Origin of the sequence: Burkholderia sp. AU16741, from assembly GCF_002223345.1 — a bacterium.
Classification (GTDB): domain Bacteria; phylum Pseudomonadota; class Gammaproteobacteria; order Burkholderiales; family Burkholderiaceae; genus Burkholderia; species Burkholderia sola.
Genome location: NZ_NKEZ01000008.1, coordinates 1,147,509 through 1,506,791, shown reverse-complemented (window position 1 = coordinate 1,506,791; position 359,283 = coordinate 1,147,509). Strand labels below are relative to the sequence as shown.

Below are 359,283 nucleotides of genomic sequence, written 5' to 3'. Positions count from 1 at the left end.
CCCCCTTTGCCTGATGACCATAGCGAGTCGGTCCCACCCCTTCCCATCCCGAACAGGACCGTGAAACGACTCTACGCCGATGATAGTGCGGATTCCCGTGTGAAAGTAGGTAATCGTCAGGCTCCCTCAAGTCAGAAACCCCCGCCCGACCAGGCGGGGGTTTTTGCATTTCAGCGTCCTAAAAAGCGCGCAGCGAAGCGTTACCGAGGCTACGTCCGTCGGCTTGCCCTGACGCAAATCATCGCAGCATCGAGCCCCTCCTTTAGTGCTCTGCCGTGCTCGAATACTCTGCTGTTGTACCGTCCGGAATCTCCCGGCTCCTCCTTCCACTGACCGTACCATCCGTTCAGCCAACGCCACGCATCCAATGATGATGTTGTGATGGCCGTAATGAGCGATGTTGGTCGACAATGATCGATAAATACGGCTTTCTGGCGAAAAATCCGCGCCTCTACCCGTTCTTCTAGGCGCCGTGTCATCCGCGTCACTCCGCTCACGCCGCGCGAAATCATCATAAAGATCTATGCGCATAAAGTTCATTCGCGCGACATGTTCGGCAGAGCGGGGAGCAAGCCCTTCGGGGTAATATCACCGTTCGTCCCGATTCCCGGTACTTGCCTGCATCCGCCGGCGATCGGCGCTTTTTGCATTCCGTCTCCCGCATCGTTCATGACTGACAGCCCCGCCCAAAGAGGTCGGACGACCGACTTCTTGCCGTATCTCGTCGCCGCGACGTTCTTCATGGAGTATCTCGACACCACCGTGATCGCGACCGCGCTGCCGCAAATGGCGCGCTCGTTCGGCGTCGGGCCGAATGCACTGAGTCTCGGGATGACGGCCTATATGCTGGCGCTGGCGGTGTTCATTCCGATCAGCGGCTGGATCGCGGATCGCTATGGTTCGCGCACCGTCTTCGCGAGCGCGATCATCGTCTTTACCGGCGCGTCGGTGCTATGCGGGCTGTCCGAAGGCGTGATGTCGTTCACGGCTGCCCGACTGCTGCAGGGTGTCGGCGGGGCGATGATGGTGCCGGTCGGGCGGATGATCGTCGTGCGCAGTACCGAGAAGGCGAAGCTGATGCGTGCGATCGCGACGATCACGTGGCCGGGCATCGTCGCGCCCGTCGTCGGGCCGCCGATCGGCGGCTTCATCACCACCTACGCGTCGTGGCGATGGATCTTCCTGTTGAACGTCCCGTTCGGCCTGGCCGCGCTCGTTTGTACCTGGCTGATCGTCCGGAATACGCGGGCCGACGAGCAACGGCCGCTCGACTGGGGAGGCTTCGTGCTGGCTGGCGGCGCATTGACCTGCCTGCTGATCGGCACCGAAGCGGCCGGACAGCAGGATGTCGACTTCACGCGCGCGGGTGCCCTGGTGGGCACAAGCGTGCTGTTCGGCATCGCCGCATGGTTGCATGCGCGACGCTGCGCGCATCCGCTGCTCGATTTCACGACGCTGAAGGTGCCGACATTCTCGGTGACGGTCATCACCGGCTCGATCACGCGGATGGCGATCAACGCCGTCCCGTATCTGCTGCCGCTGCTGTTCCAGATCGGTTTCGGACTGTCGCCGTTCCAGTCAGGGCTGCTGCTGCTCGCGAGCGCGCTCGGCAATCTCGGGATGAAGGCGGGCACGTCGTGGATCCTCGACCGTTACGGCTTTCGGCGCGTTGCGCTCATCGACGTAACGATCGTCGGCATTTTCACGATCGCATGCGGCTGGCTGACCGCATCGACGCCGCTGGCGATCACGCTGCTCGTCGTATTCGTTTACGGGCTCACGCGGTCGATGCAGTTCACGACGCTCGCGACACTGGCGTATGCAGACATCCCGGCTCAGCAGACGAGCGCGGCCAGCACGCTGTGGAGCGCCGCGCAGCAGATGACGATCGGAATGGGGATCGCGTTCGGTGCATTGTCGTTGCGGCTCGCCGCTTTGGTGCGCGGCGATGCTGCCGGCATGCACTACGTGCTCGACGATTTCCGTTGGGCCTTCGTCGCGGCGGGCGTGCTCGCGCTACTGACGTTGCCGGGCTACGCCCGGCTGGCTTCCGATGCCGGCGACCGGCTGCGGGCCAGCGTCGCACGAGGATAGGCTGGACTGCCAATCGAATCGGCGGGCGACAGGTGAGTGTGCATGTTTTGCGGCGCTTACCGGGAGCGCTGATTCGTTGCGGCCGCGTTCGCTTGATGGTCAGCGCAGTCGGTCTTGGGTCGCCGCGGGCGAGCGGCGTTCCGGCCGGTCATGCCCGGTTGGAGCGCTTTCCTGGCGACGGCATGCGGTGCCGAGACGAGCATGAATGCGATACGCGGCGCGGCAGCAGCGCCTGATTGCGCTGACCGTCAAGCAATCCCGGCTCCCGCTACTGCGCGTCATGGAAGATGATGCCGACCGTATGGCGGTGGCCGCTTCGGATCCGGCTCACACCGTGCCGCAGGTTGACGCGATAGACGCCGCGGGTTCCCTGCACGGGCCGGCCGTGTACCGCGAAGATCACTGCGTCGCCTTGCGTGAGCGGCACCACGTCCGCACGCGACTGCATGCGGGGTCGCTGTTCCGTCAACACGAATTCCCCACCACTGAAATCGCGGCCCGGCGCCGACAGCAGAATCGCGACCTGCAGCGGAAACACGTGCTCGCCATACAGGTCCTGGTGGAGGCAGTTGTAGTCGTCGGCGCCGTATTGCAGGATCAGCGGCGTCGGTCGCGTCTGTCCCGCCGCGTGACAACGATCGAGGAACGCCACATGGTCTTTTGGATAACGGACGTCGATCCCCAGCGCCTGGTTCCAGCGATTCGCGATCGGCGCGAGATGCGGGTAGATCGTCGTACGCAGCTCGGCGATGACCGCTGGCAGCGGATACGCGAAATACTTGTACTCGCCGCGGCCAAAGCCGTGCCGAGCCATCACGACGCGTGAACGATAGAGCGCATCGTGCGGATAGAGCGACGCGAGCGCGTCGCACTCGCTTGCCGACATCAGGCCCGGCACGTGGGCGCATCCGTAGCGATCGAGGTCGGCGCCGACGCTCGGCCAGTCGAGGGAGTCGACGCGTTGCGCGATGTCCAGCGGTTCGACGGCAGGGTGCAGATCGGCAATGTTCACGGGCGTACCTCGGGGCATCGGCGGTGTGGCGCCGTGCGGTCGCGCACGGTCGAATCCACGATGAAAGTTGATGAACCCAGTCTAGCGGCGTCCGGGCGCCGGCACGCTCCAGATCTTGCGCTTTAATTCCGGCCAGGAAACGGGGGAACGTTGAAGCGCGGCATCGACACACTGAATGTGCCGACGGGCCGGAGCGGAGAGGGAAGCGGAGAAGCCGAGAAGCGCCAAGCCCAACCTACCGCGGCGGCGGGTAGCCGGCTATCGCCTGCCACCCGCCGCGTCCATGATCAGGCCAGCGACCGGAACAGCCAGTAAAGCCCTCCCGCGAGCGCGATCGACGCCGGCAGCGTCAGCACCCATGCGAGAACGAGGCTGCGCACCGTGCTCCATTGCAGCCCGGAGCCGTTCGCCGCCATCGTGCCCGCGACACCCGACGACAGCACGTGAGTCGTCGACACGGGCAGCCCGTACATGTCGGCGGCGCCGATCGTCAGCATCGCGACCAGTTCGGCCGATGCGCCCTGTCCGTACGTCAGATGCTGCTTGCCGATTTTTTCGCCCACGGTCACGACGATCCGCTTCCAGCCGACCATCGTGCCGAGACCCAGCGCGATCGCGACGGCGACCTTCACCCACGTCGGAATGAACTTCGTCGCGTGGTCGAGCTGTTTGCGATAGTTGTCGATCGCGAGCTTGTCGTCGGCGGCGAACGCGGGCTGGCCCGACTTCTCCATCAGACGAATGGCCTCGGACACCAGATACATCGTGTTGCGCACGTTGTCGACGTCGCGCTGCGGCACGGCCGCCATCGAGCCCGATGCGCCGACGGCGGTCGCGAGCGACGTGGACAACTGCGCGACGGCCGGCAGCACGGCGGGCGTCAGTTCACGGTGCTGCACGTAGTGTTCGACATCGGCGCGCGGGTTCGCGGACGGCGCGACGCCGTTTGTGTACTTGCCGAACGTCGCGGCCGCCTGGCTCGCGACCGCGACGAAGGTCTGCGATTCGGCCGGCGTGACGGCCTTGTTCAGCGCATACGCGGTGGGCACCGTGCCGATCAGGATCAACATGATGAGGCCCATCCCTTTCTGCCCGTCGTTCGACCCGTGTGCGAACGACACGCCGGTGCAAGTCAGGATCAGCAGGCAGCGAATCCAGAACGGCGGCGGCTGGTCCTTCGGCGGTTCCTTGTACAGCTCGGGAATTCGCACGACGGCCTTCAGCACGAGCAGCAGCAGCGACGCACACAGGAAGCCGACGATCGGCGAGAACAGCAGCGACTTGCCGACGCCGAGCGCCTGACCCCAGTCGACGCCGCTCGTGCCGGATGGCCCGTGCATCAGCTGGTTCATCAGCCCGACGCCGATGATCGACCCGATCAGCGTATGCGAGCTCGACGACGGCAACCCGAAATACCAGGTCGCGAGGTTCCAGACGATCGCGGCGATCAGCAGCGCGAACACCATCGCGAAGCCCGAGCCGCTGCCGACCTGCAGGATCAGCTCGACCGGCAGCAACTGCAGGATGCCGAACGCGACGGCACCGCTCGAGACCATCACGCCGAGGAAGTTCCACATGCCCGACCAGATCACCGCGACGTTCGGCGTCAGCGAGTGCGTATAGATCACGGTCGCGACCGCATTCGCGGTGTCGTGGAAGCCGTTGACGAATTCGAAGCCGAGCGCGATCAGCAGCGCGGCGCCGAGCAGCAGGTACGGGAACAGCGTCCCTTCGCGGACCGGTGCCAGATCGTCGACCAGGTGCGTGGCGATATAGACGGCGCCGAGCACGAGCACCAGCACGAACGCGGCATAGCCGATCTGCCGGGTGCGTGCGACGGAGCCCGGATTGTTCGGGGCGGATGAAGCAGGTTGATTCATGACGGCATCTCGTGAGGGAACCGCGTCCGATCCTAGCCGCGGCTAGCAGTCAGTTTGATGACAGTCGGGATGACGAACGGCGTGTCTTACAGAGATGTAAGGCGAGCGGCTGCCTGCGAAGCGCGGGGCTCGCATCGTCGGCTCACATAGTGAACACGACAGCGGTTTACGCGCGGGTGTCGCGCACGTCGTCGGCCGTCGCGGCCAACGTCCAGCCGCCCGGCGACGCGACGAACGTCGTGCGCGACAGCGGCGCGACGTCGAGACGCGCGGCCGCTTCGAGGCTCATCCGCCGCACGTGCGCGATGGCCGCGCGGACGATCGGCGCATGCGTGATCGCGACGACGTCGCGATCACGCGGCAATCCGTCCAACCATGTGCCGACCCGATGCGCGGCGGCGTCGAACGATTCGCCGCGATGCGGCGACGCGGACGGCGTGCCGATCCACACGGCCAGTTCGTCGGGCACGTCGCGCGCGAGATCGTGCAGCCGTTTGCCGCGCCAGTTGCCGTAGTCGATGTCGCGCAGCGCGGCGTCGATGTCGGCGTGCAGCCCGAGCGCCTCGGCGGTCTGCGTTGCGCAGCGTGCCGGGCTGCACAGCACGCGCGAGCCGGCAACGCCCGTCCACCGGCCGCGCAGCGCGGCGGCTTCGGCGAGGCCGTGCGCGTCGAGCGGGTCATCGTCGGGAAACGTGCCGGTGCGCATCGCGCGGGTCGATGCGTGTGCGATCAGGCAGAGCGAGGCAGGCATGGTCATGTCGGTGTCGGATGATCCGGAGCGGGGCGCGCCGACCCGTGTGTCATCGCTTCAATACGCGAACGTTCGCGCGTACAATTCGCCCGATACGAAGCGTGGAAGCCGGTGCAATTCCGGCGCGGTCGCGCCACTGTAACCGGGGAATCGACGATCCCGGAAGCCAGACCTGCCTTCGTACCCATCCATCATTTGTCGGGGCGCGATTCCCCTGAGGTGCATCCATGAGCGAAGCAGTGCTGAAGCCGGCGGTCGTGCCGGCACCCATCCCCGTCCGCGAGCTGTTGCCCTGGGCCGTGTTCGTCGGCCTGATCCTGCTGCTCGCCCTGTATTTCGTCGGGGCGGAACAGGGCGCGACGTCGCTCGTGCCGGGCATGGTCGTACACGAATTCGTCCACGACGGCCGCCATCTGCTCGGCTTTCCCTGCCACTGACGCGGAGCCTACGATGGTCGGAAAGCTGCTCATGCGCGGGATGCTCGCAGGCATCGCCGCGGGCCTCCTCACGTTCGGTTTCGCCAGGATCGTCGGCGAACCGCAAGTCGATCAGGCGATCTCCCTCGAAGAAAAAAACGCCGCCGCGCAAGGCGAGGCGCCGGAACCCGAGCTGGTCAGCCGCCACACGCAGGCCGGCATCGGGCTGCTGACGGGCGTCGTGACCTACGGCGCGGCATTCGGCGGGCTGTTCTCGCTGGTCTTCGCGTATGCGTACGGGCGCGGCAGCCGCCTGCCGGCACGGCCGCTGGCCGCGTGGCTCGCGCTGGCGGCGTTCGTCGCGCTCGTGATCGTGCCGAACCTCAAGTATCCGGCCAATCCGCCGTCGGTCGGCGACCCCGACACGATCGGCTATCGCACGGGTCTGTTCTTCCTGATGATCGCGATTTCGGTTGCGACGATGGTGTTCTCGGTCGGTGTGCGCCGCCATCTGCTGGCGAAGCTCGGCCAGTGGAACGCGTCGATCGTCGCCGGGCTCGTGTTCGTCGCGATCATCGCGGCCGTGCAGATCGGGCTGCCGTCGGTCAGCGAGCTGCCGGCCGATTTCCCGGCGGCCTTGCTGTGGAAGTTTCGCGTCGCGGCCATCGGCATGCAGGTGATCATGTGGACGACGATCGGCCTGCTGTTCGGCGCATGGGTCGAGCGCGGCGAACGCGCCGGCATGCGCGCCGCCTGACGCGCGGGGCAACCGGGCCCGCCTAGCGCAGCATGCGCGGCGCGCTCCACGTCGATTCGCGCGCCAGCGCGACGAACGCGGCCAGATAGTCGATCGCTGCGTCCGCTTCGCGGATGCCGAGGAAGATCTGCTTCGCGATGCCCTGCTTGCCGAGCTTGACCGGCACGACGGGCATCCGGTCCGCGTACTCGTCGGCCAGCCATCGCGGCAGCGCGGCCACCCCGCGCCCGCTCGCCACCATCTGCAGCATGATGTCGGTCGTCTCGATCGACTTGTGCCGCCTCGGCACGATGCCGGCTGGCGTCAGGAACTGGTTGTAGATGTCGAGCCGATCGGTTTCGACAGGGTACGTGATCAGGATCTCGTCGGTCAGTTGCTCGGGCGTCACGTAATCGGCATTCGCGAACCGGTGCGAATCCGCGACCACCAGCACCTGTTCGTAGTCGAACACGGGATCGAAGCGCAGCCCCGGCTTGTTCAGCGGATCGGGCGTGACGAGCACGTCGATGTCGTAACCGAACAGCGCGCCGATGCCGCCGAACTGGAAGCGCTGCTTCACGTCCACGTCGACGTCGGGCCAGCGCGACAGGTACGGCGACACGACCTTCAGCAGCCACTGGTAACACGGGTGGCACTCCATCCCGATGCGCAGCGTGCCGCGCTCGCCCTTCGCGTACTGCTTCATCCGCTCCTCGGCGAGCTCGAATTGCGGCAACAGCCGGTTCGCCAGCTTCAGCAGATACTGCCCGCCCTGCGTGAGCCGCAGGCCGCGGCCTTCGCGGTCCCAGATCGGCGTGCCGAGCTGCTGTTCGATTTTCCTGACGGTATGGCTGAGTGCCGATTGCGTGAGGTGCAGCGCATGGGCCGCCGCGGTCAGCGAGCCCTGGCGCTCGACTTCACGTATGACGACGAGGTGGAATCGTTCCAGCATGGATCGTGTGCATCCGAGGGCGCATGAAAAATGTTAATGGATGAATGAAATAATGCCATTTTATTTCATGGTTTGAAATCCCTATGATGGCTGCCGGATCGACACTTTCTTCTGGACGGCAGCTTCATGGTCACGACACACAATCTCGGTTTTCCGCGCATCGGCGCGAAGCGCGAACTCAAGTTCGGTCTCGAACGCTACTGGAAGGGCGAATCGTCGCGCGACGAACTGAAGGCGCTCGGCGCCGAACTGCGCCGGCGCCACTGGCACGAGCAGCGCGATCTCGATCTCGCGCCGATCGGCGACTTCGCGTTCTACGACCAGGTGCTCGACATGAGCTTCACGCTCGGCAACCTGCCGAAGCGCGTGCAGGACTTCCACGGCGATGCGCTCGACAACACTTTCCGCGTCGCACGCGGCCGTTCGGCGCAGTCGGCGGAGGAGCATGCGGCATGCTGCGGCGGGGTCGCCGCCGGTGAAATGACGAAGTGGTTCGACACGAATTACCACTACATCGTGCCGGAATTCCATGCGGACACGAATTTCTCGCTGGATCCGTCGCGTCTGCTCCAGCAACTCGCCGAAGCGAACGCGCAGGGCGTGCATGCGAAACCGGTGATTCTCGGCCCCGTCACGTACCTGTGGCTCGGCAAGGCGAAGGACGCTTCCGATCGCCTCGCGCTGCTGCCGAAGCTGCTGCCGGTGTACGGCGCGCTGCTCGACACGCTGACCGCGCAGGGCGTCGAATGGGTACAGATCGACGAGCCGATCCTCGTGACCGAACTCGACGCCGAATGGCGCGACGCATTTCGCACCGCGTATGCGGCACTGGAAACGCGCCGCATCAAGCTGTTGCTCGCCACGTACTTCGGCCAGCTTCAGGACAACCTGACGCTCGCGGCGTCGCTGCCGGTCGACGGCCTGCATGTCGACGCGATCAACGCACGCGACGAAGTCGACGCGCTGGTGCGCGAACTGCCGCCGGAGCGCGTGCTGTCGGTGGGCGCGATCAACGGCCGCAACATCTGGAAGACCGACCTGACCGCCGCGCTCGACTGGCTCGAGCCGCTCGCGAAGCAGCTGGGCGACCGCCTGTGGCTTGCGCCGTCGTGCTCGCTGCTGCACGTGCCGGTCGATCTCGCGAGCGAGGAGACGCTCGATGCGGAAATCCGCTCGTGGCTCGCGTTCGCGCTGCAGAAGCTCGACGAGTTGAAGGTGCTTGCGACCGCATTGAACGAAGGCCGCGACAAGGTGGCCGATGCGCTCGCCGCGAATACCGCCGCGATCGAGTCGCGCCGCCGCTCGCCGCGCGTGAACAACCCGGCGGTGAAGGCCGCGGTCGCGCGCATCGACGCGCCGCTCGGCAACCGCGCGAGCCCCTATGCGCAGCGTGCGTCGAAGCAGTCGACGCGCCTGAACCTGCCGGCGTTCCCGACGACGACGATCGGCTCGTTCCCGCAGACCGCCGAAATCCGCCAGGCGCGCAGCCGGTTCAAGGCCGGCGCGCTGGATGAAGCCGGCTATCGCGCGGCGATGCGGGCCGAGATCGAACGCAGCGTGCGCGAACAGGAATCGCTCGAACTCGACGTGCTCGTGCATGGCGAAGCCGAGCGCAACGACATGGTCGAATACTTCGGCGAACAGCTCGACGGCTATGCGTTCAGCCAGTTCGGCTGGGTGCAGTCGTACGGTTCGCGCTGCGTGAAGCCGCCGATCCTGTTCGGCGACATCAGCCGTCCGAAGGCGATGACGGTCGAATGGATCGCTTATGCGCAGTCGCTGACGGACAAGCCGATGAAGGGCATGCTGACCGGCCCCGTGACGATCCTGAACTGGTCGTTCGTGCGCGACGACCAGCCGCGCTCGGTATCGTGCTACCAGTTGGCGCTCGCGATCCGCGACGAAGTGCTCGATCTCGAGAAGGCCGGCGTGCGCGTGATCCAGATCGACGAAGCGGCGCTGCGCGAAGGGCTGCCGCTGCGCCGCGCGCAATGGAGCGACTATCTGACGTGGGCGGTCGAGTCGTTCCGCATCGCCGCGAACGGCGTGCAGGACGATACGCAGATCCACACGCACATGTGCTATTCGGAGTTCAACGACATCCTCGCGTCGATCGCCGACATGGACGCGGACGTGATCACGATCGAGACGTCGCGCTCGGACATGGAGTTGCTCGATGCGTTCGACACCTTCAAGTATCCGAACGAAATCGGGCCGGGCGTGTACGACATCCATTCGCCGAACATCCCGACGCAGGATCACATCGTCGGGCTGATGAAGAAGGCGGCCGAGCGGATTCCGGCGGAACGTCTGTGGGTGAACCCGGACTGCGGGCTGAAGACGCGCCAGTGGGCGGAAGTGATTCCGGCGCTGACGAACATGGTGGCCGCCGCGAAGACGCTGCGTAGCCAGGTGCGGTAGCGCGAACGCTGCGCGCGGGCCGTCGCGGTCGATGATCGGGCGGCATACTTGCGGCCCGCATGTGCGGGCCGCTTGTCGTCATGAATGTTCGGGAAGAGGCGAGGGCGTTGCGGCGTGCAGCCGGATGTCCCATGCAGACGGGCAGGCGATGTCGCTTGGCCGTTGCGTGAGGTCAAGTTACGCGGCGCGCGTGCCGCGCGGCAGCGCCTCGTCCGTCTTGCCGGGCGCGCCTGTGTCGTCGATGCTGACACGGCGCGAGATCAGCCACACGCACAGCGACGACAGCACGGCGGCGCTCGTGTACTGGAGCGCGAGCGGCCACCATTGCGGCGCGGTGTTCTGCGCGATGATGGTCGCAACCAGCGGCGTGAGGCCGCCGGCGAGCGCGCCGCATACCTGATACGCGATCGAGATCGCCGTATAGCGGATCCGCGCGACGAAGATGCCGCTGACGAAGCCCGCGACGACCGAGTAGTAGCCGGATTCCGCGAGCGTCGCGAGGCCGACGCCGACCGTGATCGACACCGGCGTGCCCAGGTGCACGAGCGGCAGCATCACGAACGGGACGATCATCGCCCAGGCGCCGGTGATCAGCAGCACGCGCGTGGTGCCGAAGCGCTGCGCGAGGAACGCGGCCGCGAGCTGCACGACGAACTGCAGCACCGCGACGATCGTCATGCAATGCAGCACCATCGACCGGTCGAGCGACAGGAACTGGGTCGCGTAGCTGATCATGAAGATGTTGCTGAAATACACGCCGGCGATCCCGTACACGTTCGCGCCGATCGCGAGCAGCAGCAGCGGCCAGACCTTGAGCGCTTCGCGCAGCGGTTTTTGCGCGATGTTGCCGTTCCTCTTGACTTCCTCGAACTCGGGGGATTCCGACACGCTCGCGCGGATCACGAAGCCGACGATCAGCAGCACGGAACTCGCGAGGAACGGCACGCGCCAGCCCCAGCTCATCATGTCGTCCTTCGACAGCGTGCTGATCGCGCCGAACGCGAGCATCGACAGGATCAGGCCGCTTGCGCTGCCCAACTGCGCGAACGACGCGAAGAACGTGCGCTTGCCTTCGGGCGCATGCTCGCCGGCCAGCAGCACCGCGCCGCCCCATTCGCCGCCAACCGCGATGCCCTGCAGCACGCGCATCAGCACCAGCAGGATCGGTGCGATCACACCGGCTTGCGCATGCGTGGGCAGCAAGCCGATCGCGACCGTCGACACGGCCATCAGCATCAGCGTCGCGAGCAGCGAGCGCTTGCGGCCGAAGCGGTCGCCGAGATAGCCGAACATCACGCCGCCGAGCGGCCGCGCGAAGAAGCCGACCGCGAACGAGCCGAACGACGCGAGCAGGCTGATGAAGCGGTTTTCGCCGGGAAAGAACAGCGGCCCGAACACGATGGCGGCGGCGGTCGCGTAACTATAGAAGTCGTACCACTCGATCGTGGTGCCGACGAACGAAGCGAGCGCCGCCCGCTTCGGTTGCTTGACGGAAGTCCCCATCTTTATGTGTGCTCCTCTGGAATCCTCTGATTTGGAATAGTGGCGGCGCCGGGATCAGTCGCGATACGCGACGCCCGGCAGCACGCACAGCAGTTCGTACGCGAGGTTCGCGCCGAGCAGCGCCGTGGTGCCGAACGGGTCGTACGGCGGCGCGACTTCGACGAGATCGCAGCCGACGATGTTCAGCCCCTTCGCGCCGCGGATGATCTCGAGCGCCTGCGGCACCGTGAGGCCCGCGATTTCCGGCGTGCCGGTGCCCGGCGCGTAGGCCGGGTCGATGCCGTCGATGTCGAACGTGATGTAGACGGGCGTGTCGCCGATGCGCGCGCGCACTTCGTCCATCAGCGGCGCGAGCGACTTGTTCCAGCATGCCTCGGCCTGGACCACGCGGAAGCCCTGCTCGCGGCACCAGTCGAAATCCTCGGCCGCGTAGCCGGTGCCGCGCAGGCCGATCTGCGTGACCTTGTCGCCGTGCAGCAGCCCTTCCTCGACCGCGCGGCGGAACGGCGTGCCGTGCGCGATCTTTTCGCCCATCATCGTGTCGTTCACGTCGGCGTGTGCATCGACGTGGATCAATGCAACCTTGCCGTGCTTGCGGTGGATCGCGCGCAGGATCGGCAGCGCGATCGTGTGGTCGCCGCCGAGCGTGATCGGCTTGCAGTCGTGCTCGAGAATCGCGTCGTACGCGGCCTCGATGCGGGCGATCGAATCGTGCAGGTTGTACGGGTTGATCGCGACGTCGCCGATGTCGGCGATCTGCAGCGAATCGAAGGGGGCTGCGCGCGTGGCCATGTTGTAGGGGCGCAGCAGCACGGATTCGGTGCGGATCTGGCGCGGGCCGAAGCGCGCGCCGGTGCGGTTGGACGTGCCGAGATCGAAAGGCACGCCGACGAAACAGGCGTCGAGGCCTTCGGCGCTCGACACGTGCGGCAGGCGCATCATCGTTGCGATGCCGCCGCTGCGCGGCATTTCATTGCCGCCGAGCGGCTGGAAATGGATGGGTTCGTTCATGGGTCGTCTCTTCCGGTGTGGGGGTGCCGTATCATGCGACGCGGCCTGGCGCACAGTTTTACGCGCTCCGCCGGGAAAGAAGAATGCGAAGATATCGACGTAAACATCGATCTTCATCGATGTATGGAAGGGGATGAACGTGCTGGGGAATCTGTCGACCCTCGATCTGCGGTTGATCCGCGTGTTTCTCGCGGTCACGGACGCGGGCGGCGTGTCGGCCGCGCAGGCGATGCTGAACGTCGGCCAGTCGACGATCAGCGCGCAGCTGTCGTCGCTCGAGACGCGGCTCGGCTACCGGCTCTGCGAGCGCGGCCGCAGCGGCTTCCGGCTCACGCCGAAGGGCGAGCGGTTCCATGCGATGAGCCGCAAGCTGCTCGCGGCGCTCGACGAATTCGGGATGGCCGCGCGGCACATGGATCGCCAACTGGTCGGCACGCTGAACATCGGCCTGATCGGCCATACGCCGGTCAGCCAGAACGCACGGATCGCCGAGGCGATCGCCGCGTTCCGCACCCGCGACGAGGCCGTGCGCTTCTCGATTTCGGTGCGCGCGCCCGGCGATCTCGAGGAAAAGCTGCTGAGCAACGAGATCCAGATCGCGGTCGGCTATTTCTGGCATCGCGTGCCGACGCTGCATTACACGCCGCTGTTCATCGAGCGGCAGATCGCGTACTGCGGCCGCGGCCATCCGCTGTTCGAACGCGCCGGCACGCTGACGCCGGCCGACGTCGCCGGCTTCGAGTGGGCGTGGCGCTCGTATCCGCTGCCGGAGGCCCAGATGTCGACGACGCCCGATCGCGTGACCGCGACCGCCGACAACATGGAGGCCGTCGCGCTGCTGATCCTGTCCGGTCATCACCTCGGCTACCTGCCGCAGCACTTCGCGGCGCCGTATGTCGCGCAAGGGCTGCTCGCGCCGCTCAATCCGGATCGACTGCACTACGAGGTCACGTTCCACATGGTCGTGGCGCGCGACGGGCGCGGCGATCCGGTCGTCGAAGCGTTTCTCGAGGATCTCGAGCGCGCGCATCAGTCGCCCGACGTGGTGTGACGCCGGCGCGGCCGACACCGTGAACAAGCGTTGCGCGCGGCCGGCTTGCCGGCCCGGCGCGCATCACGGCACCGGCAACCCGGCGTCGTGCTTCACCTCGCGCAGCGACAGCGCCGATTCGATCGACGTCACGCCCGGCAGCATCCGCAGCGACTCCCGCAAGAACGTGCCGTAGTCGTCGAGATCGCGCGCAACCACCTGCAGCAGGTAGTCGGCCGTGCCCGCGACGTTGTGGCACGCGAGGATCCGCTCGATGCCGAGCACTTCCCGTTCGAACCGGTCGGCGACCTTGCGGTCGTGCGTCGCGAACCGCACGAGCACGAACGCGACCACGCCGAAGCCCAGCGCCTGGCGCGACAACTGCGCGCGATAGCGCTCGATGTAGCCGTCGTTTTCGAGACGTTTCAGGCGCCGTGCGCACGGCGTCTCGGACAGGCCGACGGATTCGGCGAGCCGCGCGATCGGCAGGCGGCCGTCGCGTTGCACCGCGGCGAGGATCGCGCGGTCGGTTTTGTCGAGGTCGGTCATATTGGCGGAATCCTTGTCGCGATTTCATGATTGTGGCGGATTCCCCTATGAATCGCCATTCTTGAGCCAAATATGGCCAATAATCCCTCCGCCTTCAGCGGCAACATATCGTCATTGAAGGACGGGGGCAGACCATGATTTCCACGCATTTGCTGTTGATTTATCTCGCCGCGCTGGCGGCCATTTACGCGGTGCCGGGGCCCGACATGGCGCTCGTGCTGCAGACCAGCATCGGCCGCGGCGTGCGGCCGGGGATGGCCGCGGCGGCCGGCCTGTCGCTCTCGCGCACCGCGCACGTGACGCTGTCGGCGTGCGGCGTCGCGGCGCTGATTCGCAGCGCGCCCTGGCTCTACGAGGTGATCCGCTACGGCGGCGCGCTCTATCTCGCGTATGTCGCGATCCAGGTGTTCCGCTCGCCGGTGTTCGCGCTCGGCGACGGCGACGCGGCGGCGGGCGAACTGCGGCAGTCGTTCGTGAAGGGGCTGCTGACCAACCTGCTGAACCCGAAGGCGCTGCTGTTCTGCTCGGTGCTGCTGCCGCAGTTCGTGCGGCCGGAGGCCGGGCCGGTCGTCTGGCAGATGTTCGAGCTCGGCGCGCTGCTGGTGGCGGCCGGCGTGTGTTTCGACCTCGCGTGCGTGTTCGGCGCGTCGCGCATCGCGGCGTGGATGCGCGCGCATCCGCTCGCGCAGACGGTGCAGCGCTGGACCTTTTCCGCCGCGTTGATCGGTTTTGCGCTGCGGTTGTCGATGGACTGAGCATTGCCGCCGCATGGCTGCCGCTGCCGCGCGAATCGAGCGGCAGCGCGGGCAAGCCGTGTGCGAATCCGGGCGCCGCGCGCCATGCCGGCCTTCCCGCGTGCGCGTTGCCGCAGAAGGGGGTGCGCGCAAATCGTCTGACTGTTCTAAACTTCCTCTAACTTCGCGCCGTCGCAAACGCGCCGTCGCGAATCGACTGACCGAACGGAACCGTCTTCCGCAGGCTATGTCCGATTTCCTGGCTGTTCCGTGCAACGCGGTACCAAGGAGGGTCTGAACATGGCAAGGCAGCTTCAAGCCGACCGTGAACCCCGTATCGTCGCCGAGTCCAAGTGTCTCGGCCACTGCGATCCGGCAGAACGCATCCACGTCACGATCATGTTGCGGCGGCAGGAAGAAGGGCAACTCGATGCACTGGTCCATCAACTCGCCACCGGCGACGCCGGCGCGAAACCGCTGTCGCGCGATGCATTCGCGCAGCGTTTCTCCGCCAATCCCGACGATATCCGCAAGACCGAGGACTTCGCGCACCGTCATCAACTGACGGTCGATCGCGTCGATCCGGTCGAAAGCGTCGTCGTGCTGTCCGGCACGATTGCGCAGTTCGAAGCCGCGTTCAGCGTGAAGCTCGAACGTTTCGAGCATCGGTCGATCGGCCAGTATCGCGGCCGCTCGGGCCCGATCGTGTTGCCCGACGATATCGGCGATGCGGTGACGGCCGTGCTCGGCCTCGACAGCCGGCCGCAGGCGCGGCCGCACTTCCGCTTCCGTCCGCCGTTCAAGCCGGCGGGCGGCGCGGCGGCCGTCACGTTCACGCCGATCCAGCTTGCGTCGCTGTACGACTTTCCGGCCGGCGACGGCGCCGGGCAATGCATCGCGATCGTCGAGCTCGGCGGCGGCTATCGCGCGGCCGACATCCAGCAGTATTTCCGCGGGCTCGGGATCACGACGCCGCCGACGCTCGTCGACGTGAACGTCGGCACCGGCCGCAATGCGCCGACCGGCGAGCCGAACGGCCCGGACGGCGAAGTCGCGCTCGACATCGAGATCGCCGGCGCGATCGCACCGGCCGCGAAGATCGCGGTCTACTTCGCGCCGAACAGCGACGCGGGCTTCATCCAGGCCGTCAACGCGGCTGTCACCGACAAGACCCACCGACCTTCCGTGATCTCGATCAGCTGGGGCGGCCCGGAAGCGATGTGGCAGGCGCAGTCGGCGCACGCGTTCAACCGCGTGCTGCAGGCGGCCGCCGCGCAGGGCATCACCGTCTGTGCGGCGTCGGGCGACAGCGGCTCGGGCGACGGGCTGCAGGATGGCGCCGATCACGTCGATTTCCCCGCGTCGAGCCCGTACGTGCTCGGCTGCGGCGGCACGCAGCTCGATGCGTTGCCCGGGCAGGGCATCCGTAGCGAGGTCACGTGGAACGACGAGGCGGCCGGCGGCGGCGCGGGCGGCGGCGGCGTCAGTTCGCTGTTCGACCTGCCGGCGTGGCAGCAGGGGCTGAAGGTCGCGCTCGCCGACGGCACCACCAAGCCGCTCGCGAAGCGCGGCGTGCCGGACGTGGCCGGCGACGCGTCGCCGCAGACGGGTTACGAAGTGTCGGTCGCCGGCACGCCCTCGGTGATGGGCGGCACGAGCGCGGTCGCCCCGCTGTGGGCCGCGCTGATCGCGCGGATCAATGCGGCGGCCGGCGCGTCGGCCGGCTGGATCAATCCGGTGCTGTACAAGCATCCGGGCGCGCTGCGCGACATCACGAAAGGATCGAACGGCACGTATGCGGCCGCGTCCGGCTGGGACGCGTGCACGGGCCTCGGCAGCCCGAACGGCGCGCAGCTCGCCGCGATCCTCGCGCGCAAGCCGTCGAGCTGACGCGCGGGCGCACGCCTTTCCGTCCGACGCGGGTGGTCTGCCCGCGTCTTTTTTCACCTCCAGGAGCAGCACGATGGGCAACGATTCCGCATCTTCCGGCGGCGTGTATCCGCTGCATCACGGCGACCACAATTCGCATGGCGTGCCGCCGACCATCAATCCGGTCGCGCTGAGCCACGGCCGCGACCAGCCGTTCTTCGATCCGGTCGCGTACGGCAACGGCCCCGACGACTCGGTGACCGACACGACCGAGGCGGCCGCGATCACGCACCACACGATCCTGATCGACGGGAAGCGGATCGCGTACACGGCGACGGCCGGCCATCTCGTGACGGTCGATCCGAGCAGTTCGCAGCCGGCCGCGAAGCTCTTCTACGTCGCGTTCACGGCCGACGGCGCGAAGGAGGAAACGCGGCCCGTGACGTTCTTCTACAACGGCGGGCCCGGTTCGTCGTCGGTGTTCGTGCTGCTCGGCTCGTTCGCGCCGAAGCGCATCAAGACGTCGATGCCGGGTTTCACGCCGCCCGCTCCGTACCAGCTCGAAGACAACCCGGACAGCATGATCGACCACAGCGACCTGGTGTTCATCAACCCGGTCGGCACCGGCTATTCGGCGGCCGTCGCGCCGAACAAGAACCGCGACTTCTGGGGCGTCGACCAGGATGCGGATTCGCTGAAGCAGTTCATCAAGCGCTACCTGACGAAGAACAACCGCTGGAATTCGCCGAAATACCTGTTCGGCGAATCGTACGGCACCGCGCGCAGCTGCGTGCTCGCATACAAGCTGCACGAGGACGGCGTCGACCTGAACGGCGTCACGCTGCAATCGTCGATCCTCGATTACCGGCAGGCCGGCAACCCGGTCGGCGCGCTGCCGACCGCCGCGGCCGACGCGTGGTATCACAAGAAGCTCGGCATCAAGCCGGCGCCGAGCGATCTCGGCGCGTTCGTCGAGGAAGTCGCGCAGTTCGCGCGCACCGACTACCTGAGCGCGCTGCGCGCGGTGCCGCATGCGAACCCGGCCACCGTGCAGAAACTGTCGGCATACACGGGCATCGATACGGCGACCCTGCAGACGTGGGGGCTCGACATCGCCGGCTACGATGCACGCGGCAACTCGCTGTTCCTGACGACGCTGCTGCATGCGCAGGGGCTCGCGCTCGGTTCGTACGACGGCCGCGTGACCGGGATCTCGTCGGGCATCGCCGGCAAGATCGACCCGAATTCGGGCGGCAACGATCCGACGATGACGGCCGTGACGGGCGTCTATACGGCGATGTGGAACAGCTACCTGAACGAGCAGTTGAAGTTCACGTCGAACTCGGCATTCACGGACCTGAACGACCAGGCCTTCAAGAACTGGGATTTCGGTCACATCGACCCGACCGGCGCGCAGCAGGGCATCGATGCGCAGGGCAACGTGATCCTCTACACGGCCGGCGACCTCGCCGCGGTGATGGCGCTGAACGTCGACCTGAAGGTGCTGTCGGCGAACGGCTTCTACGATTTCGTCACGCCGTTCTACCAGACCGTGATCGATCTGCAGCAGATGCCGCTGGAGGACCAGAAGGTGCGGCAGAACCTGTCCGCGCGGTTCTATCCGTCGGGGCACATGGTGTATCTCGACGGCGGCTCGCGCACCGCGCTCAAGCGCGATCTCGCGACGATGTACGACGCGACGGTCAGCGATACGGGCGCGCGGATGCGGATTCGTGCGCTGCAGGCGAAGAAGACGGGCGGGAACGCATAGCGTTGCCCGTCGCGTGGAAGCCGCGCGCGGCCGTGACGGTGCGCGCGGCGGCAGGTCGGTAGCCGGGCGGGCGGCTTACGCGGCCGGCCAGTCGAACGGCGTGTACGGCAGCGCGCGCTTGTGGCGCGAACCGTCGAAGAAGCGCAGCACCGTTTCGTACACGCGGTCTTCCACCGGCTTGCCTTCGAGGAAATCGTCGATCTCGTCGTAGGTCACGCCGTACGCGTGCTCGTCGGGGCGCAGCGGGCGCAATTCCTCGAGGTCGGCCGTCGGCACCTTCATCACGATCAGCTCGTCGCCGCCGAGCGCGCGTGCGACCCCGCGCACGCGGCGCTTGCTCAGGCCCGCGAGCGGCAGGATGTCCGCGCCGCCGTCGCCGAACTTCGTGAAGAAACCCATCAGCGATTCGGCCGCGTGGTCGGTGCCGATCACGATGCCGCGCCGCGCGCCCGCCACCGCGTACTGCGCGATCATGCGCTCGCGCGCCTTGATGTTGCCGTGCACGAAATCCTGCTGCGCCGGCGTTTCGAACGCGTGGCCGGACGCGACCAGCGAGCCGAGCATCGCGTCGGCGGCCGGCTTCACGTCGACCGTCAATACCTCGTCCGCGCGCACGAACGCGAGCGCGCGCTGCGCATCCTCTTCGTCGTTCTGCACGCCGTTCGGCAAGCGCATCGCGATGAAGCGTGCGTCGTAGCCACCGGCGCGCAGGCGCTCGACCGACAGTTGCGCGAGCCGGCCGGCCGTCGACGAATCGACGCCGCCGCTGATGCCGAGCACGTAGGTCCGCAGGCCGGTCGAACGAAGGTACTGCGCGAGGAAATCGACGCGGCGGTCGATTTCGGCCTCGGCGTCGAAGTGCGGGGCGACGTTCAGTTCGGCAATGATCGCGCGTTGGCGGCTGGCGTAATCGGCGGATGTCATGAGGGAAGTTCCGGGACGAAATGCAAGGCGCTCATCATAAGCGCAATCGCGGCGCGCCGCCGCGCCGGACAGGCGTTTCCGGCGGTTTCGCGTTGCATCGGCGAGACGCACCGCATCGCCGTGGTGCGCGGTGCGCCGGGCGGGTGCAGGAGATGCCGCGCGAAGGGCGGCCGTGCGCGCGGCTTCGGCGAAGCGGGATGGAGGCTCGATGACGGCGTGGCCGCTCGATCCCGCGTGTGTCTTCGTCCGTCAGCGCCGCGCGAGCACGACGCCCACCAGCGCGAGCGCGAAGCCGGCGAGCTGGATCGTCGCGAGCGTTTCGCCGAACAGCGCGTAACCCTGTAGCGCGGCCAGCGGCGGCGCGAGAAACAGCAGCGACGTCGCGCGCGCCGCATTGCCGTGCCGCAGCATCCACATCAGCATCGTGACCGCGCCGCCGGACAGGAACACGATGCCCCACACGAGCGACACCCACAGCGCCGGCGCGTCGATCCAGCGGGTTTCATGGAGCAGCACGACGAAGACGGCCGCGACGAGCGCCGCGCCGAAGTTCTGCACGGCGACCGCCGTGCGCAGGTCGCTCTGCGCGAGCTTGCCTTTCTGGTACAGCGAGCCGGCGGTGATCGACCCGACCGCCAGGACCGACACGGTGACGACGAGCCACGCCGGCGCGGCGCCCGGCGGCGGCGCGACGCCGCCCGTGACTTTCGGCGCGAGCACGAGCGCGACGCCGGCGAGCCCGAGCGTCATCCCGAGCCAGCCGCGCGCGGGCAGACGTTCGTTGAACAGCGGAACCGCGAGCACGGCGGTGGCAAGCGGCTGCAGCGCGCCGAGCAGGGCCATCACGCCCGCATTCAACCCTTGCGCGACGGCCCAGTAGCTCGCGCCGAGATAGACGCCTTGCAACAGCGCGCCGGCGATCAGGTGGCGCGGCCATTCGCGGCGGCCCGGCCACGGCGCGCGCGCGGCGAGCGCCACCACGCCGAACAGCGCGGCCGTGCCGGCGAAGCGCGCGAGCAGGAACAGGTTGGGATCGGCGTAGGGCTTGATTGCCCGCGCAACGATGAAGCCGGTGGACCAGAGCGCGACGAAAACGGCGGCGACGATCGAGTTGAGCATGCATGACGGGCCGCGACGCGGCCGGACGGAACCGGGAAGTCGGCCAGTATCGGCCGAAGCGGCGCCGGCGTCTTGTCGAATCCTGCACTCATGCCGCGGGGCGCGTGAGCGGGGCGGCGGTCATCGTGCGCCGGTTGCGCGGGGCGGCGGGGATGATCGGCGCTGCACCGCACCGCACCGCACCGCACCGCACCGCACCGCACCGCACCGCACCGCACGGTACGGCGCTGCACGGATGGGCGCGCAGTCGCGACGCTCAGTCGATCGAGAACGTATCGAGCGGCTGGTTGGCGCGCGCGTCGGTCGCGAAACGCGCGGCGAGCTGTTCGTAGAGCCGGCGCGCTTCGTCGAGCGTCAGGTCGATCCAGTACGGATCGCCCGCCGCGTCGTTGAGGCGTTCCGGCGGAAACTGGATTTCGATCACACTGCCTTTGCGATACATGGCGCGAGCCCCTTTGTTGGTCGGTCTTGGCCGGTCGTTCGGCGAAGCGCAAAGTGTAGCAACCGGCGCCGCGCGGATTCGCGCGCGCCGGGCAATACTGAATTTCGTTTTCGGGAAACGCGCCCGGCCGTGTTTCCCGGCCCGGTCAAATGGTCGTCAAACGTCCGTAATACAATGGCCGGCTTACCCATTACCAGTCGCCTCGGGCGCATACGCGATGCTGGCGGAACAACGTCATCAATACATCCTGACGGAGCTTGGGCGCTCGGGCGCGCTGTCGGTCGCGGAGCTCGTGCGTTCGCTCGACGTGTCGCGCGAAACCGTGCGGCGCGACCTGAACGCGCTGGCCGCGCGCGGCCTGCTCGTGATGACGCATGGCGGCGCGCTGGCCGCGGATCGCCGCGAGCCGACCCTGTCCGAGCGCGAAGCCGCGAACGCCGACGCGAAGCGCACGATCGGGCGGCGCGCGGCCGAATTCGTACCCGACGATGCATCGGTGCTGATCGATTCGGGCAGCACGCCGCATGCGGTCGCGCTGGCGCTCGCCGACCGGCACCGGCTGTCGATCTACACGAACGACTGGCGCACCGCGTTCGTGCTCGCGCGGCGCAACGGCAACCGCGTGACGCTGCTCGGCGGCGAGCTGTCCGACGACGAGGACGCGACGTTCGGGCTCGACACGATCCATCAGCTCGCGCAATACCACGTCGATTTCGCGTTCGTCGGCGCCGGCGGTATCACGCCCGACGGCGAGTGCACCGACTACTCGCGGCTCGCGGCCGAAGTGCGCAGCCGGATGATCGCGGCGGCGGGCATGGCGATCATCGTCGCCGACCATTCGAAATTCGGCCGCGTGACCCCAGTGCGGATCAACGGCACGTCCGCCGCCCGCTATCTGGTCACCGAGCGCGCACCCGACAAGGCCGTGCGCCGCGCGCTGACGGCACGCGGGATCGAGTTGCTCGTGTGCGACTGACGCGCGTCCGACATACAAGGTTCATCGAACCGTCATCGCGCGGGAAAAACCGCCATCAAGACTGACGCATTCATCTCGACCGGCCGCCCGGCCAGGGAGCAACGAATGACCGTCAGCGTGCGCAGCTATCTTTCCCCCACCCTGGTCCTGCTGGCTTTCGACTGGCTCGATGCGGCGTCGCGGTCCGATTTCCTCGGCTTCGCGATCCGGCGCACGCCGGGCTTCTGGTCGGCCGACGGCAAGACGCGTGCGCCGGACAGCTGGCTGCCCAACCGCCTGACGTTCGACGGCCCGGCCGCCGACACGCAGGGCGATGCGCCGACCGATCAGGCGCCGATCCAGAAATTCATGTGGTGGGATGCGCGCATCGATCCGCAGGACCGCGGCGCGTCGTTCCGCTACGACGTCTATCCCGTCGTCGGCACGCCGGCGAACCTGCAAGTGCTCGACGCGCAAGCCGGCGTGTGCGACGTCGTGCTGCCCGCGCACGTCGAGGACGGCATCGGCACGTGGTTCAACCGCGCGGTGGTCAGCTCGCAGGCGTTCGCGAAGCAGGTCGCGGCGCTCGGCCTCGCGCCGAATGCTGCGCCGAGCGCCGCCCAGGCGCTGAAACTGCGCACGTGGCTCGCGAACGACATGGAACAGGTGTTCGCGCAGATGCTCGATCCCGCGTCGCGCGCGGTGTCGGCCGTCTATCACCTGACCGACGCGCTGTGGGCGCTGCCGGCGTTCGACGCGTTCGGGCGCCAGCACGGCGAAGCGTCGCTCGCGATCGTCTACGACGCGCACACCACGGCGCGCAAGGGCAAGCCGCCGCTGCCGTCGCCGAACCAGCCGGCCGTCGATGCGCTGCAGGGCCTCGCGACGCTCGCGCCGCGCGACAAGACGCACATCATGCACGACAAGTTCATCGTGACCGATGCGCCGTCGAACCCGGCGCCCGCGCGCGTGCTGACCGGTTCCGCGAACTTCACGACCGAGGGGCTGACCGAGCAGGCCAACGTGCTGCATGCGTTCGACTCGCCCGCGCTCGCCGCGCTGTACAACGATCGCGCGCATGCGCTGGCCGGGAATCCGTCGATCGCGGCGACCGCGCGGCTGTCGACGGGCTGGTCGGCGCCGATGACGATCGGCAGCGCGCAGGTGCGTGTCGCCTACTCGCCGGAGCCGGCTGGGCGGCGTACCGAGATCGATACGATCGTTGCCGCGCTCGCGGCCGCGAAGCATTCGGTGTCGTTTTGCCTGTTCATGCCGACCGACGCGGCGCTGCGCGATGCGTGCTTCGCGGCCGGCGACCGCGGGCTGATGATGTTCGGCCTCGTCAACAAGATCAACGTCGGCAGCGCGACGAAGGCCGATGCCGCGCGCCAGGCCGGCCGGACGCTCGATGCGGCGACGCTCGCGAACCTCGAGCTGTACCACCGCAGCCGCGACAACCACGACGTGATCGACGCGTCGTATTTCTCGCCGGCCACGGTGCCGCAGGGCTTCGAGCCGGAGTTGCGGCTCTTCCCGGGCGAACCGGCGCCGGCTTTTCCGCCCGTCGTGATCCATCACAAGTTCATCGTGATCGACGCGGAAGGCGCGAATCCGGTCGTCTATACGGGTTCGGCGAACATGAGCCGCAATTCCGAGCAGTACAACGACGAGAACCTACTGGAGATCCGCGACAAGCGGATCGCGGCGATCTATCTCGCCGAATTCCTGCGGCTGTACGAGCACTACCGCGCCCGCGCGCTGGCGATCCATGCGAAACGGCAGCACGGCACGGGCAAGGGCGCGCATGCGCGGCTCGCGCTTGCGCCCGATTCGAGCTGGGCGAAGAAGTACTACGTGGCGGGCAGCCCGGAAGAGAAGGCGCGGATCGCGCTGGCGTCGACCGCGCCGACGGATTGATGCGCTGAGGTGCCGAAGTTCGAGGGGCGCGGATGTCGCGTGCCCCGGCCGGCTGCCGGCGCCGCTTACGCGGCGACGTAGCGGAGCACCGCGTCGGCGATCGTGTCGCGATGTCGCGCGCGCAGGCGCGGCGCCGACGGGTCGCGGCCGAATGCAGCGCCGAACGTGTAGCGGTTCGCCACGCGGTGGAAGCAGAACGAGCTGATCAGCAGGTGCAGGTCGAATGCGTCGATGTCCTTGCGGAACACGCCGCTGGCCGCGCCGCGCTCGACCAGTTCCTCAAGCGTCTTGATGATGCTGACGTTGCGGTTCTTGAACGACTTCAACTGTTCGACATACTTCGCGCCGTGGATGTTCTCGATCGACACGAGACGGACGAAATCGCGATGCTTGTCGTGATAGTCGAACGTGAATTCGACGAGGCGGCGCATGCCTTCGCGCGGCTCCATGTCGCCGACGTGCAGTTCCTGCTCGAGCGCGCGGATGTCGCCGTACACCTTCTCCAGCACGGCCTCGTACAGGCCTTCCTTGCTTTCGAAGTAGTAATAGAGCATCCGCTTCGTCGTGTTCGTGCGCTCGGCGATCGCGTCGACGCGCGCACCGGCGAGGCCCATCGCGGAGAATTCCTGCGTGGCGACATCGAGGATGTTGCGCTTGGTTTGCTCGGGATCGTATTTACGCCGCGCATCGGACGCAAGCGCGCGGGGGTCGGACGTGGCGGCCTTGCTTCCTGCTTTCATGTGACTTTGTTGTGGTTAGCGGCGGCTTGGAAAAGGCATTCTAGCATGTGGAAAATGCCCGTCCGGCCGACCTGCGGCTCTAATCGGCCAGGCCGCGGCAGGCGCTCAGCGGCGGCAGGATGCGAGCGCGTCGCGGGCCTGATACGCGGTATACGTGAGCTGCGCGGCGGCGAGGCCGGCCAATCCGAACGTGCGCGTGAGCCCGAACGCGGCGAAGCCGTCCGGCACCGGCCGCCCTTCGGCCAGCGCGGCGGCGAGCGCCTCGCCGGCGACGGTGGTCGGCGCCATCCCGTGGCCGCCGAATGCGATCGCGTGCCACACGCCGTCCGCGTCGCGGCCGATCTGCGGCATCTTGTGCCGCGCGTAGCTCATCAGCCCGCCCCACGCGTAGTCGATTTTCACGCCTTCCAGTTGCGGATACACGCGCAGCAGGTCGCGTCGCAGCAGCCGGGCGATCGCGTCGGGGCCGCGGTCGAGCACCGAGATCCGGCCGCCCCACAGGATCCGCGTGTCCTGCAGCGGACGGTAGTAGTCGAACGCGAAACGCGTGTCGTAGATCGCGTACGGCGCGTCGATCGCGTCGGGCAGGCGCGTGCCGAGCGGTTCGGTCGCGATCACGTAGGTCGCGATCGGCAGCACCGCGCGCTCGATGCGCGGCGACACGCCGCGCGCGTAGCCGCCGCCGGCGAACACGACGTCCTTCGCGCGCACCGCACCCTGCGCCGTGCGCACGACGTAGCCGGCGCCGTCGCGTGCGATGCCGAGCGCAGCCGAGCGTTCGTACACGCGTGCACCGCCGCGCGACGCGGCCGCCGCGACGCCGAGCACGTACTTGAGCGGATGGAAGTGGAACGCGTTCGGCTCGAACAGGCCGCCGTAATAGCGCCGCGTTTTCAGCCGCTCGCGCAGTGCGCCGGTCGGCACGGGTTTCCAGTCGACGCCGAGTTCGTTCTTCATCAGCGTGCGCACGCTGTCGAGCCGCGACGGATCGTCGAACCAGTTCGCGAGCATCACGCCCTGATCGACGATGTCGCAGTCGATCCCGTAGCGGGCGATGCGCGCGCGGATCAGGTCGACCGCGTCGACGGTGAGCCGGTACAGCCGGCGCCCTTCGTCGCGGCCGAGCGTGCGCAGCAGGTCGGCGTTGTCGAGGCTGTAGCCGCCGAACACGAAACCGCCGTTGCGGCCCGACGCGCCGAAGCCGACCCGTTCGCCGTCGAGCACGACGACGTCGCGCACGCCGCGCTCGACGAGGCCGAGCGCCGTGCAAAGGCCGGCCAGGCCGCCGCCGACGATGCAGACTTGCGTATCGATCGTGTCGGTCAGTTGCGGGTAGGGCTGGCGGGTAACGGTGGCTTCGTAGAAGTTCTGCATGCGTGTTCGGTGACTCGTGACGGCGGAAAAGCGGACGGCGCGCGTCGATCTTGCCTGAACGCGCGCGCCGCGTCGAATGGGGTTTTCAGCGCGCCGGCCGCGAACGCGACGCCCGCGTGGCGGAACACCAGCGTGAACGGGCTTACGCCGATGTCGGTCACGTCGCTTTTCAGCAGGCTCGGATCGGTGTACGGAACCAGCACGCCGATCACGAAGATCGCGAACACGTAGAACAGCAGGATGCGCCAGAAGATCTGGCTGACCGCGCGCGGAATCGTCGTGCGCTGGGCGCTGTCTCCGGGATTGTTTTTCGTTGACGAAGCGCGACGCGTGGCCGGCCGCGGGGCGGGCAGCGGTGATGGGGTGCGAAGCGGGCCCGCTGGGCCGGGCCCTGGTGCGTGTCGCCTTCGTCGCTCGTCCGGCGGCAGTGGCGGCCGGCGGCGCGCCGGGTGCATCGCACCTCGACGTCGCACCGATTGTGTGGGTCCGATGCACGGGCGGCAAACGACATTTGCGCAACAGGATGATGCGGGATCGTCATCAACTTGTGTCGGACCGGAATGCGTCCGCGTACCCGTCTGCGGGCTTTGGAAACGTCCGATATCGGCACGGGAGCGGGCGCGTCCGGCCGGCTGACTTCTTGCGTTTTGGGAATGAAGTCGTGAGTTAATATCAATAGCGGCGCGACTTGTGGCCATCGACAATGTGTTTCACGGATCGTGCCTCGCGAGGCTGGGGCGCGCCGTCCGGCCGGGCTTGCCGGCGGCGGCGCCGCGTGATGCGCCGGATGGCGCACCGGGCACGCCGCGCGGCGTATCCGCTTGCACGAGGCGCTCGAACGCGCTCCAATCGAATCACGCGGGCGGCGCTGCCGCCGCACCGATCAATCTGTCCCTGAAGAGGAAGTGATGCAATTCAACGACATTCTTGCCGCGCTCGACATCGATCTCGCCCAGTGGAAAGGCAATGCGCTGACCGCGCGTTCGCCGCTCGACGGTGCGACGCTCGCGACGCTGGCCGTCGACACGCCCGCCGACGCCGAGCGCAAGATCGACGCCGCGCACGACGCATTCCTCAAGTGGCGCACGGTGCCGGCGCCGGTGCGCGGCGAACTCGTGCGCGTGTTCGGCAACGTGCTGCGCGAGCACAAGGCCGAGCTCGGCCGCCTCGTCACGCTCGAGGCCGGCAAGATCACGTCGGAAGGGCTCGGCGAAGTGCAGGAAATGATCGACATCTGCGATTTCGCGGTCGGCCTGTCGCGCCAGCTTTACGGCCTCACGATCGCGTCCGAGCGCCCGGGCCACCGGATGATGGAAACGTGGCACCCGATCGGCGTGTGCGGTGTGATTTCGGCGTTCAACTTCCCGGTCGCGGTGTGGGCGTGGAATGCGGCGCTTGCATTCGTGTGCGGCGATTCGGTCGTGTGGAAGCCGTCCGAGAAGACGCCGCTCACCGCGATCGCGTGCCACGTGCTGCTCCAGAAGGCGCTCCGCGAGTTCGAGAAGACGCATCCGGGCGTCGCGCCGGCTGAGCTGAGCCAGCTGGTGCTCGGCATGCGCGACGTCGGTGAGGTGCTGACGGCGTCGAAGAAGGTGCCGGTCGTCAGCGCGACGGGCAGCGTGCGGATGGGCCAGGAAGTCGCGAAGGTGCTGAGTCAGCGCCTGGCGCGCGGCATCCTCGAACTCGGCGGCAACAACGGAATGATCGTCGCACCGAGCGCGGATCTCGACCTCGTCGTGCGCGCGGTCACGTTCGCGGCGGTCGGCACGGCCGGCCAGCGCTGCACGACGCTGCGCCGCCTGATCGTGCATCGCAGCCTCGTCGAGCAACTGCTGCCGCGCATCGAGAAGGCTTACGCGTCGGTGAAGGTCGGCAACCCGCTCGAGGAAGGCACGCTGGTCGGCCCGCTGGTCGATCGTGCATCGTTCGACGCGATGCAGAAGGCGCTGGCCGATGCGCGCGAGCAGGGCGGTGAAGTGAAGGGCGGCGAGCGCGTCGACGTCGGTCACGCGGATGCTTACTACGTGCGTCCGGCCATCGTGCGGATGCCGAAGCAATCGGCGGTGGTCGAGCGGGAGACGTTCGCGCCGATCCTCTACGTGATGGTCTACGACAACTTCGAAGACGCGATCGACGTGCACAACGCGGTGCCGCAAGGGCTGTCGTCGGCGATTTTCACGAACGACATGCGCGAGGCCGAGCAGTTCATGTCGGCGGCCGGCAGCGACTGCGGGATCGTCAACGTGAACATCGGCACGAGCGGCGCGGAAATCGGCGGCGCGTTCGGCGGAGAGAAGGAAACGGGCGGCGGGCGTGAATCGGGTTCGGACGCGTGGAAGACGTATATGCGCCGTGCGACGAATACGATCAACTACAGCCGGCAGTTGCCGCTGGCGCAGGGGGTGAAGTTCGACGTATAAGTGCAGGCGCCCGGCCAGGGCGCTTCGACGGTCGAATGAAGGGCCGGTTGCCGCGAAAGCGGTAACCGGCCCTTGTCGGTTATTGCGACGCGCGCGTCGCGCCAATCGATCGTGAGCGTGCCCGCTCAATGGCTCACTTACGATTCTTGCCGAGTGGGACCATCGTTCGTCGGCATGTTCTGCACAACCAGCATCTGCGGGCTCGACAGCGTGATCCCCGCCGCGCGCAACTGCTTGAGGATCTCGAACAGCAGGTCGCTCTTCGTCGAACTCGCGATCCGCGGGCTCGACACGTAGCCCGTCACGCTCAGCGTGATCCCGTCCGGCGCGAGCTGGCTGAACGTCACCGACGGCGCCGGTTTCTCGAGAATCGCCGGGTGCTCGCGATACGCATCGAGCAGCAGGTCGCGCACCTGCTCGGGATCGGTGTTCAGCGGGAACGTCAGCACCAGCGTCGCGACGCCTTGCGTGCTGTTGCCCATCGTCACGTTGCGCACGTTCTGCGAGATCAACTGCGAATTCGGCACGATCACGGTCGAGCGGTCGCTCAGCTGGATCTCGGTCGCGCGCACGTTGATGCGGCGGATGTCGCCTTCGACGCCCGCGATGCTGACCATGTCGCCCACCTTCACCGGGCGTTCGGTCAGCAGGATCAGCCCCGACACGAAGTTCTTCACGATTTCCTGCAGGCCGAAGCCGATACCCACCGACAACGCGCTGACGATCCACGCGAGATTGCTCCACCGGACGCCGAGCAGCCCGAGGGTCATCAGCACGAGCAGCACGTAGCCGACGTTGGTGAACAGCGTGATCAGCGACACGCGCATACCCGTATCCATGCCCAGCGCGGGCATGAACTCGCCGTCGAGCCAGCGGCGCAGCGAGCGCAACAGGTAGAAGCCGATCGCGAAGCCGATCACGGCGTTCATGATCCGGTCAGGCATGATGTTCAGGCTCTGCAGCCGCTGGCTGCCGATCATCGCGACCGCGCTGTCGAGCAGGTCGCCCGGCGTCGTGCCGAAGCCGCCCGTCAGCAGCGCGATCGCCGCGATCAGCATCAGCAGGCTCGTGCCGAAGCCGGACAGGACCGTGCGCGCCTGATCGAGGTGGCGATCTTCGAGTGCGAACAGGTGCTTGATCTGCTGGCCCGTCGACAGGCTCGACGAGAACAGGCTTTCGCTCGCGTCGCGCGTCAACTGGATCAGGATGTAGGTCGCGCACAGCACGATCTCGAACCACACGAGCTCGTACGTGATGAAGCGCGCGACCGTGATGTAGCCGATCAGGAGTGCGATCAACGACGCGACGATCGCGAGCGTGACGCCGGCATGGATCAGGCCCGCGAGCGTCGAGCGCTGCTCGGGCGCCTCGCCGGCCGCCGCGAGCGCGGCGCGTGCGCGGTTCGCGCGCAACAGCGACGCGCCGACCGTCAGCGCGACGACGAGCGATACGATGCCGCGGCCGAACAGCGTGACCGACAGGCTGGTGTCGACGATCCGGTTGATCGATTCGAGCGTGCCCGACACCAGCAGCAGCCCGGCCAGGACGGCGGGGAACGGCTTCATCGCGAGCGCGACGGGATCGGCGAGCGCGGGCAGGCGCCACGACGGATGCTTCGTGCAGAGCAGCGCGCGGCCGAGCCCGGCGATCAATGCGCAGGTCGCGGCGAGCTTCGCGAACTGGTCCCACAGATCGGTCAGCGACGGCGTGAGCTCGTAGTGGCGCGCGACGGCGAGGTAGAGGATCTGGATCGCGATGGCCGTCGCCAGGAAGGTCGACAGCGCGGTCGACAGCGCCAGCGCACTGCGGCGCAGGCGGGTGGGCGGCAGACGGTTCAGCGCGATCCAGGCGAGCCCGCGCTCGATGAGCCGGCGGCCGCCGAGCCATGCGGCGAATGCGGCGATCAGCAGCAGCGTGGTGATCGCCCGTTGTCCGGGCACCCACGACGAACGCAGCATGTCGAACAGTTCGCCGTTGAAATCGTCGAGCCGCTGGCGATCGTCCGGCGACAGGTGAAACAGCGGCAGCCAGAACTGCGCGCTGAAGATGCTGCCCGAACGGAACGCGAGCTGGTTCTTCAGCAGGCTGCGGTGCAGCTTCGCGAACTGCTCGGTCAGGTTCGTGAGGCTCGCCTTCTGGTCGGCGGCCTGCTTCAGCGCGGCGTCGATCTGCGTCTTGCGCGCGTCCAGCGTGGCCCGCTGCTTCGCGACGGCGGGCGTTTCCGGCGCGGCGCCGTCGGCCGGCGGCGGCCCGAGCACGTCGAGTTGCGCCTGAACCTGCGCGCGCTGCGGCGTGAGATCGCCCTGCAGTTTCGCGACATCGGTGCTCAGCTCCTGCGCCGAGTCGTCGAGCCCGTCCAGCTCCTTGCTGTTGGACGCGGTCGAGGTCTGCTGCTTGATGCGGTCCAGCTCGGCCTGCATCTGCTTGAGCTGCGCGACGGCGTCGGGCAGCGAGATGGCCGGCACGGTTGCGCCGACGCCGCTCGCGACGGGAGCGGAAGCGGCCGCCGGAAACGCCGACGCGGTCGCGATCGTCGCGAACTGCAGCAGCGCGATCAGCGCGATCCGGCGGGCATACGTGGATAGTCGTTGTATGGACATGGAATTCTTACGATTTGCCGACAATGCCGGTTGCCGAAAGGCAGCCGGAAGCCGGTGGTTGGGCCGGTAGCATGTTACCGGGGCGCGGAACCCGTGGTTGTCCCGATTGCGTGCCCTCGTTCGCGGCGATTCGGGCGGCGCGCGCCGGCGCGAAACAGCGCGGCAGCCCCATTGTTGCCGGCCTGGGCGGCCAGAGCGCGGGGCGGCAGGCCCGGGAACGGGCCGCCGACGCGCTTTCCGAACCCGACAGACGGTTACGCAATTTACACAATGTCCGGCGGAAAACGGGGCAGCGAACGGCTTCGGCGGCCGGCGTGGCCGTCCTGCCGGGCGTGCACATGCGTCGAACGGGCGTGCCGGTACAATGCAGCGATTAGCCCGGCGGCGGTTCGGCGAGCCGCCGGAGAACAACGCACGACACGATCAGGAGACACGCCCAAGATGGCCTCAACGGACAGCCTTTCGCAGGCACCTGCCCAATCCTCATCCATCGACCCCGGCTCCATCTCGGCCCGTCTCGACCGCTTGCCGCCGACGCGCAGCGTCTGGAAGCTCGTCGTGTTGCTGAGCCTCGGCTTCTTCTTCGAGCTCTACGACCTGCTCTACAGCGGCTACGTCGCGCCGGGCCTCGTGAAAAGCGGCATCCTGTCCGCGACGACGCACGGCCTGTTCGGCACCACGGGCGTCGCGAGCTTCATCGCCGCGCTGTTCTCCGGGCTCTTCATCGGCACGATCGCGTGCGGCTTCCTCGCCGACCGGTTCGGCCGCCGCGCGATCTTCACGTGGTCGCTGCTGTGGTACACGGCCGCCAACGTCGTGATGGCGTTCCAGGACACCGCGGCCGGGCTGAACTTCTGGCGCTTCGTCGTCGGTCTCGGCCTCGGCGTCGAGATGGTCACGATCGGCACGTACATCTCCGAACTCGTGCCGAAGCAGATCCGCGGCCGCGCGTTCGCGTGCGAACAGGCGGTGGGGTTCGTCGCGGTGCCGGTGGTCGCGTTCCTTGCTTACCTGCTCGTGCCGCACGCGCCGTTCGGCCTCGACGGCTGGCGCTGGGTCGTGCTGATCGGCGCGCATGGCGCGCTGTTCGTGTGGTGGATTCGACGCGAGCTGCCCGAAAGCCCGCGCTGGCTCGCGCAGCAGGGGCGGCTCGACGAAGCCGATCGCATCATGCGCGCGCTCGAGGCGAAGGTCGAAGCCGAATACGGGCGGCCGCTGCCGCCGCCCGCGCCGGCCGAACCCGTGCCGCCGCGCGGCAGCTTCCGCGACATGTGGGTGCCGCCGTATCGCAGCCGCACGATCATGATGACGATCTTCAACGTGTTCCAGACGGTCGGCTTCTACGGCTTCGCGAACTGGGTGCCGACGCTGCTGATCAAGCAGGGGATCACGATCACGTCGAGCCTGATGTATTCGAGCGTGATCGCGCTCGCGGCGCCGATCGGCCCGCTGATCGGCCTCGTGATCGCCGACCGCTTCGAGCGCAAGTCGGTGATCGTCGCGATGGCGGCGGCGATCGTCGTCTGCGGGCTGCTGTTCAGCCAGACGACGGTGGGCGCGTTCCTGATCGTGCTCGGCATCGGCCTCACGCTCGCGAGCAACATCATGTCGTACAGCTTCCACGCGTACCAGGCCGAATTGTTCCCGACGTCGATTCGCGCGCGGGCCGTCGGCTTCGTCTATTCGTGGAGCCGCTTCTCGGCGATCTTCTCGTCGTTCGTGATCGCAGCCGTGCTGCGCGGTTTCGGCACGTTCGGCGTGTTCGCGTTCATCGGGGGCGCGATGGCGATCGTGATGGCCGCGATCGGAGGGATGGGGCCGCGCACGAAGGGCATCGCACTCGAAGCCATCTCGAAGTAGTCGGCCGGTGCGCACGCGTGTCGCACGGTTCGTGCGGCATGCGTGCGACGCGGTTGCGTTCCGACGTGCGGCGCCGTCACATGATTGGGGATGCGAATCAACCCCGAAGCATGCAAGCCTTCGAACGCGCGCCGAGATATCCCGTCCGACAGCCTGCCACGCAACGCAACCCGATCGGCAACGAGTTGAAACAAAGCGTGACGAAGCGCAATGACACGTAAAAGCGCGCTTCCGGTCGCTGCCGATCCGCGCATCGACGAGTAGAATGAAGGGCCTGACGACTCATTAGCCGCCATCGGAGCGCCCGCGTTGCATCAGCGAACGGCTCCGCCGCGAAGAGGCGTCGGCGCCGGGCGCACACGATGCGCCGGACGTGTCGATGGCTTGCGCGGAAGACGCGCCGCTCGCACCAGCAGCATGCGGCGGCCGGATCGGCCGATGGCTTCGAACGTATGACTCTTTCCTACTTGACGCGGCGCTTTGCGAAGCCGCGTTGCCTCAGCCGTGCAGTCGCCACAGCCGTGTCGCTCGCTGCCGTGGTGTCGATTTCCGCTCTCGTTGAACGTCCCGCCTTTGCCGCGTCCGATGCGCCGTCGTCTGCAGCGCAATCGTCCTCTGTTGCGTCGCCCGCATCGGCGGCCTCCCGCACGCAGCCGGCTTCATCTGCGCATGCGGTATCGGGCGCATCTGCCGCCTCGCCGACATCCGCCGCGTCACACGTGAATCACGCGAATCACACGGAACCCGCGAGTGCGGCATCGGGGGCGTCGGCCGCTTCCTCGGCTTCCGCGGCGTCGGCCGCCGCGCCTGCATCGGCCGCGTCCGGCACGCCCGCCAGCGAGGCCGAACCGGCTCCGCCCACCCCGCCGCGCCGTCATCCGCCGCTGTCGGCCGAGGCGGCGCAAAACGCGACGACACGCGCGCTCGACATGCGCAAGCGCTTCACGCAGGAAGTCACGCGGCGCCTGAACGTGCCCGCGAACGAACAGCGCGCGTACGGCGAGCGCCTTCAGAAAGCGCTCGCCGATGCGGATCTCGGCGATCTTGCCGGCGAATACGTCGTGATGGTCGATCGCGCGCCGAACGTGCAGGCGCTGTTCATCTACTTCCGCGCGACGCCGGCCAATGCATGGTTGATGATCGGCGCCTCGCCGGTCGGCACGGGGCTGCCGGGCCAGTACGACCATTTCCTGACGCCGCTCGGCGTATTCCATCACTCGCCCGACACGATGGATTTCCGCGCGGAAGGCACGACGAACGAGAACGGCATTCGCGGCTACGGCCGGCGCGACATGCGCATCTACGACTTCGGCTGGGTGGACGGCGAGCGCGGCTGGGGCAAGGGCGGCGTGTCGCCGATGCGCTTCCAGATGCATGCGACCGACCCCGACCGGCTCGAAGCGTTGCTCGGCATCCGGCATTCGAAGGGCTGCGTTCGGATTCCCGCGTCGCTGAACACGTTTCTCGACCAGCACGGCCTGCTCGACGACGACTATCAGGCCCGCGTCGAGGCCGGCAAGTCGTTGTGGGTACTGCGTCGCGATCGCGACATCACGCCGATCGCGGGCCGCTACCTGGTCGTGATCGACAGCGCCCGCAAGACCCGCCCGGCGTGGTCGCCGATGCCGGGGCGCGGCGCGTGGTCGAAGCTGCCGAAGGGCGGCGACACGGCGGACTGAGCGCCGGTTCGTCGAGCGCGGCATGCCTGGGATGAGAATAAATCCGTTTTATTGACATTAAGGCGCGCGCAACGTCAGGCATGCGGGATGCTTCTGGAATCCGACGGGAACGGTGCACGTGTCGGGCATCGCGTATGCGAATGCGCAGGCCGCGATCGTGACGGCGATTCGCGATGCCGAGCGCGATTTCGGCATCGGCGCGCGCCTAATTCCGAGCATCGACCGCGAGCAGGACCCCGACGAAGCGGTTGCGATCGTCGAGTGAATGAACGCGCATCGCGCGGACGAAGTTGCGGGGCTCGGCATCGATTATCGCGAGAACGACGGGCCGCTCGAACTGTTCTGGAACGCGTACCGCAATGCACGCGCGGCCGGCTTTCGCACGACCGCGCATGCGGGCGGGTTCGGGATGCCGTGGCGCAACGTCGAGACGGCCGTCGACCTGCTGCAGGTGGACCGCATCGATCACGGCTATACGATCGTCGACAACCCCGAGCTGTGCGCACGCTATGCGGAGCGCGGGATCGTCTTCACCGTCGTGCCGACGAATTCGTACTATCTGCGCACCGCTCTCGAAATCCGGCAGCGGGTTCGCGTTCGTGATCGTGCGAGCGGTGTCTTGGTTGAACGATGGCGCACGTCGGGCGCCGCAGCCGCCCCGATCAGCGAAAGAACCTCAACCAGTCGAACAGGCCCGAATGCTGCGGTGCGCGCCGCTTCGGCGCCGGCGCGCTGCGCGGCCGGAAATCGGGCGAGAACTGCACGTGCGGATCGATCGCCTGCGCACGGAGCGCCGCATCGTAGAACGACCCGACGATCGGCAGCGCGCTGTGCGCGCCCGCGCCCCAGTAGTCGCTGCGCAGCGTCACGCTGCCGTCGTCGAAGCCGACCCACGCGCCGGCCACCAGTTGCGGATGCATCAGGATGAACCAGCCGTCCGTATTGTCCTGCGTCGTGCCGGTCTTGCCCGCGACGTCGATCCGGATTCCGTAGCGCGAGCGGATGTCCGCGCCGGTCCCGTAATCGACGACGCCGCGCATCGCGTCGACGAGCGTCTGCGCGGCGGCCACCGGCAATGCACGTTCCGGCGGCGCGCTGCCGAACGCGGCGAGCACCCGGCCGTCGCGATCCTCGATGCGCGTGATCATCTGCGGCGCGACGTACACGCCGCGGTTCGCGATCGTGCCGTACGCGGACACCATTTCCTTCAGCGTGACGGGGCTCGTGCCGAGCGCGAGCGACGGCACCGCATCGAGCGGGCTGTCGCGCACGCCCATCGCGCGGGCAAGCTGGGCGACCTTCGCGGCGCCTTCGCGCTGCATGACCTGTGCGGTGATGCGGTTGCGCGACAGCGCGAGCGCGTCGCGCAGCGTCATCGGCTCGCCGGTCGGCGGCTCGGCATCGGTCGGATGCCACACGGCGCGGCCGTCGATCGGGATCGCGACGGGGCGGTCGACGAACGTATCGCCCGGCCGCATCCCGTCCGCGAATGCGGCGCCATAGACGAACGGCTTGAACGTCGAACCCGGCTGGCGCCGCGCCTGTACCACGTGATCGAACGGCTCGCTGCCGAAGTCGGGGCTGCCGACCCACGCGCGGATCGCACCGTTGCGCGGATCGATCGCGATGAAGCCGGCTTGCACCTGCGTCTTGCGCTCGCACAGTGCCCGCATGAACTCGCGATTCGCGCCGAGCTGCTTCAGCGCGACCACATCGGTGAGCCCCGTGTCGCGCGCCTGACGATACTCGGGCGTCTGCCGAATGAAGCCGAGGAACAGGTTGTTGCGCAGCCCGCAACCGGACGGCCCGCGCCACGCGCCGTCGGCGATCGCCTGCAGCCGTTCGGTCTGCCGCGTCAGCGCCTGCGTCGCCATGCCCTGCAGCCGTGCGTCGAGCGTCGTGCGCACCACGAGGCCGTCCGAGTAGAGATCGTAGTTGTTGCGGTCGGCCCATGCGATCAGCCACTTGCGCAGTTGCACCGCGAAATGCGGCGCGAGGCCCGGCTGCGCCGTCTGCGGTTCGAAGTCGACGCGCAGCGGCCGGCGCTGCAGTTTCGCGAGCTGCTGCGGCGACAGCATGCCCATTTGCGCCATTCGGCCGAGCACGATGTTGCGCCGCTGGACCGCGCGTTCCGGATTCAGCACCGGGTTGTAGTAGCTGTTGCCCTTCAGCATCCCGACGAGCGTCGCGCTTTCCGTGATGTCGAGCTGGTCGGCCGACTTGCCGAAGTAGGTGCGCGCGGCCATTTCGACGCCGTACGCGTTGTACAGGAACGGCACGGTGTTCAGGTAGGTTTCGAGGATCTCGTCCTTGCTGTACACCGCTTCGATCTTGAACGCGGTGATCAGCTCCTTCACCTTGCGCGTGAGCGTCGGCGCACGGCCGACTTCGTCGGGATACAGATTGCGCGCGAGCTGCTGCGTGATCGTCGAGCCGCCCTGGCGGTCGCCCGAGAACGTATGCAGCCCGGCCGCGAGCGTGCGGCGCCAGTCGATGCCGTGATGCGCGTAGAAGCGGTGATCCTCGGTCGCGATCAGCGCGTCGACCATGTGCGGCGAGATCTGCTTGAGCGGTACCCATTCGCGGTTCACGGGCCGGAATTCGGCGATCAGCTGGCCGTCGGCCAACAGCACGCGCGCGGGGCGGTCGATGCGCGCCTTGCGGATGTCGCCGATGCTCGGCGTGAACGGAACGAACGCGAGCAGGACCAGCAGGCCCAGCACGGGAATCGCGGCGAGCGTCAGCGCGACGCCGCGCCGGGTCGGACGGCGCAGGCGATGCAGCGCGCCGGCGCCCAGCGCGCGGACGCGCGTGCGGCACGCGGCGGCGAGCGGCGCGACACGGGCGCGGCAACGGAGCCACGCGTTTCGGAGAAACGGCACGAAGCGGTTCAAGGCGGCAGGCGCGCGAATGGAAGACGCGCGATCCTAGCAAACGGAAGCCGCACGCCGGGGCCCGAAACGGCCGTTTGCTTGCAGGATTTACAGACGATTACGTTTGTTGCCCGCCGCCAACCTTTTACCGCGCGCGGGGCCGCGATTCCGCCGACGAAACGACGTCCGCGAGCCGCTGCGCGGCCGCTTCCATCTGCGCGCGGCCGAACCCGCCGAAGCCGAGTACGAGCCCGGCGCGTGCCGTGCCGGGCGCGAACATCGGCGACACCGCACGCACCGCGACACCGGCCCGGGCGGCGCGCGCGACTACGTCGAGATCGTCGATGCCTTGCGCGAGCCACAGCACGACGTGCATTCCCTGGTCGCCCGGCTGCACCCACGCGCGCTCGCGCGGCAGCCGCGCGCCGAGCGTGTCGATCAAGAGCGCGCGCTGTTCCGCATAGACGCCGCGCACGCGGCGGATGTGGCGATCGAGATGCCCTTCGGCGATGAACGCGGCGAGCACGTGCTGGTCGGCGGTCGGCGCATGGCGGTCCATCAGCACGCGCGCGCCGCAGAACGCGGGCACGAGATCGTCGGGGGCGATCACGTAGCCGAGCCGCAGCGACGGAAACAGGATCTTGCTGAAGGTGCCGAGATAGATCACGCGGTCGGGCGCGAGGCCTTGCAGCGACGGGAACGGATAGCCTTCGTAGCGCAACTCGCTGTCGTAGTCGTCTTCGACGACCCATGAGCGGTGCGCGCGCGCCCACGCCAGCAGCGCATTGCGCCGCGCCATGCTCAGCGGCATGCCGAGCGGGTACTGGTGCGACGGCGTGACGAATGCGGCGCGCGCATCGGGGGCGAGCCGGATGCCGGCGTCGACGTCGAGGCCGTCCGCGTCGACCGGCACGCGAACCATCGCATCGCGCCGCCCGGTGCTTTCGAGCAGCGCGGTGATGCCGCGATAGGCCGGATTCTCGACCCACGCGCGGTCGTTTTCGCCGAGCAGCACCTGGCTCGCGAGATACAGCCCCTGCTGCGTGCCGCTCGTGATCACGACCTGGCCGGCGTCGCAGCGCACCGAGCGCGAGCGGCGCACGTAATCGGCGATCGCTTCGCGCAGCGGCAGCGCGCCTTGCGGGTCGGCATAGCCGGACGGCGCGCCGGCGCCGCGGGCGCGCAGGCGATTGCCGAGCCGGCGCCAGATGTCGTCGGGCGCGGTGAGGCCGACCGGCACCGAGATCGCGAACGGCACGGCCGGCAGCGGACTGAATTCGAGGGCGATCCGCGCGAAGGAGGCGGCCGGCTCGGGCAGGCCGTCGCGTACCGGGGGCCGACGGCTGGCAGCGGGAGCGGGTTCATCGACGGGCGGCGGTTCCGCGAGTGCGTTCGCCACCCGCGTGCCCGCGCCGCCGCGCGATTCGAGAAAGCCTTCGGCGATGAGTTGCGCATACGCGTCGACGACGGTGCCGCGCGCCACCTGCAGCGATGCGGCCAGCAGCCGCGTGGAAGGCAGCGTGTCGCCGGGCCGGACGTCGCCGCGGCGCACCGCGTCGCGCAGCGCCTGCGCGAGCTGGCGGCTCAGGTCGCCGGCCGCGCGGTCGAGCGCGCCGAGCGACGGGATTTCGACGATCCGGGCCGTTCTTGCCATGATTCTGGTCTGCTAAAATTGTTTCAAACCGGCTCTACAGGATAAACCAGTTTGGGCTCACAATCGGCGCATGACGGGCCCGCACCCGCCCCATTTCCCACCCGCACGACCGTGGAGCCGACATGTACGTCCCCGCCGATTTCAACGAACCCAACCCCGACGTGCTGCGCGAACTGATCGTGCAGCACCCGTTCGGCAGCCTGATCACGCACGGCAAGAGCGGGCTCGACGCGAACCACCTTCCGTTCGAGCTGATGCCCGACGACGGCGGGCTCGGCGAACTGCACGCGCACGTCGCGCGCGCGAATCCGGTCTGGCAGGACATCGCGGACGGCGACGAGGTGCTCGTGATCTTCCGCGCCGGCGACGCGTACATTTCGCCGAACGGGTATCCGAGCAAGCACGTCGCGCACCGGCAGGTGCCGACGTGGAACTACCGGGTCGTGCATGCGCACGGCCGCATCACGGTGCGCGACGACGAGAAATTCGTGCGCGGCGTGGTCGCGCGGCTGACGCGCACGCATGAGGCGTCGCAGCCGGTGCCGTGGAAGATGGGCGACGCGCCGAAGGACTATATCGATACGATGCTGCAGGCGATCGTCGGGCTGCAGATCGAGATCACGCGACTCGTCGGCAAGCGCAAGCTTGGGCAGAACAAGGCCGAGGCCGATATCCGCGGCGCGGGTGAGGCGCTGGTCGCGGACGGGAAGCTCGCGATCGGGGAAGCGATGCTGGCGGAGGCCGACGCGAAGCGCGAATGAACGCGTGACGCGAGCGGGCGCGGCGAGTATCGCGCCCGCCCGCCGCCCAGGTCACTGCGTGCGCGTCGAATCCTTCGTCCCTTCCGCCGCCTGCGCCAACGCCCCCCGAATCGCCGCCTCCGTCTTGTCGTACCCGCCCTCGCCATACCGCGTATAGACGATCTTGCCGTTCGCATCGATCAGGTACAGCGCGGGCCAGTACTGGTTGCCGTACGCGCGCCATGTGTCGTAGCGGTTGTCCTGCGCGACCGGATAGCGGATGTCGAAGCGCTTGATCGCATCGGCGACGTTCTTCGCGTCGCGTTCGAACGGATATTCCGGCGTATGCACGCCGACCACGACGAGCCCCTGGTCGCGATATTTCCGATACCAGTCGTTCACGTACGGAATCGTATGAATGCAGTTGATGCACGAGTACGTCCAGAAATCGACGAGCACGACCTTGCCGCGCAACTGGTCGAGCGTCAGCGGCGGGCTGTTGTGCCAGCGGTCGATGCCGGTGAAGCCCGGCGCCGTCATGCCGGCCGGCGACGCCTGCGTGCCCGCGTCGTCGCGGGTGCCGGCGAACGCGGCGAGCCCGGCCGTGGCGGCGAGGGCGATGACGAGGGCGGCGGTCTTGAGTCGGGGCAGCATGGCGTTCTCCTGATCGTTGGGGGCCGCGGCGCGAGCGCGGCGGCCCGACGGGTTTCGACAGGCCCCATTAGGCGGCGCCGACGTATCTGCGATGTGTCCGGCTGGCCGCGGGTGTGCAATGTTGTGTGTCGCCAAGGTGGCGCGATACATTGGGATACAAACGCATGCCCGCCGTGCGGTATAAAAGCGGACATCGCCCGCCCGAACCCCGATACCGACCACGACTCATGGACAAGATCGACCACGTGCTGATCGTCGACGACGATCGCGCGATCCGCGAACTGATCGCGGACTACCTCGAGAAGAACGGCATGCGCGTGTCGCTCGCCGCGAACGGCCGGGAGATGCGCAACGTGCTGGACGACGGCGCGCCCGACCTGATCGTGCTCGACCTGATGCTGCCCGGCGAGGACGGCCTGACGCTGTGCCGCGACCTGCGCGCCGGCAAGTTCCGCACGGTGCCGGTGCTGATGCTCACCGCCCGCGGCGAGGAAACCGACCGCATCATCGGCCTCGAGATGGGCGCCGACGACTACCTGGCCAAGCCGTTCGCGGTGCGCGAACTGCTCGCGCGGATCCGCTCGGTGCTGCGCCGCGCGCGCATGCTGCCGCCCGGCATGCAGGTGACGGAAACGGCCGCGCTGCTCGCGTTCGGCGAATGGCAGCTCGACACGACCGGACGCCACCTGCTCGATGCCGAAGGCACGCTGGTCGCGCTGAGCGGCGCCGAATACCGGCTGCTGCGCGTGTTCCTCGACAACCCGCAGCGCGTGCTGACGCGCGACCAGTTGCTGAATCTCACGCAAGGGCGGCAGTCCGACCCGTTCGACCGCTCGATCGACCTGCTCGTGAGCCGGCTGCGCCAGCGCCTGCGCGACGGCGCGCGCGAACCGCGCTACATCAAGACGCTGCGCAACGAGGGCTACGTGTTCTCGTCGACCGTCACCGCCGTCGACGGTACGCCATGAGCGCGCGCACGCCGTGGCACTGGCCGCGTTCACTGTTCGCGCGGCTCGCGCTGATCCTGTGCGTGGGCCTCGCGCTCGCGCAGACGCTGTCGTTCTGGCTCACCGTGACCGAGCGCGACCAGGCGACCACGAACCTGATGATGGGCTACATCGAGCGCGAGGTGGCCAGCTCGGTCGCGCTGCTCGACCATCTGCCGCCGGCGGAGCGGGCCGCGTGGCTGCCGCGTCTCGCACGGCGCAGCTATGCGTTCATCCTCGGGCCGGGCCAAACCGGCACGCCGCCGGAAGCGCGGCTGTCGGCGCGCGTCGAGCGCTCGATCTCGGACGGCATCGGCGGCGACTACCCGCTGACCGCGAATTCGATCCCCGGCGACCGCGAACATCTGCAGGTGCATCTGCGTCTTACCGACGGCTCGCCGCTGACAATCGACATCCACCCGATGTCGACGGTGCCGCTGTCGGGCTGGCTGCCGGCCGTGCTCGTGGTGCAGCTCGCGGTGCTGGCCGCATGCTGCTGGCTCGCGGTGCGGCTCGCGACGCGGCCGCTCAAGCAGCTCGCGCAGGCCGCGGACGCGCTCGGCCCCGACCTGAAGGGCGAACGGCTGAGCGAAGGCGGGCCGTCGGAAGTCGCGCGCGCCGCGCGGGCGTTCAACGCGATGCAGGACCGCATCGCGCAGTACATGGCCGAGCGCATGCAGATCCTCGCGTCGATCTCGCACGATCTGCAGACGCCGATCACGCGGATGCGGCTGCGCGTCGACGTGATGGACGACGACGCGCAGGGCGCGAAGCTGCGCCAGGACCTGCTGGAGATGGAGCATCTGGTGAAGGAGGGCGTCGCGTATGCGCGCACGCTGCATGGCACCGAGGAAGCCGCGCGCCGCATCGATCTCGATGCGCTGCTCGACAGCATCGTGTACGACTACACGGATGCGGGGCAGGACGTCGCGCTGCACAGTCATGCGCCGCTCGCGCTCGTCACGCGGCCGAAGGCGCTGCGCCGCATCGTCGGCAACCTGGTGGACAACGCGCTGAAGTTCGCGGGCGCGGCCGAGATCGACGTGCAGGCGGCGCCGGACGGCGGCGCGGTGATCGCCGTGCTCGACCGTGGGCCCGGCATTCCGGACGATCAGCTCGACGCGGTGTTCGAGCCGTTCCGGCGCGTGGAGACATCGCGCAATCGCGACACGGGCGGCACGGGGCTCGGTCTCGCGATCGCGCGGCAACTCGCGCTCGCGATGGGCGGCACGCTCACGCTGAACAACCGGCCGGACGGCGGTGGGCTCGAAGCGCGGCTCACGCTGAGGCACGCGGGGTGATGCGACGCGGCGTATGAGCGCCGCGGTGTCAGGCGCGCGCCGAAGCGTGCGATGTGTGGGATATGTGCGATGTGTGCGACTTCACACGCGTTGCAGATGTGCGTCGACGAGCGGCGCGAGCGCTTCCGCGTGCACGGCCGCGAGATCGTGCCGGCCGCCCGGCACGACATGCAGTTGCGCATCGGGTAGCCGTTCGAGCAGGCGCCGGCCGGCCGCGACCGGGCTGAGCGGATCGTCGTCGCCCCACAGCAGCAGCGTCGGCTGCGCGATACGGCCGATGTCTTGCGACAGGTCCGCGCGAAACGTGATGAACCAGTCGGGCAACCGCGGGTTCGCTTCGGCGAAACCGGCGCGCCAGTCCTGCGCGCCGAGCCCGGCCATGTCGAGTCCGCCGGACGTGACCGTCAGCACGAGATGCGTGACGAGATCCGGCTTGTCGAGCGCCGCGCGCATCGCGATCACGCCGCCCATCGATTGCGCGATCACGGCGGTCGGCCGATCGATGCTGGCGAGCACATGACGCACGAGGCTGTCGAAATCGTCGACCGCCGGGTCGCGCGGCGTGTCGCCGAAGCCCGGATACGCGACGATCCGCCGCTCGGCCGGATGCGTGAGCATGCCGGCCAGCGGCTGCCAGAACGCGGTGCTGCCCGATGCGCCGGGCAGGAAGAGCAGTTGGGACGGGACGGGCATGACGTTTCGTGTTCCTGTGATTGAAAAGCGAAGGGGGTGACCGGGCGCTGCGCGCGGGTCAGCAGCGGCCGGTGCGCAGCGCGACGGCCCACTCGTCGCGTCCGCGCGACGCCGCGATCGCGGCGGCCGTGTGCCAGTCGTATTCGACCGCATGGAATTCGACGTTCCAGCCGGCCGCGGTGCGCGACACCATCGCGTAGCGCGCATGCGGCGAGCCCGTCTCGATCCGGTGCGGATGCGGCAGATCGTCCGCGTACGCCTGCAGCCCGACGCTGCCCGGATTGACGATCAGCCGGCCGTCGCCGAGCTTCGCGGTGCGCGGCACGTGCGTGTGGCCGCACAGGATCAGCGAGGCCGCCGTGTCGCCCGCGCGCTGCGCGACTTCGTCGGGCGTGGCCGCGCGGCAACCATCGGGCGTGACCGTTTCGAGGAAATAGACGAGGTCGCTGGCCGGTGTGCCGTGCACCATCAGCACGTCGCCGTCGAGCATCAGGCGTTCGGGCAGCGCGGCGAGCCACGTGCGGTGGTCGGCGCGCAGCGTGTCGTGCGCCCAACGATCCGACAGCCCCATCGCGCCGCGCTCGCGCGTCAGCAGTTGCCGTTCGTGATTGCCCTTGATGGTCGGCAGGTCGAGCGCGATCAGGCGATCGGCCGTCTCGGCCGGATGGAGCGCGCCCGACAGGATGTCGCCGAGATTGACGATCACGTCGGCGCTACGGCGGCGGACGTCGTCGAGCACCGCGTCGAGCGCGGCGAGGTTGCCGTGGATGTCGGATAGCGCGGCGATTTTCATGGCGGCAAGGCGATGAGGGGAACGGCGATTGTCGCCAATTCGGCGCGGGGCGTCCAATCGCTTCACGGCATCGGTGCGGGATGGGCGGCGCAGGCGCAGGGGCGCGTCAGTCGGTCGCGAGCCGTGCGTACATCGCGAAATCGCCCGGCGCGCCGCGCACCATCTTGTAGGCGCGCAGCAGCCCTTCGTAGCGGTAGCCGCACTTCTGCAGCACGCGCGCGGAGCCCGTATTACTGGTCAGCACGACGGCCTGCATGCGGATGAAGCCGCCTTCGGCGAACGCCCACGCGGTGACGGCGTCGCACACCGCGCTCGCGATGCCGCGCCCCCAGTGCGACGGCGCGAGGTCGTACGCAATCTCCGCCGAGCGGTTCACGGTGGACACCGTATGCAGCCCGACCGTCCCGACGAGTGCGCCCGATGCGGTGTCGACGATCGCGAGACGCCGGATCGAATCCGGATCGGCCGATTCGATGTGGTCGAACACTGGCAGCAGATCGTCGGGCGAGCGCAGGTTCCAGCTCGTGTGGCGGAAAACGTCGGGATTCGACAGATACGCGTACCACGCGTCGAGATCCGCGCGTTCGAGTTGCCTGAGCGACAGGCCGGGGAAGCCGGCGCGCGGCGGCGCGGCGATTTTCATGGAGCCCGGCGCCTATGCGGCATGGCGCCGGTACAGCGCGAGCGAACCGGCGAGCGCGAGCAGCATCGCGCCGCACGTGCGTTCGAGCCACAGCGCGCCCGAGCGCTTCAGCAGCCGCACCGCGCGTGCGCCGAGCAGTGCGTAGCCGAACATCACGACGCCGTCGAGCAGCACGAAGTCGGACAGCATCGCGCCCGCGAAACCGTAGGCGGCCCGGCGCACGCCGTAGCGCGAGCCGTTGGTCAGCGCGAGCAGCACGGTCGGGCCGGGTGTCGCGATGCCGACGAACGCGACGGCGGCGAAGATCAGCAGGGTCGTTTCGTGCACGAAGAAGCTCTCCCGGTGGACGGCGCGCAGCCGATTATCGTCCGCGTCGCCTCGCGCTGTACAGGCGCGGCAGCCGCGCTTCCGGCCGCTCGCCGACTATCTCGATTTTGACAAGAAACTGTTGCCATTATTCCGCTTTGGAACGGAACCGGTTCCAACTACCATACCGGCCGCAGCGGGGCATGCCCGCTGCGTCGTCGCGCGCGGACGTCGTCGACCTCGCACCGCCGGCGGATGTCGGCGTCCGCGCGCGCTACTCGCCATAGCTAGAACAACGGGTTCACCGCCCGGAGACAACCAACCATGAACAAGCAACTGATCGCAGCGCCGCTGCTGCTCTCGCTCGCGGGTGTCGCCGCCGCGCAAAGCTCCGTCACGCTGTACGGCATCGTCGACGCGGGCGTGACCTATCGCAGCAACGAACGGGGCGGCTCGGCGGGCGCGTACACCGGGCATTCGAGCGTCGGGCTCACGACCGGCAACCTCTCCGGCAGCCGCTGGGGCATCAAGGGTGCCGAGGATCTCGGCGGCGGAATGCGCGCGCTGTTCGTCCTCGAGAACGGCTTCGACATCACCAACGGCACGTCGGGCCAGGGCGGCCGCCAGTTCGGCCGGCAGGCGTTCGTCGGCGTCGGCAGTGACCGCTACGGCACGATCACGCTCGGCCGTCAGTACACGTCGCTCGACGATTTCGTGAGCCCGGTCGGTCCGTCGTCGTTCATCGGCGGCTTCGGCGCGCACCCGGGCGACATCGACGATCTCGACCAGACCGCGCGCGTCGACAGCGCGATCAAGTACACGAGCGCGAACTACGCGGGCTTCACGTTCGGCGCGCTGTACGGCTTCGGCGGCCAGCCGGGCAGCATGAAGCGGCGCAACACGTGGAGCGTGGGCGCCGCGTACGCCGCCGGGCCGCTGCGCGTGGGCGTCGGCTACGAGCGCTCGGACAACAGCAAGACGGGCGCGACCGACCCGACGGCAGGCAAGTGGCAGAGCACCGACGACGGGCTGTTCAACTCGTCGATCAACGAAGGCTACGCGAGCGCGCAGTCGCAGCAGGTGATCGCGACCGGCGCGACGTACGACTTCGGCCCGGCCGTCGTCGGCGTGAACTACAGCAACGTGCAGTACCGCGGCGGCGGCCAGTCGCTGTTCGCCGGCCATGCGACCTTCAACGTCGCGGGCGTGTTCACGCGCTGGAACGTGCAGCCGCAGACGCAACTGTTCGCCGGCTACAGCTACACGCGCGGCAGCGACGTCGACGGCATCGACAACCGCGCGCAGTATCACAACGTCACGCTCGGCGCGGTCTACGACTTGTCGAAGCGCACCAGCGTGTACCTGCTCGGCGCGTACCAGCATGCGTCCGGCACGACGCTCGACGCGCTCGGCCGGCCGGTGGCCGCGACCGCGTCGGTGTCCGACAAGGCGAACGGCCATTCGTCCGACTCGCGCTCGCAGGCGATCGTGAGCCTGGGGCTGCGCCAGAAGTTCTGACGCGGCGATCGTTGCGCGTGCAACGGGGCCCGCGGCTGCCGCGGGCGTCGTTGCGGGATGCTCGCCTGCAACCGACGATGCACCCGTTCCATGGGCAACGCGTGATCGACGTCGTCGATGCGCTGCCGAAATACGTCGACGGCCGGGACGGCCCGACGTTCGCCCTGACGCGCTGAACGAGCGCCGCCGTGTGCCGGCCCAGCCGGCGCGCGGCTGTTCCCGCCGCATTCCTCCTTTCCCTCCCGCTTTCCCTTTCGTGCGCGACATCGCGAACGGCCGAGCGCGCCGAATAATATTTTTCTCCTTTCATTTTAATTTCTATTTGTAATAATCAAAAAGAATTCCGGGATGAAAAGGCAATACGGCATATCAGAAAAAATGACGTATCTGCATTGGATGTACCGGAAGAAAATGCCGGGGAATGCGCCGAACCAGCACGGCTGGCAGGCCGTACTGGCGTGGGTTCGTCGATTTTTCAATCGTTGACGAAAAAGCGCCGGACGGCAAAAGGCGTGGAGTGAATAATTCGGAGGAGCGACGAATGCGCGTTTGCCGGAATCACCAATATTTCATGCGCCGCGATTTACAGTGTCGACCATTGTTCGTCTGGGAGCATTATTCATGTCAATGAAACAAATCCGCGCGGCGTTGCTGGGAATGTGCATGGCGTTGCTGGCGCCGGCAAGCCACGCGCAGGCGCAATACTCGACCGACTGGCTCGCGAACACGTACGGCACGCTGGCCTCGCACGTCGGCAACGGCGCGCGCTCGATGTGGGTCGCGCCCGAAGGCGTGATCTACACGGCGTCGCGCTGGGACGAGAACGCGGGCGGGGTCGCGATCTATCAGAACGGCCAGCCGCTCGGCACGATCGGCATCCACGACGAATTCCAGGGCGGCGCGATCACCGGCAATTCGACGTCGCTGTTCGTCGCGCTCGGCTACAACCGCACGTTCGGCAGCGGCTCGGTGGGCCGCTACAACCGCAGCACGAACCAGCGCGACCTGCGCATTCCGGTCAGCACGTGGACGGGCATCCAGTATGCGGACGTGATCACGGGCCTCGCGACGGCCGGCAACCTGCTGTACGTGAGCGACTTCTACGGCAACCGCGTGCGCGTCTATACGACCGACGGCGTGTGGCAGCGCGACATCGGCGTCACGGGCCCCGGCGCGCTGGCGCTCGATGCGGCCGGCAACCTGTGGGTCGCGCGCAAGAGCGCGGGCGTCGTCGCGCAGTTCAGCGCGAGCGGTGCGGCGATGAGCACGCTCCAGATGGCGGCCGGCGCGCGGCCGGCGTCGCTGTACTTCGATGCGTCGATGGGCCGGTTGATGGTGGGCGACGAAGGGCCCGACATGAACATCAAGGTGTACGGCGGGCTGCCCGGAATGCCGGTGCAGGTCGGCACGTTCGGCGTGCAGGGCGGCTATCTCGACACGACGACGGGCATCAAGGGGCAGGTCGGCGACAAGCGCTTCACGCGCGTCGCGGCGCTCGGCAAGGATGCGGCCGGCAACCTGTACGTGCTGAACAACGCGTGGGGCGGCGGCTGGGATCTCGGCCGCAACGGCAGCACCGATCTGCATTCGTACAGCCCGGTCGGCACGCTGCAATGGAAGCTGCAGGCGCTGAACTTCGAGGGCATCGCCGCGCCCGACCCCGCGACCGACGGCGCGTTATTCTTCAGCGGCAACAACGTGTATACGGGCACCGCGGGCGGCACGTTCGTCGCGAACACGGTCGACCCGTTCACCTATCCGAAAGACCCGCGCCTCGACATGAACGACTACCAGCGCGGCCAGCACTTCGGCCAGCTCGTGACGGTCGGCGGCAACCGGATCCTCGTCGCGTCGGGGCAGAACCCCGGCAACTTCAACTTCTATTACTTCAACGCCGCGAGCGGCTATATCGCGATTCCGGCCGGCTCGCTGCCTGGCAAGCCGTTCAACACGACACTGCAGGTGACGGCCGGCTTCGACATCGACGGCAACGGCGACGTGTGGGCCGGACTGAACGGCTCCAACGTGATCACGCGCTACCCGATGACGGGCTTCGACGCGACCGGCAAGCCGTCGTGGGGCAAGCCGGTGACGACGGCCGTGCCGAGCAGCGTGGCGCCCGTGACGCGCATCCTCTATCAGGCCGACAGCGACACGATGATCCTCGCGCAGGGCCTCGCGGGCAACTGGGACTGGACCGCGATGAACGGGCACATCGAGGTCTATCGCGGCTGGAAGAACGGCAACACGAGCACGCCGAACCCGGTGATCAACCTGACGAGCGCGAACCCGAAATCGATCGCGGCGGCCGGCCACTACCTGTTCGTCGGCTATGTGCACACGGTGCCGAACATCGACATCTTCGATCTGAACACCGGTGCGCTCGTCGCGACGCTGACGAACTCGAACGCGTCGTCGATGGACGTCGGCAACGACGTCGACTCGATGTACGGCGTGCAGGCGTACCTGCGCTCGACCGGCGAATACGTGATCACGAAGGACAACTACAACGGCTCGAGCATCGTCGTGTATCGCTGGCGTCCGTGAGCGCGCGAGGGCGTCAGAACGATACCGTCGTCGTCAGCGTGACGAGCCGCGGCTCGCCGACCGCGACGATCAGGTTGCTGTTGCTCGACGGATAGTAGGTCTTGTCGAGCAGGTTCTTCACGTTGAGCTGGAAGCGGGTCGGGAACTTGCCGATCGTCGTTTCGTATGCGGCGAACGCGTCGACGCTCACGTAGCCGGGCAGCGTGAAGCTGTTCGCGGTGTCGCCGGGCCGCGCGCCGACGAGCCGCGCGCCGCCGCCGAAGCGCCAGCGCCCGGGCAGGTTCGCGATGGCCGTGTCGTACACCGCGAACACGCTGCCGGTGTGGCGCGCGACGTTGACGAGCGGCGTGTTGCTGTCGCGATCGTTCGCGTTCGTATACGCATAGCTGCCGATCACGCTCAGGTGGCGCGTGATCTGCCCGGCCACGTCGAGCTCGATCCCGCGCGAGCGCGCGGTGCCGATCGTCGACGTGATGTCGCCGACCGTGATCGCGACGTTGCGCTTGTCGATCTGGTAGACGGCGAGCGTGCCCGTGATCGCCGGTTTCAGGCTGAACTTCAGCCCGGCCTCGAGCACGCGGCCGTATTCCGGCGCGAGCGGCGCCGCGACGTTCGACGCGACGTTCGGCTTGAACGAGCGGCTCACGTTCGCGTAGGCGGTCAATGCCGGCGTCAACGCATACGCGAGCCCGAACTGCGGCAGCCAGACGCTGCCGCGCGAGCGGTCGGCGAACACGAACGGCCGGCCCATCCCCGATTCCTGCTGCCAGTTTTCCCAGCGCAGCCCGCCTACCGCGGTGAGGCGATCGGTGATCTTCACCGAGTCCTGCACGATCGTCGAGTACGCATGCACGACCGAGCGCGAATCGCTCTGCTTCGGATTCGGCACGCCGCCCGGCGCGAGCAGGCCGTATACGGGATCGTAGAGATTGAAGCCCGTCGTCGCCTTGCCGCGGATCGTGTCGCCGCGGAAGCTGCGCTGCCGCTCGTATTCGCCGCCGACGTAGATCGCGTGTTGCATGCCTGCAAGCGTCACGTTGCCGAGCAACCCGAGCGTCGCGATCTGGTCCGAATCGTTGCGCCCGAGGTTCGCATCGGACGAGCGCGTGAGCGTGCCGGTCTTGCTGTTGAACGCGGCGGCGCGGGTGAGGTATTGATCGTAGCGGTCGCGGCCCCAGCCGTAGGTCGCACGTACGCGCCATGCATCGGAGAAGCGGTGCTCGATGCGCGTACGCAGCGTTTCCTGGATGCTGCTGCTTTGCGACCACGCCTCCTCGTAGCGGCGATAGCGCAGCGCATCGTCGAGCTGGCCGTTGACGAGCACGGTGCCGCGGTCGAACGGCGTCGTGTAGTCGACGTACTGGTAGCTGACGTCGATCGACGTGTTTGCGTCGTGCCACGACAGCGCGGGCGCGATCAGCGCGCTGCGTTCGCGGCCGAAGCTGCGCCAGTAGCGGCTCGTGTCGTATTCGCCGGTCAGCCGGAAGGCGAGCGTGCCGCCCGCGACCTGGCCGGGCTTGCCGAGCGGCCCCGTGAGATCGAACTGGGCGTTGCTGCCGCCGTGGTTCGTGCGCGACGCGGAGATCGAGCCGCCGAACGTGTCTTCCGGCTTGCGCGTGACGAGGTTGATCACGCCGCCCGGGTCCTGCATCCCGTACAGCAGCGAAGCGGGGCCCTTCAGCACTTCGACGCGATCGATCGTCGCGAGATAGCTGTGCAGCACCGGCGTGCGTACGCCGTCGACCAGCACCGAGCCGTCGTTGTTCGACCCGAAGCCGCGCTTGATGAACGCGTCGCGCGTGCCGCCGAGCGTATTCGTCTGCGTGACGCCGCTGATGTTGCCGAGCACGTCGTCGAGCGAGCGCGCCTGCTGGTCCTGCATCACGCTGCTGCTGACCACCGCGACCGATTGCGGGATATCCTTCAGCGGTCGGTTTTCGCCGCCCGCGATGCTCGTCGTGCGCGGCTGATAGCCGATCGTCGGATCGACGGTGGCCGATGCATTGACGCTGATCGCCGGGAGTTCGTGTTCGGCGGCGGTCGCCGGAGCCGGTGCGGGGGCAACGGGTTCGGCGCCGGCCGCATGCGCGCCGGTCGCGGCGCACAGGGTGAGCAGGGCAGGCAGGCGCGTGCGCCACGGACGCGAGGTCCGGACACGGCAGGGCGTTCGACGGGATGGCATGAATCGATGCGGGAAGAGGAAGGCGAAGGATCGTGGCGCGGGCCGCGACATTGCGGTGTGTACAGGACGCGCATGATATATGTAATGAGAACTATTTGCAATTGTAATGGGGTGATCGGGCAATGCCCGGCCGTCGGTTGCCGCGCTGTCGGTCGTCTGCTACCGTAGCGGCCAAAATCAGACGCAGTGAAATTCAACGAGAGAGCCGGGGGCCGCACCATGTCATCTTCCTGTCACGTCGCGCTCGGCGCGACGCCGCGCGCCGCGCACGACCGCGTGGGCGACGAAGTGATCGCAGCCGTGTACCGCCATTCGAACGATTAAAGCGACGCAAGCGAATTCAACCGGCATCGCGCCGGGGCTTCGATCATTTCAACCACCACGCTGGACGGGAGACCACCCATGAAGAAGATTTCCGCGCCGTTCGCGGCGGCCGCGCTTGCGGCCTGCGCGCTGCTGGCGGGCGTTCACCAGGCCGCGAGTGCGGCGTCGAACGCCGAACCCGCGATCGACGCGCACTACGGCGCCATGATCGAGGCCTATACGCAGGACATGGCCGCCGCGAAGGCGAAGTACGACGGCAAGCGCGTCACGTTCGTCGGCGCGGTGATCCGGATGGGCAGCGACCCGGGCGGCACGTACTTCGGCGCGCTGACGGCCGACGGCGAGCAGTTCGACACGCATTTCGACGTGGCCGACCAAGAGGCGCTGAAGCCGAAATTTCCCGGCGGCGAGATCAAGCCGTTCGTTACGTCGGCGGCGTTCCGGTTCAGTTGCGTGAACGAAGGCTATGTCGATGCCCCGGTGCTGCCGGGGTTGAAGCTGTCGCATTGCCGGCTCGCCGATTGAGCCGCGCGATGGGCGTGCGCCGGCGTGCGATGGTCAGGCGGGGTCGGGTGGCAAGCACCCTCGATCGGTCGGGAATTCAGGTGTATTGACCGATGGGCGGCAGGATCGCCATCGATCGTCTCCATGGCGGTGGTTGGCCGCCGCGGTCGGGCGGTCCATCTACCATCTACCGATCTACAGATCGAGTACCAGCAGGTCGGTTCGCGATCGCGAGCAGCACGGCATGAACTGGTCGCCGGCCGCCTTTTCGTCGTCGGTCAGATACGCATCGCGATGATCGGGCTCGCCTTCGAGCACACGCGTCAGGCAGGTGCCGCACACGCCTTGCTCGCACGACGTCAGCACGTCGACGCCGTTCGCCGCCAGCGCCGCGATCACCGTGCATTCGGCCGGCACGTCGATCACCTTGCCGCTGCTCGCGATCCTGACCTGGAATGCACGATCCGCGCCGGACGTTGCCACCGCGCCGCCGAAGAATTCGTAGTGGAGCCGTGCGTCGGCCCAGTCGCGCTCGCGCGCGGCGTTCAGCACCGCATCCATGAAGCCGCGCGGGCCGCATACGTACAGATGCGTGCCGTCGGGCGCGTCGGCCAGCACGGCAGCCAGATCGAAGCGTTGCGCGGGATCGCCGTCGTCGACGTGGAAGCGGACGCGATCGCGAAACCCGGCCGCCTTGATGCGCTCGACGAAGGCCATGCGATCGGCCGAACGCGCGCAGTAATGCATGTCGAACGGGACGCCGGCCGAGCACAGCCGCTCCGCCATGCTCAGAACCGGCGTGACGCCGATCCCGCCGGCGAGCAACAGATGATGCGGTGCATCGGACGCGAGCGGGAATTGATTGCGCGGCAGGCCGATCCGCACGGTATCGCCTTGCCGGACTTCGTCGTGAATCGCGCGCGACCCGCCGCGGCCGTCGGCCTCGCGCAGCACCGCGATCTGATAGCGATCGCGTTGTTCCGGGTGGTTGCACAGCGAGTACTGGCGCACGAGCCCGCCCGGCAGATGCACGTCGATATGCGCGCCGGCGTCGAAATGCGGCAAGGGCGAGCCGTCGTCGCTGACGAATTCGAAGCCGCAGATGTCGCGCGCTTCCTGCCACTTGCGCGCGACGCGCACCGTCAATGTCGCGTCGCTCATGACGCCTCCCTGACCTGCGCGACCGGAATCACGGGCCGCTGCGGGCTCGCGGCGTTTTCGGCGGCGAGCAGCCGGTCGATCACCTTGCGCGACAGCACGCCGCCGGCGTCGATGTTGAGCTTGAGGAGCGTGCGCCCGGGCCATTGCTCGAGATTGCGCTGCTGTCGCTCGAGCATCTCGAGATCTTCCGCGAAGATCTTGCCCTGGCCTTCGCGGATCTCGGCGGTCAGCGCGTCGTCGTCGGGCCGGAAGTGGCGCGCCATCCCCCAGAAGTACCAGATCGACGTGTCGGTCTCCGGTGTGATGAAGTCGACCACGATCGACGACGCCTTCTTGTTCGCCGGCGCGTCGTAGCCGCCGTGGCCCGCATGCGCGACGCCCACTTCGATCATCACGTGGCTCGGCGGCGTGAAGCGGCAGATCTGCCAGCGGTCGACCGGCACGTCGTCGGCGAGCCCGTTGCCGCGCAGCGCCATCCGCCAGAACGGCGGCGGCATCACGTTCTCCATGAAGCGGCTCGTGACGACTTCGTCGCCGTGGCTCGCCGTCTTCGGCGGCGCTTCGTCGATTTCCTTCTGGCCGATGCTTGACGCATGCACGTAGGTTTCGTGCGTGAGGTCCATCAGGTTGTCGATCATCAGCCGATAGTCGCAGCGGATGTGATACAGGCCGCCGCCGTGCGCCCAGGCCGGGTCCTCGGCCCACGCCAGCGCAGGCAGCTTGGCGGGATCGGCTGCGGACGCGTCGCCCGGCCAGACCCACACGAAGCCGTACCGCTCGACCGCCGGGAAGCTGCGAATCGCCGGAAACCCGCCGACGCGCTGGCCCGGCATGCCGGCCGTCTTGCCGTTGCAGCCCATTTCGAGCCCGTGATAGCCGCACACGAGCACGCCGTCGCGCACGAAGCCGAGCGACAGCGGCGCGCCGCGGTGCGGGCAGAAATCCTCGAGCGCGGCGACCTGGCCGTCCGCCGCGCGGTAGAACACCATCGATTCGTTGCAGATCTTGCGGCCCAGCGGCTTGCCGTCGATCTCATCGGGCGTGCAGGCCACATACCAAGCGTTCTTCAGAAACATGTTCGTTGTCTCCTTTCGGGGCGGTGCCGCCGGGGATGCGGCCCGATCTTCATTCCGTGTACTGAATGAGATTCAGTGTACTCATTGATATGGGTCGGGACAAGGCGAGCGGTATACTGGTTTTCCCGGGAAATGGCGCGACGCGGCGCCATGCCGACGGTGCGCGCCGCCTATGTCATCGACTCATCCATGGAAAAAACGAATTCCGCCGACCTGCCGGCTTTCCCGATCGACCTGTACGACGAACCCGGGCACCTGATCCGGCGCGCGCACCAGATCGCGGTCGCGATGTTCTACGAGAAGCTGGGCCGGGACGTGACGCCCGTGCAATACGCGGTGCTGCGGATGCTCTACGAGAATCCGGGGCTCGACCAGGTGACGCTCGCGCAGCGCGTGGCGCTCGACACGTCGACCACCGCCGATCTCGCGGTTCGGCTCGAAGCGAAAGGATTGATCGTTCGCGAGGTGCTGCCGCGGCGTCAGCGGCGCCTGCTGTTGACGCCGGCGGGCGTCGCGCTGCTCACGCACCTGATGCCGTCGGTGAAGGAACTGCGTGCTGGCCTCTTCGACGGAATGGGCGACGACGATTCGCAGGAACTGATGCGGCTGTTGCGCAAGTTCGTGCATTTGAACAACGAGCAAAGCCGCGCGCCGCTGCGGGTCAGCGAGGATTCGTAGCGGCGGCGCGCCGTGAGCGATGGCGCAGGGGCTGCGGCGAGGCGGCCGTCGCGCTGCCCATCCGCGTCACGCGCGTGACGCTTGCCCTTCCAGCCGCCGCACGGCTTCGGCTACTTCGTTCCTGAAGCGCACCAGCGCGGCCTGCTCCGGCGCCGGCGGCTGCATGGCGGCCCACAGCATGTCGATCAACTGCGTGGCCGTCGTTTCCGTATCGAGCTTGCGGTGCCCGAGGATCGCATCCCACAGCACGTGCTCCATCGGCCCGAACACCATCGAGCGCAGCAGGCTCAGCGGCAGATCCGCGCGAACCTGCCCGGCCGCCTGGCCGCGCGCGAGCACGTCCATCAACGGCGCCGTGTAGCGGCGCTGCAGCGCGGTGAGCTCGTCGCTCAGCGCATGCTGCTTGGCGCGCCCCTCCGACAGCACCAGCGCGCACAGCCCCGTGCCGTTCACGAGCATCAGCCGCAGGTGGGTGCGCACGATGAACGCGAACTGCTGCTGCACCGATGCGTCCCGCGGCATCCCGTGCTCGAACGCGGCGATGATCTCGTCGTACCAGTCGGCGATCACGCGCGCGCACAGCTCGCGCTTGCCGCGGAAATAGCTGAACACCGTCGCCTCCGACACGCCCACGCGCTGCGCGATCTCGGCGGCCGTCGCATGCTCGTAACCCTTTTCGGCGAACACTTCGCGGCCGGCGCGCAGGATGTCCTGCACGCGCTGCTGGGATTTGCGCCCGGCGGGGGCGCGCGGCGTGTCGGCGCGGTCGGCTTTGGCGGTGGCGGTCATGGTGTCGGCGGGAGCGGCTGTCATGTTCCCATCATATCTGAGTATCACTCAGAAAACTATTGACGCCGAACCCGGCGAGGCGCGAAACTGTGCAAAATTTCCGCTGTATTGGTCAATGAATAGCCGTATTCATTCGATTTGAGCAAAACTCAGAAATCGGTGAATGCGACACACTTTCTGGAGACGGAGGAGACATGATCAACCTGCCCGGCGTGCAATTCATGCTCGGTGAAGACATCGAGATGCTGCGCGACGCCGTCGCGACGTTTGCGGCGAAGGAAATCACGCCGTGCGCGGCGGAGGTCGACCGCACCGACCAGTTCCCGATGGATCTGTGGAAGAAGTTCGGCGATCTCGGCGTGCTCGGCATGACCGTCTCCGAGGAATACGGCGGCGCGAACATGGGCTACACCGCGCACATGGTCGCGATGGAAGAGATCTCGCGCGCATCGGCGTCGATCGGCCTGTCGTACGGTGCGCACTCGAACCTGTGCGTGAACCAGATCCACCGCAACGGTACGGAAGCGCAAAAGCAGAAGTACCTGCCGAAGCTCGTATCGGGCGAACACATCGGCGCGCTCGCGATGAGCGAGCCGAACGCCGGCTCCGATGTCGTCAGCATGAAGCTGCGCGCGGACAAGCGCGGCGACCGCTACGTGCTCAACGGCACGAAGATGTGGATCACCAACGGCCCCGACTGCGACACGCTCGTCGTCTACGCGAAGACGGACGTCGAAGCGAATGCGCGCGGCATCACCGCCTTCATCGTCGAGAAGGGGATGAAGGGCTTCTCGGTCGCGCAGAAGCTCGACAAGCTCGGCATGCGCGGCTCGCACACGGGCGAACTGGTGTTCCAGGACGTCGAGGTGCCGGAAGAGAATATCCTCGGCCAGTTGAACGGCGGCGTGAAGGTGTTGATGAGCGGCCTCGACTACGAGCGCGCGGTGTTGTCGGGCGGCCCGACGGGCATCATGGCCGCGTGTCTCGACGCGGTGGTGCCCTACATCCACGATCGCAAGCAGTTCGGCCAGTCGATCGGCGAATTCCAGCTGATCCAGGGCAAGGTCGCCGATATGTACACCACGTTCCAGGCGTGCCGCGCGTACCTGTACGCAGTCGGCCGCCACCTCGACTCGGCGGGCAGCGACCACATTCGCCAGGTGCGCAAGGATTGCGCGGGCGTGATCCTCTACACGGCCGAGAAGGCGACGTGGATGGCCGGCGAGGCGATCCAGATCCTCGGCGGCAACGGCTACATCAACGAATACCCGGTCGGCCGTCTGTGGCGCGATGCGAAGCTGTACGAGATCGGCGCCGGCACGAGCGAGATCCGCCGGATGCTGATCGGCCGCGAGCTGTTCGCGGAAACGATGTAACGCCCCACGTCACGCGAACGGAGCCCCGTCGATGCCGATCATCGAATCGAAACTGAACCCGCGTTCGGAAGACTTCCGCGCGAATGCCGCGGCGCTCGAGGCGGTCGTCGCCGACCTGCGCGCGAAGATCGAACAGCTCGCGCAGGGCGGCGGCCAGGCCGCGCGCGACAAGCACCTGTCGCGCGGCAAGCTGCTGCCGCGCGACCGCATCGCGCAACTGCTCGATCCGGGCGCGCCGTTCCTCGAGTTCTCGCAGCTCGCCGCGAACGGCATGTACAACGACGACGCGCCGGGCGCGGGCGTCATCACCGGCATCGGCCGCATTGCCGGCCGCGAATGCGTGATCGTGTGCAACGACGCGACGGTCAAGGGCGGCACCTACTACCCGATCACCGTGAAGAAGCACGTGCGTGCGCAGGAAATCGCCGCGGAAAACCGGCTGCCGTGCGTGTACCTCGTCGATTCGGGCGGCGCGAACCTACCGAACCAGGACGACGTGTTTCCCGATCGCGACCACTTCGGCCGCATCTTCTTCAACCAGGCGACGATGTCGGCGGCGGGGATCGCGCAGATCGCCGTCGTGATGGGCTCGTGCACGGCCGGCGGCGCCTACGTGCCGGCGATGAGCGACGAGTCGATCATCGTGAAGGACCAGGGCACGATTTTCCTCGGCGGGCCGCCGCTCGTGAAGGCCGCGACCGGCGAGGAAGTGAGCGCCGAGGATCTCGGCGGCGGCGACGTGCATACGCGCCTGTCGGGCGTGGCCGACCATCTCGCGCAGAACGACGCGCATGCGCTGTCGATCGCACGCAACATCGTCGGTCACCTCGCACCGAAGATCGTGCCGCCCGTCGCGCTGCGCGAGCCGAAGCCGCCGCGCTACGACGCGAAGAGCCTGTACGGCGTGATTCCGGTCGATACGCGCAAGCCGTTCGACGTGCGCGAGGTGATCGCGCGCATCGTCGACGATTCGGAATTCGACGAATTCAAGGCGCGCTTCGGCACGACGCTCGTCACGGGCTTCGCGCACATCTGGGGCCATCCGGTCGGGATCGTCGCGAACAACGGCATCCTGTTCTCCGAATCGGCCGTGAAGGGCGCGCATTTCATCGAGCTGTGCTGCCAGCGCAAGATCCCGCTCGTGTTCCTGCAGAACATCACGGGCTTCATGGTCGGGCGCAAGTACGAGAACGAAGGTATCGCGCGGCATGGCGCGAAGATGGTGACGGCCGTGTCGAACGCGAAGGTGCCGAAGTTCACGGTGATCATCGGCGGCTCGTTCGGCGCCGGCAATTACGGGATGTGCGGCCGCGCGTTCGGCCCGCGTTTCCTGTGGATGTGGCCGAATGCCCGGATCTCGGTGATGGGCGGCGAGCAGGCCGCGTCGGTGCTCGCGACCGTGCGCCGCGACGGCATCGAGGCGAAGGGCGGTTCGTGGTCGCCCGAGGAGGAGGATGCGTTCAAGCAGCCGATCCGCGACCAGTACGAGCGCCAGGGCCATCCGTATTACGCGAGCGCGCGGCTGTGGGACGACGGCGTGATCGATCCCGCGCAGACGCGCGACGTGCTCGGGCTCGGCCTCGCCGCGTCGATGAACGCGCCGATCGACGACACGCGCTTCGGCGTGTTCCGCATGTAACGCCCGGGAAAATCGATCGATGCGATACGAAACGATCAAGGTAAGCGAAGCCGGCCGCGTGGCGACCGTCACGCTCGCGCGTCCCGACGTGCGCAATGCGTTCAACGAGACGGCGATCGCCGAGCTGACCACCGCGTTCGAATGGCTCGATGCGCACGAAGGCGTGCGCGCGATCGTGCTCGCCGCGGAAGGCGCCGCGTTCTGCGCGGGCGCGGACCTGAACTGGATGAAGAAGATGGCCGGTTACTCGGACGACGAGAACCGTGCCGATGCGCGCAAGCTCGCGCGGATGCTCGAAGCGATCCATTGCTGCGGCAAGCCGGTGATCGCGCGCGTGCATGGCGACGCGTATGCGGGCGGCGTGGGCCTCGTCGCGGCGGCCGACATCGCGATCGCCGCGGACGGCGTGAAGTTCTGCCTGTCGGAAGCGCGGCTCGGGCTGATTCCCGCGACGATCGCGCCGTACGTCATCCGTGCGATGGGCGAGCGCGCGGCGCGGCGCTACTTCACGACGGCCGAAGTGTTCGACAGCGCGCGCGCCGCGTCGCTCGGCTTCATTCACGATGCCGTGCCGGCCGGCGCGCTCGACGAAACGGTCGCGAAGCTGGCCGCGACGCTCGTCGCGAACGGCCCCGATGCGGTGAGGGCGTGCAAGCGGCTCGTCGCCGACGTGGCCGGCCGCGCGCTCGACGCGACACTGATCGAGCAGACCGCCGACTGGATCGCGAAGACCCGCGCCGGCGCCGAAGCGCGCGAAGGGATCGCGTCCTTCCTCGAAAAGCGCACGCCGTCGTGGCGTGAATGATCGCGTGACCTCAACCTTCCGGACGACATCGAAGCCATGTTCGACAAGATTCTGATCGCCAACCGCGGCGAAATCGCGTGCCGCGTCGCCGCGACGTGCAAACGTCTCGGGATCGCGAGCGTCGCCGTCTATTCCGACGCGGATGCGAACGCGAAACACGTGGCCGCGTGCGACGAGGCCGTGCATATCGGCGGCTCGGCCGCGGCAGACAGCTACCTGCGCATCGAGCGCATCATCGAAGCCGCGCGCGCGACCGGCGCGCAGGCGATTCACCCCGGCTACGGCTTTCTGTCGGAGAACGAAGATTTCGCGCACGCGTGCGAAGAGGCCGGCATCGTGTTCATCGGGCCGCCGGTCGACGCGATCGCGGCGATGGGCTCGAAGGCTGCCGCGAAGGCGCTGATGCACGCGGCCGCCGTGCCGCTCGTGCCCGGCTATCATGGCGACGACCAGGATGCGGCCAACCTGCATCGCGAAGCCGACCAGATCGGCTACCCGGTGCTGCTGAAGGCGAGCGCGGGCGGCGGCGGCAAGGGGATGCGCGTGGTCGAGCGCTCCGGCGATTTCCCGGCGGCGCTCGCGTCGTGCCAGCGCGAAGCCGCGAGCAGCTTCGGCAACGACCGCGTGCTGATCGAGAAATACCTGACGCGCCCGCGCCACGTCGAAGTGCAGGTGTTCGGCGACACGCACGGCAATACCGTCTACCTGTTCGATCGCGACTGCTCGGTGCAGCGCCGTCACCAGAAGGTGCTCGAGGAAGCGCCGGCGCCCGGCCTGCACGAGGACGTGCGCCAGGCGATGGGCGAAGCGGCCGTCGCGGCCGCGCGCGCGGTGGGCTACGTCGGCGCGGGCACCGTCGAATTCATCATGACGGGCGAAGCGTTCTACTTCATGGAGATGAACACGCGCCTGCAAGTCGAGCATCCAGTGACCGAGATGGTCACGGGGCTCGATCTCGTCGAATGGCAATTGCGCGTCGCGTCGGGCGAACCGCTGCCGCTGAAGCAGGAGGAACTGCGCGTGCGCGGCCATGCGCTCGAGGCGCGCCTGTACGCGGAGAACCCCGCGCGCGGCTTCCTGCCGTCGACGGGTACGCTGAAACACCTGCGGTTGCCGGCAGGCGTCGAGTTCGACGTCGGTGCGGCGGTGCGTGTCGATAGCGGCGTGCGTGAAGGCGATGCGATCACGCCGTTCTACGACCCGATGATCGCGAAGCTGATCGTGCACGGCGCGGATCGCGCGGAAGCGCTGGGCCTGATGCTGCGTGCACTGCGCGCGTGCGAAGTGGTCGGCCTGCACACCAACGCCGCGTTCCTGCAGCGGATCGTCGCCTGCGAGCCGTTCGCGATCGCCGATCTCGACACAGGGCTGATCGAGCGCAACCACGATGCGCTGTTCGCGCCGCAACAGCCGCCGCGTGCGATGCTTGCGCTCGCATGTGCGGCACTGCTCGCACGCGAACGCGGCGGCGGCGCGCAGGAAGGCGCGTCGCCGTGGCGTTCGCTGCCGGATTGGCGGCTGAACGGCGGCTATCGCCGCACGCTCGAATGGCACGCGGTTGATCGCGAAGCGGACGTGACGGTCACGTACGACGACGCCGGCGCCGGCGCGCGCATCGCTGTGGGTGACGCGGCCCCCCAACCGTTCGCGTGGACGCGCGGCGCCACGCCGCTCGATTTCGACGTGACGCTGGGCGGCGTGCGCAGCAGCGGCCGCGTGTATGCGGACGGCGACACGTTCCACGTGTTCACGCAGGGCGCGGCCGAGACGTTCGAATGGCGCAACCTGCTTGCGCATGCGGGCGACGCGGAGCAGGGCGGCGGCCGCCTGACCGCGCCGATGCCCGGCAAGGTGATCGCGGTGCTGGTCGAGCCGGGGCAGAAGGTCGAAGCCGGCACGCCGCTGATCGTGATGGAAGCGATGAAGATGGAGCACACGATCGGCGCGCCGAGCGCGGGCGTCGTCGCGGAAGTGCTGTACGGCGTCGGCGATCAGGTGGCTGATGGCGCGCAGTTGCTGATGATGGCGGAAGGCTGAGTTGCATACGCGTGAGGGCCGTTACCGGCTCTCACGTACGGACCGTCGTGCCCCGTATTATTCGAGCGTCCCGGACGCTATCCGACTGTGAATACTTGATGTGCCTGCATCAGGACGACATTGCATTCTTGTGTCGCGACCGTCGCGCTCGTCGCGCATAGACAAAAACAAATAATTTGCGTGTCGCATCTTCCAGATTTTTGAATAATCCCGGGATTCTCGCCGGCGACCGGCCGCTCGACATGCGCTGTAGCGCTGCCTTGCACCGGTTTGCCCATTGCAACAGTTGTTCAAAGATCGAAACCGGACCCGCCCGGACTTCTTCGCCAAAACGAACTGGCTGCTTCCTCTTGTGGAGAAAGGCTGCACGCGATCGCGACTGCTTTCCGGGGTGTCCGGTAAATCAGGCTCGATTGGAGAAACGGCTGCGCGTTCCTGCCCATGCTCGACATGGTTGCGTTAGCGTAATCGCCGGAATGTGCGGCCCGGTGTCCTGCGCAATGTAGCCGAGAGAAAGACTGAGATGGCGAACAAATATAAATACGGAATTCATATCGACCTTACCCCGCCAGAACTTTTCTGCCTGATTGTTATCGACGTGGCCTGTGATGAATTGGGTATCGATGATGCTGTCGGGATCGCAATGATTTTGTTAGGTCAGCGGTTCGTGCCGACCAGAGGGAAATTCGGCGGAGCGGTCAAGGGGACTTCGATCGCATCCAAGGTATCGAGAAAGGTGTTGCCCTATGAATTCAAGTACAAAATTCTGCCGACGGTAACGTCATTCGGGAGTCTCCTGCTGCTCAAGATCAAATTTACCCGGGAGCTCGGCGCCTTTGTCGGGCGGGCCGTACCGGTGGTCGGTTGGGTCATTACCGCTATCGATATATCGGTCATCATGTATCGCTCGACAGTCACGTACAATCGCTTGGTCAAGCAGGAGGATCGCTTTTAATGGACGGTCGTCTGATAGAGATGGTGCGGGATGAGGCCGATTCGCCACTATGGGGCGCGCTCGAGATTACCGAGGACACGGATCTCTGCATCGATCTTGAAATTTCCGACAGGGCCATGTTGAGATTGATGCGGAGATTTTCGGAAACGTTTGGTGTCGATATTTCTGATTTCGACATTGATTATTATTACCCTTCCCGGAAACTGGGAAGGGGCCGATTCTTGATGACGGTATTCAGGTCGCCATTTAGTGCCGACGCCAGGGACAAAATACTGGAGCGTCCGCTCACCATCAAAATGATGAAGACGGCGATTGAAACCGGGCGGTGGACGATGTAACGGTTCGAAAAAGGGCCAGTCGATGGCGCACCTGTCATTTCCGCACCAACGCGGTGATCTGCATGCGCGTCGGCCCCTGTCGCGCGACACCATCGTGTAACACGTCGAACATAGCATCTCGGCGTCGATATGACCGGCGCGGGGTTCGCGTCCGCGTCACGTCATCATCCTCACGGAGAACCGTTATGCGAACGTCGGCCCTACGGCCTTTCGCGATCGTCGGCCTGGTCGCGCTGACCGCCGTCCTCGGCGCCTGCAACGACGACCTGACCGCACCGGCCGCGCCCGTCGCGCAGCAGAAGGCCGCGTGCGGCGGCGCCGTGGTCGCCACCGCGCAGATGCGCTGCCCGCCGGGTTTCACCGCGCCTGCTTCGTCGCCCGCTTCCTGATACCGGCCGTTTCCACCAGAAATCCCATCAAGAGCAACCAGCATGGCCACTCATTCGCGACGCGATTTTCTGAAGTTCTCGGCCGGCCTCGCCGGCGCGACCGCCGCCACCGCACTACTGCCGGAATCGATCCGCAAGGCGCTGGCGATCGAGCCGAACACCGTGACGGGCACGATCCAGGATGTGCAGCACATCGTCGTGTTCATGCAGGAGAACCGGTCGTTCGACCACTACCTCGGCCACCTGAGCGGCGTGCGCGGCTACAACGACCGCTTCCCGGTCACGCTGCCGAACGGCAAGCCGGTGTGGTTCCAGCCGCGCCAGGAGGACAAGTCGAGCGTGATCGCGCCGTTCCGCTACGACACGACCAACCCGGGCGTCAACGCGCAATGTATCGGCGGCCTGCCGCATACGTGGGCGACGACGCACGGCGCGATCGACAACGGCCGCGCGGACCAGTGGGCCGTGCAGAAGTCGAACATGACGATGGGCTATCACGTTCGCGACGACATCCCGTTCCACTACGCGCTCGCGGATGCGTTCACGGTGTGCGACAACTACTTCTGCTCGATCCCGGGCAACACGCACCCGAACCGCATGTACCTGATGACGGGCATGGTCGATCCGCTCGGCACGGGCGGCGGCCCGCTGCTCGACAACACCGACTACATCGACAATCAGTTCGACAAGGTCCAGCTGCCGCCCTTCAACTGGACGACCTACCCGGAACGCCTCGAAAAAGCCGGCATCTCGTGGCAGATCTATCAGCAGGGCACCGGGTTCGACAACTTCACCGGCAACTACGGCACGAACATGCTCGCGTGCTTCGACAACTTCGTGAACGCGCCGGCCGGTTCGTCGCTGCAGACGCGCGGGATGAGCACGCGTCCGATCACGCAGCTCAAGGCCGACGTGCAGGCGAACGCGCTGCCGCAGGTGTCGTGGCTGCTGCCGCCCGCCGCGTATTCCGAGCATCCGAAGTTCACGCCGTTATACGGCGCGTACTACCTGTCGACGATCCTCGATGCGCTGACGTCCAATCCGGACGTGTGGAGCAAGACCGTCCTGCTGATCATGTACGACGAGAACGACGGCTTCTTCGACCATGTCGTGCCGCCGTCGGCGCCGACGCTGCCCGGCTCGGGCATGAGCACCGTGGACGTATCGCTCGAGCGGCACAACGTCGTGACCGCGACGCAAGCCGGCACCTATACGGCCGACAACCTGCCGTACGGCCTCGGCCCGCGCGTGCCGATGTTCGTCGTGTCGCCGTGGTCGAAGGGCGGCTTCGTGTGCTCGCAGGTGTTCGATCACACGTCGGTGCTGCAATTCATCGAGAAGCGCTTCGGCGTGGTGGAGACCAACATCTCGCCGTGGCGCCGCGCGATCTGCGGCGACCTGACCTCGGCGCTCGACTTCTCGAGGTCGGATGCGACGCTGCCGACCCTGCCGAGTACGCAGGCGTATGTCGCGCAGGCGGATCTGCAATGCTCGCGGGCGTCGTCGCAGACGGCGCCGGCCAGCACCGCGCAGCAGGTCGTGACCGCGCAGGAACCCGGCACGCGCCCGGCGCGCGCGCTGCCGTACGAATTGCATGTCACCGGCCAGTTGCAGGCGCAAGGCTATGCGGTGACGTTCGCGAATACCGGCACGCAGGGCGCGCACTTCTGGGTCTATACGGGCGACCCCACCGCGATGCCGCGCCGCTATACGGTCGAAGCGGGCAAGCAACTGACCGATACGTGGGCGCTCGATGCGAACGGCAACTATCTGGTGAGCGTGTGGGGGCCGAACGGCTATTTCCGGCGCTTCGCGGGTTCGGCCGCCGCGGATGCCGCTGCCAAGCCTGAAATCACGCCGTGCTACGACACCGCGAACGGCGACGTTTACGTGACGATCGCCAATGCCGGCACCGGCCCGCTCACGGTCACGGCAACCGATGTCGCATACGGCGGCGCGGCACGCACGCTGACGGTCCCGGCCGGGCAGCGCGTCGAAGCGCACTGGGACCTGTCGTGCAGCAGCCATTGGTACGACCTGCAGTTCGCGGTGGCGGGCAATGCCGGCTGGACGCGCCGCATCGCGGGCCACGTTGAGACCGGCAAGCCGAGCATTACCGACCCGGCGGCCGTGGCGCCGACGATCGCGGCGATCTGACGACGGCAACCGATGCAAGGACGCGCCGGCCGGTTGCATCCGGCCGGCGGGCCGATTGGCACGGTCGGGCCGGCCGCTGACCATCCCTGACAGTGTGCGGCCGGCGCTCCGCTAGAATGCCGGATCGCCGCCGCTTGACGCGGGCGGCGCATCGCGCGCTACACTGCGCCGTGCCATCCCCGTTCAACCTTCCATCCCGCCGACGATGACGTCTCCTGTCCTGACCGGCCTGCGCATCGGTATCACGATCGGATTGCGTGCCCCCGACGAAAGCCTGTGGATCAACGGCATCAAGCAGAACGCGCTGTTCCTCGCGAAGCTGCTGATGGCGTCGCCGCACGGTTACCGCGTGACGCTGGTCAACACGACCGACGTGCCGCTGACCGACGCCCTGCCATGGGATCGCAGCGTATACGACACGCGCGCGTTCGCCGACATGAAGGACGCGCTCGACGTGGTGATCGAGCTCGGCGGGCAGATCGACGGCGAGCAGACGGCCTACCTGAAAGCGCGCGGCGCGAAGCTCGTCAGCTATTGCTGCGGTGTCGAGTACATCAACGCGATGGAGTCGATGCTGTTCGGCCGCCGGCTGTGGGATTCGCTGTTCATCAACCGCGGCTACGACGAGGTGTGGGCGATTCCGCAGATCGCGCCGTCGTCGCTGCCGTTCCTGCAGTCGCTGCGCCGCTGTCCGGGGCGTGTCGTGCCGTTCGTGTGGGATCCGATGTTCCTGACCGAGCGGGCGCAGTCGCTGCCCGAGCACGGCGAATACCGGCCGCGCAGCGAGCCTGGCAAGCGGCTCACGGTGATGGAGCCGAACCACAACGTCGTGAAGTTCTGCGTGTATCCGATGCTGATCATCGACGAGGCGTATCGCCGCGACCCCGACGCGATCTGCTTCGCGCACGTGACGAATGCCGATCGCCTCGCGCACGACAGCCCCGAGTTCGTGATGCTGATGAACTACCTGGACATCGTGCGCGCGGGCAAGGCAAGCTTCGTCGGGCGCTTCGATACGCCGCTGTTCCTGGCCGACCTGACCGATATCGTCGTGTCGCACCAATGGTCGAACCCGCTGAACTATTTCTATTTCGACGTGTGCTGGCAGGGTTATCCGCTCGTGCACAACGCGAGTCTCGCCCCCGATCTGGGCTACTACTATCCGGACAACGACGTGCAGCAGGGCGCCGATGCGCTGCTGCGCGCGCTGCATACGCACGACGACGACTGGCAAGCGTATGCGCGACGCCAGCGCGAGATCCTTCGCCGTTACACGTCGGCGAATCCGGCGCTCGTCGCCGAGTACGACGCGCTGCTCGCGAACCTGATCGGCGCGCCGGCGGCATAAGGCACGTTTCCTGCGGCGCACGTCCGTTGCGCTGCCGGCCACCGTCGGGTTTGTCCCGCCCTAATGTCTGACGAAATAGTGCCGTTAAAAAGAAACCGTCGAACCCGATGGATTCGACGGTTTTCGAAGGCACGAAATTGACGGCTCCGAGGGAAGTCCGTCAAAAACAAGTTTATAGGTTAACAAGTTGGAATGATTGTTAAATATGTTTCAATTAATAATCTTCATATAATTGAAATTGGTATTATTGGTTAACCGGGGATCGGTTCGCGTTTGGAGTTTGATAATATCGTTTGAAACATGAAAATTGCGCGCTGCGAGGATCGAATGGCGTGCGGCGCAGGTGTCAACCGGGGAGGCGACATGCGCGGAGAGCGGCATTTCGCGCCGATATATCGGGCGCGGGCGGTCCTTCGCCGCATGATGGTTATCTGATCGATTGGCGGTGTCCGGATTCGCGCGAGAAGCAAATTCAGGAAAAGGCGATTTGGATAAAACCGTCCGGATGAAAAAGACAAGCGATTCGGATTCGAGGTTCTCGTCATTCGTGTTGTGTAACCTGTCGCACTGTCGGCATCGTGCGTGCATGGTGTATTTCAAGTAATCGAATATCGTAAAAATATCGAATTTGACGGCGCCGAAGCGACCAGTACGCTCCCCGGAAAAAATCGACATACAGGAAAGGCCGGGTAGGCGGTGGAGCGCGTCGAGGTTGGCACGTTCCGCCTGGGTGTTGAGGTCGAGCCGCGATCGCGGCTCGCCATTTGCCGGAGCGCCGGATGAATGCGGTCGAAGCTCGCCAGGAGGCGAATCGGAAAGCGAATTGCGACGAAATCGATCTCGTGTTCGGTGCGCGCGACGATCATCCCGACCTTGCGTCGGTACGCAGTTTCGTCGAAAGCCGGCTCGGATTCGCGCACGAGCCCGTGTGCCGCGCCGATCTGTCGGGTGGCGTGCTGTACGAGGAACGCCTGGCGCGGTTGAGGTGGGGCGAGCGCGATGCGCTGCCGCCGCTCGCCTTTCTGCCGCGCCTCGAATCGCTCGGCCTGATGCGCTGGTTCGACCGGCTGGTGGTGGCTCGCACGATCGACGCGCTGCGCGCCGATCCGGGCGCCGTGTACGGGTGCAACGTCACGGCGACAAGTGCGGTGGTGGACGACGCGTGGCTGGCGATATTCAGGCGGCTCGAGCGCGAGCCGTCGGTGGCGGCGCGGCTGGTGGTCGAGATCACGGAGACGGGGCCGCTGAACCCCGTCGCGGGCCGGTCGTTCGTATACCGCTTCCGGCGGGCCGGATGCCGGATCGCGATCGACGATTTCGGTGTCGGTTTCAGTGCATTGAACAATCTGGTGGTCGGCAATCCCGACATCGTGAAGCTCGATCGCTCGATCCTGTCGATGATCAAGCGCAATGCGATCGGGCGCTACCAGTTCCGGCGGCTGATCGCGTTTGCGCATGAAGGTGCGCGGCACGTCGTCGTCGAAGGCGTGGAAAGCGAGACCGACCGGCAGATCATCGTGGATGCCGGCGTGACGTGGGCGCAGGGCATTCGCTTTTCATGGCGATCGCCGGCCGCCGCGTGATCGTAGGAACGGGCAGGACGGCGCGCGGCGTGCGCGTCGGGAGCGGGACGAATCGCAAAGGGGCGTGGGCATGGCGGAAACGAAAGCCGGAGGCGGAATGGGTACGCAGGTGGTCGATGCGCGCGAACTGGTCGCGATCGTCGAGTTGGCCGACATGCTGCGGCAACTGGGCGCCGAATCGGCCGATGCGCCGATCGACGTCGCCCCCTATCTGGACGGCCTGACACGCGTCGCACGCCGTATTCAGCGAATGATCCCGCTCGACGCGGGCGGCCGCGAACGGGCGGCCCGGCACTATTACGCGGGCGTCATCGCCGGCGCGTGCGGCGACGAGTCGGCGATCGCGCGCGGGGTATCCGACAGCCTCGTGCGGCAATCGGCCGACGCAGGCCGGTCGGCAACCCGCTGTTTCGCGGTGCTCGCGCGCATCGGGCGGCGCCATGGCCGCGCGTTCGCCGCGCAAAGCGGCGATCGGGTGCTGGCGTAACGCAACCGGCGCGTGCGACGGCAATCAGCCGAGCGGGCGGCCGGCGAACAGGTGCTGGATCTGCGTGGAATAGGCGCGGACGTTGTGCTCGGCGAGCGTGTCGACCTGATGCAGGCAGCGGCGGGCGGCCGCCGCGTAGTCGTCGAGCCGTACGTCGTGCGTGCGCGCGGCGGTCGCAATCGCGTTCGCCGCATCGAAGATCTCGAAGTCCGGATAGTAGTAGCCGACGTCGCGCAGGAACGGCGAGTTGTGCACGAGCGGGTAGTTGCCGTACAGCGCGTCGTACAGCAGGTAGTTCAGGCCGTTTTCCCAGTGATGCGACACGACGATGTCGGTGTGATGCGCCGCCCATGCGACGAACGGCGCGCGCACGTCGGCGGTGGCCTTGCCGTCGCGCACCATCTCGAGTCCGAGCGCGAGATGCTTGAAGGCGACGTTTTCCTTCTTGTCGAACGTGTTGGTCATGTACACGTGCTCGACGAGCTCCGGATGGTCGACGTAGCACGCGTTCGCGGCGAGCATCGGCACGATCGCGCTCTTCACGACGTTCAGGTTCGGCTCGAAGAACGCGATGCGCTTGGCCGGGCCGTGGTTGCGATAGCCGAAGCGCGCCTTCAGTTCGGGGTCCGCGTCGAGACTGCGCTCGATGAAATACGGCGACCAGATATGCGGCAGCTCGATCACCGGCGCGCGGTACACGACCTGGAAATACGCGGCGCACGTATGCATGTGCTGCGGATTGGTCCAGATCTCGTCGAACTGCACGCGGTGCGGGTTCGGCCGCCAGTCGTTCTTCTCGAAGTTGATCGTCTCGACCGCGATCACGTAGTCGTTGCCGAAGCGATACGACACGCATTTGCCGCCGCGCCGGCGCACGACGTCCGTGTGCGACGGATCGACGAACGCGTTCATCTCGATCAGCAGGTCGGTCTCGTGAACGACGGCCGACAGCGGCCGCAGCGCGGCGCCGAACGCGTCCATCATCAGTGCCTGCGGATACTCGGCGATGCCGTCGTCGTGCGCGAGCCAGACCTCGCCGATCAACGGCGATTGCTTCAGCAGCATGTACAGGTACACGCAGTGCTGGTTCGCGCCGTTGTACCAGATCGACTGCGTCGCGTCGCGCTGCACGTTGATCGTTATCGCGACATTCAGTTTCATCGGATGCGCTCCGTGGGGCGAGGAACTGTCATGCGTCGCGATAGAGCGTGGCGATCGCGTCCGTATAAGCCGCGACGTTCTCGGGGTTGTAGATGCTGACCGAATCGAGCACGTGCTTCGACTGCTCGCGATATGCGTCGAGATTCGCGTCGTGCTCGGCGAACGCCTGCAGCAACGCGCGGCCGCCCGCCTGGCAGTCGAAATCCGGATAGAAATACCCGGCCTTGCCGAGGAACGGCGAGTTGTGGATCAGCGGATAGTCGCCGTACAGCAGTTCGTAATACAGATAGTTCTGCGCGTTCTCCCACGTGTGCGACACCACCGCATCGCCGTACGCGGCCATGAACTCGTACACCGCATAGCGGCTTTCGAACGTCGTGATCCCGTGGTTCACGATGTCGAGGCTCTTCGCGAAGTGCACGAACGTCGGATGTTCCTTCAGGTGGATCGTGTTGCACACGCGCACGAATTCGAGGAACGTCGGATTCGCGCGATAGGCCTCTTCCGTGACCAGCATCGGAATGATGCTCGTCTTCACCATGCAGATGTTCGGCTCGAACATCGTCACGCGCCAGCGCGGCTTGCCCGGCTGATAACCAAACGTCAAACCGGCGCCGAGCGTCGCGCGCGCCTTGTCGAACAGCATCGGATGCCAGATGTGCGGGACGATCGTGACCGGCGCGCGCAGGCCCGTCTGGTAGTAGTGCAGGCACGAGCGCTCGAATTCCGGAATCGTCCACACCGCGTCGTACGGCGCGCCCGAGAACAGGAAGCCCGACGGCTTGTCGAACATCGCGCGTTCGATGTCGATCACGTAGTCGTTGCCGACCCGCATCGTGACGACCTTGCCGCCGCGCGCGCGGAACGCGCGCAGGTAGTCCACGCCGAACTGCGCGCTCATTTCGATCAGCACGTCGCAGCGCTCGAGCGCTTCGTCCATCGACAGCAGCGGCACGTTCCACTCGCCGAGCATCATCTGCGGATCGGCGACCTGTTCGCCGCCGTTCACCATCACGGCATCCGCGACGAGCGGCGACTGGCGCAGCAGCAGGATCAGCAGCAGGCAGTTCTGGAAAATGCCGTTTTCCCACAGCGACTGGCCGGCGCCGCGCACGAACAGCGACACGCCGACGACGAGACGCTTGCCCTCGCCGGGCGCTTGACGGGCATTGGAGTCCGACATGCGTATGCTCCGGTTCAGGCGACCAGACGCGAGACGAACGCGTCGAGGTTCGCGGGGTTGTCGATCGAGACCGAGTGCAGCAGCCGGCCGGCCTTCGCGCGGTAGTCGTCGAGGCGTTCGTCGTGATGCAGCCACGCGTCGAGCAGCGCGCGGCCGCCCGCGGCCGAGTCGAAGTCCGGATAGTAATAGCCGGCGTCGCCGATCAGCGTCGAGTTGTGGATCAGCGGATAGCCGCCGTACAGCACGTCGTAATACAGATAGTTCTGCCCGTTTTCCCAGTGGTGCGACACGACCGCATCCGCGTGGCGCGCCATGAAACCCGGCAGGTCGACGCGCGGTTCGAAGGTCGCCTTGTGCTGGCGCACCAGATCGAGGCTGTTCGCGAAGTGCACGAAGGTCGGATGTTCCTTCATGTGCATCGAGTTGACGACGAACATGTGCTGCACCGCGTCAGGCCGCGCGCGGTAGAACGCGTCGCACGCGAGCATCGGGTAGTGACAGGACTTCGCGACCGAGATGTTCGGCTCGAGCATCGCGAGCTTCCACGGCCGCTGGCCGGGCCGATAGCCGAACGTCGCGCCTTCGTCGGCGAGCGCGGCCACGCGGCGCTCGAGGAAGTACGGCGACCAGATGTGCGGCATCAGATGGACGGGCGCACGCAGGATCGTCCGCAGCATCGGCGCGGCGGTCTTGTCGTATTGCGGCAGCAGCCACACTTCGTCGAACGGTGCGCCGTTGAACACGTGCCCCGACGGTTTCCCGAAGATCGGCGTTTCGCCCAGCCCTGCATACACGTGCCCGCAGAAGAACGCGGCGGTTTTCTTGCCGAGCGCCTTCATGTGCCGGAGCCATTCGACCGGCAACTGCGCGCCCATTTCGATCACGACGTCGAGTTCGTGCGTGACGTCGGCGGGCTTCACGAGCGGGATGTCGAGGCCGTCGAGCTCGAGGCCGGCCGGCAGCGCGTGGGCGTCGCCGCCGTTCAGGAAATAGACGGGGCCGACGCGATCCGAGCGCTTGAGCATCATCGCGAGGAACGCGATGTTCTGGTGAATGCCGTTTTCCCAGATCGCCTGGCCGTCGCGCGCAAACAGCGAGATGCCGACCGCCGGCCGTTGCTTGCGGGTGCCGCCCGCGGCGGCTTCATTGATTTCCGTCACCGGTTGTTTCCTCTGCGGCGTCGTGCGTCCGGCATCGCGTCGAGCGTCTGGCCGGCAGCGGCGCGCCGTGGATTGTCATGGTTGGATTCGCGCCGGTGCGCCGCGGTGCGCGAATCGGGCGACGAGATTCGCGAAGGCGGCAGCCCGGATTCCGGCGTGTCGTCGGGCACGCCTGGCACGGCGCGCGTCGGGCAGGCTGCCCCGGCGACTATGTGCGGCGATTGTGGCATGGAAACCGCTGGTTTTGGCGGCGCGTGACGAACTTTGACATAGCCGGCGGCCCACGGGAGCGGGCGCCGGCGAAGCGGCGCCCCGGGGCGGCGAAATTCCGGCGCGACGCGTGCGGCCTGCCGGATCGCGCGGCCGCATGAGCGGCCGCAGGCCGCTCAATGCTGCAGCCGGATTTCGACGCGACGGTTGCTGGCGCGGCCTTCCGGCGTCGCGTTGGAGGCGACCGGATCGGCCTTGCCGCGGCCCGAGACCGTGATCGAATCGGTCTTCAGCCCATGCGCCTTCAGATAGGCGGCGACCGATTCGGCGCGGCGCTTCGACAGGGCGAGATTGTAGTCGTCGCTGCCCACCGAGTCGGTGAAGCCGGTGACCGTCACCAGCGAGTACGTGCGGTCGGCGCGCTCGCTCAGCAGCCGGTCCAGCGATTCGCGCGCGGTCGGCGCGAGCGTCGCGTGATCGGTCGCGAACAGCGCGTCGCCCGACAGGTTCACGCGTTCGACGACGGCGGTGGATGCGGGTGTGGCGGCCGAGGCCGCCTCGGCCGGCGCGGCGCCGCACTGGAAGACCAGCGTGGCCGGATCGGATGTGTCGCGCAGCGCGCGGGCCGAGTCGACGGCGCGCACGGGCTCGTCGCCGCAGATCTTGCGAGCAGCCTTCATGCAGGTCTGCGGGCCCGACAGCAGACCGTGGCAGTCCACCTGGAAGGTGCGCACGCCGTCGCGCGGCTGCAGTTCGGAGGCGCTGAAGGTCGGGCCGGATGCGGTCGAGCACGCGGCGAGGGCCGTTGCGGAAAGCGCGAGCGCAAGAGCGAGTTTGTTCACGGTGACGTCCTTAAAACTTGGGTTGAGCGAAACCCGCCACGCGCGGCGCAGCGGGCTCGTCCTGCCGTCGGAGCCGCGGGCCGTCCGGCTGGCGAGCCGGACGGCCGGGCGGCGCGACGCGTTACTTCCACTGGTACAGCATGCCGGCGCCGATCACCTTCTGACCGCCGCTGAAGCCGCCGTTGATCGACGCCTTCAGGTTCTCCGTGATGCGCGCCTGCATGTTGACCGCCATCGCCTTCTGGCCGAGGAAGGTCGACGTGCCCACGCCCATCCCGAAGTTGGCGTCGCGATCGAGCTGCGGGATCGACGCCATCGCGCCGACGGCCGCGATCCCCTGCTTCGCCATCTGGTCGGTCTGCTGCAGTTGCGAACCCAGCGAGTTGATCTGTGCCTGCTGGCCCGACAGGGCCGTCGACAGCGTCGTCTGCACCTGCGTCAACTGGTTCACGTTCACCGCGTCGGTGCCCTGCGTACCCGGCGCGACGTTCGTGATCTGGCGCTGCTGCGTGTCGCTGCCGACCGATACCACGTTCGAGCGGCCACCGTCCGTCGAATTCGCGCCGATCGCCACCGAGTTCGAGCCGGCGGTGACGGTCGGGTGATCGTTGCCGGTGCCGTTCATGTCGGCCGCCACGCCGTTGTTGTTCACCGCGCGCGCCGTGTTGTTGTTGATCGTCGTCGACAGCTGGTTCAACTGGTTGTTGATGCTCGTCACGCCGGTCGACAGCGACGCCACGTTGCTGTTCGTCGTGCTCAGGCCGGTGGACAGCGAACCGATGCTCGTCGAGGTCGACGTCGACAGCGAGTTGACGTTGCTGTTCGTCGTGCTGAGCCCCGTCGACAGCGAGCTGATCGAGGTCGAGGTCGACGTGGACAGTGAGGCGACGTTGCTGTTCGTCGTGCTCAAGCCGGTCGACAGCGAGTTGATACCGGTCGACAGCGACGAGATGTTCGACGCCGTCGACGTCGACAGGCTCGTGATCGCCTGGTTTGTCGCATTGAGCTGGCTGCCGTTGATCGCGTCCGTGCTGGTGGCCGAGATCCGGCCCGCGGCGACGTTCGTGATCTGGCGTTCCTGGCCCGGTGCGCCGACGCTCACCACGCCGACCGGCGAGCTGCCCGCGAAGGGGTACGTGACGCCGCCGATCGTGGCGCTCGACGTGCCGACCGCCGCGGCCGTGACCGAGTTCGCGCCGAGTGCGATCGAGTTCGCGACGTTCGCTTGCGCGTTCGTGCCGAAGGCGAGCGCGTCGGCGGCCGTGGCCTTGGCGGCCGAGCCGTAGGCCTGGGCGCCGGTGGCGCTGGCCGTGGCCTGGTTGCCCAGCGCGATCGTGTTGTCCGCGGTGGCCTGATTCGCGCTGCCGAGGGCAAGCGCACTGGCGCCGGTTGCCGTGTTCTGGTTGCCGAGGGACACCGCGCCGTCGCCGGTCGCCGTGTTGTTCGCCCCCATCGCCACCGCGCCGGTGCCCGTCGCCACGTTCGGATCGCCGATCGCGACCGCGCCGTCGCCGGACGCCGTGTTGCCGGAACCGATCGATACCGCCTTGCCGCCCGTTGCCGATGCACTCTGGCCGATCGCGACCGCGCCTGCCGTCTGCGCGTTCGAACCGTCGCCGACCGCCACGCTGCTGGCGCCCGCCGCGCTGGCGTTCACGCCGGCGGCGAGGGCGTTGGTGCCCGTCGCGCCGTCGTTCGCGTAGTTGGCTTGCTGCGTGCCGTTGTCGTTGACGCTGTAGTAGTGCGTCTTCGCGGCGTTGATCGCGGTCGAGGTGGACGTGGACAGCGATGCCACCGAGCTGTTCGTGCTGCTCAGGCCGGTTGACAGCGAGCCGATGCCGGTCGAGGTCGAGGTCGAGAGGGACGTGATCGAGCTGTTCGCCGAGGACAGGCCGGTCGACGTGGAGGTCGACAGCGACGTTACCGAGCTGTTCGTGCTGCTCAGGCCGGTGGACAGCGAGCTGATGCCGGTCGAGGTCGAGGTCGACAGTGACGTGATCGAGCTGTTGGCCGAGGACAGGCCGGTCGAGGTCGAAGTCGACAGTGACGTGATGGAGCTATTTGCCGACGACAGGCCGGTCGACGTGGAGGTCGACAGCGACGTTACCGAGCTATTGGTCGAGCTGAGGCCCGTCGACAGCGAATTGATGCCGGTCGAAGTCGAGGTCGAGAGCGACGTGATCGAGCTGCTGGCCGAGGACAGACCCGTCGAGGTTGAAGTCGAGAGGGAATCGATCGAGCTGTTAGCGGACGACAAGCCGGTCGACAGCGAATTGATACCGGTCGAGGTCGAGGTCGAGAGCGACGTAATCGAGCTGTTAGCCGACGACAAGCCAGTCGAGGTCGAAGTCGACAGCGACGTGATGGAGCTGTTGGCCGAGGACAGGCCGGTCGAAGTGGAGGTCGACAGCGACGTTACCGTGCTATCGGTGGAGCTAAGGCCGGTCGACAGCGAATTGATACCCGTCGAGGTCGAGGTCGAGAGCGAGGTAATGGAGCTGTTGGCCGACGACAGGCCAGTCGAGGTCGAAGTCGACAGCGACGTGATCGAGCTGTTCGCCGAGGACAGGCCGGTCGAGGTCGAGGTCGACAGGGAGGTTACCGTGCTATTGGTCGAGCTGAGGCCGGTCGACAGCGAATTGATACCGGTCGAGGTCGAAGTCGACAGTGACGTGATGGAGCTGTTCGCGGACGACAGGCCGCTCGACGTGGAAGTCGACAGCGATGTCACCGTGCTATCCGTGGAGCTAAGGCCGGTCGACAGCGAATTGATACCCGTCGAGGTCGAAGTCGAAAGCGAGGTAATCGAGCTGTTCGCGGACGACAGGCCCGTCGAGGTCGAAGTCGAAAGCGACGTGATCGAGCTGTTAGCCGACGACAAGCCAGTCGACGTGGAGGTCGACAGCGACGTTACTGTGCTATCGGTCGAGCTGAGGCCGGTCGACAGCGAACTGATACCGGTCGAAGTCGAAGTCGAGAGCGACGTGATGGAGCTGTTGGCCGACGACAGGCCGGTCGAGGTCGAAGTCGAAAGCGACGTGATCGAGCTGTTGGCCGACGACAAGCCGGTCGACGTGGAGGTCGACAGTGACGTCACCGTGCTATCGGTGGAGCTGAGGCTGGTCGACAGTGAATTGATACCCGTCGAGGTCGAAGTCGAAAGCGAGGTAATCGAGCTGTTCGCAGACGACAGGCCCGTCGAGGTCGAAGTCGAAAGCGACGTGATCGAGCTGTTAGCCGACGACAAGCCAGTCGACGTGGAAGTCGACAACGACGTCACCGAGCTATTGGTCGAGCTGAGGCCGGTCGACAGCGAATTGATGCCCGTCGAGGTCGAAGTCGAGAGCGACGTGATGGAGCTGTTGGCCGACGACAGGCCGGTCGAGGTCGACGTGGACAGGGATGTGATCGAGCTGTTAGCTGACGAAAGACCGGTGGACGTGGAAGTCGACAACGACGTCACCGAGCTATTGGTCGAGCTGAGGCCGGTCGACAGCGAATTGATGCCCGTCGAGGTCGAAGTCGACAGTGAGGAGATCGAGCTGTTAGCCGACGAAAGACCTGTGGAAGTCGATGTCGAGAGCGAAGTGATCGAGCTGTTGGCCGACGACAAGCCAGTCGACGTGGAGGTCGACAGTGACGTTACCGCGCTATTGGTCGAGCTGAGGCCGGTCGACAGTGAATTGATACCCGTCGAAGTCGAAGTCGACAGCGAGGTGATCGCGCTATTCGCCGACGACAGGCCCGTCGAAGTCGACGTCGACAGCGACGAAATGGCGCTGGTCGCGGTGCCGACTTGTTGGGCGACGGAATAAAGCTGGCTGCCGTTGATCGCGTCGGTACTGGTCGCGGTTACTTGTCCGGCAGCGACGTTGGTGATCTGCCGTTCCTTGTTGAGATCGCCGACGCTGACGGTGCCGACCGGCGTGGCGCCGGCGAATCCGCCGAACGTCACGCCGTTGACGGTCGCGCTGCTCGTCGGGGTGGCCGCGGCGGTCACCGAGTTCGCGCCGAGCGCGATGGAGTTGTTCGTGCCGGCGACCGCGCCGGTGCCGATGGCGACGGCGTCGGTGCCCGTCGCGGTGCTGTCGGCGCCGGTCGAGTTCGCGTGGAAGTACTTGATGCCCTGGCCGTTGATGTTGTTGATCGCCGAGCCCACGCTGTTGGCCGTCGATGTCGTGCCGTTCGCGTTGTACGTGGTGTACGCGGGAGCCGAGACCTTGCCCGTCGTCGGGTCGTACGTCGAACCACCGCCAAGTGCTGACGCGGTGCTGCTACCCAGGTTGTCTGTCTTCGTCGAGACCGTGCTGAGGCCAGTCGACAGCGAGTTGATGCCGGTCGAAGTCGAGGTGGACAGCGAAGTGATCGAGCTGTTAGCCGACGAGAGACCCGTCGACGTGGACGACGACAGCGACGTGACGGAGCTATTCGCCGAGCTGAGGCCGGTCGACAGCGAATTGATACCCGTCGAGGTCGAAGTCGAGAGCGACGTGATGGAGCTGTTGGCCGACGACAGGCCCGTCGACGTGGACGACGACAGCGACGTGACGGAGCTGTTTGCCGAGCTGAGGCCGGTGGACAGCGAGTTGATACCGGTCGAAGTCGAGGTCGACAGCGAAGTGATCGAGCTGTTAGCCGACGAGAGACCCGTCGACGTGGACGACGACAGCGACGTGACGGAGCTATTCGCCGAGCTGAGGCCGGTGGACAGCGAGTTGATACCGGTCGAAGTCGAGGTCGACAGCGAAGTGATCGAGCTGTTAGCCGACGAGAGACCCGTCGACGTGGACGACGACAGCGACGTGACGGAACTATTAGCCGAGCTGAGGCCAGTGGACAGTGAGTTGATGCCAGTCGAAGTCGAGGTCGACAGGGAGCCGATCGAGCTGTTAGTCGACGACAGGCCCGTCGACGTGGAGGACGAAAGCGACGTGACCGAGCTGTTCGCCGAGCTGAGGCCAGTGGACAGCGAGTTGATGCCGGTCGAAGTCGAGGTCGACAGGGAGCCGATCGAGCTATTCGCTGACGACAGACCCGTCGACGTGGAAGACGAAAGCGACGTAACCGAACTATTAGCCGAACTGAGACCAGTAGACAGCGAATTGATGCCGGTCGAGGTCGACGTCGACAGCGACGAAATCGAGCTACTGGCCGACGAAAGGCCCGTCGACGCCGACGTCGACAGGCTGCCGATCGCGCTCGTGGTCGTGCTCATGCCGGTGCTGAGCTGCGCGACGGTGACGGCGTCTTGCGGCGCGGAGCCGTCGGCGACATTCGTGATGCGGCGCAGTGCGCTCGAGCTACCGACCGACACTTCCGACAGCGGTGCGGCGCTGCCCGTCAGATAACCCGTGCCGGTCGGCTCAACCGTACCGGTGACGCTTCCCGCGCCGAGCGCGACGCTGGAGGCATACTTCGCGTTGCTGCCCGCGCCGAGCGCCAGCGCACCGGTACCCGTTGCCGTTGAACTCGTGCCGAACGTCGTTGCATTCGTGCCACTGGCCGTCGAGCCGACGCCCACGACTTGCGCGCCCGTCCCGGTGGCGAGCGTGCCATTGTTGCCGATGGAGATCGAGTTCGTGCCGTTGGCGGTGGTTTGGGCGCCGATCGCCGTCGAGTCCAGCCCCGTGGCCGCCGCGCTGGTGCCGAATGCCAGCGAATCGCCGGACCCCGACGGCGACGTCGCGGTTGCACCGTTCCCGATTGCGATCGTGCTGCCCGAAACAGCGGTGCCCGCGTTCGCGCTGCTGCCGATTGCGATGCCGCCGCCCGTGCCCGAATTCGACCCGGCGGTCGCCGATTGACCCAGCGCGACCGACGAGGCGCCGCTTGCCGTCGCACCATCGCCTTGCGCGATGCCGTACGCACTACTGACGGTTGCGCCGCGACCAACTGCGATGCCCGACGTGGCGGCCGACGCGACGGACGATTGACCGCCGATCGCGATGCCGTTCGACGCGGCCGACTGCGCGCCCTTCGTTGCGTTGCTGCCGATGGCGACTGCACCCGCGCCCGATGCGATGGTCGAGTTTGCCTGCGACAGCGGCGTCGTTCCGTTGCCGCCTGCGCCGCCGATCGCGACGGCGTTCTGCGCGTTCGCCGTCGAGCCAAAGCCGAGTGCGGTCGCGCCGGCGCCGCTGGCGGTGGTTTCGAGGCCGGCCGCGACGCCCCAGAGGCCAGCCGAGCTGAGGAAGCCCATCGCGGTGCCGCCCTTGCCGGTGACTTGCGAGTAGGTGCCGTAGGCCGTCGCCGCGAGATTGCCGTTGCCGGATGCGTTACAGCCGGTCACGGTCGACCACGTGCCCGAACCATCGGTCGGATACGCATTGGTGTCGCCCATCGTCGTGCGGCCGGCGGCCGTACTGCCGCTGCTGGAGGTGCAGCTCGATACCGTGAACTGCCCGAATCCGTTCACCGTTCCAGGTATGTAGGTCGACGCGCTTGCAAGCGACGGCAGGCTGATCGCCAGCGCCGCGACTGCCGCGACCACGACGGCCGACTTGTTCGGCTTGCCCCGTGCCGAATCGATTTCCGATGCCGCGACCCAGGCGCCAAGCGCTTCGTTCCAGGTCGAGCGGTATGTGCGGTTCATGTCCTACTACCTCCAAATGTGCACGCCACACACCGGTCTCTTTTGTTAGAGGATTGGTCCGTGCGTTCGCGCGAATCTCAAAATTGATGGGCGGAGTTTATTGGAGGTGGATTTTGGAGATTGACAAACAGTGATAAATGAAGTGTTTTAAAAGTTAAAGAATGGTTAATGCATCGAGTGTTGATGTGCTTGATGAAAGCTAATGAGCAAAATGTAAGAATGTGTCGGGAAGCATCGGTGTTCTGCTGGGAGTTGTGAGAATTTATATTAAAAATCAACGTGTTACGTTGTATGTGTGCGATAGATAACACAACTGGTAGGCATAAAAGTAAGACGAATGAGCCCGCAAACGTTTGCGCGATATCTCATCCTTTCATTTTTGTAATGTTTGAAGCTGGTTCAACATATAGTGTTTTTGATATTTTATTAACTTGTTAATTGTTTGTGTTTGAATTGAATTTTTATTTATATTTACTGGTTATCTGATAATTGGATTTGTCTGATGTCGAGCACATTGGTTTGTGCTGATTCGCGCATCTCGCGCGGCGCAGGGGCCCGAGCGGCGGGCGTGGCGGGCTGCCCGGCCCGAGAAAGTTGTAAAAAAATGCTACAGGCGTGACGAATGAAACAACTCGCCTCAATTTATCGGTTTTGCCCTATCGACGATCGCGTTGATGTCGGCGTTGAGGCGGAATCGGCGCGCATGCCGGGAGTCGAGGGAGCGCGCACGCGGCGGGTATTTCGCGGGGTGTCGACAGGCCGTCGAAGACCGCCGGCGGCGTCGGGTCGGAAGGGCCAGAAACGTGAGATCCGGGGGCGGCAATTTGTCCGCCATGCCGCTGGCGCTCGACGTGTCGAGGAAACAGGGGGAGGAATCGAATGTATCGGGCGCGCCACACCCGATCGACGGGCGGGGGCCGAACCGGGCGCTTGCCGCATAACCCGCGGCAAGCGCCCGACTTCACTTCTTCAGAAACCGCAGCGCGAGCCGCGCCATTCGCGGCACGAACATCGGGCGCAGCAGGCGCTTGTCGTAACCGGCCATCCGCCGGTCATTCTCCACGAGACATAGCTCGATCAGTTCGCGCGGGTTCAGCGCATCGCCGATGTCGGCGGTGCCGGTCGCCGGAAAATTCGCGTCACGCGCGGCGCCGTCGGCATCGATGCCGCGCGCGATGTTCATGCGGTCGCGGATCAGTTGCACCCACACGGCCGCGACGCGTGCAAAGAACCACGGCCGGCGCCACCACGGCATCGTGCGCCAGTACCATGCGTACCAGTTCACGAAGAACAGGATGTGGCGGCCTTCTTCCTGGATCACGGGCTCGAAGGTCTCGACGAGCTCGGGCGGGAAATAACCGGAGCGCTGCGCGGAGCGGAACAGGCCGAATGCGAAAAAGCTGTCGATGCATTCGCTGAAGCCCGTCATCATCCACGACCACTCGGGATCGGTCGGCGCCGGGTAGGCCGGCTCGGGCGCGAGCCGGATGCCGTAAGCCTCGACGAGTTTCGATAGCACGACCTTGTGGCGGGCTTCCTCGCCGCCGTCCATCTCGAGCGCACGGCGCAGCAGTGGATCGTCGACCGTCGCGGCGTAGGTCGCCACGCGAATCGACGCACGGCCTTCGGTTTGCACCGCGATGTCCCAGATCGGCAGCGACGTGAGCCGCCTGAGTTCGGCCGGCTGGAGCGCCGGCCAGTCGATTACCGCCGGCTTGTACGGATTGTGCGTGTCGAGCAGCATCCGACAGAACATCTGCTTGTGCGCATCGGATCCGATCCGGACCGGGCCTTGCCTCTCGAAGGTCCAGTTGCGCATCGCGTGATCTGCGGCTGCATGCTCTTCCTGCAGCGTGTCGGTCATGGCTATTGTTATGCGATTACGGATCGAAAGATTCTGGCACAGCTTCCGTCATCGCGTATTTTCGGGGGCCATGTGCACGCGGGCCTCGCGCGGGTCACGCGTTCGTGTCGACCCAGAGGCGGCCCCAGCGCGATGCGTACGCGAGGGCGTGCTCTTCCTTGAAGAAGAAATCGATTGCGTCGAACGACACGGAGCGCGGCGACGGCCCGCCGCTCGCGCGTTCGATCGTCAGGTTGGCGGCGAACAACCCGTTCGGCAACCGGGCGGCAACGGGAGCGACTTCATAGCCCTTGTAGCGGATCGTACGGTTCATGGCGTGCGCGTAAAAAGTTCGGACTTTCAGCGTACGAAAACCGGCCGGCCGCGTGAACCAATCTTTCGGCCAATGCAAATCATGCGGCTGGCTGAATCGTTATCGGGGCGGTACGCGGGAACGATGTGTTCGAGAGGCGGGACGGACGCGCCCGGCGCATCGCCGCGCGTCGGAAGACGCGCCGCGCACCTACGTCGAATCGTGTCGACCGAAGGGGCGCGGCGGAATGCGGAGGTTACCGGTTGGCGACCTTCAGCACGGGCGCGAGCGCATCGACCGATGCCGCATGCGAGGCCGCACGATGCGACGCGAACGCGAGTGCGAATTCGGCGGCTTGCGCGCCGACCGTCTCGAGTTGCGCGACGACCTTCGGATCCGAGCAGCTATCTGCGCTTTCGAAGCGCGTTTCCAGCGTGTTGACGGTTGCGCCGAACGGCGTCGGCCAGCCGCGCAGCGCATGGACGATCGAGCGCAGCGACGTCAGCACGGTGCCGGCCGCCTGCCAGCCGTACGCGGTGACGATCAGGCCGACCGCGCGGCCGTCGAGATACGGGCGCTCGTCCGCACGCAGTTCCTCGAGCGTGTCGAGCGCGTTCTTCACGAGACCGGACACGCCGCCGTGATAACCGGGCGTCGCGATGATGATCGCGTCGGCCTGGCGCACGGCGTCGATCAGTTCGCGCTGCGCGTCGGTCAGCGTTTTGTGTTCGGGCGCGTAGTGCGGCAGCGTATGGAGGAACGGGCCGTCGAACAGGCGTGTGCGCGCGCCGGCGGCTTGCGCGCCGCGCAGTGCGAACGACAGCGCGCGTTCGGTGGACGACGCGGCCCGGGTGGTCCCGCCGATGCCGACGACGAACGGGCGGCGGTGTTGATCGAATGCAGTCAAGGGGCGCTCCTGGGAGTGGCTTGCCCGGCTGAGCACAGGCTTAAAACCAGATGGTAACGACCCCGTCGCCACTCTGAAAACGACTTTTCGTTCTATCGATATGCCGCGCGGCGAGGCAATCGTGTGCGCGGCCCCGCGGATCGATAGCAGAAATGCTTGGTTGGGACGGTGCGCCACCGTCGATAAGATGGGCGCGTCTCCTCCATGATGTCTCTACTGACATGGGTTGGCCCCGCCGGGCGGATGCAGGAGGGGCTTTTTTTCGTCCTCGGCCGGAAAACGGGGCGCGATGCGTGGTGATGCGTTCTTACTCGAACACCGGCCGGAAGAAGCTGCGCTCGTAGCTGACGATGCACCGCGTTTCCTCCGCGTAGCGGAATGCGGCCTGGCAGGCCGGATCGTCCTTCGAGCGTTCGCGGTAGCGCTCGTAGTCGGCGAGGCTCGGGAACGAGAACATCGCGAGCGCGATGTTGTTTGCGCCTTCGGACGGCAGGAAGTAGCCGTGATGCGTGCCGCCGAACTGCTCGACGAGCGGAATCCATATCTTTCCGTAGGTTTCGAATTCGACGAGTTTGTACGGATCGACGACGTAGCGGAGGAAGCAGGTGATCATGGGCGCTCGCGATGCGGTGATGGAGCCGCGAGTCTGGAGCGCGTTGCCCGCCCGTGTCAACGACGGGCGTGCCGGGCGTCGATATCGATGCTTGATGCGTTGCTTGCGCGAGCAACGATCGGTGCTTCGAGGCATTTGCCGCGACGTGCGCACGGCATCGAAGCGCACCGTGCTCGGCACCCGTGTCAGCCACGTCACCGCGGCATTCTTACGACATTTTTTCTTGCGACGGCGACCGGCGTGCTCCTGGACTTCGGGCATCTTCACCACGGAGCATGGCCATGTCGATACCCTGGAACGCGATCGCCGAACGCACCCCTGCCGCGCCGCCTTCCGCGTGCGCGGATCGGGTGATCGTCCGGCGTTTCGATCCGGCAATCGACGGCTATGCGCGACTCACGCCGATGTTGCATCGTGCGTTCGCGCGGCTCGGTGCGATGGAGCTCAACTGCACGTGCGTCGATCAGGACGAGGACGTCACGCGCCGCCGCGCGGAAGCGGGCGAGTGCTATGTCGCCGTGGCGGCCGCGTCAGCACGGCGGCTTCGTGGTCCGATCGCGGCGGGCGGGTTCCGATTCGCGCCGCTGACGCGTCGCGTGGCCTTCACGTAAAGACGGGCGCCGACCACTCGACGAATCGGTGCGACCGCGCATGGCGATGGCTCAACGCATGAACGGGCTCGATGGACGTGAACGGCGCGTCAAGCGCACGCAAATGCGTGTGGACGTCAGTCGTCGCGGCCGCGCGTGTCGCCGCCGCCTTTCGCGAGGCGCCACGCGATCGTGCCGAGCACACCGACCGCAACGATCAGCGCGCCCCACAGTACATAGCGGCGTCCGGCGTCCGCATCGGCGGTTGCCGCCGGCGCGAGCGCCGATACCGCCAGCGCCGCGCCGACGCGGGCGGGCCGTACTTCGGGCGCCATGCCGACCAGCAGCGCGTCGCGGCTCGCGGCCGACGACATGAGCGATGCGTCGCCCACGCCGAGCGTAAACGGCGGCGTGCCGCGCGCGACGAAGGTCAGCGCGGCCGGATGCCAGCCGATCGCGACGGCCGGCCGGCCGCCGCCGAGCCCGCCGTTGCGCATGTCGACGACGATCCGCCACGCGCGATCCGTATTCGCCGCGAACCCGAGCGGCGGATTGCGCTGCTCGCCGCCCTTGCCCTGCAGCCGGAACAGCACCGCGGCCGCGACGTCGCGCCACGGCGCCTGCGCATCGGCACGGCTTTGCAGCGTCGCGCGCGCGACGGTGTTCGGCTGCGGCAGGTCGATGCGCACGCGGTCGACCGGATACGCGCCGTCGGTGTCGAACAGATACTCGCCCGGCGCAGCGCCGGCGCGAACCTGCACGGCGTCGCGCCACTGGCGCGGCACGGACGCCGTGTCGGTGCCGCGTGCGTCGCGCGGATGCGTCTCGACGTCGATCGACGCGATCGCCGGCGCCCCGTCGAGCCAGTCCAGCCGCACGTAGCGCGGCGTCGCGCCGTCGAGTGCGATGCGTTCCTGCACCAGCATGTCGTTGCCGCGGCCAACCTTGAGCAACTGCGTGCTGCCGAGCGGCCGCCAGTTGCGCAGGTCGTCGCTGGCTTCGACGGACACGCGCCCCTGGTAGCTGTCGTCGTCCACATGCACGAGCAGTGCATCGATGCTGCCGTCGGTATGCGACAGGTCGACGAGGTCCGCGCCGTGCCGGGCGGGCGAAGGCGTCGCGACGGCCGCGCGCAGCGCGCCGTCCGGGCCGACCGTCACGCCGAGCGGCGCGTTGCCGTTCTCGGCACGCGCGGGCGGCAGCGGGAACCAGTGCACCGGCGCGCGCGACGGCGGCACGGCGGGCGCGGCCGCGGCCGGCGCGTCGAGCGAGTACGGCACCGGCTCGCCGGCGCCGTTGAAGATGCGCACGTCGCCGAGATCGTCGCGCCGGCTCGCCGCATACACGGGCTGCGGCACGGTGAGCTGGTAATACGCGGCGCTGCCGTCGAGGTCGAGCGCGAAGCGCTGCGTGACGCGCCCGGCGTCCGGCGCGCCGTCGGCCGCCGCGAACGACGCGAGCAGGCTCAGCCCGAGCAGGGCGGCGAGTCGCTTCATGGCTGGCTGTCCTGTTGCGCGGCGGCCTTCGGCGGCAGCGGCGAGAAATAGCCGATCAACAGCAGCAGCACGCCGATGCCGATGAACGACACGATGCGCTCGATGCCGGTGACGTGCGACAGGTCGAACAGGAACAGCTTGACGACCGTGAGCGCGAGCAGCGCGGCGCCGATGAACCACAGCGGTCGCAACCCGTGGCGCGTGGCCCAGATCGTGATCGCGAGCGCGCAGACCGTCCAGTACACGGACACCGATGCCTGCACGAGCGTCGATTCGGCCATCGCGCCGAGCTCGTACGGCACGCCGGCCCAGTGATGCAGCGTGCGCAGCAGGATCGCGTTCAACCACAGGAAGCCGGTCGCGCCGGCCGCGCCCAGCAGCTCGACGCGATACGCGCCGAACGACCAGCCGAGCCTGCGCGCGCGCACGAACCACGACGCGGCGAGCGCATAGACGACCGCGAGCACGAGATCGAGCGGATTGAACAGCGGCACGCGCGCCCAGCTTCCGCCGTCCTGCGTGAAGTTCGCGTAGAAGGTCCACGCCCACATCACGACGATCAGCGGCAGCGACGCGAACGCGCAGAGCCGGGCGATGCCGTCGCGGCGCGTGAGCCACATCCCGGCGAATGCGAACAGGCTCCAGCCGACCATGAACACCTGCTGGATGCCGAACGACGACAGCACGGTGTCGATGTCGTAGCCGAAGTGGAAGCGGTGATGCAGCGTGCGCAGCATCAGCGCGTTGAACCACAGGAACACGGTCGCGATCGCCAGATAGTCGACGACGCGCGGATGCCACGCGATGCCGAGCGTTTTGAGGCGACGCAGCCACGCGGCGAAGGCGACGAATACGAGGCCTTGCGCGATGTCGAGCGGATTGAGCAGCGGCAGCCAGAAGAGCGGCGCTGCGTCGCCGTCACTCACCGTGCTGGCGATGCTCCACAGCCACAGCAGCGCGGTGAGCGGCGCGGCCCCCCACACCTGGTAGGCGCGCGGGAACGCCGCGACGGGCCAGCGCAGGCGCGTGCCGGGGCCGGACACGAGCAGGAGCAGCGTGCCGAAGCCGTACGCCCATGCGCTCCAGCTCCATGCGCCTTCCGGGACGAACGCGCGCAGGCGCCAGAAACCTTCGAGCGACAGCAGTCCGCACACGGTCCAGAACGTCAGCGTATGCAGCGGCGCGAGGATGCCCGTCGCAACGGCCGGCGACGCGCCGTTCGCGGCAGCGGCGCCGGCCGTGCCGCGCGACTGGCGCCACAGCAGCGCAAGCCCCGCGCCGACGGCCACCGGCCACGCGAACGCGCCCATGCCCGACAGCGGCGCTTCATGCGCATCGAACGCGCGCAGCGCGAGCAGCGCCAGCACCGGCGTGAGGGCGAGCGCGGGCCACTCGGCGAGCGGCCACGCGAGTCGGCGGCGCGCGACGTGCGCGAGCCACGCGGTACCGGCCGCGAATAGCGCGGTCGCATCGACGACGAAGCGATCGGCATGCAGATCGACGTGACGGCTCGCGTGGACGAGGATCTCGTGCAGCCCGCCGCTGGCCCACCACAGCAGCCCCCACGCGGCGGCCGCGACGCCGATCTCGGGCATCCACGCGTGCCATGCGCGCGCTTCGCCGCGCCCGTGCAGCCACCAGCCGGTGAACACGCCGGCGAGCGCGATCAGCAGCATCGCGATGGTCGGGCCGTTGAGCACGGGCAGCGCAGTCGCGTCGGCCGGACTCAGCAGGCTCGTGAAGAACGCGCCGGCCGCGGCGACCTGCATCAGCAGCCCGAAGCCGAATGCGAGCAGGCGTTTCTGGCGCACGCCGAGCCACACGACGGCCGCGCCTTCGATGGCCCACGCGGCGCTGGTCGTCGGCCCCGAGAACGCGAGCGGCACCGCGAGCGTCGCGAAGATGACCGCGAGCGCGAGCATCGATTCGAACAGCAGCCCGAGGCGGTCGCGGCGTCGCGCGAGCCAGGCGGCGACCGCGACGTAGAACGCCGACAGCGCGACCGCGCTCCACGCGAGCGCGAACGGCATGCCTTTGACGAGCGACGCCTGCAGCGCGGTCGCGACGATCGGCGTGCCGAACACGAGCGTGCCGTCCACGTAGTGTCGCAGCGCGAGTTCGCGTTTCACCGCATACAGCAGCGCGATGCCGACGTACATCAGGAAGAACAGGATCAGGAACGGCTCGGTGCTCGCGAACAGCGCGGGGCGATAGGCCGTCACGCCCCACGCGGAGCCGATCGTGAACGTGAACACGAAGCCGAGCAGGTTCAGCGGGCGCCAGGCCTTGAACCACGCGATCGTGAAGATGCCCGCGTTCAGCAGTGCGTAGTAGCTGAACAGCGCGACGTGGTTGCCCTGGCCGGTCGACAGCAGGATCGGTGCGAGAAAGCCGCCCGCGCTGCCCATGAACGCGAGCGGCAGCGCGTTCTGCCGCACCGCGAGGAAGGCGCTCAGCGCGCAGACGGCGACCATCAGCGGGAACGCGGCGCCGACGGGCAGCAGCGCATACAGCTTGGTCGCGGCGAAGATCGTCAGGTACAGGATGCCGACGCCGCCGCCTTGCAGCACGAGGCCGTATGCGCCGCGGCGCGGCCGCACGCGCCAACCGATCGCGAGCAGCGCGGCCGCGGCGAGCGCCGTGCCCGCGAGGCGGAATTCGATCGGCAGCATCGCGTTGTCGGCCGCGTACTTGAGCAGGAACGCGACGCCGAAGAACAGCACGATGATCCCGACCCGCACGACCGTGTTGCCGCCGAGCAGCCAGTCGCGTGCGGCGCCGAACGCGCGTTCGGCGAGGCCCGGTTCGCGTGGCGCGGGCGGTTGGGGCGGGGCAGGGCGGATCGGGGTGGCGGCGTGGGCGGCGGCGGTGGCGTCAGCGGGCGCCGCAGTGGTGCTCGCTGCGCTTGCCGGCGCGGGTATCGCGGCATGTACCGGGGTCGAAGTGGATGCCGGCGTCGCCGCCCGTGCGGCGACAGGTCGTGGCGCGGGTGTGGCCGGGGCGGGTGTCGGCAGTGGCGCGGAGGCGGCGCCGGCCGAAGCCGTTTGCGCGATGCCCCCGGATGTCGCCGCGCCGGCCTTCGCGCCCGCCAGTTGAGCGCGCAGCGCGTCGAGTTCGCGCGTGAGCGTGTCGACAGTGGCTTCGAGGCGCGCGACGCGATCGGCGAGCGGTAACGGGGCGGGCGGCGGCGTCGCGGAGAGCGCGAACGCGTCGGGCGCGGCGCGCGGGTTCCGCTGCTTGCGTTGCCGCATTGCGTGCCCGATGCAGAACCCGACGGCGGCCCCGAGCAGCGAGCCGCTCCCGGCCGAGAAATCCCCGATCAAGGCAGCGATGCCGCCCACGATGAAGCCGATTACGGCGAATGCCCAGTTCAACGCCTTGCTCCCTCTCACTATCGTTATCGTCCTTCGATCGCGGATCGCACCGGATCGAGGCGGTTTCAGCACGGCCGGCAGGCGAACCGGCATGCGCGCGCCGCGCGGCCAGGCCTTGGTGCGAAAGGCCCGCGGCAACGTCGCGCTCGGCGTGTTTGCGGCGAATGTATCACAGCGTGCGTTGGCCGATTTCCGGGTTCGACGCGGTATCGTGGTATGCGCCGTTCGGTGTCGTCGAACGGTTTTTTGCACGGTCATGCTTTTTACTGGCGAATGCGCACTGCGCTATTCGTCTGACCGGATCGACGCGGGAACGGACGTCGACTTGTCGCAAAACGACGCGTGCCCGATACGGCCTGACGCAAAACCTCATGTGCAATTCGCCGCGCTGCTGCGCACAAGTCCGGCGCGGGATGCCCGTCGTTGCTGGCCGTGCGCGTATTGCGCCGCCGCAATCGCCGCCGCGGCCCGCCGGACGGGGCTGGCGGGCGTGTCGTATTTGCGCAAGCGTTTGTCGTAATTCGTCGGCAGGCCGGGGTTTTTTCTGGCAACTATGTAGGCACGCTATGACAAGCGCGAGTCCCCGCTACACGAGGAGAAGGTTTCGATGGATGCCCCCAAGGTTGTGGTCGAAGGTCTGTGCAAGGTATTTGGAAGTAACCCGCAGCAGGCGCTCGACATGCTCGCCGCCGGCGCGACGAAGGACGATGTGCTCAAGCGCACCGGCCAGGTCGTCGGCGTGCACAACGTCTCCTTCGATGTGCAGGAAGGCGAAATTTTCGTGCTGATGGGCCTGTCCGGCTCCGGCAAGTCCACGCTGATCCGCCTCGTGAACCGGCTGGTCGATCCGAGCGCCGGCAAGGTGCTGATCGACGGGCTCGACGTCGCGTCGGCGCGCCGCTCGGCGCTGACCGCGCTGCGCCGCAAGGACATGAGCATGGTGTTCCAGTCGTTCGCGCTGATGCCGCATCGCACCGTCGTGTCGAATGCCGCGTTCGGGCTCGAAGTCGGGGGCATGGGCAAGAAGGAGCGCGAGCGCCGCGCGATGGAAGTGCTCGAGCAGGTCGGGCTCGCATCGTTTTCGCACAAGCTGCCGTCCGAGCTGTCGGGCGGCATGCAGCAGCGCGTCGGCCTTGCCCGCGCGCTGGCCGTGAACCCGTCGCTGATGATCATGGACGAGGCGTTCTCCGCGCTCGATCCGCTCAAGCGCCGCGAAATGCAGGACGTGCTGCTGCAACTGCAGAAGGAGCAGCGCCGCACGATCATGTTCGTGTCGCACGATCTCGAGGAAGCGCTGCGCATCGGCAACCGCATCGCGATCATGGAAGGCGGCCGCCTCGTGCAGGTCGGCACGCCCCAGGACATCATCGCGAACCCGGCCGACGACTACGTGCGCGCGTTCTTCGACGGCATCGACACCAGCCGCTACCTCACCGCCGGCGACCTGATGCAGACGGGCGCCGTGCCGATCATGTCGAAGTGCGATGCCGCGAACGTCGCGGCTTCGCTGAACGGCAGCGCCGAATACGCGTTCGTGCTCGATGCCGCGCGCAAGATCCGCGGCTTCGTCACGCGCGAGGCGCTCGGTCAGGACACGCCGTCCGTGCGGCCGATCGAAAGCATCCGGCGCGATGCGTCGCTCGAACATGTCGTCGCGCGCGTGGTCGCGAGCCCGAATGCACTGCCCGTCGTCGACGACGACGGCTGCTACTGCGGCTCGGTCGATCGTGCGCTCATCCTGAAGGCCATCACGCGTTCGCGAGGCTCCCATGTCTGAAATGATTCCGCTCGGTACCTGGGTCGACCAGTCCGTTCACTACCTGCTCGACCACGATGCGAAGACGTTCGACACGATCGGTCAAGTAATCGAGGGGCTCGCGGCATTCGTCGAGCATGGCCTGCAGGCGATACCGATGTGGCTGATGATGGCGATCTTCATCGGCATCGGACTGTGGCGGGTGGGCTGGCGCTTCGCGCTGTTCACGACGCTGTCGCTGCTGCTGATCTTCGCGACGGGCTTCTGGGACCAGACGGTCATCACGCTCGGCCTCACGCTGTCGTCGACGATCATCAGCCTCGTGCTCGGCATCCCGCTCGGCATCTGGGCCGCGAAGAGCAAGTGGGTCGCCGCGATCGTGCGCCCGATTCTCGACCTGATGCAGACGATGCCGGCCTTCGTCTACCTGATTCCGGCCGCGATGCTGTTCGGTCTCGGCCGCGTGCCGGGGATCCTGTCGACGGTGATCTTCGCGATGCCGCCCGCGGTGCGTCTCACGAGCCTCGGCATCCGCCACGTGAACCGCGAGATCGTCGAAGCCGGCCAGGCGTTCGGCTGCACGCCGTGGCAACTGCTGTACAAGGTGCAGTTCCCGAACGCGCTGCCGTCGATCATGCAGGGCGTGAACCAGACGATCATGATGGCGCTGTCGATGGTGATCATCGCGTCGATGGTCGGCGCCGGCGGCCTCGGCAACGACGTGCTCGCGAGTATCCAGCGCCTCGACATCGGCCTCGGTTTCGAAAGCGGCCTGTCGGTCGTGCTGCTCGCGATCATTCTCGACCGCATCACCGAGAGCTTCGGCCGCGCGCCGGGCACCGTGAAGGCGCCGCTGTTCTCGGGCCTCAAGCAGCTCTTTCGCGTGAAGGCTTCGCCCGCGCAGGCCTGATCTTCGGCGGCCAGGAGCGCCCTGGCCGCTCACCCTGAATTGATAACGGTTCCCGCGGCTTCGGCCGCGGGGCTGGTCCTTCACAACCTCCTCGCCAGGAGACCGATGTGACGTCCGCCGTCGCTGTCGCGCCCGCCGCCTGCGTTTCACCGGTTTCATCCCTCGCCCATTTCGGCTTCCTGACGCTGCCGAACTTCTCGATGATCGCGTTCTCGAGCGCGGTCGAAGTGCTACGGATGGCGAACTACGTCGGGCGGGCGGATCACTACAAGTGGTCGATCTACTCGCTCGACGGCGCACCCGCGCATGCCAGCAACGGCATCGCGGTGCGGCCCACGCAGGCGCTCGACTACGAGAACCTGCCCGACGTGATGATCGTGTGCGGCGGCATCCGCATCCGCGACGTGGTCGACGAGGGCGCGCGCGATATGCTCGCGGCGCTCGCCGAACGCGGGCTGCCGCTCGGCGGCATCTGCACGGGCGCCTATGCGCTGATGTCGAGCGGGCTGCTCGACGGCTATCGCTGCACCGTGCACTGGGAGAACCTGTCCGCGCTGCATTCCGAATTTCCGCAGGTGGGCTTCGCCGACGAGCTGTTCGTCGTCGATCGCGACCGGCTGACCTGCACGGGCGGCACCGCGCCGCTCGACCTGATGCTGAACCTCGTCGGCATGCGGTTCGGCCAGCAGCTCGCTGCGCAGGTCTCCGAGCAGTTCATTCTCGAGCGCATCCGCAGTTCGACCGATACGCAGCCGATTCCGGTCGACGCGCGCGTCGGCTTCTCTCGCGCGGAGCTGATCGAGGTCGTGCGGCTGATGGAGGCGAACATCGAGGAGCCGCTGTCGCTCGAGGAACTCGCGCGGCTCGTGCGGCTGTCGCAGCGGCATCTGCAGCGCATGTTCAAGGTGTACCTGAACGTATCGCCGACCCACTATTACCTGACGCTGCGCCTGAAACGCGCACGCGACCTGCTGCGCACGACCGACGCATCGATCGCGCGCGTGACGACGGTCTGCGGGTTTCATTCGCCGTGTCATTTCAGCAAGGCATATCGCGCGCAGTTCGGCCATGCGCCGAGCTACGAGCGCCGGTTGCCGGGGCGCTGAACGGGGCAATCATTCGGTCCGCGACGTCGCCGGGATCGCGGCGCGCGGCTTCAATAAACGATCCCGGATTCGAGCAAACGACATCACTTTGAGGAGAAGCAAGATGAAGCGCCTATTGATCGCAGCGGTGTGCGGGATCGGGATGGCCGCGCCGATGTCGGCCGTCTATGCGGCCGATCCGCCCGTGTGCAAGAACGTGCGCTTCGCGGATGTCGGCTGGTCCGACATCGCAGCGACCACGGGCCTCGCATCGACGATGCTGCAGGGGCTCGGCTACAACCCGACGAAGACGATCGCATCGGTGCCGATCACGTTCGCGGGGATCAAGAGCAAGCAGATCGACGTGTTCCTCGGCTACTGGTCGCCGACGATGGACCCGATCATCCAGCCGTTCACGAAGGCCGGCACGATCAAGGTGCTCGCGACGCCGAACCTGACCGGCGCGAAATACACGCTCGCGGTGCCCGACTACGTGTACCAGGGCGGCCTGAAGTCGTTCGCGGACATCCAGAAGTACGCGGACAAGCTCAACGGCAAGATCTACGGGATCGAGCCCGGCAACGACGGCAACGCGCTGATCAAGAAGATGATCGACGGCAACCAGTTCGGTCTCGGCAAGTTCAAGCTGGTCGAGTCCAGCGAGGCCGGGATGCTGGTCGAGGTGAATCGCGCGATTCGCGACAAGCAGTGGATCGTGTTCCTCGGGTGGGAGCCGCATCCGATGAACGTGCAGATGAAGATCGACTACCTGACCGGCGGCGACGACGTGTTCGGTCCGAACTACGGCGAAGCGAAGGTGCTGACGGCGACGCCGCCCGACTACGCGCAGCGCTGCCCGAACGTCGCGAAGTTCGTGTCGAACCTGCAGTTCACGACGGCGATCGAGAACCACGTGATGGTGCCGATCATGAAGAAGCAGGACCCGAACAAGGCCGCCGCCGCGTGGCTGAAGGCGAACCCGGACGCGCTCGACAAGTGGCTGGCCGGCGTGACGACGATCGACGGCAAGCCGGGCCTGCCGGCGGTGAAGGCGTATCTCGGCGCGCATTGAGCATGACGTGTCGGGCTGTGCGGCCGCGGCCCGAAGCCTGACGTGAAGGTTGAGCCGGCGCAAGCGGGGTGACCTGCTTGCGCCGGCTTTTTGCTGCGTGCTTCGCGCTCGCGCCGACGGCCAGCGGGCGATGCGCTAGACTGCTCGATCCCCGATCGAGGAGACGGCAATGATCCGCAACACGCTTGATGCAGCCGGGCGGCGACTCGCAGCCCGCATGCGGCCGAATCACACGGCCGCTTCGGTCGACGCAGGCTGCAACCGGACCCTCCGGTGCTTCGGCCATTCATTCGCATGAAGCGCATCGAGCAAGTCGTGCTGGCCGCCGATCTCGCGGGCACGGCGGTGTTCGCGATCGAGGGCGCCAATGCGGCGATCGGCGCCGGCCTCGACCTGTTCGGCGTGATGGTGCTGTCGCTCGTCGTCGCGCTGGGCGGCGGCGTGATTCGCGACCTGCTGATCGGCGCGCGGCCGCCCAGCGCCGTGAGCGACTGGCGTTACCCGGCGCTCGCGTTCGCCGCCGGGCTGTTCGCATTCGTGTTTCATGCGCGGGTCGCGTCGTTCTCGCCGTTGGTGTTGACGACGCTCGATGCGGCCGGCCTCGCGCTGTTCGCGGTCGCGGGCGCGGTGAAGGCGCTCGAATTCCGCGTCCACCCGTTCATTGCGACGCTGATGGGCGCCGTGACCGGCTGCGGGGGCGGTGTCGTGCGCGATCTGCTGCTCGCGCGGATACCGGTCGTGCTGGTCACCGACATCTATGCGAGCGCGGCGCTGCTCGGCGCGGTCGTCGTCGTGGTGTGCCGGCGGCTCGGTTGCCCGCCGGTCGTCGCGGCCGTGCTCGGCGGCATCGCGTGCTTTGCGTTGCGGATGGCGGCGGTGCGCTTCGGCTGGCAACTGCCGAAAATTTCCGGCGGCGCATAGGTGCCCGGCTCACGACCCCTTCGTCGCCGCCGGCACGTCGAACACGCGATCGAACGCCCACTGGAACACGAACGCATAGCAGAAGAAGAACGCGAACAGCGCGATATCGACGACGAATGCGTCGAACCACGAGATGTCGAGCCACCACGACACGACCGGCACGAGGATGAAGATCAGCCCGCCCTCGAATCCGGTCGCGTGCAGGATCCGCCGCCCGAGCGTGCGCGCCGGCTGCCGGCGCGATGCTTCCCAGCGCTCGAACAGCGCGTTGAAGATCATGTTCCACAGCATCGCGATCGCCGACATCGTCGCCGACAGCGCGCCCGAGTAGACGAGGTCCTGCCTGAAGATCGCCGCGATCGCGGGCGAGATGCAGGCAATGGCGATCGCTTCGTAGAGCACCGCCTGCGTGATCCTGCGCGGTAGGCCTTGCACGGGGTTCCTCCGGTTCGACGGGCAACCGCCGCGGCGACGTGCCGTGACGTCCCGCAAGGCTAGCCGCGTTGCGCACCCGCTTCAATTCACCTAATCTCACCCCGATTGAATCGAATTCAACCCGGCCGCATCCGGCCCGCGAGGCCCCGTGTTCTCGAAAATCCCCCTGACTGCATTGCGTGTATTCGAAGCGTCGGCGCGGCTCGGCACGTTCAAGGCCGCAGCCGATGAACTGTCCGTGACGCCGGCCGCCGTGTCGCACCAGATCAAGTCGCTCGAAAGCCGCGTCGGCGTGCTGCTGTTCGAGCGCGGCGCGGGCGGCGTGCGGCTGACGGAAGAAGGCGAGCGGCTGTTTCGCGCGAGTCACGATGCGTTACTGGCGTTGAGCCGCGGGCTCGACGCGGTGCGTCCCAATGCAACCGACGCGCGCCCGCTCGTGCTGACCACCACGCCCGCGTTCGCGGCGATGTGGCTGATTCCGCGTCTCGGTGCGTTTCGCCGCGTCGATCCGCACTTGCACATCAAGGTCGAAACGGGGAACGCGCTCGTCGATCTCGAACGCGATGCACGCATCGATCTCGCGATTCGCGCGACGTCGCGCACGTTTCCGGCACTGCACGAGATTGCGTTGATCGACGAGTATTTCGGTGCGTATGCGGCCGCCGGGTTCGATGCGCATCGCACCGACGCGTCGCTCGACCTGATCGAGACCGTGTGGGATACGCCGCTGCCGGTGTCGGTCGACTGGGCGTCGTGGTGTCGTGCGGCGGGGCGAGAATCGTGGCTCGAACGCGCGGTGTTTCGTCATTACGACGACGAGCATTACGCGTTGCAGGCCGTGCTGCACGGGCAGGGTATCGCGCTGCTCAGCTCCGTGCTGGCCGCCGAGCATGTCGAGCGCGGTGCGTTGATGCCGATCGAGCCGGCGGTGCGGCTCGACGGTGCGCGCTTCGTCGCGTTGTGCCGGCCGGGGCGCGAGCGCGAACCGCAGGTCAGGCGGTTTCTCGACTGGCTCGAAGCGGAAATCGCACGGACGCGCGACGCGGTGGCGCGGATGGCGCCCGACGATGCTCGCGCCGCTATCCGAAGCTGACGCAATACACCGGCGGCAAATGCGCCGATACCTGTCGCCAGTGCTCGCCGCCATCATCGGACGTCCATAACCCGCCGGTCGTCGACGCCATCGCGAGGCGCGTGCCGGAATCGTCCACCGCGAGCCCGTGCCGGTACACGAGGTCGTACGCGGGCGCGGCCGGCAACCCGTTCGACAGGCTCTCGAAACTGCGGCCGCCGTCGCGCGTGCGCGTGACGACGAGCCGGCCATTCACCGGAATCCGGCACGCGTCCTTCACCGCCGGCACGAACCACGCGGTATCCGGTTCGTGCGGATGCACGGCCACCGCGAAACCGAAGCTCGACGGTTCTGCTTCGATCCGCCGCCAGTGTTCGCCGCCGTCGGTCGAGCGGAAGATCGCGCAGTGATGCTGCGTCCACAGCACGTCGGGGTTGGCCGCGCACTGCACGACGCGATGCGGGTCCTGCATGTTCGGTTCGCCGCGTCGCTCGGGCGGCATGTAGTCGGCTTCCATGCCTTGCGCCGTGACGCGCCACGTCGCGCCGCCGTCCGCGGTCTGCCACACGCCGCCGCACGAGATGCCGACCGTGACGTGCCGGCTGTCGCGCGGATCGACCATCACCGAATGGATGCCCGGCGCGTCGTACCCGCCGCCGCCCCATTCGGCGCGTTCGGGGCGATCCCACAGCGGGCGGTTCAGTACCCACGAATCGCCGTGGTCGTCGGAGCGGAACAGGCCGCCGGGAATCGTGCCGGCCCACAGGACGCCGGGCTCGTCGGTGCCGCCGGCTTCGAGCGACCAGATTTGCTGAAGCGTCCACGGCGGCTGCGGCGTCCCGGCGGCGGCAGGCGCGTCGTCGGCGTCGCCGCTGCCCGCGTGCCGATCGGCACGGGCGGGTGACGCGTCGGCGGGCTGCGGCGGATAAACCGGGACCGCGCATTCCTCCCAGCCGGTGGCGCCTGCGCGCAGGCGATGCAGTTTCACACCGAAATGCCCCAGATTGAGCGCCGCATACAGCGTGCCGTCGCGCGGGTCTGCGAGCACCATGCTGACAGGCTCGCCGATGAAATACGGTTCGCCGGGCGTCCAGCCGCCATGCCCGTCGGGTTGCAGGACGAACAGGCCCTTGCGGGTGGCGACGAGCAGTCGATCGTTCATGGCGATGTCTCCGGATGGTCCGCCTTGGCGCGACGGCGCTTGGTATGGGGAATGCGCCGGTGTATCGGTCCCTTTATCCGCCGGTCAGCGCCTGTACGACATACACGCGGCTGGCGGCCCCGAGCGTATCGGACAGGCGTTGCCGGTCGCGGATCGGCTGGCCGTCGATGAACACCGACAGGTGCTTTCGCAGCGCCCCCTGGTCGTCGACGATGTAGCCGCGCAGCCGCGGCTGCTCGCTGAAAATGGTGTCGAATGCTTCGCCGACCGTATGCGCATCGATGTCGCGCTCGGGCGTTTCGACATGCCGCTGGATCGACGCGGCGAAGAAGAGGTGCGCCATGGCGGTAGCTGGCAGGAGCCGCGCGTAGGGACGGCTTGTAGTTTAGGCGATCCGGCGGGCGCCGAAAGGCGGAACTGCGCCGCCGTGCGCCGCACAGCCGCTAAACCGGAATCGACCGCCCCCTGATCCGGATTCCGAGCCGCACGACGCCGATCACCGCATTCGACAGCCACGTGAGCCAGCGCGGCATCCCGCGCCGGCGGATATCGAGCAGCAGCACGATCCGCACCGCGTCGCTGTCGTTCCATACCTCGTGCGTGAACGTGTCGTCCCACAGCAGGAAGCGGCCTTCGTCGAGCCGGTATTCGCGGCCGTCGACCTTCAGCACGGCGGCCGGCGTGCCGTCCGCGCGCTTCGGCATCGACAGCACGAGATAACCGCGCAGGATGCCGCGAAACGGCCCGCGATGCGGCGGGATGTGCTTGCCGGGCGCGAGGAACGACAACGATGCGGACAGCACGTCCGGCGACGCCGCGACGAGCGACGCGACGGTCGGGCAGCGCGACAGGTTGCGCGCGAACGGCTGGCCGTACGCCTGCATGATGAACATCCGCCAGTCGCGTGCGTCGTTGGCCGAGATGTCGTACTGCTCGCGCATGATTTCGTGAAAGCGCGGGATGCGCGGCATGTCGCGTGCGACGTCGAGCGCCTCCGCGCGGATCGCGGGCCATGCGCGCACGAAACGCTCGGCATCCGGAAATGCCGCCGTGTCGAGCACCGCGCCGCTGTCGATATGGCGGTCGTACAGCGTGCGCAGCAGGGCGGCGGCATGGTCGTAAGCGGCGGACATGGTCGATCGAGGGGCGGGCCGGATGAGATGGTGGTCAGTCTGCCCGAAGCAAGACGGGCATTGCGTTACGTCAGGTTACGCCGACTGACGAATGAATGACAGTTCGGTGAATATTCGGCCGCGGCGAATGAAACGGCCGGGAATAAACCGCGCCCCTCCGTCGTCATACGGGTGCAGCACATCGTTTCGTTGACTGAAGAGGAGTGGAACATGAATACGCACTGGCTGGTGGCCGCCACGGTGGCGGCGATTTCTCTCGCAGGTGTCGCGACGCAAGCGTCGGCACAGGCGCTCACGCGCGAACAGGTCCGGCAGGAACTCGTCGATGCGGAAAACAACGGGCTGCGCTTCGTGACCGATACGTCGTATCCGGACGTGAGCCCGCTGTTCCGGCACCAGGCCGACCGGATGCCGCAGCGCCAGGCGAGCACGGCAGTCGGCGGCGATCCGGCCATGTCGTCCGAAGCGGGCAAGCCGGCGGCGATGTCGCCGCGTCGAAGCGCCGCCGCATGCGTCGGCCCCGCGAGCTTCTGCACGATTTATTTCGGAAGCTGATTCACCCGCCTGCATTCGCAGGTCACATCTATCCCGTGGTTGATCGATACGTCACATTGAAGGAGTTCATGATGAAAACATATATCGCACTACTGATGATGATCGGGACGATCGTCGGTCAGTCGGCATTCGCGCAATCGGCCGCGCCGCTGACGCGTGCACAGGTTCGCGACGAGCTGATGCGCCTCGAAGCGGCCGGGTACGACCCGGCCAAGGGCGATGAGGGCGAGTATCCGGCCGATATCCAGGCCGCGGAAGCGAAGCTCGCCGAGCAGGATAGTGCGCGAATGGCGGCGGCCACGCGGGCGCCGGCTCCCGACATGCCGGCGCAAACCAGCAACTAGGTGCCGACATGATCGTGTGTGAAGCCTGGCCGTCGTGTTCGCGAGACGGCAAACCGCACGCCCTTCCGGCCCGGCGGCGTATCGACAGGGCGCCGGTAGCGATGCCGCTCGTTGCACGCCGCTTCGCGCGGCATCGCGATCAGCTCGTCAACCGGTCACGATGAGCATGCGGGCCGATCACCACGGCATCATGCGCTGTACGACCTGATCGCGCAGCACGAAGCGGTGCATCAGCGCGGCTGCCACGTGCAGGCAGATTCCGGCGAACAGGACCCACGCGAGGATGCCGTGCACGTCGCCCATCGCGTGACCGAATCCGGAGCCGGCCGCCGACAGCGCCGGCAGCGGAATGACGCCGAGCAGCGTCACCGCCCACGCGCGTGACGACGCGTTGATCCAGCCGAGCAGCGGCACGACGATCAGCAGCGCGTAGAGCGCGCCATGTGTCGCGCCCGACAGCGCGCGCATCGCGGGCGACAGATCGCTGGCGGGCGGCCGGTGCGTCGCGCGCCACAGCACGCGGCACGCCATCGCCGCGAGCAGCGCCGTGCCGACGATCAGGTGCGCGGCGATCAGGCCGACCGGTTGCGTATCGCGATGCACGTCGGGCATCGTCCAGCCGATCGCGTATTGCGCGACGACCAGCGCCACGATCAGCCAGTGAAGAAAGCGGGCAACGGCGTCATAACGGGCGGGGGTGGACATGAAGGCTCCTGGTGGACATCCGACGGATATGAAGGGACAGCGTTCTGTGGATTCTACGGTCGAATCCTTACCGAAACGTTAAGTCCGCGGCGCCGGTCGAGATGGGCCGCCGGCACGGGGCACCTTGTTCATTGGCTGCGTTGTATTCATCGCGGGCATGGCGCGTATTCGCCCGATCTTGCACGACGTTGGTGCTTCGCGTCGGGACCATTTGCGCTGGTCGGCGAATCGGCGCGCACTGATCAGTCGATCCGGATGATCTGGAGACGGACCGGCGTCGTCGTGCGCTATCTGGGGATCTGGCAGACGCTGCAGTTCGCGGGCTATGCGCTGGAAATCTGGCTGGCGCTGACCTTCCTCGGCGCCGATCCGACGTTCGTGCAGGCGCTCGCGATCGAGGCGCTGATTCAGCTCGTGAGCAGCATCGCGTTCCCGATGCCGGGCGGCCTGGGTGTGCAGGAGGGCGGCTTCGCGCTGATTGGCGGGCTGCTCGGCTTCGACCTGCCGACCTGTCTCACGCTGGCCGGCGCGCGCCGCGTGCGCGACCTGCCGTTCTATCTGCCGGGCCTCCTCGCGTGGCAGCAGGCGGCCGGCGCGGCGCGCCCGCCGGCCGGTGCGAAGCGCGCATCGATGCCCGCCGGGGAGTCCGCCGGGCGACGCTGATGCGGCCCGGCGTTGCCGGCGTGCCGGGCGGGCAGCGGCGACGCCTATGCGGCCGCTTGCCGGTCGGCCGGCACGGCCATCAGCGCCGTTCGTCCGCGATATGGCTGCGGATCACGTCCGCGAACGACGTGTCGCCCTTCAGCCCGAGCGCTTCCGCGCGCGACGTATCCCAGCGGCCCGGCCAACTGCCGACGATCTTCTCGACGCGTTCGTCGGGCGCATGACGGATCAGCTTCACGACCTCGTCGCCCGCGACTTCGCGCAGCGCCGCGATCATCTCGTCGACCGACACCGACAGCCCCGGCAGGTTGATCACGCGCTTGTTGCCGAGCTTCGCGCCGTCGATCTCGCACCCGGCGACCAGTGCGTCGATCGCGCCGCGCGGCGACAGCAGCCACAGCCGCGTCGAGCCTGGCACCGGGCACACGCTTTCCTCGCCGTTCAGCGGCTCGCGGATGATGCCGCTCGCGAACGACGACGCGGCCGCGTTCGGCCGGCCGGGCCGCACGCTGATGGTCGGCAGTCGCAGCACGCGGCCATCGACGAAGCCGCGCCGCGCGTAGTCGCACAGCAGCAGTTCGGCGATCGCCTTCTCGGCGCCGTACGACGATTGCGGGTTCAGCGCGGTGTCGTCCTGCACGACGTCGGGCAGCGTGCCGCCGTACACCGCGACGGAACTCGTGAACACGACGCGTGGCCGGTGGCCGCGTGCGCGGCACACTTCGAGCAGCGTGCGCGACGCGTCGAGGTTGATCCGCATGCCGAGATCGAAATCGGCTTCGGCCTGCCCGCTGACGATCGCCGCGAGGTGGAAGATCGCGCCCGTCCGCGTGTCGATCGCGCTGTCGAGCACCGCGCGATCGGCGATGTCGCCGACGATCGACGTCACGCGCGCATCGCCGAAATCGCTGCCCTGGACGACGTCGAGCAGCACCAGCTCGTCGATCTTCTCGACGCGACCGTCGGGGCCGGTGAGTTCGCCGCGTTCGAGCAGCTTGCGCGCGAGGCGCTGGCCGAGAAAGCCGGCGCCGCCGGTGATCAGTACTTTCATGTTCTTTGCCCTCAGAGGAATGCTTGAATCACAGCAGGTACGGCTTGATCCAGCCGAGGCCTTCCGACGTGCCGGCCTTCGGTCGATACTCGCAGCCGATCCAGCCGTCGTAGCCGAGCGCGTCGATCACCGAGAACAGGTACGGGTAGTTGAGTTCGCCGACGTCCGGTTCGTGGCGTTCCGGCACGCCCGCGATCTGGATGTGGCCGATGCCCGCGAAATCGCGCTCGAGCTTCATCGCGAGATCGCCTTCGACGATCTGGCAGTGGTAGCAGTCGAACTGCACCTTCAGGTTCGGCGCGCCGACTTCCGCGCGGATCGCCTGCGCGTCGTCCTGGCGGCTCAGGAAATAGCCGGGCATGTCGCGCGGGTTGATCGGCTCGATCAGGATCGTGACGCCCTGCGCGGCGGCGGCCTGCGCCGCGTGACGCAGGTTCGCCAGATACGTGTCGCGATGGCGCGCGCGATCGGCGGCCGGCGGCACCATGCCGGCCATCACGTGCAGCTTCCTGTTGCCGATCACGCGCGCATAGTCGAGCGCCTGGTCGATGCCGCGGCGGAATTCGTCCTCGCGGCCCGGCAGCGATGCGATGCCGCGTTCGCCCGCGGCCCAGTCGCCCGGCGGCGCGTTGAACAGCGCCTGTTCGAGGCCGTGCGCGTCGAGGCGCGCGCGGATGTCCTCGGCGGCGAAGTCGTACGGGAACAGGTATTCGACGGCCTTGAAGCCGTCGTGGGCGGCAGCGGCGAAGCGGTCGAGAAACGCATGCTCGGTGTACATCATCGAGAGGTTGGCGGCGAAGCGTGGCATGGCGGCGGGTCCTGTGAATGAATGGGGCGGGGCGGCGAGCGCCTGCGTCGAACGATGAATCGGCCAGCGGCGGATCAGCGGTTCACGAGTTTGGCCGGCGTGAACCACACGGCGATCGCGCCGAGCACCAGCATCGCCGCGAGCACGTACATGCCGGACGCGGTGCTGTGCGTGGCGTCCTTCAGGTAGCCGATCACGTACGGGCTCGCGAAACCGGCGAGGTTGCCGACCGAGTTGATGATCGCGATCCCGGCCGCGGCCGCGGAGCCCGCGAGGAACGCGGTCGGCAGCGACCAGAACAGCGGCGCGCAGGTCAGCACGCCGCCCGCGGCGAGCGACAGGAACACGATCGACACCGCCGTATTGTGCGAGTACGACGCGGCGACCGCAAACCCGACCGCGCCCATCAGCGCCGGCACGATCAGGTGCCAGCGGCGTTCGCGGCGCTTGTCCGTGCTGTGGCCGAACAGGTTCATCACGACGATCGCGACGACGAATGGAATCGCCGACAGCAGGCCGATCTGCAGCGTGTCGGTGATGCCGGTCGATTTGACGAGCGTCGGCATCCAGAACGTGAGCCCGTACTGGCCGGTGACGAACGCGAAGTAGATCAGCGACATCCACCACATGCGCGGGTCCGAAAACACGGCCTTCAGCGAATGGCCGTGCTTCTGCTGTTCCTGCGGCTGCGCGGCGATCTCGTCTTCGAGCAACTGCTTCTCGCGCTCGTCGAGCCACTTCGCGCCGCGGATGCTGTTGTCGAGATACAGGATCGTCGCGATGCCGACGAGCACGGCCGGCACGGCTTCGATCATGAACATCCATTGCCAGCCGTGGAAGCCCGAGCCGCCGTGGAAGCGCTCCATGATCCAGCCCGACAGCGGGTTGCCGAAGATGCCCGACACCGGAATCGCGGACATGAACACCGCGATGATCTTCGCGCGGCGATGCGACGGGAACCAGTACGTGAGGTACAGGATCACGCCCGGATAGAAGCCGGCTTCCGCGAGGCCGAGCAGGAAGCGCAGCACGTAGAACTGCGTGGGCGTCTGCACGAACGCGAACAGCGCGGAAAGCAGGCCCCACGTGATCATGATCCGCGCGATCCAGATGCGTGCGCCGATGCGGTGCATCAGCAGGTTGCTTGGCAGTTCGAACAGAAAGTAGCCCAGAAAGAAAATCCCCGCGCCGAGACCGAATACGGTTTCGCTGAACGCGAGATCCTGCGACATCTGCAGCTTGGCGAAGCCGACGTTCACGCGGTCGAGATACGCGACCACGTAGCAGAGCATCAGGAACGGCACGATGCGCCAGAACACTTTCTTGTAGGTGCGGTCGAGTTCGCCCGATCGGGCGGCCGCGGCGGGCGAGCGGCTTGTGGCCGCGTCGAGAGCAGTCATCGTCGTCTCCAATGATGTTATGTGCCGGCGGCGCGTACGCCGCCGGTCGTGTGTGTGCTGACGGAAAGGCCCGCGCACACGGCGGGCAGGGAAAGCGGTGCGTCGATCCGTGCCGCGGCGCGCTACCAGCGCGCGCCGAAGCTCTGGCGCAGTTCGTCGAGCGCCGCGTCGGACAGCGGTTCCGGCTTCGGCTGCGTCATCAACCACAGCCGCGCCGTTTCCTCGAGTTCCTCGAGCGCATACGACGCGTGCGATACCGACGGTCCCCACATCACGGGGCCGAGGCGATCGAGCAGCACGCCGCGCACCCGGTCGGCCAGCGCCGCGACTTCGGCCGCGACGGCCGGGTCGCCGGGGCGGCGGTAACGGATCAGCGGAATGTGGCCGACCTTCATCACGTAGTACGGCGTGATCGGCGGCAGCACGTCGGTGTCGCGCCATACGCCGGCAAGCGTCAACGCGACGAGATGCGTCGAATGCGTGTGGACGACGCCATGCGCCGCCGCGTTGCGCGCGTAGATGCCGCGATGCAGCGCGAGCGTCTTCGACGGCTTGCCACCCGATACGGGCTCGCCATCCGCGCCGACCTTCGCGATGTCGTTCGGGTCGAGCCGGCCGAGGCACGCGTCGGTCGGCGTGATCAGCCAGCCGTCGTTCAGGCGCGCGCTGATGTTGCCGGCGCTGCCGACCGCATGGCCGCGCGCATACAGGCTCGCGCCCACCACGCAGATCTCTTCGCGCAGTTTTGCTTCGTCGCTCATCGTGCGGCTCCGTCCAGCGCGCGCAGCGCCTTGTCGAAAAATTCGGTGGTGCCGAAGTTGCCGGATTTCAACGCGAGGCCGAGCGGCTGTGCGTCGATGGTGGCCGTGGCCGGCACGCCCGGGTCGATCTGCGCGCCGATCTGCAGCGACTTCACGTCGAGCGCCTGCACGACCGCGCCGGACGTCTCGCCGCCCGCGACCACGAACTTGCGCACGCCGAGTTCGCGCAGCCCGCGGGCGATCGCCGCGAGCGTGCTTTCGACGAGATGGCCGGCCGCGTCGACGCCGAGCGCCTGCTGCACGGCCTTCACTTCGTCGGGCGCTGCCGTTGCGTAGATCAGCACGGGCTGCGGCAGGTGCGAGCGCGCGAAGGCGAGCGCCTGTTCGACGACGGGCTCGCCGCGCGAGGCCGCGAGCGGATCGATGCGGAAGCTCGGCCGCGTCGCGCGCCACGCGGCGACCTGCGCGTTGGTGGCTTTCGATGCGCTGCCGGCGAGCACGGCCGACAGCCCTTCGATGCGCGGCAGCGACGCCGCGTTGTCGCGCTCGGGTAACTGCGCCGCGCGGCGGAAATTCGCGGGCAAGCCGAGCGCGATGCCCGAGCCGCCGGTGACGAGCGGCAGGCCCGCGCACGCTTCGCCGAGTACGTAGAGGTCGCTGTCCGACAGCGCATCGGCGATCGCGAAGCGTGCGCCTTCCGCGCGCAACTGGTCGATCCGCGCCCGCACGGCGGCCGCGCCGAGCGCGATCGTGTCGTAGCGGATCAGGCCGACCGGCGATTTCGTTTGCCGTTGCAGCACGCGCACGAGGTTCGCGTCCTTCATCGGCGTGAGCGGGTGATGCTCCATCCCCGATTCGTTCAACAGCACGTCGCCGACGAACAGGTGGCCGCGGTAGATCGTGCGGCCGTTCTCCGGGAACGCCGGGCACGCGATCGTGAAGTCGCCGCCGGCCGCATCGAGCAGCGCGTCGGCCACCGGACCGATGTTGCCGGCGTCGGTCGAATCGAACGTCGAGCAGTACTTGAAGAGGAACTGGCGGCACCCTTGCGCGCGCAACCATTCATACGCGGCGAGCGATTGCGCGACGGCGTCGGCGGCGGGAATCGTGCGCGACTTCAGCGCGACGACGATCGCGTCGGCATCGACGATCGTGTCGGCCGCGCCGTCGGCGGGCACGCCGATCGTCTGCACGGTGCGCATGCCGCTCTTCACGAGCATGTTCGCGAGATCGGTCGCGCCGGTGAAATCGTCGGCGATGCAGCCGAGCAGGGGACGGGAAGCGGAGGCGGTCATGGCGGGCACGTCGTTCGAATCAGCGGGCGGGCGGCAGCGTGATGCCGGGGAAAGTCTTGATCACGGCGGAATCGTCCTCGCCGCCGTGGCCGGCGCTCGACGCGCTCATGAACATCTGGTGCGCGGTGGCCGACAGCGGCAGCGGGAATTTGCTGCGGCGCGCGGTGTCGAGCACGAGGCCGAGATCCTTCACGAAGATGTCGACGGCTGACAGCGGCGTGTAGTCGCCGTTCAGGATGTGCGGCACGCGGTTCTCGAACATCCACGAATTGCCCGCGCTGTGCGTGATCACGTCGTACAGCGCGTCGGCATCGACACCTTCGCGCAGGCCCAGCGCCATCGCTTCGGCGGCCGCCGCGATGTGCACGCCGGCCAGCAGCTGGTTGATGATCTTCACTTTCGAGCCGACGCCGTGCGCGTCGCCGAGGCGGTACACCTTGCCGGCGATCGCGGCGAGCACGTCCTCGCAGCCCGCATAGGCGGCGGCCGGGCCCGACGTCATCATCGTCATCTCGCCGGAGGCCGCGCGCGCGGCGCCGCCCGACACGGGCGCGTCGAGCATCTGCAGGCCCGCCGCTTCGATGCGCGCGCCGAGCGCGACCGCGAATTCGGGCGCGACGGTCGCGCTCGCGATCACGACGCCGCCCGGCTTCATCGCCGCGACCGCACCGTGTTCGCCGAACAGCACCGTTTCCGTTTGCGCGGCATTGACGACGAGCGTGACGACGACGTCGCACTGCCCGCCGAGTTCGGCCGGCGTCGCGCAGGCGATGCCGCCTTCGGCGGCGAACGCCTGCAGCACGGTGTCGCGCACGTCGCATGCGTGAACGTGCAGGCCGGCGCGCAGCAGCGACCGTGCGACGCCGAGGCCCATCGCGCCGAGGCCGATGACTCCAACATTTCTTGACATGGTCAACCTTGATCGATTCGGGAGAGGTTCCGGACAGAGGCGGCGGGTGCCGCCGGATTCAGCAGATGCCGGCTTCCGCGAGACGGCGCGCCGCGTTGTACATGTGCGTGCGTGCCGCGTTGCGGGCGGCCATCGGGTCGCGTGCGCGGATCGCGTCGGCGATCGCCGCGTGTTCGTCGCGCACCTGCCGCGAGAAATCCTCGCGCGTCGCTTCGTTGCTGCGCGTGACCTTCACGCCGGCTTCGAGGTACTGGTTCAGGAACTGCAGCGTCTTCAGGAAATACGGGTTGCCGGTGACGGCCGCGATCGTGCGGTGGAACGCGACGTCTTCCGCGACGCCGTCGCGCCCTTCGGCCACCGCTTCTTCGATCTTGCGCAGCGCGTCGTCGATGTCGGCCATGTCGTCGTCGGTGTGGTGCAGCGCGGCTTCGGCCGCGACTTCCGCCTCGATCGCGCGGCGCACGGCGAGCAGGTGCGGCAGCGAACTCGCCTCGACGGCTTCCGCGTAGTCGATCCGCAGCGGCCGGATCGCGCCGTGCTGGTTCACGAACACGCCGCTGCCCTGGCGCGGTTCGACCACGCCTTCGTTCTTCAGCCGCGAAATCGCCTCGCGGATCACGGTGCGGCTCACGCCGAATTCCTGCGCGAGCACGGCCTCGGTCGGCAGCTTGCCGGTGGCCGAGAAGCTGCCCGCTTCGATCTGTTTGAGCAGTTGCTGCGCGACGTGGTCGCTCATCGCACGGGCGGGAATTTTCTCGAACATGGTGCTCTGGTTTGTAAGGTGATGTGGTCATCATACAAATTAGAGCGGGCATCAGCATCCCGGGATAACCCTCGTTGAAGAAGATCAACGTCGGCTAAATTGACTGGAACCGGTTCCAAAAGAATCGAAGCCGACGCAAACGTGCGTCGTTCTGCAATCGATTAGGGAGGGCGCGGGCCGCCGGGCCCGTCAGTCGGCGATGTCCTCGACCGGGTCGGCCGACGCATCGGGCATCGCGGCCACGTCGACCACGTCGACCACGTCGCCGCCGCGCTCGCGATACGTCGCCGGCGGCACGCCGAACTGCTTGCGGAATTCGCGCCCGAGGTGCGACGCATCGGCGAATCCGCAGCTCGACGCGATATCGGCGACCGTGCGGTCCGAGCTCGTCAGCAGCCACGCGGCCGTGCGCAGCCGCACCTGTTTCGCGAAGGCCTGCGGGCTCTTGCCGGTCTCGGCCTTGAACAGCCGCTCGAGTTGCCGCGTCGACAGGTCGAGCTTGCACGCGAGTTCCTCGAGCGGCAGCGCACGCCCCACGTGCTGTTCCATCAGAAGAATCGCGCGCTTGACCTTCGGGTGCGTCGCCGGTTCGAGCCCCGGCGGATGCGGCTGCGGCGCATTGCCTTTCTGCATCTCGCCGACGAGCAGGATGCGCAGCGCCTTCTGCACGGTCGCGTGATCGAAATGGCGCAGCAGGATCGCGGCGGCGACGTCGATCGACGCGCGGCCGCCCGAGCACGTGATCCGGCGCCGGTCGATCACGAACAGCCGGTCGGCGATCAGCAGGTCGGGATCGGCGGACGGAAAGCGCTCGATGAAATCCCAGTAATGGAACCAGCTCACGCAGGTGCGGTAGCCGTCGAGCACGCCGGCGCGCATCAGCGTGAACACGCCGGTGCAGATGCCGACGACCGTCGCGCCGCCCGTCGCCGCGCGGCGGATGACCTCGAGCGTTTCAGGGCCGGCCTGCGGCCCCGAATGCAGCAGCCCGCCGACCACCACCACGTAGTCGAACGGCTCGGCCGCGTCGAACGTCTCCCACGGCGTGATCTGGATCCCGCAGCTCGCGCGCACCGGCGCGAGCGTCTCGCCGATCACGCTCCACGCGCAGCGCACGGGCTTGCTGTAGTCGCCGTCGTCGGCCGACAGCCGCAGCATGTCGACGAAGCCGGAGAAGGCCGTCAGCGTGAAGTTCGGCAGCAGCACGATGCCGAAGCGGATGCGCCGCGGCGCGGGTTCTGCGAGGGGGGAAGCGGGTACGTCGGGGGTCATCGCGGCCAATCTCGTCACGCCGGGCAGGCGGTCTCACTCGTTTCACACTGTTTGCGGGTTGCGGCTGCCGGAGGCGGCGCGGATGCAGCCAGCGTCGCCGATCGGCCGCGGCCGGACTTGTGGTTTTTCGTCGCGAACCATCGCCAAAACGCACTTTCGGGCCGGCCGGCACGGCGCTTGGCGGCGGTATCCCACGCCGATGCCGTTTTTGTTCTATCGGCCGATTTTACGCTTTGATGTACTGGGGCCCAACGACATTTCACGCATGCAACCCAAAGGAAGCCAGATGAACGTCAGCGCGTTCGACCTGTTCAAGATCGGCATCGGCCCGTCCAGTTCGCATACGGTCGGCCCGATGATCGCCGCGTGCCGCTTCGCGTCGCACGTCGAGGACGCGAACCTGCTCGGCTTCGTGCGCCGCGTGCGGGTCGAGCTGTACGGCTCGCTCGGCGCGACCGGCAAGGGCCACGGCACCGACAAGGCCGTGCTGCTCGGCCTCGAGGGCCACCTGCCGGACACGATCGATCCCGACCTGATCGAGCCGCGCCTCGCCGCGATCCGCGCGGAGAAGACGCTGTCGCTGCTCGGCAAGCAGACGGTGCGCTTCGACGAGAAGGAACACATCGGCTTCTATCGCAAGCTGATGAGCGGCACGAGCATCGTGCACCCGAACGGGATGCGCTTCCAGGCATTCGACGAACACGGCCAGTTGCTGGTCGAGAAAGAGTATTACTCGGTCGGCGGCGGCTTTGTCGTGAACCGCGACGGCGATCGTGTGAACGGCGTGCGTGCGGCGGTCGAGGTGCCGTATCCGTTCCGCACCGGCGACGATCTGATGCGCCAGTGCCGCGAGCACGGGTTGTCGATCGCCGAGCTGATGCTGCGCAACGAATGCGCGCTGCGCCCCGCCGACGAAGTGCGCGCCGGGCTGCTCGCGATCTGGCGCACGATGGCCGCCTGCGTCGAGCGCGGCTGCAAGGTCGAGGGCGACCTGCCGGGGCCGATGCGCGTGAAGCGCCGCGCGGCCGAGATGAACAGCAGCCTGCGCGCGCGTTCGGAAGAGTCGCTGCGCGACCCGCTGTCGATGCTCGACTGGGTCAACCTGTATGCGATGGCCGTGAACGAAGAGAACGCGGCCGGCGGCCGGGTCGTCACCGCGCCGACCAACGGCGCGGCCGGCGTGATCCCCGCGGTGCTGCACTACTACGTGAAGTTCGTGCCGGGCTCGAACGAAGCCGGCATCGTCGAATTCCTGCTGACGGCCGCGGCGATCGGGATCATCTACAAGGAAACCGCGTCGATCTCCGGCGCGGAAGTCGGCTGCCAGGGCGAAGTAGGCGTCGCGTGCTCGATGGCCGCCGCCGCGCTCGCCGCGGTGATGGGCGGCACGCCCGACCAGGTCGAGAACGCGGCCGAGATCGGCATGGAGCACAACCTCGGGATGACCTGCGATCCCGTTGGCGGCCTCGTGCAGATTCCGTGCATCGAGCGCAACGCGATGGGCGCGATCAAGGCGCTGAACGCGTCGCGCATGGCGCTCAAGGGCAATGGCCAGCACTACGTATCGCTCGATTCCGTGATCAAGACGATGCGCGAGACCGGCGCCGACATGAAGACGAAATACAAGGAAACGTCGCGCGGCGGCCTCGCCGTGAACGTCATCGAATGCTAACGAAGGATCCAAACATGAGCCGCTACTCGATATTCAGCCTGTTCCGCAACGGCCTCTCGTATCACGAGAACTGGGAAAAGCAGTGGAAGAGCCCGGAGCCGAAGAAGGAATACGACGTCGTGATCGTCGGCGGCGGCGGCCACGGCCTCGCGACCGCGTACTACCTCGCGAAGGAGCACGGGATCACGAACGTCGCGATCCTCGAGAAGGGCTGGATCGGCGGCGGCAACACCGCGCGCAACACGACGATCGTGCGCTCGAACTATCTGTGGGACGAATCGGCCGCGCTGTACGAGAAGGCGATGAAGCTGTGGGAAGGGCTGTCGCAGGATCTCAACTACAACGTGATGTTCAGCCAGCGCGGCGTGATGAACCTCGCGCACACGCTGCAGGACGTGCGCGACACCGAGCGGCGCGTGAACGCGAACCGGCTGAACGGCGTCGACGCCGAATTCCTGACGCCCGCGCAGATCAAGGAAATCGAGCCGACGATCAACCTGAACAGCCGCTACCCGGTGCTCGGCGCATCGATTCAGCGCCGTGCGGGCGTCGCGCGCCACGACGCGGTGGCCTGGGGCTTCGCGCGCGGTGCGGACCGCGCCGGCGTCGACATCATCCAGAACTGCCAGGTGACGGGCATTCGCCGCGAAGGCGGGGCGGTGGTCGGCGTCGATACGGTGAAGGGCTTCATCAAGGCGAAGAAGGTCGCGGTGGTCGCGGCCGGCAACACGACGACGCTCGCCGACATGGCCGGCGTGCGTTTGCCGATCGAAAGCCACCCGCTGCAGGCGCTGGTGTCCGAGCCGATCAAGCCGGTCGTCAACTCGGTGATCATGTCGAACGCGGTGCACGCGTACATCAGCCAGTCCGACAAGGGCGACCTCGTGATCGGCGCCGGTATCGACCAGTACACGGGCTTCGGCCAGCGCGGCAGCTTCCACATCATCGAAAGCACGCTGCAGGCGATCGTCGAGATGTTCCCGGTGTTCTCGCGCGTGCGGATGAACCGCCAGTGGGGCGGCATCGTCGACGTGTCGCCGGACGCGTGCCCGATCATCACCAAGACCGACGTGAAGGGCCTGTACTTCAACTGCGGCTGGGGCACCGGCGGCTTCAAGGCGACGCCCGGCTCGGGCTGGGTGTTCGCGCACACGATCGCCCGCGACGAACCGCATCCGCTGAACGCGCCGTTCGCACTCGACCGTTTCTACACGGGCCACCTGATCGACGAGCACGGCGCAGCCGCCGTCGCGCACTAACCGCACTGAAGGAGAAAGAAACATGTTGCTGATCGAATGTCCGTGGTGCGGGCCGCGCGCCGAATCCGAGTTCACGTGCGGCGGTGAAGCCGACATCGTGCGCCCGGTGGCGAACGAGACGATGACCGACCGCGAATGGGGCGAATACGTGTTCATGCGCGAGAACAAGCGCGGGCTGCACAAGGAGCAATGGCTGCATACGCAGGGTTGCCGCCGCTGGTTCAAGGTCACGCGCGACACGGTGACCTACGATATCAAAGGCTACGAAAAGTTCGGCGGGGCCGCCAACCAGGGCGCCGCTGCCGGCAACGCACACGAAGAGGGCACGAGCAAATGAGCCAGAAAGACCGCCTCGGCACCGGTGGCCGCATCAATCGCGCGATTCCGCTGACGTTCACGTTCAACGGCCGCACGTATCAGGGCTTCCAGGGCGATACGCTCGCGTCCGCGCTGCTCGCGAACGGCGTGCACTTCGTCGCGCGCAGCTTCAAGTACCACCGCCCGCGCGGGATCGTGACGGCCGACGTCGCGGAACCGAACGCCGTCGTACAGCTCGAGACCGGCCCGTACACGGTGCCGAACGCGCGCGCGACCGAGATCGAGCTGTATCAGGGCCTCGTCGCGACGAGCGTGAACGCCGAGCCGACGCTCGAGAACGACAAGTACGCGATCAACCAGAAGTTCTCGCGCTTCATGCCGGCCGGGTTCTACTACAAGACCTTCATGTGGCCGCGCAACATGTGGCCGAAGTACGAAGAGAAGATCCGCGAAGCGGCCGGCCTCGGCAAGGCGCCCGAGGTGCTCGACGCCGATCGCTACGACAAGTGCTACGCGCACTGCGACGTGCTCGTGGTCGGCGGTGGCCCGTCGGGCCTCGCCGCCGCGCATGCGGCCGCCACGGCCGGCGCGCGCGTGATCCTCGTCGACGACCAGCGCGAACTCGGCGGCAGCCTGCTGTCGTGCCGCGCGGAGATCGACGCGAAGCCCGCGCTGCAATGGGTCGAGAAGATCGAGGCCGAGCTGCGCAAGCTGCCCGACGTGACGATCCTGTCGCGCAGCACCGCGTTCGGCTATCAGGACCACAACCTCGTGACGGTCACGCAGCGCCTGACCGATCATCTGCCGGTATCGATGCGCAAGGGCACGCGCGAGCTGCTGTGGAAGGTCCGCGCGAAGCGCGTGATCCTCGCGACCGGCGCGCACGAGCGGCCGATCGTGTTCGGCAACAACGACCTGCCGGGCGTGATGCTGGCGGGCGCGGTGTCGACCTACGTGCATCGCTTCGGCGTGATGCCGGGCCGCAACGTGGTCGTGTTCACGAACAACGACCGCGCATACCAGACCGCGCTCGACCTGAAGGCGTGCGGCGCGAAGGTGACGGTCGTCGATTCGCGCGCGTCGTCGAACGGCGCGCTGCCGGCGGCGGCCAAGCGGCAGGGCGTGACGGTGATGAGCGGTGCGGTCGTCACGGCCGCTTCGGGCAAGTGGCGCGTATCGTCGGTCGACGTCGCGTCCTACTCGAACGGCCAGACCGGCGGCAAGCTGCAGACGCTGCCGTGCGACCTCGTCGCGATGTCGGGCGGCTTCAGCCCGGTGCTGCACCTGTTCGCGCAGTCGGGCGGCAAGGCGTGCTGGAACGACGAGAAGGCGTGTTTCCTGCCCGGCAAGCCCGTGCAGGCCGAAGCGAGCATCGGCGCGGCGGCCGGCGAATTCGGGCTCGCCCGTGCGCTGCGCCTCGCGGTCGATGCGGGCGTGGAAGCGGCGAAGGCGGCCGGCTTCACGGCCGCGCAGCGCCCGGCCGCGCCGCAGGTCGCCGAAGCCGTCGAAGGTGCATTGCAGCCGTTGTGGCTCGTCGGCAGCCGTGAAGCCGCGGCACGCGGGCCGAAGCAGTTCGTCGATTTCCAGAACGACGTCGCGGCGGCCGACATCCTGCTCGCCGCGCGCGAAGGCTTCGAGTCGGTCGAGCACGTGAAGCGCTATACGGCGATGGGCTTCGGCACCGATCAAGGCAAGCTCGGCAACATCAACGGGATGGCGATCCTCGCGGGCGCGCTCGGCAAGACGATCCCCGAAACGGGCACGACGACGTTCCGCCCGAACTACACGCCCGTGTCGTTCGGCACGTTCGCGGGCCGCGAGACGGGCGATTTCCTCGACCCGATCCGCAAGACGGCCGTGCACGAATGGCACGTCGAGCACGGCGCGATGTTCGAGGACGTCGGCAACTGGAAGCGGCCGTGGTATTTCCCGAAGAACGGCGAGGATCTCCATGCGGCGGTGAAGCGCGAGTGTCTCGCGGTGCGTAACAGCGTCGGCATTCTCGACGCGTCGACGCTCGGCAAGATCGACATCCAGGGCCCGGACGCGGTGAAGCTGCTGAACTGGATGTACACGAACCCGTGGAACAAGCTCGAAGTGGGCAAGTGCCGCTACGGGCTGATGCTCGACGAAAACGGGATGGTGTTCGACGACGGCGTGACCGTGCGCCTCGCCGACCAGCATTTCATGATGACGACCACCACCGGCGGCGCGGCGCGCGTGCTGACGTGGCTCGAACGCTGGCTGCAGACCGAATGGCCCGACATGAAGGTGCGGCTCGCGTCCGTCACCGATCACTGGGCGACGTTCGCGGTGGTCGGCCCGAAGAGCCGCAAGGTCGTGCAGAAGGTGTGCCAGGACATCGACTTCGGCAATGAAGCGTTCCCGTTCATGAGCTACCGCAACGGCACCGTCGCCGGCGCGAAGGCGCGCGTGATGCGGATCAGCTTCTCGGGCGAGCTGGCCTACGAAGTGAACGTGCCGGCGAATGCGGGCCGCGCGGTGTGGGAAGCGCTGATGGCGGCCGGCGCCGAGTTCGACATCACGCCGTACGGCACCGAGACGATGCACGTGCTGCGCGCGGAGAAGGGCTACATCATCGTCGGCCAGGATACCGACGGCTCGATCACGCCGTTCGACCTCGGGATGGGCGGTGTCGTCGCGAAATCGAAGGACTTCCTTGGCAAGCGCTCGCTGTCGCGCTCCGATACGTCGAAGGAAGGCCGCAAGCAGTTCGTCGGCCTGCTGACCGAAGACGAACAGTTCGTGCTGCCGGAAGGCGCGCAGATCATCGCGAAGGACACGCAAGTGTCGGCAACCGATCCGACGCCGATGATCGGCCACGTGACGTCGAGCTATTACAGCCCGATCCTGAAGCGCTCGATCGCGCTCGCGGTGGTGAAGGGCGGCCTGAACAAGATGGGCGAGAGCGTCGTGATTCCGCTGGCCAACGGCCGCCGCATCACCGCGAAGATCTCGAGCCCGGTTTTCTACGATACCGAAGGGGTGCGTCAGCATGTGGAATGAAACGAGAAACCAGACGCAGGTGGCGGGCGCGGGCGGCGTGACGCTTGAATCGCCGTTCGTCGGTGCGGCCGACGTGCTGAAGCCGCACCAGGCGCGCGCTTCGAAGAAGTTCACGCTGCGCGAGCGGCCGTTCCTCGATCTCGTCAACGTGCGCGGCGAGTTGAGCGACCCGGCATTCGTCGCCGCGTTCGAGCGCGTGGTCGGCTGCCGGCCGCCCGCGGTGCCGAACACGGTGGCGCGCGGCGCCGAGTACGACGTGCTGTGGCTCGGCCCCGACGAATGGCTCGTGCGGTCGAACGGGCCGGTTCAGGCCGGCGTGCTCGAAGCGAAGCTGGCGGAAGCCGTGCAGGGCTTGTACGCGGCGGCCGTCGACGTCGGCAGCGGCTACACGGTCGTCGAGATCACCGGCGAACGCGTGCGCGACGTGATCGCGCGCGGCTGCCCGCTCGATCTGCATCCGCGCGTGTTCAAGCCGGGCCAGTGCGCGCAGTCGCACTACTTCAAGTCGCCGATCACGCTGATCCCGACCGGCGACGACACGTTCGAAATCGTCCTGCGCCGCAGCTTCGCCGACTATTTCGTGCGCATCATGCTCGACGCCGCGGCGCCGCTCGCATCATGAAGCCGTTCGACGAACCGTTCGTGGCGATCGACGCGCCGCGCCTGCGCGGGCGCGGCTGGAGCGTGTTCGTCGACGAACTGAAAGTGCCCGCGCGGATCGGCATTCATGCGCACGAGCATGAAGCGCCGCAGCCGATCGTGATCGATGCGCGGCTCGGGTATCGCTGCGAGCCGAGCGAGCAGGGCGAGTGGATCGACTATGACGGCTACTGCGCGCGCGTCGCGTCGTTCCTGTCGAACAAGCCGCATACGCGGTTGCTTGAAACGCTCGTTGCCGATCTCGCGGTGCTGTCGTTCCGCGAATGGCCGGCGCTGGAATCGCTGACGCTGTCGGTGCACAAGCCGAAGATCCGGCCGGGGACCAAGCGCGTGGGCGTGTCGCTCGACTGGACGCGCGGCGATTACCTGCGGTGGACGGGGGCTGCGGGGCAGCTTTGATCAAAGGGGGCTGGATCAAGGCACGAGGGAGGTGATCCGGCGATTCCATGGGGCGGCGGCGCGAATGCGCCGCCGCACTCGTTTACAGTTCCTGAAATATCAGAATAATGGGCCGCCGCCGGCCATTGAGTCGTTTGTTCCTGAAATGCCGGAACAATTCGATGCTGCATCGGCTCCGGTCGCTGGCGTGCGCGTTGCGTACGGGAGCGACGGGCGACACGGGACGGGCGGCAGTTCAGTTCGGCTGCGTCAACTGGGCTTCCCACTTCTTCAGGATGCGCACGCGTGCCTGACTGAAATCCACCCAACAACTCAGCCAGGCGTCGCTCGGTATCGTTTGCTGCGGATTGACGGTTTTCACGTAGTCGCACGTATCGCCGGCAAAGGCGGCCCAACTCGTCTGCGATTTCGCGAGCTGGGCGGCAGCGTCGGGATTGCGTTGTCGCAGTGTGCGCGCAAGCGACCGGTACGCGCTGTCGACTTGCTGCAGCTGCTGATCGAGCACGCAACGTCGCACGGCTTCCATCGTCGGCCCGGCCTGTTCGCAGTCGACGGCGGCGAACGCCGATACAGGGCCGGCCGACAGCGCGGCAATGGCGAACAGCCGGGCCGCGCAGCGACGGGCCGAAGCCATGCGAACGCGGGCGCCCATTGCTTACTTCGCGTTGCGGTTCGCGGCGGACGCGGAGCCGGACGGATCGCTGACCGGCACCATGTGCGCCTTCTCGTCGTTCCCGGTATTCGCGCTTTTCGCATCGTCGTCGGGTTCGAGCACGAACCGGAACGAATCGACCCGCTGCATCACTTTCGCCGCATACGCACTGGATCCGCCGCTGTAGCTTTTCAGCCCGGCCTGCACGTTGCCGCCGGCTGCTTTCACATAGCCTGACAGGATCCGCGAACCGACCTCGACGTTCGCATTCGGCTCGGTCAGGTCCTTCACGTCGCGCAGCATGCCGCGGTGCGCGGACGGCACGACCTGCATCAAACCGGTCGCGCCATGCTGGCCGCGCGCCTTTTCCTGGAAGCGCGATTCGATCGAAATAATCGCGTAAACGAGTGCCGGCGGCAGCGAATATTTCGTCGCGGTGACGCTCACGATATCGGCGAGCTTCGCGGCCTTTTCTCTTGCGACGCCGAATTTCTTGGTCAGGTAGGACGTGATGCGGCGGTTTGCTTCGTTAGGCTGATCGTTGGCGTTCGCGAGCGGTGCGGACGCGACAGTCGGCGTCGATGCCAGTGCGTCGGGCGCGGAGGCATGCAATGCGGGCGCCTGCTGCGCCGCGGCCTGTTGCGCAATGCCGAGCGAAAGCACGATCAGCCAGAAGAACCGTCGTCGCATGGTCGAGTGCGGGGAAATGGGAGGCGCATAGTATATCGGCCAATCGCGGCGAGTGGTCGAGCACCGGCTCGAATGAAAGCGACGTGTAGGCTTGTCACGTTCGCGATGATCGACGCGCCGATCGTTGCGCGGACACGCATCGGAGTCCGCATGAACGCTAGTTGATGATCTCGCCAATGCCGGTTTCGATCCGGATTCTGAGCTCCTGGATGAATGCCGGATCGTAGGGTTCCCAGCTATCGAGTTCGCCGACGATCTTCAAAGGCGAGGTGCTCCGATACGATCGCGTCGGATTGCCGGGGAATTTCTTGTCCGTGACGTTCGGGTCGTTTTCGAATTCGCCGGTGGGCTCGACGATGTAGACGCGCGGCCGGCCTTCGCCTCTGGCCATTTCAGCAGCCAGGCCGGCGCCTTTGGGCAGCGCCGTGAAATAAATGTGATTCATCACGACGTCATGCCGATAATTCGATCTGAAGCCTGCCGTCAGCAAGTCGCCGATCCGCAAATCCGCTTTCGTGCCATGAAAAAACGGGCCGGTGTCCAAGGCAGCCATGGTTTCTCCTTCGAAGAATTTCGCACCGGCTGCTACGCGCGCCGCGCGCTCGCTACCCGCGCCATCGCGCCGATCGCATCGCTGACGAGCACCGCGAGCAAGCCGACGATCACGCCGCCTTGCAGCACGAACGCCGTGTTCGACGTCTGCAGGCCCGCGATGATCACGTCGCCGAGCCCGCGCGCGGCGACCGTCGAGCCGATCGTCGCGGTGCCGAGATTGATCACGACCGCGAGGCGGATGCCGTTGACGATCACCGGGAACGCGAGCGGCAGCTCGACGGATACCAGTTGCTGCCAGCCGCTCATCCCCATCCCGCGCGCGGCGTCGACGACGTCGCGCGGCACGTCCTCGATCCCCGCGATCGTGCTTTCGAAAACCGGCAGGAGCCCGTACAGCACGAGCGCGATCAGCACGGGTTTCAGTCCGAAGCCGACGGCCGGCACGGCAAGCGCGAGCACGGCGACCGGCGGGAAGGTCTGGCCGATGTCGACGACGCTGCGCGCGACCGGCAGGAAATCCGCGCCGAACGGCCGCGTGACCGCGATGCCGGCCGCGACCGCGATGATCGTGCCGATCAGGCTCGACAGCGCGACCGTGCCGAGATGGGCGAGCGTGAGATCGAGCAGGCTCGCCCGATCGTAGATCACCGGTGCGCCGTTGTCCGCGAACGGTGCGAACAGGCCCTGCAGCCACGCGGGGCGCAACAGCAGCACGAGCAGCAGCGCGAGCGCGGCCGCGCGGGCGACGTACGCGGGAAACGAAGATCGCTTGGGCCGCATGCTGCCGTGCGTCGTCATGCGGGCTGCCTCGCGTGCGAGCGGATCGCGTCGAGCGTGATGCGGCGGGGGCTATGTGCGTGGCGGTTGCCGTCGGCCGTATCGTCGACGGGCAGCGCATCGACGCCGCGCCACAACAATTCGGACACCGCATCGCGCAGCGTGCGCGTCGCCGCGATCGGTTCGCCGTCGGCGTGGCCGGCTTCGGCCACGGCGTCGATCGGCGTGAGCGCGAGCAGGCGCAGCGGCCGGTCGACGCCCGCGACGAGCTGTTCGACCACACCGGCTGCCGGCTTGCCGAGAATCTCGGCCGGCGACGCGACCTGCAGCAGCCGGCCTCCGTCCATCACCGCGATCGTGTCGCCGAGCTTCAGCGCTTCCTCGATATCGTGCGTGACGATCACGACCGTGATGCCGAGGCGGCGCTGCAGCGCGAACAGGTCGTCCTGCGCCTTGTTGCGGATGATCGGGTCGAGCGCGCCGAACGGTTCGTCCATCAGCAGCATCGCGGGCTCGGCCGCAAGGGCGCGCGCCACGCCGACGCGCTGCTGCTGGCCGCCCGACAGTTCGTGCGGCAGCTTGCCCGCGAATTCGGCCGGCGCGAGATGGAACAGGTCGAGCAGTTCGTTCACGCGCGCGTCGATGCGTTCGGCCGGCCAGCCGAGCAGGCGCGGCACGGTCGCGATGTTGCGCGCGACGCTCCAGTGCGGAAACAGTCCATGCCCCTGGATCGCGTAGCCGATGCCGCGCCGCAACTGCTCGGGTGCAACGGTCGCCGTATCGACGCCGTCGATGCGGATCGTGCCGCTGGTCGGCGCGATCAGCCGGTTGATCATGCGCAGGAGCGTCGACTTGCCGCTGCCCGAGGCGCCGACGAGCGCGGTGATCGTGCCGCGTTGCATCGTCAGCGATACGTCGTCGACGGCGACCGCGTCGCCGAAGCGTTTGCCGACTCGTTCGATCTCGATCATCCTGCACGTCCCTTCGCGAGCGACGTCGCGGCTTCGAACACGACGGCGGCCGCCAGTGCGAGCGCGATCGTCGGGATCGCGCCGAGCAGCACGAGATCGGCGGCCGATTGCCCGATCCCCTGGAAGATGAAGGTGCCGAATCCGCCGCCGCCGATCAGCGCGGCCACCGCGGTCAGCCCGATGTTCTGGACGAGCACGATGCGCACGCCGCTCAGGATCACCGGCAGCGCGAGCACGAGATCGACGCGCAGCAGCCGCTGCGCACGCGTCATGCCCATCGCGCGCGCGGCTTCGGTCACGTGCGGCGGCACCTGTTCGAGCCCGACCACGACGCTCGAGGCGATCGGCAGCAGCGAGTAGAGGAACAGCGCGAGCACGGCCGGCGCGACGCCGATCCCGCGGATGCCGAGCGCGGCCGCGAGCGGCACGTGCGCGGCGAGCAGGCCGAGCGGCGCCATCATCAGCCCGTACATCGCGATGCTGGGGATCGTCTGCACGATATTGAGCACGGGCATCGCGACGGTGCGCACCGTCGCGATGCGCGCGCAGGCGATGCCGAGCGGCACGCCCGCGACGAGCGCGGCGGCCACCGAGCCGCCCGCGAGCGATACGTGACGGATCGCTTCGCGCCAGAAATCGTCGCTGCGCACCGCGTATTCGCGCATCACGGAGAGACCGTCCCACCAGCCGCTCGCGAGCGGCACCGAAACCGCCGCTATCGCGACGGCGAGCGCGGCGAGGCGCCGCCACGGGCCGAACGCGAGGCGCGCGAGCGCGTCGGCGATCAGCACGGCCCACGCGAACAGCAGCAGCCAGACGCCGGCGTCGGGCGACACGCGGGCCAGCATGTCGTCGGGCGCGACGACGTGCGTTGCCGCCGCGCCGACCGCATACGCGAGCGTCGCGAGCCCCGCGCAGCCGGCCGCGAGCCGCCACACGGGACGGCTCGCCGTCATCGCCCACAGCGCGCCGACGGTCCACAGCGCGGCGAGCGCGGCGCCCTGCATGGCGGGCAGCGCGGCGAACACCGACAGTCCGGTGCCGGCCGCGATCCGGTTCGGCCGCAGGACCGCGAACGACAGGCCGAACACCGCGACGATCGTCAGCATGCCGATCAGGATGCCGACCTTGTCGAGCGTGACGCGCCGCGCGGACGCCGCCGCGCGCGCCGTCATTTCACGAAGCCCTTCGCTTTCAGGTAGCTTTTCGCGACGCCGGCCGCCGGCTCGCCGTTGAGCTGGATGCGGGCGTTCAGCGATTGCAGCGTTTTCAGGCCGAGGCTCGCGAATACGGGCTTCAGCAAGTCGGCGATCTGCGGATGCGCTTTCAGCGCGGCTTCGCGGATCACCGGCGCCGGCGCGTAGACGGGCTGCACGTGCTTGTCGTCGTCGAGCACCGCGAGGCCGCTCGATGCGATGCCGCCGTCGGTGCCGTAGACCATCGCGGCGTTCACGCCGTCGGTCTGGTTCGCGGCGGCCTTGATCGTCGCGGCCGTGTCGCCGCCGGACAGCACGACGAGCTGCTCGGGCTTCAGCTTGAAGCCGTACGCCTTCTCGAACGACGGCAGCGCGGACGCGCTGTTCACGAATTCGGCCGAGGCCGCGAGCTTCACCTTGCCGCCGCCGGCTACCCACTTGCCGAAGTCGGAGAAGGTCTTCAGATGCTGCGACTGCGCGACGGGCGCGATCAGCGCGACGCCCCACGTGTTGTTCGCGGGCGCCGGTGCGAGCCATACGAGATGGTTCGCCGCGTAGTCGAGTTTCTTCGCGGTGTCGTAGCCTTGGCTCGCGTTCTTCCACACCGGATCGTCGGCCTTGTTGAAGAAGAACGCGGCGTTGCCCGTGTATTCGGGGTAGATGTCGATCTCGCCGCTCGTGAGCGCCTTGCGCACGATCGGCGTCGTGCCGAGCGCGATCTTCTCGGTGACGGGAATGCCGTGGGCCTTCAGCACCTGTGAAATGAGGTTGCCGAGCAGGTTGCCTTCGGTGTCGATCTTCGACGACACCACGACGGGCGTGTCGGCGTGCGCGCCGGGCGCGACGATCGCGGCGGCGAACGCGAGGCCCAGGATCCGGGCGGGCAGGGCGAGCTTCATCGGGGCCAATCTCCAGGACGGGGGCGTACGCCGAAAGTTACTTGACTGAGCGGGCTTTGGCAAACCGCGTGCGGCGGCGTGTCCACAGCCGATGTGGGGATAACCCGCAACCGTCGCACGGGCTTGTTACACTGAAATTCACCCCGCCTGCGGACACTTGCTGACATGAAGCCCGAGCTGCTGGTCCTCATCGCACTGCGCGGCGACGCGCATCGCGAGATCGCCGCGTCGTTCGACGTGCGTTACGCCCCGACTTCCGATGCGCGCGAACGCGCGGTCGCCGAGCACGGCGGCACGATCCGCGCGGTGCTGACCAACGGCAGCACGGGGCTGACCGCCGCCGAGATCGACCGGCTGCCGCAGCTGACCTTCGTCAGCGCGCTCGGCGCGGGCTACGAGCACATCGATGTGGCCCACGCGAAGGCGCGCGGCATCACCGTGGTCACGGGGGCCGGCACCAATGACGATTGCGTCGCCGATCACGCGTTCGCGCTGCTGCTCGCGGCGGTGCGCAACGTCGTGCAGCTCGATGCGAAGACCCGGGCGGGCGTGTGGCGCGACGGGTTGTCGATGCCGCCGAACGTGTCGGGCAAGAAGCTCGGCATCGTCGGACTCGGCAAGATCGGCGAGAAGTGCGCGCGTCGCGCAGCCGGCTTCGACATCGAGATCGGTTATCACAACCGGTCGGAGAAGCCCGTGCCGTACCGCTATTTCGACCGGATCGACGCGCTCGCGCAGTGGGCCGATTTCCTGATCGTCGCGACGCCGGGCGGCGCGGGCACGCGGCATCTGATCGATCGCACCGTGCTCGACGCGCTCGGCCCCGACGGTTTTCTCGTCAACGTGTCGCGCGGCAGCGTTGTCGATACCGCTGCTTTGGCAGACGCGCTGCGCGAGCGGCGCATCGCGGGCGCTGGGCTCGACGTGTACGAAGGCGAGCCGGAGCCGCCGCGTGCGCTGACCGATCTCGACAGCGTCGTGCTGACGCCGCACATGGGCGGCTGGTCGCCCGAGGCGCTCGATCGTTCGGTGCGGCAGTTTCTCGAGAACGCGGCGCGGCACTTCGCGGGGCAGCCGGTGTTGACGCCGGTGTGAGCGCCGGGTGGCGGCGTCGAATCAGTCCGCCTGCTTGCAGAATGCTTGACAGAAATCCTGCGGGTTCGCCGGCTTGTCGGCATCGGGATCAATTCAGCCGAACGGGTGGTGTTCGCCGCTCGGCACGATTTCGCGACGATCGACCTGATACTCCTTCATCTAGCGATCCCCCGCCCGCATCGACGGGCATGCAGGCGGGGGACGCGGCGCCGTTACGCCGGCAGCCGGCGCACGGTTACGCGCCGGTCGACGGCGAAGCCAGCGGCACCGTCACCGACGTGCCGGCCGGATCGAGCGTCAGCCCGGTGCCCGGCGTCGGCCGCAGCGTCGCCTCGTAATCGCTGGAGAGGACGACGAGCCCCAGCCGGTGGCCGGCTTCCAGCTTGTAGTCGCGCGGCATGAACGTCAGCTTCAGGTCGTACGGCATGCCGGGCAGCACCGGTTGCGACACCCACTCGGAGAGCCGGTTGCGCGGGTCGGTCCACGCGCGCGTGACGATCGTCGCCGTGCCGTCCGGCGCACGGTCGACCAGCAGCGCCGTCACGTTCGCGACGCCCGTGAACGTCAGCCTGACGCGCGCGGTCGCGGTGCCGGACAGGCGTGCCGCGGCCGTCAGCGGGGCGGTCTCGAAGCGGCTGCGGTTTTCGCCGGTCGGCGTGTTCGCCAGCGTGAGCGCGGGAATGCGCGCGTCGTCGGTGAAGCGCGCGAGCGGGCCGCCGCTCGGCAGCCGCAGCAGCGTGCCGGTGCTCGCGCCGTCGCCGCCCGCGAAGTACGTGACCGGCGTCGCGTGGCGCGCGGCCCAATCGGCTTCCTTCAGCAGCGTGCCGTCCGCCTGCGCGATCACCGCGCGCGAATCCTGTTCGACGCCGTTGTCATAGCCGATCAGGTAGCGCGTGAACCACCGGTTCACCTCCGCCGTCCATGCGTCGGCCATCGCCGGCACGCGGGTCGGATCGGTGTGCTTCAGGCGATGCAGCCACAGCTGGGTCGGCACGCCCTGGCGTCGCATCGCCAGATACCACGACGTCGACTGGTCGACACGCACGTTGTCGTCGGTGAGCCCTTGCGCGACGAGCGCCGGCGCGACCGCGAACGCGGTCGGAATGTCGCGCGCGGCCCAGAACGGCGAATAGTCGCCGGTCTTGCGGTCTTCCTGCTGCAGCGCTTCGTCGATCAGATGCGTGCAGCGCTCCGGATGCGCGTTCGTCAGCAGCGCCTTGATGTACACGTCGACATCCTCGCCCTGATAGCCTTCCGGCGCGCGCACGAGGCCGCCCGAGCGGTAGTAGCCGTACATGTTCGACAGCCCGGCGATCGGCACGATCGCGTCGAGCCCGCGCGTGCGCAGGCTCGCGACCATCTTCGGCAGCGTGCCGTCGTACGACACGCCGTACATGCCGACGTGGCCGGTCGACCAGTTCGCGACGACCGTCTTGCCGTTCGCGTCCTTCGCGGTCGCGTCGCGGCCGAGCCAGCGTATCACCGACGCCATCGCGACCGATTCGTCGCGCGTCAGGATCGTCGGGCAGCCGTCCGAGCCGGCGGTGCCGAGCGAATCCGCATAGACGATCGTGAAGCCGCGCGGCACGAAGTAGCTTTCGATCCACGAGCGGCCGGCGGCCGCCGCCTCGACCTGCTGCAGCATCCGCGATTGCGGCGCGGCGGCGAGGATGCGCGGGGAGGCCGATGCCGGGGCGCCGGCGGCCGCGGCCGGATGCGGCGTGCCGTCGAGTTCGACGTCGACGTCGTGGTTGGGGCTGTCGGCGAGCCCCGCGTAATACGGGCTCGCGAGCACGATGACGGGCGTGCGCGCGCCGTTCGCGGTTTCGGACGGCCGCACGATCCGCACGTGGATGCGGTCGCGCGTGCCGTCGCCGTCGGAATCGACCGGCGTGTCGACCCAAGCGTTTTCCTCGATCGTGCCGCCCGACAGCGACGGCTGCACCTGGCCGTTGCTGATCACCGGCTTGTAGCGTCCGCCGCTTGCCGGATTCGCGTAAGGCACGCCGGACGGCGAAAAGCGCGACGCGAGCGATTGCGTGCCGGATGTATCGGCCGCGGCGGCGGCTCCCTCCTGTTGGGCCTGCGCGAGCGCCGACGCGCCCGCCACGCTGCCGCCGTCGTCGTCGCCGCCGCACGCGGCGAGCGTCGCGGCCGCCACGAGCGCGGGCAGCCATGCGCGCCGCACTCCGGTTCGATGAATGTTCATTGAATCGACCTCGTCTCTTGTGATTGTCTGGAACCGGCCGGCTCGCGATACGCCCCCTGCTGCCTGGCCGGGTGCTGCGTCGGATGAAGCGGAACTGCACCATCAAAAACGGCGGGCGAGACGGATGAGGATCTCGCCCGGTGCCGGCGCGCGTCAGGCGGCGCGCATCCGGCCGGCGTCGAGGCGAGCGCCTCGCCCCGAACGGGAATCGTCAGTGCGGCGGTTCGCTGCGAAAGCAGGAGTGCGAATCAAATGCGGGCATGCCCGGGCTTCCTTCAGGTTTCGGATGAAACGGAACGGCACGATGCGATGAGGCGGGAATGTTGCGAACGACGGTGCTGCAACGGCAGGAAAGCGCGACGCGAGTCGGCACGCTGGCCGGATTGCTTTCCGGAAGCTTGCGCAAAAGTTATCTCAGTGAAATGTTCGTGTCAAACTTTTTTAGCTTGAATCAAACAAAGTTTCGATATGGGTGCGCATGTGCGCTCAACTTCCCGGCAATCCGTCCGTAAACAGGAAAAAACAGGCTCACAACGAGAGAGAACGAGGGCAATGACGATACCGGTTACGGCGACGGGCGGCCTTACGCTCGCGCAAATGGCGCAGGCGGCGCTCGACGGGCGCCAGACGACGGATACGACGGCGGCCGGCGCGCAACCAGACACGCCAATCAGTGTCCGGGCGATCGATCCGGAGGCGATGCAGGCGGCGATGACGAAACAGTTGTCGATGGTGGGCGATTTGACGATGAAGCTGCGCGGCGTGACCGATGCGCTCGCGACGAGCCTTCAGGACATCGTCGCGAAACGTCCGGATCTGGCCGATGCGCAGTTCGACTTCATGACCGACGACGGCGGGATCAAGGTCGTGTCGAAGACGATGACGGAGAGCGACCGCGCATGGATCGAGTCGACGCTGAATTCGAACGCCGGCCTCGTGCGCGCGACGCACGATTTTCACGAGCAGGCCGTCGACCTGGCCGCGCAAGGCGCGGCCGTGCGCGGCGACACGTTCACGGACAGCGATCGCGCGGCGGCGAGCCAGAGCGCCGACGCGCGCTTTCACTTCATGAGCCTGCTCAACCGGTCGGTCGCGGACAACCCGCCGCCCGTGCCGCCCGGCGGGCACTTCACCACGCAGGACGGCACGACGCTGACGATCGACGCGTCGGCCGGCACGGCGCGCGGCACGCTGGCGCTGCTGAACACCGCGCGCCAGCTGTCGTCGGGCGCGGCGATTTTCGTCGACGCATCCGGCAACAAGTCCTACGGCATGCGCACGGAGCTGGTCAACGTCGGCTTCGACGTGCTCGCCGGCTACGCGCCGGACGGCGGCAACAGCGTCGGCTTCCACGAGATCGCGTAACGCCGCGCCGGTCGGGTTGCTCGCGCCTACTCGTCGCGCAGCGCCTCGGCCGGCCGCACCCGCGCGGCGCGCCAGCTCGGGTACAGCGTCGCGACGCACGACATCAGGAACGCGGCCGACGCGATCTCGATCACGTCGGTTGCGGACAGCTTCGACGGTAAAGCGCTGAGGAAATACACGGACGGCGTCAGGAAGCGGATGCCGAGCAATTGCTCGATTGCCGGCAGCACCACCGGGATGCTCACCGCGATCGCGCAGCCGAGCGCGACGCCCGCCAGCGTGCCGGCGAGGCCGATCGTCATCCCCTGGATCGCGAAGATCTTCATGATCGAGCGGGGCGGTGCGCCGAGCGTGCGCAGGATCGCGATGTCGCCCTGCTTCTGCGTGACCGTCATTACGAGCGACGACACGAGATTGAACGCGGCGACCGCGACGATCAGCATCAGGATCAGCGACAGCATCCGTTTCTGCAGCCGCTCGGCTTCGAACCACGTGCGGTTCTGCCGCGTCCAGTCGCGGATATACAGGTTGCCCGACAGCGTGCGCGACAGCGCGAGCGCGATCTCCGGCGCGCGCTGCAGATCGTCGATGCGCAGCCGGATGCCGGTCGGCGCGCTCACGTTGGCCAGTTGCTGCGCGTCGCGGATGTGGATGTAGGCGAGCGCGCTGTCGTACTGGTAGTGGCCCGACTCGAACGTGCCGACCACGTTGAACTAGCGGAACCGCGGCAGCGCGTCGCCCGGGCGCGCGGTATTGCCGGGCGCGAAGAACGTGATGCGGTCGCCGATCTTCACGTGCAGCGCGTCGGCGAGCGCGGCGCCGAGCACGATGCCCATCTCGCCCGGCACGAGCGCGTCGAGGCGTCCGGTCTTCAGCTTGCGCGCGATCTCGGACACGCGCGGCTCGAGCACCGGATCGATGCCGCGCAGCGCGACGCCCGTCACGTTGCCCGCGTTCGTCAGCAGCGCCTGCGCGTCGACATAGGGTGCGACGGCACGCACAGCAGCATTCTGTAACGATTCGTGCGCGGTCAGCCGCCAGTCGGGCATTGCGCCCGACGGCGAGAAGATTTCCACGTGCGCGAGCACCGACAGCATCCGGTCGCGCACCTCCGTGCGAAAGCCGTTCATCACCGACAGCACGACGATCAGCGCGGCCACGCCGAGCGCGATGCCGGCCATCGCGGCGCCGGCGATGAACGACACGAAGCCGTCGCCCACCGAGCGCCGGCCGCCGCGCGCGTAGCGCAGCCCGATCTGCCATTCGAACGGGAGTTTCAAGCGGTTTCCTTTCATTTCGATTCGATCCTGCCGAGCCGCGCATTCTAGCGAACGCCGCGCGGCCATGCGCAGAGATCGGGCGGCGGGCCTGGAACCGTGGAAATCCATCCGACCGGCCGGTCGGCTGGCGTTGCGCGGCGACACGCCGATATTTCCATCGTTTCGGGTCTGATCGATAATGGCGCCCAGCATCCGGTCGAACATACCAAATCATCACGGCGCAACCGGGCCGCGCCGTCACAGACCCATAACGATTCGGGGAAGGTTGCCGCTTGGGCAGCATGTCCTTGACAAGGAAATAACAAAATGGATTTGCTGCGTTTCCTGCTGCTCCTGCCGATTCGCGCGGCGGGCTTCGTGTGGTGGCTGCTCGGCTGCGCGCTGCGGCCGCTGGTCGGCGACGTGTCGTGGACGGCGCCCGCGTGGATGGGCGCCACCGCCGCGGCCGTGCGCCGCCGCCCGTGGCATGCCGGCGGCCTCGTGCTGCTCGCGGCCGCGCTCGGTTACGGCGGCTACTGGTTCAAGCATCGCCCGAAGCCGCCCGAGCCCGAAACCGTCACCTTCACCGTGAAGGCGCCGGCGATCACGACCTACGAGGTCGACGACACCGACAAGCCGAAGATCACCGTGCATCCGCTCGAAGTGGCGTTCTCTCGATCGGCCGCGCCGATCGAACAGGTCGGCAAGCCGGCCGGCGACGGCATCGAGATGACGCCCGCGCTGAAGGGCGCGTGGGAGTGGGCCGACGACAAGACGCTGCGCTTCACGCCGGCGGCCGACTGGCCGGTCGGCGCGCACGTCGAGGTGCGCTTTGCCGTGCATCGCGTGTTCGCGCCGCAGGTGACGATGCGCGACGACCGTTTCGCGTTCGACGTGCCGGCGTTCGCCGCGGCGTTCGGCGACAACCAGTTCTACCAGAACCCCGACAATCCGGCGGAGAAGCAGGCGCTGCTGCAGTTGCGCTTCAACTACCCGGTCGATCCGGCCGAGTTCGAGAAGCGCATCGGCCTGGTGCTGGTCGGCCGCGACGGCAAGACCGTGTCGCCGCTGCGCTATACGGTCAACTACGACAAGATGAAGACGAGCGCGTGGGTCTACTCGCAGCCGCTCGAGATTCCGCGCGATCCGCTGACGGTGCGGCTCGACGTCGACAAGGGCGTGAAGAGCGCGCGCGGCGGCAACGGCACGCCGGACGTGCTGCATGCGTCGGTCGGCGTGCCGGGGCTGTACAGCCTGTCGATCGGCAATATCGCGCCGACCCTGGTCGACAACGAGCGCTACGAGCCGGAGCAGGTGCTCGTCGCCGAAGCGTCCGACGGCGTGCGCAGCGCCGAGCTGGCCGCGCGCGCGAAGGCGTGGGTGTTGCCGAAGCGCAAGCCGGGCGTCGATCAGTCGGACGACGATCCGCCGTACGAATGGAACCTGGCCGACGTCAGCGACGCGGTGTTGAAGCAGTCGAAGCCGCTGCCGCTCGAAGCGGTGCCCACCGAGAACGACTACGCGACGCTGCAAAGCTTCAAGTATCACGCGACGCCGGGCGATCGTATCGTCGTGCGAATCGAGGGCAACCTGAAATCGGCGGGCGGCTACCTGCTCGCCGAGGCGGCGACGACCGCGTTTACGGTGCCCGACTATCCGAAGCTGCTGCGCTTCATGGCCGACGGCTCGCTGCTGTCGATGAGCGGCAGCAAGCGGCTGTCGGTCGTGTCGCGCAACCTGCCGGGCATGAAGGTCGAGATCGGCCGCGTGCTGCCCGACCAGATCCAGCATCTCGTGAGCTTCAACAACGGCACGTACGCGCGGCCCGAACTGTCGTATTCGTTCAGCGAGGATCACATCGTCGAGCGCTTCGTGCAGACTCGCGCGTTTCCGGCCGGCGACCCCGGCAAGGCGCATTACGAAGGCGTCGATCTCGGTCAGTACCTGAAAGGCGACAAGCGCGGCGTGTTCCTGCTGCACCTGTCGAAGTATGATCCGGCGGCCGAGAAGAAGGCCGACGACGCGAAAGATGGCGATGCATCGTCCGGCGACGGCAGCCAGGATTCGTCCGACAACGCCGATTCGGGCGATAGCAGCGGCAACGGCGACGACGGCGACAACGCGCTCGGCGACACGCGCCTGATCGTCGTGACCGATCTCGGGATGCTGGTCAAGAAGGCGCTGGACGGCAGCCAGGACGTGTTCATCCAGTCGATCCGCACGGGCAAGCCGGCTGCGGGCGCAACGGTATCGGTGCTCGCGGTGAACGGGCAGGCGCTGTTCACGCAGACCACCGGCGCCGACGGCGTGGTGCATTTCCCCGCGTTCAAGGGGCTCGACCGCGAGAAGCGGCCGCAACTGTACGTCGTGAAGAAGGACACCGATCTGTCGTTCCTGCCGGTGGCCGGCCGCGACCGGCAGCTCGACTTCTCGCGCTTCGACGTGGACGGCGAACGGAACGCGACGGGCCAGGGGCAACTGTCCGCGTACCTGTTCTCGGATCGCGGCCTGTACCGGCCCGGCGATCCGTTCCACATCGGCCTGATCGTGCGCGCGGCCAATTGGGCGCGCAGCCCGGCCGGCGTGCCGCTGCAGGCGGAGATCGTCGACCCGCGCGGGATGACCGTCGAGCGCAAGCCGGTGACGGTCGACGCGACCGGTTTCACCGAGCTCGGCTACACGACCGCCGAAACGGCGCCCACCGGTACGTGGACGGTCAACCTTTACATCGTCAAGGACGGCCAGCCGGGCGCCGAGCCGATCGGCAGCACGACGGTGCAGGTGAAGGAGTTCCTGCCCGACCGGATGAAGGTCGACGCGAAGCTGTCGCAGCAGGTCGTCGAAGGGTGGGTGAAGCCGAAGGGGTTGAAGGGCATCGTCGATGCGCAGAACCTGTTCGGCACGCCGGCCGAGAAGCGCCGCGTCGCGGCCACGCTGACGCTGCGCCCCGTGTGGCCGTCGTTCCGCAGCTGGCAGGGTTATCACTTCTTCGACGCACGCCGCGCGAAGGAGGGCTATACGACCACGTTGCAGGACGGCACGACCGACGACAAGGGCCATGCCGAATTCGATCTCGATCTCGACAAATACGCGGACGCGACCTACCAGCTCTACTTCCAGGCGAAGGCGTATGAAGCGGAAGGCGGCCGCAACGTCGCCGCGAACGCGCAGACGCTCGTGTCGAACAACGACTGGCTCGTCGGCTACAAGTCGGTCGACGATCTCGGCTACGTGAAGCGCGGCAGCCCGCGCACGGTGCGGCTCGTCGCGATCGATCCGGGCGCGAAGGCGATCGACGTGAAGGACCTGCGCGCGCAACTCGTCGAGCAGCGTTACGTGTCGGTGCTGACCAAACAGGATTCCGGCGCGTACAAATACGATTCGCGGCTGAAGGAAGTGCCGGTCGACGAGAAGCCGCTGTCGATTCCGGCAGCCGGGCTCGACTACGCGCTGCGCACCGACAAGCCGGGCAGCTACGCGCTCGTGATCCGCAATGCGGCCGGCGCCGCGGTGAACCGGATCGAGTATTCGGTCACCGGCGACGCGAACGTCACGCGTTCGCTCGACCGCAACGCGGAGCTTCAAGTAAGCCTCTCAAAGCACGACTTCAAGCCGGGCGAGCAGGTGGAAATCGCGATCCGCGCACCTTACGCGGGCAGCGGCCTGATCACGATCGAGCGCGACAAGGTGTATGCGCACGCGTGGTTCCATGCGGATACGACGAGCTCGATCCAGCACATCACGGTGCCGGCCGGCTTCGAAGGTAACGGCTACATCAACGTGCAGTACATTCGTGACCCGTCGTCGGACGAGATCTTCATGAGCCCGCTGAGCTACGGCGTCGTGCCGTTCTCGGTGAACCTCGATGCGCGCCGCAACGCGGTGAGCGTCGATGCGCCGGCGCTCGTGAAGCCGGGCGATACCGTCAACTTCACCGTGCATTCCGCGAAGCCCGCGAAGGTCGTGGTGTTCGCGGTCGACGAGGGCATCCTGCAGGTCGCGCGCTACAAGCTCGGCGATCCGCTGAAGTTCTTCTTCCGCAAGCGGATGCTCGAAGTCGGCACGTCGCAGATCCTCGACCTGATCCTGCCGGACTTCGAGAAGCTGATGGCGATGGCCGCGCCCGGCGGCGACGCCGACGACGCGATCGGCCGCCAGTTGAACCCGTTCAAGCGCAAGCGCGACAAGCCGGTCGTCTACTGGTCGGGGATCGTCGACGTGAACGGCGACACGCGCCTGAGCTATACGGTGCCGGACTACTTCAACGGGAAGCTGCGCGTGATGGCCGTGTCGGTGTCGCCGGATCTTGTCGGCACGTTCGAAGGCGCGACGACGGTGCGCGGCGATTTCGTGCTGTCGCCGAACGTGCCGACGACGCTCGCGCCGGGCGACGAGGCCGACGTCAGCGTCGGCGTCGCGAATAACCTGACGGGTGTCGGCAACCAGCCGGTGCCGGTGGCGGTCACGCTGAAGACGGGCCCGCAGTTGCAGGTGATCGGGCCGGCGACGCAGAACGTCGCGCTCGCGCCGCAGCACGAAGGCGTCGCGCTGTTCCGCGTGAAGGCGACCGATACGCTCGGCTCGGGCGCGCTGTCGTTCGGCGCGCGCTACGGCGCGAAGGGCGCGCAGCAGCGTGTCGACGTGTCCGTGCGGCCGGCTGCCGCGTTCCGCACGCAGCTCGACGTCGCGCGGCTCGACCCGGGCAAGAAGGCGAGCGCGCCGAACCTGCGGTCGATGTACGACGCGTATGCGTCGCGCGACGCGAGTATTTCCACGGCGCCGCTGGTGCTGTCCGAAGGGCTGTCGTCGTATCTCGTCAACTTCGACCACTACTGCAGCGAGCAGATGGTGAGCGCGGCCGTGCCGCGCGTGTTCGCGGCGAAATGGCTGTCGGCGCGCGCGCTGACGAGCGCGATGCATGCGCCCGAGGCCGGCGTCGATGCGGCGAACGCGAGCGCGATCGCGCAGTTCCTCGGCGTGCTGCGCGGCCGGCAGAACGCGCAGGGCGGCTTCGGCCTGTGGAGCGCGACGCCCGATGCCGATCCGTTCGTGTCCGCGTATGCGATGCACGTGCTGCTCGACGCGCGCGAGCGCGGCGTCGCGGTGCCGAAGGACATGCTCGACGCGGGCAACCAGTACTTGCAGCGGCTCGCCGCGAACGATTCGCTCGGCTCGCTCGATCTGCTGCGACAGCGCGCGTACGCGGTGTATCTGCTCACGCGCCAGGGCAACGTGACGACCAACAGCCTCGCGGCCGTGCAGAAGCGGCTGCAGGCGGCCTATCCGAACGACTGGCGCAACGATCTCGCGGCGGCGTGGCTCGCCGCGTCGTATCAGTTGCTCAAGCAGGACAAGGAGGCCGCCGCGCTGATCGCCGGGCCGCAGGCGTTGCTCGAACGCAAGCGCGCGTCCGACGGCGATTATTCGACCGGTTACTACATCGACCCGCTGACGCGCGATGCGAGCGTGCTGTACCTGCTCGCGAAGCACTTCCTGGAGCGCGTGCGCAAGCTGTCGCCACGCGCGATGGACAACCTCGCCGCGCCGCTCGTCGACAACCGCTACAACACGCTGTCGTCGGCGATGACGATTCTCGCGCTCGACGCGTATGCGGCGTCGAACGCGGGCCAGCTCGACCGGCTCGCGATCAACGAGGTGCGCTCGGGCGCCGCGCCGAAGGACGTATCGTCGATCCAGGCGAACCTCGTGCGCTCGGGCACGTGGGCGGCCGGCGCATCGCGCGTCGACTTCGTGAACGGCAGCGCGCTGCCGGCATGGTGGGTCGCGAGCCAGTCGGGCTATGACCGCGGCACGTCGACGAAGGCGATCAGGAACGGGCTCGAGATCGTGCGCGACTACACGGATACCGACGGCAAGCCGCTTGCCAGGATCGCGCTCGGCCAGGAGATCGACGTGCACCTGAAGATTCGCGCGACCGGTTCGGCGAACGTCGGCAACGTCGCGATCGTCGACCTGCTGCCGGGTGGCTTCGATCCGGTCATCGCGCCGCCGCCCGCGACCGATACGCAGGACGGCAACGGCGACGACAGTGCGTCGGCGCCGGTGGCCGATGCGCCGTGGCATTCGCCGATCGGCGTGAAGGGCTCGACGTGGCAGCCGCAGTTCGCCGATATCCGCGAGGACCGCGTGGTGATCTACGGCACCGCGACGACCGACGTGCGCGAGTTCGTGTACCGGATCAAGGCGAGCAACGCGGGCCGCTTCGTTGCGCCGCCTGCCTACGGCGAATCGATGTACGATCGCCGCGTGCAGGCGCAGGCGCCGGGCGGCACGGCGCTGACGGTGGAGCGCGTGCGATGACGGGGCGGTCGTACCGCTGCTGCGGGTCACGGCCGTCGTCAGGCGCCAGCGGGCGTGGCTGACGCATCCGTGCTCCAGCGCGCGCTGCACGGCGCCGGCCGCTGGCTGCATCGCTGGCAGAACTGGCTCGTCGGCGCGCTGCTCGTGTTCGGCGTGCTGGCCGCGTGCCGGCTGTGGCCGCATCCGCCGCTGCGCGACTGGAAACCGTCGTCGGTCGCGGTGACGGACGCGCAGGGCCGGCTGCTGCGCCTGACGCTCGCGAAGGACGATCGCTACCGGCTGTGGGTGCCGCTCGACCGGATGTCGCCGCAACTCGTCGAAGCGGTGATGCTGCACGAGGACCGCTGGTTCCGGTGGCATCCGGGTTTCAATCCGTACGGGCTCTTGCGCGGTGCGTGGATCACCTACGTGCGCGGCGGCAATCCGCAAGGCGGCTCGACGCTGACGATGCAGCTCGCGCGCTCGCTGTGGAAGCTGAACACGCGCACACCGGCCGGCAAGCTCGAACAGGTCGCCCGCGCGGTGCAGCTCGAACTGTTCTATTCGAAGCGGCAAATTCTCGAAGCGTATCTGAACGACGCGCCGTACGGCCGCAACGTCGAAGGCGCGGGCACCGCGAGCGTCGTCTATTTCGACCGGATGCCGGACGCGCTGACGCTGCCCGAGGCGCTCGCGCTCGCGGTGATTCCGCAAGATCCGGCGCGGCGCGTGCGCGGCGGGCAGGACGCGATCAATCGTGCGCTGGCCGTGTCGCGCAACCGGCTGTATGCGCGCTGGCTGACGAAGCACCCGGGCGATGCGTCGCTCGAGCCGTTGTTTGCGTTGCCGCTCGCGATGCGTCCGCTGTCCGCGCTGCCGTTCGATGCGCCGCATGCGGTCGACCAGGCGCTCGCCGCGCGCAGCGCGTGGCGCACGACGTCGGGCGGCGCGGCGGACGATGGCAACCGCGACAGCGATGGCGGCGCGCGACTCGCGACGACGCTCGATCTCGACCTGCAACGTACGCTCGAACGGCAGATTTCACGCTACGTCGCACGCAACGATACGCGCGGCGTGCGCAACGCGGCGGCCATTCTCGTCGATACGCGCGACATGGGCGTGAAGGCGCTGGTCGGCTCCGCGAACTTCTTCGACCGCACGATCGACGGGCAGGTGAACGGCACGCTCGCGCGGCGCTCGCCGGGCTCGACGCTCAAGCCGTTCATCTATGCGCTCGGCTTCGACCAGGGCGTGCTGCATCCGCAGACCGTGCTGCGCGACGTGCCGACGTCGTTCGGCCCGTATGCGCCGGAGAACTTCGACGGTCATTTCCTCGGCCCGATCACGGCGACCGACGCGCTGAACCGCAGCCGCAACGTGCCGGCCGTGTGGGTCGCGTCGCAGCTCAAGTCGCCCGACCTGTACCGGTTCCTGCAGGACGCCGGGGTGCGCCGGCTCGCGAGCGCGCGGCACTACGGGCTCGCGCTCGTGCTCGGCGGCGGCGAAGTGACGATGCAGGATCTCGCGGCGCTGTATGCGATGCTCGCGAACCGCGGCGAGTTCCGCCCGCTGCGGCTGCGCGCGGACGAACCGGCGCTGCCCGGCCGGCGCCTGCTGAGCGCCGAAGCGAGCTACATGACGATGGACATGCTGCGCCAGCACCTGCGCCCCGACGAGACGAGCGGCGCGCAGCCGTCGAGCGTGCCCGTGTACTGGAAAACCGGCACGTCGTGGTCGTTTCGCGATGCGTGGACGGCCGGCGTGTTCGGCCCGTACGTGCTGGTCGTGTGGGTCGGCAATTTCGACAATTCGACCAATACCGCGTTCGTCGGTGTCGACGCGGCCGCGCCGCTGTTCTTCCAGGTCGTCGATGCGATGAATGCGGAGCGCACGCTCGTCGAGCCGCCGCGCGCGGTGCCGCCGAAACTGAAGCGCGTGCGCGTCTGCCTCGCGAGCGGCGATTTGCCGAACGAATGGTGTCCGCAGCAGGGCTGGACGTGGTTCATCCCCGGCACGTCGCCGATTCGCGTGAGCACCGTGCACCGGCCCGTCGTGATCGACGATGCGACGGGGAAGGCCGCGTGCCCGCCGTACGACGGCAAGCGCACGCATACGGAGGTCTTCGAGTTCTGGCCGTCGGATTTGCAGCAGGTGTTCGCGCAGGCCGGCATTCCGCGCCGGCGGCCGCCGCAGAATGCCGATTGTCGCGATGCCGGGCAGGTCGAAGGCGACCCGCCGCGCATCACGTCGCCGCTGCGCGGCAGTACGTACGCGATGCGCGTGAAAAGCACCGACGACACGCGCATCGCGTTCAACGCGAGCGCCGATGCGAGCGCGCATGCGCTGTACTGGTTCGTCAACGATGCGTATGTTGGCCGCAGCGCGCCGGGCGACACGCTGTTCTGGCAGCCGCGCACGGCCGGCAGCTATACGGTGCGGGTGGTCGACGATCACGGCCGCAGCGATCAGCGGCCGTTGGGCGTGGGGCTGGAGCAGTAACGCGCGGCCCGCCCGCGCCGGTTCAGACGGTGTAGCCGATCCGCAGGACACCCCATGGCCGTCCGCCGACGACGATCGGCGCGGACACGTCCTTCATCAGCACGAACTGGCCGTTGCCCATGTCGCGGCGATAGGTCTGCAGCAGGAACGGCTTGTCATGCGCCACGGACATGCGCGCCGTGCGGTCCGTGTAGATCCGGCGGTTCCGGCAATTGGCCGCATTCCACGCGGCGTCCGCGCGCTGAGGCAGGGAAAACTTTCGGTTGTGAGTCGGCAGGTAGCACTGCCGGTCGAAGCTCGCACAATAGACGACGCGTGCGTCGACGTCGAGCACCGGCTCCTGGATGGCCGGCAGCACGCGATCGGTGAACGCCGTGAAGCGCGTCATGAACTGTTGCGGGTCGGTGCCCGGAATCGGTTCGTAGTGCGTGTCGAACAGCGCGTCGAGCGTGATGTCGCCGCGGCCGATCGCCTCCTCGAAGCATTTGCTGATCGCGGCGGCCGTGCTTCGCGCGGTGTCGATCAGGCGCGTGTCCGGCGATTCGATGCCGGTCGCGGCGGTGAGCTCGATCAGCGTCTCGGAGACGGAGAGCAGATTGCCGAGGCGGTCCTTGGCCTGCGAGAAGTTGTCGGCCGAGTTCTCGACGCCGGACGCCATCTCGCCGACCTGCTCGTCGAGACGATGGCACTGCGCCTCGATCTCGTCCGTCAACGACGCGATCTGTTCGGCTTCGCCCGCAAGTTCGGTGATCGCGTGCCCGGTCGCGTGCACGACCTCGCCGATCGTGCGCGTGCCCTCGCGCACGCGATGCGCGCGGGCGGCGTTGTCGGTGCCTTCCGCGAGCAGGTGTTCGGTCTGCTCGGCGAGCCGCGCGAGCGTCGTCTCGATCTGGGCCGTCGCCTGTCCGGTTTTCGCGGACAGGTTCTTGACCTCGGCCGCGACGACCGCGAAGCTGCGGCCCGACTCGCCGGCGCGCGCGGCCTCGATCGCGGCGTTCAGCGCGAGCAGGTGGGTCTGGCGCGCGATGACGGAAATCTCCTCGGACACCGCCCGCACGTGGTCGAGCGCATCGCGCAGCGCGCCCATCTGGTCGCCGATCGTGGTGACGCCCTCGACGAGCCCGTGAATGTCGGCGAGCGACGCTTCGATCGTCTGCTGCGACTGCTGGACCGCATTCGACGCATTGGCGCTGACGTTGCGCACCTGCTGCGCGGCCTCGGCGATCCGGTGGTTGCCGCGCAGCGTGAGGGCGGCCGATTCGCGCAGCGTGTGGCAGACCTCCGCCTGCCGGGCGACGCGGGCCGCGACTTCCTCGACGTGGCCCGACACGTCGCAGATCTCGATGCCGAGCCTGCCGGCCTGCTCTGCGATGTCGCCGACGAGCGCGCGCGACGAACGGCGGTGGCGGCCGATTCCGAAGAAGTTCACGTTGGTGGGTCTCCTTGAGGGCATGCGCGCCGGGTTCCCGGCGGATGTTGCGCATGCGTTCCTGACTTGACGGCCGCGCGGCCGCGGACTTGAGGTCGGGTAAACATCGAGATCGGTGCGCCGGAGGGCCGGGCCGGAGCCGGGTGGGGCGCGTGTGCGTGACGTTCGCATGACGTCTGCGCGACGTTTATGCGTCGTTTCCGTGTCCGGACGGGCGGCGCGTGGCACTCGCCCGTCCTCGGCGGCTGTATCAGAACACGTGATGGATGCCGGCGTTGACGCCGACCGTCGTGCCCGGCAACCCGTACAACGCGCCGCCCGTGATGCCGAGGCCCGTATTCATCGCGCCGTGGTTGTTGACCACGCCGACCTGCGCATACAGGCCCGTTCGTTTCGACAGGCTGTAGTCGGCGCCGATCGCGGCGAGCAGCGAATGATTGTGCGAATCGTTGCGGTCGGTGGTGTACCACGCGCCGGTGTTCAGGTCGAGGGCCGGCGTGACGCGGTAATCGAGGCCGGCGCTATACACGTCGTTGCTGAACGAGCCGGCGACCTTGTAGCTCGTGAACGACGCCTTGCCGGTCACCGGCCCGAACGTATAGGCGGCGCCGATCGTGCGGCCGACGAACGCGACCGTGCTCGCAACCGGCGTCGGCGACGTGCCGCCGTTGCCGTCGTAGAGCGCCGCGTTGAGCATGAAGCCGCCGTTCGTATAGGTGAGGCTGCCGGAATACTGGCGTCCCGCCTGGAAGTCGCCGGCCTTCCCGCCGAAGCCGAACATCGCGCTGGCCGTCAGCCCGGCGATCGTCGGGCTCGTGTACGAAATCGCGTTCGGGTTGAAGAGGCCCGTGACGAGCACGTTGTCGACATACGGCACCAGCGCCGCGCCGAAGTGCGAGACGTTGCGCGGATCCGATCCGAGGATCGCGAGCACGAACGGCGAGAACTGCAGGCCGACCTTCGTTTCGCCGAAGCCGCCGTCGATCCCGACCCACGCCTGGCGGCCGAAGAAGTTGCCGTTCGAATGGCCGAACGCGCCGTCCGTGATGTTGAAGCCGCTTTCCAGCTTGAATCTCGCGTGCAGCCCGCCGCCGAGATCCTCGGTGCCCGTGATGCCGAAGTTGGTCGGCGTCATGCCGGTGTCGGTCAGCGCGAACTGGCGGCCGGCGTTGCCGCCGGTCGCCGAATCGAGCGACCGGCTCGTATAGAGCAATGCGGCATCGAGATCGCCGTACAGCGTGACGCTGCTCTGCGCGAAGCTGCTCGTGCTGGCGGCCGCGCCAAGCAGCGCCGCGCACATCGTCCGTGTCATTCCCTTCATCGTCTGTCTCCGTTTTGTGAGTGTTGTAATGCGTATGACTAATTAAAAATGCAATGGCGGAAGCGATGCGAGCCGCCTGCATGCCGTGCCGTCGGGGAACGCACGGCGATGCTTGTCGCCGGCGCCGAAGCGACCGCGAGCCTGGTGTGAGAGGCGGGCGGTCGTGCTTCGGCGCCGCGGTGAAGCGATAGGCCCGCCGTGGCGGGCGATGTCACATCGAGCGGTTCAATTGCTCGAGGATGGCCGGATTCTCGAGCGTGGACGTATCCTGCGTGATCGCCTCGCCCTTCGCGAGCGAGCGCAACAGGCGCCGCATAATCTTGCCCGAGCGCGTCTTCGGCAGGTTGTCGCCGAAGCGGATGTCCTTCGGCTTCGCGATCGGCCCGATCTGCTTGCCGACCCAGTCGCGCAGCGTCTTCGCGAGCGCCGCCGCTTCGTCGCCTTCCGGGCGCGCGCGCTTCAGCACCACGAACGCCACGACCGCTTCACCCGTCGTGTCGTCCGGACGGCCCACCACCGCCGCTTCGGCCACCAGCTCGTGCGACACCAGCGCCGATTCGATCTCCATCGTGCCGAGCCGGTGGCCCGACACGTTCAGCACGTCGTCGATCCGGCCCATGATCGTGAAGTAGCCGGTCTCCTTGTCGCGCACGGTGCCGTCGCCGGCCAGATACAGCGTGCCGCCGAGTTCTTCCGGGTAATAGCTCTTCTTGAAACGCTCCGGGTCGCCCCAGATCGTGCGGATCATCGCCGGCCACGGACGCTTGACGACGAGAATCCCGCCTTGCCCGTTCGGCACGTCCTGGCCGGTCTCATCGACCACCGCGGCCGTGATGCCCGGCAGTGGCAGGGTGCAGGAACCCGGCACGGTCGGCGTCGCGCCCGGCAGCGGCGTGATCATGTGGCCGCCGGTTTCGGTCTGCCACCACGTGTCGACGATCGGGCAGCGTTCGTGGCCGACGTGCTTGTGGTACCACATCCACGCTTCCGGATTGATCGGTTCGCCGACCGTGCCGATGATGCGCAGGCTCGACAGGTCATAACTCTTCGGATGGACCTTGTCGTCGGCTTCGGCGGCCTTGATCAGCGAACGGATCGCGGTCGGCGCGGTGTAGAACACGGTGACCTTGTGATCGCCGATCATCTTCCAGAAGCGGCCGGCGTCCGGATAGGTCGGCACGCCCTCGAACACGACCTGCGTGCCGCCGCAGGCAAGCGGGCCGTAGGTGATGTACGTGTGGCCCGTGACCCAGCCGATGTCGGCCGTGCACCAGAACACGTCGTCGGGTTTCCAGTCGAAGGTCCACTTCATCGTCTGCGCGGCCCACAGCAGGTAGCCGCCGGTGCTGTGCTGCACGCCCTTGGGCTTGCCGGTCGAGCCCGACGTATACAGGATGAACAGCGGATGCTCGGCGCCGACCCAGGTCGGCTCGCACGTGTCGGATTCGCCGTCCGTGAGCTCGTGCATCCAGAGATCGCGATCCGCATGCCAGTCGATCTTGCCGCCGGTGCGGCGATAGACGATCACGCTCTTGACCGCTTCGCAGCCGCCTAGCGCGATCGCCTCGTCGGCGATGCTCTTGAGCGGCAGCGTCTTGCCGCCGCGGGCCTGCTCGTCGGCGGTGACCAGCGCGACCGCGCCGACGTCGACGAGCCGCTCGTTCAGCGATTTCGCGGAGAAGCCGCCGAACACGACCGAGTGCGTCGCGCCGATGCGCGCGCAGGCCTGCATCGCGACGATGCCTTCGATCGACATCGGGATATAGATGACGACGCGGTCGCCCTTGCCGATCCCGCGTTTCTTCAGCGCATTGGCGAAGCGCGACACGCGCGCGAGAAGATCCGCATAGGTCACGCGGGTGACGGTGCCGTCGTCGGCCTCGAAGATCACCGCGACGCGCTCGCCGTTGCCGGCTTCGACGTGGCGGTCGAGGCAGTTGTACGACGCGTTCAGTTCGCCGTCGTCGAACCACTTGTAGAACGGCGCGTTGCTCTCGTCGAGCACCTGGGTGAACGGCTTGCGCCACGTGAGGCCTTCGCGCGCGAGACGCGCCCAGAAGCCTTCGTAATCCTGCTCGGCCTCGGCGACGAGCGCGCGATAGGCCGGCATGCCGGAAATGGTCGCCGTCTTCTCGAGCGCCGCGGGCGGCGCGAACTGACGGGTTTCGTGAAGAACCGATTCAATCTTGGACAAGCGTGTCTCCCTGCGTTCGTGTAATTCCTGACGGTGCTCATGAAAATGCAACATGCGTGCCAGTTGCGCGACCGGTGCATGCCTGCAGTGAAATCCGCGGCAGCCGGGCATAGGGCGCCCAATCCGATCGGCGCGGCTGCGTCGTGGTGGCGGGACGATGCCGTGCGGCGTTCAGAAATGCAGCAGATCGTGTTGCAGTCCTGAGCAGTCCGCGTCCGGGCCGGAAGATGGCCGGCCGGCACGGCCGCATCAGGCGAGCAGCGAGCGCAGCGCCGGTGCGTGCCTGAATTGCCGGATGCGTTCGAGCGCCGATACCTCGAGCTGACGAACGCGTTCGGCCGACAGGTTCAGTTGCCGGCCGATCTCGCGCAGCGAATACTCGTTGTCGACGTCGATCCCGTATCGCAGGCGAAGAATCCACGCTTCGCGGGCGGGGAGGCAATCGATCAGCGCCGTGACCGCGGTGCGCAACTGGCCGGCGCTCGCGGCTTCTTCCGGCGTCGGTGCGTCGGCGTCGATCGTGACGTCGCACAGAGTGAGGTCGTGATCGGGCGAAACCGGCAGGTCGGCCGAGATCGGTTCGCGCACGATGCCCATCAGCTCGCGCACCTTGTCGACCGGCAGCCGCATCTGCGCCGAAAGCGCCCGCGCGTCGGCGACGTCGCCGGTTCGTTGCCGATGGATGCGCGCGAGCCGCGACAGCTTGTTGAGCGCATCGACCGTATGCGCGGGCACGCGTATCGTGCGGCCCAGGTCGGCGAGCGCATGGGTGATCGCCTGCCGGATCCACCACGTCGCATAGGTCGAGAATTTGAAGCCGCGCCGGTGATCGTAGCGATCGACGGCCTTCATCAGGCCGATATTGCCTTCCTGGATCAGGTCGGAGAACGGCAGGCCGCGATCGGCATAGCGTTTGGCGACCGACACGACGAGCCGAAGGTTGCTCTGGAACAGCTTGGTTCTCGCGGGTTGCATCGCCCGCTCGATACGCGCGCACCGTGCGTCGAGCGCGATCGCGATGTCGAGCGGCAACGGCGACTGAGCGGCGACGCGCGCGAGTGCGCTGCGCGCGTCGATCAGCGCCGGCGCATGGCGGGCGAGGGCGGCGGCGCAGTCGGGGTGCGCGACGCTGCATGCGTGCAGCCATGCGTATACGTCGTCGCACGGCGTGAAGAGGTCGTGGCGCGCGGAATCCGTACGGATGCCCGAGGCGGCCAGCGTGTCGACGAGCCGCTTTTCGAACGTGCGCGCCTGGGTCGCGCGCTCGCGGTTCGCCTGCCCGATGCGTTCGATTGCGCGCGACGTGAAGCGGACGGTGCCGGTCGACGCGGCCGCTTCGCGCAGCAGCGCCCGGCAAGCGGCCGACGCGAAGCCGTCCGCGTGCAATGCATGCTGCATGGCCGGCGCCAGCGCACCGGCGCGCTCGAGCGCCTCGACCACCGTATCGCGCCACGCGGCGCCGTCGACGGAAGGGCCCGCCGTATCGTCCGGCGCCGGCGATTCCGTGGCCGGATCGTCGGGCAACACCGTCGGCGCGCCGGCAGGCGATTCGATATCGCCGGTCAGCCCCGTCACGTAAACCGACGCCGCCACCTTGCCGGCACGGATGTCGTCCGCGATCGCGGCGACGGCGGCGAGCGCCGCCGGGTCGCGGCTCAATGCGTCGATGCATGCGGCACGACCGCTTTCCAGACGAAGCGCGAGCGCGATCTCCTCGTCGCGTTCGAGCAGCGGTGTCGCGCTCATTTCCCGCAGATAGAGCCGGACCGGATCGTTGGTCCGGCCCGCGAGCAAGTCGTCGGTCGCGAGCGGCGTCGACGCGTCGGCGAGCGGCGCCGCGACTTCCGACATCTGCGCAAAATGACGGTCGAGCGTCCACGTGGTGTGCTCGCCGGCATGCTCGCGTACGTCGATGCCGAACTCGCGCAGCGTCGACGCGGCTGCGTCGACATCCGCGCGTTCGACCGTCTCGTCGGGCAACGCATCGGCGATTTCGCCGTGCGTCACGTATCCGCGGTCGATGCCTAGCGCGATTAGCGCATGCAGATGCACCGCACGTTCGGCATCCGCGCCGCGATGCGACGCGTCGTCGCGCTCGCGGGCGGGCCCGGCATCAAGCGAGCTTGGCATAGACGTTGCACCAGCCTTCGGCGGCAACCGTCTTGCCCGCGAACATTGGGCACGTGCCGACGGATTCGCCCGCGGCAGCCTTGTAGAAGCGGCAGTTCGAACACGTCTGGCCGGCCTGATACTTCGGGAACTTGCCCGCGTCGACGGTCGTGGCCTTTGCGCGGTAGCCGAGCGTCTTCGCCGTCGCGTCGTTTTCGTCGACCGGCGGGGCGGCCGCGAATGCGCGCGTGCCGGCCGCGAGCGCGGCGCACAGGCCGGCGGCCTGCACGAAGAAGGTTCTGCGAGGGCGGGAGATCATGATGTCGTCCTGAATGAAATGAAACGAAAGGAAAAAGCGGGGCCCGCACGCCGGGCGGGCTGCCCGGCGCGGCGGTCGACCGAAACGGAAGCGGGCGGGAAAGTTACTTGCGCGGCCCGGCGATGAGCGGCGCCTTCGACGCGTTGGCGATCTCGGCGGTCAGCTTGCTCTGCGACGCGTCGTAGCCGTTCGAGTACAGCAGGAACGCCATCAGGTCCTCGTATTCCTGTGCGGTCATCTTGCCGGGTCGGTCGGCCGGCATGTTGCTCGACATGTACAGGAAGATGCCGCCGACCGTGATGTGCGACTTGCCCTCGGGCGCGAACGATTCCCCGCTCAGCGCGGGCGCGGTATTGCCCTCGAGCTGGTCGCCGTGGCATTTCGCGCACGCATCGCCGTAGAGCTTCTTGCCGTGTTGCACCTGCGCCTGGTCGAACGACGGGACGCCGCTGCCTTCGCTCGTCGAAACCTTGACGAAGCCGCTCTTCGCCGGCCGCTGCGCGGATGCGATCGCGCCGTCGAGAAACCGGCCGGGCACGCGCGTGGCGGCGGCTTGCGCGATGTCGTCGGGAAGCGTCCAGCCGCGCGTGAGCGACGCGAGACGGCCGTTGCCGCTCATCCGCGACAGCGTGGCGTCGATGCGCTTTTGCAGCGCGTCCTTGCCGGGCCCGAATGCGAACGACAGTTGCCAGTCGGAGTACGGCGAGGCAGTCGCCGCGACCTTGAACCGCTGTTTCGGATGGGCACGCTCGTAGGCGACGACGCTCGGATACCAGACGATCGCGCGTTGCGCGCGCCCCGCGGCGAGCGCGCCGATCGTTTTCTCGCTCGTGTTCTCGAGGTCGAAGCGCGCGTTCGTCTGCTGCGCGGCGATCAGTTGCGACGGGCTGCCGTACGTGGCCGCGATCGTTTCCTTGGCGCCGGACGGCGCTTGCGCATCGGGCAGCGACACGCTGACGTAGCCGGAGCGCAGATAGCCCTGCGAGAACGACATCTTCGATCCCGACGCATCGGCGATCGCCGAACGCGGGAAGCCGGCGATCACGTCGCAGTCGTGTTCGAGCGATTTCGTCAGCTCGCTGGCGGAGATGCCGTCGTCGTCGCCGTTGTCGTCGACGCCGCGTGCGTTGAAGGTCGCGGCGATGCCCGCGGTGCGGAACACTTCGCGCGCAACGGTGCGGTCGAGCGCGGTGGTCGGGCTGCCGGGCAGCGTGCAGACGCGCACGCCGGCCGACGCGGCTGCCGGTGTCAGCGCCACGCCCACGGCGAGCAGACTGGCGACGGTAACGGAAGTGAGGCGAGTATTCATGGTGGTGTGTCCGGTTGAAGCGGGTGGGGCGTCGCGCCCGCATCGGGCGCATGCGGGCGCGACTCGGGCGTGGCGCCGGTTCAGTTCAGCGCGAATACGTAGAGCGTGCCGCCGCGCGGAACGTCCTTCGCGATGTCCGCCATCGGGCCGCCCCAGATCGGGTTCGCGCCGCCATAGCCGGCGAGCACGGCGACATACTCCTTGCCGTCGACCTCGTACACCGACGGCTGCGAAATGATGCCGCTCGCCAGTTGCGGGCTTTCCCACAGCACCTTGCCGGTCGCCGTATCGAACGCGTACAGGTGGCCGTCGAGCGAGCCGCTGAACGCGAGGCCGCTCGCCGTGGTCGCGACGCCGCCGTTCCACGGCTTCTTCGACCAGTGGCTCCACAGCTTCTTGCCGGTGTTCACGTCGATGGCCGTCAATTCGCCGTAGCCTTCGCTGCCCGGTTCGGGCTTGATCTCGAAGCCTTCGCCGAGATACGGCAGCCCTTCCATGTAGCTGACCGACTTGCCGGTCAGGCTCATGCACGCATGCAGCGCGGGCACGACCGCGATGTTGCGTTCCTGGTCGTACGAGATCGACCACCAGTTCTTGCCGCCGAGGAAGCTCGGGCACGTTTCGATCGTCGTGCCGGCCTTCGGGAACTTCGATGCGTCCTGGATCGGCTTGCCGTCTTCCGTGTAGCCGGTGACCGACAATGCCTTCACGAACGGCGTCGCGTAGATCAGCTTGCCGGTCGTGCGGTCGATCGCATGGAAGAAGCCGTTGCGGTCCGCGTGAATGATCGCGTCGTAGTCCTTGCCCTTGTACTTGATGTCCGCGAGGACGGCCGCGTTCACGCCGTCGTAGTCCCACGTGTCGTTGTTCGTGTACTGGTAGTGCCACTTCAGGTTGCCGCTCTTCGCATCGAGCGCGAGCAGCGAGTCGGAATACAGGTTGTCGCCGGGGCGCAGCGCCGCGAGCCACGGGCCGGGGTTGCCGACGCCCCAGTACAGCGTGCGCGACGCGGCGTCGTACGTGCCGGTGAGCCACGCGGCGCCGCCGCCGTGGCTTTGCATGCCGTCGGGCCAGGTTTCCGCGCCCTTTTCGCCGGCGGCCGGGATCGTGTAGCGTTTCCAGACCTGCGAGCCGTCCTCCGGATTCAGCGCGGCGATGTAGCCGCGAATCCCGTATTCGCCGCCGGACGTGCCGACGACGATCGCGCCGTCGATCGCGAGCGGCGCGAGCGAGAACGCGTAGCCGAGGCCCGGCTCGAACATCTGCTTCTTCCACACGAGAGTGCCGGTCTGCGCGTCGAGCGCCGCGACTTCGCCGCTCAGCATCGCGATGTAGACGTTCTTGCCGTAGAGCGCGACGCCGCGGTTGACGACGTCGCAGCACGCGGTCTTGAACGAGGCCGCGCCGAGCTTCGGCTCGTATTTCCACAGCTGCTTGCCGGTCTTCGCATCGAATGCGTAGACGTTGTCCTTCGGCGTCGTCACGAACAGGTAGTTGCCGTTGACGATCGGCGTCGCCTCGAAGCCCTGCTTCAGGTCGGCCGGGAACTTGTACGCCCACACCTGCTTGAGATCCTTCGCGTTCGACGTGTCGATCTGCTTGAGCGGCGAATGCGAGCGGCCGTCGTAGGTGCGGTAGTAGGTCAGCCAGCCCGGATCGCCGTGCGCATCGGTCAGGCGCTGGTAGGTCACGGCCGGGTAGTCCGCGGCCGCTTCGACGAGGCCGGGGTTCAGCGCGACGGCGGCTGCCACCGCGATGCCGATCGTCGCCAGCCGGCTCGCTGAAGCCGAGAGTTTCTTCATGGTTGTCTCCTGAGTCATTGTGGTCGCACCGCCGCGAGCGATTCGTCGCGCCGGCACGGTTGGGGTTCCGGGCCGAGTGCACTGCCCGTCACGCAAGTCGCATGCCATCGCGGCGGGAAGCCGGTATGACGCGGCACACCGCCGCATCGCGTGCGATGGGCCGATCGGCGGCGCGCACCGTGGCGTGCACGCAGGTGTTGCATTCAGGTACACCGTCGCGCGCGAAGTGTTGCCAAACATGACAGGTGGCGCAGTCCGCTGAACAGCGGGCCGTCGGTTGCCCGCATGCCTTCACAAAGCGAGGTGCGGCGCAGCGCGCACCGCTTGCGCTCGCGGCGCTGGCACGGTTCTCGCACACGGGCTTCGCGACAACAACCAACGCCGCGCGGTGCATCGCACGGGACGGCGGAATACAAGTGCGGAGACAACGGAATGATCAGGAAACCAAAGGCAGCCGCGCGCGACGGCACGACGCGGGGCGGCCGGCATGCGCGATGCATCGGTACGACCGTCGGCGCGCTGGCGCTGTTCGGCCTGCCGCCCGGCGGCGTGCGCGCGCAGCAGCCGGCCGACGGCGGCACGATTGCGCCGCCCGAGCCGGCCATCGTGCTGCCCGCGGTCGTCGTCGTCGGCACGACGCCGCTGCTTGGGATCGGCACGCCGTTGTCGGAGGTGCCGGCGAACGTGCAGACGGTGCGTGCGGCGGAGCTCGACGTGCAGCACCGCGCGACGCTCACCGATTTCTTCGCGGCGAACCTGCAGAGCGTGACGATCTCGGATGCGCAGGGCAACCCGTACCAGACGGACGTCAACTATCGCGGCTTCACCGCGTCGCCGCTGCTCGGCACGCCGCAGGGGTTGTCGGTGTTCGTCGACGGCGTGCGCGTGAACGAGCCGTTCGGGGACGTCGTGAACTGGGACATCCTGCCCACGCAGGCGATCGACCGCGTGCAGCTGATTCCGGGCTCCAACCCGGTGTACGGGCTCAACACGCTCGGCGGTGCGCTCGCGGTCACGACGAAGAACGGCAGGTCGAGCCCGGGCGGCGAAGCGGAGATATCGGGCGGTGCGTGGGGCCGCAAGACCGCGAGCATCGAACAGGGCGGCACGATCGGCCCGAACCTCGACTACTACGCGACCGCGAACGTCGCGAACGACGGCGGCTGGGCCGACCATAACGCGAGCCGCGTGAGGCAGGCGTTCGGCAAGCTGCGCTATACCGATGCGGACACGACGCTGTCGGTCGCCGCCGGCGGCGCGGACAACACGCTGTCCGGCACCCAGACGATCCCGCGCTCGTTCCTCGACAACCCGAAGCAGGCGTATACGTATCCGGACCGGAACCGCAACAGCGCCGGCTACCTGACGCTGTCGGGCGAGCGCTTTTTCGGCGAGAACGTCGAGTTGAGCGGCAATGCGTACTACCGGCACCTGCGCAACGCCAACACGAGCAGCAACAACAATACGGATTACGGATCGGTGGACGACGACGGCACGGTCGACACGGTGCAGGGCAGCAACGCGCAATCGACGATCGTCACCGACAGCTACGGCGGCAGCGTGCAGCTCACGCTGCTCGGCAAGCTCGGCGGGATGGCGAACCGGCTGGTCGCGGGCGTCTCGGCCGATGTCGCGAACTCGAGCTACGTTGCATCATCGCAGGACGCATCGTTCACCGATGCGCGCGCGGCGATCGGCATCGGCGATTTCGTCCGGCAGACCAGCGCGAAGACGCGCAACGCGAATGTCGGCGTGTACCTGAGCGACGCGCTGTCGCTGACGCCGCACTGGACGCTGACGCTGTCGGGCCGCTACGATTGGTCGAAAGCGCGGATCGGCGACGAGAGCGGCGTGCAGCCGCTGCTCGACGGCACCCATGTGTTCTCGCGCTTCAATCCCGCGGTCGGGCTCAACTGGAACCCGGTCGCGGGCTTCACCGCGTATGCGACCTACAACGAAGGCATGCGTTCGCCGACCGCGATCGAACTCGCGTGCGCGGACCCGGCCGCGCCGTGTTCGCTGCCGAACGACTTCATCGCCGACCCGGCGCTCAAGCCCGTGATCTCGAAGACGTTCGAAGCCGGCGTGCGCGGCCGCATCGGCGCCGCGACGACCTGGAGCGCCGCGGCCTACCGCACGACGCTGACCGACGACATCCAGTTCATCAGCAGCCCGGCCAGCGCGCAGGGCTACTTCCGCAACGTCGGCGAGACGCGGCGGCAGGGGATCGAGCTTGCGGGCCGCACGCGGTTCGGCCCGCTCGGTGTCGGGCTGTCGTACAGCTACGTCGATGCGACCTACCGATCGTCGTGGATCGAACACAGCCCGGCGAATTCAGCGGCCGACGCGAACGGCAACGTGACGGTCAAGCCGGGCGACCGCATCCCCGGCATTCCCGCGCATACGGTGAAGCTGCGGCTCGACTATGCGGCGACGCCCGCATGGGACATCGGCGCGAACGTCGTGTGGCGCAGCGGCGTGTATGCGCGTGGCGACGAGAACAACGGCGACGTGAACGGCAGGATCGCGGGCTACGTGCTGGTCGATCTGGACATGCGTTACCGGATCACGAAGCGGTTCGAGGTGTTCGCGAGCGTGACGAACCTGTTCGACACGCGCTACGCGAGCTTCGGCGCGCTCGGCCAGAATTTCTTCAACGGGCCGAACCATACGTTCGACGGCGCCAATCCAGTGAACGAGCAGTTCGTCGGGCCGGGCGCGCCGCGCGGTGCGTGGGTCGGCGTGCGCTATGCGTGGGATTGAGCGTGATGCGGTCGCGTGTGCGGTCCCGTCCCGACACGACCGGGCGCGGGGCCGTCACGTGAACGGCACCGTCGCGAACATCGCATTCACCGCGCGGGCGACGCTGCGCGCCAATGCCGGGTCGCTTGCCAGATGCCCGGCCTTCACGCGTTCGATTTTCGCGTCGGGCACGGCGCGCGCGAGGCGCTCGACGTTGCCGACCGGACAAACGGGATCGTGCATCCCGTGCGCGGCGAACAGTGGCACGTGGGCCTGTGCCGCCCGTCGCGCGAGCGCGAGCACGCGGCGCTCGCCGAGCCAGCAATCGTGTTGCAGGTAGTGCGCCTGGATCCGGTATTTGTCGATCAGCCGGCCGACGGTCTTCTCGGACCGGATCGCGCGCATGGGCGCGCGGCGTGTGCGTGCCGACGCGAGGATCGCGTTTTCATACGCGTGCCACGCGAGCGCGATTGCGCGCTGCCGGGCCGTGCTCGCGCCGGGGCGCAGCCCGACAGCGCAACGCGTCAGCAGCCGATCCGGCCGACCGCCGCCTGCTGCCGCATGCAGGCGCCGCCATTCGTGTGGTGCACGAGTGCGGGACGTCACGAAGAGGCCGCGGACTTCGCGCGGCGACGTCAGGAACAGGCCGCGCAATACGACGCCCGTTACCCGCTCCGGATGCGTGCCCGCATACGCGAGCGCGAGCGCGGCGCCCCACGATCCGCCGACGACGCCCCAGCGTGCGATGCCGAGCTGCTCGCGCACCGCCTCGAGATCCGCGATCAGCCGCGCGGTGTCGTTGTGACGCGTGCCGCCGCGCGGTGTCGACGCGCCCGCGCCGCGCTGGTCGACGAGCACGACGCGCACGCGGGCGAGATCGAACAACCGCAGGATGCCGGCCTGGCTGCCGCTGCCGGGCCCGCCGTGCAGCACGACGACCGGATGGCCCTGCGCGGCGCCGGCCACGGCGAACGCGATCGATTGCGCGTCGCGATGCAGGCGCCGGCGAACGGGCGCGGGCGGCGACGCCGGTGGGCCGGGCAAGCCCCGCATGGCGAGCGGCGGCGTGGATCGAATCGGGCGATGCGTCATGTCGACAGGGTTCGGGCGGAATCGGAAGGCAACCGTCATGCGGCTGGGCAGGCCGGACAGGTTCTGCGATAAAGCCAGAAACGCGCCAGCCGCGAGGATCCGGATTCGCACGGGTAGTCACGCGTCGCGAATTCGCGGTATCACGAAGGCCTGCCCGTCGCGCGACGCGGCACGGCACGCCCGGCCGCGCCCGGACGATTCATTACATCATCCTTTCAACTTTATTGCGCCTCGCCGGCGTGGCCCGATGCTTGCTTGCAATGACGGCAAAGAGTCCGGCAGTTGACCGGAAGGATCCCCCGGAGGAGACAATGCGCGATGACGTAGAGCAGGCGGCCGGGTCACGGGCCGCGCATCCCGCTGGCTGGCCCGCGCCGTCGATCCAGAAGGCCCACGAGCGCTCGGAGACGTTCGGCCTGCAGGTATCGGCACGACCCGACTACGACGTGCTGTCGAACGCGGCGCTGGTGCTCAAGCGCGAGCAGAGCCGGGTGCTGTGCGTGCACGCGATGCCGGTGATGGAGACGCTGCACGAGCAGATCGTCAACACGCAGAGCATGATCGTGCTGACCGATGCGGAAGGGCTGATCCTGCATTCGATCGGTGACGACGATTTCCTGCGCCGCGCGGAGAAGGTCGCGCTGCGTCCGGGCGCGAACTGGGCGGAGAACCGGCAGGGCACCAACGCGATCGGCACGGCGCTGGCCGAGCTGTGCCCGATGGTCGTCCACGGCGACCAGCACTTCCTGGCCGCGAACCGCTTCCTGACCTGTTCGAGCGTGCCGATCCTCGATCCGTACGGCGACGCGATCGGCGTGCTCGACGTGACGGGCGACCACCGCAGCTATCACCAGCACACGATGGCGCTCGCGAAGATGTCGGTGCAGATGATCGAGAATCACCTGTTTACGACGACCTTTCAGGAAACGCTGCAGGTGTCGTTCCATGGCCGCCCCGAGTTCCTCGGCACGCTGATGGAGGGGATCGTCGCGTTCACCGCCGACGGGCGCTTCCTGTCGGCCAATCGCAGCGCGCAGTTCCAGCTCGGCATGCCGCTCGCCGCGCTGCGCGCGCACACGCTGTCGTCGCTGTTCGACGTCACCAGCGCGCAGCTGATCGACCGCATGCGCGCGAGCACCGACCGGCATCTGATGCTCAACCTCGGCAACGGCGCGGTGGTCTGCGCGCGCGTGCACTTCCGCCGCGCGACGCTCGCCGAAGGCAGCCGGCCGACGGACGTTCACGACGCGGGCGCGCCGGCCGCGCGCGCGAACGCGGTGCCCGCGCCGGCGGCGGGCGCGTCGGCGGGCCTGTCGCGGCTCAACTATCTCGACACCGGCGATGCGCAGGTCGCGTGCGTGATCGCGAAGGTGCGCAAGGTGATCGGCAAGGACATCCCGATCCTGATCACCGGCGAGACCGGCACCGGCAAGGAACTGCTCGCGCAGGCGATCCACAACGACTCGCCGCGCCGCGACGCGCCGTTCGTCGCGGTCAACTGCGCGTCGATCCCGGAGACGCTGATCGAGTCCGAGCTGTTCGGCTACGAGGAGGGCGCGTTCACCGGCGCGCGTCGCAAGGGGGCGATCGGCAAGCTGTTGCAGGCGAACGGCGGCACGCTGTTTCTCGACGAGATCGGCGACATGCCGTATCCGCTGCAGGTGCGGCTGCTGCGCGTGCTGCAGGAGCGCCTCGTGAACCCGCTCGGGTCGACGAAGACGATCGCGGTGGACATCGCGATCATCTGCGCGACGCACCGCGACTTGCGCGAGATGATCGCGCAGAACCGTTTCCGCGAGGATCTCTACTACCGGCTGAACGGCCTCGTGGTGCGCCTGCCGCCGTTGCGCGACCGCACGGATCTCGCGGTCGTCGTGCAGAAGATGCTGCAACGCGAGGCGTTCGCGGGGCCGGGCCGCCCGCCCTTGTCCGTCGCGCCGGACGTGATGGAGCTGTTCGTGCGCTGCACGTGGCCCGGCAATTTCCGCCAGCTCGGCAACCTGCTGCGCACGGCGGCGGCCATGGTCGACGACGATGGCGAGATCCGGCGCGAGCATCTGCCCGACGACTTCTTCGACGACCTGCGGCGCGCAGACGTGCAGGACGTGCACGCGGGCCAGGCCGCGCCCGATCTGCCGGCCGCGGCGAGCGCCGGGCCCGCCGTCATGGACGCGGTGCTGCCCGCCGACGCGCGCCTGCAGGACGTCGCCGCGTCCGCGATCGCCGCCGCGCTGGCGCGTCACGGCGGCAACGTGTCCGCGGCGGCGCGCGCGCTCGGCGTCTCGCGCAACACGATCTACCGGAAGATGCCGGCCGCCGACGCCGGGCGTCAACCGTCCGACGAAAGCTGACGCGCTCGTCGCGCTGCGCGCGACCTGTCACAGCCGGTGTGTCAACTTGCAACACCGGTGTTCAACGATTCAACACCTGTGACCACTCGCGGACATCGTTCCGCCGGGGCGGCGGAGCGCATTCGCACGAATCGCGTCGGCTATTTGTAAGGATTGCGCCGCGATGCCCGGACGAGAGCCATCTACCGCTGCCGGGCCGCCGAAATGCGGCTTCGGCACGCTCCTTGCTGAATAGAAGCCGACCGCTCGATTGCCGCGGTCGTTCGATTCACCCAGCAACGCATCCATCATCAACTCGACAGGAGACACACCATGCAGTGGACGACACCGTCTTACACCGACCTGCGCTTCGGCTTCGAAATCACGATGTACATCGCCAACCGCTGATCGCCGTGCGTGCCGCCCGTTTCGCCGTGATCGGCGCGGGCGGCCTCGGGAGCTGACGCCCATGAAGATCAAGATACTCGGCTCGGGAGCCGGCGGCGGGCTGCCGCAATGGAACTGCAATTGCGCGAACTGCCGCCGCGCGCGCAGCGGAAGCGGCCACGTGCTGCCGCGCACGCAGTCGTCGATCGCGGTCAGCGACGACGGCGTCGACTGGGTCCTCGTCAACGCGTCGCCCGACATCCTTTCCCAGTTGCGCGCGGATCCGGATCTGCAACCGGCGCGCGCGATTCGCGACAGCGGCATCGCCGCCGTCGTGCTGTGCGACGCGCAGATCGATCACGTGACGGGCCTGCTGATGCTGCGCGAGCGCTCGACGCCGCTGCCGCTCTACGCGAGCGCGCCGGTGCTCGACGACCTGTCGACCGGCTTGCCGCTCGTGCCGCTGCTCGGCCATTACTGCGGCGTCGCCGCCCACACGATCGTGCCGGGCGAGCCGTTCGCGGTGCCGGCGGCGAGCGGAATCCGTTTTACCGCGCTCGCCGTCGACAGCAAGCCGCCGCCTTATTCGCCGCGACGCGCGTCGGCCGCGCCCGGCGACAACATCGCGCTGTCGATCGAAGACGTCGCGAGCGGGCGGCGCGCGTTCTATGCGCCGGGGCTCGCGTCGGTCACCGACGACGTGCGCGCGGCCATGGACGGCGCCGATCTCGTGCTGGTGGACGGCACGTTCTGGACCGGCACCGAGATGATCGATCTCGGCCTGTCGGGCAAGCACGCGGCCGACATGGGGCATCTCGCGCAGTGCGCGGAACCCGGACGGCCCGGCATGATCGACTGGCTCGACACGCTGCCCGCGCGAACGCGCAAGGTGCTCACGCACATCAACAACACGAACCCGATTCTCGATCCGCATTCCGTCGAGCACGCGCAACTGCGCGCGCACGGCATCGACGTCGCGCACGACGGCATGCAATTCCAGGTCTGACGATGAACGCACCGATCCCCGCTACGGCGTTGCACGCGACGCCCTGGACCGCGACCGAATTCGAGGCGCGCCTGCGCGCGCTCGAGTCGCGCTATCACATCCATCATCCGTTCAACCGGCGGCTCAACAGCGGCGCCTGTTCGCCCACGCAGATCCGCGGCTGGGTCGCGAATCGCTTCTATTACCAGATCTGCATCCCGCTCAAGGATGCGGCGATCCTGTCGAACTGCCCCGATCGCGAGACGCGGCGCCGCTGGATCCAGCGGCTGATCGACCACGACGGGCAGGGCGACAACGAAGGCGGCATCGAGGCGTGGGTGCGGCTCGGCGAGGCATGCGGCCTGACGCGCGACGAGCTGTGGTCGCTCGAGCACGTGCTGCCCGGCGTGCGCTTCGCGGTCGATGCGTACGTGAACTTCGCGCGGCGCGCGCCGTGGCAGGAAGCCGTGTGCTCGTCGCTGACCGAGATGTTCGCGCCGCAGATCCATCTCGACCGGCTCGCGGGCTGGCCGTCGCATTACCCGTGGATCGAGCCGGCCGGGCTCCATTACTTCCGCAGCCGCGTGCCGCTCGCGCAGCGCGACGTCGAACACGGGCTCGCGGTCACGCTGCAGCATTTCACGACACCGGACGCGCAGCAGCGCGCGCTCGGCATTCTGCAATTCAAGCTCGACATCCTGTGGTCGATGCTCGACGCCGTTGAAAAGGCCTACCCCGTATGAACGCGATCGAAGCCGCCAGCGGCGTGCCGCTGCGCCCCTGCCTCAGGGGGCATGTACCGCCTGCAATGGGAGGCGGCCCAGGATGCGTACGTGCTCCTCTATCCGGAGGGCATGGTCAAGCTCAACCCGAGCGCCGGCGAGATTCTCGCGCGCTGCGACGGCACGCGCGAACTGGACGACATCATCGGCGAGCTCGAACGCCTGTTCATGCAATCGGATCTCGCGACCGACGTCTACCGTTTCCTCGATCATGCGCGACTGCGCGGCTGGCTGGACTGACATGACGCCCGACACGCCCCGTCCGTCCGCGCCGCTGTGGCTGCTCGCGGAACTCACGTATCGCTGCCCGCTGCACTGCGCGTTCTGCTACAACCCGGTCGACTTCGCGACGCACGGCGCGGAACTCGACACCGACGCGTGGCGCTCGGTCATCACCGATGCGCGCGCGCTCGGCGCCGCGCAGATCGGCTTCTCGGGCGGCGAGCCGCTGCAGCGCGGCGACCTCGAGACGCTCGTCGCGCATGCGCGCGGGCTCGGCTTCTATACGAACCTGATCACGTCGGGCATCGGGCTGAACGTCGCGCGCATCGAGCGGCTCAAGGCAGCCGGGCTCGACCACATCCAGTTGTCGCTGCAGGATTCGACGCGCGAGCTCAACGATTTCCTGACCAGCACGCGCACGTTCGAACTGAAGCGCGACGTGGCGCGACTGATCAAGGCGCACGGCTACCCGATGGTGCTCAACTGCGTGCTGCATCGCTACAACCTGCCGCACGTGGGGCAGATCATCGAGATGGCGCTCGATCTCGGCGCCGATTACCTGGAGCTGGCTAACACGCAGTACTACGGCTGGGCGATGCTCAATCGCGACCAGTTGATGCCGACCGTCGAGCAGGTGCGCGAGGCCGAGGAAACGGTCAACCGCTATCGCAAGCTGATCGGCGAGCGCTGCAAGATCCTGTTCGTCGTGCCCGACTATTTCGAGCGCCGCCCGAAGGCGTGCATGAACGGCTGGGGCTCGGTGTTCCTCGGCGTCGCACCGGACGGCACCGCGCTGCCGTGCCATGCCGCGCGCTCGCTGCCGGGGCTCGCGCTGCCGAACGTGCGCGACCGGTCGCTGCGGGAAATCTGGTACGACAGCGATGCGTTCAACGCGTTTCGCGGCGACGACTGGATGCGCGAGCCGTGTCGCACGTGCGACGAACGGCATGCGGATCACGGCGGTTGCCGCTGCCAGGCCTACCTGCTGGCCGGCGATCCGAAGGAGGCCGATCCGGTGTGCGCGAAGTCCGCCCATCACGGGCAGGTCGAACAGGCCGTGCAGTTCGCGCGACGGCGCGCGCCGAACGATGAACAGCCGCTGGTTTTCCGCAGCAAGGAGAATTCGCTCGCGCAATGCGGCGCGGCGTGCGACGCTTGACGGGTGCGCCGCCAGGACGACGGCACGGGTGAGCACGGCACCGCACGCGTCGAACTGGAGACCGATGCGGCCGGCCAGGCGGTCGCCGCGCGTGTCGTGACCGGCGGCGGCTATCCGCGCCTCGATGCCGCGGCGCGCGACGCGGTGCTGGCGAGCCGCTGCGCTGCGCATGGGGAAAACGGCGCGCCGTCGCCGACGCGGGCGCGCGTGCCGATCACGTTCAATCTCGATGAATGACCGGGTACGTCGCCGCGACTACCCGTCATCCGCCTTCGCCTGCAAACCCTTCAGCCCCTGAATCACGACCAGCAGCGCGCGCCCGTGCTCGTCCGAGCCGTCCCACGCGTCGACGATCGCGTCGCGCAGCAGGTCGTTGTACCGGCGGCGCGACGGCTCCGTATCGACACCATAGAAACTGCATAGCTTGTTGAATGGCGCGCTGCGGCGCAGCCGGCGCCCGTTCGACAGCCGAAGGCGCGACACGGTGGGCTGGCTGACCCCGGAAAGTCGCGCGATTTCGCTGGACGAGCGTGTATCTGCCATCAAGCGGCGCAACAGATCTTGAACGGGAAAATCCTGGTCCGGGGCTTCCATGCGATGCATTATACCTATACAGTTACGGCTGTTGAATGGGCTTGCTGTCAGCAGCGAGGCTGTATCCCGAGAAAGTTGATGACACTGAAACACCTCCCTCCCACGTTCTGCTGGACCAAGATCGGCGCCGAGTCCGGCGAGGAACTGCCGACCGTCGTGCTCCGCAAGGAATGGGAGCGCCGGCTCGGCGGCGGGCGTTTTCTGTGGGGCATCAACCAGCCGCTCGGCAGCAGCGCGCAAGTCGCCGCGCATCGCACGGGCTCGCTGCTCGCGCTGTTCTCGCCGGTCGCGTCGCGTCCGCGCGCGGGCGAGCGCAAGGACGCGCTGTTGTGGAACGCGTGGGTCGACGCAAGCGGGCAGGTGCGGCCGTTGCCGCCGCATACGTTCATCGCCAGCCGCTCGACGCTGCCGTCGGGCCGGCGTCGCGAGCAGCACTACGCGCTCGTGTGCGCATCGTCCACCGCGCTGACGGTCGGCACGCAGTTGCGCGTGTTTCCCGACCATCTTCGCAGCGTGAGCACGGGCAGGCCGCTGGGCGCCGCCCAGGGCGCGGCCGTGGTCGACTGCATCGGGCGTGCGAAGGAGCAGACGGGAAAGAGCTATCCGCTCGCGCTGTCGGTCGAGCTCGAGGCGCCGTATTTCGTGCGGCTCGCGCAGCCGTGCGTGCTGAAGGCGCGCGATCTCGCGGAAGTGAACAAGGCCACGCGCGCCGGCGATTTCGATCGCTTCGTCGAGCTGGTCGCGCGCTTGCGCGGCCGTTCGCCGACGGACGCCGTGCGCGGTGTCACGCGCGATCTGTTCGACGTGCCGCCGCTCGAAACGGCGGCCGCATACGTGGCGCCCACGCACGCCGCGCGCATGCGCAACCGGCCGGCGGCCGAGCATCCGCGCGATCTCACCGGCGATCTGTTCGACCTGTCGCCGGGCGAGGCAGCCGCGTTCGCGGGGCTCGCGCATCCGCGCATCGGGCGCGCGTGACGCCGGGCGCGAAGCCGTTCGCGCAAGAATTTGTTGCAATCTCGCCGTAGCGGATCGGCGGGTGCGGAGCGACAATCGGCACGAAGCGCGCGGCGCGGCGGCCGATGCGTCGGCACGCGACGGGTCGTGGTTCACGCCGCCGACATGCGCACCACGCACACTGAGCGTCGGCGTGCTTCACACTGCAATCCCGAGGGAGGAGTGTCGATGTCGACCCACATCTGTTCGCCGGAAGCACAGGCCGCACAACGCTTCGTCGAAGCGACGCGCAACGTCGATCAGGCGTTTCGCGCGGTACGCGGCGAAGGCGACGACGACGGCTCGTCGGCCGAATACGCACGCGCGATGTCGCGTCTCGATCGCGCGCTCGACGAGCTGGCGCGTGCGCAGGAATTTTTCGATCGCGTCGTCGGCGCGGACGCCACGCACGGCAACTGACGGCTTTGTCGTTTCTCTTTTTCGCGCGTCGGGCGACGCGCGTTCATCTTTGGCCGAGCGCGCTGCCCGGCCGCTCTTTCATCCCGTTTCGATTGTCGACGCGAGGCCTTGCAGCCTTCGACCGGATCGCCGCTGCAAAAAGGGCCGACCGTGCATCAGCCCGCGCGCGTCATCCCCGGCGCAGGCGGCGCGGCACGGTACGCGTAGCCGCGATGCTGGAACGACGTCGCGAAGAACCGCATCTGGTAGCGGATCGCATTCGCCCAGTAATCCCACGTATGGCCGCCCGGCCGCTCCGCATAGTCGTGCGGCACGCCGAGCGCGACGAGCCGTTCGTGCAGCGTGCGGTTCGAGTCGACGAATGCGTCGTCGCGGCCGCAATCGATCGTCAGGTCGAGATGCGCGCGCACGAACGCCCGCGCGTTTTCGACGATCACGTTGCGGTTCCAGAACGACGGATGGCGATCGGGATCGCCGAATACGTGGGTGATCCCCGGCTCGTCCGTGCAGCAGCGCGGATCGACCGCGCCGCTGATGCTGCCGACCGCGCCGAACGTGTCGGGCCGGTCGAGCGCGATGCGCAGCGCGCCGAAGCCGCCCATGCTGAGCCCGGTGATCGCGCGCGCATGCTGGGCCGCGATCGTACGGAAATGCAGGTCGACATAGGACACGACTTCATCGCCGACGAAGGTTTCGTAGCGGCTGCCCGAATCGAACGGGCTGTCGATGTACCAGCTTTCATGTCCGCCGTCGGGCATCACGAGGATCACGCGATAGCGGTCGGCCAGCGCGGCGATGTGCGTGTTCGAGGTCCAGTCGGTATGGTCGCCGCCCGAGCCGTGCAGCAGATAGACGACGGGGTAGCGCTCGCCGTGGTTGTCGCGCGCGTAATCGTCGGGCAGCACGATGGTGGCCTTCAGCGTTTCGCTCATCGCGGCGCTCGGAATCGCGACGACCCGCGCATGAAATGCGAACGCAGGGCTCGTGACGGCGAGCAGCAGTAGCAGCCAGAAAGTACGTGCCAGGTTCATCGATCCTTGCATGTGTCGTTCCAGTCCGGGGCAGGGAAAACCCTGTTCCGACGACTTTAGCAATCGCGCCTTTCAACCATATTTCGGCGAACCCTACGGGTTGTCAGGCGGACGGCTCGCATACGATGCGCGCGACGGCGGCGTGAAACGCATCGGGCCGCTCGGTCGCGATCAGGTGCCCGCAGCCGGCGATCGTGTCGAAACCGGCGCAGCGGGCGAGCGCGAAGGCCGGCACGTGCCAGCCCGCGCGTGAGCGTTCGCCGGCGATCAACCAGACGGGATGGCGCTCGAACACCTGCGCGAGCGCCGGCAGGTAGCCCGCATCGCCGGTCGTCTCGACCACCGAGCGGCCCATCGCGCGCAGCGTCGATGCCGGCTGATGCGCGAGCCAGCGGCGTGCGTCGTCGAGCTGGCCCGGCGACGGGTGGTCGATCGCGCCGCGCAGCCAGTCGAGCGGAGCCACGCGCAGGCCGTCGAGCATCGCGTCGGCTTCGCCGGGCGTCATGCGGCCGACCGATGCCGACCAGAATGCATCGTCGAGCGTGAAGTTGCCTTCGACGTTGACGATGCGCCGCACGCGTTCGGGGTGCGCATGGGCGAACAGCATCGCGATCGCGCCGCCGACTGAATGGCCGACCACGTCGACCGGTTGCTCGCCGAAGTGCGTATCGACGGTTTGCCGCACGTGCTCGACCTGCGCGGCAAGCGAGATCGCATCGGGCGGCGTGGCGCGATGCGCGCCGTAGCCGAGCAGGTCGGGGCGCAGATGCGGGCCGTTCCATCCGCGCACGTCGAACGTGCCGATGAAACCGTGAATGAAGACGACGGGCGTGGTCGCGATCATGCGACCGCCGCTGAAGGCAGGGGCGGCAATTCGAGTTCGGCGAGCAGTTCGTCGAGTTCGAGCAGGTGGGTGCGATCATGGTCGAGCAGTTCGCGCACGAGGTCGTCGAGCGACATGCGGCGGATGCCGTCGCGCAGCCCGCAGCGTGCGAGTTGCGCCGGCTCCAGTGCGGCCGCGGTCGCGCACAGCGCGGCGCGGCCGCGGGCGAACGCCGCGACGGCGAGGTCGAGCGGCTGCGCGAGATAGTCGCGTTGCGCGGCGAGCGCGGTGCCGTCGACGGATTCGATCACGGGAAGCTCGGCCGTGCGCACGGCGTCGATACGCGCGGCGAATACCGCATCGAGATCGCGCAGGTGGCACGCATGTTCGACGAGCGAGAAGCCGGTGCCGGCCGGGCGGTGCGTGGCCAGTGCGGCCGGGACGTGCGCGGCGTAAGCGGCGAGCCGCGCGGGCATGCGCGCCAGCGCGGCGACGACGTCGGCGAACGGCAGCCGGTGCGGAAATGCACTGAACACCGCGCCATAGCTGAACAGCGTACCGCCGAGCCGACCGCGCGCCTGCACGACTTCGTGGCCGCAGCGGCGCATGACGTCGGCGACCATCGCGCCGCAAAACTGGCGGGCCGTCGTGTCGGCTTCGACTTCGGGGAATGTGCGCGCGATTTCATCCTGGATCGCGCCAACCGCCGCGACGCCGACGCGCGACAGTGCGGCGAACTCGAGATAGCGCTCGGGCTGTTCGATCAGCGCTTCGAGCTGGGCGCCGAGCGGGGTCGAGCGGAAACGGTCGAAACGGGAATGCATGACGGGCTCCGCCAAGTAACGTTTCAAAACGATACGTTATTGGGTGGAGCCTCGTCAACCGGCGCGTTGGGGCGCGCGCCAAGCCTGCTCGCGCCGGCCGCCTCGCGGTCAGGATGCCCGCGGCGGGCCGACCGCCGGCAGCGGGGCGCTTACAGCTTCCGCAGCCCGGGCGTGAAGGCGGGACTGAAATCCTCGGCCTCGAGCAGCGGGCGAATCTCGATGTCGGAGTCGCCGGGCATCGGGTTTGGGCAGCGCTTCACCCATTCGACGGCTTCTTCGATCGATTTCACCCGCCACAGCCAGTAGCCGGCGACGAGTTCCTTCGTTTCGGCGAACGGACCGTCGACGACGGTGCGGTTCTTGCCGGAAAAGTGCACGCGCTTTCCGCGGCTGCTCGGGTGCAGCCCATCGGCGGCGAGCAGGATGCCGGCCTTCATCAACTCCTCGTTGAAGCGGCCCATTTCGGCCATGCATTCGGTGTCGGGCATCCGGCCGGATTCGGAATCGGCGGTGGCCTTGACGATGACCATGACGCGCATTGTCGTCTCTCCTTGAACGGGAAAAGGGCGTTTGCCGGCAGTACGACGGCAAAACGAACGGTTACGACAACACGACGCGCGACGGCGACGCGAATCGACATCGCGGGTAAAAAAATTCAGTGGTGATCGACATGACGAAGGGCGCCGTAGCGGCAACGCGTCATGCCGCGTCGGCATGCGCGTCGAGCACGCTGCGGATCCGGGCGGCGAGTTCGTCGCGCCGGTACGGCTTGCCGAGCAGCATCACGCCGGGATCGAGCCGCCCCGCATGGAAGATTTCGTCGCGTGTATAGCCGGACGTGAACAGCACCGGCAACGGCGGCTTGCGCAGCGCGGCGCGGCGCCCGAGCTCGCCGCCCTTCACGCGGCCCGGCATGATCACGTCGGTAAACAGCAGATCGATCGGCGTCTCGCTGTCGAGCACGCGCAGCGCGGCTTCGCCGTCGGACGCCGTGATGACCTTGTAGCCGAGCTGCGCGAGCATGTCGACCACCGTCAGCCGGACATCCGCATCGTCCTCGACGACGAGGATGGTTTCTCGGCCGCGCACCGCGTCGTGCTGCGGCGTGCGTGCGGGCTCATCGGCCGCCTCGTGGCAGCGCGGAAACGTGAGGCGCACGGTCGTGCCCGCGCCGGGCGTGCTGTCGATCGACACATGGCCGCCGCTCTGCTTGACGAAGCCGAACACCATGCTGAGCCCGAGCCCCGTGCCTTCGCCGTCCGGCTTGGTCGTGAAGAACGGTTCGAAGACGCGCTCGAGCACGTCGGCCGTCATGCCGGCGCCCGTGTCGGCGATCTCGAACGTCACGTATTCGCCGGGCGGCATCGGTGCGCGGCCCGTGCCGGCCGCATGGCCGGGCTGCGTGCTGTTGTACGCGGCGATCGTCAGCGTGCCTTCGCCGCGCATCGCATCGCGCGCATTGATCGCGAGATTCAGCAGCGCGTTTTCGAGCTGGTGCCGGTCGGCGAGCACGTTGCCGACGTCGGGCGACAGCACGGGGACGATCCGCACCGTTTCGCCGAGCGCGCGGTGCAGCATCTCGTTCATGCCGTCGATCAGCCGGCACGGGTTCAGCGTCGTCGGCGCGAGCGGCTGGCGTCGCGCGAACGCGAGCAGGTGCGACGCCAGTTGCGCGCCGCGCCGCACGGCATTGTTCGCGTTTTCGATCCGCGGCTGCGCGCTTGCATGCGCGCCGAGTTCGACGGAGAGAATCTGCAGGTTGCCGCTGATCACCTGCAGCACGTTGTTGAAGTCGTGCGCGATGCCGCCGGTCAGGTTGCCGATCGCCTCCATCTTCTGCGCGTGACGCAACTGTTCCTCGACCGCCGCGCGCTCGGCGATCGCATCGGTCACGCGCTGTTCGAGCGTTTCGTTCAGGTCGCGCAGTTCGGCATTGGAGGCCTGCAGCGCCGCTTCCGCGCGATCGCGATGGCGCGTGGCGAGCACGCGTTCGGTGGTTTCGACGACGACGGCGAGCACGCCGCCCGGCGCGCCGTCGTCGTCGGGCAGCGGGCTGTAGTGCAGATCCATCCAGACATCCTCGGGGCGGCCGCTGCGCAGCAGCACGAGGGCCTTGTCGCGATAGGACAGCGTGCCGCCGGCGAGGCAGGTGTTCATCACGTTGCGGTTGAAATCGGCGACTTCGGGCCAGCCGAGTTCGACCGGCTGACCGAGCAGATACGGATGGCGGCCGCCGGCGAACCCGGCATATGCGTCGTTGTAGATCATGTAGCCGGGGCGGCCCCACAGCATCACCAGCGGCAGCGGCGACGCGAGCACGGTGCGGACGGCAGCGACGAGGCTGGCCGACCAGCCGTCGATCGCGCCGAGCCCGGTGGCCGACCAGTCGAATGCGGCAATGCGCCGGGCCATGTCGCCCTGCCAGCCGGGGCAAGTGTGATGCCGCGCGAACAATTCGACATGCATGGAAGCGCTCCGATGAGGACATGCGGCCGCGGGAGGCGCGGCAGGTCGCGTAAGCGGGGATTTTAGAGCAGATCGATACGCGCGGCGGCGTGCGGCCGCTGTCACGGAGCGCGTCGGCAAAACTGGTATGCTGATCCGCATCCTGTCTACGCGGAGGGCGCCATGGCTGCTAAGGAAGTCTCGAAGAAGAAGTACCTGAAAATCCTGAACAAACGCCTGCGCGCGGAGCCGGAGGCTCCGGCCGGCGCGTCGTTCGTGTTTTTCCCGCTGGGTGCGAAGGCGAAGCATGCGACGGGCGTCGTGTCCGGCGACGCGCGCAGCAAGCGCGAACTGGCCGTGATGGCCGCGGTCCAGCGCAAGGCGGCCGAAGAGTTCGTCGTCGCCGACGCCTGACGCCCCGGCTGCGTCGCGACCGAATGATCGCCACCGCGGCCGACGCAGCGGTGGCTTTGCAGTGAGCGTGTGCACCGGCGAGCACGCTGTCGTGCGTGATCGCCGGGCCGTGCATCGGCAGCAGGATGTCGAGATCGAGTGCCGGGGCCCGGCTCGAAACGGCTTGAAAACCCGCCAGGCGGTCAGGACGCCTCGTCCGCCGCCGCCGGATAGCGGCCGTTGCCGCCCGCTTCGTCGCCTGCCGCCAGTTGCTCCAGCGCGAGGCCCTTCGTCTCGATCCCCAGCGTCCACACGGCGATGGCCGCCGCGATGAACGACAGCGCGCCGAGCGTGAACACGCCGCCCTGACCGAACACCGGCAATACCACGCCGACCACGTAAGGCCCGATCAGCGAGCCGATCCGGCCGATCGCCGACGCGAAGCCCGAGCCCGTCGCGCGCGCGCCGGTGCCGTACAGCTCGGGCGTGTACGTGTACAGCGCCGCCCACATCCCGAACAGGAAGAACTGCATCGCGAGGCCCGTGACGATCAGCAGCGTCGTGCTGCCGCCGTACAGCGCGCTCTGGCCGTATGCGTACGCCATCGCGCCGCCGCCGATCAGCGACGCGATGCAGGTCGGCTTGCGTCCCCAACGCTCGACGAGCCACGCGGCACACAGGAAGCCCGGCACGCCGCCGAGCGAGATCAGCACCGTGTAGAACACCGATTTCGTGACTTCGAAGCCGGCCTGCTGCAGCAGCGCGCCGAGCCACGACGTGAGGCCGTAGAAGCCGAGCAGCGCGAAGAACCACAGCAGCCACACCATCACCGTGCGGCGGCGGTACACGCCGCTCCAGATCTCGCGCAGCGCGCCGCGGCCGCGCGCGGCGGCCGGTTCGGCGAGCCGCGACGGCGGCGGCAGCGTCGCGACGCCGGCCGAGCGCATCACCTTCGCCTCGATCGTCTGCATCACCGCATCGGCTTGCGCGTGCCGGCCCGCGTGTTCGAGCCAGCGCGGCGATTCCGGCACGATGCGGCGCACGACCAGCACGAACACGGCCGGAATCGCGAGCAGCGCGAACACGGTGCGCCAGCCGAACTGCGGCAGCACGAAATACGCGACGATGCCGGCCGTGATGAAGCCGAGCGGCCAGAAGCCGTCCATCAGCGCGATCAGCCGGCCGCGCTTCTCGGTCGGCACGAATTCGGACAGCAGCGTCTGCGCGACCGGGAACTCCATCCCCATTCCGATGCCGAGCAGCACGCGGTAGACGATCAGCGCGTCGACGCTCTGCGCGGTCGAGCACAGGTACGACGCGGCGCCCCACAGCACCATGCTCCACTGGAACACGGGCCGGCGGCCGAAGCGGTCGGCGAGCAGGCCGGCCACGGCCGCGCCGAGCACCATCCCGAAGAAGCTCGCGCTCGCGACGAGGCCGGCGGCCGCGGTCGACAGCCCGAATTCCTTGCGGATCGAGCCGAGCACGAACGTCATCGTGCCGAGGTCGACCGAGTCGAAGAAGAACGCGATCGCGATGATGAAGAAGATCCGCTTGTGATAGCCGGAGAACGGCAGGCGTTCGAGCCGGGCGGCGGCGGAGGCGGGAGCGGTGGCGGCGGGCATGGCGTCCTCTGAAATGAAAAAGGGGCCGCGCAGCGCATGCTCGAGGGCCCCGATGCTTCGTATTCAGTAGACGCGACCACAAACTGCCGCATCAGAGGAAAAGCGCCGCCTGCTTGCTCAAATGCGTCATCGGCGGGCGGCGCGCGTGACGCCGGCCGGCGTCAATTCTTCAGCTTGTAGCCGGTGCGGAACATCCACGCGACGATCGCGAGCAGGATCACGAGGAACAGCGCGGTCGCGGCGAGGCTGATCCACACGTGCACGTCGGCAATCCCGTAGAACGACCAGCGAAAGCCGCTGATCAGGTAGACGATCGGGTTGAACAGCGTGACGACGCGCCACGCGGGCGGCAGCATGTCGACCGAGTAGAAGCTGCCGCCGAGGAACGTGAGCGGCGTGATGATCAGGAGCGGCACGAGCTGCAGTTTCTCGAAGCTGTCGGCCCAGATGCCGATCACGAAGCCGAACAGGCTGAACGTGACGGCCGTCAGCACCAGGAACAGCACCATCCAGAACGGATGCAGGATGTGCAGCGGCACGAACAGCCCGGCCGTGGCGAGGATGATCACGCCGAGCAGGATCGACTTCGACGCGGCCGCGCCGACGTACGCGATCACGATCTCCCAGTACGACACGGGCGCGGACAGGATCTCGTAGATCGTGCCGGTGAAGCGCGGGAAGTAGATGCCGAACGACGCGTTCGAAATGCTCTGCGACAGCAGCGACAGCATCACGAGGCCCGGCACGATGAACGACCCGTAGCCGATGCCGTTCACGTCGCTGATGCGCGAGCCGATCGCGGAGCCGAACACGACGAAATACAGCGACGTCGAGATCACCGGCGCGATGATGCTCTGCATCAGCGTGCGGCGCGTGCGGGCCATTTCTGCGCGGTAGATCGCGCGGATTCCATGCCAGTTCATGGGTCAGGCTCCTTGCACGCCGTTGCGGCGGTTGTCGATCAGGCTGACGAAAATGTCCTCGAGCGAGCTCTGCGTCGTGTGCAGGTCGCGAAAGCCGATACCGGCCGAGCCGAGCGCGTTGATCAGCTTCGCGATGCTCGCGTCGTCGCGCTGCGAGTCGTACGTATAGACGAGCGCGGCGCCGTCTTCCGCGCGTTCGAGCCCGAACGGCGCGAGCGCGGGCGGCACCTCCGCGAGCGGCTGCTCGAGCTGCACGGTGAGCTGTTTCTTGCCGAGCTTGCGCATCAGTTCGCGCTTTTCCTCGACGAGCACGAGCTCGCCGCCGAGGATGATGCCGATCCGGTCGGCCATTTCCTCCGCTTCCTCGATGTAGTGCGTGGTCAGCAGGATCGTCACGCCGCTTTCGCGCAGCGAATCGACGAGCTTCCACATGTCGCGGCGCAACTCGACGTCGACGCCGGCCGTCGGTTCGTCGAGGAACAGGATGCGCGGCTCGTGCGACAGCGCCTTCGCGATCATCACGCGGCGCTTCATGCCGCCCGACAGCGTCATCAGCTTGTTGTCGCGCTTGTCCCACAGCGACAGCGCCTTCAGCGTCTTCTCGATGTACGCGGGATCGGGCGCCTTGCCGAACAGGCCGCGGCTGAACGACACGGTGGCCCACACGGTTTCGAACGCGTCGGTGGTCAGCTCCTGCGGCACGAGGCCGATCATTTCGCGGGCCGCGCGGTATTGATCGCGGATGTCGTGCCCGCCGACCGTCACGCGGCCTTCGGTCGGCGTGACGATGCCGCAGATCGAGCCGATCAGCGTCGTCTTGCCGGCGCCGTTCGGCCCGAGCAGCGCGAAGATCTCGCCGGGGCGGATGTCGAGGGTCACGTGCTTCAGCGCCTGGAAGCCGGACGCGTAAGTCTTGGAGAGGTCGGAGACGGAAAGGATCGGTTGCATGCTCACGGATGGCACGGCCGGCCGGCGCGACGGCCGGCGCCGCGCGTGCCCGGCGCCGCCGCTGCGAAGCGGCCGGGATCGGGCGCGGCATGGCGAACGGGCGTCATGTCGAACGGCAGGGTGGTGCGGGATCGCGGGACCGCCATATTAGCAATCGGCAGATCGAAATGCATTCTGATGGAAAGGCCGGCGCATGTCGGTGCCGAATTTGCGTGGATTGCGCTGATATTGCTCAACGATTCGGTGCTTTATTTGAATGATGCGAACAATTCTGGTTGTTTTCCGTCAATCGGCCCGGGCTCGCGCGGCCGCACGACAGGCTGGCCGACTGTGCTGCCCCCCGGCCCTCGCGCCGTCCCGGGACGGCACGTTTGGCGCTCGCGATAATGCGTTCCATTCCCGGCGATACGGAGCGGCGCGCATGTCTTTGATCGATTTCAAATCCGTGGCAAACGCGCAGGCCTGCGCATGGAAATCCACGATCGTCGGCGAAGTGGGGCCGGCCCGGATCAAGGTGCTGCGCATGGATGCCCAGCCTTACGAAGCGGAAGTGCACGACTACGACGAGGGGCTGCTGGTGCTCGACGGCACGCTGATGCTCGAGGTCGAAGCGCAAACCGTCGTGGTCGGCGCCGGGCAGATGTACCTCGCGCGCGCCGGCACGTGCCACGCGGTGCTGCCCGGCAGCCACGGCACGCTCGCGATCATCGACGTCTGAGGTTGCGCCGCAGCATGCGCGCGGCCCGCTGAAGGCCGGGCGGCCTGATTCGGCGCGAATTGGCGGGCGCCGTTCAAACGCGTGTTCCACGCGGCGTTTATTTGTCTGAGCAAATAAAATGAAGGCCGTTTGAAAATCTGTTAAATACCGTATAAACGCTAGGATCGCGCGGTTTCCGTCGTTTGGAACTCTGCATCCATTTACTTGCGGGAAGGGTCCGCTCATAGTCTCGACACACGACGCATCACGAAAACGAATCAAGCGTACGTATGGAGACCAAATCATGAGACGCCTATCCGAGGGGCCAGCGGGACTGCCGTTTCCCGATCTTTCGCCGAATGCAGGCGCGACGCAGGTCGCGGGCCTGCGCCGTCACCTCGCCGTGTAGCGGCAAGCCACTTTCCGTTTCGATCGTTCCGACGGCGCCGTGCCGCATGACGGCGCTGCGGGAGCGCGCCTGTCTACCGCCGCGGCGTGTGCCGCCTATGCCCGACCGGCATCGCGGCGGTCTTGCGTGCAGCATCATGCGCCGCGCATTCGTGCGGCGGCGCGATACCAACCGGCAGGCCATGCAGCCCGGCCGGACGAGACTTGTCGTACCTGAAAAGGAGGGGTTGATGATTTGCATTCCTGAATGGCGGAAGGCGATTCTGTCGTGCGCGGTGCTGGTGCTGCCGTTCGTCGCCGGTTGCGGCGGCGACGACGATCCGGGGCCGATCAACGTGCCGCAGTGCTCGGGCAGCGCATGCGGGCCGAGCGGCGCCGAAACGACGCCGCCCGTCGTCACGAAGCTGTGCCCGGACGCGCTCGACTACACGACGACGTATACGGGCGGCGCCGGCAGCGGCGAATACGTGAAGGTGAAGTTCGACACGACGAAGCTGACTTACCAGATGCAGTTCATCGACTCGTCGGTGCCGACCTCGGCAGGGCAGATCAACAACACGCGCGCGGGCCTGACGATCAGCGGCGCGTTCCATCATCCGACCAATCTCCCGACGGCCGAGCAAAACCGTTGTGCGTTCGTGCTCGACAGCGGCGCGACGAGCGACGGTGCGTATTCGGTGACGATCAATCGTGCCGATCCGCCGATGCTGTTCGTCGGCAACGGCGTGGTCGGCGGCGGAATTCCGGGCGCGACGATCGCGTTCCAGGGCATCGAACTCGCGCCGGGTTTCTTCCTCGGCTCGGTGCCGTCGCGCACGTTCGACTTCTATCCGTTCATCGGCTTTACCGACACCGAAACGGATTTCACGAAGGTGGCCGGCGTGTACAACGAAGTCGGCATTCATCTGTCGCCGACCGGCACCACCTTTCAGACCACCACGCCGCAAGGCTGGCAGCCGGACGTCGTGAACTGGAACCAGACGCTCAATGCGGACGGCTCCTGCACGATCACGCAAGGCAGCGACTACTCGTGTCAGACGACCGGTTCGCCGTGGACCTTGCGCAAGAATGCGGACGGCACGCCCGACAACGTATTCGTCAGCAATGCGCAATCCGGGCAGGCCTATCCGTCCGCCGGCCAGGGACAGCCGCTCGTGATCTTCGTGCCAAGCCAGGCGCACGGCGTGATGATCGTCGGCAAGCTGAACGGTGCGCTGGTGCCGATCGTGATCCGCGTCGGGTATGCGTTTGCCGCGCCGGGCAATCCGCTGGGCTCGGTGGCCGATGCGGAGGTCGGCATCTCGATGCTCGCGCCGGCCACGGCCGTCGCGCCTAACCTGCTGAAGGGCGGGTTCATCGGTGCGACGAGCGCATCCGCGTGCGGTGTGGTGACCAACAACGGGCCGTCGAGCAGCGCCGCAGGACCGGGGCCGAGCTTCAATCCGTTCGTTCCGCATCCGGACCTGCCCGGCACGTTCAACACGGCTTTCAATTACTTCACGCCGTCTGCCGGCAACTGCAGCGACGGCACCGCCGTGTCGACCATCGCGGCGAACTACACGTCGACGCTGTTCCAGGGCAATACGGCGGCGTTCATCGATCCGCAAACGTCGTCGCCGACCGCGCAGTTCGGGCTCGACTACACGCAGGCGTCGCCCGGCAAGGTCAAGGTCACGGCCAGCAGCGACTTCAACGCGAAAGGCGCGACCGGCAACGTGGCGATCTTCAAGAAGGGCGATACGGGCTGGATCGTGACGGCCGGCAACGTCTACGCGATGGTCGTCAACAACAACCAGGTCAACCCGTTCTTCACGATCGGCGCGTTCGTCCAGTAACCCGGCATTGAACACGTCACACCGGCGGCGCATGCGCTGCCGCCGGTGAACCGAATTTCAAGAGGATTCCTATGAATTTGAAGCATTGGATGGCCGCGGCATCGCTCGCGCCCGTGCTGGCCGCATGCGGCGGAGACGGCGATCCGCCGCCCGCGCCGGTGGTCCGGTTGTGTCCGCAGACGATCGACTACAACACGGTGTTCATCGGCGGCTCCGGGTCGGGCGAGCTGGTGAAGGTGCAGCTCGACACGACGAAGATGACGTACCGGATGACCTACCTCGCGTCGCCGGTGCCCACCACCGCGGGCACCGTGCAGCCGACGCGTGACACCGCGCCCGCGAACGTGGTCGACGGTACGCTGGCCGACGAAACCGGGCTGCCGACGGTGAAGCTGAACCAGTGCACGTTCCGGATGCAGAACGCGAGCCTGGACCCGAGCCGGCCCGCACGGCTGTTCCTCGGCGAAGGCGTGCTCGGCGGCGCGATCCCCGGTGCGACGATCCAGTTCGACGGCGTGATCGGCGTCGGCAAGATCCCGAAGACGACGTTCCCGTACTACCCGTTCATCAGCTTCTCGTCGCTCGAGACCGACCTGACGAAGATCGCCGGCACGTACAACCAGCTCGGCTATCACCAGGTGCCGTCGCAGAACTTCCAGCCGGTGGCGCTCGACCAGAAAGTGACGATCAATGCGGACGGCAGCTATACGGAAACCGACAACTTCGGCAAGAAGAACGGCGGGCAGCCGCTTGCATCGAGCGCGACCGTGAACCAGCCGTTCACGCTGCGCCCGGATGCGCCGGCATTCCAGTCGCTCAATTACCAGCCGCAGATTCCGGCGACGCTCGCCGCGCTCGATCCGGCAAAGGCCGGCAAGGGGATCCTGATCGTCGGCAAGCTGCGCAACCAGCTCGTGCCGATCTTCATCCGCACCGGCGCCGCGAACGCGGACCTCACGCAAGGGGCGCCGAGCGCGGACGACGAATCGGGCATCTCGTTCCTGAGCCCGCAGACGGCGATCGCGCAGGGCTCGCAGGACGGCGAGTACACGGGCGTCGACAGCGCGTTCAACTACCGCGCGACCGCGCTCGTCGGCGCGCAGGCCACGCTGCTCGATCCGTTCAACGCGTCGCAGGCGGCGCTCACGCGCGCGCTGAACCTCGACTACTCGCAGAAGGTGCCGGGCGTCGTGACGACCGTGCATGCGGATGCGGCGTCGGGGCCGGCGACCGGCAAGTTCGTGTTCACCGGCGGCGTGTTCGGGTTCCTCGACATGGCCGATACGAGCAACCCGTACTTCACGGTCGGCGCGTTCGTGCAGTGATCGCGGGTGGATGGAGACACGGCGGCGCCGCGCGCGAATGTGCGGCGCCCCGACAGAATGAGGGGGAGACTTCATGAAGAAGCTGATTGTCGCGGGTGTCGTCGCAGGCGTGTCGACGCTCGCATCGGCCCAGCAGGCGGGCGACAACGTCGCGACGCTGGGCTGGCTGCACATCATGCCGCAGGATTCGACCAACGGGCTGACGACGAATCTCGCGAGCATGCCGATCAACGGGCCGCTGCGCCTGCCCGGTTCGTTCACGTCGCCGGGCACGAGCCTGACGGTCAACAACGCCGATACGGTCGGCCTCACGCTCACGCATTTCTTCACCGATCACATCGCGGTGACGTCGGTGCTCGGCGTGCCGCCGGAATTCACGCTGACCGGGCACGGCGTGATCAGGCCGCCTGGCCCGGCGGGCTCGCTCGGCAACGTCGACATGGACAAGTCGGCGAACCAGCCGGCCGTGAAGAACGCGCGACAGTGGAGCCCGACGGTCATTCTGCAGTACTACTTCAATGCGCCGACGGCGAAGTTCCGCCCGTTCGTCGGGATCGGCGTGGCCTACAGCTGGTTCAGCAACATCGAGCTGAACGGCAACTTCGCGAAGGACATCAACGAGAACCTCGGCAGCGTGCTCGCGGCCGGCGCCGGCAAGCCGGGCGCGACGTCGGTGGAGGGCAAGGCGTCGTCGTCGTTCACGCCGGTCTACAACGTCGGCGCGAGCTATGCGATCGACAAGCACTGGGGGCTCACGGCGACGCTGACGTACATGCCGCTGAAGACCTACTCGTCGCTCGTGATCAAGGCGGCCGACGGTTCGACGCTCGCGACCACGCGCACGAAGCTGAAGGCCGACCCGTTGATCACGTTCGTCGGGATTTCCTACAAGTTCTGAGCCGACCGGCGCGCGTGACGCGTGCCGGCGGCTTCCTGCGCCCGGCCGGCCGGATCGTTCCGGCCGGCAGGTCGCGTTCCTGGCGGCGTGCCGCCATTTGTGAAGAGAGGGGGCAGTTCAAATGAGCATTCGCAAAATCGTATCGCTTGTTGCTGCAGTGGCTTTCACCGCGGTTTCGGCCGCGCCTGCTTTCGCGGTCACCGTTTCGCGCGCGGACGGTCAGCCGATGAACCCGAACGGCGAGCCGTTTTCCGCGTCGGGCCTCACGAACCTGAGCAAGGGGTCCATCACGGCGGGCTGTACCGCGACCTTCAACGGCACGATCACGTCGACCGGCATCGTCAACATCACGTCGACGACGTTCACGGGCGGCGCGACGTGCTCGCTGATCAGCGGCAGCGCGAGCAGCACGTCGCCGTGGACGGGGCAGGCCGACAGCACGACGCAGCTGTCGATCAACAACGTGAAGGTGAACGTCACGCTGCTCGGCACGTGCGGGCCGAGCAAGGTCGTGACGGCGTGGAGCGATGCGAACTCGTCGCTGACGTTCAACAACGCGACGCTGACGCCGGACTGCACGGTGGGCGGTACGGTCCTGACGTCGCCGAAGTTCCACGTGCAGTAAGCGTCGCGCGATCGACGCGGAACCCGCCGCGCGCGACGGCCGTGCGGCAAGCGCGGCGGGTTTTCGCGGCTTCGGCGGGTTCGAGCCGTCGCGCGTATCGGCGCGGCGGCCGGTCGACCGCCCGTGTCGCGATCCGGCACGGGCGGGTGGCAGGGCGGCGCCGTTCGTACTGCGCCGCCCGATTCGATTGAAACAAAACCAGATCAATTAGCCAGAACCATCCCGGACGACCCATGCTTACCGATCCAGCAAAGTATGGCGACGCCCGCGGCGCGACGCCCGACCGGCTGCGCACGGCCGCGTGGCTGCAGTACCTGACCGAACATCTCGACGCGGCGGCTTGCGCGGCCGCGGCGGGCGACACCGGCGACCCGGCTGTCGTCGCGTCGCACGCGATACGTGTGGGAGCGGGCGCGAACTTGTCCCGCGAAGTGACGGCCGTGCTTCATCGGCTGGTCCCGTGGATCGCGACGGACGGCGGCGGCTGCGCGTGCGATCCGGCCGACCCGCTCGGCGCATGCTCGCACGTGCCTTCCGCGCAGCAACTCGCGGAAGCCGAACAGTGCTGCCCGGGCTCGCATGCCGTATTCGACACCGCGCACGGCATGATCGACGCGGTTGCATTCGACGATCCCGAGCTCGGCTGGGCCGCGCTCGAACGAATTGCCGGCGGCGTCGCACGCAGCGGCGACGACGCGGGCGCACGCAGCGCGAACGAACATGACGGGCCGTGCGAGACGCCGCCTGCGAAGAACCTGAGAGAACGGCTGACCGCGGTCGCGGCAACGCGCACGGAAACGCCGGCCCGTCCCGGCGCCGTGATCGACGCGATCGTGCTGCGCGTCTGCGGCCCGCGCGACGATGCGGCGCGCATCGACGAGATGGCTGCGCTCGCGATGTTCTCCGCCGAGCTTGCCGCCGGCCACGGCGTTTCCGTTCAGGCGTACGGCGGGCAGCACAACCTCGTCGCGCGCGCGATCCGCACGCATCGCGCCGATCTCGCGTCGCTGGACGGGCTGCTTGCCGCACTCGCCGTGTGCCGACTCGATCGACTCGTTGGCGCGGGCAGCTTCTGGGCTTACTACCTGCTGGCGGGTATCGCGATCGCCGCGCCGGATACGGTGCGGGAAATCGGCCGCGGCTTTCATGGCGACACCTGGCAGACGTGGCTCGACGACGTGCTCGCGTGGCCGGCGGTCAGCCGCTTCGGGCCGGCGGAGGATGTCGCGTTCGAACGCCTGCGCGACGCGATGAGCCTGACGTCGCGCTGGAACCCGATTGTCCGCGCCAAGCGGATGCGCACGCGCGCCGTGACGGCCGCCCGGCCACGCAGCGCAAACGAGCCGGCCCCATGAAACGCGGCTCGCGGCGAGAACGCCGCGAGCCGCAGGGAGGGTATCGCGGCGCCGGTGCGGGCGCCGGATCGATCAGACCGTCTCGGGTTGCCGCATCGCCTGCGCGACATTGCGCGCCGGTGCGCCGTTCGCGACGAAGTACGGCACGTCGACCCGCGCGAGCGGCGTGCGGCCGCGGATCTTGTCGGCGATCTTCTCGGCGATCATGATCGTCGGCGCATTCAGGTTGCCGGTCGTGATGATCGGCATGATCGACGCATCGACCACACGCAGCCCGTCGAGCCCGTGCACGCGGCCTTCTTCATCGACCACCGCCATGTCGTCGTAACCCATCTTGCACGAGCACGACGGATGGAACGCGGTTTCCGCGCGGGCGCGCACGAACGCGTCGAGTTCCTGATCGCTCTTGCAATCGGCGCCCGGATTCAGCTCGCGGCCGCGATAGCGGTCGAGCGCCGGCTGCCGCATGATCTCGCGCGTCGCGCGGATCGCATCGCGGAACTCGCGCCAGTCGAGCGCTTCGGCCATGTAGTTGAACAGGATGCTCGGATGGTCGTTCGGGTCGCGCGAGCGCAGCTTCACGCGGCCGCGGCTCGGCGAGCGCATCGAGCCGACGTGCGCCTGGAAGCCATGCATCTCGATCGCGTTCGAGCCGTTGTAGTTGATCGCCACCGGCAGGAAGTGATACTGGATGTTCGGCCAGGGGTCGTCGTCGCGCGTGCGGATGAAGCCGCCCGCCTCGAAGTGGTTGCTCGCGCCGAGGCCCGTACCGTTCAGCATCCATTCGAGGCCGATCTTCGGCTGGTTCCACCACTTGAGCGCCGGATACAGCGACACCGGTTCCTTGCACTCGTACTGGATGTACATCTCCAGGTGATCCTGCAGGTTCTGGCCGACGCCGGGCAGGTCGAGCACGACCGGAATGTCGAGTGCCTTCAGCCATGCGCCGGGGCCGACGCCCGAGCGCTGCAGCAGTTGCGGCGATGCGATCGCGCCGCTGCACACGAGCACCTCGCGGCGCGCATGCGCGGTCGCGCGCTCGCTGCCGCGCAGGTACGTGACGCCCGACGCGCGCTTGCCGTCGAACAGGATGCGATCGGCGAGCGCATGCGTGACGATCTCGAGGTTCGGCCGCACCTTCGCCTGGTCGAGGTAGCCACGCGCGGTGCTCGCGCGGCGGCCCTTCGGCGTGACGGTGCGATCCATCGGGCCGAAGCCTTCCTGCTGATAACCGTTCAGGTCGTCGGTGCGCGGATAGCCGGCCTGCACGCCCGCGTCGACCATCGCCTCGAACAACGGGTTCGCGCCCGGCTTGCTGGTCGTGACCGACACGGGGCCGCTGCCGCCGTGATAGTCGTTCGGGCCGACGTCGCGCGTCTCGGCTTTCTTGAAGTACGGCAGGCAGTCGAGATACGTCCAGTTCTCGAGGCCCTTGTGCGTCGACCAGTTGTCGTAGTCGAGCGCGTTGCCGCGGATGTAGCACATCCCGTTGATCAGCGACGAGCCGCCGAGCCCCTTGCCGCGCCCGCACTCCATCCGGCGGTTGTCCATGTGCGGCTCGGGGTCGGTCTCGTACGCCCAGTTGTAGCGGCGGCCCTGCAGCGGATAGGCGAGAGCGGCCGGCATCTGCGTGCGGAAGTCGAAGCGGTAGTCGGGACCGCCCGCTTCGAGCAGCAGTACCGTGACGTCCGGATCTTCCGTCAGGCGCGTTGCGAGCACGTTGCCCGCGGAACCCGCGCCGCAGATGATGTAGTCGTATTCGCGTGTCGTCATGACGGATCTCCTTGTCTTAGAACACCGGGTTGTAGCGGCCGAGCTCGACCTGCACCGATTTGATTCGAGTGTAGTGCTCGAGCGTCGTGATGCCGTTCTCGCGCCCGACGCCGGATTGCTTGTATCCGCCAACCGGCATTTCGGCCGGCGATTCGCCCCACGTGTTGATCCAGCAGATGCCGGCTTCGAGGCGATGGATCGTGCGGTGCGCGCGCGACAGGTTCTCGGTCACGACACCGGCCGCGAGCCCGTAGTGCGTGTCGTTCGCACGGGCGATCACTTCGTCCTCCGATGCGAAATCGAGGATGCTCATCACCGGCCCGAAGATTTCCTCGCGCACGATCTTCATGTCGTCGCGGCAGTCGCCGAACACGGTCGGCGCGACGTACTGGCCGTTGGCGAAGTGGCCGTCGGTCAGGCGCGCGCCGCCCGCGAGCAGCTTCGCGCCTTCGGCCTTGCCGCTTTCGATGAAGCCGAGCACCTTGTCGAGCTGCGCGGCCGACACGAGCGGGCCGAAGTTGGTGTCGGCATCGGTCGGCTTGCCGACGCGGATGCGCTTCACGCGGTCGAGCACTTTCTGCGTGAAGGCGTCCTTGATCGAGCGGTGCACGAACACGCGCGTGCCGTTCGTGCAGACCTGGCCCGAGCTGAAGAAGTTGGCGGTGACCGCGATGTCGGCCGCGCGGTCGAGATCCGCATCGTCGAACACGATCAGCGGCGACTTGCCGCCGAGTTCCATCGTCACTTCCTTCAGCGACGATGCGCCGGCCAGCGACATCACTTTCTTGCCGGTCTCGACGCCGCCGGTGAACGACACCTTCGCGACGTCAGGATGGCCGGTGAGCAGCGCGCCGACCGAGCCGTCGCCCTGCACGACGTTGAACACGCCGGCCGGCACGCCGGCTTCCGTATAGATTTCCGCGAGCTTCAGCGCGGTGAGCGGCGTGACTTCACTTGGCTTGAACACCATCGCGTTGCCGGCCGCGAGCGCGGGCGCCGTCTTCCAGCACGCGATCTGGATCGGGTAGTTCCATGCGCCGATGCCCGCGCATACGCCAAGCGGCTCGCGGCGCGTGTACACGAACGACTCGGCGCGCAGCGGCACCTGCAGCCCTTCGATCGCGGTCGCGAGGCCCGCGTAGTACTCGATCACGTCCGCGCCGGTGACGATGTCGACCGCGAGCGTCTCGCCGATCGGCTTGCCGGTGTCGCGCGTCTCGATCGCCGCGAGTTCGTCGTTGCGCTCGCGCAGCAGATCAACCGCGCGGCGCAGGATGCGCGAGCGCTGCATCGCGGTCATCGCTGCCCATTCGCGCTGGCCTTCCCGGGCCGACGCGACCGCGCGGTCGACGTCGGCCGCGCTCGCCTGCTGCACCTGCGCAAGCAGTTCGCCGGTGGCGGGGTCGAAGGTGTCGAAAGTCTTGCCGCTGGTGGCGTCGACGTAACCGCCGCCGATGTAGAGGCGCTGCAAACCGTATACGGACATGAGGATCTCCTTGAGGGCGACTGCGTCGCGCGTCAGTCGGACGCGAGCAGCAGGTCGATGTAGTCGTGGGCGAGCTTCAAAGCGGCTCGGGTGTCGATGGGGCCGCCGGCGAGTGCGCCGCGCAGCCACAGGCCGTCGATCAGCGCGGCGAGGCCGCTGGCGGCTTCGCGCGCTTTCGGGCGCGGCAACGCCTTCGCGAATTCGGCGCACAGGTTCGAGTGCAGGCGCCGCGTGTTCACGTGCTGCAGGCGCTTGAGCATCGGGTCGTGCATGCTCTGCGACCAGAACGCGAGCCAGGTTTTCATCACGGGCGCGCTGACCTGCGTATCGTCGAAGTTCGCGGCGACGACCGCGCGCAGCCGCGAACGCGGATCCTTGCGCGCGGCGACGCGGCGGCGCGTGGTGGCCGACCACAGGTCGCGCAGCACGTGCCGCATCGTCGCTTCGAGCAGGCCGTCCTTGTCGCCGAAGTAATGGCTGACGATGCCCGTCGAGATGTTCGCGCGTTGCGCGACCGATGCGAGCGTCGTGCCGGACAGGCCCGCTTCGTCGATCGAGCGCAGCGTGGCATCGATCAACTGCGCGCGGCGTATCTCCCGCATTCCGACTTTCGGCATCGCGACTCCCTTCGCCCGGGCGGGCCGTCCATGGAAGTCGAGAGCTTAGCGGTTTTTTATTGATCGTTCAATCAACAAAAACGGGGCCGAACGGCATGCTGCGTTCTAAACGGGTGAGGATTCATCCCGTCAGCAGCCGTGTGCAGGTGCGGAAAAACGTATTGTAAGAAGATTAATTAAGTTTGAATCTGTTTAAAACGATTCATGAAAATATGACGCAATGCGGAGAGCTGTTTCCGTGCTTGATTTCATTACAAACCGAAAGAGTGTCGAGCTGTGTAAAATCATTCACGATATGAAATCGTAAAATCATATTATGAAGATGCTTGGTTTTATAAAAACCGTTTGAATTTAGTGATTTAAACAAAATAAGTCAATGAATATAAACGGAAATTGGCGTTTTGTGAATGCTGGACAGGATTGCTCGCAAACGATTGCCATCCTCTTTTTCGAGATTCTTCCTACCATGGAAATCGACAAATAAATTTGAATTCGGCGTATTTCCGGGCGAAGTAGAAGGATTTTTGGAATGACTTGAGTAGGCAATATCGACCGTATTAGTATGGCGCCGCACCACGAGGAATGAATGGCGCCGCGGGAAATTGCCGCGGTGCGTCGGCAATACGCGCGTCGCTCGACTTCGCACGGCGCCGGCGCCAGCCATTACGCACTGCAGCATGCCGCGACGTCGAGACGCCGCATCCACCGGAGAACGACGATGCCGACCGAAAAACACGTGGTCCCGCTGCCGAATGGTCTGAAGGTCTACGTCGAACGGAACGTGTTCGACCCGGCGTTCGACACGGCGATGCTCGTCAACGGCGCGCTCGCGACGACCGCGTCGTTCGGCCAGACCGTCCAGTATCTCGGCGAGCGGATGAACACGATCTGCTTCGACCTGCCGTATGCGGGGCAGTCGCGCCAGCACAACCCCGGCTGCTTCATCCTGACCAAGGACGACGAGGCCGCGATCCTTCAGTACCTCGTCGAGCGCTTTGCGCCGGCGTTCCTCGTGTCGGTGTCGTGGGGCGGCGTCGCGTCGCTGTTCGCGCTCGCGCGCGGCTGCCCGAGCGTGCGGCGCGCGGCGATCTGTTCGTTCTCGCCGTTCCTGAACGATGCAATGGTCGATTACGTGACGCGCGCCCGCGATCACATCGCGGCCGGCGAGAACCTGAAGGCCGCGCAGTTGCTGAACGACACCGTCGGCCGCTATCTGCCGCGCATCATGAAGCTGTACAACTACCGGTATCTCACGCGCCTGCCGCGCGACGAGCAGGACCAGGTCGCGTTTCACGTCGATCAGATCCTGTCGCTGCAGCCCGAGCGTTACTTCAGCGAGTTCTCGAACATCGGCTGCGAGCTGCTGTTCCTGAACGGCGAGCGCGACGAATACACGACGCCGGCCGACGTGCGCCAGCTCGGCGCGCACGTGCCGCGCGCGCGGTTCGCGACGGTACCGGACGCCGGTCACTTTCTCGACATCGAAGGCCGTGCGCAGCGCGAATACACCCGCGCCGCGTTGCTCGATTTCTTCTGCGACGAAGCGCCGGCCGCGGCCGGCATCGCGCGCGCCGCCGCGCATGCTTGCGTGCCCGCGCCGCTGCACGCGTTGTCGTCGTGACGCCGTCCGTCGTGCAGCGGGCGCGTCCCGCGCATCCGAATTCCCATCCCAACGAGGCAGGCCAGCCGTGAATATCGTTCAGACCATCGCCATCGTCGTTCCGTGGGCCGCGTGGCTCGCTTACTGGATCGCCACGTCGCAGGGTGTCAAGGCGACCGTGCGCAAGGAGGCGTCCCGCTCGCGCACGCTGCAGTCGATTCCGCTGATCGTCGGCGGCGCGCTGATCATCCTGCCCGATCCTTCGTGGCCGGCGCTCGTACCCGACTGGCAGCGTTTTGGGCTGCAGGCGCAGTGCGGGCTCGCGGTGCTGGTGGCCGGCCTGCTGTTCTCGGTGTGGGCGCGGCTGCACCTGGGCACGAACTGGAGCGTGTCGGTCACGCTGAAGAAAGACCACGAACTCGTGCGCACGGGGCCGTATGCACTCGTTCGTCATCCGATCTATACGGGCTGCCTGGTCGCGCTGGTCGGCGCCGCGCTGATCGGCGGCGAATGGCGCGGCGCGATCGGCGTGCTGCTCGTGTTCGCGTCGCTCGCGTACAAGGTGCGCGTCGAGGAGAACTGGCTGACCGGGTATTTCGGGCCGGCGTATGCGCAGTACCGCCGCGAGGTCGCGGCGCTGATCCCCGGTTTCTATTGACACCCGCGAGGCGCGCGATGGCGAAGATGATCGTGACCGCGATCGGCTCGGCAGGCGACGTGCATCCGCTGCTCGGCATCGCGCGCACGCTCGCCGCGCGCGGTCACGAGGTCGTGTTCTGCACGCATGCGCCGTTCGAGGCGGCCGTGCGCCGCTGCGGGTTCGCGTTCGTGCCGGTCGGCACCGCGGCGGAATACGACGAGGCGATGGCGAACCCCGCGCTGTGGGATCCGCGCACGTCGTTCCGCACGCTGTGGCAGGTGATCGCGCCGACGCTGCGCCCGCATTACGACACGCTGCGCGCGCTGACCGATGCCGACACGGTGCTGGTCGGCACGCTGTGGGCGTTCTCCGCGCGCTTCATGCAGGAGCTGCGCGGCACGCCGTACGTGTCGGTGCAGGTGTCGCCGTCGACGCTGCTGTCCGCGCATGCGCCGCCGACTCACCCGCGCCTGACGATTCCCGCGCGCTGGCCGCTGGCGGTGAAGTCGGCGCTGATGACGCTGATCGAGCGGCAGGTGCTCGATCGCGTGTGCGGCCCGGCGCTCGACGCGGTGCGCCGCGAACTCGAGCTTGCGCCCGCGCGGCGCGTGCTCGGCCGCTGGCTGCATTCGACCGACGGCGTGCTGTGCCTGTTTCCCCCGTGGTTCGCGCCGCCACAGCCGGACTGGCCGTCGAACCATCTGCAGAGCGGTTTTCCGCTGTTCAACGATATCGCGACACCCGACGACGATGTGGCACTCGATGCGTTTCTCGCGGCCGGCGAAGCCCCGGTCGTGTTGACGGCAGGTTCGACACGCGTCGATCACGCGGCCTATGCGCGCGCGGTGGCGGACGCGCTGCGCGCGACCGGCGCGCGCGGAATCCTGCTGACGCCGCACGATGCGGTGCAGGGCGATGACCGACTGCTCGTGCGCCGCTTCGTGCCGATGCGCACGCTGCTGCCGCGTTGCCGCGCACTCGTGCATCACGGCGGGATCGGCACGGCGGCGCTCGCGTGCGAAGCCGGGATCGTGCAGGTCGTCACGCCGTTCGCGCACGATCAGTTCGACAACGCGCAACGCGTCGTCGCGAACGGCTGCGGCGTGCGCGTCGACGGCCCGGTCGACGGCGCGCGGCTCGGCGCGGCGCTCGCGCGCGTGCTCGACGAACCCGCGTTCGCGGTACATGCGGAGCGCACGCGTGCGCTGCTCGCGGCCGCGCCGGACGGCTGCGGCACGGCCGCCGATTTCATCGAACGGTTCGTGCCCACGCGCGGACGGGCGGCCGCGCGGGCCGATGTCGCGGTGGCCGGAGCATGAGCCCCGCGTCGCCGCTGCACGACGGGCCCGTCGCGCCGTCCGCGTTCGACGCGTCGGCGTCGGCGTCGGCGCCCGCGCCCGCCGCGCAGCCGGTGCGCGGCATCCGGCTCGCGCTGCTGACGTTCGCGCTGTCGCTCGCGACCTTCATCGAAGTGCTCGACTCGACCGTGACGAACGTCGCGGTGCCGGCGATCTCCGGCAGCCTCGGCGTATCGAACAGCCAGGGCACATGGGTGATCAGCTCGTATTCGGTCGCGGCCGCGATCGCGGTGCCGCTCACCGGCTGGCTCGCCCGCCGCGTCGGCGAGCTGCGGCTGTTCGTCGGCGCGGTGCTGCTGTTTACGCTGACGTCGCTGCTGTGCGGGCTCGCGCGCGACCTGCACGTGCTCGTGATTTGCCGCGCGCTGCAGGGGCTGTGCTCGGGGCCGATGGTGCCGCTGTCGCAGACGATCCTGCTGCGCACCTTTCCGCCAGACAAACGCACGATCGCGCTCGCGCTGTGGGCGATGACGGTGCTGCTCGCGCCGATCTTCGGGCCGGTGGTCGGCGGCTGGATCGTCGACAACTTCTCGTGGCCGTGGATCTTCCTGATCAACTTGCCGATCGGACTGTTCTCGTTCACGGTGTGCACCGCGATGCTGCGCCCCGACGCGCAGCGCGGCGCAGCCGGGCCGATCGACGTGCCGGGCATCGTGCTGCTCGTGATCGGCGTCGGCTCGCTGCAGGCGATGCTCGATCTCGGCCACGACCGCGGCTGGTTCGACTCGCCGCTGATCGTCACGCTCGCGGTGGTCGCGGCGCTCGCGATCGTGTCGCTGCTGATCTGGGAAGCGGGGGAAGCGCATCCGGTGGTCGACCTGAGCCTGTTTCGCGACCGTACGTTCTCGTTCTGCGTGCTGATCATCTCGCTCGGGATGATGAGCTTCTCCGTGGTCGGCGTGGTGTTTCCGCTGTGGATGCAGGCCGTGATGGGCTACAACGCGTTTCACGCGGGGCTCGCGACGGCGTCGCTCGGCGTGCTCGCGCTGGTGTTTTCGATCCTCGTCGGGCTGCACGCGCATCGTTTCGATGCACGCGTGCTCGCGACGTTCGGCTTCCTCGTGTTCGCGGCCGTGCTCGCGTGGGACGCGCACTTCACGCTGAAGATGACGTTCGCGCAGATCGCCGCGCCGGGGCTGATCCAGGGGATCGGGCTGCCGTGCTTCTTCATTCCGCTGACCGCCGCGACGCTGTCGCGCATTCCGGACGACCGGCTCGCCGCCGCGTCGAGCCTGTCGAATTTCCTGCGCACGCTATCGGCCGCGTTCGGCACCGCGATGAGCGTGACGCTGTGGGACAACCGCGCGACCTATCACTACGACGTCGTGTCGCAATCGGTCACGCACGCGTCGGCGAATACGCAGCGCTTCGTGCATGCGCTGAACGCGATGGGCGTGGACGGCGTGCGCGAGCTGACGACGCTGCATCAGGTCGTGATGCAGCAGGCCTACATGATGGCGACCAACGACATGTTCTGGATGGCGAGCATGACGTGTCTCGCGCTCGCCGCGATGATGTGGCTGACGCGGCCCAGGCGTGGCGCCGCGGCTTCGTTCGGGCATTGAGGAGCAGACCATGACGACACTCGGCGCACTCGTGATCCTGTATCACCCGAGCGACGCGCAGCTCGACGCGTTGCGCGGATGGCGGCACGCGTGCGACGCGCTGCTCGTCGTCGACAACACGCCTCGGCCCGACGCACGGGCTCGCGAACTATGCGCACGCGAAGGCATCACGCTGCTGCATCACGGCAATCGCGGCGGCATCGCGGGCGCGTACAACGCGGGGCTCGCGGCGTTGTTTCGCGACGGTATCGACGCGGTCGCGCTGTTCGACCAGGATTCGTCGGTGCCGGCCGAGTATTTCCCGACGATGCGCGATGTCTGCGCGGGGCTCGCCGGGCGCGCGTTCCTGGCCGGTCCGCGCATCTTCGACGAGAACGCACGCAGCTTCCTGCCGGAACTCGCGACGAACGGCATCGGCTTGCGCCGCCTGCGCATCGAGCCGGGCACGCCGATGCAACGTTGTGCATTCCTGATTTCGTCGGGCTGCGTCGTGTCGCGCGACGCGTTCGACGTGCTCGGCCGCTTCGACGAGACGCTGTTCATCGATCACGTCGATACCGAATACAGCTTCCGCGCGCTGTCGCGCAACGTGCCGCTCTATGTCGTGCCGTCGCTGGTGCTGCCGCACCGGATCGGCGCGAAACAGCGGCACGCGCTCGGCCCTTTTGAAATGACGTCGATGAATCACTCGTGGCAACGGCGCTACTACAGCGCGCGCAATGCGGTGCAGCTCGGGATGCAGTACGGGCTGCGTTTCCCGGTGGCGCTCGTGCCGAACCTGCTGACCGTGTGGCAGGTCGTGCAGATCGCGCTGGTCGAGCGCGACAAGCGCGCGAAGCTGGCCGGCATCCTGTTCGGCATCGCGGACGGCCTGTTTGGCCGGCTCGGTCCGCTCGAGCGCACGCGGCCGCGTCTGGCCGCGCGGGCGCAGCGCGTTCGGCAGGGGTGACGATGCGGCGTTTGACGAAAGCGGCCGGTTCGGCGCATGGCGTGAAGGGCGGCTCGATGGTCGCGGTGGCGGCCATGCTGTTCGCGTTGGGCGGATGCGTACCATCGGGCTTCCTGCCGTCGCTGTCGCTGCGCACGCCGGCCGACGATGCGCTCGCGCACACCGTCGGCCCCGGCGCGAGCGGCGCGTGGCCGGCGCCCGACTGGGTGAAGCAGTTGCAGGATCCGCAGCTCGACGACCTGGTCGCCGAGGCGTCGCAGAACAGTCCCGATGTGCAGGTTGCCCAGGCGCGGTTGCGGATCGCGCAGGCGCAGCTTCAGCAGTTCGATTCGCTGACCGGTTTGACCGGCACGGCCGGCGCGACGATCAGCCGCGCACGGATGCCGAAGCCCGGCGACATCGCCGACGTGACGGCCGGCGGCTATCGCGTGCCGGTGCAGATCTTCGGCGATCCGAACGTGTCGCCTTCGTCGATCTTCGTCGGGCTGAACTACCAGCTCGACCTGTGGGGCAAGAACCGCGCGGCGACGAAGAGCCTGATGTCGTTGCGCGACGCGGCCGGCGTCGAGGCCGAACAGGTGCGGCTCACGCTCGCCGTCGCGATCGTCACCGTGTATTGCCAGCTCGATCAGGCGTATGCGGTGCGCGACCTGTTGCAGCAGAAGCTGAAGATCAGCCAGCGCGTGACGGCCGTGCTGCGCGAGCGCACCGCGCGCGGTCTCGACAACGCGTACGACGCGAGCGATGCGTCGATCAAGCGCAGCCGCCTGCTCGAACAGATCGCGTTGAACGACGAGCAGATCAAGCTCGCGCAACTGCAACTCGGCGTGCTGTCGGGCCGTGGCCCGGAGCGCGGGCTCGCGCTGCAGCGGCCGCGCGTCGGCGCGTTCGCGGTCGGCCCGCTGCCCGCCCGGCTGCCGGCCGACCTGCTCGGCCGCCGGCCCGACATCGTCGCCGCGCGGCTGCGGGTCGAGGCCGCGTTCGCGAACGCCGACTCGACGCGTGCGCAGTTCTATCCGGACGTGAACCTCGTCGCGCTCGGCGGCGTGTTCGCGCTGACGCCCGCGTCGCTGTTCTCGCGCGATTCGCTCGCGGGCTCCGTCGGCCCGGCGATCTCGCTGCCGATCTTCGATCGCGGCCGGCTGAAGGCGAAGCTTGGCGCGGACGTCGCGCAGGCCGACGTCGCGATCGGGCTGTACAACAAGACCGTCGACGACGCGCTCGGGCAAGTCGCGCAACTCGTCACGTCGGTGCAGACGTCGCAGACGCTCGTCGCGCAGCAGCAGGACGCGGTCGCGGCCGCGCAGAAGATCGTGCAGATTGCGGCTGACCGCCATCGGCGCGGCGTGCTGATGCAGAAGGACGTGGATGTCGCGGATCTCACGCTGATCGACGAGCGCGCGCAGATGATCGCGCTGCTCGGCAAACAGCGGTCGCTGCGCGTTCAGTTGGTCGGCGCGCTGGGCGGCGGGTTCGATGCGGGCGCAACGGTCGGGCAGACGCGGACGCCGGCCGTGCAGCGGGCGCGTAGTGGGGCGGCCAGGCGCGGGGCGGTCACTGCCGTGGCCGCGAACCGGGGAGCGGTGGCGAGCCCGTCGAATGACTCGTCCGCACGGAGCACGGCAATGTCGGCGGCGGCCGCCACGGCGAGAGCCGCGCCCGCGCCTGAATCCGCACGACGCAATGACACGGCGCGCCCGTCCACGGTCGGCTCGGCCCAACCCGACGCAGCGCCGCGCGGCACACCCGTTCTCGCGCGCACGACCTCGGCGAGCCCGATGAGGGGTGGGTCGCCGATGCCCGCGATTCCCGTCTTCCAGCACGATCGTCTGATCGTTACGCAAAGCGACTGATGCACCACGACAACCTTCACTCCGCCGCGCCGCCGGCCGCGCTGAACGATCCGGCACTCGACGCGCGCCGCGCGACGCGCCGCAAGCGCTTTACCGTGTTCTTCGCGATCGTGCTGCTGGCCGCGCTCGCGTGGACCGCATACTGGCTGTTGAGCGAGCGCTACTACGAAGACACCGACGACGCCTATGTCGCGGGCAGCATCGTGCAGGTCGCCGCGCAGATCCCGGGCGCCGTGACCGACGTGGTGGTCGCCGATACGCAGGCCGTGCGCGCCGGACAGACGCTCGTGCGGCTCGACGATGCCGAGGCGTCCGTCGCGTTCGCGCAGGCGAAGGCGCAGCTCGCGCAGGCCGTGCGGCAGGTCGCGAACGCGAAGATCTCGAACACGATGTACGTCGAGGCCGTGAATGCGCGGCGCGCCGACCTGGCGCTCGCGCAGCGTGCGCTCGCCGCCCGTTCCGGCGCGTCGGTCGAGATCGTCGCACCGGAAGAACTGGCGCGGGCGCGCGCGGCGGTGGCCGGCGCGCAGGCGAACCTCGCGGCCGCGCAGGCGCAGCTCGACGCGGCGCGCGCGCTCGGCAGCAAGCTGCCCGTCGACGAAAGCCCGGCCGTCGTGCAGGCGGCCGCGCAGTTCAAGCTCGCGTACCGGAACCTGAAGCGCACGACGATCGTCGCGCCCGTCGACGGCACGATCGGGCAGCGCTCGGTGCAGGTCGGCCAGCAGGTCGGGCCCGGCGTGCCGCTGATGTCGATCGTGCAGCTCAACCGGCTGTGGGTCGAGGCGAATTTCAAGGAAGGACAGATTCGCCACATGCGCGTCGGTCAGCCGGTGGAGGTCGTGTCGGATCTCTACGGCTCGCGCATCGCCTATCGCGGCCGTGTGCAGGGCTTCTCGGCGGGCACGGGCAGCGCGTTCTCGATGCTGCCGTCGCAGAACGCGGCCGGCAACTGGATCAAGGTCGTGCAGCGCGTGCCGGTGGTGATCGCGCTCGATCCGCGCGATCTCGCCGCGCATCCGCTGCGTGTCGGGCTCTCGATGCGCGCGACGGTCGACACGCACGACCGCAACGGTCACGCGCTCGACAGCGAGCCGCCGACGCCGGCCGTCAGCACGCGCGTGCACGACGGCGTCGCGAGCGATGCGGAAGCGGCGGCCGCCGCGATCATCCGCGAGAATCAGGGCGGGTAGCGGCTGCTGTCGCGCAGGGCCGGCCGCGAGGGCCGGTCCGACCCCGATGCGTCTCGCGCCCGGTAGTTTCCCGCCTGACTTTCGTATTTCCGCCATCGATGTCGGCGTCGATCAAACGCATGTCGCGTTTGAGACATCGGCGCCCCTGCCTCCGGGACTACTCTCGAACAGCACGTTGCGCGTGCGCCGCATGGCGCCGGCGCGCCGCGGCGCCATCCAACGAGACATGGAGACAATACGATGAGCAGCAATCGAGGTGTCGTCTATCTTGGGCCGGGCCAGGTCGAAGTCCAGAAAATCGATTATCCGAAGATGGTCGACCCAAGCGGCCGCGCGATCGGCCACGGTGTGATCCTGAAAGTGGTCAGCACGAACATCTGCGGTTCCGACCAGCACATGGTGCGCGGCCGCACGACCGCGCCGGTCGGCCTCGTGCTCGGTCACGAGATCACCGGCGAAGTGGTCGAAGTGGGCCGCGACGTCGAGACGCTGAAGCTCGGCGATCTCGTGTCGGTGCCGTTCAACGTCGCGTGCGGTCGCTGCGCGATGTGCAAGGACACGCATACGGGCGTGTGCCTGAACGTGAACCCGTCGCGTGCCGGCGGTGCGTACGGCTACGTCGACATGGGCGGCTGGATCGGCGGCCAGGCCGAGTACGTGCTCGTGCCGTATGCCGATTTCAACCTGCTGAAATTCCCGGACCGCGATCAGGCGATGGCGAAGATCCGCGACCTGACCTGCCTGTCCGACATTCTGCCGACCGGTTATCACGGTGCGGTGAGCGCGGGCGTGAAACCCGGCTCGACGGTCTACATCGCGGGCGCGGGCCCGGTCGGGATGGCGGCGGCCGCATCGGCGCGCCTGCTCGGCGCGGCCGTGACGATCGTCGGCGACATGAACGCGGAACGCCTCGCGCACGCCCGCGCGATGGGCTTCGAGACGGTCGACCTGTCGAAGGACGCGTCGCTCGGCGAGCAGATCGAGCAGATCCTCGGCGTGCCCGAGATCGACTGCGCGGTCGACTGCGTCGGCTTCGAGGCACACGGCCACGGCTCGTCGGGCCATTCGGAGGAGGCGCCCGCGACGGTGCTGAACTCGCTGATGGAAATCACGCGCCCGGCCGGCGCGATCGGCATCCCGGGGCTGTACGTGACGGACGATCCGGGCGCGAAGGACAAGGCGGCGCAGCACGGCAGCCTGAGTATCCGCTTCGGCCTCGGCTGGGCGAAGTCGCATTCGTTCTTCACGGGCCAGACGCCGGTGCTGAAGTACAACCGCAACCTGATGCAGGCGATCCTGTTCGACCGGCTGCCGATCGCGAAGATCGTCAACGTCGAAGTGATCTCGCTCGACCAGGCGCCCGAAGGCTACAAGAAGTTCGACGGCGGTGCGCCGCGCAAATTCGTCATCGACCCGCACGGGTTGCTGGCGGCGTGATGCGCTAGCGTTCGACGCGCGCGACGCGTGACGCGAAAACGGGCGGCGCCGGAAACGGGCCGCCCGTTTTTCGTGGCGGAAGCGAAGGTGGCGGCACGGCAGCGCGGCGACCGCCGATCACGATCGCGCGGAATGGCGGCGATGATCGCCGCCCGTTGCCAAATCGTTCACCGCCGTGCGGCGGGGATCCGCGTGTGGCCGGTCACTTCACCCACGCCGTTTTATGAAAGGTGGTCGGGAAAAGCGGATCGTCGGGCGTGGGCCCGCGTCACGCTCAGTGGCCGCGATAGAGTTGCGCGATTTGAGCGTTGCTGGCCGCGGCGCGACGTGTGTGCCCGGTGTGCAGGCTGACGCGGCGAATCGGGCGCGTGCGGTGCGCGGTATCGCGGCTGCCTTTCCAGTCGGCCACGCGGACTGCGCCGGCGCGCGTCCGGTCAGGTGTGCGCAACGACGGCGCGGCTCGTGCAACCGCCGTCGGGCGAGCGGGTTTGCCGGCGAGCGGGGTGCTCTGTTGTGGACTGGCCGCCACTTGCGTTTGATCAGGCGAATGAAACGGGTAGACGGGTGCGGGCACGACCGGCAGGAATGGATCGTTCGACGCGGGCGGCAGCCCGGCTTCGGTCGCGACGGCGGCCGGCGCACCGGATCCGCGACAAACGGGATCGGCCTTGCAGGTCTGGTCGACCGCCACGTAGCCGCCGACCAGCAGCACGAGCGTGAGGATGCTCAGGATCGGCGCGCTCGACGCCCGCGGCCGCTGGAAAGCCGCGTTGCGCAGCGCGCGGGCGACCCGCGACGACCACGTGTGAAACGAGCGCGGCGCATGTGCGGCGCGTGCGTCGGCCGGTGTGCGGTCGATCGGCTCGAACGGCCAGTTCCACTGGCCGCAGACGGGGCAGTGCTCGAGTGCGCGGAACGCCACGAAGCCGCATTCGCGGCAGCGGCAGCACGTCGCGTGCCGCGATTCGGCGCGTGCATTCAGCACGGAACGCCAAGCATCGCGCGCGCGGACGCTGCGGTTGGGCAGGACGCGCATGTCAGCGGCCGGCGGACGCTATCGTCGGGCTACACATCGGCGGTCGTTCGCATGCGGTGTTCAAGCGATTCTCCATAACATCGGACGCGTGAAACCCGTTGGTCCGCGGCTGCCTGCCGCTTCATTCTTGGTCGTTTGCACGCGAAACGCAAGGCGTAAGTCGCGCGTCGCGCTCCGCACGCTTCGTACCAGCCGCCGTGCCGCTGTCGGGCCGCGAGCATACCGAGCGTCTCCAGCGCACGCTCGACGGGCGGTGTCCACGGTCGTCCGTAATTGAGCCGCAAATAACGGCGGAAACCGCCGGTCGCGGAAAAGATCGGCCCGGCGCGATGCTCACGCCGTTTTCCATCGCCTCGCCGAACAGGTGCGTCGCATCCATGTGCGGCGGCAGTTCGATCCGCAGGAAATACCCGCCGCGCGGTGCGAACACTTCGGTATCCGTCGGAAGCGCGCGGACGGCATGGTGTACTACGCGCGCTGGAAGGATAGCGGCGGGGCCGACCAGATCTATGCGAAGACGGCCGACCCGGCCTCGACGCCGAGCGCGCTGGCGCTCAACGACTGCATGAGCAACAATTCGGACCCGGCGCCCGTCAGTGGTACGAAATACCTGTTCTTCTCGTCGACGACGGCGGGCGGTTATCAGCTCTATGTGGGCGACGTGACGCTTGTAGCTCGAGCAGATCGGGAAGAGGAAAGTCGGCGATTACAACGGTAATGCCGTCAGTTGAAGCGGCGCGAAAGCATCGCGCCGAAAGGCTGAAAAATCCGCCTGGCGTTTTCGATCAGGCCTTCGCGGCCGCTCGGCATGCTTCCTACTGCACAGCGCCTGCCTCACGCATGCAGCACATGCGCCGGAAACGCCGCCCCCGCACCCGCCGCACCCTGCGCGAGCGGCGCTACCTGCTTGCGGCGCTCGCGCGTCGGCGCGACGCCGAACGCATCGCGATAGCTCTTGCTGAAATGGCATGCCGACTGGAAGCCGCACGCCATCGTGATGTGCATGATCGACATGTCGGTCTGCAGCAGCAGCTCGCGCGCACGACGCAGCCGCAGCGTCAGGTAGTAGTGCGTCGGCGTCATCCCGAGATGTTCGCGGAAGAGGCGTTGCAATTGCCGCTGCGACATGTTCGCGAGCCGTGCGAGTTCCTCGCGCGACAGCGGCTCCTCGATGTTGTTTTCCATCAGCGAGATCACTTCGAACAGCGACTTGTTCGCCGAGCCGAGGCGGGCGACGAGCGGCATGCGCTGCTGCGCGCTCGTGTCGCGCACGTGTTCGACGATGAACTGCTCGGCGATCTGCGTGACGCGCGCGGTGCCGACGCGCGCGGCGATCAGGTTCAGCATCATGTCGAGCGGCGCGACGCCGCCCGTGCACGTGATGCGGTCGCGGTCGATCACGAACAGTTCCTTCAGGAAGCGCGTGTCCGGAAACTCTTCCTTCAGCGCGGACATGTTCTCCCAGTGGATCGCGCACGCGTAGCCCGCGAGCAGCCCCGACTTCGCGAGTGCATAGGTGCCCGTGCACAGGCTGCCGAGCGAGAGCCCCATGCGCGCGAAGCGACGCAGCGTCGACAGATGGGCGGGCGTGGTCGCGCGCTGCACGTCGACGCCGCCGCACACGAAAACGATGTCGGGTTGCCCCACGCATTCGGCCGGCCCCGTGTCGACCGTGAGGCCGTTGCTCGCCATGACCGGGCCGCCGTCCGGGCTGATCACCGACCAGCGATAGAGCGGCTGGCCGCTCAGGTAGTTCGCCATCCGAAGCACCTCGATCGCATTGGTGAACGCGATCATCGTGAAGTTCGGTAAAGGCATGAACGCGAAGTGGGACAGCGACGCTGTGCGGTCGGGCGACATGGGGAGCGTTCCTTGAATCTCTAATAGCTTTTTGGCCCGGGGCACGGATCGGGCTACGGTATTGTGTGAGCGAGTGCAACAAGCGTGCCATACGGCTAAACCCTAGCTCCATACGTTGTCTGGGCATCGGGCCGTTGCTGCACTGCACCGTATCCGGGAGACGCCGCACGCGAACGTGCGGCAAACGCACTGCCGGTGTGCGTGTCCATAGGTGAATCAGCGACACCGTTTCGGGCGGTCATCCAGAAAAGCACGACCGGTCACTTGTACAAAACGGACGCGCATGGCGGAAAAGGCAAAGAACGCGTCTAAATTCATCAATCCGCCGAAAATCCGAACGACAAGAATAGAGCCGTCGGCAGCCTTGCACTGGGCGAGTGGGAAACCCAGGCACGGCGGGCCTCGAGCTTCGGTTGCAGCCCTTTATTCTTCGTCACGGACGCACTATGTCGAACACTCAGCCTTTCTTCTCGCAGACCCTTGCCGAGCGCGACGCGCCGGTGCGCAGCGCCATCCTGAAGGAACTCGAGCGTCAGCAGTCGCAAGTCGAGCTGATCGCGTCGGAAAACATCGTGTCGCGTGCCGTGCTCGAGGCGCAGGGCTCGGTACTGACCAACAAGTATGCGGAAGGCTATCCCGGCAAGCGCTACTACGGCGGCTGCGAATTCGCCGATGAAGTCGAGGCGCTCGCGATCGAACGCGTGAAGCAGATTTTCAACGCCGGCTATGCGAACGTGCAGCCGCACTCCGGCGCGCAGGCGAACGGTTCGGTGATGCTCGCGCTCGCCAAGCCGGGCGACACGGTGCTCGGCATGTCGCTCGACGCGGGCGGCCACCTGACGCACGGCGCGAAGCCGGCGCTGTCGGGCAAGTGGTTCAACGCGGTCCAGTACGGCGTGAACCGCGACACGCTGCGCATCGACTACGACCAGGTCGAGGCGCTCGCCCACGAGCACAAGCCGAACCTCATCATCGCCGGCTTCTCGGCTTACCCGCGCGCGCTCGACTTCGCACGCTTTCGCGCGATCGCCGACAGCGTCGGCGCGAAGCTGATGGTCGACATGGCGCACATCGCGGGCGTGATCGCCGCGGGCCGCCACGCGAACCCGGTCGAGCACGCGCACGTCGTCACGTCGACCACGCACAAGACGCTGCGCGGCCCGCGCGGCGGCTTCGTGCTGACCAACGACGAGGACATCGCGAAGAAGATCAACTCGGCCGTGTTCCCCGGCCTGCAGGGCGGTCCGCTGATGCACGTGATCGCCGGCAAGGCCGTCGCGTTCGGCGAAGTGCTGCATGCGGATTTCAAGACCTACATCGACAGCGTGCTCGCGAACGCGCAGGCGCTCGGCGAAGTGCTGAAGGCTGGCGGCGTCGATCTCGTCACGGGCGGCACCGACAACCACCTGCTGCTGGTCGACCTGCGCCCGAAGGGCCTGAAGGGCGCGCCGGTCGAGCAGGCGCTGGAACGCGCTGGCATCACCTGCAACAAGAACGGCATTCCGTTCGACACCGAGAAGCCGACCGTCACGTCGGGCATTCGCCTCGGCACGCCGGCCGGCACGACGCGCGGCTTCGGCGTCGCGGAGTTCCGCGAGATCGGCCGCCTGATCCTCGAGGTGTTCGACGCGCTGCGCGCGAATCCGGAAGGCGATCCCGCAACCGAACAGCGCGTGCGCCGCGAGATCTTCGCGCTCTGCGAGCGCTTCCCGATCTACTGATCGACCCCACAAGAACAGTCACACGAGCGAGAGCAGATATGAGCACGCTGCATCAGGACAGCATCATCATCGACGGACTGAACATCTCGAAGTTCGAGAAGCCGGTGTTCGAGGACATGCGAAAGGGCGGCATCACGGCCGCGAACTGCACGGTATCGGTGTGGGAGAACTTCACCAAGACCGTCGACAACATCGGCGTGATGAAGAAGAAGATCCGCGACAACGGCGAGCTGCTGACGCTCGTGCGCACGACGGACGACATCTTCCGCGCGAAGAAGGAAGGCAAGACCGGGATCATCCTCGGCTTCCAGAACGCGCATGCGTTCGAAGACAACCTCGGCTACATCGAGGCGTTCGCCGACATGGGCGTGCGCGTCGTGCAGCTTTGCTACAACACGCAGAACCTGGTCGGCACCGGCTGCTACGAGCGCGACGGCGGCCTGTCGGACTTCGGCCGCGAAGTGATCACCGAGATGAACCGCGTCGGCATCATGGTCGACCTGTCGCACGTGGGCGGCAACACGTCGTCGGAAGCGATCGCGTTCTCGAAGAAGCCGGTGTGCTACTCGCACTGCCTGCCGTCGGGCCTGAAGGAACATCCGCGCAACAAGAGCGACGCGCAGCTGAAGGAGATCGCCGATGCGGGCGGCTTCGTCGGCGTGACGATGTTCGCGCCGTTCCTGAAGCGCGGCATCGAAGCGAACATCGACGACTACATCGAGGCGATCGACTACGTCGTGAACCTGATCGGCGAAGACGCGGTCGGCATCGGCACGGACTTCACGCAGGATTTCGCGAAGGAGTTCTTCGACATGCTGACGCATGACAAGGGCCGTTATCGCCAGCTGACGAACTTCGGCAAGGTGATCAACCCGGACGGCATCCGCACGATCGGCGAATTCCCGAACCTGACGGCCGCGATGGAACGCCACGGCTGGAGCGAGTCGCGCATCCGCAAGATCATGGGCGAGAACTGGGTGCGCGTGTTCAAGGACGTGTGGGGCGCGTAAGCGCCCGACGAGCCGAACCGCTACCGTCGTTTCAACATAAAAAAATCGGGACGTGCCAGCGCTTGCCGCGCGGGCACGCGGACGATGTCGCGCCTGCGCACTGAGCCGCGCGGCCACTTTCCTCACGGAGTCACCACGATGCAACCGCAACTGCCGATCAACGTCGATCCCGATACCGGCGTCTGGACCACCGACGCGCTGCCGATGCTGTACGTGCCGCGCCACTTCTTCACGAACAACCACGTCGCCGTCGAGGAAGCGCTCGGCGTCGACGCATATGCCGAGATCCTCTACAAGGCCGGCTACAAATCCGCCTACCACTGGTGCGACAAGGAAGCCAAGCTGCACGGCCTGACCGGCATGGCCGTGTTCGAGCACTACCTGAAGCGTCTGTCGCAGCGTGGTTGGGGCCTGTTCTCGATCATCGAGGCCGACCCGGCGAGCGCCCGCGCGAAGATCGAACTGCGCCACTCGTCGTTCGTGCTCCAGCAGCCGGGCAAGGAAGGCAAGCTCTGCTACATGTTCGCGGGATGGTTCGCGGGCGCGATGGACTGGGTCAACGACACGACGCCGGAAGGCAAGGGCGCGCCGCGCGCGTACTCGAAGGAAGTGCAGTGCGCGGCCGAGCATCACGACCACTGCATCTTCGAAGTGTCGCCGATCGCGCACTGACGCATTGATTCACTGAAGCCGAACAACACCCGCAACACGAGACATTCGAACGCCAGAGGTCGCCAGCGATGCGTTATCCCCACCTGTTCAAACCCATGCAGCTGAACCAGCTGACGCTGCGCAACCGGATCGTCAGCACCGCGCACGCGGAGGTGTATGCCGAGCCGGGCGGCCTGCCGGGCGACCGCTATATCCGCTACTACGAGGAAAAGGCGAAGGGTGGCGTCGGCCTGGCCATCTGCGGCGGGTCGAGCCCGGTATCGATCGACAGCCCGCAAGGCTGGTGGAAATCGGTGAACCTGTCGACCGACAAGATCATCGATCCGCTCACGCGCCTGGCCGACACGATGCACAAGCACGGCGCGAAGATCATGATCCAGGCGACGCACATGGGCCGCCGCTCGTCGTTCCACGGCGAGCACTGGCCGCACCTGATGTCGCCGTCGGGCGTGCGCGAACCCGTGCACCGCGGTAACGCGAAGATCATCGAGATCGAGGAAATCCGCCGCATCATCGGCGATTTCGCGGCGGCCGCGAAGCGCGTGAAGGCGGCCGGCATGGACGGCATCGAAATCTCCGCCGCGCACCAGCACCTGATCGACCAGTTCTGGAGCAAGCGTTCGAACCACCGCACCGACGAATGGGGCGGCAGCCTCGAAAATCGCCTGCGCTTCGGCATCGAAGTGCTGACGGCCGTGCGCGAGGCGGTCGGCAAGGATTTCTGCGTCGGCCTGCGCATGTGCGGCGATGAATTCCACGAAGACGGCCTCGATCACGAAGCGCTGAAGGAAATCGCGCAGGCGATGTCGGAAACCGGCCTGATCGACTACCTGAGCGTGGTCGGCTCGGGCGGCGATACGCACAACACGATCGCGAACTGCATGCCGCCGATGGCGCTGCCGCCGGAGCCGTTCGTGCACCTCGCGGCCGGCATCAAGTCGGTCGTGAAGATTCCGGTGATGCACGCGCAAAGCATCCGGGATGCGGGCCAGGCCGAGCGCCTGCTCGCGAACGGGATGATCGACCTGGTCGGCATGACGCGCGCGCAGATCGCCGATCCGCACATGGTGATCAAGATCCGCGACGGCCGCGAGGACGAAATCAAGCAGTGCGTCGGCGCGAACTACTGCATCGACCGCCAGTACAACGGCCTCGACGTGCTGTGCATCCAGAACGCGGCGACGTCGCGCGAGGCGACGATGCCGCACATCATCGAGAAGTCGCGCGGCCCGAAGCGCAAGGTCGTGGTGGTCGGCGCCGGCCCCGCGGGCCTCGAGGCCGCGCGTGTCGCGAAGTTGCGCGGCCACGACGTCGTGCTGTTCGAGAAGAACGCGGAAGTGGGCGGCCAGGTGATGATCGCCGCGAAGGCGCCGCAGCGCGAGCAGATGTCGGGGATCATCCGCTGGTTCGACATGGAAACGAAGCGTCTGGGCGTCGATCGGCGTCTCGGCGTGGCCGCCGACGAGAAGATGATCATGGCCGAGAAGCCGGACATCGTCGTGCTCGCCACCGGCGGGTCGAGCTTCACGTGGCAGGTGCCGGCGTGGGGTGTGGCCGAAGGCCTCGCCGTCAGCTCGTGGGACATCCTGACCGGCAAGGTCGAGCCGAAGCAGAACGTGCTGCTGTTCGACGGCGTGAGCACGCATGCGGGCGCGGGCGTGGCCGATTTCATGGCGAGCCGCGGCTCGAAGGTCGAGGTCGTCACGCCGGACGTGAAGGTCGCCGACGACTGCGGCGGCACGACGTTCCCGATCTTCTATCGGCGCCTGTACGCGTTCGGCGTGATCCCGACGCCGAACACGACGCTCGATCGCGTCTATGAAGAGAACGGCAAGATGATCGCCGTGCTGCGCAACGAGTACACGGAAGAACTGGAAGAGCGCGCGGTCGACCAGGTGGTGATCGAGAACGGCTCGTCGCCGAACGACGAACTGTACTGGAAGCTCAAGCCGGAATCGGTGAACCGCGGCCAGATCGATCCGCACACACTGTTCGCGGCCGAGCCGCAGCCGTGCCTGTCGGAAGAACTCGGCAACGGCCGCTTCCTGCTGTTCCGTGTCGGCGACTGCATCTCGATGCACAACGTCCACGGTGCGATCTACGACTCGCTGCGTCTCGTGAAGGATTTCTAAAAGATGAACCCGTCCTTCCTCATTACCGCCCTGTTGTGGCTGTCGGTGGCGGGGCTCGCGTTCGCGGTCGCGAAGCGCTCGTCCTACTGGCGTCTGGGCCGCGCCACCGCGCCCGGCTCGTTCGGCGTCGCGAACCTGTTCGCGATTCCGAAGCGTTATTTCGTCGACCTGCACCACGTGGTCGCCCGCGATCCGTACATCGCGAAGACCCACGTCGCGACCGCCGGCGGTGCGATCGGCGCGCTCGCGCTGGTGTTCGTCAACTATGGCCTCGCGATCTACTCGCCGTGGCTCGACAAGCTGATCTTCCTCGCGGCGCTCGCGATGCTGGTCGGCGCGGTGTTCGTGTGGCGCCGCCGCGCGGCGAAGAACGTGCCGGCGCGCCTGTCGCGCGGCCCGTGGAATACGCTGCCCTGGCTGCTCGGTTCGTTCGCGCTCGGCCTCGTGCTGTTCATGCTGGTGCCGACCGGCGCGATGTCGGGTGCGTTCGCGGTGCTCTGCGCGCTGCTGATCGGCGTCGGTGCGTTCACGATGACGGTCGGCGCCGCGAAGGGCGGCCCGATGAAGCATGCGATCGCCGGGCTGCTGCACCTCGCGTTCCACCCGCGCCAGGAGCGTTTCGCGGCCACGCGCGAATCCTTCACCGGCAACGGCACGGCCACGCCGCCGACCGCGCTGAAGCTGCCGGACATCGAGCATCAGGAGTACGGCGTCGCGAAGCCGGTCGAATTCCGCTGGAACCAGTTGCTGAGCTTCGACGCATGCGTGCAGTGCGGCAAGTGCGAAGCCGCGTGCCCGGCGTTCGCGTCGGGCCAGCCGCTGAACCCGAAGAAGCTGATCCAGGATCTCGTCGTCGGGATGGCCGGCGGCACCGACGCGGCGTACGCGGGCAGCCCGTCGCCGGGCATTCCGGTCGGCCAGCATCGAGGCGAGCCGAACGGCCCGATCGTGTCGGGCCTGATCGAGGAGCAGACGCTGTGGTCGTGCACGACCTGCCGCGCATGCGTGCAGGAATGCCCGATGCTGATCGAGCACGTCGACGCGATCGTCGACATGCGCCGCAACCGCACGCTCGTGCACGGCACCGTGCCGGGCAAGGGCCAGGAAGTGCTCGCGAACCTGCGCGAGACCGGCACGATGGGCGGCTACGACACGGCCGCGCGCTACGACTGGTCGGTCGACCTGAGCGCCCCGGTCGCGCAACCCGGCAAGCCGGTCGACGTGCTGTTCGTCGCGGGCGAAGGCGCGTTCGACATGCGCTACCAGCGCACGCTGCGCGCGTTCGTGAAGGTGCTGAACAAGGCGGGCGTCGATTACGCGGTGCTCGGCCCGACCGAGACCGACACGGGCGACGTCGCGCGCCGGCTCGGCGACGAAGCGACGTTCCAGCAGATGGCGAAGCGCCTGATCGGCACGCTCGGCACGCTGTCGTACAAGCAGATCGTGACGGCCGACCCGCACGTGATGCACAGCCTGCGCAACGAATACCGCGCGCTCGGGCTGCGCGTGACGGTCAAGCATCACACGACCTATCTGGCCGAACTGGCCGAGAGCGGCAAGATCGCGCCGAAGGCGGTCGACGCGCTGCAGGAGAAGCGCACCACGTATCACGACCCGTGCTACCTCGGCCGCTACAACGGCGAGACGGAAGCGCCGCGCAAGCTGCTGAAGACGATCGGCATCCAGGTCGTCGAGATGGAGCGCAACGGCATGCGCGGCCGCTGCTGCGGTGGTGGCGGCGGCGCGCCGCTGACCGACATCCCCGGCAAGCAGCGCATCCCGGACATCCGCATCGCCGACGCACGCACGATCGGTGCCGACGTGGTCGCGGTTGCGTGCCCGAACTGCACGGCCATGCTCGAAGGCGTCGTGGGCCCGCGCCCCGACGTGCTCGACGTCGCCGAACTCGTCGCCGCCTCGCTGGAGTGAATCGATGAATACGATCAAACGAATCGATCCGCGCCGGCCGTTCATCATCACGGCCGCCGGCCTGAAGCGCATCACGCTCGGCGAGGAAGGCAGCGCCGATGCGAACGCCGCGCAGTGGTCCGCGCACGGTCATGGCGCCGCGGCCGCGAAGCCGCGCCGCGCGCTGCAGGGCCCGAAGCACGTAATGCTGGTGGTCGCGCACAGCGAACGCGGCGCGCTCGACGACCATTCGCGGCAGGCGATTGCCGCCGCCGCGGTGCTCGCCGATGCGCAGACGGAAGTCGCGCTGCTCGCGTTCGGCGAGCTCAAGGACGACGTGGCCGAACTCGGCGTCGACAAGCTGCTCGAGCTGACCGGCTTCGATCGCCGTGCGTTCGATCCCGAAAGCGAACTGCAAGCGTTGCAGGCGTGTGTTGCCGCGCTCGCGCCGAAACACGTGTTCGTGCCTGACAACGCGACGGGCGACGGCGACCTCGGCCGGCGTTACGCGGCGGCCGCCGGCGCGAGCGTCGCGACCCACGTCGTCGAAATCGACGCGAAGCACGTGGGTACGTATGCCCAGGCCGGGCGCGCGTTCGCGACCCGCGCGCTGCCCGAGGTGATCCTGCTCGCGCAGAACGCGGTGGACGCGAAGCTGCCGTTCGTCGGCGCGGGCGAGCGCGTGGCGGCCGATTTCATCCGCCCGGCGCATGACGCCGCGCAGCCGTACCGCGATCTCGGTCTCGACGAAATCGACGCGGCCCAGGTCGCGCTCGAGGAAGCCGATTTCATCGTGTCGGCCGGCAACGGCGTGTCCGACATCGGCGCATTCGAGCGGCTGGCCGGCGTGTTCGGCGCGGCGATCGGCGCGAGCCGCGTCGCGGTCGACAACGGCCACTTCACGCGCGACAAGCAGGTCGGCGCGACCGGCAAGACGGTCGAGGCGAGCGTGTACATCGCGTTCGGCATCTCGGGCGCGGTGCAGCATTTGCAGGGGATCAAGGACTGCCGCCACGTGATCGCGGTGAACCTCGACGGCAGCGCGCCGATCGCGAAGCGCGCGAACCTGACGGTGGTCGGCGACGCGCAGGCGACGATCGCCGCGCTGATCGAACAGGTCCAGGCCGCGCGCGGCGAATCGCCGGCCGCGGTCGATAACCGTGAACCCGAAGGAGTCGCCGCATGAACGCCCCCCGCTCATTGCAACGCATCGCGGTGCTCGTGTCCGTCGGCCGGCATCCGGTCAGCGGCGTCGCGCGCTACAGCCGTAACGATGCGGCCGCGCTCGAAACCGGCCGCCAGCTCGCCGAGAAGCATCGCGCGACGCTCGACGTGATCCATGCCGGCGACCCCGCGAATGCGGCGCTGGCCGAGTATCTGGCGCTTGGCGCGCGGGAGGTCGAGGTGCTGGCCTGCCGCGACGGCGACGATGCCGTGCACGCGCTCGCCGCGCGCGTCGAAGGTTACGACCTCGTGCTGACCGGTACGCGCGCCGAGGGCGCGTACGACACCGGGATGCTGCCGTATCGCATCGCCGCGGCGCTCGGCTATCCGCTCGTCGGCTCGGCCGTCGACGTGACGGTCGAAGACGGCCGCGCGGCGGTCCGGCAATTTTTGCCGAAAGGGCTGCGGCGGCGTGTCGACGCGGCGCTGCCGGCCGTCGTCGCCGTGCACCCGCTCGCCGGCGTCGAGCCGCGCTATGCGTATGCGCGGCTGCGCGCCGGCGCGATCCGGCCGGCGCTCGCGGCGCCCGGCGCGGATGCCGATGCGGCCGCGTGGACGGTCGGCCCGGTCGAGCGTAAACCCGTAAAGCTGGTCGCCGCCGAGAAGCGCTCCGGGCATGCCCGGATGCTGTCCGCGACGACGACCGAGAGCCGTGGCGGCAACGTCGTAAATGAAGGGAGTTCGGTCGAAAAAGCACAAGTGATCCTCGCGTATTTGCGCGAGCATCAGCTCATCGACTACTGATTTTGATGCCTGTCGGCAAGCAACCCAGGGATGCAAGGAATCCGGAGCAAACGATGAAAGTATCGGCAGACATTCGTGCACTGATCGAACGCCGCAAGGAAGGCCACAGCCTCGAAGCGCCGTTCTACACGAGCGAGGACATCTTCGCGCTCGACATGGAGGCGATTTTCCGCCAGCACTGGATCCAGGTGGCGATCGAACCGGACGTTCCCGAGCCGGGCGATTACGTGACCGTGGAGCTGGGCAACGATTCGATCCTGATCGTGCGCGACGACGACATGGCGATCCGTGCGTTCCACAACGTGTGCCGTCACCGCGGCGCGCGCCTGTGCAACGAAGACAAGGGCTCGGTCGGCAACATCGTGTGCCCGTACCACAGCTGGACGTACAACCTGACGGGCCAGCTGATGTTCGCCGAGCACATGGGCGAGAAGTTCGACCGCTGCAAGCACAGCCTGAAGTCGGTGCACGTCGAGAACCTCGCGGGCCTGATCTTCATCTGCCTCGCCGACGAGCCGCCGGTCGATTTCGCGCAGATGCGCGCCGAGATGGAGCCGTACCTGCTGCCGCACGACCTGCCGAGCACGAAGATCGCCGCGCAGATCGACATCATCGAGGAAGGCAACTGGAAGCTCACGATGGAGAACAACCGCGAGTGCTATCACTGCGTCGCGAACCATCCGGAGCTGACGATCTCGCTGTACGAATACGGCTTCGGCTACCAGCGCTCCGACGCGAACGCCGAAGGCATGGACGCCTTCGCCGAAACGTGCGTGCGGCGCGGCAAGGAGTGGGCCGAGATTGGCCTGCCGTCCGCCGAAATCGAAAAGCTGCTCGACGTGACGGGTTTCCGCACGCAGCGCCTGCCGCTCGACCGTCACGGCGAATCGCAGACGCTCGATGCGAAGGTCGCGTCGAAGAAGCTGCTCGGCGGCTTCGACAAGGCCGACCTCGGCGGGCTGTCGTTCTGGACGCAGCCGAACTCGTGGCACCACTTCATGAGCGATCACATCGTGACGTTCTCGGTGATCCCGCTGTCGGCCGGCAAGACGCTCGTGCGCACGAAGTGGCTCGTGCACAAGGACGCGAAGGAAGGCATCGACTACGACGTGAAGAACCTCACGGCGGTGTGGAACGCGACCAACGACCAGGATCGCGCGCTCGTCGAATTCTCGCAGCGCGGCGCGACCAGCAGTGCGTACGAACCGGGCCCGTACTCGCCGTACACCGAAGGTCTCGTCGAAAAATTCTCGGCCTGGTACATCGGCCGGCTCGCCGAACAAACCGGCGCGTAGTCGTCAGCGGAACAGCAAGCGGAGTTAGAAATGATGCGAGATGCGGCCAATTTCGAGCCGGCGGACAGCCGGGTGACGCACCCGGCCTTCTGGAACGCGCTGTCCGAGCGCTGGACGAGCGACGTCGAGGAAACGCTGGTGTGCTGCCACGTACGGCAGGAAACCCACGACGTGAAGAGCTTCTTCTTCCGTTCACCGCAGGGCCGCACGTTCTCGTTCGAGCCCGGGCAGTTCATCACGCTCGAGCTCGACATCGACGGCGAGACGATCAACCGCTGCTACACGATTTCGTCGTCGCCGGCGCGGCCGCACACGATCTCGATCACGGTGAAGCGCGTGCCGGGCGGCAAGGTGTCGAACTGGCTGCACGACAACCTGCAGCCGGGCGCGTCGGTGCGCGTGCTCGGCCCGGCCGGCGAATTCACGTGCGCGCGGCATCCGGCGCGCAAGTACCTGTTCCTGTCGGCGGGCTCCGGCATCACGCCGCTGATGTCGATGAGCCGCGCGCACCATGATCTCGCGGAAGATCGCGACATCCTGTTCGTGCACAGCGCACGCACGCCGGACGACATCATCTTCGCGCGCGAGCTCGACCTGATCGCGTCGAACCACACGAATTTCCGTACGTCGTTCGTCGTCGAGCGGGTTGGCGCACGCACCAACTGGCCGGGCGTCACGGGCTTCCTGACGCTGCCGCTGCTGAAGCTGATCGCGCCGGATTTCATGGAACGCGAGATCTTCACGTGCGGCCCCGCGCCGTACATGAAGGCCGTGCGCGACCTGCTCGACGAAGCCGGTTTCGATCGCAAGCAGTATCACGAGGAAAGCTTCTCGTTCGAAACGCTCGCGCAGACCGCGAGCGACGAAGTGCTCGCCGAACTCGTGCCGCCGGCGGAAGGCGGCGAGGCCGCGACGAAGCAGTACACGGTCAGCTTCGCGAAGAGCAACCGCGAGATTTCGTGCGGCTCGGAGCAGCACGTGCTCGACGCGGCGCGCCAGTCGGGCGTGCGGCTGCCCGCATCGTGCACGCAGGGCATGTGCGGCACCTGCAAGGTGAAGCTCGTGTCGGGGCAGGTCGAGATGAAACACAACGGCGGTATCCGCCAGCGCGAGATCGATCAGGGGATGGTGCTGCTGTGCTGCAGCAAGCCGCTGTCGGATCTCGTGATCGACAAGTAGGCGAAGCGTCCCGTCGGCTGTCCGGGCGCGTCGCGTCTGGACAAGCATCTGTCGGAAAACAACGATACCGCGGATTTGTGGTTGAAGAACCTAGAGAGACAACGCGCACGGTGCGCAGACCAAGGAGATCGACCATGAAATTGTTCGGAAAACTGTTGTGGACCGGAGCCCTGTCGGCGATGGTTGCATTGAGCGCATCGGCACTCGCCGATACGAAACCGACGCTGAAAATCGGCTACGTCGAAGGCTGGGACGACAGCGTCGCGACGTCGAACGTCGCCGCCCGCGTGATCGAGAAGAAGCTCGGCTACGAGGTGAAGCTCGTGCCGGTCGCGGCCGGGATCATGTGGCAGGGCGTCGCGCGCGGCGATCTCGATGCGACGCTCTCCGCGTGGCTGCCGGTCACGCACGGTTCGTACTGGGACGAGTACAAGACCAAGGTCGTCGACCTCGGCGCGAATTTCCCCGATGCGAAGATCGGCCTGATCGTGCCCGCGTACGTTAAGGCGAAGAGCATCGAAGACCTGAATGCGGAGAAGGGCAGCTTCGGCGGCCGGATCGTCGGCATCGATGCGGGCGCCGGCGTGATGCGCAAGACCGATGACGCGATCAAGAGCTACGGGCTGAACTACACGCTGATGCCGAGCTCGGGCAGCGCGATGACGGCCGAGCTGTCGCGTTCGGTCAATGCGAACAAGCCGGTCATCGTGACGGGCTGGGCGCCGCACTGGATGTTCGCTAAGTGGAAGCTGCGCTTCCTCGAGGATCCGAAGAAGGTGTTCGGCGGCGCCGAGCACGTCGACAGCGTCGTGAATCCGGGCCTCGAAACCAAGGCGAAGCCGGTCGTCGCGTTCCTGAAGAAATTCCAGTGGAAGCCGGGTGAGATCGACAGCGTGATGCTGGCGATCCAGAACGGCTCGAAGCCGGAAGCGGCCGCGGATGCGTGGATTGCGGCGCATGCCGACCGCGTGAATTCGTGGACGGAAGGCGTGCAGTAAGCATCTCGACCTACGTCGCGCGAGTCGTCATAAAATACGCCGGGAATGGACTGCAGGAATCCGAAATAATCGGGATTTCATGCGGCCATATCCCGGTTTTCTTTTGCTGATTCTGCAAAAAATCCCGTAAATTGCTACACTACGGCCCTCGTGCAGAATCACCACTGCTTTGCATCGGACCAGAGTAAGCGCTAAAGCGCTCACGCTGAGCGAGAGGAGGAATTGGATGAGTCAAGCAGGACTGCGTGCGAATCGCACCAGTGATGTCGAGGCAACCATCTCACATGATTCGACGGGCCACACGCTGCATCGTGGCCTGACCTGGAAAGACGCTTTTTGGGTAACGAGCGGCGTGCCGGCAGGCGTGCTGTTCACGGTCGGCGGCGTATGCGCGACGATCGGCCAGCCCGCGTGGGCGATCTGGATCGCCGCGATCACGATGGGGCTGGTTCAAAGCGCGACTTATGCGGAAATATCCGGGCTATTTCCCCATAAATCGGGCGGCGCGTCGGTGTATGGCGCGATTGGCTGGGTCCGTTACAGCAAGCTGATTGCCCCGGTTTCCGTGTGGTGCAACTGGCTCGCGTGGTCGCCGATGCTTGCGCTCGGCTGCGGCCTCGCGGCGAGCTATGCGCTCACGAGTCTCTTTCCCGCCAATGCGGCGGTGCTGCACTGGCAGCTCAAGATTGCGGACCTCGGGTTCATCAAGCCCGGTCTGTCCCTGCGGATCAACGCGACGTTCATCATCGCGACGATTCTGCTTCTCATCACGTTCAAGCTTCAGCACAGCGGCGCATCGAAGGCCGCACGTACGCAGCGCGTTCTCGGCATTGCGTCGCTCACGCCGCTCTTGATCGTCGGCATCGTGCCGTTCATCACCGGCGACGTGCCGATGTCGAACCTGCTCCCGCTGCTGCCGCTCGGTCACGACGCGCAGGGCAACCTCACGGCCGCGACCTTCGGCTCGTGGAACGGGCAGGGCGTGACGATGGCGCTCGGCGCGATGTTCATGGCCGGCTGGGCGTCGTACGGTTTCGAGACGGCGGTCTGCTATACGCGTGAATTCCGCGATCCGCGGCGCGATACCGCGAAGGCGATCTTCTGGTCGGGTGCGCTGTGTCTCGTCGTGATGACGCTCGTGCCGATGGCGTTCCAGGGCGCGCTCGGCACGCAGGCGATGCTCGATCCGGCGATCGGCGACGGCACCGGCGTCGCGGCCGCGATGGCGAAGATCGTCGGCGGCGGCGCGTGGGTCGCGAACGCGGTGGTCGTGATGCTGATGCTGTCGATCCTGCTGATCGTGATGACGTCGATGATGGGCTCGTCGCGCACGCTGTACCAGGCATCGGTCGACGGCTGGCTGCCGAAGTACCTGTCGCACGTGAACGAGCACGGCTCGCCCACGCGCGCGATGTGGACCGACCTCGGTTTCAACCTCGTGTTGCTGATGATGTCGGACTACATGACGGTGCTGTCGATCTCGAACGTCTGCTACATGCTGTTCGTATTCCTGAACCTTCAGTCGGGCTGGATTCACCGGATGGATCGCGGCAACTGGGATCGGCCGTTCCGCTGCCCGACCTGGCTGCTCGTCGGCGGTGCGATCTGCGGTTACGCGAACCTCGTCTACGTCGGCGCGGGCGCGAACCTGCAAGGCGAAGGCACGCTGCGCAACGGGCTGATCGCGATGCTGCTGATCGTGCCGGTGTTCCTTTATCGCCACTACTGGCAGGATCGCGGCCGTTTCCCCGCGCAGATGCAGCGCGACATGGAGCTGGAAGTGCCGAAGCGCGCGCCGTGGCTGAGCCTGATGCCGTATGCGGCGCTGATCGGGGCCGGGCTGACGATCTGGTTGTCGTATTACTTTGCTTGGGTGAAGTGACGCGCAAGCGACCAAGGCGCGCTGACCGCATCGATCATGATGGCGACGCAGCCGATGATCGGACTCCTGCTCAACGCGCTGATACGGCGCGTCGCGCCCGCACCGGTGTCGATCCTGCTCGTCCTGCTGTCCTTTACCGGCGTGGCGCGCGTCATTACTTGCGGCGACGTGATTGCCGCGCTGCGCGAACCGCAGCACTACGCGGCCAATGCGCTGATCATCGTCGGAGCGCCGTGCTGGGTCGTCTCGCGCATGCCGTCGGCGTCCGCGTGACGGGGTGAGACGGCGTTCGCGGATGCGGCTCGCTTACGGGAACACCACCGTCCGATCGCCGTTCAAAAACACCCGCCGCTCGATGAACGCCTTCACCGCACGCGCGAGCGTGAGGCTTTCGACATCGCGTCCCACCGCGAGCAGTTGCTCCGGTCGCAGCGCATGATCGACGCGCTCGACGACCTGCTCGATGATCGGGCCTTCGTCGAGATCGTCGGTGACGAAGTGTGCGGTCGCGCCGATCAGCTTCACGCCGCGCGCATGCGCCTGGTGATACGGCTTCGCGCCCTTGAAGCCGGGCAGGAACGAGTGATGGATGTTGATCGCGCGGTTCGCGAGCTTCGCGCTCGTCTCCTGTGACAGCACCTGCATGTAGCGCGCGAGGATCACGAGCTCGGCGCCGCTCGATTCGAAGAAGTCGAGCCATTGCGCTTCCTGCTGCGCCTTGGTGTCGGCCGTGATCGGGAAGTGCCGGAACGGCAGCCCGTGCTGCGCGGCGAGCGGCTCGAAGTCGGGGTGGTTCGACACGATGCCGACGATGTCCATCTTCAGCTCGCCCATCCGCCAGCGGAACAGCAGATCCGCGAGGCAGTGCTCGAGCTTCGATACCATGATCAGCACCTTCGGCCGCGCGTTGACGTCGTGGATCGCCCATTGGATGTCGCCGTCGTGGCCACCGAGCCCGGCCGCGATCGGCCCGAATTCCTGGCGCAGCGCGTCGATCTGCAACGTCTCATCCGTCGGATGAAAGACGCAGCGCACGAAGAAGCGGTTGCTGAGATCGTCGTCGAACACGTTCAGCGCATCGACGTAGCAGCGATGGCGATCGAGAAAGCCGACGACGGCGGCGACCTGGCCGGCCGCGCTCGGGCACGACAGTGTCAGGACGAATTGATCGGGGCGGTGCTCGGCGGTCATGAGACTCCTCGGATGGCAGGGGCGCACGGCCGCGCGGCGGCGCACGACAGCGCCGCGCCGCGCGGGTGGCGGGAGGCTCAAGTAAATCAGGACGATTTCGGCGCGGATAGAACCAACGCGCCGTGTGGCTGGTATCGGTGCGCCAGCGGGCCGGGAGCGCGGACGGGAAACGGAAACGGCGGCGGCCGCGTGGCGTCAGGCCGCCGCGCACGCGTCCAGCAGCCAGCGCCGGAACACGTGGGTCGCGTCCGGCTCGGGCCGCTGCGGCGGGCGCACCAGGAAATAGCCGCGCGACGTGACGACGGGGGCGTCGACCAGCTTCACGAGCTGGCCGGAAGCGACCAGTTCGTCGACGAGCGGCGACCAGCCGAGCGCGACGCCTTCGCCGAGCAGCGCCGCATGGATCACGAGCGCATAGCTGTTGAAGGTCACGCCGCGGGCGGCGGCCGGCGTCTCGAGCCCATGCGCGTCGAACCAGCCCGACCACGACAGCCAGCGCTCGGGGCGCGTCGGCTGCACGTGCAGCAGCGGCAGCGCGAGCAGATGGTCGGCCCGCGCGACGTCCGGGTGCGCGTCGCGGAACGCGGGCGAGCAGACGGGCGTGACGGATTCCGGAAACAGCCGTGCGGCCGTGCACGACGGCCAGTGACCGTCGCCGAACAGGATCGCGATGTCGCCGTGGTCGCGCTGCGCGTCGTAATCCTGTGACGTGACGACGCGCACGTCGACATCCGGCATCACGTGCTTCAGCCCGGCCAGGCGCGGCATCAGCCAGTAGGTCGCGAAGCCGAAATCGGTGACGATCGTGAGCGCGCCGTGCTCGCGGCGCGCGCGCAGCGTCGCGGTCGCGCCGCGCAGCGTGTCGAGGCTCAGCCGCACGGCTTCGTACAGGCACTGGCCGTCGGCCGTCAGCGTGACGCCGCGCGGGCTGCGTTCGAACAGCGGCACGCCGAGTTCGGCTTCGAGCTGGAACACCTGCTGGCTCACGGCCGGCTGTGTCGAGCCGAGCTCGCGCGCGGCGGCCGTGAAGCTCGCGAGCCGGGCGGCCGATTCGAACGCGCGCAGCGCCTGCATCGACGGTAACGGTTCGGATTTCGACATAAGTCCCTCTAATGGCCCCATAAGGGCCGGACGCCTACCCGCGCGAATTCGGGCGGGCGATAGTGCAGCGGACGGTGCGGCAGATGCGCTTCATGCGCCACGCATTCCGCGATTCTAGCCAGCGCGGCCTCGGTGCGCGGCGGTTTCTGCGGATCGCCTCCGTCACGCCGGACGGCCCGCTGCCCGAGCGACGCGCCGTTCCATTCGAACACCGCTTTCCCCACGATCGCCGATGACGAACCCGACACCCAACATCCTGATCCTGATGGCCGACCAGCTCACGCCGTTCGCGCTGCCCGCGTACGGCAACCGCGTCGCCCGCACGCCGACGCTCGACCGGCTCGCCGCCGAAGGCGTGGTGTTCGACGCCGCGTACTGCGCGAGCCCGCTATGCGCGCCGTCGCGCTTCTCGCTGCTGACCGGCAAGCTGCCGTCGGGCATCGGCGCCTACGATAACGCCGCCGAATTGCCGGCGCAAACGCTGACGTTCGCGCACTACCTGCGCGCAGGCGGCTACCGGACGATGCTGTCCGGCAAGATGCATTTCTGCGGGCCCGACCAGTTGCACGGCTTCGAGGAGCGCCTCACGACCGACATCTATCCGGCGGATTTCGGCTGGGTGCCCGACTGGGACAGCCCCACCGAGCGGCCGACTTGGTATCACAACATGAGTTCGGTGCTCGACGCCGGCCCGTGCGTGCGCACGAATCAGCTCGACTTCGACGACGAAGTGACGTTCGCCGCGAAGCAGAAGCTGTACGACGTCGCGCGCGAACGCGCGGCCGGGCACGATGCGCGGCCGTTCTGCATGGTCGTGTCGCTGACCCATCCGCACGACCCGTATGCGATCACGCGCGAATACTGGGATCTGTACAGCGACGAAGAAATCGACATGCCGGCCGTGCGGCTCGACGCGGCCGAGAGCGATCCGCATTCGCAGCGGCTGCGCTTCGTCTGCGAGAACGACCGTACGCCGCCGACGGACGCGCAGATCCGCGCCGCCCGCCGCGCGTATTACGGCGCGACGTCGTACGTCGACACGCAGTTCGGCAGTGTGCTGGCCGCGCTCGAGCAATGCGGGTTCGCCGACGACACGATCGTGATCGTCACGTCCGACCACGGCGACATGCTCGGCGAGCGCGGGCTCTGGTACAAGATGACGTTCTTCGAAGGCGGCTGCCGCGTGCCGCTGATCGTGCATGCGCCGGGCCGTTTCGGCGCCGCGCGCGTGCGCGGGCCCGTGTCGCACGTCGACCTGCTGCCGACGCTCGTCGATCTGGCCGGCGCCGCGCCGGCCGGTGGCTGGCCCGACCCGATCGACGGCGCGAGCCTGGTGCCGCACCTGCACGGCACGCCCGCGCGCGACGTCGCGCTCGGCGAATACCTCGCGGAAGGCGCGCTCGCACCGATCGTGATGATCCGGCGCGGCGACTGGAAATACGTGCATTGCCCGGCCGATCCCGACCAGCTCTATAACCTGTCGGACGACCCGCGCGAGCTGACGAACCTGGCCGGGCAGCCGGAAGCCGCCGACGTGCTCGCCGCGTTCCGCGCGCAGGCCGCGCGGCGCTGGAACCTGCCCGAACTCGACCGGCAGGTGCGCGCGAGCCAGCGGCGGCGGCGCTTCCATTACGCGGCGACGACGCAGGGCCGCATCCACGCGTGGGACTGGCAGCCGTTCACCGACGCGAGCCAGCGCTACATGCGCAACCACATCGAACTCGATACGCTCGAGGCGATGGCGCGTTTTCCGCGCGTCGGGCGCTGAACGTCCGGCAGCGCGAACATTCATGAACGACGGAGGAAGCGGGCGATGAAACGGCAATGCAATGCAGCAATCCGAAGGATCGGCGCGGCACTCGCCGCCGCCGCCGCGTGCGTGGCGGCGGCGCAGGCGGCGCATGCCGCCGATCCGCAGACGTGCAGCGACGTGAAGATGGCGGCGCCCGGCTGGACCGACATCGACGCGACGAACGCGATGGCGGGCGTCGTGCTGAAGGCGCTCGGCTACCGGCAGGACGTGGCGAACCTGTCGGTGCCGATCACGTACCAGGGGTTGAAGAAAGGGCAGGTCGACGTGTTCCTCGGCAACTGGATGCCCGCGCAGGCGCCGCTCGTGAAGCCGTTCGTCGACGAAAAATCGATCGACGTGCTGCATGCGAACCTGAGCGGTGCGAAGTTCACGCTCGCGGTGCCCGACTACGTGGCTGCCGCCGGCGTGCACACGTTCGCCGATCTCGCGCGCTACGCGGACCGCTTCGGCGACAAGATCTACGGGATCGAGCCGGGCGCGCCCGCGAACCAGAACATCAAGCGGATGCTGTCCGACCACGCGCTCGGGGCCGCGAACTGGTCGCTCGTCGAATCGAGCGAGACGGGCATGCTCACGCAGGTCGAGCGCGCGGTGCGCGACAAGCGCTGGATCGTGTTTCTCGCATGGGAACCGCACCTGATGAACACGAAGTTCCATCTGACGTATCTGTCGGGCGGCGATGCGTACTTCGGCCCGAACTACGGCGGTGCGACGGTCAACACGGTTACGCGCGCCGGGTTCGCCGGCCAGTGCACGAACCTCGCGCGGCTGTTCCGGCAGATGACGTTCTCCGTCGACGTCGAGAACCGGATGATCGCCGACATGCTCGACAACAAGACGTCGCCCGCGCTCGCGGCGCAGCATGTGCTGAAGGCCGAGCCGGCGTTGGTCGCCGGCTGGCTCGACGGCGTGACGACGGCGGCCGGCGCACCGGGCCTGCCGGCCGTGCGCGCGGCTCTCGACGGGCGCTGATCCCCTCCCTCAGGGCGGCCGGCTTTTGCCGTGCCGCCTGTCTACGTGTTTTCCCGATCAGTCGCATCGTGACTATTTAGTGTCGCCTTCAGACGGGTGATGCGAAATATGGGTTTGTATTTTTCGCCAATGGCTGCGTTATTGCGGAAAACGAAATAGCGGAGCCAGCGGACGTACCGAATTCGAATCCGCCGGCGTATTGCGGCACGCGTCAGGCCAAGGTTCTTTCCATCGAACGGTTCAGGGAGGGTGGTCGACAATGAAGCAAAAGAAAGTCGCCGTAGCCGCCGCGCTTGCATGCGCGGCCTGTATTCCCGCCATCGGGCATGCGCAGAGCAGCGTGACGCTGTACGGGATTCTCGACGCGGGCATCACGTACGTGAACAACACGGGCGGCTCGCACGTGGTCAAGTTCGACGACGGCATCGCCTACGGAAACCGCTTCGGCATCAAGGGCACCGAAGACCTGGGCGGCGGCCTGAAGGCCGTGTTCACGCTCGAGAGCGGCTTCCACCTCGGCAACGGGCAACTCGGCTTCGGCGGCGCGGAATTCGGCCGGCAGGCGTATGTGGGCCTGCAGAACGACTGGGGCACGCTGTCGTTCGGCAACCAGCTCGACATCACGAACGAACTCGTGTCGATCTACAACATCTCGGCGTGGGGCAGCGGCTATGCGATCCACCAGGGCGACTTCGACCGCTTCAACGGCGACCGCCTGCCGAACTCGGTGAAGTTCCTGTCGAACGACCTGAGCGGCTTCAAGTTCGGCGCGATGTATTCGTTCGGCAACGTCGCGGGCAACTTCCATCGCAACAGCGCATGGAGCGCGGGCGCGAGCTTCACGAAGGGCGACTTCTCGATCGGCGCCGCGTACACGCGCCTGAACAACCCGAACGGCATCTATGCGTTCGACCCGTACGCGATGATCGGCACGCATACGTTCCTCGGCCAGCAGACCGTCACGGTCGATCCGGCGACCGGCGCGCGCACCGACCTGTTCTCGAACACCGCGATGGACGTCGACAGCCAGGGCACGTTCGGCATCGGCACCAGCTACACAATCGGCAAGCTGACGCTCGACGCGAACTACTCGTACACGACGATCAAGGGCTTCGGCCAGTCGTCGCACATGCAGGTGTACGAAGGCGGCGGCCTGTACCAGTTCACGCCGGCGCTGAGCTTCATCGCGGGCTACCAGCACACGCGCTTCGAAGGCCACCACTGGAACCAGGGCACGGCCGGCCTGCACTACCTGCTGTCGAAGCGCACCGACATCTACATCTCCGGCGATTACCTGCGCGCGTCGCAGGGTGTCGATGCGGTGATCGGTTACAGCTTCACGCCGTCGACGACGCAGACGCAGGCCGACGTGCGGATCGGGATGCGGCATTCGTTCTGATCGGGTGGGATGGTCCAGTAACGTCCTCAGCGAGGTCTCTCTTTGGCGCGAACCGCGGTTCGCGCTTTTTTTTTGTGCGAGGCGACGACTCGACGGCGCCGCCGGCCGGTTTTCCGCGGTTGGCATATCATCGCGGTTTGGCCGCGCCTGCACCGTTGCCGCGCGCACGCACTCGCGTGTGTCGTCGTTTCCCGAACGGTTGCGGCGCGCAGCGCCAGCCGCCGAGAAACCGATGACCACCCCCGTGCCCGATTCCAGTCCTGTATCCCCGTTACCCGCCAACCTGTTCCGCCACGCGCCGTTCCAGCGTTTCTGGGGCACGCGCGTGATGTCGTCGCTGGCTTTCCAGATCCTGTCGGTTGCGATCGGCTGGTACGTGTACGCGCTCACGCACAGCGCATTCGCGCTTGGCCTCGTCGGCCTCGCGCAGTTCGTGCCGATGTTCGCGCTGACGCTCGTGGTCGGGCAGGTGGCCGACCGCTACGACCGCCGGCGCATCGCGACGATCTGCCAGAGCGTCGAGGCACTGGCCGCCGGCGTGTTTCTGATCGGCGCGGTGCAAGGGTGGCTGGCCGCGCCGGCCGTCTACGCGCTCGCGGCGATCGTCGGCACGGCGCGTGCGTTCGAGTCGCCGTCGGTGTCGTCGTTGCTGCCGGCCGTCGTGCCGCGCACCGACCTGCCGCGCGCGACCGCGCTGTCGACGTCCGCGAACCAGGCCGCGCAGATCCTCGGGCCGGCGTTCGGCGGGTTGCTCTACGGTGTCGGCGCGCCCGTCGCGTTCGGCACGAGCGTCGCGGCATTCGCGATCGCGGCGATGCTGAGCGGGACGATTCCGCTGCGCACCGCACCGCCGGCCCGCGAGCCGGTCACGCTGCGCTCGGTGTTTTCGGGCATCGCGTTCATTCGGCGCGAACCGGCGATTCTCGGCGCGTTGTCGCTCGACCTGTTCGCGGTGCTGTTCGGCGGCGCGACCGCGCTGCTGCCGATCTACGCGCGCGACATCCTGCAGGTCGGCCCGTGGGGGCTCGGTGCATTGCGCGCGGCGCCGGCGGTCGGCGCGCTCGCGGGCACGCTGTGGCTCACGCGTTTCCCGTTGAAGGGCCGGCCGGGCCGCGCGATGTTCGGCGGCGTGATCGCGTTCGGCATCGCGACGATCGTGTTCGGGGTGTCGCGGCACTTCGCGTTGTCGCTCGTGGCGCTGGCCGCGCTCGGTGCGTCGGACGTGATCAGCGTCGTCGTGCGCCTGTCGCTCGTGCAACTGCGCACGCCCGACGACATGCTCGGCCGCGTGAGCGCGGTCAACTCGCTGTTCATCGGCACGTCGAACCAGCTCGGCGAATTCGAATCGGGCGTGACGGCTGCGTGGTGGGGGGCGCCGGCCGCGATCGTCGTCGGCGGCGCGGCGACGATCGCCGTCGCGCTCGCGTGGATGCGGCTGTTTCCGCAGCTTACGAATATGAAGTCGCTCGAACGCGACGCGTGACGCGTATCACGCGTCATGCATCCTGCGTCACGCGCACGGCCGTGCCGTAGCAGATGACCTCGGTCACGCCCGCGCCGATCTCGGTCGAGTCGTAGCGCATCGCGACGATCGCGTTCGCGCCGAGCGTGCGCGCCTCGGCGAGCATCTTGTCGAATGCCTGCTGGCGCGCCTTCTCGCACAGCGACGTATAGAGCGTGATGTTGCCGCCGAAGATCGTCTGCAGCGACGCGCCGAACGAGCCGACGATCGAGCGCGAGCGCACGACGATGCCCAGTGCGACGCCGAGCGAGCGGACGGTCGTATGGCCGGGCAGGTCGAAGGCGCTCGTCACGCGGGCGGGCGACAGGTCGTCGATGGAGCGGGTAGGTTCGGTCATGGTGGGCAAGCGCGTGGCGAGTGGTCGAACGACGATTCTAGCCGGACGGAGACGACGGATTCGAACGGGCGCCCCCAAGTGGGCGGTCGCCCGTTTCGTTGCCGAACGCGAAAACCGCTCGGCAACGCACGCTCAGCGCTTGACCGTCGCGCCGGCAAGGCCGCCGAGATCGACCGCATAGGCCAGCGCGAGCTTGCCGAACTTCAGCGCATGGTTCGCCTGCCGATCCGAGTTCTCCAGCGTGTCGTTCACCGTGTGGATGTACGGGCTGTCGTTCTGGTCGGCCTCGAACGGGAACGATGCCGGATACCCCTGCGCATTCCACGACGCGTGATCCGAGCACGCATAGCCGCACTGCGACGTGCCGATCGCGAGCTCCGGCAGGTAGGTCGCCGCGAGGTTCTTCACGTAGGTGTTCTGCGCCGCGTTCGTGTAGTCGGTGATCAGGTAGATATCCTTCGGATCGCCCTTGTAGTTCGTCATGTCGAGCTGCAGCACGCCGACCACGTTCGCATTCTGCGTGCGGAACTGCTTCGCGATCGCCTTCGAGCCGAGCAGCCCGGCTTCCTCGGCCGCATACCCGACGAACTTGATGGTCCGTTTCGGCCGGTAGTCGTTCGCGAGCAGCACGCGCAGCGCCTCGGTCAGGCTGGCGATGCCCGACGCATCGTCGTCGGCGCCGGGCGAACGCGTGTTTTCCGTCGTGCGGCCGACGGTCGAATCGAGGTGGCCGCCGAGCACCACCGTGCCCGCGGCCGGATCGCTGCCGCGAATCGTCAGGATCACGGATTTCTGCGGAAAGCCCGTGTGCGCGAACTGTTCGACGGTGATGTCGGCGCGCGACCCCGCCAGCTGCTTCCACTGCAGCGCGAGCCAGTCGGACGCGGCGACGCCGTGCGACGTCGTGTAGTAGCGGTTCGTGAAGCCGGACAGCGACGTGATCGTGCCGACGATGTTGCTGGCCTGCAGTTGCTGGACCCACGTGCCGATCTGCGGCACGTTCGACACCGTGTACGCGGGGGCGGCGGCCTGTTTCGCGAGCGTCGCCGGCAGCGGTTGCAGTGCCTGCCGCGCGTCGTCGAACGAATCGTGCACGACGTAGCCGGGTCCGTGGCCGCGCGTGTGGTGGACGGCGTGGGCCAGCTCGCCGAGCCGGGCATCGTCGATCTCGACGACGTGAACGGTTTCGCGGCGCGCGGTGCCGTCGGCCGCGTTGCCGGCGTCGACGGTCGTGCTGTATTGCGCGGTTGCGGTCGCATCGATGCGTTGAAGCTGGCGGAACGCGGTGTCGCCGAGCGTGATCCAGACGGGTGTCGCGTGCGCGGCGGCGGTCAGCAGCATGCCGCCCAGCGCGGCGCTCAGGCGGGTCGGTGTCAGAGTAGGCATGTTCGATCTCGTGAGGATGGCGATGTCGATGAAGGGAGCGCGCCGCAGGTCGTGCGATGCGCGCCCGCCTGCTGCGGGATTACGACTTCTGCGGAACGGTCACGCCGTACGTGCAGCTCTTGTTGTACGCGTTGCCGATCGCGGTGAGCTGCGCGCTGCTGTAACCGAGCGCGGAGGCGGCCGTCAGCACGGCCTGCGCGGCGGCCTTCTGGTTGGTCGAGCTGTTGGTCATCGACAGCCCTTTGAGGAACGCCTTGTCCATCGCCTGCGCGCCGATCGCGTCGCGCGCGACGAGGTTGCACGACGCCCAGTACTGGCCGGCCGTGTGGATCTCCGCGCCGCGCGCCTGCGCATAGGTGCGGCCGACGTTCCAGTTGGTCACGCGGCCGCCCCAGAACTCGTTGTGGCCGTCCCAGTTGTAGACCCACTGATACTGCGCATCCGACGGGCTCCACTGGTTGAAGTCGCGGCTGTACGCGGCGGCGAGATAGTCGCCGGTGCCTTCGGACAAGCCTTCCTGTTGCGACAGGCCGCCGTTGGTGACCCAGTCGTGGATGCCGTGGCCGAGCTCGTGGATCACGACGTCCGCGTCTTCCGCGTCGTCGACGCCGCCTTGCCCGAACGTCAGCCGGCCGCTGCTCGACGAATACGACGAGTTGTCGTCGCCCGATTCGCCGTGCGGGTCGTATTGCACGCCGCCCGTGTACTGGTACGGCAGCGCCTTGATGCCGAGCGTCTGGTTCACGTAACGCAGGAACGTGTCGATGTGGTAGTACACGTTCACGGCCTCGAAATACAGGTTGCCGCGCGTGAATTCGAACGCGGGCGTGGATTGCGACGGGCAGGCCTTGTCGAGCGGCGCATCGAAATCGACGCATGCCGCATACGGGCCCGTCAGCGTGTAGCGCGTGCCCGACTGCGCGAGATCCTTCAGCGTCACGCGTACGCGCGCCGCCGTGAGCTGCGTCGAATCCGCGTCGTTGCCGTCCTTGTAGCCGGTGCTGCCGTAGCTGCTTTTCGTCGGCGACAGCGGATCGGGGCGGAACACGAAGCCGGTGCCGTCGGTCGCGTAGAACGCCTTGTCCTCGGCGCGCAGCACTGCGCCGCTGCCCGAATCGATCAGCAGTTCCCAGTCGCCCTTCGGGCCGTCCTGCGGGCGGCCGCGCACCTTCCACGCGGTGTGCGTGCCGGCTTTGTCGACGAACGCGACGAGCTGCGCGTCGAGATGCGTGAAGCCGCTCACGCCGAGATACGCACGGGCGCGATCGAGCGCCTGCTGCTGGTCGACGGCCTGCGATTTGCGTGTCGTCGCGACCACGCCGTTGATCGTGTTGCTCGCGACGTACAGGATGCGGCCGTCCTTCGCGACGGTCACCGCGATGTCGCTGCCGTACACGGGCAGCCCGGCGGCTTGCTGCTGCAGGCGTACGACGGTGAAGTCGGCGTCGTTGCGCTCCGACGTGACGACGAGGCTTGCGAGCGCGGTCGCGTCGAGCCCGAGCTGCGCCGCCTGCGACGCGACGAAGTCGCGCGCGGTGGCGGCGGGCGTCGCAGCAGCCTTCCTGGCGCGATACGGCGGGTTGTACAGCGTGACGGCGACGCCGTCCGCGCGGAATTGCCCGGCGGCCGTGTCGGCCTTCGCGGCCGGCGGCGCGACGCCGCGCGTCAGGCTTTCGCGCAGGCTCGCGGCCTGCGGATTCGACACTTTCGTATCGGCCTGGGTGCCGCCGACGATGCCGAAACCGAGCACGAGACCCAGGGCGAGCGGCAATGCTTTGCGTGATGTCTGCATACGTGATCCTCATCTCAACGGTTGGACACGCCCGCGCGCTCGTGGCGAGCAGGCACGACACGGCCCGCGCGCCGGTTCGATGGAACCGGTACGGCAAAGCGGTGTGGGAGTGTCGACTGACTAAGGAAACCTAAATGTCAGGTCGAAAAGAAGCGGGCGGGCGAAGCGGAGGAGAAGCGAACGGCAGGCAGGTGCGGCGACGGCGAAGCGAGCATCGTCATGTCATACCCCTCGGATCGATATTGATATCGGTGCGCAGCCTGCCCGGCGCGACGCATGTCGAGATGCCGCGTGCGTGTCGTTAGGCTGCCTATCTAACTTTGTTTGGTATGTTACAGAATATTTTCAACGACATTCCAGATTATTTTCGACGACCGCTTCGGTTCGTCGAGCAGTCGCCGACATTGTTCAGCGAACGGACGGAAACGCTGCCGGAACGCGTAATACCGTGCTGGATTGTGATCAAAAGCCGAGACGATCAGCGCGTCGCGCGCCGGTCGCTGCGCGGGCTCATCCCGAATCGTGCGCGATAGGTGCGCGAGAAATGCGACGGCGATTCGAAGCCGCACGCGACGCACACCGACGTGATGCTCATGTCGGTCTGCTGCAGCAGTTCGCGTGCGCGATCGAGGCGCAGGTTCAGGTAGAAGCGCGTCGGCGTGTCGTTCAGCGTCGCGCTGAACAGCCGTTCGAGCTGGCGCCGCGTGATCGACACCTCCTGCGCGAGCGCGTCGGAGCCGAGCGGGTTCTCCATGTGCCGCTGCATCGTGCCGATCACCTGGATCAGCTTGCGGTTGTGCACGCCGTAGCGCGCGGCGATCTCGAGCCGCTGGCTGTCCGAGCGCTGCCGGATGCGGCTGACGACGAACTGCTCGGAAATCGCCGCCGCGAGATCGGCGCCGTGCCGGCGGCCGATCAGGTCGAGCATCATGTCGATCGACGCGGTGCCGCCCGCGCACGTAATGCGCCGGTCGTCGATCTCGAACAGCTCCTGCGTTGCGTTCAGGCCGGGATAGCGCTCGCGGAACGCGGCCAGCGCTTCCCAGTGCAGCGTGAGCGATTGCGATGCGTCGAAGAGCCCCGCCTCGGCGAGCACGAAGCTGCCCGTGTCGATGCCGCCGAGCGTGGCGCCGTGCCGGTGCTGGCGGCGCAGCCAGTCGCCGAGCGTGCGCGTGTAGCACACGAGCGGATCGAAGCCCGCGACGACGAACACCGTATCGACCTGCGGGACGTCCGCGCACGCGGCTTCGGCGGCGACCGGAATGCCGTTGCTCGCGGCGACGGGCGCGCCGTCCGCGCTGATCACGTGCCAGCGATATAGCTCGGTGCGAAAGCGGTTCGCGACGCGCAGCGGCTCGACCGCGGACATGAAGCCGAGCGCGGAGAAGCCGGGCAGCAGCAGGAAGTGGAAATCCTCGGGCATCGGGGCGTGGAGTGGAAGCAGGGGGCGCCGCGCACCGCGCGGCGGCACGGCGCGTGCGCCGAACGTTCAAGCCGGGATTATCGCGGTTTTTTCCGGCGCTCAGCGCGTTTTTGCACGATGCACCGTCCGGCGCACCGTCGTCACGTGCGGATCAGCACCACCCCGACAATGAGGCACGCCGCGCCGGCCATGCGGATCGCGCTCGCCGAATGCTGCGGGATGCCGAGCACGCCGAAGTGGTCGAACACGAGCGCGCCGGTCATCTGCCCGACGACGATCAGCGCGAGCGTCGTCGCCGCGCCCAATCGCGGCACCATCAGGATCGCGACGCCGACGAATACCGCGCCGAAGAATCCGCCCGTCCAGCTGAACCACGACCCGGCACCGGACAACGCGCCGCTCACGCGCGGATGAGGCGACAGCAGCGCGACCGCCAGCATCGCGGCCAGGCCGACGACGTAGCTGACCGACCCGGCCCACCACGGCGAACCGATCTGCGCGCGCAGGTTCGCGTTGAGCACCTGCTGCAATGCAACGCTGATGCCGGCCGCCACGACCAGCAAATAAGAGAGGACGGTAGTCACGAAGATGAACGCTCCGAAAGCGGGGCCGCCACGGTAATGCGGGCACGGGAGGCTTTCATTCTGCGGAGCGCGCCGGTATAACGCAAATATCAAATCCGGCGTTCATCCATCTCGTTTCGGCATGCCATCACTTCGGCAAATCCAGTATTTCCTGACCGTGGCGGACCTCGGCGGCTTCACGCCGGCCGCGGGTGCGCTCCATGTCGCGCAGTCGGCGCTCAGCCGGCAGATCGGCCAGCTTGAGGATGAACTCGGGTTCGTGCTGTTCGACCGCGAGCCGAGAGGCGTGCGGCTCACGCCGGCCGGCGCGCTCTACCGAGAACGCGTGGCGTCGATCCCGGCCACGTTGACGGCCGCCGCCGACGAAGGCGCTCGGCTGTCGCGCGGGGAAGCCGGCGTGCTGCGGCTGCTGCATTCCAGTACCGTTCCCGTCAGCAGCCTGATGCCGGATCTCGACCGTTTCATGCGCGATTGTCCGGGCGCGCGCATCGATCTCGACCGCGCGTCGTCCGAGGATCAGGTGACGGGCATCGCGAACGGCCAGGCCGATATCGGGATCGTCCGGTTGCCGGTGCTGCGTCGCGATGCGCGTGTGCGTTTCGTCGAACTGGCGGCCGAACGCCTGTGCGTGGCGGTGTCGGCCGATCATCCGCTCGCGGGCCGCAAGCGCGTCGCGATAGCGCGGTTGCGGCGCGAGCCGTTCGTCTCGGCCGTGTATCGGGAGCGGGGCGGCCTCGCGCGCGTCGTGATCGATCTGTGCCTGAAGCGCGGCTTCGTGCCGACGGCCGCGCGGATCGTGTCGCCGAAGACGTCGATGCTGAATCTCGTCGCGGCCGGCCACGGCGTGGCGATCGTGCCGGCGCGGATGGCGAACATCGGCATCGACGGGGTGGTGTTCGTGCCGATTTCGGACGAGGACGCGAGATCGGTATGCGCGCTGGTGTTGCCGATCGAGCCGACGGTGCTCGCCGAGGCCTTCGTTCGAGTGGTGACGGCCGGCTGACCGCGCCGCATCGCTACCGACCCGATCCGCGCGTCCGGCCGCCCCGGCCCGACGTCGATACTCAGACGCGGTACCCCGCATCGTGCATCAACCGGCGCGACGCGTCGCCGCGCGGGCCTTCCGCATCGAATCGTGCGCGAAGTTTCGCATCCGCGTCGCGCATCACGCCGCGGCGCATGGGCACGAGGATGGCGACGAGGGCAACGACGAAGAAAGCGGCAAGCATCATGGTGTTCCTTGGGGAAAGACCGGAGACGGCCATCGAAGGCCGGCCGTGTCCGCCTGCATTCGTTCCAGCGACGCGCAACGTCAGCACACGAGGCGGCACGTTAACAGGCGGGCCGCGCGCGATCGCCCGGCGACTGCCAGCATAGGGCCGGCTCACGGGATCCGGCGACCTGTCGGACATCCGTCAGCCAGGCCGGGGCGGAACGAAAGGTGCGCGCCGCATCCGGGCAATCCAGCCGATCCTCGGAGAAACACCAAACCCCCGTCCGTCAAGCCTCAGACGAAACATAGTGGTTTCCACTCATAGTCGCAAACAGGCAAGAACAGGTCGCCGCCGGTCTTCTCGCGGCGAATATGGCTCGTTACTTTTACTCCCACGATGCAGGCCGGCGCACACTCCGCGCACCGGCTGCCGCGAGCCCAACCGGAGGAACCGAACCATGAAGTCGACGAAGATCGCCGCGCTCGCCGCGGCCGTGCTGGCGACCGGCGCGTTCACGCACGCGGCGCTGGCCGAGACGGAGGCCGCGACCTGCCGCACCGTGCGTTTCGCGGATATCGGCTGGACCGACATCACGTCGACCACGGCGCTTGCGTCGACCGTGTTCGAGGCGCTCGGCTACAAGCCGACCACGACGATCGCGTCGGTGCCCATTTCGTTCGCCGGTCTCAAGAGCAAGCAGCTCGACGTGTCGCTCGGCTACTGGTGGCCCGTGCAGCAGAAGCAGCTGCAACCGTTCCTCGACAGCAAGTCGATCAACGTCGTCGAGCCGCCGAACCTGTCCGGCGCGAAGGCGACGCTCGCGGTGCCGAGCTACGAGTACCAGGCCGGCCTGAAGACCTTCGACGACATCGCGAAACACCGCGCCGAACTCGACGGCAAGATCTACGGGATCGAGCCGGGCAGCAGCGCGAACGCGACGATCCAGAAGATGATCGACACGAACCAGTACGGGCTCGGCGGCTTCAGGCTCGTCGAATCGAGCGAGGCCGGGATGCTGGTGACGGTCGAGCGCGCGGTTCGCGAGAAGAAGTGGGTCGTGTTCCTCGGCTGGGAGCCCCATCCGATGAACATCCAGCTCAGCATGAACTACCTGTCCGGCGGCGATGCGGCGTTCGGCCCGAACTACGGCGAAGCGCGCGTGTACACACTCACCGCGCCCGACTTCATCGCGCGCTGCCCGAACGCGGGCAAGCTCGTGACGAACCTGCGCTTCTCGACGCAGCTCGAGAACCAGCTGATGCAGTCGGTGATGAACAAGACCAAGCCGGCCGAGGCCGCGAAGGCGTACCTGAAGAAGAACCCGCAGGTGCTCGATCCGTGGCTCGCGGGCGTCAAGACGTTCGACGGCAAGGACGGCCTGCCTGCCGTGAAGGCGTATCTCGGCCTGTAAAGGCCCGCGTCCATACGCGATCAGCAATGCGACACAACCCGAATCGAGCGAGGCATCCAGCATGAATCACGAAGTCATCATCACCTGCGCCGTCACCGGCGCGGGCGATACGGTCGGCAAGCATCCGGCGATTCCGGTCACGCCGAAGGAGATCGCGGCCGCTGCGATCGAAGCCGCGAAGGCCGGCGCGACGGTCGCCCACTGCCACGTGCGCGATCCGCGGACGGGGCGCGGCAGCCGCGACCCGAACCTGTATCGCGAAGTGGTCGATCGCATCCGTTCGGCCGACGTCGACGTGATCATCAACCTGACGGCCGGCATGGGCGGCGATCTCGAGATCGGCCCGGGCGAGGACCCGATGCGTTTCGGCAAGGGCACGGATCTCGTCGGCGGCCTCACGCGCCTCGCGCACGTCGAGGAGTTGTTGCCCGAGATCTGCACGCTCGACTGCGGCACGCTGAATTTCGGCGACGGCGACTACATCTACGTGTCGACGCCCGGGCAGTTGCGCGCCGGCGCGAAACGCATCCAGGAACTCGGCGTGAAGCCGGAACTGGAGATCTTCGATACGGGCCATCTGTGGTTCGCGAAGCAGTTGCTGAAGGAAGGGCTGCTCGACGATCCGCCGCTGTTCCAGCTGTGCCTCGGCATCCCGTGGGGCGCGCCGGCCGATACCGGCACGATGAAGGCGATGGTGGACAACCTGCCGCCGGGCGCGCACTGGGCCGGCTTCGGGATCGGCCGCATGCAGATGCCGATGGTCGCGCAGGCGATGCTGCTCGGCGGTCACGTGCGCGTGGGCCTCGAAGACAACATCTGGCTCGACCGCGGCGTGCATGCGACCAACGGCACGCTCGTCGAGCGCGCCCGCGAGATCGTCGAACGGCTCGGCGCCCGCGTGCTGACGCCGGCCGAAGGCCGCCGCAAGCTCGGCCTGCCGGCGCGCGGCGAACGTCCGCTCGAACGTCGTGCGCTCGCCGAATTCGCGTGAGTTTTTCCCAGACTGACTGACATGACATGGCGGCCTGCGTCCATGCACGGCCGCCCACCGATTTCCCCTGAATTGAAGGATGCGTTGACATGGCTGTGAAGACCGACATCAAGACGTTTGCCGCCATCGGCACCGGCGTGATCGGCAGCGGATGGATTGCCCGCGCGCTCGCGCACGGTCTCGACGTGGTCGTGTGGGACCCGGCGCCGGGTGCGGAAGCGCGGCTGCGCGCGAACGTCGCGAACGCATGGCCCGCGCTCGAGCGCGTCGGCCTCGCGCCGGACGCCGATCCCGCGCGGCTGCGGTTCGTGTCGACGATCGAGGCGTGCGTCGCCGACGCCGATTTCATCCAGGAAAGCGCGCCCGAGCGCGAGGCGCTGAAGCTCGAACTGCACGAGCAGATCAGCCGCGCGGCGAAGCCCGACGCGATCGTCGCGTCGTCGACGTCGGGGCTGCTGCCGACCGATTTCTACGCGCGGGCCACGCATCCGGAGCGCTGCGTGGTCGGCCATCCGTTCAACCCCGTCTACCTGCTGCCGCTCGTCGAAGTGCTCGGCGGCGCGCGCACGTCGCCGGAAGCGGTCGAAGGCGCGATGGAGGTCTATCGCAAGCTCGGCATGCGGCCGCTGCACGTGCGCAAGGAAGTGCCGGGCTTCATCGCCGACCGTCTGCTCGAGGCGTTGTGGCGCGAGGCGCTGCATCTGGTCAACGAAGGCGTCGCGACGACCGGCGAGATCGACGATGCGATCCGCTTCGGCGCGGGCATCCGCTGGTCGTTCATGGGTACGTTCCTGACCTACACGCTGGCCGGCGGCGACGCGGGCATGCGACACTTCATGCAGCAATTCGGCCCGGCGCTCGAACTGCCGTGGACGAAGCTGGTCGCGCCGACGTTGACCGACGAACTGATCGACAGCGTCGTCGAAGGCACGACCGAACAGCAGGGCACGCGCAGCATCAAGGAGCTCGAACGCTATCGCGACGAGTGCATCACCGAGGTGCTGAAATCGATCGCCGCGGTGAAGGCGCGGCACGGGATGCGATTCGAGGAATAAAGGACAGGCGATGACGGGCGATACCCCGCTGACGATTTACCGCGACGTGGTGCGGCCCGAATGGGTCGACTACAACGGCCACCTGCGCGATGCGTTCTACCTGCTGATCTTCAGCTTCGCGACCGATGCGCTGCTGGATCGCATCGGTCTCGACGACGCCACGCGTCGGGAGCGGGGGCGCTCGGTCTACACGCTCGAAGCGCACGTGAACTACCTGCACGAGATCAAGGAAGGCACGCCGGTGCGCGTCGATGCGCGCGTGCTCGCGCACGACGCGAAGCGGCTGCACCTGTATCTCGAACTGTTCGCCGGCGGGCATGACGACGCGGTATCGGCGAGCGAGCAGATGCTGCTGCACGTCGATACGCGCGACGGCGCGAAATCGGCGCCGTTCGACGACGACGTGGCAGCACGCGTGGCCGAACTGCATGCGTTGCAGCGCGATTGCGCGGCGCCTGCTTATGCCGGCCGCGTGATCGGGTTGCCGCCGCGCCGCTAGCGGCGCGCTTCACTTCACGAACTTCGATTTTCGATCTTCGACCGCGGAGGGCACACGATGCTCGAACCGGAAATCGCGGCGTTCGTCGCGGCCGTCGACGCGTGGTATCCGGCCGATGCGGCGGCGCGTTCGCCCGACGAGCAGCGCCGCCTGTACGACCGCTTCGCGGCCGAATGGACGCCGGCCGTGCTGCCGTCAGGCATCGTGCAGCAGGACGCCGTGTGGCGTGCACCGGCCGGCCACGCGATCGCGCTGCGCCGCCATGCGTCCGCGCACGGCACGCCGCGCGGCACGGTGCTGTTTTTTCATGGCGGCGGTTTCGTCGTCGGCTCGCTCGACAGCCATGCGCTGATCACCGCGCAACTGGCGGCCGATACGGGCCTCGACGTGATCGCGGTCGACTATCGGCTGGCGCCCGAACACCGCGCGCCGGCCGCGCTCGAGGATTGCCTGGAAATCACGCGTGCCGCGCGCGACGCACGCTGGCCGTTCGGGCCATGCGTGCATCCGTTGACGCTCGCGGGCGACAGCGCGGGCGGGATGCTCGCGGCGGCGGTGGCGACCGCGCTGCGCGATGCTGGCGAAGGGAGCGTGGACGGCATCGCGCTCGTTTATCCGATGCTCGGTTTCGAACCGCAACCGCCCGCGCGCGAAACGGAAGCGCACGCGCCGATGCTGACGCTCGACGACGTGCATCGCTATCGCGCGCTGTACTGGGGCGGTGATGTGTCCGACCTGCTGCGAAACGGCAACCCGTTGTTGCGCGCATCGGTGCCGCTCGAAGCCGGGCGTTTTGACGGCTTGCCGCCGGTGCTCGCGATCGGCGCGGAACACGATCCGCTGCGCGACGATGCGCGCGTGTACGTCGAACGGATTCGCGCGGCGGGCGGCGTCGCGCACGCCTGGATGGGAGAGGGGCTGGTGCACGGCTGCTGGCGCGCGTTCGGAACGAGCCCGCAGGCTGCACGGATGCACCGGATGGTCGGCAGGTTCTTGCTCGCACCGCACGCGTAGCGGGCGTTTTCCGGGAGGCAACGATGCAGGCGGCAGCGCAACACCGTATCGAGGACTGGCGGACGTTTTCGGCCGACGCGGCGATCGCGGCGGCGACGATTGGCGAGGGCACGGTGGAGGTCGAGTGGAGCGACGCGCGACGATCGCCGTTCCATTTCGACTGGCTGCGCGACAACTGCGCCTGTTCCGCGTGCGTGCATGCGATCACGCGCGAACAGGTGTTCGAGATCGCCGATGCGCGCGAGGATTTGTCCGCGCTCACCGTGCACGTCGAGACCGACGGCGCGCTGCATGTGGAATGGAACGACGGACACCGCAGCGCGTGGTCGCTGGGCTGGTTGCGTGCGCATGCCTACGACGACGCGTCGCGTGCCGAGCGCGTGGCCGCGCACGGGAGGCACGTATGGACCGGCGACGATCCGACGGCGATCGGCGTGTTCGCGTGGCGCGACGTGATGGAGGACGACCGCGCGTTGCTCGCATGGCTCGGTGCATTGCAGAGCACGGGGCTCACGCTGATCGAAGGCGTGCCGGCCGAGCGCGGCCGCGTCGACGAGGTCGCACGCCGGGTCGGCCTGATCCGAGAAAGTAATTTCGGTGTGCTGTTCGACGTCGAATCGAAGCCGCGTCCGGACAGCAATGCGTATACATCGCTGAATCTTCCGCCACACACCGACCTGCCGACGCGCGAATTGCAGCCGGGCGTGCAGTTCCTGCATTGCCTCGCGAACGACGCGACCGGCGGCGACAGTATCTTCCTCGACGGCTTCGCGCTCGCGGATGCGCTGCGGCGCGAACATCCGGATGATTTCGAGCAGCTTGCCTCGACGCCGTTCGAGTTCTGGAACAAGAGCGCGAATAGCGACTACCGCTGTTCGGCGCCGGTGATCGGGCGCGATGCGCGCGGCAACGTGACGGAAGTGCGCGTCGCGAACTTCCTGCGCGGGCCGCTCGACGCGCCGGCCGGCTCGGTCGCGGCCGTCTATCGCGCGTACCGGCGGTTCCTCGCGCTCGCGCGCGAGCCGCGCTTTCGCGTGCAGCGCCGGCTGCGGGCGGGCGACATGTGGGCGTTCGACAACCGGCGCGTGCTGCATGCGCGCACCGAGTTCGACCCGTCGACGGGCCGCCGGCACTTGCAGGGCTGTTACGTCGATCGCGACGAATTGCTGTCGCGGTGGCGCGTGCTGTCGCGGGCAACGCCGGCCGCGGTCGCGGCACGCTGATCGACACACACGGCACGTTCACGCACACCTCGCCGGGAAAAAGCACCCGGACGCGAGGCGTCCGGGCGAAGCCACCCGCTGCCGGGCGGCGGAGGTATGCGTTTCACAAAACAGACGAGCCCCGCGAAGGGGCTCGTCAGGACTGCGTGACTTCATCGCGCGATGCGCGGCGCCCGCCGGGGGCGCATCGGCTTACTGGCCGAAGAAGATCGAGTCGCGTGCGTTCGACGAAGCGGCTGCCGGTGCGCCCGAGTGGACGAGCGGAGCCGGTTGTGCGCCGTAGCCGCTGGTGTCGGCGCCATGAACGCGCGCTTCGGCGCTCTGGATGTCGTTCGGGTAGTACGGGCTCGACACGCCCGGCTTGTAGCCGGCTTGTTCGAGCTGGACGAGTTCGTTGCGCACTTGAGCGCGCGTCACGGTGCTTTGAGCGAATGCGCCGAACGAAGCGGACAGGGCGGCAGCGGCAACGACTGCGGAAACGAGCGATTTCATGGTGACCTCCGGTGTTTTATTGAGTTCGCTCTCGACACCATGTCTTGAGCGATTGACCCAATCTTAGTCACCGGCGTGCTGAGGGTAAACGCTGATTTTGACGATAAATTGTTTCCTGGCCGGTAACAGTGCGGCGGCGAATCAGCCTTCAACAGGCTTTCTTTCGATCGGCGTAATAAGGATGAGGAATGTTGGATCGGCGCAGTGCGCGACTCAGCGCGCTTCGGCCGCCGTATCGAATGGCCGGCCCGGCGCGCGTCCGGCGGACGCGCCGGCGCTGAGGAAGCGCACGCCCGTCGCGGCTTCCGACGCTTCCCACAGCAGCGCCGCCGCCGCCACGCCGCGGGCCGCGCGCGGCACGCTCGCCGGTGCCGGCAGCCCGCGCGATTCGAACCAGCCGGACGGACCGATGTACGCGCCGCCGGCCAGATCGGGCGACGTCGCCGCATGAATCGCGGGCAGCGCGCCCTGGTCGGCCGGTTGCGCGAGATAACGGTTCGCGACGCGCATCAGCGCGGCGCGGCCGGGCGACCGGTCCATCGCCGGGCCCGCGAACTGCAGGTTGGTCGCCGCATAGCCGGGATGCGCGGCGACGCTGATGCCGGGGAACGCCGCGCGCGTGAAGCGGCGCTGCAACTCGATCGCGAACATGAGGTTCGCGAGCTTGCTGTCGCAATAGGCGAGATAACGGTTGTAGCGTTGCGCGGCGCGCAGGTCGTCCACGCGAATCCGGCCACCGCGGTTGAAGCCACTCGACATCGTGACGACGCGCGGCCGGTGCGCGGCGCGCAGCGCCGGCAGCAGATGGCCGGTCAGCGCGAAATGGCCGAGGTGGTTGGTGCCGAACTGCATCTCGAAGCCGTCGCGCGTGTGCCGCAGCGGCAGGAACATCACGCCGGCGTTGTTGCAGAGGATGTCGACGCGGCCGTGGCGTTCGCCGACGTCGGCCGCGAAGCGTGCGATCGACGCGAGATCGGCGAGGTCGAGCGGATCGACTTCGACGCGTGCATGAGGATGAAGCCGGCGGATCGCGTCGGCAGCCTGCGCGCCGCGGGAGGCGTCGCGGCAGCCCATCACGACCGTCGCGCCTTTCGCGGCCAGCGTTTCCGCGAGATGCCAGCCCAGGCCGCTGTTGGCGCCGGTCACGACCGCGACCTTGCCGCCCTGCGCCGGGACGTGGCGCGCGCTCCATGCATGCATGTCTGCCTCCATCGGCGCGGCCGGTCGGCCGCGGCATTTAATCGTTACATTGAGTGGTGTAACGATAGTGCGGGCGGACGGAGCAGACAAGCGGGAGAATTAGACCGGCGCTTCTAGGGCTGACGGATAGCGTGGCGCCGCAAGCCCGGGCGCACGGCCGGCGGTTTTATCTGCTGCCGGCCAGCGCGAGCACCTCGGCGGCGGAGATCATGGCGGCGGCGTTGGCGGGGGCCGGGCGCTCGGCCGGGCGGAACACTTCGTCGCCGCGGTGGATGACCTGGCGCGACAGCGCGCAGGTGCCGGTGCGCTGCGCGAAGCGGCGGCGCCAGCGCTGCTCCCCGTAATGACAGCGGCCCGGTTCGACCCAGCGGACGACGAGCAGCGTATCGGAACGTTCGAGGATTTCGACGTGGACGTCGGCGGGATCGAGCGCAGGCAGGGATTGGGAGGCCTTCATTTTGCCGTTTCCTAAAGCTCGTGCGGTTTCGGCCGTGGCAGTGGATGTCACTACCCGATGGCGAATCCGTAGCGGTTTCCATGAGTGGTGCGCTAAATGTAAGCGTCTGTGACCGGAAAAAACATCCTGTCCGGCTCGAATTACCTTTTGCCGATTTAGAAACAATCCGCGCTTATTTTCTTGGAAAACCAAAGACAAAAAGCCCCGGACAAGAAGCCCGGGGCGGAAAATCGGCCCGCGCACCGTGTCTGCTCGCCCAGTCACGGGATACATCGCCAGGGGGACGGAGGTGCCCGCAGAGATCCGGCGCGGGCGGGGAGGCGATGTACCGGAAGCGCGGTCCGGCAACGCCATGATGGCGTGCGCGACCCGTTGGCACCCTGACGCGAACATGACTTTTTTGTCAGTTTGGCGCGGCCGTCGTGTCGGACGTTGCTGAAGAATCGGCTGAAAGGCCCGCCGGTATTGGGTTTGAGCGGATCGCGGCGCAGCACTTCAACGCCGCTCGCGCGCTGCATTCGCGTGCGCCGCACGGATTGACCCGCCCTGGGTAAATACTGAATCCCAATTTCGTGACAAACGCCCGATCCCTTCCTATGATTGGTTGGACCTTTAGTCCTTTGTGCCAATCGGCCGACTGGCGGCCGGCTTTTCGGGAGACGTGCTCATGAGATTGCAGGGCAAACGCGCGCTGGTGACGGCGGCCGGGCAGGGCATCGGCCGTGCGACCGCGCTGCGGTTCGCGAGCGAGGGCGCCGACGTGCTGGCGACCGACATCAACGAAGCCGCGCTGGTGCGGCTCGAAGCCGACGCCGAGCGCGCGGGCGGCCGGCTGGCCACGCGGCGGCTCGACGTCACGGACGCGAACGACATCGCCGCGCTGGCCGCGAGCGAACGCGCGTTCGACGTGCTGTTCAACTGCGCGGGCTACGTGCATCACGGCTCGATCCTCGAGTGCGACGAAGACGCGTGGGCGTTCTCGCTGAACCTGAACGTCACGTCGATGTACCGGCTGATCCGCGCGCTGCTGCCCGCGATGCTCGAAGCCGGCGGCGCGTCGATCGTCAACATGGCGTCGGCCGCGTCGAGCGTGAAGGGCGTGCCGAACCGCTTCGTGTACGGCACCACCAAGGCGGCCGTGATCGGGCTGACCAAGGCGGTGGCCGCCGATTTCGTCGAGCGGGGTATCCGCTGCAACGCGATCTGCCCGGGCACGATCGAATCGCCGTCGCTGGAGCAGCGGATCGCCGACCAGGCGCGCACGCGCCACGTGTCCGCCGACGAGGTGCGCCAGGCGTTCGTCGCGCGCCAGCCGATCGGCCGCATCGGCAGCGCGGACGAAGTGGCCGCGCTCGCGCTGTACCTGGCGTCCGACGAAGCATCGTTCACCACCGGCACGATTCACCTGATCGACGGCGGCTGGTCGAACTGACCGCGCCTTCCCATTCACTTCCCTTCTGCATTCAGACAACGCTATGAAACTGCTGAGATTTGGCGACAAACACCATGAAAAGCCGGGCCTGCTCGATGCGCACGGCCAGATTCGCGACCTGTCCGGCGTGATCGACGACATCGCCGGCGACGCGCTGACCCCCGCGTCGCTCGCGCGGCTGCGCGACATCCCGCCGTCGTCGCTGCCGCTCGTCGAAGGCACGCCGCGGCTCGGCGCGTGCGTCGGGCGCGTCGGCAAATTCATTTGCATCGGGCTCAACTATTCGGATCACGCGGCCGAATCGGGGATGGAGGTGCCGAAGGAGCCCGTCGTGTTCGGCAAGTGGACGAGCGCGATCTCGGGCCCGAACGACGACGTCGAGATCCCGCGCGGCTCGGAAAAGACCGACTGGGAAGTCGAACTCGGCGTGGTGATCGGCCAGGGCGGCCGCTATATCGACGAAGCCGATGCGCTGTCGCACGTCGCCGGCTACTGCGTGGTGAACGACGTGTCGGAGCGCGAATACCAGCTCGAGCGCGGCGGCACGTGGGACAAGGGCAAGGGCAACGACACGTTCGGCCCGATCGGCCCGTGGCTCGTGACGGCCGACGAAGTGCCCGATCCGCACGCGCTGCGGCTGTGGCTGGAAGTGGACGGCCACCGCTACCAGAACGGCACGACCGCGACGATGGTGTTCCGCGTGCCGCACCTGATCAGCTACCTGAGCCGCTTCATGAGCCTGCAACCGGGCGACGTGATCTCGACCGGCACGCCGCCGGGCGTCGGCCTCGGGCAGAAGCCGCCCGTCTACCTGCGCGCCGGACAGGTGATCACGCTCGGCATCGACGGGCTCGGCGAGCAGCGCCAGCGCACCGTGCAGGCCTGATTCCCTTCAACGGACGGTTCGTCATGCCTATCATTCGATCGATGCGCGTCCTCGACGTGCGCTTTCCGACCTCGCGCCAGCTCGACGGCTCCGATGCGATGAATCCGGACCCCGATTATTCGGCGGCCTACGTCATCCTCGAAACCGATCGCGACGGGCTCGAAGGTCACGGGCTCACGTTCACCATCGGGCGCGGCAACGAAATCTGCTGCGCGGCGATCGACGCGATGCGCCACCTCGTCGTCGGCCTCGACCTCGACTGGATCCGCGAGGACATGGGCCGCTTCTGGCGGCACGTCACGTCGGACAGCCAGTTGCGCTGGATCGGCCCCGACAAGGGTGCGATCCACCTGGCGACGGGCGCCGTCGTCAATGCGGTGTGGGACCTGTGGGCGAAGGCCGTCGGCAAGCCGCTGTGGCGGCTCGTCGCCGACATGAGCCCGGAGGAACTGGTGCGGGCAATCGACTTCCGTTACCTGACCGATTGCCTGAGCCAGGACGAAGCGCTCGACCTGCTGCGCCGGCAGGCGCCCGGCAAGGCCGCGCGGATCGCCGCGCTGGAGCGCGACGGCTACCCGTGCTACACGACGTCGGCCGGCTGGCTCGGCTACAGCGACGACAAGCTGCGCCGGCTGTGCCGCGAGGCGGTCGAAGAAGGTTTCGAGTACGTGAAGCTGAAAGTCGGCGCGAACCTCGACGACGACATCCGCCGCGTGACGATCGCGCGCGAGGCGATCGGCCCCGACCGCAAGCTGATGATCGACGCGAACCAGGTATGGGAAGTCGGCGAGGCGATCGACTGGGTGCGCGCGCTCGCGTTCGCGCGGCCGTGGTTCATCGAGGAGCCGACGAGCCCCGACGACGTCGAAGGGCATCGCAAGATCCGCGAGGCGATCGCGCCGGTGCAGGTCGCGACCGGCGAGATGTGCCAGAACCGCGTGCTGTTCAAGCAGTTCATCGCGCGCGGCGCGATCGACGTCGTGCAGATCGACGCGTGCCGGCTCGGCGGCGTGAACGAGATTCTCGCGGTGATGCTGATGGCCGCGAAGTACGGGCTGCCGGTGTGCCCGCATGCGGGCGGCGTCGGGCTGTGCGAATACGTGCAGCACCTGTCGATGATCGACTACGTGTGCATCTCCGGTACGAAGGAGGGGCGCGTGACCGAGTACGTCGATCACCTGCACGAGCATTTCGTCGAACCGTGCGTGGTGCGTGGCGCCGCGTACATGCCGCCGACGGCGCCCGGTTTCTCGATCGAGATGAAGCCCGAATCGCTGGAGCAGTACCGGTTCCGCGGCTGACGCACGGCAACGCACGACGGCGTACCACGCGCGTCGTGCGCACCGCGCGCGGCGACAACATGAACGACGGAGACGCGAAGTGGATTTGAATCTGCAAGACAAGGTCGTGATCGTGACCGGCGGCGCGTCGGGCATCGGCGCCGCGATCTCGATGCGGCTGGCCGGCGAAGGCGCGATTCCGGTGGTGTTCGCGCGCCACGCGCCCGACGACGCGTTCTGGCGCGCACTCGCGCAGCAACAGCCGCGCGCCGCGTGCATCACTGTCGAACTGCAGGACGACGCGCAGTGCCGCGATGCGGTCGCGCAGACCCTCGCGCGCTTTGGGCGCATCGACGGCCTCGTCAACAACGCGGGCATCAACGACGGCATCGGGCTCGACGCCGGGCGCGACGCGTTCGTCGCGTCGCTCGAGCGCAACCTGATCCACTACTACGTGATGGCGCATTACTGCGTGTCGCACCTGAAGGCGACGCGCGGCGCGATCGTCAACGTCTCGTCGAAGACAGCCGTCACCGGCCAGGGCAATACGAGCGGCTATTGCGCGTCGAAGGGCGCGCAGCTCGCGCTGACGCGCGAATGGGCGGTCGCGTTGCGTAACGACGGCGTGCGCGTGAACGCGGTGATTCCCGCCGAGGTGATGACGCCGCTCTATCAGCACTGGATCGCCGGCTTCGACGATCCGCAAGCGAAGATCGATGAAATCGCCGGCAAGGTGCCGCTTGGCCAACGCTTCACGACGGCCGACGAGATCGCCGACACGGCCGTGTTCCTGCTGTCGGATCGCGCGTCGCACACGACGGGCCAGTGGTTGTTCGTCGACGGCGGCTATACGCATCTCGATCGTGCGATCAGCTGAGGGCGGCGAGCCATGCAACCCGACCTGAACCCGAACACCGGCGCCGCGCCCGCGCTGATCGCGCTGACCGGCATCGGCAAGCGCTTTCCGGGCGTGCAGGCGCTCGACGATTGCCGCTTCGACCTGCGCAGCGGCGAAGTGCATGCGCTGATGGGCGAGAACGGCGCCGGCAAGTCGACGCTGATGAAGATTCTCGCGGGCGTCTACCAGCGCGACGGCGGCGAGATCCGGATGGACGGCCGCCCGGTGGAGATCGCCGATCCGCGTGCCGCGCAGGCGCTCGGCATCGGCATCATCCATCAGGAGCTGAACCTGATGAACCACCTGAGCGTCGCGCAGAACATCTTCATCGGCCGCGAGCCGCGCGGCCGCCTCGGCGTGTTCGTCGACGAAGACAAGTTGAACCGCGATGCGGCCGCGATCTTCCAGCGGATGCGGCTCGATCTCGATCCGCGCACGCCGGTCGGCCGGCTGACGGTCGCGAAGCAGCAGATGGTGGAGATCGCGAAGGCGCTGTCGTTCGATTCGCGCGTGCTGATCATGGACGAGCCGACCGCCGCGCTGAACAACGCGGAGATCGCCGAGCTGTTCCGCATCATCGGCGACCTGCGCGCGAACGGCGTCGGCATCGTCTACATCTCGCACAAGATGGACGAGTTGCGCCAGATCGCCGATCGCGTGACCGTGATGCGCGACGGCAAGTACGTCGCGACCGTGCCGATGGCGGATACGTCGATGGACACGATCATCTCGATGATGGTCGGCCGCCAGCTCGATACCGAAACTCGCACGCCGCCCGATACGTCCGCGAACGAGATTGCGCTCGAAGTGCGCGGCCTGTCGCGCGGCCGCGCGATCCGCGACGTCGGCTTCACGTTGCGGCGTGGCGAGATCCTCGGCTTCGCCGGGCTGATGGGCGCGGGCCGCACCGAGGTCGCGCGCGCGGTGTTCGGTGCGGACCCGGTCGATGCGGGCGAGATCCGCGTGAACGGCCGGGCCGTGACGATCCGCACGCCGGCGGATGCGGTGAAATTTGGCATCGGCTACCTGTCCGAGGATCGCAAGCACTTCGGGCTCGCGGTCGGGATGGACGTGCAGAACAACATCGCGCTGTCGAGCATGCGGCGCTTCGTGCGCCGCGGTCTGTTCCTCGACGCACGCGGAATGCGCGACGCCGCGCAGTCGTACGTGCGGCAACTCGCGATCCGCACGCCGTCGGTCGCGCAGCCCGCGCGGCTCTTGTCCGGCGGGAACCAGCAGAAGATCGTGATCGCGAAATGGCTACTGCGCGACTGCGACATCCTGTTCTTCGACGAGCCGACGCGCGGCATCGACGTCGGCGCGAAAAGCGAGATCTACAAGCTGCTCGATGCGCTCGCCGCCGACGGCAAGGCGATCGTGATGATCTCGTCGGAGCTGCCCGAGGTGCTGCGCATGAGTCACCGGATTCTCGTGATGTGCGAAGGCCGCGTGACCGGCGAATTGCGCGCGGCCGACGCCACGCAGGAAAAGATCATGCAGCTCGCGACGCAGCGCGAGTCGACCGTGTTGTCCTGATTGTCCCGATTCAGACGCCTAACGATCATGTCCAACGATACGCATCCCGTTCCGCCCCTTGCCACCGGCGACGCGCCGGCCGCCGCATCGAGCCTGAAGGCGCGCTTGTTCAACCCGGCCGCGCGGCAGAAGCTGCTCGCGTTCGCGAGCCTCGTGCTGCTGATCGTATTCTTCAGCTTCGCGTCGTCGAACTTCCTCGACGTCGACAACCTCGTGTCGATCCTGCAGGCGACCGCCGTGAACGGCGTGCTGGCCGTCGCCTGCACGTACGTGATCATCACGTCCGGCATCGACCTGTCGGTCGGCACGCTGATGACGTTCTGCGCGGTGATGGCCGGCGTCGTGCTGACGAAGTGGGGGATGCCGCTGCCGCTGGGCATCCTCGCCGCGCTGGTGTTCGGCGCGCTGTCCGGCTGCGTGTCGGGCTTCGTGATCGCGAAGATGAAGGTGCCGCCGTTCATCGCGACGCTCGGCATGATGATGCTGCTCAAGGGGCTGTCGCTCGTGATCTCGGGCACGCGGCCGATCTACTTCAACGACACGCCGGGCTTCACGTCGATCGCGCAGGATTCGCTGATCGGCAACCTGATTCCCGCGCTGCCGATTCCGAACGCGGTGCTGATCCTGTTCCTCGTCGCGATCGGCGCGTCGATCGTGCTGAACCGCACGATCTTCGGCCGCTACACGTTCGCGCTCGGCAGCAACGAGGAGGCGCTCAGGCTGTCCGGCGTGAACGTCGATGCGTGGAAGATCGCGGTCTACACGTTCAGCGGCGCGGTGTGCGGGATCGCCGGGCTGCTGATCGCGTCGCGGCTGAACTCCGCGCAGCCGGCGCTCGGCCAAGGCTACGAGCTCGATGCGATCGCGGCCGTCGTGATCGGCGGCACGTCGCTGTCGGGCGGCGCGGGCAGCATCGTCGGCACCATCATCGGCGCGTTCATCATGAGCGTGCTGACCAACGGCCTGCGCATCATGTCGGTCGCGCAGGAGTGGCAGACGGTCGTGACGGGCGTGATCATCATCCTCGCCGTCTACGTGGACATCCTGCGCCGGCGTCGCCGCTGACACATGCAGGCATGCGCTTCACCGCCGGTTTCGGCCGGCATTTCATTCGATACGAAAAAAGGAGACGCGAAGTGATCAGGAGCAAGGTGTTGAACGCGATCGTCGGGCTGACGTTCGCCGTCGGCGTCACGGCCGGCGTGCACGCGCAGGAAACCTACATCCCGCTGATCTCGAAGGGGTTCCAGCATCAGTTCTGGCAGGCCGTGAAAGCGGGCGCGATGCAGGCCGCGAAGGACTACAAGGTGAAGGTGACGTTCGAAGGGCCGGAAACCGAGGCGATGGTCGACAAGCAGATCGACATGCTGTCGGCCGCGATCGCGAAGAAGCCGGCCGCGCTCGGCTTCGCGGCGCTCGACAGCAAGGCCGCGCTGCCGCTGCTGAAGAAGGCGCAGGCCGAGAAGATCCCGGTGATCGCATTCGACTCGGGCGTGGACAGCGACATTCCGGTGACGACGGCCGCCACCAACAACAAGGCGGCCGCCGCGCTCGCCGCCGACAAGCTCGCCGCGCTGATCGGCGACGAAGGGCAGGTGGCGGTGGTCGCGCACGACCAGACGAGCCGCACCGGCATCGACCGCCGCGACGGCTTCCTCGAGCGGATGAAGTCCGCGCACCCGAAGGTGCAGGTCGTGACCGTGCAGTACGGCGAAGGCGACCAGTTGAAGTCGACCGAAGTGACGAAGTCGATCCTGCAGGCGTATCCGAAGCTCAAGGGCCTGTTCGGCACCAACGAAGGTTCGGCGATCGGCGTGGTCAACGGCGTGCGCGAGATGAAGCGCAAGGTCGTGATCGTCGGCTACGATTCCGGCAAGCAGCAGAAGGACGCGATCCGCAGCGGGCTGATGGCCGGCGCGATCACGCAGAACCCGATCGGCATCGGCTACAAGACGGTCGAGGCGGCCGTGAAGGCGATCAAGGGCGAGAAGCTGCCGAAGGTCATCGATACCGGTTTCTACTGGTACGACAAGACCAATATCGACGATCCGAAGATCGCCGCGGTGTTGTACGACTGAACGTGGCGTGCCGGCGGCGATTGCGGCGATGCGCGCCGCAGCCGTCGCCGTCGAGGTGATCGAACACGAGGGCATCATGGGCGCAGTGCGTATCGATTCGCATCAGCACTTCTGGCGTTATCGCGCGGCCGACTATCCGTGGATCGGCCCCGGGATGGGCGTGCTCGCGCGCGACTACCTGCCCGATGCGCTGTGGCCGCCGATGCATGCGCAGGCGCTCGGCGCATCGATCGCGGTGCAGGCGCGCGCCGGGCGCGACGAGACGGCGTTCCTGCTCGACCTGGCGCGCGACGACGCCCGCATTGCCGCGGTGGTCGGCTGGGAGTATCTCGGTGCGCCGGCGCTGGCCGATCGCGTCGCCGAGTGGCGCAGCCCGAAGCTTCGCGGTTTTCGTCACCAGCTGCAGGACGAAGCCGACGTCGGCGCGTTCGTCGCAGATCCCGCTTTCAATCGCGGCGTCGCGTGGCTGCAGGCGAACGGCTATGTGTACGACGTGCTCGTGTTCGAGCGCCAGTTGCCGGACGTACGCGCGTTCTGCGCGCGGCACGACGCGCACTGGCTCGTGCTCGACCACGTCGGCAAGCCCGCGCTCGCCGAGTTCGACCACGACGAAGCGGCGCTCGCGCGCTGGCGCGCGTCGCTGCGTGAACTCGGCGCGCTGCCGCACGTCGCGTGCAAGTTGTCGGGGCTCGTGACCGAAGCCGACTGGCGGCGCGGCCTGCGCGCGCAGGACATCCGGCATATCGAGCAGTGCCTCGACGCGGCGCTCGACGCGTTCGGCCCGCAGCGGCTGATGTTCGGGTCGGACTGGCCGGTTTGCCTGCTCGCGGCGTCGTATGACGAAGTCGCGTCGCTCGTCGAACGCTGGGCCGAATCACGGCTGTCGGCGGCCGAACGCGCCGCGTTGTGGGGCGGCACGGCCGCGCGGTGCTACGCGGTGCCGGGCGATATGAAGCGCGGCATATAAAATAGGCGCGAACGGTCGATGCGATGCATCGGACCGTCCGGAACGAAACCGATTACCAGCGTCAACGTATGTCCATCCAGCCGATTCAGAACCGCCGCCTCTACCAGCAGATCGCCGACAAGCTCAGTGCGATGATCGAGTCCGGCGATTTCCCGCCGGGCAGCTATCTGCCGCCCGAGCGCGAACTCGCCGAACGGTTCGGCGTGTCGCGCACGTCGGTGCGCGAGGCGCTGATCGCGCTCGAAGTGAACGGGCTCGTCAGCGTGCGCGTCGGCGATGGCGTGAAGGTGCGCCGTCCCGAAACGGCCGCCGCGCCCGAACCTGCGCGGACACCCGGCGCGCCGGTGGCGCCGTTCTCGATCGTCGAGATCGATCCGGAGCTCGGCATCGCGCTCGACCTCGACACCGAAATCCCGCCGTTCGCACTGCTGCAGGCACGCCGGCTGATCGAGCCGGAAGCCGCGTCGCTGGCCGCGAAGCATGGCTCGGACGCGCAGATCGAAGGCATCCACGAAGCATTCCTGCGCAACCAGGACGACAACCGCAGCGGCTCGCTCACGCACCCGGGCGACCGGCTGTTCCATATCCGCATCGCGGAGGCGAGCGACAACGCCGCGTATGCGCTGATGATCAAGCAGTTGCTCGCGCACAAGTACGACCTGATGTTCCAGCGGCTGCAGTCGCTGTACATGCCGAACGACATGCCGCACCGGTCGGAGCGCGAGCATCGCGCGATCCTCGATGCGATCCGCGCGCGCGACCCCGACGCCGCGCGCCGTGCAATGGCCGAGCATCTCGACGAAGTGATCCGCATTTTCGGCCGCGCGCTCGATTGAGCGCGCGAGTCGACTTTCCGCATGTTCGCCAGCGGCGGACGCGATGCGGCCCTCCCGGTTGCCGGCGCGGCCTCCGTATCGCGCGAGGCCACCGGCCGTCGGGACCGAACGAACGCTGCGATGCGAGCGACGCGCGCCGGGCCGCCGGCATGCCGCTTGTGCGCCGAATGGAGTGTGACGAATGCGCGTGAACGATTGCCACAATTTCCACGACTTCCGCGAGCTGGCGCGACGACGGTTGCCGGGGCCGATCTTCAATTACATCGACGGTGCGGCCGACGATGAAACCACCTATCGACGCAACACGAGCGCGTTCGAAAGTTGCGATCTGGTGCCGAACGTATTGCGCGGCGTGCGCGACGTCGATCTGTCGGTGACGGTCATGGGGCAAAAGCTCGGCATGCCGGTTTACTGCTCGCCGACCGCGCTGCAACGCCTGTTTCATCACGACGGCGAGCGAGCCGTCGCCGCCGCGGCCGCGAAATTCGACACGATGTTCGGCGTGTCGTCGCTCGGCACCGTGAGCCTCGAGGAAGCTCGTGCGATCAGCTCGGGCCCGCAGGTGTACCAGTTCTACTTCCACAAGGACCGTGGCCTGAACCGCGAGATGATGAACCGCTCGCGGGAGGCCGGCGTGAACGTGATGATGCTGACGGTGGACAGCATCACCGGCGGCAATCGCGAGCGCGACAAACGCACCGGCTTCTCGATTCCGTTCCGGCTGACGCTCGCGGGCATGACCGAGTTCGCGTTGAAGCCGGCCTGGGCGGTCAACTACCTGACCCACGAGCGATTCCGTTTGCCGCAACTCGACCGGCATGTCGACATGGGCGGCGGCGCGATGTCGATCAGCCGTTACTTCACGGACATGCTGGATCCGTCGATGTCATGGGACGACGTGGCCGCGATGGTGCGCGAGTGGAACGGGCAGTTTTGCCTGAAAGGCGTGATGTCGGTCGACGACGCGCGCCGGGCGGCGGATATCGGTTGCACCGGCATCGTGTTGTCGAACCACGGCGGACGGCAACTCGACGGTTCGCGCGCCGCGTTCGACCAGCTTGCCGAGGTGGTCGACGCGGTGGGCGACCGGATCGACGTGATGATGGACGGCGGCGTGCAACGCGGCTCGCACGTGCTGAAAGCGCTGGCGCTCGGTGCGAAGGCGGTCGGCCTGGGGCGCTATTACCTGTTTCCGCTCGCCGCCGCCGGGCAGCCCGGCGTCGAGCGCGCGCTGCAACTGATGCGCACGGAAATCGAACGGGACATGCGGCTGATGGGCTGCGCGTCCGTTTCGCAGCTCGGGCGAGATCAACTTCGCTTTCGCTGACGGCGGGCGCGACGCCGGTCGTGCCTTCGGGCCGGCCGGCGTCGCATGTTCAGAAGCGATCCGCGCGATACGGCGCCGGATCGGTGAACGGCGCTTCGCCGGTCATCATCTCGGCCAGCAGGCGGCCGGTGACGGGGCCGAGCGTCAGCCCGTGATGGTTGTGTCCGAACGCGAACCACAGCCCGCGATGCGCGGGCGCGGGGCCGATCACCGGGCGCATGTCGGGCGTGCACGGGCGGAAGCCGAGCCACGGATGCGGGTCGAGCCGTTCGCCGAACCCGAACACCGGCCGCGCGACGCGTTCCGCGCGTTCGAGCTGCACGCCCGTCGGCGGAAGCCCGCGCCGCGCGATCTCGACGCCGGTCGTGAGCCGCAGCCCGCGCCGCATCGGCGCGATCACGTAGCCGTATTCGCGATCGACGATCGGCGCCGACGGCACGCCGCGCGCGGACGGCGCGTAGTGCATGTGATAGCCGCGTTTCTCGCGCAGCGGGATCTTGTAGCCGAACTTGCCGAACGCCGTGTCGGACCACGGGCCGAGCGCGACCACGACGGACGGCGCGGCCGCCGGGCCGTCGTCGGTCCGGACCTGCCAGCCGGGCGACAGCGCGTCGAGGCTCGCGGCGTCGCCGGTCAGCAGCGTGCCGCCGCCCTGCACGAACAGGTGCGCATACGCTTTGACGAGCGCAGCCGGATCGATGACGCTTTTCGGGTCGAGCCAGTGCAGCGCGCCGCAGAAGCCCGGTGCGAGGCTCGGTTCGTGCGCGCGCAGCGCGGCCGCGTCGAGCGGCGTGATGCCGAGCCCGTGGCGGCGCGCGGCGAGGCCGGCCTCCGCCACGCCGCGTTCGAATGCGGCCGGCGTGCGGAATGCTTCGAGCCAGCCGCTCGCGCGGATCAGTTCGCCGGCGCCGGCGCGCGCGATCAGCGCGTCGTGTTCGACGATGCAGCGCTCGATCAGCGGCAGCATGTCGCGCGAGGCCGCCGCGTGGCGCAGCGGCGCCGATTCCCACCAGAACCTTGCGAGCCACGGCGCGAACGCGGGCAGCGACGCGCCGTGCCAGTAGAGGTCGGTCGAGCGGTTCAGCGCATAGCGCATCAGCGTGAACGGGCTGCGCGGGAACGGATACGGTTCGACCGACGAGCGCTCGATCAGCCCGGCATTGCCGAAGCTCGTGCCTTCGCCGGGCGCGCCGCGATCGACGAGGGCGACCTTGCGGCCGCGATCCTGCAGGTGCAGCGCGGCGGAAACGCCGACGATGCCGGCGCCGAGAACGATGACGTCGAAATCCATCGATGGTGAGTGACGGTTGGCGGGGCGCTTGCCCGCGGTACGGTGCGCGCCCGGGTTGGAGAGTGTTCGACGCACAAGCATACTCGCGGCGGCGCACGGCACCAAGGGGTGCGTCGCTAACGGAGCATGTCGCGCCACGCGGCCGAGAATTGCCGCGCGGCGTCGAAGCAGACCGCGTCAGCACCGGGCGCACCGATCAATTGCACCCCGACCGGCAGCTCGCCCGATACGAAGCACGGCGCGCTGACCACCGGCAGCCCGGCGAACGAGATCGGCTGTGTCAGCAGGCCGAGCGTCTTCGCGGGTTCGAGCGCGACGCCGTTGACATCGACGGTCGCGTCGGTGAAGCGCGGCGCCGCGCAAGGCGTCGCGGCCGCGAGCAGCAGATCGAAGCGCGCGAACAGCGCCGCGATGCGCGCACGCCAGGCGGCACGGTGGGCAAGCGCGTGCCGATACGCGGCGTCGGACGTCGCGAGGCCGGCTGCGAGGCGCGACCGCAGCCGTTCGGAGACGAGCGCCGCCGGGGCGTCGACCAAGCCGCGATGGGCGCGCGCGAGCTCCACGTTCGAGATCACGAGCGCCGCTTCGCGCACGCGCGCGACTTCGTCGCTGCCGACAAACACCGATTCGCCCGCCCGCAGGCAGGCCGCCGCGCGCCGGACGGCGCGTTGCGCATCCGCATCGGCATGTGTTTCGAAATCGCCGGTCAGTACGGCGACGCGAAGCGGGGCGGCCGGATCGCACGGCGGGTGCGCGCGCCGTGCATCGGCTTCGTCCAGCGTGTCGTACAGCACCGCGAGATCGTCGATGTCGTTCGCGAACCCGCCGACGGTATCGAGCGATTCGGCATACGGCAGGCAGCCGGCCCGCGACAGCCGCCCGTCGCCGGGGCGAAATCCCCACACGCCGCACAGCGCCGCCGGCGCGCGGATCGAGCCGTTGGTGTCGCTGCCGAGCGCGAGCGGCACGTACCCGGCCGCGACCGCGGCGGCCGAGCCGCTCGACGAGCCGCCCGTCATGCGCGTCGGATCGACCGGCAGACGCACCGCGCCATAGTGCGGATTCACGCCGGTGGCGCCGCACGCGAGTTCGTCCATCTGCGTCGCGCCCAGGGGGACCGCGCCGGCCGCGCACAGTCGCGCAACGATCGGCGCATCGGCGACGGCGGGCGGCAATGCGGCGCGCGCCGGTGATCCGGCAACCGTCGCATAATCCGCCACGTCGATGTTCCACTTCACGACGAACGGCACGCCAGCGAGCGGGCCCGCGTCGCGTCCGTTCCGCACGAGGCGGTCGATGCGCAGCGCATCGCGCCGGGCCCGCTCGTCGAAGGTGGCTGCGCAGGCGCTGATCGAGCCGTCGCGCGCGGCGATGTCGGCGAGCGCGGCTTGCACGAGTGATACCGCGCTCACCTGGCCGGCCCGCACCTTGGCCGCCAACGCCAGCGCACTGCGCATCGAAGGCGCCGCGCTCACGTGCGCACCATGAGCCGGCGCGGAATCGACAGGATCAGCGCGGCGGCAGCGAACAGCGTGAAGGCGAGCAGCGCGACCCCGAGCTCGGTGCTGCCCGTCAAGCCGGTTGCATAGCCCATCAGCGTCGGGCCGACGAACCCCGCGACGGCCGCGCCGATGTTGACGAGCCCGGCGCCGCCCGCGGCCGCTTCGCCCGCGAGAATGCGCGACGGCAGGCTCCAGAACATCGCGAGCGTGCTCATGATGCCGGCCACGCCGACGGTCAGGCACGCGACCGCGAGCACCGGATGCGCGTGCATCCCGAGGCTCGCGAGCAGCGCGATGCCGCCGATCGCGACCGGCAGCGCCGTATGCCAGCGGCGCTCGCCGGTTCGCACCGAATGCTGCGCGTTCGCGACCATCGCGACCGACGCGACCAGATACGGGATGGCGCTGACCAGGCCGATTTCGAGGTTGCTCAGCGACCCGAGCGCCTTGATCATCGTCGGCATCCAGAACACGAGCCCGTAGTTGCCGACGTTGTAGAGGAACGACGTCGCGAACAGCAGCCACAGGGTCGGCTCGCGCAGCGCGGCGCCCAGGCGGGTGCGCTTGCCGGCCGCTTCCTGCGCCATTTCCGCGTGGATCATGCGTTTTTCCGCGTCGGTCAGCCACGTTGCATCGTCGATCCGCTCCGTCACGCGCACGAGCAGGTACAGGCCCAGCACGATGGCGGGCAGGCCTTCGATCACGAACATCCACTGCCAGCCGCGCAGCCCGAAGCCGCCGTGCGTGGCGTCCATGATCCAGCCGGACAGCGGCCCGCCGACGATCACGCCGAGCGGCATCGCGAGAAACAGGAAGGCCATGACCTTCGCGAGCCGGTGCGACGGAAACCACACGCTGAAGTACGCGATCACGGCCGGAAAGAAGCTCGCTTCGGTCACGCCGAGCAGGAAGCGCAGCGCGTAGAAGCTCGCCGTGTCGCGGGTCGCGAGCGTGGCGACCGACACGACGCCCCACGTCAGCATCGAGCCGGCGAGACAGCGCTTCACGCCGATTCGCCGCACGAGCCAGCCGGCCGGCACCTGCAGCAGCAGGTAGCCGACGAAGAACAGGCCCGCACCGACGCCGTATGCGGCGTCGGTGAGATGCAGGTCCGTCACCATCTGAAGCTTCGCAAAGCCGACGTTGACGCGGTCGAGATAGCCGAAGAAATAGCAGACCAGGATCAGCGGAATGATGCGCCGGCTCAGGCGTGCATACAGCGCATCGAGACCGAGGGCGGCGGCTTGCGCATGCGCGGGCCGACCGGCTTGCATGCCGCGCGGCGTGGCGGCACCGTTGGGATTCGTCATGGTGACTCCGTGCAGGTGGACTCTGGGGCGGTTGCCGTGACGACGCGAGCGCGCGCCGTCGATCGGCCGGTTCTAGATGTCGCGGCGCAGCGCCCGGCCGGGACGCGTGCCGGTGTGCCGGCCGTATTCGAGCACGGCCCGCCCGTTGACGAACACGTGCTCGATGCCTTCGGGGCGCAGCGTCGGGCTTGCGAACGTCGCGCGGTCGATCACGCGGTCGGGGTCGAACACGACGAGATCGGCGTAATGACCGATCGCGAGCCGTCCGCGCGCTGCGATGCCGAACTGCTCGGCGGTGAGGCCCGTCATCTTGCGCACGGCGGTTTCGAGCGGGAACAGGCCGCGCTTGCGCGAGAATTCGCCGAGCACGCGCGGAAACGTGCCCCACAGCCGCGGGTGCGGGCGCATGTCGTTGGGCAGGCCGTCGGAGCCGACCATCGTCAGTTCGTGACCGATGATGCGCTCGACATCCGTTTCGTCCATCACGAAGTAGATTGCGCCGGCGGGGCGCAGCGCGTCGATCGCGGCGTCGACGGAATCGCCGAACAGCGGCAGCAGTTCGTGGAAGTCGCGGCCCGCGAGCTCGGGATGCGGCTTCGACCACGCGAGGATCACGCGGGACGACTGATGGACGCGATCCGCGCGCAGCATCGTCGACGTGGCCGGATACGGATGGCAATCGAGACACAGCGGTTGGCGCGCGCGCTGCACGTCGATATGCGCGAGCGTTTCGACCGAGCGGCCGTGGTTGGCCTTGCCGGCCACCTTGTGATGCGACAGCACGACGCGCACGTCGAGCGCGCGCCCGATCGAGAACGCTTCGTCGAGCGATGCGATGATCGCATCGGTTTCGTCGCGCAGGTGCGTCGCGAACACGCCGCCCGTCTCGCGCAACGGTGCGCACACGTCGATCAGTTCGTCCGTCGTCGCGGCTGCCGCGGGCGGGTAGAAGGTGCCCGACGAGACGCCGAACGCACCGGCCGCCATCGCTTCTTGCACGTCGGCCGCCATCGCCGCGATTTCAGCCGCGTTGGCCGCGCGGTGGAGATCGGTCATGTGCCGCACGCGCAGCGTCGAGTGGCCGATCAGGGCCGCCGTATTGACGGCGGCGGGCGTGGCGTCGAGCGCGTCGAGATATGCGCGAAAGGACGGGAAGCGGAACGCCTGCCACGCGCCCAGCAGGTCGAGCGGCTGCGGCACGTCCGTTTCGGCGAGCAGCGGCGCGAGGCTGATGCCGCAGTTGCCGGCGATCACCGTCGTGACGCCTTGTGCGACCTTCGGCTCGACGTCGGGATCGGTCAGCACGAACGCGTCGTCGTGCGTGTGGCTGTCGATGAAACCCGGCGCGACGACGAGGCCGCTCGCATCGAAGGTATGGGCGGCCGTCGCGCCGCCCAGATCGCCGATCGCCGCGATGCGCTCGCCGATCACGCCGAGATCGGCTTCGAAGCGTGCGGCCCCGGTGCCGTCGATCAACTCGCCGCGACGCAGGATCACGTCGAAATGCATGATGGTTCCTCCAGCATCCGTCCGGATCCGGGGCGCTACCCGTTTCCGTCGTTCATGTTCGCCCCCATCGTCCCCAGCCATTTTTCGGGTGTCCAATGCCGTTCGGCTCGCGATTCATGCGAAACCGTCATCAATGCACGCGCCGCCGTGCCGCCCCGCGGCGCGTGGCCCGCGGCGTCACGCGAACGACGCCTTCACCAGCCCCTGGAGGTCGCTCGCGAAGCTGGACATCGAGATGGCGCGATGCCGAACGATGCCGACCGTGCGCTCGATCGTCGGGCTCGCGATCGGCACCGCGCGCACCGCGGGCGAGCCGTATGCACGCAGCGCGCTTTCGGGCAGGATCGCGCAGCCGACCCCGGCCGCCACCAGCGCCGCGACGCACGAGATGTGCTCGACCTCGTAGAACCAGCGGGTTCGCACCGCTTCCTGTCCCATCAGCATTTCGAGCAGCAGGCGGTTGCCGCTGTCGCGACCGCCGATGATCAGCTTCGCATGGCGCAACTCCCCGAGCGTGACGGCGTCCGCGCGCGCCAGAGGATCGTCGTCGTGCGCCGCGAGCACGTAACGGTCGGTGAAGAGCGGTTCGAACAGAAGATCGTCGTCGTCGCCGGGATGCAGGCTCACGCCGAATTCCGCGATGCCCGCGCGCACCTGCGACAGCACGAAATCGTGATTGCCGTCGAGGATCTGCACGGCGACGTGCGGATATTTTTCGGCGTAGCGACGCAGCACGTCGGGCAGCGCCTGCGCGACGATCGTCGGGATCGACGCGAGCCGCACCTTGCCGTAACGTTTTTGCGCGATGTCCTGGATCGACGACAGCATCATCCCGAGCTGCGCGATCTGCTCGCGCGCCATCGGCAGGAACTGGCGGCCGACGCCCGTCAACGTCACGCTTCGCGTGGTGCGCTGGAACAACTCGACGCCGAGCGTCTGTTCGAGTTTCTGGATGCGGCGCGACAGCCCCGGCTGGGTCAGGTTCAGCTTTTCGGCCGCACGGTGGAACGTGCCGAGCTCCGCAACGGCGACGAATGCTTCGAGTTCCGAGTTTTCGACTTTCATGGCGCTCCGGTGTGTGGCCTGGATCCGGCATTCGGGCATTCGGGCATGCCGGCATTCCGACGTATGGTCGCGGGACAAGCGGATATTCTCGTCGATATCGATTCATTGTCCACCGCGCGGCCCATACGGCAGTCGAGCGTGCGCGCATGGCGGAACGAGCCGTTCGATGCAGACGAGGCGCTTGGATGCGGGGCGGTCGGATGTATGAAGTTTGCCGTGATCCGGGGTTCAATCCGCAGATCAATTTGCTGGCGCTGCCGCCGGTGCGCCGTGGAGCGCCGCGGCACCGATTCAGCATGCTTTCCGACATGATCTGGGGTGTATCCCACTGCTTCGGGAACCGAATTTTTACCTAAGATGGAAAGACTCGTGCGCGTGATACGGTGCCTGCACGCGCATGGCAGGCAGGAGGCAGGGCCGGGAACGACTGCGGCAGATGTTTCCATCATGGATGCAAGTGTGTGCGCGGCGGCTGCGAGTCTTGCGGTCGCATCGACGCCAGCGTGTGCGGCGGCATTCGCCGCGCGAAAGGCGTCCGGCCAGTGGGGCCGAGTCGCCACGTTCCGCCATGCGTTTGCCGCAATCGTTTGCGTTCTGAGCGCTGTACCGGTCGTCGCCGGCGCGCCTGCCGTTCTGGACGAGCCCCCGATCGATGCGGTGCAAATTGCGGCCACCACCACGCCGGTCAGTCCAACGGGTCCCGCCTTTTCGTCACACGACTCCGTCGTGCGTCAGGTGGTGCTCGGCATCATCAGCTTCACGCGCTGGCCGACGACGCCCGTCCGCCTGCATCTGTGCGTGACGGGCAGGCCCGACTACTCGGGCGGCCTCACCGACACGCTGCAGGCCGGCTCGACCGTGCTCGACGTGCAGCGCGTGCGCTTCGACGATCCCGCGCTCGGCATGGCGTGCGACGTCGTCTATCTCGGCATCCTCGGCGGCGACGAGCGAGCGCGGGTGAAGGCCGTGCTGTCCGGCCGCCCGGTGCTGACCATTGCCGAACACGATATGTCCTGCACCGCGGGCGCGATGTTCTGCATCACGGTCGAAGGCGAACGCGTCACCTTCGACATCAATCTCGATGCGGTCGCACGCAGCGGCGTGCGCGTGCATCCGAACGTCCTCAATCTCGCACGACGGCCGGTGACGCCATGACACGGTCCGCGCTTCCCGTTCCCGCTTCGCGCCTGCCGCGCCCGACGCTGCAAAGCGTGCTGCGTCGCGCGCACCTGCGCCTCGCATTCGTCGCCGTGACGATGGCCGCGGTGTCGTTGATCGTCGTCGCCGTGATCGCGTTGCGCGCGTATGCCGGCAACAACCTGAACCTGCTGGCGCGCTCGCTCGGTTATACGGTCGAGGCGGCGCTCGTGTTCGGCGATCGCGTCGCGGCGAACGAGGCGATCGGGATGATCGCCGGCGACGAGGACGTCGCGCAGGTGGTCGTCACCGACAGCAGGGGGCAACTGTTCGCGTCGTGGCAGTTGCCGGCCGGAAACGGAATCGCCCGGCTCGAGCGTGCCGTCGCCGATGTGGCGCTGCCCGGGCCGGTCACCGCGCCGGTGATGCATGACGGCATCGTCGTCGGCCACGTCGTCGTGCGCGGGCGTGGACACCAGTTCTCCGGCTTCCTGCTCGGCGGCGTGGGCGGCATTCTCGGCTGCCTCGCCGTCAGCGTGTTCGGCGCGTACGTCAGCTCGAAGCGCCTGCTGCGCAACATCGTTTCGCCGCTGCGCGCGCTGGCGGGCGTCGCGCACGCGGTGCGGCGCGAGCGTGCGTTCGCGCGGCGCGTCGAGCCGACGGCGATCGCCGAACTGAACCAGCTCGGCGACGACTTCAACGCGTTGCTCGACGAATTCGAAGACTGGCAGAACACGCTGCGCGACGAGAACGCGTCGCTCGAGCACAAGGCGACGCACGACGCGCTCACCGGGTTGCCCAACCGCATGCAGTTCGAATCGCGCCTCGCGCTTGCGCTGTGCGATGCCACGTTGACGGGGCAGCGGGTCGCCGTGCTCTATCTCGACTGCGACCGCTTCAAGGAGATCAACGATGGTCTCGGCCACGACGCCGGGGACGCGGTGCTGATCGGCATCGCGTCGCGGCTGCGCACGCGGGTGCGCGAGACCGATCTCGTCGCGCGCCTGGGCGGCGACGAATTTGCGGTGATGCTGGCGGCGGTGCCCGAGGCGGGCAGCGTGTGCCGGATCGCCGACGAGATTTTGTCCGGCATGGCGCCGTCGATCGAGCTGTCCGACGGCCGCGTGGTGGCCACCATGATGAGTGCCGGCGTCGCGCTGTATCCCGATCACGCGTCGGACGCGAGCGGCCTGCTGCGCGCGGCGGATGTCGCGATGTACCGCGCCAAGCGCGCGCGGCCGGGATCGTGGCAACTGGCGGAGAGCGTTGCAGGGCCGGTGTGATGTCGATCGACTCGCGCCGCGGACGAGGCCGCGGCGGCGGTTAAAAGAAGCGCTTGCGGAGCGGGCGCGATGGAAGGGGATGCGAAATGAACCACTCGTTTCCTGTGAGCATGGGGCGGATGTGCGTCGGGAGTGCGCTGCTGCTGTGCATGCTGCTGGGGGGCTGCCAGACGCCGCCGCCGCTTCATCGCGGGCTGACGCAGACGCAGGTCACGGCGCTGAAGTCGGCCGGGTTCCAGGAGACTGGGCAGGGGTTCGAGTTCGGATCGACCGGGCCGATTCTGTTCGATTTCGACCGGTACAACCTCAAGCCGGATGTCAGGCGGATCGTCGAGCGGATCGGGCGGACGTTGCGATCGGCGGGTATCAACGGGGTGCGGGTGTATGGGTATTCGGATAACGAGGGGACGGAGAAGTACGACGTCGAACTGTCGAGGCGGCGGGCTGAAGTCGTTGCCGTCGAGTTGGTCGACGTGGGGCTCGACGCGAAGCGGATCGCGATCGTCGGGAAAGGGAAGCACGATCCGGTAGGAGATAACAAGACGCCGAGCGGGCGGGCGCAGAATCGGCGGGCGGCGATCGTGGTTTCGCCGAGGTGAGGCGACGCGTGGCGTGTGGCCGCCGTGTCCACGAGCACGCTGTGCTGTCTGTTTTAACGGTTCGCCACCATTGGCGCGAAAGTGCCCGCGTGACCGTTTGCAAGCGGCGAGCCTTGATGTTCGCGCCAGGCAGGATGGCCATCGACGGAATTCGTCGCCGCCGATCCGGCCTTCCTTCAATTCACAGGTAATCAAAAGCCAGGATGCCCGAATAAGATCGTTCCGCTTTCATGAACGCGGCATCGTCGTAGGCGAATGCAGCGACGGACGGAGCGAGTATGGCCATCGAACCCAAGGATCTGCTGCCGCACTTCGAACGCGAGATGACGCTGCTGCGCCATTCGATGCAGACGTTTGCTCAACGCTTCCCCAAAATAGCCGCTCGGCTCGCGATCACGGGCGAGCATTCGGACGATCCGCACGTCGAACGCCTGTTGCAGTCGTTCGCGTTGATGGCGGCGTGTCACGACATCCGTCTCGAAGATGACGTGCCTGCGTTCACCGGCAGTTTTCTCGATACGCTTGACGGCGCTTTCCTGCGCCCGTTTCCATCGTGCGCGATTGCGCAATTTCATGGCGACAGCAGCGGCCAACCGGCTGCGCCGCGCGTCGTTCGTCGCGGCGAGCGGCTGATCGCACCGGCCGGCAAGGAAGTGTTCCGCATCGCGGACGACGTCGCGATCGTGCCGCTGACGGTGTCGTCGGTGCGTTACACGACGTCGGCGATCGCGCCGCGCGACGTCGCGTTGCCGCCGGAAACGACGGGTTTGCTGACTTTCACGTTCGAGGTCACTGCGCCGAATGAGACGTTCGCCATCGTGCCGGACAGATTGCGCGTGCATTTCACCGGCGCGCGGGAAATCGTCGCGGCGCTCACCGATGCCGCGTTGCTTCTTGCCGGCCGGAGTTTCGTCGAAGCAGGCGATGCAACGCGCTGGAAGCGTCTGCCGGACGCGACGTTCACCGCCGTCGGCTTCGAGCCTGCCGATGCGCTGCTCGACGTGCGGCCCGACGATGCGCTTTGGCCGTTTCACCTGCTGATGGCGTATTGCGCGGTGCCGGAGCGTTTCGACTTCGTCGACCTGGATATGCGGGCGATCAAGCGAAGCGCCGGCGTCAGCCGTTGCGTCGTGCTCCACCTGGCGATCGGGGGCGTGCATCCGGATTCGCATCGCGCCCAGCGCCTGGCCGCCGCAACGGCCGACCATGTCCGGCTGTTTTGTACGCCGGTCATCAACCTGTTTCCCGACGACGCACAGCCGATCGAGACGCGCGCCGGTTGCGCCCATTACGCGGTGAAGGCGCTTGGGCAGGCGGGAGCGTCGCGTACGGCCATCTGGTCGGTCGACACCGTTCGCCATGTTTCCGACTCGGGCGCGTCGGTGCTGGCGCCGTTCCGGTCGCTGCAGCATGGCGCGGGCATGCGTCCCGGATTGTTCTGGATCGTGTTGCGCGACGAGGCACGGCGGGCACCGAGGGAATCCGCCGATCCCCGAACCCAGGAGACGGAGACGACTCCGCCGCCAGCCCCGGCCGAGACAGCCGAGTCGCTCCACGGTGTCGAACTGGAACTGGTCGACCAGGACGGACGACCCGCCGATCCCGGCCATCGCAAGCTGGAGATCCGGCTGTCCTGCACGCAGGGCGATCTGTCCGGGATGCGGGAGCGCGAGCTGGCGTTGCCCAGCGGCGACCCGATGGGAACGATTTCGCTGCTGAACCGGCCGACCGCGAGCCGGCCACCCGCTTTCCGCCATGGGGAGCTGTGGGATCTGCTGTCGCTCCTCGTGCCGCAGGCGATCCGGCTGGACAAGGGTGGCCTGACCCAGCTCAGGCGGCTTTGCGCGCGCTGGGCGGAGGACGCCGTCGACGCCGGCCGGCGCTTCGATGCGCTCGTGTCGTTATCGACGGCGCGCGTGCGGTGCTGGCTGCCCGGCAAGCCGGCATCGGCGTTCGTGCACGGGCTGGAAGTGCGGCTGGTGGTGGACGAGCAGCGTTTCGCCGCGTTCAGCCTGAGCGGCTTCGCGCACCTGATGGACCGGTTTTTCGCACCGTACGTGCCGGTCACCAGCTTCGTGCAGGTCGTGCTGTTTTCGGCCGCGACCGGCGCGCTGCTTCGGCGTGGGGCGCCGCGCCCCGGCACCCAGCCGCCGGTCTAGTTTCTCGATTTTCAGGGCTCGAACGAAAACGTTTGCGGACGTCTTTCAAGCGCCCGGGTTTTACCCTACATTATCGAGGCCGCGGACCGGCGAGCCGGCCGATGGAACCTGAGATCACACGCAAGGAACAAGAATGAGTTTCGCTCCGAACGGGGGTATTCCCAGTGGATTGGGCGGTAGTGCGCTCGGCTCGTTGAGCGCGCTCGGGGGCCTTGCCAGCCCGGTGGCGTCGAGCGTGGCCGGCAGCCTCGGGCCGCTCGCGGGGCTGGCCGGGCACGTCGACACCGTCCAGCGCGCGCTGCAACTCGCGCAGACCGGCTTCTCGCTGATGGAGAAGACGCCCGGCGCCATCGCCGAAGCGATCAACGGCGCCGCCAACCCCGCGCGCCTGACCCAGCTCAACCGTTACGTCACGCTCGATACGCCGCTCGGCCCGGATGTGCTGCTGGTCAGCGCGGCCGTCGTCGACGAGCACGTGAACCGGTTGCCGGAAATCCACCTCGACCTGCTGTCGCACCGCCACGACCTGCGCCCGGAGGACCTGATCGGCCAGCAGGTCAAGATCCACTTCGATCAGCAGGCGCGCCTGTCGACGCTCGAACGCGTCGTGGCGTCGGGCACTGGCGACAACGACCGCTATTTCGACGGCTACGTCGCGTCGTTCGACCGCGCCGGCAACCCCGGGAACGTCACGCAATACCACCTGACGGCGGTGCCGTGGTTCTGGTTCCTCACGCGCTCGACCGACTGCCGGATCTTCCAGAACAAGACCGCGCAGGACATCCTCACCGAGATTTTCCAGGAACACGGTTTTTCCGATTTCACGTTCGACATCCGGACGAGCCAGAAGCCGCTCGAGTACGTCGTGATGTACCAGGAGAGCTACTACAACTTCTGCGCGCGGCTGATGGAGCAGGAGGGGCTCGTGTGGACGCATCGGTACGAGAAGGACAAGCACTTTCTCGTGATCGGCGACACGAACCTGCTGTTCCGCCCGATCGACGGGCTCGCCACCGTGCCGTTCGCGGCGACCGAGGCGAGCGAGGACAGCGGCATCGACCAGTTGCACGAAGGCCGGCGCTTCGGCGTCGGCAAGGTCACGTTCCGCGACTTCAATCACCAGAATCCGTCGTCGCCGCTGATGCTGGTGGAGGCCGGCCCGCAAAACCTCAAGCATGCGCGGCTCGATGCGACCGAGCGGTTCGAGCACCAGTCGCTGTACGACCACGGCGACGACGGCCACCGCTACGCCCGTTTCGCGATGGAGGCCGAGGAGGCGCAAGCCCATCGCTATACCGGCGGCGGCTACGCGTGGCGCATGACCACGGCGGGCGCCGTGACCGTCGCGAATCATCCCGTCCTCGAAAACAACCAGGAGTACGTGATCCTGCACGTGCGTCACGAGGCGGTGAACGACTATACGCAGCACAGCGCGAAGCTGCCGTACCGAAACAGCTTCTCGCTGCTGCCGAAGAAGATTCCGTACCGTGCGCCGCGCGCGACGCCGAAGCCGGTGATTCACGGCACGCAGTCGGCGATCGTCGTCGGGCCGAAGGGTGAGGAAATCTATACGAACGGCAGCGCGGTGAAGGTGCATTTCCCGTGGGACCGGCGCGGCAAGAAGGACGGCTCCGATTCGATGTGGGTGCGCGTGTCGCAACCGTGGGCGGGCGACGGCTGGGGCGCGGCCGCGATTCCGCGGATCAAGCAGGAAGTGCTGGTAGCGTTCAATCAGGGCGATCCGGATAACCCGGTGATCGTCGGCCGCGTGTTCAACGGCGAGCAGGGTAATCCGTATCACGGCGCGGCCGGGCAGACGATGGGGATCAAGAGTCAGACGCATAAGGGGCAGGGGTCGAACGAGATCCGCATGACCGACACGAACGGCATGCAGGAATTCTTCATGCACGCGCAGAAGGACATGAACACCGTCGTCGAGAACAACGAGACGCACAAGGTGTTCGGGCCGATGCGTACCGTCCTCGTGGCGACGGGCAGCGAAGAAAAGCAGATTCCGCAGGGCAACCTGACCGAGACGATCGCCGAGAAGCGCAGCACCACGGCGACGACCGTCGAGGTCACGACGCCGGCGAAGGACGGCGGCGGCGGCACGCAGGTCTACATGGCCGAGCGCGGCATCCTGCTGAAGGTGCAGAACAGCTCGATCTCGCTCGCGCCGGAAGGCATCCGCCTGGAGCACAACGGCTCCGTGATCCTGATGACAGACGACGGCGTGATGGTCAACGGCAAGCGCATCGATCTCAACAAATAACTCGAACGACACCAGCCATGCACTACGCAATCCATGAAGGCACATTCGAATTGCCGGACGCGGCGCTCGACCGCACCGTCAACATGCTGATTCTTCCGGTCGGCCCGGGCGGGCTGAGTCTCGTCGTGTCCCGAGGCCGCTTGCGCGAGCAGGAGTCGATCGACGCATTCGTCGAGCGCGAATGGGCGCAGGCGTCGCGCACCGCGCAGAACCTGAACGTGCAGTCGCGACGCGCGGTGACGGTCGGGCGGGCGGAATGTCCCGGCGTGCAAACCGAATCGACGCATGAACAGGACGGCCGCACCTTTCATCAGATGCAGACGGCGTTTCGGCTCGATGCCGGCGGGCAGGTCATCGTGATGACGTTGACCAATGCCGCGCCGCTCAACGACGAACAACGTGCGCTCGCCGCGCGCATGCTGGAGAGTTTCCAGCCGCGCCCGGTTGCGCCTGCGCTCGTTTCGGATGCCGGTCGCCCATGAGTCAGCCGGCCGCTCGTAAGGACGATCCCTTTACCCACACGACGCTCGCGGGTGACCTGCTCGGCATGGGCGGGTCGCTGCTGGGCGGCTTGGGAATCGGATGGGCGCTGACCACGCTAGCGGAAGGCCTCGTGTTCGGTGCATTGGGCGCGCTCGAAATCGGCACCGGCGGGCTGGCGACGCCGATCGTGCTGGCGATCGGCGTCGGCGTGGCCGCTTACATGCAGGGCTCCGGCCTCAACGACAAGATCGACGAGGCCGCGAAGGGGCTCGGCAATGCCATTTCCCCGCCCGAGGAGAAAGGTACGATCCAGAACGGCTCGCCCGATGTGTTCGTCAACGGGAAGCCGGCCGCGCGCGCGGCCGACGGCGCGGACATGGATCCGGTTCTGTGCAGCGATCATCCCGGTCCGCAATTCGTCGCGCAAGGGTCCGACGTGGTGTTCATCAATGATCTACCCGCGGCGCGGGTCGACGACAAGACCACCTGTGACGGTACGATCTCGAAGGGCTCGCCGGATGTGTTCTTCGGTGGCGGCACGAAGACCGTGCGCGACATCAGTGCGGCGCGGCCGTGGGTCGCCGGACTCGGCGCGGCGATCGGTATCGCGCTTGCACTCTGTGGCCGAGGCAAGGGAAGCTGGGGCGATTTCGTCAAGGGCAAGCTGCCGTGTCTCGCGATGAACTTCGCGGCCGGCATATTCGGCACATGGCTCGGCAGCAAGATGCAGCCGTCGGCCGGCCATCCCGTCAACGTGATCACCGGCGGCAAGATTCTCGACGGCAGCGACGACACGGACTTCGTATTGCCTGGCCCGCTGCCGATCGTCTGGCGGCGTTTTTACAGCAGCCACGACGATCGCGCCGATGGCCTGTTCGGTGCTGGCTGGAGCGTGCCGATCAGTGTCGAGTTGCGGTTGGCGCGGGAGAGCGGTGTCGTCACGTCGATCACGTACTGGGACGAACAGGGGCGTGATATCGAGTTTCCGGCGGTGCCGCCGGGTGAGAGTCATTTCAGCGTGCCTGAAGGCATTTACCTGATTTGTACCGTCGGCGGGCACTATGTGGTCGAAACGGTCGATGGTTCGTATCGTGATTTCGGCCCGGCCGGGGCACCGGCGTCGGATGCTGAAACACTGGGCCTTCGGCGGCTCGAGGACCGAAATGGCAATTGGATCGAGGTCGAGCGTGCGAGTGTCGGCGAACGGGTGCGGCCGGTTCGGCTTCACGATAGTGCCGGCCGTGTGCTGATGCTGCATTACGATCCGGAACATTCGGGACGCGTCGCATCGATCGAACTGGTACGCGGCGTCGATGGCGAATTGCCCGAGATCCTGGTTCGTTACGGCTATACGAACGTCGGCGAACTCGCATCGGTCACCGATCGCAGCGGCCATACCGGGCGGCATTTCGGTTACGAACACGGCCTGATGACACGGCATACGCTGCCCGGCGGACTACAGTGCTTTTACGCGTGGAGCGGCGTCGGCCGCGACGCGCGGGTGGTGCGCCACTGGACCGACGACGGCGAAGCGTACACGTTCGACGCGGACCTTGTGCAGCGTTCGGTGACGATCACCGATCAGATCGGGCGCGTGACGCAATGGACGTGGAACGAGGATCGGCAGCCGACGAGCCATACGGATGCCGAAGGCAACGTGTGGCGGCTCGAATGGAACGCGATGCGGCAGTTGGTCAGCACGACCGATCCGGCCGGCCACGTCACTCGCTTCGAATATGACGAGCGCGGGCGGCAGACGCAGCGCATCGACGCGCTTGGCCAGGTCGAGCGGACGGAATGGAACGGACACTACGATCTGCCCGTTGCGGAAATCGATCCGGCCAATGCGCGATGGATCTATCGTTACGACGCGCGCGGCAACTTGACGATGACGCGTGATCCGGCGGGCTTCGCGACCGAGTATTACCGCGACGAGCGTGGGCTCGTGCATACGATTCGCGATGCGCGTGGCGGGTACAAGTTCCTCGAATGGAATGGCCGGGCGCAGTTGACCGCGTATACCGATTGTTCCGGCAAGGTCACGCGGTTTGCGTACGATGCACGTGGTGCGCTCGCGCGGGTGACGGATGCCGCCGGCCATGCCACCGTGTACGAAACGGATGCGATGGGGCGGGTCACGGGAATCGGGACGGCTGATGGTGCGCATCAGACGTTTCGGTACGACGCGGCGGGGCGTCTCGTCGAGGTCATTGATGCGAATCAGCGCAGCACGCGTTACGAGCTCAATCCGCGTGGATTGTTGCTGGCACGCACGGATGCGGCTGATCGGGTCGTGCGGTTCGGCTATGACGATGCGTTCCGGTTGGCGAGTCTGACCAACGAGAACCGTGAGACTTATCGCTTTCAGTATGACCGTCGCGATCTCGTTTCCGTACAGATCGGGCTCGATGGCCACAAGCGTACGTATGAGTACGACGTGTGCGGTCAAGGCACGATCGTACGCGATGGACAGATCGAGACGCGATACGAGCGCGATGCGATCGGGCGGTTGACGGCGAAGCAAGTCGCGCACGAGCGTTGTGAATACTTGTATGACGAGGCTGGTCGGATCACATCGGCCGAGTTGTACACGCTCGCCGCGCGCGGACCATCGCTGAAGAATCGCGTCAGCCTGAAATACGACAAGCGTGGTGAGGTCGTAGAGGAATACACGCCGACCGGCTGGCTCGCACACACCTACGACGAGCTTGGCAATCGCGTCAGCACGACGATTTCCGGCGAGCGGACGATCGATTGGCTGCATTACGGTTCAGGGCATGTGCACCAGATTTGTTTCGATGGCGCCGCGGTTGCGGACATCGAACGGGACGATCTGCATCGCGAGGTGCTACGGACGCAGGGCAAGCTGACGAGTCACTTCGGGTATGACGCGGTGGGGCGTCGTGCGCGGCAAACTGCGCAGCGAGGTACGGCGGGCGGCGAGTTGCTTGCGAAGCAGTGGCAATACGATGCCGCAGGCGATGTGATCCAGAAGCGCGATCAACGTTACGGCACGACGAGCTATCGGTATGACCCGACGGGGCGTATCGAACAGGCGGCCGGGCCGAGACTGCCGTCGGAAGTGTTTCGCTGGGATGCGGCGGCCAACCTGGTGTCGAGCGATCACCCGGGCGGCTACGTCGAGCACAACCGGCTCAAGATGTTCGAGGACAAGCGCTTCGAGTACGACGCGTATGGGCGGCTCGTTCGCAAGCTCAGTGGGCATGGGCCGGCTAAAGAATTGGTGCTTGAGTATGACGACTGGAACCAACTCAAGACCGTTGTGACGAAGGACCGGCTCGGAATCGCGACAACGCATTTCGAGTACGACGCGTTCGGCCGGCGGATCCGGAAGCTCAATGGCAGTTATGCGAGTACGGATTTCCTGTGGGACGGCATGCGGTTGGTGCAGGAGACGTATCACGACCGTCAGGGCGAGGAAGCGCTGACGTATTTGTACGAGTCGAATAGTTATGTGCCGCTTGCCCGGATCGATCAAGGGAAGGCGGCGGCGAATGATGCGGATGTACGGGACGCGGTTTATTACTTCCACAACGATGTTTCGGGGCTGCCGGAGGAACTGACTGACGCGGGCGGCGAGCTGGTTTGGCAGGCGCGCTATAAGGTGTGGGGCAATGCGGTGCAGGAGGAGTGGGTTGCGCGGGCGCCGCAGCGGTCGGTGCCCGCCTGGGGTGAAGTGTCGGTGGCCGCGCCGACGTCGACGCGCGTACCGCGACCACAGAATCTGCGCTTCCAGGGGCAGTATCTGGACCGCGAGACCGGGTTGCATTACAACACTTTCCGGTTCTACGATCCGGACATCGGGCGATTCATCAATCCGGATCCAATTGGGTTGCTGGGGGGCGCGAACCTCTATCAATTTGCGCCTAACTCGATCACGTGGATTGACCCTTGGGGACTAAGTCCCATTATGGTTGATCCAAGGTTGATAAATTTCAGTCAGTCGTGGGTGAGCCCAAATGACTATGCTGAAGTCATGAATCAAAAGGGCTGGATCGGTGATCCTTTAAATGTGATGATTCGCGACGGTCAAATGGTAAGTTTTGATAATCGACGCCTTGATGCGGCGCTAGAGAATAAAGTTGACAAGGTTCCGGTAAATATTGTTGATGGAGAGAATCCCTATCCGAAGTCGACAACTGGAAAGTCGTGGAATGATGCTTTCGACGAGCGATTAGGAAGAAATGGACTCGGGAGGTATGGGACTTCCGAACGGCCTGCTATTGGCAAGACGGATGGTGAAGCGCGCGTTTCTAGAAATAGGAGAAATAAAGTTGGCTGCTGATATTCTTCACGATATTTTGCTTAGGGAGCAGTTTTTTTGCGCCGATTGTATCGTCATTGGAAAGTCTGATGTGATTGGATACAGAATAAAAGATGGGCAGCCGGAAGTGGATAGGTCTATTCGTATTGCGGAGGATGATTTAACCGATGTATTTCAGAATTTTTCTGTGAATATCGCGGGTTCGGTCTACGTTGGTGGTGAGGCATCCGCTCATGGGTCGTGTGGTTTCTTTTATAAAAAAACTAATGATGTTCTTGATTGGGCATTGATGTCATTGGATTCTGAGCCTTTTGTATCTCTGGAGAAAATTCACGATGGAGTTGCGTTCGTGTCAAGTTCGGGGCGTAAGTGGCTGGTGTGTGGAAATAATATAGAGAATGTGAAAATAGCGTAGTTTTGCTACGGAGATGGTGGCGCAGGAAAGCGATATCCTCTGGTCTAGTAAAATTCGGGGAGAAGTTTGTGTTTTAAAAAAATAGGTTCCTGGTTTTAACCGAAAACATGTGATCTGATCCCAGGGTTGGAGACTTTCCAGCCGCGCCCGGTTGCGTTCGCATTGGATGTGGCTGCAAATGGGAAGAGCTCATTTGTTGTAAAAAGGCGTGTATTCACGCTGAATCTGCATCATGAGGATATGGAGATGCCAAAGTCGGTTGAAAATTACGACTTGAGATGTTGGATGCTGGTAAATCAATTGAGTTACATTAAGAAAAATAAAGATGATAGAAATGAAGGTGTTGAGTGGTTTGTTGATGAGGTAAATTATTATCGTAAGAACGATGAGTTTAGGACTTGATTTTCTTAAGAAGTGCTATGCCGCGCGAGATGGTTATCTCGGATTGTCCTGGGATAAGCCGCGGCCTCCGCTTGGAGTGGGTGTGGCATTTTTTTGAAAGAAGATTATGTTGAGAGATAACGAAAAAATAGAATTGTCGGGGAGTGCGATCATCTATAAATTGAGTTGTATTAAGAAAAATAAATATGATAGAGGTGGGGTGTTGAATGGTTTGTTAATGAGGTGAGTTATTATCGTGAGAACGATGAAATTGGGCATAGAGAAGCTCGAGAGCGACTTGGGCGTCCAGCTACCGGAAGCGATGAAGGGACACTACCTGAAGTTCAATGGTGGCATGCCAGTTCTCGACTGGTTTCCAATGGGGGGTGATCGGGAGTCGATATGGGTCCACGAATTCCTTCCTATCGGAACGCAGGATGTTAGCATGCCTAACATTCAAAGCATTTATGCGCGAGTCGCGGGTAAGGGAGGATACCCTCGAACCTTTGTTCCATTTGCCACCGATCCCGGCGGTAATCTCTTCTGTGTCGACGCTGATAGCGGTGCCGTACATTATTGGTTGACCGACACCTACGACGAAACGTTGACGGACTTGGAGAACCGCCAGAAGGCTGATCGGCGTCTGACCGATTCATTTGACCAATTCATCAGCTCGCTCGTTTCTGAAAACGATGCATTCGGCTAGCGTTCGGTCGCTACGAAGCGATGGCAATCCAGGGCTGGGCGAACAAGGGTCGCTGCTAGGAAAATTTATAAGTAAGTTGAAGCTGATCAAGCTCGCCAAGTCGCTGACCGGCTGCACCTTTCATCAGATGTATTTAGGAGATGAATATGTTCGGTATCGAGTTACATAAAAAATATCTCGAATCAGTTCTGGCTGCTGGCAAGCCCGATAACCTCGCTTGTTTTGGTGTTTGGTGTTGTATTGGACTTGCGCACAATGACGCAATATTCGAGTTCCTTGCCACGCATGCGGGGGTGCAAGCGCACAAATCAGACAACGAGTTGGCGATTACCTGGATCGGGTGTGGAACGGAAACGAAAACTCAAATCCGCTAAGCGATCTGGAGCAAGTGGACTGGGACCTTGATGCAGTCGAAATGGACGACGATGCTGCGGCCCAGGGAGCAGCCGATTTGCTGGCGGGGCTGTCTTTTTTGGCGAAATGGTCTGCTGAACACAACGTGGAGCGGTTGATTGCATGTGCCGAGATTCTGATAAACCGAATCGACTACTTGGAGAGTTTTGAGTTGATTGGAGGACATGTTGCGAATCCAGTCGATCATGAGATGGACGTGCAGAAGGATTTTGCTCGTGAACTCGTTGCAGGTGCCTTGACAGATCGTGACAAGAGGAAATATCACGAGTGGTTATTCGATCTTGGTTCTCCCTGAATCATGAATTCAAGGAGCTATCATGTAAACGATCAACCTGTTGATTTCCCATAGTCAAATCGTAGTTCGATCGAGGCCGTACCAACGCATTTCGAGTACGACGCGTTTGGCCGGCGGATCCGGAAGCTCAATGGCAGTTGTCCTCCGTCCGGAGGGTGCGGAAATCTATACTGACGGTAGCGCCGCTGTAGTGCCACCGGTGCAAGGAACAGGTGACCTGCCCCCTTCAATAGAGCCAATGGGCTTCTAGCAAAGTCCCTTTAAACCAACTCCTGGAAAGCAGCAGGAGCATCCGCGGTCGCCCGATGTTTCGCCGCAAACTCTGACGGCGCAAGGTAGTTCAGTGCGCTGTGCGGCCTTTGCTCGTTGTAGTCCTGACGCCATGCCGCGATGACAGCCCGAGCGTGCGCGAGCGTCGTGAACCAGTGCTCGTTAAGGCATTCGTCGCGGAACTTGCCGTTGAACGATTCGATGTACGTATTCTGCGTTGGCTTGCCCGCCTGAATCAACTTCAGCGTGACGCCGTTCGCATATGCCCACTGGTCAAGCGCGCGGCTCGTGAATTCGGGTCCCTGGTCGGTTCGCACCGCCTTGGGATAGCCACGGAAGCGAGCTGCACGGTCCAATGCCCGAGCGACATACAAGCCTGAGATGCCATGGTCAACGACGATGTCGACAGCCTCTTTCGTGAAGTCGTCGACGACGGTCAGGCACTTCACGCGCCGGCCGGTGGAAAGCGCATCCATCACGAAATCGATTGACCACACCTCGTTGGGCGCGCCCGGCAATGCCAGTTGCTCGCGCTCAATCATGACGCCATGGCGCTTGCGACGGCGCCGCACAGCCAGCCCTGCCTCACGGTACAGGCGATAGATGAGCTTGTGATTGGCGTGCGTGCCTTCGCGCTCCATCAGGGCGTGCAGTCGACGGTAGCCGAATCGACGACGTGCGTGCGCCAACTCCACCAGACGCGCCGCGAGCACCTCATTCTCGTGGTCCGGCTTCGCGTCGTAATGCAGCACGCTGCGAGAAAGCCCGACAAGCCGGCAGGCGCGGCGCTCGGAGATGTTGACCTGCTCCCGAATCGCCGACACTGCTTCGCGTTTGGCTTGCGGGCTCAGGGCTTTCCCTTGACGACGACCTTCAACGCTTCCATATCGAGCATTGCTTCGGCCAGCAGCTTCTTCAGCCGGGCATTCTCCACCTCCAGGTCCTTGAGCCGGCGGGCTTCCGAGACTTCCATGCCGCCGAACTTCGCGCGCCAGATGTAGAACGACGCGTCACTGAACCCGTACTTCCTGCACAGTTCCTTGACCGCCATACCGGCTTCGGCTTCCTTCAGAAACCCGATGATTTGCTGTTCCGTAAAGCGCTTCTTCATGTTCGTCTTCTTCTCCGAAAACGAACTTTACTAGACTCCGGGTGGCCCTGTTTGTTGGGGGCAGGTCACAGGGGCTGTGGAATGCCAAATGAGATTTTGAATAGTATCGATTCGGAGATATCCAAGCCGGGATTTTTCGATTTTTTTACTGGCCTGGATTCCGATGATCTACTTGACAAAAGGGACGCCGCATCATTCGACGATCTCTGGATGCAGGCGTTTAACGAGGTCGATGGACTCGACCTCGTAGCCGAAGACAAGAAATTCTTGGATTTTATTAGAGAGAAGGCATTCAAGCTCTCGTTTCGAGCCTCGGGAAATTCTGACATCGCGGGAAGAGTTTCAGACGACGTCGAACTGATCGCAAAGAGCATGTTGGCCGGGAAACCGGATGGTTGGCCAGTTAAGGTCTTGTGGAGCGGCTATAAAAAAGGGGGCTTCCCTGCCGAATGAGGGTGACGGATAGGCCCACGCTGAGCACAAGTGGAATCCACAAGCGCGCACTCAAAAGACCTTGCAATGGCTAACCAAGTATCGAGCCCGGCCCACATCGTCGAGTCCGACCTAATGGAACTGTTTCAAATCGTCACGTTCGGATCAATCATGTTCCGAATAGATGGCACAGGCGTCGACATGCTGGCGATTAGTGTCAACACGCGCAATAACCAGAAAGCTGACCAAGTTGCGTACCTATACCCAATGGCTAACGTGCGCTCAAATGCACGCCAATGATGGTTTAATGGGTGATGTTCAACTGATGGTGATCGTGTGCCCGCAGTGCACGCGAACGGAAGCGCCAGACGCGCCGATCTTCTACGAAGCATCGCTCCCATCGATTCACCAACAAAGGAGGAATCCGAACCATAAAAACGCCGCGGTAAACGAGCGCGGGCCGCAAGTGCTACCAACACTCACGACCCGCTAACCACAGCCAACTTTCAAGGAGTTGCCCATGGCTAAGCCGAATCATAAAGCACGACCACCGAAGACGGAACGTTTCGTCACGATCCAGGAGATGTGGGGTACCCCGAAGACCATGGATCCGAGGCCGGAGACGTTTTATCCGTACATGAAGATTGGTGGAATGTGGCTGATCAACGATGCGTGTTTTGTTCCGGGCCGCAAGGCGCGGATCGATATTGAGCCGGGGAGGCTGATCATCACGCAGTTGTAAGCGCAACGCCGCGGGATGCGGCCGCGCTGCGCGACGTCGCGCAGCGCGCCGGACGGGGCAGAGCAGTCGTAAGCGGCAGCCACCCAAAACCCCGCATCACCAAGCGATATCGCAGGACGACCGCGATGTCCCCGCACCACCGGTAGCCGTGCACTTCGTCCCCGATCCGTTGTCGTAGAACGTCCGCGTCTCCGGCTGCGGCACCGACGGATCGAACGGATTCGGCACCCCGTGCGGACCGCGCGGCGCATCGTACGGCCGCTGGGGAACATACGAGCCGCCACTACCAGCCGGCCGAGAGCCGTTCGCGCGCAGGTATTCGTTCCAGTTCTGCTCGCGCTGCTCATACCCGGGCACTGCGCGACCCAAACTATCGCTCCCACCCGCGCCAAGCGCGACACGGTTCGGAGCCGAGACAAAATCGGGTCCGTGTTTAAAAGAAGGCGGCGATGCCACGAGCGCATCGCTCGTCACCCGCAACGGCCGCGTATCGGGCGTATCGAACGGGTTACGTTCGTCGGGCGCAGCGAACTGCACCCGTCGACGACCCACACTCGCCGCACGTCCATCATCCCGAGCAGCCGCACGCCGCTCCGAGCGAAACACATTGGCACCGGCCGATCGATCGGTCAGCGCATCGTGTCCTGAAGCATGGGAAGCAGAAACGGAAAACGCGCAAGCGATCGCGGTGGCGGCGGAAGAAAGGCGGATAGGGCAATTCATGGGCGATTCGAAGCAGGTGATGTGCATTGAATAAAACGGCAGATCACTGGCTGGCGGCTGGGCGACGAGGGGAGCGTCGAAGCGGCCCTGAAGCGACTGCGAGGCGCGGCGAGCGCGACTTGCAGGGAGGCTGGCCGGATTGCGGAAGCGAATTCGTATTATTTCATGAAAATATCAAAAATCTTTCAACGTGTTTAGATTCGTCCGGTAAACAGAAAGATTTACCGCTTCGCCGAGCGCCCCGTCCCGGTGCGTGCTGCCGCAATCATCAGTCGATTGATTTGCAGCGACCGTGCTCTCGGTAGCCCGAAAAATACGAAACCGAGAACCGCCCATCGCCAAACACCAAGCCCAGCAAGGAACCAACCCCGATCCCCCTACCGAATAGCAACCCGATTGCACCCAAATCACCCGTCCCGCTTCCCCAAGGTTGCGCCCCCATCGCCACCCACCCATCTCAAAACCCTACGTGTTTTCCCTCAGTCGACAGGCATTTTTGACAGACAATTGAAAAACGCCCATATAATTTCAACTGCCTTGCCAACAGCTGTCGGACCATCCCTCCGAACGAGCGATTTGGCAAGCGGGGCAGGCGAAACGCTTGCGCAATGCAAGACGCATCACGATGTCTTTCCGAACCAGACGTCCCCTTCGGGGACTGCAAGAGCCGGGCCCCGCTACGCAACATTCCGCTGGAGTTCCGTCTTTTATGTGTCTCGGGCGTGTCCCATGTCCTCGCCCCGGGTGCTGTTCGATTGCGCAAGTCATGCCGCCTTTGCCCGTATGACTAAACAACATCGAGGAGCTCCCAGATGACGCTGTCCCGTCTTACGTCCATTTCCGTCGCCGCCGTGCTGTTCGCCGCCGGCGCCGCTGCCGCGCAAGCGGAAACCGTGAAGATCGCCATCGCCGGTCCGATGAGCGGCTCGGTCGCCCAATACGGCGACATGGTGAAGGCCGGCGCGCTGACCGCGATCGAACAGATCAACGCGGCAGGCGGTGCGGGCGGCAACAAGTTCGAAGTCGTGCTGATGGACGACGCGTGCGAACCGAAGCAGGCCGTCGCCGTCGCCAACAAGATCGTCAGCCAGAAGATCAAGTACGTGATCGGCCACGTGTGCTCGGGTTCGACGATTCCGGCGTCCGACATCTACGAGAACGAGGGCATCGTGATGGTCACGCCGTCGGCCACCGCGCCGCAGCTGACGGAAGGCAAGAAGCGTCACTTCATCTTCCGCACGATCGGCCGCGACGACCAGCAAGGCCCGGCCGCCGCGCACTACATCATCAACACCGTGAAGCCGAAGAAGGTCGCGGTCCTGCACGACAAGCAGTCGTACGGCCAGGGCATCGCGTCGTCGGTGAAGAAGGACCTCGAAGCCGCGAAGATCCCGGTCGTGCTGTTCGAAGGCATCAACGCCGGCGATTCGGACTACTCGGCGATCATCACGAAGCTGAAGTCGCAAGGCGTCGATTTCGTCTACTTCGGCGGCTACCACCCGGAAATGGGCCTGCTGATGCGCCAGGCGCGCGAGCAGGGCGTGAAGGCGACGTTCATGGGCCCTGAAGGCGTGGGCAACAAGGACGTGACGGCGATCGCCGGCCCGGCTTCGGAAGGCATGCTCGTCACGCTGCCGGCCGACTTCTCGGCCGATCCGGCCAACGCGGCGCTCGTGAAGGCGTTCGCGGACAAGAAGCGCGACCCGAACGGCCCGTTCCAGATGCCGGCGTACGCAGCGGTGAAGATCATCGCCGACTCGATCGCGGGCGCGAAGACGACCGACCCGACGAAGGTCGCCGCGTACATGCACAAGACGACGTTCGACACGCCGATCGGCAAGGTCGCGTATGACGCGCAGGGCGACCTGAAGGCGTTCAAGTTCGTCGTCTACACGTGGCACAAGGACGCGACGAAGACCGCCGCCAAGTAATACGGAGTACCCGCTCACGCGCCCGCCCTGTCCGAGACCCGGACGGGGCGGATGCGTATTGGTCGCGCCTCTGACCCGTGCGCGCCAAAGAGCGGCCCGAGACGACACCGTGCGTTGCGCGCGGCCGACCGCCGTGATCCGGCGACGGCATGCGACGCAGCGCCAACGGGAGCTTCCCGCACATGACTGACTTCTTTCCCCAATTCGCCCAGCAACTGGTCAACGGCCTGACGCTGGGTGCGATCTATGCGTTGATCGCCATCGGCTACTCGATGGTCTACGGCATCATCGGCATGATCAACTTCGCCCACGGCGAGATCTACATGATCGGCGCGTACGTGGGCCTCGTGACCCTCACGGCGATCGGCATCTCCGCCGGCTATCCGCTGCCGCTCGTGCTCGGCGCCGCGCTGATCGTGTCGGTGATCGTCACCGGCCTGTACGGCTTCGCGGTCGAGCGCGTCGCGTATCGCCCGCTGCGCGGCGGCCCGCGCCTCGTGCCGCTGATCTCCGCGATCGGCATGTCGATCTTCCTGCAGAACTACGTACAGATCGGCCAGGGCGCGCGCGACGTGTCCGTGCCGATCCTGATCTCCGGCGCATTCGACATCCCGCTCGGCGGCAACTTCGACGTGACGATTCCGTATGCGCGTCTGTTGATCGTCGGCGTGACGCTCGTGCTGATGATCGCGCTCACGCTGTTCATCTCGCATTCGCGGATGGGCCGCGCGTGCCGCGCGTGCGCCGAGGACATGAAGATGGCGAACCTGCTCGGCATCGACACGAACCGCGTGATCTCGTTCACGTTCGTGCTCGGCGCGATGCTGGCGGCCGTCGGCGGCGTGCTGATCGGGCTGACGATCGGCAAGCTGAATCCGTATATCGGCTTCGTCGCGGGCATCAAGGCGTTCACCGCCGCGGTGCTCGGCGGGATCGGCAGCATTCCGGGCGCGATGCTCGGCGGCGTGCTGCTGGGCCTCGCCGAAACCTTCGCCGCAGGTTACATGCCGGCCGAGTACAAGGACGTGGTCGCGTTCGGCCTGCTCGTGCTGATCCTGCTCTTCCGCCCGACCGGCCTGCTCGGCAAGTCGGACATCGAAAAGGTTTGAGGGAGACGCAGATGAGTCAAGTCATTTCCGTTCGCCACCCGGCCGCCGACGCGTCGGTCGGCCGGGCGCTGAAAAATGCCGTGGCCGCCGCGTTCCTGACGGCGATCCTCACGATTCCGGTGCTCGGGCTGCAACTGAAGCTCGACGGCTATCAGGTGGTGCTGACGCCGCACTGGCGCCCGGTATGGATCGCGGTCGCGGCCGTGTTCCTGTTCCAGTTGTTCAAGCCGTGGCTCGTGCGCGCGAAATCGGCGGTGAAGCTGCCGGCGATGCCCGCGATGGGCACGCAGCAGCAGCGCGTGATCATCTGGGTGCTGCTCGCCGTGGGCCTCGTATGGCCGTTCTTCGGCTCGCGCGGCGCGGTGGACGTCGCGACGCTCGCGCTGATCTACGTGATCCTCGGCCTCGGGCTGAACATCGTGGTCGGTTTCGCGGGGCTGCTGGATCTCGGCTATGTCGGGTTCTACGCGGTCGGCGGCTATACGTACGCGATGCTGAACCAGTATTTCGGGCTGTCGTTCTGGGAATGCCTGCCGATCGCGGCGATCGCCGCGGCGACGTTCGGCTTCCTGCTCGGCTTCCCGGTGCTGCGCTTGCGCGGCGACTATCTGGCGATCGTCACGCTCGGCTTCGGCGAAATCATCCGCCTGCTCGCGAACAACCTGACGAGCCTCACCGGTGGCCCGGACGGCATCTCGAGCATTCCGAAGCCGACGGTGTTCGGCTTCGAGATGGCGCGCTCGGCGAGCGTGGAAGGCGCGAAGACCTTCCACGAACTGATCGGGCTGGAATACAGCGGCGAGCACATGGTGATCTTCCTGTACCTGATCGCGCTGGTGCTGGTCGGCTTCACGATGTTCGTGACGAGCCGCCTGATCCGCATGCCGATGGGCCGCGCGTGGGAAGCGCTGCGCGACGACGAAATCGCGTGCCGTTCGCTCGGCCTGAACCCGACGCGCATCAAGCTGTCGGCGTTCACGCTCGGCGCGGCGTTCGCGGGCATCGGCGGCGCGTTCTTCGCCGCGCGTCAGGGCCTCGTGAATCCCGAATCGTTCACCTTCATCGAATCGGCGCTGATCCTCGCGATCGTCGTGCTCGGCGGGATGGGCTCGCAGCTCGGCGTGATTCTCGCGGCGATCCTGCTGACCGTGCTGCCGGAAGTCGCGCGCGGGTTCGCCGAGTACCGGATGCTGATCTTCGGTCTGGTGATGGTGTTGATGATGATGTGGCGTCCGCAGGGCCTGCTGCCCGCGAGCCGTCCTCACGTGGAGCTGCCGCAATGAGCGCGAATGCAGAACTGTTGAAGGTCGCCGGGCTGCAGATGCGCTTCGGCGGGTTGCTCGCGGTGGACGGCATCGATTTCGACGTGCGTCGCGACGAGGTGTTCGCGATCATCGGGCCGAACGGCGCGGGCAAGACCACGGTGTTCAACTGCGTCGGCGGCTTCTACAAGCCGACCGGCGGCGACGTCGTGCTCGACGGTCATGCGATCGCGGGGCTGCCGAGCCATCAGATCGCGTTGAAGGGTCTGGTGCGCACGTTCCAGAACATCCGCTTGTTCAAGTCGCTGACGGTCGTCGAGAACCTGCTGGTCGCGCAGCATCGCAAGGTGAAGGCCGGGCTGCTGCACGGCCTGTTCGCGACGCCCGCGTATCGTCACGCGGAGAAGGAAGCGCTCGAACGCGCGGCGGTGTGGCTCGACCGGATGGGGCTGACGTCGGTCGCCAACCGGCCGGCCGGCACGCTGTCGTACGGGCACCAGCGGCGTCTGGAGATCGCGCGCTGCATGATCACCGAGCCGCGCCTCCTGATGCTCGACGAGCCGGCGGCCGGCCTCAACCCGCAGGAAAAGATCGAGCTGCAACACCTGATCGACAAACTGCGTCGCGAGTTCGGCGTATCGGTGCTGCTGATCGAACACGACATGAGTCTCGTGATGGGCGTGTCCGACCGCATCCTCGTGATGGAGCACGGGCGGCCGATCGTGATCGGCACGCCGGAAGCGGTCCGCAACGACCCGCGCGTGATCAACGCGTATCTGGGGGAAGAGTGATGCTGAAGCTGGAACAGGTCCATACGCACTACGGCGCGGTCGAGGCGCTCGCGGGCGTGTCGATCGAGGTGAACAAGGGCGAGATCGTCACGCTGATCGGCAGCAACGGCGCCGGCAAGACGACGCTGATGATGACGGTATGCGGCACGCCGCGCGCGTCGTCGGGCCGCGTGCTGTTCGAGGGCAACGACATCACCGCGATGTCGACGCACCAGATCATGCGGCAGGGGATGGCGATTTCGCCGGAAGGGCGGCGCGTGTTCCCGAGCCTGACGGTGCTCGAGAACCTGAAGATGGGCGGCTTCTTCGCGAGCCGTCATGAAATCGACGACGGCATCGAGCACGTGTTCAAGCTGTTTCCGCGTTTGAAGGAGCGCGCGGCGCAGCGGGCCGGCACGATGTCGGGCGGCGAGCAGCAGATGCTCGCGATCGGCCGTGCGCTGATGAGCAAGCCGCGTTTGCTGCTGCTCGACGAACCGACGCTCGGCCTCGCGCCGCTCGTGATCGCGCAGATCTTCGACATCATCCGGACGATCCGCGACGAAGGCGTCACGGTGTTCCTCGTCGAGCAGAACGCGAACAAGGCGCTCGGTGTGGCCGATCGCGGCTACGTGCTCGAAACGGGGCGCGTGGTGCTGGCCGACACGGGCGCGAACCTGCTCGCGAACGATCGCATCAAGCAGGCGTATCTCGGCGGTTGATCCACGGGAAGCCGCCGGCCTGCAATGGGCCGGCGGCTGTGTTGATCTCGTCTGGTGACGCTTTGAACCCGGATTTGCGGGAAGCGTGCAGCCGATCCGCACCGATCGAGGCTGGACGTGATCCGTGCCACGAAATACGTCGCGATTGGCCGCACCGCCGCTGAAGCGCGCGCGGTATTCGGCGCAGCGGACATATTAGGTACCCGCCTCCAATCCCGGCCTCCATCCTTGACTACAGGCGAGCCTCGTCCACAATGACAGTGGTCAATGTAACGATTGCGCGCTGTCCGTGGCATATATGCGCAGTCGGGAAAACGGAGGAGACACGTATGAACGACTCGACAACGCAGGCGGGCGTGGAATTCGGATCCGCGGGTTACAGGGCTGTGATTTGCGTACTGCTCGCCGGACTGGGACTGTTCAGTTTCGGCGACTATTTCTATCACGTGCGCCATGGTTTGGTCACCTACAACGTCGGGCCATTCGTCGATGGCCAATCCGTACTCGTCTGGCCGGTCTTCATCGCCGGTGTCGCGCTGATACTGGCCGTCACGTCGCTCTTCACGCGGCATGCGACGCCAGCGTCGTTCTCTAAGCTGGTGGTGCCGTTCGCGATGGTTCACGCGGCATACTTTTCCTCCGGGGTCTGGGGCGTTTCCCGTCCGACCGAACTGACGTGGGCGCTTGTCGCATTGTGGGTCGTGCGTATCGCCTTGACGTCCGAATACCGGGCGCAAACCGTCGTCGTGTCCTTGCTGCTCGCCGTATGTGGTCCCTTTGCGGAAGGACTTGTCTCGAGGTGGGGCTTCTTCGACTATGCACCGGCGCTCAAACAGGTCTTCGGCGTTCCATACTGGTTGGCCGGCGTGTACCTGAACGGCGGCCCGCTTGCCGTCATGGCCGCGCGGTGGGTCCGGACCGGCGGCCTGCCTCGGGTGAATCCCCCGAGCTTGTCACACAGGACGACGGCGTAGCGGCATCGGTAGAACGAATCGCCTGTCACGTCACGCTGCGCGATGTTCATGCCGAGGCCGCGGTTCATGCATTCGCACGTGATCGTCACGCTCGACCGCGTGCCGATGACCAAGCCGCGTTTGCCGTTGCCCGACGAACCGATGCCCGGCCGCGCGCCGCTCGTGATCGCGCCGGCTTCGATCGTAGTCAATTCGGCGCTATCCTCGCTTCGCGGAGGCCACCGATGAAAGTCAAACGAATCGTCGCCAACATCGACACACGATCCATCGACGAAGCAAAGCGCTTCTATCAGCACGTCTTCGGCCTCGACCTGCTGATGGACCACGGCTGGATCGCGACCTACGGCAATGCCGAGCGGATGGACGTGCAGATCAGCTTCGCGTCGCACGGCGGGTCGGGCACGCCGACGCCCGACCTGTCGATCGAGGTCGACGATCTCGACGAAGCGCTCGCGCGCGTTCATGCGGCCGGCGTGCCCGTTGAATACGGCCCGGCCGACGAACCGTGGGGCGTGCGGCGCTTCTACGTGCGCGACCCGTTCGGCAAGCTCGTCAACGTGCTCGCGCATCGCTGAGCCGCGACGGCAAGCCGTGCACGCCGGCGTTCACGCATGCAGCGCCAGCCCCTTCACCGCCTTGTCGACGGCCTTCTTGGGCCCGTGCAACGCCAGGCCGACCAGATCGGGATGGTCCGCATCCTCGGCGCGGAACGCCGCGCGGTTGGCCGCATCGTGCCCGGTCGAGAACATCGCGCGCACGTAGGGCACGATCGTCAGCTCGCGCGACAGCGCCTGCCGGTGCGCGGCCTGCAATCCGTTCAAGTCGGCGGCGAACACCATCATCGGCTGGCCGAGCATCCGGCCGTAGCGGCGGCCTGCCGCATCCTCGTAAGGCTCGCCGAGTGCGTCGGGCGCACCGGCCGCGACGCCCGTCGCGAGAAACGCGACCACGTTGAGTTTCTGCCATGCGGCGAGATCGTCGCGCACGATCAGCGCTACTTTGGTATCGAACATGCTTGCTCCTGGTTGGAGCGCCGATGATCCGATGCCGCGCGCGATCAGTCTGGAACGTTTGTGCAGAGTTGCCGGTACGCGGCCGGCGTGAGCCGGTAAGCGCGGCGGAACCAGCGGCCGAGGTGGCTCTGGTCCGCGAAGCCGACGTCGGCGGCCGCCTGCGCGGGCGTGCGGCCGGCGGCCAGCAGCTTTCGCGCGGCGCGCAGCCGCAAGCGCACGAGGTACGCGTGCGGCGACGTGCCGAACGCGCGCTGGAACATCCGTGTGAGCCGGAAGCGGTCGATGCCGGCCACGCTCGCGAGTTCGTCGAGGCCGATGTTGCCGTCCATATGTTCGTGCAGCAGGTCGCGCACGCGTGCGATCGCGGGCGGCACGACGCCGCTTTCCAGCGCGAGCGGGCGGCCCAGCTGGCTGCCGAGCCGCATCAGCAGGCGGTCGAGCGTCTGGTCGCGCGCGAGGCGGCCTTCGTTGTCGTGGATCGCGAAGAACGCGTTCCGGATCGCGTCGACGAGCCCGCGATCGTCGACGAGCGTATGGCCGAACGTGGCTTCGACGCCGCCGAGGCCCGGCAGGCCGAGCCGGCGCGCGGCGCGCTCGACCCACGCCTGCGGCAGGTACAGCATCCCGTACGTGAAGCCGCCGGCTTCGGGCGCGTGGCCGTCGTGCATCGCGCCCGGCTCGATCAGGATCGCGCGGCCCGGCACGCTCGTATGCAGCGAGCGGTGGCACTGGAAGCGCTGCACGCCCTGTTCGGTGAAGCCGACGAGCATGTCGTCGTGATCGTGCGCATCGTATGCATGGCCGTTGAAATGCGCGTGCAGGCTTTCGATGCCGGTGTCCGCATCGCGGCGCGCGACGAGCCAGTGGTCGGTCGTGCCGACGGTGTTGGCATCCGTCGTCATCGGGCGCCTCGAGCGTCGTCGTTGCGTGACCGAACGTGTACGCAGGTGGCCGAACGGGGAGGGCGCGTGCGGTTCATGCTTCGCTCACCGCCGCCTGTTCGTCACGCGCGTATTGCGCGGGCGGCCGGCCGACGTGCCGCGTGAACGCGACGCTGAAGGTGCTCGCCGAGCTGTAACCGACGCGCGCCGCGATTTCCGCGATGCGCGCTTCGTTGCGGCGGAGCAGATCCTTCGCGAGCGCCATGCGCCACGTGAGCAGGTATTCCATCGGCGCGACGCCGACCGCGCGGCTGAAGCGCTCGAAGAACGTCGAGCGCGACAGCGCGGCTTCCTTCGCGAGTTCGACGATCGTCCACGGGTGCGCGGGGCGTTCGTGCATCCGCCGCAGCGCGGCCGCGAGGCGGCTGTCGGCGAGCCCGCGCACGAGGCCGGGCGACGCGTGCGTGCCGGTCGTGAACCGCATCGCCTCGATCAGCAGCACTTCCAGCAGGCGCGCCAGCACGATCTCGCGAGCGGGCCGCTGCGCGCGCGATTCGTCGCGCACCAATTGCACGAGCGTGGTCAGCCGCGGCTCGCCGCGTACGTGCACGAAGCGCGGCAGCAGCGACACCAGCAGCGATGCATCGGGGGAACCGAAGCTGCAGTTGCCGGCCATCAGCCGCGTGTCGACCGGGTTCGCGGGATCGCCGATCCGGTATTCGCCGGGGGCGAGCATGACGGGCGGCGCGGTGTCGACGCCCGGCGGCGGCGGTTCGAGGCTCGACATCGCCACGCCGTAGACCGCCGGAATCAGCATGAAATCGCCGGCCAGCAGCTCGATCGGCGCGTGCCCGTCGATCGCGATCCGGCAGCCGCCGTCAAGGACCGCGCAATAGAACGGCTCGCCGGCGACCGTGCGGTTGATCGCCCACGGGCTCGCGCCGCGCACGTACTTCGAGTAACGCGCGCCCGGTTGCAGCAGCGTCACGACTTCGGTCAGCGGATCGATCATCGCCGGACTCTCGCAAAAGAAAAGCGGATTGTCGATTGTAGCGAATACGGTTGCCGCCATCTATCGTACGAACACATGCTCAACACATCCGAGGAGTTCGCATGAAGACCGTACTGATTACCGGCTGTTCCTCCGGCTTCGGCCTCGAAATCGCGCGCTATTTCCTGGCGCGCGACTGGCAGGTCGTCGCGACGATGCGCAAGCCGACCGACGACGTGCTGCCGCCGTCGGAGCGCCTGCGCGTGCTGCCGCTCGACGTGACGAACGCGGACAGCATTCGCGCCGCGATCGACGCCGCCGGCCCGATCGACGTGCTCGTCAACAACGCGGGCTTCGGCGCGGCCGCACCGGCCGAACTCACGCCGCTCGATACGGTGCGCGCGCTGTTCGACACCAACACGATCGGCACGATCGCGGTGACGCAGGCCGTGCTGCCGCAGTTTCGCGCGCGGGGCGCCGGCGTGGTCGTGAACGTCACGTCGAGCGTCACGCTCAAGGCATTGCCGCTCGTCAGCGCGTATCGCGCGAGCAAGGCGGCGGTGAATGCGTTTACCGAATCGATGGCGGTCGAACTCGAGCCGTTCGGCGTGCGCGCGCATCTCGTGCTGCCGGGTCGCGCGCCCGACACGCGTTTCTCGGACAACGCACGGGGCAACATGCACGGCTTCGAGCACGAAGCGTATGCGGACTTCGTCGGCAAGGCCGTGGCGCGGATGCTCGATGCGTCGGGGCCGATCACGCATGCGCAGGACGTCGCCGAAGCCGTGTGGCGCGCGGCGACCGATCCGTCGAGCCCGATGCGGATGCCGGCCGGCGCCGATGCGCAGGCCTGGGCGGCGGAAGCGGGTTGATCGAGCGTCAATCCGCCACGCCGGCCGGTTGAGCCGGCGCGGTGGATCGCGTGAGGGCGAGAACGGCGTTACGTTACAGCGCGCGCTTGATCGCCTGCTCGAGCAGCGACAGGCCGAGGTCGATCTCGTCTTCGCCGACGGTCAGCGGCGGCGCGATCCGGAACACGCCGCCCATGCCGGGCAACTGCACGATGTTCATGCTGAGCCCGAGATTCATGCATTCGCGCGTGATTTTCGCGCCGAGGCCGTCCGCCGGCTCCTTGGTGCGGCGATCCTTGACGATCTCGACGCCGAGCAGCAGCCCGCGCCCGCGCACGTCGCCGATGCAGTCGAAGCGCTCCATCAGGTCGAGCAGCCCGCGCCGCAGCCGCTCGCCCATCGTGTTCGCGCGCGCGACGAGGCCGTCGCGCTGCACGACGTCGAGCACGCGCAGGCCGACCGCGGCCGGCAGCGGGTCGGATACGTGCGTCGTGTAGAACAGGTAGCCGAGTTCGTGCGCGCGTTCCTCGATCGCCGCGGACGTGACCATCGCCGCGAGCGGCAGCCCGGCGCCGAGCGTCTTCGACAGCGTCAGGATGTCGGGCGTCACGCCGTCGCGCTGGCACGCGAACATCGTGCCGGTGCGGCCAACGCCCGTCTGCGCTTCGTCGAGGATCAACAGCATCCCGCGGGCCTCGCACTTGCGCTTGAGCGCGGCCATATAGCCTGCCGGCAGCTCGATGATCCCGCCCGAACTGAGGATCGGCTCCGCGATGAACGCGGCGAGGTTGCCGCTCGACTGGCGGTCGATCAGGTCGAACGCGTAGTCGAGTTCGGCGAGCGGGTCGTACGCGCCGTTGCGCTCGAAGCGCGGCCGGTACGCGAACGGCGCCGGAATCGCGAACGAGCCGACCGACGCGGGGCCGACGCCCTTGCGGCCCGCGCTGTACGTGGCCGACGCGGCGGCGCCCGTCATCCCGTGCCACGACTGCGCGAAGCCGACGATCTCGTACTTGCCGGTGACGAGCTTCGCCATCCGGATCGCCGCCTCGTTCGATTCCGCGCCGGTGCTGAGCAGCAGCGCGCGGTCGAGCCCGGCGGGCGTGACGTCGGCGAGGCGCGTCGCGAGATCGACGACCGGCCGTGACAGCATCCCGCTGAACAGGTGATCGAGCTTGCCCGCGTATTCTCCGATCACGGACACGATCTCCGGATGGCTGTGGCCGAGCACCGCGCTCATCTGGCCCGACGTGAAATCGAGGATCGCGCGGCCGTCGGCGTCGTAGACGAAGCTGCCTTTCGCGCGCTCGACGATCATCGGCTCGAACGTGCCGCCGTAGCGGACAAGGTGCTGCCTGGCGTTGCGCCAGAAGGTTGCGTCGTCGTTCAGGGACATCGGGCTTCTCCGGCAAAGGACAGGGATCGCTTGCAGTCTAGGCGCGCGTCTGGTTTGATGGAAACGAATAGTTCTAATGCAAGCTAGAAAAGGGGCTAATACCTTGGCGCTTTCGCTCGAAATCGACCTGCTGCGCTCGTTCGTCGTGATCGCCGAGGTGCGCGCGTTGAGCCGCGCGGCCGCGCGCGTCGGCCGCACGCAATCCGCGCTCAGTCAGCAGATGAAGCGGCTGGAAGAGGCCGTCGACCAGCCGCTGTTCCAGCGCACCGGCCGTGGCGTGGTGCTCACGCATCCGGGCGAGCGGCTGCTCGTGCATGCGCAGCGCATCCTGCGGCTGCACGACGAGGCGATGGCCGACCTGTGCGGCACGGGGCTGTCGGGGACGATCCGGTTCGGGTGCCCGGACGATTACGCGCAAGTGTGGCTGCCGTCGCTGCTGCGGCAGTTTTCGAGTCAGCATCCGCAGGCGATCGTCGAAGTCGTGTGCGGGCCGACGCCGCGGTTGATCGAACACCTGGAGAAGCGCGCGGTCGATCTGGCGTTGATTTCCGTGCCGGACGACGGCGCGACCGGCGACATCATTCGGCGCGAGCAACTGGTGTGGATCGGCTATCCGGGGCTCGAGCCCGCGCATTTCGATCCGCTGCCGCTGGCGTTGTCCGACCGCGATTCGCTCGATCACCTGGCGGCGTGCGACGCGTTGAACCGCGCCGGCCGCGACTATCGCGTCGCATATGCGAGCAGCAGCCTCGCCGGGCTGATCGCGCTCGTGCGTTCGGGGCAGGCGTTCGCGGTGATGACGCAGACGGCCGTGCCGGCCGACGTCGCGATCGTCAACGGCGATCCGCACTTGCCGGCGTTGCCGGCCGTGGGCATTACGCTGCGGTTCGACCGGAAGCGGCCTTCGCACCTGACGGCCGCATTCGCCGACCATATCCGGCAAACGCTGCCGTTGCTTTGACGGGCGACGCGAATCAGTCGACCGTCGACGAGACCGACGTGTGCGTGCGGCCACGCATTTCCGCCGCCGCGTCGCGCACGCGGATCGCCGCCCGCATGCCCGACAGTTTCAGTTCGGTTTCCTGATATTCGTTGACCGGCTCGGAATCGGCGACGATGCCGCAGCCCGCGAACAGCCGGCACGCGCCGCCCGCAACCAGCGCGGAGCGCAGCGCGACGATGAAATCGCCGTTGCCGTGCGCGTCGATCCAGCCGATCGGCGCCGCATACCAGCCGCGATCGAAGCCTTCATGCGCACGGATATGGTCGAGCGCCGGTGCGCGCGGATGGCCGGCCACCGCGGGCGTCGGGTGCAGCGCGGCGACTACCTGCAACAGCGTCGCATCCGCGTTCAGCGTCGCGCGGATCGGCGTGCTCAGGTGCTGAAGCTTCGGCAGCCGGTGCAGCGACGGTCGATCGGGCACGTCGAGCGCGCGCGACAGCGGCGCGAGCGCGGCGCGGATCGCGTCGACGACGAGCGCATGTTCGAGCCGCTCCTTCGCGGAAGCCATCAGCGCGTCGCCGAGGGCGCGATCGTCGTCGGGCGTGGCGCCGCGCCGGATCGTGCCGGCCAGCGCATGCGTGCGCACGTCGCCGGCCGCGACACGCGCGAGCCGCTCCGGCGTGGCGCCGACGAAGCACGCGCCGTCGCGGCGGACCGCGAACAGGTGCGCATGCGCGTCGCGCCGCCGCAGCCGGCGCAGCAGCGGCGCGATCGCGACGGGCCGCGCGTACTGCTCGAGCACGTCGCGCGCGAGCACGACCTTGCCGAATGCGCGGTCGTGGATCGCGTCCACCGCACGACGGACTTCGTGCTGCCATTCGCTGGCCTGCAGCGCCTGCGTGTGCAGCAGTTGCGGCGTATCGTCTTCCGCGGCCGGCGCAAGCGCGCCGAGCGATTCGATCCGTGCAAGACACGCATGCGCGAGCGCGGCCGGATCGTCGTGAGCGGCGACGACCTGTTGGCAGACGGCCCAGTGCGCATCGCCTTCGCGCACGATCAGCAGCTTCGCGAGCGTCATGCTCGCATCGGGAAACGGCGCCCAGTGCGCGCTGCGCGGGCCCCGCGAATCGAATCGGAAGCCGCCGATGAGCCGCGGCGGTTGCGGGCCGGCGGTGACCGCGTCGCGCACGAGCGTGCGCCAGCGTGCGTCGATCTGCGCGAAGCGCGTGTCGCCGGCGGCGCTCAGTTCGAGCGCGCAGTCCCAGCCGAACAGCGTGACGGACGCATCGCCGGCTTCGTGGAAGCACCACGGCGTGACGCCGTCGTCCCACGCGGCGATCAGGTCGAAGAAGTCGAGCGCGCGCAGCGGCACCGAGACCGATGCAAGCGTCGGTGTGCCGGTGGCGGCGGCGCGGCGGGCCGCCCGCGCGAACGTGTCGTGCAGCAGCGGAAGGCCGACGTTCATGCGAGCCCCCGCTGTTGTCGCCAGTATCGGGTTTGCTGCGCGATGTACCACGCGATGAGCTGGGCGAACAGCGTCTCGACGTAGTCGGCATCGAGGCCGGCCTGTTCGGCCCAGCGGCGCCGGTCGGGCAGCATCGCGGCCACCCGCTCCGGCGCGGCGATGCTCGCTTCGTCCGGCTTGAAGCGCGACGCGGCTTTCACGTACTGCATGCGCCGGCCGAGCGCGTCGATGATGTCGGCATCCAGACGATCGATCGCTTCGCGAATGTCGGGAAGCCCCGTGCAGGCGTCCGGTGTTTTCATGTGTACTCCTTTCCGTAACGAAGGGACTGGTCGATCCGTTCGACCAGGTGGGCGATCACCGCCGGGTATTGGTGGCGCAGGTAGAAGTGGTCGCCGTCGAACGTCGCGACGCGGATCGGTCGCGTCGCGACGTCCTGCCATGCATGCGCCTCGTTGCTGTCGAGCTCGGTATCGGCGAGCGGCAGCATCACGCCGAGCGGCGCATCGATGTGCGGCGGACGCTCGCGCCGATACGTTTCGATCGCGCGGTAGTCGTGGCGGATCATCGGCAGGTAGATCGCGCGCATTTCCGGATCGGCGAGCAGCGCGGCGTGTTCGCCGGACAGCCGGGCGACGTCGCCGACGAGCGCGTCGTCGGATTGCAGGTGCAGATCCGACGGGCGCTGGCGATGCGGCGGCGGCAGCGCGGAAACGGCCACGTAAAGCGGCGCGGCGCCGCGCGCCTCAAGCCGCACCGCGACCTCGTACGCGAGCGCCGCGCCGAGGCTGTGCCCGAACAGCACGAGCGGCGCGTGTGCGTAGCGTTGCACCGCGTCGGCAGCGGGGCCGGCGAGCGCATCGATCGACTGCAGGCACGGCTCGCCGAAGCGTTCCTCGCGGCCTGGATACTGCAGCGCGAGCAGATCGACGTCCCACGGCAGCGCACGGCTCCAGCCGCGAAAGAAGTTCGCGGTGCCGCCCGCGTGCGGGAAGCAGACGAGCTGCGCGCGCGGGCACGGCGACAGACGCAGCTCGCGAATCCAGTTCGAATCGGACGGGTGCGCGCTCATGCGGTGGCCGCCTGCAACTGGCGGCGCAACAGGTCGCGCAGCGATTTCTTGCTGGTCTTGCCGATGCCGGTTTCCGGAAAGCGCGGCATGAACTCGATGCGGTCCGGGATCTTGAAGGCGGCGAGCCCGCGGTCGCGCAGGTAGCGTTTCAGCATCAGTCTGGACGGGGCAGGCGCGCGTGCGACGACGAACGCGCAGGTTCGCTCACCGAGCATCGGGTCGGGCATCGCGACGACCGCCGCGTCGTGCACCTGCGGATGCGCGAGCAACAGGTTCTCCACTTCCTCGGCCGAGACCTTCTCGCCGCCGCGGTTGATCTGATCCTTGTCGCGGCCTTCGACGACGAGGTCGCCGTCCGCGGTGCGCCGCACGCGGTCACCGCTGCGATAGAAGCCGTCGGCCGTGAACGCCGTCGCGTCGTGCTCCGCGAGCCGGTAGTAGCCGCGGATCGTGTACGGGCCGCGTACCTGCAGTTCGCCGATCTCGCCGGGCGCGACCGGTGCGCCGGCTTCGTCGACGATGCGCACTTCGTCGCCGTCCGACACGGGGCGGCCCTGCGTGTGCGCGATGCGCTCGGGCGCGTCGTCGAGCCGCGTGCAGCAGATGAGCCCTTCGGCCATGCCGAACACTTGCTGCAATCGGCAGCCGAGCACGGGCGTCACGCGTGCGGCCGCGTGGTCCATCAGCCGTGCGCCGCCGACCTGCAGCACGCGCAGGCTCGACAGGTCGGCCTGCCGTTGCGGCTGCTCGTCGAGCCACAGCAGCGCGAGCGGCGGCACGAGCGCGGTATGCGTGACGCGTTCCTGCGCGATCAGCGCGAAGCTTTGATCGGGCTCGGGCCGGGAGGTCGTCACGATCCGGCCGCCAGCAAGCAACGTGCCGATCGTGCCGGGGCAGCACAGCGTGAAGTTGTGCGCCATCGGCAGCGCGGCGAGATAGACGGTGTCGGCGTCGACACCGCTCGCGGCGCTGCACGCGCGCACGTTGTACAGGTATTCGCGATGGCGGCGCGGAATCAGCTTCGGCGTGCCGGTCGTGCCGCCCGACAACTGGAAGCACGCGATGTCGTCGGCGCTTGCCGCGCATTCGAGTACGGGCGGCGCATCGTACAGCGCGTCGAACGACGTGAACGCGTGATCGTCGCCGGCCATCACGACGTGCCCGAGCGTCGGGCAGTCGGCCTGCAAGGCGGCCGCGAGCGGCCGGCAGTCGAAATCGCCGAGCTGCGACGCGCCGAGGTACGCACGCGCACCGGCGAAGCGGCAGAACGCGCCGATCTCGTATTGACGATGGGCCGGCAGCGCAAGCACGGGCCGCACGCCGAGCTGGAACAGCGCGAAGCACGTCTCGATGAAGCGTGCGCCGTTCGGCAACTGGACGACGGCCGCGTCGCCGCGCGCGAGGCCCAGCCGCGCGAGGCCGCCCGCGAGGCGGCGAATGCGCGCCAGCAGATCGCGATAGCGCAGCCGGAGCGTGCCGTCAACGACGGCGAGCGTGTCGGGATGGCGCTGCGCGCACGCGTCGAGCGCGTCGAAGAACGTCGTGTCCTGCCAGTAGCCGGCGTCGCGGTAGCGGCGCACGAACTCGTCGGGCCAGTCGGGCGCGTCGGCCGGCACGGCCGCCGCCAGGGAGGAAGGGGAGGATTGCATGCGCTGACCTTGAGCTCCGGCAAGTTGTCAGAAAATGTAAATGAGAGGTATTATCATTTGGAACAGGTGCTGCGATAGCGCCGTTTCTTTTGATATCGCGGCAATTTCGTTCGATCGGGCGCCGGCCGCGCGGCGCCCGGCCGGTCCGGCCGGACAATCGGCCGGTTGCCGCCGGCGCGTGCCGGTCCGCGCGTGCCGCCTAACCAACGGACCTCCGATGAGATCGACCTCCTTCGCTTCATCACGACGTCACCCGCCGGTGCTCGTGCCCGGCAATCACCCGGGCGTGGTGCACATCGACGCGGGCATGAAACTCATGAGCGGCACGCTGTGCTCGGATAGCCGCGACTGGTACGAGGAGCCGCTCGAAAAAGGGCTGAAGCTCGTCCTCGTGCAGAGCGGGCAATTGCGCTGCCGCGTGCCGGGTCAGCCCGAGCAATGCATCAAGGGGCCGGGCCTGTGCGTGATCGCCAACGACGGCGAATTCACGACGCACCAGATCTACGACCGCGACGTGCCGCTGCGCTACACGATCGTGCAGCTCGGCCTCGACGCGCTCGATCGCAACCTGAGCCTGCTGCCGGAGAAGCTGCTCGCGCCGACGGGCGGCGATCCGCGCATCGTCAGTTGCCCGGCGTCGAAGGCGCTGCAGGCGCTCGCCGTGCAGATCGCCACCTGCCCGTTCGAGGGCGCGGTGCGCGAGTACTACCTGAAGGCGAAGGCGTTCGAGCTGACCGCGCTGAGCGCGCAGTTGCTGGCCACGCAGCGGCAGTCCGCGCCGGCCGACGTGCGCGTCACGTCGTCGGATGTCGAGCGCGTGTACGCGGCAAGCGACATCCTGACGCGCGAACTCCAGCATCCGCCGACGCTCGACGCGCTCGCGGCCCGCGTCGGAATGAATTCGCGCAAGCTGACGGCCGGCTTCCGCAAGGTGTTCGGCACGAGCGTGTACGCATATCTGCAGGAATACCGGCTGCGCACCGCGCACGCGATGCTGTGCGCGGAGGATGCGAACGTGTCGACCGTCGCGTATCGCGTCGGTTACAGCCCCGCGCATTTTTCGATCGCGTTCCGCAAGCGCTACGGCATTTCGCCGAGCGATATCCGCGTGTCGTCGAACGCGATCGACGACCACGAACCGGCGGGCGCGGCGATCTAAAACAACTGACCGGCAGCCTAAAGGAATCGACCGGGCGCATGGGCGTTAATGAGATAGATTCTCATTCACAGGTGGCCGCCGCCGCGCGGAACCACCGCCGAACGACCCATACAAGGCGTGCCCATGAGCCAGACCGTTGTCGATTCCACGACCGACCATTCCGATCCTTCCCGTTGTTCTCCCCCTGACTTTCGCGCGCGGCTCGTTGCGCTGATCGCCGAGCTGCTCGACGAATCCGTCGATGAAATCGCGTCGCTCGACGACGACGAAGACCTGCTGAGCTGCGGCCTCGATTCGATCCGGCTGATGTATTTGCAGACGCGCGTGAACCGGCTCGGCCATGCGCTGACGTTCGACGCGCTCGCGCGCACGCCGACGCTTGGCGCGTGGGCCGCGTTGCTCGCGAATGCGCCGCGTCTCGCGCGGCCGGAAGCCGGCGTTGTTGCCGAAGCGGTCGACGTGCATGCGCCGTTCGAGTTGTCCGCGGTGCAGCAGGCGTACTGGCTGGGTCGCGGCGACGGCGAAGTGCTCGGCAACGTGAGTTGTCATGCGTTTCTCGAATTCCGCAGCCGCGCGATCGATCCGGTTCGTCTCGACATCGCATGCCGGCGCGTGCGCGAGCGTCATCCGATGCTGCGCGCGCGTTTCGACGGCGGCCGCCAGCAGATCCTCGCCGAGTCGGACGCCCCCGTGTTCGCGCACGCGGACTGGCGCGACCGGACGGCGGACGATGCGGAAGCCGAATGGGTGTCGCTGCGCGCGTTCCGGTCGCACGAATGTCTCGACGTCGAGCACGCGCAGGTGTTCATGATGGGGCTCGTGCAGATGCCCGGCGGCGAGGACCGCGTGTGGCTCAGTGTCGACCTGCTCGCCGCCGACGTGGACAGCGTGCGGCTGCTGATGCGGGAGATCGGCGTCGCGTATGCGGAGCCGGCGGCGTTGCTCGCCGCGCCGCCGACGTGGTTCCCGGCCTGGCTCGCGCGTCGCGCGGCCGAGATGCGCGATGCGCGGGCCGCGGCGCGCGACGCGTGGCAGGCGCGGCTCGCGACGTTGCCGGAAGGGCCGGCGCTGCCGCTCGCTCGTGCGCCGGAAACGATCCGCGCACCGCGTTTCAGCCGCGTCGCGCATACGCTGAGCACGGACGAACTGACGCGCCTGCAGGCGCGCGCCGCGCAGCATGGCGTCACGCTGTCGTCGGTGTTCGGCGCGGCGTTCGCGGCGGTGCTCGCGCGCTGGAGCGGCCGGCACGCGTTCCTGCTCAACGTGCCGCTGTTCGACCGGCACGGCGAGGCGCCCGATCTGGGCCGCGTGATCGCCGATTTCACGACGCTGTTGCTCGTCGAATGCGACGTGCGCGTCGATGCGAGCGCGGCCGACGCGGTGCGCGCATTCCAGCAGCGGCTGCACGGTGCGATCGCGCACGCCGCGTATCCGGCGCTCGACGTGCTGCGCGACGCGCGTCGGCAGGGCATGCCGCGCGCGGCGCCCGTCGTGTTCTCGTGCAATCTCGGCGATGAGCCGTTCGTGCCCGATGCGTTCGCGCAGGTGTTCGGCGATCTGCACGACATGATTTCGCAGACGCCGCAGGTGTGGCTCGACCATCAGCTCTATCGCGTGCCCGGCGGCGCGCTGCTCGCGTGGGACAGCGTCGACGGCCTGTTCCCGGACGGAATGATCGACGCGATGTTCGGCGCGTATGTCGCGTTCGTGCAGGCGCTGTGCGATCGCGACTGGCGGTTGCCGATCGCGGTCGAGCTGCCGTCCGCGCAGCAGCGCGTGCGCGATACGCTCAACGCGTTGCCGGCCCCTGGCCACGCGCGCACGCTGCATCACGATTTCTTCGCGTTGGCCGCGCGCGAGCCGGACGCCGTGGCGTTGCGCTGCGGCGATCGCACGGTGACGCGCGGCGAACTGGCCGCGCAGGCGCTCGCGGTCGCGGGCGGGTTGCGGGCGGCGGGGATCGGGCACGGCGACGCGGTCGAGATCAGCCTGCCGCGCGGGCCCGCGCAGGTCGCGGCGGTGTTCGGCGTGCTGGCGGCCGGCGCGTGCTACGTGCCGCTCGACGTCGCGCAGCCGGTCGCACGCAAGGCGCTGATCGAGCGCGCGGCGGGCGTGAAGGCGGTGATCGGCGACGCCCCATGCGCGGCCGGCCCGCTGCCGCACGTCGGCATCGCCGCGCTGCTGCGACATGCGCCGCTGCCCGCGCCGCTCGCGGTCGCGCCGCAAGCCACGGCCTACGTGATCTACACGTCCGGTTCGACCGGCGTGCCGAAGGGCGTCGAGATGACGCACGCGGCCGCGATCAACACGATCGATGCGATCGACCAACTGCTCGGCGTGCGGGCGGACGACCGGCTGCTCGCGGTGTCGGCGCTCGATTTCGATCTGTCGGTGTACGACCTGTTCGGCGCGCTCGGGGCCGGCGCGGAACTCGTGCTGCCGACGCAGGACGAAGCGCGCGATGCGGCGCGCTGGATCGACCTGATCGCGCAGCACCGCGTGACGCTGTGGAACTCGGCGCCCGCGCTGCTGGAAATGGCGCTCGCCGCGCCGGCGGCGCGCGACGCGTGCCGCAGCGTGCGCGCGGCGCTGCTGTCCGGCGACTGGATCGCGCTCGACCTGCCGGCGCGCCTGCGCGAGCGCTGCGGCGATGCCTGTGCGTTCCACGCGCTCGGCGGCGCGACCGAGGCCGGCATCTGGTCGAACGTGCAGACGGTGCGCGACGTGCCGCCGCACTGGCGTTCGATTCCGTACGGCCGGCCGTTGCCGGGGCAGGCGTATCGCATCGTCGATGCCGACGGGCGCGATGCGCCCGATTACGTGCCGGGCGAATTGCTGATCGGCGGCGACAGTCTCGCGCGCGGCTACCGGAACGATCCCGAGCTGACCGCGCAGCGCTTCGTGCAGCATGCGTCGGGCCGCTGGTATCGCACCGGCGATCGCGGCCGCTACTGGCCGGACGGGACGCTCGAATTCCTCGGGCGCGAGGATCGGCAGGTGAAGGTGCGCGGGCACCGGATCGAACTCGGCGAGATCGAGGCGGCGCTGGCCGCGCATCCGCTGATCGACGGTGCGTGCGCGAGCGTCGTCCACGGCGAGGCCGCGCGCATCGTCGCGGCGTTCGTGCCGGCCGATTGCGCGGAAGCGGCCATCGCGCCGTCATCGCTCGGGGAGGCCGGCATGGCCGACACGATGCCGGCGGAAGCGGCCATCGCACGCGCCGTTGCCGGCCGGCTGCTCGATGACGACGCGGGCCTGCCGCCGTCGCTGCGTGCGGACTGGCAGGCAAACGGCGACGCATCGATCGCCATCGACGAGGCGCTCGCTCGGCTCGACTGGCAGGCGACCGATCTCGACGATCTGACGGCCGCGCTGCGCGCGCTCGCCGCCGATCCGGATAGCGCCGCGCAGCGCGTGCCGCTGGACCCGTGCGTGGCGCCGCTCGCGTTCGCGACGCGTTTGCCGGACGGCGCTCGCGTGCTGCGTGAGTTCGCCGCCGCGCTGGACGCGCAGGCGGCCGCACACGCTGGCGCGTTACGCGTCGCGGTGCTCGATGCGCGCGCGGGCCAAGCGCTCGATGGCGGGCTCGGCGTGCTCGACGATCCACGCTTCGACGTGACGTTGTTCGACGCGTCGCCCGGCCTGCTGCACAACGCCCACGCGCGCTTCACGCGAACGATGCCCGCGTTGCAGACGATGCAGGACGGCTTGCTGCCCGCACATTATCTCGGCGCCTTCGATTGCGTGATCAGTTTCGCGGCGGCGCACCTGCGCGACGATCCGCGCGACACGTTCCGGATCGCCGCCGCGCTGCTCGCGCGGGACGGCCGCCTGCTGTTCGCCGACGTGCTGCGCGATTCGCCGCTGCGCGAGCTCGTCGCACGCGTCGCGGGCGATGCGTCGTTGCCACGGCCGTTCGCCGCCGACGCGCTCGCGGCGGCCTCTCACGCCTGCGGCTTTGCGCTCGATGCGCGGAGCTGGCGCTCGACGGCATTCGCCTGCATCGATGCGTGCCGGACCGGCGAGCCGATCGCGCAGACGGCGCTGGCCGACTGGCTGCGCGACCGGTTGCCCGACGCGATGCGTCCCGATGCGCTGTGGTGCGTGCCGCGCTGGCCGTTGAACGCGAACGGCAAGATCGACCGCCGGGCGGTCGGCGATGCGCTCGCGCGCGCACTCGGCGACGCACCGGCCGCGCACGACGCGTTCGTGCCGACCGATGAACGTCACGCGATATTGCTGGCCTGCTGGGAGCAGGCGCTCGGCCGCGCGGCGAACGCGCGCGACGCGACGTTCTTCGCGCTCGGCGGCGACAGCCTGCTCGCGACGCGCCTGCTTGCGCAACTGCGCGAGCGGCTCGGCGTGCGGATCGGGATGGCCGCGTTCTACCGGCAGCCGACGCTCGCCGGTCTCGCGGCGCGGCTCGACGCACTGACGCCGGCGGCGCCCGCCGATGGCGACGCATCGGTCGCGACGATCGAGGAGGGCGTGCTGTGAGCTTCGACGACGTGCTCGATCTCTGCCGCGAACGGCAGATCGAACTGTGGTGCGACGACGGCGGCCAGTTGCGCTATCGCGCACCGGCCGGCGCGCTCGACGCGGATCTCGCCGCGCGCATCAAGGCCGAACGCGATGCGTTCGTCCGCTTCCTTCAGAACGGGGCATGGCGCAGCGATCCTGCGCACCAGTACGAACGGTTCGCGCTGACGCCGGTGCAGGCCGCGTACGTGCTCGGCCGGCACGAATCGTTCGAGTTCGGCGGCAGCGCCTGCCATCTGTACGTCGAATACGACGAACCGAGGGATCTCGACTGCGTGCGCTTCGAAGCCGCGTGGAACGCGTGCGTCGCGCGCCATCCGATGCTGCGTGCGATCGTCGAGGACAACGCATGGCAGCGCGTGCTGCCCGACGTGCCGTGGCAGCCGCTCGCCGTGCACGACCTGCGCGACGCCGACGCGAACGCATTCGACGCTCACCTGAACCGCGTGCGCGAGCGCCTCGATCATGCGGTGCATGCACTCGACCGCTGGCCGGTGCTGCAGCCGGAAGTGAGCGTCGGGCCGGATGCCGCGGTGCTGCACCTGTCCGTGGATTTCACGCTGATCGACTACGCGAGCCTGCAATTGCTGCTCGCCGAATGGCGGCGTCGTTACGACGATCCGCAATGGCGGCCCGCGCCGCTCGACGCGACGTTTCGCGACTATGTGATGCACGATGCCCAGGCCGGCACGCGTGCCGACCATGCACGCGACAAGGCGTGGTGGCTCGCTCGCGTCGACGATCTGCCCGCGCGTCCCGATCTGCCGATCGTGCCCGCGATGCGCACCGACGGGCGGCCGCGCTTCACGCACCGGCATGCGCGGCTCGATCGCGCGCAATGGGCCGCGTTGAGCGGCCATGCGAGCCGTTTCGGGCTGAGCGCGGCGAGCGTCGCGCTGGCCGCGTTCGCCGAGGTCGTCGGCCGCTGGAGCCAGGCGCCGGCGTTCTGCCTGAACCTGACGGTGCTGAACCGTCCGCCCGTGCATCCGCGCATCGATGCGGTGCTCGGCGATTTCACCGCACTGAGCCTGCTCGCCGTCGACGCGACGCACGGCCGTGATTTCGTCGAGCGTGCCCGCACGATCGGCGCGCGGATGTTCGACGATCTCGACCATCGCGCGTTCACCGGCGTCGACGTGATGCGCGAACTCGCGCGGCGGCGCGGCAAGGATGCGGCGCTGATGCCGGTGGTGTTCACGAGCGGGATCGGCAGCGTCGGGCGCCTGCTCGGCGAGCACGCGACTCGCGCCGAACCGCCGCGCTACATGATGAGCCAGACGCCGCAGGTGTGGCTCGACTGCCAGGTGACCGACCAGTTCGGCGGGCTGGAAATCGGCTGGGACGTGCGAGACGACCTGTTTCCGGACGGCATGCCGGCCGCGATGTTCGATGCGTATGTCGCGCTGCTGGGCCGGCTGGCCGACGATGCCGTGTGGTGGTCGCGCGCGGGCGACATCGTGCTGCCATCCGCCGCGCCCGTTGCCGACGTGCATCCGGATGCCGATACGCATATCGCGGCCGGTTTCGCCGCGCAGGCGTTGCGCACGCCCGATGCGCCGGTCGTGATCGACGCGCGGGGCGCACGCACGTACCGCGAGGTCGCGCAACATGCGGCGGCGCTGCGTGGCGCGCTGGAGCAGGCCGGCGTCGGCGTGGGCGATACCGTCGCGGTGCTGATGCCGAAGTGCGCGCATCAACTCGCGGCCGTGCTCGCGATCGTCCAGGCGGGCGCCGCGTACGTGCCGGTCGACAGCCGCCAGCCGGCGCTGCGACAGCAGGCCATTCTGCGCAATGCGCGGGTGCGCGCGGTCGTCAGCGTGCAGGCGCTCGCGTTCGACCACGACGGTTGCGTGCGCATCGATATCGACGCGTTGCCGATCGATCCGCAATGGCCGCCGCGCGCCGCGCGCGAGATCGGCCCCGACGCATTGGCTTACGTGATCTACACGTCGGGTTCCACCGGCGAGCCGAAAGGCGTGATGCTGAGCCACGCGGCGGTGTGCAACACGCTCGCCGACATCAACGCACGGCATGCGGTCGGCGCGGGCGACGTGGTGCTGGGCCTGGCCGAACTGAGCTTCGACCTGTCCGTCTACGACTTCTTCGGGGCGACCGCGCGCGGGGCGTGCATCGTGCTGCCCGATCCCGCGCGCGGCAACGATCCGTCGCACTGGGCCGAGCTGATGGTGCGTCATCGCGTGACGTTGTGGAACTCGGTGCCCGCCCAGGGGCAGATGCTGATCGACTACCTCGAAGGCGAACCGGCGCTCGACGTGCCGGGCCCGCGCCGCGTGCTGTGGTCGGGCGACTGGATCCCGGTGACGCTGCCGGCCCGCTGGTGGCGCCGCTGGCCCGACAGCGCGCTGTTCAGCCTCGGCGGCGCGACCGAAGCGTCGATCTGGTCGATCGAGCATCCGATCCGCTCCGAAGACACGCAGCTCGCGAGCATTCCTTACGGCCGCGCGCTAACCGGGCAGACGATGGAAGTGCTCGACGCACTCGGCCGGCCGTGCCCGCCCGGCGTGCGCGGCGAGATCCATATCGGCGGCGTCGGGCTCGCGACGGGCTATGCGAACGATCCCGCGCGCACGGCCGAACGGTTCATCCGTCATCCGGACGGGCGCAGGCTTTACCGCACCGGCGATCTCGGGCGCGTGCGCGCCGACGGCTCGCTCGAATTCCTCGGACGGCAGGACGATCAGGTGAAGATCCGCGGCTACCGGATCGAGCTGGCCGAGATCGACGCGGCGCTGACCGCGCATCCGCTCGTCGGCGCGGCGGCGACGATCGTGCTCGGCGACGGCGCGGAGCGCCGGCTCGCGAGCTTCGTGTCGCTGCAGGCCGCGGACGCGCCGCCGCCGGCACAGGACGACGCGCTGCGCGAGATCGCGACGCAGGTGCGTGCTGCATTCGATGCGGCACGCTGGCCCGCGCAGGCGGACGTGTCGCGGTCGGTCGCGCAACTCGAAACGGCGTGCGTGGCGTCGCTCGCCGCGTGGATCGTGCCGGCCGGCGGCGTGACGACGGACGGCTCGACCGGTTTCGCGACGCTGTGCGAGCGGCTGCGTGTGCCGGCGGCACGACGGCATCTGCTGCGCCACTGGCTCGCGATGCTCGTCGCGCACGGCGTGCTCGATGCGGATGCGAAAGACGGCTGGCGCGTGCGATCTGACGCGAACATCGTCGACGCGCTTGCATGCTGGGACGCATTCGCGCAGCACGCGTCGCCCGAGCTGTGGCCGGCCGTGCTCGTCGACTACTTCCGCGACAGCGCCGGATGCCTCGACGCGCAGATCGACGGCAGCGTATCGCCGGCCGGCCTGATGTTCCCGGAAGGGGCTGCGCATATCGCCGAAGCGATGTACAGCGACGGCGAACACGCGCGCGCGCTGCATCGCGGGATGGCGCAGGCCGTGCGGGCGGTCGTCGCGCGCGAGCCGCGGCGGGCATGGCGCATCCTCGAAATCGGCGCGGGCACGGCCGCCGCGACGCGGGCGATCGTCGATGCGCTGGCGCCGCTCGTCGAAGCCGGCACGCGCATCGATTACCTGTTCAGCGACGTGTCGAGCTACTTCCTCGCGGCCGCACGCGAGCGTTTCGCCGCGTATCCGTGGATGCGCTTCGTGCGCTTCGACATGAACGCGCCATGCGACGCGCAGGGCGTTGCGCCGCATTCGGTCGACCTGACGATCAGCTCCGGCGCGCTGAACAATGCGCGCGATACGGTCGCGCTGATCGCCGGATTGCGCGCGCTGTCGGCGGCCGACGCGTGGTGGGTGATCCAGGAGCTGACGGCCGAGCATCCGGAAATCAGCATCAGCCAGGCGCTGATGATGGAGACGCCGGCCGACGCGCGGGCCGCATCGGCGCGGTTGTTCGTACCGCACGCGCAGTGGCTCGAATGGTTGCAGGCGGAGGCGGGCGATCGTGCGCTCGGTTGCGTCGCGCCCGACACGCCGCTCGCCGCGCTCGGCTACGACATCCTGCTGGCCCACGTGAAGCGCGGCACGGCATGCGTCGCGCCAGATACGCTGCTGGCGTTCGTGGCCGAGCGCGTGCCGGGCTACATGGTGCCGTCGCAACTGCGCGTGCTGGAACGTCTGCCGGTGACCGCGAACGGCAAGATCGACCGCCGTACGCTGGCCGGCATTGCCGATATCCGCGAACCGGCGCCGGTCGTGGTCCGATCGACGCCCATGCAGGCAACCGATCCGCTGCTCGCGCGGCTGATCGGCTTGTGGGAAACCGTGCTCGATACGCGCGACGTTTCTCCGGATCAGGACTTCTTCGCCGCGGGCGGCGATTCGCTGCTGATCGCGCAGCTCGTGTCGCGGTTGCGCGGCGAGGAACCGCTCGCGCACGCGCATCCGTTCGACCGGCTGCTGCGCTGGGTGCTCGCACAGCCGACGCCGGCCGCGTTCGCGCAATGCCTGCGCGACGCGAGCGAGCAGCCGGCGAGCGGGATGCCGACGGCCGCGCCTGCCGCCCCGCGCACGCTGTCGGCATCGACGGTCGTCCATGCGCCGGCGCCGCGCGTGCCCGTCGGCGTGCGTCCGATTCCTCTCGCGCCGGGCGACGGCGTGCCGCGCGTGATCGTGCACGAAGGGCTCGGCACCGTGCAGGCGTATCGTCCGGTGCTTCCCGCGCTCGCGCGGCTCGGCCCGGTGCTCGGCTTCGCGGTGCGCGACGCGCAGGACTACCTCGATCTGCCGGCGCGCCACCTGAACGCGACGCTGGGCCGGCGTTACGCGGATGCGCTTTGGCGCAGCGGCGTGCGCGAGGTCGACGTGCTCGGCTACTGCTCGGGCGGGCTGGTCGCGCTCGAGATGGCGAAGTCGCTGGTGCAGCTCGGCGTCGCGGTGCGCACGCTCGACATCGTGTCGAGCTACCGGATTCCGTACCTGGTCGAGGACGAACGGCTCGTGCTGTTCAACTTCGCGGCGACACTCGGGTTGCCGCTCGATGCGCTCGGTTTCCCGGAAGCGTACGTGCTGGCCGACGCGCTCGCCGACGCCTTGAAGGCCGACCCCGCGCGGCTTGCGCCCGGCAGCCTGCAGGCGCAGCTCGAGAGCTTCGGCGAACGCTGCGAGCCACTCGATGCGCTGCGCCGCCGCGTGTTGCGCGCGGCGGCCGGCCTGTCGATGCAGGACGAGCTCGCGCATCCGCTGCTCGACGAGCGCGAGCGGCTGTACCGGCTCTTCATGCATTCGGTGCAGGCGTGCCACTGGGCCGGCGACGCGCCGTATGCGGGCGCGTTGCGGCTGTTCGTGCCGGAGCGCTGCAACCCGCTGATTCCGCAGCAGCGCGCGGCACTCACCGATTACTGGACGGCGCAGGCGCTCGGCGGCATCACGGCCATCGATATCCCCGGCGGTCACTTCGATTGCCTGAACGCCGCGTTCGTCGATACCCGCCTGAAGGAGGCACGATGAAGGTCCATCCGCTGCCGGTCGTCGTGGCCGGCTCCCGTTTCGGTCAGTTCTATGCGGCGGGCCTCGCGGCGTCCGGATCGTATCGCGTCGCCGGCATCCTTGGGCAGGGCAGCGCGCGCACCGCGGCGTTGGCCGCGCGCGTCGGCGTGCCGGTATTCGACCGCGTCGACGCGTTGCCGGACGACGTGCGCGTGGCCTGCGTCGCCGTCGGCGGCGCGGCGCGCGGCGAGCAAGGCCCCGCGCTCGCGTGCCGGCTGCTCGAACGCGGGATCGACGTCGTGATCGAGCATCCGCTGCTGCCCGACGAATGGGACAGCGTGTTGCGCACCGCGGCGCGTCACGGACGCCGCTGCCTGCTCAACAGCTTCTATCCGAACCTGCCGGTCGTCGCGCGCTTCATCGCGGTCGCGCGACGGCTGCGCGAGACGAGCGCGCCGGTGCATGCGGACGTGGCGTGCTCGGTGCAAGCGAGCTACGCGGCGCTCGACGTGCTCGCGGCCGCGTTGCAGGGCGTCGGGCCGTGGTCGGCCGAACCGATCGGGCCGGCGCTGTCGTCGATGCGCGAATGCGCGATGGTGCTCGCCGAGACGCCGGTCTCGCTGCGCGTGCACAACGAGATGGCGGCGGCCGACGACGGCCGGATGAGCCTGCTGTTCGGCATCACGCTGACGACCGACGCCGGCACGTGGACGCTCGCGTCGCCGCACGGCCCGCTGTGGTGGGCGCCCGCGCTGCGCGAGCCGGCGGCGGACGAGGACGGCCTCTTTCCGATCTTCGGCGAGCCGGCCGGCGACGCCATGCCGCGCATTCAGATCTGCGACGACGCGCAGGACACGTGGGGCGAGATTCACGCACGGAGCTGGCCGCAGGCGGCCGTGCGCGCGGTCGACCGGCTCGTGTCCGGCGAAGGGCTGCACGCGTGCAACCAGCGCAGCATCGACGTGGCGCGCGTCTGGCAGCAGTTGACCGCGCAACTCGGTTTTCCGGCGCAGCCGCCGGGCGATGCACGCGCCGCGACGCTCGGCATGCTGCTGGAGCGTGCCGCATGAAGGGGCCGTTGCTTTCGATGCTGCGGCCGTTCGCGGCGCCGCTCGTTACCGCGATGATGTTGCAGGCGCTGGCCGGCATCGCGTCGCTCGTGCCGTGGCTCGCGCTCGCGCATCTCGCCGACGCATGGCGCTTGACGGCGCAGCTCGACGCGGCGGCGCGCGGCTGGCTCGTCGCGGCCGCGGCGGCCGGCGCGTGCTGGCTGGGCGGCCAGACGGTCGCGCTGCACCTGACGCATCGCGTCGACGCGGATCTCGGCGACCGCCTGCGCAGGCGCCTCGCCGATCATCTGCGGCATTTGCCGCTCGGCTGGTTCGCGCGCGCGGGCAGCGACCGCGTCGCGCGCCACGTCGATCAGGACGTGCGCGCGCTGCATCAGCTCGTCGCGCATGCGCCGGCCGATCTCACGCAGCTCGTCGTCGTGCCTTGCGCGGCGCTTGCGTGCCTGCTCTACCTGAATCCCGTGCTGCTCGCGTTCGCGCTCGCGCCGCTCGTCGCTAGTGCGGCGCTGTTCCGCTGGATGCGTTCGGCACGATTCGCGCCGGCCTTCGTGGCGCGCAACGCGGCGCTCGAACGATTGATGGGCGACTACGCGCAGCTCGCGCAGAATCCGGCGCTCGTGCGGCAATATCCGGGCGCCGGCATCGAGGCGGCCGCGCTGGCGTCGGCCGGACATTTCTCTCACGCGTTCTCGGCGTGGGTCGGCCGCATCGGCGGCCTCGGCGCCTGCACACAGGTGCTGCTCGGCACGCCGTTCCTGCTCGCGTGGGTCGTGTTCGGCGCGACGTGGCTGACGGCCGGGCAGTTGCCGGTCGGCACGCTGTGCGCGTTCGCGCTGCTGATCTGGGCGGTCGCGGCGCCGGTGTGCGCGCTCGGTCATGGCGCCGATGCATTGCGCGAGGCGCGGGCGGCCGCGGCACGGCTCGATGCGCTGCTCGCGCAGCCGGGCCTGCAGGAACCCGCCGACGGCGCGGCGCAGGTGCCGCGCGATTCGTCGATCGAGCTGCGCGGCGTGCAGGTCGACATCGACGGCGAGCTGATCCTGCGCGACATCGACGTGACGATCGCGGCCGGCACGGCTACCGCGATCGTCGGGCCGTCGGGCGCGGGCAAGAGCACGCTGCTGATGCTGCTCGCGCGCTTCATGGATCCGGATCGCGGCACCGTGCGGCTCGGCGGCGCCGACCTGCGGCGGCTCGCAGCGCAGACGCGTCGCGAACGGGTCGCGATGGTGTTCCAGCAGGCGACCGCGCTTGACGTATCGATCGCCGCGAACATCGCGCTGTACCGGCCCGATGCCGATCGCGACGCGATTCGCGCCGCCGCGCGCGCGGCCTGTCTCGACGAGCGTATCGATGCATTGCCGGGCGGCTACGACTGCGTGTGCGGGCGCGACGTGCGCCTGTCCGGCGGCGAACTGCAGCGGCTGTCGATCGCGCGGGCGCTGCTGTCGCGCGCGCCGTTGCTGCTGCTCGACGAGCCGGCGTCGGCGCTCGATCCGCAAACCGGGCGCGCATTGGGCAACGCGCTGCGCGCCGACACGCGCACGCGCGTGATCGTCAGCCACGATCTCGATGCAATTCGGCACGCGGACCAGATCCTCGTGATGGAACGCGGCCGCATCGTCGAACGCGGCACGCACGCGGCGCTGCTCGCCGCGCAGGGGCTGTATGCGCGGCTCTGGCGTGAACGCGGCGCCGCAGGCGGGGAGGCCGCATGACGACGCAATCGCTCGAACGTTTGCAGTGCCTGCCGCGCGACACGCGCCGCGCGTTGTGGCGCGGCGTGGGCTGGGCGGTGGCCGCCGCGTTGCTCGACGGCGCGTGCGGGCTGCTGCTCGTGCCGCTGATCCGCGCATGGTTCGCCGGCGCGCAGGCGGCCGCGCTGCACTGGACGGTCGTGCTCGGCGCGCTGACGCTGTGCCATGCGCTCGTGCTGTACGTCGCGCAGCTTCGCGGCTATCGCGCGGGCGGCGCGCTGGCCGTCGGCCTCGTCGAACGCCTCGTGCAGCACCTGCCGCGCATCGCGTCGTGGCAGACCGTGCGCGACAGTCATCCGGCCGGGCTGCTGCGCGGGCCGGTGATGCAGGCGATGGGGATTCCCGCGCATCTGCTCGGTCCGTTGATCGGCGCGGTCGTCACGCCGCTCGCGGTGGTGGCGGGGCTCGCGTGGATCGACTGGCGCGTCGCGCTGTGCCTCGCGGCGGCGGCCGTACTGCTGTTCGCGCTGCTGGAGCGCGGCGGCGCCCGCACGCTCGCGTTCGAACAGGCGCGCGCCGCCGGCGATCGCGACATGGCCGTGCAGCTTCAGACCTTCGCCGCGCATCAGGGCTTGCTGCGCTTCGCGGGCCGGGACGGCGATGCGCGCGCGGCGCTGCAGCGCGCGTTCGACGAACAGCATCGCCGCACGCGCGCGCTGATGCGGCGCGCGCTGCCGATCGAACTCGGCTTCGCGGGCGCGGTGCAGGGCGTGTTCGTCGCGATGCTGATCGGCGGCGCATGGGCAGTCGCGGCCGGCCGGCTCGACGCAGCGACGGCCGTCGCGGTGCTCGTGTTGCTCGTGCGCTTCATCGAGCCGCTCGCACAGCTCACGCAGCTCGACCGGGCATTGCGGGGCGGCTGGCGCGCGCTCGACACGGTGCTCGCGGTGCTGCATGCGCCGCGTTTCGACAGCCCGGAGCGCGGCACGCCGGTACACGACGCGAGCGTCGACGCGGTGCGTGTCGACTATCGGTCGGCCAGCGGCGCGACATTGCTTGACGGGATCGACCTGCATTGTCCGGCGGGCGGCTTCGTCGCGATCGTCGGCCCCACGGGGGCGGGCAAGAGCACGCTGCTCGGCCTGCTCGCGCGACTCGACGATCCGTGCGCGGGGCGCGTGCTGCTCGGCCGTGCCGACGTGCGGCACCTGAGCGAAGTGACGCTCGCCGCGACGCGCAACCTCGTGTTCCAGGACAACGGGCTGTTTCGCGGCAGCCTCGCGTGGAACGTGCGGATGGGCCGGCCGGACGCGACCGAGGCCGAACTGCGCGCCGCGCTGGATGCCGTTGGCCTGCTGCGCGACGCCGAGCGGCTGCCGGACGGCCTCGACACCGACGTGGGGCCGGGCGGCCAGTTGCTGTCGGGCGGGCAGCGCCAGCGGGCGTGCCTGGCCCGTGCGTTGCTGGCGCGGGCGCCGGTGCTGATGTTCGACGAACCGACCGCGAGCCTCGACGAGTTGAGTGCGCGGCGCGTGCGCGACAGCCTCGTCGCGCTGCGCGGGCAGCGCACGCGCATCGTCGTCACGCACCAGCCGGCGCTCGCGGCGGCCGCCGACACGATCGTCGTGCTCGACGCGGGCCGCGTGCGGGCGACCGGCACGCATGCGCGACTGCTCGAAACCGATGCGTGGTACGCGACGTTCGCCCGCGCCGGGCGGACGCTCGACGGCGCGTTGCCCGCCGGCCGGGGCGAGGAAACCCGTCCGGCCGAATCCGAACAGTGACGTGAACAATGCGGGCCGCCGTGCCCGGAATCGATAGGAAAAGCCCCTCTATCGAAAAATCGCCCGCCGGTTCTAATTGATAATGAGAATGATTATCAAATGCGGGGGCGTGAATGCGGTACGAGGTGCGGGAATCTGAGAGATCGATGATGAAGGGCGCACGCGTCGCCCGTTTCGGGCGCTGGCGTCCGTCGCTGTATCTCGGCCTGCTGATCGCCGCGCATCCGGCGGCGGCGTTCGCCGATGCGGCGCCGGCGGGCGGCACGGAACTCCGCAAGGAAGAGGCGGCCGCCGCGCAGCCTGCCGCGGGCGAGTTGAAGGCGATTGCGGTGAATGCGTCGCGGGGCGTGGCCGACGATCCGTCGGTGGCGACGGTCGGCAAGATGCCGCTCGCGCTGCGCGAGATTCCGCAGTCGGTCAGCGTGACGACGCGCGAGCGGATCGACCAGCAGAACCTGTTCTCGCTCGACGAGGTGATGCAGCAGTCGGCCGGCGTGACGGTCCAGCCGTACGTGCTGCTCACCACCGCGTATTTCGTGCGCGGTTTCAAGGTCGATTCGTTCGAATTCGACGGCGTGCCGGTCGTGATCGGCGACATGGCGAGCGCGCCGCAGGACATCTCGGTGTACGAGCGCGTGGAAATCCTGCGCGGCGCGAACGGGCTGCTGCACGGCTCGGGCAATCCGGCCGCGACCGTCAACCTCGTGCGCAAGCGCCCGCAATACCGGTTCTCCGCGCATGCGACCGCGAGCGTCGGCAGCTGGGACCGCTATCGCGCGGAAGCCGACATCGGCGGCCCGCTCAACGCGGCCGGCACCGTGCGCAGCCGGCTCGTCGCCGCGTACGAGGATCGCCACTTCTTCTACGACCATGCGAAGCAGGACACGCGTTCGATCTACGGCGTTACCGAAGTCGACGTGACGCGCGACACGCTGCTCACGTTCGGCGCGCAGTACCAGACCACGTCGTCGGTGCCCGACATGTCCGGCGTGCCGATGGCGCGAGACGGGTCGAGCCTCGGCCTGTCGCGCTCGACGTTCCTCGACACCGCGTGGGGCCGCTTCAACTGGGATACGACGCGCGTGTTCGCGTCGGTCGAGCAGAAGCTCGGCGCAGGCTGGAAGGCGAAGGTCAGCGGCGAATACCAGAGCGTGCGCTCGGACCTGAAGTACGCGGGTTCGTTCGGCGCGATCGATCCGGCGACGGGCGCCGGCGGCCGGCTGACCGGCGCCGCGTACCAGTTCAGCAGCTACAGCCGCAGCGTCGATGCGAACGTGCAGGGCCCCGTGCATGCGTTCGGGCTCACGCACGACCTGCTGTTCGGCATCACGTATGCGAACAGCAGCAGCGGACAGATGACGGCATCGCTGCTCGGCGACGTGGTCGGCACGCCGGTGAACGTGTACCGCTGGAACCCGGGCAGCGTGCCGGAGCCGAGCATCGGGCCGTACCAGCAGTCGCAGCAGAACGACATTTCGCAGAAGGGCGTCTACGGGCTCGGCCGCATCAAGCTCGCGGAACCGGTGACGCTTGTGCTCGGCGGCCGGATGAGCTGGTGGAACCAGGACAGTCTCGGCGCGCACTACAACACCGGCCACCAGTTCACGCCGTACGGCGGGCTGATCTGGGATTTCGCGCGCGACTGGTCGTGGTACGCGAGCTATGCGGAGGTGTTCCAGCCGCAGACCAAGTCGATGTGGGGCGGCGGCATCCTGACGCCGGTGAAGGGGCGCACCTATGAAACCGGCGTGAAGGGCGAACTGGCGGGCGGCAAGCTTAACGTGTCGCTCGCGGCGTTCCGCATCGATCTCGACAACAACCCGCAGGTCGATCTCGCGCATCCATGCGCGGGGCCGAGCTGCTACTACGTGAACGGCGGCAGCGTGCGCAGCCAGGGCTTCGAATTCGAGGCGAACGGCCGCATCACGCCGTGGTGGAGCGTATGGGCGAGCTACACGTACGACACGATGCGTTATGCGGACAATCTCGCGAACGCGGGCACGTTCGCGCCGCTGCTGAATCCGCGCCACCTGTTCCGGCTGTGGACCAATTACGACCTGCCGTGGCAGGAGCGGCGCTGGAGCATCGGCGGCGGCATGCAGGTGCAGAGCAGCTACTCGGCCCAGGCGAACGGTGTCACGATGAGCCAGGGCGGCTACGCGCTCGCGAGCGTGAGGCTCGGCTACCGCTACGACAAGCACTGGAGCGCCGCGCTCAACGTCAACAACCTGTTCGACCGCAATTACTACCTGAGCCTGAGCCAGCCGGGCTGGAACAACCGTTACGGGGAACCGCGCAACGTGATGCTGACCGTGCGCGGCCAATTCTGATGGCGTTCGGCTGGGGTGCGCGTGCGGCGATCGCGATCGGCGGCGTGCTGCCCGGTGCGGCCGCGCTCGCGATCACGCTGGCCCGTCATTACCCCGACGACGGCCTGAACCGGCTCTACGCGGCCGTGCTGCTGACGTTCGCCACGAGCGTCGCCGCGCTGCTGTGGGTGCTCGTCGCGCCCGGCTGGCGGCAGGCCGCCTGGCGCGCGGGTGCGTGGCTCGCGGTGCTCGTGCCGTGCGCGATGTTGTGGGGAGGGCGCTGACATGGACGCTTCGTCGCGTTCGCGCTGGCGCGCGCTGCATCGCGGCGCCGGCGCGCTGTTCGGCGTGGTGCTGTTCGTCGTGCTGTTCAGCGGCGCGTGGAGTCTCGCGTTCGATTCGATGCAGGGCTGGTGGCGGCCGCCGGCGCTCGCCGTCGCGCGGCCGGCGTTGCCGCTCGATGCGCTCGTCGCGCGGGCAGCATCGCTCGGCGTGCCGTTGCGCGATACACGCATCGTGCTGCCGCGGCCGGACGATCCGGCCGTCCGTTTCTGCGACGCGCGGCGGACGTGCACGCTCGCGCTCGATCCGGCGACCGGCGCGCCGCTGCCCGATGCGGAACGGGCGATGTCGATCGTCACGCTGCACAAGACGCTGTTCGCCGGTTTCCCCGGGCGCATCTTCGTCAGCCTGTGGGGCATCGTGTTGCTCGTGCTCATCGTCGCGGGCGTTGTCGTGCATCGCAAGCGCTGGCCCGACGCGGCGCGCATCCGGCGCGGCCACGGCTTGCGCGTCGCGCTGTTCGACCTGCATGCGTGGATCGGCTTGTGGGGCACGCCGTGGCTCGTGCTGTTCGCGTTCACCGGCGCGTTGTCGGGGCTCGGCGCGCTCGGCACGGTGTCGCTCGCGGGCGTCGCGTATCCGGGGCAGCCGCAGCGTGCGTTCGCCGAACTGCTGGGCGGGCCGCCGCCCGTCGAGGCCGGCGGCCGGTGGCGGCATGCGCCCGATCTCGATGCGCTGCTGCGGCGCGATATGGCGCGCCGGCCGGATTTCCGGCCCGAAGCCGTTGCGTTGCAGCGCTGGGGCGACGTGAACGCGCGCGTCGAGATTGCCGGCACGACCGCGGGCCTGCCGAGCACGGCGGTGTTCGAACGCCACCTGTACCGCGCGGCGGACGGGCAATGGCTCGCCGATGCGACGTCGCGGGGCCGCGGCTTCTGGCTGCGCGCGTTCATCGCGGTGCAGCCGCTGCATTTTGCGCAATATGGCTGGGTTGGCGCGGCGGGCGGCGTGCTGCGCATGCTGCATTTCCTGATGGGGCTCGCGGCGTGTGCGCTGTGCGCGACGGGGCTGCATCTGTGGATCGAGCGGCGGCGTGCGCAGCGCGATCGTTCGGCGGACGTGCTGGCCGCCGTCGCGGTCGGCGTGTGCGGCGGGCTCGTGCTCGCCGGCGGCGCTCTGCTGTTCGCCGGTCGTGCGTTGCCTGCTGGCGTGCACGTCGATCATGCGCTCGCGATGCTGTTCTGGGTCGTGTGGGGCGGTGCGATCGCGCTGGCGGCCTGTGTCGCCGATCGCGCGGCATGGCTGCGCGTGCTGATGCGTGCGGCCGGCGTCGCGTACGCGCTGGCCGGCGCGACCCATTGCGCGATCGCGCTGCTGGGCGCGGGCAGACCCGTGTACTGGCCGATCGATGCGGCGCTCGTCGCCTTCGGCGCATTGCTGCTGCGTGCGGCGCGCCGTCCGCGGCGCGATGCGATGCAGCCCGCGCGCGTGCCGGCCGGCGCCGAACCTTTTTAACCTCATGCAACTGGAGACTTCGATGCGCGACCTGCTCGAACATCGCCGCCTGGTCATCACGATCACGCTGCTTTATCTGTCGCAAGGCATCCCGATCGGCATCGCGATGGATGCGATGCCGACGCTGCTGCGCCACGACGGCGCACCGCTTCACGCGCTCGCGTTCCTGCCGCTCGTCGGGCTGCCGTGGGTCGTGAAATTCCTGTGGGCGCCCGTCGTCGACAACCGCTGGTCGCCTCGCATCGGCCGGCGGCGCAGCTGGATGCTGCCGATGCAGACGATCGTCGTGCTGTGCCTGGCCAGCCTCGCGCAGATCGGGATGACGGTCGCGACGGCGGGCTGGGCGGTCGGGCTGCTGGCCGTCGCGTCGCTCGCGAGCGCGACGCAGGACATCGCGAACGACGGGATGGCCGCCGAGCATTTCAGCGGCGACACGCTCGCGAGAATCAACGCGATCCAGATCGCGGGCGTGATGATCGGCTTCTTCGGCGGTGGCGCCGGCACGTTGACGCTGATCGGCCGGTTCGGCCAGCCCACCGCGTTTCTCGCGCTGGCGGCCGTGCCGCTCGCGAGCCTCGTCTGCGTGCTGTGGGTCTTGCCGCGCGACGCGGATCGCGCGCGCGCCCGGCCCGAACACGAGGCGAGCCTCGTGCGTTTCGCGAAGCGGCCGCGTTCGTGGTCGTTGCTGTCGCTCGCGCTGCTGTCGGCGATGACCGCCGTATCGGGCTTCGGCCTGTCGAAGCTGTTCCTCAACGACGCGGGCTGGTCGCTCGATGCGATCGGCACACTCGGGATGGCGGGCGGCGTCGTGACGGTCGTGCTCGGATGCGGCGGCGGCGCGTGGCTCGTGCGGGCGCTCGGCCTGTGGCTGGCGTTTACGGCCGGCGTGAGTTGCGCCGGCGCGGCGGCGCTGCTGTGGTTCGCGCAGGCGGCCGGGTGGCTGCCGGTGTCGCCTTCGTGGGCATGGCTGTGCACGGTGCTCGGCTCGCTGGCGACCGGCATCACGTCCGTGTCGATCATGACGGCCGGCATGCGTTTCGCGGGCGGCAGCGATCAGGCCGGCACCGACGTGACGGCCGTGCAGAGCACGCGCGATCTCGGCGAGCTGATCGCGTCGTCGACGATCCTGTCGCTGACCGCGAAGGTCGGTTATACGGGCGGGTTTCTCACCGGCGCCGCGTTCGCGGTGCTGGCGGCGCTGATCGCGATGACGCTGCGGCGGCGCGAGGCGGCGTATGCGGTGAAGGGGGACGACGCGCTGGTGTCGTGACGGCTGCGTCGCCGGCGCGCGGTGGGCGTTGTGCGGGCCGAGCCATGCCGTATCACGCGCCGCTCAAGCCAAGCACGGCTCAAGCACGGCTCAACCGCCGCGCAGCCATCAACGCGACGGCAAGCAGCACCGCGACATACGCGGCGACGCTCGTCCACGCGCCGCGTTGCCAGAACGCGCCGCCGACCGAGCCGAGCACGCTCGACCCGACGTAGTAGGCGAGCAGATACAGCGACGCCGCGTGCCCCTTCGCGGCGCCCGCGAGCGCGCCGACCCAGCCGCTCGCGACCGAGTGCGCGACGAAGAAGCCGATCGTCACGAGCACGATGCCGACGACGATCGCGACGAGCGAGTGCGACAGCGTCAGCGCGAGGCCCGCCGCGAAGACGACGATGCCGCCGACGAGGACCGGCGCGCGCCCGAGACGATCGGCGAGCGCGCCGGCGCTCGATGACGACACCATCCCGAACAGGTAGGCCCCGAAGATCAGCCCGCAGGCGGTCGGGCTCAGGTTGAACGGCGCGGCCATCAGCCGGAACCCCGCGTAGTTGTAGATCGTCACGAACGCGCCCATCACGAGGAAGCCGATCGCGAACACGAACGGCAGGCGCGCGTGGCGCAGTTGCGCGTGCCACAGCCGCAGGTGGTGACGCAGCGTCAGGTCGGTGCGCTTCACGAAGCGCCGCGACGCCGGCAGCAGCATCACGAACGCGAGCGCCGCGAGCAGATCGACGACGCCGATCGACAGCATCGCCGTGCGCCACGAGAAGTACTCCTCGAGCGCGCTCATCCCGATCCGTCCGATCATGCCGCCGAACGCGGTTCCGCCGACGTAGAGCCCCATCGAGAAGCCGAGCCCGTCGGCGGCGATTTCTTCCGCGAGATAGGCCATCGCCACCGCCGGCACGCCGCCCAGCGCGAAGCCTTCGAGCGCACGACAGACGAGCAGCAGGTGCCAGTTCGGCGACAACGCGGCGAGCAGGTTGAACAGCGCGGCCAGCGTCATCGACACGAACATCAGCCCGCGCCGCCCGACCCGTTCGGACAGCGCGCCGGCGCAGAGGATCGACACCGCGAGCATCCCGGTCGACAGCGAGAGCGACAGCGAACTCGACGCCGCGCCGACGTTGAATTCGCGTGCGAACGCGGGAAGCAGCGGCTGCACGCAGTACAGCAGCGAGAAAGTGGCAAAGCCGGCGAGGAACAGCGCGAACGCGATGCGCTTGTACTCGGCCGAGCGTGGCGACACGCCGGCCGGCAGCGTATCGGGGGCGGTGTGCTGCGTGCCGGGGACGGATCGGGAAATCGAAGCGGAGGACATGAAGGCACTCGATGCGCAACGGAATACGGGAATTCTTGCGCACGGTCATGTATATGTCCAATATATGAAATGAACCGCAGCAATATGTTTCAACACTGGCTGACAGCCTCAGCCCCGACTCACCGCGAGGTCACGTCAAGCATGGAACTCCGGCATCTCCGCTACTTTCTGGCCGTCGCGGCCGCGTCGAATTTCACGAAGGCCGCCGAAACGCTCGGCATCGGCCAGCCGCCGTTGAGCCAGCAGATCAAGGCGCTCGAGAACGAACTCGGCGTGGAACTGTTCAAGCGGACCGCGCGCGGCGCCGAGCTGACGCTGGCGGGCGAGGTTTTCGCGGAAGAGGCGCGGCGCGTGCTCGACGATGCCGAGCGCGCGGCACGGGCGGCGAGACGCGCCGCGCGCGGGGAAACCGGCCATTTGCGGGTGGGCTTCACCGGGACGGCCGCGTTCAATCCGAAGGTGTCGGATCTGATTCGCCGCTTTCGCGAAGCGTTTCCGGATGCGGAGCTGACGTTTCAGGAAGCGACGTCGGGCGTGCTGCTGGAGGCGCTGGAGGCCGGCCGCCTCGACGTCGTGATCGTGCGGCCCGAGCGCCGCGTGGCCGCGACGCTGCGGGTATCCGACTGGGACGAGGAGCCGATGTTCGTCGCGCTGCCCGTCGCGCACCGGCTGGCGCCGCGCCGGCGCATCGATCTGGCGGAACTCGCGGACGAGTCGTTCGTGCAGGTGCCGCGCGCGGCCGGCGCCGCGCTGTTCGACGACATCGTCGCCGCGTGCAAGGCCGCCGGGTTCGAGCCGCGCATGGGGCAACCGGCGCCGCAGATCGCGTCCGCGGTGACGCTGGTGGCCGCTGGCCTCGGCGTGTCGGTCGTGCCGAAGGCGATTACGCAGGTGCAGGTTCCCGGGGTCGTGTACCGGCCGTTCGCGGGCAACCGGTTTCGCGCGCGGCTTGCCATTGCGTCGCGCTGCGACGAGCCGTCCGCGGTGGTGCGGAATTTTCTGCTGCTCGCGTAGCGGACAACAAAAAACCCGCGAAGCCATGTGCTGTCGCGGGTTTCGATAATGCTGGAATGCGAGGAAAACGCATCTGGTGCCGACGGCGAGACTCGAACTCGCACAGCTTTCGCCACTACCCCCTCAAGATAGCGTGTCTACCAATTTCACCACGTCGGCACTGCAAGGGGCGCAATTCTAACGTCACATTTCGCGTTTGTGAAGGGGCAATGACAAGCTCCTGTATGGACACTTCGTCGATCCCGGTAGAATCCGTCCGATCGACCCGTCGATCACCGCAACCGCCACCCGTTTTCTCCCCGTGACCCACACCCTCGAACAACTGCAGGCCGGCCAACTGTCGGGCGCGCGGCAACTCAAGCTCGCGTGCGGATTGACCGAATTTCCGCGCGAGATCTTCGATCTGGCCGACACGCTCGAAGTGCTCGACCTGACCGGCAATGCGCTGTCCGCGCTGCCCGACGACCTGCCGCGGCTGCATCGGCTGCGCATCCTGTTCGCGTCGGGCAACTGCTTCACCGCGTTCCCCGACGTGCTCGGCGCGTGCGATGGGCTCGACATGATCGGCTTCAAGGCGAACCGGATCCGCACCGTGCCGCGCGGCGCGCTGCCGCGTGCACTGCGCTGGCTGATCCTGACCGACAACGCAATCGACGAACTGCCGGCCGACATCGGCGACTGTGGGCGGTTGCAGAAGCTGATGCTGGCCGGCAACCGGCTGCGGACGCTGCCCGCGGAAATGGCCGCCTGCCGCGCATTGGAACTGGTGCGCCTGTCGGCGAACCGGCTGGACGCGTTGCCCGACTGGTTGTTGCGCCTGCCGCGTCTTGCGTGGCTCGCCGTGGCCGGCAATCCGTTCGGCGCGGTGCCGGAGGCCGCGGCGTCGGCCGGGCCGGACGTCGCGGAGATCGACTGGGCCGCGCTGTCATGCGAACGGAAACTGGGCGAGGGCGCGTCGGGCGTCATTTATCGCGCGCAACGGCGCGCGGACGGCCATCCGCCGCGAACGGTCGCGGTCAAGCTGTTCAAGGGCGCGGTGACGAGCGACGGCCTGCCCGATTGCGAAATGGCCGCGTGCCTGCATGCCGGCCGTCATCCGAACCTGATCCCGGTGATCGGCAAGCTGCGCGGGCATCCGGACGGCACGCACGGCCTCGTGATGGAGCTGGTCGATTCCGCGCTGACGAATCTCGCCGGGCCGCCGAGCTTTGCGTCCTGCACGCGCGACGTTTATGCCGCCGATGCGTCGTTCGATCCGGCGCAAGCGCTGCGGATCGCGCACGGCATCGCGTCGGTCGCCGGCCATCTGCATGCGCACAACATCCTGCACGACGGCGCAGGTGGCGCGCTGCTCGGGGATTTCGGCGCGGCGTCGCTGTACGACGTGAACGAGCGTACGCGCGGCGGAAGGTTCGAGCGGCTCGAAGTGCGCGCGTTCGGCTATCTGCTCGGCGAATTGCTCGAGCGCTGCGAATCGCACGCCGGTGCGCTCGATGCGCTGGCGGCGGCGTGCGTGAACGAGGACGTCGACGCGCGGCCGTCGTTCGACGAGATCACGGCCGCGCTGGCCGCTCGCATGGGCTGATGGGGGCGGCTCACGCCTGCCGCGCGGTCAACAGCTTGATGCCGAGCCCGACGAACAGCAGCCCGCTCGCACGTTTGAGCGCGCGCACCGCGCGGCTCATGCCGACGCCGCGATGCAGGCGGCGCACGCCAGCCGAATAGACGCTGTGAACGACCACGACCGTGCATGCGATCGTCGCGTACATCACGACGAACTGCAGCGCGAGCGGGCGGTCGTGCACGACGAACTGCGGCATGAATGCGGACAGGAAGATCATCGTCTTCGGATTGCTGCCCGACACGAACAGCGCTTCGCGGAACAGCTTCCGGCGATCGGGCACGACGATCTCCGCTGCGCCGCTCGATGCGGCGGCCTGGCGGTCGCCGCGCAACTGCCGGACACCGAGAACCATCAGGTACGCGGCGCCGATCACCTTCATCGCGACGAACAGCGGCGGCATCGCCGCCAGCACCGCGCCGACGCCGAGTGCGACCAGCAACACGACCATGCCTTGCGCGACGAGGTTGCCGGCGATCGTCGCGGCGGTGCCGTGCGCGCCATAGCGCACCGTGTTGCGGATCACGAGCAGCACGTTGGGCCCCGGCGACAGCGTCGTCGCGAGATAGGCGGCGGCAAACAGCATCCAGTTCTGAATGGACATGCGGCGCTCCGGGAGGCGGTTCCAGCGGTCGAGGTCAAGCGATGATGGCACGCCAATAATGGCCAGGGCCACCGCCGCCGGAACCGTGCGGTCGCGGCGCGTCAGCGCACGTCGCGCATGCAGTACGCGGGAATCGACTGCGGCGTATCGATGGCGGCAGGCCGCGTCATCCACGCGATCCACGCGGCCCATAACCCGCAGGCGAGCAATACCGCGACATTCAGCGGCGTCCGGTAGCGGACGATCAGGTCGGCCAGCGGCAGGCGGTCTTTCATGTGCGTTCTCCTTCGATCGTGAGGCCGGCGGCGTTACTGGCCGGCGTAGGTCGGCGCCTTCGCGTCGCAGGTCACGGACACCGTCGAGCCGTCCGCGAAGTGCAGCCGGAGCGGCACCTTCGCGCCGGGCGCGACGGCCTGGCGCGGCTCTTCCAGCATCACGTGATAGCCCTTCGGCTTGAACGTCAGCGAGCCGTGCGCGGGCACGACGACCGAGTCGACGTGAACCATCTTCGCGGTGCTGCCGCTCGTCTGCGTTTCATGCATCATCGCCATCCCGTAGGCGGGCGTGTCGATGCCGGTGAGCGTCGCGCTCGCGTCGCCGTCGTTCTTCAGCGTGAAGTAGCCGGAGGACGGAACCGTCGCCGGCATCGTACGGATCCAGCACGCGTCGGCCTGGACGGCGGGTGCGGCAAACGTGGCGGCGGCATGCAGCGCCAGCGCCATGAGCAGGGCGGTCGGGATCGAGTGTTTGGTCATGTGTTCTCCTTGTCGGGTGCGATGCCGTGGGCATCGATGCGAATGCGCCCGGCATGGCGTGCCGGTGCGCGTCGCGTGCGTGACGTGCGTTACTTCAGCGTGAATGCGTAGCGGCCGTGCGTGCGATGGCCGTCGCTGGCCACCGCGATCCACGCGACCGTGTAGGCGCCGGGCTTCAGGCTCGCCAGTGCGACGTGCATGCGCTTCCGGTTGCCGGCGTCGACGGCCGATTTCCCGTCGACGACCGATTGCCCTTGGCTGTCGGTCACGGCGATCGAACTGAACGCGGGCTCGAGCGCCTCGCCGAAATCGATCGTGACCGCGTGCGGCGCGCTCGACAGCGTGGCGTTGGGGGCCGGGTCCTGCATTTTCGGGAGCGCATGCGCATACGCGGCGTGGAGGGCGACGAAGCCGAGTGCGGCGAGTGCGCCGCGGACGAAAGTAGCGGTTTTCATGGCTGGATGAGCGAGTGACGAATCGGATGGAAAAAGACGGATTCGACGGACGGTTGCGCGAGCGGCATCGATGTCGGCGGCGCTCGGCGCGGACGTGCGAGGGCGGGCATTCGCATGCGGGCGAATGCAGGCGCGGCGATCCGAACCGGTGGCGGCCAACCGTGCGCCCGGCACGACGCCGCGCGCAGCAGGGTGAGACATGATCGTCCTTCGAAACGTGACACATCGCGCACGCGAGCGGCGTGCGCAGGCGACGCGATGCACGACGGCATCACGCGCAATGACGACGGATCAGGACGTGAACGGCGGGGCGCGCGGTTGCGCGGCCGTGAGCGGCAGCGCGCGGCGCAGGCTTTCGAAGCGGGTTGCCGCGCGATGCTCGATCGCATGTACGCGGGCCGCGAACGTCAGTTCGGGAGCGGGCAGCGCGGGCGCATGGGCAAGCAGGCTGCAGTAGCCGCATGCCTGCAGATGAGCCTGCAGGCTTTTCGTCGACGCATCGGCGGAGCGGTCGCCGGCGGCCGGCGCGGCCGAACAGTAGCCGGCCAGCAGCGCGTCGACGCGTCCTTGCGTGGTCAGCGCTTGCGAGATCGTCGGCGCGAACGCCGTCATCAGGATGGCGAGCATCCCGATCAGACTGCCGATCTTCCGGAGGCGACGACTCAGCATGCGATGCGCGGCGGCGGGTGGACGACGATGCGGGCGATTATGCCACGCACGCCGGTTCGCCGGTCGGCGCGGACGTGCGGCGTAGCGGCGCGCTATGCGTGCAACGCCAGGTACTTCGCGATCAGCGTCATCTGCGCGGCCCAGCCCTGGTCGTTCATGTCGCGTGCCGTCGCGCGACGCGCCTCGATCAACTGGTCGAAACCCGTTTCGGCGACCGTGAGCAGCGTGCCGCCGGCTTGCGCCGCGAGTGTGAAGGTGACGAGTGTCATCGGCTCGGACGCGTAATCGACATCCGGATCGATCGCGAACGGATGCCAGCGAAACGAGAACAGTTGCTTGGGCTCGATACGGTCGACGACGATTTCGAACACGGTGCCCGCATAGGGCTCCTGCGCCTTGGCGACGTCGTCGTCGACGCGGGTCGGCGTGATGCGGCCGAACAGCGGCTGGCCGGCCTCGAACGGGCCGTCGAACGACACGCCGAACCACTGGCCGAATTCGCCGGAATGGCTGACGGCCGCCCACACGCGGTCGGGCGATGCGGCGAGCAGCGCCTGTTTTTCGATGCGATCGGTTTGCTGGATCATCACGTTCTCCATGCAGGATCGAGCGTTGCAGAGCGATGCACGCGGCCCGCGCGCGATGGCTAGTCGAGCATGGCCGCGTCGGGCACGTCGAGCACGAGATCCGACGTCGCGACGGCCACGCACGGCAGCGTATAGCCGTCGGCTTTTTCCTCGCGGGAGAGCCCCGGCCATTCGATCGTGTAGCGTACGCTGCCGCTGACGATCCGGCAAAGACAGCTTCGGCACGTGCCGTTGCGGCACGAGCGCGGCAGCGACACGCGCGCGAACGCGGCGGCCTCGAGCAGGGTGAGCGAATCAGGCGCGTCGAAGGTCGCGCCGAGCGGCTCGATGCGCACGAGGGGCGGGTGATCTGGATCGGTCATGACTGAAGCGGGCGGCGATTCGGCGGCAACGCGCCAAGCATACCCGAACCCGCCGGCGGCCCACGGCCGCCAGCCGTGGAGGTCAGTGCCGCCGCAGATACCGGTACACGGTATTGCGGGCGAGGCCGAGCTCGCGCGCGGCCGCCGACACGTTGCCGCCATGCCGCGCGAGCACCGCGTCGATCATCGCGGCCTGGTGGCTTTGCAGCGTCGTGCCTTCGCGTTTGCCGACCGGCGTGGCTGCGTCCGGCGCAGCCGGCGCATCGTCGCAGTCGAGCCAGAAATCGTCGGGCAAATGCGCGAGCGTGATCTCGGCTTCGTCTTCGGCGAGCATGCCGGCCGTGCGCAGCACGTTGGTCATTTGCCGCAGGTTGCCGGGCCAGCGGTGGCGCGCGAACGCGTCGAGCACGTCGGCCGCGAGGCGGCGCGGCATCGGCTCGCTGCGTGCGAGCCGCGCGAGAATCCGCTCGACGAGCGCCGGCAGGTCGGTGCGCGCGGCGAGCGCGGGCAGCGTGACCGCGAGCCCGTTGATCCGGTAGAACAGATCCTCGCGGAACGTGCCCTCCGCGATCATCGCGCGCAGGTCGCGGTGGGTCGCGCACACCACGCGCACGTCGACCGGCACCGCACGTGCGCCGCCGAGCGGCATCACCGCGCGCTCCTGCAGCACGCGCATCAGCCGCACCTGCTGCGCGAGCGGCATGTCGCCGATTTCGTCGAGAAACAGCGTGCCGCCGTCGGCCTGCGCGATCTTGCCGGGGCTGCCGCGCTTGCGCGCGCCCGTGAACGCGCCGTCTTCATAGCCGAACAGTTCGGCCTCGATCAGCGAATCGGGCAGCGCCGCGCAGTTGACCGCGACGAACGGGCCGTCCGCGCGCGGCGACGCCTGGTGCAGCGCGCGGGCGAGCCATTCCTTGCCGGTGCCGGTCTGGCCGAGGATCAGCAGCGGCAGGTCGCGCCCGCGAATCTTCGCGACGCGTTCGAGCACGGCGGCCATGCGTGCGTCGCCGGTGTCGAGCGTCGCGAACGTGATCGCATCGGGGTCCGGCGCCCGCACGCGTGCGGCCGGTGCCGGCGGCGTGACGGCGACGGTCGCTTTCTGCACGTCGGGGAATTCGCAGCGGGCGAGCACGCGCACGCCGGTCGACAGCGTGAGGCGGAACGTCGCGCCCGGCGCGCGCGCGGCCTGCTGCGCGAGCTCGCCGAAGCGCATGCCGAACAACGCGTCGCTGGCCTGATGCTGCAGGGCGTCGAACGATGCGCCGAGCTGGAACTGGGCGCTGCGGTTCGCGGCGATCAGCCCGCCGTCGGGGCCGAATGCGACGAGCCCGGCGAACAGCGAATCGACGCAATCCTCGTGGGCGTGAAAGCGCAGCCGCAGCGCTTCGCCGCACTGGTTCGCGAACAGGTGGTTCTCGATCAGCTGCGCGGACATCCGTACGAGCGCGAGCGTATGCGGGCTGGAGCCGCGCGGGTCGCCGCTCACGTCGAGCGTGCCGAGCGTGCGGCCGAACGGATCGACGATGGGCGCGCACGCGCAGGTGAGGATGTGGTTCGCGCGCAGGAAGTGTTCGGAACCGTGCACGACCACGGCCTGGCCCGATGCGAGCGCGGTGCCGATCGCATTGGTGCCGCGTGCGCCTTCGGCCCACGACACGCCGTTGCACAGCGCGACGCGGTTGGCTTTCTCGATGAAGTCCGCGTCGCCGATGCTGTGCAGGATCACGCCGTCGGCGTCGGTCAGCAGCACGAGGCTTTGGGTCTCGGCGATCTGCGCGTGGAGATCCTCCATCACCGGGCGGGCGTGCGAGAACAGCGTGTGGTTGGTGTCGAGCAGTTCGCGCAGCGCGACGCGCGACAGCGGCGCGAAATCGGGGCGCTCGTGCGCGCGCAGCCCGACCGCGGTCGAACGCGCATGCGCCTGCGCGAGCAGGTCGGTACGCCCCGCGGTGGCGGGCAGCACGAAGGGTTGCGGCATGATGTGTCTCCTGTTCCCCGGAGCCGCCGGGGCCGACCGGATCGGAAGCGGCGGCGGAGTGTGTCTCCGCTCGCGGCGCACCATTGGGCGCGACAGCCGTTCGTCCGGGTACGCATCATCATACAAGGGCCACGTGCGATGCGCGACTGCCAGCAAAATCCCCTTGCTTTCAGGCGCCCGCCTGCAATGATGGAAATGGAGCACGCACGCGCCGTGTTCCGCAGTGCAACATGCATGCGACGCGACATGCATCCGTTCGGGAGACGCATCATGGTTCGGGCGGAACTGAGAGTCGTGCTGGCGGCCATCGCCACCTTCATCATGCTGGGCGGCATTGCCGTCGCGATCCACGGCCTGCTGTTCGATCTGACCGATGCGGTGAGATACGGGGCGGCCGCGATTGCGGTGGGCGTCACGACCGCCGCGATCGCGCTCAACATCTGGCCGACCGATCCGCACTGACGCCGCTGCCGAAACGGTGCCGGATGCCGCGCAGATCAGACGAAATGCGCGTCGGAACGACGCATACCGAAATTTTTGTGTCCCGCGCGAAACCGTCTAAAGTGGAATTCAACCGGCATGCATCGATCGCGCCACACTCCGCGGTCGGGGCCTCCGCCGGCGAGCCCGCATCCATTTCGTCCGGCCGGTAGCGGACGACGGACGCGGTTATTCGTTTTCTACCGGTCGAGGCGGCTCCCATGCAGATTCATTTCACGAACGAGAAGCCGGAGTATTCGGGGCGTGACCTGATGCTGGCGTTCACGGCGCTGGTCAATGGCGAGCGGGTCCAATGTCAGATCACCGCCGAGGCGCTGGAAGACCACTTCGGCGCGGCATCGCCACGCTTCGAGGACATGGTCGGCGCATTCGACCAGCATCGCGAGCGCATCGAGGCGGCCGCACGGCGCCTGCTGTCGGAAACGCGCGCGCAATGCGTGACGCTGCGCAGCGGCTACGTGCGTTTCTACGAGGCGAACTGGCGCTGACGACACGACGCTCGTCTGGCGGTGCGCGCGCCGAGCGCGGCGCACGCGAACCCGTCGCCTTTCGCGCAATGCCGTTCGGTGGGCCGGGCGGCATTTTCGTATGCGGGCCGTGCGGGGGCGCCGGAGCGTCGGCGGGGTCGTGCGCGTCGGTTCGTGAAGCTCGCGCAAGCATCGTGCGCAAACGAAAACGCCACCCGAAGGTGGCGTTTGCATCGTGTGTCGCGTCGCGTCGGTGCGCGCGCCGCGCCTACTCGCTGCCGAGATAGAAGAAGCGGAACAGGAACACGGCCGCGATGATCCACACGATCGGCTTGACCGTGCGCGCCTGGCCCGTCAGCAGCTTGAGGCCGCCGTACGCGATGAAGCCGAACGCGACGCCGTTCGCGATCGAGTACGTGAACGGCATCAGCAGCGCGGTCAGCGCGGCCGGCACGGCTTCCGTCGCATCGTCCCACGGCACCTCGACCATTTCGCGCAGCATCAGGCACGACACGTACAGCAGCGCGGGCGCCGTTGCGTAGCCCGGCACGACGCCGGCGAGCGGCGCGATGAACAGGCACGCGAGGAACAGCACCGCGACGGTGATGGCCGTCACGCCGGTGCGGCCGCCGGCCTGCACGCCCGAGGCGCTTTCGATATACGCGGTGGTCGACGACGTGCCGAGCACCGAACCCGCGACGATCGCCGTGCTGTCGGCGAGCAGTGCCTTGTTCAGGCGGTTCATCTTGCCTTCGACGAGCAGGCCCGCGCGATTCGCGACGCCCATCAGCGTGCCCGTCGCGTCGAACAGTTCGACCAGGAAGAACACGAGGATCACGTTGATGATGCCGGTCGACAGCGCGGCGCCGATGTCGAGCTTGAACAGCGTCGCGTCGATCGACGGCGGCGCCGAGAACACGCCGTGGAACTGGTTGCCGGCGAAGAAGAACGACAGGATCGTCACGCCGATGATGCCGATCAGGATCGCGCCGCGCACGCGCAGGTGGTCGAGCGTGACGATCGTGAAGAAGCCGACGATCGCGAGGATCGTCTCGTGCTTGTGCAGGTCGCCGAGCGTGACGAGCGTGGCCGGGTTGCCGACGATCACGCCCGACGTCTTCAGCGAGATGATGCCGAGGAACAGGCCGATGCCGGCGGTAATGGAAATCCGCAGCGATTTCGGAATGCCGTTGACGATCGCCTCGCGCACGCGGAACAGCGTGACCAGCAGGAACAGGCAGCCGGAGATGAACACCGCGCCGAGCGCGGCCTGCCACGTGAAGCCCATCCCCTTGACGACCGTGTACGCGAAATACGCGTTCAGGCCCATGCCGGGCGCGCAGGCGATCGGGTAGTTCGCGTAGAGCCCCATGATGATCGACGCCAGCGCCGCGACGAGGCAGGTCGCGACGAACACGGATTCCTTCGGCATGCCGGCGTCGCCGAGAATCGCGGGGTTGACGAAGATGATGTAGGCCATCGTCAGGAACGTGGTGACGCCCGCGAGTATTTCGGTGCGGAAATCGGTGCCGGCTTCAGCGAAGCCGAAATACCGCTTGATGGATTCCATGAAGGCGTTTCTCCGGTCGAGTTGTCGTGTTGATTGTTGTGCCGAATTGTTGTAAGGCAGCGCGGCCGGCTAACTGTAACCAGCCACTATTGTCCGGCTATCGGCGGATTGTAATAGCGGGGATAGCTCGGACGATATAGTTGGAGGGCACGATCGGTTGTGCGCGCGGGAACAGTCTGGCGCCTGCTCGCGTGGCGAAGGCGCGCATTTTACCGGTTCGCATGGTGCGGGCCGGCGGAAATGGGGAAACGCGGGAAACGCGCGTAGGGGCGCGGTAGGGGCGCGGGACAGGCCGGCGAGACCGGTCGATGCGTACGCAGCCGATGCGTGCGCAACGGCCAGCGGGCTGCGTCGCGTGCAGCCGGTGCGCGATGACATGGGACTGAAACGGTGCGCCCGCATGCTGCACGAACGCGGTGCACGCGGCGCGTGCGAGCGAATGCACGTGTGCCGCAGGTTCGGCTACACGACACGGCGACTGCATGCAGCCGCCATTCGTCAGTCCAGGCGGCCGCAAGTATCGGGCTATCCTGCGCCGAAGCCGTCCCGTCCGCAACTGTCATTTCGCGATGCGAAGGCGACTGTGGTTTCTGTGTAAAAGATTGCAAGACCCCATCGCGTAAACCGGCAAGTCTTTCTAGGATAGATAAACCGCGCATGCACACGCCGGCCGGTCATTGCCGACGCGGGGAGTCGCAGTCCGTGCAGGCCAGGCGGTGAATGGCGGTCAAGGCCGTTGCGCGTTCGGGCAGGCACGGCCGGTCAGGCACGGCCGGTCAGGCGCGGCCGATTGCGATTGCCCGATGCGGGTTCGTCCGTAATCACGGAGGTCAGCATGTTGAACTGGATCAGCCGTTGGGCGATGCGACACGCCCCCACGCCGGAAAAAACCGCTGCGTCGATGCTCGTGACGGCGCGCATGGAACTGTTCGCAGCCGAACAGCGCGTCATCGATGCGAAATTACAGGCGGATTACTGGCGCACACGTGTGTCGTTCCTCGAGGAGGTGCAGAAGCAGGGCATCGATCCGTGGGTGACCTCGCAGGCCGCGCAACGTCCCGACCTCGATGCCACGCCCCGAAGCACGGGCCCGCGTCTCGCCGCCAGCACCTGATGCCGTTGCTGTATCCCGTTGCTGCGCACGGCGCGCGATCGCTCGCGGCACGCGTCGGCGTGCCGCGTCCTCCGATGCGCACCTGCGGCGCGTTGCGCCGCGGGTGCGTCCGTTTCCTGTCGCGGCGGTGGCGCGTGTCGCGTGCTTGACGCATGAAACGCATGCGAAACAACGGCACGCACGCCGCTCATCCACTCCTTCTTCCTATTCCGACAAGCAAACGTTGCACTTGCGCGAGCATGCGCCTGATGCGTTCGCCGCGCCTCACGTACGCGGTCGTGATCGTCGCTTCGGCGGACTGGTCGGCATCGGTGCCGAGCCAGATGCGCTCGCCGCGCGCGATGCGCAGCACGTCGCCGGGCCGCACCCAGTAATCGTCGACGCTGGGCGGGCGCGTGATCCACAGCGCCGCGCCGTGCGCGCGGATCTCCGCGTCCTGCGGCGCGCGCCACGTCATTGTCGTGCGCGGCGCGACCGCGAAGCGGATCACGACGGTCGGTAACGCGATCGTGCCGGCGACGCGCCGATCGGGACGGTCAAACAGCGGGCTTGCCTGGTCCATCGTCTTCTCCATTCAGTGAGCCGGACGGATGACGTGCACCAGAACAAAAAGGCCTCATCCGTTTCCGGCGAGGCCTTGTGTGACATGCGGTACTGCTCGATTGCTAACGCACAAGCGCCTCCCGTGATCCATTCTTTCGAATGTTCACCGGGCAATGAATCGCGATGGCGACGAGCTTGAACGTAGGCATGCGAACGAGTGTGTCGCGGCCGCGCAGCCGTGTCAATGGAAATGTCGAGACGCGTGGCGTGGCGGTTACGCGTCGCGTTGCGCGAGGCCGTTGACGAGCAGTTCGGACAGCAGGCCCGTCATCCCTTCCGGGTGCGTGGCCGCGCGGGCCTTCAGCTGTTCGACGAGCTCGGCGTTGAGCTTGCACGCGAACGGCACGAGGCCCTGTTCCTGGTCGAGCTTGCGCTGTGCGCGGCGATCCAGCTTGGCCGCTTCGTCGGCGCCCTTGCCGAAACGCGCGGAGCTCGACTGTTTCATCGCTTGCGTCAGCTTGAGCGCCTTGTTCTTTTCGAGATCGGTTTTCTTCATCGCCATCGCGGCACCTCCGGGAAATTGAAGCCGCGATTGTACGCATTTCGGCGGGCGCCGCCCGCCGAACCGGCCGGCCACCCTGTCATGCGCCTTTTGTCGTGCCCGGTTGCCGCCGTGCGCGGCCGCCTGTGCGGCCGGCGCGCGCGCGAGGTAGGCGAGCGCCTGCTCGGTCGAGTCTTCGTGGTGCGGCGTAGAGCCCGGCATGAAGTAGCGCGGCGCCGCGCCCATCGGCATCGGCCGCAGCCGCGGCGTCGCGCGGGCCGCTGCAGCGCGTCTCAATGCTCGCGCGGCGGCCCCAGCCGATCCAGCAACGCGCCCAGCAGATCGACCGGCAACGGAAACACGATCGTCGAATTCTTGTCCGCGGCGATCGTCGTCAGCGTCTGCAAATAGCGCAACTGCATCGCCTGCGGTTGCTGCGCGAGCCGCTGCGCGGCCTGCAGCAGCTTCTCCGACGCCTGCAATTCGCCCTCCGCATGAATCACCTTCGCGCGCCGCTCGCGTTCGGCTTCGGCCTGCCGCGCGATCGCGCGGATCATCGTTTCGTTCAGGTCGACGTGCTTGATCTCGACCGTCGACACCTTGATCCCCCACGCATCGGTCTGCGCGTCGAGCGTCTTCTGGATGTCCGCGTTCAATTGCTCGCGCTCGGCGAGCAGCGCGTCGAGTTCGTGCTTGCCGAGCACCGCGCGCAGCGTCGTCTGCGCGAGCTGGCTCGTCGCCTCGAAGAAGCGCGCGACCTGGATCACGGCCTTTTCGGGATCGACGACGCGGAAATACACGACCGCATTGACCTTCACCGACACGTTGTCGCGCGTGATCACGTCCTGCGCCGGCACGTCGAACACGACGGTGCGCAGGTCGATCCGCACGACCTGCTGGACGATCGGAATGATCAGTACGAGCCCCGGCCCCTTCACCTTCCAGAACCGGCCGAGCATGAACACGACGCCGCGCTCGTACTCGCGAAAGATGCGGATCGACGACGCGACGAGCACCACGACGAAGACGACCAGGACACTGCTGAAGCCGAACGTGTAACCGATCATGAAGGTTCTCCGTGGGGATGGGCGGGGGCGGGCGCGTCGTAGAGCGGCGCGACCGTCAGCGTCAGCCCGTGGCGGCCGGTCACGCGCACGCGGCAGCCGGCGGCCAGCGGCATGCTGCTCGCCACGCGCCAGCGCTCGCCGTGCACGCGCGCCCAGCCGGCGGCCGACGGCGGTGCGCCGGCCGCGCCGTGCGGCTGCGGCTGGTCCGGCTGCAGGCCGTCGTCGAGCACTTCGCCGATGCTGCCGAGCATCGCCTCGGCGCCGGTCACGACCGGGCGGCGGCGCGCGCGCAGCGCGACGCTCGACACGCCCGCGACGAGCAGCCCGCCGCCGAGCGCGAGGCTCGCGATCACGGGCCACGGAATGCCGTAGCCGGGCACGTCGGTGTCGATCAGCATCAGCGCGCCGATCGTGAACGCGACGATGCCGCCGAAGCCGAGCACGCCGAAGGTCGGCAGGAACGCCTCGGCGACGAGGCAGCCGAGCCCGAGCAGCACGAGCCCGAGGCCCGCATAGCTGATCGGCAGCAACTGCATCGCGAACAGCCCGACCAGCAGGCAGATCGTGCCGGCGACGCCCGGCAGCACGAAGCCGGGGTTCGCGAATTCGAAGAACAGGCCGTAGATGCCGATCGTCAGCAGGATCAGCGCGACGTTCGGATCGGCGATGACCGCGAGGAACCGGTTGCGCCAGTCGGGCGCGAGCACGACGAGCGGCGCGTGCGCGGTCGCGAGATGCAGCGTGCCGGCCGTCGTCGTCATCGCGCGGCCGTCGAGCTCGCGCGCGAGATCGGCCGGGTCCTGCGCGATCAGGTCGACCACGTGCTGCGCGCGCGCCTCGCTCGCCGACAGGCTTACGGCTTCCCGCACCGCGCGCTCGGCCCATTCGGCATTGCGCCCGCGCAACTGCGCGAGGCCGCGGATGTACGCGGACGCGTCCTGCATTGCCTTGCGGATCTCGGTCGATTGCGTGTCGGTCGGCAGCGCGGCCGCCGTGGCGGACGCGTCAGATGTGCCCGCCGCACCGGTCGGTCGCGGCGCACCGGGATTGGCGCCCGGCGGCGCGGCGCCGCCGATGCCGAACTGCACGGGCGACGTCGCGCCGAGGTTGGTGCCGGGCGCCATCGCCGCGAAGTGGCTCGCATAGACGATGTAGGTGCCGGCGCTCGCCGCCCGCGCACCGCCCGGCGCGACGAACGCGGCGACCGGCACCGGCGAGCCGAGGATGGCCTTGATGATCTGCCGCATCGACGTATCGAGGCCGCCGGGCGTGTCGAGCTGGAGGATCGCGAGCGGCGCGTGCTCGCGGGCCGCGCGGTCGAGCGAACGCACGATGAAATCGGCGCTGGCCGGGCCGATCGCGCCGTTGACGGGAATCACGACGACCGGATGCGCGGCGGGCACGTCGGCCGATAGCGGCGCGGCGAGCGCGGCGCATACGACGAGCAGCGCCGCGAACAGCGCGGCGCGCGCGACCCGCGCGGACAGCGGGTGACGGGGCCGGCCGCCGGGCGCGGCAGGCACAGGCGGCGGCTCATGACGGTGAAAACGCATCGGGACGTCCGGGCGGCGCACGGCCGCGTACCGTCCGGCTTGCGAAAAGGGCGTGGGCCCGATGCTTGAAGATTAGGCGGTTTCGGCGGAAAGCGCGAAGATGCGGCCGCGCCGGCCGGCGTCAGCTTGCGCCGCCGCCGCGCGCGAGCACTTCGTCGCGATAGTCGGCCGGGCTGCGCCCGCTCCATTTGCGAAACGCGCGGTAAAACGCGCTCGGCTCGGCGAACCCGGTCGCGGCCGCGACGTCGGCGATCGTGCGGGCGGGGTCGGCGAGCGCCTCGAACGCGAGATCGCGCCGCAGCGTGTCCTTGATCGACTGGTACGCGTGGCCTTCCTGGTGCAGCTTGCGGCGCAGCGTGGCCTCGGCCACGTGCAGCCGCGCGGCCATCCCGCCCGCGCCCGGCCACGCGGCGGGCGGCATCCCGCGCAGCACCGCGCGCACGCGCTGCGCGAGCGCGTTCGGGTTGCGGTACTTGACGATGAAGCTGGCCGGCGCGTTGCGCAGGAACGTCTTCAGCGTCTTCGCGTTCTGCACGACCGGCAGCGTCGCGAATTCGGGATCGAAATCGACATACGAATCGGGCTCGTTGAAACGCATGTCGTCGCAGAACATCGACGGGTATTCGTGGTCGGCGGGCGGCGTGTCGCAGCGGAAGCTCGCGTGCAGCAGCGGAATGCGCCGGCCGATCAGCCAGCAGGTGAGCCCGTACACGATGATGAAATAGGTCGCGTACGTGAACATCGCCGGCGTCGCGCCGTTGTTGCGGTGCACGAAACGCAGCCGCACGCGCTGTGGATTCGCGTCGAGTTCCGCATGGAGGTCGTCGAGCACGCAGTGCATGAAGTTCACCGCGCGCGCCATCGCATGCAGCCCGTCGCGCGCGGACAGCGCCGCCTGGCTCATCGCGATGAAGCTGCCGCTGCGCATCGGGTGGCGATCCTGCCCGAAAAACTCGTCGTCGAGCGTGCGTGCGATCGCGTTCCACAGCGCGCCGTATTGCTGCGCGGACACGCGTGCGCGCGGCTGGCCGAGCAGCGCCGGCGCGATGCCGGCCTGCGCGAGCAGCGGCTCGGCCGCGACGCCGCGCCGCGTAGCGAGCGCGACGCTGTACGCGACGAGGCTGATCGCAACGGTTCCCTTGTCTTCCTGCTTCATCGGTGTCGCCGGTGTGGCAAAAACGCTCAGTGTAAATGAGCGACGCGAGCATCGAACAGTCGCGCGCGCTTGCCTACACTTGTTGCATCGAAACGCAAGGACGGTCGCGCCCGGCGGCCGCGGGAGACAGCAGCACCATGGACGAGCTTTACACCGAAGACCAGCGGATGATCCGCGACGCCGCGCGCGCCTTTGCCACCGAGATGCTGGCGCCGAACGCCGCGCAGTGGGACCACGATGCGCGCCTGCCCGACGCGATCGTCGCGCAGCTCGGCGAGCTCGGCCTGCTCGGGATGATCGTGCCGCAGGAACTGGGCGGCTCGTATACGGACTACGTCGCCTATGCGTTGGCGATGGAGGAAGTGGCGGCCGGCGACGCCGCGTGCGCGACGATGATGAGCGTGCACAACTCGGTCGGCTGCGGGCCGATCCTCGGCTTCGGCACGCCCGCGCAGAAGGATCGCTGGCTGGCCGACATGGCGGCCGGCCGCGTGATCGGCGCATTCTGCCTGACCGAGCCGCATGCGGGTTCCGAGGCGAACAACCTGCGCACGCGGGCCGAACTGCGCGACGGCCAATGGGTGCTGAACGGCGCGAAGCAGTTCGTGACCAACGGCCAGCGCGCCGGTGTGGCGATCGTTTTTGCCATGACGGACCCGGAAGCCGGCAAGCGCGGCATTTCCGCGTTCCTGGTGCCGACCGACACGCCGGGCTTCATCGTCGGCAAGCCCGAGAAGAAGATGGGCATTCGCGCGTCGGATACGTGCCCGATCACGTTCGAGAACTGCGCGATTCCGGAAGCGAACCTGCTCGGCAATCGCGGCGAAGGGCTGAAGATCGCGTTGTCGAACCTCGAAGGCGGGCGCATCGGCATCGCCGCGCAGGCGCTCGGCATCGCCCGTGCCGCGTTCGACAAGGCGCGCCGCTATGCGGGCGAGCGCGTGCAGTTCGGCAAGCCGATCGCCGAACATCAGGCGATCCAGCAGAAGCTCGCCGACATGGCCGTACAGATCAACGCCGCGCGCCTGCTCGTGCATCACGCGGCGAAGCTGCGCACGGCCGGGCTGCCGTGCCTGTCGGAAGCGTCGCAGGCGAAGCTGTTCGCGTCCGAGATGGCCGAGCGCGTGTGTTCGGATGCGATCCAGATCCACGGCGGCTACGGCTACCTGGCCGATTACGAAGTCGAGCGTCATTATCGCGACGCGCGCATCACGCAGATTTACGAAGGCACCAGCGAAGTGCAGCGGATGGTGATCGCGCGGCAGCTTTGAGTCGCGGCGCGCGCCATCCGACACCACGCAATCGAACAAGCAGGCACACGAAGCAGGCAGGAAGGCAGCGCGGCGAACGCGGCACGCAACGACGTGACCGTGCGCCGTGCAACACGGACCGGCGCAGGTGCTGCATGCGCCGGTTGACCGCTGGGCATGGAGACTGGACGGAGACGACACATGACGGTACAGGCATTCCTGGACGCACGCGACTTTCTGCTGCGCCATCGCACCGACTACGACACTGCATACCGCGATTTCGCATGGCCGGTGCTCGATGCGTTCAACTGGGCGCTCGACTACTTCGACCCGATGGCGCGCGGCAACGACCAGCCCGCGCTGTGGATCGTCGACGCGGCGACCGGCACCGGCGATCCGTATTCCTTCGCGCAGATGTCCGAGCGTTCGTCGCGGATCGCGAACTGGCTGCGTTCGATCGGCGTCGTGCGCGGCGACCGCATTCTGCTGATGCTGCCGAACCGGGTCGAGCTGTGGGATGCGATGCTGGCCGCGATGAAGCTCGGCGCGATCGTGCTGCCCGCCACCACGCAACTGTCGCCCGACGACGTGCGCGACCGCGTGCAGATCGGCGGCGCGACCTACGCGATCGTCGACGAAAACGAAACCGCGAAGTTCGAGCAGGCCGGCCTCGGCCTCAAGCAGAAGATCGTCGCCGGCGCGCCGCGCGAAGGCTGGCTCGCGATGAACGACGGCTACGCGGCAAGCGCCGCGTTCGAGCCGGATGCCGTCACGCACGCGAACGATCCGATGCTGCTGTACTTCACGTCGGGCACGACGTCGAAGCCGAAGCTCGTCGAGCACACGCACCGCACCTATCCGGTCGGCCATCTGTCGACAATGTACTGGGTCGGCCTTCAGCCGGGCGACATCCACTGGAACATCAGCTCGCCGGGCTGGGCGAAGCACGCGTGGAGCTGCTTCTTCGCGCCGTGGAATGCGCAGGCCTGCGTGTTCGCATTCAACTATGCGCGTTTCGAGCCGAAGGTCGTGCTCGATGCGCTCGTCAAATACCGGGTGACGACGCTGTGCGCGCCGCCGACCGTGTGGCGCATGCTCGTGCAGCAGCCGCTCGCGTCGTTCGACGTGAAACTGCGCGAGATCGTGGGCGCGGGCGAGCCGCTGAATCCGGAGATCATCGAGCGCGTGAAGAAGGCGTGGAACATTTCGATTCGCGACGGCTACGGCCAGACCGAGACGACCTGCCTGATCGGCAACTCGCCGGGCCAGCCGGTCGTCGCCGGTTCGATGGGCCGGCCGCTGCCCGGCTACCGGATCGCGCTGCTCGACCCGGACGGCGCGCCGGTGACCGAAGGCGAGGTCGCGCTGCCGATCGGCGACGACGTCACGCGCCCGGTCGGGCTGATGAAAGGCTATGCGAACAATCCCGACGCGACGGCCCACGCGATGCGCGACGGTCACTACCGCACGTCGGACATCGCGATGCGCCGCGACGACGGCTACTACGTGTACGTCGGCCGCGCGGACGACGTGTTCAAGTCGTCCGACTATCGGCTGAGCCCGTTCGAACTGGAAAGCGTGCTGATCGAGCATCCGGCGATCGCCGAGGCGGCCGTCGTGCCGAGCCCGGACCCGGTGCGGCTGTCGGTGCCGAAGACGTTCATCACGCTGCGCCAGGGCTATGACGAAAGCCCTGCGCTTGCGCTGGAGATTTTCCGTTTCTCGCGCGAGAAGCTCGCGCCGTACAAGCGTATTCGCCGCCTGCAATTCGCGGAGCTGCCGAAGACGATCTCGGGGAAGATCCGCCGCGTCGAGCTGCGCCGCCGCGAGATCGAGCGCGGCGACGATGCCAGCGCGCGCATGCCCGGCGAGTACTGGGAAGAAGATTTCGCCGCCGAACTGAAATGACCGGCCGCGGGCCGCGCGCCGCATTTTTCGGCGCGCCGTCCGCAGCCGCACTGAATCGAACCGGCCGCGCGTTGCCTGATGCCACGCGGCTCACTGCAAGGAGAAAACGCTGATGAACGCGAATCCGACGCCCCGCACGGGGCAAGACGTGCCGACGGTCAAGCTGCTGATCGACGGCGCTTTCGTCGAGTCCGCCACGAGCGAGTGGCGCGACGTCGTCAACCCGGCGACGCAGCAGGTGCTCGCGCGCGTGCCGTTCGCAACCGTCGCGGAAGTCGACGCGGCGGTGCGGGCCGCGCACGCCGCGTATGCGACGTGGAAGAACACGCCGATTTCCGCGCGCATGCGCATCATGCTGAAGTTCCAGGATCTGGTGCGCGCGAACCAGCCGCGCATCGCGAAGACGCTGACGGCCGAGCAGGGCAAGACGATTCCCGATGCCGAAGGCGACATCTTCCGCGGCCTCGAAGTGGTCGAGCACGCGTGCTCGGTCGGTACGCTGCAGCTCGGCGAATTCGCGGAGAACGTCGCGGGCGGCGTCGACACCTACACGCTGCGTCAGCCGATCGGCGTGTGCGCGGGCATCACGCCGTTCAACTTCCCCGCGATGATTCCGCTGTGGATGTTCCCGATGGCGATCGTGTGCGGCAACACGTTCGTGCTGAAACCGTCCGAGCAGGACCCGATGTCGACGATGGAACTCGTCGAACTGGCGATCGAGGCCGGCGTACCGAAAGGTGTACTGAACGTCGTGCACGGCGGCAAGGACGTGGTCGATGCGATCTGCACGCATCCGCTCGTGAAGGCGATCTCGTTCGTCGGCTCGACGGCCGTCGGCACGCACGTGTACAACCTCGGCAGCCAGAACGGCAAGCGCGTGCAGTCGATGATGGGCGCGAAGAACCACGCGATCGTGCTGCCCGACGCGAACCGCGAGCAGGCGATCAACGCGCTCGTCGGCGCGGGCTTCGGCGCGGCCGGCCAGCGCTGCATGGCGACTTCCGTCGCGGTGCTCGTCGGCAGCGCGCGCGAATGGCTGCCCGATCTCGTCGCGAAGGCGAAGACGCTGAAGGTCAACGCGGGCTCCGAAGCGGGCACCGACGTCGGGCCGGTGGTGTCGCGGGGCGCGAAGGCGCGGATTCTGTCGCTGATCGACATGGGCATCAAGGAAGGCGCGAAGCTTGAACTCGACGGCCGCGATGTGAAGGTCGCGGGCTTCGAGGAAGGCAACTTCATCGGCCCGACGATCTTCTCCGGCGTGACGACCGACATGTCGATCTACACGCATGAAATCTTCGGTCCCGTGCTGGTCGTGATGGAGGTCGACACGCTCGACGAAGCGATCGCGCTCGTCAACGCGAACCCGATGGGCAACGGCGTGGGCATCTTCACGCAGAGCGGCGCGGCCGCACGCAAGTTCCAGAGCGAGATCGACGTCGGGCAGGTCGGCATCAACATCCCGATCCCGGTGCCCGTGCCGTTCTTCAGCTTCACCGGTTCGCGCGGCTCGAAGCTCGGCGATCTCGGCCCGTACGGCAAGCAGGTCGTGCAGTTCTACACGCAGACCAAGACGGTCACCGCGCGCTGGTTCGACGACGACACGACGGCCGGCCCGGTGAACACGACGATCCGGCTGCATTGAGCGGCGGAGGAAACCAACATGAAGATCGGATTTATCGGCCTCGGCCACATGGGCGCGCCGATGGCGCTGAACCTGCTGAAAGCCGGCCATGACGTGCACGCGTTCGACCTGAGCGCCGACGCGTTGCGCGCGCTGCAGGACGCCGGCGCGCAGGTGGCAGCTTCCCCGCGCGATGCGGCATCGGGCGCGACGTTCGTGATCACGATGCTGCCGGCCGCGCCGCACGTGCGCTCGGTGCTCGCCGGCGAGAACGGCGTGCTGGCCGGCCTCGGCGCGGGCGCGACCGTGATCGATTCGAGCACGATCGACCCGGCGAGCGCGCAGGCGTTCGGCGCGCTGGTGCGCGAGCACGGCGGCGCGTTCGTCGATGCGCCGGTGTCGGGCGGCACCGGCGGCGCGGCGGCCGGCACGCTGACCTTCATGGTCGGCGGCAGCGACGCGGATTTCGAGCGCGTGAAGCCGGTGCTCGCCGGGATGGGCAAGAACATCGTCCATTGCGGCGCGACCGGGATGGGGCAGGTCGCGAAGGTCTGCAACAACCTCGTGCTCGGCATCTCGATGGCGGCGGTGTCGGAGGCGATGTCGCTCGGCGTCGCGCTCGGCATCGACCCGAAGGTGCTGGCCGGCATCGTCAACACGTCGACGGGCCGCTGCTGGAGTTCGGACACCTACAACCCGTATCCGGGCGTGATCGAGACCGCGCCGTCGTCGCGCGGCTACACGGGCGGCTTCGGCACCGACCTGATGCTGAAGGATCTCGGCCTCGCGAACGATGCGGCGAAGCAGGCGCGCCAGCCCGTCTATCTCGGCGCGCTCGCGCAGCAGCTGTACCAGACGATGAGCAGCCGCGGCGACGGCCAGCTCGATTTCTCGGCGGTGATCCGCCTGTATCAACCGGCCACGAAGAAGGACGCGTGATGATCGAACTCGACTACGTCGACGACGGCGCGATCGCGTGCGCGACGCTCAAGCGTCCGCCCGCGAACGCCTTTACCGCCGACGGGCTGCAGCAATTGCAGCAAACCGTCGCCGAACTGAATGCGAACCCGCGCGTGCGTGCGCTGGTGATCACCGGCGACGGCCCGAAATTCTTCAGCGCGGGCGCCGACCTCAACACGTTCGCCAACGGCGACCGCGCGGTCGCGCGTGCGATGGCGTCGCGCTTCGGCGCGGCGTTCGAGGCGCTGCACGACGCGCGCGTCGTGACGATCGCGGCGATCAACGGCTATGCGATGGGCGGCGGTCTCGAATGCGCGCTCGCGTGCGACCTGCGGATCGCCGAGACGCATGCGCAGATGGCGCTGCCCGAACCGTCGGTTGGCCTGCTGCCGTGCGGGCTCGGCACGCAGACGCTGCCCTGGCTCGTCGGCGAAGGCTGGGCGAAGAAGATCATCCTGACCGGCGCGCGCGTCGATGCGGCTACCGCGCTGCGGATCGGCCTCGTCGAGGACGTGGTGGAAAGCGGCGCCGCGCGCGATGCGGCGCTCGCGCTGGCGCGCAACGTCGCGCGGCAAAGCCCGCATGCAGTCGCCTACAGCAAGGAGCTGATCGGCCTCGCGCGCCGCGGCGTACCGCGCGGCGCGGCGCTTGCCGTCGAGCGCGAACGCTTCGTCGACCTGTTCGACACGGCCGATCCGCGCGAAGGCGTGGCGGCGTTCCTGGGCAAGCGCGCGCCGCAATGGCATACCGATGGAGAGCCGCAACGATGAGCACGCCGGTGACGAATCACGACGTTTTCGCGGAGCATGCGCCCGAGGTGCTGTTTCGCGTGGTGAACCGCGTGGCGCTGATCACGCTGAACCGGCCGGCCGCGCTCAACGCGCTGTCGTACGCGATGATCGGCGAACTCGCGGCGCTGTTCGAGCGCTGCCGCCACGACGACCAGATCGTCGCGGTCGTGCTGCGCGGCGCGGGCGAGAAGGGCTTCTGCGCGGGCGGCGACGTGCGTGCGTTGTACAAGATGGTCGCGCAGCGCGAAACGTGGCTGCCGTTCTTCGTCGACGAATACCGGCTCGATTACGCGATCCACGCGTTCCCGAAGCCGGTGGTCGCGCTGATGGACGGCGTGACGATGGGCGGCGGCATGGGCCTCGCGCAGGGCGCGGCGCTGCGTGTCGCGACCGAGCGCAGCAAGATCGCGATGCCGGAAACGCGCATCGGCCTCGTGCCTGACGTGGGCGCGACGCATTTCCTGTCGCGCATGCCGGTCGAACTCGAACTGTACGTGGGGCTGACCGGCGCGATGCTGTCGGGCGCCGACGCGCTGAGCGCGAAGCTCGCGGATCTGTGCGTGCCGTCCGCGTGGCTCGACACGTTCGAGACGCGCATCGAAAGCGTCAAGTGGGACGGCGATGCGCTGCCGTTGCTGCGCAAGGTGTTCGAGCCGCCGTGCAACGTGGTGCCGCATGCGGCGCTCGACAGCCAGATGCCGTGGATCGTCCGCCATTTCGACAAGCGCTCGACCGTCGAGCGGATCGTCGCGACGCTCACGCAGGATCTGGCGCGCGACGAGCTGGCGCGCGAGCAACGCCAATGGCTGCAGGCGACGCTCGATGCGCTCGCGAGCCATTCGCCGACGATGCTCGCCGTGACGCGCGAGGCGCTGCTGCGCGGCCGGCAGATGACGCTCGCGGAGTCGTTCCGGATGGAGCTCGGCATCGTCGAGCGGGCGATCGAGGAAGGCGATTTCTGCGAAGGCGTGCGCGCGCATCTCGTCGACAAGGATCGCAAGCCGCGCTGGGCGCCCGCATCGCTCGTCGAGTTGCGCGCCGAACGCGTGCGGCATTTCCTGACGTCGCCGTGGAAGCTGTTCGCGCATCCGCTCGCCGATCTCGGCGCGGCGTGACCCTTGCGTGATGGCCCGACGCGCCGCACGGCGCGTCGGTTTCCACTCGTCTCAGTGCGCTTCGTCCGGGCGTTCGATCATCGGCGGCACCGCCTGCGCGAGCGCATCGATCACGCAGCGGGTCTTGCGCGGCAGGTAGCGCGTTTTCGGCCAGATCGCGTGAATGTCGCCTTCGCAGACGAAGCAGCGATCGAGCACGACCACCATCTCCCCGCGCTTCACGTAATGGTCGAGCAGCCAGCTCGGCACCCACGCGATCCCGAACCCGGCCGCGCCGGCCGCGGCGATCGCCTGCACGTCGTCGAAACTCAGTTGATGCGGCATGTCGATCCGCACCGTCGAGCCATCCGGCGCGCGCAAATCCCACGGCTGCACCACGCCCGAACGCGAATACGCGATCGTCCGGTGATGCTTCAGATCGTCGAGCGTTTTCGGCATCCCGTAGCGCGCGAGATACGATGGCGCCGCGCCGAGGCTGCCGTATTGCGTGCCGAGCCGCCGCACCGCGAGGCTCGTGCTGTCCGCGAGCGTGCCGATTCGCACCGCCAGATCGATCCCTTCCTCGACGAGATCGACGAAGCGGTCGGTGATCGACACGTCGATCCGCAGATGCGGGTAAGTGCGCGCCAGGTCGAGCACGATGGGTGTCACGCAGTGAGGCCCGAACGCGAGCGGCACGCTCAGCCGCAGCTTGCCGCACGCCTCGTGGCGGCCGCAGTCGAGATCGGCTTCCGCCGCTTCCAGCTCCGCCAGCGCGCGCACGCAGCGGTCGTAGTACGCCTGGCCGTCGTCGGTCAGGCTCTGGCTGCGCGTCGTGCGCTGCAGTAGCCGTGCGCCGAGCCGCTTCTCGAGCCGCGCGATTGCCTTGCCGACCGCCGAGCGCGTCATGTCGAGCCGCTCCGCGGCCAGCGCGAAGCTGCCCGATTCCACGACCTGGACGAAGGTCGTGACGCCGTCGAGTCTGTCGGTCATCGTGAGTTGCGTGTTGGGTCGATTGGGTCCTGAGATTCCCCAGTGCGCGGAAATACGTGCGTCAATGGGGAGATGGGTTCTCACTATAGTACCGATTCCCACCCAGCGTGCGTCGCCGGCCGCACGCGGCGAATCCTACTCACCTGGAGGCGCGCGGCCTGTCGCCGGGCCGCCGCGCAATACGCATGACGCTATCCGACTCCCGCAGGAATGCGGTCGCGCTCGCGGCCGTTTGTCTCACGTCGCTGATGTTCGGCCTCGAGATCTCGAGCGTGCCGGTGATCCTGCCGACGCTCGAACACGTGCTGCATGGCGATTTCAACGGCATGCAGTGGATCATGAACGCGTACACGATCGCGTGTACGACGGTGTTGATGGCGGCCGGCACGCTCGCGGACCGGTTCGGCCGCAAGCGCGTGTACGTGAGCGGCACCGTGCTGTTCGGCGCGACGTCGCTGCTGTGCGGGCTCGCGCCGAACGTGCCGGTGCTCGTCGCGGGCCGGCTGTTGCAGGGCGCGAGCGGCGGCGCGATGCTGATCTGCCAGATCGCGGTGCTGTCGCATCAGTTCCGCGAAGGGCGCGAGCGCGGCCGCGCGTTCGGGATCTGGGGGATCGTGTTCGGCATCGGGCTCGGGTTCGGGCCGATCGTCGGCGGCGCGATCGTCGCGCTGGCGAGCTGGCCGTGGGTGTTCCTCGTCCATGCGCCGCTCGCGGCCGTCGCGCTCGTGCTGATCGGCGGCGCGGTGCAGGAATCGCGCGATCCGCATGCGGGCGCGCTCGACGTCGCGGGCATCGTCACGCTGTCACTCGCGGTGCTCGGCCTCGCGTTCTACATTACCCAAAGCGCCGAACTCGGGCTCACGAGCGGGGCCGGCCTCGGCGTGCTCGGCGCGACCGTGCTCGCGGTAATCGGCTTCGTCATCGCGGAGCGCGCCAGCGCGCGGCCGATGTTCGACTTCTCGGTGTTCCGGATCCGCGCGTTCACCGGCGCGATCTTCGGCTCGATGGGGATGAACTTCAGCTTCTGGCCATTCATGATCTACCTGCCGATCTGGTTCCAGGTCGCCCTCGGCTACGACAGCGTGACGGCCGGCCTCGCGTTGCTCGCGTACACGCTGCCGACGCTGATCGCGCCGCCGTTCGGCGAACGGCTCGCTCTGCGCTACGGGCCGGGCGTCGTGATTCCGGGCGGCCTGTTCACGATCGCGGCCGGTTTCGTGCTGATGCGGCTCGGCAGCGCGGCCGATCATGCGAGCTGGCTGACGATGCTGCCGGGTTGCGTGATCGCCGGCATCGGGCTCGGCCTGACGAACACGCCCGTCACCAACACGACGACGGGCGCGGTGCCGAGCGCGCGGGCCGGGATGGCGTCGGGCATCGACATGAGCGCGCGGATGATCTCGCTCGCGCTGAACATCGCGACGATGGGCTTCGTGCTGGTGGCGGGGATCGTCGCGAGCCTGAAGGGCGGGCCGGCCGGCGCGATCGGCGGCGCGGCGCTGCGCCGGCTCGCGCAGGAAATCGCGGCGGGCCGCACCGACGGGTTGCAGGCGATCGCGCCGGCGCTCGCGCAGGCCGACCCGGGCGGCGCGGCGCTGCACGCGGCGCTTGTGCAGGGCTTCGGCTGGGTGATGGTGTACGGTGCGGCCGGCGTGGCCGTGCTCGCGGCCGCGAGCGCGGTGGCGTTCGCGCCGGCGCGGCGCGGGGCCGTCGTGTGTGAATGACGCGGCCGGCGCGCGGCGCGTGGTGTGCAACGCTGGTCAGGAAGTCCCGCCGCCAAGCGCGCGGTACAGCTTCATCTGGTTGTTGAGCCGGTTCAGGCGCGTCAGTTCGTCGGCGCTTTGCGCACTCCTCAACACCTGCTGCTGGTCGAGCCACGGTTGCACGGCGGTCGCGCCGGCCGCGAAGCGCGCGGCGGCGAGCCGTTCGGCGCGCTGCGCCTGCGCGAGCGACAGCGCGCGCTGTTCGGCTTCGCGTTCGAGCTGCACGCGCGCGGACAGCGCATTCTCGACTTCCGCGAGCGCCGTGTAGAGCCGCTGGCGGAATCCGGCCACCGCTTCCTCGTATTGCGACTTCGACACCCTGATCTGCAACTGCATCGTGTTCCACTGGATGAACGGTAGCGCGAGGCCGAGCCCGAGCGTGCCGACCGGGTTCGTCAGCACGCGCTCGAGGCTCGTGCTCGTCGTGCCGGCGCTGCCGGTCAGCGTGAAGGTCGGGTAGAAGCTCGCGCGGGTCGCGTCGACCTGCGCGAGCGACTCGCGCAGCCGGAATTCCGCCGCACGCAGGTCCGGGCGCCGGCCGAGCAGGCTGGCCGGCAGACCGGCCGCCACGTCGGGCGGTGCGGCGTCGGGCAGCGCCGCCGGTTCGGCCGCGAGTTGCTGCGGCGGCCGGTCGAACAGGATCGCGAGCGCGTGGCGGTTTTCGGTGCGCTGCTGGATCAGCTGCGTCTGCGCCGCGCGCTGCGCGGCGAGGCTCTGTTCGGCCTGCGCGAGGTCGAGCCCCGACACGGCGCCGGCCGTATGCCGCGACCGCACCAGCGCGAGCGTGCGCGCCGCATACGCGATGTTCGCGTCGCCGAGCGCGATCTGCCGGTTCAGATAGCCGAGCTGCCAGTACAGCGCCGCGGTCGTGCCAATCAGCGACAGCCGCGCGGCTTCGAGATCGGCGGCCGTCGCGTCGGCTTCCCAGCGCGCGGCATCGCGCAGCGCGGCCAGCCGGCCCCACAGGTCGATTTCGTAGCTGAGCGAACCGTTGATACCGCTCGAGCGGCTCGTCCGGTGCGTATCGAGCGTGCGCGACACGGCGCCGTTCGCGCCGAGCGTCACGTTGGGCGTCAGGTTCGTATCGACGAGCCCGGCCTGCAACTGCGCGCGATACACGCGGATCGCCGCGATCGCGAGGTCGCTGTTGGCGCGCAGCGCGTCGTCGATCAACGCGTCGAGTTGCGGATCGCCGAAGCTGCGCCACCAGTCTCGCGTGGCGGCCGGCGCGTCGGCCGCGACCGGCGCGGCCCAGCTCGCGGGCATCGCGACGGCCGGCAGCGGATCGTGGCGCGCACCCGCACAGCCGGCGAGCAGCGCGGCCGCGCACGCGAATGCGCCGAGCCGACGTGGCGGGAAGGAATGCGTGATGGCCATGTTTCGTCAGTCGCGCGCGAGCGCATCGATCGGATCGAGCCGCGACGCGTTGCGCGCCGGCATGAACCCGAAAATCACACCGGTGAGCGTCGAGCATACGAACGCGGTCACGATCGCGCCGGCCGAGAACACCATCTTCCATTGCGCGACGAACATCGAGAACAGCGCGCCAAGCCCGAACGACAGCGCGATGCCGATCGTGCCGCCGAGCAGGCACACGAGCACGGCCTCGACGAGGAACTGCTGCAGGATGTCGGACTGGCGCGCGCCGACCGCCATCCGGATGCCGATCTCGCGCGTGCGCTCGGTGACCGACACCAGCATGATGTTCATCACGCCGATCCCGCCGACGACGAGCGAGATCACCGCGATCAGCGACAGCAGCAGCGTCAGCGACTGGCCGGTTTTCTCGACGGTCTTGACCACGCTGTCCATGTTGTACGTGAAGAAGTCCTTGCGGCCGTGGCGCTGGATCATCAGCGTCTCGAGGCTTTTCTCGGCGGCGGCGCTCGGCTGCCCGTCGCGCACGCGCACGGTGATGCTGTCGAGATAGCGCTGGCCGAACAGGCGTCCGCTCGCGGTCGTGTACGGCAGCCATACGTTCAGGCTCTTCACGCTGCCGAATGCGCTTTTCTTGTCGGCGGTCACGCCGATCACGACGCACGGCACGTTGTCGACCAGGATCGCTTCGCCGACCGGATTGCGCGTCGCGCCGAACAGCTTGCGGCGCGTGTTCTGGTCGATCACGGCCACTTGCGCCTGGCGGCGCACCGCATCGTCGTCGAACGGGACGCCGAGCGCGAAACGCATTCCGCGCGCGTGGAAGTAGCTGTCGCCGACGCCGCTCACGAGCGCATGGACGTCGATGTTGCGGTAGCGCAGCAGCAGCGTGCGCGACGTTTCGGGCGTCGCGCTGTCGACGTACGGCTGCTCGGCGAGCGCGGCGACGTCGGCGGGCACGAGCGTCTGGATCGTGTCCGCGCGGCTGTCGCCCCAGTCGGTGCCCGGATAGAGGCTGATCGTATTGGTGCCGATGCTGCCGATCTCTTCGAGCATATAGCGTTTCGCGCCTTCGCCGATCGCGACGATCGATACGACCGACGTGATGCCGATGATGATGCCGAGCATCGTCAGCAGCGTGCGCAGCCGGTGCGACACGAGCGCGATCCACGCCATCCGGCACGCTTCGGCGAAGCGACCGGTGCCGGCTGCGAAGCGTCGGGCGCGCGGGGCCGTGCCGGCGTCGGCGTCGGGGTTGGCGTCGGTGCTGGCGGGCAGCGCTGCATTGTCGGAAGCCCGTGCAGCGGGCGTGTCGGCGGCCGTTTCGGCGGTTGTGGCCGCGCCGACGCCGGCTTCATCGAGCGCCACCGCGTAATGACGATTCGGCCGGTCGGCGACGATCTCGCCGTCGCTGATCTCGACGATGCGCCGCGCATGGCGCGCCACGGCCTTGTCGTGCGTGACGATCACGATCGTATGGCCGAGCGCGTTCAGCTCGTGCAGGATGCGGATCACGTCCTGGCCGCTTTTCGTGTCGAGCGCGCCGGTCGGTTCGTCCGCGAGGATCACCTGGCCGCCGTTCATCAGCGCGCGCGCGATGCTCACGCGCTGCTGCTGGCCACCGGATAGTTGCCCGGGCCGGTGATGCGCGCGATCCGCGAGGCCGAGGCGCGCGAGCAGCGCGCGGGCGCGGGCGTGCCGCTCGGCATGCGGAGTGCCCGCATAGATCGCCGGCATTTCGAGGTTCGCGACCGCGTCGACGTGCGGCAGCAGGTGATAGCGCTGGAACACGAAGCCGAAGTGTTCGCGGCGCAACTGCGCGAGCTCGTCGCTGTCGAGCATGTGCGTGTCGCGCCCGCCGACCGTGTACGTGCCTTCGCTCGGATGGTCGAGGCAGCCGAGGATGTTCATCAGCGTCGACTTGCCGGAGCCCGACGCGCCGACGATCGCGACGATCTCGCCCGCATCGATCGACAGGTTGACGTCGTTCAGGACGACGATGTCCTTGTCGCCGGCCGGAAAGCGTCGCGTGACGGCAGCGAGTTTGAGCAGGGGCTGGCGCATCGTCACACCACGTCCGCCAGCGCTACGCGTTCGTCCGCCGATGCTTCGCCGATCACCACGCGCTCGCCGTCCTTCAGGCCGGCCAGCACTTCGACGCGCACGTTGTTGTTGATGCCGATGCGGATATGGCGCGTTTCCGTGCTGCCGTCGGCGCGCAGCACGCGTACCGCGACGGTGCCGTCCTTGCGCTTCTCGCCGAGCGCGGCGGCCGGGATGATCAGCGCGTTGCGCGCGTCGCCGAGCACGATGTTGACCTGCGCGGTCATCGCGATGCGCAGCCGGTGCCCGGGATTCGGTACGTCGAACAGCGCGTTGTAGAACACCGCGGCGTTCGGCTTCGCGCTGCCGCCGCCGAGCGGGCTTTGCGCGTCGGCGTAGTTCTGGGGCGCCGGTTCGATCGCGCGCAGCTTGCCGTAGTGCCGCTTGTCCGGTTCGCCGAGGCTCGTGAAATACGCGGTCTGGCCGGCGCTCACGCGAACCACGTCGGCTTCCGACACCTGTGCCTTCACGGTCATCGTGTCGAGATTCGCGAGCTTCAGGATCACCGGCGCCTGCTGCTGCGCGATCACGGTCTGGCCTTCCTGCGTGACGATCGCGACGACCTGTCCGTCGATCGGCGCGACGATGCGCGTGTAGCCGAGGTTGGCCTGCGCGGTCTCGATCTGGATGCGCGCCGAACGGATCTGCGCGGCGAGCGACGCGAGGGTCGCTCGCTGCACGTCGAGCGTCGCCTTCGCGGCCTCGAACGATTCGCGCGACGTCGCGTCGTCGGGCAGCATCGCCTGCTGGCGGCTAAACGCGAGTTCGGCTTGCGTCAGCTGCGCAGCCGCCGATTGCTGCTGCGCGCGCAGGCTTTCTTCGCTGGCGCGCGCCTGGCGCAGCGCGTTTTCCGAGATCACGGGATCGATCTCGGCGAGCCACTGGCCCTTCGTGACCTTGTCGCCGAGCTTGACCTTCAGCGTCTTCAACTGCCCCGACACCTGCGCGCCGACGTCGACCTGTCGGAACGCCTGCAGCGCGCCGGTCGCGAGCACCGCGTTCTCGAGATCGCCGCGCGTGACGGGCGCGGATAGGTATTGCGGATGCTTGCTCGGCGTGGCTAGCGTTATTGCTACGACAGCGGTAACAATGGTGGCACTGCTGATGGCCAGCACAGTGAGCCGGCGGCGTGTCTTCTTATTCATGCGAATACGGGGTTGGTGAGTCGGGCGGCGGTAGTGTGGACGGCCAATCGACGTGGTCCTGTAATCGTGGCATGCAGTGCAGATCGATACAGGAGTCGGATGGATGCCGCGCGGCGGTGCAGGTTCGAGTCAGGCGGCCATGATAATCGAGGAGATTTCGTGAATTCGTGTAGGAATTGTGCTGAATTGTGGCGGCAGTTCTGCGGCGTGGCTGCCCCGTTTTGTCGGCATTTCTATCCATGAAATGGCAGGTCAGTACAAGGGTGCGGACAGGATCGTCACCTGGATTCGATCCGCGCTACCGTAATCGCGGAATGCCCCTTCAAACTTCAGGGGCGGGATGGGGTTCCAAGTTCCACGTGGTGATTGCGATCAATCTTGTCAGCCAAATCTTTCCCGGAAATAAATCCCGCGACTCTTTCTCCGGAAGGCAGGAACGTGGTGGGTGTTCCCCTGATGTTGAGCTTCTTTCCCAGTGAAAGGAGTTCTTTTGTGATGGTGGGCTGGCAACGCTTGCGGGGGACAGTGGTTTTCCCTCTTTCGACCCATTGCTTCCATGCTTGGAGTCGGTTGTCGGCGCACAGAATGATTTCGGATTTGATGGCGGAGTCCGCAGAAAGCACTGGATACAGAAAAATATATACGGTTGCGTTGGGAACCTTGCCTAGCTCGGGACTCATTTTCTTGTAAAACGAGCAGTTCGGATCGAAGAAAGTAGCGATCACGCGCTCTCCGGTTCCATTTTTTTGTTTGATGGCGTATTGGAATGGAAGGTCATTGATGTTTATGCTGTTAATCTTATTGAGTTGTGTCTCTGTTATGTTTTCCTGGCTGTTGGTATCGAACAGATTACCGATAATAATGTGCGATGCCGATGAATTGCTGTAGAAAATTTGTGAATTTGCCGTGACTTCATATAGTCCGTCGATTTTTGACGGCATAACGTGCTCTATCTTCAATTCGGGAAGTTCGGTTTGCAATTTTCGTTGCAAGTTCGCTTCTACATCGGCGGCAACCGCCTCGGTGTGCGCTGTTGTGAGCGCGACTGTAAAGAGTGATGTCAGGAGGGATTTTAGATTATTCGGCATGACGTGCTGAAGCTGAAATTTGTTTGGCTGAGGAATGGGAATGTCAGGAACTCGCAATTCGTATCTGCGTTTGCGTGATGCTGACTTCAGCTTGTTTCTCGATGATGCCATTCAAGAAGAATTTCTCGAGTCGATGATAGAGAAAAATGTCTCCCGGAAAATCACGTCTTTCCGAGTGGATTTTTTCCATTATGCGCAATGCCACTATCGGCGTGGGCTCCCACTTCCTAGTCATGGAATTGATGATGTATTCGTCGAAATCTGTTGATCGGAAAGATTGAATTTTTCCAATTTGATTGATCATTCTGAAGTCGGAATTTTCCTCAACCAGGGCGCCCCATTCTGCGATATATGGGTTGAAATCGTTCGATTTTCTTTCAGCTGCATTGTCGAGAAGCTCGGCGAGATTGAAGAAATTCTCCGCAACTGGATGGGCGCACTTTTCCGGGATCGAAATCAACAGAAAATCGCGTGGAGTATCATGGCTTATCCAGTGTATGAAATTCGCATATTCGATTGATGATAATGGATTTACCCATGCACATATTTTGATCGACTCGTTGGTGTGGATGGTAGGGATGTCGATGGTCAGGTCGTTTGGGATATATCCAAAATTATCGGAAAACCACGCCGACAGTGTCGAAATGTTGCGTTCTTTGAGAGGGCCGAGGTGCCAGTTTCCGCCAATAAGAACGTGTGACCCCATCAATCGTCCGTCCGAAATTGCAGATGCAATGACATTGGACGTGATGTCCGAGAATGATGCGTGGACCAAATTTTGGTGATCTTTGTTTCGGAGCATTGGTATACCTTGATCCTGGGTAGAAACTTCAACTTCGTCGCGAGCGAACGACGGATTTTTGTGCGGTTGAGCGACATCGACATGACTACTCGCGACGAAGCACATCACTGTCGTTATACGGCGCAACCGCTGATCATCGGCCACCATCCATTCGAGCGATTGCAGTTATTCAAGCAATCTGCGCATCGTGTCATGCCAGCCGTGCTGCCGGGTCTGCTGCCGTATCGCTGAATGCACATTGTGTAGAAAACAGAGCAACTTGTGAATGCTCGTTGATTGGACGTGTTCGGACCTTCGAGGATTTTGCTCGCAAGCCCGTCGGCTGCAGCACTGCCAGGATGAATCAAGGCAACGACGATGCCAAAGGCGACTGCAGCCGATCTGGTGGTCTTTCGAGTGAAGAAGCTTTGCTTGGAATGCATCGAAACCTCCTTTGTGGCGGGTTGAGGAAAGGCGATGATTGCTTGATGCAATGGGTATGTTTTTGAGATTTATTTGCCGATGTCAATTTAGTATTCCTGTGTTTCGTAGATTAATTTTCAGAGGGGCGATTTTTCAAGGATTTATTTTTTTGAGATAATCGAATTGTTGCTGATTGTCATTTTTTTAAATTTGTCAATTCGGATTGGTTGGCGTTTTCCAATTCCAATGAGAGTTGATTCGGTATCCTCGCGAGCGGCGGGGCCAAGAGGTTTCGCTTATCGGGGCAGGAAATTGGAGCGCCGTTGGGGAGTGGCGTGGATGTTGTGTCCGATCCGGCAAAAGCAGCGGGCGGACTGCCCGGATGGAGGCGAAGGCATCGAACAGATGGCGTTCGCGTGGGGTGCACGGTAGGGAAGGCGAGCAGATATGGTGCCCGTCCGTGCTGGTGCCGAATGCGACGCGCGGCGGCTTGCCAGTCGTGTCGGTCGAACATGGCTTCCGGGTGGAGAGGTTCGCGCGCTGCTAGTGACTACGGATGTACCGAACAGTTGGCGACGGGTACGACAACAGGATGCCTCGTGCTACCGCCGTGCCGCGACCTTACGCGCGGTCTCCGCCCGCGTCGATCCTGCGCTGCGTGTCGGCGTCGACGATCTCGCGGATCGCGCGGAACAACGGTGCGGCGTCGGTATAGCGCCGGCCGTAGCCGAGATTGAACGCATAGTCGAAATCGGGCGGATTGCTGCCCTGGTTGTGCTGCAGGATCGTTTCGAGCTTGTCGAGCGCCTTCGCCGCGCGGGCCTCCGGCGACGCGGCCGCCTCGTATTCGTCCCACAGCGCGACGATCTCGTCGCGCAGCGTGCGGTCGAGCGACGCGATCAGCGTCAGCAGATCGTCGCGTTCGTGTGCGCTCTTGTCGGGGTGCGCGGCCTGCTCGATCGCGGGGATGTCGCCGTGCAGCGCCTCGCCGAGGTCGTGGACGACGCACAGTTTCAGCAGCTTCAGCGTGTCGACGCCCGGCAGCGCGTCGGCGAACACGAGCGCCATCAGGCACAGCCGCCAGCTATGTTCGGCCGTGCTTTCCGCGCGTCCGGCGGAGGTATGGCCGCTGCGCAGCACGTCCTTCAGGCGTTCGGCTTCGCGCAGGAAATCGAGCCGCGCGTGGATCGTGTCGGGATTCATGGTCGGTGTCCTTGCGATGAGCCATCAAGCGTACGCCGGCCGGCCGCGCGTCGTCCACGCATGAAATATGCGCGGTGCGTCAGCGGGCGTCGAGCGTTTCCACGAGCCGCACGGCCGCGCCGTCCGACAGCGTCATCCGCGTCCACCGGCATCGGCTGCCGCGAATCGGCACGACGCGCGACGCATTCGCGCCGGTGTCGAATTCCACGCTCGGCGGCCCCGCGCGATCATGCCAACCGAGCGGGTCGAGCGCGGCTTCCATGCGCACGATTTCCGGCGTCGCGTAGCGCCACAGCGACGTGCCGAGCAGCGTCGAAAGCGGCTGCGAGAACTCGGCCGCGCGGGCCGGCGAACCGGCGAGCAGACGGTGCGTGAGGTCGCAGACGAGATGCATGCGGCCCGCGCTGCCGGCGATCAGCCGCGCGAGTGCGCGGTCGCCCGCCGAATCGAGGCGCGCGGCGAGCAGCCGTTCGGCCGTCGCGCGCTCGTCGGGCGACATCTGCTGAAGGCCGGCCTCCCAGCGCGAAATCGTCGATTGCGCGACGCCGAACAGTTCGGCCGCGTGGCTTTGCTTCACGCGGTGCAGCGTGCGCCAGCGCTTCAGTTGCGGGCCGAGCGAGGACGAATGAAGCGGTGAGGCGGTCATGGCGATGCTCCTGTTGCGGCCGTGCCGGGCGCGCCGTTACAGCGCCGTTACATGATCCGGATGCCGCCGCTTGCCTGGATCGCGATTGCCGCGAACGGCACGAGCACGATGCCGCCCAGCACGAGTACGCCGTCGGCGGCCACCGTGATCGGCGTCGCGAGAATCCGCAGACCCATGCCGACGACGGACGGCGATTCCTTGATGTACACCGAGTACGGGCGGTTGAAGGGTTGCGCGGCCGCCTTGTCCTTCTCGACGAAGCCTTCCGTCGAGTAGCGCTTGCCTTCGATGTCGCCTTCGAGCACGAGGCCGGCCGGCTCGCTGGCGAAGCCGTCGGCGGAGGCGGCCCGGCGATCGTCGTCCGATGCGTCGTTCGGCAGCACGATCCGGTAATGCCCGGTGACGCTGCCGCCGCTCGCATGAAAGTCCGCGAATGTCGTGCGTACCGATTTCCGGTAGCCGGACAGCAGGACGGGCCGCAGTCGCGCCGGCAGCTCGAAGATGTAGTGGTAGCGCGTGCCGAGGACGACCAGTTTCTTGCCGTCTTCGGTCATCATGAAGGCGGATACGTGTTCGCTGTACCCGTCGTTCTTGTACAGTTTCGGCGTGAAGCAGCCCGACAGCGCAACGCTGCTCGCGGCGACGCCGGCGGCCAGCAGGCGCCGGCGCGTGATGGATAGGCTCATTTCTTGTTGTCCCGTCTGTGCGGTTCGGTTTGGTTGGGTGGCTTTCGCCCTCGGAAGCCGGATTCTCGCGTATTCGCCGCACGTTGTCGAACCGGGAATCTGTCATGGCGGCGGGCAGCCGTGCGCATCCGCACGCCATCGACACCGTTTTCGCGACGCTTTCAACCGGTCCCGCCATATCTTATTATTCGGCCAGAGCGGTGCGTGCCGGCCGCATCGATCATGTCGACGACATGACGGGCCGGCAACGATGGCCGCCTTCCGGCCGGCGCGTCGCCCGATGCGCGGTCGGCACGACAGGGAACGCGAGGCCGCGCGTGTCCCGAAAGAAGAGACGAGGGCGCAATGGTACGACTGGTGTTGCTGCTGCTGGGCATCGAATATCTGCGAACCCGCTGGCGCGGGCTGACCGTGCTCGGCTGGCTGTGGGTCGTCGCGGGTGTCGGCATTTTCGTCGACGCACTCGACGGTGCGCTGCATTTTCCGATCGAGCTGTTCGCGTGGCTGTTCCTGATCGAAGGGCTCGCGACGCTCGCGGTGGCTGGCAGCGGTGTCGGCGGGCAACGCATCCTGCGCTACGTGAAGGGCCTCGCGGTCGTGGTGGCCGCGGGGCTCGTGTTTGCCGGCCATCATCACGGCCACTTCCTGCTGTCGATGATCTTCGGCACGCTGTTTCTCGTCGACGGGCTGCTCCAGTGCACGTCCGCATGGATGGTCCGCTATCGCCGCTGGCACGTCGCGTTCGCGTGGGGCGTCGTCGAGATCCTGCTGGCGATCTTCTTCTTCCAGCCGTACCCGACGCACTACGCGGGCACCGTGCCGTACTGCCTCGGCCTGCTGCTGATGTTCGGCGGCATGCACCTGCTGAGCCTCGCCGCACGCGTGCGGCGGCTGACGCGCAACCCGGCGTTCGCGACCTCGCCCGCGCCGGCGCTCGCGCCGGATCTCGACGATGCGCAGGGCCTGCCGCAGTTCGCGCAATCCGAATGGGACGGCCCGCCTGCCGACGGCGAGCGGGCGCTCACCGTGCACGTATGGACGCCGACCGGCACGTCGAAGGCCGAAGCGCAGCGCTATCCGGTGATCGACCGCTACATCGCGGCGGTGGACGTCAACGGCGTGATCTCGACCGGCCATGCGGCGCTGGAATCGCCGGAGGGCATCTACATCAGCTTGTATCCGGGCGTCGAAATCGATCGTTCTCCGGACGAATTCACGCGCATCCTGCGCGCGACGCGCGAGAACGACGTGCCCGGCCTGTTCCAGCCCGACTATGCGACCGAGTCGAAAGCGTGGTGCCCGTCGACCGTGCGCGTGCGCATTCGCAACTACGATCCGGCCAAGCTCGATGCGTTCTGGTCGTCGTACCGGCGGAACACGACGTACAACCTCACGTACCGCAACTGCTCGAGCACCGTGTCGAATGCGCTCGAGGCCGCGCTCGACGGCGCGGTGTGGCGGCTGAAGGGCGCGCGGGCCGGGTGGGGCGCGTTCGTGCGGCTGCTGCTCACGCCCGAGCTGTGGGTGGCCGCACAGATCCGCAAGCGCGCGGTGACGATGGCGTGGACGCCCGGGCTCACGCTCGACTATGCGCGCGCCCTCAGCATGCTCGCCGATCCGCGTCCGTTCGCGTGGTGGAAGGTCGCGCGCTCGGCGGTGAGCGCGATCATGGCGTCGCGCCGCGCGTGGCGCGAGCAGGACAGCGCGGCGCTGTCGCCAGGCGGCTCGGAGGCAGCGTCGATGAAGTGAACGCGTGGCGCCGGATGAAGGCCCGGCATCACGAGGGGCGCTACCGGGCGGCCCGGCGAGAGTGCCCGCTATAACCACCCACGGACGACGACGATGAACGAGGCGAGAGCGCTCCGCATCCTGACTCCCGCCGCGCTGACGCTGGTGCTGGCGCTGGCCACTGCCGGCCTCGCGCAGGCGGACGCGGACGAAGTGCCGCGCATGAGCAACGACGTGTACCGGATGTCGGTGTCGTTCTGCTCGCACGTCGCGGCCGCCGGGAAGATCGCGTGCCAGGGCGACATGATCGCCGCGGGCAGCCGGATCGTCGCGGCGATCGGCGGCTTGCCGCCGGCTTCCGCCACCGAGATCGACGAAGGCGCGCGCAACAAGCTGCCGCCGGCCGAGCGCAACGGGATCGAGCCCGTCGAGCCGGCCGCGATCGACAAGGACGACACGCTGGCCGGCCTCGCCGGCATGGTGCGCCTGTGCGACGTGTACGAGCCGGAACCGGCGGCGCGGGCGCGGCATCACGCTGCGCTGCAGCAGAAGGCGCCCGATGCCGCGGCGCGTGTCGAGGCATTGCTGGCCGATCCGTCGACGGCCGCGCGTCGGCGCGTCAGCGTCGGCGTGTGGCAGATTCTCTCGCTCGAGGGCCCCGAGGCGTCGGCGCGCGCGTGCATGCAACTCGGCACCTGAGCGAGCCGCGCATTCTTTCGTGCACCTTCACATTCGTGCCACGTTGCGGCGGCAACAATCGCGGGCAGACATTCGACAATCTTGCGGCGCATCCCGCGACCGCAAGCCTTTTCCGAGGAAACACGCCATGCTCAAGACGCTCGCCCGCGCCGCTGCCGCACTCGCCGTCGCTTCCGTTTCACTGCACGCCGCCGCGCAGACCAGCTACGATTACCTGCTGCTCGCCGCCTCGTGGGAGCCCGGCTTCTGCGCGTCGCACGACACACCGGAATGCACGAACCTCGCCGGCTCGTATGCGGCGACGAGCCTGTCGCTGCACGGGCTGTGGCCGAACCGCTACGACGGCAACCAGCCGTTCTACTGCGGCGTGCCGCAGAACGACATCGACCTCGACAACGCGCACCAGTGGTGCAGCATGGACGCGTATCCGATCAGCAGCGCGACGCGCAACACGCTGTCGACGTACATGCCGGGCGTCGCATCGTGCCTCGACAAGCACGAATGGTTCAAGCACGGCACCTGTTCGAATTCGGCGACGCCCGATGCTTACTGGAACCAGGCGTCGGGCATGATCAGCCGGCTCGGCAACACGTCGTTCAACACGTTCCTGCAGGCGAACGCGGGCAAGACGGTCACGCGTAACCAGTTGCTGTCGGCGTTCGAAGGCGCGTTCGGCAGCAACACGCGCAGCGCGGTGTCGTTGAAATGCACGAAGACGAATGGGGTGAGCTACTTCACCGAGGCATGGATCGCGGTGAAGACGAACGCGACCGCGCAGTTTCCGAGCGCCGCGTCGCTCGTGACCGACGGCAATACGCAGGGCACGTGCCCGACGTCGGGGGTGTTTATCGCGAAGTGAGGGGCGTGGGTGACGTGCGCGCTATCGCGCACGTCGCGGGATGTGGGCGCGCGAGGATGTCGGGCGCGCCGTCGATGGCGCGCGTGCACCTTTGTCGGTCGGCGAGACACACTCGCTTCCTGCATTGAGCGGCTGCGCTCACTGCGCCGTGCAGGGCGCGCCGAACCATCGCGTGACCGCCTGCGTGGCGGCGTCGATGTCCACGTCCGCATCGTCGCCACAGGCCCACGCGACGAAACCGTCCGGGCGCACGAGCACCGCACGTAATCCGAGCCGGTCTTTCGCGTCGCTCGCGATATAGGCGATGCGGTCGCGCCAGCGGCCTGCCACGGCCCGAAGCGGCTGGTCCGCATCGAAGTCCAGCAGCACGCCCTTGCCGTGCCTGGCGTGTTCACCGAGCCGCGTGCCGCCGGCCAGTTCGAAGTCCGGCACGCTGCGGCCCATGAGCGGATGGCCGCCGCCGAGATCGTATGCGAGCGACACGCCCCACAGGCGTTCGGCGAAGTACGTCGCGCCGTCGCGCGTGTCGACGAGATCGCGCATGATCGCCGCGAGGGCGCGCGAGCCCGGGGACGGCCGCATCAGCGCGACCTGCGCACGCGACCAGTCGAGCACGCGCGCGCCCACCGGATGCCGTTCGTCCGTGTAGCTGTCGAGCAGCCCGGCCGGTGCGTTGCCGCGAATCGTCGCGGCCAGCTTCCAGCCGAGATTCATCGCATCGCCGAGCCCGAGATTGAGCCCCTGCCCGCCGAGCGGCGAGTGGATGTGCGCGGCATCGCCCGCGAGCAGCACGCGGCCGTTGCGGTACGTCGATGCCTGGTACGCGCGATCGGTCCACGTGGCGGCGAGCCGCAGCGCGGTCAATGTGACGCCGGTGCCGGACACGCGGCGCAGCATGGCCTGCGCATGTTCAAGCGTGATCGGCCCGCTCCGGTGGAACGCGCCACCGTCGAACTCGACCAGCGCGACGGTCCCGGGCGGCGTGTACGTATACATCCCGGCCGGCGTGGGGTGACGGCCCGGCAGCAACACGCCCGGATCGGCGAACTCGGCTTCGATCGAGTAGCCGGTGAACTCGGCGTCGGTGCCGGCGAACGCGAAGCCGCCGGCCTTGCGGACCGCGCTGCGGCCGCCGTCGCAACCGACGAGCCAGTGTGCGCGGAAGGTCTCGCCGCCCGCGTGCAGCGTGACGCCATCGTCCGACTGATCGAAGCCCTCGAAGGCACGGCCGCGCCGAATCTCGACGCCCGTTGCGTGCGCACGGGCCGTCAGCACGGATTCGACCCGCGCCATGTCGGTCGCCATGTGCGTGCCGGCCGGGCCGGGCAGGTGGTACGGCCACTGCGACGCGTCGATGTCGTCGTGGAAGAACGGGATGCCGGCGAAATGGCCGGCCGGCCGACGCGCTTGCTGCATCCAGTGCGCGGCGTCCGTTGCGCGGGACGGCAGCGCGATGCCGTCGAGCAGGCCGCGACGGTAAAACGCATCGATGGTCGGCGCGGACAGGCCGCGCATGCCGAACGGGAGGTGCTTCAGCGGGGATGCCGGGTCGTCCGCCTGCTCGACCACCAGCACGGACGCACCGGCAAGGCGCAGCTCGCACGCGAGAAACAGGCCGACAGGGCCGGCTCCGGCAATCACGACATCATGGGACACGGGCAGATTCATCGGTGGCTCGGTTTCAGGCCAGGGCGGCCCGGTGTGATCGAGAGGGCGGTACGCGCCGGCATTGCGCGCGCTTCGGGAAAGTAGTGGAACGCTGTTCCATTGGCGAGATATTGGAACGCTGTTCCAGGTGTGTCAAGCTAGCGTGCATGAAGACCACCAACCGGACCGAGCGGCGCGCGCACGCGCTGTCGAAAGAGCGGATCGTCGAGGCCGCGATCGCGATCCTCGACCATGCAGGCGAGGACGCGCTGACCTTTCGCGCGCTTACCGCGCATCTGGCGACCGGAAGCGGCGCGATTTATTGGCACGTCGCCGACAAGCACGACCTGCTCGCGGCGGCCGCGGATCAAGTGATCGCGGCCGCGCTGACGGACGTGCCGCCGGAGCGTGACGGCGATGCGGCGGAAGCGGTCCGGTGTGTCGCGCTGCGCCTGTTCGACGCGTTCAGCGCGCACCCGTGGGTGGGTGCGCAGTTGTTCCGTGAACCGTGGCAGCAGGCGGTGCTGCGGATCCTGGAGCGCGTCGGCGGGCAGCTTCAGGCGCTGGGCGTGCCCGAGCCCGCGCAATTCAATGCGGCGTCGGCATTGATGCACTACATCTTCGGGCTGGCCGGCCAGTACGCGGCCGGTGCGCGGCTGCATTCGCGCGACACGAGGCAGCCGGAGATCGTCGCGGCAGTTGCCGAACGGTGGGCACAGCTCGAACCGGCGCAGTATCCGTTCGTGCGGAAGGTGGCGGCACAACTGGCCGCGCACGACGAGCGTGCGCAGTTCCTGGCCGGCATCGATCTCATTCTTGCGGGGATTGCGGCGGCGGCCCGGTAAGCCCGCTGTCGGATGGATGGTTTCGAACGGTGTGCGACGAGTGCGTTGTCACGCCAGCAACCGCAGTGCATCCGCGAGCGACAGCACCGTCGTGCGCGATTCGAACGCGGTAGCGAACAGATGCTCGTGGACGATCGGGTCCGGGTCGTAGCAGCAATCCTTGACCGTGTAGAGGCGGAAATCGGCGTCGCTCGCGTGCGCGATCGACGACAACATCACGCCGGTCGACGCGATGCCGACCATGATCAGCATATCGACGCCTCGTGCGGTGAGACGCGCCTGCAGATCGGTGCCGAAGAACACGCTTGCGCGGTGGGCGAAAATCAGCGGTTCGTCGGGTCGTTTGGCAAGTTCCGGGGAAGGGCCGTCGTTGATGAACAGGCCGAGTTGCTTGATGCCCTGGCCGTTCTTGTTCAGCGGGCTGACTTCCGGATAGCCGGGGCTGAACCTCAGATTCGCGAACCAGACGCCGACGCCGGCAGCACGTGCCGCGTCGCAGAGACGGCGCGTATTGGCGAGCAATTCAGGCGCGACCGACGGGAAGAGGCCGAGGATGTCGGTCTGGTAATGCATGACGAGCAGCGCGGTTTGGGATGGCGCGATCGAGGGAATCGGCGCGGATGCGCTGCTGCCGGCGTGTACGCGGGAAGAAGTTGCGACTTCTGATGCGTTGTCGTGATCCATGCGTGGCGAACCTGTCCGCATTTTTGTGGGCGAGGCGGTTGAACAACGCGTTATCCATGCGCCTGCATAAATCGCTCTCCGAACAGGATAGCAAACTGATTCATGGCTGATTTCCAGTCGAATGCGGACCGCACGGTCTTGGCCAGTACATTGCGCATCGCCAGCCAGAGCAGCTTGATGGCCGCCTCGTCATTCGGGAAGTGGCCACGGGTCTTGATGATCTTGCGCAGTTGCATGTTCAGGCTCTCGATGGCGTTTGTCGTATAAACGACCCGTCGAATCTCCGGCGGAAACACGTAGAACGGCACGACGTGCTCCCACGCGCGTTGCCAGGACTGCACGATCGTCGGGTACTTTGCGCCCCAAGGCCCGTCGGCGAAGTCTTGCAGCGCCTGCCGTGCCGCCTCCTCGCTGGCAGCCGCGTAGATCGGGCGCAGCGCTGCGGCGAGCACCTTACGGTCCTTGTAGCTGGCGTATTCGAGGCTGTTGCGGATCAGATGCACGATGCAGGTCTGAACGGTGGTCCGCGGATAGGCCGCGCCGATGGCTTCGGTGAGCCCCTTCAGGCCATCGACCACGGCGATCAGGATGTCCTGGCAGCCGCGCGTCTTGAGTTCGTTGAACACCTTGAGCCAGAATTTGGCCCCCTCGGTCTGCTCGATCCAGAGGCCCAGCACGTCGCGCTGGCCGTCGGCCTGAATGCCCAAGGCCAGATAGACGGCCTTGTTGCTGACCACGCCGTCGTCGCGGATCTTGACCCGCAGCGCATCGAAGAACACGACCGGATACATCGTCTCAAGCAGGCGGCTCTGCCAGCTCAGCGCTTCGGCCATCACCTCGTCGGTGACCGAACTGATGAAGTCGGGAGACACTTCGGTGCCGTAGCTCTCGGCCAGAAACGCCTGAATCTCGCGCACGCTCATGCCGCGGGCGTACATCGCGATGATGCGTTCGTCAAAGCCGGTGAAGCGGCGCTCATGCTTGGGAATCAGGATCGGCTCGAAGCTGCCGTCGCGATCGCGGGGGACTTCGACCCGAACCGGGCCCCGATCGGTGATGACCGTCTTGCCGCTGGCGCCGTTGCGCTCGTTGGCTTGCCCGGCCGGCTTGGACTGGCCCGACGGGTAGCCCAGATGCAGATTCATCTCGGCGCCCATTGCGCGTTCGATGACTGCCTTGTTGAACGCCAGCATCAGGTCCTGCACTTCGGCCGGCGTCATCGGCCCCTTGACCAGTTGGTCCAGCAGTTCCTCGGGCAGTTCAGGCAGCGGCCCGCGGGCCGCCGCCTGACGCGCTACAGTTTGCCGTTTCTTCTTCATTGGCATATCCATGACTTTTACCTCTCATGATATGCCCCGCCCACAAAATGACGGATAGGTCCTGCGTGGCCTTTTCCAGTTACCGCCTTATCCATGCTCGCCGAAGAGCCTGAGATTATCGCCCTGTATCCCTCGATACCGTAATCTCTTTCCCGCGGGGTATTTCGTGGTCGCCCACACGTTGATCCACGGCCGAGATGCAGGTGAATCGTGCGAACGTGTCGAATTCAAACGCTCCTGTGTCACATTCAATACCGAAAACTTTCCACAAGTGGGGTAGTTCTCCCGAAATCGACATTTCAACCGTGCCGCCCACAACGAGCGCCTTGACATGGGTTCCCGCAGGGAGATCGAGTTCTCCGTCTCGAAGCCCGGACGCAAGCGTGCAGTCAACGGTGTCCTGAAATTCGTCGTAGTTGAAGGCGGAGCGTTCCTTGTGGTGCTTGAACGGACCCGGTGCACATTCGATCCCGGCGAGCGATGCCGGCTTCGCAAGCGTCCCATAAGCGACGTAACTCGTATTGTCGTCGGAACGATTGACGGCGAAGTCTCCGCTTACGGTCAGCCCCAGAAGCGGCGTGTTCGACGGGACGGCACCGCTTTTGACCGAATGTGGAGAATACACTTCGAGGACAACCGTTGAGCCCGGTGGGAACGTCATCCCGTCAAAGGTAGTTGCCCGCGTGAGGCGGTGGGTGTACCAGGCGCTTATTGCATGAGCATAGTTGTCGGTAATCGAACGATTGTTGAAAAGCACGACAACCTGCACGAACACCATGCAGCAGAGAAGGGCGACGCAGCGTCTCCAGGCTTTATGCGCACGAACGCGACCATTCAATCCGAAGGCCGCGACGATCAGCGTGAGCGGTACGGTCACGGCAAGCGCAAAAAAAGACAGGATCGCCAACGCCGATATTCCGTACAACGCCATTGTCGAGTCTCCGGTTGATCGGCGTGGAAGTGCCATGAGTTACGCACACAGCCGGTGTCGGGCAAACATGCCGCAAATAGTGCTTATGCGTCGGGGCTGCTATTGAAAACACGATAATCCGCGCCGTTCGCCGAGTGTGATTTGCATATCCCGTATCTTTGCAACGTTGGCGACAATACTACTTGTGCGGCCGACTCGGTTATATCTGACTTCGCCTCTTCAAAAAATCGACCTCCCCGTATAAGTCGTCAACCACTCCAGCGCCAACGTCCCCGCCAACGAATTCCCGTTCGCATCCAACCCCGGCGCCCACACGCACACGGCCATCTCCCCCGGCAGCACCGCCACGATCCCGCCGCCGACGCCACTTTTCGCCGGCAGCCCGACCCGATACACGAAATCGCCGGCCGCATCGTACGTCCCGCAGGTCAGCATCAACGCCGACAGCCGCTTCGCGGAACTCGAATCGACGATCCGCTCGCCGGTTGCCGGCGCGACACCGCCGTTCGCGAGGAACAGCGCCGCGCTGGCCAGCTCCACGCAGTTCATCTCGATCGCGCACTGCCGGCAATATGCGTCGATCACCGTATCGGGCGGCATCTGCATGTTGCCGAAGCTCGCCATGAAATGCGCCATCGCGCGGTTGCGCTCCGCGTGCTGCAACTCCGACGTCGCGACGCGCGAGTCGTAGTCGATGTCGTTCGCGCCGATCAGCCGCCGCACGAATTCGACGAGCGCCGTCTCGGCCTTCACGAAGCGGCGGCACAGCACGTCGGTGACGACCAGCGCGCCGGCGTTGATGAACGGATTGCGCGGCTTGCCGCGCTCGCTTTCGAGCTGGACCAGCGAATTGAACGCGGTGCCGGACGGCTCGCGGCCGACCCGTTCCCACAGCGCGTCGCCCAGCAACTGGAACGCGAGCGTGCACGCGAACAGCTTCGAGATGCTCTGGATCGAGAAGCGCTCGTGCGCATCGCCGACCGTGTACACGTTTCCGTCGAGCGTCACGACGGCCATCCCGAACTTGTCGGCGGGTACTTTCGCGAGTTGGGGAATGTAGTCGGCGACCCGTCCCTGGCCGATCCAGGGGGCGAGTTCGGTGTGGATGCGTTCAAGAATCGATTGGTAATTCATCACGTCAGGCAGGGTAGAAGCAGGGCCGGGATGCCGGCGAGCCCGTATGGAACCGTCCCGGCGCCGATTCGTCAAGCGCGGCCCGAATCGCGCCCTTATTTTCAAGACCGGCAAACAGGCGAGCGGCGGGCGCAGTATCATGCGGTACGTTTCGGCCGAGGGCCGGCGTCCGGCACCCGCCGGCGCCGCCGTGGCTTCCCCGATGATCCGACCGCTGCCCATGTCTTTTCGCATCCTGCTCGTCGAAGACGACACCCGCTTGTCCACGCTGATCGCCGGCTACCTGCGCAAGAACGACTATGAAGTCGACACCGTGCTGCATGGTGACGCCGCGGTGCCGGCGATCCTGTCCATGCGCCCCGATCTCGTCATCCTCGACGTGAACCTGCCGGGCAAGGACGGCTTCGAAATCTGCCGCGAGGTGCGCAAGCAGTACGACGGCGTGATCATCATGGTGACGGCGCGCGACGAGCCGTTCGACGAGCTGCTCGGCCTCGAATTCGGCGCGGACGACTACGTGCACAAGCCGGTCGAGCCGCGCATCCTGCTCGCGCGGATCAAGGCGCAACTGCGCCGCGCGCCCGTGCGCGCGGCCGAGAGCACCGCGCCGCAGCCGGAGCGCTACGCGTTCGGCAAGTTCTCGATCGACCGCACCGACCGCACCGTCGTGCTGCCCGACGGCAGCACGCCCGATCTGACGTCCGCCGAATTCGACCTGCTGTGGGCGCTCGTGTGTCACGCGGGCGAAGTCGTGAGCCGCGACGATCTGATGCTGCAGTTGCGCGGCGTCGAATTCGACGGCCTCGACCGCACGATCGACGGGCGCATCTCGAAGCTGCGCCGCAAGTTGCGCGACGACGCAAGCAACCCGCAGCGGATCAAGACGATCCGCAGCAAGGGTTATCAATTCAGCAAGCACGCGTGGGAATGACGCCGCGCTCGCGCGACGCCGTCACGTTCCGCGCGGGCATTCGGCCCGCCGGCCGGGAGCCGCGATGATTCGACGAACCCGTTCGCACCCCGATGCACCGCCGCTGCCGACGCTGCGCTACGTCAAATGGCGCTGGCTGCATTTTCGTCGCGCGTGGACCGACACGCGCGCCGACCGCATCCCGAGCTGGTCGCGCCTGTACCTGCGCACCTACCTGCATCTGCTCGGCCTCGTGTTGCTCACCGCGCTGGTGCCCGCGCTCGCGCTGTGCGTCGTGTTGTCGCCGGAGGTCGTGTGGCATGCGTTCGACGCGCTGCCGGGCGACATCTGGATCGTGCTCGCGTTCGTGTTCACCGCGCCCGCGCTCGCCGCGTACCGGTGGATGCGGCCGGTCTGGTCGGATCTCGTGATGGTGCGCGAGCGTGCGATCGACTTCACCGGCGGGCGCTTCAACACGCGCGCGCGCGAATCGCACAGCGTGATCATTGGCCCGCTCGCGCGCACGCTGAATGCGCTTGCGATGCGCATGGAGCGGCTGATCGCCGCGCAGCGCGATCTGACGAACGGAATCTCGCACGAACTGCGCACGCCGCTCGCGCGCGTGCGCTTCGCGCTCGAAATGCTCCGCGAACCGGGTTCGGCGGCCGAATACCAGGGCGCGCTCGACAGCATCGCGCAGGACGTGACCGAGCTCGAGGAGCTGATCGACATGAGCCTCACGTATGCGCGGCTCGAATACAGCTCGCTGCAGTCGAAGCTCGAGTTGACGGCGCCCGTCGCGTGGTTCGAGCACCAGGTGAGCGACGCGCAACTGCTGTATCCGGACCGGGCGATCGAGGCGCGCGTCGCGATCGCATCGGATCTGCGCGTGAAGATGGACCGGCGGCTGATGTCGTATGCGATGCGCAACCTGTTGCGCAATGCGAGCAAGTACGCGAACGCGCGGATCGTCGTCGGGATCGCGCTCGTGCACGGCAATATCGGGATCTTCGTCGAGGACGACGGCCCGGGCGTGCCGGAGAGCGAGCGCGAACGGATCTTCGACGCGTTCGTGCGCCTCGACCGTCGCACCGGCGGCTACGGGCTGGGTCTGTCGATCACGCGGCAGGTGCTCCACGCGCACAATGGCCGGATCGCGGTCGTCGATCCGGTCGAACTCGGCGGCGCGCGATTCGAGATCAGCTGGCCGGTCTGATCGCGCTGCGGCGCACGCCGGTTTTCGCGTGCGTTGCGTCATTTCTCTCCCTTTCTCCCCTTTCTTCGTCCTGTCGATGCGGGCCCGGCCTGTGATCGTCTGAAGATTCGTTGCACGACCTCGGCGTTGTGCATTACGATTGCAATTGCAACTATTCGGGCAGGTTGGCCGGCGCCATCGCAAGCAGCCGGCCTGCGACGCAGCAGCGAAGCCGGGCGGCCGCGCATGCCGTCCATCGTTCATGTATGTCTTGTCGGGTCACGCATCATGCGATTACTGAATATCGTGTCTTCCCCGCGCGGCGCCAGGTCGGCGTCGATCGCGGTCGCCAATGCGTTTGTCGACGCGTACCGCAACGCGGGTACGCCGATCGACGTCGATACGCTGAATGTCTGGGCGGAAAACCTGCCGGAGTTCGATGGCCATGCGATCGGCGCAAAGTACAAAGGCGTCGCGAACGAACCGATGAATGCCGCCGAGCAGTCGGTCTGGCGACGCATCCAGTCGCTCGCGAAGCGGTTTCAGGCGGCGGACCGGATCGTCGTCGGCGTGCCGATGTGGAATTTCGGCTATCCGTACAAGCTCAAGCAGCTGATCGATCTCGTCAGCCAGCGGAACATGCTCTTCACGTTCGACGGTGCGTCCTACGGCCCGTTGCTCGAGATTCCCCGGGCACTGGTGATCCACGTGCGCGGGCAGGGCGAGGAAACCGGCGCGGGGCGAGCGGGCCGGGCCGGGTTCGGGCATCAGGCCGATTACATCGAATTCTGGTTGAAGCTCATCGGCGTGAACGAGGTCAGAAACCTGACCGTTGAACACACGTGGAATGCGAGGGCGCACGAAAGCATCGAGCGGGCGCAAGCGCGGGCGATCGCAATGGCTGCCGATTTCTGAACGGAACGCCCACGGCGACCATGGCCGCACGGATGCCGCCGAAGCGGCATCCGCGCATGCTCAGTAGGTGCGGCCGAGCTGCAGATAGAAGTTGCGTCGGCCGCTGGGCGCGAGCGCCACGCCGATATAGACGGGCCCGAACGCGGTCGACAGGCTCGTGAAGAACGTGTAGCTCTGCTTGAGCGCGCCGCCGCCGATCTTCTGGCCGCTCGACCACACGTTGCCGACTTCCGCGCTGGCGCCCACCGACAGCGCCTTGATCGGCGACGCGTTGAACGTCATCAACTGGTTCATGTACGTGATCTGTCCGTACGCGAGCTCGTTGCCGTTCAGCTGATCGGCCGCATAGGCGGACAGATGCTGGAAGCCGCCGAGCGTGAAGTTGAATGCGTTGATCAGGTTGGTGCCGCCGATGCTCTTGCCGCCTTCGATCGTCGCGCTGACGCTGTGCCGGCCGAACTGTTGCGCGATCATCGCCTTGCCGTAGATCTCGGTATAAGGCGCGTTGCTGATCCCGTCGGCGAATTCCTGCGCCGAGCCGCCGTTGCGCGACACCAGCGAGCGTTCGACCCGCAGTTCGCCGAAATATCCCTTGCGCGGGAACATCGGATCGTCGAGCTGATCGATGACGAGCCGCGCCCGCGCAATCAGCGCCTGGGACGTGAAGCTCGGCCACAGCAGCGCCTGGCCGCTGCCGTCGTCGAACGGCAGGTTGTAGGTCGGCGAACCGTGCCCGGTCACGTAACCGAGGCCGACCCGGAAATCGCCGAGCCGCGCGATCGGCAGGCCGAGGTCGATCCCGGCGCGCGCCGTCTGCATCAGGTATTGCGTGATCTTCACGTCGCCGGAGTCGTCGTACAGGTTCGCGTAGCGGCGCTGGTATTCCGCGTACGGCGACAGGTACACGCCGTAGGCCATCGACAGCGGCTGGCGCAATTCGACGCGCGCCGACTGCAGGTCGCTGCCGATCGTCGTGTCCGCGCGGAATTCCAGCCCCGACTCCGTGAGCCACGGCCGCCGGTAGCCGACGTGCAGGCGGAAGCCGCCCTCGTCGGTCGAACTGCTCGACATGCCGAGCCCGAACAGCAGGAAGTTGGGCCCCCAGTACTTCTCGCGCGCATCGATCTCGAGCACGTTGTCGTCGCCGCGGCTCACGATCTGCTGCGTGACGCTCTCGAAGTTGCCGCCCGTCGTGAGCCCGAGCAGATCCTGGCTGACGGTCTTCGGATCGTAGATGTCGCCGGGTTTCACGTGCAGCGCGTTGCTGACGACGCGCTTCGGCACGCCGCCGCTGGTCTTGATGTCGATGCGCGTGATCCGGATCGGCGGCGGCAGCGGCTGCGCGTGCGCGGACCGGTAGGCCGCGTACTGTTCCGGCGTGAGCGCGAACCGCCGCAGCTTCGGCAGCGCCGCGGTCGCGGCGATCTCGCCGGCGGCGATCGCCTGCTTCGCGTTCTGGAAATCGGTGAACGCGAGCGCGCCGAGGTCCGGCGTGAGCAGCACGTCCCGCGCGTCGAGCTGCTTGCGTTGCGCGGTCACGTTCTGGCGGATCAGGATGCCGACCATCTGCTGCATCACGTCGGCCGGCGATGCGAGCGCGTCGAGCGGGCGCAGTGGCGAGCCGATGTCGACGGCGATCACGACGTTCGCGCCCATCTGCCGCGCGGTGTCGACGGGCAGGTTGCTGACGAGGCCGCCGTCCACGAGTGCGCGCCCGTTGATCTCGGCCGGCGCGAACAGGCCCGGCATCGCCATGCTCGCGCGAATCGCGAGCGGCAGCGAGCCGTGGTCGAGCACGACCATCTGGCCCGTCTGCAGGTCGGTCGCGACCGCGCGGTACGGGATCGGCAACTGGTCGAACGGCTGGTTGGTCGGCACGGCGGCCGTCCAGTTCGCGAGCAGCGCCTGCAGCCGGTTGCCCTGGACGAGGCCGACCGGCGCCTTGACGCCTTTCTTGCCGAAGCCGAGCGTCAGCCCGTTGATGTACAGGCGTTCGTCTTCGCGGCTGGTCTGCGGCAGGTCCGCGCGGTCCGTCACGTCGAACGCGATATCCGCCAGGTTGACCTCCGACAGCCGCTTCTGCATCTCGTCTGCCGCCATCCCGCTCGCGTACAGGCCGCCGACCACGGCGCCCATGCTGGTGCCCGCGATGCAGTCGATCGGAATCCGGTTGTCCTCCAGCACTTTCAGGACACCGAGGTGTGCGTAGCCGCGCGCGCCGCCGCCGGACAGCACGAGGCCGATCGACGGGCGGCCGGCCGGGCCGCCGTCGGCCGTGCAGGTGTGCGCCGCCGCAGCGGGTGCGGTGGGTGCGGGAGCCGCCGGCGCGTTGGCGGCTGCGGCGACGGTCTGGGCGGCGGGTTCGGCGGCCGGCAGCGGTTGCGCGGCGACCGTGCAGCACCAGAAGGCAACGAGCGTCGTGCAGAGCGGGCGCACCGGCGCCCAGCGGAAGGAAACGGTCGCTGTCATGGTGAACATACCTGGCGTAAGCGTGCGTCTGAGGCCTGCCGGGAGCAGGCAAGACCGAGAGAGTACCGTGTTTTACAGGCCCGACGCGAGCGGCCGTTGCAGGGCCGGACGTGCCCGAAACGCCACATGCGGCGTTTCCGTCGCGAAAAAATCATCGGAATTGCCTAAAGTATCGGAACGATTTGCCGCTAAGCTCGTGATGGGGCGTTATGGACGCGCGGCAAAATGTGCGGCGCGGCTGTCCCGGCCCGTTCCCTCACAAAGGTTTGATATGTCGACACCGCTGTTCGGAAAGTTGTTTGCGCAACCCGTTGCGATCGACCCGGGAACGGCGAGTACGCGGATCTATACGCACGAACGCGGCGTGGTGCTGAACCAGCCGTCGGTCGTGTGCTTCCGCAAGGGCGGCGCGAGCGACGCGCGGCCGACGCTCGAGGCCGTCGGCGAGCTCGCCAAGGCGCTGCTGGGCCGCGAGCCGGGGCATCTCGAAGCCGTGCGGCCGATGCGGCACGGCGTGATCGCGGACGCGCACGCGGCCGAGCAGATGATCCGCAGCTTCATCGACATGTCGCGCACCCGCTCGCGCTTCAGCCGCCGGGTCGAGGTCACGTTGTGCGTGCCGTCCGACGCGACGGCCGTCGAGCGCCGCGCGATCCGCGAGGCCGCGTTCGCGGCCGGCGTATCGGAGGTCGAACTGATCGAGGAATCGCTGGCGGCCGCGCTCGGCGCGGGTTTGCCGGTGACCGAGCCGGTCGGCTCGATGGTCGTCGACATCGGCGGCGGCACGACCGAAGTCGCGGTCATCGCGCTCGGCGGCATCGTGTACCGGGAGGCGATTCGCGTCGGCGGCAGCCAGTTCGACGCGGCGATCGTCAACCACGTCCGCAACCTGTGCGGCGTGCTGCTCGGCGAACAGACAGCCGAGCACGTGAAGAAGACGATCGGCTCGGCCACCAGCGCGGTGCCGCGCACGTCGACGCGCGCCGTCGGCCGCAGCATCGGCGACGGCCTGCCGCGCTCGGTCGAACTGTCTAACCACGACGTCGCGGACGCGCTGGCCGCGCCGCTCAAGCAGGTGATCGGCGCGGTGAAGTCGGTGCTGGAAAACGCGCCGGCCGAACTCGTGACCGACATCGCGAATCGCGGCGTGGTGCTCACCGGCGGCGGCGCATTGCTCGCCGACCTCGAACGCCTGCTGTACGACGAGACCGGGCTGGTCGCGCGGATCGCCGACGAGCCGGCCACCTGCGCGGTGCGCGGCGCCGGCGAGGCGATGGGCCGGCTCGCGATGTGCCCGGCCGATTGAGCCGGGCGGCGCTGCCGGCCGCAGCCCGGCGCACGCCTTCACATTCTTTCGATCTCTCGGTGGGCCGGCCCGCCTGGCCGGCATCGGTCCGTCGCATGGACAGGCGCGGGCGCGCCGTGCTAGCGTGACGCGCCCGTTCGGGGCCGGGCCGGCCGACGCGCCCGACGACACCTGAGAGACCGAATACCTTGAAACATCGAACCAAACGGGGCTTCGCGGCCCGGGCCGGCCGCGTGC

At 67.4% G+C, this 359,283-nt stretch carries 298 protein-coding genes, 1 tRNA gene, 1 rRNA gene, 10 pseudogenes and 1 riboswitch (1 of these 311 cut by a window edge); of the genes and pseudogenes, 169 read left to right on the top strand and 141 right to left on the bottom strand.

Annotated features, from left to right (window positions below; translation table 11 throughout):
• The first annotated feature begins 9 nt into the window (after positions 1-9).
• Together rrf and CFB89_RS27190 are read left to right on the top strand one after the other, a co-directional pair.
• Positions 10-122: ribosomal RNA gene (gene rrf / locus CFB89_RS27195) — 5S ribosomal RNA — on the top strand.
• Between the two features lie 547 nt (positions 123-669).
• Positions 670-2,094 (top strand): MFS transporter, encoded by a 1,425-nt coding sequence (locus tag CFB89_RS27190; RefSeq protein WP_089470542.1) that lies wholly within the window; start codon positions 670-672, stop codon positions 2,092-2,094.
• Between the two features lie 268 nt (positions 2,095-2,362).
• On the opposite strand, the gene CFB89_RS27185 is transcribed toward CFB89_RS27190, so the two are convergent.
• The 3 genes from CFB89_RS27185 to CFB89_RS27175 all read right to left on the bottom strand — a co-directional run bounded on the left by CFB89_RS27185 (position 2,363) and on the right by CFB89_RS27175 (position 5,743).
• Positions 2,363-3,106, bottom strand: a complete 744-nt coding sequence (locus CFB89_RS27185; RefSeq protein ID WP_179233538.1) for a 2OG-Fe(II) oxygenase — start codon at positions 3,104-3,106, stop codon at positions 2,363-2,365.
• A gap of 287 nt (positions 3,107-3,393) precedes the next feature.
• Complete coding sequence (locus tag CFB89_RS27180; protein WP_089470540.1) at positions 3,394-4,986, bottom strand: inorganic phosphate transporter; 1,593 nt, start codon at positions 4,984-4,986, stop codon at positions 3,394-3,396.
• 166 nt (positions 4,987-5,152) lie between these two features.
• Positions 5,153-5,743 (bottom strand): histidine phosphatase family protein, encoded by a 591-nt coding sequence (locus tag CFB89_RS27175; protein WP_089470539.1) that lies wholly within the window; start codon positions 5,741-5,743, stop codon positions 5,153-5,155.
• Between the two features lie 45 nt (positions 5,744-5,788).
• A riboswitch (cobalamin riboswitch) is annotated at positions 5,789-5,932 on the top strand.
• Positions 5,933-5,964: 32 nt separating this feature from the next.
• Between CFB89_RS27175 and CFB89_RS27170 the strand changes: the two genes are divergently transcribed.
• Positions 5,965-6,174 (top strand): CbtB-domain containing protein, encoded by a 210-nt coding sequence (locus CFB89_RS27170; protein WP_034175140.1) that lies wholly within the window; start codon positions 5,965-5,967, stop codon positions 6,172-6,174.
• Between the two features lie 13 nt (positions 6,175-6,187).
• The gene (locus CFB89_RS27165; RefSeq protein ID WP_089470538.1) at positions 6,188-6,910 is read left to right on the top strand and encodes a CbtA family protein; all 723 of its coding nucleotides are present in this window, start codon (positions 6,188-6,190) and stop codon (positions 6,908-6,910) included.
• Positions 6,911-6,932: 22 nt separating this feature from the next.
• Here CFB89_RS27165 and CFB89_RS27160 read toward each other — a convergent pair whose 3' ends face one another.
• The gene (locus tag CFB89_RS27160) at positions 6,933-7,841 is read right to left on the bottom strand and encodes a LysR family transcriptional regulator (RefSeq protein ID WP_089470537.1); all 909 of its coding nucleotides are present in this window, start codon (positions 7,839-7,841) and stop codon (positions 6,933-6,935) included.
• Between the two features lie 126 nt (positions 7,842-7,967).
• On the opposite strand from CFB89_RS27160, the gene metE reads away from it, so the two are divergent.
• Positions 7,968-10,262, top strand: coding sequence for a 5-methyltetrahydropteroyltriglutamate--homocysteine S-methyltransferase (gene metE, locus CFB89_RS27155; protein ID WP_089470536.1), 2,295 nt, complete (start codon positions 7,968-7,970; stop codon positions 10,260-10,262).
• Between the two features lie 177 nt (positions 10,263-10,439).
• On the opposite strand, the gene CFB89_RS27150 is transcribed toward metE, so the two are convergent.
• Both CFB89_RS27150 and speB read right to left on the bottom strand, forming a co-directional pair.
• Positions 10,440-11,765 carry an MFS transporter gene (locus CFB89_RS27150; RefSeq protein ID WP_089470535.1) on the bottom strand — a complete coding sequence of 442 codons (1,326 nt, stop codon included), beginning with the start codon at positions 11,763-11,765 and terminating at the stop codon, positions 10,440-10,442.
• A 54-nt stretch (positions 11,766-11,819) separates the two neighbouring features.
• Positions 11,820-12,776 carry an agmatinase gene (gene speB / locus CFB89_RS27145; RefSeq protein WP_089470534.1) on the bottom strand — a complete coding sequence of 319 codons (957 nt, stop codon included), beginning with the start codon at positions 12,774-12,776 and terminating at the stop codon, positions 11,820-11,822.
• A gap of 139 nt (positions 12,777-12,915) precedes the next feature.
• On the opposite strand from speB, the gene CFB89_RS27140 reads away from it, so the two are divergent.
• Positions 12,916-13,827 carry a LysR family transcriptional regulator gene (locus tag CFB89_RS27140; RefSeq protein WP_089470644.1) on the top strand — a complete coding sequence of 304 codons (912 nt, stop codon included), beginning with the start codon at positions 12,916-12,918 and terminating at the stop codon, positions 13,825-13,827.
• Positions 13,828-13,890: 63 nt separating this feature from the next.
• Here CFB89_RS27140 and CFB89_RS27135 read toward each other — a convergent pair whose 3' ends face one another.
• Positions 13,891-14,355 carry an Lrp/AsnC family transcriptional regulator gene (locus CFB89_RS27135; protein WP_089470533.1) on the bottom strand — a complete coding sequence of 155 codons (465 nt, stop codon included), beginning with the start codon at positions 14,353-14,355 and terminating at the stop codon, positions 13,891-13,893.
• Positions 14,356-14,489: 134 nt separating this feature from the next.
• On the opposite strand from CFB89_RS27135, the gene CFB89_RS27130 reads away from it, so the two are divergent.
• The 3 genes from CFB89_RS27130 (at position 14,490) to CFB89_RS27120 (ending at position 18,729) form a co-directional block, all read left to right on the top strand.
• Entirely contained in the window at positions 14,490-15,110 is a 621-nt protein-coding gene (locus CFB89_RS27130; RefSeq protein WP_089470532.1) for a LysE family translocator, read from the top strand.
• Positions 15,111-15,389: 279 nt separating this feature from the next.
• Positions 15,390-16,979 (top strand): protease pro-enzyme activation domain-containing protein, encoded by a 1,590-nt coding sequence (locus CFB89_RS27125; protein ID WP_089470531.1) that lies wholly within the window; start codon positions 15,390-15,392, stop codon positions 16,977-16,979.
• A gap of 73 nt (positions 16,980-17,052) precedes the next feature.
• The gene (locus CFB89_RS27120; protein WP_089470530.1) at positions 17,053-18,729 is read left to right on the top strand and encodes a S10 family peptidase; all 1,677 of its coding nucleotides are present in this window, start codon (positions 17,053-17,055) and stop codon (positions 18,727-18,729) included.
• Between the two features lie 75 nt (positions 18,730-18,804).
• Here the strand turns inward: CFB89_RS27120 and nadE are convergent, their stop codons facing one another.
• The 3 genes from nadE to CFB89_RS27105 form a co-directional block, all read right to left on the bottom strand.
• A complete protein-coding gene (gene nadE, locus CFB89_RS27115; protein ID WP_089470529.1) occupies positions 18,805-19,653 on the bottom strand; it encodes an ammonia-dependent NAD(+) synthetase in 849 nt (282 codons plus the stop codon).
• Positions 19,654-19,902: 249 nt separating this feature from the next.
• Positions 19,903-20,772 (bottom strand): DMT family transporter, encoded by an 870-nt coding sequence (locus CFB89_RS27110; protein ID WP_089470528.1) that lies wholly within the window; start codon positions 20,770-20,772, stop codon positions 19,903-19,905.
• Positions 20,773-21,028: 256 nt separating this feature from the next.
• Entirely contained in the window at positions 21,029-21,214 is a 186-nt protein-coding gene (locus CFB89_RS27105) for a hypothetical protein (protein ID WP_006480515.1), read from the bottom strand.
• A gap of 217 nt (positions 21,215-21,431) precedes the next feature.
• Here CFB89_RS27105 and CFB89_RS27095 point away from each other — a divergent pair, with 217 nt between their 5' ends.
• Entirely contained in the window at positions 21,432-22,190 is a 759-nt protein-coding gene (locus CFB89_RS27095) for a DeoR/GlpR family DNA-binding transcription regulator (protein WP_089470527.1), read from the top strand.
• A 105-nt stretch (positions 22,191-22,295) separates the two neighbouring features.
• Entirely contained in the window at positions 22,296-24,086 is a 1,791-nt protein-coding gene (locus CFB89_RS27090; RefSeq protein WP_089470526.1) for a phospholipase D-like domain-containing protein, read from the top strand.
• Between the two features lie 65 nt (positions 24,087-24,151).
• On the opposite strand, the gene CFB89_RS27085 is transcribed toward CFB89_RS27090, so the two are convergent.
• The 3 genes and pseudogenes from CFB89_RS27085 to CFB89_RS27075 all read right to left on the bottom strand — a co-directional run.
• Complete coding sequence (locus CFB89_RS27085) at positions 24,152-24,826, bottom strand: TetR family transcriptional regulator (RefSeq protein ID WP_012339399.1); 675 nt, start codon at positions 24,824-24,826, stop codon at positions 24,152-24,154.
• A 105-nt stretch (positions 24,827-24,931) separates the two neighbouring features.
• Positions 24,932-26,200 (bottom strand): FAD-binding oxidoreductase, encoded by a 1,269-nt coding sequence (locus CFB89_RS27080; RefSeq protein ID WP_089470525.1) that lies wholly within the window; start codon positions 26,198-26,200, stop codon positions 24,932-24,934.
• Positions 26,201-26,286: 86 nt separating this feature from the next.
• A pseudogene (locus tag CFB89_RS27075) lies at positions 26,287-26,484 on the bottom strand (lysine transporter); the annotation flags it as partial.
• Between the two features lie 624 nt (positions 26,485-27,108).
• Between CFB89_RS27075 and CFB89_RS27065 the strand changes: the two are divergent.
• Positions 27,109-28,620, top strand: a complete 1,512-nt coding sequence (locus CFB89_RS27065) for an aldehyde dehydrogenase family protein (RefSeq protein ID WP_089470523.1) — start codon at positions 27,109-27,111, stop codon at positions 28,618-28,620.
• Between the two features lie 137 nt (positions 28,621-28,757).
• Here the strand turns inward: CFB89_RS27065 and CFB89_RS27060 are convergent, their stop codons facing one another.
• On the bottom strand, positions 28,758-31,220 hold the full coding sequence (locus CFB89_RS27060; protein WP_089470522.1) for a DUF3772 domain-containing protein: 2,463 nt from the start codon (positions 31,218-31,220) through the stop codon (positions 28,758-28,760).
• Between the two features lie 441 nt (positions 31,221-31,661).
• Here CFB89_RS27060 and CFB89_RS27055 point away from each other — a divergent pair, with 441 nt between their 5' ends.
• The 3 genes and pseudogenes from CFB89_RS27055 to CFB89_RS27045 form a co-directional block, all read left to right on the top strand.
• Positions 31,662-33,080, top strand: coding sequence for an MFS transporter (locus CFB89_RS27055; RefSeq protein ID WP_089470521.1), 1,419 nt, complete (start codon positions 31,662-31,664; stop codon positions 33,078-33,080).
• 362 nt (positions 33,081-33,442) lie between these two features.
• The gene (locus CFB89_RS27050) at positions 33,443-34,759 is read left to right on the top strand and encodes a hypothetical protein (RefSeq protein ID WP_089470520.1); all 1,317 of its coding nucleotides are present in this window, start codon (positions 33,443-33,445) and stop codon (positions 34,757-34,759) included.
• Positions 34,760-34,823: 64 nt separating this feature from the next.
• A pseudogene (locus CFB89_RS27045) lies at positions 34,824-35,327 on the top strand (adenosine deaminase); the annotation flags it as partial.
• A gap of 94 nt (positions 35,328-35,421) precedes the next feature.
• On the opposite strand, the gene CFB89_RS27040 reads toward CFB89_RS27045, so the two are convergent.
• Both CFB89_RS27040 and CFB89_RS27035 read right to left on the bottom strand, forming a co-directional pair.
• A complete protein-coding gene (locus CFB89_RS27040; RefSeq protein ID WP_089470519.1) occupies positions 35,422-37,653 on the bottom strand; it encodes a penicillin-binding protein 1A in 2,232 nt (743 codons plus the stop codon).
• A 124-nt stretch (positions 37,654-37,777) separates the two neighbouring features.
• Positions 37,778-39,286, bottom strand: coding sequence for a PLP-dependent aminotransferase family protein (locus CFB89_RS27035; protein WP_089470518.1), 1,509 nt, complete (start codon positions 39,284-39,286; stop codon positions 37,778-37,780).
• A 122-nt stretch (positions 39,287-39,408) separates the two neighbouring features.
• Between CFB89_RS27035 and CFB89_RS27030 the strand changes: the two genes are divergently transcribed.
• Entirely contained in the window at positions 39,409-40,047 is a 639-nt protein-coding gene (locus CFB89_RS27030) for an FMN-binding negative transcriptional regulator (RefSeq protein ID WP_089470517.1), read from the top strand.
• Between the two features lie 51 nt (positions 40,048-40,098).
• Here CFB89_RS27030 and CFB89_RS27025 read toward each other — a convergent pair whose 3' ends face one another.
• Complete coding sequence (locus CFB89_RS27025) at positions 40,099-40,680, bottom strand: thioredoxin family protein (RefSeq protein WP_089470516.1); 582 nt, start codon at positions 40,678-40,680, stop codon at positions 40,099-40,101.
• 227 nt (positions 40,681-40,907) lie between these two features.
• Between CFB89_RS27025 and CFB89_RS27020 the strand changes: the two genes are divergently transcribed.
• Together CFB89_RS27020 and CFB89_RS27015 are read left to right on the top strand one after the other, a co-directional pair.
• Positions 40,908-41,648 (top strand): response regulator, encoded by a 741-nt coding sequence (locus tag CFB89_RS27020; protein WP_050016245.1) that lies wholly within the window; start codon positions 40,908-40,910, stop codon positions 41,646-41,648.
• The gene (locus CFB89_RS27015) at positions 41,645-42,967 is read left to right on the top strand and encodes an ATP-binding protein (protein ID WP_089470515.1); all 1,323 of its coding nucleotides are present in this window, start codon (positions 41,645-41,647) and stop codon (positions 42,965-42,967) included. The genes CFB89_RS27020 and CFB89_RS27015 overlap by 4 nt, the downstream gene beginning before the upstream one ends.
• An 81-nt stretch (positions 42,968-43,048) precedes the next feature.
• Here CFB89_RS27015 and CFB89_RS27010 read toward each other — a convergent pair whose 3' ends face one another.
• The 4 genes from CFB89_RS27010 to CFB89_RS26995 all read right to left on the bottom strand — a co-directional run bounded on the left by CFB89_RS27010 (position 43,049) and on the right by CFB89_RS26995 (position 45,423).
• Positions 43,049-43,660: an alpha/beta fold hydrolase gene (locus CFB89_RS27010; RefSeq protein ID WP_089470514.1), complete on the bottom strand. Its 612-nt coding sequence runs from the start codon at positions 43,658-43,660 to the stop codon at positions 43,049-43,051.
• 58 nt (positions 43,661-43,718) lie between these two features.
• Positions 43,719-44,453: a metallophosphoesterase gene (locus CFB89_RS27005; protein WP_089470513.1), complete on the bottom strand. Its 735-nt coding sequence runs from the start codon at positions 44,451-44,453 to the stop codon at positions 43,719-43,721.
• Between the two features lie 106 nt (positions 44,454-44,559).
• Positions 44,560-45,096 carry a GNAT family N-acetyltransferase gene (locus CFB89_RS27000; protein ID WP_089470512.1) on the bottom strand — a complete coding sequence of 179 codons (537 nt, stop codon included), beginning with the start codon at positions 45,094-45,096 and terminating at the stop codon, positions 44,560-44,562.
• A 12-nt stretch (positions 45,097-45,108) separates the two neighbouring features.
• Positions 45,109-45,423 carry a hypothetical protein gene (locus CFB89_RS26995; protein WP_089470511.1) on the bottom strand — a complete coding sequence of 105 codons (315 nt, stop codon included), beginning with the start codon at positions 45,421-45,423 and terminating at the stop codon, positions 45,109-45,111.
• A 303-nt stretch (positions 45,424-45,726) separates the two neighbouring features.
• On the opposite strand from CFB89_RS26995, the gene CFB89_RS26990 reads away from it, so the two are divergent.
• Together CFB89_RS26990 and CFB89_RS26980 are read left to right on the top strand one after the other, a co-directional pair.
• On the top strand, positions 45,727-46,920 hold the full coding sequence (locus CFB89_RS26990; protein WP_089470510.1) for a porin: 1,194 nt from the start codon (positions 45,727-45,729) through the stop codon (positions 46,918-46,920).
• A gap of 621 nt (positions 46,921-47,541) precedes the next feature.
• Positions 47,542-49,467: an SMP-30/gluconolaconase/LRE-like region family protein gene (locus tag CFB89_RS26980; RefSeq protein ID WP_089470509.1), complete on the top strand. Its 1,926-nt coding sequence runs from the start codon at positions 47,542-47,544 to the stop codon at positions 49,465-49,467.
• A 13-nt stretch (positions 49,468-49,480) separates the two neighbouring features.
• On the opposite strand, the gene CFB89_RS26975 is transcribed toward CFB89_RS26980, so the two are convergent.
• On the bottom strand, positions 49,481-51,649 hold the full coding sequence (locus CFB89_RS26975; protein ID WP_089470508.1) for a TonB-dependent siderophore receptor: 2,169 nt from the start codon (positions 51,647-51,649) through the stop codon (positions 49,481-49,483).
• A gap of 402 nt (positions 51,650-52,051) precedes the next feature.
• On the opposite strand from CFB89_RS26975, the gene CFB89_RS26970 reads away from it, so the two are divergent.
• Positions 52,052-52,498 (top strand): hypothetical protein, encoded by a 447-nt coding sequence (locus CFB89_RS26970; protein WP_089470507.1) that lies wholly within the window; start codon positions 52,052-52,054, stop codon positions 52,496-52,498.
• Between the two features lie 174 nt (positions 52,499-52,672).
• On the opposite strand, the gene CFB89_RS26965 is transcribed toward CFB89_RS26970, so the two are convergent.
• Positions 52,673-53,638 carry a PDR/VanB family oxidoreductase gene (locus CFB89_RS26965; RefSeq protein ID WP_089470506.1) on the bottom strand — a complete coding sequence of 322 codons (966 nt, stop codon included), beginning with the start codon at positions 53,636-53,638 and terminating at the stop codon, positions 52,673-52,675.
• A complete protein-coding gene (locus tag CFB89_RS26960; protein ID WP_089470505.1) occupies positions 53,635-54,714 on the bottom strand; it encodes an aromatic ring-hydroxylating dioxygenase subunit alpha in 1,080 nt (359 codons plus the stop codon). Before CFB89_RS26960 ends, CFB89_RS26965 begins: the two co-directional genes overlap by 4 nt.
• A 189-nt stretch (positions 54,715-54,903) precedes the next feature.
• On the opposite strand from CFB89_RS26960, the gene CFB89_RS26955 reads away from it, so the two are divergent.
• A complete protein-coding gene (locus CFB89_RS26955) occupies positions 54,904-55,392 on the top strand; it encodes a MarR family winged helix-turn-helix transcriptional regulator (protein WP_089470504.1) in 489 nt (162 codons plus the stop codon).
• A 66-nt stretch (positions 55,393-55,458) separates the two neighbouring features.
• Here the strand turns inward: CFB89_RS26955 and CFB89_RS26950 are convergent, their stop codons facing one another.
• The gene (locus tag CFB89_RS26950; RefSeq protein WP_089470503.1) at positions 55,459-56,205 is read right to left on the bottom strand and encodes a TetR/AcrR family transcriptional regulator; all 747 of its coding nucleotides are present in this window, start codon (positions 56,203-56,205) and stop codon (positions 55,459-55,461) included.
• A 170-nt stretch (positions 56,206-56,375) separates the two neighbouring features.
• Between CFB89_RS26950 and CFB89_RS26945 the strand changes: the two genes are divergently transcribed.
• The 9 genes from CFB89_RS26945 (at position 56,376) to CFB89_RS26905 (ending at position 67,225) form a co-directional block, all read left to right on the top strand.
• Complete coding sequence (locus CFB89_RS26945) at positions 56,376-57,557, top strand: isovaleryl-CoA dehydrogenase (RefSeq protein WP_089470502.1); 1,182 nt, start codon at positions 56,376-56,378, stop codon at positions 57,555-57,557.
• Between the two features lie 31 nt (positions 57,558-57,588).
• Positions 57,589-59,196 (top strand): carboxyl transferase domain-containing protein, encoded by a 1,608-nt coding sequence (locus CFB89_RS26940; protein WP_089470501.1) that lies wholly within the window; start codon positions 57,589-57,591, stop codon positions 59,194-59,196.
• Positions 59,197-59,215: 19 nt separating this feature from the next.
• A complete protein-coding gene (locus CFB89_RS26935) occupies positions 59,216-60,001 on the top strand; it encodes an enoyl-CoA hydratase/isomerase family protein (protein WP_089470500.1) in 786 nt (261 codons plus the stop codon).
• Between the two features lie 36 nt (positions 60,002-60,037).
• Positions 60,038-62,038 (top strand): acetyl/propionyl/methylcrotonyl-CoA carboxylase subunit alpha, encoded by a 2,001-nt coding sequence (locus tag CFB89_RS26930; RefSeq protein ID WP_089470499.1) that lies wholly within the window; start codon positions 60,038-60,040, stop codon positions 62,036-62,038.
• A 523-nt stretch (positions 62,039-62,561) separates the two neighbouring features.
• On the top strand, positions 62,562-62,993 hold the full coding sequence (locus tag CFB89_RS26925) for an STM2901 family protein (protein WP_089470643.1): 432 nt from the start codon (positions 62,562-62,564) through the stop codon (positions 62,991-62,993).
• Positions 62,993-63,331, top strand: a complete 339-nt coding sequence (locus CFB89_RS26920) for a DUF1493 family protein (protein ID WP_089470498.1) — start codon at positions 62,993-62,995, stop codon at positions 63,329-63,331. Before CFB89_RS26925 ends, CFB89_RS26920 begins: the two co-directional genes overlap by 1 nt.
• Positions 63,332-63,516: 185 nt before the next feature.
• A complete protein-coding gene (locus CFB89_RS26915; protein WP_089470497.1) occupies positions 63,517-63,720 on the top strand; it encodes a hypothetical protein in 204 nt (67 codons plus the stop codon).
• A 42-nt stretch (positions 63,721-63,762) separates the two neighbouring features.
• Entirely contained in the window at positions 63,763-65,877 is a 2,115-nt protein-coding gene (locus CFB89_RS26910) for a phosphocholine-specific phospholipase C (RefSeq protein ID WP_089470496.1), read from the top strand.
• A gap of 205 nt (positions 65,878-66,082) precedes the next feature.
• Entirely contained in the window at positions 66,083-67,225 is a 1,143-nt protein-coding gene (locus tag CFB89_RS26905) for a DUF2827 domain-containing protein (RefSeq protein ID WP_089470495.1), read from the top strand.
• A 210-nt stretch (positions 67,226-67,435) separates the two neighbouring features.
• Here the strand turns inward: CFB89_RS26905 and CFB89_RS26900 are convergent, their stop codons facing one another.
• The gene (locus CFB89_RS26900; protein WP_256979766.1) at positions 67,436-67,900 is read right to left on the bottom strand and encodes a hypothetical protein; all 465 of its coding nucleotides are present in this window, start codon (positions 67,898-67,900) and stop codon (positions 67,436-67,438) included.
• A 104-nt stretch (positions 67,901-68,004) separates the two neighbouring features.
• Between CFB89_RS26900 and CFB89_RS26895 the strand changes: the two genes are divergently transcribed.
• Entirely contained in the window at positions 68,005-68,808 is an 804-nt protein-coding gene (locus CFB89_RS26895; protein WP_089470494.1) for an EAL domain-containing protein, read from the top strand.
• A gap of 70 nt (positions 68,809-68,878) precedes the next feature.
• Entirely contained in the window at positions 68,879-69,295 is a 417-nt protein-coding gene (locus tag CFB89_RS26890; RefSeq protein ID WP_089470493.1) for a hypothetical protein, read from the top strand.
• A 24-nt stretch (positions 69,296-69,319) separates the two neighbouring features.
• Here the strand turns inward: CFB89_RS26890 and CFB89_RS26885 are convergent, their stop codons facing one another.
• The 9 genes from CFB89_RS26885 to CFB89_RS26815 all read right to left on the bottom strand — a co-directional run bounded on the left by CFB89_RS26885 (position 69,320) and on the right by CFB89_RS26815 (position 84,119).
• Complete coding sequence (locus CFB89_RS26885; protein WP_089470492.1) at positions 69,320-70,456, bottom strand: DUF2827 family protein; 1,137 nt, start codon at positions 70,454-70,456, stop codon at positions 69,320-69,322.
• A gap of 28 nt (positions 70,457-70,484) precedes the next feature.
• Positions 70,485-71,639, bottom strand: coding sequence for a DUF2827 domain-containing protein (locus CFB89_RS26880; RefSeq protein WP_089470491.1), 1,155 nt, complete (start codon positions 71,637-71,639; stop codon positions 70,485-70,487).
• Positions 71,640-71,653: 14 nt separating this feature from the next.
• On the bottom strand, positions 71,654-72,799 hold the full coding sequence (locus tag CFB89_RS26875) for a DUF2827 domain-containing protein (RefSeq protein WP_089470490.1): 1,146 nt from the start codon (positions 72,797-72,799) through the stop codon (positions 71,654-71,656).
• Positions 72,800-73,185: 386 nt separating this feature from the next.
• A complete protein-coding gene (locus tag CFB89_RS26870; protein ID WP_089470489.1) occupies positions 73,186-73,851 on the bottom strand; it encodes an OmpA family protein in 666 nt (221 codons plus the stop codon).
• A 121-nt stretch (positions 73,852-73,972) separates the two neighbouring features.
• Positions 73,973-80,443 carry a YadA-like family protein gene (locus tag CFB89_RS34530; RefSeq protein WP_144030166.1) on the bottom strand — a complete coding sequence of 2,157 codons (6,471 nt, stop codon included), beginning with the start codon at positions 80,441-80,443 and terminating at the stop codon, positions 73,973-73,975.
• Between the two features lie 961 nt (positions 80,444-81,404).
• On the bottom strand, positions 81,405-82,307 hold the full coding sequence (locus CFB89_RS26830) for an aminomethyltransferase (RefSeq protein WP_089470485.1): 903 nt from the start codon (positions 82,305-82,307) through the stop codon (positions 81,405-81,407).
• A gap of 94 nt (positions 82,308-82,401) precedes the next feature.
• Positions 82,402-82,620 carry a transcriptional regulator gene (locus CFB89_RS26825; protein WP_089470484.1) on the bottom strand — a complete coding sequence of 73 codons (219 nt, stop codon included), beginning with the start codon at positions 82,618-82,620 and terminating at the stop codon, positions 82,402-82,404.
• Positions 82,621-82,855: 235 nt separating this feature from the next.
• On the bottom strand, positions 82,856-83,506 hold the full coding sequence (locus CFB89_RS26820) for an NADPH-dependent FMN reductase (protein ID WP_089470483.1): 651 nt from the start codon (positions 83,504-83,506) through the stop codon (positions 82,856-82,858).
• Between the two features lie 307 nt (positions 83,507-83,813).
• The gene (locus CFB89_RS26815) at positions 83,814-84,119 is read right to left on the bottom strand and encodes an NIPSNAP family protein (RefSeq protein ID WP_089470640.1); all 306 of its coding nucleotides are present in this window, start codon (positions 84,117-84,119) and stop codon (positions 83,814-83,816) included.
• Positions 84,120-84,400: 281 nt separating this feature from the next.
• On the opposite strand from CFB89_RS26815, the pseudogene CFB89_RS26810 reads away from it, so the two are divergent.
• Positions 84,401-84,640 (top strand): annotated as a pseudogene (locus CFB89_RS26810) (N-acetyltransferase); the annotation flags it as partial.
• 206 nt (positions 84,641-84,846) lie between these two features.
• On the opposite strand, the gene CFB89_RS26805 reads toward CFB89_RS26810, so the two are convergent.
• Positions 84,847-86,205, bottom strand: a complete 1,359-nt coding sequence (locus tag CFB89_RS26805) for a DUF3999 domain-containing protein (protein ID WP_089470482.1) — start codon at positions 86,203-86,205, stop codon at positions 84,847-84,849.
• Positions 86,202-89,579, bottom strand: coding sequence for a DUF2339 domain-containing protein (locus CFB89_RS26800; RefSeq protein ID WP_089470481.1), 3,378 nt, complete (start codon positions 89,577-89,579; stop codon positions 86,202-86,204). Before CFB89_RS26800 ends, CFB89_RS26805 begins: the two co-directional genes overlap by 4 nt.
• Here CFB89_RS26800 and CFB89_RS35525 point away from each other — a divergent pair.
• The 6 genes and pseudogenes from CFB89_RS35525 (at position 89,467) to CFB89_RS26770 (ending at position 95,323) form a co-directional block, all read left to right on the top strand.
• On the top strand, positions 89,467-90,099 hold the full coding sequence (locus CFB89_RS35525; protein WP_256979775.1) for a hypothetical protein: 633 nt from the start codon (positions 89,467-89,469) through the stop codon (positions 90,097-90,099). The genes CFB89_RS26800 and CFB89_RS35525 overlap by 113 nt on opposite strands.
• A pseudogene (locus CFB89_RS26790) lies at positions 90,065-91,356 on the top strand (glycine betaine/L-proline ABC transporter ATP-binding protein); the annotation flags it as partial. The gene CFB89_RS35525 and the pseudogene CFB89_RS26790, both read left to right, overlap by 35 nt.
• Positions 91,349-92,245: a choline ABC transporter permease subunit gene (choW, locus tag CFB89_RS26785; RefSeq protein ID WP_089470479.1), complete on the top strand. Its 897-nt coding sequence runs from the start codon at positions 91,349-91,351 to the stop codon at positions 92,243-92,245. The pseudogene CFB89_RS26790 and the gene choW, both read left to right, overlap by 8 nt.
• A gap of 107 nt (positions 92,246-92,352) precedes the next feature.
• Positions 92,353-93,351, top strand: coding sequence for a GlxA family transcriptional regulator (locus CFB89_RS26780; protein ID WP_089470478.1), 999 nt, complete (start codon positions 92,353-92,355; stop codon positions 93,349-93,351).
• A gap of 103 nt (positions 93,352-93,454) precedes the next feature.
• Positions 93,455-94,402: a choline ABC transporter substrate-binding protein gene (locus CFB89_RS26775; protein ID WP_089470477.1), complete on the top strand. Its 948-nt coding sequence runs from the start codon at positions 93,455-93,457 to the stop codon at positions 94,400-94,402.
• A 294-nt stretch (positions 94,403-94,696) separates the two neighbouring features.
• Positions 94,697-95,323 (top strand): trimeric intracellular cation channel family protein, encoded by a 627-nt coding sequence (locus CFB89_RS26770; protein WP_089470476.1) that lies wholly within the window; start codon positions 94,697-94,699, stop codon positions 95,321-95,323.
• A 9-nt stretch (positions 95,324-95,332) separates the two neighbouring features.
• Here CFB89_RS26770 and CFB89_RS26765 read toward each other — a convergent pair whose 3' ends face one another.
• Positions 95,333-95,758 (bottom strand): PACE efflux transporter, encoded by a 426-nt coding sequence (locus CFB89_RS26765; protein WP_089470475.1) that lies wholly within the window; start codon positions 95,756-95,758, stop codon positions 95,333-95,335.
• 148 nt (positions 95,759-95,906) lie between these two features.
• Between CFB89_RS26765 and CFB89_RS26760 the strand changes: the two genes are divergently transcribed.
• Positions 95,907-96,851, top strand: a complete 945-nt coding sequence (locus tag CFB89_RS26760) for a LysR substrate-binding domain-containing protein (protein ID WP_089470474.1) — start codon at positions 95,907-95,909, stop codon at positions 96,849-96,851.
• Here the strand turns inward: CFB89_RS26760 and CFB89_RS26755 are convergent.
• From CFB89_RS26755 to CFB89_RS26745, 3 genes are all read right to left on the bottom strand, one after another.
• The gene (locus CFB89_RS26755) at positions 96,838-97,992 is read right to left on the bottom strand and encodes a sialidase (RefSeq protein WP_089470473.1); all 1,155 of its coding nucleotides are present in this window, start codon (positions 97,990-97,992) and stop codon (positions 96,838-96,840) included. The genes CFB89_RS26760 and CFB89_RS26755 overlap by 14 nt on opposite strands.
• Before the next feature lie 73 nt (positions 97,993-98,065).
• Positions 98,066-98,335: a MoaD/ThiS family protein gene (locus CFB89_RS26750; protein WP_089470472.1), complete on the bottom strand. Its 270-nt coding sequence runs from the start codon at positions 98,333-98,335 to the stop codon at positions 98,066-98,068.
• Between the two features lie 100 nt (positions 98,336-98,435).
• Complete coding sequence (locus CFB89_RS26745) at positions 98,436-99,125, bottom strand: aspartyl/asparaginyl beta-hydroxylase domain-containing protein (protein WP_089470471.1); 690 nt, start codon at positions 99,123-99,125, stop codon at positions 98,436-98,438.
• Between the two features lie 210 nt (positions 99,126-99,335).
• Here CFB89_RS26745 and CFB89_RS26740 point away from each other — a divergent pair, with 210 nt between their 5' ends.
• Together CFB89_RS26740 and CFB89_RS26735 are read left to right on the top strand one after the other, a co-directional pair.
• Complete coding sequence (locus CFB89_RS26740) at positions 99,336-99,680, top strand: DUF4148 domain-containing protein (protein ID WP_089470470.1); 345 nt, start codon at positions 99,336-99,338, stop codon at positions 99,678-99,680.
• A gap of 71 nt (positions 99,681-99,751) precedes the next feature.
• The gene (locus CFB89_RS26735; protein WP_089470639.1) at positions 99,752-100,024 is read left to right on the top strand and encodes a DUF4148 domain-containing protein; all 273 of its coding nucleotides are present in this window, start codon (positions 99,752-99,754) and stop codon (positions 100,022-100,024) included.
• A 177-nt stretch (positions 100,025-100,201) separates the two neighbouring features.
• On the opposite strand, the gene CFB89_RS26730 is transcribed toward CFB89_RS26735, so the two are convergent.
• Positions 100,202-100,729 carry a cytochrome b gene (locus CFB89_RS26730; RefSeq protein ID WP_089470469.1) on the bottom strand — a complete coding sequence of 176 codons (528 nt, stop codon included), beginning with the start codon at positions 100,727-100,729 and terminating at the stop codon, positions 100,202-100,204.
• Positions 100,730-100,942: 213 nt separating this feature from the next.
• Here CFB89_RS26730 and CFB89_RS35810 point away from each other — a divergent pair.
• A pseudogene (locus CFB89_RS35810) lies at positions 100,943-101,392 on the top strand (lysylphosphatidylglycerol synthase domain-containing protein); the annotation flags it as partial.
• 79 nt (positions 101,393-101,471) lie between these two features.
• On the opposite strand, the gene denD reads toward CFB89_RS35810, so the two are convergent.
• From denD to CFB89_RS26685, 8 genes are all read right to left on the bottom strand, one after another.
• Positions 101,472-102,443 (bottom strand): D-erythronate dehydrogenase, encoded by a 972-nt coding sequence (gene denD, locus CFB89_RS26720; protein ID WP_089470468.1) that lies wholly within the window; start codon positions 102,441-102,443, stop codon positions 101,472-101,474.
• Between the two features lie 28 nt (positions 102,444-102,471).
• Complete coding sequence (gene otnI / locus CFB89_RS26715; RefSeq protein WP_089470467.1) at positions 102,472-103,251, bottom strand: 2-oxo-tetronate isomerase; 780 nt, start codon at positions 103,249-103,251, stop codon at positions 102,472-102,474.
• A 74-nt stretch (positions 103,252-103,325) separates the two neighbouring features.
• On the bottom strand, positions 103,326-104,651 hold the full coding sequence (locus CFB89_RS26710; RefSeq protein ID WP_089470466.1) for an MFS transporter: 1,326 nt from the start codon (positions 104,649-104,651) through the stop codon (positions 103,326-103,328).
• A gap of 122 nt (positions 104,652-104,773) precedes the next feature.
• Positions 104,774-105,412 (bottom strand): aldolase, encoded by a 639-nt coding sequence (locus CFB89_RS26705; protein WP_089470465.1) that lies wholly within the window; start codon positions 105,410-105,412, stop codon positions 104,774-104,776.
• Positions 105,409-106,707: a 3-oxo-tetronate kinase gene (otnK, locus tag CFB89_RS26700; RefSeq protein WP_089470464.1), complete on the bottom strand. Its 1,299-nt coding sequence runs from the start codon at positions 106,705-106,707 to the stop codon at positions 105,409-105,411. Before otnK ends, CFB89_RS26705 begins: the two co-directional genes overlap by 4 nt.
• 19 nt (positions 106,708-106,726) lie before the next feature.
• A complete protein-coding gene (gene ltnD / locus CFB89_RS26695) occupies positions 106,727-107,617 on the bottom strand; it encodes an L-threonate dehydrogenase (protein WP_089470463.1) in 891 nt (296 codons plus the stop codon).
• Positions 107,618-107,675: 58 nt separating this feature from the next.
• On the bottom strand, positions 107,676-108,380 hold the full coding sequence (locus CFB89_RS26690; protein ID WP_089470462.1) for a FadR/GntR family transcriptional regulator: 705 nt from the start codon (positions 108,378-108,380) through the stop codon (positions 107,676-107,678).
• A gap of 189 nt (positions 108,381-108,569) precedes the next feature.
• Positions 108,570-109,652: a GlxA family transcriptional regulator gene (locus CFB89_RS26685; RefSeq protein WP_089470638.1), complete on the bottom strand. Its 1,083-nt coding sequence runs from the start codon at positions 109,650-109,652 to the stop codon at positions 108,570-108,572.
• 286 nt (positions 109,653-109,938) lie between these two features.
• Between CFB89_RS26685 and CFB89_RS26680 the strand changes: the two genes are divergently transcribed.
• From CFB89_RS26680 to CFB89_RS26655, 6 genes are read left to right on the top strand one after another with little or no spacing between them, the layout of a single operon-like run.
• Positions 109,939-111,324, top strand: a complete 1,386-nt coding sequence (locus CFB89_RS26680; protein ID WP_089470461.1) for an L-serine ammonia-lyase — start codon at positions 109,939-109,941, stop codon at positions 111,322-111,324.
• A gap of 14 nt (positions 111,325-111,338) precedes the next feature.
• A complete protein-coding gene (locus CFB89_RS26675) occupies positions 111,339-112,583 on the top strand; it encodes a sarcosine oxidase subunit beta family protein (protein ID WP_006480591.1) in 1,245 nt (414 codons plus the stop codon).
• Positions 112,584-112,605: 22 nt separating this feature from the next.
• Positions 112,606-112,920: a sarcosine oxidase subunit delta gene (locus tag CFB89_RS26670; protein ID WP_027808690.1), complete on the top strand. Its 315-nt coding sequence runs from the start codon at positions 112,606-112,608 to the stop codon at positions 112,918-112,920.
• Positions 112,917-115,928 (top strand): sarcosine oxidase subunit alpha family protein, encoded by a 3,012-nt coding sequence (locus CFB89_RS26665; RefSeq protein WP_089470460.1) that lies wholly within the window; start codon positions 112,917-112,919, stop codon positions 115,926-115,928. The genes CFB89_RS26670 and CFB89_RS26665 overlap by 4 nt, the downstream gene beginning before the upstream one ends.
• Positions 115,918-116,550: a sarcosine oxidase subunit gamma gene (locus CFB89_RS26660; protein ID WP_089470459.1), complete on the top strand. Its 633-nt coding sequence runs from the start codon at positions 115,918-115,920 to the stop codon at positions 116,548-116,550. Before CFB89_RS26665 ends, CFB89_RS26660 begins: the two co-directional genes overlap by 11 nt.
• A complete protein-coding gene (locus CFB89_RS26655; RefSeq protein ID WP_089470458.1) occupies positions 116,547-116,987 on the top strand; it encodes a dihydroneopterin aldolase in 441 nt (146 codons plus the stop codon). The genes CFB89_RS26660 and CFB89_RS26655 overlap by 4 nt, the downstream gene beginning before the upstream one ends.
• Positions 116,988-117,222: 235 nt before the next feature.
• On the opposite strand, the gene CFB89_RS26650 is transcribed toward CFB89_RS26655, so the two are convergent.
• The 7 genes from CFB89_RS26650 to CFB89_RS26620 form a co-directional block, all read right to left on the bottom strand.
• A complete protein-coding gene (locus tag CFB89_RS26650; protein ID WP_256979764.1) occupies positions 117,223-117,621 on the bottom strand; it encodes a lysozyme inhibitor LprI family protein in 399 nt (132 codons plus the stop codon).
• Positions 117,622-117,642: 21 nt separating this feature from the next.
• Positions 117,643-118,329 carry a lytic transglycosylase domain-containing protein gene (locus CFB89_RS26645; RefSeq protein WP_089470456.1) on the bottom strand — a complete coding sequence of 229 codons (687 nt, stop codon included), beginning with the start codon at positions 118,327-118,329 and terminating at the stop codon, positions 117,643-117,645.
• A 157-nt stretch (positions 118,330-118,486) separates the two neighbouring features.
• Positions 118,487-118,882 (bottom strand): NAD(+)--rifampin ADP-ribosyltransferase, encoded by a 396-nt coding sequence (gene arr, locus CFB89_RS26640; protein ID WP_089470455.1) that lies wholly within the window; start codon positions 118,880-118,882, stop codon positions 118,487-118,489.
• Between the two features lie 32 nt (positions 118,883-118,914).
• A complete protein-coding gene (locus CFB89_RS26635; RefSeq protein ID WP_089470454.1) occupies positions 118,915-119,682 on the bottom strand; it encodes an ABC transporter permease in 768 nt (255 codons plus the stop codon).
• Entirely contained in the window at positions 119,679-120,632 is a 954-nt protein-coding gene (locus tag CFB89_RS26630) for an ABC transporter ATP-binding protein (protein ID WP_089470453.1), read from the bottom strand. Before CFB89_RS26630 ends, CFB89_RS26635 begins: the two co-directional genes overlap by 4 nt.
• A complete protein-coding gene (locus CFB89_RS26625; RefSeq protein ID WP_089470452.1) occupies positions 120,629-121,807 on the bottom strand; it encodes an ABC transporter permease in 1,179 nt (392 codons plus the stop codon). The genes CFB89_RS26630 and CFB89_RS26625 overlap by 4 nt, the downstream gene beginning before the upstream one ends.
• Positions 121,804-122,727 carry an ABC transporter substrate-binding protein gene (locus CFB89_RS26620; protein WP_089470451.1) on the bottom strand — a complete coding sequence of 308 codons (924 nt, stop codon included), beginning with the start codon at positions 122,725-122,727 and terminating at the stop codon, positions 121,804-121,806. The genes CFB89_RS26625 and CFB89_RS26620 overlap by 4 nt, the downstream gene beginning before the upstream one ends.
• Positions 122,728-122,892: 165 nt before the next feature.
• Between CFB89_RS26620 and CFB89_RS26615 the strand changes: the two genes are divergently transcribed.
• Entirely contained in the window at positions 122,893-123,822 is a 930-nt protein-coding gene (locus CFB89_RS26615) for a 2-hydroxyacid dehydrogenase (protein WP_089470450.1), read from the top strand.
• A gap of 235 nt (positions 123,823-124,057) precedes the next feature.
• On the opposite strand, the gene CFB89_RS26610 is transcribed toward CFB89_RS26615, so the two are convergent.
• Entirely contained in the window at positions 124,058-126,031 is a 1,974-nt protein-coding gene (locus CFB89_RS26610; protein ID WP_089470449.1) for a Xaa-Pro dipeptidyl-peptidase, read from the bottom strand.
• 552 nt (positions 126,032-126,583) lie between these two features.
• On the opposite strand from CFB89_RS26610, the gene CFB89_RS26600 reads away from it, so the two are divergent.
• Entirely contained in the window at positions 126,584-127,396 is an 813-nt protein-coding gene (locus CFB89_RS26600) for a hypothetical protein (protein WP_089470447.1), read from the top strand.
• 26 nt (positions 127,397-127,422) lie between these two features.
• Here CFB89_RS26600 and CFB89_RS26595 read toward each other — a convergent pair.
• A pseudogene (locus CFB89_RS26595) lies at positions 127,423-128,691 on the bottom strand (lipoprotein-releasing ABC transporter permease subunit).
• Between the two features lie 291 nt (positions 128,692-128,982).
• Between CFB89_RS26595 and CFB89_RS26590 the strand changes: the two are divergent.
• Positions 128,983-134,976, top strand: a complete 5,994-nt coding sequence (locus tag CFB89_RS26590; protein WP_089470446.1) for an MG2 domain-containing protein — start codon at positions 128,983-128,985, stop codon at positions 134,974-134,976.
• A 54-nt stretch (positions 134,977-135,030) separates the two neighbouring features.
• A complete protein-coding gene (gene pbpC / locus CFB89_RS26585; protein ID WP_089470445.1) occupies positions 135,031-137,454 on the top strand; it encodes a penicillin-binding protein 1C in 2,424 nt (807 codons plus the stop codon).
• A 22-nt stretch (positions 137,455-137,476) separates the two neighbouring features.
• Here the strand turns inward: pbpC and CFB89_RS26580 are convergent, their stop codons facing one another.
• The 7 genes from CFB89_RS26580 to CFB89_RS26550 form a co-directional block, all read right to left on the bottom strand.
• Complete coding sequence (locus tag CFB89_RS26580; RefSeq protein ID WP_089470444.1) at positions 137,477-138,883, bottom strand: methyl-accepting chemotaxis protein; 1,407 nt, start codon at positions 138,881-138,883, stop codon at positions 137,477-137,479.
• 250 nt (positions 138,884-139,133) lie between these two features.
• Positions 139,134-140,204, bottom strand: a complete 1,071-nt coding sequence (locus CFB89_RS26575) for a porin (protein WP_089470443.1) — start codon at positions 140,202-140,204, stop codon at positions 139,134-139,136.
• 211 nt (positions 140,205-140,415) lie between these two features.
• A complete protein-coding gene (acs, locus tag CFB89_RS26570) occupies positions 140,416-142,398 on the bottom strand; it encodes an acetate--CoA ligase (protein ID WP_089470442.1) in 1,983 nt (660 codons plus the stop codon).
• 249 nt (positions 142,399-142,647) lie between these two features.
• Complete coding sequence (locus CFB89_RS26565) at positions 142,648-144,528, bottom strand: sigma-70 family RNA polymerase sigma factor (RefSeq protein ID WP_089470441.1); 1,881 nt, start codon at positions 144,526-144,528, stop codon at positions 142,648-142,650.
• Positions 144,512-144,826 (bottom strand): high-potential iron-sulfur protein, encoded by a 315-nt coding sequence (locus CFB89_RS26560; protein WP_089470440.1) that lies wholly within the window; start codon positions 144,824-144,826, stop codon positions 144,512-144,514. The genes CFB89_RS26565 and CFB89_RS26560 overlap by 17 nt, the downstream gene beginning before the upstream one ends.
• A gap of 103 nt (positions 144,827-144,929) precedes the next feature.
• Positions 144,930-146,135 (bottom strand): c-type cytochrome, encoded by a 1,206-nt coding sequence (locus tag CFB89_RS26555; protein ID WP_089470439.1) that lies wholly within the window; start codon positions 146,133-146,135, stop codon positions 144,930-144,932.
• Between the two features lie 80 nt (positions 146,136-146,215).
• On the bottom strand, positions 146,216-147,937 hold the full coding sequence (locus tag CFB89_RS26550) for a methanol/ethanol family PQQ-dependent dehydrogenase (RefSeq protein ID WP_089470438.1): 1,722 nt from the start codon (positions 147,935-147,937) through the stop codon (positions 146,216-146,218).
• Between the two features lie 432 nt (positions 147,938-148,369).
• On the opposite strand from CFB89_RS26550, the gene CFB89_RS26545 reads away from it, so the two are divergent.
• Positions 148,370-150,700: a TonB-dependent receptor gene (locus CFB89_RS26545; protein WP_089470437.1), complete on the top strand. Its 2,331-nt coding sequence runs from the start codon at positions 148,370-148,372 to the stop codon at positions 150,698-150,700.
• A 54-nt stretch (positions 150,701-150,754) separates the two neighbouring features.
• On the opposite strand, the gene CFB89_RS26540 is transcribed toward CFB89_RS26545, so the two are convergent.
• On the bottom strand, positions 150,755-151,771 hold the full coding sequence (locus CFB89_RS26540; RefSeq protein ID WP_089470436.1) for an alpha/beta fold hydrolase: 1,017 nt from the start codon (positions 151,769-151,771) through the stop codon (positions 150,755-150,757).
• A gap of 311 nt (positions 151,772-152,082) precedes the next feature.
• Here CFB89_RS26540 and CFB89_RS26535 point away from each other — a divergent pair, with 311 nt between their 5' ends.
• The 7 genes and pseudogenes from CFB89_RS26535 (at position 152,083) to CFB89_RS26500 (ending at position 157,873) form a co-directional block, all read left to right on the top strand.
• Positions 152,083-154,122, top strand: coding sequence for a sigma-54-dependent Fis family transcriptional regulator (locus CFB89_RS26535; RefSeq protein WP_089470435.1), 2,040 nt, complete (start codon positions 152,083-152,085; stop codon positions 154,120-154,122).
• Between the two features lie 312 nt (positions 154,123-154,434).
• Positions 154,435-154,509 (top strand): pyrroloquinoline quinone precursor peptide PqqA, encoded by a 75-nt coding sequence (gene pqqA / locus CFB89_RS26525; protein WP_006485436.1) that lies wholly within the window; start codon positions 154,435-154,437, stop codon positions 154,507-154,509.
• Positions 154,510-154,570: 61 nt separating this feature from the next.
• Positions 154,571-155,494, top strand: coding sequence for a pyrroloquinoline quinone biosynthesis protein PqqB (gene pqqB, locus CFB89_RS26520; protein WP_089470434.1), 924 nt, complete (start codon positions 154,571-154,573; stop codon positions 155,492-155,494).
• Positions 155,495-155,496: 2 nt separating this feature from the next.
• The gene (gene pqqC / locus CFB89_RS26515) at positions 155,497-156,216 is read left to right on the top strand and encodes a pyrroloquinoline-quinone synthase PqqC (RefSeq protein ID WP_089470433.1); all 720 of its coding nucleotides are present in this window, start codon (positions 155,497-155,499) and stop codon (positions 156,214-156,216) included.
• Positions 156,213-156,495, top strand: a pseudogene (gene pqqD, locus CFB89_RS26510) (pyrroloquinoline quinone biosynthesis peptide chaperone PqqD). The gene pqqC and the pseudogene pqqD overlap by 4 nt, the downstream one beginning before the upstream one ends.
• A 1-nt stretch (position 156,496) precedes the next feature.
• A complete protein-coding gene (gene pqqE, locus CFB89_RS26505; protein WP_089470432.1) occupies positions 156,497-157,636 on the top strand; it encodes a pyrroloquinoline quinone biosynthesis protein PqqE in 1,140 nt (379 codons plus the stop codon).
• A 3-nt stretch (positions 157,637-157,639) separates the two neighbouring features.
• On the top strand, positions 157,640-157,873 hold the full coding sequence (locus tag CFB89_RS26500) for a TonB family protein (RefSeq protein ID WP_089470431.1): 234 nt from the start codon (positions 157,640-157,642) through the stop codon (positions 157,871-157,873).
• An 18-nt stretch (positions 157,874-157,891) separates the two neighbouring features.
• Here CFB89_RS26500 and CFB89_RS26495 read toward each other — a convergent pair whose 3' ends face one another.
• Positions 157,892-158,230, bottom strand: coding sequence for a helix-turn-helix transcriptional regulator (locus CFB89_RS26495; RefSeq protein ID WP_050012264.1), 339 nt, complete (start codon positions 158,228-158,230; stop codon positions 157,892-157,894).
• 78 nt (positions 158,231-158,308) lie between these two features.
• Here CFB89_RS26495 and CFB89_RS26490 point away from each other — a divergent pair, with 78 nt between their 5' ends.
• Both CFB89_RS26490 and CFB89_RS26485 read left to right on the top strand, forming a co-directional pair.
• Positions 158,309-159,208 (top strand): hypothetical protein, encoded by a 900-nt coding sequence (locus tag CFB89_RS26490; protein ID WP_089470430.1) that lies wholly within the window; start codon positions 158,309-158,311, stop codon positions 159,206-159,208.
• A gap of 207 nt (positions 159,209-159,415) precedes the next feature.
• A complete protein-coding gene (locus CFB89_RS26485) occupies positions 159,416-159,646 on the top strand; it encodes a hypothetical protein (protein WP_089470429.1) in 231 nt (76 codons plus the stop codon).
• 155 nt (positions 159,647-159,801) lie between these two features.
• Here the strand turns inward: CFB89_RS26485 and CFB89_RS26480 are convergent, their stop codons facing one another.
• The 5 genes from CFB89_RS26480 to CFB89_RS26460 all read right to left on the bottom strand — a co-directional run bounded on the left by CFB89_RS26480 (position 159,802) and on the right by CFB89_RS26460 (position 164,790).
• Positions 159,802-160,677, bottom strand: a complete 876-nt coding sequence (locus CFB89_RS26480; RefSeq protein WP_179233542.1) for an alpha/beta hydrolase family protein — start codon at positions 160,675-160,677, stop codon at positions 159,802-159,804.
• Between the two features lie 103 nt (positions 160,678-160,780).
• A complete protein-coding gene (locus tag CFB89_RS26475; protein WP_089470427.1) occupies positions 160,781-161,521 on the bottom strand; it encodes an alpha/beta fold hydrolase in 741 nt (246 codons plus the stop codon).
• Positions 161,518-162,324: a DinB family protein gene (locus tag CFB89_RS26470; protein WP_089470426.1), complete on the bottom strand. Its 807-nt coding sequence runs from the start codon at positions 162,322-162,324 to the stop codon at positions 161,518-161,520. Before CFB89_RS26470 ends, CFB89_RS26475 begins: the two co-directional genes overlap by 4 nt.
• Positions 162,325-162,473: 149 nt before the next feature.
• Complete coding sequence (locus tag CFB89_RS26465; RefSeq protein WP_089470425.1) at positions 162,474-162,863, bottom strand: YciI family protein; 390 nt, start codon at positions 162,861-162,863, stop codon at positions 162,474-162,476.
• Between the two features lie 160 nt (positions 162,864-163,023).
• Positions 163,024-164,790 (bottom strand): ATP-binding protein, encoded by a 1,767-nt coding sequence (locus tag CFB89_RS26460; protein ID WP_089470424.1) that lies wholly within the window; start codon positions 164,788-164,790, stop codon positions 163,024-163,026.
• A 162-nt stretch (positions 164,791-164,952) separates the two neighbouring features.
• Between CFB89_RS26460 and CFB89_RS26455 the strand changes: the two genes are divergently transcribed.
• Positions 164,953-165,183: a hypothetical protein gene (locus CFB89_RS26455; protein ID WP_089470423.1), complete on the top strand. Its 231-nt coding sequence runs from the start codon at positions 164,953-164,955 to the stop codon at positions 165,181-165,183.
• A 182-nt stretch (positions 165,184-165,365) separates the two neighbouring features.
• On the opposite strand, the gene CFB89_RS26450 is transcribed toward CFB89_RS26455, so the two are convergent.
• The 4 genes from CFB89_RS26450 to CFB89_RS35090 all read right to left on the bottom strand — a co-directional run bounded on the left by CFB89_RS26450 (position 165,366) and on the right by CFB89_RS35090 (position 168,894).
• Positions 165,366-166,787 carry an MFS transporter gene (locus tag CFB89_RS26450; protein ID WP_089470422.1) on the bottom strand — a complete coding sequence of 474 codons (1,422 nt, stop codon included), beginning with the start codon at positions 166,785-166,787 and terminating at the stop codon, positions 165,366-165,368.
• Positions 166,788-166,948: 161 nt separating this feature from the next.
• On the bottom strand, positions 166,949-167,710 hold the full coding sequence (locus CFB89_RS26445) for an ABC transporter permease (RefSeq protein WP_006481964.1): 762 nt from the start codon (positions 167,708-167,710) through the stop codon (positions 166,949-166,951).
• A 3-nt stretch (positions 167,711-167,713) separates the two neighbouring features.
• On the bottom strand, positions 167,714-168,658 hold the full coding sequence (locus CFB89_RS26440; RefSeq protein WP_006481959.1) for an ABC transporter ATP-binding protein: 945 nt from the start codon (positions 168,656-168,658) through the stop codon (positions 167,714-167,716).
• A gap of 2 nt (positions 168,659-168,660) precedes the next feature.
• The gene (locus CFB89_RS35090; RefSeq protein ID WP_179233536.1) at positions 168,661-168,894 is read right to left on the bottom strand and encodes a hypothetical protein; all 234 of its coding nucleotides are present in this window, start codon (positions 168,892-168,894) and stop codon (positions 168,661-168,663) included.
• 185 nt (positions 168,895-169,079) lie between these two features.
• Between CFB89_RS35090 and CFB89_RS26430 the strand changes: the two genes are divergently transcribed.
• The 6 genes from CFB89_RS26430 (at position 169,080) to CFB89_RS26405 (ending at position 175,801) form a co-directional block, all read left to right on the top strand.
• Positions 169,080-169,376, top strand: coding sequence for a cupin domain-containing protein (locus tag CFB89_RS26430; RefSeq protein ID WP_089470420.1), 297 nt, complete (start codon positions 169,080-169,082; stop codon positions 169,374-169,376).
• Positions 169,377-169,993: 617 nt separating this feature from the next.
• Positions 169,994-171,598, top strand: a complete 1,605-nt coding sequence (locus CFB89_RS26425; protein ID WP_089470419.1) for a DUF2957 domain-containing protein — start codon at positions 169,994-169,996, stop codon at positions 171,596-171,598.
• A 71-nt stretch (positions 171,599-171,669) separates the two neighbouring features.
• Positions 171,670-172,923: a DUF2957 domain-containing protein gene (locus CFB89_RS26420; protein ID WP_089470418.1), complete on the top strand. Its 1,254-nt coding sequence runs from the start codon at positions 171,670-171,672 to the stop codon at positions 172,921-172,923.
• 73 nt (positions 172,924-172,996) lie between these two features.
• On the top strand, positions 172,997-173,821 hold the full coding sequence (locus CFB89_RS26415) for an OmpW family protein (protein ID WP_089470417.1): 825 nt from the start codon (positions 172,997-172,999) through the stop codon (positions 173,819-173,821).
• A gap of 121 nt (positions 173,822-173,942) precedes the next feature.
• Positions 173,943-174,446 (top strand): activator protein, encoded by a 504-nt coding sequence (locus CFB89_RS26410; RefSeq protein ID WP_089470416.1) that lies wholly within the window; start codon positions 173,943-173,945, stop codon positions 174,444-174,446.
• A gap of 233 nt (positions 174,447-174,679) precedes the next feature.
• Positions 174,680-175,801 (top strand): hypothetical protein, encoded by a 1,122-nt coding sequence (locus tag CFB89_RS26405; protein ID WP_089470415.1) that lies wholly within the window; start codon positions 174,680-174,682, stop codon positions 175,799-175,801.
• 72 nt (positions 175,802-175,873) lie between these two features.
• Here CFB89_RS26405 and betA read toward each other — a convergent pair whose 3' ends face one another.
• From betA to betI, 3 genes are read right to left on the bottom strand one after another with little or no spacing between them, the layout of a single operon-like run.
• Entirely contained in the window at positions 175,874-177,574 is a 1,701-nt protein-coding gene (betA, locus tag CFB89_RS26400; RefSeq protein WP_089470414.1) for a choline dehydrogenase, read from the bottom strand.
• Positions 177,575-177,590: 16 nt separating this feature from the next.
• Positions 177,591-179,060, bottom strand: a complete 1,470-nt coding sequence (gene betB / locus CFB89_RS26395; protein ID WP_089470413.1) for a betaine-aldehyde dehydrogenase — start codon at positions 179,058-179,060, stop codon at positions 177,591-177,593.
• A 32-nt stretch (positions 179,061-179,092) separates the two neighbouring features.
• Positions 179,093-179,677, bottom strand: coding sequence for a transcriptional regulator BetI (gene betI, locus CFB89_RS26390; RefSeq protein ID WP_089470412.1), 585 nt, complete (start codon positions 179,675-179,677; stop codon positions 179,093-179,095).
• 718 nt (positions 179,678-180,395) lie between these two features.
• On the opposite strand from betI, the gene CFB89_RS26385 reads away from it, so the two are divergent.
• From CFB89_RS26385 to fdhA, 8 genes are all read left to right on the top strand, one after another.
• Complete coding sequence (locus CFB89_RS26385; protein ID WP_089470411.1) at positions 180,396-181,298, top strand: alpha/beta fold hydrolase; 903 nt, start codon at positions 180,396-180,398, stop codon at positions 181,296-181,298.
• Positions 181,299-181,365: 67 nt separating this feature from the next.
• Complete coding sequence (locus CFB89_RS26380; protein WP_089470410.1) at positions 181,366-181,935, top strand: isoprenylcysteine carboxylmethyltransferase family protein; 570 nt, start codon at positions 181,366-181,368, stop codon at positions 181,933-181,935.
• 17 nt (positions 181,936-181,952) lie between these two features.
• Positions 181,953-183,236: a glycosyltransferase gene (locus CFB89_RS26375; RefSeq protein ID WP_089470409.1), complete on the top strand. Its 1,284-nt coding sequence runs from the start codon at positions 181,953-181,955 to the stop codon at positions 183,234-183,236.
• The gene (locus CFB89_RS26370) at positions 183,233-184,840 is read left to right on the top strand and encodes a DHA2 family efflux MFS transporter permease subunit (protein WP_089470408.1); all 1,608 of its coding nucleotides are present in this window, start codon (positions 183,233-183,235) and stop codon (positions 184,838-184,840) included. The genes CFB89_RS26375 and CFB89_RS26370 overlap by 4 nt, the downstream gene beginning before the upstream one ends.
• Before the next feature lie 10 nt (positions 184,841-184,850).
• Positions 184,851-185,789, top strand: a complete 939-nt coding sequence (locus tag CFB89_RS26365; RefSeq protein ID WP_089470407.1) for a glycosyltransferase family 2 protein — start codon at positions 184,851-184,853, stop codon at positions 185,787-185,789.
• A gap of 2 nt (positions 185,790-185,791) precedes the next feature.
• Positions 185,792-187,642: an efflux transporter outer membrane subunit gene (locus CFB89_RS26360; RefSeq protein WP_089470406.1), complete on the top strand. Its 1,851-nt coding sequence runs from the start codon at positions 185,792-185,794 to the stop codon at positions 187,640-187,642.
• A complete protein-coding gene (locus tag CFB89_RS26355) occupies positions 187,642-188,832 on the top strand; it encodes an efflux RND transporter periplasmic adaptor subunit (protein ID WP_089470405.1) in 1,191 nt (396 codons plus the stop codon). Before CFB89_RS26360 ends, CFB89_RS26355 begins: the two co-directional genes overlap by 1 nt.
• Before the next feature lie 240 nt (positions 188,833-189,072).
• Positions 189,073-190,269, top strand: coding sequence for a formaldehyde dehydrogenase, glutathione-independent (gene fdhA / locus CFB89_RS26345; RefSeq protein ID WP_011547090.1), 1,197 nt, complete (start codon positions 189,073-189,075; stop codon positions 190,267-190,269).
• A 274-nt stretch (positions 190,270-190,543) separates the two neighbouring features.
• Here the strand turns inward: fdhA and CFB89_RS26340 are convergent, their stop codons facing one another.
• Together CFB89_RS26340 and CFB89_RS35515 are read right to left on the bottom strand one after the other, a co-directional pair.
• A complete protein-coding gene (locus tag CFB89_RS26340) occupies positions 190,544-191,305 on the bottom strand; it encodes a hypothetical protein (RefSeq protein WP_089470404.1) in 762 nt (253 codons plus the stop codon).
• A gap of 191 nt (positions 191,306-191,496) precedes the next feature.
• Positions 191,497-191,765, bottom strand: a pseudogene (locus CFB89_RS35515) (PLP-dependent aminotransferase family protein); the annotation flags it as partial.
• Between CFB89_RS35515 and CFB89_RS26330 the strand changes: the two are divergent.
• Positions 191,754-191,972: pseudogene (locus tag CFB89_RS26330) on the top strand (hypothetical protein); the annotation flags it as partial. The pseudogenes CFB89_RS35515 and CFB89_RS26330 sit on opposite strands and share 12 nt — an antisense overlap.
• A gap of 167 nt (positions 191,973-192,139) precedes the next feature.
• Here the strand turns inward: CFB89_RS26330 and CFB89_RS26325 are convergent.
• Positions 192,140-193,165 carry a GlxA family transcriptional regulator gene (locus CFB89_RS26325; RefSeq protein ID WP_089470403.1) on the bottom strand — a complete coding sequence of 342 codons (1,026 nt, stop codon included), beginning with the start codon at positions 193,163-193,165 and terminating at the stop codon, positions 192,140-192,142.
• Positions 193,166-193,611: 446 nt separating this feature from the next.
• Here CFB89_RS26325 and CFB89_RS26320 point away from each other — a divergent pair, with 446 nt between their 5' ends.
• From CFB89_RS26320 to CFB89_RS26265, 12 genes are all read left to right on the top strand, one after another.
• Positions 193,612-194,886: a serine hydroxymethyltransferase gene (locus CFB89_RS26320; RefSeq protein ID WP_089436937.1), complete on the top strand. Its 1,275-nt coding sequence runs from the start codon at positions 193,612-193,614 to the stop codon at positions 194,884-194,886.
• Positions 194,887-194,924: 38 nt separating this feature from the next.
• Positions 194,925-195,896, top strand: a complete 972-nt coding sequence (locus CFB89_RS26315) for a dipeptidase (protein WP_006480656.1) — start codon at positions 194,925-194,927, stop codon at positions 195,894-195,896.
• A gap of 138 nt (positions 195,897-196,034) precedes the next feature.
• The gene (locus CFB89_RS26310) at positions 196,035-196,568 is read left to right on the top strand and encodes a DUF5943 domain-containing protein (protein WP_050012296.1); all 534 of its coding nucleotides are present in this window, start codon (positions 196,035-196,037) and stop codon (positions 196,566-196,568) included.
• Positions 196,569-196,636: 68 nt separating this feature from the next.
• A complete protein-coding gene (locus tag CFB89_RS26305; protein ID WP_089470402.1) occupies positions 196,637-198,700 on the top strand; it encodes an NADH:flavin oxidoreductase in 2,064 nt (687 codons plus the stop codon).
• Between the two features lie 3 nt (positions 198,701-198,703).
• A complete protein-coding gene (locus CFB89_RS26300; protein ID WP_089470401.1) occupies positions 198,704-200,629 on the top strand; it encodes a (Fe-S)-binding protein in 1,926 nt (641 codons plus the stop codon).
• A gap of 4 nt (positions 200,630-200,633) precedes the next feature.
• Positions 200,634-201,794, top strand: a complete 1,161-nt coding sequence (locus tag CFB89_RS26295; protein ID WP_089470400.1) for an electron transfer flavoprotein subunit alpha/FixB family protein — start codon at positions 200,634-200,636, stop codon at positions 201,792-201,794.
• Positions 201,791-202,576 (top strand): electron transfer flavoprotein subunit beta/FixA family protein, encoded by a 786-nt coding sequence (locus CFB89_RS26290; protein ID WP_089470399.1) that lies wholly within the window; start codon positions 201,791-201,793, stop codon positions 202,574-202,576. Before CFB89_RS26295 ends, CFB89_RS26290 begins: the two co-directional genes overlap by 4 nt.
• Positions 202,577-202,629: 53 nt before the next feature.
• Positions 202,630-203,871, top strand: a complete 1,242-nt coding sequence (locus tag CFB89_RS26285) for an SRPBCC family protein (protein ID WP_089470398.1) — start codon at positions 202,630-202,632, stop codon at positions 203,869-203,871.
• Positions 203,872-203,901: 30 nt separating this feature from the next.
• Complete coding sequence (locus CFB89_RS26280) at positions 203,902-205,050, top strand: hybrid-cluster NAD(P)-dependent oxidoreductase (protein WP_089470397.1); 1,149 nt, start codon at positions 203,902-203,904, stop codon at positions 205,048-205,050.
• A 134-nt stretch (positions 205,051-205,184) separates the two neighbouring features.
• Positions 205,185-206,048 carry a glycine betaine ABC transporter substrate-binding protein gene (locus CFB89_RS26275; protein WP_089470396.1) on the top strand — a complete coding sequence of 288 codons (864 nt, stop codon included), beginning with the start codon at positions 205,185-205,187 and terminating at the stop codon, positions 206,046-206,048.
• A 226-nt stretch (positions 206,049-206,274) separates the two neighbouring features.
• Positions 206,275-207,930, top strand: a complete 1,656-nt coding sequence (locus CFB89_RS26270; protein ID WP_089470395.1) for an APC family permease — start codon at positions 206,275-206,277, stop codon at positions 207,928-207,930.
• Positions 207,931-207,984: 54 nt separating this feature from the next.
• Complete coding sequence (locus CFB89_RS26265; protein ID WP_179233535.1) at positions 207,985-208,203, top strand: hypothetical protein; 219 nt, start codon at positions 207,985-207,987, stop codon at positions 208,201-208,203.
• Between the two features lie 33 nt (positions 208,204-208,236).
• Here the strand turns inward: CFB89_RS26265 and purU are convergent, their stop codons facing one another.
• Both purU and CFB89_RS26255 read right to left on the bottom strand, forming a co-directional pair.
• The gene (gene purU, locus CFB89_RS26260; protein WP_069617431.1) at positions 208,237-209,121 is read right to left on the bottom strand and encodes a formyltetrahydrofolate deformylase; all 885 of its coding nucleotides are present in this window, start codon (positions 209,119-209,121) and stop codon (positions 208,237-208,239) included.
• Between the two features lie 195 nt (positions 209,122-209,316).
• Entirely contained in the window at positions 209,317-210,222 is a 906-nt protein-coding gene (locus CFB89_RS26255) for a LysR family transcriptional regulator (protein WP_089470394.1), read from the bottom strand.
• A gap of 232 nt (positions 210,223-210,454) precedes the next feature.
• Between CFB89_RS26255 and betC the strand changes: the two genes are divergently transcribed.
• The 4 genes from betC to CFB89_RS26230 all read left to right on the top strand — a co-directional run bounded on the left by betC (position 210,455) and on the right by CFB89_RS26230 (position 215,889).
• Positions 210,455-211,990: a choline-sulfatase gene (betC, locus tag CFB89_RS26245; RefSeq protein WP_089470393.1), complete on the top strand. Its 1,536-nt coding sequence runs from the start codon at positions 210,455-210,457 to the stop codon at positions 211,988-211,990.
• Between the two features lie 45 nt (positions 211,991-212,035).
• Positions 212,036-213,007 (top strand): choline ABC transporter substrate-binding protein, encoded by a 972-nt coding sequence (choX, locus tag CFB89_RS26240; protein ID WP_089470392.1) that lies wholly within the window; start codon positions 212,036-212,038, stop codon positions 213,005-213,007.
• 259 nt (positions 213,008-213,266) lie between these two features.
• Entirely contained in the window at positions 213,267-214,406 is a 1,140-nt protein-coding gene (locus CFB89_RS26235; protein ID WP_089470391.1) for a porin, read from the top strand.
• A 232-nt stretch (positions 214,407-214,638) separates the two neighbouring features.
• Entirely contained in the window at positions 214,639-215,889 is a 1,251-nt protein-coding gene (locus tag CFB89_RS26230; protein WP_089470390.1) for an MFS transporter, read from the top strand.
• 13 nt (positions 215,890-215,902) lie between these two features.
• Here the strand turns inward: CFB89_RS26230 and CFB89_RS26225 are convergent, their stop codons facing one another.
• From CFB89_RS26225 to CFB89_RS26205, 5 genes are all read right to left on the bottom strand, one after another.
• Positions 215,903-216,265, bottom strand: a complete 363-nt coding sequence (locus CFB89_RS26225) for a YbjQ family protein (RefSeq protein WP_089470389.1) — start codon at positions 216,263-216,265, stop codon at positions 215,903-215,905.
• 132 nt (positions 216,266-216,397) lie between these two features.
• Positions 216,398-217,651: a M20/M25/M40 family metallo-hydrolase gene (locus CFB89_RS26220; protein WP_089470388.1), complete on the bottom strand. Its 1,254-nt coding sequence runs from the start codon at positions 217,649-217,651 to the stop codon at positions 216,398-216,400.
• A gap of 79 nt (positions 217,652-217,730) precedes the next feature.
• Entirely contained in the window at positions 217,731-219,443 is a 1,713-nt protein-coding gene (locus tag CFB89_RS26215) for a M36 family metallopeptidase (protein ID WP_089470387.1), read from the bottom strand.
• Positions 219,444-219,921: 478 nt separating this feature from the next.
• A complete protein-coding gene (locus CFB89_RS26210) occupies positions 219,922-220,866 on the bottom strand; it encodes a GlxA family transcriptional regulator (protein WP_089436927.1) in 945 nt (314 codons plus the stop codon).
• 140 nt (positions 220,867-221,006) lie between these two features.
• Positions 221,007-221,450 carry a DMT family transporter gene (locus CFB89_RS26205; RefSeq protein WP_089470386.1) on the bottom strand — a complete coding sequence of 148 codons (444 nt, stop codon included), beginning with the start codon at positions 221,448-221,450 and terminating at the stop codon, positions 221,007-221,009.
• Between the two features lie 121 nt (positions 221,451-221,571).
• On the opposite strand from CFB89_RS26205, the gene CFB89_RS26200 reads away from it, so the two are divergent.
• Entirely contained in the window at positions 221,572-222,453 is an 882-nt protein-coding gene (locus tag CFB89_RS26200) for a LysR family transcriptional regulator (RefSeq protein ID WP_089470385.1), read from the top strand.
• A gap of 61 nt (positions 222,454-222,514) precedes the next feature.
• On the opposite strand, the gene CFB89_RS34520 is transcribed toward CFB89_RS26200, so the two are convergent.
• Positions 222,515-222,715, bottom strand: coding sequence for a hypothetical protein (locus tag CFB89_RS34520; RefSeq protein WP_144030165.1), 201 nt, complete (start codon positions 222,713-222,715; stop codon positions 222,515-222,517).
• Positions 222,716-223,121: 406 nt separating this feature from the next.
• On the opposite strand from CFB89_RS34520, the gene CFB89_RS26195 reads away from it, so the two are divergent.
• The 6 genes from CFB89_RS26195 to CFB89_RS26170 all read left to right on the top strand — a co-directional run bounded on the left by CFB89_RS26195 (position 223,122) and on the right by CFB89_RS26170 (position 228,857).
• Positions 223,122-224,075 carry a choline ABC transporter substrate-binding protein gene (locus CFB89_RS26195; RefSeq protein ID WP_089470384.1) on the top strand — a complete coding sequence of 318 codons (954 nt, stop codon included), beginning with the start codon at positions 223,122-223,124 and terminating at the stop codon, positions 224,073-224,075.
• A gap of 61 nt (positions 224,076-224,136) precedes the next feature.
• Positions 224,137-225,066 carry a 3-keto-5-aminohexanoate cleavage protein gene (locus CFB89_RS26190; protein ID WP_089470383.1) on the top strand — a complete coding sequence of 310 codons (930 nt, stop codon included), beginning with the start codon at positions 224,137-224,139 and terminating at the stop codon, positions 225,064-225,066.
• Positions 225,067-225,155: 89 nt separating this feature from the next.
• Positions 225,156-226,121, top strand: a complete 966-nt coding sequence (locus CFB89_RS26185; RefSeq protein WP_089470382.1) for an L-carnitine dehydrogenase — start codon at positions 225,156-225,158, stop codon at positions 226,119-226,121.
• A 10-nt stretch (positions 226,122-226,131) separates the two neighbouring features.
• Positions 226,132-226,620, top strand: coding sequence for a thioesterase family protein (locus CFB89_RS26180; protein WP_089470381.1), 489 nt, complete (start codon positions 226,132-226,134; stop codon positions 226,618-226,620).
• Positions 226,621-226,677: 57 nt separating this feature from the next.
• Positions 226,678-227,634: an alpha/beta hydrolase gene (locus CFB89_RS26175; protein WP_089470380.1), complete on the top strand. Its 957-nt coding sequence runs from the start codon at positions 226,678-226,680 to the stop codon at positions 227,632-227,634.
• Between the two features lie 23 nt (positions 227,635-227,657).
• A complete protein-coding gene (locus CFB89_RS26170; RefSeq protein WP_089470379.1) occupies positions 227,658-228,857 on the top strand; it encodes a TauD/TfdA family dioxygenase in 1,200 nt (399 codons plus the stop codon).
• 192 nt (positions 228,858-229,049) lie between these two features.
• On the opposite strand, the gene CFB89_RS26165 is transcribed toward CFB89_RS26170, so the two are convergent.
• The 3 genes from CFB89_RS26165 to CFB89_RS26155 all read right to left on the bottom strand — a co-directional run bounded on the left by CFB89_RS26165 (position 229,050) and on the right by CFB89_RS26155 (position 231,006).
• A complete protein-coding gene (locus CFB89_RS26165) occupies positions 229,050-229,349 on the bottom strand; it encodes a DUF4148 domain-containing protein (protein WP_050012329.1) in 300 nt (99 codons plus the stop codon).
• Positions 229,350-229,562: 213 nt separating this feature from the next.
• The gene (locus tag CFB89_RS26160; protein ID WP_089470636.1) at positions 229,563-230,549 is read right to left on the bottom strand and encodes an oxidoreductase; all 987 of its coding nucleotides are present in this window, start codon (positions 230,547-230,549) and stop codon (positions 229,563-229,565) included.
• 166 nt (positions 230,550-230,715) lie between these two features.
• The gene (locus tag CFB89_RS26155) at positions 230,716-231,006 is read right to left on the bottom strand and encodes a DUF3331 domain-containing protein (protein WP_011547132.1); all 291 of its coding nucleotides are present in this window, start codon (positions 231,004-231,006) and stop codon (positions 230,716-230,718) included.
• A gap of 667 nt (positions 231,007-231,673) precedes the next feature.
• On the opposite strand from CFB89_RS26155, the gene CFB89_RS26150 reads away from it, so the two are divergent.
• The 10 genes from CFB89_RS26150 to CFB89_RS26105 all read left to right on the top strand — a co-directional run bounded on the left by CFB89_RS26150 (position 231,674) and on the right by CFB89_RS26105 (position 242,246).
• Positions 231,674-232,438 (top strand): SDR family oxidoreductase, encoded by a 765-nt coding sequence (locus CFB89_RS26150; protein WP_089470378.1) that lies wholly within the window; start codon positions 231,674-231,676, stop codon positions 232,436-232,438.
• Positions 232,439-232,481: 43 nt separating this feature from the next.
• On the top strand, positions 232,482-233,324 hold the full coding sequence (locus CFB89_RS26145) for an ureidoglycolate lyase (RefSeq protein WP_089470377.1): 843 nt from the start codon (positions 232,482-232,484) through the stop codon (positions 233,322-233,324).
• 23 nt (positions 233,325-233,347) lie between these two features.
• A complete protein-coding gene (locus CFB89_RS26140; protein WP_089470376.1) occupies positions 233,348-234,625 on the top strand; it encodes an L-fuconate dehydratase in 1,278 nt (425 codons plus the stop codon).
• A gap of 79 nt (positions 234,626-234,704) precedes the next feature.
• A complete protein-coding gene (locus CFB89_RS26135) occupies positions 234,705-235,481 on the top strand; it encodes an SDR family oxidoreductase (RefSeq protein WP_089470375.1) in 777 nt (258 codons plus the stop codon).
• 12 nt (positions 235,482-235,493) lie between these two features.
• A complete protein-coding gene (locus tag CFB89_RS26130) occupies positions 235,494-237,038 on the top strand; it encodes a sugar ABC transporter ATP-binding protein (protein WP_089470374.1) in 1,545 nt (514 codons plus the stop codon).
• Positions 237,039-237,065: 27 nt separating this feature from the next.
• Complete coding sequence (locus CFB89_RS26125; RefSeq protein WP_089470373.1) at positions 237,066-238,103, top strand: ABC transporter permease; 1,038 nt, start codon at positions 237,066-237,068, stop codon at positions 238,101-238,103.
• A 71-nt stretch (positions 238,104-238,174) separates the two neighbouring features.
• Positions 238,175-239,116 (top strand): ABC transporter substrate-binding protein, encoded by a 942-nt coding sequence (locus CFB89_RS26120; RefSeq protein WP_089470635.1) that lies wholly within the window; start codon positions 238,175-238,177, stop codon positions 239,114-239,116.
• 76 nt (positions 239,117-239,192) lie between these two features.
• Positions 239,193-240,083: an amidohydrolase gene (locus CFB89_RS26115; RefSeq protein WP_089470634.1), complete on the top strand. Its 891-nt coding sequence runs from the start codon at positions 239,193-239,195 to the stop codon at positions 240,081-240,083.
• A gap of 68 nt (positions 240,084-240,151) precedes the next feature.
• On the top strand, positions 240,152-240,919 hold the full coding sequence (locus CFB89_RS26110; RefSeq protein ID WP_089470633.1) for a FadR/GntR family transcriptional regulator: 768 nt from the start codon (positions 240,152-240,154) through the stop codon (positions 240,917-240,919).
• Positions 240,920-241,100: 181 nt separating this feature from the next.
• A complete protein-coding gene (locus CFB89_RS26105) occupies positions 241,101-242,246 on the top strand; it encodes an alpha-hydroxy acid oxidase (protein WP_089470372.1) in 1,146 nt (381 codons plus the stop codon).
• A 49-nt stretch (positions 242,247-242,295) separates the two neighbouring features.
• On the opposite strand, the gene CFB89_RS26100 is transcribed toward CFB89_RS26105, so the two are convergent.
• The 5 genes from CFB89_RS26100 to CFB89_RS26080 all read right to left on the bottom strand — a co-directional run bounded on the left by CFB89_RS26100 (position 242,296) and on the right by CFB89_RS26080 (position 248,923).
• Positions 242,296-243,537 carry an FAD-binding oxidoreductase gene (locus tag CFB89_RS26100; protein WP_089470371.1) on the bottom strand — a complete coding sequence of 414 codons (1,242 nt, stop codon included), beginning with the start codon at positions 243,535-243,537 and terminating at the stop codon, positions 242,296-242,298.
• 116 nt (positions 243,538-243,653) lie between these two features.
• The gene (locus CFB89_RS26095; RefSeq protein WP_089470632.1) at positions 243,654-244,994 is read right to left on the bottom strand and encodes an amidase family protein; all 1,341 of its coding nucleotides are present in this window, start codon (positions 244,992-244,994) and stop codon (positions 243,654-243,656) included.
• Positions 244,995-245,008: 14 nt separating this feature from the next.
• The gene (locus tag CFB89_RS26090) at positions 245,009-246,349 is read right to left on the bottom strand and encodes an MFS transporter (protein WP_089470370.1); all 1,341 of its coding nucleotides are present in this window, start codon (positions 246,347-246,349) and stop codon (positions 245,009-245,011) included.
• Positions 246,350-246,421: 72 nt separating this feature from the next.
• On the bottom strand, positions 246,422-247,858 hold the full coding sequence (locus CFB89_RS26085) for an amidohydrolase family protein (RefSeq protein WP_089470369.1): 1,437 nt from the start codon (positions 247,856-247,858) through the stop codon (positions 246,422-246,424).
• A 177-nt stretch (positions 247,859-248,035) separates the two neighbouring features.
• The gene (locus tag CFB89_RS26080; RefSeq protein WP_089470368.1) at positions 248,036-248,923 is read right to left on the bottom strand and encodes a LysR family transcriptional regulator; all 888 of its coding nucleotides are present in this window, start codon (positions 248,921-248,923) and stop codon (positions 248,036-248,038) included.
• A 447-nt stretch (positions 248,924-249,370) separates the two neighbouring features.
• Between CFB89_RS26080 and CFB89_RS26075 the strand changes: the two genes are divergently transcribed.
• The 12 genes from CFB89_RS26075 (at position 249,371) to CFB89_RS34500 (ending at position 263,352) form a co-directional block, all read left to right on the top strand.
• Positions 249,371-250,078, top strand: coding sequence for a YfiR family protein (locus CFB89_RS26075; protein WP_089470367.1), 708 nt, complete (start codon positions 249,371-249,373; stop codon positions 250,076-250,078).
• Entirely contained in the window at positions 250,075-251,343 is a 1,269-nt protein-coding gene (locus tag CFB89_RS26070; RefSeq protein WP_089470366.1) for a diguanylate cyclase domain-containing protein, read from the top strand. The genes CFB89_RS26075 and CFB89_RS26070 overlap by 4 nt, the downstream gene beginning before the upstream one ends.
• A gap of 86 nt (positions 251,344-251,429) precedes the next feature.
• Entirely contained in the window at positions 251,430-251,942 is a 513-nt protein-coding gene (locus CFB89_RS26065; protein WP_089470365.1) for an OmpA family protein, read from the top strand.
• Positions 251,943-252,220: 278 nt separating this feature from the next.
• Positions 252,221-254,101 carry a type VI secretion system baseplate subunit TssF gene (gene tssF / locus CFB89_RS26060; RefSeq protein ID WP_089470364.1) on the top strand — a complete coding sequence of 627 codons (1,881 nt, stop codon included), beginning with the start codon at positions 252,221-252,223 and terminating at the stop codon, positions 254,099-254,101.
• A gap of 133 nt (positions 254,102-254,234) precedes the next feature.
• On the top strand, positions 254,235-256,373 hold the full coding sequence (locus tag CFB89_RS26055; RefSeq protein ID WP_089470363.1) for a type VI secretion system Vgr family protein: 2,139 nt from the start codon (positions 254,235-254,237) through the stop codon (positions 256,371-256,373).
• A 17-nt stretch (positions 256,374-256,390) separates the two neighbouring features.
• The gene (locus CFB89_RS26050) at positions 256,391-256,855 is read left to right on the top strand and encodes a DcrB-related protein (RefSeq protein ID WP_089470362.1); all 465 of its coding nucleotides are present in this window, start codon (positions 256,391-256,393) and stop codon (positions 256,853-256,855) included.
• Positions 256,852-261,162, top strand: a complete 4,311-nt coding sequence (locus tag CFB89_RS26045; protein ID WP_256979763.1) for an RHS repeat-associated core domain-containing protein — start codon at positions 256,852-256,854, stop codon at positions 261,160-261,162. The genes CFB89_RS26050 and CFB89_RS26045 overlap by 4 nt, the downstream gene beginning before the upstream one ends.
• Positions 261,152-261,556, top strand: coding sequence for a hypothetical protein (locus CFB89_RS34515; protein WP_144030164.1), 405 nt, complete (start codon positions 261,152-261,154; stop codon positions 261,554-261,556). The genes CFB89_RS26045 and CFB89_RS34515 overlap by 11 nt, the downstream gene beginning before the upstream one ends.
• Before the next feature lie 126 nt (positions 261,557-261,682).
• A complete protein-coding gene (locus CFB89_RS34510) occupies positions 261,683-261,958 on the top strand; it encodes a hypothetical protein (RefSeq protein ID WP_144030163.1) in 276 nt (91 codons plus the stop codon).
• Positions 261,959-262,202: 244 nt separating this feature from the next.
• Positions 262,203-262,643, top strand: coding sequence for an SMI1/KNR4 family protein (locus CFB89_RS26040; protein WP_089470361.1), 441 nt, complete (start codon positions 262,203-262,205; stop codon positions 262,641-262,643).
• Between the two features lie 146 nt (positions 262,644-262,789).
• Positions 262,790-263,017, top strand: a complete 228-nt coding sequence (locus CFB89_RS34505; RefSeq protein WP_144030162.1) for a hypothetical protein — start codon at positions 262,790-262,792, stop codon at positions 263,015-263,017.
• A 41-nt stretch (positions 263,018-263,058) separates the two neighbouring features.
• Positions 263,059-263,352: a hypothetical protein gene (locus CFB89_RS34500; protein WP_179233534.1), complete on the top strand. Its 294-nt coding sequence runs from the start codon at positions 263,059-263,061 to the stop codon at positions 263,350-263,352.
• A 260-nt stretch (positions 263,353-263,612) separates the two neighbouring features.
• Here the strand turns inward: CFB89_RS34500 and CFB89_RS26030 are convergent.
• Positions 263,613-264,733, bottom strand: a protein-coding gene (locus tag CFB89_RS26030) for an IS3 family transposase (RefSeq protein WP_089470359.1) whose coding sequence is annotated in 2 segments (ribosomal slippage) — positions 263,613-264,475 and positions 264,475-264,733 — 1,122 coding nt in all. Because the reading frame shifts where the segments join, the coding sequence is not laid out codon by codon here.
• A gap of 81 nt (positions 264,734-264,814) precedes the next feature.
• On the opposite strand from CFB89_RS26030, the gene CFB89_RS26025 reads away from it, so the two are divergent.
• Both CFB89_RS26025 and CFB89_RS26015 read left to right on the top strand, forming a co-directional pair.
• Entirely contained in the window at positions 264,815-265,186 is a 372-nt protein-coding gene (locus CFB89_RS26025) for a hypothetical protein (RefSeq protein ID WP_089470358.1), read from the top strand.
• A 499-nt stretch (positions 265,187-265,685) separates the two neighbouring features.
• Positions 265,686-265,907, top strand: coding sequence for a hypothetical protein (locus tag CFB89_RS26015; protein ID WP_059721886.1), 222 nt, complete (start codon positions 265,686-265,688; stop codon positions 265,905-265,907).
• A 96-nt stretch (positions 265,908-266,003) separates the two neighbouring features.
• Here the strand turns inward: CFB89_RS26015 and CFB89_RS26010 are convergent, their stop codons facing one another.
• Positions 266,004-266,657, bottom strand: coding sequence for a hypothetical protein (locus tag CFB89_RS26010; protein WP_089470356.1), 654 nt, complete (start codon positions 266,655-266,657; stop codon positions 266,004-266,006).
• A 785-nt stretch (positions 266,658-267,442) separates the two neighbouring features.
• On the opposite strand from CFB89_RS26010, the gene CFB89_RS26005 reads away from it, so the two are divergent.
• From CFB89_RS26005 to CFB89_RS25970, 8 genes are all read left to right on the top strand, one after another.
• The gene (locus CFB89_RS26005; protein WP_089470355.1) at positions 267,443-268,561 is read left to right on the top strand and encodes a branched-chain amino acid ABC transporter substrate-binding protein; all 1,119 of its coding nucleotides are present in this window, start codon (positions 267,443-267,445) and stop codon (positions 268,559-268,561) included.
• A 182-nt stretch (positions 268,562-268,743) separates the two neighbouring features.
• Positions 268,744-269,670, top strand: coding sequence for a high-affinity branched-chain amino acid ABC transporter permease LivH (gene livH / locus CFB89_RS26000; protein ID WP_089470354.1), 927 nt, complete (start codon positions 268,744-268,746; stop codon positions 269,668-269,670).
• 11 nt (positions 269,671-269,681) lie between these two features.
• The gene (locus tag CFB89_RS25995; RefSeq protein ID WP_089470353.1) at positions 269,682-270,953 is read left to right on the top strand and encodes a high-affinity branched-chain amino acid ABC transporter permease LivM; all 1,272 of its coding nucleotides are present in this window, start codon (positions 269,682-269,684) and stop codon (positions 270,951-270,953) included.
• Complete coding sequence (gene livG, locus CFB89_RS25990; RefSeq protein WP_089470352.1) at positions 270,950-271,723, top strand: high-affinity branched-chain amino acid ABC transporter ATP-binding protein LivG; 774 nt, start codon at positions 270,950-270,952, stop codon at positions 271,721-271,723. Before CFB89_RS25995 ends, livG begins: the two co-directional genes overlap by 4 nt.
• Positions 271,723-272,424, top strand: a complete 702-nt coding sequence (locus CFB89_RS25985) for an ABC transporter ATP-binding protein (RefSeq protein ID WP_006484776.1) — start codon at positions 271,723-271,725, stop codon at positions 272,422-272,424. Before livG ends, CFB89_RS25985 begins: the two co-directional genes overlap by 1 nt.
• A gap of 329 nt (positions 272,425-272,753) precedes the next feature.
• Positions 272,754-273,398 (top strand): hypothetical protein, encoded by a 645-nt coding sequence (locus CFB89_RS25980; protein WP_089470351.1) that lies wholly within the window; start codon positions 272,754-272,756, stop codon positions 273,396-273,398.
• Positions 273,399-273,476: 78 nt separating this feature from the next.
• Positions 273,477-273,626 carry a hypothetical protein gene (locus CFB89_RS35085; RefSeq protein WP_179233533.1) on the top strand — a complete coding sequence of 50 codons (150 nt, stop codon included), beginning with the start codon at positions 273,477-273,479 and terminating at the stop codon, positions 273,624-273,626.
• The gene (locus tag CFB89_RS25970) at positions 273,623-273,973 is read left to right on the top strand and encodes a VOC family protein (protein WP_089470349.1); all 351 of its coding nucleotides are present in this window, start codon (positions 273,623-273,625) and stop codon (positions 273,971-273,973) included. The genes CFB89_RS35085 and CFB89_RS25970 overlap by 4 nt, the downstream gene beginning before the upstream one ends.
• 30 nt (positions 273,974-274,003) lie before the next feature.
• Here CFB89_RS25970 and CFB89_RS25965 read toward each other — a convergent pair whose 3' ends face one another.
• The 3 genes from CFB89_RS25965 to CFB89_RS25955 all read right to left on the bottom strand — a co-directional run bounded on the left by CFB89_RS25965 (position 274,004) and on the right by CFB89_RS25955 (position 276,364).
• Positions 274,004-274,411 carry a DUF2000 domain-containing protein gene (locus CFB89_RS25965; protein WP_089470348.1) on the bottom strand — a complete coding sequence of 136 codons (408 nt, stop codon included), beginning with the start codon at positions 274,409-274,411 and terminating at the stop codon, positions 274,004-274,006.
• A gap of 44 nt (positions 274,412-274,455) precedes the next feature.
• Entirely contained in the window at positions 274,456-275,313 is an 858-nt protein-coding gene (locus CFB89_RS25960) for an AraC family transcriptional regulator (RefSeq protein ID WP_089470347.1), read from the bottom strand.
• 73 nt (positions 275,314-275,386) lie between these two features.
• A complete protein-coding gene (locus tag CFB89_RS25955) occupies positions 275,387-276,364 on the bottom strand; it encodes an AraC family transcriptional regulator (protein WP_089470346.1) in 978 nt (325 codons plus the stop codon).
• A gap of 41 nt (positions 276,365-276,405) precedes the next feature.
• On the opposite strand from CFB89_RS25955, the gene CFB89_RS25950 reads away from it, so the two are divergent.
• Complete coding sequence (locus CFB89_RS25950; RefSeq protein ID WP_089470345.1) at positions 276,406-277,155, top strand: SDR family oxidoreductase; 750 nt, start codon at positions 276,406-276,408, stop codon at positions 277,153-277,155.
• 73 nt (positions 277,156-277,228) lie between these two features.
• On the opposite strand, the gene CFB89_RS25945 is transcribed toward CFB89_RS25950, so the two are convergent.
• Complete coding sequence (locus CFB89_RS25945; protein ID WP_089470344.1) at positions 277,229-278,530, bottom strand: aspartate aminotransferase family protein; 1,302 nt, start codon at positions 278,528-278,530, stop codon at positions 277,229-277,231.
• A 76-nt stretch (positions 278,531-278,606) separates the two neighbouring features.
• Between CFB89_RS25945 and CFB89_RS25940 the strand changes: the two genes are divergently transcribed.
• The gene (locus CFB89_RS25940) at positions 278,607-279,491 is read left to right on the top strand and encodes a LysR family transcriptional regulator (RefSeq protein WP_179233532.1); all 885 of its coding nucleotides are present in this window, start codon (positions 278,607-278,609) and stop codon (positions 279,489-279,491) included.
• A 13-nt stretch (positions 279,492-279,504) separates the two neighbouring features.
• Here CFB89_RS25940 and CFB89_RS25935 read toward each other — a convergent pair whose 3' ends face one another.
• Genes CFB89_RS25935 through CFB89_RS25920 form a run of 4 tightly spaced genes read right to left on the bottom strand, consistent with a single transcriptional unit; the run spans position 279,505 to position 283,659 of the window.
• Complete coding sequence (locus CFB89_RS25935; RefSeq protein WP_089470342.1) at positions 279,505-280,938, bottom strand: isochorismate synthase; 1,434 nt, start codon at positions 280,936-280,938, stop codon at positions 279,505-279,507.
• Complete coding sequence (locus tag CFB89_RS25930) at positions 280,935-281,240, bottom strand: isochorismate lyase (protein ID WP_059640806.1); 306 nt, start codon at positions 281,238-281,240, stop codon at positions 280,935-280,937. The genes CFB89_RS25935 and CFB89_RS25930 overlap by 4 nt, the downstream gene beginning before the upstream one ends.
• Complete coding sequence (locus CFB89_RS25925; RefSeq protein WP_089470341.1) at positions 281,237-282,010, bottom strand: thioesterase II family protein; 774 nt, start codon at positions 282,008-282,010, stop codon at positions 281,237-281,239. The genes CFB89_RS25930 and CFB89_RS25925 overlap by 4 nt, the downstream gene beginning before the upstream one ends.
• A complete protein-coding gene (locus CFB89_RS25920; protein WP_089470340.1) occupies positions 282,007-283,659 on the bottom strand; it encodes a (2,3-dihydroxybenzoyl)adenylate synthase in 1,653 nt (550 codons plus the stop codon). Before CFB89_RS25920 ends, CFB89_RS25925 begins: the two co-directional genes overlap by 4 nt.
• A gap of 217 nt (positions 283,660-283,876) precedes the next feature.
• Here CFB89_RS25920 and CFB89_RS25915 point away from each other — a divergent pair, with 217 nt between their 5' ends.
• The 10 genes from CFB89_RS25915 (at position 283,877) to CFB89_RS25870 (ending at position 304,695) form a co-directional block, all read left to right on the top strand.
• A complete protein-coding gene (locus tag CFB89_RS25915; protein WP_089470339.1) occupies positions 283,877-284,818 on the top strand; it encodes a helix-turn-helix transcriptional regulator in 942 nt (313 codons plus the stop codon).
• Positions 284,819-284,941: 123 nt separating this feature from the next.
• Complete coding sequence (locus tag CFB89_RS25910) at positions 284,942-289,315, top strand: non-ribosomal peptide synthetase (protein ID WP_089470338.1); 4,374 nt, start codon at positions 284,942-284,944, stop codon at positions 289,313-289,315.
• Positions 289,312-294,789: a non-ribosomal peptide synthetase gene (locus tag CFB89_RS25905; protein WP_089470337.1), complete on the top strand. Its 5,478-nt coding sequence runs from the start codon at positions 289,312-289,314 to the stop codon at positions 294,787-294,789. Before CFB89_RS25910 ends, CFB89_RS25905 begins: the two co-directional genes overlap by 4 nt.
• A complete protein-coding gene (locus CFB89_RS25900; protein WP_089470336.1) occupies positions 294,786-295,838 on the top strand; it encodes a Gfo/Idh/MocA family oxidoreductase in 1,053 nt (350 codons plus the stop codon). The genes CFB89_RS25905 and CFB89_RS25900 overlap by 4 nt, the downstream gene beginning before the upstream one ends.
• Entirely contained in the window at positions 295,835-297,556 is a 1,722-nt protein-coding gene (locus tag CFB89_RS25895; protein WP_089470335.1) for an ABC transporter ATP-binding protein, read from the top strand. Before CFB89_RS25900 ends, CFB89_RS25895 begins: the two co-directional genes overlap by 4 nt.
• Positions 297,553-299,319, top strand: coding sequence for an ABC transporter ATP-binding protein (locus tag CFB89_RS25890; RefSeq protein ID WP_089470334.1), 1,767 nt, complete (start codon positions 297,553-297,555; stop codon positions 299,317-299,319). The genes CFB89_RS25895 and CFB89_RS25890 overlap by 4 nt, the downstream gene beginning before the upstream one ends.
• Positions 299,320-299,465: 146 nt before the next feature.
• Positions 299,466-301,649 carry a TonB-dependent siderophore receptor gene (locus CFB89_RS25885; protein ID WP_218828353.1) on the top strand — a complete coding sequence of 728 codons (2,184 nt, stop codon included), beginning with the start codon at positions 299,466-299,468 and terminating at the stop codon, positions 301,647-301,649.
• Positions 301,649-301,912, top strand: coding sequence for a hypothetical protein (locus CFB89_RS25880; RefSeq protein ID WP_089470332.1), 264 nt, complete (start codon positions 301,649-301,651; stop codon positions 301,910-301,912). Before CFB89_RS25885 ends, CFB89_RS25880 begins: the two co-directional genes overlap by 1 nt.
• A gap of 1 nt (position 301,913) precedes the next feature.
• Positions 301,914-303,425 (top strand): PepSY domain-containing protein, encoded by a 1,512-nt coding sequence (locus CFB89_RS25875; protein ID WP_089470331.1) that lies wholly within the window; start codon positions 301,914-301,916, stop codon positions 303,423-303,425.
• 22 nt (positions 303,426-303,447) lie between these two features.
• Complete coding sequence (locus CFB89_RS25870; RefSeq protein ID WP_089470631.1) at positions 303,448-304,695, top strand: RhtX/FptX family siderophore transporter; 1,248 nt, start codon at positions 303,448-303,450, stop codon at positions 304,693-304,695.
• Between the two features lie 79 nt (positions 304,696-304,774).
• On the opposite strand, the gene CFB89_RS25865 is transcribed toward CFB89_RS25870, so the two are convergent.
• Positions 304,775-306,016 (bottom strand): MFS transporter, encoded by a 1,242-nt coding sequence (locus CFB89_RS25865; RefSeq protein WP_089470330.1) that lies wholly within the window; start codon positions 306,014-306,016, stop codon positions 304,775-304,777.
• A gap of 141 nt (positions 306,017-306,157) precedes the next feature.
• Here CFB89_RS25865 and CFB89_RS25860 point away from each other — a divergent pair, with 141 nt between their 5' ends.
• Positions 306,158-307,030 (top strand): LysR family transcriptional regulator, encoded by an 873-nt coding sequence (locus CFB89_RS25860; protein ID WP_089470329.1) that lies wholly within the window; start codon positions 306,158-306,160, stop codon positions 307,028-307,030.
• A 74-nt stretch (positions 307,031-307,104) separates the two neighbouring features.
• On the opposite strand, the gene CFB89_RS25855 is transcribed toward CFB89_RS25860, so the two are convergent.
• A tRNA-Leu gene (locus CFB89_RS25855) sits at positions 307,105-307,189 on the bottom strand.
• A 142-nt stretch (positions 307,190-307,331) separates the two neighbouring features.
• Between CFB89_RS25855 and CFB89_RS25850 the strand changes: the two genes are divergently transcribed.
• Positions 307,332-308,615, top strand: coding sequence for a leucine-rich repeat-containing protein kinase family protein (locus CFB89_RS25850; RefSeq protein ID WP_089470328.1), 1,284 nt, complete (start codon positions 307,332-307,334; stop codon positions 308,613-308,615).
• Between the two features lie 10 nt (positions 308,616-308,625).
• On the opposite strand, the gene CFB89_RS25845 is transcribed toward CFB89_RS25850, so the two are convergent.
• The 8 genes from CFB89_RS25845 to CFB89_RS25810 all read right to left on the bottom strand — a co-directional run bounded on the left by CFB89_RS25845 (position 308,626) and on the right by CFB89_RS25810 (position 314,061).
• Positions 308,626-309,255, bottom strand: a complete 630-nt coding sequence (locus CFB89_RS25845) for a LysE family translocator (RefSeq protein ID WP_089470327.1) — start codon at positions 309,253-309,255, stop codon at positions 308,626-308,628.
• A gap of 101 nt (positions 309,256-309,356) precedes the next feature.
• Complete coding sequence (locus tag CFB89_RS35080) at positions 309,357-309,530, bottom strand: hypothetical protein (protein WP_179233531.1); 174 nt, start codon at positions 309,528-309,530, stop codon at positions 309,357-309,359.
• A gap of 33 nt (positions 309,531-309,563) precedes the next feature.
• Complete coding sequence (locus tag CFB89_RS25840; protein ID WP_089470326.1) at positions 309,564-310,010, bottom strand: copper chaperone PCu(A)C; 447 nt, start codon at positions 310,008-310,010, stop codon at positions 309,564-309,566.
• Between the two features lie 89 nt (positions 310,011-310,099).
• A complete protein-coding gene (locus tag CFB89_RS25835) occupies positions 310,100-310,465 on the bottom strand; it encodes a copper resistance CopC family protein (RefSeq protein WP_089470325.1) in 366 nt (121 codons plus the stop codon).
• A 291-nt stretch (positions 310,466-310,756) separates the two neighbouring features.
• Positions 310,757-311,134, bottom strand: a complete 378-nt coding sequence (locus CFB89_RS25825) for a DUF2946 domain-containing protein (RefSeq protein ID WP_089470324.1) — start codon at positions 311,132-311,134, stop codon at positions 310,757-310,759.
• 92 nt (positions 311,135-311,226) lie between these two features.
• Positions 311,227-311,721, bottom strand: a complete 495-nt coding sequence (locus tag CFB89_RS25820) for an SRPBCC family protein (RefSeq protein WP_089470630.1) — start codon at positions 311,719-311,721, stop codon at positions 311,227-311,229.
• A gap of 59 nt (positions 311,722-311,780) precedes the next feature.
• Positions 311,781-312,083, bottom strand: coding sequence for a 2Fe-2S iron-sulfur cluster-binding protein (locus CFB89_RS25815; RefSeq protein WP_049031263.1), 303 nt, complete (start codon positions 312,081-312,083; stop codon positions 311,781-311,783).
• A gap of 82 nt (positions 312,084-312,165) precedes the next feature.
• Complete coding sequence (locus CFB89_RS25810; protein ID WP_089470323.1) at positions 312,166-314,061, bottom strand: sigma-54-dependent Fis family transcriptional regulator; 1,896 nt, start codon at positions 314,059-314,061, stop codon at positions 312,166-312,168.
• Between the two features lie 186 nt (positions 314,062-314,247).
• Between CFB89_RS25810 and CFB89_RS25805 the strand changes: the two genes are divergently transcribed.
• Together CFB89_RS25805 and CFB89_RS25800 are read left to right on the top strand one after the other, a co-directional pair.
• Positions 314,248-314,523 carry a DUF2964 family protein gene (locus CFB89_RS25805; protein WP_006498826.1) on the top strand — a complete coding sequence of 92 codons (276 nt, stop codon included), beginning with the start codon at positions 314,248-314,250 and terminating at the stop codon, positions 314,521-314,523.
• Between the two features lie 239 nt (positions 314,524-314,762).
• Positions 314,763-315,050 (top strand): DUF1488 domain-containing protein, encoded by a 288-nt coding sequence (locus tag CFB89_RS25800; protein WP_006480750.1) that lies wholly within the window; start codon positions 314,763-314,765, stop codon positions 315,048-315,050.
• 247 nt (positions 315,051-315,297) lie between these two features.
• On the opposite strand, the gene CFB89_RS25795 is transcribed toward CFB89_RS25800, so the two are convergent.
• Entirely contained in the window at positions 315,298-316,599 is a 1,302-nt protein-coding gene (locus CFB89_RS25795; RefSeq protein WP_089470322.1) for an NCS2 family permease, read from the bottom strand.
• 835 nt (positions 316,600-317,434) lie between these two features.
• Between CFB89_RS25795 and CFB89_RS25780 the strand changes: the two genes are divergently transcribed.
• Positions 317,435-317,713, top strand: coding sequence for a hypothetical protein (locus CFB89_RS25780; RefSeq protein ID WP_027807295.1), 279 nt, complete (start codon positions 317,435-317,437; stop codon positions 317,711-317,713).
• Between the two features lie 187 nt (positions 317,714-317,900).
• Here CFB89_RS25780 and CFB89_RS25775 read toward each other — a convergent pair whose 3' ends face one another.
• From CFB89_RS25775 to CFB89_RS25755, 6 genes and pseudogenes are all read right to left on the bottom strand, one after another.
• Positions 317,901-318,275 (bottom strand): DUF2917 domain-containing protein, encoded by a 375-nt coding sequence (locus CFB89_RS25775; RefSeq protein WP_089470629.1) that lies wholly within the window; start codon positions 318,273-318,275, stop codon positions 317,901-317,903.
• Between the two features lie 255 nt (positions 318,276-318,530).
• Positions 318,531-318,818 (bottom strand): hypothetical protein, encoded by a 288-nt coding sequence (locus CFB89_RS25770; protein ID WP_089470320.1) that lies wholly within the window; start codon positions 318,816-318,818, stop codon positions 318,531-318,533.
• A 79-nt stretch (positions 318,819-318,897) separates the two neighbouring features.
• Positions 318,898-319,043, bottom strand: a pseudogene (locus CFB89_RS35510) (metal-dependent hydrolase); the annotation flags it as partial.
• A 47-nt stretch (positions 319,044-319,090) separates the two neighbouring features.
• Positions 319,091-319,864, bottom strand: coding sequence for a slipin family protein (locus CFB89_RS25765; RefSeq protein ID WP_089470319.1), 774 nt, complete (start codon positions 319,862-319,864; stop codon positions 319,091-319,093).
• Positions 319,861-321,417, bottom strand: a complete 1,557-nt coding sequence (locus tag CFB89_RS25760) for a nodulation protein NfeD (protein ID WP_089470628.1) — start codon at positions 321,415-321,417, stop codon at positions 319,861-319,863. Before CFB89_RS25760 ends, CFB89_RS25765 begins: the two co-directional genes overlap by 4 nt.
• 121 nt (positions 321,418-321,538) lie before the next feature.
• On the bottom strand, positions 321,539-322,573 hold the full coding sequence (locus CFB89_RS25755) for an AraC family transcriptional regulator (RefSeq protein ID WP_011354321.1): 1,035 nt from the start codon (positions 322,571-322,573) through the stop codon (positions 321,539-321,541).
• A 137-nt stretch (positions 322,574-322,710) separates the two neighbouring features.
• Here CFB89_RS25755 and CFB89_RS25750 point away from each other — a divergent pair, with 137 nt between their 5' ends.
• From CFB89_RS25750 to CFB89_RS25725, 6 genes are all read left to right on the top strand, one after another.
• Positions 322,711-323,844 (top strand): acyl-CoA dehydrogenase family protein, encoded by a 1,134-nt coding sequence (locus tag CFB89_RS25750; protein WP_089470627.1) that lies wholly within the window; start codon positions 322,711-322,713, stop codon positions 323,842-323,844.
• Between the two features lie 180 nt (positions 323,845-324,024).
• Entirely contained in the window at positions 324,025-325,731 is a 1,707-nt protein-coding gene (locus CFB89_RS25745; RefSeq protein ID WP_089470318.1) for an AMP-binding protein, read from the top strand.
• 112 nt (positions 325,732-325,843) lie between these two features.
• Positions 325,844-327,373 carry a CoA-acylating methylmalonate-semialdehyde dehydrogenase gene (locus CFB89_RS25740; protein ID WP_089470317.1) on the top strand — a complete coding sequence of 510 codons (1,530 nt, stop codon included), beginning with the start codon at positions 325,844-325,846 and terminating at the stop codon, positions 327,371-327,373.
• A gap of 18 nt (positions 327,374-327,391) precedes the next feature.
• Positions 327,392-328,291, top strand: a complete 900-nt coding sequence (gene mmsB, locus CFB89_RS25735; RefSeq protein WP_089470316.1) for a 3-hydroxyisobutyrate dehydrogenase — start codon at positions 327,392-327,394, stop codon at positions 328,289-328,291.
• The gene (locus tag CFB89_RS25730) at positions 328,291-329,082 is read left to right on the top strand and encodes an enoyl-CoA hydratase (RefSeq protein ID WP_089470315.1); all 792 of its coding nucleotides are present in this window, start codon (positions 328,291-328,293) and stop codon (positions 329,080-329,082) included. Before mmsB ends, CFB89_RS25730 begins: the two co-directional genes overlap by 1 nt.
• Complete coding sequence (locus CFB89_RS25725) at positions 329,079-330,218, top strand: enoyl-CoA hydratase/isomerase family protein (protein WP_089470314.1); 1,140 nt, start codon at positions 329,079-329,081, stop codon at positions 330,216-330,218. The genes CFB89_RS25730 and CFB89_RS25725 overlap by 4 nt, the downstream gene beginning before the upstream one ends.
• Before the next feature lie 51 nt (positions 330,219-330,269).
• Here the strand turns inward: CFB89_RS25725 and CFB89_RS25720 are convergent, their stop codons facing one another.
• Positions 330,270-331,190, bottom strand: coding sequence for a LysR family transcriptional regulator (locus CFB89_RS25720; RefSeq protein ID WP_089470313.1), 921 nt, complete (start codon positions 331,188-331,190; stop codon positions 330,270-330,272).
• A 185-nt stretch (positions 331,191-331,375) separates the two neighbouring features.
• Here CFB89_RS25720 and CFB89_RS25715 point away from each other — a divergent pair, with 185 nt between their 5' ends.
• Positions 331,376-332,914, top strand: coding sequence for an MFS transporter (locus CFB89_RS25715; protein WP_089470312.1), 1,539 nt, complete (start codon positions 331,376-331,378; stop codon positions 332,912-332,914).
• 36 nt (positions 332,915-332,950) lie between these two features.
• Here CFB89_RS25715 and CFB89_RS25710 read toward each other — a convergent pair whose 3' ends face one another.
• The 5 genes from CFB89_RS25710 to CFB89_RS25690 form a co-directional block, all read right to left on the bottom strand.
• On the bottom strand, positions 332,951-334,330 hold the full coding sequence (locus CFB89_RS25710; protein ID WP_089470311.1) for an efflux transporter outer membrane subunit: 1,380 nt from the start codon (positions 334,328-334,330) through the stop codon (positions 332,951-332,953).
• A 6-nt stretch (positions 334,331-334,336) separates the two neighbouring features.
• Positions 334,337-336,394, bottom strand: a complete 2,058-nt coding sequence (locus tag CFB89_RS25705) for a MacB family efflux pump subunit (protein ID WP_089470626.1) — start codon at positions 336,392-336,394, stop codon at positions 334,337-334,339.
• Between the two features lie 2 nt (positions 336,395-336,396).
• The gene (gene macA / locus CFB89_RS25700; protein WP_089470310.1) at positions 336,397-337,578 is read right to left on the bottom strand and encodes a macrolide transporter subunit MacA; all 1,182 of its coding nucleotides are present in this window, start codon (positions 337,576-337,578) and stop codon (positions 336,397-336,399) included.
• Positions 337,579-337,907: 329 nt separating this feature from the next.
• Entirely contained in the window at positions 337,908-338,777 is an 870-nt protein-coding gene (locus CFB89_RS25695) for a DsbC family protein (protein WP_089470309.1), read from the bottom strand.
• On the bottom strand, positions 338,710-339,372 hold the full coding sequence (locus CFB89_RS25690; protein WP_256979762.1) for a DUF3658 domain-containing protein: 663 nt from the start codon (positions 339,370-339,372) through the stop codon (positions 338,710-338,712). The genes CFB89_RS25695 and CFB89_RS25690 overlap by 68 nt, the downstream gene beginning before the upstream one ends.
• Before the next feature lie 60 nt (positions 339,373-339,432).
• Between CFB89_RS25690 and CFB89_RS35075 the strand changes: the two genes are divergently transcribed.
• Positions 339,433-339,699, top strand: coding sequence for a hypothetical protein (locus CFB89_RS35075; RefSeq protein ID WP_179233499.1), 267 nt, complete (start codon positions 339,433-339,435; stop codon positions 339,697-339,699).
• A 792-nt stretch (positions 339,700-340,491) separates the two neighbouring features.
• On the opposite strand, the gene CFB89_RS25685 is transcribed toward CFB89_RS35075, so the two are convergent.
• The 3 genes from CFB89_RS25685 to CFB89_RS25675 form a co-directional block, all read right to left on the bottom strand.
• On the bottom strand, positions 340,492-341,073 hold the full coding sequence (locus CFB89_RS25685) for an HD family hydrolase (protein WP_089470307.1): 582 nt from the start codon (positions 341,071-341,073) through the stop codon (positions 340,492-340,494).
• A gap of 79 nt (positions 341,074-341,152) precedes the next feature.
• Entirely contained in the window at positions 341,153-341,719 is a 567-nt protein-coding gene (locus CFB89_RS25680; protein ID WP_089470306.1) for a helix-turn-helix transcriptional regulator, read from the bottom strand.
• A gap of 47 nt (positions 341,720-341,766) precedes the next feature.
• Complete coding sequence (locus CFB89_RS25675) at positions 341,767-342,405, bottom strand: hypothetical protein (protein ID WP_089470305.1); 639 nt, start codon at positions 342,403-342,405, stop codon at positions 341,767-341,769.
• 345 nt (positions 342,406-342,750) lie between these two features.
• Here CFB89_RS25675 and CFB89_RS25670 point away from each other — a divergent pair, with 345 nt between their 5' ends.
• From CFB89_RS25670 to CFB89_RS25660, 3 genes are all read left to right on the top strand, one after another.
• A complete protein-coding gene (locus CFB89_RS25670) occupies positions 342,751-344,154 on the top strand; it encodes an HdeD family acid-resistance protein (RefSeq protein ID WP_089470304.1) in 1,404 nt (467 codons plus the stop codon).
• A gap of 93 nt (positions 344,155-344,247) precedes the next feature.
• Positions 344,248-344,832, top strand: coding sequence for a hypothetical protein (locus CFB89_RS25665; RefSeq protein ID WP_089470303.1), 585 nt, complete (start codon positions 344,248-344,250; stop codon positions 344,830-344,832).
• A gap of 127 nt (positions 344,833-344,959) precedes the next feature.
• Entirely contained in the window at positions 344,960-345,691 is a 732-nt protein-coding gene (locus CFB89_RS25660; RefSeq protein ID WP_069352539.1) for a ribonuclease T2, read from the top strand.
• A 138-nt stretch (positions 345,692-345,829) separates the two neighbouring features.
• On the opposite strand, the gene CFB89_RS25655 is transcribed toward CFB89_RS25660, so the two are convergent.
• Entirely contained in the window at positions 345,830-347,359 is a 1,530-nt protein-coding gene (locus CFB89_RS25655; protein WP_089470302.1) for an FAD-dependent monooxygenase, read from the bottom strand.
• A gap of 2 nt (positions 347,360-347,361) precedes the next feature.
• Between CFB89_RS25655 and CFB89_RS25650 the strand changes: the two genes are divergently transcribed.
• Positions 347,362-348,183, top strand: a complete 822-nt coding sequence (locus tag CFB89_RS25650; protein ID WP_256979761.1) for a TetR/AcrR family transcriptional regulator — start codon at positions 347,362-347,364, stop codon at positions 348,181-348,183.
• Positions 348,184-348,231: 48 nt separating this feature from the next.
• On the opposite strand, the gene CFB89_RS25645 is transcribed toward CFB89_RS25650, so the two are convergent.
• From CFB89_RS25645 to CFB89_RS25630, 4 genes are all read right to left on the bottom strand, one after another.
• On the bottom strand, positions 348,232-348,867 hold the full coding sequence (locus CFB89_RS25645; protein ID WP_089470300.1) for an isochorismatase family cysteine hydrolase: 636 nt from the start codon (positions 348,865-348,867) through the stop codon (positions 348,232-348,234).
• A gap of 50 nt (positions 348,868-348,917) precedes the next feature.
• Positions 348,918-350,192, bottom strand: a complete 1,275-nt coding sequence (locus tag CFB89_RS25640; protein WP_373559878.1) for an IS256-like element ISBcen18 family transposase — start codon at positions 350,190-350,192, stop codon at positions 348,918-348,920.
• A 109-nt stretch (positions 350,193-350,301) separates the two neighbouring features.
• Complete coding sequence (locus CFB89_RS25635; protein WP_089470298.1) at positions 350,302-351,117, bottom strand: hypothetical protein; 816 nt, start codon at positions 351,115-351,117, stop codon at positions 350,302-350,304.
• Between the two features lie 219 nt (positions 351,118-351,336).
• On the bottom strand, positions 351,337-352,251 hold the full coding sequence (locus tag CFB89_RS25630; RefSeq protein ID WP_089470297.1) for a glutaminase: 915 nt from the start codon (positions 352,249-352,251) through the stop codon (positions 351,337-351,339).
• Positions 352,252-352,471: 220 nt separating this feature from the next.
• Here CFB89_RS25630 and CFB89_RS25625 point away from each other — a divergent pair, with 220 nt between their 5' ends.
• The 3 genes from CFB89_RS25625 (at position 352,472) to CFB89_RS25615 (ending at position 355,271) form a co-directional block, all read left to right on the top strand.
• On the top strand, positions 352,472-353,182 hold the full coding sequence (locus CFB89_RS25625) for a response regulator (protein ID WP_089470296.1): 711 nt from the start codon (positions 352,472-352,474) through the stop codon (positions 353,180-353,182).
• A 64-nt stretch (positions 353,183-353,246) separates the two neighbouring features.
• Positions 353,247-354,377 (top strand): ATP-binding protein, encoded by a 1,131-nt coding sequence (locus CFB89_RS25620; RefSeq protein ID WP_089470295.1) that lies wholly within the window; start codon positions 353,247-353,249, stop codon positions 354,375-354,377.
• A gap of 267 nt (positions 354,378-354,644) precedes the next feature.
• Entirely contained in the window at positions 354,645-355,271 is a 627-nt protein-coding gene (locus CFB89_RS25615) for an FMN-dependent NADH-azoreductase (RefSeq protein ID WP_089470294.1), read from the top strand.
• A 60-nt stretch (positions 355,272-355,331) separates the two neighbouring features.
• Here CFB89_RS25615 and CFB89_RS25610 read toward each other — a convergent pair whose 3' ends face one another.
• Complete coding sequence (locus CFB89_RS25610; protein WP_089470625.1) at positions 355,332-357,740, bottom strand: patatin-like phospholipase family protein; 2,409 nt, start codon at positions 357,738-357,740, stop codon at positions 355,332-355,334.
• A gap of 271 nt (positions 357,741-358,011) precedes the next feature.
• Between CFB89_RS25610 and CFB89_RS25605 the strand changes: the two genes are divergently transcribed.
• Together CFB89_RS25605 and CFB89_RS25600 are read left to right on the top strand one after the other, a co-directional pair.
• On the top strand, positions 358,012-359,046 hold the full coding sequence (locus CFB89_RS25605) for a rod shape-determining protein (protein ID WP_089470293.1): 1,035 nt from the start codon (positions 358,012-358,014) through the stop codon (positions 359,044-359,046).
• Between the two features lie 188 nt (positions 359,047-359,234).
• Positions 359,235-359,283, top strand: the 5' end (the start) of a protein-coding gene (locus tag CFB89_RS25600) for a YdcF family protein (RefSeq protein ID WP_089470292.1). Its footprint extends 611 nt past the window's final position; 49 of the gene's 660 nt are visible here — the first part of the coding sequence; its start codon is at positions 359,235-359,237; the stop codon falls past the right edge of the window.

What these genes read in the sequence shown, in the direction of transcription:
- CFB89_RS27190 (WP_089470542.1), top strand. Translation starts at nt 670, where the DNA reads ATGACTGACAGCCCCGCCCAAAGAGGTCGGACGACCGACTTCTTGCCG.
- CFB89_RS27180 (WP_089470540.1), bottom strand. Translation starts at nt 4,986, where the DNA reads ATGAATCAACCTGCTTCATCCGCCCCGAACAATCCGGGCTCCGTCGCA.
- CFB89_RS27175 (WP_089470539.1), bottom strand. Translation starts at nt 5,743, where the DNA reads ATGACCATGCCTGCCTCGCTCTGCCTGATCGCACACGCATCGACCCGC.
- CFB89_RS27170 (WP_034175140.1), top strand. Translation starts at nt 5,965, where the DNA reads ATGAGCGAAGCAGTGCTGAAGCCGGCGGTCGTGCCGGCACCCATCCCC.
- CFB89_RS27165 (WP_089470538.1), top strand. Translation starts at nt 6,188, where the DNA reads ATGGTCGGAAAGCTGCTCATGCGCGGGATGCTCGCAGGCATCGCCGCG.
- CFB89_RS27160 (WP_089470537.1), bottom strand. Translation starts at nt 7,841, where the DNA reads ATGCTGGAACGATTCCACCTCGTCGTCATACGTGAAGTCGAGCGCCAG.
- metE (WP_089470536.1), top strand. Translation starts at nt 7,968, where the DNA reads ATGGTCACGACACACAATCTCGGTTTTCCGCGCATCGGCGCGAAGCGC.
- CFB89_RS27150 (WP_089470535.1), bottom strand. Translation starts at nt 11,765, where the DNA reads ATGGGGACTTCCGTCAAGCAACCGAAGCGGGCGGCGCTCGCTTCGTTC.
- speB (WP_089470534.1), bottom strand. Translation starts at nt 12,776, where the DNA reads ATGAACGAACCCATCCATTTCCAGCCGCTCGGCGGCAATGAAATGCCG.
- CFB89_RS27135 (WP_089470533.1), bottom strand. Translation starts at nt 14,355, where the DNA reads ATGACCGACCTCGACAAAACCGACCGCGCGATCCTCGCCGCGGTGCAA.
- CFB89_RS27130 (WP_089470532.1), top strand. Translation starts at nt 14,490, where the DNA reads ATGATTTCCACGCATTTGCTGTTGATTTATCTCGCCGCGCTGGCGGCC.
- CFB89_RS27125 (WP_089470531.1), top strand. Translation starts at nt 15,390, where the DNA reads ATGGCAAGGCAGCTTCAAGCCGACCGTGAACCCCGTATCGTCGCCGAG.
- CFB89_RS27120 (WP_089470530.1), top strand. Translation starts at nt 17,053, where the DNA reads ATGGGCAACGATTCCGCATCTTCCGGCGGCGTGTATCCGCTGCATCAC.
- nadE (WP_089470529.1), bottom strand. Translation starts at nt 19,653, where the DNA reads ATGACATCCGCCGATTACGCCAGCCGCCAACGCGCGATCATTGCCGAA.
- CFB89_RS27110 (WP_089470528.1), bottom strand. Translation starts at nt 20,772, where the DNA reads ATGCTCAACTCGATCGTCGCCGCCGTTTTCGTCGCGCTCTGGTCCACC.
- CFB89_RS27105 (WP_006480515.1), bottom strand. Translation starts at nt 21,214, where the DNA reads ATGTATCGCAAAGGCAGTGTGATCGAAATCCAGTTTCCGCCGGAACGC.
- CFB89_RS27095 (WP_089470527.1), top strand. Translation starts at nt 21,432, where the DNA reads ATGCTGGCGGAACAACGTCATCAATACATCCTGACGGAGCTTGGGCGC.
- CFB89_RS27090 (WP_089470526.1), top strand. Translation starts at nt 22,296, where the DNA reads ATGACCGTCAGCGTGCGCAGCTATCTTTCCCCCACCCTGGTCCTGCTG.
- CFB89_RS27085 (WP_012339399.1), bottom strand. Translation starts at nt 24,826, where the DNA reads ATGAAAGCAGGAAGCAAGGCCGCCACGTCCGACCCCCGCGCGCTTGCG.
- CFB89_RS27080 (WP_089470525.1), bottom strand. Translation starts at nt 26,200, where the DNA reads ATGCAGAACTTCTACGAAGCCACCGTTACCCGCCAGCCCTACCCGCAA.
- CFB89_RS27065 (WP_089470523.1), top strand. Translation starts at nt 27,109, where the DNA reads ATGCAATTCAACGACATTCTTGCCGCGCTCGACATCGATCTCGCCCAG.
- CFB89_RS27060 (WP_089470522.1), bottom strand. Translation starts at nt 31,220, where the DNA reads ATGTCCATACAACGACTATCCACGTATGCCCGCCGGATCGCGCTGATC.
- CFB89_RS27055 (WP_089470521.1), top strand. Translation starts at nt 31,662, where the DNA reads ATGGCCTCAACGGACAGCCTTTCGCAGGCACCTGCCCAATCCTCATCC.
- CFB89_RS27050 (WP_089470520.1), top strand. Translation starts at nt 33,443, where the DNA reads ATGCGCCGGACGTGTCGATGGCTTGCGCGGAAGACGCGCCGCTCGCAC.
- CFB89_RS27035 (WP_089470518.1), bottom strand. Translation starts at nt 39,286, where the DNA reads ATGGCAAGAACGGCCCGGATCGTCGAAATCCCGTCGCTCGGCGCGCTC.
- CFB89_RS27030 (WP_089470517.1), top strand. Translation starts at nt 39,409, where the DNA reads ATGTACGTCCCCGCCGATTTCAACGAACCCAACCCCGACGTGCTGCGC.
- CFB89_RS27025 (WP_089470516.1), bottom strand. Translation starts at nt 40,680, where the DNA reads ATGCTGCCCCGACTCAAGACCGCCGCCCTCGTCATCGCCCTCGCCGCC.
- CFB89_RS27020 (WP_050016245.1), top strand. Translation starts at nt 40,908, where the DNA reads ATGGACAAGATCGACCACGTGCTGATCGTCGACGACGATCGCGCGATC.
- CFB89_RS27015 (WP_089470515.1), top strand. Translation starts at nt 41,645, where the DNA reads ATGAGCGCGCGCACGCCGTGGCACTGGCCGCGTTCACTGTTCGCGCGG.
- CFB89_RS27010 (WP_089470514.1), bottom strand. Translation starts at nt 43,660, where the DNA reads ATGCCCGTCCCGTCCCAACTGCTCTTCCTGCCCGGCGCATCGGGCAGC.
- CFB89_RS27005 (WP_089470513.1), bottom strand. Translation starts at nt 44,453, where the DNA reads ATGAAAATCGCCGCGCTATCCGACATCCACGGCAACCTCGCCGCGCTC.
- CFB89_RS27000 (WP_089470512.1), bottom strand. Translation starts at nt 45,096, where the DNA reads ATGAAAATCGCCGCGCCGCCGCGCGCCGGCTTCCCCGGCCTGTCGCTC.
- CFB89_RS26990 (WP_089470510.1), top strand. Translation starts at nt 45,727, where the DNA reads ATGAACAAGCAACTGATCGCAGCGCCGCTGCTGCTCTCGCTCGCGGGT.
- CFB89_RS26980 (WP_089470509.1), top strand. Translation starts at nt 47,542, where the DNA reads ATGTCAATGAAACAAATCCGCGCGGCGTTGCTGGGAATGTGCATGGCG.
- CFB89_RS26975 (WP_089470508.1), bottom strand. Translation starts at nt 51,649, where the DNA reads ATGCCATCCCGTCGAACGCCCTGCCGTGTCCGGACCTCGCGTCCGTGG.
- CFB89_RS26970 (WP_089470507.1), top strand. Translation starts at nt 52,052, where the DNA reads ATGAAGAAGATTTCCGCGCCGTTCGCGGCGGCCGCGCTTGCGGCCTGC.
- CFB89_RS26965 (WP_089470506.1), bottom strand. Translation starts at nt 53,638, where the DNA reads ATGAGCGACGCGACATTGACGGTGCGCGTCGCGCGCAAGTGGCAGGAA.
- CFB89_RS26960 (WP_089470505.1), bottom strand. Translation starts at nt 54,714, where the DNA reads ATGTTTCTGAAGAACGCTTGGTATGTGGCCTGCACGCCCGATGAGATC.
- CFB89_RS26955 (WP_089470504.1), top strand. Translation starts at nt 54,904, where the DNA reads ATGGAAAAAACGAATTCCGCCGACCTGCCGGCTTTCCCGATCGACCTG.
- CFB89_RS26950 (WP_089470503.1), bottom strand. Translation starts at nt 56,205, where the DNA reads ATGACAGCCGCTCCCGCCGACACCATGACCGCCACCGCCAAAGCCGAC.
- CFB89_RS26945 (WP_089470502.1), top strand. Translation starts at nt 56,376, where the DNA reads ATGATCAACCTGCCCGGCGTGCAATTCATGCTCGGTGAAGACATCGAG.
- CFB89_RS26940 (WP_089470501.1), top strand. Translation starts at nt 57,589, where the DNA reads ATGCCGATCATCGAATCGAAACTGAACCCGCGTTCGGAAGACTTCCGC.
- CFB89_RS26935 (WP_089470500.1), top strand. Translation starts at nt 59,216, where the DNA reads ATGCGATACGAAACGATCAAGGTAAGCGAAGCCGGCCGCGTGGCGACC.
- CFB89_RS26930 (WP_089470499.1), top strand. Translation starts at nt 60,038, where the DNA reads ATGTTCGACAAGATTCTGATCGCCAACCGCGGCGAAATCGCGTGCCGC.
- CFB89_RS26925 (WP_089470643.1), top strand. Translation starts at nt 62,562, where the DNA reads ATGGCGAACAAATATAAATACGGAATTCATATCGACCTTACCCCGCCA.
- CFB89_RS26920 (WP_089470498.1), top strand. Translation starts at nt 62,993, where the DNA reads ATGGACGGTCGTCTGATAGAGATGGTGCGGGATGAGGCCGATTCGCCA.
- CFB89_RS26915 (WP_089470497.1), top strand. Translation starts at nt 63,517, where the DNA reads ATGCGAACGTCGGCCCTACGGCCTTTCGCGATCGTCGGCCTGGTCGCG.
- CFB89_RS26910 (WP_089470496.1), top strand. Translation starts at nt 63,763, where the DNA reads ATGGCCACTCATTCGCGACGCGATTTTCTGAAGTTCTCGGCCGGCCTC.
- CFB89_RS26905 (WP_089470495.1), top strand. Translation starts at nt 66,083, where the DNA reads ATGACGTCTCCTGTCCTGACCGGCCTGCGCATCGGTATCACGATCGGA.
- CFB89_RS26900 (WP_256979766.1), bottom strand. Translation starts at nt 67,900, where the DNA reads ATGTCGATTTTTTCCGGGGAGCGTACTGGTCGCTTCGGCGCCGTCAAA.
- CFB89_RS26895 (WP_089470494.1), top strand. Translation starts at nt 68,005, where the DNA reads ATGAATGCGGTCGAAGCTCGCCAGGAGGCGAATCGGAAAGCGAATTGC.
- CFB89_RS26890 (WP_089470493.1), top strand. Translation starts at nt 68,879, where the DNA reads ATGGCGGAAACGAAAGCCGGAGGCGGAATGGGTACGCAGGTGGTCGAT.
- CFB89_RS26885 (WP_089470492.1), bottom strand. Translation starts at nt 70,456, where the DNA reads ATGAAACTGAATGTCGCGATAACGATCAACGTGCAGCGCGACGCGACG.
- CFB89_RS26880 (WP_089470491.1), bottom strand. Translation starts at nt 71,639, where the DNA reads ATGTCGGACTCCAATGCCCGTCAAGCGCCCGGCGAGGGCAAGCGTCTC.
- CFB89_RS34530 (WP_144030166.1), bottom strand. Translation starts at nt 80,443, where the DNA reads ATGAACCGCACATACCGCTCGACCTGGAACGAAGCGCTTGGCGCCTGG.
- CFB89_RS26830 (WP_089470485.1), bottom strand. Translation starts at nt 82,307, where the DNA reads ATGACCGACACGCTGCAGGAAGAGCATGCAGCCGCAGATCACGCGATG.
- CFB89_RS26825 (WP_089470484.1), bottom strand. Translation starts at nt 82,620, where the DNA reads ATGAACCGTACGATCCGCTACAAGGGCTATGAAGTCGCTCCCGTTGCC.
- CFB89_RS26815 (WP_089470640.1), bottom strand. Translation starts at nt 84,119, where the DNA reads ATGATCACCTGCTTCCTCCGCTACGTCGTCGATCCGTACAAACTCGTC.
- CFB89_RS26805 (WP_089470482.1), bottom strand. Translation starts at nt 86,205, where the DNA reads ATGAAGCGACTCGCCGCCCTGCTCGGGCTGAGCCTGCTCGCGTCGTTC.
- CFB89_RS35525 (WP_256979775.1), top strand. Translation starts at nt 89,467, where the DNA reads ATGCAGAACCCGACGGCGGCCCCGAGCAGCGAGCCGCTCCCGGCCGAG.
- choW (WP_089470479.1), top strand. Translation starts at nt 91,349, where the DNA reads ATGTCTGAAATGATTCCGCTCGGTACCTGGGTCGACCAGTCCGTTCAC.
- CFB89_RS26775 (WP_089470477.1), top strand. Translation starts at nt 93,455, where the DNA reads ATGAAGCGCCTATTGATCGCAGCGGTGTGCGGGATCGGGATGGCCGCG.
- CFB89_RS26770 (WP_089470476.1), top strand. Translation starts at nt 94,697, where the DNA reads ATGAAGCGCATCGAGCAAGTCGTGCTGGCCGCCGATCTCGCGGGCACG.
- CFB89_RS26755 (WP_089470473.1), bottom strand. Translation starts at nt 97,992, where the DNA reads ATGAACGATCGACTGCTCGTCGCCACCCGCAAGGGCCTGTTCGTCCTG.
- CFB89_RS26750 (WP_089470472.1), bottom strand. Translation starts at nt 98,335, where the DNA reads ATGGCGCACCTCTTCTTCGCCGCGTCGATCCAGCGGCATGTCGAAACG.
- CFB89_RS26745 (WP_089470471.1), bottom strand. Translation starts at nt 99,125, where the DNA reads ATGTCCGCCGCTTACGACCATGCCGCCGCCCTGCTGCGCACGCTGTAC.
- CFB89_RS26740 (WP_089470470.1), top strand. Translation starts at nt 99,336, where the DNA reads ATGAATACGCACTGGCTGGTGGCCGCCACGGTGGCGGCGATTTCTCTC.
- CFB89_RS26735 (WP_089470639.1), top strand. Translation starts at nt 99,752, where the DNA reads ATGAAAACATATATCGCACTACTGATGATGATCGGGACGATCGTCGGT.
- CFB89_RS26730 (WP_089470469.1), bottom strand. Translation starts at nt 100,729, where the DNA reads ATGTCCACCCCCGCCCGTTATGACGCCGTTGCCCGCTTTCTTCACTGG.
- denD (WP_089470468.1), bottom strand. Translation starts at nt 102,443, where the DNA reads ATGAAAGTACTGATCACCGGCGGCGCCGGCTTTCTCGGCCAGCGCCTC.
- otnI (WP_089470467.1), bottom strand. Translation starts at nt 103,251, where the DNA reads ATGCCACGCTTCGCCGCCAACCTCTCGATGATGTACACCGAGCATGCG.
- CFB89_RS26710 (WP_089470466.1), bottom strand. Translation starts at nt 104,651, where the DNA reads ATGACTGCTCTCGACGCGGCCACAAGCCGCTCGCCCGCCGCGGCCGCC.
- CFB89_RS26705 (WP_089470465.1), bottom strand. Translation starts at nt 105,412, where the DNA reads ATGAGCGACGAAGCAAAACTGCGCGAAGAGATCTGCGTGGTGGGCGCG.
- otnK (WP_089470464.1), bottom strand. Translation starts at nt 106,707, where the DNA reads ATGACCGCCTCCGCTTCCCGTCCCCTGCTCGGCTGCATCGCCGACGAT.
- ltnD (WP_089470463.1), bottom strand. Translation starts at nt 107,617, where the DNA reads ATGTCAAGAAATGTTGGAGTCATCGGCCTCGGCGCGATGGGCCTCGGC.
- CFB89_RS26690 (WP_089470462.1), bottom strand. Translation starts at nt 108,380, where the DNA reads ATGTTCGAGAAAATTCCCGCCCGTGCGATGAGCGACCACGTCGCGCAG.
- CFB89_RS26685 (WP_089470638.1), bottom strand. Translation starts at nt 109,652, where the DNA reads ATGACCCCCGACGTACCCGCTTCCCCCCTCGCAGAACCCGCGCCGCGG.
- CFB89_RS26680 (WP_089470461.1), top strand. Translation starts at nt 109,939, where the DNA reads ATGAACGTCAGCGCGTTCGACCTGTTCAAGATCGGCATCGGCCCGTCC.
- CFB89_RS26675 (WP_006480591.1), top strand. Translation starts at nt 111,339, where the DNA reads ATGAGCCGCTACTCGATATTCAGCCTGTTCCGCAACGGCCTCTCGTAT.
- CFB89_RS26670 (WP_027808690.1), top strand. Translation starts at nt 112,606, where the DNA reads ATGTTGCTGATCGAATGTCCGTGGTGCGGGCCGCGCGCCGAATCCGAG.
- CFB89_RS26665 (WP_089470460.1), top strand. Translation starts at nt 112,917, where the DNA reads ATGAGCCAGAAAGACCGCCTCGGCACCGGTGGCCGCATCAATCGCGCG.
- CFB89_RS26660 (WP_089470459.1), top strand. Translation starts at nt 115,918, where the DNA reads ATGTGGAATGAAACGAGAAACCAGACGCAGGTGGCGGGCGCGGGCGGC.
- CFB89_RS26655 (WP_089470458.1), top strand. Translation starts at nt 116,547, where the DNA reads ATGAAGCCGTTCGACGAACCGTTCGTGGCGATCGACGCGCCGCGCCTG.
- CFB89_RS26650 (WP_256979764.1), bottom strand. Translation starts at nt 117,621, where the DNA reads ATGGCTTCGGCCCGTCGCTGCGCGGCCCGGCTGTTCGCCATTGCCGCG.
- CFB89_RS26645 (WP_089470456.1), bottom strand. Translation starts at nt 118,329, where the DNA reads ATGCGACGACGGTTCTTCTGGCTGATCGTGCTTTCGCTCGGCATTGCG.
- arr (WP_089470455.1), bottom strand. Translation starts at nt 118,882, where the DNA reads ATGGCTGCCTTGGACACCGGCCCGTTTTTTCATGGCACGAAAGCGGAT.
- CFB89_RS26635 (WP_089470454.1), bottom strand. Translation starts at nt 119,682, where the DNA reads ATGACGACGCACGGCAGCATGCGGCCCAAGCGATCTTCGTTTCCCGCG.
- CFB89_RS26630 (WP_089470453.1), bottom strand. Translation starts at nt 120,632, where the DNA reads ATGATCGAGATCGAACGAGTCGGCAAACGCTTCGGCGACGCGGTCGCC.
- CFB89_RS26625 (WP_089470452.1), bottom strand. Translation starts at nt 121,807, where the DNA reads ATGACGGCGCGCGCGGCGGCGTCCGCGCGGCGCGTCACGCTCGACAAG.
- CFB89_RS26620 (WP_089470451.1), bottom strand. Translation starts at nt 122,727, where the DNA reads ATGAAGCTCGCCCTGCCCGCCCGGATCCTGGGCCTCGCGTTCGCCGCC.
- CFB89_RS26615 (WP_089470450.1), top strand. Translation starts at nt 122,893, where the DNA reads ATGAAGCCCGAGCTGCTGGTCCTCATCGCACTGCGCGGCGACGCGCAT.
- CFB89_RS26610 (WP_089470449.1), bottom strand. Translation starts at nt 126,031, where the DNA reads ATGAACATTCATCGAACCGGAGTGCGGCGCGCATGGCTGCCCGCGCTC.
- CFB89_RS26600 (WP_089470447.1), top strand. Translation starts at nt 126,584, where the DNA reads ATGACGATACCGGTTACGGCGACGGGCGGCCTTACGCTCGCGCAAATG.
- CFB89_RS26590 (WP_089470446.1), top strand. Translation starts at nt 128,983, where the DNA reads ATGGATTTGCTGCGTTTCCTGCTGCTCCTGCCGATTCGCGCGGCGGGC.
- CFB89_RS26575 (WP_089470443.1), bottom strand. Translation starts at nt 140,204, where the DNA reads ATGAAGGGAATGACACGGACGATGTGCGCGGCGCTGCTTGGCGCGGCC.
- CFB89_RS26565 (WP_089470441.1), bottom strand. Translation starts at nt 144,528, where the DNA reads ATGCCAAGCTCGCTTGATGCCGGGCCCGCCCGCGAGCGCGACGACGCG.
- CFB89_RS26560 (WP_089470440.1), bottom strand. Translation starts at nt 144,826, where the DNA reads ATGATCTCCCGCCCTCGCAGAACCTTCTTCGTGCAGGCCGCCGGCCTG.
- CFB89_RS26555 (WP_089470439.1), bottom strand. Translation starts at nt 146,135, where the DNA reads ATGAATACTCGCCTCACTTCCGTTACCGTCGCCAGTCTGCTCGCCGTG.
- CFB89_RS26550 (WP_089470438.1), bottom strand. Translation starts at nt 147,937, where the DNA reads ATGAAGAAACTCTCGGCTTCAGCGAGCCGGCTGGCGACGATCGGCATC.
- CFB89_RS26545 (WP_089470437.1), top strand. Translation starts at nt 148,370, where the DNA reads ATGATCAGGAAACCAAAGGCAGCCGCGCGCGACGGCACGACGCGGGGC.
- CFB89_RS26540 (WP_089470436.1), bottom strand. Translation starts at nt 151,771, where the DNA reads ATGACGCATCGCCCGATTCGATCCACGCCGCCGCTCGCCATGCGGGGC.
- CFB89_RS26535 (WP_089470435.1), top strand. Translation starts at nt 152,083, where the DNA reads ATGCGCGATGACGTAGAGCAGGCGGCCGGGTCACGGGCCGCGCATCCC.
- pqqB (WP_089470434.1), top strand. Translation starts at nt 154,571, where the DNA reads ATGAAGATCAAGATACTCGGCTCGGGAGCCGGCGGCGGGCTGCCGCAA.
- pqqC (WP_089470433.1), top strand. Translation starts at nt 155,497, where the DNA reads ATGAACGCACCGATCCCCGCTACGGCGTTGCACGCGACGCCCTGGACC.
- pqqE (WP_089470432.1), top strand. Translation starts at nt 156,497, where the DNA reads ATGACGCCCGACACGCCCCGTCCGTCCGCGCCGCTGTGGCTGCTCGCG.
- CFB89_RS26495 (WP_050012264.1), bottom strand. Translation starts at nt 158,230, where the DNA reads ATGGAAGCCCCGGACCAGGATTTTCCCGTTCAAGATCTGTTGCGCCGC.
- CFB89_RS26490 (WP_089470430.1), top strand. Translation starts at nt 158,309, where the DNA reads ATGACACTGAAACACCTCCCTCCCACGTTCTGCTGGACCAAGATCGGC.
- CFB89_RS26485 (WP_089470429.1), top strand. Translation starts at nt 159,416, where the DNA reads ATGTCGACCCACATCTGTTCGCCGGAAGCACAGGCCGCACAACGCTTC.
- CFB89_RS26480 (WP_179233542.1), bottom strand. Translation starts at nt 160,677, where the DNA reads ATGAACCTGGCACGTACTTTCTGGCTGCTACTGCTGCTCGCCGTCACG.
- CFB89_RS26475 (WP_089470427.1), bottom strand. Translation starts at nt 161,521, where the DNA reads ATGATCGCGACCACGCCCGTCGTCTTCATTCACGGTTTCATCGGCACG.
- CFB89_RS26470 (WP_089470426.1), bottom strand. Translation starts at nt 162,324, where the DNA reads ATGCATTCCCGTTTCGACCGTTTCCGCTCGACCCCGCTCGGCGCCCAG.
- CFB89_RS26465 (WP_089470425.1), bottom strand. Translation starts at nt 162,863, where the DNA reads ATGCGCGTCATGGTCATCGTCAAGGCCACCGCCGATTCCGAATCCGGC.
- CFB89_RS26460 (WP_089470424.1), bottom strand. Translation starts at nt 164,790, where the DNA reads ATGCATGTCGAATTGTTCGCGCGGCATCACACTTGCCCCGGCTGGCAG.
- CFB89_RS26455 (WP_089470423.1), top strand. Translation starts at nt 164,953, where the DNA reads ATGGCTGCTAAGGAAGTCTCGAAGAAGAAGTACCTGAAAATCCTGAAC.
- CFB89_RS26450 (WP_089470422.1), bottom strand. Translation starts at nt 166,787, where the DNA reads ATGCCCGCCGCCACCGCTCCCGCCTCCGCCGCCGCCCGGCTCGAACGC.
- CFB89_RS26445 (WP_006481964.1), bottom strand. Translation starts at nt 167,710, where the DNA reads ATGAACTGGCATGGAATCCGCGCGATCTACCGCGCAGAAATGGCCCGC.
- CFB89_RS26440 (WP_006481959.1), bottom strand. Translation starts at nt 168,658, where the DNA reads ATGCAACCGATCCTTTCCGTCTCCGACCTCTCCAAGACTTACGCGTCC.
- CFB89_RS26430 (WP_089470420.1), top strand. Translation starts at nt 169,080, where the DNA reads ATGTCTTTGATCGATTTCAAATCCGTGGCAAACGCGCAGGCCTGCGCA.
- CFB89_RS26425 (WP_089470419.1), top strand. Translation starts at nt 169,994, where the DNA reads ATGATTTGCATTCCTGAATGGCGGAAGGCGATTCTGTCGTGCGCGGTG.
- CFB89_RS26420 (WP_089470418.1), top strand. Translation starts at nt 171,670, where the DNA reads ATGAATTTGAAGCATTGGATGGCCGCGGCATCGCTCGCGCCCGTGCTG.
- CFB89_RS26415 (WP_089470417.1), top strand. Translation starts at nt 172,997, where the DNA reads ATGAAGAAGCTGATTGTCGCGGGTGTCGTCGCAGGCGTGTCGACGCTC.
- CFB89_RS26410 (WP_089470416.1), top strand. Translation starts at nt 173,943, where the DNA reads ATGAGCATTCGCAAAATCGTATCGCTTGTTGCTGCAGTGGCTTTCACC.
- CFB89_RS26405 (WP_089470415.1), top strand. Translation starts at nt 174,680, where the DNA reads ATGCTTACCGATCCAGCAAAGTATGGCGACGCCCGCGGCGCGACGCCC.
- betA (WP_089470414.1), bottom strand. Translation starts at nt 177,574, where the DNA reads ATGACGACACGCGAATACGACTACATCATCTGCGGCGCGGGTTCCGCG.
- betB (WP_089470413.1), bottom strand. Translation starts at nt 179,060, where the DNA reads ATGTCCGTATACGGTTTGCAGCGCCTCTACATCGGCGGCGGTTACGTC.
- betI (WP_089470412.1), bottom strand. Translation starts at nt 179,677, where the DNA reads ATGCCGAAAGTCGGAATGCGGGAGATACGCCGCGCGCAGTTGATCGAT.
- CFB89_RS26385 (WP_089470411.1), top strand. Translation starts at nt 180,396, where the DNA reads ATGCCGACCGAAAAACACGTGGTCCCGCTGCCGAATGGTCTGAAGGTC.
- CFB89_RS26375 (WP_089470409.1), top strand. Translation starts at nt 181,953, where the DNA reads ATGGCGAAGATGATCGTGACCGCGATCGGCTCGGCAGGCGACGTGCAT.
- CFB89_RS26370 (WP_089470408.1), top strand. Translation starts at nt 183,233, where the DNA reads ATGAGCCCCGCGTCGCCGCTGCACGACGGGCCCGTCGCGCCGTCCGCG.
- CFB89_RS26365 (WP_089470407.1), top strand. Translation starts at nt 184,851, where the DNA reads ATGACGACACTCGGCGCACTCGTGATCCTGTATCACCCGAGCGACGCG.
- CFB89_RS26360 (WP_089470406.1), top strand. Translation starts at nt 185,792, where the DNA reads ATGCGGCGTTTGACGAAAGCGGCCGGTTCGGCGCATGGCGTGAAGGGC.
- CFB89_RS26355 (WP_089470405.1), top strand. Translation starts at nt 187,642, where the DNA reads ATGCACCACGACAACCTTCACTCCGCCGCGCCGCCGGCCGCGCTGAAC.
- fdhA (WP_011547090.1), top strand. Translation starts at nt 189,073, where the DNA reads ATGAGCAGCAATCGAGGTGTCGTCTATCTTGGGCCGGGCCAGGTCGAA.
- CFB89_RS26340 (WP_089470404.1), bottom strand. Translation starts at nt 191,305, where the DNA reads ATGCGCGTCCTGCCCAACCGCAGCGTCCGCGCGCGCGATGCTTGGCGT.
- CFB89_RS26325 (WP_089470403.1), bottom strand. Translation starts at nt 193,165, where the DNA reads ATGTCGCCCGACCGCACAGCGTCGCTGTCCCACTTCGCGTTCATGCCT.
- CFB89_RS26320 (WP_089436937.1), top strand. Translation starts at nt 193,612, where the DNA reads ATGTCGAACACTCAGCCTTTCTTCTCGCAGACCCTTGCCGAGCGCGAC.
- CFB89_RS26315 (WP_006480656.1), top strand. Translation starts at nt 194,925, where the DNA reads ATGAGCACGCTGCATCAGGACAGCATCATCATCGACGGACTGAACATC.
- CFB89_RS26310 (WP_050012296.1), top strand. Translation starts at nt 196,035, where the DNA reads ATGCAACCGCAACTGCCGATCAACGTCGATCCCGATACCGGCGTCTGG.
- CFB89_RS26305 (WP_089470402.1), top strand. Translation starts at nt 196,637, where the DNA reads ATGCGTTATCCCCACCTGTTCAAACCCATGCAGCTGAACCAGCTGACG.
- CFB89_RS26300 (WP_089470401.1), top strand. Translation starts at nt 198,704, where the DNA reads ATGAACCCGTCCTTCCTCATTACCGCCCTGTTGTGGCTGTCGGTGGCG.
- CFB89_RS26295 (WP_089470400.1), top strand. Translation starts at nt 200,634, where the DNA reads ATGAATACGATCAAACGAATCGATCCGCGCCGGCCGTTCATCATCACG.
- CFB89_RS26290 (WP_089470399.1), top strand. Translation starts at nt 201,791, where the DNA reads ATGAACGCCCCCCGCTCATTGCAACGCATCGCGGTGCTCGTGTCCGTC.
- CFB89_RS26285 (WP_089470398.1), top strand. Translation starts at nt 202,630, where the DNA reads ATGAAAGTATCGGCAGACATTCGTGCACTGATCGAACGCCGCAAGGAA.
- CFB89_RS26280 (WP_089470397.1), top strand. Translation starts at nt 203,902, where the DNA reads ATGATGCGAGATGCGGCCAATTTCGAGCCGGCGGACAGCCGGGTGACG.
- CFB89_RS26275 (WP_089470396.1), top strand. Translation starts at nt 205,185, where the DNA reads ATGAAATTGTTCGGAAAACTGTTGTGGACCGGAGCCCTGTCGGCGATG.
- CFB89_RS26270 (WP_089470395.1), top strand. Translation starts at nt 206,275, where the DNA reads ATGAGTCAAGCAGGACTGCGTGCGAATCGCACCAGTGATGTCGAGGCA.
- CFB89_RS26265 (WP_179233535.1), top strand. Translation starts at nt 207,985, where the DNA reads ATGATCGGACTCCTGCTCAACGCGCTGATACGGCGCGTCGCGCCCGCA.
- purU (WP_069617431.1), bottom strand. Translation starts at nt 209,121, where the DNA reads ATGACCGCCGAGCACCGCCCCGATCAATTCGTCCTGACACTGTCGTGC.
- CFB89_RS26255 (WP_089470394.1), bottom strand. Translation starts at nt 210,222, where the DNA reads ATGTCGAAATCCGAACCGTTACCGTCGATGCAGGCGCTGCGCGCGTTC.
- betC (WP_089470393.1), top strand. Translation starts at nt 210,455, where the DNA reads ATGACGAACCCGACACCCAACATCCTGATCCTGATGGCCGACCAGCTC.
- choX (WP_089470392.1), top strand. Translation starts at nt 212,036, where the DNA reads ATGAAACGGCAATGCAATGCAGCAATCCGAAGGATCGGCGCGGCACTC.
- CFB89_RS26235 (WP_089470391.1), top strand. Translation starts at nt 213,267, where the DNA reads ATGAAGCAAAAGAAAGTCGCCGTAGCCGCCGCGCTTGCATGCGCGGCC.
- CFB89_RS26230 (WP_089470390.1), top strand. Translation starts at nt 214,639, where the DNA reads ATGACCACCCCCGTGCCCGATTCCAGTCCTGTATCCCCGTTACCCGCC.
- CFB89_RS26225 (WP_089470389.1), bottom strand. Translation starts at nt 216,265, where the DNA reads ATGACCGAACCTACCCGCTCCATCGACGACCTGTCGCCCGCCCGCGTG.
- CFB89_RS26220 (WP_089470388.1), bottom strand. Translation starts at nt 217,651, where the DNA reads ATGCCTACTCTGACACCGACCCGCCTGAGCGCCGCGCTGGGCGGCATG.
- CFB89_RS26215 (WP_089470387.1), bottom strand. Translation starts at nt 219,443, where the DNA reads ATGCAGACATCACGCAAAGCATTGCCGCTCGCCCTGGGTCTCGTGCTC.
- CFB89_RS26210 (WP_089436927.1), bottom strand. Translation starts at nt 220,866, where the DNA reads ATGCCCGAGGATTTCCACTTCCTGCTGCTGCCCGGCTTCTCCGCGCTC.
- CFB89_RS26200 (WP_089470385.1), top strand. Translation starts at nt 221,572, where the DNA reads ATGCCATCACTTCGGCAAATCCAGTATTTCCTGACCGTGGCGGACCTC.
- CFB89_RS34520 (WP_144030165.1), bottom strand. Translation starts at nt 222,715, where the DNA reads ATGGCCGTCTCCGGTCTTTCCCCAAGGAACACCATGATGCTTGCCGCT.
- CFB89_RS26195 (WP_089470384.1), top strand. Translation starts at nt 223,122, where the DNA reads ATGAAGTCGACGAAGATCGCCGCGCTCGCCGCGGCCGTGCTGGCGACC.
- CFB89_RS26190 (WP_089470383.1), top strand. Translation starts at nt 224,137, where the DNA reads ATGAATCACGAAGTCATCATCACCTGCGCCGTCACCGGCGCGGGCGAT.
- CFB89_RS26185 (WP_089470382.1), top strand. Translation starts at nt 225,156, where the DNA reads ATGGCTGTGAAGACCGACATCAAGACGTTTGCCGCCATCGGCACCGGC.
- CFB89_RS26180 (WP_089470381.1), top strand. Translation starts at nt 226,132, where the DNA reads ATGACGGGCGATACCCCGCTGACGATTTACCGCGACGTGGTGCGGCCC.
- CFB89_RS26175 (WP_089470380.1), top strand. Translation starts at nt 226,678, where the DNA reads ATGCTCGAACCGGAAATCGCGGCGTTCGTCGCGGCCGTCGACGCGTGG.
- CFB89_RS26170 (WP_089470379.1), top strand. Translation starts at nt 227,658, where the DNA reads ATGCAGGCGGCAGCGCAACACCGTATCGAGGACTGGCGGACGTTTTCG.
- CFB89_RS26165 (WP_050012329.1), bottom strand. Translation starts at nt 229,349, where the DNA reads ATGAAATCGCTCGTTTCCGCAGTCGTTGCCGCTGCCGCCCTGTCCGCT.
- CFB89_RS26160 (WP_089470636.1), bottom strand. Translation starts at nt 230,549, where the DNA reads ATGCATGCATGGAGCGCGCGCCACGTCCCGGCGCAGGGCGGCAAGGTC.
- CFB89_RS26155 (WP_011547132.1), bottom strand. Translation starts at nt 231,006, where the DNA reads ATGAAGGCCTCCCAATCCCTGCCTGCGCTCGATCCCGCCGACGTCCAC.
- CFB89_RS26150 (WP_089470378.1), top strand. Translation starts at nt 231,674, where the DNA reads ATGAGATTGCAGGGCAAACGCGCGCTGGTGACGGCGGCCGGGCAGGGC.
- CFB89_RS26145 (WP_089470377.1), top strand. Translation starts at nt 232,482, where the DNA reads ATGAAACTGCTGAGATTTGGCGACAAACACCATGAAAAGCCGGGCCTG.
- CFB89_RS26140 (WP_089470376.1), top strand. Translation starts at nt 233,348, where the DNA reads ATGCCTATCATTCGATCGATGCGCGTCCTCGACGTGCGCTTTCCGACC.
- CFB89_RS26130 (WP_089470374.1), top strand. Translation starts at nt 235,494, where the DNA reads ATGCAACCCGACCTGAACCCGAACACCGGCGCCGCGCCCGCGCTGATC.
- CFB89_RS26125 (WP_089470373.1), top strand. Translation starts at nt 237,066, where the DNA reads ATGTCCAACGATACGCATCCCGTTCCGCCCCTTGCCACCGGCGACGCG.
- CFB89_RS26115 (WP_089470634.1), top strand. Translation starts at nt 239,193, where the DNA reads ATGGGCGCAGTGCGTATCGATTCGCATCAGCACTTCTGGCGTTATCGC.
- CFB89_RS26110 (WP_089470633.1), top strand. Translation starts at nt 240,152, where the DNA reads ATGTCCATCCAGCCGATTCAGAACCGCCGCCTCTACCAGCAGATCGCC.
- CFB89_RS26105 (WP_089470372.1), top strand. Translation starts at nt 241,101, where the DNA reads ATGCGCGTGAACGATTGCCACAATTTCCACGACTTCCGCGAGCTGGCG.
- CFB89_RS26100 (WP_089470371.1), bottom strand. Translation starts at nt 243,537, where the DNA reads ATGGATTTCGACGTCATCGTTCTCGGCGCCGGCATCGTCGGCGTTTCC.
- CFB89_RS26095 (WP_089470632.1), bottom strand. Translation starts at nt 244,994, where the DNA reads ATGCGCAGTGCGCTGGCGTTGGCGGCCAAGGTGCGGGCCGGCCAGGTG.
- CFB89_RS26090 (WP_089470370.1), bottom strand. Translation starts at nt 246,349, where the DNA reads ATGACGAATCCCAACGGTGCCGCCACGCCGCGCGGCATGCAAGCCGGT.
- CFB89_RS26085 (WP_089470369.1), bottom strand. Translation starts at nt 247,858, where the DNA reads ATGCATTTCGACGTGATCCTGCGTCGCGGCGAGTTGATCGACGGCACC.
- CFB89_RS26080 (WP_089470368.1), bottom strand. Translation starts at nt 248,923, where the DNA reads ATGAAAGTCGAAAACTCGGAACTCGAAGCATTCGTCGCCGTTGCGGAG.
- CFB89_RS26075 (WP_089470367.1), top strand. Translation starts at nt 249,371, where the DNA reads ATGGATGCAAGTGTGTGCGCGGCGGCTGCGAGTCTTGCGGTCGCATCG.
- CFB89_RS26070 (WP_089470366.1), top strand. Translation starts at nt 250,075, where the DNA reads ATGACACGGTCCGCGCTTCCCGTTCCCGCTTCGCGCCTGCCGCGCCCG.
- CFB89_RS26065 (WP_089470365.1), top strand. Translation starts at nt 251,430, where the DNA reads ATGAACCACTCGTTTCCTGTGAGCATGGGGCGGATGTGCGTCGGGAGT.
- tssF (WP_089470364.1), top strand. Translation starts at nt 252,221, where the DNA reads ATGGCCATCGAACCCAAGGATCTGCTGCCGCACTTCGAACGCGAGATG.
- CFB89_RS26055 (WP_089470363.1), top strand. Translation starts at nt 254,235, where the DNA reads ATGAGTTTCGCTCCGAACGGGGGTATTCCCAGTGGATTGGGCGGTAGT.
- CFB89_RS26050 (WP_089470362.1), top strand. Translation starts at nt 256,391, where the DNA reads ATGCACTACGCAATCCATGAAGGCACATTCGAATTGCCGGACGCGGCG.
- CFB89_RS26045 (WP_256979763.1), top strand. Translation starts at nt 256,852, where the DNA reads ATGAGTCAGCCGGCCGCTCGTAAGGACGATCCCTTTACCCACACGACG.
- CFB89_RS26040 (WP_089470361.1), top strand. Translation starts at nt 262,203, where the DNA reads ATGAAATTGGGCATAGAGAAGCTCGAGAGCGACTTGGGCGTCCAGCTA.
- CFB89_RS34505 (WP_144030162.1), top strand. Translation starts at nt 262,790, where the DNA reads ATGTTCGGTATCGAGTTACATAAAAAATATCTCGAATCAGTTCTGGCT.
- CFB89_RS34500 (WP_179233534.1), top strand. Translation starts at nt 263,059, where the DNA reads ATGGACGACGATGCTGCGGCCCAGGGAGCAGCCGATTTGCTGGCGGGG.
- CFB89_RS26025 (WP_089470358.1), top strand. Translation starts at nt 264,815, where the DNA reads ATGCCAAATGAGATTTTGAATAGTATCGATTCGGAGATATCCAAGCCG.
- CFB89_RS26015 (WP_059721886.1), top strand. Translation starts at nt 265,686, where the DNA reads ATGGCTAAGCCGAATCATAAAGCACGACCACCGAAGACGGAACGTTTC.
- CFB89_RS26010 (WP_089470356.1), bottom strand. Translation starts at nt 266,657, where the DNA reads ATGCACATCACCTGCTTCGAATCGCCCATGAATTGCCCTATCCGCCTT.
- CFB89_RS26005 (WP_089470355.1), top strand. Translation starts at nt 267,443, where the DNA reads ATGACGCTGTCCCGTCTTACGTCCATTTCCGTCGCCGCCGTGCTGTTC.
- livH (WP_089470354.1), top strand. Translation starts at nt 268,744, where the DNA reads ATGACTGACTTCTTTCCCCAATTCGCCCAGCAACTGGTCAACGGCCTG.
- CFB89_RS25995 (WP_089470353.1), top strand. Translation starts at nt 269,682, where the DNA reads ATGAGTCAAGTCATTTCCGTTCGCCACCCGGCCGCCGACGCGTCGGTC.
- livG (WP_089470352.1), top strand. Translation starts at nt 270,950, where the DNA reads ATGAGCGCGAATGCAGAACTGTTGAAGGTCGCCGGGCTGCAGATGCGC.
- CFB89_RS25985 (WP_006484776.1), top strand. Translation starts at nt 271,723, where the DNA reads ATGCTGAAGCTGGAACAGGTCCATACGCACTACGGCGCGGTCGAGGCG.
- CFB89_RS25980 (WP_089470351.1), top strand. Translation starts at nt 272,754, where the DNA reads ATGAACGACTCGACAACGCAGGCGGGCGTGGAATTCGGATCCGCGGGT.
- CFB89_RS25970 (WP_089470349.1), top strand. Translation starts at nt 273,623, where the DNA reads ATGAAAGTCAAACGAATCGTCGCCAACATCGACACACGATCCATCGAC.
- CFB89_RS25965 (WP_089470348.1), bottom strand. Translation starts at nt 274,411, where the DNA reads ATGTTCGATACCAAAGTAGCGCTGATCGTGCGCGACGATCTCGCCGCA.
- CFB89_RS25960 (WP_089470347.1), bottom strand. Translation starts at nt 275,313, where the DNA reads ATGACGACGGATGCCAACACCGTCGGCACGACCGACCACTGGCTCGTC.
- CFB89_RS25955 (WP_089470346.1), bottom strand. Translation starts at nt 276,364, where the DNA reads ATGGCGGCAACCGTATTCGCTACAATCGACAATCCGCTTTTCTTTTGC.
- CFB89_RS25950 (WP_089470345.1), top strand. Translation starts at nt 276,406, where the DNA reads ATGAAGACCGTACTGATTACCGGCTGTTCCTCCGGCTTCGGCCTCGAA.
- CFB89_RS25945 (WP_089470344.1), bottom strand. Translation starts at nt 278,530, where the DNA reads ATGTCCCTGAACGACGACGCAACCTTCTGGCGCAACGCCAGGCAGCAC.
- CFB89_RS25940 (WP_179233532.1), top strand. Translation starts at nt 278,607, where the DNA reads ATGCAAGCTAGAAAAGGGGCTAATACCTTGGCGCTTTCGCTCGAAATC.
- CFB89_RS25935 (WP_089470342.1), bottom strand. Translation starts at nt 280,938, where the DNA reads ATGAACGTCGGCCTTCCGCTGCTGCACGACACGTTCGCGCGGGCGGCC.
- CFB89_RS25930 (WP_059640806.1), bottom strand. Translation starts at nt 281,240, where the DNA reads ATGAAAACACCGGACGCCTGCACGGGGCTTCCCGACATTCGCGAAGCG.
- CFB89_RS25925 (WP_089470341.1), bottom strand. Translation starts at nt 282,010, where the DNA reads ATGAGCGCGCACCCGTCCGATTCGAACTGGATTCGCGAGCTGCGTCTG.
- CFB89_RS25920 (WP_089470340.1), bottom strand. Translation starts at nt 283,659, where the DNA reads ATGCAATCCTCCCCTTCCTCCCTGGCGGCGGCCGTGCCGGCCGACGCG.
- CFB89_RS25915 (WP_089470339.1), top strand. Translation starts at nt 283,877, where the DNA reads ATGAGATCGACCTCCTTCGCTTCATCACGACGTCACCCGCCGGTGCTC.
- CFB89_RS25910 (WP_089470338.1), top strand. Translation starts at nt 284,942, where the DNA reads ATGAGCCAGACCGTTGTCGATTCCACGACCGACCATTCCGATCCTTCC.
- CFB89_RS25900 (WP_089470336.1), top strand. Translation starts at nt 294,786, where the DNA reads ATGAAGGTCCATCCGCTGCCGGTCGTCGTGGCCGGCTCCCGTTTCGGT.
- CFB89_RS25895 (WP_089470335.1), top strand. Translation starts at nt 295,835, where the DNA reads ATGAAGGGGCCGTTGCTTTCGATGCTGCGGCCGTTCGCGGCGCCGCTC.
- CFB89_RS25890 (WP_089470334.1), top strand. Translation starts at nt 297,553, where the DNA reads ATGACGACGCAATCGCTCGAACGTTTGCAGTGCCTGCCGCGCGACACG.
- CFB89_RS25885 (WP_218828353.1), top strand. Translation starts at nt 299,466, where the DNA reads ATGATGAAGGGCGCACGCGTCGCCCGTTTCGGGCGCTGGCGTCCGTCG.
- CFB89_RS25880 (WP_089470332.1), top strand. Translation starts at nt 301,649, where the DNA reads ATGGCGTTCGGCTGGGGTGCGCGTGCGGCGATCGCGATCGGCGGCGTG.
- CFB89_RS25875 (WP_089470331.1), top strand. Translation starts at nt 301,914, where the DNA reads ATGGACGCTTCGTCGCGTTCGCGCTGGCGCGCGCTGCATCGCGGCGCC.
- CFB89_RS25870 (WP_089470631.1), top strand. Translation starts at nt 303,448, where the DNA reads ATGCGCGACCTGCTCGAACATCGCCGCCTGGTCATCACGATCACGCTG.
- CFB89_RS25865 (WP_089470330.1), bottom strand. Translation starts at nt 306,016, where the DNA reads ATGTCCTCCGCTTCGATTTCCCGATCCGTCCCCGGCACGCAGCACACC.
- CFB89_RS25860 (WP_089470329.1), top strand. Translation starts at nt 306,158, where the DNA reads ATGGAACTCCGGCATCTCCGCTACTTTCTGGCCGTCGCGGCCGCGTCG.
- CFB89_RS25845 (WP_089470327.1), bottom strand. Translation starts at nt 309,255, where the DNA reads ATGTCCATTCAGAACTGGATGCTGTTTGCCGCCGCCTATCTCGCGACG.
- CFB89_RS35080 (WP_179233531.1), bottom strand. Translation starts at nt 309,530, where the DNA reads ATGAAAGACCGCCTGCCGCTGGCCGACCTGATCGTCCGCTACCGGACG.
- CFB89_RS25840 (WP_089470326.1), bottom strand. Translation starts at nt 310,010, where the DNA reads ATGACCAAACACTCGATCCCGACCGCCCTGCTCATGGCGCTGGCGCTG.
- CFB89_RS25835 (WP_089470325.1), bottom strand. Translation starts at nt 310,465, where the DNA reads ATGAAAACCGCTACTTTCGTCCGCGGCGCACTCGCCGCACTCGGCTTC.
- CFB89_RS25825 (WP_089470324.1), bottom strand. Translation starts at nt 311,134, where the DNA reads ATGCTGAGTCGTCGCCTCCGGAAGATCGGCAGTCTGATCGGGATGCTC.
- CFB89_RS25820 (WP_089470630.1), bottom strand. Translation starts at nt 311,721, where the DNA reads ATGATCCAGCAAACCGATCGCATCGAAAAACAGGCGCTGCTCGCCGCA.
- CFB89_RS25815 (WP_049031263.1), bottom strand. Translation starts at nt 312,083, where the DNA reads ATGACCGATCCAGATCACCCGCCCCTCGTGCGCATCGAGCCGCTCGGC.
- CFB89_RS25810 (WP_089470323.1), bottom strand. Translation starts at nt 314,061, where the DNA reads ATGCCGCAACCCTTCGTGCTGCCCGCCACCGCGGGGCGTACCGACCTG.
- CFB89_RS25805 (WP_006498826.1), top strand. Translation starts at nt 314,248, where the DNA reads ATGATGGAAATGGAGCACGCACGCGCCGTGTTCCGCAGTGCAACATGC.
- CFB89_RS25800 (WP_006480750.1), top strand. Translation starts at nt 314,763, where the DNA reads ATGCAGATTCATTTCACGAACGAGAAGCCGGAGTATTCGGGGCGTGAC.
- CFB89_RS25795 (WP_089470322.1), bottom strand. Translation starts at nt 316,599, where the DNA reads ATGGAATCCATCAAGCGGTATTTCGGCTTCGCTGAAGCCGGCACCGAT.
- CFB89_RS25780 (WP_027807295.1), top strand. Translation starts at nt 317,435, where the DNA reads ATGTTGAACTGGATCAGCCGTTGGGCGATGCGACACGCCCCCACGCCG.
- CFB89_RS25775 (WP_089470629.1), bottom strand. Translation starts at nt 318,275, where the DNA reads ATGGACCAGGCAAGCCCGCTGTTTGACCGTCCCGATCGGCGCGTCGCC.
- CFB89_RS25770 (WP_089470320.1), bottom strand. Translation starts at nt 318,818, where the DNA reads ATGGCGATGAAGAAAACCGATCTCGAAAAGAACAAGGCGCTCAAGCTG.
- CFB89_RS25765 (WP_089470319.1), bottom strand. Translation starts at nt 319,864, where the DNA reads ATGATCGGTTACACGTTCGGCTTCAGCAGTGTCCTGGTCGTCTTCGTC.
- CFB89_RS25760 (WP_089470628.1), bottom strand. Translation starts at nt 321,417, where the DNA reads ATGCGTTTTCACCGTCATGAGCCGCCGCCTGTGCCTGCCGCGCCCGGC.
- CFB89_RS25755 (WP_011354321.1), bottom strand. Translation starts at nt 322,573, where the DNA reads ATGAAGCAGGAAGACAAGGGAACCGTTGCGATCAGCCTCGTCGCGTAC.
- CFB89_RS25750 (WP_089470627.1), top strand. Translation starts at nt 322,711, where the DNA reads ATGGACGAGCTTTACACCGAAGACCAGCGGATGATCCGCGACGCCGCG.
- CFB89_RS25745 (WP_089470318.1), top strand. Translation starts at nt 324,025, where the DNA reads ATGACGGTACAGGCATTCCTGGACGCACGCGACTTTCTGCTGCGCCAT.
- CFB89_RS25740 (WP_089470317.1), top strand. Translation starts at nt 325,844, where the DNA reads ATGAACGCGAATCCGACGCCCCGCACGGGGCAAGACGTGCCGACGGTC.
- mmsB (WP_089470316.1), top strand. Translation starts at nt 327,392, where the DNA reads ATGAAGATCGGATTTATCGGCCTCGGCCACATGGGCGCGCCGATGGCG.
- CFB89_RS25730 (WP_089470315.1), top strand. Translation starts at nt 328,291, where the DNA reads ATGATCGAACTCGACTACGTCGACGACGGCGCGATCGCGTGCGCGACG.
- CFB89_RS25725 (WP_089470314.1), top strand. Translation starts at nt 329,079, where the DNA reads ATGAGCACGCCGGTGACGAATCACGACGTTTTCGCGGAGCATGCGCCC.
- CFB89_RS25720 (WP_089470313.1), bottom strand. Translation starts at nt 331,190, where the DNA reads ATGACCGACAGACTCGACGGCGTCACGACCTTCGTCCAGGTCGTGGAA.
- CFB89_RS25715 (WP_089470312.1), top strand. Translation starts at nt 331,376, where the DNA reads ATGACGCTATCCGACTCCCGCAGGAATGCGGTCGCGCTCGCGGCCGTT.
- CFB89_RS25710 (WP_089470311.1), bottom strand. Translation starts at nt 334,330, where the DNA reads ATGGCCATCACGCATTCCTTCCCGCCACGTCGGCTCGGCGCATTCGCG.
- CFB89_RS25705 (WP_089470626.1), bottom strand. Translation starts at nt 336,394, where the DNA reads ATGCGCCAGCCCCTGCTCAAACTCGCTGCCGTCACGCGACGCTTTCCG.
- macA (WP_089470310.1), bottom strand. Translation starts at nt 337,578, where the DNA reads ATGAATAAGAAGACACGCCGCCGGCTCACTGTGCTGGCCATCAGCAGT.
- CFB89_RS25695 (WP_089470309.1), bottom strand. Translation starts at nt 338,777, where the DNA reads ATGGCATCATCGAGAAACAAGCTGAAGTCAGCATCACGCAAACGCAGA.
- CFB89_RS25690 (WP_256979762.1), bottom strand. Translation starts at nt 339,372, where the DNA reads ATGGGGTCACACGTTCTTATTGGCGGAAACTGGCACCTCGGCCCTCTC.
- CFB89_RS25685 (WP_089470307.1), bottom strand. Translation starts at nt 341,073, where the DNA reads ATGAATCCCGACACGATCCACGCGCGGCTCGATTTCCTGCGCGAAGCC.
- CFB89_RS25680 (WP_089470306.1), bottom strand. Translation starts at nt 341,719, where the DNA reads ATGACCGCCTCACCGCTTCATTCGTCCTCGCTCGGCCCGCAACTGAAG.
- CFB89_RS25675 (WP_089470305.1), bottom strand. Translation starts at nt 342,405, where the DNA reads ATGAGCCTATCCATCACGCGCCGGCGCCTGCTGGCCGCCGGCGTCGCC.
- CFB89_RS25670 (WP_089470304.1), top strand. Translation starts at nt 342,751, where the DNA reads ATGGTACGACTGGTGTTGCTGCTGCTGGGCATCGAATATCTGCGAACC.
- CFB89_RS25665 (WP_089470303.1), top strand. Translation starts at nt 344,248, where the DNA reads ATGAACGAGGCGAGAGCGCTCCGCATCCTGACTCCCGCCGCGCTGACG.
- CFB89_RS25660 (WP_069352539.1), top strand. Translation starts at nt 344,960, where the DNA reads ATGCTCAAGACGCTCGCCCGCGCCGCTGCCGCACTCGCCGTCGCTTCC.
- CFB89_RS25655 (WP_089470302.1), bottom strand. Translation starts at nt 347,359, where the DNA reads ATGAATCTGCCCGTGTCCCATGATGTCGTGATTGCCGGAGCCGGCCCT.
- CFB89_RS25645 (WP_089470300.1), bottom strand. Translation starts at nt 348,867, where the DNA reads ATGGATCACGACAACGCATCAGAAGTCGCAACTTCTTCCCGCGTACAC.
- CFB89_RS25640 (WP_373559878.1), bottom strand. Translation starts at nt 350,192, where the DNA reads ATGCCAATGAAGAAGAAACGGCAAACTGTAGCGCGTCAGGCGGCGGCC.
- CFB89_RS25635 (WP_089470298.1), bottom strand. Translation starts at nt 351,117, where the DNA reads ATGGCGTTGTACGGAATATCGGCGTTGGCGATCCTGTCTTTTTTTGCG.
- CFB89_RS25630 (WP_089470297.1), bottom strand. Translation starts at nt 352,251, where the DNA reads ATGAATTACCAATCGATTCTTGAACGCATCCACACCGAACTCGCCCCC.
- CFB89_RS25625 (WP_089470296.1), top strand. Translation starts at nt 352,472, where the DNA reads ATGTCTTTTCGCATCCTGCTCGTCGAAGACGACACCCGCTTGTCCACG.
- CFB89_RS25620 (WP_089470295.1), top strand. Translation starts at nt 353,247, where the DNA reads ATGATTCGACGAACCCGTTCGCACCCCGATGCACCGCCGCTGCCGACG.
- CFB89_RS25615 (WP_089470294.1), top strand. Translation starts at nt 354,645, where the DNA reads ATGCGATTACTGAATATCGTGTCTTCCCCGCGCGGCGCCAGGTCGGCG.
- CFB89_RS25610 (WP_089470625.1), bottom strand. Translation starts at nt 357,740, where the DNA reads ATGACAGCGACCGTTTCCTTCCGCTGGGCGCCGGTGCGCCCGCTCTGC.
- CFB89_RS25605 (WP_089470293.1), top strand. Translation starts at nt 358,012, where the DNA reads ATGTCGACACCGCTGTTCGGAAAGTTGTTTGCGCAACCCGTTGCGATC.